A 446357-nucleotide genomic window follows, 5' to 3' on the forward strand; every position below is an offset into this window, starting at 1 on the left:
TAGGGCAGGCCCCAGCTGGCCGCGTGGAACATCGGAACGACCGGAAGCATGACCGAGGACGCGCTGAAATTGAACGTGCTCGGCTGCAAGCCGGCGAGCGCGTGGAGCACGGTGGAGCGATGCTCGTACTGGACGCCCTTGGGGTTGCCGGTGGTGCCGCTGGTGTAGCAGATCATGCAGGGATCGCGCTCGTCGCCCGCGACCCACTCGAACTCCCCGTCCTGCGCGCCGATCCAGTCCTCGAACGCCGTGACGTCGCTGCCTTCGGGCGGATCGAAGCAGATATAGTGTTCGACCGTCGGCCACTGGTCGCGCATCTTGTCGATGATCGGCTGGAAGGCCGCATCGTAGAGCATCACCTTATCTTCGGCATGGCCGACGATATATTCCAGCTGCTCTTCAAACAGGCGCGGGTTGCAGGTGTGGAGCACGCCGCCCATCCCCGCGACCCCGAACCAGCTGACGAGGTGGCGCGCATGGTTCATTGCAAGGCTCGCGACCTTGTCCCCCGGCTCGAGGCCGAGCGCCTGCAGCGCCTGCGCCATCTTGCGCGCATCGCGGTGGATGCCTGCCCAGTCGGTGCGCGTCTCGCTGCCATCGGCCCAGCGGGTCACGATTTCGCGGTTGGGGGCTTCTCTCGCAGCATGGTCGATCACATGCGAAATCCGCATGGTCCAATCCTGCATGGCGCCTAACGACATATGCTCTCCTCTCGCCGATTTCAGGCGACGAGGCGCAAGTTTGCCTTCCCCCGTCGCGCGGTCAGCTGCACCTTGGCAAGGCCGGGCACGCTTGCCAAGCGTTCAGCGAGCTCTCCATCGATGGAAAATGCACGGCCGAGGCGCACCACCGGAGGATCGGGATCACCGGTGTTCAAAGTCGCCATCACCTCGTCGCCGCCCTCGCCAGCGGTCTGCAAGGCCAGCGCCAGGTCCGTCAGCGCGTCGACGCTCTCGACTTCGAGGGTTAGCAGCATCGCCATGCTGCCCTTCACTGCATCGAGCGGCACTGCGCCGCGCACGGTGATCCGTGGCGGTTCGTCGGGGCTCGGGCTGTCGAGCTCGACATCGAGCTTCACGCAGGTCTGGTTATCGGCCCATTCGAGGAAGCGGTCGACCATGCCCTCCTCGAAGCAAGCGGCGCTGAATTGGCCCGAACTGTCGGAGAAATCGGCGCGGATAAAGGGCTTGCCGCGCTTGGTGGTGCCCTTGCTGGCCTTCTCGACCATGGCTGCCATCACCGCACCTGCGCGCCCGCCGGGAGGGGCACCGCTGGCCATCAGCGAGGCGTAGCTGCGCGCCCCTTGCGCGCTCGCAACCGTACGCCACGCCTCGACAGGATGCTCCGCGAAGTAGAAGCCGAAGTTCTCCTTCTCCCGCGCCATCTGCTCCGCGCGCGGCCAGGGATCGGCATCCTTGAGGCGGAGCGTGTCCTCGGTCGCCGCATCGTCGCCGCCGAACAGCGCCGCCTGTCCGCTCGACCGCTCGCGCTCGGCAGCGTCTGCGATAGCGAGCAGCATGTCGGCATTGGCGAACAGCTTCGCCCGGTTGGTCTCGAATTCGTCGAGCGCGCCGGCCGAAATAAGCGCCTCCAGCTGGCGCGAATTCATCGAACCCTTGGGCAGCCGCTCGAACAGGTCCTGCAGGCTCTCGAACTTTCCACTGATCTCCCGCTCGTGGACGATCGCTTCCATCGCCCGTTCGCCGACATTGCGGATGCCTGCCAGCGCATAGCGCACGGCATAGCCATCGTCGGTCTGTTCGACGCTATATTCGGCCTCGGAATAATTCAGCGCGGGTGGCAGCACCTTGATCCCGCTGCGCCGCGCATCGTCGACGAACACAGCCAGTTTTTCCGACTGGTGCATGTCGAAGCACATGGACGCAGCGAAGAACTCTTCCGGATAATGCGCCTTGAGCCAAGCCGTCTGATAGGCGAGCAAGGCGTAGGCAGCGGCGTGCGATTTATTGAAGCCATAGCCAGCGAACTTGTCGATCAAGTCGAACAGTGCATTCGCCTCGGCCTTCTCGATGCCGGAGACTTCCTTGCAGCCCTCGACGAACCGCTCGCGCTGAGCGTCCATCTCGGCCTGCACCTTTTTGCCCATAGCGCGGCGCAGCAGGTCGGCATCGCCGAGCGAGTATCCGGCGAGGATTTGCGCGGCCTGCATGACCTGTTCTTGGTAAACGAAGATGCCGTATGTCTCGGCGAGGATACCCTCGAGCTTGGGATGCGGATACTCGATCGCAACCTCGCCCGCCTTGCGCTTGCCGAACAGCGGGATGTTGTCCATCGGACCCGGACGATAGAGCGAGACGAGTGCGATAATGTCGCCGAAATTGGTCGGCTTCACGGCGGTCAGCGTGCGCCGCATGCCTTCCGATTCCAGCTGGAACACGCCGACCGTATTGCCCGCCTTCATCAGCTCGTAGACCTTGGGGTCGTCCAGCGGCAGCGTCGAGAGGTCGATGTCGATCTCGCGCCGCTTGAGCAGGTCGGTGGCCTTCTTGAGTACCGACAGCGTCTTCAATCCGAGGAAGTCGAACTTCACGAGGCCGGAGCTCTCGACATTCTTCATGTCGTATTGCGTCACCGGCATGTCCGAGCGCGGATCGCGGTAGAGCGGGACCAGCTGCGCCAGCGGGCGATCCCCGATTACGACGCCCGCCGCGTGGGTCGAGCTGTTGCGCGGGAAGCCCTCCAGCTGCATCGCGAGATCGACGAGGCGCTTCACCTCATTGTCGTTGTCGTATTCGCGCTTGAAGTCTGCCGCCCCGTTCAGCGCACGCGGCAGCGTCCAGGGGTCGGTCGGATGGTTGGGCACCATCTTGCATAGCCGGTCCACGTGGCCGTAGCTCATCTGCAAGATGCGGCCCGTATCGCGCAGCACGGCGCGGGCCTTCAGCTTACCGAAGGTGATGATCTGCGCGACATGATCGTGGCCGTATTTCTGCTGGACGTATCGGATCACCTCGCCGCGCCGCGTTTCACAGAAGTCGATGTCGAAGTCGGGCATCGACACGCGTTCTGGATTCAGGAAGCGCTCGAATAGCAGGCCCAGCTGGATCGGATCGAGATCGGTAATCGTCAGCGCCCAGGCGACGAGGCTGCCTGCACCCGAGCCACGGCCCGGGCCGACGGGAATGTCCTGATCCTTGGCCCATTTGATGAAGTCGGCAACAATCAGGAAGTAGCCGGGGAAGCCCATCTGGTTGATGATATCGACTTCGAACTTCAACCTGTCGAAATAGACCTTGCGGTCCTCCTCCGACATCTCGCCGTAGGGCTCCAGCCGGGCTTCGAGGCCTTTACGCGCGTCCTCTTCCAGCGCCCGCGCTTCGCCTTCCAGATCGCCCGCAAGGCTGGGCAAGATCGGGTCGCGATAGGGCGGCGCGTAGGCACAGCGTTGCGCGAGAACGATAGTATTCTCGACCGCCTCGGGCAGGTCGGCGAACGCCTCGTCCATCAGGTGGTAGGTCTTGACGTAGCTTTCCGGATTGGAGCGCGCGCGCTCCTCCGCATCGACATGTGTGGACCCGGCGATACACAGCATGGCGTCATGCGCCTTGTGCATGTGAGGCTCGGCGTAGTTGGCGGGATTGGTGGCGATGAGCGGCAGGTCACGCGCATAGGCTAGGTCGACCAGCGCCTCCTCCGCGCGCTGTTCCACCTCGTTCCCGCGCCGCGCTAACTCGATATAGAGGCGGTCCGGAAAGAGCGCCTGCAAGCGGTCGAGCGCCGCTTCGGCGTGGCTCTGCTGACCTTCCGCGAGCAGTCTCGTCACCGCGCCTTCGCTCGCGCCTGTCAGCGCCAGCAATCCGTCGGTATGCCCTTCGAGGTCTGCCATCGCGACATGCGGTTCGAACTCCAGCGGGCGCTCGAGATGCGCTTTCGAGACCAGATGACAAAGGTTGTCATAGCCCGCCTCATCCTGCGCATAGAGCGGCAGATAGTCGACCTGCTTGCCCTCGGCATCGCGCGCCACGCCCAGCAGCGTTCCGATGATCGGCTGGATACCTTCCGCCTTGCAGGCATTGGCGAACATCACCGCGCCATAGAGGCCGTTGCGGTCCGCAATCGCGATCGCAGGGAACCCTCGCTCTTTCGCCAGCTTGGCCATCGCCTTGGGATCGATCGCCCCTTCGAGCATCGTATAGGCAGACAGCACGCGCAAAGGGACGAAAGGCTTGTAGCTCATGCGAGCAAGGTAAGCTTTTTGTTTGGATTCGGAAGGCTCCGGGAGCGCTGTTTCTCCACAGCGCGTGGAGAAATCAGCCCTCGCGGATTTTCCTGCGCGTATCGCGGATCGTCGAGAATGCGCCATAGATCACCAGCGCGGCCAGGAAGATCCAGACCCACACCGGGATATTGCGTCCCGCGATCGCCAGATAGAGATAGGCAGACACGAAGAAGAACCCCGCCAGCATGGTCGGCAGCACAGTCGATCTGCCCGCACGGGCGCGCTTTACCAGCCAGCCGATCGAGAGCAGGAAGAAGGGGATCGCCCCGACGTAAATCCCGCCGAAGATGTAGGGATTAACGCCATATTGGGCGCCGAGAGCGAGAAACCATTGGTTGATATCGGCAAGCATGACCGGTCTTTCGTGCGGCGTCAGCGGCTGGTTACAGCAGCTTTTCGATATCCTTCGCAATGCCCTTCGGCGCATCGGCCGGGCCGTAGCGTTTCACGACATTGCCTTCGCGGTCGATCAGGAACTTGGTGAAGTTCCACTTGATCGCCTTCGAACCCATCAGGCCGGGCGCCTCCGCCTTCATCCAGTCGAACAGTGGGCTGGCGTCGTCTCCGTTCACGTCCACTTTGGCCATCAGCGGGAAGGTGAGGCCGAAATTGACCTTGCAAAACTGCTCGATTTCTTCGGCATCGCCCGGCTCCTGATTGCCGAACTGGTTGCACGGAAAGGCCAGCACTTCGAAGCCCTTGTCGCCGTAGCGCTGGTATAGCTCCTCCAGCCCATCATATTGCGGCGTAAATCCGCATTTGCTGGCCGTGTTCACCACCAGCAGGACCTTGCCGAGCTTTTCCTGCAGATCGAGCGGCTGGCCCTTGCTGGTCGATACGGTGAAATCGGCGATCGTGGTCATTCTGTGATTCCTCAGCCGCGCGGAAAATCGTCGCGCGCTGCGAGCGTAGCGATTTCCTCTGCATGATATTCGCGGTCGCCGAGTTTCTCGACATAATAGTCGCCGCGCTCGTCGGGACTCATCAGCATGATGTGACGGATGAGGTCGGCGAAGGTGCCCTGCCGCAATCCCTTGGCACCGTCGAACACGCCGTCGCCATCGCCCACGCGGTGCAGGCTGGCGCGGTCGTCCCACTGGATGCCCGGGCGGTGGGTGTCTTCGGCGCGGTAGGTGCTGGGGTGGTCGGTCATAAACTAAATCTCCTTTGCCCGCCCAACGGATGAAACAGCGCTGCGTTTCCTATTCCAGCAAGCCGTCGTGCAGCCGCACCACGCGATCCATCCGCGCGGCCAGGCGTTCGTTATGCGTGGCGATCAGCGCCGCGCTGCCCTCGCCGCGAACGAGGGCGAGGAATTCGCCGAGCACGCGGTCACTGGTGGCTTCGTCGAGATTGCCGGTCGGCTCGTCGGCGAGGACCAGCGCAGGGCGATTGGCGAGCCCGCGGGCGACCGCCACACGCTGCTGCTCGCCGCCTGAGAGCTGGCTGGGCCGGTGATCGAGCCGGTGCTCCAGTCCGAGCGCCGAGAGTAGCTGGCGCGCCCGTGCTTCCGCATCGCTTCGCGGCTTACCGGCAACGAGCTGCGGCAGGACCACGTTCTCGACCGCATCGAAATCGGGCAGCAAATGGTGGAATTGGTAGACGAAGCCGAGATGCTCGCGCCGCAGGATCGTGCGCGCATGCGGGTCGGATTTTTCGGCCGAATGGCCCGCGATCACAATCTCTCCGCCGAAACCGCCTTCCAGCAGGCCGACCGCTTGCAGCAGCGTGGACTTGCCGGAGCCGGACGGGCCGAGCAGTGCGACGATCTCTCCTGGGCGCACGGTGAGGTCGACACCGCGGAGCACGTCGATCCGCACGCCGCCCTGCTCGAAGCTGCGCGTGAGGCCCTTCAGCTCGACGACCGGTTGCACGCCGCGACTATTCATAGCGCAGCACCTGTACCGGATCGGTGCTCGCCGCCTTCCATGCCGGGTATAGCGTGGCGAGGAAGCTGAGGACCAGAGCCAGGCCGACGATCATCGCGACTTCGACCAGATCGGTCTTGGACGGGAGCGTGGTCAGGAACCGCACCTGCGGGTCCCACAGCTCGACCCCGGTCGCCCAGCCGATCGCCGTGGTGATCTGCTGGCGGAAAGTCAGGACGATGAAACCGAAGATGAGGCCGGCGACGGTGCCGATCGCGCCGACGGTGAAGCCGGTCGTCACAAAGATTTTCATGAGGCTCCGCCGGGTCGCACCCATGGTTCGCATGATCGCGATGTCGCGCGTTTTTGCGCGCACCAGCATAACGAGGCTCGAAAGAATATTGAAAGCCGCAACCAAGACCATGAAACTCAAGGCGAATGCCATGGCTACACGCTCCACCTGAAGCGCTTCGAACAGGGTCGAATTGATCGTCTTCCAATCGGCCACCACCGCCCTGCCCTGCACGGCGCGCTGGACCGGCTCGAGGATTTCGCCGACCTCGTCCGGGTCCTCGACCGTAACTTCGATCATGCTCACCGTATCCCCGAGCAGCAGCAGTGTCTGCGCATCCTCCATCGGCATCACTACGAAGGCGCCATCGTAATCGTAAACGCCGACTTCGAATATCGCCGCGACTTCGTAGCCGATCTGGCGCGGGACGGTGCCGAATGGTGTAGAGCGGCCCTGCGGATTGATAATCGTGATCGTGTCGCCGACACGTGCGCCGATGTTCTCGGCCAGCCTTACGCCGATAGCCACGCGACTCGCCCCCGGTTCCAGCCGCGCGATGTTGCCGCTCACCACCTTATCGCCGAGATCGGTGATGTCTTCCGCCGTATTGCCGCGCACGAGGATCGCCTCCACCCGGCCGTTGAAGCTGGTCAGCAGCGGTTGTTCGATCAGCGGGCTGGCATCCACCACGCCCGGCGTTTCCTGCACGTTCTGGAGGATGTTCTCCCAGTCCTCCATCTTTCCGCCATAGGCTTGCACGATCGCATGGCCGTTCAGCCCAACGATCTTGTCGAGCAATTCCGCGCGAAACCCGTTCATCACGCTCATCACGATGACCAACATGGCCACCGAAAGCATCACGACGGTGATGGAGATGCCCGCGACCAGCGCGATGAAAGCCTCGCTCCTGCCGGGTAGCAGGTAACGCTTGGCAATCGTCCATTCGAAAGGAGAGAGGATCAGACCGGCCCTTATCTGTCGCAGGGTGTTCGCGAGTGGTGGAGAGGCGTTTAGGCAGAGGAAGCTGACTGTGCAATGAAATCGTGCCACAACCCCGGCGCATTCGCAGTGCATTCGGCGAACGCTCGTCGCACCGGCCTTGTAATCGCGCCGTAACATCGCCATGGGGTCGCGCATCCCGATTGCTGGCGCGGACAGGCCCCCGATGAACCTTACCCACCCGTTTCATGACGAGGATGGCGACAAGCTGCGCGAAGAGTGCGGCGTTTTCGGCGCGATCAACGCGACCGATGCTGCCGCTGCCACGGCGCTGGGCCTTCATGCCTTGCAACATCGCGGACAGGAAGCCGTCGGCATCACCAGTTTCGACGGCGCGGAATTCTTCACCCGGCGCGGCATCGGCCATGTGGCGGAGAATTTCTCCAGCCAGGAAGCGATCGCCGAGCTTCCCGGCACGATGGCGGCGGGCCATGTGCGATATTCCACCACCGGCGGATCGGGCCTGCGCAATATTCAGCCGCTTTACGCCGATCTCGCCAGCGGCGGCTTCGCCGTGGCGCACAACGGCAATATCTCGAACGCCGGCATGCTGCGCGACGATCTCGTTCGTCGCGGTTCGATCTTCCAGTCGACCAGCGACACCGAAGTCATCATCCATCTCGTTGCGACCAGCCGCTATCCGACGATCATGGACCGGCTGATCGATGCGCTGCGCCTGCTCGAGGGTGCCTATGCGCTGATCGTGATGACGCCGGAAGGGATGATCGCCTGCCGCGATCCGCTCGGCATTCGTCCGCTGCAGATGGGCCGGATCGGCGATGCGACCGTCTTCGCTTCCGAAACAGTGGCTTTCGACGTCGTCGGCGCCGAATTCGTCCGCCAGGTCGAGCCGGGCGAAGTGATCAAGGTCGATTTCGACGGCAATGTCGATTCGCTCCACCCCTTCGGCAATCACGCCCCGCGCCCCTGCATCTTCGAGCACGTCTATTTCAGCCGTCCAGACTCGGTGTTCGACGGGCGCAGCATCTACGAGGCGCGCAAGGCGATCGGGGCGGAACTGGCCCGCGAAAAGCCGGTCGAGGCCGATCTCGTCATTCCCGTGCCCGACAGCGGCGTGCCCGCCGCCATCGGCTATGCGCAGGAATCGGGCATTCCTTTCGAGCTCGGGATCATTCGCTCGCACTATGTCGGGCGCACCTTCATCCAGCCGAGCGACGGGGCGCGTCACGCAGGCGTGAAGCGCAAGCACAATGCCAACCGCGCACTGGTCGAGGGAAAGCGGATCGTGCTGATCGACGACTCCATCGTGCGCGGCACCACCTCGATGCAGATCGTCGAGATGATGCGCGATGCCGGCGCGATCGAGGTGCATTTCCGCGTTGCCAGCCCGCCGACGGCACATAGCTGCTTCTACGGCGTCGATACGCCCGAGCGCAGCAAGCTGCTTGCCGCGCGGATGGATGTCGAACCGATGCGCGAATTCATCAAGGCCGACAGCCTGGCCTTCGTGTCAATCGACGGGCTCTACCGCGCGGTGGGCGAGAAGCCTCGCAATTCCAGCTGCCCGCAGTTCTGCGACGCCTGTTTCACCGGCGACTATCCGACCTCGCTGACCGACCTTGCGCGGCGCGAGGATAAGCAGCAACAGTTGACCTTTCCCGTAGAGGCTGCCGAATGACCGACAAACCGCTGGACGGCCGTCTCGTCCTCGTTACCGGGGCGAGCAAGGGCATCGGTGCCGCGACTGCGAAGGCATTTGCCGCCGCCGGAGCGCATGTCGTCCTGACCGCGCGCGACGTGCGTGGCCTCGAAACGGTAGAGGATGCGATCCACGACGCCGGTGGCCAGTCGACGATCGCTCCGGTCGATCTCGCCGAGAGCGACGGCATCGCGCGCCTTGCTTCGGCAATCGCGGGACGCTGGGACAAGTTGGATGCGCTCGTCATTTCAGCAGCTTATTTGCCGACCCTCACACCGGTTACGCAGATCGATGGCAAGCAGTTCAGTCAAGCTATCACGGTCAACGTGCTGGCGACCCAGGCCTTGCTCGCGAATTTCGACCCGCTTTTGAAGCGCGCCGATGCCGGCCGCGTGTACGGCCTCACCAGCAGCGTCGGCGCCGATCCGCGCGCCTACTGGTCGGCCTATGGCTCGACCAAGGCGGCCTTCGACAACCTCCTCGAATGCTATGCGGCAGAAGTCGAGAAGGTTTCCAAGGTTCGCGTCGCCCTGATCGATCCGGGTGCGACTCGGACGGATATGCGCGCCAAGGCCTATCCGGGTGAGGATCCGAAGACGGTCAAATCGCCCGATGTGGTCGCAAATCGGCTCGTCGAGCTGCAAATTAACGATTTCGACGGCTTGTACCGAGAGCGCGTGGAAAGATGAATTAACCAATAGCGGTGAGGACTTCGTAACCCGAACAGTCGAGATTCTGCGGATATTCCTCTCGCGAGCGTGCGGGAGTTAAGAAAGCCGGAAATTCTCGTATTGGAAGGGCGCAACATGACCTATCAGACCCAGGACCGCTACCTGGTCGCCGCTCAAGAAGACCGCTGCGCACCGCGCACCAAGCTGACCATTCCCGGCCAGCTGCGTGCATCGGGCGGCCGCGCATTCCAGACGGTTATCCACGATCTTTCGATCTCGGGCTTCTCGGCAGCGGCGCTCAACCGCATGCATGAAGGCCAGATGTGCTGGCTGACCCTGCCCGGCCTGGAGTCGCTTCAGGCGCAGGTCGTGTGGTGGGAAAACTGCATGGTCGGCTGCGCATTCAACGAGCTGCTCTCGCCGATCGTCCACGACAACATCATCGCGCGCTACACCGGGGCCGGCAACTACCGCCCCTATTAAGACTTCGTTCCCGGCAGCTCGGGCAGGCAACCGCACCGACGCTTTGGCAGCGGCCTCAGAGCCCGGCCTGAACCGTGTTTTGAGTGCTCGTTGCCGGTGGCGGTGTCCCCAGCGGTCGCCGCCACCACTGCATTCAGTCGATATCCTTGGCGATTTTGCCGACGACTTCGCGAAAGCCGTTGCGGTTATCCGTGCTGGTCGCGGTCGGCCAGTTGCTCACCACGGCGACGACCAGATTGCTTTCCGGCACGATCGTGATCGCCTGCCCGAAGATCCCTTGCGCGCCGTAGGCACCGGGGTAGGTCCACCACTGGTAGCCATAGCCATAGCCCGGCGCGTTCGGGAAGCCGACCAGCGGCGATCCGGCCTCGGCGAACCACCCGTCCGGCACGACGCCCCTGCCGCCGTCGAGCGCGAACTGGCCCATGCGCGCATAGTCGGACAGGCGTAGCGAGAGGCAGCAGCCGCCGATGTTCCCGCCGGTAAGGTCCTGCATCCAGAACATCCCGCCTTCGAAACCGGCGGGTTCGACGATCTTCTCCGCCGCATAAGCTGCCAGCGATTTGCCCGTCGCCTGCTCCACGATAAGGCCGAGCAGATTGGTTTCGAGCGTCTTGTAGACCCACTTCTCGCCTGCCGGAGCTTCGCGGCTGAGCGTCTTCGCATAGGTCACTGCCTGCGATTCCCCTGCCACCGGTACGACCGACAGCATCCGTGCGACGTCGCTGTTAGGATCGGTATAGTCCTCGTTCCACGCCACGCCCGAGGTCATCGTGGCGATCTGGCCGACGGTCACGCCGTCGTAAGCCGTGCCGGCCATGGCCGGAATGATCGAGGTCACCGGCGTATCGACGCTCTCGATAGACCCATCGGCGATGGCGGCGCCGAGCAGCGTCGAGGTGAAGCTCTTGGCGACCGAGAAGCTGGTCCAACGATCGTCCGGCATCATGCCGAGCCCGTATTCCTCAAACCGGACGACGCCGTTATCGAGGACCATCACGCCCGCAGCCTGCGTTTTCGCCATGAAGTCGCGGATGGCGACCTGCACGTCGCGAGACAGCGGCGGGCCCTGCCGGAGGGTGCGCGGATTACTGGCGGGAGCGACCTCGAGGCCCGGAAAAAGACTTTCCATGTCGCGGAAGGCCGCCGAGCGGCGCCCATCGTCCCAGAACAGGATCGAGTCGCCCGGATCCATGCTCGCCATCTGCTCGGGCATGCTTTGCGTAACGGCCGGTGCCGCCGCGACCGGCGCATCGCTGTCGTAAGCCGTCGCACAACCCGCCAGCGCGATCGCCAGCGTCGAAGCCAGAAGTGCTCGCATCCTCATTCTCCCTCTTTCGCCAGCGTGACCTGGTGGACATCGATCCCGCCACCGCGGAACCCCCCTTCGCAATACATCAGGTAATAGCGCCACAGTTCGCAAAATTCGCGGTCAAACCCGGCGGGCAACCGACCTTCGCGGGCCGCAACATCGAAGTTCTGACGCCACGCTTTCAGCGTCTCGGCATAGTCCAGCCCAAAATCGTGCTGGTCCTGCCATGCAAGGCCGCGCTCTTCGGCAAGCTTGCGAAACTCGCTGGTGCGGATCAGCAGGCCGCCGGGAAAGATATACGCCTGTATGAAGTCGGCGCTCGCCGCGTAATCCTCGAAGATGTCGTCGTGGATCGAGATATACTGGATCGCCGCGCGCCCGCCCGGTTTCAGATTGCGGGCGATGCAGTCCATGAAGGTCGGCCAGTATTCACGGCCCAGCGCCTCGACCATTTCGACCGACACGATGGCGTCATAGCGGCCCGCCGTGTCGCGATAGTCCTGCTTGCGGAAATCGATGGCGTCACTGTGGCGTGCCCTCGCCCAGTCGAGTTGCTCGCCCGAGAGGCTGATGGCCGTGACGTCACTGCCTCGCCGCGCCAGATCGTCGGCCAGAGCGCCCCAGCCGCAGCCGATTTCGAGCACCGTGGCGGCATCGCCAATGCGTGACGCCAGCGCGTCCCACTTGCGCTTCTGCGCCGCCTCCAGCCCGTCCGCCGTGACGTCGAGCCCGGCGGAATAGCTCATCGTCGGATCGAGCCATGCCTCGTAGAAATCGTTGCCGAGGTCGTAATGCGCGCTGATGTTCTTCTGCGCGCCGTCATGCGTATTGCGGTTGAACAGGTGTGCCAGCTTCAACGCATGGCGGAACGGCCCCTTCGCGCGTGCCGTATCCCCCAGCCGCGTCGCATGCTGCATGAACAGGGCGAACAGCGGCACGGGGTCAGGGCTCCACCATTCGCCCGCTTCCCATGCCTGGTACCAGCCGACCGAGCCGTTGCTGGCAAGCCGCAGCAGCGCGTTGTAGTTCCGCAGCTCAACCGTGCATTCGAACCCCGGCGCTCGCCCGCCGAGCGTGCGCGGCGTGCCGTCGGGCAGCGTGCCGTGGATCGTGCCGGAAACCAGCGCTTGATCGATCCTGTCGAGGATCTTCTCGACTCCGGGCGCGACCATCCGCGCGAACAGGCCGGGCCGCCTCGCGAAGCGCTGCGCCCCTTCGGTCAACCGGATGCCCCTGTCCGTTTCGTGTCGCACGCGCGTCGCCATGCGAGGGCCTATGGAGTCGGCGCGCAAACCGTGCAAGACCCGGCCTTGCCGACATCGGGGAGATCGACGCTATGGCATTGCAGATCGTCGGAGCGGCTCTGCCGCGCACCGGCACGCTTTCGCTGAAGTTCGCGCTCGAAATGCTGGGCGTCGGGCGCTGCTATCACATGAGCGAGCTGATCCTGCACCCCGAGCATCGCTGGCGCTGGACCTTCGCGCGGGCACGGTCTGCGCTGCTCGATCCGTTGTGGGAGGACTATCACGCCACGCTCGATGCGCCGTCCTGCGCCCTGTGGAAGCCGCTCGCTCGGCGTTTCCCGCAAGCGAAGGTCATCCTGACGCGGCGCGATCCGGAACGGTGGTACGAATCAGTAATGGAAACAGTCGGCAGTCCGGATCACGTCCGCTTCACGCTCCGCTCGCCGCTGGCACCGGCGGCGCTGGCCAATCCGCCCTTCGGACTGCGGCTGGAACGCCAGGCGATGGTCCGGCATTTCGAGCGCTATGGCGACGAGGTCCGCAAGACCATTGCGGCCGATCGGTTGCTTGAGTTCGAGGCGAAGGACGGGTGGGATCCGCTGTGCCAATTTCTGGGCGTGCCGGTGCCCGAGCAACCCTTCCCGCACGTCAACGACCGCGATGCGATGAACGCGGCCGCCGCGGGCATGGATTTCTCGCAACTGACCTTAGCCGACGTGCAGCAAGCCACCCGGCGCTTCATCGACGCCCAGCGTCAGTCCTTGCTGTCCCGATAGGCCTGCAGCGCCCGCTCGCGCGCTTCCTTGTGGCCGATGAGCTTCTCCGGATAATCTTCCGGCCGGTGCTCGTCGCCGGGATCGTGGATATGCTCGTCGTCCAGATCGGCAAGTTCGGGCACGTATTCGCGGATATACTCCGCCGCGTCGAACTTCTCGCTCTGGCTGAGCGGGGCCATGATCCGCGGGAACATGTTGCTGTCGACGCCCGTGCCGCTGACCCACTGCCAGTTGGTGCCGTTGCTGGCGTAATCGCCATCGACCAGCGTGTCCCAGAACCAGCGCTCGCCATGGCGCCAGTCGATCAGCAGGTGCTTGATGAGGAAGCTGGCCGCGATCATGCGGACGCGATTGTGCATCCAGCCGGTCTGCCAAAGCTGCCGCATGCCGGCATCGACGATCGGATAGCCGGTCTGCCCCTGCTGCCACGCCTCCAGTTCGGACTGAATCACTTGCCCGCGATTGGGGTTTCGCCACAGCGTCTGCTCATCGTAATCGCGGTAGCTTTCTTCCGGATACTTCGGGAACTGGCAGATCACGTTCTGCGCATAGTCGCGCCAGATCAGTTCCTTCTCGTAAACCTGCCACCCGTCGGAGCGCATGTCCTTCATACGATGCCAGATGCTGACCGGCGAGATTTCGCCCCAGTGGAGGTGCGGCGACATTTTGGACGTCGCATCCTCGCTCGGTAGATTGCGCCCATCGTCGTAGCCGCCAACGTGATCGGCCCACCAGTCGAGCCGCTCGTGCGCCGCATCCTCGCCCACCGTCCAGAAATCGCGCAAGCCGCCTGCCCAGTCGGGCATGATCGGCAGCAGGTCCCAGTCGGAAAGGTCGTCGCTCTCCGGCATATCGGAGGGCTGCGAGATCGTGTCCGGCTCCGGCAACTCGTCGCGCGGGGGCAGCAGCTCCTTCACCGCCCGCATGAAGGGCGTATAGATCTTGTAGGGATCGCCGCCGCCCGTGCGCGCCGTGCCGGGGGGCAGCAGGTAGTTGCCGTCGTGCAGCACCAACTCGCACTCGCTATCCTTCAGCGCGTCGTGCAGGTCTTCCTCCGCCTCGCGGTGCCAGGGTTCGTAATGGCGAGTGGCGTGGATCGCGCTCGCGCCGGTTTCCTGCGCGATACCCTGCAGCACGGAGACGCTGTCGCCCCGGCGCAGCACGATCCGCGCATTGCGGCGGCCATAGCTTTCCGCGAGATCCTCCAGCGAATGATGCAGCCACCAGCGATGCGCCCCGCCCAGCTTGCGGTCGCCGGCACGCTCGTCGTCGAGGATGTAGACCGGGATCGCCGGCCCCGCCTGCGCGGCGGCGTGGAGTGCCGGCTGGTCCTTCATGCGAAGGTCGCGCCGCAGCCAGACGATTTGTGGTGAAGCCATGAGTTCCCCTTTTGCGAGGCAACGGCATCACCGCGCGGGAAGTTCCTCGCACTGCATATCGGGCAGCGTCACGGTGAAGCGGTCACGGGCACGCGGATCGTAGAAGCGCGCATCGCGGAGCAGGATCGAGCCGTTAGGCGCTCGTTCCAGAAATGGGGAGCGTGACCAAAAGAGGAAAGCCCGCGTCTGTGAATTAAGTTTGGCGATCCGGTCGAGATCACAAAAATAGGCAAGCGCGGGATCACCAAGAACGTCGGGGTGAACCCGCTGCTCGGTCGGACCTGCGAAGTTCGGAATAATCTGATACTGCCCGTTTTCCAGCGGTGTAATCATTTCACGCTGCCAAAAAGCAAAGGGCAGTGGACTTGCGATCGTCGGTCCCGAAGCATTCATGGGCGTCATTCGCTTGAATGAGTGGGTTATGGCCGCATTCACCCCGATATACGCCAGCGCCACGCTAAGCGCGATGCGCGCAGGCCGTCGCCACTCCCCGCCCCGCTTCTCGCGGCGGAGCGAGAACCAGGTCGCGAAGCCCATCAACGCCCACAGCCACACGTCGATGATGAACAGCGTGTCGCCATAAAACCAGCGGCTGGAGAACGGCTCCAGCAGGCGGATGCCGTAGACGTTCAGCCAGTCGAGCGCCGGGTGTGTCAGGCAGCCGATGAAGCCGAGGAGGTAGAGCCATGTGAAGCTCACCGGCAGCCGCGCGGCGGGCCGTGTGCCGCGCTTCGCCTGCCAGCGGTCGAACCCGTAGAGCAGCCCCGCCAGGACCAGCGGCAGCAGCAGCCACGCGGGCGGGCCATGCGTGATCCCGCGCCGGAAACCGAGATGCTCCACCCCGTCGAGCCACAGGAAGCACGCCGCGTCCACATCGGGCAGGTTCGCCCCGATGATGAGCGCAGGCATGGCTAGGCCCGTCTTCTTCTTGAACCCCGCCTGCCCGATCAGCGCCCCGACGAGGGAGTGGGTCAGATTGTCCAGCGCATTTCTCCTGTCGGATAACCTCGGCAAGTCATGCGTTATCGCCGCATCATCGAAAAGGACCGGCCGTGCAGCTATCCACCCTCAAGACCTATATCCACCGCGAACAGGGCCTGCTGATCGGCCTTGTAGTCGGCGCCGCGCTGATCGGAGGGTTCATCAAGTTGGCCGGCGAGATGCTGGAAGGCGACACGCAGGCCTTCGATATCGCATTCCTGAAAGCGCTGCGAATGCCGGGCGACCTCGCCACTCCGGTCGGGCCATCATGGCTGCTCGATTCCATGCGCGACACAACCGCGCTCGGCGGCGTTACGGTGCTGACACTGGTCTCGGCGCTTGCCATCGCATTCCTGCTGATGCGCGGCCGCGTGAAGCAGGCGCTCTACACCGCACTCGCCACCGGCGGAGGGGCAGTGATGGGCAAATTGCTCAAAAGCCTTTTCGCGCGCGAACGGCCTGAAGTGGTGCCGCATCTGGTCGAGGTGACTTCGCTCAGCTTTCCGAGCGGCCATTCCATGAACAGCGCGATCGTTTACCTGACGCTGGCAGTCATGATATCGCGCAGCTTCGACGATCGCCGAGCGCGCATATTCACTATCGGCACTGCGGCGCTGCTGGTGCTCGCCATTGGGTTCAGCCGGCTATATCTTGGCGTTCATTACCCGTCCGACGTGCTCGGCGGCTGGACAGTCGGGGCAAGCTGGGCGCTGGCGATGGGCCTCATCGCCACCCGCCTGCAAGAGCGCAACCAGATCGAGGAACCGGGGGAGGACCCTTTCTCGCCTAAATCTGGCCCCGCCTAAACCGGATCCTGCGCCGTCCCGCTGACCGTCCAGGTCTGCCCCGTGCCGAGCAGTTTGGCGAGATTCGCTTCCTTGCCCGCGCTGGCCCGCTCGCGTTCCTCGGTCACTGCATCCTCGAAGGTCGGACGCGGATCGTCGTAGAGCACGCCGAGCGCCATGGGGAACGGGCCGAACGGCATTTCGATCAGCATATGCGCGACCGAGCGGTTGGTAACGTCGTGGACGATCACGCCCGCGCTCTCCCAATCGCCATCGACGACATCGACCACTTCGAGGCCGAGCGTCTCGCGATTGAGCGCAAGGCCATTAGTGTCCTTGGCGAACAGCATGGGCTTGCCATTCTCGAGCCACAGCTGGCGATCTTCCGCCCCCTTCGGAGCGGCGAAATCGTCGAACACATCCTTGTTGTAGACGATGCAGTTCTGGAAGATCTCGATAAACGCCGCGCCCTTGTGGGCATGGGCGGCCTTGAGCACGTCGGGCAGGTGCTTCGACACATCGAACCCGCGCCCGATGAAGCGCGCCCCGCTGCCGAGCGCGAAGGCTGCCGGGCGAGCTGGGTGGTCGTAGCTGCCGATCGGGGTCGAGGGCGATTTGGTCCCCTCGCGGCTGGTCGGCGAGGCCTGGCCCTTCGTGAGGCCGTAGATCTCGTTATTAAACAGCATGATCTGCATGTTCACGTTGCGGCGCAGCACATGCATCAGGTGATTGCCGCCGATGGAAAGGCCATCGCCGTCGCCCGTCACCAGCCAGATGTCGAGGTCCGGATTGGCAAGCTTTGCCCCCGTCGCAAAGGCCGGCGCGCGGCCATGGATGGTGTGGAAGCCGTAGCTCTCGATGTAATAGGGAAAGCGGCTGGAACAGCCGATGCCGCTGATGAACACCGTGTTCGCCGGGTCCGCCCCCAGCTGCGGCAACGTGCGCTGCACGGCCTTGAGGATGGCATAGTCCCCGCAACCCGGACACCAGCGAACCTCCTGGTCGGTTTCCCAGTCCTTGAGCGTGGTTTCGATTGTAACGGGTGCGTTCATCAGTCGTTCTCCGCAAGAGGGCTCGGGAGCTGCTGATTATTAACTGCAACCTCACCACCTTCGTTGCCTTCGATGCCGTCGAAATATTTCGCGATTGCCGCTTCCAGTTCGGCGATCTGGAAGGGCTGGCCGCTGGTCTTGGTGAGCGGTTGCGCGTCGACGAGGAACTGGTCGCGCAGCACGGTCTTGAACTGGCCGGTGTTCATTTCCGGCACCAGCACATGGTCGAACGCCTTGAGCAGCTCGCCGAGGTTCTTCGGCAGAGGCCAGATATGGCGCACATGGATGTGGCTGACCGAGCAGCCCTTCGCGATGCTGCGGCGCACGGCCTGGTGGATCGGGCCATAGGTGCTGCCCCAGCCGACCACGGCGAGCGTGCCGGACGTCTCGCCCAGCGCGACTTCCTGATCGGGCACGGCGATGTTCTCGACCTTGGCCTTGCGCAGGTCGGTCATGCGCTGATGGTTGTCGGGCGAATAGTCGATATTGCCCGTTTCCTCGTGCTTCTCGATCCCGCCGATGCGGTGCATCATGCCGGGCGTGCCGGGCTTGATCCACGGACGCGCGCCCTTTTCGTTGCGCTTGTACGGCAGCAATTGCTCGCCGCGCGGTTCGGTGAGGAATTGCGCGGGGAACGGCGTAAAATCGGCCGGGTTCGGCACCTTCCACGGCTCGGCGGCATTGGCGATGTAGCCATCGGTCAGCAGCATGACCGGGGTCATGTATTCGGTCGCGATGCGGCAAGCCTCGATGGCCACCTCGAACGCATCTGACGGGCTGCGCGCGGCGATCACCGGCATGGGCGCATCGCCATTGCGGCCATAAACCGCCTGGTAGAGGTCGCTCTGCTCGGTCTTGGTCGGCAGGCCGGTGCTCGGCCCGCCGCGCTGGGAATTGACGATCACCAGCGGCAGTTCGGTCATGATCCCGAGGCCGATGGCTTCAGTCTTCAGCGCGATACCGGGACCGGACGAGCTGGTGACGCCCAGCTGCCCGGCATAGCTCGCTCCGATGGCCGCGCAGATCGCGGCGATCTCGTCTTCCGCCTGGAAGGTCGTGACGCCGTATTCCTTCAGCCGCGCGAGGTGGTGCAGGATCGCGCTGGCGGGGGTGATCGGATAGCCGCCGAAGAACATCGGCAGCTCGGCCAGCTGCGCGCCGGCCACCAGGCCGAGCGACACAGCTTCCGCGCCGGTAATCGTGCGATAAAGCCCCGGCTCGCTCTGAACCGGCGGCATCTCCATCTGCCGCATCGGGCCGGACAGCTCCGCCGTCTCGCCGAAGGCATGGCCTGCATCCAGCGCGGCGATATTGGCATCGGCAATGTCGGGCTTGGATTTGAACTTGGCCTTCAGCCAATCGTGGATCGGCTGGCGCGAGCGGCCGAACATCCACAACGCCAGGCCCAGCGTCCACATGTTCTTGGAGCGCAGCGCATCCTTGTTACCGAGGCCGAAAGGCTTGACCGCCTCGATCGTCTTCTCGCTGATGTCGAAGGCCAGCACGTCGTATTTCGCGAGGCTGTCATCCTCCAGCGGATTTGCCTCGTAATGCGCCTTGTCGAGATTGCGCTTCGTGAAGGCGCCGGTGTCGGCGATAATCAGCCCGCCGGGCTTCAGCGCCGCGAGGTTCACCTTCAGCGCCGCCGGGTTCATCGCCACCAGCACATCGGGCGCATCGCCTGCGGTGTTGATTTGCCGGCTGCCGAAGTTGATCTGGAAGGCGGACACGCCAAATAGCGTGCCCTGCGGCGCGCGGATTTCGGCGGGGAAATCGGGGAAGGTCGCAAGGTCGTTGCCCGCCAGTGCGGTGGACAGCGTGAACTGGCCGCCTGTCAGCTGCATCCCGTCGCCCGAGTCCCCGGCAAAGCGGACGACGATGGCATCGGGGGTGGAGGACGCGGAGTCCTGCGGCGTGGTGGCGGCTGTTGCCATCCGTAAATCCTTGTCTGGCACGCATGATCCGCATGCCTTTTCCATTGGGGAGCCGCACCTAGGAGGCACCCCATCCTCTCGCAATCAAGATTCTCTGCTAGCGAGAAAATGCACGGTGGAAAAGCGCAGCCGATACGGTAAGTCTCGAAACGCAACGAGACTGGGAGAGAGACGATGGCAGACACCGAACACTATGTCCGCGACGATGTGCGAGGCTTCCTCGACATGCTGGAGCAGATGGGCGGACAGAGCGTGGAAGAACTCGGCGCGGTCGAGGGTCGCCAGCAGATGAAAGCGCTGGGGGCCGTGGCCGAGAGCGAGCCGCGCAAGCTGGCGGTGATCAAGGACCTGACCTGCCCCGGTCCTGCGGGCGAGATCCCGCTGCGCTTTTACGACACGAAAGAGAGCCGCGAGGCCGGGCCTTGCGTAATCTTCATCCACGGCGGCGGCTTCGTGATCGGCGATCTCGACGTGTACCACGCCCTGTGCAGCGAGATCTCGCATCACCTCGACCTGCCGGTGGTGTCGGTCGATTATCGCCTCGCGCCCGAACACACCTTCCCCGCCGCGCCCGACGATTGCGAGGCGGCGGCCCGCTGGGTCGCGTCATCGCCGGCCGAGCTTGGCCGCGAGATCACCGGGCTGGTCATCACCGGCGACAGTGCCGGCGGGAACCTGACCATCGTCACCACCAACCAGCTGATGAACGAGCCGGCGGACGCGCCGGTGATCGTGCAGGCCCCGATCTATCCGGTGGCGAGCGACGTGTCGCAGCATTCGAGCCTCGCGGCCTTCGCGGAAGGCTTCCTGCTGACCGGCGCGGCGATGAGCTGGTTCACCGAGCAATATGGCGGCGATGCCAACGATCCGCGGCACACGCCGATGGTCGGCGACTGCTCGAACACCCCGCCGACCGTCGTCTGCACCGCCGGGCTCGACCCCTTGCGCGACAGCGGGCGTGAGTACGCCTCGCACCTGGTTAGTTTGGGAACCGAAGTCGTCTATCTCGAATTTCCGGGCATCATTCACGGTTTTACAACCCTGCGGAAGGCAATCCCGAGCGGACAACGCGATCTGGAAGCCTTTCTCGACGCGACCAAACTGATGGTGGAGCGCTACAAGTGAACGAACCGCTTGCATACCGGCCCTGCGTGGGTGTGATGCTGGTGAATGCCCAGGGCAAGGTCTTCGTGGGCCGCCGGATCGACAACAAGGAAGGCGATTGGTGGCAGATGCCGCAGGGGGGCGTCGACGAGGGCGAAGATCTGCAGGAAGCCGCCTTGCGCGAGCTGGCCGAGGAAACCGGCGTGCGCGCGGAGCACATCACTCTGCTCGACAGCACGAAAGAACCGATCCGTTACGACCTGCCGGAGGAACTCATGGGCAAGTTGTGGGGCGGCCAATACCGCGGGCAGGAGCAAATCTGGTACCTCGTCCGCTTTTCCGGCACCGACGCCGACGTCGACCTCGAAGCGCACGATCCGCCCGAATTCTGCGACTGGAAATGGGCCGATCCGGAAGACCTGCCGGAACTGATCGTGCCGTTCAAGAAGCGCGTCTATCGCGCGGTACTGGACGCTTTTCGGGAACTCGTCTGAGAGCCGACTAGCCGGCGGTCAGTTGGACTGCGGCTGCGGCTCCAGCGTGATCGTCGCCTCGGCCGTCTGTACCGCCTGCTTCGGGCCGATCGCCAGTGCGGCGGCGAGTTGCTGCGTCTCGGGGCAGGTCTTGCCGCAGGCCGACTCCAGCCGCGCGAGATTGGCGCGGGCCTTTTCCAGCGCGCCCTTTTCCAGCAGCGCTTCGCCCTCACCCGACATGGCGGCGTAATTGCGCGGTTCGCGGTTCAGCACTTCGCGATAGTAGCGGATCGCCTTGCCCTGCATCTGGTCGGCACGGGCAGCCTCGGCGAGGCGCAGGTAAAGCGGCGTGTAGCCCGGATCGACGACCAGCGCCGCCTCGTACGCATCGATCGCGCCCTGCACGTCTCCACCCTGAAGCGCAGTCTGCCCCTCGGCAATCAGCATGGCCGCACGCGGATCGGGATCGCGCTCCGCACTCCAACCCACGCTGGCCGTCATGGCGAGAGCCAGGGAAAGGGCAGCGGCGGCTGGGGCAAAGCGCATTATCGTCTCCATCGGGGATCGGCGTGCAGGGGCTGACGTTTCGGCCATGACACGCGTGGTATCATGCCCTTCCTGCACAGGCGATGAAAAATCCGTCGGTTCCATCGTGATACGGCGTGAGCCGCACCCCGTTCCCGCGCGGGCGGCCGGCAGGCAGGGCCGGAGGCTGAGCTTCGAGATCATCGTGCCGCGCGAGGAAGGCATCGAACTGGTCCGCGCCCTCCTCGTCCAGCAGCGAGCAGGTAACATAGACGATGCGTCCGCCGGGTCGCACGAGCTCTCGCGCCAGATCGAGCAGATCGGCCTGCACTTCGGCGAGGCGCGCCAGCTCGGCCTCGTCCAGCCGCCAGCGCGCTTCGGGATTGCGCCGCCACGTGCCCGTGCCCGAGCACGGCGCATCGACCAGCACCGCATCGGCCTTGCCGATCAGGTCTGACAGAGCTTCGCGCTCCTTCGTCGGATCGAGCAGACGGGTCTCGATATTGGTCGCGCCTGCCCGCTCCGCCCGCGGAGCAAGGCGCGACAGGCGATTGCGATCGGTATCGGCGGCTATGAGCGTGCCGAGATTGTCCATCGTCGCAGCGAGCGCGAGCGTCTTGCCGCCTGCCCCGGCGCACAGGTCGATCACCGTCTCGCCCGGCTGCGCGCCGACTGCGAGGCAGGCGATCTGCGAACCCGTATCCTGCACTTCGATCCGGCCGTCGCGAAAAGCCTCCCATTGCTCGACCGGCGTGCCGGGTTCGAGCCGCAACCCGTTCGGCGCATCGGTGGGCTGACTCTTGACCGGCAGCTGCAAAGTCGCGCGATCGGCCTTGAGCGTGTTTACCCGCAAGTCGAGCGGAGCGCGGTCGAGCAACGCCGCTGCTTCGTCGCCTGCGATCTGCGAGGCGGCGAGCTTCCGCTTCAGCCATTCGGGCGCGATCCCGCCGTCGACTGCCTCCTCATCGGCACCGAGCGCGGACGGTCCGTATTGCGACCCGTCGAACAGTGGCGCGATAGCCGGGTCAGTTTCGGCAAGACGCAGCATGGCCGCCCTGCCCGTCTCCGGCACCGGTCCGCAGGCGCGGATGGCGCCGAACACCAGCTCGCGAATGGCGCGGCGGTCTTTCGACCCGGCGAAGCGGTTATTGCGGAACCATTCAGCAAGGATGCGATCCGCCGGCGCGCCTTTCGCACGCGCAGAGGCAATGATCGCGTCGAGCAATTCGATAGCGGTCTGGACCCGCGCGGCAGGCGTCATGCCTCTCCAACTCCGCCTAGGCGAAGCATCGCCAAGGCTCCGTATCCTCTCCGGCAAGCGGAGAGGAGGATTGACGTTCTTTCCTCTCCCATTTCGGGAGAGGATGGCGAAGCTTGTTTCGGCACGGAGCTAGCGTAGCCTGGAGAGGGCATCAGCGCGTCGGATAGTTCGGTGCCTCGCGGGTGATCGACACGTCGTGGACGTGGCTCTCGGTCAGGCCCGCATTGGTGATGCGCACGAATTTCGCGCGCTTGAGCTCTTCGATCGTGGCGCTGCCGGTATAGCCCATCGCCGCCTTGATCCCGCCGACGAGCTGGTGGACCACCGCGCTGGCCGGCCCCTTGTAGGGCACCTGCCCCTCGATGCCTTCGGGCACCAGCTTCTGCTGGCTAACATCGGCCTGGAAATAGCGGTCGGCGCTGCCGCGGGCCATCGCGCCGACGCTGCCCATCCCGCGATAGGCCTTGTAGCTGCGGCCCTGGTAAATGAATGTCTCGCCCGGCGCTTCCTCGGTTCCGGCAAGCATCGATCCGATCATGATGGTCGAGGCCCCGGCGGCAAGCGCCTTGGCCGCATCGCCGCTGGTCCGCAGCCCGCCATCGGCAATCGCGGGAACGCCGTGCTTCGCGGCTTCCTCGACGCAGTCCATGATCGCAGTGAGCTGCGGCACGCCGACGCCTGCGACCACGCGCGTTGTGCAGATCGAACCCGGCCCAATGCCGACCTTCACCGCATCCGCGCCTGCCCCGGCCAGCGCCTTGGCAGCCTCGCCGGTCGCGATATTGCCGGCGATCACCTGCACGCTGTTCGACAGCTTCTTCACCCGCTCGACCGAGCGTGCGACGTCCTTGTTGTGGCCATGCGCGGTGTCGATGACGACCACGTCCACCCCGGCATCGATCAGCGCCTCGGTCCGCTCGAAGCCCTTGTCGCCCACCGTCGTCGCCGCGGCGACGCGCAGGCGGCCCTGCTCGTCCTTGGTCGCTTCGGGATAGGCGACCGCCTTCTCGATATCCTTGACCGTAATCAGGCCGACGCAGCGGCCGCTATCGTCTACGACCAGCAGCTTCTCGATCCGGCGCTGGTGTAGCAGGCGCCTCGCCTCTTCCTGTCCGGTGCCGAGGGGCACGGTGGCGAGGTTGTCGGTCGTCATCAGTTCCCTGACCGGCTGCCGCGGATTTTCGGCAAAGCGCACGTCGCGATTGGTCAGGATTCCCACCAGCTTGCCGCTGCGGTCGGTCACGGGAATGCCGCTGATGCGGTTCTTCGCCATGATGTCCTGCGCCTCGCCCAGCGTGGCGTCGGGATTGATGGTGATCGGATTGACCACCATGCCGCTTTCGTAGCGCTTCACCGCGCGCACGGCGGCGGCCTGGTCCTCGACCTCGAAATTGCGATGCAGCACGCCGATCCCGCCGAGCTGCGCCATGGCGATCGCCATGTCCGCCTCGGTCACGGTGTCCATGGCGCTGGAGATGACCGGGATATTGAGCGCGATATCGCGTGTCAGCTGCGTGGCGGTCTTGGCCATCGATGGCAGGATCTCGCTCTCCGCCGGAACGAGAAGAACGTCGTCGAACGTGAGACCAAGGGGAATGTCGAAATTTGCCACGTGGAGAATCGCCTGCCGGGAGGAATGTGGCGGCCCATGTAACGACGGTTCCGGATTCTCGCTAGTGCCGATCCTGTGCCTCTTGCCGTCGGGAGCGGTAGATGATCACCCTCATAGCGACCATCACGGCTCCGAGCGGAAACATCAGACGGATCACTTGGGGCTGCCAGCTCCCGTCTGCGGCCGTAAACGATGCGGTCGGCAAGGCTATGCCGAAGTACCAGTAGACCTGATCCGGCTGCGACGAAACCATTGCGCCGCCCCCGACTCCGACCAAGGCAAGGAGCGCCCAGAACGGTTTCCAGGGCAGCTCTGGTTCACGCAGCGCCGCGACGAGTGCCGCTACGCTCGTGAGAAAGCTGGCCGCCATAGCGGCGAAAAATGCTATCTGGGTTCCGGACAAGAAGGCTACTCCGCCGTCCAGCCGCCGTCCACGCTCCAGTTCGCGCCGTTGACGTTCTGCGCTTCGTCGCGGCAGAGGAATGCAGCGAGTGCGCCGACTTCCTCGGGCTGGACGAATTTCTTCGTCGCCTGCTTGACCAGCAGCACGTCATTGATGACCTCCTCGCGGGACAGCCCGCGAGCTTTCATCGTGTCGGGGATCTGGCCTTCGATCAGCGGGGTCCAGACATAGCCGGGGCTGATACAGTTTGCAGTCACGCCATGCTCGGCGAGTTCGAGTGCGATGGTCTTGGTGAAGCCCGCGATGCCGTGTTTGCTGGCGTTGTATGCGCTCTTGAAGGGGCTCGCGACCTTGGAATGGGCGCTGGCGGTGTTGATGATGCGGCCCCAGCCCTTCGCCTTCATTCCCGGCACGGCGAGCCGCGTCGTGTGGAACGCGGCGGTAAGGTTGAGCGCAATGATAAGGTTCCACTTGTCGACCGGGAAATCCTCCACCGGCGAGACATGCTGGACGCCCGCATTGTTCACCAAAATGTCGATTACGCCCGCATCGGCCATCATCGCTTCCACCGCGGCGACGTCGGTCAGATCGGCTCCGAAATGCGCTGCGCCGCCCAGTTCCTCACGCAAGGTCGCGATCTCGCCCTCGTCGCCGAAACCGTTGAGGACGACCTCCGCCCCCTCGCCATGCAGCGTCCGCGCGATGGCGAGGCCGATGCCGCTGGTCGATCCGGTGACGAGCGCGCGCCTACCTTGAAGAAACATTTGGGCCTCCGAGCGTTGTAGTGACAATTCGAGGGCCATCGCGCACAAGGGGTGCGCTGTAAAGCGGCCATAGATGGGGGAAGCGATGCGTCTCAATCCGTTCGACACCAGCAAGATCGATGTGGGCAGTGCCGGGGGCGGCGTCGGCAAGGCCGGCGGTCTCGGCTGCGGCACGATTATCATCGCTGCCTTGGGATACTTCGTGTTCGGGCTCGACCCGATGCAAACCGCCGCGACTGTCGAGAGCGTCCAGCAGAGCCAGGCATCGCAAGAGCCGGGTACGCAGGACGAACAGGCGCTCTGCACGTCGAACCAATACGCCACCGAAACCTGCAATGCATTGCTTTCGCTGAACGAAACCTGGGCGCGGACTTTCCAGGAGCAAGGCTTTGGTGAGAGGTTTCAGGAACCCGGCCTGCGTTTTGCCAGCGGACGTTTTCAGACCGAGTGCGGTCCTGCGTCCAGCGGAATGGGTCCGTTCTACTGCCCCGCCGATCAGCGCATATATATCGACACGAGCTTTTACGACCAGCTGGCGCAGATGGCGGGCAACGAGGGTGACTTCGCACGTCTCTATGTCGTTGCGCACGAATACGGCCACCACATCCAGACCATCACTGGCATCTCCGGCCAGATCCGCAGCGCGCAGCAGCAGAACCCGCGCCGGGCGAACCAGCTCAATGTGCTGATGGAATTGCAGGCCGATTGCTACGCCGGTGTCTGGGCCGGCAAGAACCGCAATCTCATCGAGCCGGGCGATATCGAGGAAGGCATGCAGGCCGCTGCCGCCATCGGCGACGATCGGCTGACCGGCGGGCGCGTCTCCAGCGAGAACTTCACCCACGGCACCAGCCGCCAGCGCAGCGAGGCGCTACGGCTTGGCCTGCAGGGCGACGACCGCGCCTGCGACAACATCACCAACGTCGGTTGAAAACGCGAAAAAGGCGGCCGTCGTAAATACGATGGCCGCCTTCAGCTTGTTCTCACGAACCTTTAGCGAGAAAGTTCGGCGATCTCACGGTCGAGGTCGCGCAGCACCTCGCGGCGCGTTTCGGCGGAAAGGTTGTTGCTGTGGGCAATGCCTGCCCGCGCCTGCTTTAGCGCCTTGAGAGCCAACCGGTCGCCGGCCGTTTCGCAGATATACATCGTCACACGGCCGTCGCGGCCCTCGATGCTGGTCACCGGCGCATCGGGATAGCGGCAGGATTCCACCACTTCCGGCACGTGCCGCATGGCCAGCTCTACCGACTTCTCGATTTTCTCGATCTCGGCATCGCTCATAGCGTAGGCATGCGCTTCGGCGCGATCCTGTCGGGCAACAGCATGCTGCACGCGGCCTTCCGCCCATTGCTTGCGGCCTTCCGCCCACTGGATGCGGCCCTCGGCCCACTGCTTGCGACCCTCGGCATAGGCGATCCGTCCGCGGGCCCACTCCTTGCGGCCCTCCGCCCGACCCTCACGAGCTTCGAGGCGAGCTTCGCGTAGCTCCCCCTGCCGTTCCTCACGCGCTTCGCGGCGCTCCTCCTGGCGCTCCAGACGCTGCTCGCGGAGCTCTTCGCGCAATTCCTCGCGCTCGTCCGCGCTCCATCCCTCTGGTGGTGCAGGCGGCTCGGGTGCCAGCGGAGCTTCCGGCGGCAGAGGCGCTTGCGGCACCGGGGGAGCCAGCGGCATTTCCGGCAGGAGCGCGGCGACAGCTTCTTCGTCTTCGGCAGGTGCTGCGACTGCAGCCGAATAGCCGATCGTTGCTGTCATCGGCAGCGCCAGCAACGAAGCGGCGATGGCTGACCGCGCAACCATGCGGCGGCGGGGTGTAACGTCTTCCATGGACAAATTCCTCAAACGGTGAATGATGGATTTGTCCCCCAAAACCGGGCACGCCATCGGGGCAGCGAGCGCGGGGCGCGGGGCTGCCTGCGGGCGGCGTGCAAAATCAGCGATCACTCCGGCGTAGACCGCACGCTCATCGCGAGGACGAGCGGCGACGACGCGGGCGTCGCAAGCAGCTTCCTGGTCGCGGCGCAATGCGGTCCAGCCCATATATCCGAGCGGGTTGAACCAGTGCGCGGCGAACAGCGGCTGCAAGAGTATGTTGGCGAGCAGGTCGTGCCCGCGATGATGGGCCAGCTCATGCTCGATCGCGAGATCGCGGGCGACGCGGTCGCGTGCGGTCATGAAGCCTGACGGCAGCGCAATCACCTTGTCGAACACGCCGAAGGCGAGCGGGCCCGAGATTGCGGGCGTTTCGACCAGGCGGATGTTGCCGACCTCGCCCACCGGCACCGCGTCTTCCAGCAACTCCTCCCGCAATCGGGCATAAAGCCAGAAGCGGCGAACGAGGAAGATGCTTGCGCCGAGCAGCCAGATAACCGCCAGCGGCGTGATGAAATCCGTCGGCTCGGGCAGCGTGTGGAGCGGCCCAGCCATGTCGACGGGCGCAAAGGCAGCGGAATGCGGCTCCGCGGCTGTGCCAGATTCGAAAGCCATCGGCTCGGCAGCGGGGGCCGGTGTCGTCGGCGCCATCCACGCCGGCAGCGTCATCGGCGGGATGACGAGGCGCAGGGCCGGCAGGGCCCATAGCGCATAAGCCGCGCCTGCCCCCATATGGCGCGCAACCGGCCTGCGAACCAGCAGCACCAGCGCGATCAGCGCACCTGTCCACAACAGCGTATCGAGCAGGAACCAGTCCCAATATTCTCGCAACAGCTCGGTCATTTGCGCATCTCCCTCAAGAGCGCTTCGATCTCGTCGAGATCCTTGTCGCTGAGCGCCTCGTTCTCTGCGAGATGCGCGAACAGCGGGGCCGCACGGCCGCCGAACAGGCGTTCGACGAGGCGGCGCGATTCGGTGCCGACATAGTCGGACCGTTCGATAAGCGGGTGGTAAAGGAACTTGCGGCCCAGCGGCTCCGTACCCAGCGCGCCTTTCGATACCAGGCGGCTCAGCAGCGTCTTGACGGTCGGCATGGACCAGTCACGCTGCGCGCAGACCCGGTCGCACACATCCGATGCACTCATGGGGCTGTTTTCCCACAGCACCTCCATCACCGCATGTTCGGCTTCGCTGATCCGGTCACCAGGCGCGTCGTTGCGCTTTGCCATCCATTTGCTCCCTGAGCGTATTCTGTATCGATTACGCCTGTAGCCAGTTCGACTACGCATGTAAACCTTTTATCCGGATAGCATAGCATGGAACTCAGTTCGGAGCGGAACGCTAAGCCCTTGCGATCTACAAAAGGACCAAGCGACCCGATGAACGACACCGACCGCCAGAAAATCCTGACAGCGCCCCAGCTGCGACTCATCGGGAGCGTCGACGAGGCGATGTATGCCGAGTTCCGCAACCAGCTCTCCGCTGCGCCGCAAGATGGCCCACTGGTGATTGCCATGACGACTCTGGGCGGCAATCCCGAAGTGGCCCGCGCCATGGCGGACGATGTGCGGCTGATCCGCGATGCCGGGCGGACGATCTATTTCCTCGGCAAGGCGGCGATCTATTCTGCCGGCGCGACCTTCATGGCCGGCTTCCCGGTCGAATGCCGGTACTTCACCAAAGGCTCGAGCATCCTATTGCACGAGCGGCAGATCGCCAAGACGATCAATCTCAACGGTCCCTTGCGGAGCTGCATCGCGCAGCTGAAGGCCGCGCTGAACGAGATCGAGCATTCGATCGACATCGAGGAAATGGGCTTTCGCGAGATCAGCGAAAACTCTGAAGTGGATTTCGAAGAGGTGCGCGAGAAGGCGCCGGACAACTGGTACATCCCCTGCGAAGAAGCAGCCGAGCGCGGGCTGATCGCGGGTGTAATCTGAATGTCCTGCGTGGCATGGTGCGCGGCATGACCAAACGACTCGCCCTGGCTGCCCTCGCCCTATTCGCCGCCCCTCTCGCCGCGCAAGATGCCGACACCGATGCCCTCCCCGCTGCCGCGACCGAACTCGTCGTGCTGGAGACGACGGCAGGCGACATCACTGTGGAGTTGGAGACGGAGCGAGCACCGGTCACGGCGGCCAATTTCCTGCGCTATGTTGACGAGGACCGCTTCGACGGCATCGTTTTCTATCGCGCGATGAGACTCGATTATGGCGAACCGCCGAACGGCCTCATCCAGGCCGGCACGCAGAACGACCCCGAGCGCATTCTGCCCGGCATCGCGCATGAGGCCACCAGCGAGACCGGCCTCAGCCACATCGATGGTGCCCTGTCGATGGCGCGGCTCGAGCCGGGCACGGCGACCGGCGATTTCTCGATCATGATCAAGGACCAAACCGGTCTCGACGCTATGCCCGATAGCGACGATCCCAACGAGCGGGCGGGCTACGCCGTGTTCGGCTATGTCGTTGACGGGATGGACGTGGTGCGTGCGATCCACGCGATGCCGACCGATCCCGACAAGGGCGAAGGCTGGATGAAAGGCCAGATGCTGGCCGACCCGGTGGTGATCGTCGACGCGCGGCGGGTGGAGCAGCCAGCGGGCTGAACCCAATCACATATCCGCTCACTCTGAGCCTGTCGAAGGGTCGGGTGCCTATCCTTCGACAGGCTCAGGATGAGCGGAGTTTGTTGAAGTCGTCAGCACTCCTCGGCGGTATTTTCCGGGGGCGGCCCTGGCGGGACACGCGCAGGGTGCTGCCAGAACGGGTCTCTATCGAGGCGATGATTGTCGCCATACCCCTCGGCTAGCGCTGCATAGAGCTGCGGATCATAGGCGGCGAGGTCCTGGTGGTTCAGTATGCGCCGCCCGTCGAAGGCCTGCAGGCGGTTGGAATCGAACCAGAACTGCGTGCCTTCCGCCCAGTATTCCTGAATGGTCGTGGCGGTGTACTCGTTGAGCCAGAGATCGTTCGCGAGCGCATTGTCATAGGCCGCCTGCACCCGCGCGTAGAGCGCCGGATCGACGGCATGTATCGCGAAGAGGACGTTGTGCGCCATCTCGTGGACGAAGATCGTCTCGCCGAAATAGCGGCTGACGGGCAGGCCGAGAACGTCCTCTTCTGAGCCGACCGTCCGCTCGCCCCCGATCGCGCGAGCGCGATTGTCCCAATATTCGCGGTCCGACAGCCGCCCGATGCGCGAGTCGTAGAGCTTGCGCTCGCACCGCGTCAGGCGCGGGTCGTCGAAGGCGGGCTTGGTCCAGTCGGCATTCTCCGGCAGGTCGAGCAGCGCCTCGTCCACAGCCATGATCGCCACGCGGTAATCGTTCGCCGCGAGCCATTCGGCGAGTTCGGGCCGATGCGCGAACATGCCCCGTGCCATGTTGCGGGCGGCGAAGAGCGCCTCGTCACGCACATTGGCGGAGGACAGGATCGGGATGCCGCGCGCGGTGACCTGCTTCGTGTAGAACGGCGGCGCGCTCAGCTCGGGCGATGGCGCCGTCGGCCCAGTCACGCAGGATGATAGCGCGGCAGCGAGCAACAGCGCGATGGCGCCGCGCCTCCTAGTCGCGCGGCTGTTGGGCAAGTCTGCCAACGAGGATCGCAGTGCGCTTGGCCTGCCGCGTGATTGTCGGCAGGTCGATATATTCGCCCTCGGCATGGCTGCCGCCACCGCCCGGCCCCATGCCCGCCAGTCCGTCGACATAGGGAGCGACGAAGCTGATGTCCGCAGCGCCGCGGCGCGAAGGCGGATAGGGTTTCTGCTCGTCCAGTCCGAGATCGGCATTGATGCGATTGAGCTGCGCGAGCAGGTCGCGATTGCCATCGGTCGGTGCCATCGGCGGGTAGCGCGATTCGAACTCGAACTCGGCGCTGGTACCGGGCAGGTTGTCCGCCACGATGGCACGCATCTTCGCCACGATCCGCTCGTCCTGTTCGGGCGTCAGTGTGCGGAGGTCCCCGCGCGCCACGGCGACGGAGGGAATGATGTTGGTCTTGCCTTCGGTGGTGGCGGATAGATCGTCCTCTGCCAGCTCCGCAGGCGTTCCACCCGCGATCAGGCCAACGTTGAACGTCGCGTTCTCTTCCGGCAGCTCGGCCCGGAAACGGTCGAGAATGCGAACCATCTCGTAGACCGCGCCGTAGCCGGAACTTTCGGAGAAAATGCCGGAGCTGTGGCCGCTTGCCGACCGCGTCGTCAGGGTCCAGTTGGACGAAGACCGGCGCGCGATCACGCCCGCGTCCTTGCCGTCGAGCGTCGACAGCCCCTCGAACCCAAGCGCGATATCCGCCCATTGCCCCGCTTCGATCAGGTCGCGGCGAGCTTCCTCCAGCGGGTCGCCCGCATCTTCCTCGTCGCCTGTGAGGGCCACCACGATATTCGCGCCCTCCAGCGTTCCGGCGGCCTGCATGGCGCGCAGGGCCGACAGGATGACGATGACCCCACCCTTGTCGTCGAGAATGCCGGGTCCGACGGCCCGGTCGCCATCGCGCACGAAGCCGGTGAAGGGGGAGGACGGTTCGAACACCGTATCGAGGTGCCCGATCATCAAGATCCGTTTGGTGTCGGGATCGCCGAGACGACGCGCGAAGAGATGCCCTGCCCGCCCCGCCGCCGACTGGTCGATCCACTGGACCGTGAAGCCCATCTCTTCGAACGCCGGCATCAGCTTGTCCGCGACGGCCTTGACGCCTTCGTGGTTATGCGTGCCCGAATTGACGCCAGTAATTTGCTCGAGCGCGTTCACGTCGCGCTCGAAGCCAGCATCGACAGCCTTAACGGCCACCTCTTCGGGCGCGGACAGCTGCGCCGATAGCGGGCTGGCAAGCAGGGCTGCTGCAATCGCGCCCGCTGCCAGTCCCGCGATCCGCATCAATACACCCGCTTCTTCGGCTCGATGTACTTGATGTCGTCGGTCAGCGTGTATTCGTGCACCGGGCGGTAGTCGATCTTCACGCCGCCGCCGTTTCCGCCCCAGCCGTCGAACCATGCGATCGTGTGCTTCATCCACTCGGCATCGTTGCGCTCGGGGAAGTCCTCATGCGCGTGAGCGCCGCGGCTTTCCTTGCGGTTTTCCGCCGAGGCCATCGTGACATTCGCCTGCGCCATGAGATTGTCGAGCTCGAGCGTTTCGATGAGATCGCTGTTCCAGATGAGCGAGCGGTCGTGGACCTTCACGTCCTCCATCCGCTTGTTGATCTGTGTCAGGTTCTCGACACCCTCGGCCATCAGCTTGCTGTCGCGGAAGACCGCTGCGTGGCGGGTCATGGTCTTCTGCATGTCCGCACGCAGCGCCGCGGTCGGCGTGCCGCCGTCGGCATAGCGGAAGTGGTCGAGGCGGCTCAGCGACATTTCGGCGCTGTCGCCGGGCAGCTCGTCATGGCTGGTGCCGGGCTTGATCAAATCGCGCAGGCGGTGGCCCGTCGCGCGGCCGAACACCACGAGGTCGATCAGCGAGTTCGAACCGAGGCGGTTTGCGCCATGGACCGACACACAGGCCGCTTCGCCCACGGCAAACAGGCCGGGGACGATCTTTTCCGGATCGGACTTGTCGCCCGCCATCACCTCGCCATGGAAGTTACAGGGAATGCCGCCCATGTTGTAATGCACCGTCGGCGTCACCGGCAGCGGCTCGCGGGTCAGGTCGACGCCGGCGAAGATCTTGCCGCTCTCGGTAATGCCCGGCAGGCGCTGGGCCAGCACGGCGGGATCGATGTGGTCGAGGTGGAGGTAGATGTGGTCCTTTTCCGGACCGACGCCGCGCCCTTCGCGCATTTCCAGCGCCATCGAGCGGCTGACGACGTCGCGCGATGCGAGGTCTTTCGCGCTCGGCGCATAGCGCTCCATGAAACGCTCGCCCTCGGAATTGGTAAGGTAGCCGCCCTCGCCACGTGCGCCTTCGGTGATCAGCACGCCTGCGCCGTAGATGCCGGTCGGGTGGAACTGGACGAATTCCATGTCCTGCAGCGGAAGTCCTGCGCGCAACACCATGCCGCCGCCGTCGCCGGTGCAAGTATGGGCGCTGGTCGCGGTGAAATAGCAGCGGCCATAGCCGCCCGTCGCCAGCACCACCGCCTTGGCGCGGAAGCGGTGGATCGTGCCGTCATCCAGACACATGGCGATCACGCCGACGCAGACCTTGCCCTCGGGCGTGTCCTTCATGATCAGGTCGAGCGCGAAATACTCGATGAAGAAATCCGCATCGTATTTCAGGCTCTGCTGGTAGAGCGCGTGCAGCATGGCGTGGCCGGTGCGGTCGGCGGCAGCGCAAGTGCGCTGCACCGGCGGGCCTTCGCCCATGTTCTGCATGTGGCCGCCGAAGGGCCGCTGGTAGATCGTGCCGTCATCGTTGCGGCTGAAGGGCACACCCGCATGCTCCAGCTCGTAGACTGCCTGCGGAGCCTCGCGCACGAGATATTCGATCGCATCCTGGTCGCCGAGCCAGTCGGAGCCCTTGACGGTATCGTACATGTGCCACGACCAGTGGTCTGGCGAGTTGTTGCCAAGGCTGGCCGCGATGCCGCCCTGCGCCGCAACGGTGTGCGACCGCGTGGGGAAAACCTTGGAGATATTGGCAGTCTTCAGCCCCGCCTCGGCCGTTCCCATGGTGGCGCGAAGGCCGCTGCCGCCGGCGCCCACGACGACGACGTCATAGGTATGGTCGACGATCGGATAAGCGCGGTCGCCGATGGTGAAAGTGTCGCTGCTGGCCATCAGGCGGCTCCTCCAAGGGCGAGGCGCGCGATGGACACGATGCCGAAGGCCGCGCCGCCGATGGTTGCAAGGTTGAGAAGGACGAGAGTGCCGAACTTGGTGCCGGCCTCATGGACATAGTCCTCGATCAGAACCTGCAGGCCGAGCCGCGCATGCCAGAAGACCGAGATCACCAGCAGCGCCAGCGCCGTGGCGGGCAGCGTCTGCGACGCCCAGCCGGTCATGGTCGCGTAATCATAGCTCGGCAGCAGCGCGAGGCTGATGACGAGGAACAGCATCAGCACCAGGTTGCCGACGGCGGTAAAGCGCTGCAGCAGCCAGTGATGCGCGCCTTCATGCGCCGAGCCGAGCCCGCGCACGCGTCCGATGGAGGTTCCATTACCCATGGTTGCGGCTCACTTCAGAAGATTGAGGAAGATGACGGCCCACAGCGCGGCCGTCAGGAACAGGGCGATCAGCGGTGCCACGATCGACCACGTCTTGTTGGTGTCGAGTTCGTAGCCCGCACCAATGTCGAGCACGAAATGGCGCAGGCCGCTCATCATGTGGGTGAAGAAAGCCCAGCTGAGGCCGACCAGGACGATCATGCCGATAGGCGATCCCATGACGCTTTCGAAGGTCGCATAGGCTTCCGGACCGCCAGCCATCGCGCCCAGCCACCACAGCAACACGCCGAGGCCGACGGTCGCCATGCCGTCGCCGGTGATGCGGTGGAGGATGGAGATCGCCATGTGCGGGCCCCATTTCCAGACTTGCAGATGTGGCGCCATTGGCCGGTTTGCCATGTATTCTCACCCGAAAAGCTGACGTGTTGCGCTCCACTTAGCGAAGTGCGCGCTCTGCGCAAGGCACGCGGCCTCGACAAGTGCTGCAAATTTCCGAATAGCGTGATGCATGACATCCATCTTGCTCACAGGCTCCTCGCGCGGAATCGGCGCAGCGGCCAAGACCCTGCTCGAAGCGCGCGGCGCGAAAGTCGTCGGCCAGGCGACTTCCAGCAACACTTTCGACACCGTGCCGGCAGACTTCACCGATCCCGGCGCACCGCACGAATTGTGGGAAGCCGCGCTCGCCCGGGCGGGCGGAGAGATCGACGTGCTGGTCAACAACGCCGGCCTGTTCGATCCCAACCCGCTCGACCGGTCGGACATCGAATGGCTGGATGCGTGGGAAGATACGCTGCGGATCAACCTCACCGCTGCCGCGCAGCTGAGCCGCTTTGCCGTGCGGCATTGGCAGGAGCGGGGCGTCGGCGGCCGGATCGTCCATGTCGCCAGCCGCGCCGGTCATCGCGGCGATTCTCCTACGCATTGGCACTACGCTGCGGCCAAGGGTGGAATGCTCGCCATGCACAAGACCATCGCGCGGCAATACGCCAGCGAGGGCATACTGAGCTTCGCGATCACGCCGGGCTTTACCGATACCGCGATGGCGGGCGACTATCTGGAAAGCCGCGGCGGGCCGGGCCTGCTTGCCGATATTCCGCTCGGCCGCGTCGCGCAGCCGGAGGAGATCGGTAAGCTGATCGAATTCTGCGCCCTCGACGCGCCGCCCAGCATGACCGGCGCGACACTCGATGCCAATGGAGCCAGCTATGTTCGCTAGAGCCGCTGCCGTCGTTGCCCTGCCGGCTTTGCTTGTGTCATGCGCACCGCCGATCCAGACCCCCGATCCCCTCCCCGAACCCGAGCAGGTGACTATGGCGCAATGGGCCAACCTTTGCGAGCCGTGGGACGATTGGGACAAGGCCGCCCCGCCCTTTAAAATCCACGGGTCCACCTATTATGTCGGTACTTGCGGTATCGCGGCAATCCTCGTCGCAGGGCCAACGGGACACATCCTGATCGACAGCGGAACAAGAGCGGGCGCCGAAACCGTTCTTGCCAATGTCGAGAAGCTCGGCTTCCGCCCGAATGAAATCGCCACCATCGTCCACAGCCACGAACATTTCGACCATGTCGGCGGTTTCGCCTTGGTGAAGGAGGCTAGCGGCGCGCATATCGCGGCATCAGCGGCTGCCGCAGAAGTCCTGCGATCCGGCGCGCTCGGCAGCGACGATCCGCAATTCGGCATGCACGATCCGATGACCCCCGTCGCGGTCGACGTCATTGTTGGCGATGGCGACTCCGTGCGCACCGAAACCGCAACGCTGATCGCGACGGCGACCCCCGGTCACAGCCCCGGAGCGATTAGTTGGCAATGGCAGGACTGCGAGGCTGAAGCCGGCTGCAAGACGATCGTCTATGCGGACAGCCTGTCTCCGGTGAGCCGGTCCGACTATCGTTTCTCCGACAATCCGGCGTACCTGGCGGCTTACCGTCGGAGTATCGATCGCCTGCGTACGCTGGATTGCGACATATTGATCACGCCGCACCCTTCGCACAGCAACATGATCGAGCGGGCCGCCACCGGCACGCTCGCCGGAGGCATGAGCTGCACGGCCTATGCAGATGCGAAGGCAGAGGCGCTCGACAAGCGGCTCGCGGAGGAAGCGGCCGGTGGCTGACAGCTGGAAGATCTACACCGAGTGCTCGAAGGACCAGGCAACGGCCGCACTAGTCGCGCATGAGGAGGACCTCGACTGGCCGGCAGATTGGGTGGTGACCGGGATGGAGGTCGCCGACCACCTGCCGGACGATTGGACCTTCGAAGTCTATTTGGACCACAAGCCCAAACCAGCCGACATAAAGCGCGTCGCCGCCGTTTTCGAAGGCAAGGCACCCGCGCTGATCGTCGAGAAACTGCCCGATACCGACTGGGTCGTCGAGAGCCAGAAGGGCGTCGATCCGATCCGCGCGGGGCGCTTTCATGTTCGCACGCCGGAGCATGAAGCCGCCACCGATTTGGTCGATTTCGTCATCCCTGCCAGCCAGGCTTTCGGGACCGGGCAGCACCGGACCACCGCGGGCTGCCTCGCCATGCTCGACCTCATCAAGCGCGAAGGCGTGGCGGCGCGCAATGTGGCGGACATCGGCACCGGCACCGGCCTGCTGGCTTTCGCCGCATTGCACCTGTGGCCGAATGCGAAGGCGACCGCCTCGGACATCGATGCCGTTTGTGCAGGCGTGGTCGCCGACAATTGCGAGCTTAATGGCATTCCCCAAGGGGCCGGTCCGGGTGCGCTGACGATGGTGATCGCCGATGGCATGGCCGATCCGCTGCTCGAAGCGCGCGGACCTTACGATCTCTTCATCGCCAATATCCTCGCCGGCCCGCTGGTCGAGCTAGCGCCCGAATTCGCCGCGGCGATGGCACCGGGAGCGAACCTGTTGCTATCGGGTCTGCTGGAAACCCAGGAGGCTCAAGTCCGCCGCGCCTATAGCGCGCTCGGCTTCCGGCTTGCGCGGCGGCTGGTAAACGGCGACTGGTCGATCCTCTGGCTGCGCAAGAGCCGAGTGCGGTGACACGCCCGCTGCGCTGGCTCGCGTGGCTGCTGGGCGTGCCGCTCGCGCTCACGATACTCTTTCTGCTCGGCACTTGGATCGGCAGTTCGATCCCGCGCAACGGCGACTGGGCCGAGCCTACCCAAGGCGTCGAAATCCTCATCGAGACCAACGGCATCCACACCGGGATCGTGATGCCGCTGGTCACGCACCAGAAGGACTGGCGCAGCGCTTTCCCGGCAGCGGACCTCGGGAACCCGTACCGCCCCTATACCCATGTCTCTGTCAGCTGGGGCGAGCGCGAAGTCTTCCTCAATACGCCGACCTGGGCGGACCTCACCTTGGGCACGGCGATCGGCGCAGCCTTCGGCGGCGATGGCCTGCTTCATGCGGCACACTATGTCCGCCCCGCACCGTCCGCCGACATCCGTCCGCTGCGCATTACCGAAGCGCAATATGCCCGCCTTGTGGCTGAGATCGAGCAACAGGTCCTGCCGCCTGACCGGCGCAAGATTCATGCAGGCTATGCCCCCTACGATGTCTTCTACGACGCGCCCGGCACCTATCATCTCGGCAATACCTGCAACCAATGGACCAGCGACACGCTGGCCGCGGCGGGGATCAGGACGGGGTGGTGGACGCCCTTGCCGGGCGGCGTGATGAAATGGGTGCCGCAGCTTTAGGCGGCATCGGCCGCGGCTGCATACTCGCGGTTTTCATACGTCTCGATTGCCCGCACGACCTCGTGCATCATGCCCATACGCGCCGCATAAGATGCGCGGGTCCGGGCGATGAGCACGGCAACGCCATACTGATTGCCGCCATCGGAGGTGACGACGCCGACATCGTTGTAGCCCGATTGCTCGCCATCGAAGAATTGGCCGGTGCCGGTCTTGTGCGCGATCGACCAACCCGGTGGCAGGCCGCCCTTCAGCCGGTTCGGCCCGCTGCGCGTCTCGCCGAGGATTTGCAGCAGGTATTCGGTCGACACCGACGAGAGCAGTTCGCCGCGCACAAGGCGGCCCAGGGCAAGCGCGATACCTTCGGCCGTTGCCCCGTCGATCGGATCGGCAAGATACCTTTCGAACGCGCTCCTGCGAACCGCATCGGGCACTTCATCACGCGCCTCGTAGAAGCTGTTGCCATAACTGTAGGACTGGTTCCACGTAAGTCCGGCAATAGCGCTCTGCTTGTTGCGTTCATCGAGCCCGAAGCGGACGCCTTCGATGTCGCGATCGTCGAGAAATTCTTCGACCTCCTCCGGCCCGCCGACACGGCGCAGAATGCGGTCGTTGGCCGTGTTGTCGCTGCGCGTCAGGGCGCGGTCGATCAGGTCGGCATAGTCGGAACTGAACATGCCCTGCGTGCGCACGATGTCGCGGATGGGTTGATGGAACAGCGTGAGGTCTTCGCGGCGGATCACCACTCGCTCGCCGAGGTCCAAATCGCGCTCATCCGCCTGGGCGAGAGCAGTCATCGTCACCCATAGCTTGCTGACGCTTTGCTGCGGCAGCATCGCCTCACCATTGGCAGACGCCATCCGGTCCGCCGCGATGTCGTAGACCGCGATGCCGACCTCGCCCGGGAAGCGTTCGGCGATCTCTTCCAGTTCCAGCTCGAGCTCGATCTGCGCGATGGAGCGCGGCTGCTCCTTGCTCTCTTCCTGCGCGACGATAGGCGCGTTCTTCCCCTGCTGCGCGCGCGGCAGCCATGTCACGAAAATCGCGAGGGCAAGCACAGGCAAGAGTAGGAAAACGAAACGGAAATAGCTGGTCACACTGTCGGCAACGCGGCGCTGTGCAATCAGGTCCGAGATTCCTCAGGCGAGCTTCGCGTCCGCCGCGGCCTCGCCCGGTAGCGGTTTGCCCGTTTGGAGGAAGGCCCGCACCCGCTCGCTGAACATCAGCCGCCCGTTGGGGTAATGCTTGCGGTGGATCGCCATGAGCCGGTCGAGATTGTTCTCGCCGAGCGAATTCTGGAACGCAGGTATCAATGCGCTCTTGCCGAAATGCGGGCGGGTTTCCGGCTCGTATTGAAGCACCATGCGCTGCAGCCGTTCCAGCCAGGCGTAATCGCGCGGGTCGGCGAACAGATCGATGGCTGCCACCGGCCCGTCGTGATTGGCGGCGAAGACCAGATCGGATGTTCCCGACAATTCGCGTACGCTGATGACGCCCTTCAGGAAAAACCCTAGATCGCGCAACGCGTCGGCCTCGCGCATGATGAACTTGACCACCGCCGGGCCTTTTTCGAGCGGCACGAAGAAAGCGAGATTGTATCCTGTGTAGGTGGTCGAGAAACAGCCGCGCAGGATGTCGGGTGCGCGCTCGCTGGCGAGGCCGGGCTTGGGATCGTAGAGATAATCGAGGTCGTAAGGGTCGGTTTGGATCTGGTCGCGCTGGACGAGATCGAGCTTGTCGAGCAATCGCTGCAGCGGACGGCGCAGCGCCGGCAGGAAGCGGTCGAGCTTCTGGTAACGCTTGATGATCCACCGCGCGAGGGGCGCAAAGACTCCTCCGCCTTCCCGCACCTTCTCGACCCGCGCTGTCGACTGGCAGGGCGAGAGCGTCGCCAGCATCATCACCGGATCGTCCGGGTTCGAATAGGGCAGCACTACCCAGTTCGACGCGATGGTGCCTTCCTGCAATTCGCGTAGCTTCGACAGGCGGTTGATATGGCTGGTCGAAATGAACGCCTCGACCGGTGCCGTCTCCAACTCCAGTTCGACGATGGGCGCAATCGTGCCGAACGACAGCGCGACATAGGCAAAGTCGGGATCGGCGCGGCTCAGCCGCACGCGCTGGCCGCTATCGTCCAGGAATGTCAGCGCGGTCACCGCATCGGCCAATACCCCGCGGTCGCCGAAACCATGCGTTCCTGTGGCGAGCGCACCTACGACCGTCTGCTTCATGTAGTTGCCCGAGTTAATCAGGCGGCGGTCGTGCTGGATCAGGAAGCGTTTGAACTGTTCGACCGTGACCGAGGCGCCGACGGTGGCGATGCCGGTCGCCGGATCGTAATCCATCCGGCCCAGCCCGCCCTCCTCCATCATCATCGCATTGATGCCGGGCACGATCTGGACGCCATTATAGGAATGCGACTTGCCGACGCAGCTATAGCAGCCTTTCGCCATGTCCGCGCACAGTTTGGACTCGTCATGCGGGATGCACGCCTCGGCATCGCCGCGATAGACGTGGATCCACGATGCGATGCGCCGTGTGCCCTCTTCGCCCGCCTGCCTGTCGAGCGTGCGCTGTTTGCGCCCGCGACGAATTTCCTCGAGCATCCGTTCCCCCCGATCACCCTTTCGCGCGGAATATCAGCTTCGTTGGGCGCAATCGAGGATAGAAGCGACATCGCCGCGTCCGCAGAGAGGCTCGGCCCCACTGGGGAACCAAGCCCGCGCTCACCCACTCCTGAGGCATCTCTCCGAAACACATGGAATATATCATGGCCAAGACCCTTCTCATCACCGGCGCATCGACAGGTATCGGCGCGGCAACCGCCCGCGCTGCCGCCGAAGCGGGCTGGAACGTCGCCCTGCTGGCGCGCTCGCAGGATAAGCTGGAGAGCCTTGCGGGCGACATTGGCGACGCCGCACTCGCCCTGCCCTGCGATGTCACCGACGAAGAGCAGTTGCGCGATGCGCTCGGCAAGACGGTCGAGAAATTCGGCGCTCTCGACGCCGTCTATGCCAATGCCGGTAAGGGCGTGGACTCACCGGGCGTCGAAAAGGGTGATCCGGACGAGTGGCATGACATGATCCATCTCAACATCCTCGCCGTGCTCTACACCGCGCATGCTGCCCTGCCCGAACTGCGCAAGACCAAGGGGCATTTCGTCGTCACCGGCTCCAAGGCCGGGCGCGACCATCTCAAGGGCTCGATCTACGGGGCGACCAAGTGGTTCGTGCAGGGCTTCGCGGGCAATCTGGCGGAGGAGATGCGCGAATGGGGCGGCCGCTGCACGGTCATCACGCCCGGCATGGTCGACACGCCTTTCTTCGACGAGGCCAAGCCCGACAAAATCCAGCCGGAGGATGTGGCCAGCGCAGTGGTCTTCGCACTCTCGCAACCGGATACGGCTGCGGTGCGCGAGATCCACATCATGCCGAACGATTGATCAGGAGCCCAGCGCCTCTTCCAGTGCTGCCAGCGCGGCGCGGGTAAACGTTTCCATATTGGCGATGCGGTCGTCACTGCCGGTCTCGGTCACCGCGACATGCTCGAAGCCGTTCGGGCCGACGATTGCCGTTACGCTCCGACCTGCGGGCGCGCCACTTGGATGGCTCGATCCGCCGACCGAGCCGCTTTCCGCGATGCCCCAGTCGGCGTCGAAATTGTCGCAGATCGCGCGCGCCTGCAGCATCGCATAGTCCTTGCTCGCACCGCGCATGCCCGCATAGGCCTCCCGCGGCAGGGCGAACAGCACGTCGCGGGCGCGGAAAGAGTAGACCACTCCGCCCCCGACGAAGAAGTCGAGCGCCCCTGGCACGGTCAGCAGCGATGCGGCGATCAGCCCCCCCGTCGCGCCGTCGGCTACGGCAATCTTCTCGCCTCGCACGCGGAGGAGTTCTGCGATGCGGAGCGCGATAGGATGCGTTTCTGTCAGCATGGTGCGCGCCTGAGAAAAATGCGGGAGGCGAGCAAACCCACCTCCCGCAAGGAGACAAGGCTTCGAAAAGCCCTTCGGGTCGCACCCGGGGCTTTACCAGCGGTGAGACTGAGGTCCCCACCCAATTGGGTGGGAAGCGCGAATTTCTCGACGAAGAGCATTGTTAACCTGCCGCCACGACGATCTCGGCCCATGCCGCTTCGTCGATCACTTCGATGCCGAGCTCTGCGGCCTTCTTGAGCTTGCTGCCCGCACCCGGTCCGGCGACCAGCAAGTCGGTTTTTGCGCTGACGGAACCACTGGTTTTTGCGCCGAGGCGCTCGGCCTGAGCCTTGGCCTCGTCACGGCTCATCGTTTCGAGCTTGCCGGTGAAGACGACGGTTTTGCCGGAAACCGGGCTGTCCTTCGTTTCGACTTCATAGCGCGGCGGGGAGACTTGCGCGAGGATGTCGTCCCACACGGCCTTGTTGTGATCCTCGTGGAAGAAATCGCCGAGCGCTTCCACCACGGCGCTGCCGATCCCGTCGATCGAGGTGAGTGAATTGCTCGCCTCTTCATCGCCCCCGCGGGCCTTTTCCGCCGCTTCGCGCAGCGCGGGCAACTCGTGGAAATGCTTCATCAGATCGCGTGCCGTGACGGCGCCGACGTGCCGGATGCCCAGGCCGAAGAGCAGCCGCGCTGCGTCGGGCTCGCGGCGCGCCTCGATGCTTTTCAACAGATTGTCCACAGACCGCTCCTTCCAGCCTTCCAGCGCGAGGATGTCCTCGCGGCGGTCTTGTAGGCGGAAGGTGTCCGCCGGGCTTTCGAGCCAGCCGAGCGCGAAGAACTGGTCGATGGTCTTCTCGCCCAGCCCGTCGATATCGAGCGCGCCGCGGGAGACGAAATGCTTGAGACGCTCGGTGCGCTGGGCGGGGCAGATCAGCCCGCCGGTGCAGCGCACGTCGACTTCGCCCTCTTCTGCCACCGCTTCGCTGCCGCATTCGGGACAGTGATCGGGGAACACGTAGGCTTCGCGCTCAGCATCCGGCGTGAGGTTTTCCACGAGCTGTGGAATAACGTCGCCCGCACGCTGTACCGCCACGCGGTCGCCGGGCCGCACGCCGAGCCGCGCGATCTCGTCGCGATTGTGGAGCGTGACATTGGTTACCGTCACTCCGCCGACCAGCACCGGCGCAAGGCGGCCGACCGGAGTGAGCTTGCCGGTCCGCCCGACCTGAATGTCGATGCTTTCCAGCGTGGTCTCCGCGCGCTCGGCAGGGAATTTGTGCGCCAGCGCCCAGCGCGGTGCCTTGGCGACGAAGCCGAGCCGCTGCTGGTAGTCCAGCCTGTTGACTTTGTAGACCACCCCGTCGATCTCGTACGGCAGATCGGGCCGCGCCTCGCCGATCGTCTCGTAATGCGCGAGCAGGCCCGCGAGATCGTCGACACAGGTGAACAGCGGCGAGATCGGGAAGCCCCACTCGCGCAAGCTGTCGACCACGCCATGCTGCGTCTCGCCCGGCACGTCCGACGCCGCCCCCCAGCCATGCGCCCAGAAGCGCAGCGGGCGCTGCGCCGTCACGCTCGCATCCTTCTGCCTGAGCGATCCGGCAGCCGCGTTGCGCGGGTTGGCGAACAGCTTGCCACCTGCCTCCTGCTGCGCAGCATTGAGCGCAGCAAAGGCCTGTTTTTCCATATAGACTTCGCCGCGCACCTCGAAGATCTCTGGCGGGCTGTCGGTCGCCAATTGCTGCGGAATGTCAGAGATATGCGCGACATTGGGCGTCACATCCTCGCCCACCTGCCCGTCGCCCCGCGTCGCCCCGCGGACCAGCCTGCCCTTCTCGTACCGCAGCGAGCAGGACAGCCCGTCGATCTTGTCCTCCGCCGTGAAGGCGAGCGGCGCGTCGTCGTCCAGCGCGAGAAAGCGGCGTACACGCGCAACCCATTCCGCGATTTCCTCGTCCGAGAAGCCATTATCGAGGCTCATCATCCGGACCTCGTGCGTCACCTTGCTCAGCGGCGAGGCGGCAATCGCGTGCCCGACATTCTTCGACGGCGAGTCCTCGCGCACCAGATGCGGAAACGCGGCCTCCAGCTCGGCATTGCGCCGGACCAGCGCATCGTATTCCTGATCGGTGATCTCGGGCGCGTCCTCGGCGTGATAGAGCCGGTCGTGCCGCGCTATCTGCTTCGCCAGCCGCATCAACTCGTTGGCGGCCTCGGCTTCGGTAGGCTTGATGTCGCTGCTCATCGAAGAATCATTGTCTCGCTCGGGATACCCGCCCTACCCATTACACATTGCGGATTGGCACAACAGGGGATGGGGAATGCGGGCACGGAGCAAGGTCGGGATTGGATGCTTCGTAATACTTCTCGCCATCATCGGCGCAGGCGCGTGGTTCTGGTTCAACCGTGAGCCGCGACCCATCGTCGTGGCGGAGGCTGGCGATGGCGGCGAACGCATCATGCTCGGCGAAACCCCCGCCAATTTCTATCCCGGCGCAGGCGAAGGACTGCGACCAGCCATCCTGCTGCTCGGCGGATCCGAGGGCGGACTGAAGGACTTTCGCAACGCCTACGCGCGCCAGCTCGCCGCCGAGGGCTATTCGGTGCTCTACCCCGGATACACAGCCACCGGAGAGGCGAACCGCGCCTTCAACATGGTACCGCTCGAGATTTTCGACGCGGCGCTGGACTGGCTCGCCGCGCGGCCGGACATCGCACCGGGTCCGGTCGCAGCGATCGGCCATTCGAAGGGCGCGGAGGGCGCCCTGCTGCTCGCCAGCCGCGATCCGCGGATCGGCGCGGTCGTCGCGGCCATGCCGAGCGACGTCGTCTGGCAAGGCTTCTCCTTCGACCAGGTCGACATGTCCGACCTGAAATCCTCATGGAGCGCCGGCGGCAAACCAGTGCCGTATGCGCGTTATGAGGCGCTGCCGTGGTACGAATGGGCTTCGGGTGCTACCATGCTCGACATGTTCGCGGGCAGCCGCGCGGCGGCGGAGGGGCAGGCCGATGCCCTCATCGCCATAGAGCGGATCGAGGCACCGGTGCTGCTGATCTGTGGCGAGCAGGACAATCTCTGGCCCGGCTGCGACATGGCCCGCAATCTGCGCGATCGCGCCGCAGCGGGCGGGCCAGAGGTCGAACTTCTCGCTTATGAGGATGCAGGCCACTGGGGTTTCGGCTCGGCCACCGATCTTGCCGAGGGGGACAAGCGCTACCTTGGTCGGATGGGCGGCAGCGAAAAAGCCGACATGGCAGCCCGCGAAGACCAGTGGCCGACGATCCTCGCATTTCTGGAAAGGACGACGAACGACCGATAACGCCGTGCCGAGGGCTCAGGATATCCATGAAACACCCGCCGTCTCGATCGACCATCCGCCGGGGATCGGCCGCATGATATAGCCCTGCCCCTCGCCGCCCATGTTGGCGAAGACACGCGCGCCCTCGGCTACGCATCGGTTGCGCCCGTCGCAATCGAGCCGCGCATCGACGAACACCGCGGGACTGTCGTCTTCGCGAAGCGCGACGCCGGCACCGTCCCAGCGGCACATCGGCGCTGCAAAGACATCGGTAAAACGGTCGGACAGGCGAGTTAGCATATCGGCGTCCACTTCGCGCAGGCAGGCGGGCCGGTTGTGGAATCCCTCGCCCTCGCGAAGGCCGGCGATCATATGCGCGAAGAGCGCCTCGCGCGGGTCCTCGATGCCGAGCACCTCCACCGGCTCGGCACCGCTTTCTGGACTGTTCCTGACGCTATCGAGAAAGCTGGGTGCAGGTGGTGGCGGGGGCGGCGGCGGTCGAAACTCCGGGTCGTCCATGCTAACCCGCTCGACCAGTTCCACGCTGTGGATCTGCGCTGCGGGGCCGGTGGCACACTCCTCCGGCACCGCCTGCGCGGCAAAATCGGCAATCGGCTGGGCCGTAGGCAAGGCACCTCCGCCGCCGCGGATCATGTCGCCGACCGCAACGCGCAAGCCGTCCGGCAATTCGACTGCAAACCCGCGCTCCGGATCGCGGACGATGCGGGTTCCTTCCTCCCATAGGATGACGGCTTCGTCAGGCGCGCCCGAAAGGTGAAAACACGGGCCACGCATGACCAGCGACCCCGCCTGGATCGCCTCCATCGCGCCGATATTGGTATAGGTGAGAAGCACCGTCCTCCCGTCGCCGCGCGTTTCGACGGGGAGCTTGCCGTCGGGCACTTCTGGCGTGGCTCTGTGGTCGTTGCTCGAACATGCCGCGACAAGGGCAAATGCCCACGCGATGGCGAGCGGGTTTTTCATGACGACCCATCGCCCGTCAGAACGATACCCAGATCTTCGCGCCGGATGCGCCATTCGCCGCGCTCGAACCGCATCCGGTAATAGCTCCAGCCATGCGGGCCATTGGCGTAATAGCCGCCCCAGCCGAGGCAGTTGTCCGGCGCTTGGCAGGAAAACTCGTTCACATCGAAGATTGCTGCCGCAACGCCGGTGTCGCGCGCGACGACATCGATGCCCCGATGCTCGCAGCGACCCAGTGACGAAAGCTCTGGAAAACGCTCGATCAGCGCGATCTCGATTTCGGGGGCGAGCGGCACCGGCTTCGACGTGGAAACCGATGGTTCGATGTTCATGGAGGCGGCGCAGACCACCTCGTAAGGCCGCTGCTCGCGCGCAAAATACTCGCCGAGCCTGAATTCCAGCAAGGCGAGCTTCGGGGTTGCGATGTCTTCGTAGAAGCCGGTTTCGATTTGCGGGTTCGGGGCGGCATAACGAGGCAGATCGCGTGCACATCCCGAGAGGACGAGCGCAACCATTGTGATCAGGATTAGACGCAGGCAGCTCATGTTATGGCAAACGCATAAAGGGCTGCCGGGTGCCCTCAGCCCCCCTCCAGCAGGCGATCCGCCTGCGCACGCGCCTCGGGCGTCACTTCCGCGCCGCTGAGCATGCGGGCGATTTCTTCCTGCCTTCCGCTCTCGTCGAGCAGGGCCACGCTGGTGCGGGTGACGGTACCGTCGGAGCTTTTGGCGATCATGTAATGCGTGCGGCCCCGCGCGGCGACTTGCGGGCTGTGGGTGACGGCGAGCAACTGGCCATCCGACGCCAGCCTTGCGAGCCGTTCGCCGATCGCACTGGCCACCGCGCCGCCGACGCCGCGGTCGATCTCGTCGAAGATGATCGTTGCCGCCCCGCCTTTTTCCGCGAGCGCGACCTTCAGCGCGAGGATGAAGCGCGACAATTCGCCGCCACTGGCAATCTTGGCGAGCGGAGCGAAATCGGCGCCGGGATTGGTCGAGATCAGGAACTCGACCGCATCCAGCCCATGTGCGCCCCAACGCTCTTCGGGAAGCTCCGTCACCGAGGTCCTGAAGCGCGCGGCATCGAGCTTCAGCGGCGCAAGTTCGCCCGCCACCGCCTCGTCCAGCCGCAAGGCTGCGGCCACGCGATTGGCATGCAGCGCCTCGGCCTCGGCGCGATAACGAGCGCCCGCCTCTTTCGCCGCGGCTTCGAGCGCGTCCAGCTCGGCCTCGCCGCCCTCGATCGAATCCAGCGCGGCGCGAAATTCGCGCATCTTCTCGGGCAGCTCGTCCACTTCGCAGCGGTGTTTGCGGGCCAGCGCGCGCAATTCAAACAGCCGCGTTTCCGCCGCATCGAGTGCTTGGGGATCGTGGACCAGTGCTTCGGCTGCCGCCCGCAGCTTGTCTTCCGCCTCGCCCGCTTCGATCACCGCTCGGTCGAGCGCGCCGAGCGCTTCCGCCAACAGAGGATGTTCGGGCGCGATCCGGTCGAGCCGCCGTGCCGCCACGCGCAATGCGGCCAGCGGCGAGTCCGAACCCTCCCAGATATGCCGCAATTCCTCGAGATCGCCGGACAATTTCTCGCCCTTCTGCATATCGGCACGCGCTTCGGCGAGGCGCGCTTCCTCGCCTGCCTGCGGTTCGAGAGCGGTGAGTTCGGTGAGGTGCGCCAGCAGCAGGTCCTGATCCGCCTTCGCAGTCTCTACCGCCTCGCGCGCCTCGCCCAGCGCATCCTCGGCGCTGCGCCACTTGCTCCACGCCTGGGCGACGCGGGCGGTGTCGGCGCCGGCAAAACGATCGAGCAAGGCTCGGTGGCCGCGCGGATTGACGAGGCCGCGATCGTCGTGCTGGCCGTGCAGTTCCACCAGATGGGCCGCCATTTCGCGCAGCAGGCCGACGCTCACGCTCTGATCGTTGACGAACGCTTTGCTCTTGCCGTCCGCCTTGAGCTGGCGGCGCAGGATCAACGGCTCGCCCTCCTCCACCTCGATATCGGCATCGTCGAGCAGTTCGGCGAGCGGCGCGGGCAGCGCGGCGAATTCGAAACTGGCAGTGACGCTCGCCTTGTCCTCGCCCGCGCGCACCAGGCCGCTGTCGGCGCGATTGCCCAGCACCAGGCCGAGCGAGTCCAGCAGGATCGACTTGCCCGCGCCGGTTTCGCCGGTCAGCACGCCGAGGCCGCGCCCGAAATCGAGATCGAGCGCTTCGATCAGCACGATGTTGCGAATGGCGAGCCGGGTCAGCATCGCCGGTGTGCTTAGCGCAGGCCGATGGCCGCGTCACGATGGCAGGCGGCGGGCCTGTGAATTATTGCGCGACGTGCGAGGCATGCCAGCGGTCGGCTTCGGATGAGCCGCTGACGCTCCAAGAGATGAGCTCGAAATCGTCGATGGCGATGGGTTCGAGATTACCGCTTTGCGCCGTCGAAACGAAGCGCAGGATCGGGCGGAAGGGGCGGGTGTTGCCATCCGCTTCCTCGGGTCTGACGAAATCGAAGCTAATGTCCTGCCATGCCTCGGCGGCGGGCATGTCTCGAGTTTCGAGGATGTCGCCGCGCCAGCGGGCGCTGGGCTGCTCGCCCGGCTGAGGTCGATCCTTGATGCGCAGCTCGACCCGCACCGCCACCGACAGCTTCACCCGCGCCCGCACAGTATATGCGCCGGCGGGCACATCGCGCAGGTAGGCGTGGGTGAAGAGTGTTGGGCTGGAGGCCACCTTTTCCGGGCGCAGCACAGCGTAGGCCTCGCCATCGCGGGAGGCGACTTCGAGACCCGCATCGTCGCTCATGAAGGCGCGCTCCATCGCATCACCTTCGCGCGCCATGGCGAAATCGCCGCGTCCAATGACATCGCGCCCCAATCGCATGCCTTCGCAGGCTGGTGCAAAACCGGCGAGCGTGAACTCGTCCGCGGCCCTACGATGGCAGCTAGTGGACATGCCGGCGCGCTGATCGGCATAGGCGACCACATGCCCGCCACTCATCGCAAGCTGTGTCCCGCGCTCAGCCGAGAAGCCGAACAGGCGGCGCAGGACGCGCTCGCGCATGGCGCCGACCGCAGGCATGGGTCGGTAATCGATCACGCCTACCGGCACGAACTCTGCACGCAGAAAGCGCCCCTTCTCGAGGATCGCACGGATAGCATAGGTCACATGGGTGCGAGGATGCTGCTGGTCGAACAGGAAGTTGCCGATCGACGGTGCGACCAGTGCCCTGCGATAGACCTCCACGCCCATAACGAGGTGCGGGTGATGGCCGATGGCGAGCGGCGCGCCCTGCTCCACCGCCTCGCGCAGGCGGCCGACGGTGGTTTCGCTGGGACGGTCGATATATTCCGCACCGCCGTGATATTGCAGCACCGGCACATTGCGGCGCTTGCGCTCGCGCTCGACGCTGCGCCTAACTTGCCCGCGCGTGCCGAACGCCGCGCCGCCTTTTACGGCCGTCGCGACCTGGTGCGCGCCGTTCGAGCCTTCCCAACCGACGAAGCCCAGCATGGCAAGCGACGTTCCGTCGACGTCCAACTCGGCAGCTCGATCGGCCAGCGTCTCGTCATGGCCCGCACCCGAATGGGCGAGGCCGGCGCGATCCAGCGCGGCGATGGTCGAGGCGATACCCGGCTCGCCGTAATCATAAATATGGTTGTTCCCGAGAGTGACGTAATCGACCCCGGCGCGTTTCAGCGCCGCTGCCAGTTCTGGCGGAGAGAAAAAAGTGATGCTTTTGCCCGGCAGGCGCGGTCCGGGAGCCTCGTCTGCCAAGACCGTCTCGAGATTGACCGACGCCAGGTCTGCGCTCTCCATGTAGGGGCGCATCGGCGCGAGCAGCCGGTCGAGATCTGCGGCGAGGCTTTCGCGGAACAGCAGTTGCCGTTGGCCAGAGGACGGCTCGAAATAGCGGCGTCCTGCCATGGTATCGCCGCCGAAGAACAGCTCGATCCGGCCCTCCTTGCGCGCCACCACTTCGATGGCCGGGATAGCGAGGCAATCGCAAGCATCGTCGCGCAGTTCGGCGTGGCCGAAAGTCTGTACGGCGGTGAAGACGCCCGGTCCGCGAATATCGAGCCGATAGATCGGAGCGATGGGCAGAGTAACGGCAAAGTGCCCGTCCGCCCCAAGGCCAACAGGCGCACCGTTTATCAGGACGGAGACATCGCGGAAGTCGATGCGGTCCCGTCGCCCGTCGAGGACGCCGCCGATCCGCACCTCTCCGGGTGCAGCGATCTCTCCGCCGACGAGCGCGTCGGCAGGATGGGCCGTCTGCGGGACCGCGCAAAGCGATGCCGCGACCACGGCGATAACGGATAGGACAAAGCGAGCCATACCGCCGAACCTACCGACGCAGCGGGAAAAATAGCGTTAATCGAGCCTGGAAAAGCTCAGCTGGCGGTGGCGCCCGGCGCGTGCCGCTGCATCAGCGCGAAAGCCTTCTCGTACCACTCGTTGCCCGGATAGTTAGCCCCCAGCACGGCAGCATACTTCTGCGCCTCGCTCGGAATGCCGAGTGCCAGGCTGGTCTCAGTCAGACGATAAAGCGCTTCGGGCGTGTGGCTGGTGGTCTGGAAATTCTCGACCACGTTCTGGAAGCGGATCTGCGCGGCGATCCACTGGCCGGACCGTTCGTAGTGCCGCCCGATCTCCATCTCCTTGCCGGCAAGGTGATCCTGCACCAGGTCGATCTTGAGCCGCGCATCGGCGGCGTATTGCGTGGTCGGGAAACGACGATTCACTTCTTGCAGCGCGGTCAGCGCCTGTTCGGTGATCTTCTGGTCGCGCTGCACATCGCTGATCTGCTCGTAATAGCTAAGCGCGATCAGGTAGTAAGCATAGGGCGCGTCTTTGTTGCCCGGGTGGATCGAAAGGAACCGCTGGGCCGACTGGATCGCCGGGTTGTATTCCTGTGCGACGTAATAGCTGAACGCGCTCATCAGCTGCGCGCGGCGCGCCCAGGGCGAATAGGGGTGCTGGCGTTCCACCTCGTCGAACAGGGCGGCGGCAAGCGTCGCATTGCCCGCGTCCAGCCGGCTCTTCGCCTCGCGGTACAGCGTTTCCACATCGCGCGCGACATAGGCGGTGTTCTTAAGGTCGTCCCCGCCACCGCGCCCGGCGCAGCCTGCGGTGAGGACACTGGCTCCGGCCACGAAACCGGCGAGAATGAGCTTGCTTGGGGAATGCGAATGCATGGTCATGGGGCCAGCCTATAGCCAGCGCCCTGCTGAACGCCAAGTGAAGTTCGTGCGCTTGTGCCCTGCCCTATGTCGCAGATACCTCGGGCTCGGACTCATCCAGCGACCGAGGCAGGCTCGACCGGATGAGCGCATAGCCAAGGATCGCCGCGATGGTCGATCCGCTGAGCACGCCCAGCTTCACAGCATCGACCTGCGCCGGATCGGCGAAAGCGAGATTGCCGATGAAAAGGCTCATCGTGAAACCGATCGCGGCCAGCAGCGACAGCCCGTGGATCTGCCTCCAGGTCACGCTTTCCGGCAGGGAAGCGATACCTGCCTTCACCGCTATCCACGCGAAACCGAAGATGCCCAATTGCTTGCCGACAAGCAGGCCAAGGGCAATACCAAGCGGCAATGGATCGAACAGCGACGCAGGCTGAATGCCCGCCAGTGTCACGCCGGCATTCGCGAAGCCGAAAATCGGTATCACCAGGAACGCGACCCACGGGTGCAACGCATGCTCCATCCGCTCGAGCGGCCGTGCATCACCGCGGGCCTGCATCGGCACGCACAGCGCTGCTGCGACGCCCGCGAGCGTCGCGTGCACGCCGGACTTCAGAATAAAGACCCAGAGCAGGATCGAAAGCAGGACATAGGGGATGCTCGAGGCAACCCGCATGCGTCCGACAAGGCCGAGCAGCAGCAGGACGATGGCACCCGAACCGAGCATCGTCATGTCGATGCTGCCTGTATAAAACAGCGCGATCACGGTTATGGCACCGATATCGTCGATAACCGCCACCGCCAGTAGCAGAGCCTTGAGCGCCACCGGCACCCGGGGGCCCAGCAGGGCCAGAATGCCGAGCGCGAAAGCGATGTCAGTCGCCGCCGGAATGGCCCAGCCTGCCAGGTTCTGCGGGCTGCCGCTATTGATGCCGACGAAGACGAGAGCGGGCAAAGCCATGCCGCCGATCGCCGCGACCAGCGGCAGGGAGGCCCTGTTCCAGCTCGACAATTGACCGTCCAGAACCTCGCGCTTCACTTCGAGGCCGACGAGGAAGAAGAACACGGCCATCAGGCCGTCGTTAATCCAGAGCAGCAGCGGCTTGTCGATGACGAAACTGCCGATCCCGGCCACCACCGGAATGTCCAGCCCAGCCAGATAGGCTGAGGACATGGGACTATTCGCGACGGTCATCGCGAGGATCGCGGCACAAATCAGGACGATGCCGCCAGCCGATTCCTTTTGCAGGAAATCGCGCAGCATGGGGGCTACTGCCTTCACCATGGCAAATCTCAGGCCGGAGCAGCGCGACGCGCAAGACGAGCGAACAGTCGCTTGGCGCGCGAACGCAGCAATTGCAGCCTTGCAAATTCGCCCAGGTCGGGCGCACGCTTGCGCAATTCCAGGCGCAGGCGTTCGTCAATGCGCTGGTGCATCAGCATCAGGCGGAACATGCGGGCGGTCATCGCTATCTCCTCGGTCGATATGTCTATCGATCGGATAGCCGATGCGCCTGGCTAGCTGGGAGGGGGGGAAGGGAAGCCCGCCAGCACGCATCGGCATATCCGATGCGGTCCGACATCACGGGAGGTCAAACGACCGCCCGCCAGAGGGGCCCGGTCCGCAAATACACAATTAGGATCGCTCGCCCTCGGTTCCAAGGAGAGGCGAAAATTTTTTGTCCTACTCGGTGATGGCGGCTGGTGCGTCCCACAGAAGATGGCGCGTTTCCAGCGGTACGAGGTTCGCGCCGCGAATGATTTCGCCCTTGGTGTGATAGCCGAGCAGCTGGTCGGCATCCGCGTCGGGATTGTTGGTCAGCACGCGCACTTCTTCCGAAGTGAAATCGCTAAGGCCGCGCGCCCGCTCGATACCCTGCTTGTCGTAGATATGCAGAACGTCGCCGCGCGTGAAATCGCCGTCCATCGAGATAATGTCCTCACGGCGGATAGCGCGCTCGCGACCTTCCATGGTTTCGAACACCGTGTCGCTGACCACGAGGCTGCCCGCCATTTGCAGGCGGTTGGCAATCCAGCTGTCCCAGCCCGAGATCGGATTGGGATAGGGGAGGATCTTGGTGGAGCGACGCTCTTGCGACAGGACGCTGGTGAGCGGCCGGTCGACTTCGCCTTGCGCAATCCATGTGGTGCAGCCGGCCTCTTGCGCCATGTTGGCAGCCTGCAGCTTGGTGGCCATGCCGCCCGTCCCCAGCGTACTCTTGCCCTTGGTGGCCTCCATATATTCGGAAACATCGGTGACTTCGGGCACGAATTTCGCTTCGGGATCGTCCGGATTGCGATCGTAGAGGCCGTCGACGCCGGTGAGAATGATGAGATCTTCCGCCCCGACCATCTGCGCGACCTTCGCCGCCAGCCGGTCGTTGTCGCCGACGCGGATTTCCTCGGTTGTGATGGAATCGTTCTCGTTGATGATCGGGATGACTTGCGCCTCGAGCAGGCGATGCACGGTGTTGCGCGTGTTGAGGAACCGGCGGTGGTCTTCGAAATCGCCCAGCGTCAGCAAAACCTGCGCAATCTCGAGGCCGAACTCATAGCCGACCTGCTTGTAGGCATTAAGGAGCAGCGGCATACCGCAGGCAGCGGCGGCCTGCTTGTCGGAAACCCCGGCGGACTCGGGCGTTTCCCCCACGATGCGCAAGCCCAGCGCGACGGATCCCGACGAACACAGGATGACCTCATGCCCCTGGTTACGAAGCCGCGCCATGTCCTCCATGAGGCGCTGGAGGAAGCCGAAGCGCGGGGTCAGCATGTCCTGGTTGGCGAGCAGCGCGGAGCCGATCTTTATAACAATCTTGCGTTTCTTAGTCACAATAGACAATCCATACGGCTTGAAATTTTCGACCCAGATGGTAGGTATCTATGGTGCAGTGCACAACCACAGATCGCAGATTTTTTTGGCGAATTCGATCTCGCAAATCTCTCTTACTAAAAGATCGGTTACGTTCTTCGCAAATCGGTTTTCACTGTTAAGCAAAAACAAGAATTAAACACGAAAGAGGCTAGTCATTACTTATTTCAACATCGTCATGGTCGGATGCGGCAAGATGGGAGGTGCCCTGCTTTCGCACTGGATGCAAGGGAACGAGCAGTTCACGGTTGTCGATCCGGCGCTGGACAGCGCTCCGGACGGCGCCCGGCTCGTCCGGGATCGCAGCGAAATTGCGAGCGAGACGTTCGATGTCGTCATCGTCGCGATCAAGCCGCAGATGATCGACGATATCCTGCCCGACTATGCCTCGATGCTGTCCGAGAATGGCTATGTGCTCTCCATTGCAGCCGGCTGCTCGCTGTCGCGCCTGTCACAGTTGATGGGCGGAGCCCCCGCAGTGCGTGTGATGCCCAACCTGCCCGCCGCCGTCGGCAAGGGCGTCAGCGGCTTGTGTGCGGACGACAAGGGCCGGGGCCCCGCCCTCGCCCATGCCGAAACGATGATGGGCCGCACCGGGACCGCCGTCGTCGTCGACAGCGAGGACAAGATCGATCGGGTAACCGCCGTGGCCGGCTCCGGCCCCGGCTATGTGTTCGAAATTGCGCGCGCCTATGTCGCCGCCGCGATGGAGATGGGCTTCGACGAAGACGAAGCGCGCGTTCTGGTTCTCGGCACGATCGAAGGCGCCACCGCAATGGCGCTGGAACCGGGAGCAGCCGGCCTCGAAGACCTGCGCAACTCCGTCACCAGCAAGGGCGGGACGACTGCCGCCGGGCTGGACGCGCTGAATGGCGACGGAACCATTTCCCGCAAGATGCGTGAAACACTTGAAGCGGCCTACAACCGGGCGGTCGAGTTGCGCTGATCCGCGCCTCCTGCCCCCTGACAAGAAAGCAAGATTTATGACCGACCAGAAACTCGACCCACAGATCCACGTCCACGAACTCGGTAGCCGTGCTCGCGACGCTTCGCGCAAGCTGGCGATCGCGGGGACCGACCAGAAGAACCTCGCCCTGCGTGAGGCAGCCAAGGCGCTGCGTTCGCGCATGGCGGAACTTCTCGAAGCCAATGGCAAGGATGTCGACAGCGTGGCTGGCAGCAAGCCCGAGAGCTTCATCGACCGCTTGCGTCTGACCGAAGACCGCGTCGAAGGCATGGCCTCCGCGCTGGAAGAGATCGCCGATCTCGACGATCCCGTGGGCCGCGTTCTGGCGACCTTCGACCGCCCGAACGGCCTCGAAATCCAGCGTGTCGCCGTGCCCATCGGCGTCATCGGCATGATCTACGAAAGCCGCCCGAACGTCGGCGCGGATGCGAGCGCCCTGTGCCTCAAGAGCGGCAATGCTGTCATCCTGCGCGGTGGATCGGAAAGCCGCCATTCGACGCGCGTGATCGTCGAGTGCATGCAGGCCGGCCTCAAGGCTGCGGACCTGCCGGGCGATGCGGTGCAGACGATCCAGACCACCGATCGTGCCGCCGTCGCTGCGCTGCTCGAAGCGGTCGAGCATGTCGATCTCGTCATCCCGCGCGGTGGGCGCGGCCTCGTCGAGCTGGTGCGCGACAAGGCGAAGGTTCCCACCCTCCTCCACCTCGACGGCAATTGCCACAGCTACGTCCACGAAGCCGCCGATCTCGACAAGGCGGCAGAGGTCATCCGCAACGCCAAGCTGCGCCGGACCGGCGTTTGCGGGGCCACCGAAAGCGTGGTGGTCGACAAGGCCGTGGCGCAGGATTTCATTCCCCGCCTCGTCGAGATTATGGGCAATGATTGTGAACTGCGTGGCGACGAAACTGCCGTGTCGATCGACGGACGCCTCACGCCTGCCACCGATGAAGACTGGGGCACCGAATATCTCGATCCTATCGCCTCGGTGAAGGTGGTGGACGGCATCGACGATGCGATCGAGTGGGTCTCGACCTACAGCTCGCACCATACCGACGCGATCATGACCGAGGACGATGCCGCGGCGAAGCGCTTCATGGACAGCATCGACAGTGCCATCGTCATGCGCAACGCCAGCACTCAGTTCGCCGATGGCGGCGAATTCGGCATGGGCGCGGAAATCGGCATCGCGACCGGCAAGATGCACGCCCGCGGGCCGGTCGGCCTGGAACAACTGTGCAGCTTTAAATACTTGGTCCATGGCAATGGGCAGACGCGGCCTGCCTGATGCGGCCATCACTCGGCGTTAACTATACTGTAAATCCTCCAGGCTAGATCGTTTACCGGTCTGGTTTTGGGGGATTTTCAGTATCATGCAGCAAATCCAATCGGACAGCGGCAAGATCGATGTCGGCGAGCGGCTGAAGTATTTCAACATCGGGCCGGCAGAACAGCAGCTCATCGCGCGCATCTGGGCCGAGGCCGAACCGCATCTCGACTGGATCATGGCCCCGATGGAGGAGCGCCTCTCGGCTCAGGTCCGCGATGGCGACCTGCCGCCCGACTTCGATGTTGCCGCCACGCTGGAAGCGATGCGCAAGTGCATGATCATGCACTTCGGCCGCACGATCGACGATACCTGGATGAAGGTTGCCGCCGGCGTCGGCAACTGGATCACCGAGAACAAGACCGATCCCTATCGCGTCATCGCCCTGATGCACCTCTCCTTCAACCGGGTGAAGGCGCTCGCAGTCGAGAACGCCGCCGATGCTGAGGAGCGGGCCGCACGATTGACCGTCCTCGGCGCGATCAACCATATGGCTTGCGAACTCGCTGTCGCCCGTGTCAATCGCATCGCGCGCTACAAGGAAGCCGACCGCCGCAAGGAAATCGCAGATCGCTTTCGCACCACCATCGCGGAGCTCGTCGGCCACGCCAACAAGCGCGGCAGCGCGGTGAGCAAGCTGGCCCAGCGTGCTCGCCGCTCCACCGCCTCCATGGCCACCAACGCCGCCGAGATCGCCGCCGCGGCTGAACAGTCCGCCAATGTGATGGGCAATGCCGCGCAGGAATCCGCCACGCTGGTCGAGAGCATCGACACCACCCGCCGCTCGGTCGGAGAGATCAGCCGCGTCAGCACCGATGCCGCGCGCGAGGCGGATGCGGCCGGCGAAGTCATCAACGCGCTCAGCCAGCACACCACCGAGATCGAGAGCGTCGTCGGCATGATCCGCCAGGTCGCCGACCTCACCCGCATGCTCGCCCTCAACGCCACGATCGAGGCGGCGCATGCCGGCGAGGCGGGCCGCGGCTTCGCGGTCGTCGCCGAGGAAGTGAAGTCGCTCGCCAAGCAGACCGAGGTCGCCACCGACGAGATCGTCCGCCAGGTCGAGGGCATCCAGTCCTCCGGCGGGCGCACGGTCCAGGCCAACCTCGCCATCGCGCAGAGCATCGGCCAGGTCTCGCAGACCACCTCCAGCTTCGAACGCACGATGGAGGCGCAGTCGGGCCAGGTCACGACCATCGCCAGCATGATCGACGAGACCGCGATGACCGCGCGCACCATGGCCGAGACCATCGCCGCCGTCAGCGCCTCTGCGCAGGAGATCGACGAGAAGGCCGTGCGGGTAGAGGACATGTTCGCCACGATCACCGGCGAGCTCGGCCAGCTCGAGGTCGCGGTAGCCGAATTCCTCCACGATATCGCGGCGTAGTCTGTTTGGCCTCAAGCGCCGGCGGCCGCGTACGCAGCCTTAGGCTATCCTCGCTCACGCGACCTGAAGGTCGCATCGCTGCGGGCGGCCGTGCAGGTGGCCTTTGGCCAGCTGCGTCTTCGACTGCGCTTCCGGCCTTGCCGGGCCTCCGCCGGCCCGGATCCAGCGCTAGTCTATCCTCTCCTAGAGAACCGAGGCGTAGCCGAGGCAAGGGCGACCGCCCGCCCGCAGCGGGTGCAGCTTGCTGCACATCTAGCGAGGACGCGCCCGCGGATGCGGGTGCGCAAAACAAAAACTCCTCTCCCCCTCCCCCTCTCCCACCCCCCCATTTTCCTACACGCCCGAAATCTGCTTCACGCTCGCGGATGACCCGACGCACAGACCCCCGCGAGACCCGCCTCCCCGTTCCGGCAGGCGAGCTTCCCGCCTTCACCCCCGTCCCCCGCCAGACCAATCGGCATGATGGCTGGACCGACGACCGCCAGCGCCGCTTCATCGAAGCGCTCGCCGATACCGGCAGCGTCGAGGCCGCCTGCCGCGCGGTCAACATGAGCACCGTCGGCGCCTATCACCTGCGCCGCCAGAAAGGCGCGGAGAGCTTCCGCAAGGCCTGGGCCGCCGCGCTCGACCTCGGCGTGCAGCGGATCGAGGATGTCGCGATGGACCGCGCGCTCAACGGCGTGGAGGTGCCGGTGTACTCTTATGGCAAGCTGATCGGCAGCCGCACCGCATATAACGACCGCCTGCTGATGTTCATGCTCCGCAACCGCGCGTCCGAGCGCTTCACCGAAGGCCGCGCAAAAGGCCCGGACGCGGTCGGCAAAATGGAGCTGGAGCGCAAGAAGAAGGAATGGCGCGCCGAATGGGAGGCCGAGCGCAAGCAAGTCTCCCCCGACCAAATCCGCGCCACCCTCGACCGAAAGGTCGAGGAATACCGCCAGAAGATCATCGACCGCGATCGCCGCGAGAGTCCCCGCGTGAAAGCCCTGCGCGCCGAAGTCGAAGCCGCCATCGAAGCCGACCGCGCCGCCGGCTACGACTGCACCCGCGATCCGGAACACGAACTCTATATCGACCCCGCCGCCGAGAAACATTCGGAGGACAAGGACGAGCCGACCGCCCTACCCCCACCGGGCTGGTGCAAGCGCGAGGTGAAGGAGAGCGAGGACACCGGACCGAGGGTGCGGACGCTGAAGGATGAGGGATGGGATTGATCGGAACTAGGTAGCCGACTGCGTAGTCCTACGAAGCCACCTCGCAACCATTTCTCGCTACGTGCCTCCTACTTCGTGAAGGGGGCACATGAGTTCGCGCAATTTCGATCAGGCTTTGCGCCTTGTGGCTGCCGATATTCAGGAGGCTGGCCGGAAGCTGCAAGCGCTGTCGGCAGAGCCTCGCTTCGCGGGGCGCAAGGTGTACGATCTCCATACAATCAAGCTGCACGCCTCCGCGCTGGCGCTGATCGCCCGCCGGGAGCATCACGCCCGCCGCGTACGTGAAGAACTGATCCCGAGCGCTCACTTCGGCGAGCCCGCATGGGATCTCTTGCTCGATCTGTTTGCGAATTCCGTTGTCGGGAAGGACATCCCCAAGAATGCTGCGCAGATAGCAGCACATTGCCCGCCTACCACCGCGCTTCGCTATATCGAACAGCTTGAAAATGAAGGGATGATATCAGAGCGCAAGTCCGAGGAAGATGGCCGCGTCCTCCTTATGCGGCTGACCGATGAAGCTTTGGTCAGTGTAGGTTCCTACCTTCTGAATATTTCAGGCCTGGCGGAAGACGACGAGATGCCGGTCAAGGATTAGTGCTTAAAGCAATGCTCCCGATGCCAAGCGATGAATTGGTGATGGGGCTTATCTGACTCTCTTGCAGGGACCAGCGCCTTGACGGTTCTATTGATGTTGCCTTCAACGCTAGCTGGGTCATTCACCTGTCTTGAAACCATGATGTCGAGCTCGTCCGACAGGCCGATCAATCCTCGGTCGAACATCCAATGCGCAGTGCCCGATAACGCAAGGCCGTTGCGCACGCTGTCAGGGCCGCCATGCTCGACCGGGCGGATGTGCGCGGCCTGCGCTTCCAAGCGACCGCCACCATTGACTAGCTTCCAGCCTGTCACCGCGCAGCGGCCATCATAGGCGTGCATCACGGCGCGGCGGAAAGCGCGGTCGCGGAATGGCTTGGAGACGAGCGACTGGACGATGGGCCGCTTGATTTCGAACGGGGTCTGATGCTCGCGGACGCGGTTGTCCTCGACCACTTCGTCATCGCTTCGAGGCAAGAAGTCCTCATCCGGCAGGCCGAGCGAGATGATACGAGCAAAGTCGGAAGGCGATAGCGGGCGGACGGCGGCTTGGGCACGGCCAGATACTTTGCCTTCTTCGTTGAGAACTCCGCGCTCAACCTGCTCGCCATTCACGATATGCGGCACGGTCGGTTCGAAAGGCAGATAGCTGCCCCTCTCGATGATCGCACGATAGCGGTCAGGCTCTGTCGGATCAGGAATGATTTCCTCGACCTTCGCCACCGCGAAGAAGCCCTTGGACTTCGAAATCTTGACCGGCTCGCGATAAACGATCCAGTCGCCGACCATTTGCTGGGCGCGACTGAGATAGCTTTTCGGAAACTGGTAATGCACCTCGGGAATGTCGTCGTAGATCGACCCATCCTTGTGCATGAAAACGCCGAAGGTCACTTCAGAAGTCCTGAATCTGTGAACCTACTTACTCACTTCCGGCTCGACTAATAGAGCGCCAAATTGTGATTCAATCGGATCAGCCTTCTTCCTCGCAACATCCTTTTTATATTGGGCTAAAATTCGCGCAGCAGTAGCCTCACACCACTTTTTACTCTTCAGATTAGTCTTATGATCGAATACCTCATCGTCTTCAGCGGCAACCTCAGCATTGAGATCGTTCGCCGCAGCTACCGCCAAGTCCGAAAAAGCAGAAACAAAATCGCTCAGTTTACCATTACTTACTACCCTATCGAGATTTGCTAAAACCTTTTCGCCAATGGGGTCAGATCGAATTATCGAAGCGACAAGGTAGGCAAGGTAGTATCTCGTCAAGGTGTAGTTTGCGAAAGCATCGTTGTCGATTTCAGACAGTGCGGGTACTACCGAGCGGAAAGCCTCGAAGAGCGCGTAGATCTTTGAACCGTTGACGGTCGGTCGAGCGAAGATATCTGAGTAAAGCTGATCCATCACCTTGTATTTTTGGTGACAACTCCATGGCTCGCCCAAATCGAGGGCCAACAAAACGAGACCAGCTATTTCGTTATGGATTACCTCCTTCCCTTTATTATCTTCACCCTGCTTTATCTCGTACGCGACCTTGCCACCAGTCGCCTCGTCCACCTCCGCTTTCAGTCTTTTTTGAATATTCTCGTTTGACTTGAGATCCCTAGCCTTAATGGCATTCTGATTGTTGCTGTTGCGGGTTATCTTTTGAGAAAGAGCTACATCACCCTTCACCTCGATCAGCTTTACTAGAATTTTGAGATCGTCTGATAGTTTTGACTTTTCGGCCAGCAACGATGTTAAACTTTGCGCCCCGTTCACGACCACATATTCTTTGATGTTTATTTTCTCGCTATCTTCGGCAGTTATCTCCGCACAAAGAACATTTATTCCATTATGGTATAATGGAAAGTTAGCATGCTCATCCTTCTTCCTTACACTTTCGCGTAAGCTGCGATTGACTTTGGTATTTCCAAGCGACGAACGAACATTCTGCTCAAAAAGCTTTCCATCAGAGATCCCCGACATTTTCACGATGTTGAGAGCGGGGGGCTAAAAAGATACGAGCAGACGCCCCGCCGGCGTCATACGCGATTACCTCACTGTCTGAGACATCGAACCAAAATTCCTCCGATATGCCGCCATCCACCACCAAATCGACATACTCTCGGGAAATAGCTTCGGCGTCGTAAAGTTCGATGTTATCGATTTTCTGGAGATAGGCTCGCGCATCATCATTTGCGGGGATATTTGTAATGAACACGCCTTGAACCGTGTATCCAGCGTCAACTTTTTTAGCGACATCGTTGCGATTGAGTGACTGCTTGAGACGCTCATTCTTAGTCTCGTCGGCCAACTGACCAACCTTCTCGCCGCTGGTGAACTGCACGAGCGTCCCGGAGAACTCCTTTAAATCAGTATCGCCAAGAGTCGCTGCATCACTGGTTTTTGTCTTGGCCTGAACAATAAAAATCGTTTCGGCTATGTCATCGACGTAAATCGCGTCCACGCCTTTATCATGCTTCGCATCTACCGCCGCATCATCGGCCTGGAATTCATCTAACCGTAAAAGATGCTCGAGAAACCAACGCAGGAAACGGCCCGAAAAGTCGGATGCTCGATTATCATAATATTTCAGATGAGATTTTGCGAAACTCGAATGCTTTAGATCATCAGCTTCCATTGCATCCTCCGGATGAGACAAATCGGTTCTGCTTCAACGCGATGACAAAGGCAATGTCGCATTCAAAATAGAATGCCACTAAAATAGCTTGGCCTGGTCTCCCGTGCGGCCATCCTTCATATCGAGGACAGGACTATTCTTCACCCATCCGCAGCGCAGCGATGAAGGCTTCCTGAGGGATCGAGACGTTCCCGTATTCCCTCATCCGGGCCTTGCCCTTCTTCTGCTTTTCCAGCAGCTTTTTCTTGCGCGTGATGTCGCCGCCGTAGCATTTGGCGGTCACGTCCTTGCGCAGGGCGGCGATGGTCTCGCGGGCGATGATCTTGCCGCCGATCGCGGCCTGGATCGGGATCTTGAACAGGTGGCGCGGGATGAGGTCTTTCAGGCGCTCGCACATGCCGCGGCCGCGTTCTTCCGCAACGCTGCGGTGGACGATCAGTGATAGCGCGTCGACCGGCTCGTTGTTGACGAGGATGTTCATCTTCACGAGGTCGCCTTCGCGCAGGCCGATCTGTTCGTAATCGAAGCTGGCATAGCCGCGGCTGATCGATTTCAGGCGGTCGTAGAAGTCGAACACTACTTCATTCAGCGGCAGCTCGTAGCTCACCTGCGCGCGGCCGCCGACATAGGTGAGGTCGGTCTGGATGCCGCGGCGGTCCTGGCACAGTTTCAGGATCGCGCCGAGATATTCGTCGGGCGTGTAGATCACCGCCTTGATCCACGGTTCCTCGACCGTTTCGATCCGGTTGACGTCGGGCCAGTCGGCGGGGTTGTGGATGTCGATGGTCTTGGCGTCCTCGTTCTTCGTGTGGCCGAGGTGTACGCGGTAAACCACGGAGGGGGCCGTGGTGATAAGGTCGAGGTCGTATTCGCGGGAGAGGCGTTCCTGGATGATTTCCAGGTGCAGCAGGCCGAGGAAGCCGGCGCGAAAGCCGAAGCCCAGCGCGGCGGAGCTTTCCATCTCGTAGCTGAAGCTGGCATCGTTGAGGCGCAGCTTGCCGATGCTTTCGCGCAGCTTCTCGAAATCCGCCGCGTCGACCGGGAAGAGGCCGCAGAAGACCACGGGCTGGACTTCCTTGTAGCCCGGCAGTGCCTTCTCCGCCCCGCCCTTCAGCGTGGTGATCGTGTCGCCGACCTTGGCCTGTTCCACTTCCTTGATCTGCGCGGTGATGAAGCCGATCTCGCCCGGGCCCAGTTCGAGCAGGTCCGTGCGCTTGGGGGTGAAGCAGCCGACGCGGTCGATCAGGTGCTGCGTGCCGCCCTGCATGAACTTGACGTTGAGGCCCTTCTTGATGACCCCGTCCATAACCCGCACGAGGATGACGACGCCGAGGTAGGGGTCGTACCAGGAGTCGACGAGCATGGCCTTGAGCGGCGCGTCGCGGTCGCCCTGTGGAGGCGGGATGCGGGCGACGAGCGCCTCCAGCGTGTCCTCGATCCCGATGCCGGACTTGGCGGAGGTGAGGACGGCGTCCGATGCGTCGAGGCCGATGATGTCTTCTATCTCGGCGCGGACCTTGTCGGGCTCGGCGGCGGGGAGGTCGATCTTGTTGATGACGGGGACGATCTCGTGATCGTGCTCGATCGACTGGTAGACATTGGCGAGCGTCTGGGCTTCGACGCCCTGCGCGGCGTCCACCACCAGCAGCGCCCCTTCGCACGCGGCGAGGGAGCGGGAGACCTCATAGGCGAAGTCGACATGGCCGGGCGTGTCCATGAGGTTGAGCTCATAGGTCTCGCCATCCTTGGCGGTATAGTCGAGGCGCACGGTCTGGGCCTTGATGGTGATCCCGCGCTCCTTCTCGATGTCCATGTTATCAAGCACTTGCTCGGACATCTCGCGATCGGTCAGCCCGCCGCAATGCTGGATCAGCCGGTCGGCCAGCGTCGACTTGCCATGGTCGATATGGGCTATGATCGAGAAATTGCGGATCTTCGAAAGGTCAGTCATCGCCCGCGCAATTAGCGACGAACCAGACCCGTGTCAGCAGCAATGCGTGTAGGAAAGTGCTTTTTGCCAGAGCCCAGGTTCACGGCGAGGATCAGTACGTTCCAAGTCTGCTTAGTTCAGGCGCTTCGTTTATCGAATGCCTAACATCCTAATGGAAATCACGCCGCTTGCTGCTTCGGCGCATTCGCCGAGAGCTTGAACTGAGCGTAGGACCCGCTGGCCGCCAAGCCGCTAGCCGGAGCGTATTTGCCCGGCGGCAGGGCCTGCAGCGGCGCACCGGCAGTTGCCAGCTCGTAGGGACTCACCCGATGGCGGGTGCACAGCCCCCCTGCCCCATCGTCGACCAGTTCCTGCTCGAATTCCACACCCTGCGTGTCATCCATCGAGCGGCGCACGGTGCATACTGCGAGCTGTCCTTGCCCGAAGTCCAGCACGAACATGGTCCCGGCAGGCACATCCTCCAGGCCCTGGATCATCGCCCCGGTGCGCGAGAGATTCCGCAGCGTCACATCGTAATAATGGTCCTCGTGAATAAGGCCGATCTTGCGGAAGACCGTACGACGGGTCGCACGTTGGGTACCCGCATCGCTGGGAGCAATAGTCCAGTCGCCGTCAGCAATGTCTTCGAGCACCTGCTCCGCCGTCAGCGCGCCCGAGTAGACGAAGCCGCAGGCATGATAGACACCAAGCTGCTTCAGTTCTTTCATCAGCTTCATCGCATGGACGCCGGAAGCAACGGTTTCCATCCCCATGGCACCTGCGAGCGCTACGACGGCGCGGACGAGTTCGATATCGCCGAGTTCGTTGCCCATGACGGGTTCGAAGAATTCCTCGCCGATCCTGAGCGCGTTCAGCGGCGCCCGGCGAAGATAGCTGAGCGAAGACAGGCCGCTTCCGAACTGGTCGAGCGTGAGGCGCACACCAAGCTTGAATAGCCGCGCGAGCGCTGCATCGACCTTCGAACCATCGCCCAGAAGGACCGATTCCGGCAGTCGCAACTCGAGCCGTGCAGGATCGAGATCGGTCGCCTCCAGCGCCTGCTCGACGGTGTCGACAAAGCCGCTGGTCTCGAATTGCACCGGAGAGATTTGCAAAGAAACGATCAGTGAATCCGGCCAATTCATCGCATCTTCGCAGGCCTTTCGCAGGCCCCATTCCCCGATCGGTACGATCAGCCGGCTGCCTTCCGCCACCGGCAGGAAAGTCTCCGGCTCAACACGTCCCCGATCCTCATCGGACCAGCAGTATTGCGCTTCGAGCGCCGTGACACGGTTGTCCACCAGCGACACGACGGGCTGGTATTCCAGCGTGAAATGGCCAGCCTCGATGGCCTCTGCCAGGTCCTCTTCCATCCGCTTGCGCAGCGTCGCTTCGTGCTCCAGATCGCCGGCATAGAAGCGGAACTGGCCGCGACCGCCATTCTTCGAGGCATAAAGCGCGAGGTCGGCTGCACGGGTCAGCTCCTCCCGTTCCACCCCGTCGTAAGGGGCGACCGCGATGCCGACCGAGCAGCCAATGGTGCAGCGGCCTTCCTCGACCGAATAGGGCTGGGAAAGGATCTGGATGATGCGCTTCGCGATCTCGCCCAATTCGCCGCGGTCGTCGAGGTCGGGAATGAGTATCTGGAATTCGTCGCCGCCAAGCCGGCCGATTTCGCCGCGGCCGGCCACAGCCCCGCGCAGGCGGTCGGCAACCTGTTGCAGCAGCTGGTCGCCGGCGGCATGGCCGAGCGTGTCGTTCACCTGCTTGAACTTGTCGAGGTCGAGCATCATCAGCGCTGCGGCGCGTTCGGCACTCTTGAAAGCATGCAGCGTAGAATCGATGCGCTGTTCCATGCGGTGGCGATTGGCGAGACCGGTAAGCGAGTCGTATTTGGCGAGGCGATTGGCTTCTTCTTCCGCAACGAATTCCTCGGTCACATCGATCGCGGTACCGCGGAAGCCAAGGAAGTCGCCGGCAGCGTCGTAGAGGGGGCGGCCGCTGAGCCGCAACACTAGCTTGCCGCCGTCGGTTTCCGCCTTGACCGCCAGCCCCGAAAAGCTCTTGCGCGTGCCGAGCTTGAGGCCGAGCGAGCGTCCGTCGATCTCGCCTTCGACCGGCGAGAAAACGTGCTGCATCGGCTTGTGGACCAGCGCGGCGAAATCCTTGCCGACAGCCTCAACGATCCAGCGGCTGAGATAGGCCACATTGCCTCGGCCATCGGTAGTCCAGAAGCCATAAGCGCCGCTGTCTTCGATTTGCTCGACGACGGCAGTCTTTTCGTCGGCACTCACGCCATCGGGAGACACGCTGCTGCGCGCGCCCGAAGGCTTCTTTCCCTTGAAGAGTTCCGAGAAGGGCATCGCCCCCATACTCTGCTTACCTCACGGCAATGACGTTATGAATACGAGCTAGCCGACAATGGTTATTTTTTGGCTAACACCGACCAGCCACGACTTGGTTCGAAGGGTTATTTCTTCCGCGATGAGGAGCTGTCGACTTGAAGGAAACTCCGGGGCCTCATGCCGCCACCCGACATCTCGAGCTTGAGCAACTCGTACGGGTCCTCGGGCAGGCTTGCCAGCGGCTTGCCGGCTGCCTCTATCTGATAGGGCGATACGCGGTGGCGGGTACAGAGCCCGTCGGCACCATCGCTGATCAGCGGAGTCTCGAATTCCACACCCTGGATAGCCCCGTCGGACCGTCTGACGTTCGCAACGGCCAGCTGACCGCCACCGAGGTTGAGAACCACCGGCGTGTCGACCGGAACCTCAAGCAGTCCTTCGATCATGGCCCCTGTCTTCGAGAGATTGCGCAAAGTCACGTTATAGACGTGGTCGTCGTGGATCAGCTTGATCTTGCGGTAAACGGACTTGCGCTCGGCGCGATATTTGTCCGGCCCGCGGGGCTGGAAATGGATATCTCCCTGTTCGAGCCGCTGCAGCAGCTCTTCCTGACAGATTGCCTGCGAAAAGATGAACCCCTGAATGTGGCTCGCGCCCCTTTCGGTCACGAGAGTAAGTTCGTCCTTGGTTTCGACACCTTCCGCCACCGTTTCCATCTTCAGCGACTCTGCAAGGCTCACGATCGCCCTCATGATGGCGGGATTGTTGTTACCCTTCTCCGTAGCGCCGCGCACGAAGCTCTGGTCGATCTTGATCTTGTCGAACGGCGCATGTTGGAGATAGCTCAGAGAGCTGTAACCGGTGCCGAAATCGTCCAGGGCCAGGCGCACGCCGAGCCGCTTGAGTTCTTCGAATTTTTCCTGAGTCCTTTCGGCATCGCCGACGAAAACGCTCTCCGTGATTTCCAGCTCGAGGCGGTGGGGCTCGAGCGTGGTTTCCATCAGGATCGATTTTACGAGATCCGGGAAATCGTCGCGCGCAAACTGGATGGCCGACACGTTGACCGCGACCCGCAGGTCCATCGGCCATTCCTTGGCCTGGAAGCACACGCGGCGCAGGGCCCATTCGCCCAGTTCCCTGATGAGTCCGATATCCTCCGCGACGGGAATGAAGATACCGGGCGAAATGAAGCCACGCTCTTCATGTTCCCACCGCATCAGCGCTTCGAGACATGTCAGCTTGTTGGTCTTCGATTCGACGATCGGCTGGTAATACATTTCCAGCGTATCGGCCTCGAGAGCGTCGCGCAGATCCTCTTCGATCTGACGCCGATGCTTCGCGCCGTCGGTGAAGTCGATGTGATAGAACCGGTATTGGCCGCGCCCGCCGCCTTTGGCCGCGTAAAGCGCAAGGTCGGCGGCTTTCACCAGTTCGTCGGTCTCGATCCCGTCATAGGGTGACACTGCGATACCGACAGAGGTCCCGATGACGGCGCGTGAGCCGCTGATCTGATAGGGCTGCGAGATCATCTGTATGAGCCGCTGGCCCAGTTCGCCCAGATCGCCGCGGTCGTCCATGTCGGGAATGATGATCTGGAACTCGTCGCCCCCAAGCCGTCCGATTTCGCCCCGGTTGCCGATGACCTTTTCGATGCGAGCGGCGACCTCTCTGAGCAGTTCGTCTCCGGCGGGATGGCCCAGCGTATCGTTAACCTGCTTGAAACGGTCGAGGTCCAGCATCAGCAGCGCACAACTGCGTTTGGAATTGCGGAACGCGGTGAGGATCGACGTCAGCCGCTTCGTCATCCGATGGCGGTTGGCAAGACCGGTCAGCGAATCGTATTGCGAAAGCCGCTCGGCATCCTTGGAGCTTTGGAAGGTTGCGGTGACATCCTTTGCGCTGCCCCGGTAGCCGACGAACTCCTGCTTGGCGTCGAATTGCGGCTTTCCTGCGATTTCCCACCATTGCACGCGGTTGCCGGCAATGACCTTGACGACCAGTTGCGAAATCGAATTACGGGCACCGAGCAGGAACGGCAGCGGTCGCTGGACCTGCTGGTCGAGGCTTTCGTCGGTCTCAGGCTCGAACACCTCGGTGAGCTGCTTGCCCATCAGGGAAGAGCCCTCTTCGCCGAGCTTTTCGATCGCGTTTTCGGACAGGTAGATCAGGCGGCCCTGACCATCCGTAGCCCAGAACCAGCCAAGGCCCGCATTCTCGAAGGAGTCCAGCAGCTGGACACGGCGCCGCAGATCGGCGTGGCTGATCAGTTTCAGCTCGCTTTCCGCTGCTTTTTCTTCGATCTCTTTTTTTGCCCGCGCGCCGCGCGAGAAAAAGCCAGCCATCGATTATTCCTATCCGCTCTTCGCCTGCCGGTTGCGACAGGCGCGAAATCCATGTGACTGCCCGTACTAGGACGAAATTCTTTCCAAACGGATAACCATGGAATGCCCTCCCCCCTGCGCGGGTCGGGCAGGTGCTTGCCAGCATCGGCAAGCTTGTGCAGTGTGACTGCGCGTTTCTCGGGGGAGGACCTTGATGCGGCATATCGCGATCGTGGGCTCGGGGCCTGCGGGCTACTACACGGCGGAAGCCGCAGCGAAGAAATGGGGCGAGGAAGTCCGGGTCGACGTGTTCGACCAGTTGCCGGTACCCTACGGCCTGATCCGGACGGGCGTCGCGCCCGACCACCAGTCGATCAAGCTCGTGTCGCGGCGATACGAGAAGACGGCCTTGTCGGATAACGTCCGCTTCGTCGGCAATGTATCGGTCGGCAGCGACGTTTCGATAGCGGAACTGCAGTCTCTCTATGACGCGGTCATCCTCGCCACCGGTGCGCCGAACGATCGGCAGCTGAACCTCGACGGACACGATCTTGCGAACGTCTTCGGCAGCGCGGCGTTCGTGGGCTGGTACAATGGCCATCCGCAGTTTGCCGGCCTGGCGCCAGACCTCTCCGGTCGGCATGCCGTGGTGATAGGCATGGGCAATGTCGCGCTCGATGTCGCGCGTATCCTCTCGAAATCTGAACAAGAGTTTGCAGGCTCCGACATCGTCGCCCATGCGCTCGATGCGCTGGCGGCGTCGAACATCGAGACCATAACGATCGTCGGCCGAAGGGGCCCGCACCAGATCATGATGACCCCCAAGGAGCTGGGCGAACTCATGCATCTCGAACGGGCGAGCCCGCAGGTCGATACGGCCGATCTGCCACCGGTGGATGACGATGCGATCCTCGAACCCGGCCTGCGCAAATCGGTGACACTCCTGCGCGACTTCGCCGCAATCCCACAGAACATTCATGGCGAAAAACCGATAGCGATCGAGTTCGACTTCTTCGCCAGCCCCAAGGCCTTTCACGGCAAAAACGGTAAGGTCGCTTCGGTCGAGGTCGAGCGGACCAGGGTCGAAGCCGGACGTGCGGTGGCAACGGGAGAAGTCTACTCCACCCCTGCCGATCTGGTGGTGACATGCATCGGGTATCGCTCGTCGCCCATCGAGGGCGTCCCGTTCGACGAGCGGGCCGGCCGCTTCGCCAATGACGAGGGGCGGATCCTGCCCGGGCTCTATTGCGTCGGATGGGCGCGGCGCGGGCCGTCGGGCACGATCGGCACCAATCGCCCCGACGGTTATGCCGTAATCGAATTGGTCGAGGCGGACATTGGCACCGGTGATCGGAAGGCAGGCCGCGAAGGCTTCGACGAATTGGTCGAGACGCGCGGTCTCGACGTGGTGACCTTCCGGGACTGGCAGAACATCGAGCAGGCGGAAGAGGCCGCTGCCCGCGAAGGTGCACCGCGCGAGAAGTTCGTCGATGTCGCCAGCATGATCGCTGCGCGCGGGCCACTTTAGCCTGCTTGCATTCCGAACGCGGCGGTCGCATCACCCGGTGCTGCCGCAGGGTCAGAGAAGAAATACCTTTGGAGAGGAACGACACCGCCCATGCCGAAGCTTGAAGACGAAGCCGCTCAATCCACCAGCGCGCTTGGCCCCCTCGTCGGGCTGACCCGCGAAGACATTTTCGGTGCCGTCGCCGTGATGCTGCGCGAAACTGCGTCGGACCCCCAGCGCCTGATGAAGCACAGCCAGGACATGGGTCAGGACATGATCAAAATCATGACCGGCAAGAGCGACCTCGCCCCGCATCCCAAGGACAAGCGGTTCCAGGACCCGGCGTGGCAGTACAATCCCTTCATGCGCGCAGGCATGCAATATTACCTCGCCGTGCAGAAGGGCGCGGCAAAGTGGGTCGAGGAGCTCGAACTGGACGAGCTGGAGAAGGACCGGGCGAGGTTCGTTTCCAACATGATCATTGACGGCATCGCCCCGACGAATACGCTCCTCGGCAATCCCAGTGCACAAAAGATGGCGATCACCAGCGGTGGGTTGTCGCTGATCAAGGGCCTCAAGAACGCCTATGACGACATGGTCCACAACAAGGGCATGGTCAGCCAGGTGGACAAGAAGCCGTTCAAACTGGGTGAGAACGTTGCGACATCGAAAGGCTCGGTTGTCCTGCGCACCGAGATGATGGAGCTGATCCAGTACGCGCCGACGACCGACGAGGTCTACAAGATCCCGCAGCTCACCATCCCGCCGCAAATCAACAAGATGTACATTAACGATCTCTCGCCGGAGAAGTCGGTGGTGAAATACCAGCTCGAAAACGGCATCCAGACCTTCGTCATCAGCTGGAGGAACCCGTCGAAGGAACAGGGCCATTGGGACATGGCCGATTACGTCAATTCCTGCCGCGAGGCGATGGAGGCGGTCAGCAAGATTACCGGCAGCAAGAAAGTCAATGTCTCGGCCGGCTGTTCGGGCGGTCAGACCGCCTCGATGCTGGCCAGCAAGATGGCTTCGGACGAGGACGACCTGCTCGGCGCGCTGACGCTGATGGTGTGTGTGCTACACCCCAAGCAGAACGATATCGAGGCCGGCTCGCTCGTCAGCGAGAACGGCCTTGCGCTGGCCAAGCGCCGCGCTGCGAAGAAGGGCGTTATCAAGGGTGACGATCTCGCCCGCGGTTTCGCATGGCTCCGGCCCAACGATCTCGTCTGGAACTACGTGATCAACAACTACCTGCTCGGCCAGGATCCGCCCGCATTCGATGTGCTGTTCTGGAACGCCGATGCGACCAATCTGTCGGCCAGCCTGATGGGCGACTTCCTGACCGTCTACGAAACGCTCGCCTTCACGAAACAGGGCGAGGTCGAGATGGTCGACCACAAGATCGACCTGAGCAAGGTGACCAGCGACCTGTTCATCCTCGGCGGCGTTACCGACCACATCACCCCGTGGAAGGCGACCTATCGTTCGACCCGCCTGTTCGGCTCGAAAGACGTGACATACGTCCTCAGCCAGTCGGGCCACATGCAGGCGATCCTTAACCCGCCGGGCAATCCGAAGGCGAAGTATTTCGTCCAGAAGGACGGCAAGAAGAAGCTGCCCGAAACCGCCGACGAATGGCTGAAGGGCACGGAGGAAGTCGCCGGGAGCTGGTGGCCGTTCTGGATGGAATGGGTGCAGGCACGCGCGGGCGACACAAAAAAGGCGCCCGCAAAGCTGGGGAACAAGGACTACGAACCGCTGGACCCGGCCCCCGGTCTATACGTTATGGAAGCCTGTTGAATTGACGAAAGGTACCACTGCGTGACCGCATCCAGGACCGATCCCATGACCGCAACCATCGAGATGATGGAGGCTGGCGGGCGCACATTGCGTGTCGCGCATTGGCGGCTGGACGAGAAATCCGACCACCCGCCGATCCTGTTCTTCAACGGCATCGGCGCGAATATCGAGGCGGTTGCCCCGCTCGCGGAGCGCTTGACCGAACGCGGCTTCGTGATGTTCGACATGCCGGGCACGGGCGAGAGCCCCGATCCGACCGTGCCTTACAATCCCTTCACCATGAGCTGGACGGCAAACCAGATTCTCGACCAGCTCGGCCTCGGCGAGGTCGACGTTATGGGCGTCAGTTGGGGCGGCGCTATGGCGCAGCACTTCACGCTGCAATATCCCAAGCGCACCCGGCGGCTGGTGCTGGTTGCCACTACGGCCGGCATGTTGATGGTGCCCGGAAAGCCGGCGGCCCTTACCAAGATGGCCAATCCGCGCCGTTATATCGATCCTGACTTCATGAACGAGCATTTCATGACACTGTACGGCGGCATGACCAAGCGGGCCGGGAGCAAGGAAGACCACATCGGTCACCTCAAGCCGCCCTCCCCGCGCGGCTATTTCTACCAGCTGCTCGCCATGCTCGGCTGGACTAGCCTCCCCGCCCTGCCTTTCATGGCCAAGGAGGTGCTGGTGATGATGGGCGACGAGGATCAGATCGTTCCGCTGATCAACGGGCGCATTCTCGCCTCCGCCATTCCCAATGCACGGCTGGAGGTCTTCGAAGGTGGCGGACACCTCTTCCTGCTGACCCACGCGGACGAGAGCGTTGCAATGCTACGCGATTTCCTCGACGCGCCGGAAACCGAAGCGGAAGGCCGCCGCGCAGCCTGAGGGCGGCACGGCGGACCATCGGAAAGGACGAGCCAGACCGATGGAAATCGCCAATCCCGACCCGAACATCCGGCCTGCCTTCGCTCGCCCCCATACCGGCGAAGGCGGCGCGCTGAGCCGCACGGGCTTTGCCTGGGCGGTCTTCGAATGGGCACGCAATCCCTATTACATCCTCGTCGTCATCTACATTTTCGCGCCCTATTTCGCGCGGGACATTATCGGCGGCGATGTGCTTGCCAGCGGCACGCTCGATGGGTTGGAGCCGGACGAGGCGCTGGCTGAGGCGAATGCCATCGGTCAGGCGACTATCGCCAGCGTGACGAAATGGGCGGGCGTGATCGCAGCGCTGACCGCGCCCTTTCTTGGAGCCGCGCTGGACCGTGGCGGCAGGCTGAAACCCATCCTCGCCGTGTTCCTTGGCGTGATCGCACTGGCATCCGCGGGGCTGTGGTTCGCCATGGCCGGTGGCGAAGGGCTTTCTACTCCGGCGATCATGACCCTGCTGGTGGTGGCTTACGTCGGCTACACCTATTCGGAAGTGACGCACAATGCGATGCTGAGCGTCGCCGGAGAACCGCGCCGACTGGCGATGATATCGGGTCTCGGTCTCGGCCTCGGAAATCTTGCGGCGACACTGATCTTCATTGCCATCGCGCTGTTCTTCGTCCTGCCCGCGGCAGTCGGGTGGCCTTTCGCCGCCCCGCTGTTCGGCGTCGATCTGGAGCGGTTCGAGCACGCACGGCTCGTTGGCCCGATCTGTGCGGTCTGGCTGGCTGCGTTCTCGATCCCCTTCTTCCTGAACGCGAAAGACCCGGGACAACCGGGCGCCAGCTGGACCAACGCCTTCAGGGATGGAGCGCGCAGCGTTTTCCGCACTTTGCGCGAAGCGACGCGGTTCCGCGAGCTGATGAAGTTCCTCATCGCCCGCATGTTCTACGCCGATGCGATGGCGGCACTACTTGCGCTGGGCGCTGTCTATGTCGCGCTGTTCCTGCAGTGGAATTTCCTCGAGATGCTTTGCTACGCGATCTTCGCGAGCGCCTGCGCGTTCGGGGGCGGTATTTTCGGCGGCTGGCTGGAAGAGCGCGTCGGCGTGAAGACTGCACTGGCGCTCGAAATCCTCGCCATGGTCGTCACCGGCCTGGTGCAGCTGAGCATCACGCGCGAAAGCCTGTTTTTCGGGCTGGTGGAGAATGTCGAAGTCTGGGACGGCCTCGTATTCGCCACCCTTTCCGATCTCGTCTATCTCGGGCTGATCAGCGTGATCGCCATCACCGCCACGGCCAGCATCAGCTCCAGCCGGACCATGCTCGTCGCTCTCGCGCCGCCAGGCCGCAGCGGCGAATTCTTCGGTCTATATGCCATCGCCGGGACGATCACCGTCTGGATGGGCCCGTTGCTGGTCGAGCAGTTCACCCTCTGGTCGGGCGACCAGCGCATAGGCATGACCTCGATCCATTTGCTGTTCGCCATCGGCCTCGCGATCCTGCTGTCCGTCCGGATGCCCGAACGCTCCGTTTGAGAAGCGCTGGACAGATCGGTTGCAATGTGGAACCTTCTTACGCGGAGAGAGGAGCACACAATCATGCCCGCATTCGACCTTATTATTCGCAACGGCACCATCGTCGATGGTACCGGCAATACCCGCTTCACCGGCGATGTCGCCGTCAAGGACGGCCTGATCGCGCAAGTCGGCACGGTATCCGGCGACGCGGCCGAGGAAATCGATGCGGACGGCAAGCTGGTTACGCCCGGCTTCGTCGACATCCACACGCATTACGACGGGCAGGCGACGTGGGACCAGGAAATGGCCCCGTCGAGCTGGCATGGTGTCACTACGGTGGTAATGGGCAATTGCGGTGTCGGCTTCGCGCCCGCCCGGCCCGACAAGCATGAATGGCTGATCGGGTTGATGGAAGGCGTCGAGGACATTCCTGGCACCGCGCTGGCCGAAGGGATGGACTGGAACTGGGAGACCTTCCCCGAATATCTCGACGCGCTCGAAAAACTGCCGCGCACGGTGGACGTGGGCACGCACGTCCCGCACGGTTCGGTCCGCGCCTATGTGCTCGGCGACCGTGAACGGCCCGGCGCGATCCCGACCGATGAAGATATCAGGCAGATGGCCGCCATCGTCGAGGACGGCGTCCGCGCAGGTGCGCTAGGCTTCTCGACCTCGCGCACAGTGCTCCACCGGGATATCGACGGCGAAGTCGTTCCCGGGACCACGGCGACGAAGGAGGAACTCATCGAAATCGGGCGCGCCATGGGCCGCGCCGGTCACGGCGTGTTCGAGATGGCCAGCGACATGAAGCGCGAATGGGACGAGTTCGGCTGGATGGGCGCGCTCAGCCGCGAGACCGGCCTGCCCTGCACCTATGCCGCGCTGCAATCGATCGCCAAGGAAATGTCGCTCGACGAGCAGATCGAAAGCATGCGCGCGGAAAACGACAATGGCGCGAATATCGTTGCCCAGATCGCATTGCGCGGAAACGGTATCGTCATGGCGTGGCAGGGCACTGTCCATCCTTTCCGCTTCCGCCCGAGCTGGCAAGCGATCGAGGAACTGCCGTGGGAGCAGCAGAAGGCGAAACTGCTCGATCCCGACTTCAAGGCGCAGCTGCTGTCGGAGGAAAACGACCTCTCGGAGGTCAACCAGGACATCATCGGGCTGATCATGGTCGTGTGCCAGGGCTGGCCGATGCAGTTCGAGATGGACCCCGACTTCAATTACGAACCGACGGCGGAAGAAAGCATCGCCGCGCGGGCCGAGAAAGCGGGCAAGTCGGGCGAGGAATACGCCTACGACCTGCTTTGCCGGGACGAAGGCAAAGGCTTCATCTACCTGCCGATCCTCAATTACGCAGACGGCAATCTCGACTTCCTGATGGATCTCCAGCAGTCCGACGACACGGTCAATTCGCTCTCAGATGGCGGCGCACATTGCGGGACGATCTGCGATGCAGCCTCGCCCACCTTCATGCTGCAGCACTGGGTGCGCGACCGGGATCGCGGCACGATCAGCCTCGAGAATGCAATCAAGCGCCAGTGCAGCGACACCGCGCGGCTCTATGGCCTCGAGGATCGTGGTGTCATCGCGCCGGGCTATCTCGCCGATCTCAACATCATCGACATGGAACGGCTCAAGCTCGGCAAGCCGTGGCTCGCGTTCGATCTTCCCGCCGGCGGCAAGCGATTACTACAAAAGGCGGAAGGCTATGTCGCGACGATCAAGAACGGCAAGGTCACATTCCGCGAAGGTGAATGGACCGGCGAGACACCGGGCGGGCTGATCCGCGGCCCGCAGCGCGCCGAACTGGCGGAGGCAGCCGAATGAAAGCTATCCGCACCGGCGCTACTCCCTCCACGCTCGATGCTCTCGAACTGGTCGACATCGACGGCCCCGCCGATCCGGGACCGGGAGAGATTACGGTCGATATCAAGGCCAGCTCGCTGAATTATCACGACTATGCGGTCGTGAAGGGCATGATCCCGACCGAAGAGGGCCGCATCCCGATGTCCGACGGGGCCGGCGTGGTGACTGCGGTGGGCGACGGCGTGAGCGAATTTGCCGTCGGCGACCATGTGGTCTCGACCTTCTTCCCCGACTGGCTCACCGGCCCGCCTCCGCAGAGCGCTTTCACCCGCGTGCCGGGCGACGGTATCGACGGTTATGCACGGGAGGCGATCACCGCGCCGACGCACTGGTTCACCCGCGCGCCCGCCGGTTTCAGCCATGCCGAGGCCGCGACATTGACCTGCGCCGGCCTGACCGCATGGCGCGCGCTGTTCGTGGACTACGCCGTGAAGCCCGGCGATACCGTGCTCGTCCAGGGCACCGGCGGCGTGTCGATCTTTGCGCTGCAATTCGCGAAGGCGGCAGGGGCGACCGTCATCGCAACCAGCTCCTCCGACGAGAAGCTGGAGCGGGTGAAGGCGATGGGGGCCGATCACCTCATCAATTACAAGGAGGTCGAGGCCTGGGGGCCGAAAGCGCTCGAACTGACGGGCGGACGCGGGGTCGATTGCGTGGTCGAGATCGGCGGCGCGGGCACGCTCGACCAGTCGATGCTGGCGACGCGGGTCGGCGGGCATGTCGCGTTGATCGGCGTACTGGCGGGCATTGTCGGACCGGTTCAGACCGCCCTGCTCTTCTCCAAGAATCTGAAGGTCCAGGGCCTAACGGTCGGAAGCCGGAGCATGCAGCAGGACATGATCGCCGCCATCGAAGCGAACGGAATCGAGCCAGTGATCAGCGACACATTCGCGCTGGCCGACCTTGCCGATGCGTTTCGCCACCAGGAAAGCGGAAGCCACTTCGGCAAGATCGCAGTGGCAATCTGACCTCGACTTAGGGCTCGATCACGATACCCTTCGAAGGATCGATATCGCCGCCGAGCATGGCGACGAAAGTATCGCGCGCGGCTTCCAGCCCCTGCTTGCGCTCGATCTCGATGCTGTCGCCGGCGTCTTCGAGAAAGCCGTGCCAGCTTGCCGCGATCTGCTTGCCCGCCTCTTCCGGTCCGACCGACTTGAACAGGGCAACTGCATGATCTGGCGCGAAGAACAGGGTCGGCGTCGGTCCGGGGATTTCGTCGGTGCCGCTGCCGCGTTGATCGACGTGAGTTGCACCGACGAGGCATGAGTATTTGAGCGCATCGCCCAGATGCTTATGCAGTCGGCGCAGCACGCTCGCATTGCCGGCGAAATCTACCGACACGCTATCCGTCCTCTCGATGCCGCCGATGTCGTCGTACGCCAGCACGCGGTCGTAGAGCCCGCTTGCCTCCACGAAGGCGACATTCCCAGCCGACGTCAGCCCGACCCGGCGCACATGGGGCGAGCGGCGCTTGGTCACGCTCGCCAGGCCCATCGCGGTTTTGGAGGAAGCGCTGGTCAGGATCACCTGGGTGGCTCCGAACCATTCCTCGGACCGCATGAAATATTCGATGAGGAAGCCGGTCTTGAACAGCGGCCCGAAAATCATGCGCTCGCCTTCGCGGGCCGGGTCGTGTTCGGGATCGGCCGCCAGTCGCGAATACTGGTTGTAGATCGGGCTCATCGGCTGGCGATGGTCGGCTATGTCTGTGAAGCCGCTGGCCGAAACCTTGCCGGGCAGGATGTCGAGATGCGTGCCCATGGGGACATAGCCATAGACCCGCTCGCCCTCGGCGAAATCGTGATGGTTGCTCTGGGCGACCCGCGCATGGCCCCACATCGGCACAATGCCGTGGCCGTCCGGGGCGGGGAAGAAATTCCAGTAGCCGAACCCGTCTCCGACCACGGCGTAGGTGACGTTGTTCGCCGTAACCGAAAAGCTTTCGATCTCGAGGCGCACGGCCTCGTCGGCGAGGTCGCCGAACTCCCGCTCCGCGATATGGGTCTTGGTCAGATCGGCCTTGTCGACATGGACTTCGCGCATCGCATCTCTCCCTTTTTCAAGGAGCGACGCTAGCGCGAATTTCAGCCCCCGGCGAGGGTCAAACCCGCATCGGCATCAGCACGTAGAGCGCAGGTGCATTCTCGTCCTTGCGGATCAGCGTCGGCGCGCCTGCATCGGCGAGGTGGATCTCGACCACATCGCTGTCGATCTGGCTCAAGATGTCCTTCAGATAGCCTGCGTTGAAGCCGATTTCGAACCCGTCGGAGCTGTATTCGGCCGGCACTTCTTCCGATGCGACGCCATTGTCGGGCGAGGTGACGGTCAGCGTGATCTTATCCTTGTCGAGACCCATCTTCACCGCGCGAGTCTTCTCGGTCGCGATGGTCGCCACGCGGTCCACACCGGCGAAGAAGCTCTTCGGATCGAGCTTGAGGAGCTTGTCGTTACCCGTTGGAATGACACGCGAATAATCCGGGAAGGTGCCGTCGATCAGCTTGCTGGTCAGCACCACCCCGCCCTCTCCGCCGAGCGTGAAGCGCACCTTGCTGGCCGAAAGGTCGATCTGGACGTTGCCGTCCATCGATTCCTCCAGCAGCTTGCGCAGTTCTGCCACGGCTTTGCGCGGCACGATCACGTCGGGCATGCCGTCAGCGCCCTCGGGGCGCGCAATGGTGAAGCGCGCGAGGCGATGGCCGTCGGTCGCAGCAGCCTTCAGTACCGGCTGGTCTTCGTCCGAGACGTGGAAGAAGATGCCGTTGAGATAATAGCGCGTTTCCTCGGTCGAGATCGCGAAGCGCGTGCGGTCGATCAGCTCGGCGAGCGTCTTGGCCGGCAGTTCGAAGCTCGTCGGCAGGTCGCCTTCCACGATTACCGGGAAGTCATCCCGCGGGAGGGTCGGCAGAGAGAAGCGGCTGCGTCCGGCCTTCACCGCCATGCGGTTTTCGGCGGTTTCGAGGCTCACCTGGCTGCCTTCGGGCAGCTTGCGGGCGATGTCGAACAGCAAGTGGGCGGAGACGGTGATCGATCCGGCATCCTCGACGCTCGCATCCATATGCTCGACCACCTGCAAATCGAGGTCTGTTGCCATGACCTTGAGCGAGCTGTCGCCTTCCGCCTCGATCAGGACGTTCGAGAGAATGGGGATCGTGTTGCGGCGCTCGACGACCGACTGCACGTGGGAAAGACAGCGCAGCAGCGTCGCGCGTTCGATGGTGGCCTTCATGGTCCTACTTTCGTCCCTGCTGGGCGCGTCGAGGCCGGAATCGCCCCTCGCGCGCCGGAATACGGATAGCGACCTTAGCGGGGCGGTATGTGGGGGCAAGGCTACGCCCGCTGTAAGGGTGATTCCTTGGGGAAAAGTGAGAGGTTTTTGTTGGGTTTTTGCTGTGTGCGCTATCGACATCCGTCGATAGCTTGCGGCATCGGCCCACTCCCCCACCCGACCACCCATAGAATACCGTGCCGTGGGTGGTCGGGTGGGGGAGTGGGCCAGTGCCGAAAGGGCGGACGGATGTCCGGCCCGCACGTAACAAAGAATCCGGGAGGGGGCGTGGGACGGAACAGCTGAGGAAAGCGCGAATGCGCTTTCCGCACCCAACAAAGAACTCAAGCGTGGGCCGGTGCCGCCGCAAGGTCGGGACGGATGTCCCGACCGCACGCAAACCATAACTCCTACCCCATCATCGCCATGCCGCCGTTTACGTGCAGCGTCTGCCCGGTCACATAAGCCGCCTCGTCGCTGGCGAGATAGGCAACCGCGGCGCCGATCTCGTCGCCTTCGCCCATGCGGCCCATCGGGATGCGGGTGTTTATGGCGGATTTCTGGTCGTCGGTCAGCGCGTCGGTCATCGCCGTGCGGACGAAACCCGGCGCAACGCAGTTCACGGTGATGTTGCGGCTGGCGAGCTCCTGCGCGAGGCTCTTGCTCATGCCGGTCAGGCCCGCCTTGGCCGCAACGTAGTTCATCTGCCCCGGATTGCCCGTGTGGCCGACCACGCTGGTGATGGAGATGATCCGTCCGCCCTTGGCCTTCATCATGGGCCGCGCGCTGGCACGCATCAGGCGGAAGCTGGCCTCGAGGTTGATGCGGATCACCTGATCCCACTCCTCGTCCTTCATCCGCATGGCGAGATTGTCGCGCGTGATGCCGGCATTGTTGACGAGGATGTTCATGCTGCCCAGCGTGTCGACCGTGGCCGGGATCAGCTCCTCGACCTGCTCGGGGTTCGACAGGTCGCAGGTAATCTCGACATGATCGTGCCCGAACTCGTCGTTGAGCTGCTCGCGAAAGGCACGCAGCTTGGCAGCGTTCGAGCCGGACAGCGCCAGCCGCGCCCCCTGCTTCGCCAGGGCATAGGCGATCGACGATCCGATCCCTCCGCTGGCACCGGTCACGAGGGCGGTCTTGCCTTCGAGTGAGAACATCATTCTTCTCCGCTTTCCCGTTTCACGCGGAGACGCGGAGACGCGGAGGGTCTCTGTGGCTGCCGGTGATCGTTTACGACACGGCGGATACCTTCTTTCATGGTAGCGCCAGCAAAATTCAGAAGCAGCCCTACGGGCTGATGAGTCAAACGCAAATAAGTGAGCAATTGCTTTAGATAGGCATTGTTCAACCGCTCGACGGACTTGATTTCGAGGATCACCCGATCGTCGACCAGCAGATCGATCCTGAAGGCCGAAGCATGGCGTTGCCCGCGGAACTCGATATCGACCGGCACCTGCCGGGCGACTTTCAAGCCCCGGCGCTCAAGCTCACTTGCGAGCACAAGCTCGTAAACGCTTTCTAGCAGTCCCGGTCCGAGCTCGCGATGAATGCCGAGACAGGCATCGACCACCTCGGAGGTTATCGTGTCGATATCCACCTGGTTCTCTTCGCGTCTCTGCGTCTCCGCGTGAATTTCAAACTTCCTTCGCGAAATTCTCGAGGTCTTCCATGGTGACGAGGCTGACCGTCGTGGCATCCTTGGCGATCCGGCCGACCATCGGGCCAAGGACCTTGCCGCCAAGCTCGACGAAGCGCTCGACGCCCGCATCCTGCATCGCGAGGACGCTTTCGCGCCAGCGCACGCGACCGGTGATCTGGTCGACCAGCAGCGCCTGCTCTTCCGCCGGGTCGGTGACGCGCGCCGCGGTGACATTGGCATAGAGCGGCACGGTGAAGGCCGACGGCGGCGTCTCGCCCAGCGCGGTCTTCATACGCAGGGCGGCGGGCTGCATCAGCGAGCAGTGGAAGGGAGCCGACACCGGCAACTTGATGCCGCGCTTGATGCCGTGGTCCTTGGCCATCGCGATCGCCCGGTCGATGGCTTCCGCGTGGCCGGAGATGACCACTTGCGTCGGGTCGTTGTCGTTGGCGACTTCGCACACCTGGCCCTCGGCTGCAGCCTCTGCCAGTGCGGTCGCCTTCTCGATATCCGCGCCGAGCAGCGCCGCCATGGCGCCCTCGCCGATCGGGACCGCGTCCTGCATGGCGATGCCGCGCAGGCGCAGCAGCTTGGCGGTGTCGGTCAGGGAAAAGGCCCCGGCAGCACATAAAGCGCTGTATTCCCCGAGCGAGTGGCCAGCGACGCAGTCTGCCTTGTCGGCCAACGCTACGCCGAATTCCTTCTCCAGCACGCGCGCGGTCGCCACCGAATTGGCCATGATCGCAGGCTGGGCATTAGCGGTCATGGTAAGCTCGCTCTCGGGTCCGCCGGTCATCAGGCCGAACAGGTCCTGCTTCAGCGCCTCGTCCACTTCCTCGAACACCTCGCGGGCATGCGCGCTGGCGTCGGCGAGATCGGCGCCCATGCCGACCTTCTGGCTTCCCTGGCCGGGAAAGATGAATGCAGTCATGAAAATCTCCTCTTGAGGAGCGCGCCTAGGCGCGTGGGCGGCGCGCCTCAAGCCCGAAGGGGACAATCCTGTTGGCGGCATCATGCGCGATATCGGCACGCCCGAGATAGGGTATGCCGCTGCGCGCGCACCATTCAGTGGCGATCTGCACCTCGTCCTTGCCGAAGGGGCGGTCGTTCTCGGGCACGTCGGTAATGCGACCGAGGCGCAGACCGGCGATGCCCCGGAGATGCTGGGTCACATGGAAGAACAGCCGGTCGATGGCGTAATGATACTCGGCAACTTCCTCGACCATGACGACATGGCCGGAGAGGTTCGGCGCAAGCTCTGTGCCCACCAGCATGGCGAGCGTCGTCAGGTTGAACGCAACGGCAGGGCGATCGTCGAGATGCGGCTCCAGCCCGCTGTCGTCGCCGGTCAGCCACCCAAGCGCGCGGTCGATGGCTTCTTCGCCGCCTTCGCGCCTGATGTCGCCAGCCAATGGTCCGTGCGCGACGCGCCCGATGCCGTGCTTGTAGAGCGCCGCGAGCAGGAAGCCGCAGTCGGAGTAGCCGAGGAAGCTTTTGGCCCGCGCATGCTCGCTCATGCCCGCCACGGCCTGCGCGGCAATGCGGTTGGAGCCATAACCGCCCATGGCGAACCAGACGGCGTCGAAAGCGGGATCGTTGGCGCATTCCAGCAGCGCATCGAGCCGGATATCGTCGGGTCCGGCGAAGTGGCCCTGTTTCGCGAAGCACTGCTCGTGGAAATGCAGCTCGATGTCCTCGCGCCCCGCGACATGCGCCAGCACCGCATCGGCCCTTGCGCGCTTGAGCGGTTTTCCCGGAGCACAGATCGCGATTTTCACCATGCGTCCTGCTAGCGCGCTTGTATCGCGCGGCACAACTCAATAGCTGCGAGGGCATGACCGATATGCCCAGCCCCGACGAGCTTTTCGCGCGACCGTTCTTCTTTTGCGGTATCGGCGGATCCGGCATGCAGCCGCTTGCGCAGATCCTCAAAGGGCGCGGCTGCACGGTCGAGGGGTCGGATCGCAGCTTCGACCAGGGGCATACGCCGGAGAAATTCGCCGCGCTGGAGCGGCAGGGCTTCGGCCTTCATCCGCAGGACGGCAGCGGGATCGTGTCGAAGGACCAGATCCTCGTCGCCAGCGCCGCGGTCGAGGACACGGTTCCCGATGCGAAGCGTGCGAAGGAACTCGGCTGCTTGCGGCTTACACGCGCCGAATTGAATTCCATCCTGTTCAACACGAGCGGCGCGGGCCTGGCCATTGCCGGCACCAGCGGGAAGTCGACCGTCACGGGCATGCTCGGCTGGATCTTGCACGCCGTCGGTCGCGAGCCGACGATCATGAACGGCGCGGTGATGAAGAACTTCGTCTCGCCCGAACGCCCCTTTGCGAGCGCCGTGGTAGGCGGGCAATCGCTCTATGTCAGCGAGGTGGACGAAAGCGACGGCTCGATCGCGCTCTATCGCCCGGCGGTCGGCGTGCTGCTGAACGTCAGCCTCGACCACAAGAGCATGGAGGAATTGCGCGCATTGTTCGGCGATTACCTTGCGCGCAGCCGCATCAGCGTGATCAATGCCGACGACGAGGAAGCGCTCGCCCTGCTCCCCCATGCGAAGGAGGTCATCACCTTCGGCATCGAGCAGGAGAAGGCGCAGATCGGCATCGTGTCAGGCACGATCGCGGAAGGCCCGTTGCGACAGGCCGCCATGGTCGTCGACCGCCACGACGGCAGCAAGCACGCGCTGCGCCTGAACATGCCGGGGCGGCACAACCTCTCGAACGCTCTCGCCGCCATCGCGGCGGCAGTCGCGGCGGGAATCCCGGTCGCAAACGCGGTCGAGGCGCTGGCGGGCTTCGAAGGCCTCGCGCGCCGCTTCGACATCGTCGGGACCACCGTCTCGGCCATCACCGTGATCGATGATTTCGGGCACAATCCGGAGAAGTGCGCTGCGACCTTGCGCACCCTGAAATCGCATCCCGGCCGGGTGATCGCCTTCTTCCAGCCGCATGGCTACGGCCCCTTGCGCCAGATGGGCGACGAACTCGCCGAAACCTTCGCCCGCGAACTCGACCGCGGCGACCTGACGATCTTCAGCGATCCGGTCTATTTCGGCGGTACGGTCGACCGCAGCGAAGGTAGCGAGCGCATCGTCCGGCTGATCGAAGAGCATGGCGGCGACACGGAATATGTGCCGAAACGCAAGGCCGTCGCCGACCGGATCGTCTCACTGGCCAAGCCGGGCGACCGGATCGTGATCATGGGCGCACGCGACGATACGCTGAGCGAGTTTGCGCGGGACCTTTTCGCCCGCCTTGCCTGACAATTAGTGCGCCTCGGCACCTTCGGTTTCGTCGTGTCCGAGGCGGAGTACATTGTGCAGCACGAAAACGATTACCGCGCCGAGGATGAGGCCGGTGAGCGCCGACAATCCTGCGAAAGTCAGCCAGCCGAGGATGCCGCCCGCGCGGCCTGCGATTTCGCTAACGCCGTGCTGGATACCTTCGATCCAATGCTCGGGGCCAGCGACGCCGAGTTCGGCCAGACCGTGCAGGATGATGCCGCCACCGACCCAGAGCATCGCAATCGTCCCGATGAAACTCAGTGCAACAAGAAGTTTTGGCATGAATGCCACCAGCCCCCTTCCGAAGCTCTGCGCGAAAGCACTGTCCTTCTTCGCGAAGTGCAGGCCGATATCGTCCATCTTCACGATCAGGCCGACGACCCCGTAAACGGCGACCGTAACGGCGAGACCGACGATCGCCAGCACACCCGCGCGCGTAATCAGGTCCTCAGCCGCCACTTCGTTCAGCGTGATTGCCATGATCTCTGCCGACAGTATCAAGTCGGTGCGGATCGCACCGGCTATGCGCTGCTTCTCGAAGGCGACCGGATCCTCGATCTCGTCGCCCACAGTCTTGCCATGCTTCGCGCCGCCCAGCTTTTCGACGACCTTTTCGGCGCCCTCGTAGGAAAGATAACAGCCGCCCAGCATGAGAATGAAAACGATCGCTGCAGGCAGGAACTCGCTGAGCAACAAGGCACCGGGCAACAGGATGAGGAGCTTGTTCTTCAGGCTGCCCTTGGTGATGTTCCAGATGATCGGCAGCTCGCGCGCCGGGCTGAGGCCGGTGACGTAGCTCGGCGTAACCGCCGCATCGTCGATTACGACGCCGGCCGTCTTCGACCCGGCCCTGCCCGCAGCAGCGGCAATATCGTCGACCGAAGCCGCCGCCGTTCGCGCGATGATCGATACGTCGTCGAGCAGGGCTACCAATCCACCGGGCATTGCAATTCCTTGTAAGTTCCTGATCTGCCGCGTGCTTGCCCGCCAATCGCTCGTGGCGCAACTCTCCTGTCCGTTTGAGCGCTGTCCTACAGGCCCATCGCTGTGCCAGGTATCAAGGCAGCGACAGTCGGCATCCTCGTGTTGCGGTCGTCCGAGAGATGCAGGGTCGGTAGCGGCTGGCCGGGAACGAAAGGTGACATATGAATGCAGTCCATCGGACACAAGCTCTTGATCGACCTGCCAAATTCCGGCAGACCGGGTTTTGCAGAACGCCCCGGTCAGTGGTCCACCGCCAACCACCCGCTTGCATTTCCCGGCAATACCGCTATGTGCGCGCATCCCTTCGGTCCGCCGGGGGATTCGAAGAAAGCCGGAGGGGCCCCGCAATCCCGCGGATCAGCCAGCGATCGGCCAGACGTGAAAGGACAAGAGCATGGCTCTCTACGAGCATGTATTCTTGGCGCGACAGGACCTGAGCCAGGCTCAGGTGGACCAGCTCGCCGCCACCGCTACCGAGATTGTCGAGAAGAACGACGGCAAGGTCACCAAGACGGAGACCTGGGGCCTCAAGAACCTCGCCTACAAGATCGACCGCAACCGCAAGGCGCATTTCGTGCTGCTCAACATCGAGGGCCCCGGCTCCGTCGTTGCCGAGCTCGAGCGCCAGACCCGCATCAACGAAGATGTGATCCGTTACATGACCATCGCCGTCGACGAGCACGAAAGCGGCCCGTCGGTGATGATGCGCAAGAACGAGCGCGATTCCAAGAAGCGCCGTGAACGTGAGGAGCGCGACTGATGGCCCGCCCGTTTTTCCGCCGCCGCAAGTCCTGCCCGTTTTCGGGCAAGAACGCCCCGACGATCGACTACAAGGACGTCCGCCTGTTGCAGGGCTTCATGTCCGAACGTGGCAAGATCGTCCCCAGCCGCATCACCGCCGTCAGCGCGAAGAAGCAGCGTGAACTGGCCAAGGCCATCAAGCGCGCGCGCCACATCGGCCTGCTGCCGTACATCGTGAAGTAAGGGGAATACCGATGGATATCATTCTCCTTCAGAGGATCGAAAAGCTCGGCTCGATCGGTGACGTCGTCACCGTGAAGGACGGCTATGCCCGCAACTTCCTGCTCCCGCAGAAGAAGGCCCTGCGCGCCAACGAAGCCAACAAGAAGGTCTTCGAGGCAAATCGCGAGCGCCTGGAAAAGGAAAATGCCGAGCGTCGTACCGAAGCCGAAAAGGCCGGCGAAAAGGTCGATGGCGAGGAAATCGTCCTGATCCGCGCTTCGTCGAACACCGGCCAGCTCTACGGCTCGGTCAATGTTCGCGACGTTGCTGCCGCCCTGAACGACAAGGGCCACGACATCGACAAGAAGCAGGTCATCATGGGTGACCCGATCAAGACAATCGGCATGCATGAGGTCCGCATCGACCTTCACCCTGAAGTCTCGATCAGCATCAAAGCCAACGTCGCCCGTTCGGACGACGAAGCCGAGCTGCAGAGCCAGGGCATCGACGTGATGGCGCAGATGTTCGAGGAAGAGCAGCGCGAAATCGAGGAACAGGCCGAGGCGAACCGCACCGACCCGAACCTCGAGCCCGGCGAAATCCCGGCCGACATGCTCGAAGACGGCGTCAGCACGCCCGACGACATGACCGTGACCGAAGCCACGATCGCCGCGACCGCACCCGAAGGTGCGGACGAGGACGAGCAGGCCTGATCGCCCGCTCACGACCCAATCAGGGCGCGGCGGCTTCGGCCCCCGCGCCCTTTTTGTAAGACGCGCCCGCCGGCCCTATGTGGGACCACGACGCGAAATCGAAAACAACAAGAGGCAGGAGCAACGCCCATGGACGACATTCCCCAAATCCTCGACCGGATCGAGAGCATTTACGACGCCGCCGTGGAACGGCTGCGCGAAGACGTGATGGCATTCGGCGCCACGCGCGAATTGCCCGCGCCCGAGCGCCGCAGCGATGGCAGCTACGCCTATCCCGAACTGCGCCTGCGCTTTCGCGGCGGCGACCAACCCGAAGACCGCAACCGCGCCTTCGGGCGGCTGAACGCGCCGGGCCTCTACACCACCACGGTCACCCGCCCGCGCCTGTTCCGCGATTACCTGCGCGAACAGCTCGAACTGATTTCTTCGAATTACGAGGTCGAGGTCGAGGTGGGATCCTCGACGCAGGAAATCCCCTTCCCCTATGTGCTCGACGGCGATGCCGGTTCGGTTCTCGCCGGCGTCGATCCCAATGCGATCGCGCGCTATTTCCCATCGACCGAGCTTGCCGATATCGGCGACGAACTCGCTGACGGCATCGTGCTCGACAGCGTCGACGATCCGATCCCGCTGTCCCTGTTCGACGGGCTGCGCACGGACTTCAGCCTTGCGCGGCTGGCCCACTACACCGGCACCGATCCGGAACACTTCCAGCGCTTCATCCTGTTCACGAATTATCATCGCTATGTCGATGAATTCGTTGATTGGGCGGGCTCGCAGCTTGGTAAGGGCGGCTACACGGCGCTCGCCGGGGCGGGCGGCCTGATGCTGACCGAGCAGACCGACGATGCGCGTGGCCAGTTGTCCGACACGGCATGGCGTCGTCACCAGATGCCGGCCTATCACCTGATCGGCGAGAACCGGGGCGGGATCACGCTGGTGAACATTGGCGTCGGCCCGTCGAATGCGAAGACCATCTGCGATCACCTCGCCGTGCTGCGGCCAGAAGCGTGGCTGATGATCGGCCATTGCGGCGGCCTGCGCCCGAGTCAGAAGATCGGCGATTACGTGCTCGCTCACGCCTACCTGCGCGACGATCACGTGCTCGATCCGGTCCTCCCGCCCGAGATACCCCTCCCCGCAATTGCCGAGGTCCAGCAGGCCCTCGCCGCCGCCGCCGAGGAAGTCTCCGGAGAGCATGGCGCGGACCTCAAGAAGCGCATGCGCACAGGCACCGTCGTCACCACCGACGACCGCAATTGGGAGCTGCGCTTCACCCAATCGGCCAAGCGCATGTCGCTCAGCCGTGCGGTCGGTGTGGACATGGAGAGCGCGACCATCGCCGGCCAGGGCTATCGCTTCCGGGTGCCCTACGGCACGCTGCTGTGCGTGTCGGACAAGCCGCTGCATGGCGAAATCAAGCTGCCCGGACAGGCGAACCAGTTCTACGAGGAAGCCATCGCGGCCCACCTCCAGATCGGCGTCACCACCTGCCGCCTGCTGCGCCAGGAGGGCCCTCGCCTCCACAGCCGCAAGCTGCGCGCTTTCAACGAGCCGCCGTTCCGCTAAGGCAGGCAACACTTGCGAGACGACGGTTAACGGGTTGGGAACACATTGCTGCCACTAGGCGCGGCAATGCACAGGGCAGCGCTTTCCTCCCGGCCCAAAACCGGAAAATTTCTCGGCCTTGCCCAAGCTGCGATCGGCATCGGCGCCGTCGGCGGCCTGCTGCTTGCGCCGCCCGCTTACGGCCAAATGGCCTTCTATCCAATCTCCTCATCGGCAGACCGCGAATTGCCCGAGGTCATTTTCCAGGATGACCGGCGGCTCGTCGCGCGCACCTACCTCGCCGACGGATATGTCATGCAGGGCGCACGCCCGCAGATGTTCGAGCTCCTGTTCGAGCATGGGATTTTAGTACTGGCCGTTCCCGAAAGCGGCTGCACCGGAGCGACCAGTGGAACATAACGAAATCGACGAATTGCGCCGCAAAGGCGTATTGGGAATTGCCGTTGCAGGTTGGGGTGCGTCGTTGACGCTGGCTGCCCTCGTCCCGGCAATGGGCGCTCAGGCGCTCCATGCGCTGATGGTGAGCGTACTGCTCAACATCGTGCCCAGCCTGTCCGCATGGCAGCGGCGCTATGACAGCCCGGCGCGGATCGCCGTTGCACTGATGGCGGCATTGCAACCTGCTCTCCTGCTCTACGCCATGCGGGACGCGGCATGGCAGCTGGACATGCACATGTATTTCTTCGTCGCGATCGCGATGCTGACGATCCTGTGCGACGTGCGCCCGATCTTGGTTGCAGCGGCCGCGGTTGCTATCCACCACCTTACCCTGTCGTTCGCTGCACCCAGCTGGGTCTTTTCCGGTGGTGGCGGGGTGAACCGCGTACTCATCCACGCGCTGGCGGTCGTGCTGGAAGCAGGCGTTCTCTGCTACATCGCGACTACGCTCAATTCGCTCATCTCACGGCTCGGGAATGCCGTTATGCAAAGCGAGGAAGCGGCGCGCGGAGCCGAGGAGGCGCTCCGGTTGGCCGAAACCGAACGAGCGGAGCGCGGCCGGCTGGAGGACCGCCAGGCCGAGCGGCGCCGCGAGGACATGCTGCGGATCGCCCATGAATTCGAAAGCTCGGTGTCGGAAGTGACCAGGGCCGTGGCCAGCAGTGCGCAGGCGCTGGATGAAGCCATGTCCTCGCTGGACGATACCGCTCGCGATACCGGGCAGCAGGCAGACGAAGTGGCTGCAGCCGCCTCGCAGGTGTCCAGTTCCATCGACATAGTCGCCAATCGCGTGACCGAACTGTCGCGCTCGATCGGCAACATCGCAGTGACTGCCGGACGCCAGGACGAACTGGCCAGCGTGGCCGGGGCGCGCACCGACTCCGGTGGCAAGGCGGTCAAATCGCTGGCCGACCAGTCCAAGACCATCGGCGACGCCACTCGCTCGATCGCCAATATTGCCGAGATGACCAATCTCCTCGCGCTCAACGCCACGATCGAGGCAGCCACTGCCGGCGACGCGGGCAAGGGTTTCGCCGTCGTCGCGCAGGAAGTCAAAGAGCTCGCTGCGCAGGCCGCGCGGGCCACTCGCCAGATCGAGGAGCTGCTGTCCGGCATCAGCGAGGGCACGGGCGAGGCGGAAAGCAGCTTCGGCGAACTGAGCGGCGCGATTGCGGAGCTCGCCCAATCGGCGATGACCGTGCGGAGCGACGTCGATACTCAACGCAGCGCCACCTCCAGCATCGAACATACCGTCGGCGATACCGCCGCGGGGACCGAGGAAATGGCGCGCCGCAGCGCAGTCCTCGCCGAACGTGCGGGAACGACGCAGAAGCTGTCCGGCGACGCGCGGCAGAATGTAAAGGCACTGCTTGAGACGATCCATTCGCTCGAGCAATCGGCCAGCACCTTCGCGGCGAACATCAGGGCTGCCTAAAGTCGGAGCACGGTGACCTAGCGGTAAAGCTGCGTTAGACTCCTGCGCCAGGGAGGAGACACCATGCCAGACACACCGAACCGCTCGCGCTCGATTGCAGGGCGCGTGGCCATCATCACGGGGGCCGCAAGCGGCATGGGAGCTGCGACGGCCCGGCTCTTCGCCGCCGAGGGCGCGAAAGTGGCGGTGACCGATCTCGGCCTGAAGGCGTGCGAAGCGGTCGCATCGGAATGTGGCGAGAATGCTCGCGCCTATGCGCTCGACGTGGCGGACAAGGACGCCATCGCGCAGGTCGTCGCGAAAATCGCCGACGATTTCGGCGGGATCGACATTCTGGTCAACAACGCCGGCGTGTCGAGCTTCTGCCCGCTCGATGACGAGGGTTACGAGGATGTCTGGCACCGCGCGCTCGCCGTGATGCTGACCGCCCACCAGCGCATGGTTCGCGCCGCCTTGCCCCATCTGCGCCGCAGCGACTCCGCACGCATCGTCAACATCGCCAGCACTGAGGGACTGGGCGCAACGCCCGGCGACACGCCCTATGTCGCCGCCAAGACCGGCGTGACCGGCCTCACGCGCGGACTCGCAGTCGATCTCGGGCCAGAGGGGATCACGGTAAACTGCATCTGCCCCGGCCCCATCCGGACAGCGATGACCGACGCCGTGCCCGACGAACACAAGACGATCTTCGCGAAACGCCGCACGGCGCTAAGGCGCTACGGCGACCCGGAGGAGGTCGCCCACATGACGCTGTCGCTGGTGCTACCCGCGGCGAGCTATATCACCGGCGCGGTGATCCCGGTGGATGGCGGGTTGATGGCGCGGAATGCGTGAAACCTCGATATTCGAATTCTGAATCGAAAGTTTCGCTAGCTAGATCATTGCCAGTATATGATCATGCCGGTCTTTCATCATCCGCCCGAGGATTCGGTCATGCAGCATTACCGCGTAGCAATGTTGTTCGTTCTCGCGCTTGTACCGTCGGCATGCGCAACCTCCGATCCAGGCTGGACTGGTTCAGGGGCAGAGCCCTTCGACGCCGCACAGGCGGAATGCGAACGCCTCGCCCAAACTTCGTCCGCAGACGACGGCGAAGATTCGATAAAGGCATGCATGGCCGAACGTGGCTGGACGCGCGACTCAACTACTACGACCGAACCGTCCTAGCGAAGACATATCTGGATTAAAGAAAGTTTGAAGCCAGGGTCGGTCGAGGACGATCACCCCTTCCCCTTCGTCTTCGTCTTCCCGTCTTTCGCGTTTTTCGCGACATAGTCGACGATCATTCCTGCAATGTCCTTGCCGGTCGCGTTTTCGATCCCCTCCAGCCCCGGAGAGCTGTTGACCTCCATAATTACCGGCCCGTGATTGCTCCGCAGCATGTCCACGCCGCAGACGTTCAGGCCCATGTGCTTGGCCGCCCGCACGGCCGTGCTGCGTTCTTCGGGGGTGATCTTGATCAGCTGGGCGCTGCCGCCGCGGTGGAGGTTGCTGCGGAAATCGTCAGCCGCGCCGGTGCGCTTCATCGCGGCGACGACCTTGCCGCCGACCACCAGCGCACGGATGTCGGTGCCTCCAGCCTCCTTGATGAATTCCTGCACCAGGATGTTGACGTTCGCGCCGCGAAACGCCTCGATCACCGACTTGGCCGAGGACATGGTTTCAGCCAGCACGACGCCGATGCCCTGCGTGCCTTCGAGCAGCTTGATTACCACCGGCGGGCCCTTGACCGCCTTGATGATCTCCTCGGCTTGCTTGGGATCGTTGGCGTAAGCCGTCAGCGGCAGGCCGATGCCGTATTTGGCGAGGATCTGCATGCTGCGCAGCTTGTCGCGGCTGCGGCCGATGGCGACGCTTTCGTTCAGGGGCCAGCAGCCGCGCATTTCGAACTGGCGCAGGATCGACAGGCCGTAATTGGTGATGGAAGCGCCGATGCGCGGGATGACCGCGTCGTAGCCTACGCAGGGCTCGCCATTGTAATAGACCTCAGGCCGGTGGCTGGCGATATGCACCGTGCAGCGCGTGGTGTTGAGAATGTCGAGCTCGTGCCCGCGCTCTTCCGCCGCCTCTTTCAGCCGCTTGTGCGAATAGAGGTTCGGATTGCGTGCCAGCATGGCGATTTTCATGGTTTGTGGCCTTTCTTGACCTTCATTTCCGGCGTCTGGAGCCAGGAATAGCCGCTGTCCACGACAAAGCGGCGACGCAATGAAGATCGACCGACAAGCATGGGGAACTTCATGTCGCTTCGGTCGGCGAGGCTGATTTCAGCGCGGAATTCGACATCGCCGATCTTCAGCGGCGTCTTGATGACATAGCGATACTGCGTCTCGCCGTTCGAGCTGGTGATGCCGCGCACGTCCACGTGCACCGCTTCGCACACCTGGCGCACATGCTGCTGCTGGAAATCGACCGCGAAACGGACGAACTTCTCGCCGTCGCGCTCGAATTCTTCCAGCACCTCGCCGTGGAGCGACGACGTGCGCGCGCCGGTATCGATCTTGGCCGGGACGCCATGCAGGCCGAGGTCGGGCAGATGCACCAGCTCACGCCAGCCGACCGCGGGGAGGAGCTTGCGCTTTGCCGTCATTCGATGATCGCGAGCCCGTCGCCGCCGCCGGTCCCCGGCAGACGCCGCAGGACTTCGCCGCTGGCGAAATCGACTTCGGCGATGGTGTTGTCGCGTGTCTCGGCAACATAAATGCGCTCGCCATCGGGCGACCAGAGGATCGTCACCTGCATGCGCTCCTGCGCGCCGTCCGGCCCGGCCACCGGGATCGAGCGCACGGCCTCGCCGGTCGCCGTGTCGATCACCGTGAGGCCGCCGTCGGCGAGGTCGCTGGTCACGGCAAAATCGCCCTGCGGTCGCACGGCGATGCGCAGCGGGAAGGCGCCGGTCACAATCTCCTGCCGCACCTCAAGCGTCATCGGATCGAGCGCGAACGCCTTGTCCGATCCGCGCGCACTGACCCATAGCGTTTCGCCATCGGGCGAAAGCGCAATGCCCTCCGGCTCCTCCCCGACCTCGACCGAGCGCGGGGCGCGACGGGTTTTGAGGTCGACCAGCGTTACGGTCTTGCTGCCGAGATCGGTGGTCCAGGCGTGGTTTCCGCTCGGTGCCACGGCGATCATGTGGGTGCCCTGCTTGCCGGTCGCATATTCGAATGTCTCGGCGGCGCCGAGAGGCTCGCGAATCCAGAACACCGACTGGCGTCCCTCTGCCGTCGCGTAGAGGTCGCCATTCGCATGCCACACGATCCCGTGGGGCCGAGCGTTTTCGCCAAGATCGATGCTGCGCGTGCGGACGAGATCCTCGGTGCGGAAGATATCAACCGTCTGCCCGCCGTAGCAAGCGAGCGCGACGTATCGGTCATCGGGCGATGTCGCGAGTTCGTGTGGATTGGCGCAGCTCTCCACGAGCAAGGTCTGCTCGCCGCTCGACAGATCGACCTTTGCCAGCGTGTTGCCGAACTTGCCCGCGACGAACAGCGCGCCATCCGCCACCGGATCGACGAGGAAGCCGGGGTTCGGCTCCCCCGCTTGCGGTGCACAAGCGCCCAGCGCCAGCACACTGCCGAGCGCGATCGCCGATTTCACCCTTACCACCCCTGCGGCTTCCCTTCGTTCTGCTCTTCCAGCCACGCCATCAGCGGGGCGAAGTATTCTACCATCGCCGTGCCGCTCATCTGGCGCTCGCCGGTAAACGCTTCGAGCGCATCGGGCCACGGCTTGCTCGCGCCCATTTCGAGCATGGCGTTGAGGTTCTTCCCCACTTCCTCATTGCCATAGAACGAGCAGCGGTGTAGCGGGCCTTCCCAGCCAGCCTGGTCGCAGGCGGCCTTGAAGAACTGGAACTGCAGGATCCGCGCGAGGAAATAGCGCGTGTAGGGCACATTGCCCGGGATGTGGTACTTCGCGCCGGCATCGAACTTGCTCTCGTCGCGCGCAACCGGCGGGATGATGCCCTGATATTCCAGCCGCAGGTCGTTCCACCCCTTGTTCAGCTGGTCTGCCGGGATGGTGCCGTCGAACAGCTGCCAGCGATAGCGATCGACCATCAGGCCGAAGGGCAGGAAGGCGACCTTGTCCATCGCCTCGCGCAGCAACAGGCCGATGTCCTTGTCCGCGCTCGGCACCTGACTGCGGTCGAGCATGTCGATCTGCACGAGATATTCGGGCGTGATCGACAGGGCGATCATGTCGCCGATGGCCTCGTGGAACCCGTCGTTCGCGCCGTTGAGGTGCAGATAGTCCTGCTGGTTGTAAGCGCGCTGGTAATAGTTGTGGCCGAGTTCGTGGTGGATGACCTTGAAATCGTCCGCATTACGCTTGATGCACATCTTGATGCGCAGGTCATCGACATTGTCGACGTCCCATGCGCTGGCGTGGCAAACGACCTCGCGGTCTTGCGGCTTCACGAACTGGCTGCGCTCCCAGAAAGTCTCGGGCAGCGGATCGAAGCCGAGCGAGGAGAAGAACGCCTCGCCCACGCGGACCATGCCGACTTCGTCATACTGCTTTTCGGCAATCAGTTCGGTGAGGTCGTAGCCGATATCGCCCGCACCCTCGGGCGCGACGAGCGGATAGATATTGCCCCACTCCTGAGCCCACATATTGCCAAGCAGATCGGCGCGGATCGGGCCGGTCGCCGGCTGCACATCGGCCCCGTATTCCTCGTTCAGCTTGCTGCGGACATAGGCGTGCAGCGCCATGTAGAGCGGCTTCACTTCCTGCCACATCCGCTCGGTCTCGGCGGCGAACTGGTCCGGGTCCATATCGTAGTTGGAGCGCCACATGGCACCGAGATCGGCAAAGCCCAGCTCGCTCGCGCCTTCGCCGGCAATCGCAATCATGCGCTGGTAATCCTCGCGCATCGGCGCGCCGACATTGTCGTGCCAGCTGGTCCACATCTCGGCTTTTTCGGCAGGCGTGCGCTCGAGATTGCCCATCTCCGCCTCGATGTCGGAGCCGTTGATCTCCTCGCCGTTCAGCATGCCCTTGCCCTTGCCGTACTGGCTGTTGAGGCTGGTCGCGATTTCGTTGAGCTCGGTCGCCGCACCGTCGCGCACCGGCGCGGGCATGACGATGCCGTTGCGCAGGATGTCGAGCTTGCGGGCGACTTCGGGGTCGAGCCCGGCGACGCGCGCATATTCGGCGGCCTTGTTGGCATAGGCGACGGATTTCTCGGTGGCTTCTGCGCCGTATTTCGCGGCCAGCTGGTCGCTGTCGTGCACGATGTAGGTCGAGTTGATCCACAGCACCCGGCCGTATTCGACGCTGAAATCGAACATGTCCTCCTCGACCATCGCTACCCAGTCGGCCGCGCCTTGCGGCGTCATCGGAAATTCTGCCGTAGCCTCCATCTCGTTGGAGACATGGTCGTCGGCGAAGGCGGGTGCGGCGCTGGCGATAGCCAGAGCGGCAAGCGAAGTGCGGAGGAGTTTCATGGGCGTTCTCTCAGACAATATTGCGACTGGTTTCATTGGCTACCGGATTGCACCTGTGCCCGCGCTTAATCAAGCGGGATCGCCGAGCCATCCGGCGATCGCGAGGCCGAGGTCGGGCTTGGTGACGCTGCTCATATGCGTGCCGGGAACTTCGACGAAATCGGCATGGGGCAGGAGGATGGCGAGTTCCTCCGCCGAGCCATTGTCGCGGTCCTCGTCGCCGCAGACGACAATCGCAGGCATGGTTACCCGGTCGAGCAGGGCAAGGTCGAGATCGGGCATGGTGTCGAGCAGCAGCCGCGCCGCGGTCCGGTCGACGCCCTGCGATTTCAGGAACTGCATCGAGAAATAGGCCGGGTCGCCCTTGGGGATGGCATCGAACTCGTCGATCACGCGGCGGAAGAACGCCGCGCGCTTGTCCCACTCGCCAAGGCCCGCGGTGCCCATCCCGCCGACCACGATCCGCTGCGGCTCGAGCACGCCATGCGCCACCGCGTGCAGCGTGGTGCGCGCACCGAGCGAGAAACCGCCGAGGTCGTAGTCCGTGAGCCCGAGATGCTCCACCAGCGCCGCGACATCGCGCACCAGCACATTCTGCGGATACTTCTCCGGCTCGTGCGGCGCTGCGCTTTCGCCATGCACGCGGAAGTCGAGCATGAGCACTTCATAACCCTTCGCCGCGATGGCGAGATGGTGCCCCCATTTGATCCAGTTCATCTCGGCGCTGGAGAAGAGGCCATGCAGCAACACGAAGGGTCGCCCTTCGCCGTGGCGATGGAGGGCAAGTTCAGTGCCGTCGAAGCTTGTGAAACGCTCGGTTCGTAGCTCGCTCATGCAATTTCCACCTGTGCGATCCACTCCTCGTTCGTGCGCGGCTGCTCGTCCATCGTTTTCGCGCCTTCCGGCAGACCGATCCACGGTTGTTTGCTGCGCACCCAGAGATGCGCGACCGGGACCACCGATGCGCTGTTGTCGAGAGTGCCGCATCGCAGGCTCGCCATTCCTTCACGGGTATTGTTCACCGCGTAGACGCGCGCCTTGCAGGTCGCGCAGCCGAAGATCTCCGATTGCGCGCCGCTCGGCTGGGTGTAGCGGGCGACGTCGAGTTCGCCGTCGATCTTGAGGTCGGCGAGCATGAACAGCATATGCTCGCTGAAAGCGCTGCCGGTTCGGCTCTGGCATTCGGTACAATGGCAAGCATAGGGGTTCATCCGAAAGCCTTCCCTGAGCGTGTAAGTCACCGCTCCACAGAGGCATTTGCCCGTCAGTTCGCCCTTCATCGCTTCGCCAATCCCTTCTGCTCCATCCGCCAACGCACCATCTCTATCCGGTCCTGCCCGAAGAAGGGCTCGCCGTCGAACACCAGCGTCGGTACGCCCCAATGGCCGGCGGCCTCCAGCGCATCCTGATTGGCAGCGATCTCGTCGTCGAGCGACTTTGCATCGCCCTCAATCTCCGCCTCGATTTCCGCGGGATCGACACCCGCAGCCTTCAACGCCTCGGCCAGATGCCCGCCTTCGTGCCAGTTCTCTTGCCCGCCCCAGATCATGCGGCCCGCTTCGGCGGCGAAGACCAGACCCGCGCCGCGCCGGGCGGCTGCTTGCCCCATGCGCGTCACGCGCCGGATGTAAGGCTGGTCTTCGGAGATCTTGCGGGTCGCGGTGTCCTGCACGATCGGATCGGGCCGCGGCGCGCCGAAGGGAATGTCATGGAACTGCGCCACCCGCAGCATGTCGCGCATGGTATAGCCCAGCCAGTTGGGGTGGTTGCGCTCGAAGAAATCGGGCTGGCGAACGGCGAGCGGCCACACCGGGCGCAGCGCGATGTCGAGGTCGTTATCCTCCGTCATCGCGCGATAGCGACCGACGGACAGATAGCTGTAAGGCGAACGAAAGCTGAAATAGAGCTCTGCGGTGAGGGTCATCGCGCCCTTATACGCAGCTGCCGCGTCAGCGGAAGAAGCAGCTCACTCCGGCCTGCAGGGCGTCGATATTCCCAGCCTCGTCGGCAAACCCGGTGATCGTCCCGTAATCGGCGGTCGTGTACTGGAACTCGCCGTCGAGCGTGGTGTCGAGCTCCTGCACCTGCCGCTCGCCTTTCAGCGCATCGAGGGTCGAGACGCCGGGCCGTACGCCGTCGGAGGTCGCGACAGCTTTGCCCTCGCGCAGGAACCAGCCGGCGAACTTGCCGTCGAGAAATGCGAGTTGCAGCGGGCCGTACTGGCTGAAGTCCATCGGACCCGCCCCGCACTCCTCGTTCGAGCTCTCTTCTCCCTCCGAGCCGAAAGCCTGCGCAGCCATGGCATCGACTTCCTCACGCGTCGCGCCGAAGCGAAGCGGTTCGCTGCCCTTGGCTCCGACACCGTCGGCGGATACAACGAGCTTGGCGTCGGCCACGCGTTCGTCAACCGAAGCAACGTCAGCGACCGGCTCGTCGGAATCCTCGGGGCCGCCGCAAGCTACGAGTGCGAGCGGCAAGGCGATCAGAAGGGCTCTTTTCATCATCCCTTCTTAAGGCACTCGCGCCCGAGCAGTTCCGCGATCTGCACGGCATTCAGCGCCGCGCCCTTGCGCAAATTGTCGGACACGCACCACAGGTTGAGGCCGTTCTCCACCGTCGGGTCCTCGCGCACGCGGCTGATGTAGGTGGCGCTGTCGCCCGCCGCCTCGACCGGGGTGATGTATCCCTCGTCCTCGCGCTTGTCGACGAGCATGCAGCCCGGTGCCTCGCGCAGGATATCCTGGGCCTGCTCGGCGGAGATTTCCTTCTCGAACTCGATGCTGACGGCTTCCGAATGGCCGACGAAGACTGGCACGCGCACGCAAGTCGCGGTCAGCTTTATCTTCGGATCGAGAATCTTCTTGGTCTCGACGACCATCTTCCACTCTTCCTTGGTCGAGCCATCGTCGAGGAAGACGTCGATATGCGGGATGACGTTGAAGGCGATCTGCTTGGTGAACTTCACCGGCTCCACCGGATCGCCGACGAAGATGTTGCGGCTCTGCTCGAACAGCTCGTCCATGCCCGCCTTGCCCGCTCCGGAGACCGACTGGTAGGTGCTGACGACTACGCGCTTGATCGTCGCGGCATCGTGCAGAGGTTTCAGCGCCACAACCAGCTGCGCGGTCGAGCAGTTCGGGTTGGCGATGATATTGCGCTTCGAATAGTCGTGGATCGCGTCCGGATTTACCTCGGGCACGATCAGCGGTACGTCCGGGTCCATGCGATAGAGCGAACTGTTGTCGATCACCACGCAGCCGGCAGCCGCCGCCTTGGGCGCGTATTCCTTGGCCGGACCGCTTCCGGCAGCGAACAGAGCGATGTCCCAGCCCGACCAGTCGAAATGCTCGATATTCTTGCATTTGAGCATCTTGCCGGTGTCGCCGAATTCGACCTCCGAGCCCTGCGAGCGGCTGGAGGCAACGGCGGCGATCTCGTCGATCGGGAACTCGCGCTCGGCCAGCACCTGCATGACTTCGCGCCCGACATTTCCAGTCGCGCCGACGACGACAATACGATAACCCAAATCACTTCTCCAGAAACTGTGCGTGGGGCACATAGCCATTCGCCCCTCGTCATCCCAGCAAAAGCTGGGATCGCTCGCGAAATTGTTCTTGGCCGATTGCGATCCCAGCTTGCGCTGGGATGACGGTCACTCCGGCGGCGTCACGCCGTGATGTTCGAGGAAGCGGAACACGGTGTTGTAGCGATGCGGGCTGATCTGCTCGCCCGCAACCCGGTGGGTGTAGCCGGGATAGAGCATCATCTGGAACGGCACATTGCCCTCCTGCATCCTCGAGATGATCTCGGTCGCGTTCTCGAACACTACGTTATCGTCCGCCATGCCGTGGATGATCAGCAGTGGATCGCTGATCTGCGTGGCATTCGGTATCGCACTGGCCGCCTCATAGGCCGCGCCATCGGCCTGCGGCGTGCCCATGTAGCGTTCGGTGTAATGGGTGTCGTAAAGCTCCCACTTGGTCACCGGTGCGCCGCTGATGCCGGCGGCATAGAGGCCCGGATCGGCCTGGAGCTGCTTCAGCGTCATATAGCCGCCATAGGACCAGCCATCGATCGCGATCTTGTCCGGATCGACGAAACCGAGCGTCTTGAGATACTCCGCCCCGGCTTTCTGGTCGCGCACCTCGACGCCGCCCATCGCGCGATAGATCGGCTGTTCGAAGGCGACGCCGCGATTGGCGGAGCCGCGATTGTCGAGCGCGAACCAGATGTAGCCCCTGTCGACGATCGCCTGCCGCAACGCCCCGTTCCAGCCGCGATTGACGATTTGCGGCCCTGGCCCGCCATAATGGTAGAAATAGACAGGATAGCGCTTGCCCGGCTCCATTTCGGGCGTGACCATTTCCCAGTAGAGCGGCGTTCCGTCCTCGGCGGCAATCGTGCCGTATTGCGTCGGGCGGTGGCTGGGGAGGAAGGGCGCATAGGGATGGTCGGAATCGAGCCTGTTCTCTTCGACCCAGGCAAGTCGCTCGCCTTGCTGGTCGGCGAGGTAGATTTGCGGCGGCGTATCGTCGTTGGACCGGGTGACGAGCAGCGTCTGCCCCTTGCCATCCATCGTTGCCGAATAGGTGTAGCCGGACTCAGTGAGCCGCCGGGGCGCACCGATCGTCTCGAAACCATAGTCCAAGGCGTAAACGTGCTGCTCAAGCGGATCGTCCTCGCTCGTCGCGAGAAAGAACAGGCGCCCGGCAAACTGATCGACGCCGACCAGCTTGGTGACGACGAATTCGCCCCGCGTCAGTTGGCGTGACGTGCCCCAATCATCGCCCGAGTACAGGTACAGGTGCCCGAAACCATCGCGCTCGGACCACCATATCAGGTCGCCATTGTCGAGAATGCGGTAATCGTCGGAAAGGTTGATCCAGTAGTCCTGCGCCGCCGCTTTCTCGGCGAAGACCGGAGCCACGGCACCGGTCGCGGGATCTACGCGCAGCACGTCCATATGCGTCTGCTCGCGGTTCTGGCGCTGGATGTAGAGCGCGCCGCCATCGGGCGCCCAGTCGACGCGGGCGAGGTAGAAATCGGTCGGATCGCCGTCGGTGTAGACGCTCGGATGCTGGAAATCGGCGAGGTTCACCTTCACGCGGTTCCTGCCGTCTGGATCCATCACATAGAGTTCGACATCGGCGTTCTCGCTGCCTGCGACGGGATAGCGTTGGTCGAACACCTTGGTGCCTGTCGCGCCGATCGCGGCGCGCGTGACGATGCCGACCATGCTCTCGTCGAAGCGCTCCACCGCAATGCGGCGGTCGTCGGGGCTCCACCAATAGCCGGTGAGCCGCCCCATTTCCTCCTGCGCGACGAATTCCGCTTCGCCCCAGCGGATCGCCTCGCCCTCTTTCGGCGTGATCGGGGTGGCCTCTTCGCCGACCTCACCGACCCACAACTGGCGGTCGCGCACGAAGCTGACGTACTCGCCCGTACCGCTGAGCGACGGGTTCAGTTCGCTTTCCTCCGTATCGGTCAACTGGACCACCTCGCCGCCGATGCGCGCGAGATAAAGATCGCCGTCGAGCGGGACGAGAACGCCTTCGCCATCCCTGGTCCACTGGTAGCTGATGATACCCTTAAGATTGCCGACGCGGGCGCGCTCACGCTGCATCTTCTCGTCTTCCGACAGCTCGCGCCCGGTGCCGAGCGCTTCGCTGTCCACCAGCATCGACCATTCGCCGGTTTCTCGATCGTAGCCCCACAGATCGTAGCGCTCGCGGTCGTCCTCGCGGTTGCGCAGCAGGGTGAGGTAGCGGCCGTCGGGCGATAGCTTCGCCTGGCGCGGCGCGGGGCCATCGAGGTCGGGCGAGGCGAAGACGCGTTCGAAGGTGAGCTCCACAGGCGCGGTCTCCTCTGACGATGGGGCAGTCTGGGCGGCCAGCGGCGTCGCGAGGCAGGTGCCCAGCGCCAGCGCGGCGGCATAGGTAATAGGACGCAATCGATCTCTCCCGGCAGTCGGCGCTGGTGATGGCGAGCGCCGCAGGTAGGCGCAAGCCCCATGCGCCTGCAAACCATGCCTAATTTTGCCTTAAGTGCGCTTCCTTAAATCCCGTTAAGACGTGGCAGCGCAGACAGGCATGGACGTCGCGGGGCCGAATTTCCGGCTCACAGTCCCCGCGGCGGCAACATCGAAGGGAGGCCAAGTCCGGCCTCCTCTTACGATCCCCACGCAAAAGGGCGGCCCCCACATCGGGAGCCGCCCTTTATTCGTTGCGCTGTTCGCGGTGAGGCGCGCTTACGCCTTCGGCGCGTTGTCGCGACGCTCGGCGATACGGGCGCGCTTACCGGTGCGGCCACGCAGGTAGTAGAGCTTCGCGCGACGCACGATGCCGCGGCGGACCACGGTGATGCTGTCGACGATCGGGCTGTAGAGCGGGAACACGCGTTCCACGCCTTCGCCGAAGCTCATCTTGCGGACGGTGAAGTTGCTGCCCATGCCGCGGTTGGAGCGGGCGATGACGACGCCTTCGAAATTCTGGACACGCTCGCGGGTGCCTTCGACGACCTTCACACCGACGCGGACAGTGTCGCCTGCGCGGAATTCGGGAATGTCCTTGCCTAGGTTTTCGATCGCTTCGGCTTCGAGCTGCTGGATCAGGTTCATGGCCTGTATTTCCTATGTCTTTTGCCGCGCATCAGAGGCAGGTCGGTCCCGAGCGTCACTGTAACGCTCCCAAAGGTCCGGCCTGCGTAACCGTGTGTCGTCCTCGCTCCTGGCCTTGCGCCATGCAGCGATTTTCGCATGATCCCCCGATCGCAGCACTTCAGGGATCGTGCGCCCTTCCCATTCCTGAGGTCGGGTATACTGCGGGTATTCCAGGAGGCCGTCCTCGAACGACTCCTCATGCCCGCTGTCGGGCGCGCCCATTACTCCGGGAAGCAGGCGAATGCAAGCGTCGAGAATCGCCAGCGCGGCAGGCTCTCCGCCGGATAGTACGATGTCGGCCAGGCTGACCTGCTCAATCTGCGGATAGTGCTCGAACAGGCGCTCGTCGAAGCCTTCGAACCGGCCGCAGATGATGGCAACGCCGGGGCCCGCCGCGATCTCGCGGATGCGCGCTTGCGTGATGGGTTTCCCGCGCGGCGTCATGGCGAGGATCGGAATTTCGGCAGAAGAAACCGTTCGCCCTGAGCTTGTCGAAGGGCCGTCCTTCACTTCTGGTGAAGCGCTCGAAGAAAAGTGCGGTGCTTCGACAGGCTCAGCACGAACGAAATGAGAACTCAGCACACGGTCCAGAGCCCGCCCCAGCACATCCGCCTTGAGCACCATGCCCGCCCCGCCGCCCGCAGGCGTATCATCGACCGTGCGATGCTTGTCCGTGGCAAAATCGCGGATCTGGACGGTCTCGCACGACCAGTCCCCCCGCTCGAGTGCCCTGCCCGCCAACGACACGCCCAGCGGGCCGGGAAACATCTCGGGATAGAGGGTCAGGATGGTGGCGGCGAAGGTCATCGGGCGAGCCATTAGCCCCGCGGGCACCGCTTTGCCATCCCGCGCGTTGCGGCAGCATGGATGTGGACGATTGCATTATCGTGGGCGCTGGCCCGGCCGGCCTGACTGCCGCGATTTACCTCGCGCGCTATCACCTTTCGATCCGCATGTTCGATTGCGGCACCAGCCGCGCGAGCTGGATCCCGACGAGCCACAATCACGCCGGGTTTCCCGACGGCATCCACGGCGAGGAGCTGCTCGACCGCATGCGCGAACAGGCGGCGAAGTACGGCGCACGGCGTGAGCCCAAGCGCGTCACCGACCTGACAAAGGACGGCGACACCTTCATCGTCACCTGCGACGACGAGACCTATCGCGCGCGCTCCGTCCTGCTGGCGACCGGCGTGGTCAACAACCGACCCGAGGGCATCGACGAGCAGTTGCACGACGAAGCGCTGTCACGCGGCCTGATCCGCTATTGCCCGGTCTGCGACGGCTACGAAGTTACCGACAAGCGGGTCGGAGTGATCGGCACAGGCGAACACGGCACCGCCGAAGCACAATTTCTGCGCGGCTACACTGCCGATCTGACGCTGATCTCCCCCCATGGCGACCACGACCTGTCGGACGAATGCTCCGCCGCGCTGGACGACGCCGGGATCGTGCGTGTGGCAGGGCCCTGTGGCGGCTTCGAAATCGCAGGCGACAAATTTGCGGTGGAGACTTCACAGGGGCGCATGGAATTCGATTCCATCTACCCTGCCCTCGGCTCAGTCGTTCGCTCGGGCCTGGCGAAATCATGCGGCGCGGAGGTGACCGACAAGGACTGCATCATCGTCGGCGATCACATGGAAACCAGCGTACCAGGCCTCTTCGCCGCCGGGGATGTCGTCCTCGGCCTCGACCAGATCGGCCATGCGATGGGTCAGGCCGGTGTCGCCGCGACGACCATTCGCAATCATCTCGCCGACGAAAAGCCGCTCAGGCGCTAGCCGCATTTGACAAAGACGACGCCATCTTCCGCTATCGTTGCGGAGCCGATCGTCAGGGGATCAAACGCCGCGTCGGTCGCCGGGCGCAAAATAGCGACACCGTCAGGTCCGCGCGCTTCCATCGGCAGGTCCTGCCGCGGCTCGTCCAGATCGAGCCGGGGGTAGTTACCGAGAATGATCGCCGCATCATTGTCATGCCCTTCGATCTCCGCCTCGAAGACTAGCGCGCCCGGGCTTCGACGGATGGCGAAATCCGGACGGGCGCAATCCGCGTCGACGCCCTTGGCGACCCACTCTCCGATGAGATAGTCGGCGGTCAGTGCAATTCCGCCAGCCCTCGCCGGATCACGGTCGCGTGCAGGAGGCTCGGCCTCGGTTATGTCCTGCACGATGAGCGTCCCCTGCCCTTGCTGGCAGAAGCTGGCATCGGCAATTTCGCCGTTGATGGACACATAATCGCCCGCTGCGAAATTGGCGTCGCCCATTGTGAACGACCAGAGTTCGCCGTCTGGAGTGGTCAGGGTCGCGCATTCGACCCCGTCACCGATGCGGCCCCGTTTGGTGACGAGCGCCGGCTGGCCGGACGGCCGGGTTCCTGCGGCCGGATTGCCGGGATCGTCGTTTATGTCAGCGGGAGACCCCGGATCCGGTTCGCCCGCGCCGGTGCAGGCTGCTAGGGAAAGGGACGCTGCGATGGTGAGACTGCTCTGCAATCCGGGTGTCGTCGTCATGGCATTTCAACGACACGGCAATCATGGATGTTCCTAGTCCGTGAAGTCCGGATTGATCGTCAGCGTGCTATGATCCCACCCCGGCACGGCCTGCCTGGTCAATGGGACCATGAATTTCTTGCCGTCGGGCTTCTCTATCTCGACGATGTCCGTCGCGCCGAAATTCTCGACTGCGCAGACGGTGCCGACTGCTTCGCCCGTTTCGGTGACGACGGCGAGGCCGAGGAGATCGGAGAAGTAGAACTCGCCCTCGTCCAGCGCCGGCAGGGCCTCGCGCGGCACGCAAAGGGCGGTGCCCCGCAACGCTTCCGCCGCGGTCCGGTCGCGGACTTCGGCAAAACGCGCGATGGCACCGCCCTTGTTGTCGGAGCGGACCTTTGACAGCGTCAGGGCGCCGTCATTGAAGCTCTTGTGAGCTTTCAGGGCATCGAGCCCCTCGCCCAGCAGCTTCAGGCGGACTTCGCCCGCCACGCCATGTGCGCCGGTGACGGCGGCGAGCGTGAGGGGCTTGTCCGGCATCGAAGTGGCTTACTCGGCCTTTTCTTCGGCTTCGTCGGCGGTTTCCGCAGCGTCCGCAGCAGCACCGTCTTCGGCAGCGGCGTCTTCGGTTGCTGCTTCTTCAGCCGGAGCATTGGCTTCTTCTTCGGCGGCCTTGGCTGCCTCAGCGGCTTCGGCTTCCTTGGCGGCCTTTTCCTCGGCGCGTTCCTTGGCGGCTTCACCCGGTTCGCCCTTCTTCGGGTTGTTCTTCGGCGCGCGCTCGAGGATGCCGGCGGCATCGAGGAAGCGGTGGACGCGATCGCTCGGCGTGGCGCCGACGCTCAGCCAGTGGCGAGCGCGGTCTTCGTTGAGCTTCACGCGCTCACCCGAATCCTTCGGCAGCATCGGGTTGTAGGTGCCGATCTGCTCGAGATACTTGCCGTCACGCGAAGCACGCGAGTCGGCAACGACGATGCGGTAGTAGGGGCGCTTCTTCGCGCCGCCGCGGGAAAGACGGATTGCAACTGCCATTTGGTATTACCTTTCGAATGTAAACGTCTGAAATCTATTTCTTGTCGAGAAGATCGCGGAGTTCGGGCGGGAGCGTGGAGGGATCGACTCCCGGACCCTTGCCACCACCCATTCCGGGCAGGCCACCGGCCGCACCGCCTGGCCCACCGAGGCCGGGCATCGCAGCCCCCATGCCCCCCCCGCCGAACAGCGCGCCGAGGCCCTTGAGACCGCCCATCTTCTTGATCTGCTTCATGGCGCGGGACATCTCCTGGTGCATTTTCAGGAGCTTGTTCACGTCCTGCACCTGCGTGCCGGACCCTGCCGCCACACGCTTCTTGCGCTTGGCGTTCATCAGCGCGGGGTTCTTGCGCTCCTTCGCAGTCATCGACCCGATGATCGCGTCCATGTGCAGCAGCACACGATCGTCCATGCTGGAAGCCGCCATCGCCGCCTTGGCCTTCTTCATGCCGGGCATCATGCCCGCCAGCATGCCGAGGCCGCCCATGTTCTGCATCTGCTTCAGCTGCATGCGCAGGTCGTCGAGGTCGAACTGACCCTTCGCCATCTTCTTGGCGAGTGCTTCGGCCTCGTCCTGCTTGATTGTCGCGGCGGCCTTTTCGACCAGCGACACGACATCGCCCATGCCGAGGATGCGGCCGGCCACGCGCTTGGGATCGAAGGCCTCGATCGCGTCGAGCTTCTCGCCCGTGCCCGCGAATTTGATCGGCTTGCCCGTGACATAGCGCATGGAAAGCGCCGCACCGCCGCGCGCATCGCCGTCCATGCGGGTCAGCACCACGCCGGTCAGCGGCACTTCGCCGGTAAAGCTTTGCGCGACATTAACCGCGTCCTGCCCGGTCAGGCTGTCGACCACCAACAGCACCTCGGTCGGCGCGGAGACGCCGGCGATCGCCTTCATTTCGGCCATCAGCGCTTCGTCGACATGCAGGCGGCCCGCGGTGTCGAGAAGCAGCACGTCGGCGCTCTGCAGCTTGGCGCTGTCCATCGCGCGGCGAGCGATATCGACCGGCTGCTGGCCCTCGACGATCGGCAGTGTCGCCACATCGACCTGCTCGCCCAGCACCTTGAGCTGTTCCTGCGCGGCCGGACGATTGACGTCGAGCGACGCCATCAGCGCCTTCTTGCCGTGCTTTTCGCGGATCAGCTTGCCGAGCTTGGCCGTGGTCGTGGTCTTACCCGAACCTTGCAGGCCGACCATCATGATAACGACCGGGGGCTTGGCGGCGAAGTTGAGCTCGCGATCCTTGGGATCGGCATCCTCGCCGCCGCCGAGCATCGCGGTAAGCTCGTCGTCGACGATCTTGACGACCTGCTGGCCGGGCGTGACCGACTTGAGCACGTCCGAACCGATCGCCTTTTCGGTGACCGCATCGATGAAGCGGCGGACGACCGGCAGTGCGACATCGGCTTCGAGCAGCGCGATGCGAATTTCGCGCATCGCCTCGCGCACGTCGCCTTCGCTCAGCGCACCGCGCCCTTTCAGGCGGTCGAAAACATTGCCGAGGCGGTCGGACAGACTGTCGAACATGCCTACTTCTCCTTCCAGTAACTTGCGCTACCGGACCTTCCTTGTCTGGTCGCTTCCCGAACCGAAAAAGTGGAAGCCACTTTTTCTGGGAAACTCCCGTAAACGCAAAAATCGCCGGCGGACGAGAACTCGTCGGCCAGCGTGGGGAATTCCCCGATGAAACCCAAACTGTTTGCCCGGGTGTGGTGGAAGCAAGCCGCAGCCGTCGCCACGACCTGCTACCATCAAACCCGAAGTGCCATTTCGCCGGATGTTGGTTCGTGTTGGAAGCGAAAATGGTGGATTGGGAGAACCGGCGCGCAGCGGCCATTCAGGCCGTGAGCACCGGAAGCGCACCAAGCCGCCATTTGCAGCCCAACACGGGCCAAACAGACGGTGAAATGGTGGAGCCTAGCGGGATCGAACCGCTGACCTCTACAATGCCATTGTAGCGCTCTCCCAGCTGAGCTAAGGCCCCGAGCCATTTCGAAAGACATGCCCTGGGAGGCATGTCACCCTTGCGGGAAGCGCCCTTTATAAAGAGGCTCCCCGCATTGCAACAGCTAAATCAGCTTTCGTCCGCGTCGTCGTCGTCGCCTTTGGACTTGGTTTCGACGCCGAGATCGTCGTCGCCGCCGAGGTCGACTTCGTTATCGGGCGAATCGTCGTCCTCGTCGATGTCGATGTCCAGATCGTCATCGTCGTCGTCGCCGCCCAGATCGCTGTCGGCCTCGCCCTTCTTGTCCTTCTTCTCTTCCTCGGCGAGGATCGGCTGCTTGGACTTGAGCACGGGCTCGGGCGTCCACTCTTCACCGCATTCGATGCAGGTGACGGGATCGTCCTTGTTCAGATCGTAGAAGCGGGTGCCGCAATTCGGGCAGGTCCGCTTGGTGCCCCATTCAGGTTTGACCATGTGTAATCCTTGGATTGCCGCCCCCTCGCCGCTGCGCGGAGGCCGTGAATTCGTAATTGTATTGATGGGATCCCGCAGGGCAGGAATCAACAGCGCGCGCGCCTTGCCAGAACAGCTATGCGCTGTCAAAGCGCCGCCTTCATATGGATACGCATTCGTGACCGCCCACCGCTTCATGCCTTCGGGCCCGCTGACCGGCCGCATCCGCGTGCCGGGCGACAAGTCGATCAGCCACCGCGCGCTGATGTTCGGCGCGCTGGCCGTCGGTCGCAGCCGCATATCCGGCCTGCTGGAGGGCGAGGACGTGCTCGCCACCGCCGCTGCGCTGCGCGCAATGGGCGCGACAATCGAGCGTGACGGTGAGGACTGGGTCGTCGACGGCGTCGGCGTCGGAACGCTGCTGCAGCCCGAACAGGCGCTGGACATGGGCAATTCGGGCACCTCGACGCGGCTGCTGATGGGCCTCGTCGCGAGCCACGGGGTTACCGCAGCCTTCACCGGCGACGGCAGCCTCTCGAAGCGCCCTATGGGGCGCGTTATCGATCCGCTCTCGCTGATGGGCGCGAGTTTCACGCCCTCGCCCGGCGGTACGTTGCCGCTGATGATGGAGGGCATGCAGCCCGCCGTCCCGATCGAATATCGCCTGCCGGTCGCCAGCGCGCAGGTGAAGAGCGCATTGCTGTTAGCAGGGCTCAATACGCCCGGTACGACGACCGTGATCGAACCGGTCCCGACGCGCGACCACACCGAGCGCATGCTGCGCGGCTTCGGCGTCGATGTGCAGGTCAAGGAGGCGGACGGCGAAAAGCGCATCTCGGTGACCGGTCCGGTCGACATGACGCCCTGCGACATCATCGTCCCGGGCGATCCGTCGTCCGCAGCATTCTTCGCCGTTGCGGCAAGCATCGTGCCCGGTAGCGACCTCATTATCGAGAACGTCGGCCTCAATCCGACGCGCAACGGCATTTTCCAAGTGCTGGAGAAGATGGGCGCGGATATCGATTATCTCGACGAACGGGACGTCGGCGGCGAGCCGGTCGCGGACCTGCGGGTGCGCCACGCGAAGCTGAAAGGTGTCGAAGTCGATCCGGCCATCGCCCCCAGCATGATCGACGAGTTTCCGGTGCTATTCGTCGCCGCCGCACTAGCGGAGGGCACGACGGTCACGAGCGGCCTTGAGGAGTTACGCGTAAAGGAAAGCGACCGGCTCTCGTCGATGGCTGGAGCGCTCCAACAAGTCGGCGTCGATCTGCGGGAGCGGGACGATGGCCTGTTGATCAAGGGGAACGGCGGTAAACCCCTCATCGGCGGCGGCTTGGTGACCACTCATCTCGATCACCGTATCGCCATGAGCATGGCAGTCGCGGGCCTCGCCAGCGAGAAAGGTGTCGAAATCGACAGCACCGAACCCATCGCGACGAGCTTCCCGAACTTCATGGACCTGCTCTCGGAGGCTGCGGCGTGATCAACCTCGATATCTATTCCCTCATCGGCTTCCTCGGAACCGCCTGCATCATCGGCGCCTATGCTTACCTCACGCTGAAGGACGCGCCGAACCCGTTCGTCCTTCACGGCATCAACCTAGCTGGTGCGGCCTTGCTTACAATCTCGCTACTGGTCCACACCAACTGGCCGAGCCTGGTGCTGGAGGGCTTCTGGGCCGCCATCGCCCTGGTCGGTATCGCCAAGGCCATCCGGACGAGTCGCAAGGGGCAGGAGCGCGAGGCATGATCGTCGCCGTCGACGGCCCGACTGCCTCGGGCAAGGGCACCATCGCCAAGGCGCTCGCCGCGCATTTCGGCCTGCCGCACCTCGATACTGGCCTGCTCTATCGCGCGGTCGGCTACCAATGCGCGCAGGACGGCGGCGAGCCGAACTCGCTGGCTGATGCCCTCGCCGCCTGCGCTTTTCCCGACAGCCTGCTCGACAATCCAGAATTGCGCAGCGAGGCCGTCGGCGCCCTCGCCAGCAAGGTCTCGGTCCATCCCGCCGTCCGCAAGGCGCTGTACGAGCGCCAGCGCGCCTTCGCCGAGCAGGACGGCGGCGCGGTGCTCGACGGGCGCGACATCGGCACGGTCATCGCGCCCGACGCGGACGTGAAACTGTTCGTCACCGCCAGCGTCGCCGCGCGCGCGCAACGCCGCTTCGCCGAAATGCGCTCGCAGGGCCGCGCAGTGACGCTGGAGGACATCACCGCCGACATCGCTCAGCGCGACGCGCGCGACATGAACCGCGCCGACGCCCCACTCAAGCCGGCCGCCGACGCGCTGATCTTCGATACCACGAATTTCGGCAAGGACGAAGCGATCGAAGCCGCCATCGAAGCGGTCACGAGCGCGATGGAGCGCTAGCCGCTTTCCTACAGGCGACGCGTCGTGGCAGGACCTGGCCAATGCCGCCGTCACGTCGCCCGAAGTACAACGAAACCGTCGCAAGCACGGCACATTTTCGCGCCCGGACTTTTTCCCGCCAGGACAGTGGTCCACGCGGTCCATGTGTAGGAGCGGTGCCGCTGCAATTTACTTGCCTTTTACGTCTCTTTCGCCTAGGCGCGCGCCCGTCCAGAACATCAAATGGATTGAAGGACCTTCGCGGCGGCATCCGGCTTCGCGGAGAACACGGCCCTCTTGCCCCGTACGGCCTGCGCGATGGTGCGCAGGCAGACGGAGAAAGACCCCGGGAAAACCGGTGGCCGGTAGCAAAACGAACGTCAGGACTACTCACATATGGCAACTGCAGCCAATCCCACCCGCGCCGATTTCGAGGCGATGCTCAACGAGCAGCTCGGCGGCGCTGACGAAGGCGGTTTCGAAGGCCGTGTCGTCAAGGGTACCGTCACCTCCGTAGAGAACGGTTTCGCCCTCATCGATGTCGGCCTGAAGAGCGAAGGCCGCGTCGACCTCAAGGAATTCATGCGCGGCGAAGGCGACGAAGCGCCCAAGACCGGCGACGAAGTCGAAGTCTATGTCGACCGCGTCGAAAACGCCGACGGCGAAGCCATGCTGTCGCGCGACCGCGCCCGCCGCGAAGCCGCCTGGGACAAGCTGGAAAGCGAGTTCGGCGAAGGCAAGCGCGTCGAAGGTCGCATCTTCGGCCGCGTCAAGGGCGGCTTCACCGTCGACCTCGACGGCGCCGTGGCCTTCCTGCCCGGCAGCCAGGTCGACATCCGCCCCGTGCGCGACGTCACCCCGCTGATGGACATGGCCCAGCCCTTCCAGATCCTCAAGATGGACCGCCGCCGCGGCAACATCGTCGTCTCGCGCCGTGCGGTTCTGGAAGAGACCCGCGCCGAACAGCGCAGCGAGTTGATCGACAAGCTGAGCGAAAACGAAGTCATCGACGGCGTGGTGAAGAACATCACCGATTACGGCGCCTTCGTCGATCTCGGCGGTATTGACGGTCTGCTGCATGTCACCGACATGAGCTACAAGCGCGTCAACCACCCCAGCGAAATGATCGAGATCGGCCAGACCGTGACCGTGCAGATCATCCGCATCAACGAAGACACCCAGCGCATCAGCCTCGGCATGAAGCAGCTGGAATCGGATCCGTGGGATGGCGTTTCGGCCAAGTACCCGGTCGGCATGAAGCTGACGGGCACCGTGACCAACATCACCGAATACGGCGCATTCGTCGAAATCGAGCCGGGCATCGAAGGCCTGGTCCACGTTTCGGAAATGAGCTGGACCAAGAAGAACGTCCACCCGGGCAAGATCGTCTCGACCAGCCAAGAAGTCGAAGTCATGGTCCTCGAAGTGGACAGCGAGAAGCGCCGCATTTCGCTCGGCCTCAAGCAGGCCCAGCGCAATCCGTGGGAAGAGTTCGCAGACAAGCACCCGGTCGGCTCAAAGGTCGAAGGCGAAGTCAAGAACGCCACCGAATTCGGCCTGTTCATCGGCCTCGACGGCGACGTCGACGGCATGGTCCACATGTCGGACATCGCCTGGGGCATCTCGGGTGAAGACGCGCTGGCCCTGCACCGCAAGGGCGAGCAGGTCGAAGCCGTCGTGCTCGACGTCGACACCGACAAGGAGCGCATCAGCCTCGGCATGAAGCAGCTCGAAAAGGGTGCGCCGACCGAAGCCGGTGCTTCAGGCAGCCTCCGCAGGGGCGAAACCGTCACCGTCACCGTTCTCGAAGTCCGCGATGGCGGCCTTGAGGTGCAGGTCGGCGAAGACGGCGCCACCGGCTTCATCAAGCGTAGCGACCTCGGCCGCGACCGTGACGAGCAGCGTCCCGACCGCTTCCAGGTCGGCAACAAGGTCGACGCTATGGTCACCGGTTTCGATCGTTCGAAGAAGCCCAACTTCTCGATCAAGGCGCGTCAGATCGCCGAAGAGAAGGAAGCTGTGGCACAGTTCGGTTCGTCGGATTCGGGTGCATCGCTCGGCGACATCCTCGGCGAAGCGCTGAAGAAGAAGGAAGACTAAGCTCTTCCTTCCCATTTCAGGGTAATCAGGAAGGCCCGCTTGCTCATCTGAGCAGGCGGGCCTTTCCTAGTTGGGCCGGGCGTCCTACACTCCCGGCCATGCTGCAAGTTCACCAGTTCCCGTGCCTGTCCGACAATTACGGCTTCTTGCTCCACGATCCCGACAGCGGAGAGACCGCTGCGATCGATACGCCCGATGGCAAGGAGTATCTGAAACAGGCCGAGGCCAAAGGCTGGCGGATCACGCAGATCTGGAACACCCACTGGCATCCCGACCATGCGGGCGGCAACAAGGACATCGTCGAGGCGACAGGCGCGACGGTTATCGCCCCGCAGGAGGTCGACAAGCTCAGCCCGATCGACCGCGTGGTCGGCAATGGCGACAGCGTCCCGCTGGGCGAATGGACTGCGCGCGTGATCGACGTGTCCGGCCACACGAACGGCCACATCGCCTACCACCTCGCCGATGCCGACATGGCCTTCGTCGGCGATAGCGTGTTCGCGCTGGGATGCGGACGCATGTTCGAAGGCGAGGCGGAGCAGTTCTGGAACAGCCTCGACCGGATCAGGCAGTTGCCGGAGAACACCCAGCTCTATTGCGCGCATGAATATACAGCTGCGAATGCCAAATTCGCGCTGCATGCCGATCCCGACAATGCCGAACTGCGTCTCTACGCCGCGCAGGTCGAGGAGAAGCGCGCCAAGGACGAGCCGACCGTGCCGACGGTGCTTTCGCGCGAGCTGCAGACCAACCCCTTCCTGCGCGCCGACGACCGCGCCATGCGCGACCGCTGGGGCGGCAGCAGCCCGGCAGAAACCTTCGCGGCCCTCCGCGCGGCGAAGGACAATTTCTAAGGCGATGCGGGCGCTCGAAGTCAGCGCGCTGTCCGACGACCTGTCCGGTGTCGCGCTGGTGGAGCGGGAGCGGTCTGCCCCTGCGGCTGGCGAAGTGCTGGTGCGCGTGCGCGCTGCCTCGCTCAACTACCCAGACCTGTTGATGACGCAGGGCAAGTACCAGTTCAAACCAGAGCTGCCGTTCGTATCCGGCCTCGAAATGGCAGGCGAGATCGTCAAGGCTGGCCCGGACAGCGGGTTCGCGGTCGGCGACCGGGTTATGGGCGGCGCGAAGACGGGCGCCTTCGCCGACTATGTCGCCCTTCCCGCTGAAGCACTGCGAGCGGTCCCTGCAGGGCTGGATTTCGGGCAGGCGGCGGCGATGGGGGCTGCTTATCACACTGCTTATGTCGCGCTGGTCGAGCTGGGCGGTCTGGAGGCCGGGCAATCGGTCCTGGTGCACGGTGCGAGCGGCGGAGTGGGTCTTGCAGCCTGCGATCTTGCGAAGGCGCTCGGTGCACGGGTCATCGCTGCCACTCACCGAGAGGACAAGATCGAGCCGCTCGAGCGCATTGCGCAGCCCGAGACGGTGATACTCAACACCGGCCGGTTCCGCGAACAGGTCGCGGAGCTCACCGATGGGCGGCTGTGCGACCTCGTTTACGATCCTGTCGGCGGCGATGTGTTCGACGAGAGCACGCGCTGCGTGACCTTCGGCGGCAAGCTGCTTGTGATCGGCTTCGTGTCCGGTCGCATTCCCGAAATCGCAGTCAACATCCCGCTGATGAAAGGCTTCTCCGTCGTCGGAGCCCGCGCTGGGGAATATGCGCGACGCTTCCCCGACCGTGCCGAGCTCATTGCGGCGGAGATCGACCGGCTCGCCGCCGCCGGCGCCATCACTCCGCATATCGACCGCACCCTGCCACTGGAGGAATGGCGCGAGGCATTTGAGGCCATGCAGCGGGGCGAGTTCATCGGGAAGGTCGTGCTCGAACCCTGAGCCACAAGAAAAGGGCGGCCCCGCAGGACCGCCCTCACGAATTCACTATCGCGACGGGGCCGATCAGATCCCCGCGATCACCTTGTCGGCCAGCGCGCGATCGGCTTCAGCGTCGTGCTTCTCGGCGATCAGCTTGCGGCTCGCCTGCGTGGCGGCAGTCACCGCACGGTTGCGGACATCCTCGACCGCTTCGCGCTCGGCAGCGGCGATCTTGTCTTCGGCCATGCGCTTGCGGCGCTCGACCATCGCTTTGCTGTCTTCTTCCGCCTTGACGAGCAGGGCGTCGGCTTCGTGCTGGGCGTTTTCCAGCATGGCCTCGGCGTCCTTCTCGGCACTGGCGATCTTGGCGGCATATTCGTCGCGCAGCGCTTCGGCTTCGGCGCGAAGCTGCTTCGCCTCGTCGAGCTGTTCCTTAATCGCGGCGATCTTGCCGTCGAGGCCGCCGGCGATGGTTTTGTGTACCTTGGCGCCGAACAGGGCGATCAGGATCAGGACCAGCATCGAGATAGAGACCCACTGGTAAGGCTCGAGGCCCCACAGCGAGGGTTCGGAATGCTTGGCAGCACCCGCATCGACTTCGACGACGGCTTCGGGCTCGCCCGTGGTCAATGGCTGGGGAGTGTTAGCCATGGATCATGGCCTCCTTCACGGCCTTGGCGGCAGTCGGCCTGGTCACCTTTACCCCTGCGAGAGTGGCGACGATGTCCTGCGCCGCTTCGACTGCGACCGATTCCACTTCCGTCAGCGCGGCGGTGCGCGCTTCGGCGATGCGGGTTTCGGCATCGACCAGTTTCTTGTCGAGCCGGGTTTGCGCGGCTTTCAGCCGGGTCTCGGACTTGGCAGCCGCCTCGTCCTTGGCCTTGGCAACGATTGCCTGCGCCGCAGCGCGGTTTTCGTTTTCCTTGACCCGCCAGGCTTCTTCCTCGGCGTCGGCCGCATCGCGCGCGGCCTTGGCAGCAGCCAGATCGCCCGAGATCTGCGAATCGCGCTGGGCGACCGTATCCATCACCTTGGGCACCATGCCCCGGCCGATGACGAAGAAGGTGATGCCGAAGAAGATCAGCAGCCAGAAGACCTGGCTGGACCATGTTTCGGCAAGCTGTGCTATCTGTGGCATATCAGCTCTCGATTAGCGGGACCGCAAGAAATCATGCGGCCGGTCGGAGCACTTGCGCCGACCGGCCGGATCGATCCGTTTCGTCTTAGGCGACGAAGATCAGGATCATGGCAACGACGAACGCCAGCAGGCCGAGAAGTTCGGCAGCGGCGAAGCCGATGAACAGGCGGCCCTGCTGGCCGTCGGCAGCGCCGGGGTTGCGCAGTGCGCTTTCGAGGAACGAACCGAAGACGTTACCCACACCGATGGCGGCCATGCCGGCACCGATTGCAGCGAGACCGGCACCAACCAGCTTTGCAGCTTCTACTTCCATGACAAACTCCTTTGGGAAAACAGATAATTGCGTTGAAGACTTAGTGGAGATGCTCTGCATCGTTGATGTAGAGCGAGGTCAGCAGGGCAAAGACATATGCCTGGATGCCTGCGACCAGAATTTCGAGGGCGCTGATGCCGATCATCAGGATGAAGCTCGGCAGGCCGACAAGAGCGCCGAAGCCGAGGCCCGCATTCGTGCCGTCGATCACGAAGCTCGACAGCACCTTGAGCAGCACGTGGCCCGCCATCATCGCGACGAACAGACGCAGCGCGAGGCTGAAGGGGCGCACCATGAAGGAAATGAACTCGATCGGCGCGATCACCGGGACCATCGGCAGCGGCGTGCCGTGCGGCACGAACAGGCTGAAGAAATGCAGCCCGTGCTTCCAGAAACCGACCAGCAGGACGATCGAGAAGCTGATGATCGACAGCACGCCGGTGACGGTGAAATGGCTGGTAAAGGTGAACGGATGAATGCCGACGATGCCGAGCGGGAGGAGGCCCAGCAGGTTCGCGACCAGGATGAACATGAACAGGCTGAAGACATAGGGCACGTATTTGCGCCCTTCCTTGCCGATGTTCGCTTCCAGCATGTTGTCGATGAAGCCGGTGAAGGTTTCCACCATCATCTGCCAGCGACCGGGCACCAGCTCGCGCTTCATGCCACCGAGCACGAAGAGGAACAGCACCACGACGGTGACCAGCATCCACATCGCGCTGTTGGTGAAGGCGATGTTGAAGCCGGCGAGTTCCCAGCCCTGCGTGCCCGCGATCGGTTCGATCGCGAACTGCTTCATCGGATCGACTTTGGCCTGTTCGGCTGCCACGTCTAAGTGTCCCTCAAGTCCTATGAACAGCGCCCCGAAATCCCGCTTGCGGGATCATTCATCGGGACGCTTGTTTGCCGCGCGGATAATATTCCTGAAGGCCACGATTATCCCAAGGAACAATCCGACCAACAGACCCCAGGGCGATGTGCCGACAAACCAATCTACGGTCCACCCGATCACCGCGCCGCCGAGAATACCGCCCAGAAGGTCTGCCAATACCCGGTTGCCGGAGCGATAGTTCGCATCCGCACCCGACATTTTCGGCTGGTTACGCTGATTTTCGCGCTGCTGGGCGGCATTGAGCCGCTGTTCCAGCGCGTCGATCCGCGCATCCTCCTCGATGGTCTCTCGTGCAGGCTTGTCGTCGCTCATGCCAGGCTCCTTTGAAGGGGGTTGCGCGGCACGGGCACGGACTTGCCCGCCGAGGGCGCCGCCCCCTTAGAAGGGGGGCATTGGGGAGTCAACATGAAGAGGGTGGGAAAAGGGGAGGTTTTGTGGAGTGCGGTCAGGACATTCGTGCTGACCTTGCTCTTCCGTCCCACGCCCCCTCCCGGCCACCCACGGCACGGTATTCTATGGGTGGCCGGGAGGGGGCGTGGGACGGAACAGCCGCAAGCCTTCGACGGATGTCGAAGGCGCACGTAACAAAAATCTGGAGTGGGTCGGTGCCGCTAAGGAAAGCGAGGATGCGCTTTCCGCACGCAACAAGTCACGGACAACGCGAATCCCGCATCGGCGGTGCACTCGTGCGGGTCTCCCAGCTACCGCTAGGCGCCTGATACTTCTCGCCCGGCGATGTCGCGAGGATCGCCTGACAACCGGCAGTCAGCGCGTATTCTTCCAGCGTCGCATTGGTCGCCTTCGCGCGCTCGGCATAGACCGCACGGCGCTTGATGTTGATGTCGTTGACGAGGCGCTGGAGTTCCGGCGTGCTCGCACCGACGATGCCGAGATAGCCGTCCATCTTTTCGCCCACCTGCCCGGCGGAGCGCGCGGCGGCATAGGCGGGATCGCGCTGGGCGAAGGCCGGGGTCGCGAGGCCGCCGATGGCGATCGCGATCGCGACGCCTGCCAGCAGGCCCTTGGAAATTCGCTTGGTCATCATGTCACCCATCAGAAAATATCCGCATTCTCTTCGATCGTATTGCCCGCGTCTTCCGCCAGGCGATAGATCACTTCCTGCCGGATGTTGACATTGAGCTCGATCACGATCGGCTCTTCCGGCGCATTTACGGTAATGCATCCGGCCAAGCCGAGCGGCACGAGCATTGCCGCCGCCATCCGTGCGAACCTGCGTGCTTTGCAATCCCCCTGCATCGCAAGGCTTGTCGCAGCACGCGCGCGGTCCGTCAATTTGCCGTTTGTCATAGCGCTCATTCGCTTTCCTGCTGCTGAATGGTGGGTTCATCGGGGACGAGGTCCGCCGGGTCGATATCGGGTTCGGCTTCCTCGCCGGTGATGCTGCGTCGCAAGAGGCGCTCGCCGTCGTCGGAGAGCAGACCCAACTCGCGCGGATCGCGCACGGCAGACGGATCATAGAGCGCCTTCATGCTGGTGAGCAGCTGGTAGAATTGCGCCCGGATATTGATCCGGAACTGCAGCGGCAGCGCGGCGAGGCGCTTGGTGATGAAATTGGAGGAGGCACCCTCGCCCTGGCTCACGCCATCAAAGCGCACCCGCGTGACGATTTCGCCCGTCAGCGGCCCTTCCATCACCACGCGCATCTGGCGGTAATCGAGGCTTTTTAGCGCATCGAAGGCGAAGTTGGCGATGGGCGAGAGATCTTCGTACGTCAGTTCGCCGACATAGGAGATATTGCCGCCGGGCTCGCCGGAAATGAGCACGCCGGTATCGATCCGCCCATTGCCGCTGGCGTCGAAGACGATGGGAACGGTGCCGTCGAACTTGCCCGTCGCGGAGAGGTTTTCCAGCTCCATCTGCGCCACGAACTGCGCGGCTTCGAGCCCGACGATTTCGAAGATGTAGCGCCGCTCCTCGCTGGCCCCGATATTGAAATCGACGTCGCGCAGGTAGAGCTGGCCGCCCATGAAGGGCCAACTGCCCCCTGCCACGGCGAGCACCTCGCCACCTCGCAATTCGAATTCGACCTCGCCGTCGAGCACTTCGATGCCAGGATTGACCGCCGCGACGCGCAGCCGTTGGTTGGGCGCGGTGGTCAGGCCGAGCAGATCGGTGAATCGAATCGTCCCGCTGGCGCCGGTCACCGGCCCGAAGGCGGCTGCGAAATCGAGGTCTTCGGTGGTGAAGCTGCCGGTGCTGGTCACGTCGCCATCGGGGGACCAGTCGATCCTGCCTTCGCCCGTCACCACGCCATCGGCATTGGCTACGACGCCCAGGGCGAGCCGCGATAGTTCGTTCGGCTGCAATTGCCCGTCCAACAGGACGCCCGGAATATCGAGGTCGGCATAGCCCGCTCCGCTCGACAAATCGTGGCGGATATCGACTTCGGTCACCACCCGGTCGCTTCCCGGATGACGCAGGACGGCATTCGCGTCGATCACATTGTCGACGAGCGTCAGACGCGCGTCGCGGGCGTCGAGCGGCTCGAAACGCGCGTCAGCCTGCCGGTCGAAGAGACGGAAGACGCCGTCCGAGATAGCCAGCGCGCCATTGGCATAGGACCAATTGCCGCTGGTATTCCTGATATCAAGCGGAACGGAGGCCAGCGTGACTTCGGCGTCGTCGAAGGTCCCGGCGATATCTGTGCCGAAGCGCGCGGTGAGATCGCTGATACGGAAGCGGCTCGCCGTGTCTGCCGGGCCGAGCGATATGTCGAGTGCGCGTGCCGTCATGACGCCGGGGAAGGCCAGCCCGACCGGCCCGCTCGCAATGCGGATCGGGGTCTCGCCGATGAAGCCTTCGAGATCGAGAGCGCTCGTACCCGCCGCGATCCGCAATCCTCCGGGACCGCTCGACACGATGGATCGGCCGCTGGCCGGGCAGATGGTCAAGCCCTTCCGCTCGAAGCGGAGGTTGGCGAGTTCGAGGCGGTCGAAGGCAACCGGCGTGCAGCTGTTCCACAGCGCCAGCGATCCGCCGGATTGCCAGCGTCCGTCGACCGGGATGCGCAGGTTCTCGGTCGCCCCGCCAGGCAGTGGACCGGACGCCTCGACCCGGCCCGCAAAGCGGACGACACCGTCGGGTGCCTGGAACACGTTCAGCTGCGGGATTGCCAAAGCCGAGTTCCCGGCCGCGTAACGCTGCATGGACAGGCGGAAGACCGAAGCGCCTCGCGCCGATTGCTCCATCCGTCCATTGATCCGCGGCATGCCTGTGCCGCCGGTCGCGATGTTGCCTGACAAACGCGGAGCGCCATCGCCCTCGACGCCGTATTCGAAGCGCGAAAGCGAGACGACTCGCTCGCCGCTACCGCTCGAAAGCTGCGCGGATGGCAGGATCAGTGCGAGATTCTCACCGTTGCGGCGGAAGCGGAAATCGGCTTCCAGCGCGCTGCCCCTGGCCTTTGTCTGAAGCGCTCCTGCGATCTGCCGGACGATCGGCTCCACCAGTGTCCCGCCACCCACCTCGGCCAGCGACTGGAAGGACGACAGCATCTGCGCGCCCGGGCGCAGGCCATTGCCTTCGAGACGACCCTCGAGCTGAACACGCTCGAAATCGGAGCGCAGGCGGCCTTGCCCCTCGAGCGAGAGGATCGCGGCCAGCGCCTGCGGGCTTTCGATGCCGCGGCCGACCAGCGCATAGCGGACCGCCACTGTCTCCCCCGGGACGCTGGCTCGCACCGTCCCGGTGACACCATCCGCCGAATAGTCGAAGAGGCGCGTAGCTCCGCCTTCGATACGTGCTGCCAGTTGCGCACTGGAAAGCTCTTCGTCCAACGAGGCGTCGAGTTCGAAGTCGTAATTCGCAAGATTAAGCGCGGAGGCCTCGCATGCCAGCCGACCGAACCGCACGGGCCCGCTGAAGCGCGGCTTGCCGCCATCGGTCGTCACATCGCCATAGGCCGTGGCATCGGTTGCATCGCATCCGCCGAAGACAAGTCCGGGCGCACTCGCAGCGATGATCCCGGCAAAGCCATCGTCCAGCTGGCCCGCGCCTTCGACCTTCAAGCCCACGGGGCCGTAATCGGTTTCCAGCAATCCCCGCCCGTCCTCGACGGTGACATTCAGCGCAGGCAGTCCCGACGGCTCGTCGCTCTCGCGGAAGATCGCCGGGTCGAGCGCGCCGAAACTCAGTTCGCCATGGCGATAAGTGCCAAACAGTCGTGGACGGACGAGCCTGACCGAAGCGATCTCCGGCAGGCCAGGGCGGTGGCGCAGGCGAACCACGACCCGCTCGACAGTCAAATCCGGCGCGTCCGGATCGCCGACCACGAGGTTGGAAATTATCTGCGTGCGCCCGCCGACCCGCTCGATTTCATAGGTCGCTTCGAGCCCGTTGGCCGCCAGCTGGTCGGCGACGAAATCCTCGGCGATGCTGTAGCGGCTGAACCACGCGACGAGCAGCGCGGCGATGGCGAGCAGCGCCAAAGCCGCGGGCACCATCCAGCGTTTCTTGCGCCAACGCGGACGCAATCGGGCAGGCTGCGCCCCTTCCTCGCCCAAGTCGTCGATGCCAGCGCTTGCCATTGCGGCACACTTGCGCGCAAGCCGCGCCAAAGGCAATGCAAGTAATTGAATCGAAGTGACGGGGTTTCGCTTGCCGGAGAACAGCAAATCAGCGGTGAGCCACGCCGGGGCCGGCCATCGAGAGCGGCTACGCCAGCGGATGCTGACCGGCGGCGCCGAAGCCCTCGCCGATTACGAGCTGCTGGAATACCTCCTCTTCGCCGCCTTCCGCCAGGGCGATACCAAGCCGCTCGCCAAGCGCCTGATCGCGCATTTCGGTTCGTTCTCCGCCGTGCTGACCGCTGAAGTGGGCGCACTGAAACAGGTCAAGGGCATGGGCGAGACCAGCGCGGCGGCGCTCCACTCGGTCGCACTGGCCGCCCGCCGCATGACGCGCGGCGAAGTCGAGAACAAGCCGGTGCTGGGCAGCTGGCAGGCGCTGCTCGACTATCTCGCAGTCGACATGGCGCATCTCACTGTCGAGCGCGTGCGCGTCCTCTACCTCAACACGCAGAACCGCCTCATCCTCGACCATCACGTAGGCGACGGCTCGATCGACGAGGCCGCGATCCACCCGCGCGAAGTGATCCGCAAGGCCTTCGACATCGGCGCGACCGCGCTGATCCTGGTGCACAACCACCCGAGCGGCAATCCGGAACCGAGCCGCGCCGACATCCAGATCACCCAGCGGATCGCCGAAGCCGGCCGCCTGCTCGGCGTGACCGTCCACGACCACGTGATCGTCGGGCGCAGCGGGCATGTATCGCTGCGCGCCAAGGGGCTGATCTGACTCAGGCAAGCTTGCTTGCCAGTTCCTGTTGCATCGCACCCTTGCGCATTACAATCTCCCCGCCTAGCGGCTTCGACGGATCTTCCCGCCATTCCAAACCGGAGCCCCGCCCATGGTCCCCCGTTACGCCCGCCCCGACATGACCGCCCTGTGGGAGCCGGAAGCGAAATATCGCATCTGGTTCGAGATCGAGGCGCATGCGACGGAAAAGCTGGGCGAGCTGGGCGTCGTGCCGAAGAGCGCGGCCAAGGCGCTGTGGGACTGGTGGGCGACCGATCCGAAGATCGACGTCGAGGCGATCGATGCGATCGAGGCAGTGACCAAGCACGACGTGATCGCCTTCCTCACCTGGGTGGCCGAAAACGTGGGCGAGGAAGCCCGCTTCATGCACCAGGGCATGACCAGCAGCGACGTGCTCGACACGACGCTGGCGGTGCAACTGGCGCGCGCCACCGACATCCTGCTCGCCGATCTCGATGAGCTGCTGGCCGCCATCAAGCGCCGCGCGGAAGAGCACAAGTTCACGCCTACCATCGGCCGCAGCCACGGTATCCATGCAGAGCCCGTGACCTTCGGCCTCAAGCTGGCGCAAGCCTATGCCGAATTCGACCGCTGCAAGACCCGCTTGCTCGCCGCGCGCGAGGAAATCGCGACCTGCGCCATTTCGGGCGCTGTCGGAACTTTCGCCAACATCGACCCCAGCGTCGAGGAATATGTCGCCGAAAAGCTAGGCCTGAAGCCGGAGCCGGTTTCCACGCAGGTCATCCCGCGCGATCGCCATGCGATGTATTTCTCCACCCTCGCCGTCATCGCCGGGAGCATCGAGCGGCTGGCCGTCGAAGTGCGCCACCTGCAGCGCACAGAAGTGCTCGAGGCCGAGGAGTTCTTTTCCAAGGGCCAGAAGGGCTCGAGCGCGATGCCGCACAAGCGCAACCCGATCCTGACGGAGAACCTCACCGGCCAGGCGCGCATGATCCGCGCCTATGCTCTCCCCGCGCTCGAAAATGTGGCGCTGTGGCACGAGCGCGATATCTCGCATTCCTCGGTGGAGCGCTTCATCGGGCCGGACGCGACGATCACGCTCGACTTCGCGCTCGCGCGCCTGACCGGCGTGGTCGACAAGCTGCTCGTCTATCCCGAGCGAATGCAGGCGAACATGGACCGCATGGGCGGCCTCATCCATTCGCAGCGCGTCCTGCTCGCCCTCACGCAGAACGGCGTCAGCCGCGAGGATGCCTATCGCCTCGTCCAGCGCAACGCGATGAAGGTGTGGGAATCGGACGGCCGCCTGATGCTGCTCGACCTGCTCAAGCAGGACGAGGAAGTGACCGCCGCCCTGTCCGAGGAGGAACTCGAGGCCCGCTTCGATCTCGACTACCATTTCAAGCATGTCGACACGATCTTCGCGCGGGTGTTCGGCTGACCCTGCCACTGGACGGGCGCGCTCTCGCGGCCTAGCACTATAGCAAAGGATATATCGGGAGCCGAACCACAATGCAGATCGTCCGCACCATCGTCTGGGTCCTGCTGCTCTTCGCCCTGCTGGCGTTCAGCTTCTTCAACTGGAAGCCGGTGGAGGTGCAGATTTGGTCGGACATCGTGCTGGAAACGAAACTGCCGGCACTGGTGATCGTCGCCTTCCTGCTCGGCCTCATTCCGATGTGGCTGATCCACCGCACCGCGAAATGGCGCATAACCCGCCGCGTCAACGCGCTGGAAGCGGCGACGACGCGCATGGCCGCGCCCAAGAGCGATGCTCCCGCGGCGACTCACGCCCCCGCTCCCGCCACAAGTCCCGCCGGGACACCGCGTAGCGATTTGCCGCCCGAACCTGCCAATCCCGTCGATCCGGAACCCAAGAGCCCGCGATGAGCAATCCCGTCTATCTCGCCCTCGACGTTCCGCGCCTGCGCGAAGGGATCGACCTCGCGAAATCCGTCAAGGGCCATGTCGGCGGGATCAAGCTGGGGCTGGAGTTCTTCTGCGCTCACGGGGCGCACGGGGTGCACATGATCGGCCAACTCGGCCTGCCGATCTTCCTTGATCTGAAGCTCTACGACATTCCCAACACCGTCGCCGCCGCAATGCAGGCGATCCACGTGCTGGAACCCTCCATCGTCACGGTCCATGCGAGCGGCGGGCGGGCCATGCTGGAGGATGCGAAGGCCGCCGCGGGCGAGCACACCAAGGTGGTCGGCGTGACCATGCTCACCAGCATGGACGACCGCGACCTCGAACGCACCGGCATCAAGGGCAGCGCGCACGATCACGTGATGCGGCTGGCCGAGCTGGCGCATGACGCGGGGCTCGACGGGATTGTGTGCTCTGGGCAGGAAGTAAAAGCCGTGCACGACCAATGGAAAGACGGCTTCTTCGTCGTCCCCGGCCTGCGCCCGGCAGGCAGCGCGGCGGGCGACCAGAAACGCGTCGTCACGCCGCGACAGGCCCGCGACGACGGTGCGAGCGTGCTCGTGATCGGCCGCCCGATCAGCCGTGCTGACGATCCTGCGCAGGCCGCGCGCGACATCGAAGCGACGCTCTAGCCCGGCCATGCGGACAGCGATCAAGATCTGCGGGATTTCGACGCCCGAGGCGCTGGATGCGGCGGTGGCGGCTGAGGCCGATTTCGTCGGCCTCGTGTTTTTCCCGCCCTCGCCGCGCCATGTCGATACCTATGCTGCCGCCGCGCTGGCGGCGCGCGGCGGAGGCAAGATCGGCAGGGTCGGGCTGTTCGTCGATGCCGATGACGGACTCCTGCGCGATGCGATCGGCGCGGGGCGGCTCGATGCGGTGCAACTGCATGGCGAGGAACCGCCCGAGCGCGTGGCGCAGGTGAAGGAGCGCTTCGGGCTACCGGTGTGGAAGGCCCTGCCGATCTCCATGGAAAGCGACGTCCAGAAGGCTAATGCTTATCGCGGCATCGCCGACCTGCTGCTGTTCGATGCGAAGACGCCGAAAGACGCCGCCCTGCCCGGCGGCATGGGCCTGCGGTTCGACTGGTCCCTCCTCTCCAGCTGGCGCGGCAAGACCGGCTGGGGTCTGGCAGGCGGTCTGGCGCCGACAAATGTCGCGCGGGCGATCGCCGAAACGGGCGCGCCGCTGGTCGATACCTCCAGCGGCGTAGAAAGCGTGCTGGGCACCAAGGACGTGGACAAGATCGCGGCATTTTGTGAGGCTGTAAGAGGCTAACCTCCACGAAATACCCTTGACCCGTTCGCCCTGAGCTTGTCGAAGGGCTGTCCTTCACTTCTTGCGCAGCGCAAAAGAAAAGAGCGGTCCTTCGACAGGCTCAGGACAAACGGATTTTGATGGTGGCGAGCAAGGCTAATACGTTCCACAATCAGCCTGACGAGCGCGGGCATTTCGGCGATTACGGTGGCCGCTATGTCGCCGAGACGCTGATGCCGCTCGTGCTCGACCTGGAGCGCGAGTATCGCGCGGCGCAGGCCGATCCCGAATTCCAGCGCGAGTTCGACGATCTGCTCGAACATTATGTCGGCCGCCCCTCCCCGCTCTATTTCGCAGAGCGGCTGACCGAGGCATTGCGAGTTGGCTCTCCCGAGGGGCGCGGCGCGCAGGTGTGGTTCAAGCGCGACGAGCTCAATCACACCGGCGCGCACAAGATCAACAATTGCATCGGGCAGATCCTGCTCGCCATCCGCATGGGCAAGACCCGCATCATCGCGGAGACCGGCGCGGGCCAGCACGGCGTCGCCACCGCCACCGTCTGCGCGCGCTTCGGCCTGCCCTGCGTTATCTACATGGGCGCGGAAGACGTGCGGCGGCAGTCGCCCAATGTCTTCCGCATGAAGCTGCTCGGCGCCGAAGTCGTGCCGGTCACCAGCGGGCGCGGCACGCTGAAGGACGCGATGAACGAAGGGCTGCGCGACTGGGTCGCGAATGTCGACGACACCTTCTACATCATCGGCACCGCCGCCGGCCCGCATCCCTATCCCGAGCTGGTCCGCGATTTCCAGAGCGTGATCGGCAAGGAAGCGCGCCAGCAGATGCAGGAGCGCATCGGCCGCCTGCCCGATTTGCTGGTGGCAGCAATCGGCGGCGGCTCGAACGCACTTGGCCTGTTCCACCCCTTCCTCGACGATCCGGACGTCAAGATGCTCGGGGTCGAGGCGGCGGGACACGGTCTGGATGGAAGCGAACATGCGGCAAGCTTGCTCGGCGGTTTCCCGGGCGTGCTCCACGGCAACAAGACCTATTTGCTTCAGGACGAGGACGGCCAGATCACCGAAGGCCACTCGATCAGCGCCGGCCTCGACTATCCCGGCATCGGCCCCGAACATGCCTGGCTGAAGGACTCGGGCCGCGTGGAATACACCGCCATCACTGACGAAGAGGCGCTGGAGGCTTTCCAGCTGCTCTGCCGCACCGAGGGCATCATTCCGGCGCTCGAACCCAGCCACGCCATCGCGGCAGTGGCAAAGCGAGCGAAGGAGATGGATCGCGACACGGTGATTCTCGCGAACCTTTGCGGACGCGGGGACAAGGACATCTTCACCGTGGCTGAGAGGCTCGGGGTGGAAATCTAGCCCTCTCCCCTTCAGGGGAGAGGGTTGGGAGAGGGGGATATGCGCGACACCAACTCGCTGAAGCACGCCCAGGCTATGCGAAAGGACATGCCGGAGCCAGAGATGCGGATGTGGCTGCAACTGCGGGCTGCCAGATTTCGGGGTGTGAAGTTCCGCAGGCAAAAAGTAGTCGGGAAATACATAGTCGATTTCGCCGCGAACCATCCCAAGCTGGCCATCGAAATCGATGGGGATACGCATAACGGGCGCGAAAGCTATGATGCGCAGCGAATGCAGTTTCTAGAGGAGCAAGGATACCGGGTGATCAGGTTTTCGAACTTCGATGTGATGTCCAACATGGAAGGGGTGCTTCATCAGCTTGGCCTGGTCATGGACGAGATGACTTCCCCTCCCCCAACCCCCTCCCCTGAAGGTGAGGGGGCTTTGCCGTCACCTCTCCCTTGATACCGATAGATCCTGTCCTACACCCTGATATCCGTGCAAAGGGATGCGCATGAACTGCCGCCTCTTTCTTACCTCCTCTGAACCGAAATCGGCCCGCCTTGCCACCCCCCGCTTTTTCCTGCCTGGACAGTGTAACATGCGGTCCACGTCTCGGATTTCCGCCAAGTTAGATGAACGAACCTGATCCTATGACCACCTCGAATCGCCTCTCCTCCGCCTTCGCCAAGCCCCACCCCGCGCTCGTCTGCTTCCTCACCGCAGGCGACGGTGACACGGCTGCCAATCTCGATGCACTGGTCGAGGGCGGTGCGGATGTGATCGAGCTGGGGATGCCCTTCACCGATCCGATGGCCGATGGCCCCGCGATCCAGAAGGCCAACATCCGCTCGCTCGGCGCAGGCACGACCACCGCCGATGTGCTGCGCATCGCGACCGAGTTCCGTGTGCGCCATCCTAATGTCCCGCTGGTGCTGATGGGCTACGCCAATCCCATGATCCGGCACGGGCCGGAATGGTTTGCCTCGGCCGCGAAGGATGCCGGCGTCGACGGCGTGATCTGCGTCGACATTCCGCCTGAGGAGGACGATGCACTCGGCCCGGCGCTGCGCGACGCGGGCATCGCCCCGATCCGCCTCGCCACGCCGACCACGGACGACAAGCGCCTGCCTGCCGTGGTCGAAGGTAGCCAGGGCTTCCTCTACTACGTCGCGGTCGCGGGCATCACCGGCATGCAGCAGGCGGCGATCGAATCGATCGAGTCCAATGTCACCCGCATCAAGCAATCGACCGACGTTCCCGTCGCTGTCGGCTTCGGCGTGCGCACGCCCGAACAGGCGGGCAAGATCGCGCGCGTGGCCGATGGCGTGGTGGTCGGCTCGGCATTGGTCGAGCTGGTTGCCGAGCACGGCGCGGATGCTCCGGCCAGGCTGCGCGAGCTCACCGCAGGGCTTGCCAAGGCCGTCCATTCGGCGGCAAGGGCCCCTCGGAAAGAAGAAAAAGCATGAACTGGTTCACCCGCGTCCGCAATTCGATCACCTCGCTGTCCAAGCGCACCACCGACAAGGATCTGTGGGTCAAGTGCCCCAGCTGCCAGCAGATGGTCTTCGCGCAGGAATACGAGGAGAACGCCTACGTCTGCCCGCGCTGCGACCATCACGGCCGGATCGGCGCGGACGAACGCCTGCGCCAGCTGCTCGACGAAGGATATGAGGTTCTTCCCGTCCCCGAGGTGAAGGAAGATCCGCTCAAGTTTCGCGACTCGACGAAGTACACCGACCGCCTGAAGAAGGCGCGCGCCAAGAGCCCGCACAAGGACGCCTTCATCGTCGGCTCCGGCGCAATCGAGGGCAAGCCGGCGGTCGTCGGCGTGCAGGACTTCGGCTTCATGGGCGGATCGATGGGAATGGCCGTCGGTACCGCCTTCTGCCAGGGGGCCGAACGCGCGCTGACCCGCCGCGCGCCCTATATCGTGGTCACTGCCGCGGGCGGCGCGCGCATGCAGGAGGGCATTCTCAGCCTGATGCAGATGCCCAAGGCGACCGTGATGACGCGCCGCCTGAAAGAGGCGGGCCTGCCCTATATCGTGCTTCTGACCGACCCGACCACCGGCGGCGTGACCGCCAGCTATGCCATGCTGGGCGACGTCCATATCGCAGAGCCCGGGGCCCTCATCGGCTTCGCGGGCCAACGCGTGATTCAGGACACGATCCGCGAGCAGCTGCCCGACGGCTTCCAGCGCGCCGAGTACCTCCACAAGCACGGCATGGTCGACATGGTCGTGCATCGCCACGACCTGAAGGACACGCTGGCGACGCTGCTCGACTATCTGGCGCCTGCCGAGGCTGCCTGAGCCCCGTCATGCGGGACTTCGCCCGCTCCGACAGTCCCGATGTCCAGCGCCAGCTCGACCGGCTGGGTGCGCTTTCCGTGCCGCAAGGGCGGCTCGGCCTCGACACGATCCGTGCGCTGCTGGCGCGGCTCGGCGATCCGCACAAGCGCCTGCCGCCGACCTTCCATGTCGCCGGCACCAACGGCAAGGGATCGACCTGCGCCTTCCTACGCGCGATGCTGGAAGCGCACGGCTACCGCGTCCACGTCACCACCAGCCCGCATCTCGTGCGCTACAACGAGCGCATCCGGATCGCGGGTGAGCTGATCTCCGACGAGCGGCTGGCCGCGGTCCTCGAAGAGGTGCTCGATGCCGGTGCCGATCTCGAACCGAGCTTCTTCGAAGTCACCATCGCTGCGGCCTTCACCGAGTTCGCCCGCGTGCCCGCCAACGCTTGCGTGGTCGAGGTCGGCCTCGGCGGTCGATTCGACGCGACCAATGTGCTGGAGCCCGAAGTACTCGCCGCCTGCGGCATCGCCGCGCTGGGGATCGACCACGAGCGCTTCCTGCTCGCGCCAGATACTGGCGTCCCGGAGGACCCCATCGCGCGCATCGCGTTCGAGAAGGCCGGTATCGCCAAGCGGGGTGTGCCGCTGGTGACGTTGCGCGAGACCTATCCCGCAATCGCTCACGACGCGATCGCAGCTGTGGCGGCGAAAAAGGGAGCGATCATTCGGGACGTCGATCAATCGCTGGTCGAGCGCCTGTCCCACAAAGACCTCGGCTTGCCGGGCGCCCACCAGCAGTGGAACGCAGCCCTCGCCGTCGCGATGCTCGCCTCGCAAGGCAGGTTGGCGGTTTCCGAAGCAGCCATCGAACGCGGCCTCGCCCGCACCGAATGGCCTGCGCGCCTACATCGCCTGTCGAACGGCCCGCTCGTGGGCGAGCACGAAGTCTGGCTCGACGGTGGCCATAATCGATCCGCCGGCGAGATGCTGGCCGAACATTTCCGCGGCCAGCGCATCCACCTCATCGTCGGGATGCTGGAGGCGAAAGATCCGCAGGCGCTGATCGAACCGCTTGCAGGTTCGATCGCCAGCCTCACCGCAGTCCCGGTGCCCGGTCACGACCACCACGGGCCCGATGCGTTCGGCCCGGAAGCCAGAGCTGCAAACGATTTGCCGGAAGCCGTGGCCGCATTGCCAAAGGACGCATTGCCCGTCCTCATCGCCGGCTCGCTGTATCTCGCAGGAGAAGCGCTCGGGCTGAACGGCGACCTGCCCGATTGAGCGGGTTCAGGTGCTGGAGAAGATGCCCTTCGACCACAGCTTTGCCGCATCGCGCAGCTCGTCGAAATCGCGGCGCACCATGAAGGGGGCCTGCTTCTTCGTTTCCTTAATCACCCCCGGGCGCAACGGCTGCTCGAAGACGAGGCCCATGCGCGGGCCATCCTTCCACGTCACCGTCCCGAAGGCGTCGAACTGCAACCATCTGAGAAAGCAATCCGATATGTCGCTCGCGGCCCGCTCATCGTGCTCCAACAGCAGGATGTGCGCCCCGCCCTGCGACAGATCGACGATCTCCACCCGCTTGCGACCGTCAAGCGTTTCCAGATAGCCGAGTACACCGAGTGGGAGGCGCAGGAAGGCGCGCTCTTTCGGTGCTGTGTTTTTGTGTTGCTGCGTCCCCATTGCCGACAGGGCTACAACGAAAGAGGTTATCGCGGACTTAAATTGGCGAGAAAATGGGAGCGCTACCGGCTACTCTGCCGGTACGCTCTCACCGGCCTCCGGTGCCACGATGCCCGCGGCCGCTTTCGAGCGGCCCTCACGCCACCACTCGATGCACACGAGTACCGCTGCGCCCAGTCCGATCCAGGTGGTGAGGATGAAGACGTCGTAATAGCCTTGGTTCTCGATCATCTCGCCCAGCGCGCCGCGGCCGAGCGTGCCGACCAGCAGCGTGAGCGATGACAGCAGCGCGTATTGCACCGCGCTGAATTTCTTCGACACGATCGAGGACAGCCAGGCGATATAGGCCGCCCCCGCAATCCCGATAGCAAGGTTCTCGAATGCGATGGTGATGGTCAGTCTGGCAAGTTCGGCATCGCCGATGCCGGGAACCTGTTCGATCAGATAGGTGAAGCCCACGGTATCGCTGAACGCTTGCATGTTCGCGCCCCCGATGGCCATGTCGGCGTAAAGCAGGTTGGTCAGCGCAGCGAGAATGCCGCCGATCAGCAGCGTCGCCATGCGGCCGATCGTTGTGAGCATGAGGCCACCCAGCGCCAGACCTGCGATGATTGCGCCCACCCCGAAGAATTTCGAGGCGAAGGCCACATCGTCGTTCGTGTACTCCAGCTCGCCGAGGTAGAAGGGGTAGGCGAAGGTCCCCCAGATGGCATCGCAAATGCGATAGGTCAGCACGACCGCGAGGATCAACACCAGCGACCAGCCCATCCGGCCGACGAATTCGACCAGCGGCAGCACCAGCGCGCGATAGAGATGGTCGAGCGCATAAGAGCCCCCACTTACCGGCGGCGCGTCCTCGCGCAGCAGGTGTTTGCCCTGCTTCTTCTGTGAAGCGAGCCAGCCAGCGATCAGCGCGGGCAGGATGATCGTAGCCACGATGATCCACGGACCGACGTTGACCGTAAATTCCGTCGGGTTCGGCCGATCCTCCGGCGCATAGGTCATGGACATGACCATGAAGGCGAGCACGATGCCGATCGCACCTGCCCACAGCAAGCCGACCAGTGCGAGCGCGCGATTGCGGATGTGCGGACTCAATTCGCCAGCCATTCTTAGTGCGCGGACCTGTTCGTCGCCCTGATTCTCTTCAGCGACACCGGAGGCATTGGGCGCCCACAGGCCGACGAAGCCCACGAACAGCAAAATACCCCCCATCATCATATAGGTCTGGGGCCAACCGATACGCGCTGCGATGATCAGCCCGAGCGCCCCCCCGACGAGCGAAGAGAGTCGGTAGCCCATCTGATAAACGGTCGAGAGGATGTCGATGGTGGCACGTTCGTCGGCGACGTCGATACGCCACGCATTGATCGCGATGTCCTGCGTCGCGCTGGCGAAAGCGCCAATGCCGGCGAGCAATGAAAACCAGCCGAGTTGCGTGCGTGGCTCCAGAAGGCTCATCGTGATGAGGATCGCGCCCAACAGCAGCTGCATCGGCACGATCCATTGCTTCCGCCTGCCGAGCTTGCGCAGCATGGGGATATTGACCTTGTCGATCAGGGGAGACCACAGGAACTGGAAAGCGTAAGCCAGCCCGATGAGCGAGAAGATGCCCATCGTCTCCAGATCTACTTCCGCTTCCGTCAGCCAGGCGAACAACGTGCCGAGAAACAGCGCGAAGGGCAGGCCGCTGGCAAAGCCGAACAGCAGCATGAAACCGGTCTTGCGATCCCCTAGGGCCATGCCGAGCGCCCGCCACGCGGAAATCTTCTTGGTCTCGGCGGCTTCGGCCATACGCAGGCATCCTTTGCAAATATCGTGATTTCTTGCGACACTAGCCGCTGGAGAGAGAAAGGAACAGCACAGTGGACGTTCCGACAAAGACGCTGCCTGAACGCCGCCCGACAGACGGGATGCTGGCGCTCGCTAAGGACATTGCCGAAGACCGCAAGCGCGATGCTGCCGAGCCGAGCATCGTGCCTGCCTCTGTTTACACAGACCCGGAATACTGGGCGCGGGAGAAGGCCGCGATCTACGACCGGATGCCGCAAATCCTGTGCCCTTCGGCGCTGCTGCCCGATCCGGGCATGGCCGTGCCCCATGATGCCACCGGCCGCCCACTGCTTATCACACGCGATGCAGACGGCGCAGCCCATGTCTTCCTCAACGTCTGCCGCCATCGCGGCACGCGGCTGGTCGAAGGCGCGGACGTGCAGTGCACGAAGAAGCTCGTCTGCCCCTATCACGCATGGACCTACGCCGTGGACGGTCGGCTGCTCGCCCTACCCCGCCCCGATACCTTTCCCGGCCTGGACAAGAGCGACTATGGGCTTGTCGAACTACCATCGCGCGAGACGGGCGGGCTCATCTGGTTCTGTCCGCAGGAGGAGACGGCGGACTTCAGCTTGGCGAATGCGCTGGGCGAAGATTTCAACGCGCTCGGCATGGGCGACCACGTGCTTTTCCGCCGCAAGACTCACAAGGTCGCAGGAAACTGGAAGCTCATCATGGATGCCTTCCTCGAAAGCTATCACGTTACCCGCCTGCATGCGAAAACCATCGGCCCCTTCTTTAAGGACGGTGCAACCAGCGGCGACATGATCGGGCCGCATTCGCGCAGCGCGGTCGGGCGACTGGAAGAGATGGAGGGCCTCGATCTTACCGACATGGCCGCGCTGCGCCGCGTCGTCACCTTCGCTTACCAGCTGCTTCCGGGCGCGCTGATCATTCCCAGCCCCGACTACATCAATGTGATGGTGATGATGCCGCAGGCGCACGACCGCACGCTGGTGGAGGACTTCATGCTCATCCCCGAGCATCCTGCCACCGACAAGGCGCGCGACCATTGGGAGCGTAGCTGGGCGCTGCTCGATGGCGGCGTCTTCGCGGGCGAAGATTTTCGCGCAGCCGAGCTCGGCCAACAGGGCCTTTCGACGGGAGCGGTCCCGCATCTCACCCTGGGGACGATGGAGGGCGGCATCAGGCGTTATCATGAGACGGTCGAGGAAGCCTTGCGCGCTGTGAACTGAGCGCCTAACCGCGCACTCATGTCCGACAACCGACTTCCCGAAGCTGGCGAACGCATCGCCAAGCTGCTCGCGCGCGCAGGCGTGGCGAGCAGGCGCGAGATCGAGCGCATGATCGCCGACGGGCGCATCGCTCTCGACGGCAAGGTGCTCGACACGCCGGCGATCAAGCTCGACAGCCTCCACGGAGTGACGGTGGACGGCAAGCCGGTCGGCAAGGCAGAAGAAACGCGGCTGTTCGCCTTTCACAAGCCCTCGGGGATGCTGACGACCGAGCACGATCCCAAGGGACGCCCGACGATCTATGCCGCGCTGCGCAATGCCTTGCCCAAGGATGCGGGCCGCGTAATGCCGGTGGGCAGGCTCGACTACAACACCGAAGGGCTGTTGCTGCTCACCAATGATGGGGAGATGAAGCGCGCGATGGAACTGCCCTCCTCGGGCGTCCCGCGCACCTATCGCGCCCGCGCGTTCGGCGATGTGACGCAGGCGCAATTGGACGAACTGATCGAGGGCGTGGAAGTCGACGGCATCCGCTATGGGCGGATCGAAGCCAATCTCGAACGCGGATCGGGTCGCAATCGCTGGATCGAACTGACCTTGCGCGAAGGCAAGAACCGCGAGGTGCGCCGCGTGCTCGAACATCTCGGACTGGAAGTGAACCGCCTGCTGCGCATCGGCTACGGCCCGTTCCACATCGGCGACCTGCCGCGCGGGCAAGCGCTGGAGATCAAGCGCGGCGATGTCGCAGGCTTCAAGCGCGAACTGGCTCGCGGGGGCCGCCAGTGAGGATAATCGCGGGCGACTGGCGCGGACGCAAGCTGACAGCGCCACCGGGCGAGGCAACCCGCCCGACCGCGGACCGGACGCGCGAGACGCTGTTCAACATGCTAACAAGCCGACTCGGCAGCTTCGACGAGTTGCACGTGCTCGACCTCTTCGCCGGCTCGGGCGCGCTCGGCTTGGAAGCCCTGTCGCGCGGCGCGGCCTCCTGCCTGTTCGTCGAGCAGGACAGCGCGGCGGTGAAGGCGATCCGCAGCAATATCGAGACCTTCGAGGCGCGGACCAGAGCGAGCGTTCAGCAGGCATCGGTGATGAGCCTCGGTCCGGCCAAATCCGCGCACCAGCTGATTCTGCTCGATCCACCTTATGGGACCGGCGCGGGCGAAGTCGCTCTGGATCGCATGCTGCGGCTCGGGTGGATCGACCCCACGACCTGGATCGCGCTCGAAACCGGCGCGAAGGAAGAACCGCGGGTGAGCGGGCTCGAATGCGTGGCGGATCGCCGCGTCGGCAAGGCTCGGCTCTCGCTCTTAAGGCTCGCTACCGACGCGGCGTGAGGCGCAATTACGTGCGCTTCATAGGATCGGAGTGCTCGGAATGCGCTTCATCCATCGGCTCCACTTCCTCGACCGGCTCCGTTTCCTCAACCGGATCGGCATCGGCGGTAGGCTCAGTCGGTTCCGTCGCGCCAACCTGCGTTTCGATCTGACCCCACGCAGCTTCGCGCCCTGTCTCGTCCATCGCGACCATTGCCAGCTTGTCGCCATCGGCTAACCGCCAGAAAAGCTCCTGTCGCTCGGGCACAAGCGTCCAGTAATACCCCTGCACCTCGCCCGGCCACTGCCGGAACTGGACCTGTCGCTCCTCCGGCCAATCGTCGACAACCGCCATCTGTTCGGGCGTCATTATCGCCTCGGCAGGCTGGGCATCAGCCGGCGGTGGTGCCGTGGTTTCGGGTGTATCCTGCGCCATTGCAGGGATAGAAATTGTGGCCAGTTGGCCACCGAGAATGTACCAAAAAGTCTTTCGCATGTGCTCTTCCTCTAGAAGTGAACATGCGCAACGAACGCGACCCGAATACTTACCCCTCCGGGACCTTCCTTGTCGTTTCAAACGCTTCCGATAAGCAATGGATTGCCGCGACCGCAATCGCGCTTTCCGCACCGCCCAACGGTGGTCGTGGCAAAAATGCGGCGAACGGAATCCCGCGCGTAAGCGAAAGGCGAGACCGCTTTCACGGTCCCGCCCTCGAACTCATAGCCAAGTCGCACTTGCGACACGTTGTGATAGAATAGTTCAAATCAGTCCATCTGACTGGCGGGACGACCCGGCCAATAATCCAGCGGCTTCGTACCGGTGCGGTTCTTTTCCCAGCTATTGATGCAGCCATCCTGCTGGTTCGGCGTGCATACCGGCAGGTCCTCGGCCGAGATGTTTGCGGCAGTGCTGCGCGTAATCGGCTGGGCGACTTCATTGCTCACGAAACGCGGCGAGGTCGAAGCCGACGTCGATGCGGTCGTAGCTGTTGTTGCGGTCGTGCTCGAGCCGTTCATCTGGGCTGCAATTTGCGTCCAGGCGGTCGAGCGCTGTTCGGGCGTCATTTCATAGATGCGCACACGCTGCTCGTCGTTGAGGACCCACCAGCCGTTTGTTTGTGCAGGCGTCAGAGTCCAATAGTATTCCTGTACGTTGGCAGGCCATGCATCATAGGCGGTCTGGCGATCGGCCGGCCAGCCATCATACATGGCCTCCTGAGCGTCGGTCCACATGTAGCCGTCAGAATCCATGTCCTGGGCGATCGTGGGGGCGGCGGTAAGAGCCAGGGCTGCTGCACCGGCGAGGATGATATTACGCATTGGAGTGTTCTCCATCTTTGTTTCCATTGCTCTTCCTACGCAGCACCGCACTGCATTGTTCCGTGGGTCCTCAGTACGTCAGGGTACGTCAGGCTTGTATTGCAGCCCGGCGTTCCCTAGCTGTTCCGGAGCTCATGTCAGATATCGTACCCACCTCGGAGACCGGCGAAAACGACGGGATTCCGCCCTATGTGGCGCGGTTGAATCCGCCACAGCGTCAGGCGGTCCTAACCACCGAGGGGCCGGTATTGATGCTGGCTGGGGCGGGAACAGGCAAAACGGCCGCGCTCACCGCGCGTTTGGCACATCTCATCGCGACCCGCCGGGCGTGGCCCTCCGAAATCCTGTGCGTCACGTTCACGAACAAGGCGGCGCGCGAAATGCGCGAGCGTGTCGGTAGGCATATCGGTGATGCGGTGGAGGGAATGCCGTGGCTCGGCACCTTCCATTCGATCGGGGCACGCATGCTTCGCCGCCATGCCGAGCTGGTCGGCCTGCAGAGCAACTACACCATCATCGACACCGACGATCAGTTGCGCCTGCTCAAGCAGATGATCCAGCAGGAAGAGCTGGACGAGAAGCGTTGGCCCGCGCGCCAGCTGGCCGGGCTGATCGACCGCTGGAAAAACCGCGGCCTCAACCCGGGCGATCTGGATGCTGCGGAGAACGAGGCCTACGCCAACGGTCAGGGCGCGAAGTTCTACAAACTGTATCAAGAACGACTGAAGACGCTCAACGCCTGCGATTTCGGCGACCTGCTGCTCCACATGCTGAACATTTTCCGCCGGCATCGCGACGTGCTGGAGCAGTATCAGAGACGCTATAAATACATCCTTGTCGACGAGTATCAGGACACCAACCAGGTCCAGTATCTGTGGCTCCGCCTGTTGGCGCAGGATCGCAAGAACATCTGCGTGGTGGGGGATGACGACCAGTCGATCTATTCCTGGCGCGGGGCCGAAGTGGCCAATATCCTCAAGTTCGAGAAGGATTTTCCCGGTGCGGCGGTGATCAAACTGGAGCAGAATTATCGCTCCACCCCGCAGATTTTGGCTGCGGCATCGGGGTTGATCGATGCGAATAGCGAACGGCTAGGCAAGACGCTGTGGACCAAACTCCCGGCGGGCGAGAGAGTTCGTGTGATCGGTGTCTGGGACGGACCCGAAGAAGCGCGCCGTGTCGGTGAGGAAATCGAGCGGCTCGAGTCCGAAGGCGCCTCGCTGGACGAGGTCGCCATCCTCGTGCGCGCGCAGTACCAGACGCGCGAATTCGAAGACCGCTTCATCCAGATCGGCCTCAACTACCGCATCGTCGGCGGCTTTCGCTTCTACGAGCGCGCCGAAATCCGCGATGCCCTTGCGTATCTGCGCGTCATCGAGCAGCCCGCCGACGATCTCGCTTTCGAACGGATCTACAACCAGCCCAAGCGTGGCCTCGGCGCGAAGACGCTGGAGGCGATGCGCCGCCATGCCCGCCGCACGCAGACGCCGCTAGCCGCCGCCTCGCTCGATCTCGCGAACAGCGACGAGCTGCCCGCCCGCGCGCGCAATACTCTGACGGGGCTGCTGGCGCAGTTCTTGCACTGGCGGCAGCAATCGGAAAAGGTCACGCCTTCCGAACTCCTGCGCATGATCATCGCCGAAAGCGGGTATGAGGACATGCTGCAGAAAGACCGCAGCGCCGAAAGCGCCGGACGGCTGGAAAACCTCTCCGAACTCGCTCGCGCGATGGAGGAGTACGAGAGCCTCACTGACTTCCTCGAACATGTCAGCCTGGTGATGGACAATGATCGTGCCGACGATGGCGAGAAGCTGACCCTCATGACGATGCATGCGGCCAAGGGGCTGGAGTTCGACCACGTCTTCCTGCCGGGCTGGGAGGAAGGCGTCTTCCCCAGCCAGCGCGCGCTCGACGAAGGCGGCCTTGCCAGTCTCGAGGAAGAGCGCCGCCTCGCCTACGTCGCCATCACCCGCGCCAAGCGCCGCTGCACGATCTTCCACGCTGCAAACCGGCGCATATACGGCCAGTGGACCAGCTCCATCCCCAGCCGCTTCATCGACGAGCTGCCCGAAGAGACGATCGAGCGCGAAACCACCATGACCGGCGGAGCATCGCTCTGGCGCGCGAACTGGACCGAAACCGAAGACCCCTTCGCGCATGTCGCGCGCGATGCGCCGGGACGTGCGGACAAGCGCGGCCCGGGTTGGCAACGGGCGCTATCGACCGGCTACGACTCGACGCCCAAGCGGCTCGCCGAACCGGGCCGCAGTGCCGCCAGCTTCGCCGCCAAGCCGCGCACCGACATCGCGATCGGTGCCCGCGTATTTCACGACAAGTTCGGCTACGGCACCGTTACCGACCAGGAAGGCAACAAGCTGGTCATCGAATTCGAGAAAGCGGGCGAGAAGCGCGTGCTCGACAGCTTCGTTGCATTGGCGGATTAGCCGGGCGGGTTCGGCCCGATCCATAAGGCTCGTTCCACGAAGAATTGCGTCGGGGCGAAATCGGTAATTTCGGTCCACGGCAGGTTCCGCTCTTCCGCGAATGCAATCAGCAGGCGGCGCGCTTCCGTTAGATCGCCCGAAGTGCCACTCTGTTTGTCGGTATTGTCGCAGTAGATTACCCCGCCCGGCGCAAGATGCTGGGTGGCCAATTGCGCGCAGTCGTCTCGCCATGCCCCGTCGATCATGATGAGATCGAATTGCCGGTCGTCCTCGATGGCGAGATAGGCTTCGCGGCTTGCGCGCAAACGCAACTCCGCGTTCTTCAGATTCGTCAGGCGGCTGGAGACTTCGGCGAACCACTCCGCGTCCCGTTCGATGCTGAGCACCTTGCCGGCCCGCGCAGCGTACCACGCGGTCGGCATGCCTGAACCGAATTCGAGCACGCGAGAGTCATCGCCGAGGTGGCGCCCCAGCGCATCGGCCGCATCGTATGAAATCCACGGCTGGGCGGGCGCTTGCCCAGAAGCTTGCGTGAGAGGCCGGTCAGGATCGCACGCGGTCCGTTGCGTACAAGTCTCCGCAGCGGAACCCGCCTTCCCAGCTGGTCGCGAAAGCGTGGCTGCCCACGACCGTGGCCCTGCCAGATGTCCTGCACCAATCCCATTGAGTCGGCCTAGCAGTCAGCCGATCGCCGGCAAATATCAGGCGCTAAACTTGTCCGGTATTTCGTCTATCGTCTTCGCTGGCTGGCGATAGCGTGCTTCCCACGGCCGTTTCAGTTCGCCCCAGATGCCGCGAGTGCCTTCCTCAATCCCGGTCTCGCAGTCGAGATAGGGAGCCGGGTTGCACCAGGTGCCGAACAGCTTGTCCCACAGCGTGATGGTGTTGCCGTAATTGGTCCCCATCAGGCGCTCGTCGCGAATGTGATGCAGGCGATGCGCCGCCGGAGAGACGAGCACTTCGCCGAACGCGCCCAGGGTCCACGGCACATCGGCATGGATAAAATGCCCCCATGCTCCGCGAATCAGCGTCGCTCCGAAGATCGCCCAAGGTGGAAGACCAAGCGCGATTACCAGCGACAGGTCGAAGAAGAGCGAGATGATCTTCGCCACCGGATGCTTGCGTTGGACGGACAGCCAATGGATCGCGGTATCCGCGTGGTGTGTCGCGTGAAAGCGCCACAATGCTCGATCATGCTCGAGGCGGTGCCGCCAGTAGGCGACGAAATCGATCAGTACGATGGTCAGCAACAAAACGGGGATTTCGGGCAACCGGTCCCAGAAACCTCCGAAATATCCCTTGCCGTCGAGAAACGCCGCCAAGGCGGTGGCGGGAATGGCAAAAAGCGGCACCACGACAAGAGCGTTCAGGGCTGCGAGACCCAGGTTGGTGCCTGCCTCCTGGCGGCATTTTGTCATCGCATCGAACACAGCGCGCCGCTTAACCACCAGCGCGAGGAGAGCGAACACCCCGCCATAGATCAATAGCTCGCGAAAAAACGTCAGCAGAGGGTGGAGGAACTCACTCATTCCAGCATCATGCCGATTCACGGTAAAACTGCGGTAAACGGCGGAGCCGATTTTAGGCCAGGCCGTGCCTTTCGGCGATGATCTCCACGATCTGCTGCGCCGCCGTGCCGTCACCGTAAGGATTATGCGCCTGTGCGACCGTGGCATAAGACTCCGGCTCATCCAGCAACCGAGATGTCTGGTCGACGATTGCCTCGCTATCGGCACCGACAAGCAGGGCAGTCCCGGCAGCTATGCCTTCGGGGCGCTCGGTCGTATCGCGCATCACGAGCACGGGTTTACCCAGACTGGGGGCCTCTTCCTGGATGCCGCCGCTATCGGTCAGGATGATATCCGCGCGCATCATCATGCGGACGAAGTTTGGATAGTCGAGCGGATCGATGAGGTGGATATTGTCGAGCGTCCCAAGCTGCTCGTTCATCAAGCCTACAACATTCGGATTGGGGTGCACCGGATAGACGATCGCGACGTCCTCGCGTCGGGCCAAGGCTTTCAATGCGGCAGCGATGTTGCGCATGCCCTCCCCGAAATTCTCCCGACGGTGCGCTGTCACGGCGATCAGGCGCTTGCTGCCCACCCCGGCCAGGGCAGTGTCGATTTCCTGGCTCAGCGCCGGATCGGTTTCCAGTTTCGACTTCGTCGCGAGCAGCGCGTCGATCACGGTATTCCCGGTCACGAATACGTCTTCGTGCGCTTTGTTTTCTGCCAGCAATGCGTCTGCCGCGGTGTGGGTCGGCGCGAAGTGAAGATCGGCAATCGTGCCGGTGACCCGACGATTTACTTCTTCAGGCCAAGGCGAATAGATGTCGCCGCTGCGCAAACCCGCTTCGACATGACCGATCGGAATCTTGCGGAAATAGCACGACAGCGTGACCATCATCGTGGTCAAGGTATCGCCATGGACCAGAACGCGATCGGGTTTCTCGTCGTCCAGCACTTGGCCGAAGCTGAGGAGAATACGCGAGGCAAGCGCATCGAGGCTCTGACCGTGTTGCATCAGATCGAGATCGATGTCGGGCGTCATCTCCGCAATTGCCAGCACCTGGTCCAGCATCTCGCGATGCTGCGCCGTCACTGCGACTTTCACATCGAAGCGGCCATCCGCGCGCAAGGCGTGGACGACGGGAAACATCTTGATCGCCTCCGGCCTCGTGCCGAACGTAACCATGACCTTAGGACGGCCGCTCATCGCTGCAGGAGCCCCCGCGTATCATAGACCTGTTTGCCGCCAAAATCGCTCAGCGAGAGGTGCTTGAAGTCCGTATGATCGACCAGGATGGCAACGGTTTCTGCCGCCTCGAGAGCTTCTTCCAGAGAAACAAGCTGCGCGCTGGATTGCTGCAGCCGCGGCGGCAGTTCGGTTGCGAATGGTTCGACGACCAGTATGCGGTCGCCGATCTCGCCGGCCAGGTGTTCTGCGATCTCCAGCGCCGGACTTTCGCGGAAATCATCGATATCTGGTTTGAACGCCAAGCCCAAAACGGCGACCTTACCGGTCGGCTGGGCCTTTGCCATGGCGCAAAGACCTTCGATCACATGTTTGGTCTTATGCAAATTGACTTGGCGCGCCGTGCGGATCAGCGGCGTTTCTTCGGGTGCTGCAGCCACCAGGAACCAGGGATCCACCGCGATGCAGTGCCCCCCTACGCCCGGTCCTGGTTGCAGTACGTTGACGCGTGGATGCCGGTTGGCCAGCCGGATGACTTCCCAGACGTTGATGTCGAACCGGTCCGCGACGAGGGACAATTCGTTGGCGAATGCGATATTGACGTCCCGGAAGCTGTTTTCGACCAGCTTGACCATCTCCGCCGAACGCGCATCCGTTTCGAAACAATTGCCTTCGACAAAGCGGGCATAGAGACGGCGGGCTTTCGTCGAGCACTCGGGTGTCATTCCACCGATCACACGATCGTTCGACCGTAGTTCAGCGATGATCTTGCCCGGTAGGACGCGCTCCGGACAGTAGGCAATGGCGATGTCGGCCGGGCCGTGGGTGTTGCCCGGCACGCCCAGATCGGGGCGCCGTTGCGCGATCAGCTTCGCCACTTCATCGGTCGTCCCCACCGGCGAGGTCGACTCGAGAATGATGCAATCGCCAGGCCTGAGCTTCGGGGCGATCGCTTCCACCGCGCTCATGACATAATCCAGACCCGGCGTATTGTCCTCGAGCAGCGGTGTCGGCACGGCGATGACGTGAAACTGCGCCTGCGGTGCATCGAGCGAGGCGCACAGCATCTTGTCCTTGACCACCCGCTCCACCAGCTGGTCGAGGTCTTTCTCCTCGATATGGATGGCACCGCGGTTGATCGTGTCGACCACGCGCGCGGACACGTCCACACCGCAGACACGCATTCCGGACGAGGCGATGATCGATGCGGTCGGAAGGCCGATATAGCCCAAGCCGAACACGACCACGTCGAATTCGTCGTTCCGCATACTTGCGAAAACTTCAGGATTTTCCAAACTCGACACCCCCGGAGCATCACGCAATTCCAGATCGCGTACTGCAGCCTGACCTTTCGCCCGGTCGTGTCCGAGCGACGCTTCCGGATGTATCTATTGCCCGATTAAAGTAAAGCGAGCGTAAATCATGTTTCAGGTCGCCGAGACGTCCAGGAAGCCGGGAACCGGCCCGTTCCAGTCGCCTGCATCGGCGGGCGTACTGTCGGCGGATGCCTTGCCCTGCCCTTTCGGCTGACGATCTCGTTTCGGCTTGGCATCCCGCTCCGCTTTCGCAGGCTTTGCCTTCGGCGGCGCTTGCTTCCGGTCCTTGCCTTTCTCCGAAGCCGCACCGTCATCGTTTACGTCATCGGCGTCGGCCCCCTTGTTCGCGCCGGGGGCCTTCAGTGCGACGCGCACATCCTTCTTGCCGAAGACGTCGATTTTCGATCCGGTCAGCTTCTCGACATTCTCGATAGCCTCCGCATCCTCGGGGGCGACGAAGGTGAAGGCGCGACCCTTTGCCCCTGCCCGTCCCGTGCGGCCGATGCGGTGGACGTAATCGTCCGGGTGCCATGGCGTGTCGAAATTGAACACGTGGCTGACGCCCTTGATGTCGAGTCCGCGCGCGGCGACGTCGGACGCCACGAGGATATTCACATCGCCCTTCTTAAACCGGTCGAGTTCCTTGAGGCGGCTCGACTGGTCCATGTCGCCATGGATTTCGCTCGAAGCGAAGCCGTGGCGCTGCAGGCTCTTGTTGAGCTCGCGCACGGTCGTCTTGCGGTTGGCGAAGATGATCGCGGTTTCGACCAGGTCGTTGTTGAGCAGCCAGCGCAGGGTTTCGCGCTTCTGGCGGCTCGTCACCGGGACCTTGAAGGCAGTGATGTCCTTATTGGTCGTCGCCGCACGGCTCACCTCGATCCGCTTGGGATTGTTAAGGAACTTCTTGGCCAGCTTTTCGATCGGCGACGGCATGGTAGCCGAGAACAGCATGGTCTGGCGCTGTTCGGGCAGTTTGTCGCAGATGAATTCGATATCGGGAATGAACCCCATGTCGAGCATACGGTCGGCCTCGTCGATGACCAGCAACTCGCAACCGTTGAGCAGGATCTTGCCACGCTCGAACAGATCCATAAGGCGACCCGGCGTAGCAATGAGAACGTCGACGCCCTCGTTCAACGCCTTCACCTGGTCACCCATCTGCACGCCCCCGATGAGGAGGGCGAGCTTCAGGTCGTGATTTTTGCCGTATTTTTCGAAGTTTTCCGCCACCTGGGCCGCCAGCTCGCGGGTCGGGGCGAGGATCAGCGAACGCGGCATCAGCGCGCGGCGGCGGCCGCTCGCCATGATGTCGATCATCGGCAGGACGAAGCTTGCCGTCTTGCCGGTGCCGGTCTGCGCGATGCCGATGATGTCCTTCATCATCAGCACCGGCGGAATGGCCTCGCGCTGGATGTCGGTCGGCTCGGTATAGCCGGCGTCGTCGACTGCCTTAAGCAAGTCAGGGGAAAGGCCGAGATCGGCAAAGGTCATGCGCGTCAAATGTATCCCTGGATTTGGTGCCGCTCGCATGGCACAAGAATGCGCCATCGGCAGGCCGCGCCCTTTGCGGTTTCGGGCGGTAAAGTCAAGATAAGCGCGGCGTTGCGCGCCGGTTTGCCTAGTCGCGTGGCCGAACGGCAACGAGCCGGTTCATCTCGGAAATCCGGCACTTCGCACCCGCCCGCGACATCAACCGGTCGCGATCTACACAGAGCTGACCGTCATCACTGCGCTCGACGTAGAAGCCGAGATAGAAATCGCGGGGGCTACAGGCCTTTTCCAGCTGTGCGGAAATCAGGCTGCGGTCGCGCATATAAATGATGAGGCGGCTTCCGCGGTCGGACACGCCGACGATCCCGTTGGCCGGGAGGCAATCGCCCATCGGCCGCTCCACCAATTGCGTCGCGACCGGTTGGCGCGGCAATTGCGAAAGCAGATTGCTCCGGGCGCGGCTGGGCTGAGGGCTGATCCGCAAGATCACACGGCGCTCTATCCTGACCTGGTTGGCGACCGGCGGCTCCGAGAGGTCCGCCAGCCCGTGCCATGGTGGCAGGCGTTCGGACATCTCGTGACGCGACATCGGCCCGGCCTGCTCCTGCGCCTTCGACTGCCGCGCAACTTCGTCCGCCCGCACATCGTCGGGTGTGGCTGCCAGAGGAAGCAGCAAGGAGAGGATGGCGGAAACAAATGGCATTGGCGCGTTCGGTCGGCTCCTGTGCCGCAAAATACTCGCGGCTCGCTCATCAGCGACGGATGCCCCCTTGCCCCCATGCGCTTGAATATCCGCTTAATTGATCGTGCCGCGATAGCAAGGCAGTGGCGTTTGCCCGCCGACCTGTGGCAAGGATGCCGCGATGTCCGATATGCAAGCCTTCATCGAGGAAGCCGCCAGCCTGCTCGGGCCGCGCGGATTCACTACCGATCCCGAACTGGTCACACCATGGCTGACCGACTGGCGCGGTCGCTATACCGGCAAGGCGGTCGGCCTCGCTTCGCCCTCATCCACCGCGGAAACTGCCGCCTTCGTTAAATTATGCGCCCGCTACTGCGTCCCGATCGTACCGCAGGGGGGGAATAGCGGCATGTCCGGCGGCGCGACCCCTGACGAGAGCGGAGCGCAGGTCCTGCTGTCGCTGCGCCGCATGGACGCGATCCGCGAACTCGATACGCGCGCCCGACAGGTCACTTGCGATGCAGGGGTTATTCTTCAGACCTTGCACGAAGCAGCAGCGGCGGAGCGCATGCGCTTTCCGCTCACCCTCGGGGGCAAGGGTTCGGCCACGATAGGCGGGCTGATCTCGACCAATGCGGGCGGCACGCAAGTGCTGCGCCACGGCACGATGCGCGCGCAGGTGCTGGGGATCGAGGCGGTGCTGGCCGATGGTTCTGTCTTCGACGCGCTTACACCGCTCAAGAAGGACAATCGCGGCTTCGATCTCAAGCAAATGCTGATCGGATCGGAGGGCACGCTGGGTATCGTCACGGCGGCGACGCTGCGCCTGCTGCCGGAGATCGGCGAGCGCGTCGTCGCATGGGTCGGCTTATCGTCGATCGGGGCGGCGCGCGAACTGTTGCTGCATTGCGAGGATGCTGCGGGCGACATGCTGGAAGGGTTCGAAGTCCTGCCGGCGCATTGTCTCGAATCCGTGCTTGCTCACATGCCCGATGCGCGAGCACCGCTCGACGGCAACCACGCATGGCATGCGCTGATCGAACTGGTCGGCACTGCAGATGCGGAGGATGCAGTGCGCGGGGCGGCTGAAAAGATGCTCGCGGAAGCATTCGAGAAAGACTTGCTCGAGGACGCGGTGCTGGCCGCCAACGAAGCACAGGCTGATGCCTTCTGGCTGCTGCGCGATTCGATAGCGCCCGCCGAGCGCGCGATCGGCCCGGCGATGCAGCACGACATTTCGGTACCCGTCGCGGCAATGGCGAAGTTCGTCGAAGAAGCCAGCCCGCAGGTCGAAGAGAAATTCCCCGGAACACGCGCCGTCGGCTTCGGCCATCTCGGCGACGGTAATATCCACTTCCATGTGCTCGCTCCTCCAGGTGCCTCCAGCGGCGCATGGGAAGCCGACGAGGGCAAGCGCGTCAGCGCCTTCGTTCACGACCTCGTCGACGAATTCGGCGGTTCGATCAGCGCTGAGCACGGGATCGGGCAGGTAAAACGCGATGAACTGGGCCGGCTTGGCGACCCCGTCGCGCTTGCCATGATGCGCAGCGTCAAGCAGGCGCTCGACCCCGATGGTCTGCTCAACCCGGGCAAGCTTGTGCCGCTTGCGAAAGACCACGCGACCGCTTAAAGCGCTGCGCACCACGCGCGCGTGCCCAGGCGCATGCCCGTCCATTCCTTTGTTTTCGGAGATTTTCCATGGCCAGCGCGCCGCAGCCGAACCTGCCTCTCTTCTACAACGACCTGATGCCGCTAAACAGCAACGATCACGCGGACCTGAAAACGCGCCCGGTCGATCTGGCTCCGTGGCTTTCGAAGCAGCATGCCGTTCCGCTGACGGTCGATGAGTTCGTCCAGGCGCAGCGCCAGCTTCCGATCGTGTTTTCGGCCGGGAACAGCCCTCTTCCGCTGGCGCTGTTCGCGCTCAACGAAGGCGTGAACACTTATGTCGACGAAACCGGCAAGATCACCGAACCCGTATACCTTCCGGCTTATATTCGCCGCTATCCTTTCATGCTCGCCCGCCTGCGCCCCGATGCGGATGAATTGTCGCTCTGCTTCGACCCCACCGCCGATTCGGTCGGCGAGTTCAATGACGGCGAGCGCCTGTTCGACGACAAGGAGCCGAGCCAAGCGACCAAGGGCATTCTGGAATTCTGCGAGAGCTTCGAACAGGCCGGCCAGCGCACGCAGGCCTTCATGACCGAAATCAAGGATGCGGGATTGCTGATGGACGGCGAAGTTTCGATCCAGCGCCCGGGCGAAGACAAGCCTTTCATCTATCGCGGCTTCCAGATGGTCAACGCCGAGAAACTGCGCGAGCTGCGCGGCGACCAGCTGCGCAAGTGGAACGAAAGCGGGCTGCTTCAGCTCATCTTCGCCCACCTGTTCTCGCTCGAACAGATGCGCGTGCTGTTTGCACGCCAGACCAACCAAGGCACCGCACCGCAGCCGCAGGCGCAGCTGAACGGTGTGGACGGGTCCACCACTGCCTGATTGGCGCAATATCAGGAGGGCGGTCGGGCTTGGCCTGGCCGCCCTTATTGCTGCGCCGAATGCAGCAATGGCGCAGGATGCCGAAGCCACCGAGCGCGAATATCACCCGCTTGAAGTCTTCCAGCTGCGCGAGGACTTGCTGTTCCGTGTCGGCTACCGGCTGGCGACGGCCAATGCCGAATTTTGCGATGCAACGCTGCCGGTTGCCGGAATGCTGCTCCACGATGCGGAGGCTTATGGCGACCCCGCGGCCGTGCGCTACCTGTTCGGGCTGAAGGGCGATATCGGCGTGCAATCGGTGGCGCCCGGCTCCCCTGCGGAACTGGCAGGGCTGCGGCGCAACGATACGATTTCCGCGCTCGGCGGCGCTTCGGTCTATAGCCGCTGGAAGTCGATCGAACCGAAATGGAAGCGCGCCCACGACATTCGGGACTATATCGAAGGGCAGCTTACCTCCGGCGGTCTCGATCTCGACTGGTTCGATGCGGAAGGAGTTGCTCGCCACGCCCTACTGACGCCTGTCCAAGCATGCGCGTCTCGCTTCGAACTGCTGACCTCCTCCTCCCGCGCGAGCGCGGATGGCGAGCGCGTACTGATTGGCGAAAATTTTCCCGGTTTCGCATACCAGGAAGACGAATTCGCGGCGATCATAGCACATGAGATGGCGCACAATCTGCTCGGTCATCTGGACCATATGAGGCGCACAGGGCGCAAGCGCGATATCGTCCGCCTTACAGAGCGCGAGGCCGACCGCCTCATTCCCTGGCTGCTGGCCAACGCAGGATACGATCCAGTCGCGGCAATTCGCTTCATGAGGCGTTGGGGGCCAAGGCACGGCGGGTGGATTTTTCGCAAACGGACGCACGATGGCTGGGACGAACGGGTGGAGTTCATGGAAGCCGAACTGCCGAGGCTTAAAGAGGTAGGGCAGGGAAAAGATCGTTTGACTTACGATTGGTCGAGGCACTTTGTGCGCGAAATTGACACGGCCAACTAGCGACCAAATGTCTTTGCGTTCTCTCGGGTATCTGACAAAGCGCGCCGCTCGTTCACCAGATGGAGTAAGCTTGTGCCGAATATAGTGCCTGTCGTCCTCTGCGGCGGAAGTGGGACCCGGCTATGGCCGCGAAGCCGAGCCAGGAAACCGAAACCTTTCCTGCCGCTATTGGGTGATAAAACGCTTTTTCAATCGACGCTTAGCCGGTGTTCGGACCGTACCCGCTTCGCTGCGCCCATGATGGTGGTTGGTGAGCATCATATGGAGTTTGCCCGCCCACAAGCGAACGCGGTTGTCGACGACGCCTACTTTATTATCGAACCGATGGGGCGCAATACGGCCCCTGCCATTGCCTTGGCTGCGCATCGCCTGGACGAAGACGATATCATGCTGGTGTGCCCGAGCGATCATCATATCGTCGATGAAGCAGCCTTCCGGCGGTCCGCGATGGCTGCTGCCGAGCTTGCCGCGGAGGATTGGCTGGTTTCCTTCGGTATCGCTGCAACTCAGCCCGAGACGGGATATGGGTACATCAGGCGTGGTGAGGCAGTTGGTACCGGATTCCGCGTCCACAGCTTCGTCGAAAAACCCGACCTCCAGACGGCCATCCGGTTCCTGGCAGAGGGAGACTACGCCTGGAACGGTGGTATATTTGCATTCCGTGCCGGCCGTTTTCTGGCCGAACTGGCTCAGCATCGGCCGGAGATGGCGGACGCGGCAGCCAAAGCCATCGAAAAGGGCTCAGTCGAGAAAACGGCAGTGAAGCCTGACGCAGCAGCATTCGCAGCGATAAAAGGCGAGTCTGTCGATTACGCGATTATGGAGAACACGGACCGCGCGGCCATGGTGGAGGCCGATATGGGCTGGTCGGACATCGGAAATTGGGATGCTCTGCTCGAAAACCGGGCGCAGGACGAAAATGGCAACGTGATCGTGGGCAGCGGGGAGATGATCGACGTCCATGGCTCGATGGTCGACAGCGACGGTCCGCATGTGACCATCGTGGGCCTCGAGAACGTCGTAGTCGTCGTCGACGGAGATGATATTCTCGTTGCGTCGCGAACTGCGGCGCAGCAAGTCAACCAGGCAAGCCGATGCAAGAACCAATGATCCGGACGCTACCGCGAAAGTTTGTCGACAAGGTCTGGGGAGTCGAATGCCTACCCGCCCCCTTCCCGCATCTGTCCGATGAACGGATCGGTGAGGTCTGGTTCGAACCTCCGGCGGAACTGGACGAATTGCTGGTCAAATATATTTTTACCAGTGAACGCCTTTCGGTCCAATCTCATCCAAATGACGCTCAGGCGGCAGAGATGGGATTGGGGAAAACCGGGAAGAACGAGTGCTGGGTCATTCTGGAGGCGGAACCTGACGCCACAATCGCTGTCGGTTTCGACCGCGCCTTGGACGCCGATGAATTGCGTAAAGCAGCGCTCGACGGATCGATCGTGGATCTGTTAACCTGGCATCCGGTCGAGAAAGGCCATGTGTTCTACATTCCAGCCGGAACGGTTCATGCGATCGGAGCCGGTGTGAGCTTGATCGAGGTGCAACAGAATAGCGACATCACTTTCCGTCTGTACGATTATGGCCGACCGCGTGAATTGCATCTCGAGCAGGGAATGGCGATTTCGCATGGCAAGCCTTATCCAGCATCGCTTCGGTCGAAGATCGATGGGCCAGGCGGTGTCCTCGCCCAGTCTTCTCATTTCTCACTGTATTTTCGGGATTGCAAAACCACCGGGTTCGAGGTCGATCTTACAGGCGGTCCAGCGTTGCTCATCCCTTTTGATGCCCCCGTCTTAGTCGGAGACCATAGCATAGAACCCGGCGAATGCGCCTTAGTCGCGGCATATTCCAGCGACGGGATAAAAGGCGACGGCATCCTCCTGATCGCTCAGGCTGCGGGTTGATACCCTACCGACCCTGTTCAGACTACGGCGAAACGAGAATATTTTAGGCCAGAAGCAATCGTCTCAGGGCGATCTCAACCCTTGAATTGCGATGCTCTGGACACCATTTTGTAAGGGCCGGGCTGTGCACCCCTCATTGCAATCCCGGTAATGCACGTGAGTGCATTTCCTCCCTGAACCTTGGCCACCCCATGTTATGGAACATGGGGTGGTTTTTTCGATCATTCAGCAGCCTGCAGAAAGTCTGGAGCCCCCTGACTTTTCAGCAGCTGGCTTCCAAGCACGTTTAAAAGTCCGGCAACAAGTCGAGAAATGGCAGGGAGTTTGGCAGTGGGACGGTCCAAAGCCGCGTCGAGATACAAGCCTCGAGATATCTCGAGTTGCATAGCATGTATTCCGCGCATCGGCTGCCCGTGTCGTTCGAGAACATATCCGCCCGCGTAAGGCCGGTTGTGGGCTGCCCTGCCTCCCTTGGCAACGAGGTAATTCAGGACAACCTCGGATAGCTCTACCCCACAAGAAGCGCCGAACCGATCACCAAGTACGAAATCCGCCGCGCTGTCGCCGGGCGCCTTGGGTTTGAGCGGTGGCATTGAATGCAGATCCATCAGAAGCGCTACTCCATGAACGTCACGGAGCCGTTGCAGTTCTTCTTCAATCGTCTGGTGGTAAGGTACGTGAATTTGCTCGATGCGGCGATCGATTTCCTGTTTGTCGATCGGGCGGAGCCAGATTTCGCCGATCCCCGAGACACGTCGCGGGACGAGACCAAGGCCGTGGCGGGAGCGAAATGTGCTGCGAGAACGTTGGTGGGGCTTCTCGTGCGCATTCACCACCATCCCCCAATCGATGTCATCGCTCGACCTGTTGAGGTCAATCATCGCTCGCGGCGCGCATGCCTTCAGAAGACTTACGCCTGTCCGGTCTGCAACCCGATCTGCAATATCGCCGACACGGCGATCTTCCAGCCGAAGACACGTGGATAAAGGAGAGCGCATCGTCTCGATAACAGCACGCGGATAGTCCGTTCCGTCATGGGGAACAGCGAGCAAGATCGGCAGAGCATTGCTGCCGCCCGGTGCCAGGGTAAATGCTGCCTTGTCCTCAAGACCGGGAATTGTACCGCCGGATTGCATCCTATACCGTTAGCCAGCGAAGTTTGGATTGCAAAGGGGATCGGGCGTAGCTTGAGGAAATCGCCAAGCGGAGCCGGATCAGTTCGGCACCACGACGGCTCGCGGCGCAGCGTATATGGTTCTTTAAGGGCTGCCGCGCTATGGTGTCCCCATGAGCCGAACTGCTAAATCTTCGATCCTTCTTGCGGAAGATGACGACGCGATGCGCGTCTATCTGGAAAGAGCGCTGGTAAATGCCGGTTATGTCGTAGACTCAGTAGACCGAGGAACAAAAGCGGTTCCACTGCTCGAGGAAGGCGATTACGATCTGCTCCTTTCCGATATCGTCATGCCCGAAATGGACGGGATCGAGCTGGCGCAGCGCTGCAATGAAACCAGTCCTAACACCAAGGTAATGTTCATTACCGGCTTTGCCGCTGTGACATTGAAGGCAAGCCGGGAGCAGCCTCATGCCAAGGTGCTCTCCAAGCCGTTTCACTTGCGCGATTTGGTGCTCGAGGTGGAGCGAGTTTTGGAGGAACGGCTCGATGCTCCATGTTGAGCGGCATTTTGACCTTGCACCGCTTATAAAGGCTCGCTAAATGCCCGCCCTGCCCGCCGAAGGGCAACCCGATGAGTGGGCGTATAGCTCAGTGGTAGAGCACTATGTTGACATCGTAGGGGTCCCAAGTTCGAACCTTGGTACGCCCACCATCGAAGCCTCCTGAAGCATTAAAAAGCCTGCCTGTTTGGCGGGCTTTTTTTATCTTCGATGCGTGATTTTTCCAGCCGACTTCCTTGATCACGTTTAAGAGTCTTCCTGGCGACCGCCCCATTAGGATCAGCTACTGATGGCAGGTCGGGCGACCACATATAGTTTGGCCTCCGACTTTTCTAACACCAACAAATGCAGGGGCTCAAGACAGACCCTCCTCCATGCAACCGGTTGCAATAAAGAGAAAAATCACAAATGGGTTCGTTTGGAAAATCAGCCCATCAGGGGGGATCGATTTGACAAGTGACCGCCAGATTGCGGCTAATCGGCGAAACGCTAAAAGGAGCAGCAGGGGCGCTGAGCGTTTTGGGGTTCTAAGTCAGCGGGTGACGACTGAGATTGAGGGGGCCGAAATTGACGTGACCCCCAGCTTTCCCCCAGCTGGGATTAGAGCCGAGCCGCGTTTTTGCGCATAAGCGCGGTTGAAGCAATGGGCTGCGTAGCGGAGCCCGTAGGGCGTAGCGAAGCAGGCCATTGCTTATTCAGTTCGGCGGCGAACGCCGCCGGGGTTGCGTAGCCCAGCGATGAGTGCGGTCGCTCCCGATTGTAGTCATCTACCCAGGCAGCGATCTCGACACGGGCATGGGCCATGCTCAAGAACAGCGTCTCGTTGAGCAGTTCGTCCCGCATGCGACCGTTGAAGCTCTCGACATAGCCATTCTGCATCGGCCTTCCGGGCGCGATGTAATGCCACTCCACGCCGATCTCGCCGCACCATGCCAGCACGGCATTGCTGGTGAGCTCTGTGCCATTGTCGCTGACGATCATGCCGGGCTTGCCGCGCTGCGCGATCAGCTCGGTCAGCTCGCGAACGACACGGCGACCAGAGATCGAGGTATCCGGCACCGCTGCGAGACACTCCCTCGTCACGTCATCGACGACGTTGAGCACGCGGAACCGCCTGCCAGACGCCATCTGATCGTGAACGAAGTCGAGGCTCCAGCGCTGGTTCGGCAGCGCCAGAACCGGAGCAGGTGCTCTCGTGCCAACAGCACGCCTGCGGCTTCTTCGTCGCCTGACCGCCAAGCCTTCCTCACGGTAGAGCCTCTGGGTCTTCTTGCGGTTGATCATGATCCCCTCCCGGCGCAGCAGGATATGCGGACGCCGATAGCCGAACCGGCGACGCTGGTTGGCCAGCTCGCGCAGCTTCTCCTTAAGTTCTGCATTGTCATCTCGCCTCGAACGGTAACGCACGCTCTTGCGATCGGCATCGATGACACGGCACGCCCGCCGCTCGCTCATCCCATGGCACGCCTGGAGATGAGCAACAGCTTCCCGCTTCGCGGCGGGCGTCAAAACTTTTTTGCCAGAAGATCCTTCAGCGCAGCCTTGTCCAACATCGCATCGGCCAGCAACCGCATGAGCTTGGCGTTCTCGCTCTCCAGCTCCTTGAGCCGCCGGGCATCGGATACCTCCAGCCCGCCATACTTCGACTTCCAGTTGTAGATCGTCGCTTCCGAAACCCCGTGTCGCCGGGCCAGGTCGGCGGTCTTCGCTCCCGCCTCCGCCTCCTTGAGCACGCTTCGGTGAACCTCGTTCTTTTCATCTCGTCCGTCCTTCTGTCAGGGCCGGACTCTAATCCAACTTGGAGGAAAATCACGGGGTCACGTCAAAGCATCCAACGCGCAAGGTCAAAAGACCGCGGGGCGCTAATCCTAAGAGCAATAGACCTTCTGGCGGCAACATTTGCATCCCAGCAGTAGCCGGACGTTTTGGCATTCGAACAAGCAAGGATTAGTCGCGAATTCGAATGGCCTCGATTTCAGCATTTAGAGGGGAGCGTCCCGACCATGCCCTCGCTTCGATAATGATCTCGATGAACCTGCACGATTTTGGAGGGCTAGAAATCTCAAAGCCGTCACCATGCTTCGCCAAATCTCTGTCCAACAAGGGGGCGCCTTCCGCACCGCCACATCGAAGCAATATGTCGATATCTCTCAATACTTGAGGCGAATCGATGCTGTGCTCAAATTCTATTTTGAATGGGCTATTCGGCGTCTTTATGAGGCGTCTAGCCACGACACCTCCCTCGCCCGGCCTCGCAGAAATTTCTAGCTCCTCCCCGCTTAAACTTGGTTGGGCGCGAAATCCCGCTCGATCGGAAAATGCCCATTCGAAAGGCGCAAAAGTCGATTTCCAGTCTAATGGCCCGTGATCGTCGTCAGCTGAATCGACACCGAGGCGCTGATAAAACTCGTATGCGGCATCAAGCTCCCCTTGGGCCACCAGATTCACAAGAAGCGTCTGGTCCAAATGCTGATCGTCGAATGGCACACGTTTGCGTAATTCCAGGAGGTTAGTGAGCGCCGCAGGTTCCTTGAGCGCAAACCGAAAAAACCTTTCGTGCCAGGGCGATGTGCCATCCAAAATTCGTTCAAATTCATCGACAGCGCCGTCTCTTGCGAAGAGCGGGAGCAAACTTGGAAACAGTTCGGCGGATCGTGAGGGCCGAACCCGCAGAATGCGGTCAAGAGTAGCGACCGTCCCAGGATAATCCTGTTGCGCGACTTGCTCTTGAAGGACCACCGCTTGGAGCGTGGTATTCCTCCGGTTTAATGCCGAAACAAGGCTTACGATTTCCGAGCGGGCCTCTTCATCCTGCTCGGCCAAAGCAAGAATTGCGTGGGCTTCGGGAGTGAGCGGTTCCTTCTGGTATGCCTCGAGCGCCCACCGCTCTGCCATAGGGTTGCCGACCTCGGCTGATACGAGATCTGCGGCTACCGAACGAAACACCCCGATGGCAAGCTCTTCCTGCGCCAGTCCATTGAGAGGAAACAGCGAAAGAGCAGTCTCAGGCGCCTTGCGCGTGAGGGCAATCCCCGCCGACTGAGCACCGATACAGATAACGAATGCCAAGCCCAGAACGGTGCAAAGGAAAAGGCGCAAGGTGCGAGCCACCCTCATGGATCAGACCTCGCTTATCATGCAGGTTCCTCACGCTTTTCTTCACCGTAGCCATAGCCATAGCCATAGCCATAGCCATAGCCATAGCCATAGGCGGAATTCTTTTGGCTAACCTTGGTGACGATCGCGCCATAAACCAGCGCACCCGATCGCTGGAGGCGGCCGAGAGCGTTTTCTATACCGCGCAACTTGATCCGTTCCGATTCGATAACAAAGATCACTCCGTTGACGAATTTAGACATCTCGATCGCGTCAGCCAATGCCAACATGGGCGCCCCGTCGACAAGGACTTGGTCATAGGCGTCTCTGGCTGCTTCAATTATTTGTCCAAACCGCTCACTAGCCAAGAGTTCAACCGGGTTCGGTGGCGTCCGCCCCATCGGGAGGAAGTCAAAACCAAATTGCTCAAGGGGAACGATCTGCGAGAAAATGTCAGACTCTTGGTTGGCCAGCAGGGGAACTAGACCGCCTTTTCCGTATTCATGCAACTCAAGCGTTTGATGAAGCTTGGAATTGCGCAGATCCGCATCGATCAAAAGTGTGCGCTTGCCCAGTTGCGCGAAGCTGGTGGCAACCCCGACCGAGGAGATACTCTTCCCTTCCGACGGGACTGACGACGTAAGCATGAGGACTTGTGGCGCGCCCTGAGGCGTCAGGAAGTTTAAGTTGGTTCGAACGGTGGTATACGCTTCGTTTATCTCGGAGGAGCGCTCGGTAAGCCGCTCAACCAATTCTCCGTCCATTTCGCGAGGAATAGCACCGAGCAGGGGAAGGCCGAGACGTCTGCGCACATCTTCAGGATCCTGCAGTGTCTGGCTAAGAGTTACCTTAAGATAGACCACGCCCGCGGCGACAACAAAGCTTGCAACAAGTGCTACCAGAAGGTTCTGGAACAGTGATGGCGCGTATGGCTCGGAAGGAGTATCCGCAAAGTCAATAATTTGGATATTGTTCTGCCCGGCCCCAGACGCCTCAAGCTCCTTGAAGCGCTGCAAAAGAGCATCGTAGATTTCGCGATTGGTATCGACCTCACGTTTGAGAATGCCGTAGCTTATCCCCTGACCTTGCTGCCCCAGGAAGCGTTGCTTGACTTGCTCGACTTGATCGCGAAGCTCTGCTTCTCTGATCCGCGCCGACTGGAGTAGATCGCGAGCTCCACCGGAAATCGCAGAGCGCAACGAACTCACTTCTGCCTGCTTTTCCTGCACTTCCGGATAATCCGGCCCAAAATTCGCGCGCAAAACGGCAAGTTCGGCCTCTGCTTCGCTCAAGCTTGCTAGCAACTGATTGCGCGGATCATTACTCGGAAAGTTTCCCCCGACGACTGCAGCTTGCGCACTTATTCGATCGGCCACGGCAGCGGCCAAGGCCGCATTGAGCGCCGCTAGATCAGCACCAACCAGCGTTTGACCGGCGCTCTCCGCCCCAGATTCACCACCTGCATTGAGCACGAGAATCTCGTTAGCATTGGCGTACTCAACGAGCTCTCGCTCTGATTCGGAAAGTCGTTCCCGGAGTTCAGCAATTTGGCTCTGTAGAAAATCTCGAGCCTCTATATTTGCGCCGAAGCGCTTCTCGTAATTAGCAGCCACGAACTCTCGAACCCAAAGGTTTGCGATTTCGGCAGACACCTCCGGGTTGGGACTTGAAAATTTCACATCGACGAGGCTCGACTGCGTGATGGGATCGATGCTTACATTGTCGAGAAGAATCCTTTGGATATCGGCCTCTAGATCGCGCTCATCTTCAATCCTAAAGGACTCGCGAAAAGCTTCGTCCCGAGAGAGGTTTCCAGCATCCATCACTCGCCTGGTCATAAATCTCGAGACGAGAAGCTCATACTGAGTGTTCAGGTATTGAAGTTCAGACACTTGAGTATCGGGCTCAAGTGCGTCCAGATTGGTTACGTCGGCAGTCACCTGAGAAACTTCCAAACGCGCGCTAGCTTGATATAGCGGAGTCGCCAGAAGCGTAAAAAAGGTGCCGAGAAGAAGGCCCACGGCAATTATTCCCGCCAGCCAATACTTAAGGCCGATAGCCTCGTGCCAATATCGCTCCAAGTTTATGTTGAAGGAATCACGGCTAGAGACGCCTTCATCAGCAACTTCACGACGATCATCATTCTCAGCGAGTCCTTGGGATGAGAAATTTAGATGGTTCAACGCCCAATCCGATCAATTAGAATAGCAGAAGTCGAGAGCAAGGGAGCGAAACGAAGAATACTGTCCAAGCGCCTACGATTGGGCGAATCCCCTACGACAATAATGTCGTTGGGATATACAGTCGGATCTTCGTAATTACCCCGCTGGATTGCCTGAATATTATAAGCGCCGATGTAGCGCTGGCCTCCGACGGTCCTGAGAATCAAAACGTCATCCAGCTTCGCGTACTCCGCCAAGCCGCCTGCTTGATTGACAACACGCAATAGAGACTGTCGGCCCAGAATCGGGTACTCACCAGGCTCATCCACTTGGCCTCCAACAGAGACTGTAGGCGGAGGGATCTGGGAGGGAATAACACGTACTTGCGGATCTAGCAGATAGCTACCCCGTAGAAAGTCTTCAATCAATTCAGCTGCCTCATTCGGAGCCAGCCCCTCGAGATTGAGCAAACCAGCCAACGGAAAGGAGATGCGCCCCTCTCCATCGGTGAGATATTTCCCACTTAGACGTTCGGCACCAACAACCTCGATCTCGAGCGCCTCCTGGGGTCCGATTAAATAAAGGTTTTCAAGCCGAGGTGCCGGAAGCTCTTCGAGCGCCGCGATTTCAATACCCGGTGCCTCGCCATAGGCCCGATCCGTTGCACAACCAGAAAGCGCAAGCGATAGCATCAACCCACTCAAGGCAAGGACGTAGTTTTTGATTGATCCTGATGTCTTCATGATGCGCGCCTTAGCGCAACTCCAAATCAATTAAAGCCGCGTCGCCACGGAAATTTCCACAGCAAGCGTACTATGTTGTTTTGATATCACGGGTATGTCGCGAGAGGGCGAGCAAAAACCAGACCGTAACTAGTTGAAAAAGCGGAGTCCGCAATGGGTAATCAATCACAGACGCTGCAGCGATAATCGCAAAAAGGCTCATCCAAAAAATCGCATCGACCCTGTGCGTCCTACGCAGTGCCATAGCGCCAATCACCTTCACCATCCAAACGAGAAGTACGATCAATAGAAGCCCCGCCCACACTCCTCCTTCAATCACGAACTGCGCCCAGTCGTTGTGCGCCTGATTGATATATTGAGGCATCAGCAATGCCGACGGCTCATAGATATGATAGACCTGCTCAAAGGACCCAAAGCCCGTACCTAAAAGCCAGTGGTTTTCGAGGATTGCGACAATCACCGGCCATAATGACCAGCGGAGATCAGCAAGACTATCACTTGCCAGAATATCCCGGAACGCCGGCGCGCGGTCAAGAGCCAGAAAAGATACAGCCGTTAGCAGCACTATGACGACGGGTAAGGCCAAAACTATACGTGGCCGATCATCGAGCCACCGACGAGCAGCATCTTCGGCTGATCGCCCTTTTCGATGACGCGGCGATAAAAATAGCATTATCATCGACACCAAAACTGCGCCAATTGCAGCCAAAAAACCGGCCCTCGACCCCCCAACCAAAGAGACGAAAAGAATGAAGAAAAAAGCCACTGGATAAACAAGTGTTTCCCAAGAATTGTACGGGGCATTGCGCGCCCTCAGGCCAAGTAACGTCACCACCAGCATGGAGCAGGCCGCGAAGATTGAGGCGTGATTCTCACTCGCCAGAAAACCGACCGGCGAACCTCTGTTAGTTATTTCATAAATATAGAAGGCACTCGAACGACCAGATGCAATCTGAAGAAGGCCGAGTAGCGCATTTAAAACGCCCAACCCAGCAATGATACGCAACAACATCATCGACGACGCTCGCAAGGCAATAGCCAACACTAAAGCGGCTCCAGGAACAACCAGACTCCCAAGCACATTCCAAGTCCTCATTGGAGCAAGCGTCAAGGGGCGCCAGATCTCCTCAAGGCCTAGCGCAGCGTCTAGTTGAGAAACTTCCAGTCGCTCCGGCAATCTCTGCCATAACCATGGGGGCAACGGCACGAGCTGTAATGCCACAAGAAGCGCGAAGCTCCCGAACATGAGAAATAGCGCGCGTTCAGCCTCCAATTTTTCTTTAGTCAAGAAGAAAAGTGATGACGCTATAACTAAAGCAGACAATGTCCGAAGCGGTATGATTTGCATCGCGTCAAATCTGGATGCACCTCCGGTGAGCGCAACAAAGAAAGCAAATATTCCAAGAATAATCATGCCTCGTCCCACGCCCGTCCTCATGCTTCCTTTTGACTCTTCTCCTTCATGGCTGACACCCATCTTCGATTTCGTCCCTATAAACTCAGGCTGCGCTGCCATTTATTTACCCACTTGAAAAAGTGCTGGACATACCGTCGCCAGCATGTCCAGTCTCGTGTAGCTCTGACTGCGGATCACCCCGTAACCTTCGCTTGCCAGTTAGGCGCGTCAACCAACGTCACGAGGCTGAACGTTATCAGGCACTGGCTCGAATCAACGGGCCGTAGTGAATTGGGTCATCCGAGACACCCCGGCAGTCTGGCAGCACAGATTCGATGCAACAAGCCTTGACGTGATTCCCCGTGACGTGCTCCCCTGAAATGTGACCGGTTTTTGGTAGAGTCCGACGCAAAGGAGTCGGACGACAATGAAACGAAGCAGGTTCAGCGAAGAGCAGATCATCGCGGTTTTGAAGGAACAGGAGGCTGGCATGGCGACGGCGGAGGTGTGCCGCCGTCACGGGATCAGCTCCGCCACGTTCTACAAATGGAAGTCGAAGTTCGGCGGGCTGGAGGTATCCGATGCTCGGCGGCTGCGCACGCTCGAGCAGGAGAACAGTCGGCTCAAGAAGCTGCTGGCCGAGGCGATGCTCGACAATGTTGTGCTGAAGGATCTGGCATCAAAAAAATGGTGACGCCCGGCGCGAAGCGGGAAGCCGTCGTCCATGCCCGTGAACAGCACGGGCTGAGCGAGCGTCGGGCGTGCAGTCTGGTCGGCGTAAGCCGCAGGGTGATCCGTTACGAGCCGACGAGGCCGGATGACGGGGCACTGCGGCAACGGTTGCGCGAGCTGGCGGCGGAGCGTCGCCGGTTCGGCTATCGCCGCCTGGGCTACCTGCTGGCGCGGGAAGGCATGCGACCGAACCACAAGAAGCTGCTGCGCATCTATCGTGAGGAAGGCCTCCGGGTCCGTCGTCGTGGCGGTCGCAAACGGGCACTGGGCACGCGCAGACCAATGGTGCTGCCGGATGGGCCGAACCAGCGGTGGTCGCTCGACTTCGTCTCCGACAGCCTGATCTGCGGTCGGCGCTTCCGTATCCTGTGCGTGGTTGATGACTTCTCGCGGGAATGCCTGGCGCTGGTGGCCGATACGTCACTGTCAGGCGCACGGGTGGCTCGTGAACTGACCAGCCTGATCGGGATGCGCGGCAGGCCGCACACGGTTGTCAGCGACAATGGCACCGAACTGACCTCGTCAGCCATCCTGCGCTGGTCGCAGGAACGACGGGTCGAGTGGCACTACATCGCGCCGGGCAAGCCGATGCAGAACGGCTTCGTGGAGAGCTTTAATGGCCGCCTCCGGGACGAATGCCTCAACGAGACGCTGTTCACCTCTCTGGCTCATGCCCGGTTCGTGCTCGCTGCATGGCGGCACGATTACAACACGGTCAGGCCACACTCGAAACTGGGCGGGAAGACCCCCGCCGAGATCGCCGGCGAACGTGTCTGGGGGCATGCCCCCAGACACGTTGCCATCCCATCAAACATCAATCATGAAGGTGCGAGACTTTACCTCTGAATGGTAACAATCAGGGGAGCACGTCAGGCTTTATCTTGAAAGACCAGAGCACATCGTTTGAGAGTGCCACAGAACACGCTTGCCCAACGCGCTTAGAAGCGAACGCTATCTCTATGATCGAGAAACCAACGGTAAGTCTGCTTAATGCCCTGTTCGAGAGTGATTGCAGGTGTCCACCCCATAGTCTTCAATCGACTCACATCCATCAGCTTTCGCATTGTGCCGTCCGGCTTTGAAGGGTCGGTCAAGATTTTGCCTTCGAAGCCCGTCGCGCGCGCGACAATTTTCGCGAGCTGAAGGATGGAAATGTCTTCCCCGTAGCCAACATTGATATGACTGAGCATCGGCTGCGTATTGGCTTCGTATTTTTCACGGGACAGGTCGAGCGCAAAGAGCGAGGCTGCCGCCATATCGTCAACATGAAGGAATTCCCTACGCGGAGTTCCAGTACCCCAAATTACCACCTCGTCTCGGCCTTCCTGCGCAGCTTCATGGAAACGCCTGATCAGGGCAGGAAGGACATGGCTGTTCTCGGGATGAAAGTTGTCACCTGGCCCATAAAGATTTGTCGGCATGACGGAGCGATAGTCGGTGCCGTACTGACGATTGTAGCTCTCGCACAACTTAATCCCAGCGATCTTGGCAATAGCGTACGGCTCATTGGTGGGCTCGAGTGCCCCGGTCAGTAGCGCATCTTCTACCATAGGCTGGGGAGCCTCCTTCGGATATATGCAGGAGGAGCCGAGAAACAATAGGCGCTTTACACCTGCCTCAAAAGCCTGATGGATGATGTTGGCCTCCATCATGAGGTTGTCGTAAATGAAATTTGCCGGATAAATACTGTTGGCATGAATACCGCCAACCCTAGCAGCAGCAAGAATCACCACGTCAGGCCGCTCAGCTTGTATAAAAGCGCGCACCGCCGCCTGATCAGTCAGGTCAAGTTCCGCGTGAGTACGGGTTACCAATTCGATGCTTTCATTACGCTCCCGGCGAGCCTCTAACCGCCTCAATATTGCGCCGCCCACCATGCCGCGATGACCCGCGAGATAGATCCTCATTGCAAACAGCCCCTAGCTCCCGATGCTGACTGGAAGCTCGAAACCATTGGCTTTGAGAAATGCATGGCGCTGCGCTTCCTTGAGGTCTGCGCCCACCATTTCCGCACACATCTCACGAACGGTAATCTCAGGCTCCCAGCCAAGCTTGTCGCGCGCCTTACTTGCATCGCCAAGCAGCGTTTCAACTTCAGCAGGTCGGAAATATCGCGGATCGATACGCATGATGACGTCGCCCACTTTTAACGCAGGCGCCTTGTCGCCCAAAATAGCAGCAACAGTCGCGATCTCGTCTGTCCCCTTGCCCGAAAACTCAAGCTCTATATCGAGTTGCTCGGCCGACCAGAGAATGAATTCACGTACTGAGTACTGCTGGCCCGTAGCGATTACAAAGTCATCTGCCTCATCCTGCTGAAGCATCATCCACTGCATGCGTACATAGTCGTGGGCATGGCCCCAGTCGCGCAGGGCGTCGATATTCCCCATGTAAAGGCACGGCTCGAGCCCCTGCGCAATGTTAGCAAGGCCGCGCGTGACCTTGCGCGTCACAAAAGTCTCGCCACGGCGCGGGCTCTCATGGTTGAAGAGAATGCCGTTGCATGCATAGAGCCCGTAGGCTTCACGGTAATTTACCGTGATCCAGTATGAATAAAGCTTTGCGACAGCATAGGGCGAGCGCGGGTAGAAGGGCGTCGTCTCCTTTTGTGGTGTCTCCTGCACGAGGCCATAAAGCTCAGAAGTGGAAGCTTGGTAAAATCGCGTCTTCTTCTCAAGACCGAGGAAACGAATGGATTCAAGTAGCCTCAGCGTACCGAGCGCATCGACATCGGCCGTGTATTCAGGTGATTCAAAACTCACTGCGACATGGCTTTGCGCCGCGAGATTGTACACTTCATCAGGCTGAACCTCTTGAAGAATGCGCGTCAAGTTCGATGCATCCGCGAGGTCCCCATAATGTAGTGTCAACTTGGGATCGGGGTGGTGCGGATCTTGGTAAATATGGTCAATACGCTGCGTGTTTAATGACGAGGCGCGACGCTTTATCCCGTGTACCTCGTATCCCTTTTTGAGCAGGAATTCTGCGAGATAGGAACCATCCTGTCCAGTCACACCCGTAACGAGGGCACGTTTAGTCATTTCAACAATGCATCCTTGAAAAAAAATTGTCCAATCTTGCTTATATTTTTTAATGCAAGAGCTCCAAACCCACCTACTTTATACTTCCGTATAATTCGATAATCTTCGCGAGTTTTCTGTAGAATACGCTCGACCGAGCGATTGCTTTCCCCTCCAAGCCGCATCTTAACCATTACTTCTGGAATATAGACTAACTTAATCTTGCCAATCGTCAGAAATCGCAGCATCGCGTCGTAATCAGCAGCAATGTTGAATGAGGTATCGTAAAGACCGTAGTCATTAAAAACCTCACGCCGCAGATAGAGTGTAGGATGCGGCGGCATCCATCCCTGCCTGAGCTTACTATGTTCAAACTCGCCCGAGCGCCAGTGGCGGACCACCCGCGGCGGATCATCCGCGGTGACATATTGTAGGTCCCCATAAACGCCTTGAACGGAGGGAGAATCGAAGGCCCTCGCAACCGTTGCCAAAACATCAGGGCCCGCAAAAAAATCATCAGAATGCATGAGACCGATGATATCGCCGGTCGCGCGCGAAATTCCTCGATTGATTGCGTCGTAAAGGCCATCATCCTTTTCTGAAACCACTGCGGCATTGACATCCGCAGCTTGGCGCACAATCGCCATCGTATCATCGCATGAGCCGCCATCCTGGATGACATGTTCGACATCAGCGTAGGACTGCGAGCGCACGCTTTCGATCGCCTGCCGGATAGTCCCGGAGCGATTATAAACAGCAGTGACAACCGAAATTTTCATGCGTGTAACCGATCGGTTCCGGTGAATTGCGTGCCCTCATAGAGAACGGCCTTGGAATGACAAGACCTTGGTTATCGAGGCTTGTCGCAGTGTGCACATAGAGTATGGTTGGGCCAGAACGAAAGCATGGCCGAGCTTACCTTTTATGCCGATATTGACGATCTTACTCCCCCTATGATTGATCGCAGACTATTCATGGGCGCCGTCGGATCAGGAACGTTGCTCGCAGCCTCACGATCAACTGATGTGCTTTTGCAGGCCACGCGGGCCGGCCTGCGCGCGGTCGAGTTCCCGACGGACGGGCAAGTGGCGTTTCTTACCGAACCCGGACGCGAGGGAATTTTCGTATTTCGCGAAGGCGATTTTGCGTACGAGATCGATAGCGACCCACTGCAGGGTGTTTATATTCCCCATAACTCGAAGGATAAGAGCGTATTCGGATGCTGGGTTCGCGCAGTTGATGGAGCCGTTATGGTTGATTGGTTCGGCGCTGCGGGTGATGGATCGGGCGATGATAGCCCGGCGATTTCAGCGGCGATTGCGCTTGCAAGTGCGCTAGCTGGTCAAACTAAACTAAGCGACTGGTCAAGCCTTGCGAATAGAGATGTGGGTTTTCGAGGGGGTGCGGTCTATCGCCTTGCGCAACCAGTGGAGATTCCGCCAACGACCGCGCGCTTCCACCTTGTCGGTATAGGCGGTCATGCTTGTTTACTCGGCGACAAAGCCCGATCGCATAAAGGCTTCGTATTCAATTCGCTGCGCTCTACAATTTTCGAACGCTTAAATTTTGCCGGATTTTCAATAGCGACGCAGTGGGGAACCGGCAACACCGATACAAGCCATATAAAATATATTGATTGCGAGTGGTCTGACTGTGATGTCGGGGTCGACACGGTATCCTATGAACAATCGCGATCAACGGTATTGGTTTTAGATCGATGTCGCACCGGAGGCGGTGTGAAACGCTGGGTCGAGAGTCATTGCGACATGCTAGTCATCAACGATGCTCATGTTCGATCAGGAGCAGGCGACCGGGCGTTCGTCCGTGCCGACAGCCAGGTCATTGTCAGAGGCGGGATCTGGACCCCCTATGTAAAAAGCATGTCACGTAGTCCGCGTGAAGGCGCCCGCTGGTTTGATATTCATGACACCGGAAGTTACGGCAGGGCCGCTCGCCCCATCGCTTCGCGATCATTGACCATTGAGGGCGCGGCGCGCTTCGGACCAGAGAATGGTGGCTATCCGATTGTCTGCTCGTTCCTCCGCGGCGATACGGCTATAGGACAAAGGCTCGGTCCGCACATCTCGATAGGTTCGGGCGTATTTGCTGCCTGTACCGGGGCGACGACGCCGCGCCAACTATTGATCTTAATGGATGTCGAAACGGAGGAAGTTAGTAAGACTTCCACTCCCAATTCTATTCAGTGGGATGCGAGCGCATGGCGGGCGAACAATGGAGTAATAGGGATGGAACGAAGCAATCCGCTCGGCGTGGGGAAAACGAACTTTTTACGCGGCCAAATTTCTTACTCCTTTGCTCCAGGCGCAGTACGTGCGGTCGCCATTGTAGGAAAGTCTACGAATAATCTTCTGGTCCAATCCGAGCTGGAACCCTTCGTGGCCGATTGGCACGGCATGAGAAGGCGATGAAGCCCTTTCTTCTAGCGCGCCGGTGTCTCTAGCAGTTCGGTATAAGCGGCTAAATATTCATTCCCGATTCGCTGAGGAGCGAGGCACTCGCGAGCATATTTTAGAGCGGCAGCGGAGGCCGAGTTGTAGCGTGACACCAACTGAGCGATGCCAAGCGCTGCATCTTCGACCGATCCACAGCGGAAGTCTACAAGGGCGCCAAACTCTCCTTCGATATAAGTGTCCATGCCTGTCCCGGACTGCGCGACTACAGGTACAGCAAATGACAGCGCTTCGGTCAGGACATTTGGTGAATTGTCTTGCAGGGATGGACAAAGAAGTATGTCGAATCGAGCATAAACGCTTTCGATTTCTTCCTTCCGAAATGCAGAGTGGGAGCAAATCGTGACCGCTGGGCCTGTTGGAAGCCCGCGTTCGCTCCCGCTACCAAACAAATGTAGCTCGATTGGGCCAATTGTCTCTCCAAGTGTATCGAGAACGGGTCCGAGCGCGGCCACACCCTTTCGCGGGTCATCAATTGGGTTTGCAATGAATCCGAAACGCAGCGCCTGAGCGGGCCCGAGACGCTTGGCAGCTCCCGGCTGTTGTTCGACGGCATTGCGGATGACCCTTGTCGGCGTGACTGGAAGTCGCTTGGCCAACCAGCGAGAAGGCGCAACAAACAAATCTGGCTGACCCTGAGCCGAATAGATCGTACGACGCAGCAGCAATTCTTCCAGCCCGCCCCGTGCAGGAGGCTTCTCAGAATAGTGATGGGCACCGTTGTAGGGCCAAAAATCACTCATTCGCTGAACGACGGGCACGGGCGTATCTTTTAAGTGATCGAATGCGATGGTGTTGCCGGATATGTCGAACAGCTGAACGATGTCGGGCCGATGGTCACGGCATACATCCCGAAGATCGAACGTCGGAGGGCCGAGCTTCAGGCAATGCACATCAGCACCGTGTGCGATCCGCTCGTAAATTCTTTCGGCTGTCCTCACGAACCCTCGTGTCCCGGCAGCTTGGGCAGAGAATCCGTCCAGTTGGATCACTTCGGCCCCCGCCGCTTCAAGTGCTTTGATGGTATTGCGGGCGCCCGTCGCCGCTCCGCCCTTTGCAAGAGTCTTTGCTATCGCGAGAACCTTCATACGCGCGAACCAATTGAACGTTGTTTCCGCGGGGCGAATAGCCCGCTTTGCCAGGACGCTAATAGAAAGTAGAAAATAAGAAAGACGTAGGCAATGCGGGTACCTGTGCGGAGATTATATTGTAGTAGAATTATGAAAGGAAATACGAATACCCCAAAGCACAAGATCGCTTCGAAGATGTCACGTTTCTTCGACACACGTTTACGCGCGGCCAAAAAGGCAAGCGAAGAAACGAATACGAACGCCAGATATCGAACGGGCCCTAAATACGACAAGGCGTAACCGAACCCGGAATAAGGAATGTTTGTACGGAAGCGATTGAGCGCGTCGTATTGCTCAGTCATGTCAAAAAAAGCTGACGGGAGCGGTAAAACACCATAGTAAAACCACCTTTCATCCGCGCGTGTTATGCTTAATAGTTCGGCTATAAGCACAAACGAAAGATTGAAATTATAATTTAAACCGTAGACCATCCGCTCGCCAATTGCAGCGTAGTCGCCGGTAAACGCGGTTTCAAGAACCGCAAATAAGCCTCCGAGATTGTAGGACCGAAGCAATAAAACAACCCCAAGCAGCCAAAACGCTGCAATTAGTATCACGATCGAAAGCCAAGTTCTGGTTTTCTGCAGCACAAAGAGGTTCATCACTGAAAATATAATCAGAACCACGATTGCTGTACGACTCCCCAGAGCGAGAAACGCAAGTGTGACTGCCACCAGGACCGCATATTTAAGGATTCTATTGCGGATAAAGGGTATCAAAATCGCCGAGAGCAGTACCAGCAAGTCGGCAAATCGTAGCAAATTGGATGCGCCCGTTTCATAGCGGAAGCTGGTGCGATACCAAAGGTCTGGTGCAGAGAGTGAGAGAGTCACAAATACCACAGGCAGCAGGCAAAATAGCGCGCCAGCCGTCCCTAACCCTAGTGATCGGATCTGCCCCAACTGATCGGCGAGATAGTACCGCTTATCATACCGACCCACAACAAGAAATGCCACCATTACTGCGAAAAAATGCAAACACATCATAGCCGAAACAAAGCCGTATTCATCATGGCGACTATGATCGTAATAGGCGAACGGCATGTTCTCCCCGAAGGAGAAGATACCGACACTTAGCAGAAAGTATCCGCAAATCAGCAAGGGAACCCCGATGATGCACACCTCGAGCCAGCGTCGATTCAGGTAGAACACAAATGCGATCAGGAGGACCATCACATAGGAAGCAAACGCCCAGTTCATTAGGCAAGCGCCCGAAGATGTTTCATGTATTCACCGAACAGCAGATCCGGGTCAGGGATTTTTTCGCGTGTTTCTCGCAAAAAAGCGGTCGTCTTGGGGCGAGCGTAGACGGATTCGAACTGGGTGCCATAGGATAGCGCAATCACACCTGGATGTAGTTTCGCAGAAATGATCCGGTCGGCGGCTTTTAAATAACCGAGTTGAGCACAGAGCCGGTCATCCTCAACGACGTCGTAACCCGGAATGGTTATTTCACCTCGGGTAAGACCTTCGCCGGTGTGCGCGCGAAAAAAGGCGACCCTGTTTCCGCGCTCCCGCCATAAAATCCGGGGCAGATGCGTGGCCGATCTGCGCGACATATTAATCAAAGTTCGCGGAGCATCGACCTCTGGTTGGATCGGCGTCAACCGCTTGTAGCGGTCGCTGCAAAACGCGGCTAGCAAGACAATATCGGCGAGATGATGCATATTCCTGAGACCGAGCACTCGATCGGAAGCGAGACGGAGTGCGACGCTTTTGAAATGGTCGCCTTTAACGATTGCTTGGCGTGCCGGCGAAAGAGCCTCGAGGTTGGAAACACCGTCGCTTCCGAGGGAAATTCCGTGAACAGGGATCGCGCGCTCACGAATAAAGGCACCCAGTGTTTTAAGTTTCTCCTCGATCATTTTCTTGGATGCTGCATGGTTCTTGAAGAATGCGCCTCCGCCCAGGATCAATATATCCGGCGAAATTTGGGAAAAGTCATCTACGGTGCGATACCCCATCGCAGCGAACCGCTTGTTCGATGTGAAAATGACTGGCAGAGTGCCGATCTCTTCGAGCATTTCGTAGAGCATCATGCCCATTAAATCGTCCCCCAAGTTGCCTTGGTGGTAGAACCCCCAGATTAGAACGCTGGTCATGCGCGCCACCTCTTCTCAATTCGCGCATAGAGCCGGTTGGCCGCTTTCTGCATTAATCGATCAAACGCGCCCAGATCCTCGTCTCGAAGCTTTGGTGTAGTAATATTCTTGTGAGCGGTCCGAGTCACCATCAATTGGCGCACCTCGTCCACAGGAACAGATTGAGGCTTGGTACCAAGTCGTTTGCTGATATCCGCCAAAAGCGCTTCCATTCCACGATCGCCAATCAATTCGTCGAAAAAGTGAACCTTATCGACAAATAAGCCGCCGATTCCATTTGTAATTATGAAATCAAGATAGCCAAGTGCCAGAGACCCGCCTTTTTTTGTTACCAATGACTGCACCGAGGCGTCGGGCTTGCGCACGATCATTATTGCCGGGATCCCGAACAACTTAGAGAAGAAGAAGTGTTGCCACGAATGGACATGATGTCCAATTTTGGCCTCAGGGTAGGCCAGTTGCGCATGATAGTAGATCCAAGTGTTTGCACTGCGTGGGAAAGCATCGATGGTCAGGTCGAAGCCAGGCTGCACGAAACGCGGCGCAAACCGATCTTTTTTACGATTGTCGAGCCAATGCCGCAATTCGCTACCGACAAGCAATTGAGTGAAAATACGTAGAGTTTGTTTTAAGATCAATTTTCTATCTTTCCTGCCGGTTCAGGGCGAGATGGATTAGAAGGTTTTGGATGATGTAGTGGCCCCCAAGGACGAGGCTAAATGTCAGGATTGCCTGCTCCGGGGAAGCGCCAAATGCAGCGGCGGAAGAGAAAGCCGCAATAATTGCCAATAAACGGGTAGCGTGAAGGCAGATTACCAACGCGTGCGCCTCGAGCAAGTCCAATGTCCGAATAACGGTCGCCGAGACAAATTGCGGCACGAGCGCAAGCGAAAGCATAGAAACGAAGCGCCCGGCTTGCGCCCACCTTTGACCTAGTAAAAACGATGCGGCCGGTTCGGAAAAGAAGAATAAAATAACTGCGATTGGCGCGGCAAATAGTGCAAGCATCCACGTCACTTTCCTAAGCTCGCGCTTAATAAGATTCGGCCTAGCCGTACCGATAACGGAGATTTCAGCGAAGTAGGCGCGCCCCGCCGCCTGCCCGATCAGCGCGAAGGGAGCCATGAACGCAAGCATCGCAATGCTCATTTGGCCAGTAACCGAAACGTCGTAGTTCGCTGCGACGAGGAATAGCGGAGCCTGTGTAGCCAGCGCTAACAATATCTGCCCAGGAGTGCGAGTTAAAGGAAAACCGCGAAAGCGCACTGCTACTATTTTGATGAGCCTCAGTGGCATGCCGCGGACAGCAGTGTGTATCCGCCAAGCCGAATGGAGCGAATAATTCGCAACGCCCGAAGAGTGCCCGAACAAATGGCCAACGATCAGTCCCGCTGATCCGATACCCGCTAAGCCAAGACCGACCTTGAGGACTTCGCCAACAAAGGATTGGACTACTTGGGTCGACGCGATCATCTTGAAGGCGCGTTGACGCGTCGCCCACATAGTCATCGTTTCGAACAAGCTCGCCGCTAGCACACCGAAGGGAATCAAAAGTAGATAGGGAATGAGCGAATCGAGTGAGAATGAGCGAAAGATAGCTTCGCCTGCGATAAGCATCGCTGCTGCGAGAAAGAATGTGTATCCTAGCGCAATCGCGCCGCAAAGGATCAGCAAAGCCGCAGCGCTGCGCTCGCTTCGAGGCAAGGGGATCGCAATGTGGTATCTAAGCGTCGCAAGCGGAGCGAGCACCAGAACCGTCGAGCTGTACAGCGCAAACACGCCCAAATCCGAGGGAGAGTACAGCCGACTTAAAATTGGTATAGTCGCCAGCCCGATTCCTCGCGCAACTGTAGCGCCCGAGACGAGAGTTGCTGTCGATCGTAAAAGAGAGTTCAAGCCGCAGTAATCCAAATAACATTGACACGACAAGGCGCCATTTGCCATTTCTTTATCACATGCAGATCTGTGCTGGAAATAGCGATAATAAAAGATTGTGGAAACGCAGAATTTAGAGAATAGGGGCCTGATCCTGCGCTGCAATTTTATATTTATAAAGTTAAAAATATATGATCAAACCCAAACTCTTCCGAATCCAACACCTTTTTACTTTGATCCGAACCCCGAGATCATAACTTTTACAGTCCTCAGGGCAATGATAACATCGAGCCAGTATGATAAGTTCTTGATATAATAGAAGTCATACTGCAGCTTTTCACCCACACCATGCACGTCAGCTACATGCCCTTGATTAACCTGAGCCCACCCACTTATCCCTGGCCGTACAATATGTCGGTATCGATAAAACGGGATTTGACCTTCGTACCAATGTGACAGACTCACGGCCTCAGGCCTAGGGCCAATCCAACTCATTTCCCCGCGCAAAATATTGAAGATCTGAGGGACCTCATCGAGCCTCGTTCTGCGCAGAAAACCGCCAACTCTGGTGATCCGCTTGTCGCCACTTTGCGTGATTGAAAGGTTTCGATCGTCGCCGGCATGGCCCTCGGTCATCGTTCGCAGCTTCAGCACAAAGAACTCTTTTCCGCGAAATCCCATGCGACGCTGGCGAAAGAATACGGGCCCCCGACTATCCCATTTGATTGCAAGCGAGCAGAGGGCGATGATCGGAACTACGATCGGAAGAGCAAAAATGGACAAGACGAGATCGACTCCACGTTTCACCTTCTGATACGCAAAACTGGGGACCAGCGCGCCAAATCCATTCTCCGACAAGTGCTCGATCTGCACCCTACCCGTTTCGGCCTCCCATACCTGTTTATAATGGTAGATGGGCCGTCCGGAAATGGCAGCTTCTGCGAGGAATCGCTCCCATTCAGGCTCTAGATCAGCATAGAGGTCGGCAACAACGGCACAGTCTGGCAAACCCACGAGCGAAGGCCGCTCTAGCTTGAACACCGGCGCAGAACGCAACTCGCTCACAAGATTCACCTGTCCACCAGGCACAAGGTAATAGATAACACCTTTGGCTCTCGAACGAACTGCAGTGATTGCAAAGCGTACAACCAATATGGAAAAAAAACAGCTAAGGATCAATTTGTTTGAGTATTCAAGCCGGAAAGATGTGATTACCGCTATAAAGATACCAAAAACGACGGCTATCACTGGCAGGATTGATCTTGCCACAGCCACTCCTGGGAAGAAGCGCAAGCGGCGTAAAATAGCCAGGGAAACGAACGCGCATAAGACCACACCGACGAGCGAATTGATTATTGCGGGTTGAGAAGCCCATGCCAACGCTTCAGGTTGGATCAACCAGGTCCACGCTCCATTGTGATTGGCGGACAACTTACCCTCGACCATTGCAAAAGCAGCAACCGGAAGCGCGACGCCAATCGAGAGAATAGCCGCAATTTCGAATCGCAAAGAGTGGAAAATTCCGCGACGCACGATCGCAGGAGAGAAATTAACCGACACCGCAATTCTCCATAACCCTTAGGCGCATCAATACCCGCCTTTATCGCGCTTGGCAGCATAGACCAGAACCGAGATTCAGACCGTTTGAATAGCACGCGTGCGCGCAGCGTTCGCTCGGGAACTCACTAGTATGAGTCTGCCATCAGTTTCAATGGGCAAAGGCGCTTAGCGATTTCAGGACAAATTCCTCGGGCCGGCTAAAGCCAAACTATCGTTGAAGCTTATCACTATCTCGATCAGCCCCTCCCTCGCGCTGCTGCAGGACATGTGAACCCGTTGGACGCGATACCCTCTGCACTCTTCGACCCAAGCAAATTCCCGGCCAACCGCGAGACCATTGAGAATTTGAAGAGGCAATCGGAGTCGCACCGTCGGCGCTTGCTTTAGCGGCCCCTCATTATCCCTCTTAATCACTATGTAAATTTCTTGGGAACAAATTTAGGTTACCAGCCCTTGGGAGCGTTGAACTGTGTGAACGGGAGGACAAAGAGGGTTGCGGCTCGCGACCAGTTGGATTATTACCTGACTCGAAATGGGCGCTTCGCGGCGGAAAGATGATATTGCGCCGCTTAACGTGAATGAAAAACACAATGGAGAAAAAATATGATTGCCAAGAAAATTATGATCTCGGCTTCAGCTGCTGCGATGGCGTTTGCGCCTATGGCTGCTCAGGCCGCACCTGTTGTCTCGGCTCCTGTTGAGCGCTCGTCGCAGAGCGCGAAGGAAAGCTCGGAAATTGGTGGCCCAGGCCTCATCATCGCGATTCTGGCTGGGATCGCTGTGATTACCGGCATTATAATCGCTGCAGACGACGACGATGACACTCCGATCAGCGTCTAACGACTTGATCGCATTTTAAAAAAACCGGTCGCGGGCTTCGTTCGCGGCCGGTTTTTTTGTTGTCCGGGGGATATAATGGCGAGCGGTACCAATAATCTTTCAATGGCTCCATTTAAGCCTTCTTCATTGCCTCGTTTCTATTTTCCTTGAGGCGGTTCCCGTGGAAACAACCTCTCGTCAATAATCGCAAATTCAGCAATCAATTGGCTGCGCCTTAGATTCTTGCCGCGCCCTCCCTTGTTCTCGGCCCGCGCTCTGCTATGGCGCGCGCAACTCTGATTCAAACGAACAGGAAACCCATGGCCAAGATCAAGGTAGCCAACCCGGTCGTCGAACTAGACGGCGACGAAATGACGAAAATCATCTGGCAGTGGATTCGCGAGCAGCTGATCCTGCCCTACCTCGACATCGACCTCAAATATTACGACCTTTCGATCGAGAAGCGTGACGAGACCGACGACCAGATCACGATCGATGCCGCCAATGCCATCAAGGAGCATGGCGTCGGCGTGAAATGCGCGACCATCACGCCCGACGAGGCGCGCGTCGAGGAATTCGACCTCAAGAAGATGTGGGTCAGCCCCAATGGCACCATCCGCAACATCCTGGGCGGCGTCGTCTTCCGCGAGCCGATCGTCATCGACAATGTCCCGCGCCTCGTCCCCGGCTGGACCGATCCCATCGTGGTCGGTCGCCACGCTTTCGGCGACCAGTATCGCGCCAAGGACACGCTGATCCCCGGCAAGGGCAAGCTGCGCATGGTGTTCGAAGGCGAGAACGGCGAGAATATCGACATCGACGTGTTCGAATTCCCGAGCCCCGGCGTCGCGATGACGATGTACAATCTCGACGATTCGATCCGCGACTTCGCCCGCGCCAGCTTCGCCTACGGCCTCGACCGCAAGTGGCCGGTCTACCTCTCGACCAAGAACACCATTCTCAAGAAATACGATGGCCGCTTCAAGGATCTGTTCGAGGAAGTCTTCGAAGCCGACTACAAGGCCGAGTTCGACAAGCACGGCCTGACCTACGAACACCGCCTGATCGACGATATGGTCGCTGCTGCGCTCAAGTGGAACGGCAAGTTTGTCTGGGCCTGCAAGAACTACGACGGCGACGTACAGTCGGATATCGTGGCGCAGGGCTTCGGCTCGCTCGGCCTGATGACCAGCGTTTTGATGACGCCCGACGGCAAGACGGTAGAGGCGGAAGCGGCGCACGGCACCGTCACCCGCCACTATCGCCAGCACCAGGAAGGCAAGGCAACCAGCACCAACCCGATCGCCAGCATCTTCGCCTGGACGCGCGGCCTCATGTATCGCGGCAAGTTCGATAACACGCCGGATGTAGTGAAGTTCGCCGAGACGCTGGAGAAAGTCTGTATCAAGACGGTCGAAAGCGGCAAGATGACGAAGGACCTCGCGCTTCTGATCGGTCCGCAGCAAAGCTGGATGACGACCGAACAGTTCTTCGAGGCGATTGTCGACGGCCTCGAAGCCGAAATGGCCAACTGGGGCTGAAAGCCCTCGCTGTCTGCGTCATTACGTAGGCATGGCTAGACCATACGGGGTCGGCGCGCGCCGGCCCCTTTTGCATATTATGGTCGTTTGGGAACGAGAACCTTAAGGGTCGCGGTCATGATCTTGAGATCCAGCCACGGCGACCAGTCACGAATATACTCTAGGTCGGATTGAAGTCGGTTGGTCAGGTGAGCTTCGGTATCGGTCGCTCCGCGGTAGCCGCGTATCTGTGCCAGCCCGGTCACGCCTGCCTTGAGTGCATGACGCTGCCAGTAATTACCGTCGATCTCCCAGAAAAGCTTGTCGCTGGCGCGTGACCCAAGGCGTGGGGGCGTGGGCCCACCAAGCTCATCTCACCCATCAGAACATTGATGATCTGCGGCAGTTCGTCCAGGCTGGTGGCGCGGATCAATCGGCCGATCTTGGTTACGCGCGTATCGTTTCTTCGGGTAGACACATTGCCTTCGAAGTCGAGCGCTTCAGCATCCATCGATCGAAACTTCAGCATGTTGAAGATACGATTGTCGTGGCCGATCCGTGGCTGAACGAAGAAGACCGGCCCTCCGTCTTCCAACTTTATTGCGAACGCCACCAGGATCATTAGCGGACTTAGGACAAAAATGGCCGAACGCTGATCAGAAGGTCCATCGCGCGTTTGATGATGCGCGAACGCAAGCCAAGCGTTCCCGACGACACTACAAGAAATGCAACGTTGTTTTCACGGATGATGTCCAGGACTCCAAGCCGGTTCAACGTCTCGGACAGAATTTCGCCCTGAACGCCCGCAGCACGAAGAATCCTCGTCCAGCCTTCCCGTCTTTCAGTCGGACAACTCACAATCACACGGTCCATCCCGCGCATGTTGCGGCCGAGCCGATCCAGCAAAGCCGGATCATCGAGCGCGCGAGCTATCATCTCCGGTGCAACGTCGATGTGCAGCGCCTTATCCAGCAAGACTTCAGGGCCGCCATCGTCGATGATAAGGCGATTCTGAACCAACCCGTCACAAACCTTGTCGGTATAAAGTGCTACAAACCCGCGAACCGCGATCATGCCGAGCCAGGCCATCAGCAATCCCAGCAGGTACTGTCCGCGCACAATCCCCATTGTCGGACGCAGCACAAAAAGCACAAACACCAGAAGAAATGCCGATACAGCCAGCGCTATGGTTAGTCGCTGCACAGCATAAGGCAGGCTTTCGAGCCCTCTGATCGAATACACACGGCCGTAAATCGCGATTAGCCCGAAAAGTGGCACCATGGCCAGCATCAGGTCTGCTTCGCTAAGTTCGCCAGCGCCATCGCCTATCAGATGCGAAGCCAAGCTAAAGCCTGCAATCATCAATACGAGATCGCTGAAGAAGGTCAGGATATAGAGCCGCAAGCGCCGGTATTCCATGTTGACCATTCGGCCGCCCTGACTGAAAGCCTCCGACCGCATTTCCATTTTCGATCCTCAAGAGCCGCAAGTATTCGACACCCTATCATCTGGGCTGTCAGTTCCAAGCCTACTGGGATGGAAGCCCCGAACCGTTGTCGCAATCGAGATCGCCTCTCGCCAGCCATCGTTCTTGTACTTTGCATCCTAATCCGTGCCAAAGAGCGACGATCGCGTCGTCCATTGAGCGAAAGAATGGAAACCTTCTCGCAGACTTGCCCATTGCATATTAAAGCCGACTGCGTTCGGGGTCGGGATAACACACGAAACCATCGGGGACAGAATGGCGAAACAGCCTGCAAAGAAGCGCGCGCCCAAGCGCAAGGGCAGCGAGAAGTTCGGCCAGCGCCGGCTCGAGGTTCGTAATGCAATGATCAAGGATATTCCCGGGATCGCCAATCTGGTGCGCCGGGTTTACGAAGACATGCCCGCCTACACGCACGGCGAAATCCGCGGCCAGATCAACAATTTCAAGGAAGGCTGCTTCGTCGCCCTGCTCGACGAGGAAGTCGTCGGCTATTGCGCGACCATGCAGCTGGCCGAAGCGCTCGCCTTCCAGGATCACGACTGGGAGGAGATCACCGGCAACGGCTTCGGCAGCCGCCACGATCCCACCGGCGACTGGCTTTATGGCTACGAGATGTGTGTCGATCCGAAAGTGCGCGGGGTCCGCATCGGGCGCCGCCTCTATGAAGAACGCCGCGCTCTGGCCGAGGAGAAAGACCTGACCGGCATCGTTTTCGCCGGCCGCATGCCCAATTACCGTCGCTTCCGCCGCCGCGTCGACAGTCCGCAGGATTATCTCGACAAGGTGGTAGAGGGTAAACTGCACGATCCCGTCCTGCGCTTCCAGCTCGCCAACGGGTTCGAACCCGAGCGGATCATGGAAGGCTACCTCCCCGAGGATAAGGCCAGCATGGCGAATGCCGTGATGATGGTCTGGCGCAACCCTTATGTCGAGCGCGACCAGCCGGTGAAGAAACGGCTGCCGCGCGGTGTAGAGGCGGTGCGTGTCGCCACATGCCAGCTGCAAGCGCGCGCGGTTGCGGATTATGACGAATTCATGCGCCACGTCACCTATTTCGTAGACGTCGCAAGCGATTACGAGGCGGACTTCATCGTCTTTCCCGAACTCTTCACGCTCATGCTCTTGAGCTTCGAAGAGAAAGAACTTTCCCCCGTCGAGGCGATCGAACGGCTGTCCGAATACACCCCGCGCCTGCGCGACGACATCTCCGATATGGCGATGCGCTACAACATCAACATCATTGCCGGCAGCCACCCGACCCGGATGGAGGATGGTGACATCCACAACGTGGCCTATGTCTGCCTGCGCGACGGATCGGTGCACGCGCAGGAGAAGATTCACCCCACTCCCAACGAGCGGTACTGGTGGAACATCAAGGGCGGCGACAAGGTCGAGGTAATCCAGACCGACTGCGGCCCGATCGGCGTGCAGATCTGTTACGACAGCGAATTCCCCGAACTCAGCCGCCGCCTGGCCGATGAAGGCGCGCGGATCATTTTCGTGCCTTTCTGCACCGACAGCCGCCAGGGATACCTGCGCGTGCGCTATTGCGGGCAGGCGCGCGCGATCGAGAACCAGTGCTTCGTTGTGCTGTCCGGCAATGTCGGCAATCTGCCCAACGTGGGCAATATGGATATCCAGTATGCCCAGAGCTGCATTCTGACGCCCTGCGATTTCCCCTTCGCGCGCGACGGCATCGCCGCCGAATCTAGCGAAAATGTGGAGACACTGACGATCAGTGACGTAAACCTTGCCGATCTCAGCTGGGCGCGCGCCGAAGGGACCGTTCGCAATCTCGCGGATCGGCGCTTCGATCTCTACCGCATCGAATGGGACGAGGAAGGCAAGCACCCCGGCAAGCCGAAGCCTCGCCGCGAGCCTCTCGGCCCGACAGGTCCGGGAGGAGGTTAGGCGAAGACTTCGGGCGTGTAGAGCCAAGAAAGTTCGGCAGGAGTTGGCTGCGCCAGCTCATCACCGATATCTGCACCCAGCCCACCTTCGAATACCGCTCCGGACAGATCGTCCAGTGGTGGCAAAGCGCCCGCCGGCTCTTTTGTTTCCTCTTCCGCGCCCGACGAGAACCAGCCGTTCCAGGTGCTTGAGGGTGCGATGTTTGACAGTATGACCGATGCGCTGACGAACCTCGCATTCTTCGCCGGCGTCGCGTGGAACCTTTTTGCCAATGGCGTGGTAGAGGCGGCGTCGGCCGGCGCAGTCGGTTTTTCGTTGCTGGCGATCGGCAAAATCCTGCTGGCCAGGGAAGCGCGCCGGTCGGGCAGCGATTTCACCTTCGACGCTCTCAAGACAAAAATGACCGAGAAGCCTTCCAGGATCAGACAGTGGCTCACCTGGATGACGATGCGCGATTTCTACGCGCTTGCCGCTTGCATCGCGATCCTGATCGGCGCTGCGAAAGCTCTGATGTTCGCCTTCGCCATTATGACTGCCGGATGGTTTGCGGTCCTTTGCATGCTATTGCTGCTGCGCGGGGCTGTGCAAAGCTGACAATTCGTCATCGCCAGCGGTGCATGGCAGCGTGACAGATCAGATGTTGGTCGATAACGCGTGGAGCATGGCCTCCGCCGAACTCGCCTCCCCCGCCCTGTCCGACGCGCTTGTCATCCTCGGCGCGGCAGGATTGGTCATTCCGGTCTTCACCCGCTTCCGCATTACGCCGGTCATCGGGTTCATCCTGATCGGTATCCTCGTCGGCCCTTATGGCCTGGGGAGGATGGTGTTCGAGCATCCATGGCTCAATCACATAACCATATCCGACCCGGACTCTTTAGATTTATTCGCAGAGTTCGGGATCATCCTGCTGCTGTTCGCGATCGGCCTCGAGCTGAGCTTCAACCGCCTATGGCAGATGCGGAAACTGGTTTTCGGCCTCGGCTCGCTTGAGCTGCTGGTCATCGGGACGATTGCGGCGATCTTCCTAGCGATGATGGGCCAGTATTGGACCGGTGCGCTGGCGCTGGGCTTCGCTCTCGCTTTTTCCTCCACCGCCATCGTGCTGCCGATTGCGGGAACGCATACGCCGGTGGGGCGCGCGGCGCTTTCGATGCTGCTGTTCGAGGACATCATGATCGTGCCGATCATCTTCATCCTCGGCGCGATGGCTCCCAATGCCGAAGCCGAAGGGTGGGAAGGCATGCTCACGACGCTCTGGCAGGGTGGTGCAGTGATCATTGCGATGATGGTCCTTGGCCGCTTCGCCCTCCCCCGTTTGTTCGGCCAGGCCGCGCGCACCAAGAGCCCCGAGCTATTCCTTGCCGCATCATTGCTGGTGGTGATCGGCGCGAGCCTCGCCACCGCTGCCGTCGACCTCTCGCCGATCGTCGGCGCGCTGATTGCCGGCCTGCTGATCGCGGAGACCGAGTATCACGGCGAGGTCGAAAGCATCATGGAGCCTTTCAAGGGCCTTGCGCTCGGCATCTTCCTGATCACCGTGGGCATGAGCATCGACCTCGCGACGATCTGGGACAATCTCGGGCTGATCGCGACCGCCGTGGTGCTCATCCTGGTGTTCAAGGCCTCGGTCACCGGCATCCTCCTGCGGCTGATGGGCGCACGGCGCAGCACGGCGGCGGAGACCGGCATCCTCATGGCCAGCCCATCAGAAACGACACTGATCGTGCTTGCCGCAGCAAGCTCGGCGCTGCTCATACAACCCGGGACGGCGCAGTTCTGGCAGATCGTCACCGCGATCGGCCTGACAGTCACGCCGCTGCTTGCCATGCTCGGGCGTGCCATCGCGCGGCGGGTGGAACCCATTCCCGAGCTTCCCGAGGAGGACGAGGCGGAAGGCCGCGTGGTCGTCATCGGGGCCGGTCGCGTCGGCCTGTTGGTCGCCCAGATGCTGCAGGCGCATGACAAGCCTTATGTTGCGATCGATTCCAATCCGGACCTGATCGAGGCAGCCAAGCGCAAGGGCTATCGCGCGACCTTCGGCGATGCTGCCCGCGGCGATGCCCTCAGCCGATTGGGCGTCGATGACGCGCTCGCCGTCGTGCTGACGATGGACGAGCCCGTATTGACGCAGCGCCTGGTGGCCAAGCTCCGCAAGGATTACCCCGACCTGCTGATCGTCTGCCGCGCGCGCGACGTACAGCACGCGGCCGAACTCTATCGCGCCGGGGCCAGCCATGCCGTCCCCGAAACGCTCGAAAGCTCGCTGCAACTATCCGAGGCCGTGCTGGTCGATATCGGCGTCGCCATGGGGCCGGTCATCGCTTCCATTCACGAGAAGCGCGACGAATTCCGCGCGCAAATCGAGGAAGAGGGTGCGCTCGACTACAAGCCCAAGCTGCGTTCGAGCACGGCGGACGCCTGAGACTTTCGGAAATTTTCTGAACCTTTGGCTTTTCAATGCGTTGAAAGGGCAAAGGAGATAGACATGAGCAACCCCGAAAACGATCCGACGAAGCCGACGCCCAACAGCGTGAAGTTCAAGCCGCAGAACGTACAGGACCCGCTGAAGGACCGCGCTCCGACCGAAAAGCGCGGCGCGCCGGGCGATACGGAAGGCTATGATGTGGCACACGGCTCCCAGCCCACGACCAAGAGCACGCCGAGCGCCTGACTAGCAGCGACAGAATTCTCCGGAGAGGAGAGAAGCGCCTGGTAGCTTTACGGCTGTCAGGCGTTTTCGCGTGCGAGCGCTTCGCGCACGGCGGCCAAAGCATCCTGCGCTTTGGATCCGTCCGGACCGCCGCCCTGTGCCATGTCCGCACGGCCGCCGCCGCCTTTTCCGCCAAGCGCCTCGACGCCTGCGCGCACGAGCTCGACCGCGCTGAAGCGATCGGTGAGATCGTCGGTGACGGCGCAGGCGAAGGCAGCCTTGCCGTCGTTCACCGCGCAGATCGCAGCGACGCCCGACCCCATGCGGCCCTTGGCCTCGTCCAGCAGCGGGCGGAGTTCCTTGGGGTTGAGCCCCTCGATCACCTGACCGGAAAACGCGACGCCGCCAATGTCTTCGTCGGCGGGACCGGCATCGCCTGATGCGCCGCCGCCGAGCGCCAGCGCGCGCTTCGCTTCTGCCAGCTCCTTCTCGAGGCGCTTGCGTTCGTCGACCAAGGCAGCGACGCGTTGCGGCGCTTCGTCGGGCGAGGTCTTGAGCGCGCTTGCGATGGCCCGCACCGCCTCATCGCGAGCGACGAGCCATGCGCGCGCTGCTTCCCCGGTAAGCGCCTCGATGCGGCGCACGCCGGAACTGACCGCGCTTTCCGAAACGATCTTGAACAGGCCGATGTCTCCGGTCGCCTTCACATGCGTGCCGCCGCAGAGCTCGACCGAGTAATTGCGTCCGCCCTCGCCCCTGCTGCCCATGGACAGTACCCGAACCTCGTCGCCGTATTTCTCGCCAAACAGCGCGAGCGCGCCGGCGGCAACGGCATCGTCCGGGGTCATCAGGCGGGTCGAAACCTGTTCGTTGGCGCGGATTTCCGCATTCACCTCGGCCTCGACCGCTGCAATGTCGTCCTCGGTCATCGGCTTGGGATGCGAGAAGTCGAAGCGGAAGCGATCGTCGGAAACCAGCGAGCCCTTCTGCGTGACGTGATCGCCAAGCCGATCGCGCAGCGCGGCATGAACGAGATGGGTCGCCGAATGGTTCGCACGAATGCGATCGCGGCGCTCGGCATCGATCTCGAGATGCACGGCGTCGCCCACGGCAACCGAGCCCTTGCCGACCGTGCCGACATGCGTGTGCAATCGCCCGAGCGGCTTGTTCGTCGTCTCAACCGCAAATTCCAGACCCTCGGGCGTCCAGATACGTCCGGCATCGCCCGTCTGGCCGCCGCTCTCGCCGTAGAACGGCGTCTGGTTGGTGAGGATGATGACGTCCTCGCCCTTGGCTGCGCTCGTCACTTCCGCGCCGTCCTTGACGATCGCGACCACCTCGGCCTCGCCCGTAGTGGAGGCATAGCCCGTAAATTCGGTCGAGCCTGCGCGTTCGGCGATGTCGAACCAGACTTCCTCGCTGGCCGCCTCGCCCGAGCCCTTCCACGCCTCACGCGCCTTGGCCTTCTGCTCGGCCATGGCGGCGTCGAAGCCGTCCTTGTCTACTGCAATCCCGCGGCTGCGCAGCGCATCCTCGGTCAGGTCGTAGGGAAAGCCGTAGGTGTCGTAGAGCTTGAATGCGGTCTCGCCGGGCAGTGTGCCGCCCTCACCCATATCAGCAGTCGCATCGTCGAGCAGGCGCAAACCCTTGTCGAGCGTGCGGCGGAACTGCACCTCCTCGCGCTCCAGTACTTCCTGGATCAGCGGCTGGCCGCGCACGAGCTCGGGATAGGCCGCGCCCATCTCGCTGACGAGTTCGGGGACGAGCCGGTGCATTAGCGGATCCTTTGCGCCGAGCAGATGTGCATGCCGCATGGCACGCCGCATGATGCGGCGCAGGACATAGCCGCGGCCTTCATTGCTCGGCAGGACACCGTCGGCGAGCAGGAAGCTGGTGGAACGCAAGTGGTCGGCGATCACGCGGTGGCTGGCGGTGTTGTCGCCCTCGGTTTTCACACCGGTCAGACTCTCGCTCGCACCGATCAGCGCCTTGAACGTGTCGGTGTCGTAATTGTCGTGCACGCCCTGCATCACCGCGGCGACGCGCTCGATCCCCATGCCGGTATCGATACTCGGCTTGGGCAGGTCGCCGACAATCTCGTCGTTCTCCTGCGTGAATTGCATGAACACGAGGTTCCAGATTTCTACGAACCGGTCGCCGTCTTCCTCCGGCGATCCCGGAGGGCCGCCCCAGATGTGATCGCCGTGATCGTAGAAGATTTCCGAGCACGGGCCGCAGGGACCGTCCGAACCCATCGCCCAGAAATTGTCCTTGGTCGAGATGCGGATGATTTTCTCGTCGGCAAAGCCGCTGCGCTTCTTCCAGAGGTCGAAGGCCTCGTCATCCGTGTGGTAGACAGTGACCAGCAGGCGGTCGGGATCGAGGCCCCATTCCTTCGTCAGCAAGGTCCAGGCGTGGTCGATCGCCTGTTCCTTGAAATAGTCGCCGAAGCTGAAATTGCCGAGCATCTCGAAGAAGGTGTGGTGCCGCGCGGTGTAGCCCACATTGTCGAGATCGTTGTGCTTGCCCCCGGCGCGCACGCATTTCTGCGAGCTCGTGGCGCGCGGGGCGGGCGGGGTTTCGAGGCCCGTAAACGCATTCTTGAATGGCACCATGCCCGCGTTGACGAACATCAGCGTCGGATCGCTGAACGGCACCAGCGGCGCGCTCGCCACCTCGGCGTGGTCGCTGGAGCCGAAATAGTCGAGGAAGCTGCGGCGGATGTCGTTGGTCGAAGTCATGCCAGCGCAGTTAGGCAATCGGCGCGGCAGCGACAAGCGGGAAAGGCCGGTCAGACTGTGCAGAGACCGCGATCGGCAGCTATCGATCAGTCCGGGATTCGGCCTCGTGGGCTAATAACGTCAGACCTGATAATAGTCCCTGTACCATTCGACAAAGCGTCGGACACCGTCGCGAATATCGGTTTGCGGCACATAGCCCGTGAGCGATTGCAGCAACTGCGTATCGGCCCATGTTGCCGGCACATCACCTGCCTGCATCTCCATGAAGTTCTTGTCGGCCGAAATGCCCAGCGCGTCCTCGACCGCTTCGATCATGTCCATCAACTGCACCGGCGCCGAGTTACCGATATTGACGATACGCCACGGTGCGACCGGGGACAGGCTGTCGTGCGCCGCGATCTCCGCCCCCTCTTCCGCGCGAACCGGCGGCACATCGATCAGGCGACGGATCGCCTCCACCAGGTCCTCGACATAGGTGAAGTCGCGCATCATCCGGCCATGATTGTAAACGTCGATCGGTTGCCCTTGCAGCATTGCCCGGACGAATTTGAACAGGGCCATGTCGGGCCTCCCCCACGGCCCATACACCGTGAAAAAGCGAAACATCGTCACCGGCAGATCGAAAAGATGGGCGTAGGAATGCGCCATCGCTTCGTTTGCCTTTTTCGTCGCGGCGTAAAACGACATCTGGTGATCCGTTTTCATCGTTTCGCGATAGGGCATTTCGGTGTTCGCGCCGTAGGCGGACGAGGTCGAGGCGAGGAGCATGTGTTGCGGCGGATGCGCGCGGGCCGCCTCGAGCAACTCGAAAGTACCGAGCAAATTGCTTTCCACGTAGGTTCGCGGATTTTCGATCGAATAGCGTACACCGGCTTGCGCGGCGAGGTGGACGACGATGTCCGGTTGGCTCTCCTTCATCAGATCGGCAAACAGGCCGGGCGTCTCGATAGGCTCATTCACAGCTCGGAACCCGCCGTTCTGCAGAAGATTTGCTTGTCGCCGGTGCTTCAGTCGGGAATCGTAATAGTCCGACATGCTGTCGATGCCGACGACCGTGAATCCGTCGTCGAGAAGCCGCTTGCATAGGAAATAGCCGATGAAGCCGGCCGAGCCGGTGACCAGCGCCGTGCGATGCTCAGGCATCAGTCTGCCCCGAAGAGGTCGCGGGTGAAGACCTTGTCGCGCACATCCTCCAGCTCGGGATCGAGCCGGTTCGCGACGATGATTTCAGCTTCTCGCTTGAATTCGTCGAGATCGCGCATGACGCGCGAACCGAAGAAGGTATCTTCTTCCATTACGGGTTCGTAAACGACGACTTCGATCCCCTTCGCTTTGATACGTTTCATTATCCCCTGAATGGAAGACTGACGGAAATTGTCCGACCCGGCCTTCATGACTAAACGGAACACGCCAACTGTCTTCGGCCGCTGGCCAATGATCCGGTCGGCGAGGAAATCCTTCCTTGTGCGATTGGCATCGACGACTGCCCGAATGAGGTTCTGCGGCACCTCCGAGTAATTCGCAAGAAGCTGCTTCGTATCCTTTGGCAAACAATAACCGCCGTAGCCGAAGGACGGATTGTTGTAATGCGAGCCAATGCGTGGATCGAGGCCGATGCCATCGATGATCTGCCGCGTATCGAGCCCGCGGGTCAAAGAGTAACTGTCGAGTTCGTTGAAGAAAGCGACGCGCATCGCAAGATAGGTGTTGGCGAAAAGCTTGATAGCCTCCGCCTCTTCCGCGTCGGTAAGAAGAACCGGGACATCGGTTTCAAGTGCTGGCTCCAGCAAAAGATCGGCAAACTGCTGCGCTCGTTCCGAACGTTCACCGACAATGATCCTCGAAGGGTGGAGATTGTCGTAAAGGGCTTTGCCCTCGCGCAGGAATTCCGGGCTGAAAATGACATTTTGGCTGTCGAACTTCTGCCGCGCCTCCGCGGTATAGCCGACGGGGATGGTCGATTTGATGACGATCACCGTGTCCGGGCTTGCTGCGCTGACCTTCTCGATCACGCTGTCGACCGCCGAAGTGTCGAAAAAGTTGGTTTCCGGATCATAATTTGTCGGCACGGCCACCACGGCAAATTCGGCACCATCGATCGTGTGGTCGAAATCGGTCGTAAAACCGAGGTCCAGATCGTCGTGAGTGAGATATTCTTCGATAAGTTCGTCCTGGATCGGAGAACGGCGGGCATTCAGCTTTTCCACGCGTTCGCACACGATATCGCAGCCGACCACCGCATTGTGCTTGGCGAGCATGATGGCGTTGGACAACCCGACGTAGCCGAGGCCGAAAACTGCAATTTTCATTATATTTATCCGTATATCCGAAGTGGAGCCCTGAAACTGCGCCCGCTTTGAAGGCTGGACGACGCAAACTCAAGTGACCCGAAAGAGGGACCTTACCAGGCGAAATAGGTACCACCACGCTCGCGCGCGCGCTGCCACGCGGGGCGGGCATGGACGGCCTCGACGAATCTCACGGTCTTCGGTGCTTTCTCGCCATAGCCCTGCATGACGGAGATCTCGGCGGGGAAGCTCATCATGACATCGGCGGCCGTCCAGTCGTCGCCGACGAAATGGCCGGACTCGGTGATCCCGTCCTCCATGAAGGCGACATGCGCTGCGAATTGCTCTTCGATCCGGGGCATGATCGGTGCGGCGCCCGCGCCTAACCGACCGGCCATGATCTTGAGCATGACAGGAACGAAGAAGCTGCTTTCGCCGAACTGCATCCATTCGAGATGGCGCACATGGTCTTCGCCGGACGTTTCGGGCAGCCAGCTCTCGCCGCCGTGGCGCTCGCACAAATACTGGATGATCGCGCCGCTTTCGGCGACGCGGACGCCGTTGTCCTCGATCAGCGGCGACTTGCCGAGCGGATGCGGCTGCTTGAGTTCGGGCGGTGCGAGATTGGTCTCCGCGTCGCGCTGGTAGTGCTCGATCTCGTAATCGGCGCCCAGCTCTTCGAGCAGCCAGAGTATGCGCTGCGAACGGCTGTTGTTGAGATGGTGGACGGTGATGGTCATCGGCTCTCTCCTGCGCGCCAGCGTTGCGAACTTAGCCGGCAGATCGATTCGCCCGAGACCCTAGGCGAGGCGCAAGCGGCTCGCCAGCAGCGCTAAGATGAATAAGCAGTCGAAACGGAAAAGCCGGTGCGGCCAAGGGAGGCGCGCACCGGCTTTCCGTTCATTCGGGAGCGCCGGGGGACAGTCCGGCTATCACGCGGGCCCGGGGGATGGGCAGGCGCGCTCCCGCTTGAAGAGATATCAGTCCTCCTCCGCGTCCGGACCGGTCATCATCTCTTCGGCCACCTCGTCGGTGCGGCCGCGGATTGCGGCTTCCAACTTGGCGCACATCTCTGGATTTTCCTTGAGGAAGGTCTTGGCGTTCTCACGGCCCTGGCCGATGCGGACGCTGTCGTAGCTGAACCAGCTGCCCGACTTCTCGACCACGCCGGCCTTCACGCCGAGGTCGAGGATCTCGCCGATCTTGGAGATGCCTTCGCCATACATGATGTCGAATTCGACCTGCTTGAACGGCGGGGCGACCTTGTTCTTGACGACCTTCACACGGGTCGAGTTGCCGACCACTTCGTCACGGTCCTTGATCTGACCGGTGCGGCGGATGTCGAGGCGGACCGAAGCGTAGAACTTCAGCGCGTTGCCGCCGGTCGTGGTTTCCGGATTGCCGTACATCACGCCGATCTTCATGCGCAGCTGGTTGATGAAAATCACCATGCACTTAGAGCGGTTGATCGAGCCGGTCAGCTTGCGCAGCGACTGTGACATCAAACGCGCCTGCAGGCCGACATGGCTGTCGCCCATCTCGCCCTCGATCTCGGCGCGCGGCACCAGCGCGGCGACCGAGTCGACCACGAGAATATCGATCGCATTCGAGCGCACCAGCGTGTCGGTGATCTCGAGCGCCTGCTCGCCCGTATCGGGCTGCGATACGATCAGCTCGTCGATATCGACGCCCAGCTTCTTGGCATAGACCGGGTCGAGCGCATGTTCGGCGTCGACGAAGGCGGCGGTGCCGCCGGCCTTCTGGGCCTCGGCAATGGCATGCAGCGCCAGCGTCGTCTTGCCCGAGCTTTCGGGACCGTAAACTTCGATCACGCGGCCCTTGGGCAGGCCGCCGATGCCGAGGGCGATGTCGAGACCGAGCGAGCCGGTCGAAATCGCCTCCACATTCATCGCTTCCTTCGAGCCCAGCTTCATCGCCGAGCCCTTGCCGAACGCACGGTCGATCTGTGCGAGCGCGGCGTCGAGTGCCTTCTGACGGTCTGCGTCCACTTGCTTTCCTTCTACCAGCTTCAGATTGGCCGCCATGACATCACCTCCTGCGCTTGCAAAGAGCCGCCCTTCGACTCTTCAACTGGAACGTGATGTATCTGGTTTGTTCTCAAAGAACAAGTAGGGAACGGAATTTTTTTCGCGATTTGTTCAGCTTGAGCTGGAAAACGATCCCTAACTCCCGCTTTGAGCAGCGAGCACGTCGGCGACCTTGGCGTTGATCTGCTGAACGCTGAAGGGCTTGGCGATGAAATACATGTTGTTGATGTCGATATCGTTGCGCAGTTGTTCCTCGGCATAGCCAGACATGAACAGGATCGGGATCTTCGGTTTAACCCGACGGATCGCGCGGGCCATCGCCGGGCCGTCCATCGCGGGCATAACCACGTCGGACACGATGAGGTCGAAATTGTCCGACCCGTTGGCGATGGCGGCCAGCCCTTCTTCGCCGTCAGAGGCGGTGGTGACGGTATAGCCAGCGCGCACGAGCGCCCGCTCGGCGACGGCGCGGACCATATCCTCGTCTTCGACCAGCAGCAGCTTTCCCCCGCCGGACCATTCGCTGGCCTTGGGCTCCGCCTCTTCCTCGCGCCGCATCACGGCCGGCAGTTCGCCGCTATGGACCGGCAGGTAGATGGTGAAGCGCGCGCCGGTGGTGTTGCCGTCGGACCCGCGCACATTGTCGGCGAAGATGAAGCCGTTCGACTGCTTGACGATACCGTAGACCGTCGAGAGGCCGAGGCCCGTGCCCTTCCCCTGCTCCTTGGTGGTGAAGAATGGCTCGAAAATCTTGCTGATGAGGTCCTGCGGGATGCCGCCGCCCGTATCTTGCACGATGAGGACAGTGTAATCGTCCGCCGGCATGATGTCGCTGCCCATCTTGCGCACATCGCGCGCGGACACGCGCCGCGTTGCGAGCGTGAGGCGACCTTTCCAATCCTGCTTGCCGCTTTTCGCCGCATGCGCCTGCATCGCATCGCGCGCGTTCACGGCGAGGTTGATGATGACCTGTTCGAGCTGCTGCGGGTCGGCACGCACCGGGCCGAGCTCGCGATCGTGGCGCACGACGAATTCGATCTTGTCGCCCATCAGGCGCTTCAGGAGCTGGCTGACCTCGCTGACCACGTCGGGCAGCTGGAGCACTACCGGCAGCAGCGTCTGCTGGCGGCTGAAGGCTAGCAGCTGACGCGTCAGGCTGGCTGCGCGGTTGGAGTTGGCCTTGATCTGTTGGATGTCGTCGTAATCGCTGTCGCCGGGCGTGTGGCGCAGCAGCATGAGATCGCAATAGCCGATGATCGCGGTCAGCACATTGTTGAAGTCGTGCGCGACGCCGCCCGCCAGCTGGCCGACCGCCTGCATCTTGGTGGCTTGCGCGACCTGGCGGCGCAGGCGCTTCTCCTCCGTGGAGTCGGTAATCGACAGCAGCACGGCGGCATCGCCCAGCCCGCGGATCCCGGCGAGGCCGATGGAGACCGGCTCGTCCTTGTTGCCCGCGAGGTGCACCGCCATGTCCCCGCTGGAACTCGCGCCCTTGGCGAAGCGGCGCACGGTGTCGGCAATCGCCGCCTTATCTTCGCGCACGACGAGATCGGAGGGGAATTGCGGCAAGCCCTGCTCCTCGCGCTCGACAGCGCGCAGGAAGGCCGCGTTGGCGAACAGGAAGCGCCCGTCGCGATCGGTCAGCGCAAGGCCCAGCGGGAGCGCCGCCAGCAACGCCTCGAGCTGCGGGATCGCCGCCTTGCCATTCCCTTCGAAGCCGCCGCCGATCCCGACGGTCCGGTCGATCAGCAGCATCAGCGACGGCGCCTGGTCGGCATCCTTCGCGCGATTGCCGCGCTGCAATTCCAGCGGGACATGGACCAACGTTTGCGGTGAGCCTTGCTGGCCTTCGCGCGCGAAGAAAATGCGGTCGCGGTCGTCCGAGCGCAGCAGTTGGACGAATTCCATGCCGACCAGCGAGGTAGCAGCATCGCCCGTGGCTCGCTCTGCCAGGCCCACGGTGGCCGCCTGCACGATACCGTCGGGTGCGACCATCGCGAGTTCGAGCCCGGCGCGCGACATGACTTCCCCGAAGGGCCCTTCGACCCGCTCTGCCAGCCCGTCGTAGCTGCGTTCCTGGACGATCTCGCCGAAGCGCCAGACGAGATAGTCCTCGCCTCGCCCCGCCCGGTCGACATCGAGCCGGAATCGCTTTTCGACACCTCCGATAGTCAGGAGATCTATGCGCGCATGCCCGTCACGCCAGGCCTCGCGGGCGGCGATCATCAAGCGTTCGGAGGATTTCGGCGCGAAGCCGACTTCCAGCGGCGGAACGGCCTCCCCGAACCAGTCCTCATAGGACGAGTTGGCACAAATCAGCCGGTTGGCCCGGTCGGTGATGGCGACCGCCCGCTTGCTGTTTTCGACTGCGGCCGCGGTAACCGACCAGTCGGGAACACCGTCCGCCTGCTCAACCGGCCCCGTCCTCAATCGCGCGGCGAGCAGCAGCATGAGCAGGAAAGCGACCAGCGCGCCGCCATAGGCTATCGCGACCACGGCTTCTCCGCCGACCAGTCCGACCAGTACGATGGAGAGCACGCAGGCGCCCAGCACACCGAAAATCAACGGCAATGGTGGGAGGCGCGCTATGGTCGTGTCGTCGGAGGGCGTCATTCGCCGTCCTCCGCCAAGCGCTCGTCCATCCGGCGTTCGGCTGCGCGTAGTCGACGACGGCGCTTGCCGGCGACAATGAAACGCCAGACGAAACTTGAGAGAAGATAGCCGATGGCCGCACCCACGACGGCCAGAACGACGAACCCGAAAATCGTCACCAGCACCGTCACCCCGACGCCTTCGAACATTTCGACCAGCCACGCCCAGCGCCCGCTGGTGATTTCATCCTGCGCAGCACCGCCGGTCACGTCGAGATCGACCTCGAGGATGAATGCGCCGACGCGGTTGGCAATAACCGCCCAGATCGGGAAGGTGAACGGGTTGGTGATGAAGGTGACCAGCGCCGACAGCGGCACGTTGGCGCGAGCGGGCAACGCCATGAAGGCGGCGAGGAAGATTTGCCCGACCGGGATGATGAAACCTGCGAAAATCCCCAGCGCCACCCCGCGCGGTACACTGCGCCGCGTGAAGCGCCACAATTCCGGCGTTAGGAAACGATGGGCGATCGGCTTGAGATACTTGTTTTCGGCAAGCTGCTCGCGAGTGGGCATGTATTTGCGGATCAGGTCCGACAGGAAGGTTTTGGACTTCGGATTGCTCATGACCACGTTTCACAGATGCGCTTGCGCTCCGGCGAGTGCAAGGCCCGCGCTCTAGCGCATGGCGATGAATGCGCAATGGCTATCGGCCGGTTGACGAAGGACGAGCCGCTCAGCCCTTCTCGCGCATCAGGCGCGCCTTGTCGCGCTTCCAGTCGCGCTCCTTGATCGTCTGCCGCTTATCATGCGCCTGCTTGCCCTTGGCGAGCGCCAGTTCGACCTTCGCCCGCCCTGTCGAATTGAAGTAAACCGACAGCGGGACCAGCGTCATGCCCTTGCGCTCGACCGCGCCGAACAGCTTCTCGATTTCGCGCGCGTGCAGCAGCAGCTTGCGCGGCCGCCGCGGCTCGTGATTGAGCCGGTTCCCGTGCGAATATTCGGGGATGTTGGCATTGATCAGCCACACCTGCCCGTCGCGCACTTCGGCATAGCTTTCCTTGATGCTCGCCTCGCCAGCCCGCAGCGCCTTGACCTCGGTCCCCTGCAGCGCGAGTCCGGCCTCGAACGTCTCCTCGACATGATAATCGAACCGCACGCGCCGATTATCGGCGACGGTCTTCTGCTTGTCGAACGTGGCGGGTTTAGGACGGGCCATAGGGTGGGCGCATCTAGGGTCGCAGGGTGCAAAAGGAAAGGGCGGTCAGATCAGCCCGGCGATTTCCAGCGCCTCGTCGACCTGCTTGCGGCTTTCATCACTCGCGTTGCACAGCGGCAGGCGAACGTCTTCGGAGAACCAGTCGTGAACGCGGCTGAGCGCGTATTTGACCGGCGCAGGGCTCGCGTCGGAGAACATTGCATAATGCAGCGGGAACAGGCGGTCATTGAGCTTGCGCGCCTTCACGAGATCGTTGGCCGCAATCGCTTCGTGGAATTCCGCGCATAGCGCCGGGGCGACGTTGGCCGTCACCGAGATGCACCCCGCCCCGCCCGCGGCCGAGTGCGGGAGCCACAATTCGTCATTGCCGGACAGCTGGCAGAAATCGTGGTCCAGCCCCATGCGGTGATCGGCCACGCGCGACAGGTCGCCGCTGGCGTCCTTGATGGCGACGATCTGCTTCGGAAACTTGCGCACCAGCTCGACCACCGTCTCGTCCTCTATATCGGTGACCGTACGGCTCGGAACGTTGTAGAGCACGATCGGCAGATCGCTGTTTTCGGCAAGGAAGCTGAAATGCGCGATCAGCCCCGCCTGGCTCGGGCGGTTGTAATAAGGCGCAACGCACAAGCCTGCAGCGGCGCCTGCCTTCTTGGCGAAATTCATGTGGAGCAGGGCATTTCGCGTATCGTTGCTGCCGCAGCCGGCGATCACCGGAACACGGCCCGCGGCCTGCTCGATGCAGACCTCCACCACGCGGTGATGCTCCGCATTGGAGATTGTGGACGCCTCGCCCGTGGTCCCGCAGGGCACCAGCCCCTTGCTGCCATTGTCGATTTGCCAATCGACCAGGCGGCGGAAAGCTTTCTCGTCGAACGCTCCGTCGCGGAAAGGAGTCGCCAGAGCCGGAATCGAGCCAGAGAACATTTACTGAGGTCCTGCGTTAGATACATGACAAGTCGCGAGAAATCGCGCGACGGGATTTTTCATTCAGCGCCTGATAAGGAGCCGGGAGCCATTATGTCCAGCATGGGCAAGACAACAGCAATCACTTCGATCCTCCTCGCAACCACCGCTTTCGTGCTGCCGGCCACCGCGTCGGCGCAGAATGACGGGCGCAGCACCATGGTGGCGCAGCAGCCCGCGCGGATCGATGCGGCGATCGCACAGTGGGAATATCTCACCAAGCGCGACGACCTGTCGTTCGGCTCCTACGCCAATTTCATCACGACCTATCCGGACTTCCCGAAGGAAGACCTGCTGCAACGCCGCGCAGAAAACGCGCTCGATAGCGAGACCGCCTCGCCGCAGTCTCTGGTGGCCTTTTTCGACCAGCACCCGCCGCTGACCAATAGCGGCCGTGCGCGCTATGCGCTGGCGCTGGCTTCGATGGACCGGCCCGAGGCGCTGGAAATGGCGCGCGAGGCGTGGCGCAATGGCACCATGAGCGGGCCGGCAGAGCTTTATCTTGTGGGTCTCTTCGGCAGTCGCTTTGCGCCGGAAGACCACGATGCGCGGATGGATGCGCTGCTGTGGCAAGGCAATCTCGAAGCCGCATCGCGCCACATCGCGCGTGTTTCGCCCGCCTATCGCCAGATGGCGCAAGCCCGCATGTCGCTGCTTGGCGGCTCGATGGGCTCGGCTCCGCAGGACGCGATGAGCGATGCGGGCTATGTCTATAATCTGACGAAGTATTACCGTAGTTCGGGCCAGCCGCTCCAGGCAGTGAAGCTGTTGGGCAATCGCGCAACCTTCAATGCTCCTGCCTTTGACGGCGACGCTTTCATTAGTGAGGCACTGGCGGTTGCAAAGAGCGCAGGCGCACCGAGCCAGGCGGTCGCCATCGCCTCCAAGGTGGACGATTTCTTCGCGCCGGGGACCGACATTTCCGAAGGGTCCTTCGCCCTGCGCGACAAATACACCGACCTCATGTGGCTTGGCGGCACGAAGGCGCTCTGGTCGATGGGGGACGGCCAGCGCGCCGCGCCGCTCTTCTATCGCTATGGTACCGCTGCCAAGACCCCGCTGACCCGTTCCAAGGGTTTCTTCTGGGCCGGACGTGCTGCGGCGCGTGCAGGTGACCGGGCCGAGGCGCAGCGCTATTGGGAAATGGCGGCTGAATATCCCGAGTGGTATTATGGCCAACTGGCGCTGAGCGAATTGGGCCGTCCGATGCCGAGCTTCGCCGCTCTGCCCCAGCCGCAGTCGTCGCCCGAGCAGCGATCCGCGTTCGATAGCGATCCGCTGACGCAAGCCATCCGCGCGCTTTCGCGCAACCGGCAGGACTGGCGCACGGAGCGCGCGTTCTTCGAAGCGGTCGCCGAAAAGGCAGATACGCCTGAAGAAATGGCGCTGGTCGGCGAACTCGCGCGGCAGACAGGTCTGGAGGAAATGGCCGTCGTCGCGGGTCTGGTCGCGGGCGAACATGGCCTCAAGGGCTACGAGCGGATCGGTTTCCCGACCGTGCAGACGCATAGCGGCGCGAACTGGACCATGGTCCACGCCATCGCGCGGCAGGAGAGCGAGTTCGACCGTACCCGCGTCAGTCACGCCGGTGCGCGCGGCATGATGCAGCTCATGCCCGGCACAGCGCGCGAGGAAGCGGGCAAGATCGGCGTCGCCTATATGTCGGCCGACCTGACCGCGAACCCCAGCTACAACATCCGCCTCGGCGATGCGCATTTCGCACGGCTGATGGACCGATATAACGGGGCCTATCCGCTCGCCATCGCGGCCTATAACGCAGGCCCTGGCCGGGTGAACGAGTGGCTCCGCCTCAATGGCGATCCGCGCAACGGCTCAGTCGATTGGGTGACCTGGATCGAGCAGATCCCGTCGAATTTCGAGACCCGCTATTACGTGATGCGCGTGATCGGCAATGCGGTCGCCTATGCGAATATGCACGCGGATAAGTCCACCGCCCGCCAGCGCGATATCGCGAGTTACCTGCCGCGATAGAATGCGCTAGGGGCGGGCCGATGGGCGCGCAGAAATCCGTACCGGGCAATCCGATCACGCCGGCAGGCTATGCTGCGCTGCGTGCGCGCTACGACCATTTGCTCGGCACCGAACGACCGGAGACCGTCGAGATCGTGAGCTGGGCCGCCGGGAACGGCGACCGCAGCGAGAATGGCGATTATCTCTATGGCCGCAAGCGGATGCGCGAGATCGACCGCGAACTCGGCCACCTGTCACGAAGGATGAAGGCCGCGCGGATCATTGATCCTGCCGAGCAGCCGGACAAATCGCGTGCCTTCTTCGGCGCCACCGTCACGCTTGCGGACGAGGACGATATCGCGAAAACCGTCACCCTGGTCGGCGACGACGAACAGGACGCCAGTGCCGGGCGGATCGGCTGGTCCTCCCCCCTAGCCCGCGCGCTGAAAGGCGCATCGGTCGGGGATTTGCGCCTCGTCAGGCTTCCCGGCGGCGACCGCGAGTGGGAAGTGGTGGCCATCGACTATGCGTAAAGCGCTGGCCCTTACACTGCTCCTCCTCGCAAGCCCGCTGGCGGCGAAGGACAGCCTCGGCATCTTCTCCGACTGGGGTGCCTTCCGCGATCCTTCCGTGCCGCGTTGTTATGCCATTGCCAAGCCGACGCCCAGCCGCCTTTCGCAGGACAATGAGCCGTTCGCCACCATCGGCACCTGGCCGCGTCGCCAGATCCGCGGGCAGGTGCATTTCCGCCTGTCGCGCATGCTGGCGAAGACGCCGTCGATACAGCTCCGCATCGGTTCGCAGCGCTTCGAGCTGACCGGCGGCGGCGGCGATGCCTGGGCGAAAGACCGGAGGATGGACGCAGCGATCGTCGCCGCGATGCGCTCGGCCCAAAGCATGACGATCCGCGCAACCGATACTCGCGGACGCCGCTTCTCGAACTCCTATTCGCTGTCTGGCGCGGCGACGGCCATGGACGCAGCCACCCTCGCCTGCTCCCGGCGCTGATACGAAAAAGGGCCGGCAACGCCCTGCGCTGCCGGCCCCGTTTTCAGTACGACTTCTGCTTAGAAGCGGTAGCCGAAGCCGAGCATCACCTGGTGACGGTCGACATCGATCTCGCCGAGATCGGCATCCGGCGTGTCGCCTTCGAAATCAAGCTCCGCTTCGCCATAGTTCGAATAGCGATATTCGAGCTTGGCATAGGTATTCTCGTTAAGCGCGTATTCCGCACCCGCACCCACGCGGAAGCCGTCGGTGTCGATCTTGGCACGATACTCGTCGCCGTCGAACGAACTGTTCACGTTGTAGCGGGCGTTGGTGTAACCGCCCTTTACGTAAAGCAGCAGGTCAGGGTTCGCGAGGATACCGGCGCGAGCGCCGACATAGAGGTCACGACCCGCATTGACGTTGCCGAGACCAAAGAACTCACCATCGCCGCCGTCGAACTCGACGTCCGCGGTGGAATCGGTCAGCTCACCTTCGAGACCGAGGACGACGCCGCCGGCGTTGAAGTCGTAACCGACACCGACGCCATAGGTCACTCCATCGATCGACTGGTCGTTACCTTCGTTGGCATCGTCGTCGATGTCGCTGCCGGCCTTGCTGACGTCATAACCGACAAGCGCTTCGGCGCGCGGGCCGGTGAACGTGCCGTCCGTCGCGTCTTGAGCGGCTGCGGGGGCTGCAATGGCGGCCACCGAGGCGGCTGCGAAAAGTGCGACTGTCTTTTTCATTATTAGTACTCCGTTTCTTGTCAACGCCACTTCATGAGCAGCGTGGACTTCGAGAACGGCGGAAGACCGCGCGCAGTTTCATTAACCTTCCACAACAAGAATGTGTTGCATAGGTGACACAATCTTGCGCCCAGCCGTGCCGCGTCATCGACCGAATGCAGACGCAAACAGATAGCGCGGAATTCACGACGAACCGTTGGAACCGGACGGCAACAAAGCGATTTTGGCGCGCCCTGTCGTGTCTGGTCAAATCGCCCACATACCCCTATATGCGCCGTTCCCATGGCCGATACGACACTCATGAGCATCCCCGGGCAGGTGGACCCGGTTCCCGTTGCCCGCGACATAACGCCGCGCGCCGATGGCCGCATCGATCTGATCGGCCTGCCGAAAGACCGCATCCGCGAACTGTTCGCCGAGGCGGGCCTCGATCCCAAGCAGGCCAAGCTGCGCGCCAAGCAAGTGTTCCACTGGCTCTACCATCGCGGGGTGACCGAATTCGAGGCGATGACCGACATCGCCAAGACCATGCGCCCTTGGCTCGCGGAACGCTTTGTCATCGGCCGCCCCGAAGTGGTCGAGGCGCAGCATTCGACCGACGGCACGCGCAAATGGCTGCTCAAGACCGCCGACGGTCACGAATTCGAGATGGTCTTCATTCCGGATGCGGATCGCGGAACGCTGTGCGTGTCGAGCCAGGTCGGCTGCACGCTCAATTGCCGCTTCTGCCACACCGGCACCATGAAGCTGGTCCGCAATCTGACGCCGGGCGAGATCGTCGGGCAGGTCATGCTGGCGCGCGATGCGCTGGGCGAATGGCCCAAGGGATCGATGGCGGGCCTGGACGAAGCGGAAGATGAAGGCCACTACACAAGTGATGGCCGCCTGCTGACGAACATCGTTATGATGGGCATGGGCGAGCCGCTCTACAATTTCGACAATGTGAAGGGCGCGCTGAAGCTGGTGATGGACGGCGACGGCCTTGCGCTCTCCAAGCGGCGCATCACGCTGTCGACCAGCGGCGTCGTCCCGATGATGGATCGCTGCGGCGAGGAAATCGGCGTCAATCTGGCCGTCTCGCTACACGCGGTGACCAAGGAAATCCGCGACGAGATCGTGCCGCTCAACAAGAAGTACGGCATCGAGGAATTGCTGCAGGCCTGCGCCGATTATCCCGGTGCCAGCAATGCCCGCCGCATCACCTTCGAATATGTGATGCTGAAGGACAAGAACGATACCGACGAACACGCGCGCGAACTCGTCCGCCTGCTGAAGCAGTACAAGCTGCCTGCCAAGGTGAACCTGATCCCCTTCAACCCCTGGCCCGGCGCTGCCTACGACACCTCCACGCCCGAGCGGGTGAAGCGCTTCTCCGACATCGTGTTCGAAGGTGGCATCTCCGCCCCCGTCCGTACACCGCGCGGCCGCGACATCGATGCGGCCTGCGGACAGCTGAAGACGGCTGCCGAAAAGAAAAGCCGCGCCCAGCGCGACCGCGAGGCGGCCGAGGCAATCGAAGCGTAAGTTCGTGGCAGGCGTGACGATTTGGCGCTATCGGCGCCGCTTTCGGGTCGGTTCCACCAACGGGCTGGTCACGCTGCGCTCGCGCAGCGATGGTCTGTTCTCGGAACTATGCCTCGATGGCAGGATCGTCTCAATGGATGCGACCCCGGCCGTCGGCCCCGACGCCGTGCGCAATCATCGCTTGTCCGCGCCGCTCCCCGACGGCTCGTTGATGGAGGTCGAAGCCGGCTACATCAGTTCGATGAACCTTGGCATCGCGGTCCGGCGCGACGGGGAACTCATCCACGAAAGCCACCCCGGAAAGACCATCGCGTATCCCGAGCAATATCGGGAGATGATGGAAAGCTATGCCAACGGAACGGTCGGCGACGCACTGTCGCAGGGCTTCAAGGACGGCGCGGGCGGCCACAACTCCCACATCGATTTCGGCGCATTCAAGCGGAATCGCATCCCGCTGGCGGTCGACATTCTGCTGGGTCTGCTCTTTTTCGTCGTCGCCAAGCTGACCGATCTCACCACCGCTGCGCTGGTCGGAGCCGCAGTCGGGGTCGCCTTATTGGTGGCACAGCGGTTGACCAAGGTCGATCTGCTTGGAGGGCTAGCGCTGTTCGGCATAGCCTTGCTGTTGCTTTCCGCAGGCCTCGCAATGGTTTTCCAGTCCGATGAGGCCGTCAAATACCGCTCGTCCGTCGTCGGACTCGTCAGCGCCTCGCTGTTCTTTTTCGACGGCGTGGCTGGCGGAAACCGGCTCGCGGTCAGGCTGAAGCGCTATCTGCCCTATCGCGACATAGATGCCGCGCGGCTCGGCATCGGCATGGGTGTACTCGGCACAATCATGGCCGGTCTGAACCTGATTGTCGCGTTCTACGGGTCGACCGATCTCTGGCTCTTCTACAGCACCTTCGCGGATTTCTTCGTAACGATGGTGCTGATCCTGATGGTGTTCCGGTACGCACAGGGCAAGATGCTGCGCGATGTAGCCCCAGTCTATCGAGAGCCACCGCCGGAATGAGCGAACCGGCGACGATAGCGTTCTACGAAACGAACGCGCCGCGCTACACGCTGGGCTTCGACCAGGCGCCAAGCCGGCACCTCGACCGCTTCCTCGATCGGCTGAAGCCCGGTGCCCACGTTCTCGAACTCGGCTGTGGCGGCGGACAGGACTCGGCCTGGATTGTCGAACGCGGCTTCGGCGTCGATGCGACCGACGGCACACCCGCAATGGTCCGCAAGGCGAACGAGCGTTTCGATGTCGGCGCGCGCTTGTTGCGCTTCCACGAGCTCGATGCCGTAGCCGAATACGATGCCGTCTGGGCGCATGCCTGCCTGCTGCATGTCGCGCGTGCCGACCTGCCCTCGGTGCTGGCGTCCATCCATCGCGCGCTGCGGCCCGGCGGCTGGCATTTTGCCAATTTCAAGCTGGGCGATGGCGAAGGCCGGGACTTGCTCGGCCGCCTGCACAATTTCCCCGACGCGGGTTGGCTCGAAGATGTGTATCGAACGGCCGGGTTCGTGATCGTCGCCTCGGAAACCTACGCCGGAAAGGCAGCCGACGGGACGCAGCGCGACTGGATGGCGCTGACGGTGCAGCGGCTTCACGCATGAGCTAGTCAACCGACCGGCTTTCCTACAGCAGCGGGCTATGCTCAAAGACCGGCATGGTCGATCTGATCCTTTCTCAAACCGCGATCAACCGGCGCATTGCGGGTGGTCGGTTTTTTCCGCCCAGGACAGTGGTCCATGCGGTCCATGTCTCCGATCCTGTAGGGATGGAAGTTTGGCGATGAGCGTGGTCATCACGGCAGTCTGTATCGGCCTGCCCCGCCCCTTCAACGGCGCGGAACTCAGCGCAATCGACAAGCGGCCGGTCGCAGGTCCGGTGGCCATCCGCAGCTTCGGGATCGAGGGCGATATGGTCGCCGATACGAAGCATCATGGCGGGCCGGACATGGCCGTGCATCACTATGCGAGCGACCACTATGCCGGGTGGGGCGGATGGCTCGGCGGACATGCCCTGCTGCACGGGCCCGCCGCTTTCGGCGAAAACTTGATGAGCACGGGTCTGGTGGAGAGCAATGTCTGCATCGGCGATCGCTTCCGTTTCGGCAGCGCCCTGCTGGAAGTCAGCCAACCGCGCCAGCCTTGCTGGAAAATCGAGCATCGCTTTGGGCACAAGGACATGGTGAAGCGCATCCTCGCCGGGCACATGTGCGGCTGGTATTACCGCGTCGTCGAGGAAGGCGAAGCCGAAGCGGGCGACCCGCTAGAGTTGGTCGAGCGAATCCACGAGGGCTGGAACGTCGCCCGGGTCTTTGCCGCGCTTTACGACCCGAGAAGCGAAGCTACCGGAGCGGAGCTTGGCGAGATCGCGAAACTGGACCGGCTCACCGATCAATGGCGAGACAAGGCGACGAAGCGGCGTGATGGCTAGCAATTCGTCGCGCGCGATGGGTCGGCTTATCGCTAATCCGGCCTTAGTGCCGCTCGTTCATCCGAGGTTGTGGACCCGCTCATCATTGTCCGGGTTGAAGAGCCAGATCACAGGATAATGAGGCACAAACGATGAAGAAACTCGCTCTCGCATTCGCCGCCGGCACGTTGGCCGTCACCGGACTGGGTACCGCAGCCCCGGCTGCTGCCGACCCGCCGCACTGGGCTCCGGCACATGGAAAGCGCGCCAAGGATCGTGCGATCTACGACAGCCGCGGCTACTACATGGAACCGCGCCGGATCACGCGCAGCAGCCGCATGTGGCGTGGCCGCGACGGCCGCTACTACTGCCGCCGCGACAACGGCACGACCGGTCTGGTGATCGGTGCCGGCGTCGGCGCGCTGGCGGGCCACGAACTCGCGGGCCGCGGCGACCGTACGCTCGGGGCGATATTCGGTGGCGCGGTGGGCGCAATCGTCGGCCGCGAGATCGACCGCGGGAGCCTTCGCTGCCGCTGAGGATGTTCGGATAATTCGAGGGGTTCAGCCCTTCGGTTCGCAGAAGGCGCGCCATGCGAGGTTTCGGCCCCCGCATGGCGCGCCTTTCCATTGGAGCGCGTTCGGCTAAAGTAGGAAAGCCATGCCGAATACCAACAGACCAGCCGTGCTCGTCACCGGAGGTGCCAAGCGCCTCGGCGCAGCGATCGCGAAAACCTTCGGCGCGGCGGGCTGGCATGTGATCATCCACTATCGTCGCTCCGCCGATGCCGCCGAACGACTGGCCGCTGCATTGCCGAGCGCGGAGACGATCCGCTGCGACCTCGCCGATGGTGATAGCGCCGTCGCTATGGTCGACGACCTCGCCGCGAAGCTCCCCGACTGGGCTGCGCTGGTCAACTGCGCCTCGCTGTTCGAACAGGACAGTGTAACCGGGCTCGACCCGGCAACGAACAGGAGAGCGATGCAAGTCAACGCGACCTCCCCGGCCCGCATGGCACAAGCCTACCTCGCCACCGCGCGAAGCGAGGCCGGGCGTTGCGTGATCCATGTGACCGATCAGAAGCTTGCCAACCCCAATCCCGACTTCTTCAGCTACACGATGAGCAAGCACGCGCTGGACTCGACCATCGCCATGCTGTCGATGGGTGCGGTGGACGAGGCGGACCGGGTCTACGGCCTCGCCCCTGGCGCCATCCTGCCGAGCCACGATCAGAGCGAAGCGGAAACCGAGGTGTCCCACCGCCTGAACCTGCTCTGCCGCAAGACCGGCGCCGACGAAGTCGCGGACGCAGCGCTGTTCCTGGCAGGCAGGCACCTCGCCAGCGGCCAGACGCTCTACATCGACAGCGGGCAGCACCTGCTGGCCCAATCGCGCGATGTGATCTATCTCGCGCGCGAGGGGGATGCAGGATGAAGAGACACGGCGCTTCCACACGGATCTGGCATTGGCTCAACCTGCTATGCGTGGTCGTGCTGTTCATGTCCGGCCTCACCATCAGCAATGCCCATCGCCTGCTCTACTGGGGCGACTGGGGGTTCGATCGTAGCCAGGCCTGGCTCGAGGTCCCGCGCTTTCCAGACTGGATGACGATCCCGGGCTATTACAGCCTCGCCGTGGCGCGGGACTGGCACATCCTGATGGCCTGGCCCTTCGCGCTCGGGCTGCTGTTCATGTGGATCGCCATGCTGGTCAATCGCCACTTCAAGCGCGACCTCACGACCACCCGCAGGGAGTGGCGCCCGAAGGCCATCTGGCGCGATATCGTCGAGCACGCGAAGCTCAACTTCGACCACGGCGAGGGGAAGTACAACTTCATCCAGAAGCTCGCATATGGCCTGGTGCTCGGTGTCTTCCTGCCGATGATGGTCTTCACCGGTATCGCCATCAGCCCCGGTACGGAGCCGACCTTCGGCTGGCTGGTCGACCTGCTCGGCGGGCGCCAGTCGGCGCGCAGCCTGCACTTCATCTTCGCATTCGCAATCCTGGGCTTCTTCATCGTGCATGTCGCCCTCGTCCTGCTGTCCGGTCCGATCGGGCAGATGCGCGCCATGATCACCGGAGGATCGACCCATGAAGCGTAGAGGATTCCTGGCCGCCGCCGGTGCCGCCTTCGTCGCCGGCTGCAACAAGGTGGCCGATAGCGATGCGGGCGCGCGGCTGCTGTCTGCGGCGGAGAAGTGGCACATGGGCGCGCACCGCCTGCTTGCCAACCGCGAGGCGCTCGCGCCCGAGTACCCGCGCAGCGCCATCTCCCCCTTCTTCCGCGGCAATGGCTCGGTCGATCCCCAGAACGGCGACTACCCGCGCCATGTCGAAGAAGGCTTCGCCAACTGGCAGCTCACCATCGGCGGGCTGGTCCGGAACCCGCTCGCCCTCACGCTCGACAACATCCGCCGCCTGCCCCAGCGCTCGCAGGTCACGCGCCACGATTGCGTCGAGGGGTGGAGCGCGATCGGCGAATGGACCGGGCCGCAGCTCTCCCTCCTGCTCGACGAGGCACAGCTCCGCCCCGAGGCGCAGTTCATCGTCTTCCGCTGCGCCGACAACCTCAACGGCCAGGACTATTACGAGAGCGTCGACCTGATCGATGCCTACCACCCCCAGACCATCGTCGCCCACCGCCTCAACGGCGAGCCTCTTCCAGTCCGCAACGGCGCGCCCTTGCGTATGCGGATCGAGCGGCAGCTGGGCTACAAGCACGCCAAGTACCTCACCGCGATCGAAGCCGTTGCCAGCCTCGACGACATCGGCGAAGGACAGGGCGGCTATTGGGAGGACCGCGCCGGCTACCAGTGGTATGCCGGCATCTGACGAGCGTGAACACCCGCTGGACACAGGCCGAATGTCACGCCAGATAGCTGCATGAGCAAACGCCTCCTTTCCCGCTTCCTCGGTTCCGTCATCGAGAAGGGCGTGCTCGAAGCGCGCTTCGCCGATGGCACCACCGTCCGCTTCGGTAAGCCCGCGCAGGGCTATCCCGAACTCGCCGTCATCTTCCGCGACGGCAAGGTCCCGCGCGACATCCTGCTCGATCCCCGCATCGGCGCGGCGGAGGCCTACATGGACCAGCGCCTCGACCTTGAGGGTGGCGGCATCATGGAGCTCGTCCAGCTGCTGCGCTTCAACGCCGTGTGGGAGCGTGGCGGCAGGCTGCGCCCGCCCTCGCTCGGCCGCCGCCTCCGCAACCGCGCAAGCTTCGCCATCGGCTCGATCAACGACCGCATCGGCGCACGCAGGAACGTCGCGCATCACTACGACATCGGCAACGATCTCTACCGCCTGATGCTCGAACCCGAGCACATGCAGTACAGCTGCGCATACTGGCCCGAGGGTGTCGAGACCCTCGCCGAAGCGCAACACGCCAAGCTCGCCCATATCGCCGCCAAGCTGGCGCTGGCAGACGGGCAGCGCGTGCTCGACATCGGTTGCGGCTGGGGCGGTATGGCGATCTTCCTCGCCAAGCATTTCGACGTCGAGGTCCACGGTATCACTCTGTCCGAGGAACAGCTCGCCCTCGCCCGCAGCCGCGCCCGCGAAGCCGGAGTCGATGACCGCGTGATCTTCGAGCTGGTCGACTACCGCGATCTCGCCAAACGCGGCGAGCGGTTCGACCGCATCGTCTCGGTCGGCATGTTCGAACATGTCGGCCGCCCCCAGTTCGAGACCTTCTTCCGCGCCTGCGCCAACCTGCTGGCGGGCGACGGCGTCATGCTGGTCCACACCATCGGCCGCTTCGGCGGACCGGGCACGACCGACGCCTTCACCTCCAAGTACATCTTTCCCGGCGGCTACATCCCGGCCTTGTCGGAGACGCTGGCAGCTAGCGAGACAAGCCGGCTTATCCACTCCGACATCGAGACGCTGCGGCTGCACTACGCCAAAACCCTGCGCGAATGGTACGCCCGCTGCGAAGCCAACCGCGCGGCCATCGTCGACCTTTACGACGAGCGCTTCTACCGCATGTGGACCTTCTACCTCGCCGGCGCGACCGCCGCCTTCGAATGGGGCGGCATGGGAAATTACCAGATCCAGTACGTCCGCGACCGCCGCGCCCTGCCGATCACGCGCGACTACATGGCGGCGGCCGAGAAGCGGCTGCTGGGCGGGGATTAAAGCCGAGGTTTTGCGCCCGACAGCCGTGTAGGACGAATTGAGGCTTCGCCCCCGCACAGTCCAACGACATGGACCGCATGTTACACGGTCCAATGCGGAAAAAGCTGCGGAGGGATGTGGGTGCAGTTCGGTGCTGGCAGAACGAAGGGTGAGCGCGGCGAAAGCCATGCCCCTCGATACCTCTTCTAGGCCGTGTAGGAAAATCGCGCCTTACGCCGTTATGTGCCATTGACATACATGCCAATGACTTATAGTTGAAATGGATGCCGGAATTGCAAACCGTAGTCGAACTCCCCGAGTTTCTGCGGCGTGCGAAGTCGATCATGCGGGATGAAGAGCGCGAGGCTCTGGTCGATTTTATCGCGGCCCATCCGCGAGCGGGCATCTCGCTCGGTGGCGGTCTGAGGAAGGTCCGCATTCCCCGCGCGGGTGGCGGCAAGAGCGGCGGCTACCGGACGATCTATGTATTCGGCGGCAGGCATATGCCGCTGTTTCTCGTCACGGTGTTTGCCAAAAACGAGAAGGACAATCTGACACGGGCTGAGCAGGCTGCGGCGGTGGAACTGAGCAAGGTCCTGATCGCGCATTACGGAGACGAACAATGAGCGCATACGACAGCATCATGCAGGGGCTGAACGAAGCCCTCGATCATGCCAAGGGCAAGGACACCGGCGCACGCGTGCGTCGGGTCGAGGTGCCGCAAGTGGACGTCGCCGCCATCCGCGCGCAGACCGGCCTGTCGCAACGCGATTTCGCCCGCAGCATCGGCGTGGCCAAGGGAACGCTGCTGAACTGGGAGCACGGGCGGCGGCAACCGACGGGTCCGGCGCAAGTGCTGCTGGCGATGATTGCCAAGCGACCGTCGCTGGTGCGCGAGATGTTGCGGTGACTGCTTAGAGGTCAACAAGCCACCAGGGGTGTCTCAAAACAAGACACATGAGAGTACTTTTTCGGTCAGCATTGATATTCTAATGTTGGTTGTCATTTCCAAGTTCTCAAATAGGAACGGCCGATGGATAAAATGAACCGAACTACAGAACATGAACTAGCACTTGCAGCCATGAAGTTTCTGCAAAGTCAGCCAAACCAGTCTGCGAAAACGTCGGAAGTGAAGCGCACTATACCGAACTACGTCACACTGACTGCGGACGATCGGGCCCAATCAGACACTCGTGATAACGAGGAACTTTGGCAGCAGATAGTCGGGAACATCGTCAGCCATCGTCACGACTCCCTAGACAATGCCATAAACCGAGGATGGATCTCATACTCGGGCGGCCTTTGGACGCTGACGCCATTGGGCGCACAGCAAATCTAGCTGTAGCGAGCTTTATAGCCTGTCGGCAGCCATCTGAGTTCTGGTTGCCCAACATGTGACTTATCCCAGACAAACCAGGCATAAGCGGTTGTGCCGCTTCCCTTCCTCTCGGCTCCAGCGGGATAAAAAGTGATCCTCTCGCTGAAAACCCACACTCGCGCGGGCGGGGTCGTGTTGAAGATCGAATGCTGGCGATTTTTTCCTTCGAGAAAGGCCAGCCTAAGCAAAAGCGCAAACTTGGAATGCGCGGCATCTAAGCCTCTAAATACAAAGCCCTCCGCGGCGTTGTATGGAGGATTTGTAACTATGTTTTGTGCAGTTCGGTCGCTCGATAGGAAGTCATGGCCAGCTTCCCCATAACCTCGATCATATAAGTCAGAGCTCTCCACTCGGTAGCCGGCATCCTCAAAAACATCCGACATCGCACCATCGCCACAAGCACACTCCCAAATTGTCCCTGAGAACGGCTCGTTGTCGACCAACGCTTTCGTCGCCCAACGCGGCGTCGGGAAGAAATCCGGCCCATTAAGATCGGCGAAGCGTTTCGTCGTCGGTTTGAAACCGCCGTTGAGATTGTATGTAGCATCCATCCACATATTCTATCAGAATCAGTGGGTTAGTCAAATCCAGCTAAGTGACTCTTAAGATTCGAGAATTCGAATTTCGGGTGCCAAAAGCCTGGGAAAAAACGCTGCCTTTCAACTCAATTTCCCATTTGCCTACAGCATCACGCTCCTGCTAGCGGCGCGGCCAAGCTAGCGAAGGTGTATCCATGTCCGAGATCAAACGTGTCGTCCTCGCCTATTCGGGCGGCCTCGATACCTCCGTCATCGCCAAGTGGCTCGAGGTGGAGCGCGGGCTGGAGGTGGTCACCTTCACCGCCGATCTCGGCCAGGGCGAGGAGATCGAGCCGGCGCGCGAGAAGGCTCGCGCCATGGGCATTCCCGACAAGCACATCTTCATCGAGGACCTGCGCGAGGAATTCGTGCGCGACTTCGTCTTCCCGATGATGCGCGCCAATGCGCGTTACGAGGGCGATTACCTGCTCGGCACCAGCATCGCGCGCCCGCTGATTTCCAAGCGCCTCGTTGAGATCGCGCACGAAACCGGCGCCGATGCCATCGCCCATGGCGCGACCGGCAAGGGGAACGATCAGGTGCGCTTCGAGCTGTCGGCCTATGCGCTCGACCCGGACATCCGCGTGATCGCTCCGTGGCGCGAGTGGGACCTGACCAGCCGCACCGCGCTGATCGCCTGGGCCGAGGCGCACCAGATCGCCGTGCCCAGGGACAAGCGCGGGGAGAGCCCCTTCTCGACCGATGCGAACCTGCTCCACACCTCGAGCGAGGGGAAGGTGCTGGAGGACCCGTGGGAGGAGACGCCCGACTACGTCTATTCGCGCACCGATCATCCCGAAGATGCTCCCGATACGCCGGAATACATCACCATCGATTTCGAAAAGGGCGACGGCACGGCGCTGAACGGTGAGGCGATGAGCCCGGCGACGCTGCTCGCCGCGCTGAACGATCTCGGTCGCAAGCACGGCATCGGGCGTCTAGATCTGGTCGAGAACCGCTTCGTCGGCATGAAGAGCCGCGGTATGTACGAGACCCCGGGCGGCGAGATCTACGCCCGCGCCCATCGCGGTATCGAGCAGATCACGCTCGACCGCGGCGCGGCGCATCTCAAGGACGAGCTGATGCCGCGCTATGCCGAGCTGGTGTACAACGGCCTGTGGTTCAGCCCCGAGCGCGAAATGCTGCAGGCGGCTGTGGACCTGAGCCAGGAGAAGGTCAGCGGGACGGTTCGCCTCAAGCTCTACAAGGGCAGTGCGATGGTTGTGGGGCGCAAGTCGGCAAACTCGCTTTACTCCGAGGCGCATGTGACCTTCGAGGACGATGCGGGCGCTTACGACCAAAAGGATGCGGAAGGCTTCATCAAGCTCAACGCCCTGCGGCTGCGGCTGCTCGCCAAACGTGATCGTTAGTTGCGTTGTCGCGCGATTGTGCATTGCGATATTGCGCCTGCGAGACTGTGAGCGACAGGAATTTGCGACCGGCAGTTGAGTTATCCACTCCCGTCCACAGCGAAAACTGGCGAAAGTGGAAAAGTCGCCGGTCGGGCGGTTGCAGAATCGGGTCTTCAGGCGCAGCTTCAAGTCATCGGAACGGCGCGGAAACAAGCTGAACTGGACAGCCGAAAGGCTTGATAGATCGGAGTTTTTCCAAACCGGAATGACGTGTCGGGACCTGTCCGCGCGGTTCAAGAGACCCTCGTGCTGAAGACTTCGGTCGGACGCAAGGCGGGTCGATGACGGAACCGCGAAGGTGTTTTGATACGAGCTTGGCCAACATGGCCGGAAGCCGAAGGTGGCGTTGCGGAAAGGTCTTCGGACCGGACAACGATGTGACCGTTCGAGGCGGAAGGCCATAAACGGAAAGCCAAGCTGCGGAACCGCCTGACGAAGGCAGGTCTGCGACGGAAGCGAGGGTCCTTGCGACCTGGCGCACCCGAGCGGGTCAGCCGGAGGGTGGATCCGGATGCCGGTGCGAGCGCCGGTGACAGAACCGGAAGGGAAGTCTTCGGACGGACCAGAAGGGAAAACATCGGATGCCAAGTTACGCGTCCCTTGATCTTCGGATGAAGGAACACGGCCACGCATCGGTGAGAGTGGGGTCGGCAGTGATGCCGGCCCCATTTGCTATGCGGGCTCCTTGCCAGCGAGCGAATCCTCCCTTGCTCAACCTCTAGTGGCTAACGCTACTCCGACCCACGAAACTCGGTACGGATGCGTCTTTCGATCCCGTAAGCGCGACGAACTGTGGCGGGAATGGGGCCACCGCCCGCCGGGTTAACGACTCCCGCCGGGCCCTCCGGTATAGCCACCCGATCTGAACGGGAGGTTCATCTGATGACCAAACGCACGATCCGCGCGCTGCTTTTTGCTGCCGCCGTTACCCTTCCCGCCAGCGCGGGCCATTCGCAGAGCGCCGGGCCGATGCCCGCGACCGAAGCCGCCTTCGTCGAGCATTTCACGCCCTATTCCAGCCTCCCGCCCGAGCCGGAGGCGGCCGGCAAGGTCGTCGACCTCGGCACGTTCGACCCGCCGGTGGAGCCGGAACCTGTGCTCACCGTCCTCCAGAGCGGCGGCGCGTCCTATTATGGCCGCAAGTTCCACGGCCGCCGCACCGCCAGCGGCGAGGCGTTCGACATGCACGCAATGACCGCCGCGCACCGCACCCTGCCCTTCGGCACGCTGGTGCAGGTCACCAACCCCCGCAACGGCAAGAGCGTGACCGTCCGCATCAACGATCGCGGGCCCTTCCACGGCAACCGCGTGATCGACGTGAGCCGCGCCGCCGCCGAGCAGCTCGGCCTGATCCAGCGCGGGCATGGCCGGGTTGAGCTGGCGTTACTTGACTAGCCTCAAGCGCCGGCGGCCGCATCCGCGGCCTTAGGCTATCCTCGCTCCCTCCGGTCGCTGCGGGCGCACGGTCGGCCTTGCCGGGCCTCCGCCGGCCCGGTGCTCTAGGAGAGGCACGCGTAGCGCCACGGTGCCGTCAGCCTGGGCTCTCACTCCCCTCCCCCTCGGCCACCCACTCCCCCGCCGCGTTGCGCGTGTGGAGCGCCCAGTCCGCGCCGTAGCGCCACCAGTCTTCGTCGCCCGCTTCGAAGGCGGCCATCTGGCACCCCTCCACGTCCCACCCCTCGCCCGACAGCTCCGCGACAGGCGGCGCGTCGGCGGGGCGCGCCTCGTCCATTTCCTCGATCAGGCGAGAGACGCGCGGATAGTGCGGGCATTCGCGGCATTCCGGCCAGCTCGGCGCGGCGCAGCATAGCGCAGCGGCCCCGTCCGCCGTCTCGCCCACATTGCACACCGGCTCCCACCCCTCGGCCCCGACGCGGTAGTGCGGCTGCCCGCGATCGGTGCCGAGCCGCGCGCCGACGCAGTGACAGGGCGGTTCGGGCGGCGCATCGGAAGCCTCCGCAAGCCCCTCGCCCGCATCAGACATGGACCGCATGTTACACGGTCCAGGCGAGGAAATTGCCGGTTCACCCAAACCCCGCTCACCCTGAGCCTGTCGGAAGCGAAGCTGACCCGCAGGGTCAACGGTGGTCGCGCCAGGCCAACCTGCTTCGACAGGCTCAGCATGAGCGGTGTTGGTTGACGCCAGAGCAACCTCGATCGCTCCCCCGCGCCGCATACGGGTGAGCATGGCGTCGAAATTCTCCGCCAGCTGCTCGATCCGCGCGTCGGTGCGGAGGCGGTCGAGCCGGCCGAGATGGGCGAGCAGCAGGCGGTCGGAGAGCCGGCGGCGCGTGCCGACGAGCTCGCCGTGATACCACACCTCCTCCTCCACGCCGTTCATGGCGCAATCCGCCAGCTTCGCCTCCGCTGCCGCGCGCGCGACCACCAGCGCGGCATCCCACGCCCGCCCGAAGGCGGCGGAATTGCGCCGCGCGCGATAGCAGGTCTGGTGCGAGACCTTCACCCGCCGCGCCGCGGCCCGCACCGATCCGGTGACAGCCAGCGCCTCGAGAAACGCCACCTGCCGCTCCGCCACGAACTGCGTCTGCGGCGCATGCTCGTGCTCGGCGAAGAGATCGGTGTGGAGGACGATGGGGTGGTTGCTGAGATCGGTCATGCGGTTCACCTTGCGAATGAGGAAGGGAACCGGGTGATTTATACAGCGCGGGGGGTGTAGGACAGAACTTATAGTCCATCGCTAACTAACTGGCACTGATCCGAGCCGCAGGCGAGGCAAGGCCGACCGGCCGCCCGAGCTTATGCGAGGAAGCCAAGCGACGCGGACGCGTCGCGCCCGGCGTTTGAGGGCGTAAACAAAAGATTCCGCTGGGGTGAGAACACGATGTACCCCCTCCCGGTGAGGACCGGCGATTGGGGGCGGCTTCGATGGTGACGGGAGCGTCCATGGTCACCTCATGGGTTTGAGTGAACCAGGGTGGCGACGCGAAGGGGATTCTGTAGGACAGCGACTTCAGTCACGCCATAGCAATTGTGGTGAAATCATTCCGATTTGATCTCAAACTCATGACCATTATGGGAGACTTGGTCAAAGATTTCGTCGTAGCTCAGTCCGAATTCAAGTGCCGTTCGTCCAAGATTGGAGTGATCTCTTTTTTTGAACCATGGATCGATAAACATTGATCCAAGTGATGAAAACAGATGAAGAATTATACCGAGAATTAAGATGATCCCGAAAGCGAGATACCCATATATCGGATCAGCACCCTGAGAAAAAAATGCAACTAATGCTGAAATAGATACAAGTAATGTTGTAAAGGCTACAAAAATGAAGCGTTCGCGTAATATCTTTCGATTTGTGGTTTCGACTAAACGCTCATAGACGCCTCGAACTTTATCGCGATTTGCGATTGCGTCCGCCTCTGCTAGCTCAGCTCTCTTTTTTTCTTCTTCCGCCAATGCGTTGAGATCAGCCTCACGTTTCTGGGCCTCTTGCTCCCTGATTGCTTGCTCTGCATCCCTTTCTTGAGCGTATTCCGCAATCTGGGCTTTCCGCATTTCTTCTAGAAGGGTGGGAATATTTTTCGCATCAATCACATTGGATGATCCGAGAGTTTTGTCCATCAGCACCTGAGCAGAACGGTCGGAGGTTATAAGCACTTCCAGCTGTTCGGCCTGTTCTTCGGACAGTGTCTCCTTGAACTCGGTCACTTTCTCCACGATGTTCTTGCGTAAGGTCAGCACGCGACGGCAGGCCGAAAGGATATAACTTCGAGGAATTTCAACCTTATTCTGAGTGCCCATACGAAGCCAAACTGCAGTTGCGAGTTGCCTCGAATGAATGACCGGCCCGACATGGCTCTCGCCAATATAATTCTGCTCCCTCGCAATGCGTCTTGCAAGGTTTGGGAATGAAGGATTTCTAGTCACAACAACATGTTTGGCTTCAAATAAATCGGCAGTTCGGGTTCCACCTCTTTTTCTGAATGAGAGAGTGGCGATGAGAGCATCGTGGTGTCTCGCAGCATCATCCTTCACCCAGCCAATTTGCGAATAAAGCAATTCGTACGCGCCCTTGGTGAAAAATTTGTGCTGGTGCGGATACATGTCCAAGGTTTCCTCAACCACTGCGACGCCAAGCGGCGCAAGAAACCTTTCAGGCCGAGCTGCGACCTCGCGGACCCAAGGTTCTAAAACTTCACGTCGACGGAGCGCATCTGCTGTAGGCCCAGTCCGTTGAGACACTGGCCGACTAAGAACGGCATGCAGACTAGCCTGCATTTCGTTGACACTTTCCCGGAAGATTCGAATGGAGCCTCCAGCTTTCTTGATGCCGTCAAACATCAGCGTGACACTCTCCCGTTGAGGCTTCCCGGAGAGACCAAGAAAATCCATCGCCAGTGGAGCATCCAAATAGATAGCCAGATTTGTCTTTTCGACAGCACTTTCTGGTCTTTGAAAATCGCGAACGACTTCCGTGACCAGCCCTACTTCACTTAGCTCGATGAGAAACGGGATGTGCTCAGAACCTGAGTTGAAAAGGTGCTCAACAAACCGTGCGCTCAAGAACGTTTCTTCGGATGGCGCGCCGCCTTCAAAAGTGTCCGGGACCTCGAGGACAATCTTCTTTCCAACCTTGTAATGAGTAGTAGCCTTTTGGATTTTGTTGCCACCTGCGCGATCTAGAAGAAGCAACCAGTCAACGAGGCCATCGATAAGTTCTGCATCGGTCCTATTGACCTCACTGATCGGGGATAGTTGCCTAATGAATTCTCGGAACTCGTCAGCAAGCTTTGCTGCCGCTTCTTGAAAACTTGAGAGCTCCTCGGGTATTTTGGTAGTAGGAAGGCACTGCACAATAAATCCGGTCTTGTCGCCACTATCGACGACTTTTTTGACCCAACCACGCTGCTCAAAAATTGGCAGAAAGCCTTCGACTACCTCTTTCGTGACGCCAAGATGGTATTGGGCATTGATTTCTTGCGCTAGCGCTTTCGGGTCAAACACTCCGCCATTGAATTTGGCGAGATCCGGCTCGAAGAGGGTGGCTAGAGGATATCGAATATCTGGCTGATTGTCTCGCAACGCTTCAAGCGTCGCGAAGACGGTCACAGCTTTCGTACTAAGTGCCATTGCGACTTCCAATAAAGCTATCCTTCTCTTGGATAACGAGTCGATCCGGTACCGCTAGCCCCCTCAGATAAGTTCATCCACAATCCAAGCGGGTTAGATTCCTACTCCGCCGCCTCCCGCTGCCGCTTGTGCTTCGGCTTGAGATACTGGCCGGCCCTACTCCGCCACCACCATCAACTGCCCCCGCACCGCCCCCGCCGGATATGCCTCATTATGCAGGTTCACATAAAACCCGCCCGGGTTGGCGAGGATGCGGCGGGCCAGTCCTGCGTCGATTTCGGTGCAGGCATTGGCGCGCTGGCCCATTTGCGGGGTGATCAGCGGGGCGACGATACCTCCGGCAACGCCCGCCACGCCTTCGTGGATATGGGCGGCGGTGATGAGGTCCGTGCCGCGCGCTTCCATCTGGTAGCACATGCGGCCCTGCGGGTTGAGCGCGGCGAGGAAGTCGCCCGAGCCGTCGGGATCGCCGAGGCGGGGGACTTCGTTGGCGCCGTCGAGGCTGGCGGACAGGCGCGTGCCGAAGTCCAGCGGGTCGCGCTCGGCATGGGTGGCGCAGGCCGACAGCGCGAGGGCGGAAGCCGCGGCGAGTGCGGTGGCGGCGGCGGATTTCAGGCGGTTCATGGCTCTCTCCCCTTGGCTTGCGCCCGACCCTAGGCCGGGGGCGCGCAAGGGGGAAGCGGAAACGCCCGCGCTACTCCGCCGCTTCCCGCGTACGCTCGCCCGCCCGCTGGCCCGCACGCTCGAGCATGGGGGCGAGGTGCTGGCCGGTGTAGGAGGCATCGACCTTCGCGACATCCTCCGGCCCTTCGACTACGCCGCTGCTACGCATCGGCTTCGCTCAGGACAGGCTTGTCCCGGGTCGCCCTGTCCAGCAGCGGTTTGAGATATTGGCCGGTGTAACTTCTCTCATTGAGAGCAACCTCTTCCGGGACACCCTGCGCGACGATCTCCCCGCCGCGCACACCGCCGCCGGGGCCGAGGTCGAGAATGTGGTCTGCGGTCCCTTCGACAAGCTCAGGACAGGCTTGATCGTGGACGATCACATTCACTCGGCGGCTTCTTTCGCCCTCTCCAGCATCGGTTGCAAATAACGTCCAGTGTAGCTTTCGGGCACAGCGGCGACCTCTTCGGGTGTGCCTTGGGCGACCACTTCGCCTCCTCGCACACCTCCCCCCGGACCGAGATCAAGAATGTGATCGGCTGTTTTTATCACGTCGAGATTGTGCTCGATCACGACGACCGAATTGCCCTGGTCCACCAGCCGGTGCAGCACTTCGAGGAGCTTGCGGACATCCTCGAAATGGAGGCCCGTGGTCGGCTCGTCGAGGATGTAGAGCGTCTGCCCGGTGCTGCGCTTGCTGAGTTCCTTGGCGAGCTTCACGCGCTGCGCCTCGCCGCCGGACAGCGTGGTCGCCTGCTGGCCGACCTTGACGTAGCCGAGGCCGACCTCGTTCAGCATGTGCATCTTGTCGCGGATCGGGGGGACGGCCTTGAAGAAGCCTTCCGCGTCCTCGATCGTCATGTCGAGCACGTCGGCGATGGAGTGGCCCTTGAATTTCACCTCCAGCGTTTCGCGGTTGTAGCGCTTGCCGCCGCATTCCTCGCAGGTGACGTAGACGTCGGGCAGGAAGTGCATCTCGATCTTGATGAGGCCATCGCCCTGGCACGCCTCGCAGCGGCCGCCCTTGACGTTGAAGCTGAAGCGCCCCGGCTTGTAACCGCGCGCCTGCGCTTCGGGGAGGCCGGCGAACCAGTCGCGGATCTGGGTGAAGGCGCCGGTATAGGTCGCCGGGTTGGAGCGCGGGGTGCGGCCGATGGGCGACTGGTCGATCTCGATCACCTTGTCGCAATATTCGAGGCCGGTGACCTTGTCGTGCGCGCCCGCGACCACGCGAGCGCCGTTCAGTTGGCGTGCGGCGGAGGCGTAGAGCGTGTCGATGGTGAAGGACGACTTGCCGCTGCCCGAGACGCCGGTGATGCAGGTGAAGGTGCCGAGCGGGATGGAAGCGGTGACGTCGTTCAAGTTGTTCGCCCGCGCGCCGTGGACGGTGAGCTCGTGCCCGTTGCCCTTGCGGCGAGTGCTCGGGACGGCAATCTCGCGCCGCCCGGTGAGATAGGCCGCGGTGAGCGACTTCTTCGACTTGAGCACCTGTTTCAGCGTGCCCTGCGCCACCACCTCGCCGCCATGCACGCCCGCGCCGGGGCCGAGATCGACCACATGGTCGGCGGTGCGGATAGCGTCCTCGTCATGCTCGACCACGATCACCGTATTGCCGAGATCGCGCAGGCGCTTGAGAGTCTCGAGCAGCCGGTCGTTGTCGCGCTGGTGGAGGCCGATGCTGGGCTCGTCGAGCACGTAGAGGACGCCCGAAAGGCCTGAGCCGATCTGGCTGGCGAGGCGAATACGCTGGCTTTCGCCGCCGGAGAGCGTGCCGCTGGTGCGGTCGAGGTTGAGGTAGTCGAGCCCGACGTTGTCGAGGAACCCCAGCCGCTCGTTGATCTCCTTCAGGATGGCCTTGGCGATCTGCTGCTGCGTATCGTTGAGCGCATCGGGGAGCTTGAGGAAATAGTCCTTCGCATCGGCCACGCTCATCTTGGTGGGGGTGGCAATGTCGGTGCCGGCGATCTTCACCGCCAGCGCCTTCTCGTTGAGGCGCTTGCCGTGGCAGGTCTCGCACGGTTGCGCGGTCTGGAACTTGGCCAGCTCCTCGCGCATCCACGCGCTTTCGGTCTGCAGCATACGGCGGTTGAGGTTGCCGATCACGCCTTCGAACGGCTTCTTCACCGTGTACTGCTTGCGCCCGTCCTTGAAGGTGAGCGGGATGGCGCGGCCCTTGGTGCCGTAGAGGATGATGTCGCGGATTTCCTTGTCGAATTCCTCCCACGGGGTGGTGAGATCGAACTCGTATTCCTTCGCGAGGCTGGCGAGCACCTGCATGTAATATGGGCTCGGCGGGTTGGACTTGGCCCAGGGCACCACCGCGCCCTTCTTCAGGCTTAGCGCCTCGTTGGGCACGACCAGCTGCGGGTCGAACAGCTGCTTCTCGCCGATGCCGTCGCAGGTCGGGCAGGCCCCCTGCGGCGCGTTGAAGGAGAACAGGCGCGGCTCGACTTCCTCGATGGTGAAGCCGGAGACAGGACAGGAGAAGCGTTCGGAGAAGACAATGCGATTGTCGGGTAACCCCGCCCCTTTCATCGCGCCGCCCTTCCCGGCATCCGGACCGATGGTCGCGGGGCGCACGTCCTGCCGCTCCGCCAGCGCCTCAGCCACGGTCGTGTCGGCGAGATCGACATAGGCCAGCCCGTCCGCCAGCTTCAGCGCCGTCTCGAAACTGTCCGCCAGGCGCGTCTCCAGCCCCGCCTTCACCGCGAGGCGGTCGACCACCACTTCGATGTCGTGCTTGAACTTCTTGTCGAGCGCGGGCGCGTCCTCGATCGCATACATCTCGCCGTCGATGCGCACGCGGGTGAAGCCGGCCTTCTGCCACTCGGCCAGTTCCTTCCGGTATTCGCCCTTGCGCCCGCGCACCACCGGCGCGAGCAGGTAGAGCCTCGTCCCCTCGGGCAGCGCCATCACCCGGTCTACCATGTTGGACACCGTCTGCGCCTCGATCGGCAGGCCGGTGGCGGGCGAGTACGGCACCCCCACCCTCGCCCACAGCAGGCGCATGTAGTCGTAGATCTCGGTCACCGTCGCCACGGTACTGCGCGGATTGCGGCTGGTGGTCTTCTGCTCAATCGAGATTGCAGGAGAGAGCCCGTCGATATGCTCGACATCGGGCTTCTGCATCATCTCGAGGAACTGGCGCGCATAGGCGCTCAAGCTCTCGACATAGCGCCGCTGACCCTCGGCATAGATCGTGTCGAACGCCAGGCTCGACTTGCCCGAGCCGGACAAGCCGGTGATCACGATCAGGCTATCGCGCGGCAAGTCGATATCGACGCCCTTGAGATTGTGTTCACGAGCGCCGCGGACGGAAATTTTGGTGAGTGCCATGAAGCAAAGTGTTCCGCAGATGTTCCAATAAATCAAGCTGGCGCGCAGCCAGTTGAAAAATTCTATGTCTTTTGGTCATGCCGGATGTGGGGCCTTTATGACGCTGCACAAGGTCGCAGGACGCGTTTCGATCCCACCGCTGTCGCCCAAGTCTCCAAACCTACCTATTCTCCGAATTCCGGTATGCGCGTATCCGCTGATATAAACATGCTCACGAATTAGGTTGCTCCCTCCCATTCGAAAATCGGGGCAACTCGGGTGAGTTGCCGTTGATTTGGGCAGTAGAAAAAGGCATTGGGTCTTCAAATTAAGGAAGGGGTCGAGTTTTGGGTGTAACAGTAGTAAATCCGGACAATTCTTTCGTTGCGACGGAAGAGGACGATAGCGTCACATTTAATAACAACCACAACGGAGCTAGCCGCATCGATGCGTTGGGCGGCGTGGATACGCTGATCGTAGATCATCGCACCCAGGGCCGCTCTATTATAGAGGCTGCGCAACTGAGTGGCGGCTCTTTCAACGGGACCGCAAAGACGTCCTCCGGCTACACAACCACGTTTTTTTCCAATTTCGAAATTCTGGATTTCACTGGATCGAATGTGGATGACCGGCATCTGTTAAGGCTGCAAGATTTTGCACTGGAACGGTCCATTAAGTTCGATGGGTGGGATGGGATCGACTTGTTGACCCTCGCTTTCGGCGCGACGTCCGGTGACTGGACATTCGATGCTAGCGGGGCAACAATCTTCAGCAGCGTCGGCTCCTTCTCGAACTACGAGCAGTTCAGGCTCTATGGGGGAAGCGGAAACGACTCTATTACCAGTGGCGACCTCGACGACGAACTTCGGGGTGGCGGAGGTACAAATATCCTAAAGGCGGGAGCAGGCGATGATACCGTCCGATCCGAATCAACCACCGACTACGCGGATGGCGGCAGCGGGACCGACTATTGGGAGGCGGTTTTCGGCGCTCCAGCGTTTGGTACTCAGGTGGCGATCGGTCTCGAAGTATTCGTGGATGGTGCGCTCGCAGCTACTAATTTCGAGAGTTATCGCGTCACCACAGGTATAGGTGACGATACCATAACTGTTTCTACCACGAACGCGGTTGCCGCCAGGGGCGGTCGCGGGATGGATACGATTGTCGCCCAGTATTCGGACGATACCGACGCAATTTATTTCCGTGCTTATATTACTCACACGGGATCGATCTCAGGCTCGGTGGGCGAGACCGGTGCTAACTACTGGTTAGCCTTTGATGAGATGGAAGAAGTAGCGTTCCTGGGGGGTTCGGGTGACGACTTCTTCAAGCTTGAATATGGCATGACCGGAGATGCAATAAGCATGATCGATGGTGGAGCAGGAAACGATCATCTTGAGTTCGACCTGCGAGGCTTGAGTGGTGATACGCGATTTATCGTCAATGCGGACGGCTTCGTCGACAGTAATCGTGGCAGTTTCTCGCAAATCGAGACGTTTCGTTTCGAAATGGGAGACGGCGACGATCTTGTGGCCACCGGAGATGGCGCCGATTATGTAGACGGGAATGGTGGTGCCGACGACATTTCAGGCGGGAATGGCGATGATGTCCTCTTCGGAGGAGCGCAATCGGACATACTCCGCGGCGGAGCTGGAAACGACAGTCTGACCGGCACTACCGGTTACGTTGAGACGGACGACGCAAACCAGCTATTCGGGGATGAAGGAGATGATGTCCTTTACGCGGGATTGGGCAACGACCTACTTGATGGTGGGGAGGGTCGCGATACCGTCGACTATACGTATTTTCGCGTTGGTGTGAGCGTTTCCCTGGCGGAGCCAAACGCCTTGCAAGAAGTTGCGACAGACGTATTTCATCGCCTGACCGATATCGAACATTTGAGGGGTTCGCACGCATCTGACAACCTCACAGGCTCCGGCGCCGCGAATGTCATCGAAGGAAGATACGGCAACGATCGCATCTTCGGCCTCTACGGCGCGGATCGTCTCTTCGGGGGTGATGGCAACGACGAACTGATCGGAGGGATAGGCTACGACTGGCTCGAAGGCGGCGACGGAGCGGACCGGCTTTTCGGCAACAATGGCAACGACACCATGCTTGGCGGAGTCGGCAACGACCTCATCCGGGGCAATTACGGCCACGATACGATCGACGGCGGTGACGGCGACGACGACATCGACGGCGGTGTCGGTATGGACACGATCGACGGCGGTCTCGGCAACGACACGATCAACGGCGGAACCGGCATCGACACGATCTATGGCGGCGATGGCGACGACATCATCACCGGCGCGGCGGGCGATGACACGATCGACGGCGGCAATGGCTATGACCGGATCGACGGCGGAGTCGGTATGGATACGATCCGCGGCGGCGAAGGGCGCGACACGATCTCCGGCGCAGGCGGCGACGACTATATCGACGGTGGCTCCTGGGCGGATGTCCTTTTTGGCGATGCCGGTGCCGATCTTCTGTACGGCGGGACGGGGAACGATAGCCTCGATGGCGGCAGCGGAGCTGACGACCTGTTCGGCGAAGGCGGGAACGATACCCTCACCGGCGGCTTCGGCGTCGATACGCTGACCGGTGGGACGGGCGGCGATACGTTCGTCTTCGCCTCGCTCGGCCACAGCAGCTCCAGCGCCGGTGCGGCCGACACGATCACCGACTTCTCCAAGGCGCAGGGCGACATCATCGACCTGTCGGCAATCGATGCCAATGCCAATGTCGGCGGCAACCAAGGCTTCGCCTTCGTCGGCCAGGCCGCCTTCAGCGGTACGGCGGGCGAGCTGCGCTACGAATACGATGGCGGCGGCGATACTCTGCTACTGCTCGACGTCGACGGAGACGGATCGTCCGACATGACCGTCCGCCTGACCGGCGAGATCGCGCTCACCGGCGCGCAGTTCGGCGGGCTTGCGGCGGCCGACCTGCCCGATGCCAAGAGCGCAGGTGACATGGCTCCGGCATTGGTGGGCGGCTTCGAGGCACACACCATCGGCGGTGCGGATTTCTTCTACTGATCGCGCCGCCAAGCATCAAAGCGACATGCGGGCCCGGCCACCAACAGGTGGTTCGGGCCTTGCTTTATCGAGAAGACTCGACAGTCGCATGGCTCGGGGGCGGAGCACCTCGTTGATACGCTGTCGATTACGCGGTAACGCTTTCGAATGGGGGTCACTGCAGAACAGCTTGCACGACGCTGCGAAGCGGCGGGTTTCGGCGAATATTGCTGCCAGGATCTCCTCCGCGACATCGCCGAATGGGTCGGCGGATCCAAGGCCATGCTACTTGGCATGCCGGGCGGTGGACCCTATCGCCGCTCGCTCGACTGGAACCACGACCGAGTGGCTATCGAGCGCTATAATTCGCACTATAACCGGTTCGATCCTCGGAGCGGCCTTTCTTTGCTTACGCCGGTCCACCAGTCGCAGCTCGGTCAGCAATATGTCCGCAACGAGAATATCGAGCACACCGAATATTTCGAAGCAATCAATCGTTTCGGCGATGTGCGCGACAGCGTGCACGGCATCATCGGCGACGATGCGGAATTCGGGCGCCAGTCGATCAGCGTACAGCGCGGCTTCGGCGAAGCCTATTTCGAACTGGCCGAAGCCGACCGGCTGAGCGCCCTGCTCCCGATCCTGGAGAAAGCGCTGCGCAATTCGTTGCGGGCCGCGCGCTTGCTCAGCGCACATCGCGATCCGGGTGATTTCGCCTATCTCGTCGTCGATCGCGGGCTGGCGCTCAGATATGCCGACCATGGCGGATGCGACAGCGGGACCCTGGGTGGAGCGGCCCTGTTCATCGCTCGCGACCGGCTGGCCGGTATGGACTGCGCGACTCTCGCCGTGGTCGAGTCAGCGGTTGCCAAGGCGCTGGAAGGAGAGACCTTGTCGTTTCGGTTGGGCGGTGCGTCCATAGAGGTCTCACCCCTGCCCTCCCCCTTGCAGTGGATGGGATCGGACAGCGTGTTCCTGTCGATAGCCCGGGCGCGCGATGCCATCACGTCGCGCGCAAAGCTGTTTGCGGCGTTCCACAATTTCACCGAGCGCGAGACCGCCATCCTCGAAGTCCTCATGCGCGAGACCGATATGCGCCGCGCCGGGCAAGCCATCGGTATCAGCTACGAAACCCTGCGCTGGCATGTGAAAAACATGTGCCACAAAGCGCATCAAGCCCGCCGCGAAAGCCTGATCATCGCAGCGCTGAGCGGCGATTTCGGAGCCGCTGGCGGCTGAGAACCCTAGTAAGTCGTAAATTCATTCTGTCAGATAACGTTCGAAGAACGTTGGAGCAGGCCGCCCCCCCCCGACCGTGCTGCATAAACGACGAAGTGGGGACCAAATCCTGTCCTTCGTCCGTTCTGTAATCAAAGACATAGCGTTCGAGGGCCTAGGGGTTCCGAGCTCGCGGGGCATCAGGTCAACGGGGCGCGCTGATAAGCAGTTACGGAAAGCAGTACTCGCCCTATGGCCGAGAAACAGGAGAATATTACGCCGCGCCCAGCCCAATCGGAGCGCCTTAAAGCTCTGCTGGCGGACCTCGGTCGTCCGCTCGAGCCGGGAGATTGGGAACGAAAGCAAGCATCTGGTGACGATACACAATCGCGCAACCCGATCAAACGTCTTGTCAAGGCCAGGCGTCATCGTAAGGACCTGAAACAGGCACGACGGGCGGCTCAGAAAGCATTCGGGGTAAAACCGCGGCATTCCACGCGCCGTCAGGCCACCATAATGCTCACCGCTGGCGCGCTCGGCCTCACTGCATTTACCGGACCGCAATTACCGAAAACCAACAAGGGACAGCCGATCGCGGCCACCTCACTGGTCGTCGACGCCGCAGAAACGCGCAAGCCCGCTGCGCTGCTGAAAGCGAGTGACAACTTCAAACAAGCTCTAATTCAGGAAGAAGGCGTCCGCTACACCGTTTATCGGGACGTAGCCGGGTATCCCACTGTCGGGGTCGGCCATCTCGTCGAACCGGAAGACAACCTCCGTGTCGGCGATACTATCAGCGAAGACCGCGCGATGGCATTTCTGACCGCAGACCTCGCAGAGGCAGAGCGCGGCGTGCGCCAGCTCGTCGGTGCACTCCCGCTCTATCAGCACGAATTCGATGCCCTCGTGGATCTCGTCTACAACGTCGGCATCGGCAATGTCTCTCCGGAACAAAGCCCGAGACTGAACGCGGCGATCGATGCGGGAGACTATGACGAGGTAGCTTCGCAGCTCGACTACACCCATGCTGGTGGCGCTGTCGCGAGGGGGCTGCAGTTCCGGTCCGAACGGCGTGCTGCGATCTTCGCCGAAGCCGAATATGAGGACCCGCGCGAGACTGGCACTGCCAGCCAGAACGCCTGACATTTCGTAATCGGGAGCGCGTTATGTAAGGGCGAGGTATGACCCACCGTCTGTTCATCGCATTGCGCCCTCCGCCTCCTGTTCGCGACCGACTGATCGACAGTATGGAGAGAGTGACAGGCGCGCGCTGGCAGGATGACGACCAGTTGCACCTCACTTTGCGGTATGTCGGAGAGGTCGACAGGCACCGCGCAAACGATCTTGCCGAAGCGCTCGGCGACTTGCGCATGCCGTCTTTCGAAATCGAGCTGGTCGGTACGGGCGTTTTCGAACGCAAGGGCAAACCGCACCTGCTCTGGGCTGGTGTCGAGCCGAACGAGGCACTCCGGCGTCTGCAGAAGAAGATCGAACGCATTTGCCAGAGCGTGAGGATCGAGCCCGAACACCGCAAGTTCATGCCTCACGTCACCCTGGCGCGGCTCAATTCGTCCAGCGGCCCGGTCGGCAGCTTCCTCGCCGACACTGCGACCACCCGTTTCGGTAGCTGGCAAGCGAGCTCCTTCGGTCTGTTCGAGAGCCACTTGCGCGAGCAAGGATCGCTCTACACCGAAGTTGTCGATTATCCGCTCGGCGCGGTAGCCTGAGCCATTCAGGAACCCGCAAGGCCCGATGCCGTTCGATAAAGCGTGCACAAGCGCCGACCGGCGACATGCGTTCGCTTGCTCCAAGCCACGCAATCCGGTCCAAGCGCGTATCGCAATTCTATCTATCCGGTCAGGCATAACCCTGCCCGGTCCAAGGGAGATACTATGAAGGCCCAGATCCTGGCCACCGCCGCCCTCGCCGCACTTGCCGCAGGCTGCACCACCACCCCCGGAGGAGAAATCGAGACCATGGCCGAAGCCAATGAAGTCCCGCAGGCCACCGGCTATTTCGCCAGCGAAAGCACCCTGCCGTTCAAGGCACCCGATTTCACCAAGATTTCGGAAGACGACTATATGCCGGCATTCGAGCAGGGCATGGCAATCCACCAAGCCGAAATCCAGGCGATCATTGACAATCCCGCCCCGCCGACCTTCGAGAACACGATTGTCGCGCTCGAGAAATCGGGCCGCATGTTGGGCCGCGTCGCAACGGTCTTCTTCGCGCTGACCGGATCGAACACCACCGACCGGTTGGACGAGATCAACACCGAAATCAGCCCCAAGCTGACCGCCCATTCCGACAGCATCACCCTCAACCCCGAGCTCTTCGCCCGCGTGAAGGCGGTCTACGACAACCGCGCCGCGATGACGATGACGCCCGAAGATGCCAAGCTGCTTGAGGATACCTACGAAGGCATGGTCCATGCAGGCGCCATGCTGACCGACGCCCAGCGTGAACGCGTGAAGCAGATCAACACTCAGCTGTCCGAAATCACGACCGAGTTCGGCCAGACCGTCCGCTCCGCCATGAGCGACCAGCCGCTGATCGTCGACACGCGCGAGGAGCTGGCGGGCCTGTCGGAAGCCGACATCAAAGCTGCGGCGGAACTTGCCGCAGAGAAGGGCCAGCCGGGCAAGTTCGCCCTCGCCCTGCAGAACACCACGCAGCAGCCGCTCCTGCCGACGCTGGAGAACCGGGCGACGCGGGAGAAGCTGTTCAAGCTGTCCTACCACCGCGCCGACGGCCAGCGCGGGTTCGACACGCGCGACCAGGTCCGCCAGATTGCGGCCCTGCGCGCCGAGAAAGCCGCGCTGTTCGGCGAGCCCGACTGGGCGACCTACGCCATGTGGGATCGCATGGCCGAGAAGCCGGAAACCGCACTCAATTTCATGGAGCAGATGGTCCCCGCCCTCGCCGCGACCCAGCGGCGCGAAGCGGCCCTGCTGAACACCGCGATCGCAGCCGACGGCGGCGATTACGAAGTGCAACCGTGGGACTGGTATCGCTATGCCAACAAGGTGAAGGCCGAGAACTTCCAGCTCGATGAAGACGCGGTCATGGAATATTTCCAGCTCGACAAGGTGCTGGAAGATGGCGTCTTTTACGCTGCCAACCAGCTTTACGGCCTTAGCTTCGAGAAGCGGACCGACATCCCGGTCTATCACCCGGACGTCACCACCTATACGGTGTTCGACCGCGACGGATCGGAGCTCGGCCTGTTTTATTTCGATCCGTTCCAGCGCCCGTCCAAGCGCGGCGGCGCGTGGATGAGCAACTTCGTCGACCAGAGCGACCTGTGGGGCAACAAGCCCGTCATCTACAACGTGTTGAACATCCCGAAGGCCCCGGCAGGCGAGGTGCAGCTGGTCAGCTTCGACAACGTCAACACACTGTTCCACGAATTCGGCCATGCGCTGCACGGCTTCTTCGCGGACCAGATGTACGAGAGCCTGTCCGGCACCGCCACGGCGCGCGATTTCGTCGAATATCCGAGCCAGGTGAACGAGATGTGGGCGACCTATCCGTCGGTCCTTTCGAACTACGCCAAGCATTACGAGACGGGCGAGACCATCCCGACCGAGATGATCGAACGGATCGAAGCCGCGTCGAAGTTCAACCAGGGTTACGACTTCGGCGAGGTCGTGGCAGCTGCCCTGCTGGACATGAAGTGGAGCGCGCTGTCTCCGGCGGAAGCCGCCGCTATCGACACACCGGCCAAGGTCGACGCGTTCGAGCGTCAGGCGCTGGAAGAGCTCGGTCTCGAGATCGACCTCGTGCCGCCGCGCTATCGCAGCAGCTATTTCAACCACATCTTCAGCGGACCCGCCGGCTATTCGGCAGGATATTACAGCTATCTGTGGACCGAGATGCTCGACCGCGACAGCCGCAAGTGGTTCCTCGACAATGGCGGTCTCACCCGCGAGAACGGCGATCACTATCGCGCTACCGTGCTGAGCCGCGGCGGGACGATGGACTACTACCAGATGTTCCAGAACTTCATGGGCCGCGCGCCCGAAGTCGGCCCGATGCTCGAAGCGCGCGGGCTAATCCCGGGCGACGAAGCAGCCGACAGCGAGGTTGCGGACGACGGCGCTGCGACCATCGGTGATAGCGGGACGACGATGCCGATCGGCAACTGATCGCTTTTTCCTGTTGATTTGAGAGGTCGGGGTCCTGTGGCTCCGGCCTCTTTTTCGTTGCGAGGTTAACCGGTTCGCAACGGTGCGAGCCTATTCGTACCGAAGGGACGGAAGGCGTGACGGAGAACACATTCAAGGATCAGGACGGACTGGGCGTGTGCGTCACGCGCGATGCCGCCTGGGCGGCAGAAGTTCGCCGCGAGATCATATCCGGACTGGCGGATCGCGAGGCGCATTCGCTACCAGCGAGCCTTGTTGCCTGGTCGCTCTGCCTGGTTATTGCCACGATTATCGGTCCCGATATCCTGCTCATCATCGCCCTGCTGTTCAGGCCGGTTTCGATCGGCCTGATCCGCTGGGCCTGCACCCACCTTCGCCGAACGCTTGGAGCAGGTGAACCTTTCGAGGCGGCTTTTAGATTAGCCGGCATCGCCCTTTCCCTTTCGGGACTGTCATGGGGACTGCTGACCTTTCCTGTCTTCGCTGCACCGACTGTCGAGCCTGCCGGACTGGCGCTGCTGGTGCTGGTTATCACCGGGGTGTGCATGATCTGCTCGATGGTCGGCCTTGTCCCATGGATTCTGGTCGGTTTCGCCTGCGCTTTCGCACTCTCCGTTCTCGCCGGCAGCTTTATCGCCAGCGGCGGATCGCAACCGGCGCTCACTGCGGCAGTCCTGCTTCCGCTGATCGGCGCGGTTCCATTCGGTATCGGGCAGCGACGCCAGGCCATTCGGGCCGCCGAAGACGCGGTCGACAAACTTCACCTCCACGAAGAAGTGGCAAGCGCCCTGCACCATGCCGAATATCTCTCGCGCCACGATGCCTTGACCGGCCTCGGTAATCGCCGCGCGCTATTCGAGGACTATGGAAACCTCAGCCAGCCGGACGGACCGAGAACGATCCTGTCCATCGACCTCGACAATTTCAAATGTATCAACGACACCTTCGGACACCAGGCGGGCGACGAAGTGCTCGTCGCGGTTGCCGACAGCATCCGCAATGCAATGCGAGGTGCGCGGCAGAAGGGCTACACCAGCTACCGGCTCGGCGGAGAGGAATTCGCCATTGTCCTCGAACAGTCGGACGAAAGCGCGGGGCGCGCCTTTGCCGAACAGCTCCGCCAGACGATCGAGAAACTCGTGCCCGTACGCGACGTGCCGCATTTGCGCATCTCGGCTTCGATCGGTGTGATGGGATGGTCGGGGGGGCTACCGTTGACCACCGCGCTGGGGCAAGTGGACAAACTGCTCTACGTCGCCAAGGAGCGGGGCCGCAATTGCGTGGTCGCCCGCTTCGAAGCGCGTGCCGCGGCCTAGGCAGCCCTCGACTTACCGCGCCACGCCAGCGAGTTGCTATTGAGTTCGGCCAGGTCTTCGGAGCCTGCAATCGCCGCACGGCCCAAGGCGATCGCTTTCTCCAGCACGGCATCCTCGGCGTTGCGGTAGGCGGGCGCGGGAATTTCCTCGTTCCATTTTGTGCCTACGGCGTTGTCCAGCAGGATACGCTGGAAACAATGGTCGAGATGCACCGGCCAGCCGCGGTCCTGCGCAAGGCTCGGCATTTCATCGCGAGTAAGCGCGAACCATCGGTTTTCGAGATCGGATCGGGTCATGCGAAGGCAACCCTTCAGAGGGCGATGAGTGCCCGCTTGCCATCCGCGCCGATCCATCGGGCGTCGATGTTCCAGACGCTTTGCAGGGTCGATACGTCCAATGCCGCTTGCGGCTCTCCGTCGGCGGCGAGCCTGCCTTCGTTGAGCACGATGACCCGATCGGCACAATTCATCGCATGGGCGAGATCGTGGAGCACCAGCAACACGCCAGCGCCGTCGTCGGCCGCAGCGCGCAAATGACGCAATAAGGCGAGCTGGTGTCCGATATCCAGCGCGGCGAGCGGTTCGTCCGCGAGTATCCATGCAGGCTCTCCGGCGAGCACGCGCGCCAGCAATACGCGGGCGGTCTCGCCGCCGGACAGCGATTGGGCGCGGCGGTTTTCGAGCGGTCGGAGGTCGAGGGCGGAAATCGCTGCATCGACCGGCTCCGCGCGGGTATCGCCATGCGGCATCCGGCCAAGCTCGACCAGGCTGCGGACCGGAACATCCCACGCAATTTCATGCGTTTGCGGGAGATAGCCGATACGCTGTGCGCGATCACGCGGGTGCAGGGTCGCGAGATTGCTGTCACCGAGATCGACCGCCCCGTCTTCCGGCGGGAGCAGACCCGCCAGCGCCTCGAGCAGTGTCGACTTACCCGCTCCGTTCGGGCCGCAGATTGCGGTGATCTGTCCCGGCTCCAAGGCCAGTGAAACGTCATGGAGGCGATCGCCGATTGAGAGGTTACGCGCAGCGAGCATCATGCGGGCCCCCTGCGCATTCGTATCAGAAGCCAGAGGAAGAACGGCGCGCCCAGCAAGCTCAGCGCGATGCCGAGCCTCAGTTCCGTCACGAAAGGCAAGACCCTCACCGCGCTGTCCGCGACCAGCACCAGCAGTGCGCCCGCGAGCGCGCTCGGCACGATCAGTTGCGAGGGACGACTGTCGGTAAGCGGTCGCACGAGGTGCGGTACGATCAGCCCGACGAAGCCGATGATCCCGGCAACCGCCACGCTAGCGCCGACAGTCAGACCGATGCCTGCAATCAGCATCCAGAGCAGCGCGCCGGTATTCACACCTAGCGACCGAGCCACCGGCTCGCCTAGCGTCAGCGCGTCGAGCGGTTTGCCGGTGCGCCACAGGAGGAGCACGCCGAGCCCTACGAGCGGCGCGGCCAGCGTGACTTCGCGCCAGCTGCGGTCGGTCAGCGCGCCGTTCAGCCAGAGGACGATCTCGCTCATCGCGAAGGCATTCGGCGCCATGCTGATTGCCAGCGCCGTCAGCGCTCCCGCAAGGCTGGCGACCATCAGGCCCGCCAGCGTGAACAATGCTATTCCGCCCGTCCGTCCGGCAATCGCAGCCAGCAGGGCCATCGCTCCGCCTGCACCCAGCAGCGCGAAAAGTGGCAGCAACCAAGCGCTCGCCGTATAGCCGAACCACAACGCCACGACCGCTCCCAGCGCCGCGCCTGGTGCGATGCCGAACAGACCCGGATCGGCGAGCGGATTGCGCAGATAGCCCTGCATCGTCGCCCCTGCCGCACCCAGGCCTGCTCCCACGATCACTGCCAATAGCGCGCGCGGCAGGCGCAGTTCTGCGAGGATGATCGCGGCATTGGGCGTGGCGTCGGGCCAGAGCCACACGCGACCTGCCAGAAGCGAGAGCGGCAGGGCAATTGCGAGCAGCAGGCCGAATATTAGGACGGCCCGATTCACGAAACGCTCCGTCGGATTTGGGCCAGTCGCTCGGCTGCGCGGATCACCGTCGGACCGCCGCAATAGAGCAGGCGCGTGTCGAAATTTTCGCGCCGCATGCCTGGAAGCTGGTCGAGCACGGGATGACGCTGGCCTTCGCCGCTCCCGGCCACCAGCAGAACTTCCGGCGGATCGGCCACCACCTGCTCCAGCGCGAGGAAGTCTGCCTGAGTAAGTCCTCGAGCTTCGCCGTAACTGGCGAAGCCGGTCCGGCGCAGCAGGTCGCTGATGAGCGCGCGCTCGCCGGGGACGATGCCGCCCGGCTGCCACAGGGCGGCTTCGATGGCTTGCCCTTCTGCGTCTGCGCGACCGATGGCTTCGTCGATCCGAGCTGCAAGGTGCTCCCCTGCTGTCGTGTTGCCGGCCAGTTCGGCAAGAGCACGCACCTGTTCGAGACTTTCCTCGACTGTTCTTGCCGCCCCAAAGGTGACGACTTCAACGCCCAGATCCTCAAGCGCAGCGCGCGTCGCGGGCGCGATGAAGCTGCTTGCGACCACCACATCGGGATCGAGCGCGAGGATTTCTTCGACCGTGCCGCCCGTGGCGCGGTAGCGAGCGGCCTCTGCCGGCTCCATCGAGGTCGCGCGTGGATCCTTGCTGTAATGCGAGATTGCGAGCAGCTGGCCGGGCGCTGCGACCTCGGACAGGATCGCATCGGTGCAGGGGTTGAGGCTGACGATGGTCGGCCGTTCATGATCGGGTGCCCGTACCGGCCCCTCGCTCGCGCATCCGGCGAGCAGCAGGGCCAGCGCGGGCAGTAGCCGGATCACATTTGCGCCCGCACGCCGACAAAGGCACCGCGGCCGGGCGACGCATAGCCGCGCGCGGTCGCGTAATCGGCGTCGAACACGTTCTCGAACCGGCCGTAGACCTCGAGCGTATCGCCCAGCGGCAGGGCGGCGCGCAGGTCGAGCACTTCGTAGCCGTCGAGCGCGACCGTATTGGCGGCATTGTCGAAGCTTTCGCCGGCAAAACGCAAGTCCGCACCCAGCTTCAGTCCGAAGGGGGCATTCCAGTCGGCATATAGCGTGCCGAAGTGACGCGGGCGGCGCGCGAGGTCGAGGCCGGTCGCACGGTCTTCGGCATCAACATAAGAGAAGACGCCCGACACCCGGAACGCGCCGGTCACGTCGAAGCCTGCCTCGGCTTCGAACCCTTGCGCCCGGGCGCGCGCGGTGTTGTCGTAGAAACCGAACGGCCGACCCGCGCTGAAAGCGAAGTTGATCAGGTCTGTGGTGTCGCGCCGGAAGGCGGTGAGCGCGACATGCGCGCCGCGGCCGCGTTGACCTTTCTCCACCCCAAAGTCGAAGCTGGTGCTTTCTTCCGGGCGCAGGTCCGCATTGCCGTAGAAGCTGCGCAGCTGGTATAGCGTCGGCGCCTTGAAGCCCTCGCCCACGCTCGCGCGAATGCGCCAGTCGTTGCCGAGGCCGTAGGACAAATCGGCGCCATAGCTGCCGTTCGTGCCGAACAGCTCGTGATCGTCCACGCGCGAACCGATATGTGCCGCGATATCGCCCAGTGCGAAGCCGAGCTGGACGTAGGCACCGGAGATTTCGATCTCGCCCGGCGCATCGAAACTCGTGACATAATCGCTCCACTCGTGCTCCGCGCCGAAGGCCACCGTTACCGGGCCGATGGCGCGGTATTCGCCGCGCAGTTGCACGCGCTCCGAATGGCCGTCACCGGCGAAGGTCACATTGCCCGCATCGTCGAGATTGTCGCGTTCGGTGTCGGACAGGCTGTAGGCCGCGCGCAGGGTGAGGTCGTTGCCGTAATAGGCCAGGCCGACATCTCCCCAGTGTCGGCGGGTTTCCTGCGTTTCCAGCGTGTCGGCCAGCGCGAAGTTCGGCGGCGGGAAGCCATCGATGTCGAGTGTGCCCTCGCTCCAGTTGGCATGGGCGAACAGTTCGAGGTTCGTTGTGACGTCGAAAAACGCGGTGCCGCCCAGCGCGACCTGTTCGAAGCCGTCGGGTTCCGTGCCGGAGGCGGCGGCGGAGAAACCGTCCGTGCGGTAGAAGGAGCCGGTGAGCCCGGCGAAGTAGCGATCGCCTTTCAGCCCGCCGACGGCGCTGGCGTAGAGCGTGTCGCGCGAGCCGTATTCGACATTGCCTTCCAGCCCGCTCTCGGCGCGGGTCGACACCTCGACCACCCCGCCGATGGCGTCAGAGCCCCAAATGGTGCTGTTCGAGCCGCGCAGGATGTCGAACTTGCCCGTCGTGCCCAGAAGGAGATTGCCGAAATCGAACCCTCCCGAGGGCGATGACGGATCGTTGACCTTCACCCCGTCGACCAGCACCAGCAGCTGCTCCGAATTGGCGCCGCGGATGCTGACGCCGGTAAAGCCGCCGATGCTGCCGTTACGGGTGAGCGACAGGCCCGGTGTGCGCTGCAGGACGCGCGTCGCATCCGGCCCCTGCACGCTTTCGATTTCCTCGCGGTCGATAATCGTGACCGCCTGGCCGGTGTTGCCGATATCGGTGCCGAGGCCGTTGGCGGTTACGGTGATGGTGTCGGCGCGGTCCTCGACAATCTCGACGCCCAGCAGTGTGTTGTCGTCAGAGTCCTGCGCGTAAGCAGCACATGGAAATGCGGAAACAGTCAGTAAGAAGAAAAACCTGGACACAAAACCTCCATCAAAAGCGAAACGTCGCTCATGACGGGAGGGAGCGGAATTGCTCGCATCCACGTTTGCCATCGGTACACCCCGCCCGCGGCTGAACGACACGCATGGGCAGGTCTCCTGGCTCCCGGATCGCCGGCTGCGCCCCGCCTTCCCGCCCGCATGGACAGTGGCATGATGGAGCGCGCCTCACCGGTCACAGTTGCGGGGGCAGCGGAGGTATCGCACCTCCTTCCCTCTTCGGGCCTGCGCGAACAGGCCAACCCATGACGCAGGCGCGCCCCTACACCGCGATATTGCGGCGCACAAGATGGAGTTCGCATTAAGGATTTGCATGGTAAGGGCCGCGGCGACGGACGTCCCGTGGCGGGACCCGAACCTGCAGCCTCTCCCGCGCTATCGCGCGACAGGCTATGCAGAGCGTGAAAGGATGGCGGCATTTGGCCAGCAGGGCTGACAGCGCAGGCATCGGAACGGAGCGCAGCCCGCGCCCTGCGCCGACGCGCGCTCAGCGCCGCGCCGAACGTCAGCGAGACAGGCGGCAGATGACGATCCGTCTCGGGGCGCTCGCGCTTGCCATCGCCCTGCCGACCTATGCGGCACAAGGCGAACTCGGCTCCAACCTTCGCAGTGCTATCGGCCTCGAGGAAGAGCGCGTCGCACTGACACCCATGCCGTTCGAGACGGCGGGCGAAAGCTTCCCCGGATCGGCCTTCTATTACCTCGAAGACGCCTCCCGCCTCGCCACCGACCTCGCCGACCTTCGTGAGGAGGAAGGCACGCTGGAAACGGTCGAATTCGCCGAGAGCCACGGCGCGGGCGCGGCGGCGCAGGCCTTCCGGCAGTCGGGCGGCGGGCTCGACAAGGCGCGCGCGCTGCAGTGCCTTTCGATGGCGATCTATTACGAGGCGGCGAGCGAGAGCTACGAAGGCCAGCAGGCGGTGGCGCAGGTGGTCTTGAACCGCGTGGCGCACCCCGCCTATCCGGCCAGCGTCTGCGGCGTCGTCTTCCAGGGATCGGAGCGCAAGACCGGCTGCCAATTCTCCTTTACCTGCGACGGATCGATGCGGCGCACCCCGTCGCGCGGCGGCTATGCGCGCGCGCAGTCGATCGCGTTGGCGGCTCTCGCGGGCGATGTCTACGGCCCCATCGGCCTCGCCACCCACTATCATACGAATTACGTGAATCCCTATTGGGCGTCGAGCCTCGATTACATTCGCACCATCGGCGCGCATCGCTTTTATCGCTGGAAGGGATCAGCCGGACGGTTGGGCGCCTTCACCGATGCCTATGCCGGTGTGGAGCCGGGTGCCGCCGCCCCCGCCGTGCGCCGCGCCGAGAGCGACGTGCCCGGCCCGGTCGCAGCAGCCGCGCCGCCGCCGAATTCCGCCATCGGTGCGGACAGGACACCCGACGTACCGGTCGGCGCGCCTGCGAAACCCGCTACGGCAGCGCCCCCCAAGAACGACAACCTGCCCTCGTCCGGTCGCGTGCGCGACGAATATGCGAACAGCGGGCGCTGGATCAGGGAACCGGGCAAGAGCGATTAGGCCCTTCGTCTGCCAGTGAAGACAAAGATTTACGTCTTCACAACCATACCGTGGAACACAAGCTTAGGTGCATCCCGCTAATGCCGGGTCAGCGCGGCGCAGCGCGACGCCACAGAAAGCAGGACAACTGCCCATGCCCGTTCATTTTGCCGCCGCCCGCTCAACTGCCCATTCGCCGATCGCACGCGCGCTGGCTCGCAAGGCACTGGGCCGCGCGGCCAATGACAACGGCGTGGCCGGCGGCGACGTGGCAGTCGAAGGCTCTTTCGACACGATGATGCGCGCGGCGCTGAAGCACTTCGCGCAGCACGGGCTCGGCGCTGCACGCGAGGCGCGCAACCAGGCGGAACAGGCGCATTTTACCGGCGATACGGAGAGCTACGCATGGTGGCTCGAGGTCTGCCGGACGCTGGATCGGCGCGCGGCGGAAGACCTCGTCCGCCGCCTCGATACAACGAGCGCGCTCATCTATTGAAACTTTCCGGGCGATGGCCGGTTGAGGTCTTGTTGAACCGAGCGTAGCAGCGCTTATTGCTACTGCAAACCATTCTCAAAGATATGTGAACCAGCCAGCCGATTGCCGGTTGCATTCGTGTGCGCGGGGGCCTAGGTCGCACTCGCAATCGACCGGGTGCCGTGCCGCCTTCGCGGGACACTTACGGCATGGCCCACTTATCGGTCTCTCGTGTTTCATGATCGGTCCCGCGACAGGACAAGGACCTTCCCCTACATGGCACGCAAGAAGATCGCGCTCATCGGCTCCGGCATGATCGGCGGCACCCTCGCCCACCTCGCTGCGAAGAAGGAAATGGGCGACATCGTCCTGTTCGACATTGCCGAGGGCATGCCGCAGGGCAAGGCGCTCGATCTCAGCCAGTGCGGCCCGATCGAAGGTTTCGATGCGAAGATCACCGGGACGAACGACTATGCCGACATCGCCGGCGCCGACGTCGTGATCGTTACCGCCGGTGTCCCGCGCAAGCCCGGCATGAGCCGCGACGACCTGCTCGGCATCAACCTCAAGGTGATGAAGGCGGTCGGCGAAGGCATCAAGAACAATTGCCCCGACGCCTTCGTGATCTGCATCACCAACCCGCTCGACGCGATGGTCTGGGCACTGCGAGAATTCAGCGGCCTGCCGCACAACAAGGTGGTCGGCATGGCCGGCGTGCTCGACAGCGCGCGCTTCGCCACCTTCCTTGCCTGGGAGTTCGATGTCTCGGTGAAGGACGTGAACGCCTTCGTCCTCGGCGGCCACGGCGACACCATGGTTCCGGTCACCAGCTACACCACGATCAACGGCATCCCGGTCAACGACTATGCCAAGATCAAGGGCGTCTCGGCCGATCGCATCGACGAGATCGTCAAGCGCACCCGCGGCGGCGGCGGCGAAATCGTCGGCCTGCTCGGCAACGGTTCAGCCTATTACGCCCCCGCCACCAGCGCGATCAGCATGGCCGAAGCCTATCTCGGCGACCAGAAGCGCGTCCTGCCCTGCGCCAGCTATGTTGAAGGCAAGTACGGCCTCGACGGACTGTATGTCGGCGTCCCCACCGTGATCGGCGCAGGCGGCACCGAGGAAGTGATTGAGATCGAACTGTCGGACGAGGAAAAGAGCAACCTTAAGGTCAGTACCGACGCGGTCGAAGAGCTTCTCGAAGCCTGCAAGGGGCTCGACGAAAGCCTGAAGTAATTTCCGTCACCCCGGCGAAAGCTGGGGTCGTGCGCCGCTAGGTGCGACCCATATGAGAGCGATCCCGGCTTTCGCCGGGATGACGAAAGGATCGAAAATGAGCATCCTCGTAAACAAGAACACCAAGGTCATTACTCAGGGGATGACCGGAGACACTGGCACCTTCCACACGCAGCAGGCGCTCGATTACGGAACGCAGATGGTTGCGGGCGTCACGCCGGGCAAAGGCGGCACGGAGCACATCGGCCTGCCGGTCTATAACACCGTCGCCGAAGCCAAGCATGCGACCGGTGCGACCGCATCGTGCATCTACGTGCCGCCGCCCTTCGCTGCGGACTCGATCCTCGAGGCGATCGATGCGGAGATCGAGCTGATCGTCGCCATCACCGAAGGCATTCCCGTGCTCGACATGGTGCGCGTGAAGCGGGCGCTCGAAGGTAGCAAGTCGCGCCTGATCGGCCCGAACTGCCCCGGCGTGCTGACGCCCGGTGAGTGCAAGATCGGCATCATGCCCGGCTCCATCTTCAAGCAGGGCAGCGTCGGCGTGGTCTCGCGCTCGGGTACGCTGACCTATGAAGCCGTTCACCAGACCACCATGGTCGGCCTCGGCCAGACCACGGCAGTCGGCATCGGCGGCGATCCGGTAAACGGCACCAACTTTATCGACGTGCTCGACCTTTTCCTCAAGGACGATGCCACCAAGTCGATCATCATGATCGGGGAGATCGGCGGCAGCGCGGAAGAGGAAGCGGCGGAATTCATCGCGCATCAGCGCAAGAAGGGCCTCGAAAAGCCGACCGTCGGCTTCATCGCCGGCCGCACGGCGCCTCCGGGCCGCCGCATGGGCCACGCAGGCGCCATCGTCAGCGGTGGCCAGGGCGGCGCCGAGGACAAGATCGAGGCGATGGAAAAGGCGGGCATCCACGTCTCGCCCTCGCCCTCCGAACTCGGCACGACGCTCGACGGCCTGCTGAAGGAACTCGCCTGAGCCTTCGCAGCGGACAGGCCGTCTCCTCCCCGGGAGCCTTCCGCATCGCCGAAGCATTGGCATTATGAACCGACAATAGGGTCGGTGCGAAAGGGACCCGATGGGTAACGAGAGCCACGATTTCCTGCCCGAGATGGGCGATCAGGAAGGCCCGCAGCAGGGCCCGAGTTGGGGCAACCCGCGCTGGCTGGCCGAAGTGGTCGACAGCGAGGCGGATCTGACCGCCGCGCTCGACCCCACGCAGATGCGCGTTGCGGTCGCGCAGGCGGCGGAAAAGGCAGGCAAGCAGCTCGATCCCAAGGCGCTGGAAAAGGCCGCGGACGACAGCATCCGGGCGATGCTGCTGGTGCGGCTTTACCGTGTACGCGGGCATTTGGCGGCCGATCTCGACCCGCTGGGCCTGTCGCATCGAGAGGTGCCCGAGGACCTGAAGCTCGAATGGCACGGCTTCGACGGCCAGCTCGACCGCGAGGTCTATGTCGGCGGCGTGTTCGGCTTCGAATGGGTCACCGTGCGCGAGCTCTACGACGCCTTGCGCGCCACCTATTGCGGCAATGTCGGCCTCGAATACATGCACATCTCGGACACGGAGGAGCGCCGCTTCCTTCAGGATAAGTTCGAAACGCCCGAAGACACGATCCAGTTCACCGACGAGGGCAAGCGCGCGATCCTCGCCGCCGTGATCCGGGGCGAGCAGTACGAGAAGTTCCTCGGCAAGAAATACGTCGGCACCAAGCGCTTCGGCCTCGATGGCGGCGAGTCCATGATCCCGGCGCTCGAAGCCGTGATAAAGTACGGCGGCCAGCTCGGCGTGCGCGAAATCATCTACGGTATGGCCCACCGCGGCCGCCTGAACGTGCTCGCAAATGTCATGGGCAAGCCCTATAAGGTCATCTTCCACGAATTTTCCGGCGGGTCTTCAAACCCCGACGATGTCGGCGGTTCGGGCGATGTGAAATACCACCTCGGCACCAGCACCGACCGCGAGTTCGACGGCATCGACGTGCACATGAGCCTCGTGCCGAACCCGTCGCACCTCGAAGCAGTGAACCCTGTCGTGCTTGGCAAGAGCCGCGCGCAGCAGGCGATCCGCGACGACCTCAAGAAGCACGAGCAGGTCCTGCCCGTGCTGCTGCATGGCGACGCGGCCTTCGCCGGTCAGGGTATCGTGTGGGAGTGCCTCGGCTTCTCCGGCGTGCGCGGCTACAACACCGGGGGCTGCCTGCACTTCGTCATCAACAACCAGATCGGCTTCACCACCAGCCCGCAATTCGCGCGCTCCAGCCCCTACCCCAGCGATGTGGCCAAGGGCGTCCAGGCGCCGATCCTCCACGTCAATGGCGACGATCCGGAGGCCGTAACCTTCGCTTGCAAGCTGGCGATCGAATACCGCCAGAAATTCGGTCGCGACATCGTAATCGACATGTGGTGCTATCGCCGCTTCGGCCATAACGAGGGCGACGAGCCCAAATTCACCCAGCCGCTGATGTATGACGAAATCCGCCAACATCCCAAGGTCAGCGAGCTCTACACCAAGCGGCTCGAGGACGAAGGCGTCATCGAGAAGGGCTATGCCGACCAGCTGATCGACGAGTTCACTAGCCTGCTCGAAGAAGAATTCGCCGCGGCCAAGAATTACAAGCCCAACCAGGCCGACTGGTTCGGTGGCCGCTGGGCCGGCATGAACAAGCCCGCCGATGCGGAGAACGCGCGTCGCAACGCGGATACGGGGATCGAGAAGAAGCTGTTCGACAGCCTCGGCCGCACGCTGACGACCGTCCCCGAAGACATCACGATCCACAAGACGCTCGGCCGCGTGCTCGATGCCAAGCGCGAGATGTTTGCCAGCGGCGAAGGCTTCGACTGGGCGACCGGCGAAGCGCTCGCTTTCGGAAGTCTCGTGACCGAGGGCTTCGGGGTGCGCCTGTCCGGCCAGGATTCGGGCCGCGGCACGTTCAGCCAGCGCCACGCCGTCTGGGTCGACCAGAAGGACGAGCGCAAATACATCCCGCTCACGACGCTGCCGCACGGCAAGTTCGAGGTCTACGACAGCCCGCTGTCCGAATATGGCGTACTCGGCTTCGAATACGGCTTCGCCATGGCGGATCCGAAAAGCCTGGTGATGTGGGAAGCGCAGTTCGGCGACTTCGCCAATGGCGCGCAGATCATGATCGACCAGTTCATCGCCGCGGGCGAGGCCAAGTGGCTGCGCGCCAACGGCCTCGTGCTGTTGTTGCCGCATGGTTACGAGGGTCAGGGGCCGGAACACAGCTCCGCGCGGCTCGAGCGTTTCCTGCAGCTCTGCGCGAACGACAACATCCAGGTCTGCAACATCACGACCCCGGCGAATTATTTCCACGTCCTGCGCCGCCAGATGCTGCGCGGCTTCCGCAAGCCGCTGGTCATCATGACGCCGAAGAGCCTGCTCCGCCATCCGTTGGCCAAGTCCAGCGCGGAAGAGTTCATGGGCGATCATCACTTCATGCGGATCAAGTCCGACATGACCGAGATCGACGACAAGAAGATAAAGCGCCTCGTACTGTGTAGTGGCAAGGTCGCCTACGACCTGATGCAGCGCCGCGACGAAGCCGGGCTGGACGACGTATCCATCGTGCGGCTCGAGCAGCTCTACCCCTTCCCCGGCGAACCGCTGGCCGTGCGCCTGAAACGCATGACCAATCTGGAAAAGATCGTCTGGTGCCAGGAAGAACCGAAGAACAACGGTTCGTGGTTCTTCGTCGACCGCCTGATCGAGGAAGCCGCTGAGCAGGCCGGACACAAGGGCATGCGCCCCTGCTACGCCGGGCGCGAGGTCGCTGCCTCCCCCGCCACCGGTTACGCCAGCCGCCACCAGATCCAGCAGGAAGCGCTGGTCGGCATCGCGCTGGGTCTGAACGACGGCGACACCTCCGCCGCGACCACCACCTGCAATTGATCCGTTTCAAGGTTTAGGGCCAGAGAAGGAACCCGAACGACATGGCCACCGAAGTCAAAGTCCCCACACTGGGCGAAAGCGTTACCGAAGCGAGCGTCGGCGAGCTGCTGAAGCAGGTCGGCGATGCGGTCGCCGTGGACGAGCCGATTATCAGCCTCGAAACCGACAAGGTCGCGGTCGAAGCCCCCTCACCAGTCGCCGGCGTGATCAAGGAGTTCAAGGTCGCGGTCGGTGACACGGTCGAGGTCGACGCCGTTATTGCCGTGATCGAAGAAGGCGCAACCGGCGCTGCCACCGGCGAAGAAGCAGACCGCGCCAAGGAAGAGCGGGCAGAGGGACAGGAAGAGCGTTCGGAAACGCCGACGCCCAGCCCCGCTCCCGCAGCCTCCTCCGACGCCTCGCAGACGCTCTCGCCCGCCGTCCGCCGTGCGGTTCTTGAGCACGGCGTCGATCCTTCGACCATCAAGGGCACCGGCAAGGACGGTCGCCTGACCAAGGAAGACGTGATCGCCGCCGCGCAGGCCAAGAAGGACGGCAGCGACTCGATCGCCGACGCCGCGCCGCAACAGGCCGCGACCGCATCGGCTCCGGTAGGCGAGCGCCGCGAGGAACGCGTTAAAATAACGCGCATGCGCCAGACCATCGCCAAGCGCCTCAAGAGTGCGCAGGAAGAAGCGGCGCTGCTGACCACCTTCAATGACGTCGACATGTCGGCGGTCATGGAAGCGCGCGGAAAGTACAAGGACCTCTTCGCCAAGAAGCACGACATCCGCCTCGGCTTCATGGGCTTTTTCGCCAAGGCCGCTTGCCTAGCGCTGAAGGATGTCCCCCCGGTCAACGCCTATATCGAAGGCGACGAGATCGTCTATCACGACTATGTCGACATTTCGGTCGCGGTTTCGGCGCCCAACGGCCTAGTCGTCCCGGTGATCCGCGACGCGCAGGACAAGGGCTTTGCGCAGATCGAGAAAGATATCGCCGACTTCGGCAAGCGCGCCAAGGACGGCACGCTGACGATGGAAGACATGAAGGGCGGCACCTTCACAATCTCGAACGGCGGCGTGTTCGGCAGCCTCATGTCGACCCCGATCATCAACCCGCCGCAGAGCGCCGTTCTCGGCCTTCACCGCATCGAGGACCGCCCGGTGGTCGTCGATGGCGAGATCGTCATCCGCCCGATGATGTATATCGCGCTGTCCTACGACCACCGCCTGATCGATGGCCGCGAGGCGGTGACCGCACTCAAGATCATCAAGGAAGCGATCGAAGATCCGACTCGGATGCTGATCGACCTTTAAGGAGTAATCCCATGAACAAGATTGCTCTCTGCGGTGTTGCGTTGGTGGCACTTTCCGGCTGCGACGTCGCGACCGAAATCGCTGGTGACGCCATCAGTGGCGAGGTGCGCACTCAATATGTTGAGCGCTGCCAGGGCGTTGCTGAAGGTGCTGGTATCGCCGCCGAGCGAATCTCGGCCGCTTGCGAGTGTTCGGCCGACACGTTCGCGGAAGACTTCGCCGCCGACGGCAATCTCGATATCGACCGCGCGCGGATCGAAGAAGTGCTCAGAATTTGTGTAGAAGGTAGCGGCGCAGCAGCGCCTGCGGAAGGTTAGAAATGGCTGAATACGACTACGACGTCCTTGTCATCGGTGCCGGACCCGGCGGCTATGTCGCTGCAATCCGCGCGGCGCAGCTGGGGCTGAAGACCGCCTGCGCCGAAAGCCGCGAAACGCTGGGCGGGACCTGCCTCAATGTCGGCTGCATCCCGTCCAAGGCGATGCTGCATGCGTCCGAGTTCTTCGACGCCGCCGCCAACGGCGCGATGGCCGAGATGGGCATCGACGTGGAGCCCAAGCTCAATCTCGACCAGATGCACGCGCAGCGCCTCGATGCGGTCAAGGGCCTGACCGGCGGGATCGAGTTCCTGTTTAAGAAGAACAAGGTCGACTGGAAGAAGGGCCATGCCACGTTCCAGGACGCACATACGGTGAAGGTCGGGGACGAGACCGTCACGGCGAAAGACGTGATCATTGCGACCGGCTCTTCTGTCACACCGCTGCCCAATGTCGCAATCGACAATGACGGCGGTGTGGTGGTGGATTCCACCGGCGCGCTCGAGCTGAAGGCCGTACCGAAGACCATGGTCGTCATCGGCGGCGGCGTGATCGGGCTGGAGATGGGCTCGGTCTGGAACAGGCTGGGCGCGGATGTGACGGTCGTCGAATTCCTCGACCAGCTGCTACCCGGCATGGATGGCGACGTGCGCAAGGAAGCGGCCAAGATCTTCAAGAAGCAGGGCATGACCCTCAAGATGAAGACCAAAGTCACCGGCGTGGAGGTCAAGGGCAAGAAGGCCGTGCTGACGCTGGAGCCCGCCGATGGCGGCGAAAGCGAAACGATGGAGGCGGATTGCGTGCTCGTGTCCATCGGCCGCAAGCCGAACACCGAAGGCCTGGGCCTCGAAAACATCGGCCTCGATACCAACAAGCGCGGCCAGATCGAAACCGACCACGACTTCCGCACCGCAGTGGACGGCGTCTGGGCGATCGGTGATTGCGTCCCCGGCCCGATGCTCGCCCACAAGGCCGAGGACGAAGGCATCGCCTGTGCCGAGAACATCGCGGGCCAGACCGGCATCGTGAACCACGACATCATTCCGGGCGTGGTCTACACCCTGCCTGAATTCGCCGGCGTCGGCCTGACGCAGGAAGAAGCCATCGAGAAGATGGGCGGCGACAAGTCCAAGGTGAAGGTCGGCAAATTCCCGATGATGGCCAACAGCCGGGCCAAGACCAATCACGAACCCGACGGTTTCGTGAAGGTCATCTCGGAAGCCGAAAGCGACCGCGTGCTGGGCGTATGGTGCATCAACAACGTCGCCGGAACGATGATCGCACAGGCGGCACAGGCGATGGAATTCGGCGCCACGAGCGAGGATATCGCCTACACCTGCCACGCCCACCCGACGCATTCCGAAGCGCTCAAGGAAGCGGCGATGGCCGTGCAGGGCAAAGCCATCCACGTCTGATCCGCAGGAGTTCGATCATGGCCCGCAGCGTTGCAATCGTCGGTGCGGGCTGTGATTGGCTTAGCGTTTTACAATGACACGCGCGGGCTTCGGTGGCCTGCTCGCCCTCGCCCTGCCAGTCATGGGAGGGCTCGGTGCGCTTTGGCTGATGGGCGCGCCCGTGTCGTTCCTGTTGGTCAATGCCGAGGCGCTTGCGCTCGGCCTCGCAGTCATCGCTTTTTCGTCCCCGCTTGAGTCTAACAAGACACAACGCTTCGCCATCGTCGTGCTGCTCGTCCTGCTGGCGCTGCCACTGCTCACCGGCCCTTATGTCAACGGCATCGCACGCTGGCTCCCACTGGGACCATTCACGCTGCATGCCGGCATGCTTGCGATACCGTTGCTTGCAGTTCTGGCCGCCCGCGACGAGGACTATTCGGCTCCGATCCTGCTGGCGGGCATCCTCGCTGCCGCATTCCAGCCCGACGCCGCGAGCGGGCTGGCGCTCACCTTCGCGGCCATGGGCCTCTACAACGCGAAGCGCGACTGGAAGGATGGCGTAGTTGCCGGGGCCGGTTTCTTCGCCACGCTGGTCATGTGGGTGCGCGGGGAATTGCCCGCCCAGCCCTTCGTCGAGCGGGTGCTGGTCGATGTCGCGGTGGTCCAGCCACTGGCAGCCTTTGCTCTGCTGGCCTGCCTGGTCGCGAGTTTCCTCCTGATCCTGCACGCCCTGCTTGCTCCCATGGCCCAGCGGCATGCGCTGGCGGGAACCCTGTTCGGCTTTTCGATCGCTGCCGTACTCTCGAATTATCCCAGCGCGCTTATCGGCTATGGTGCCGCCCCGATCCTCGGCTTCGCGATTGCCTTGTCGCAAATCGAGCGAGCGGAAAGCAAAGCTCCACAAGTCGCGGAGTAAGGCTTGCGTGCCACATCCCGCGGCCTAGACTGGTGGCGGGGAGAAACGCATGGCCTATCCGAGACTGACCAAGAGAGCCGGCGCTGTCGAGACCGCTACGGCCATCCGCCGCGGCGAGATGTCGCCCTATGAAGCGGTCGAAGCGGCGATCGCCCGGATTGAGAAGGACGATGCGCATATCAATGCGGTCGTCGTGACCGATTTCGACCGGGCGCTCGACCGGGCTCGCACAATGGATGTGGCGAAGGCCGGGGCCGATCAGCCGCTGTTCGGCGTGCCGATGACGATCAAGGAAAGCTTCGACATCGCTGGCCTGCCTTCGACCTGGGGGCACGAAAAATACGCGGAGAACATCGCCACTCGCGACGCCCGCGTGGTGGAGAGCCTAAAGCGCGCCGGCGTGGTCTTTGTCGGGAAAACGAATGTGCCGCCCGATCTTGCCGACTGGCAATCGAACAACCCGGTATATGGCCGGACCAACAATCCGCACGATCATGCGCGTTCGCCAGGAGGGTCCTCGGGCGGTTCGGCAGCGGCCGTCGCCAGTGGGATGGTGCCGTGCGAATATGGTACTGACATCGGCGGGTCGGTGCGCGTGCCTGCGCATTTCTGCGGCATCTGGGGTCACAAGACGAGTTGGGGTCTGATTTCCAAACACGGGCACGACCACCCGGCTATAGCTGGGTCGGACGGCCATGACGGTGCGCTTTCCATCGCCGGGCCACTGGCACGCAATGCCGGGGACCTGCGCCTCCTGCTCGAGCTTACCGCCAGCCTGCCGTTGAGGGCCCGTGGCAAGCCTTTAGGCGAATGCCGCATTCTCGCGCTGCTGGACCATCCCTCCTGCCCGACCGATCATGCCGTGCGGGGACCTATCGAGGCAGCGCTGGCCGCGCTCGGTGATGCGGGGGTGATTGTAGAGCGATCCAGCAACCTGCTGCCCGACCTCGAGCGCCAGCAAGCCGACTATATGCGCATGCTCAACGTCGCCATGGCGCGTGGTGCGCCCGCACCCGATGGCAAACGGGCCAGTGCAACCGACTGGTTCGACATGCTCGACCTGCAGGCGCGCAACGAGAACGCATGGGCGGCGCTGTTCGAGACTTATGATTTCGTTCTTGCCCCGCCCGCTCCGGTACTCGCCGTGCCGCATCGCGAAGGGCGGGTGTTCGACGGTACTATCGCCATCGACGGCGCCGAGGTGCCGGGCGGCTCGGCGCTCTGCTGGGTGGGCTTGGCGACCTATCCCAACCTGCCTTCGACGGTCTTGCCTGTGGGCGACACCGATGGCCTGCCTTGCGGCATGCAGGTGATTTCGCGCAGGTGGGGCGATCTCGATTGCATTGCCGCGGCAGAGGCGATCGGGGAAATTCTACAGGCTGAGGACGGCGAGACATCATGGGACACCAGCGCACCATGCGGCGCTTCGCCAATTGGCACATCTGGCTCGGCTGGCTGGTGGGCGTGCCCATCCTGATGTGGACCGTGACGGGCCTCGTCATGGTGGCCAAGCCGATCGAGGAAGTGCGCGGCAATCACCTAAAATTAGAAACTACAAACGAAGGATTTAGCGGCAATCCTGCTCCTATTCCCTTCAAGCTCGACGGATCGCCGCAAGCGACCGAAATGCGAAGCTATATGCAGAATGGGAGACTGATAACGACCGTCACCCGTCCCGACGGGAGCATTGATCGTTTTGATGGCGCAAGCGGACAGCCGCTTGATGACATTGACGAGCAGGAAGCGCGTCGAATTGTCCGGCAGGGTATAGTCGGCGGCGACAAGGTGGCGAGTGCAACTAAATTCGATGCAAACGACGTGCCATTCGATTTCCGGCGGCCCATGCCAGTCTGGCAGGTTGCGCTGGAAGGCGGGACGCACGTCTACGTCGGGACAGAGACAGGCCGGATAGAAGCGGTCCGCACGCGCTGGTGGCGACTGTTCGACGTCATGTGGGGCCTTCACATCATGGACCTCGAGACGCGCGAGGATACGCATCACCCGATCCTGATCCTCTTCGCCGTTCTGGCCGTGATCGGATCGCTGCTCGGGTGCATCCTGATGTTCCGACGCCGAAAGGCGCGCGTCTCAACCCAGGCAAAGGTCGCTGCGTGAACGCCGAAGTGCTGACCCCGGTGCTCGACTGGCTGGACCTTGCCGGCGTCGCGATCTTCGCCCTCACTGGAGCGCTCGTCGCCGCGCGGGAGAAGCAGACCTTCGTCACGCTGGCCTTCTTCGCGCTGCTCACCGGCGTCGGCGGAGGAACGGTGCGCGACCTGCTGATCGGCGCGCCGGTCTTCTGGATCGAGGACGGACTGGTCGCCGTGGTGTGCCTCGCTATCGCTCTCCTGGCGTGGTTCACGCCGACCCGCTGGTGGGACGGCAGGCTGCTTGACGTCGCCGATGGCCTGGGCCTGACGGCCTATGCCGTTCTCGGCACGGCCAAGGCGCTGCAATACGGCGTCCCGCCCGTCCCTGCGGCGGTCATGGGCGTGGTGACGGGCACAGTCGGCGGGATTATCCGCGACGTAATCGCTGGCAGGCCGTCGATCCTTATGCGGCCCGAGCTCTACGTGACAGCGGCGGCGCTCTCCGCCACGCTGACCGTCGCGGGCGAGTTCGTACCCCTCACCCGCAGCGCCGTGTGGATCATCGCCGCCGCAAGCGGCTTCGGCTTGCGGCTGGCCGCCATCCAGTGGAAGCTGTCGCTGCCGGCTTACGAGCGGTATTAGCTTCCGGCGCCGACGCCCTTGTAGCCGTTGCCGTATTCAATTTCCGGTTCGTCTTGCGCTTCGCCGGGCAGAGGACCGCCCGGATAGGCGGGCTGCGCGTCGGTTTGGGTCGGCAACGGGTTGGCATCCATGCGCGAGCGAGCCGCAGAATAGTAATCGCTGTCGTACTGGCGATCGTCCTGCCGGTCCGCCCCGTCATAGTCCTGCGCGTCGTCGTACTCGCCCATCGCGCCCTGGTAGCCCGATCCGCCGCGACCATAGTCTATGGCGTCGATCCGGCCGTCCTGCCCGATCGAGCAGGTGAAGCCATCGCCATTATAGAGCGAGCCGGTGACCTGCCATCCGCTCGCGGTGCGGTTCACGGTATCGATGGTGCCGATGCGTGTGTTGCGCTCGACCTCGTCGGCGCACATCTCGACGGCGCGGTCGACACCGCGCGCATCGTAATCCTGACGATAGTCGTCGCGGCGCTGGTCCGGATAGCGGTAGTCGCGGTCGCGATAGCGGCGATCGTCGGATCTCTTCGCGGCATTCGCGATGGCCGCGATCCCGCCGATGATCAGCACGCCGGCCAGCACATCTCCCGCGCTCACGCCGCGATGGCGGCGATAGCGGTAGCGGCGATGGTAGTCCGAAGTGTCGGCGCCGGGCGCCCAGCCCGGAGCGGCTTCGATGGGCGACGCGCTGACGGGAGCGGGCATGTCCGCGGCGGCAGCAGGTGTGCCTGCCAGAGAACAAGCCGTCACGAAAGCGGGAACGGCTGTAAATTTGCGAAAGGATAACATGACTTATCTAACCCCAAGGCGCACCCCCACCTGGCACGCGTGATGATGACATGCGAATAGGCGGTCCAGACTGCATGGAGCCTGAACCGCCTGTGGTAGGTTTATCTTTGGTCGATCAGCGGAGACCGCGGATGCCGCTGAAGTCGAGATCGGTCACGCGGCCGCGATCGATGCGGCAGGTGAACTTGCCGCTATCGCGTTCGTTCCAGCGGTTGTAGCGATTGTACCGGTCGCGATAGCCATAGCGGTCGTAACGGCCGCCGCGATAGTTGCCATCGACCATGATCCGGCCCTTGACCTTCCAGCCATAGCGTGTGTTGTCCACATCGCGGATGTCGGTCACCTGCGCATAGCGATAGCCATAGCGGCGGGCGTCCTGACGGGCGGCGTTGACGCAGCGTTCAACAGCTGCGCGCGGATTGCCCCGCCCATAATAGCGGTCGCCGCGATAGCGCCTGTCGTCATAGCGATATCCCCGATCGCGGCTCGCGGCACGGGCTACGGCGGCGATTCCGCCGATGATCACGGCGCCTGCGATAACGTCGCCGACGGAAATCCCGTCGCGGTCGCGGTCACGATACTGGGCTTGCGCGGGCGTTGCGGTAGCCAGCGCCATTGCGCCGACGGTTGCCGCTGCGATCCCACCCTTCGCGAAGCTTGTGATGTTCTTGGTCATGTGAGGCTCTCCTCGTCTGCACCGCGGCGGGACTGCCTCGGTTGACTATGGTTATAGGAGAGCGCCACTGAGGCGAGGCTGAATTCGGGCTACAGTCTTTGTTCAGCTAATCTACCAGTTATATTAACACCGATTATCTTAGCGTTTCAAGCACATCGCGCGTGAACGCGACGATATCGAAGCGCGAGCCGACCGGATCTTCGCCCCTGCGGACGATGACCGTGTTTATGCTCGGGACGATCACCACATACTGCCCGCGGTTGCCCATCGCGGCGATGGTGTCGGCGGGAATGCCCTCGTGGTCGTTGAACAGCCAGAAGCCTGCGCCATAGCCGAATCCGTTCTCCGGTTGCGGGCCGGAGGGGGCGGAAACATATTCGAGCCAGCCCTCTGGCAAAACGCGTGTGCCGCGCGACATGCCATCGTTGAGATAGAGCTGACCGAACCGTGCAAGATCGGCAGCGCTGGTCCAGACCTGGCTCGACAGGATATAGTCGCCCCGCCAATCCGTTTCCGCTTTCGTGGAATGCATGCCGAGCCGCTCGAATAGCGAGATCGGCGGATTTTCGGCCAGATAACCGTCGATCGCCTTTACCGCGGCCAGTGTGTCGTTGTTGGCATAGCGGTACACCGTGCCCGGCGGATTGAGCAGCGGCCAGTCCAGCGCGCTTTCGGCCACCGTGGTACCACCCATGTAGAGCGGATCGGTGCGATTGCCCGGCGTGTCCGAATAGCGGCCCGAAGCCATGCGCAGCGCGTGATCGATGGTGATGGCGCGGCGCGGATCGCTGTCGCCGAGGCCTAGCCCGGCAGATTGCGAGACGTCCGCCGCGCCCCTCTGGACTGCAGCACCCACGAGCGTCGCGGCGAGGCTCTTGGCGACCGACCAGGTCCGCTGCGTGCTGTTGGCGTCGAAGCCTGCGGCGAAGGCCTTGCCTTTCGTCACATCGCCCTGGCGGATGAGCACGGCTGTCGTGCGCGTGCCCTCGCCATAGGTATCGCCGAGCGCCTGCTCCGCCGCTTGGCGCACGCGCGGGACGAGCTGTTCTTCGAGCGGGTAGACGGTGGGGTCGCCCACGCGGTCGATGCGCATGCCCCGGACTACCTCCGTCGTCGGTAACGAAGCCCCGATCGGTAGCAGGGCGCAGCCTGTGTCAACGCGATACTCGGCCACGCGCGGCAGCATGTCCTCCGCCCAATCGGTCGCGACGTAATCGATCATGCCATCGGTGCCGCGCTCGATGCGATACTCGAGTTCGCGCACCATGGGGTCGAGCGCACCGTAGATGCCGGTCAGTTCATATTCTTCGACCGAGCGCTCGGTGCGGCGCAGCCCGCTGGGGTCGGAAGCCATCGCCCCGCACAGGAACAGCGACTTGTACCCAGCGGCCAGCGCCCGGTCGTAACGGGCCTGCAAGTCTTCCTGGCTGACGGTTTGCGCGGCTAGCGGGGCGGAGGCGAGCAGCGCTGCGGCTGCGAAGGCGTGTCTTATCATGCGCGCCTTGTGCCACGGGTTCTCTTCCGCGCAAAACAAAAGGGCCGGAAGATCGCTCTTCCGGCCCCGCTTGTCCGTTTCAGTCGCGCTTACGCGTCTTCGAATTCGTCTTCGTCGGTCATCACCGGGCCGCTGTCCTGACCCTTGGCGTCGACATCGCGATCGACCAGTTCGATGATCGCCATCTGCGCCGCGTCGCTGCCGCGATAGCCGGCCTTGATGACGCGGCTATAGCCACCCTCGCGGTCGCCGTAACGCTCGGCCAGAACGTCGAACAGCTTCTTAAGCTGGGTTTCGTCCTGCAGGCGGCTCATGGCGAGGCGACGGTTCGACAGGCCGCCACGCTTTGCCAGCGTGATCAGCTTCTCGATGTACGGACGCATTTCCTTCGCCTTGGGCAGCGTGGTCATGATCTGCTCGTGCTTGATCAGCGCGGCAGCCATGTTGCGGAACATCGCATTGCGGTGGCCGGTCTTGCGCTGCAGCTTGCGGCCGGAAATCTTGTGGCGCATCGTAATTCTTCCTTCGTTCGTAAGGGGCCCGTTCTAGGTAGCCCAATGCTGGTCGGGGAAAGGGCCGACCGTCCCTGTTCTTGTCCGACCTTGCGGTCGGGGCGCGGTGCCGGCCCGCTCCCCCACCCGGCCACCCACGGCACGGTATTCTATGGGTGGCCGGGTGGGGGAGCGGGCTGGTACCGCAAGGGGCGGACGGATGTCCGACCCGCACCCTCCAAAGTTAACCCAGCAGCTCCTGTTCGAGCTTCTTGGCCATTTCCTCGATGTTCTCGGGCGGCCAGCCGGGGATGTCCATACCGAGGCGCAGGCCCATCGAGCTCAGGACTTCCTTGATCTCGTTGAGGCTCTTGCGGCCGAAGTTCGGCGTGCGGAGCATCTCGGCCTCGGTCTTCTGGACCAAATCGCCGATGTAGATGATGTTGTCGTTCTTGAGGCAGTTCGCCGAACGGACCGACAGTTCCAGCTCGTCGACCTTCTTGAGAAGGTAACGGTTGAGCTGGTTGGTGTCGCTTTCCTGCGGCTCAGCAGCTTGGCCGATCATGGCCGAGCTGGGCTGCGGAATGCCGTCCTCGAAGTGGACGAACAGCGTCAACTGGTCCTGGAGGATGCGCGCGGCATAGGCCACGGCGTCTTCCGGAGTGACGGTGCCGTCGGTCTCGATGTTGAGCGAGAGCTTGTCATAGTCGAGTTCCTGCCCGACACGTGCGTTCTCGACCTTGTAGCTCACCTGGCGGACCGGCGAATACAGGCTGTCGACCGGGATGAGGCCGATCGGGGCATCGGCCGGGCGGTTCATCACGGCGGGCTTGTAGCCCTTTCCGGTGTCTGCGGTCAGTTCCATGTTCAGCGTCGCGCCTTCGTCGAGGTGACAGAGCACGAGATCCTTGTTCATGATCTCGATGTCGCCCGACACGGCGATGTCACCGGCCTTCACTTCGGCAGGGCCGGTGGCGGAGAGCTGCAGGCGCTTCATGCCCTCGCCTTCCATCTTCAGCGCGATCTGCTTCACATTGAGGACGATGTCGGTCACGTCTTCGCGAACGCCGGCAAGCGACGAAAATTCGTGTAGCACGCCTTCGATCTTGATCGAGGTGATCGCGGCACCCTGGAGCGAGCTCAGGAGCACGCGGCGCAGGGCGTTGCCGAGCGTCAGGCCGAAGCCCCGCTCGAGCGGTTCGGCGACGAAGGTGGCCTTGCGGGCCTTGTCACCGGAATCCTTGATATCAAGGGTATTGGGTTTCTTGAGTTCCTGCCAGTTCTTGATGTTGACGGACATGAAAATCCCCTGGTTCGGATGCGGGCGGGACCGGAGCCCTCTGGCGAGAGCGTCCGGTCCGTGAAATGTGTCGGTGGCTCAGCGGATCCGAGCCACCAGGCAGGTACGGATCAGACGCGGCGGCGCTTGGAAGGACGGACCCCGTTGTGCGGGATCGGCGTCACGTCGCGGATCGAGGTGATCGTGAAGCCGACTGCGGCGAGACCGCGCAGCGCGCTTTCGCGGCCCGAGCCCGGGCCCTTCACTTCGACCTCGAGAGTGCGCACGCCGTGTTCGGCGGCCTTGCGGCCCGCGTCGTCGGCGGCGACCTGCGCGGCATAGGGAGTCGACTTGCGGCTGCCCTTGAAGCCCATCATGCCGGCGCTGGACCAGCTGATCGCATTGCCCTGCGCGTCGGTGATGGTGATCATCGTGTTGTTGAAGCTGGCGTTGATGTGCGCAACGCCGCTCGAAATGTTCTTTTTGTCGCGGCGCCTTACGCGGCCGGGTTCGCGTGCCATGATGTGTATTCCTCTATTCTATCAAGAAGGGAAAAGCGGCGGTCCGTGAGACCGGCTTACTTCTTCTTGCCGGCGATCGGCTTGGCCTTGCCCTTGCGGGTGCGGGCGTTGGTGTGAGTGCGCTGGCCGCGAACGGGCAGGCCGGCACGGTGACGAAGGCCGCGGTAGGAACGCAGGTCCATCAGGCGCTTGATGTTCATCGCGGTGTCGCGACGAAGGTCCCCTTCGACCATGTGATCTTCATCGATCGTCTCGCGAATGCGTAGGACTTCCTCGTCGGTCAGGTCCTGCACGCGGGTCTTGTGATCGATGCCGAGCTTGTCGGCGATCTCGACGGCCGTGGTGCGGCCGATACCGTGAATATAGGTGAGCGCGATGATCACGCGCTTGTTGGTGGGGATATTTACCCCGGCAATACGAGCCACTTACTTCTCCATGCTCCACAGGGGACTGCCGGATCGGGCCGACACCCCTATCTCATCGCTCAAATTCACCGAGCAAGTCGCAGTATGCTAACGCAAAAAGCCCGGATGGCGTGCAATTGGCTGCCGCCTGCCGGACTCACCGCAACTGTCGAATGAAAGGCGCGCTTAGGGGGATTCGACCGCGAGGTCAACAGCCATGGGCGCGCAAAGCAGCGAGACCGCCGATATGGGCGGTCCGCGCGTTCGATCAAGGGTTGCATACACAAGCGCTCGCCGCTCGTCAAAATCGGCTAGACCACCCCGAAGGCGAGCATCGCGTCGGCGACCTTCTCGAACCCGGCGATATTCGCGCCCTTCACGTAATTCACATGGCCGCTGTCGCCCGAGCGACCGCGCTCGACGCATTTGCCGTGGATGTCCTCCATCAGTTCGGTCAGCATGTCGTCCAGCTTCTCGCGGTTCCAGCTGACGCGTTCCGAATTCTGGCTCATCTCGAGGCCCGACACCGCGACGCCGCCAGCATTGGCGGCCTTGCCCGGAGCGTAGAGGATTTCGGCGTCCTGGAAGACCTTCACGCCTTCCATGCATATTGGCGCCTTCGCACACCGCCATGACATCATTGTCCGCCAACGCTTTCGCGTCGCTTTCATCGAGTTCATTCTGGGTCGCGCAGGGCATGGCGATATCGCAATCAACGCTCCATGGTGCCTTGCCCTCGTGGTAGGTCGCGCCGGCATATTCCTCGACATACTCGCTAATCCGCCCGCGGCGCTCGTTCTTGAGTTCCTTGACCCAAGCGATCTTGTCCGCGTCGATGCCGTCGGGATCGTGCACGAAGCCGTCACTGTCCGATAGGGTCAGCACCTTGCCGCCCAGTTCGCAGAGCTTTTCCGCCGCATGCAGTGCAACATTCCCTGCGCCGGAAATCACGGCGCTCTTGCCCTCGATATCCTCATCCGCCTCGCGCAGCATGTCGCGCAAGAAATAGACCGCGCCATAACCGGTCGCCTCGGGCCGGATGATCGAGCCGCCATAGGCAGTGCCCTTGCCGGTCAGCACCCCTTCCCAACGGCCGATGATGCGTTTGTATTGACCGAAGAGATAACCGATCTCGCGGCTGCCGACGCCGATATCGCCCGCCGGGACGTCGGTGTCGGGACCGATGTGGCGATAGAGTTCGGTCATGAAGCTCTGGCAAAAGCGCATGATCTCCGCTTCGCTCTTGCCCTTGGGATTGAAGTTCGATCAACCCTTCCCGCCGCCGAGTGGCAGGCCGGTGAGCGAGTTCTTGAATGTCTGCTCGAAGGCGAGGAACTTGAGTACGCTCTCGTTAACGCTTTCGTGAAATCGCAACCCGCCCTTGTACGGCCCGATCGCGTTGTTGTTCTGGACGCGCCAGCCACGCTCGACCCGGATGTTGTGGTCGTCGTCTTCCCAGCAGACGCGGAAGCTGACGATCCGATCGGGCTCGGCAATGCGGCGCAGGATCTGGGCTTCCTGATATTGGGGCCGATCTTGCACGAAGGGGAAGACATTATGCGCCACTTCGCGAACGGCCTGGATGAATTCGGGCTGCCCTTCTCGAGGCCCTCGATAAAGGTATCGAGATCGACGGCCTGGTGGTTCTTCGATGCCATGGGGTCCTGCTTCGTTGCTCACCCGACTGCGGGCGTTTCGCTATTAACGGAGGCAGGCGGCGGGAGTGCCGGACTTATTCGCTATCCGGCATTTCGGTAGATGCAGTTTCGGCCGTGGCAGTTCCGTCGGCCTCCAGCGCACCGAGATGGTCGCGCAAGCCGGCGAGCTGCTGGCTCATAACACCGTCCACCGCCTGCGATATCTGCGGGATCTCATAACGCATCGGGCCGCCGACGTTATATTCCCACAGCACGCGCGTGCCGCCGTCGATTTCCTTGAGCGTGATGGTAAGGATGCCGGTGGCGGGCTCCCCCTGCAGCGGCCCCAACCCGCCGCGCATGCGGAGAACGCGCAAGGGGTATGCCTGGACCACGGTCGCATGCTGCACGCTGCCGTCGAGCGAGAAGCCATCGTCGCGATCCTCGCCGGGCACGCGTTCGCAGAAGCATCCGCCGGCTTGCGGCTCCAGAGTAAGATTGGCCGCATCGGCAGACCACGTGTGCTCGTCGTTCCACCATTGGCCGGGGCGGGTCAGAGCAAGCCAGGTTTCCATGGGACTAGCGGCGACACTGGCCGTGTCGCGCGTGACGAAACCATCTTCGCTGGTTTCAACGACCTCCGCGGACAAGGGCGCGCTGATCGCCAGTGCCGCCATTGCCAGACTGTGTCGGATCATTTCCCTCTCCCTTCGCGCCATGCTTATGAAAAGCGCAGCGGAATGGAAAGAGCGGATCGGATCAGGGAGTGAGGATCGCGTCGAGCGCGTGGGTGACTTCGCCGATCGAAGCCATCCCGTCGACGCGGCTGACGATCCCGCGGGCTTCGTAGCCCGGCAGGATCGGTGCCGTTTCCTTACGATAAATGCCCATACGGTTGCGCACGGTTTCTTCGTTGTCGTCCGGGCGCCGCTTGAATTCGGTCGAACCGCATTTGTCGCATTTGCCCGGCGTCTCGGGCTGCTTGAAGCTGTCGTGATAGCCCTCGCCGCATTCGGCGCAGGTGAAGCGGCCGGTGATGCGCTTGACCAGCTCGTCTTCGTTGACTTCCAGCTCGATCACATGGTCGAGCTTGCGGCCATGTTTCGCGAGGATTTCGTCGAGCATCTTGGCCTGGGCCTCGGTGCGCGGATAACCGTCGAAGATCGCGCCGGTTTCCGGGCCCATCGCGGTAAGTTCGGCGTCGATCAGCTCACTGACGATCTCGTCGGACACCAGATCGCCACGGTCCATGATCTCCTTGGCCTTGATGCCGACCGGCGTGCCCGCCTTCACCGCACCGCGCAGCATGTCGCCGGTCGAAAGCTGGCGCATGCCATGATGCTCTTCGAGCCGGTGGGCCTGGGTGCCCTTGCCTGCGCCCGGAGGGCCGAGGAGAATGATGTCCATAGTCAGAAAGTTCCCTGTCGCCCGCGCTATGCCTTACCGCAAGCGGCCCTTCAACTTGGCCTTCTTGATGAGGTCGCCATACTGGTGCGCCAGCAGATGCGACTGGATCTGGCTGATCGTGTCCACCGTCACGTTCACGACGATGAGCAGGCTGGTGCCGCCGAGGAACAGCGGGACGCCGGTCTGCGCGATCATGTACTCCGGCACGACGCACACGACCGTCAGGTAGATCGCGCCGATTACGGTGATGCGCGTGAGGACGTAATCGAGATATTCCTCGGTCCGCTTGCCCGGACGGATGCCTGGAATGAAGCCGCCGTTCTTCTTCAGGTTCTCCGACGTCTCTTCCGGATTGAAGACGATGGCGGTGTAGAAGAAGCAGAAGAAGATGATCCCGAGGCCGTACAGCGTCATGTAGAGCGGCTGGCCGTGCTGGAGGTATTGCAGGACGCTCTGCAGCGCGCCGCCGGTCGCCGAATCCGTGTCGACCGAATTGCCGGCGAACTGCGTAATCGTGAGCGGCAGCAGCAATAACGAGCTGGCGAAGATCGGCGGGATCACGCCTGCAGTGTTGAGCTTGAGCGGCAGGTGCGAACGATCGGCCTGCATCATGCCCCGCTGCGTCGCGCGTTTGGGATACTGGATCAGCAAGCGCCGCTGGGCGCGCTCGAAGAAACAGATGCCGAGGATGAGCACGATCACCATAAGGATGAAGCCGACCACAATCCCGGTCGAGATCGAGCCTTCCGAATAGCCCGAACCCATGTTCGAAACGAAGGTCGGGAACTGGGCGACGATGCCTGCCATGATGATCAGCGACACGCCGTTGCCGATGCCGCGGCTAGTGATCTGCTCGCCCAGCCACAGCAGGAACATGGTCCCGCCGACGAGGCTGATGACGGCGCCGATGCGGAACATGTAGCCCGGATCGACGACCGCGGCGATGCCGTTCGACGCGCCGAAACTTTCGAGACCCGCAGCCAAGAACCAGCCCTGGATCGTGCACAGGAACACAGTGCCGTAACGGGTGTACTGGTTGAGCTTCTGCCGACCGACCGTGCCCTCTTTCTTGAGCGCGGCGAGTGCCGGGTGGAGCGCTGCGGCCAATTGTACCACGATCGAGGCGGTGATGTAGGGCATCACGCCGAGCGCGATGAGGCTCATGCGCTCCAGACTGCCGCCGGTAAACATGTTGAACATGTCGAGGATGCCGCCCTGGGCGACATCGGCCAGCTGGTTCAACGCGCGGGCGTTGATGCCCGGGAGCGGAACGAAACTGAGGAAACGGAAAACGATCAGCGCACCGATGGTAAACCAGATGCGGTTCTTCAGCTCGGTGGCTTTCGAGAAATTGGCGAGGCTGAGATTGCTCGCGAGATTATCGGCGCGTGATGCCATTGGTCGATTTCGATCCTAGCTTGTCGCCGGCCCGTCCCGGCGCTGACCGGACAGATAGGGAGCGGGGGCGGGATTGTCGAACCCCGCCCCCGCTTTATCCGATCACTTGGCCTTCTTGGCCTTGTTTGCTTCGGTGCGCGCAGCCTTCTTTTCGGCTTCGGGCTGGGCCTTGGCGATCACTTCGACCGAACCGCCGGCCTTCTCGACCGCTTCGATCGCACCCTTCGAGGCACCGGCGACAACGAACTTGGCCTTGGCCTTCAGTTCGCCCTTGCCGAGCAGGCGGACGCCGTCCTTGCCGCCGCGTGCAAGGCCGGCGGCCTTGAGCGCTGCGTGGTCGATGTCCTTCTTGGCGTCGAGCTTCTTCGCATCGATGAACTTCTGGACCATGCCCAGGTTCACTTCGGCGTAGTCCTTGCCGAACGGATTGTTGAAGCCGCGCTTCGGCAGGCGCATGTGGAGCGGCATCTGACCGCCTTCGAAGCCCTTGATGGCGACGCCCGAACGGCTTTTCTGGCCCTTCTGGCCACGGCCGCCGGTCTTGCCTTTGCCCGAGCCGATGCCGCGACCGACACGGATGCGGTCCTTGCGTGCGCCGGGATTGTCGCGGATTTCGTTCAGCTTGATAGTCATGTGTGCACTCGCTTTCGCTTTCCAGGCCCCATACCGGGGTTCGCGCTGATAAAATGGAAGCGGCCCGCTATCGCAGCAGGCCGCTCCCGTCAAATTGTATCGCCGGAAGGATTACTCGACGATTTCGACCAGATGCGGGATCTTTGCGATCGCGCCGCGCACCTCGGGGGTGTCCTGGCGGGTGACCGTCTTGTGCATCTTGTTCAGCCCGAGACCGATGAGGATCCTGCGCTGTACTTCCGGCCGGCGCAGGGGTGAACCGACCTGCTTCAGCGTGATGGTCTTGTTTTTCGCCATCGATCTTACTCCGCAATAGCGGCGGCGTCGGCTTCAGCCTCGGCCTCCGATGCACCACCCCGGCCCAGAAGGTCGGCGACCTTCTTGCCGCGACGCTGGGCAACCGACTTCGGCGAAGTCTGGTCCTGCAGCGCGTCGAAGGTGGCGCGGATCATGTTGTAGGGGTTCGATGTGCCGACCGACTTGGTCACCACGTCGGCCACGCCGAGGCTCTCGAACACGGCACGCATCGGACCACCGGCGATGATGCCGGTACCCGGAGGCGCAGTGCGGACGGTCACCTTGCCGGCACCGAAACGGCCCTTGCCGTCGTGGTGCAGCGTGCGGCCTTCCTTCAGCGCAACGCGGATCATGTGCTTGCGCGCAGCGGCAGTCGCCTTGCTGATCGCCTCGGGCACTTCGCGGGCCTTGCCCTTGCCGAAGCCGACACGGCCTTGGCCGTCGCCGACCACTACGAGAGCTGCGAAGCCGAAGCGCTTACCGCCCTTGACCGTCTTCGAGACGCGGTTGATGTGAACCAGCTTCTCGATGATGCCGTCGTCTTCTTCCTCGCGGCGTCCGCCACGACGATTGTCGCGCCCACCACGGCCACGGCCACGATCGTTGCCACCGCGATTATCACGACCGCCACGGCCCTGACGCTCGCGCGGCTGACCTTCGGCACCCTGTGCGGGGCTCTGGTTGGCAGCAGCTTCCGACGGGGTATCGGCGACCGCCGGTTCCTCGTTGGTCACCGCGTTCTGCGTTTCCGCTTCGACGACGCCGGCATCGGCCTTGGCCTTCGCGACTTCGGGCGTCTCGGGAACGCCGGGCGCCTGTTCGGGCGTCGCTTCGGTTTCGGGGGTCTTGTTTTCGTCAGCCATCATCAGAACTCCAGCCCGCCTTCGCGGGCGGCGTCGGCCAGCGCCTTGACGCGGCCGTGGAAAAGGAACCCGCCGCGATCGAACACGACGTTGGTGACACCGGCCTTCTTGGCGGCAGCGGCGATGTCGCTACCGACCTGCTTGGCGGCATCGACATTCGCGCCCGAGCCCTTCACGCCGAGCGTCGAGGCAGCAGCGAGCGTCTTGCCCGCGGCATCGTCGATCACTTGCGCGTAAATGTGCTTGCCGGTGCGGTGGACCGAAAGGCGCGGCTTGCCACCGGACACGCTGCGGAGCGCAGTGCGCACGCGGCGGCGGCGGCGTTCAAAGAGAGAGAGCTTTGCCATCTTACTTCTTCTTCCCTTCCTTGCGGAAGATGTACTCGCCGCGGTACTTGATGCCCTTGCCCTTGTAAGGCTCGGGCTTGCGCCAGCGGCGGATTTCGGCGGCAAACTGGCCCACGGCCTGCTTGTCGATGCCGGAAATCTCCACGGTGGTCTGGTCCGGGGTCTTCACTTCGAGACCTTCGGGCACGTCGAGATCGACGTCGTGCGAATAGCCGAGCTGAAGCTTGAGCTTCTTGCCCTGCGCCTGTGCACGGTAGCCGACGCCGGTGATCTCGAGGACCTTGGAAAAGCCTTCGGTAACACCTTCCACCAGGTTGGAAACCAGCGTGCGTTGCATGCCCCAATGGTTGCGGGCGTCGCGAGTGTCGTTGGCCGGCTTGACCGAGATCTCGCCGTCTTCCAGCTTGTACTCGATCAGGTCGGACATGCCCATCGAAAGGGTACCCTTGGGGCCCTTCACACTCAGCGTGTCGCCTTCGATATTGGCAGTGACCCCGCTCGGGATCGCTACCGGCTTCTTGCCGATGCGGCTCATCAGAACACCTCCGCCAGCACTTCGCCGCCGACGTTGTCTGCGCGGGCTTCCGCATCGGAAAGCACGCCCTTCGGCGTCGAGACGATGGTGATGCCGAGGCCGTTGCGCACAACCGGCAGTTCCTTGGAACCCGAGTAGACGCGGCGGCCAGGCTTGGAGACGCGAGCAACATGCTTGATCGCAGGTTCGCCCTCGAAATACTTCAGTTCGATCCGCAGTTGCGGGTGCTTGCCAGAAGCGTCGTCGCTGTAGCCACGGATGTAGCCTTCGCGCTGGAGCACTTCGAGAACGTTTGCACGCAGCTTGCTGGCGGGCGAAAGGACGCTGTCCTTCTTCGCGCGCTGGCCGTTGCGGATGCGGGTGAGCATGTCACCCAGGGGATCGGTCATAGCCATCTGTCTTTACCTCACCAGCTCGACTTGGTCAGGCCCGGAATCAGGCCCTTGTTGCCGAGGTCACGCAGTTCGATGCGGTTCAGGCCGAACTTGCGGTAGTAGCCGCGCGGGCGGCCGGTGGTGGAGCAGCGGTTGCGCACCCGCGTCGGGTTCGCATTGCGCGGGATCTCCGCCATCTTGAGCCGGGCCATCAGGCGCTCGGTCTCGTCGAGGCTTTCGTCGTCCGCGATAGCCTTCAGCTTCGCGTACTTGTCCGCATACTGCTTGACGAGCTTCTTGCGACGCTCGTTCTTGTTGATCGAACTCAGTTTCGCCATTGGACTTAAGTTCCTCTTCTAGCGGCTCACGCCGCCTCCTTCTCTTCCGACTTTTCAGCCGGGAACGGGAAACCGAACAGCTTCAGAAGCTCGCGAGCTTCGTCGTCGGTCTTCGCCGTCGTGGTGACGATGATGTCCATGCCCCGGACCTTCTCGATCTTGTCGTAGGAGATTTCGGGGAAGACGATCTGTTCCTTCAGGCCCATGGCGTAGTTGCCACGGCCGTCGAACGACTTCGGGTTGAGGCCACGGAAGTCGCGGATGCGGGGCATTGCGACAGTGACCAGGCGGTCGAGGAATTCGTACATGCGATCGCGGCGCAGGGTGACCTTCGCACCGATCGGCATGCCTTCACGCAGCTTGAACTGCGCGATCGATTTCTTCGCCTTGGTGATGACCGGCTTCTGGCCGGCAATCAGCGCCATCTCTTCGGCAGCGGTCTGGACCTTCTTCTTGTCCTGGCTCGCCTCGCCCACACCCATGTTGAGCGTGATCTTTTCGAGCTTCGGAACTTCGAGGCGATTCTTGTAACCGAACTTCTCGGTCATCGCCTTGACGATCTGGTCTTCGAACTTCTGCTTCATGCGGGGGGTGTAATCAGCCATCGATGGTCTCCCCACTCTTCACGGCAATACGCACCTTCTTGCCGTCCTTCTCTTCGAAACGGACGCGGGTGGGTTTGCCATCCTTCGGGTCTGCAACAGCAACCTTGCTGATCGGCATCGGCGCTTCGAAACGATCGATACCGCCCTGCGGGTTCTGCTGCGTCGGCTTGCGGTGACGCGCTGCCACGTTGACACCCTCAACGACGATCTTGCCTTCCTTCGGCATGACCTTCGCGACGGTGCCGGTCTTGCCCTTGTCCTTGCCGGACAGGATCACGACGCTGTCACCCTTTTTGATCTTTGCGGAAGCCATTACAGCACCTCCGGAGCTAGGCTGATGATCTTCATAAAGCCGCGGCCGCGCAGTTCGCGGACCACCGGGCCGAAGATACGGGTGCCGATCGGCTCTTCGCTCTTGTTCACGAGCACTGCGGCATTGCTGTCGAAGCGGATCACGCTGCCATCGGGGCGGCGGACGTCCTTCTTCGTACGCACGATGACGGCGCGATGGACATCGCCCTTCTTCACCTTCGTGCGCGGCTGGGCTTCCTTCACGGAAACCACTATCACGTCGCCCACGGACGCAGTGCGGCGCTTCGAGCCGCCCAGTACCTTGATGCACTGGACGCGCTTGGCGCCGCTGTTGTCCGCGACGTCGAGATTGGATTGCATCTGGATCATCGATCCGTTTCCTTCTCACTGGCTTGCCGGGACAGCTGCCCGGCAGTTCCTAATACGTCAGTTGCTGGCGGCTTCGACTTCGAGGTCGGCCTCGACAGCCTGGGTGCCACCTGCCGTCACGCGGTCCTTGACCATCCAGGTCTTGGTCTTCGAGATCGGCTTGGTCTCTTCGATGCGCACGACATCACCGAGCGTGTACTCGTTGTTCTCGTCGTGGGCGTGGTACTTCTTCGAGCGACGGATGATCTTCCCGTAGAGCGGGTGCTTCACCTTGCGCTCGACGAGCACGGTCACGGTCTTGTCGGTCTTGTCGGAGGTGACGGTCCCGATCAGAATACGCTTGGGCATGGTCTACTCCTTACGCCTTCGCTTCAGCCGAGCGCGTACGCTCGTTCTGCAGCGTCTTGATCTTGGCGATCGTGCGACGGACTTCGCGGATGCGCGCCGGGGCTTCGAGCTGGTTCGTCGCAGCCTGGAAGCGCAGGTTGAACTGCTCGCGCTTCAGGTTGGTCAGCTCTTCGGACAGCTGATCGTCCGACTTCTGGCGCAGGTCTTCAGTCTTGGCCATCATTCGCCTCCCAGGTGAGATTCGTCGCCCAGACGGGCAACGACCTTGGTCTTGATCGGCAGCTTCATCGCCGCACGGCTGAACGCTTCGGCCGCCAGCGGGCCGGCAACGCCGTCCAGTTCAAACAGGATGCGGCCCGGCTTCACGCGAGCAGCCCAGTATTCGACCGAACCCTTGCCCTTACCCTGACGGACTTCGGCAGGCTTCTTCGATACCGGCACATCCGGGAAGACGCGGATCCAGAGACGGCCCTGGCGCTTGATGTGGCGCGTGATCGCGCGGCGAGCCGCCTCGATCTGGCGAGCGGTGATGCGCTCGGGCTCCAGCGCCTTCAGGCCATAGGACCCGAAGTTCAGCGTGGTGCCGCCCTTGGCGTTGCCATGGATCTTGCCCTTGAACGCCTTGCGGTACTTGGTTTTCTTCGGTTGCAGCATGGTTCTTTCCTAATCCTGCAATCAGCGCGCCGGACGGACGCCAGAGGTCTGGGCTTCCATCATCAGGCGGTCCTGAGCGGTCGGGTCGTGCGCCAGAATCTCGCCCTTGAAGATCCAGCACTTGATGCCGATGATCCCATAGGCGGTAAGCGCTTCGGCTTCCGCATAGTCGACGTTGGCGCGCAGCGTGTGCAGCGGAACGCGGCCTTCGCGATACCATTCCACACGGGCGATTTCAGCGCCACCGAGACGGCCGCCGCAGACGATCTTGATACCTTCCGCGCCGAGGCGGAGGGCCGACTGCACGGCACGCTTCATGGCGCGGCGGAAAGCGACGCGCCGGATCAGTTGGTCGGCGATGCCCTGGGCGACGAGCTTGGCATCGATTTCCGGCTTGCGGATCTCGACGATGTTCAGCTTCACTTCGCTTTCGGTCATGCGCGAAAGCGTCGTGCGCAGCTTCTCGATGTCCGCGCCCTTCTTGCCGATGATCACACCGGGACGGGCAGCGTAGATCGAGATGCGGCACAACTTGGCCGGACGCTCGATCACCACCTTCGAGATCGCGGCCTGGGCAGCGTTCTCGAGGATGAACTTGCGGATTTCGATGTCCTCGCTGAGCAGCTTGGCATAGTCGCGCCCTTCGGCGTACCAGCGGCTGTCCCAGGTGCGGTTGATCTGCAGGCGCAGACCGATCGGATTGCTCTTCTGGCCCATCTTACGCCTCTTCCTGCTCGCGGACGACGATGCGCAGGCGGCTGAACGGCTTCAGGATGCGCGTCGACTTGCCACGACCGCGCGTATGGAAGCGCTTCATGGTGATCGACTTGCCCACCGAAGCCTCGGCAACGACCAGCGCGTCGACATCGAGGTTGTGATTGTTTTCCGCATTGGCGATCGCCGAAGCGAGCACCTTCGTGGCATCCTTCGCCATGGCCTTCTTGGAGAAGGCGAGGATGTTGAGGGCCTCTTCGGCCTTCTTGCCGCGGATCAGTTCGGCAACGAGGTTGAGCTTCTGGGCCGAACCACGGATCGTGGTACCCACAGCCAGGGCCTCGTTATCGGCGACGCGGCGCGGAGCTTTCTGCTTGCTCATCAGCGCTTACCCTTCTTGTCGGCGGCGTGACCCGGGAAGGTCCGGGTCGGCGCGAATTCGCCGAGCTTGTGGCCGACCATCTCTTCCGAGACGGAGACCGGGATGAACTTGTGACCGTTGTAGACGTTGAACGTCAGGCCGACGAAGTCGGGCAGGATGGTAGAACGACGCGACCAGGTCTTGATCGGCTTCGCATTGCTTACATCCTGAGCTTCCTGAGCCTTCTTTAGAAGGCTGAGTTCGACGAACGGACCTTTCCAGACGGAACGTGCCATGTCCGATTACCTCTTCTTCTTCGCGTGCCGCGAACGGATGATCATCTTGTCCGTCTGCTTGTTCTTGCGGGTACGGGCGCCCTTGGTCGGCTTGCCCCACGGAGTGACCGGGTGACGGCCACCGCTGGTGCGGCCTTCACCGCCGCCGTGCGGGTGGTCGACCGGGTTCTTGGCGACACCGCGCGTCAGCGGCTTGATGCCCATCCAGCGACGACGACCGGCCTTGCCCAGGTTCTGGTTCTGGTTGTCCGGGTTCGACACGGCACCGACAGTGCCCATGCAGTCGGCGCGCAGGTAACGCTGCTCGCCGCTGTTGAGACGGACGATGACCATGCCGCGGTCGCGACCGACCAGCTGGACGTAGGAACCAGCAGCGCGGGCGATCTGGCCACCCTTGCCCGGCTTCATTTCCACGTTGTGGCAAATCGTGCCGACCGGCATCTGGCCGAGCAGCATGGCGTTGCCGGGCTTGGTGTCGGCCTTCTCGGCCGCAATCACCTTGTCGCCGACAGCCAGACGCTGCGGAGCGAGGATATAGGCCAGCTCGCCATCGTCATACTTCACGAGCGCGATGAACGCCGTGCGGTTCGGATCGTATTCGAGCCGCTCGACAGTGCCTTCGACGTCCCACTTGCGACGCTTGAAGTCGACGAAGCGATACTTCTGCTTGTGGCCGCCGGCCATGCCGCGCGAGGTGACGTGACCCTTGTTGTTGCGGCCACCGGTCTTGCGCTTGCCTTCGACGAGCGACTTGACCGGCTTGCCCTTGTACAGGCCCGACTTGTCGACGAGGATCAGGCCGCGACGGCCCGGGCTCGTAGGTTTGTAGTTCTTGAGTGCCATTGTTCCCTAGCCCCTCAGATACCGCTGGTGACGTCGATGGAATCGCCGTCCTTCAGGGTGACCACGGCCTTCTTCAGGTCGTTGCGCTTGTAGGGCTTGCCCTTCCAGCGCTTGGTCTTGCCCTTCACGTTGATCGTGTTGACGCCGGTGACGCTGACATCGAAGATCGCCTCGACGGCTTCCTTGATCTGCGGCTTGGTGGCATCGTTCGCTACCTTGAAGACGACGGCATTGTGCTCGGAAGCCAGCGTCGACTTTTCGGTGATGTGCGGTGCAAGCACGACGTCGTAGTGACGCGCGGCTACTTCCTGCTTCTTAGCCATTGAAACGGCCCTCCAGCTTCTCGACAGCGTCCTTCGTGAGGACGAGAGTGTCGTGCTTCAGGATGTCGTAGACGTTCGCGCCCATGGCCGGCAGGACATTGACGCCCGGCAGGTTGCCGGCGGCCTTCTTGAAGCCGTCGTTCACGCTTTCGCCGTCGATGACGAGGACCTTGCCGGCCCAGCCATTCTTGTCGAAGTGACCCTTGAGCGCCTTGGTCTTGGCGTCCTTAAGCTCGAGGCTGTCGACGACGATCAGGCCGTCCTTCGCCTTGCTCGACAGGGCCATCTTGAGGCCGAGTGCACGGATCTTCTTGTTCAGCGACTGCTCGAAGTCACGCTTGCGCGCGCCGTGAGCCTTGCCGCCGCCGATGAAGATCGGAGCGCCACGATCGCCGTGGCGAGCCGTGCCGCCGCCCTTCTGGCGACCCCACTTCTTGCCGGTGCGGGCAACGTCCGAACGCTCGCGCGTCGGGCGGGCGGTGCCGCGGCGGTTTTCGAGCTGCCACGTCACGACGCGGTGCAGGATGTCGGCACGCGGCTCGACCCCGAACACGTCGTCGTTGAGCTCGATGTCGCCCGACGCCTTGCCGTCGATTTTCTGGACCTTCACCTTCACGGATCAGCCCTCCTTATTCTCGCCGGCGTCCTTGTCGACGCTCGGCGTGGTGCTGTTGTCATCGGCTGCGCCGGTTTCGGCATCCGCACCAGCATCCTGCTGCTGCATCAGCTTTTCCTGCTGCTCGGGCGAAACTTCGGTGCCGACTTCGGACTCGGCCGCGCTTTCGACCAGGCCGGGAGCGGCCTCTTCGTGATCGAACTCTTCGCGGTTGCGATACATCACACCCGGGAACGGCAGTTCGTCATGCTTGACCTTCACTGCATCCTTGACGAGCAGCCAGCCGTTCTTCGCGCCCGGGACCGAGCCCTTAACGAAGAGCAGGCCGCGATCGGCGTCCGTGCGGACGATCTCGAGGTTCTGCTGGGTACGCTGACGGTCGCCCATATGGCCGGCCATCTTCTTGCCCTTGAACACGCGGCCCGGATCCTGGCGGTTACCCGTCGAACCGTGCGAACGGTGCGAGATCGAGACACCGTGGGTGGCGCGCAAGCCCCCGAAGCCCCAGCGCTTCATGGCGCCGGCAAAGCCCTTACCCTGGGTGTGGCCGGTGATGTCGACCTTCTGGCCGGCGATGAAGTGCTCTGCCGAAATGCGGGCACCGACCGGAAGCAGACCTTCCTCGGTGTCGACGCGGAATTCGGCGACTTTCATCTTCAGCGGAACCTCGGCCTTGGCAAAGGCTTCGCGCTGCGGCTTGTTCACGTTCTTCTGCTTGGCTTCGCCCGAACCGACCTGGACCGCGAAATAGCCATCGCGATCGGCAGTACGGTGGGCAGTCACCTGGCAATCTTCCAGCGCGAGAACGGTGACCGGCACGTGCCGACCATCCTCCTGGAAGAGGCGGGTCATCCCGACTTTCTTTGCGATAACGCCTGTGCGCATCGTAAACTCCTAACACAGAGGCACACGGGCCCATCCCGCGTGCTTGCCAGCCCGTTTAATGATGCGTCGCCCCGTCCGGGCTGAGTGCTAACCGTGGCTAAAGCCCTGGAAAGCGAGACGGGGGACGCAGACCCGGATCAAATCCGGCGGTATCCCGATGTCTTGCCAGATCCGAAGATCGGGCGGGGCTATCGAGCGCCCCTGAACTTCCGGTCGTTTTAACGTCCTGCCGGGGACGAGGCCGAGTTAAGCGAGCTTGATCTCGACATTGACACCAGCCGCGAGGTCGAGCTTCATCAGCGCGTCGACGGTCTGGGCGTTGGGCTGCACGATGTCGAGCAGCCGCTTGTAGGTGCGCACCTCGAACTGCTCGCGCGACTTCTTGTCGATGTGCGGGCCGCGGTTCACGGTGAACTTCTCGATGCGCGTCGGCATGGGAATGGGACCACGAATAAGGGCACCCGTACGACGTGCGGTTTCTGCGATTTCGCCAGTTGCCTGGTCGAGAACGCGATGGTCGAACGCCTTGAGGCGAATGCGGATATTCTGAGCTTCCATTACCTACACCGATGCGAAAGAGCCAAAGGGCCGCCTTCATCCGAAAATTTGGGCAACCCTCAAAAAACAAAGGCCGGCCCCGCTATGCCCGGTTTCCCGCAGCGGGCGGCCTTTCTGAATTGGGTTGGCGGAGACGAATCCCTGCCTGTGGGCGCGCATATACGGGGGAGACCCCGACCTGGCAACCCCCGTTTTCGGGGAATTTCCGGCAGAGGCCGGAAGGCCGTGCCGAAGCAGGCGCGGATGCGACTGCGTACCCACAATAAGCGAAGGGCCCGCCCTCCCCAAAGGAAGGACGGGCCCTGCTGTGTCGCTTGCGACTTACTTCTGGATCGAAGCAACCACGCCCGAGCCGACGGTGCGGCCGCCTTCGCGGATTGCGAAGCGCAGACCTTCGTCCATGGCGATCGGAGCGATCAGCTTGACCGAGATGGTCACGTTGTCGCCCGGCATCACCATTTCCGTGCCTTCGGGAAGGATGACTTCGCCGGTGACGTCGGTAGTGCGGAAGTAGAACTGCGGACGGTAGTTCGCGAAGAACGGCGTGTGACGGCCGCCTTCGTCCTTCGACAGGACGTAGACTTCGGCGCTGAACTCGGTGTGCGGCGTAACCGAACCCGGCTTCGCCAGAACCTGGCCACGCTCGACGTCTTCACGGCCCACGCCGCGGATCAGGGCACCGATGTTGTCGCCGGCTTCACCGCGATCGAGCAGCTTGCGGAACATTTCGACGCCGGTGACGGTCGTCTTGCTGGTGTCCTTGATACCGACGATTTCGACTTCGTCGCCAACGTTCACGACGCCGGTTTCAACACGGCCGGTGACAACCGTACCGCGACCCGAGATCGAGAACACGTCTTCGATCGGCATCAGGAAGGGCTTGTCGACCGGACGATCCGGGGTCGGGATGTATTCGTCGACGGCAGCCATCAGTTCCTTGATGCTGTTTTCGCCGATTTCCTCGTCGCGACCTTCGAGAGCGGCGAGAGCCGAACCCTTGATGATCGGAATGTTGTCGCCGTCGAAGTCGTACGAGCTGAGCAGCTCACGGACTTCCAGTTCGACGAGCTCGAGGATTTCCTCATCATCGACCTGGTCGACCTTGTTCATGTAAACGACCAGCTGCGGAACACCGACCTGACGGGCGAGCAGGATGTGCTCACGGGTCTGCGGCATCGGGCCGTCGGCGGCGTTCACGACCAGGATCGCGCCGTCCATCTGGGCGGCACCGGTGATCATGTTCTTAACGTAGTCGGCGTGACCCGGGCAGTCGACGTGCGCATAATGGCGGTTGTCGGTTTCGTATTCGACGTGTGCGGTCGAGATGGTGATGCCGCGCTCACGCTCTTCGGGCGCCTTGTCGATGTTTGCGAAATCGACGGCCGAACCCATGACCTTGGTGATTGCCGCGGTCAGCGTGGTCTTGCCGTGGTCGACGTGACCGATGGTGCCGACGTTAACGTGCGGCTTATTACGCTCGAACTTTTCCTTCGCCATTTTCCAATAACCTCTAATCTGAAAGTGAATTTCTGCGGGTTGGAAACGGCGCCCGCGGAATCAGGCGCCGCCCCTAGACGGAGATGCTGCCTTAGGCAAGCTTCTCCTTGACTTCCTGAGCCACGTTCGCCGGAACTTCGTCGTAGTGGCTGAACTGCATCGAGTACTGTGCGCGGCCCTGGGTGAACGAACGCAGCTCGTTCACGTAACCGAACATGTTCGCGAGCGGCACGTTGGCTTCGACCGCCTGGGCATTGCCGCGGCTGTCGGTGCCCTGGATCTGACCACGACGCGAGTTGAGGTCGCCGATGACGTCGCCGAGGTAATCCTCGGGCGTCACGACCTCGACCTTCATGATCGGCTCGAGCAGCTTGATGCCGGCCCGGTCGGCCACTTCGCGCATCGCACCGCGACCGGCGATTTCGAACGCGATCGCGCTCGAGTCGACGTCGTGGTAAGCACCGTCGTACAGGTTCACGGTGAAGTCGATGATCGGGAAGCCGACGAGGTGGCCGCTTTCGGCCTGCTCGCGGAAGCCCTTCTCGATGGCCGGGATGTATTCCTTCGGAATGTTACCGCCCTTGATCTCGTCTTCGAACACGAAGCCCTGGCCGCGCTCACCCGGAGTGACCTTGACCTTGACGCGGCCGAACTGGCCCGAACCACCCGACTGCTTCTTGTGGGTGTAGTCCACGTCCACCGGCTTGCCGAGGTATTCGCGGTAAGCGACCTGCGGTGCGCCGACATTGGCTTCGACCTTGAATTCGCGTTTCATGCGATCGACGAGGATGTCGAGGTGAAGCTCGCCCATGCCCTTGATGATCGTCTGTCCGCTTTCGTGGTCGGTGGTGACGCGGAAGCTCGGATCCTCGGCGGCCAGGCGGTTGAGGGCGACGCCCATCTTTTCCTGGTCGGCCTTGGTCTTGGGCTCCACGGACAGCTCGATGACCGGCTCGGGGAATTCCATGCGCTCGAGGATGATCGGCTTGGACGCGTCGCACAGCGTGTCGCCGGTCGTCGTTTCCTTAAGACCTGCGATCGCGACGATGTCGCCGGCGAATGCCTCATCGATGTCCTCGCGGTTGTTCGAGTGCATCAGCAGCATGCGGCCGATCTTTTCCTTCTTCTCCTTCACCGAGTTCAGGACGCTGCCCTTAGACAGCTGGCCCGAATAGATGCGGGTGAAGGTGAGCGATCCAACGAACGGGTCGTTCATGATCTTGAAGGCCAGCGCAGCGAAGGGCGCATCGTCCGACGACGGACGGGTCTGTTCTTCGTCGCTGTCGGGCAGCACGCCCTTGATGGCCGGGACGTCGAGCGGGCTCGGCATGTAATCGACCACAGCGTCGAGCAGGGGCTGCACCCCCTTGTTCTTGAACGCCGAGCCGCACAGCACGGGCACGAAATCACGGTTCATGGTACCCTTGCGGATAAGACGCTTGAGCGTCGCCGCGTCGGGCTCGTTGCCCTCCAGGTACTGTTCCATTACGTCGTCGTCCTGCTCGACGGCAGTCTCGACCAGCTTTTCGCGATATTCGGCAGCCTTGTCGGCCATGTCGGCGGGGATATCGACATAGTCGAACTTCGCGCCGAGGTCTTCAGCCTGCCACACGATGCCGCGCATGTTCACGAGGTCGACCACGCCCTGAAGGTCGCTTTCCGCGCCGATCGGGAGATAGAGGACCAGCGGGTTCGCGCCGAGGCGGTCGATGATCGACTGCACACAGTAGTAGAAGTCGGCGCCGGTGCGGTCCAATTTATTCACGAAGCACATCCGGGGGACGCCGTATTTGTCGGCCTGGCGCCAGACGGTTTCGGATTGCGGTTCAACACCGGCAACTCCGTCGAACACGGCGACCGCGCCGTCGAGGACGCGCAGGCTGCGTTCGACTTCGATGGTGAAGTCGACGTGGCCGGGGGTGTCGATGATGTTGATGCGGTGCTTGGGGCCTTCGCCGTCTTCGGCCGACCAGAAGGTCGTGGTCGCCGCCGACGTGATGGTGATGCCGCGCTCCTGCTCCTGCTCCATCCAGTCCATGGTCGCGGCGCCGTCGTGGACTTCGCCGATCTTGTAGGACTTGCCGGTGTAGTAGAGGATGCGTTCGGTCGTGGTGGTCTTGCCGGCATCGATGTGGGCCATGATGCCGATATTGCGGTACCGCTCCAGCGGATATTCGCGGGCCATGTGAAAATTCCTCGTAAGTCGGGGGTGAGCTAACTCCGCCCCCATGTAGGGATTAGTGCGACAGTTTCGAGACCCTTCGACAGGCTCAGGCTGAGCGGTGCGAAGGGCCCGAAACTCTCCCGCTTACCAGCGGTAGTGCGAGAAGGCGCGGTTCGCGTCCGCCATGCGGTGCGTGTCTTCGCGCTTCTTGACGGCGTTGCCGCGGTTGTTCGACGCATCCATCAGCTCGCCCGACAGGCGTGCGGCCATGGTGGTCTCCGGACGGCCGCGCGCAGCGGTGATCAGCCAGCGGATCGCGAGGGCCTGGGCACGCTCGGGACGAACCTCGACCGGCACCTGGTAGGTCGCACCGCCGACACGGCGGCTGCGCACTTCGACCTGCGGCTTGATGTTGTCGAGCGCTGCATGGAACAGCTCGACCGGATTGGCCTTGGCCTTGGCTTCGACCGTGTCGAGCGCGGTATACACGATACCTTCGGCAACGGCCTTCTTACCGTCGAGCATGAGGTTGTTCATGAACTTCGACAGGACCTGATCACCGAACTTCGGATCAGGCAGGATCTCCCGCTTCTCGGGACGACGACGACGTGACATGTTTAAAACTCCCTTGGAGTGCGGCGGAACATCCGTTCCGCCTTGCGGCTCCGGCCCGCTCCCCCTCCCGGCCACCCAGAGACTACCTCGATAGGGTAGCCGGGAGGGGGATCGGACCGCATCCGCGTTGAAACTTATCTCTTCGGGTCTGTGTCGGCCCGGCTCCCTCTCCCGACCATCCTATCGGACAATCCCATGGGTGGTCGGGAGGGGGAGACGGGCTGGCACAGAGGTCATCACGGATGTGATGACCGCACCCTACAAAGACTCCTACTTACTTGGGCCGCTTCGCGCCGTACTTCGAGCGCGACTGCTTGCGGTCCTTCACGCCCTGCGTGTCGAGCACGCCGCGCAGCACGTGGTAGCGCACGCCGGGAAGGTCGCGCACACGGCCGCCGCGGATCAGCACGACGCTGTGTTCCTGCAGGTTGTGGCCTTCGCCCGGGATGTAGGAGATGACTTCGCGCTGGTTGGTCAGGCGGACCTTGGCAACTTTACGCAGAGCCGAGTTCGGCTTCTTCGGGGTCGTCGTATAGACGCGGGTGCAAACGCCGCGCTTCTGCGGGTTCTGCTCCATCGCAGGGACCTTGGACTTGGCCTTCTGCGGAACGCGGCCCTTGCGGACCAGCTGGTTGATCGTCGGCATGAGTTCTCTCTTCACCGTGTGATGGCGGCGACTTGGGGTTGAAGATGAAATGTTCGCTTAGCCCGTCATCCCAGCGAAAGCTGGGATCGCTCTCCGCAAGCGCTGGGCCCGCGGCACGAGATTCCAGCCTGCGCTGGAATGACGTCTAAGCTGAAACACTCCACCCACCGGCCCCACGGCCACCGGGTTACTTTGACGGCTGCCCACCGGCGAGAAGGATACCCCCGCCGCAATAGAAAAGAGCCCGAGTGCATGACGCACCAGGCCCCGGGACATGACCGGCAATGTTCAGCTCTATCTGACCGACGGTGGACGAATCCAACACCGGATGGCCGCGCACTTAGGGGGAATGGGTCGATTGGTCAACCCGCGGGGTCGTTGTCCGTGCCTTTGCCCATGTCGTTGTCCGCCGAGAGCTGGCGCAGGTGTTCCGCCACTGCAAGGTCGAGGTCCTGATAGACGTAGGATCCCACGTGATAGTGACGCACCACCCTGGTCGATATGCCGTCCGGCACCGCCGTGACCTGCGGCGGGTTCAGCGCCCCGCCCTCGTCCTCCCAGTCGCCGACCGCCTCGTCGGCTGCCGGCTGCGAAGGGTTACCGGCATATGTGCCGTAGATAATCGTTTCCGATTGCTCGGCAAGACGCTCGGGCTGGGGCAGGTTGCGCCAGTCGCGCAGGCGGCGAACCCGCTCCGCATATTCGGCGACCTTGGCGTAGTGATCGTCGCGCGTGGCATCGTCACCATCGGCGCTTGCACGCATGACGGCCACCTGATGCGCGTGCAGAAGTTCGTTGAGATCCATGACGGGTCGCCCTTGCGAAAGATGGGAACGGGAAGCGGGAAAGGCCCGGGCACTGCTTGGGACAGGCGCCCGGGCCCCCTTAGCGATCAGCCCTGCTGTTGACTGGCTTGATCGCGCTGAACGTCTTGCGAACCTTGCGCTTCGTCCTGTTCCTGCTGGCGCAGGTCGGTCGCCTGCGGCTCGCCGCCGCCGACTTGGCGGGTCTGGTAGCCATAACGCTGGCCGACCTTTGGTTCGGCTGCTTCCTGCTGGAGATCCGCCTTCACGAAATGCAGCGCGTCGCCGCCCTTTTCCGGAGTGATCGTGCCGCGACCCTTGCCGGAATCGTAGCTCTTGATGTTGCCGTAATGGGACATGAAAGTGTTCCTTCGGTTTCGCGCAGGCGTTCATCAGCGACCGCTTGTGCGCGCTGGCTAGAAGGCGAAATGGAAAGAAGGGAGGGCAACTGGCCCTCGGGACCGTCGATCGCGACTGGTAGCTGAGTGTTATGTGGGGTGTGGGGTGCGGGTTGCAATAGGAACTGCGTAATTTCGCAGGCGGCCGCACCAAATTTCCTTCGCCAAGGTTATTGCCTAGAGGAATTCAGTGTGAGTAGAAGGATGGCAGGGGACGACAAGCTATCCGTAACGACCTTTCGTAAGGTCCAACCGCTTAGCAAGGCTTGGAACTTGTGTCCCCCACCCCCTGATTTGGACTCAGCGGATGTTGCCAGTTTCTTCGTAGCACCGAAGATAAGGGGTCGAAGAGATACTTATCCTCTTTTTACCCACACCCCGGCTCGAAGTCGGGCTACTAGGCACCCCCGGCAGCCCGACCATTAGATACTGAATCAGCCGGGACTCTTCCGCAAGAGGGTGAATGATGATTTGCTGGCTAAGTTTTGCGCGGTTTTCGCAGGTGCGCACTTCACTGGAGCCGCGAAGCGCGGAGAAAGCTATGCTGACACACTGCGCAAGCCCAAAATTGAATCTTTGGAAAAGATTTAGCGGGCGAAAAGGACGCCTCAGTCTTGCGATTCATTCGAATCCTCAGATGCGATTTTTCGAGCGTTCGCTAATCCTTCTTCGCATCTTAAGCAGTGGCGCGGTCCGTAGAAACGAAAGCCTTTTGCTACTTCGCAGTTTTGTTTTCGTTCCCCAACTGCTGGGACTTCCGAGGAAAGCATGCCTATGTGCCATCGGAACCACCCCCCGCCCCTCACTCGTTGGTTAGGCAAGGAGAACGCCATGCCCATACCAGAGGACCGAAACGACGAACCCATCCACCATGATGCCGACAAGGCGCGCGGGGCGGAGATCATCCTGACCAAGCGCCGCAATCGGACGATCTTCATCGCTGGGCTGGTCGGCTTCGTGCTGCTGGCACTAACATTCGGGATGGCGGGCTAAGACGGCGGCATGGCCGACGACACCTCGCTCTATCTGATCTGGCACGAACCGGGGGCCGCGCCTGCGGAGCCGCTCGACCTGCATAGCGATGCGCATCCGCTGGCCGAGGGCCTCTGGCTGGTGCGGTCCGACCTCACCCGCTCCAAACTCTATCACCGGATCAAGTGGCAATTGCCAGACGGTACCGCGCTGGCCTGCGCGCCGCTGGCGGACGAGCCCGACGGCTGGCCCAAGTTCAAGGGGATGGCAGCAGGTGCGCTGGCGTGGCTTAAGGGAGGCGGAGCGTAGGGACGAAAGCGTTTTCCTACTTCGCGGTTTTTTGTTCTAGTCCCTCAAACGCCGGGCGCGACGCATCCGCGTCGCTTGGCTTCCTCGCAAAGGCTCGGGCGGGCGGTCGCCCTTGCCTCGCCTGCGGCTCGGTCAGTTCGCCAGATAGAGAGAGGGACCGTTTCTTGTCAGACCACCCCACCCCTACCCGCGCCACTCCTCGCCAGGCGACCTCCGCCGTCGCCTACACCTCCGACCTGCCGGAGGAGGACGATCCGCTCCTCGCCTTCAACCCCTATCTCCACAAGCGGCCGCGCCGCAATTCGATCACGCCCGATCTCCAGCGGCGCTTCGTCGCCACGCTGGCGGCGACCGGGATCGTCGTGCAGGCCGCCCGCTCCATCGGGAAGAGCATGGAGGCGCTCTACAAGCTGCGGAAGCTGCCCGGGGCGGAAGGGTTCGAGGCGGCGTGGGACGAGGCGGTCGAATACGGCGTGTGACGGCTGGAGGACTGCGCGATGGAGCGGGCGCTGGCCGAGGGGTTCTCCAATCCGCGGGCCAATTCGCTATTGTGTTTCATCCTCGCCTATCGCGGCCAGTATCGCGAGGATATGCGCCTGATCGTCCCCGGCCACCCGCTCTACGAGAACATCCGCGACGAGGTGCTGGCGGAGGGAGGGCTGGTCTGACGCGCTCGTCGCCAACCGTGGCCACTCTGGCGCGGCTGCGGGAAAGGCCCTACCTTGCCTGCTCGCACGGCAAGCGGTTTGTAGGGAGTGCGCGATGACGCAGAGGCAAGATAGCGGCCAGAGCAGCGGACGGCGCTGGACCGGCGCGTGCGGCGATGGCTCGATCCAGACGCAGCTGGAGGACGGGCGGGCGATCTGCATCCGCACGGTGACGCCCGCCGACGAGGCGCGGCTGCGCGCCGGGATCGCGCGGATGAGCCCGCGCTCGCGATATTTGCGCTTCTTCTCCGGCGCGGCGAGCCCGCCCGACTGGGTGATCGAGCGGCTGCTGGATGCCGACGGCACGCTCCACCTTGCCTGGGGGGCGATCGACCTGTCGGACCCGGAGGAGCCAGCGATGGCGGTGGTCCATGCGATGCGGCCCGATGCGGCCGACCGGGTGATGGAGTTCTCGGTCGGCGTGGTGGATGCGTATCACGGGCTCGGCCTCGGGCGGCTGCTGACGGCGACGCTGCTGCTGGATGCAGCGGACGAGGCGGTCGATGCGTTCAGCGCACATGTGCTGGCGGAAAACGACGCGGCGCGCAGCTTCATCCGCAAACTGGGGGCGGAGCGTGTGGGGAGCCAGGGGCCGGAGACGGAGTACCGGCTGGAGGTCGCCCCGGCGCTCGCCAAGCTGCGCGGGGAAACGGACCCGCCGGGGCTGGCGGACGTGTTCGCCTACTTCGACGATCTGGGGTCGGAGACGAGCAGGCCGTAGATCGCGACGTCGCACAGGCCCTTGTGCGTGGTCTCGTGCCCGCGAAACAGCGCCTCGCGGGTGAAACCGAGCCGTTCGAGCAGGCGGGTCGAGGGGGTGTTATCGACATCCACCTCGGCGATGAGCTTGCGGGTGCCGGTGTCCAGCAGGTGGTCGACCAGCGCGGCGGTGCATTCACGCGCGACGCCCTCGCCCTGCCGGTCGATGCAGGTGATGTAGCCGATCTCCAGCACGCCCTCCTCGTGAGCTGGCACGGCGACGAAGCGGCCCGCCACCCGGCCCTCACCATCCTCCGCGATCCAGGTGCGCCCCGGCCAGTCGGGTGCGGCGAGCCAGCCCCACAGCTCCTCCGCCGAGGCGAAGGCTGGACGTGAGAGATAGAGGCACTGCGCCTCGTCGCTCAGCGTGGGGAACAGCGCCTCCTCGTCGCCTGCGCGCAAGGGGCGCAGGGTGAAGCGCTCGGTCTGCAATTGGGCATCGGTCATGGCGCGCGGTGATAACCGAGGCACCAGCCGAGGCAAGCGTGACCACGCACCCGCAGCGGGTGCAGCTTGCTGCACGTCTAGCGAGGACGCAACCGCGGATGCGGCTGCGAAAAACTAGGATGTCAGGAAGGCGACGAGGGCCTTGACCTTCTTGGTGCGCCATTGCGGCGTCGGGGCGACCAGCCAGTAGGCGCGCGTGCCCGGTTCCGGCCCGTCGAGCAGTTCCAGCCGCCCGGCCTCGATCGCGTCTTTGGCCAGCAGTTCGGGCAGGATCGCCCGGCCCAGCCCTGCCATTGCGGAGGACAGCGCCTGCCCGGCGTTGCTCACCGTGACATGCGCCGGCTGGCCGTCCTGCAGCGGCAGGCCCCAGTCGATCCAGCGATCGGGCGCACCGGGTGCGGCCACCGTTACGCGGCGCGCGGCGGCGAGTTCGACGCCCTGCAGATCGCCCGGCCCGTCCACCAGCCGGATCGCGAAGTCGAGATTGACCTCGGTGAAATCGGCATTCTCGTCGGGCACGAAGGTGAAGCTGATGTCGGGGTTTTCGGCCGTGTATTTCGCCAGCCGCGGCGCCAGCCACTGCGCATAGAATTCGCGCGGCACGGCGATGGTATAGCTGTCGTTCGCCTGCCCCGCCTGCATGGCGGACACGCTTTCCTCGAACTTGAGGAAGCCTTCACGCAGCGCATCGAGCCCGGCCGCACCTTCCTGCGTCAGCTCCAGCCCCTTGCTCGTGCGGCGGAACAATACCGTGCCGAGGTGATCCTCGAGCGCGCGAATCTGCTGGCCGACGGCGGCGGGCGTCACCGCCAGCTCGTCCGCGGCGCGGGTGAACGAGAGGTGCCGCGCGGCGGCATCGTAGACGCGCAAGGCGTTCAGGGGCAGGTGCGTGCGCTTCATCAGGCAGGCGACTTAGGCAATGCTGCGCTGCCGCACAAGTCGCTGCGGTTCGCGAGAAGCTTGTCACAGGGCTGCAACATGCGGCACACAGTGGGAATGCCGAAGACCCCGCTCGCCATGAACGACGACGTCACGCCCGATCCCGCGCCCGAAGCGCCTGTGCGGTTCGACACGCCGGAGACGCGCTACGTCAATCGCGAGCTGTCCTGGCTGAGCTTCAATCGCCGCGTGCTGGCGGAAGCGGAGAACGAGGCCTTCCCGCTCCTCGAACGGCTTCGCTTCCTCTCGATCAGCGCCAGCAATCTCGACGAATTCGTCATGATCCGCGTTGCTGGGCTGGAAGGCCAGGCGAGCCGTGGGCTGGAGACGCTGGGCATCGACGGCCGCGATCCGCAACAGCAGCTGGAGGCAATACGCGAGCAGATGGGCGCGCTGGTCGTGCGCCAGCAGCGTGTGTTGGACGATCTACGCCGCCTGCTCGCGCTGGAAGGCATCTGGATCGCGACCTTCGAGGATCTCGATGAGGCGCAGAAAGGCTGGCTGCGCGACTATTTCGAAAGCGACATCCTGCCGCTGATCACGCCGCAGGCGATCGACCCGAGCCACCCCTTCCCCTTCGTCGCCAATTTCGGCGCTGGCGTGATCTTCCGGCTGAAACGCGGCAAGCGCAAGGCGGACCTGATGGAGATGGTCCTCATCCCCACCGCCGCGCCCCGCTTCGTCCGCGTGCCGGGCGAGAAGGCGATCTACGTCTCCATCGAGCAGCTGGTGGTGGAATTCGCCGAACTGCTGTTTCCCGGTTTCAAGATCCTCGGCGACGGGCTGTTCCGCGTGCTGCGCGATAGCGATATCGAGGTCGAGGAGGAGGCCGAGGACCTCGTTCGTTTTTTCCGTACCGCCATCCAGCGCCGCCGCCGCGGCAATGTGGTGCTGCTGGAGCTGGACGACGAATGCGACGAGGTCGCCGAGGCTTTGCTGCGCGAGCAATTCGAAGTCGACGAGCAGATGACCGTCAAGACCAGCGGCATGCTGGGTCTGGCAGACCTTGCCGCCGTGTGCAGCGAACCGCGCCCCGATCTCAAGTTCACGCCCTTCAGTCCGCGTTATCCCGAACGCATTCTGGCGCATGACGGCGATTGCTTCTCCGCCATTCGCGAGAAGGACATCGTCATCCACCACCCCTACGAAAGCTTCGAAGTGGTGGTCGATTTCCTGCGCCAGGCGGCGCGCGATCCGGCGGTCGTCTCGATCAAGCAGACGCTCTATCGCGCGGGCGACCAGTCGCCGGTGATCGCCGCGCTGATCGAGGCGGCGGAAAACGGCAAGGCCGTGACCGCCGTGGTCGAACTGAAGGCCCGCTTCGACGAAGAGCGCAATCTGCAATGGGCGACCGAGCTGGAGCGCGCCGGGGTACAGGTGATCTACGGCTTCACCGAATGGAAGACCCACGCCAAGGTCAGCCTGGTCGTGCGCCGCGACGAGGACGGCTATGCCACCTACTGCCATTTCGGCACGGGCAATTACCACCCGGTCAACGCGCGCATCTATACCGATTTCAGCTATTTCACCGCCGACCCTGCCCTGGGGCGCGACGCTGCGAAGATGTTCAACTTCGTCACCGGCTATATCGAGCCGACCGATCTGGAAAAGCTGGCCATCTCGCCCATCGGCTTGCAGGACAAGCTCTACGAACTGATCGATCGCGAGATCGCCAATGCCGCCAAGGGCAAGCCGGCGGGCATCTGGGCCAAGATGAACTCGATCACCAACCAGGGCGTGATCGACAAGCTCTATGAAGCAAGCGCCGCCGGGGTGGAGATCGTGCTGGTGGTGCGCGGCATCTGCAGCCTGCGCGCTGGCGTGCCCGGCCTCTCGGACAATATCAGCGTCAAGTCGATCATCGGCCGCTTCCTCGAACACAGCCGCATGTGGGCTTTTGCCAATGGCGCAGACCTGCCGAGCAAGAAGGCCGACGTCTGGATCACCAGCGCCGATGCGATGAGCCGCAATCTGGAACACCGCGTCGAAGTGATGGTGCCGGTCACCAACAAGACCGTGCACGACCAGCTGGTCGAACAGGTGATGCTGGCCAATATCCTCGATACCGAGCGCAGCTGGCGGCTGGGTGCGGATGGGCAATACGAGCGGATGCGGGTTGGCGAAGAAGGCTTCAACTGCCACGAATATTTTATGGAAAACCCATCCCTGTCGGGCCGCGGCAATGCGCTGAAGGCCCATGACGTCCCCCGCCTCACCCTGAAGGGCGAGCACACGTGAACCGCAAGCGCGGGGCCGCCGCGCGCCTGCTTAAACCGCCGCGCGCAGTGATCGACATCGGATCGAACACCGTCCGGCTGGTAATCTACGAAGGCAGCAAGCGCGCGCCCGAGACGGTCTGGAACGAGAAGGTCGCCGCGCGGCTCGGGCGCGACCTGTCGGAAACCGGGCTAATTCCTCGGGAGGCGGAGGATGAGGCGCTGGCAGCCCTCGCCCGCTACGCGCTGATCATCCGCGACCTCGGCATCGAGGATGTGCAGACCGTCGCGACCGCCGCTCCACGCGATGCCGAAAACGGGCCGGAATTCCTGTCGGCCGTGGCCGATCTGGGATTGGAACCGCGCCTGCTGAGCGGCGAGGAAGAGGCTCGCATCTCCGCGCATGGCGCATTGGGTGCCTTTCCCGGCTCGCATGGCGTGGTCGCCGATCTCGGCGGGGGCAGCCTCGAACTGGTCTCCATCGGGCAGAACGCGTGCCACGATGCCATCTCCCTGCCTTTCGGCACCCTGCGCCTTCCCGCATTTCGCGCGGCGGATAGGTTCGAAGATCGGGTGAGGAGCTCTATCAACGACGTCGATTGGGCCGCGGACCATTCCGGACCGATGTACATGATCGGCGGCACCTGGCGCGCGCTGGCGGCCTACGCGATGCGCGAGCTCGACTACCCGCTCGACGATCCGCACGGCTTTGTCCTGTCGGTCGAAGATGCCGATCGCATGGCGGGCGAGCTGGTCGAGGCGAAACCGGAGAAGCTGTCGAACATCAGCGGCATCTCCAGCATGCGGTCCGAGTATCTGCCCGATGCCGCGGCCCTGCTGCGACCGCTGCTGGCGGAGTTCGAGCCGGAAGAGCTTGTCTTTTCAAGCTGGGGCATTCGCGAAGGGCTGCTCTATGCGCGGCTCGATGCGGCCCAGCAGGCGCGCGACCCCCTGCTGGCCGGTGTCGGCGCTTTCGCTGCCGCGCGCGACAGTCATGTGATCGACGCCACGCTGGTTTCGGCCTGGACCGCCGATCTGGTCGAGAAATCCCGGCCCGGTGATGAACGCAAGCGGATCGCCGCCGCGCAGCTTGCCGCCTCGCTGCGCCGGGTGGAGCCGAACCTCCGGCTGAAAAACGCAGTCGAATGGTCGCTCGACAAGCGCTGGATCGACCTCAGCCCCCGCGGCCGCGCGATGATCTGCGCTGCACTGGTCGGCTCGCTCGGCCGCACCGAACTGCCCGATCGCCTGCGCGACCTCGCCAGCGACGACGACCTGCGCGAGGGCATGACCTGGGGGCTCGGCCTGCGGCTGGCGCAACGGCTCGGTGCAGGCACCCGCGAAAGCCTGTCGCACAGCGCGCTACGGCGCGAGAACGGATCGCTAGTCCTGCAGCTCGATCCGGAACGCGCGGCGCTGGCGGCGGGGCCGGTTGAAACGGAGCTTGAAAGGCTGGCCGACTGGCTCGGGCTAGAAGCCAGGGTTGCGGTGGGGTAATAGGGTACATGGCTGCGTGAAGAGGCGATCCCTGTCTCTGAGTCCGGTCGAAAATCAAGAGAGCGAGATTTCCGATTTCGCGGCAGTTATGCGGGAAACCTCAATCGTCGAGGTGCCAGACGCCCGATCGGTCTCTCATGACGTCACCCAGCAGATTGCCATCCTCCCAAACCTTCACATGCCTGAGATCTCGCTCCTCGGAGAGCGCGGACAAAACCGCCGACGCGTTGTCTGCTTCAAACTCGACTTTTCTCGGTTCCCCGCCCGAGTCATTCTCGAATTGTAAGGTATATGATGGCAAGTCCTGATCCTCCATATCCGATTACGTTCGAACACGACGGTACGATGCCGCCAGTGCAAACGCCACTTACCAGAATAGGACGCACGCCTCAAACGAGGCCATATTCCGAACTAAGTATTTGATGGAAATGTCACGCCCACAGCGGGTGACCGAAGTGTCGTGAGCCTCAATCCGCCGTGGCAGGCGCCGCCAGCGGGAAGAACGGGATGCGGATTTCGAGCGGCGAGCCGTCTTCGGCATGGAAGGTGTAGAAGCCCTCCATCGACCCATGCGGCGTCTCCAGCGGGCAGCCGCTGACGTAATCGTGGCTTTCGCCCGGGTGCAGCACCGGCTGCTCGCCGACCACGCCCTCGCCATCGACATGCGCAACCATGCCGCGCCCGTCGGTGATACGCCAGTGGCGGGTCATCAGCTGGACGCGCTCGTGCGAGCCGTTCTCGATGCGGATGTGATAGACCCAGAACCACTTGCCCGCTTCGGGCTGCGATTGTTCGGGCAGGAAGTTCACCGCGACCCGGACGGTAATCCCGTCGGTCGTGGCGGCATGCTGGAAAAGCTCCTTGATCACCGCTCCAACGTAATGCGCGGGGAGCGCTGTGCAACCCTTTAGCCGCGGAAAAGCGGCAGTTATCCTCCATGCGGAGTTCGCGCGAAAGGTTAATTTCGATTTACCGCATTGCGAGAGGGAGCGCTAAGTTCCGCATGGTTACGTTACAGCAGTCCGAGGGGTCGGACGACCGAAGCAACGGGACAGTTTCGATGGTATTCGCATTCATCCAGCGCCTTGTGCGCGAACAGAGCGGGCTCGCGACGGTATGGTTGGCACCGCTGACTCTTGCCAGCGCTACGCTGCTAGCGCTCTGATTCAGGGCTTTCCGCCCGAAAGATAGTCCTCGATCTGCCCGAGGCGTTCCTTTCCGAACCACATTTCCTCGCCGACGAAGACCGTCGGGATGCCGAAGGCGCCGCGCTCGACGGCGTGGCTGGTGTTGTCGATCAGCCTTTGCTTGATCTCGGCCTTCTGCGTCGCGGCGAGCAGGCGATCCGCCGCGAACCCGCCGTCCTCCAGCACTGCGCGCACCACCTCGACATCGCCGCAATCGATATTCCGCTCCCACACGGCAGGCTGCAAGGCATCCACCAGCGCACGCCGCTCGTCTTCGCCCTGCGCGGCGACGAGGATGCGCTGGAGCAGGATCGAATTGAACGGCAGCGCCGGATGCATCCGGAACTCGCTCATACCGTGCCGGTCGAGAAAGCGCTGGAATTCCAGCGCGGCGTAGGGAACCTTACCCTTGACGTCCTTGTCCCGGAACATCGGCGGAGCATTGCCGGTCAGCTTGTGCATCCCGCCGAGAAATACGGGCGTGACCACAAGCTCCGCCCCGGTCCGCTCGGCAATGGCCTTGAGCGGGTACCACGCGAGATACCCGTTCGGCGCGGCGAGATCGAGGATGTATTCGATGGTGCGGGTCATGCGGTTTCCTGCCTTTCGCACCGTGACTTAGGCGGAAACGAAAGCAACGCGCAACGTTGCCCTGTTTATGACAGACATGTTGCACCCGTCGTCGCTCAGCTGGTTCGATGTCGCCTGGCGTTTGGGGGCCGCGACCCTGTTTCCCCTGATCGTCGGCCTCGAGCGGTTCTTTCACAAAAAACCGATCGATTTCCGGCCCTTCGTCATCATCTCGGTGGCCGCCTGCGGGCTGCTGATCGGTTCGATCGAACTGCTGCAATCGAGCAACGACAGCCAGGCGCAGATCGACCCGACCCGGGTCATCGAAGGGGTCATCACCGGCATCGGCTTTATCGGCGCAGGCGCAATGTTTCGCGAAGGCAATTACGTGCAGGGCGCAGGCTCTGCCGCATCGATCTGGTGCGCCGGGGCAATCGGCCTCGTCTGCGGCATGGGCGAATTGTGGCTGGGCGCGATCGTCTCCGTCATCGTATTTTTGTTGTTGGTGGTCAGTCGCCCGTTCACCGAACGCTGGGATCCGGGATCGACGAAGGGAACTGAAGCAAAATGACTTGGGTGCGGCTCGGCCTTGTCGCAGCAAGTGCTAGCATGATCGGGGCCTGCGCGCCGACCGAAACTTCCCCGGCCGAAACGCCGACGCAAAGCGCTGTAGAAGGCCCGCCAAAGGTAGCCGCCGCGGTTGGCACTCCCGATTATCCTCCCGAGTTGGAGCGAATGCTCGAAATGTCCGCCTTTGCCGAAGTGCCCGGCCAGCCGTGCCGCGCGCGGGAGATCGAGCGTCCTGCCTGGACGGAGCAGCCCGAGGTAAGGTCACGCTTGCGCGAGGTTAGCTCCGACAGTCTTTGGCTGAGTCGGTGGGCGCGAGAGAACCTGTCAGGCCGCCTCGCCTATGCCGGCGTCGGCTACGATTTCCAGCCGCGTCCGGGCGAGGCCCTGCCGGACGCTCCTCCGCCTCTCATATACGAAATCGTGGTCACCGGCTCCGACCCGATCCGCCCGCCGCCGCTCGGCGACCGGGCGAAGGATGTGCCGGTGGTAGTGCGCTACGATGCGCCGGTCTCGCATGAGGAATTCATGGCGCGCCGCGAACAGGGCGGGCTGATCGCGCGCAAACTATTACCGACTTTACAGGGCGAAGGCGGCTCACCCTCGCGCTCCTGGGCGGTCTACCTGATGATGGGCGACTCCAAGAAGGAGGGCGTGGTCGAAGATGCGCTTTCGCATTGCGACGCCCTGCGCCGCGCCTATCGGCTGCCAGTGCTGATGGAGTTTTTCGAGGGCAGCATGACGACGCTCGACATGATGCCCGCGCCGACAGACTGAGCATCGACCAGGGAGAAGGCGAGAAATACCCGACACCGCGCACCTTTCAACTTGCGAATGATTTGCAATAGCATATTATCGCAGACCGAAGGAGGAATTTGCGATGACCCACCGATCCACCGCGCCCGCGCTCGACCTGCCACTGCCTGCCCACCGCGAATTGTCGCTGGCGCTGGTTCTCGTCAGGCGCATGGCCATGGCAGGCCCCGACGACTCGCGTGCGGCAATGCTGGCATTGAACGTAGCGGGGAGCGGATTTCGCCGTTTGCTGGTGCTGGCTCGGTGCTTCGTCGTCGAACTCGCACGATCCTCGCGCCGGACACTCACGCTCGCGCCATGCTGCGCGACTGGAATGACGCGGGACGAGGGGCTGATGGTCGACCTGCTGCGCAATGCCGATCTCGCCACCTATGCCGCGCTGACCGAAGATGCGCCCTGCCACCGCGCTCGCTCGGCAGCGCAAGCGCTCGGAGAGGAACTCAGCGCGCTGGCCGCGCGCAAAGGCTGGCGCGGGGGCTAAAGTCCCGCCGCAGAAAGCGCACGGTCGAGGTCCTCTTTGAGATCCTCGACATCCTCCAGCCCGACATTGATCCGCAGCAGCCCCTCGGTCACCCCCATCGCGGCGCGGCCGTCTTCGCCCATATTGGCGTGGGTCGTGCTCGCGGGATGGCACATCAGGCTGCGCGCATCGCCGATATTGTTGGAGATATCGACCAGGTCGAGCGCGTCGAGCACGGCGAAGGCCGTGGCGCGGTCGCCGACGTCAAAGGCGAAGATCGGGCCGGTCGCGACCATCTGCTTCATCGCCAGATCGTGGCGAGGATGGCTCGCCAGGCCGGGATGAAGCATTCTCGGCACGCGCGGCTCGATGAAAGCGCCTAGCGCAACCGCGTTCTCGCTCTGGCGACGGGCGCGCAGGTCGAGCGTTTCGAGGCCCTTCAGGACCACCCACGCATTGAACGGCGCGCAATTGGGGCCGGTGTTGCGCTGGAACGGCAGAAGAACCTCGTCGATCCATTCCTGCGATCCGCAGACCGCGCCGGCGAGCACCCGGCCCTGCCCGTCCATCAGCTTGGTCGCGCTATAGGCCACCACGTCCGCGCCATATTCCATCGGCTTCTGAAGTGCGCTGGTGGCGAAGGCATTGTCGACCACGGTGGTGATCCCATGCGCCTTGGCAACGCCGCAGACATGCGCGACATCGACCACGTCGAGCGTGGGGTTGGCGGGTGTCTCGAAGAAGAACGCCTTGGTGTTCGGCTTGATCGCCGCTTCCCAAGCATCGTCGTCGGCGCTGTCGATCACGCTGGTCTCGATGCCGAAGCGCGGAAGCAGATGATCGAGCAGCCAGCGGCACGAGCCGAAGGCCGCGCGCGCGCCGACCACGTGATCGCCCGCCGACAACTGGCACAGCAGCGCGGTGGTCATCGCCGCCATTCCGCTCGCCTGCGCGCGGCAGGCCTCGGCGCCTTCCATCAGCGCGATGCGCTCTTCCAGCATGGCAACGGTCGGGTTCTGGAGGCGCGAATAGGTCATGCCCTGCATCTCGCCCGCGAAGCGATCGGCGGGGGTCTGCGCATCGTCGTAGGTATAGCCGCTGGTGAGGAACAGCGCCTCGCTGGTTTCGCCATGCTCGCTGCGCCAGGTGCCGCCGCGCACGGCCTGCGTCGCGGGACGCCACTTGCTGGTAATCGAGCGATCGGTGCCGGTGGTCTTCTTCATAGGCCGCGCGATAGCATAGGCGAGCGGCGCGGCAAGCGGGTCAGCCTTCCAGCGCGGCAAGCCCCGCTTCGCCGACATCGGGACGTCCGACAGACCGCAGCATTTGCGCCCCCTCGATCACGGTCATGACTGCGCGCGCACCGGCCTGTGGGTCGGGGTCGCTCTCCGGCAGATGGTCGACCACCCAGGCGAGCAATACGTCCATGATCCCTCCTGCTGGGTCGAAATAGGCTGCATTGTTGTTCGAGCACCCGGCGACGATGTCCCACCAGACGCGAAGAAAAGGCGCGAATTCAGGCCTGCCGGTAATCTCATACACCGTCTTCGCACAGGCACGCCGCGATGGTGCACGCTCCTGCGGAAAGGCGGTATCGAGCGCATTGGCGAACATGCCGGCCAGATATTCGAGGAGAGCGGCGACCAGAGCTTCTTTGTTGCCGAAGTGGTAGAGCAGCATCCGGTCGCTGGTGCCCGCCGCGCTCGCAAGCGGGCGAAGCGAGGCGGCGGCGAGCCCATGCTCCATCACATGGCTGGCAAGCAGCGGCAGCAGCGTTTCGCGAGACATCCGGGCAGGCGGCATGGCGACGCTTGTAGCGAGCGCTACAACACGCTACAAGTGTAGCACTCGCTACACTCGACTCGGGAGCCTGCCGTCATGACGCCGTATATTGCTCTTTTTATCGGGGGGCTCGTCGCCGTCCTCGCCGCGCTCGGCTACATGCTGGCCAGCCACGAAAAGACCGGCAGCCCGATCCTGGCAGCCATGCTCTCGGCCGCCTTCGGTGCCTTCACAGCCGTCACGATTGCGACCGAGGGCGTGATGCCGTCTGGCTCAACCACACGAGCAATCTGTGGGGTGTACAGGTTTGGTGGGACCTGCTTTTCGCGTTGGGCGTGGCCGTCTTCCTGGTTTTGCCGCGGGCGAGAGCGCAGGGCATGAAGGTCCCGCTGTGGATCCTGTTTGTCGTCGCGACAGCCAGTATCGGCCTCCTTGCGATGGTCGCGCGCCTGTTCTGGCTGGAGTCGCGCACAACTTCGTGAACGCGCTTGTCGGGGCACGGGCCTCTGCCTAAGCCCTCGCGCGATGAGCCGCGCGCCCGAGCAACCCGTCGATCCCTTGCGCTGGTGCGGCGCGCTGGCGCTGGCATTCTGGCTGGCGACGCTGCCGTTCCTGACGGTCGTCCCGCACGCCTATTTCGACGAGGTCCATTACCTGCCCGCCGCGCGCGAGCTGCTGGTGCTGGGCGAATTCACCAATCGCGAGCATCCGATGGTCGGCAAGGAGCTGATCGCGCTCGGCATCGCGCTGTTTGGCGACACTCCCTGGGGCTGGCGCCTGCTGCCGACGCTGTTCGGCACGCTCGCGCTGTTCGCCAACATGCGCGCACTGAGGTTTGCGACATGCAGCCGCTTCGCGACGCTGACCTACGGCGTGTTGCTGGCGACCGGATTTCACCTGTTCGTGCATGCGCGCATCGCGATGCTCGACATATTTTACCTCGCCTTCCTTAGCGTGGCCGCATGGCAGTTCGCCGCCGCGATCCGCCAGCCCGAACAGGGCCGCTGGCGGCTGGCGCTGACCGGCATTGCACTGGGCCTGGCGATGGGATCGAAGTGGAACGCGTTGGTCGTCGCCACACTACCGGGACTGACCTTCCTGATCGCTCGCGCGCTGGCCGGCCGCCGCCGCCTGCTCCTCAGCCGCCGCGGCGCGCCGGTGCCCGGCATCACGCTGGTGGAGGCGGCGCTGTGGCTCGGTATAATACCGCTGCTGGTCTATGCGGCGACGTTCCTCCCGGCCTATCGTTTCACCGTGAACCCGATCACCGAGGGGCTGGTGTTCCACCACCGGTTCATGCTCGATCTGCAGACGCAGGTGCTGAAATCGCATCCTTACCAGTCGACTTGGCAGGATTGGGTGCTGAACGCGCGCTCGATCTGGTATCTCTACGAGCCGGTGGACGGCGTGCAGCGCGGGATCATGCTGATCGGCAATCCGCTGACGATGTACCTTGGCCTGGCCGGGCTGGCGTGGTGCCTGTTCCACGGCCTGCTCAGCCGCAACTGGGCCGCGCTCGGCGTGGTGATCCTCTATACAGTGAGCCTCGGCTTCTGGATCGTCGCCGCCAAGCCGATCCAGTTCTACTACCACTATTCGCTGTCGAGCTTCCCGCTGCTGGCCGCATTGGCGCTCGCCTGCGACGCGCTGTGGCGCAACGGCTGGCGCAAGACCGCCCTCGCCCCGATCGTGGGCAGCGTGCTGGTGTTCGCGTGGTTCTACTCGATCTTGTCTGCCGAGCCGCTGGCAGGTCCCAACAGCTTTGCGGTGTGGACCTGGATCGAAGGGTGGAGGTGATTTTTGTGGGGTGCGGTCAGGACATCCGTCCTGACCTTGCTGTTCATCAAGCTATCGACGGATGTCGATAGCGCACAAAATAAAACTCAATACCTACCCCAGACGAAGCGGCTCGACAGGGCGTAGTTCCATACCGAGCCGATGCCGATGCCGACCAGTGCTGCGAGCATTTCGTGCAGGCCGCGGTCGTGCAGGGTCGTCGCCACGGCGACATTGGCGAAGGCGCCGATGGAGCAGGCGGCAATGAAGCTGAGCCAGCCCCAGAACACCTTGTCTGCCGATTTCAGGCGCCGGTCGCGGTAGGTGAGGAAATTGTTGAGCCAGAAGTTGAAGGTCATCGCCCCGAAGGTCGCGACTGCCTGGCTCCAGCTGAAATCCGTGCCTGCGACCAGCAGGAAAGCGTAGAGGATCGCCATGTGCACGCCGATGCCCAGCACGCCGACGGTGCCGAACAATGCGAAGCGGGTCGGGATCACGCGGCCGAAGCTCTTGTCGTAAAGCCCGGCAAGGAAATCGAGCGCAATCGCGCGATCGAGCTTGGATTCGCCGGAGCGGCGAGCGGAGAAATTCATCGGGAAATCCTTCACCTTGAACGGTGTGTCCGAAGTGGCAAGCAGGTCGAGCAGGATCTTGAAGCCGATTCCCGAAAGATTCGGTACTAAGCGCCGCGCGGTTTCGGCGGGCAGCAGGAAAAACCCGCTCATCGGGTCGGAGAGCTCCACACCGGTCAGCTTGCGGGCGAGGAAATTGGCGACGCTCGACAGCTTCTCGCGGTCGGGACGGCCCCATTCCTCCATGCTCGCGCCTTCGGCGAAGCGGCTGGCGACGGCGACTTCGGCCTCGCCCGATTTGACTGCGGTAAGCATGTCCACAAGCAGCTTGGGATCGTGCTGGTGGTCGGCATCCATCACCGCGACATACGGCGCAGCGGTGGCGCAGAAGCCTTCGATCGCGGCACTCGAGAGCCCGCGCCGGCCGATGCGCTGGATCACGCGGACCCGGCTGTCGGTCAGCGAGAGGCGGCGCGCCTCGTCGCTGGTGCCGTCGGCGGAATTGTCGTCCACGATCAGGACTTCCCAGCCGCTCGCGCCCATCGCGCCCTCGATCCGCTCCACAAGCGGCGCAAGATTGTCGCGCTCGTTGAGCGTCGGCAGGATGATGGCGAGGTCCAGCGGTCCGGTCCGGTCGGCCACGACGGGCTGCGTTTGCGGGTTCATATCCATTGCATGACGCGAATATCCGCCAATCCTCAAGATATGGTTAGCAGCTTCCTAACAATGGCGTCGCCGATCTCCAAGGTCGAAGCGCTGCCGCCGAGGTCGCCGCCGAAGACGCCGTCCGCAAGGATGCCTTCCACCGCGCGTTCGACCCGCATGGCATCCTCTTCGCGGCCCAGCGAATGGCGTAGCAGCATGGCAAGGCTGAGGACGGCAGCGACCGGATTGGCCTTGCCCTCACCGGCGATATCGGGCGCGCTGCCGTGGATCGGTTCGTAGAGGCCGAAAGTGCCGTACTCCGTCTGCCGCTCCCCCAGGCTGGCGCTGGCGAGCAGGCCGATGGAGCCGACGCAGGCGCTGGCCTGGTCCGACAATATGTCGCCGAAGAGATTGCCGGTGACGATCGTGTCGAACTGGCTGGGCGATTTCACCAGCTGCATCGCAGCATTGTCGACATACATGTGGTCGAGTTCGACGTCGGGATAGTCCTTCGCCACCTCGATCACCGTCTCGCGCCAGATGCGGCTGGTTTCGAGGACGTTCGCTTTGTCGACGCTGGTCAGGCGCTTGCTGCGCCCCATGGCAGCACGGAAGGCGACATGCGCGATGCGGCGCACCTCGGCCTCGTTATAGGACATGGCGTCCCAGCCCTCGCGCCCGCCGGCGCTGCCGCGCTCGCCCTTTTCGCCGAAATAAACGTCGCCATTGAGTTCGCGCACTACCAGCAAGTCGATGCTGCGGGCGACATCGGGCTTGAGCGAGGACAGGTGCTCGAGGCCCGGAAAGCCCGCCGCCGGGCGCAGGTTCGCGAACAGGCCGAGCTCGCTGCGCAGGCCGAGTATCGCCTGTTCGGGCCGCAGTTCGCGCGGCAGATCGTCGCAGGAAAAATCACCGACCGCGCCGAACAGCACGGCGTCGGCAGCGCGGGCCATCTCCAGCGTTTCTTCGGGAAGTGGATGCCCGTGGCGGCGATAGGCGACCGCACCGACATCGCCTTCGAACAAGGTCAGCCCCGGCAGGTCGAGCGCATCGAGCACGCGCCGCGCCTCTGCAGTCACTTCGGGTCCGATCCCGTCGCCGGGAAAAATCGCAATCTTCATTCCACCATCCGTGCCAGCCGCTGCCTCAAGAGCTGCCTTGCGGCTAGAACGTCGGCGCGGGTGTCGGCAAGCAGGTAGCGCGCGATCAACGGCTCCTGGCGGTCGAGAATTTCCAAGGCCTGCCCAAGGTCGGCTATCGCGGGCCGCTCTCCACCATAGCCCAGCTCGCGCAGCAATAGCGCCTCATAGACCGCCAGCGCCTCCACCCATTGCCGCGCAGCATCCGCAGAGCAGATCGCCTCGAGCAACCCGCCGAGCGCCGCGTAGAGCGTGGGATAGGCGTTGCGCTCCGGCAGCACGGCGGCGGTCAACGCAGTGATCCAGGCAATAGCGGCGGAGGGGAGCGGCTCGGACAGCCACGGCCCGCGGCTCGTCACCAGCTCCAGCCGGGCGAAGGGCAGCTGGTTGTCCGACTTCGCGCGGATCTCGGCCTGCACGATATTGCCGGGGATCACGACCGGCCGGAGTTGCCGCCCGCGACCACCCGCGACATAGGCCGCGACCACGCCGCTCTGCTCGGTCAGCATGCGTGCGATCACCGCCGTCTCGCCATGCGGGCGCGCGGCAAGCAGTATGGCAGGGGCTGTAAGGTGCATTCTCGTCCCCTACCGTGTGGCAGGGGTGAAGATCACTTCGCCTTGGCTTCCAGAGCCGCGACGCGGGCTTTCAGGTCTTCCGCTTCCTCGCGGGCCTTGCTGGCCATCATCTTGACCGCGTCGAACTCCTCGCGGCTGACGAAGTCCATCCCGCCGAGGGTTTCCTTCGCCCGCTCCCGCGCCGCATCGCGCGCTTCGCGGCCCATGCCGGCCAAGGTACCGGCTGCCGAGTTGGCGAGTTTGACGAAATCAGCGACGAGGGGGTTCTTGGATTGCATGGGGATGCAGATGGGGCGCAGAAAACCCTTTGTCTAGAGTCCTTGTTGCGTGTGGGAAGCGCATCCGCGCTTCCCTTGGCTGTTCCATCCCGCTCCCCCACCCGGCCACCCAACCAGTATAGTGCCGTGGGTGACCGGGTGGGGGAGCGGGATGGAACAGCGAGGTCAGGACGAATGTCCTGACCGCACCCGGCAAAAACTAATTCCCTATTCTCACCCGCTCGACCGCGCCGCTGTCGTTCGCGGCGGCTCCACCATCGGGGTTCAGCTGCAGGAACTGGAAGTTGAGTACCCCGGCAAACAACACCCAAGCGAGATACGGCAACAGCAGCAGTCCGGCCGCCTTGCGGACTTTCCAGAACAGCGCGATCACCGCCACCAGCGTCACCGCCATCAACGCGATGACCACCAGCGCGCCCATGATCTGCTGGGCCCCGAAGAACACCGGTGTCCACGCCAGGTTGAACACGAAATGCGCAGCGAACATCCACAAGGCTGCCGTGCGGCCCCGCGCGCCCCAGGCCGAGGCGACCATGGCGACGGCAAGGCCGATCATCACATAGAGCACCGACCAGACGATGCCGAACCACTTGGGCTCGGGATAGATCGCGGGTTTTTCAAGCGACTGGAACCAGGCCGAATCCGGGCTGCCGACCATGCCGCTAAGAAAGCCCAGCAGGAAAATCAGCGGCACGGTAAAGAGCGTCCAGCGAATGAAACTCGCGCGCAATTGTCCGCGCGAAGCCAACGTGTTCATGCAATCTCCCCGAAATCGGCGAATCGTTCAGCAAGTTGTGGCGAGCCATGCGCGCAGGTGCAATGCGCGGCACCGCTTCGTCCCGATCCGGTGCGATTGGGCTACGCTGGCGCTATGCGAGACCGCTAGAGCGGCCTATCGTGGGCAGATCATGCAGACGGTAGACTTCCTCGTGATCGGCGCGGGCATCGCCGGCCTCTCCGCCGCCGCGCGGCTGGCGCAGCATGGCCGCGTAGTAGTTTGCGAGGCGGAGGGTTCTCCCGGCGTACACGCCTCGGGCCGCAGTGCCGCCTTCGCGCATTTCGATATGGATGCGCCGCTGGTGCGCGCGCTCACCGCAGCGAGCCTGCCGCTGCTCGAGGAACCGGGAGCGCGCAGGCACCCCGCGCTGTTCATCGCCTTGGAGTGGCAGGAGAGCGATCTCGACCGCGTCGAGGCCGGCTATCGCGAATGGCAGCCGGACGTACGGCGGCTATCCTCGGACGAGGCGCGCTCGCTCGTGCCTGTGCTCCGCGAAGGCGAGAACGGGATCATCGGAGCGCTGCTGGACGAAGCCGGTCGCAAACTCGATGCCCATGCGCTGCTCGAAGGGCACAGGCACGCCTTGGTCGCGGCAGGAGGCGAGATCGCGACACAATCGCCGGTGACGTCGCTGCGTCACGACGGCGCGGCGTGGATCGTCGATACGCCGGCCAACAGCTACTCGGCGAAGGTCGTGGTCAACGCCGCCGGAGCCTGGGCCGACGCAATCGCGCGGCTGGCGGGCGTCGCTCCTATCGGCCTGACGCCGCTGCGGCGCACGGTCATTACCTTCGATGTGCCCGATGGCATGGACGTTTCGGCATGGCCCTTCACCAAGACGGTCGGTCCCGGCTTCTACATCGAGCCGGAAGGGCGCAGCCGCCTGCTGGCCTGCCCAATGGATGAGCATCCGTCCGACCCATGCGACGCGCAGCCTGAGGAGGAGGATATCGCCTTGACCGCCTGGCGCGTCGAGCAGGCGACGACGCTCGCCATCCCGCGCCTTGCGAGCAAGTGGGCCGGGCTCAGGACCTTCACCCCCGACCGCCTGCCGGTCTGCGGCTTCGATCCGCAAGCTCCGGGCTTCTTCTGGCTAGCCGGCCAGGGCGGCTTCGGCCTGCAGACCTCGCCTGCAATGGCGCTCGCCGCCGAAACATTGGCGACTGGCGCGAAATGGCCTGAGGAATTGCAGGCCGTCGGCGTGACGCCGGACCCGCTATCGCCGAGCCTCTTCGCCTAGCGCATCAGCACCAGCTCTTCCGCCATCGTCGGATGGATCGCGGTGGTCGCATCGAAATCCGCTTTCGTCAGGCCCGCCTTCACCGCGATGGCGGCGGCCTGCATCATTTCCGGCGCCTCGGGAGCGATCATATGGATGCCGACGATCTTGCCGCTATCGCCGTCGCAGACCATCTTCATGAGGCTGCGCTCGTTGCGGCCCGCCAGAACATTCTTCATCGGCCGGAAATCGGAGAGATAGACCTTCACGCTGCCAAGCGCATTCTTTGCCTCGCCTTCGGTCATTCCGACCGCTGCGATGGGCGGATGGCTGAAGACGGCGCTGGGGATACAGCTATGGTCGACCGCGACCGGATCGTGCCCGCCGAAAACGGTGTCAGCGAAGGCCTGGCCCTCGCGGATGGCAACCGGGGTCAGCTGCACGCGGTCGGTCACGTCGCCGACGGCATAGATGTGGTCGACATTGGTCTTGCTGAAGCGGTCGACCTTGACCTCGCCGCCATCGCCCAGCTCCACGCCCGCCGTGTCGAGGCCGAGCCCTTCCGTATTGGGAATCCGTCCCACGGCGAACATCACGAGGTCGGCCTTCTCCTCCTCGCAATCGGACATCTTCACGAAGTAGCCGCCTTCGTCGCACGGCTTGATGTATTCGAAAGTCGTGTTGAAGCGGAACTTGATCCCCTTCATCGTGCTGATCTGCAGCAGCCGGTCGCGCACCGCTTCGTCATAGCTGCGCAGCAGGCGGTCGCCGCGATTTACGATGTGCACATCGCAGCCGAACTCGTTGAAGATACCGGCGAACTCATTGGCGATGTAGCCACCGCCCGCAATGATGATCTTCTCGGGCAATTCGTCGAGATGGAAAGCCTCGTTGGAGCTGATGGCATGCTCGCCCCCCTGGCATTCCGGCATGCGTGGCCGCGCCCCGGTGGCGATCAGGATGTACTTCGCCGTGACGGTCTTGCCGCTCGCCAGCGTGATCTCGTGCGGGCCGGTGATTTCGGCACGTTCCTTGAGGATGGTGACATCGTGGTTTTCGAGCGTGTCGGTATAGGCACCCTCGATCCGCGTCACATCGTCGAGCACATTGTCGCGCAGAGTCTTCCAGTCGAACTTGCGCTCGCCGATTTCCCAGCCGAAGCGCTGGCAGTCTTCCAGATCCTCGGCGAAATGCGCGCCGTAGACGAGCATCTTCTTGGGCACGCACCCGCGAATGACGCAGGTGCCGCCGACCCGGTGCTCCTCCGCGATCGCGACCTTCGCCCCGTGCGCGGCGGAAACCCTGGAAGCGCGCACCCCGCCCGACCCCGCACCGATGGTAAAGAGGTCGAAATCGTATTCGCCGCCGGGTTCTGTCGCCAAAATCTGTCTCCAATCTTTGTTCGTCGTTGCAATTGGGGCCTTCGGGTGGACAGCACAAGGGCCTTACCCGATCCGTTCCGTGCCGCTGCGCAGGGGAACCGCAAGCCTGTGCGATCCATTGCAACGATAGTCTCTGGGAGGGGATGCTGCCCGAACCCGCAACACATCGGGAGACAGCATGAAGCAACCGATTGCAGAATTCGTCGAGGGTGGGGCCGAGTTCCTGCCCTATCCTTGGAACTACCTCGCTTTCGCCACTGCGGCGACCGCCGTGGCGCTTGCCATCCACTGGCTGGCATTCCGCCTGCTGCGCCGCTTCGCCAGATCGTCGAACAGCGAATCCGACGATATGCTGGTCCGGCGGCTGGCCTTGCCGACGCGGGTCGCGTTGATTGCGCTAGCCCTGGTTATAACCGCGCGCGAGATACCCGCCTTCGAAGCGATCTGGCAAAAACTTGCTGGCTTCATCATGCCCGCGCTGATCGGCTGGATCGCACTGGCAACCCTGCATGCACTGGTGGAGGCGATGAAGCTTCGCGCCGACATCACCGTGGCCGACAATCTTGCCGCACGGCGACGGCGCACACGGCTGACCATGCTCAGCCGGATCGTCACTTTCATCATCGTCTTCGTGACCGTGGGGTTGATGCTGCTTTCGATCCCCGGGGTCCGCGATATCGGCGTAACGCTTGTCGCATCGGCGGGGCTTGCGGGGCTTGCCGTTGGGGCGGCGGCGCAACCCGCGCTCAAATCATTGATCGCCGGGGCGCAGATGGCACTGACCGAGCCGATCAATATCGACGACGTCGTCATCATCGAAGGCGAGTGGGGCAGGATCGAGGACATCCGCACCACTTATGTCGTCGTGAAGATCTGGGACGAACGGCGACTGATCGTGCCGACCACGCGTTTTCTCGAAGACGCATTTCAGAACTGGACGAAGAAGACCGCGCAGCTGCTCGGCTCGGTGATGCTCTACCTCGACCCGGCGACGAAGATTGCGCCGATCCGGGCTGAATTCGAACGGCAGATCAAGGCGAACGCCCTTTGGGACGGACGCGTTCAGGTGGCGCAGGTCACCGAGACAATGCGTGATGCGATCGAGTTCCGTCTGTTGATGAGCGCGAAGGATTCTTCCGCGCTGTTCGATTTGCGCTGTGACATTCGCGAAGGCATGCTCGAATGGCTGGCCGAAACGATGCCCGAAGCCTTCGCGCGGCTGCGCATAGCCTCTCCGGATATGGGAGCCGTTCCCAACTGAACCGCGCCAGTGCGGCTCCGGCGGCGGCGCGGGATAATGTTAGCTCTGCGCAGGTCTCTCGCCGAAGCGATGCCGGAATTAGGGAAAGGCGGCCAAATCGTTTCGATAGAATCAAAAACAGCGTCAATTTCGCGGCGGTTCTTCCACCGCCAGTCGCCTCGCGACCTGTACCGTCTGGATGACGAACAGCGCGACCAAAAGGCAGCCTACCGCCCCGACAAACAGGTCGAAACCGTTGAGCTGCCAGAGGATCGGCGCTTCCGGACCTGCATAATACATCGCCAGGGTCAGCGCGATGAGGACAAGGCGCAGCTCGGTGGGTCCGGCATTCATGTACGACAGCCGCAGCTCGCCGAGAACGCGAACCGACAGGAAGGCATGAATGGACATCAGCAGATATCCGGCCAGGGCGATCAGCGCGACCTCGAGTTCGACGTAGGGGCTTAGTCCGATGCCGACGACCAGCAGCGTCGTCGCCAATCCATCGCAACTATGATCGAGGAAATAGCCATATCGCGGGCGTTCGATCTTCCGGTAACGCGCCAGACTGCCGTCGAGCGAATCTCCGAACCAGTGAACCACATATCCGGCCACTGCGAGCCAGAGCCAGTCGCGGTCCGCGTTGCTTCCGAGATACCCCACGAATACCAGAACCGCTCCGACCATGCCCAGAGCGGTCAGCATGTCGGGCGAAACCCGCCGCGGCAGCCGCGCGCATAGCCAGTTGAGAGCCTTGCGCTCGACGCGAGCGACGAGGTTTTCCTGAATGCGGTCGATCGGAGTTATCTTCGGCTTGAATCCGGGTTCCATCTGTCAGCTCCAGCAGACCGTAGATTTAACGATATTTGCGCGTGGCGAGTACGTGTGTCCAGTCGGTCAGCCCTGCGCGGCGCGCGAGCGGCTGCGATTGCGGCTCCGATTGCGGCCGCCGCCGGGCTTCCCACCCTGCGGACGGCCCTGACCTGCGCCTTCGGGCTTGCCCTTACGCGCGGTGTGCTTCTGCTTCGGCTTGGGCTTCTTCGCCGCGCCGCCAGCCGGGCGCACCTTCGGCTTGGCGAGACGCGGTTTCTGCTCGCGCCTGGTCGGCCCGACGCCTTCGACCACGGCGCGGAAATTGTCCGGGAGCGGCAAGCGCTCGAACTCCGCATCGGTCTTCTTGCGGATGTCCTTAAGGTAATCGCGCTCGTCCTCGGCGCAGAAGGCGATCGCCACGCCATCGCGGCCCGCACGCGCGGTACGGCCGATCCGGTGCACGTATTGTTCGGGCACGTTGGGCAGCTCATAGTTCAGCACGTGGCTGACGCCGGGAATGTCGATCCCGCGGGCAGCGACATCCGTCGCGACCAGGATCGGCGTCTTGGCGCGCTTGAACTCGTCGAGCGCGCGTTCGCGCTGCGGCTGGCTCTTGTTGCCGTGGATCGCATTGGCCGGGACCCCCGCCTGGCCGAGCTTCTTCACAATGCGGTCGCAGCCATGCTTGGTGCGGGCGAAAACCAGCACCCGCTCGAACTTGCCGGGTACCTCATGGCGCTCTTTCAGGATCATTTCGAGCAGGGTCTGCTTCTCGTCCTGCTGGACCATGAAGAGGTACTGGTCGATCCGCTCCGCCGTGGTGCTTTCGGGCGTCACGCTGACCTTAGCCGGGTTGCGGCAATACTTGCCGACCAGTTCCTGGATCTGCTTGGGCATGGTGGCACTGAAGAACAGCGTCTGGCGGTCTTCGGGCACCAGTTGGCTGATCCGGCGCAGTGCATGAATGAAGCCGAGGTCGAGCATCTGGTCAGCCTCGTCGAGGACGAGGATTTCAACCTTGTCGAGCGTGAAGGCCTTCTGGTCGATGAGGTCGAGCAGGCGGCCGGGCGTCGCGACGAGGATGTCGGTTCCACGGTGCAGCTTGTTGCGGTCCTTGTTGACCGAGGTGCCGCCGACGATCGACTGGACCTTAAGGCCCGCCATCGCGCCGTAATCCTTGGCGCTCTGGGCGATCTGGCCGGCGAGTTCGCGCGTCGGCGCGAGCACCAGCATGCGGCAGGACTTGAACGGCGTCTGGTTGTCCGCCTCGCGCAGATTGTCGATGCTCGGCAGCATGAAGGCTGCGGTCTTGCCGGTGCCGGTCTGGGCGATGCCCATCAGATCGCGGCCTTCGAGCACCGGTGGGATGGCCTGCGCCTGGATCGGCGTCGGCGTGTCATAGCCCTTCATGTCGAGGGCCTGGAGGACGGGCTGCGACAGCCCGAGGTCGGTAAATTTAGTCATAAACGCTCGCAAAAAATATGCGGCGCGCAGACGCAATGGTCGCGCGGCGCGGGGGTTGGAACCACCCGCGTGAAAAGGGAAGTCTTGAAAACTGGACCGAGGCGCGGCCGGGGCGATGGATGTCTCTCCTCTCGCCGCTTCACGCTGGCTAGCGCGCTTCGATGGCAGCCATGTGGATGCTGCAGTGCAAAATGTCAATCGCTGCGATTTACGCGGCGGCCACGGTGAACGCGATAAAACCGAGGTAGCCCACAACCAGCAGCCCGCCTTCGCGTCGACCGAGCCGCCCGCCGGTATAGGCGAAGACGATTGCGACGATTGAGGCGGCGAGAAGGACCCATAGGTCGATCGTCATGATCCCGCCGGGTATCGGGCCGGGAGCGACGAGGCCGGTCACGCCGCCGATGAAGAAGATGTTGTAGATGTTCGAGCCGAGCACATTGCCGAGCGCGATATCGCTCTCCTTGCGAAAGGCGGCGATGGCGCTGGTCGCCAGCTCGGGGGCCGAGGTGCCCGCAGCGACGACAGTGAGTCCGATGACTTCGTCGGAGACGCCCAGCCGCGCAGCCATAGCGATAGCAGCATCCACGAGGATGTAGCCCCCGGCAATGATGATGGCGGTGCCGATTACGAACAACAGGATCGGCACGGCGACGCCGCCGGTCTTGCCGTTGTTCTCCGGGTGAAGTCCGGGATCGGCATGCTCAGCTGCTGCGGTGCGCTGTCCTGCCGCCGAAGCGCCGGCGCTTGCCGTCTCCTGCCGATAAGCGAGTGCGAGATAGGCCGCGAGGATCAGCAGGAATGCGCCGCCGGCCAGTTGCGAGAGACCGGTGGTAGAACCGGCGAGCAGAAGCAGGAGCACGCCGCCGACGCCAACCATCCCGTCGCGCCACAAGGCGTTTGCACCCACGGCAATCGGCGCAATCAGCGCTGCGGTGCCGAGGATCAGCAGGATGTTGGCGAGGTTCGAGCCCACGATATTGCCGATCGCGATACCCGGCGATCCGGCAAGCGAGGCCTGCACGCTGGCGGCAAGTTCGGGCGTAGAGGTCCCCAGTCCGACAATCACCAGCCCGACAAGCATCGGCGAAAGTCCGAACCTTTCGGCAAGTCGCGAAGCGCCGCGAACCAGCAGTTCGCCGCCCAGCAGAAGCAGGGCGAAACCGGCGAGCAAAAGCAGGATAGTCGTCGTCATAGAGCCGGCGCTTAGGCCAAGCACCGCGCACTTTCCAGCACGCACTTAAATCGCCATGCCAGCCTAATCGTTGGCGCGCTTCTCCGCACGGATGAGGAGGCGCGCGAGACCTTCCGCGACCGCATGAAAATTATGCTCGGCATGCGACAAGGCGCGCGTGTCGCCAGTTTCCTTCGCTGCCTTCCGGACTGCTTCCAGCCGGTCGTAAGCCTTTCGGAACTCCTGCAGCATCAATTCCCGGTCGGCCAGTGCCAAGCGTCATTCCCCTCAACGCAATGGGCGCCGGATAGCTCAAAACGTTTAATTTAGTCAAATATATCAAATGATAAGGCCACTCTAAGCCTGCTGCAATCCGGCGATACTAAGCAATGCTTCGGTGCTCGCATCGAAGCTCTCGCCGCCTTGCTCGATCGCCTTGGCCATCTGCTTACCCAGTTCCACACCGAACTGGTCGAACGGGTTGATACCCATCAGAACGGCATTGGCGAAGGTGCGGTGTTCGTGAAAGGCGATCAGCGCGCCCAATGCGGCGGCATCGAGGTCGTCGCACAGGATCGTCGCCGAGGGACGGTCGCCGGGATAGTTGCGTGCGGGGTCTTCGCCTTTCTTGCCCGCCATAAGCGCCGCGCCTTGCGCGAAACAGTTCATGAGCAGGATGCGGTGATGTGCGGGATCGAGATCGTCGCCCGGCGCAATACTGGCGATGAAGTCCACCGGGATTAGATGCGTTCCCTGGTGAAGCAGCTGAAATACCGCATGCTGCGCGTCGGTCCCCACCCCGCCCCAGGTGATCGGCGCAGTCGGCCCGTCAACCGGCTGCATGTCGGCCGTCACGCGCTTGCCGTTCGATTCCATCTCCAGCTGCTGGAGGTAGTCGGGAAACAGGCCGAGCCGCTCGTCATAGGCGAAGACCGCGCGGGTCTGGCAGCTGCGGACGCGGGTGTAATAGAGATCGGCGAAAGCCGCGCGCAGCACGAGATTGGCAGCGCCGTCGGTATCGCGGAAATGCTCGTCCACCGCCTTGGCCCCTGCCAGCATGGCACGAAAATCGTCCATCCCGACGGCCATGGCGATGGGGAAGCCGATGGACGACCAGATCGAATAACGCCCGCCGACGCTTTCCTGAAATGGCAGGATACGCGTCTCGTCCACTCCCCACTCGACCGCGCCTTCGGGGTTGGCGGTCAGCGCGATAACGCGGCCCGAGGGGTCGGACACGCCGTTGTCGCGTAGCCATTTGAGCGCGCTTTCCGCGTTGGTCATGGTCTCGATGGTGGTGAAGGTCTTGCTGGCGACCGCGATCAGCGTCTTGGCGGGATCGCATTTCGCAAACGCCGCTTCCAGCGCCACGCCGTCGATATTAGAGACGACATGGACGTCGCAATAGCTCAGGTCACGCGAGAGCGCGTCGACGCCCAGCGCAGGGCCCAGCGCGCTACCCCCGATGCCGATGTGGATCAGGTGCTCGACCTCGCCCAGCGCGCCCCCCCTTCCATCGGAACCGTGGATCGCCTCGACCAGCATGCCCATGCGGTCGATCAGCGCGGCGGCTTCCTCGACCTTCGCCTCGTCGCCGATTCCGCGCAGGGTCGCATGGTCGGCCGCCCGGCCCTCGGTCGGGTTGACCACCTCGCCGCCGAACAGCTTCGCCCGCATGCCCGCAAAGTCCATCGCCTCGGCCAGCTCTTCGAAAGCAGCAATCACCGCGCGGTCGAGATGCGTTTTAGACCAGTCGAACAGGATGCCGCCGTCTTCCAGCTCGATCCGGCCCGAAAGCATCGCGACCCGCTCGTCCCCGCCCGGCTCGTCCGCCCCCTCGCCGCCGTCGCGGCTCGCGCTGAACAGCTCGCCCAGCGTCGGACGCGGCAGGTTTTCGAGAGTGTCCCAGAGTTCGGCAGCGGTCGGCATGGCGGGCGAAAATCCTTTGATGGTTGCGAGGGCTGCGACTAGGGGACTGGGCGATGATTGAGAACCCCGCATGACAGCGAAGAACGCCGAAGCAAGTTCCGCCGACGAGCCGAAACAGGAAAGCTGGGCCAGCTTCCTGTGGTTCTGCGCCAAGCTGGTGCTGGCGGTGCTGCTGTTCCGCACGCTGGCCTTCAGCTTCTTCACGATCCCCAGCGAAAGCATGCTGCCGGGCCTGCGCACCGGCGACTATCTGATCGCCGCGAAATGGCCCTATGGCTATAACGAGAATTCGCTGCCGCTCGGCCTGCCTGGACCCGATCAGCGAATATTCGGCAATGTGCCCGAACGCGGCGACGTGGTGGTGTTCAAACATCCGGTCGACCGCTTCGATTACGTCAAGCGCGTAATCGGCCTCCCGGGCGATACGGTGGCGATGCGCGGCGGGACCGTGTTCCTCAATGGCGAACCGGTGCCGCAGCAGGCAGCCCCGCCAATCCTGCTGCCGATGAGCCTCAACACACAGTGCAACATGCGTGCCGAAGAAGTGCAGACACCCGATGGCCCGGCCTGCCGCTACACGCAGTTCCTCGAGACTTTGCCGAACGGCAAGAGCTATCCGGTGATCGACCTCGGCCCCTGGCCCAAGGACGATTTCGACCCGGTGGTGGTGCCCGAAGGCCAGCTGTTCGTAATGGGCGACAATCGCGACAATTCGCAGGACAGCCGCTTCCCCGCGCAGGCTGGCGGCGGCGTAGGCCTCGTCGATCAGCGCCTGCTGGTGGCGCGTGCCAGCATGGTATTATGGTCGACGGACGGAAGCGCGGAATGGCTGCTGCCGTGGACCTGGTTCACTGCCGCCCGCTGGGACCGGATCGGGAGCGACATATGACTCAAAAGCTCGAACCCGAGACCCGCGACTTCCTCGCCGCGAACGGCTTCACCGTGAAGGACGAGGCCCGCTGGGTCGCCGCGCTGACGCATGGCAGCATGGGCGAAACACGCGATTACGAGCGGCTCGAATTCCTCGGCGACCGCGTGCTCGGCCTGTCCATCGCCGACTGGCTGTTCGCGCAGAGCGAGGCACCGGAGGGCAAGCTTGCCCAGCGCCTCAACGCGATCGTCAGCCGCGAGATGTGCGCTCAAGTTGCGCGCGGCATCGGGCTGGCCGACCATATCCGTATCTCCAAGCAGGCACGTGCCGATGGCGGGCGCGACAGCGATAACATCCTCGGCGACGTGGTCGAAAGCCTGCTCGGCGCGCAATTCCTCGACAACGGGTTCGAGGCGTCGAAAGAGCTCGTCCACCAGCTGTTCCGGCCGGCGCTGGAAAGCGGTGCGGGCAAGGCCAAGCATCCCAAAAGCGCGCTGCAGGAATGGGCCGCAGGCAATCGCCGCGCCCCGCCGCAGTATGAGATCGTCGAGCGCTCCGGCCCCGACCACGCGCAGCGCTTCACCGTCCGCGTCAGCGTCCACAAGGTCGGCGAGGCGCACGGCAGCGCGACCAGCAAGGGCGAAGCCGAAAAGGCCGCTGCACAGGCATTCATGGAGCAGTTCGGATGAGCGAGCAGGAAACCACACGCTGCGGCGTCGTCGCCGTCCTCGGCGCGCCCAATGCGGGCAAGAGCACGCTGGTCAACCAGCTGGTCGGCCAGAAGGTCGCGATCACAAGCGCCAAGGCGCAGACCACCCGTGCCCGGATGATGGGCATCGCGCTGCATGGGCAGACGCAGATGATTCTTGTCGACACACCCGGCATCTTCGCGCCCAAGCGCCGGCTCGACCGCGCGATGGTCAGCGCCGCCTGGGAGGGTGCGGAAGCGGCCGATGCCGTGCTGCTGCTGGTCGATCCGGTCAAGCAGCGCCGCCATGAACTGGAACCCCTTCTGGAACAGGTCGCCAGCCGGCCTGAACGGAAGATTCTCGTTCTCAACAAAGTCGATGTCGCCAAGAAAGAGCCGCTGCTCGCGCTGGCGCATGAGCTGGGTGAGAAGGTCGAGTTCGCGGAGATCTACTTCGTTTCCGCCCTTACCGGCGACGGCGTGCCGGAAATGAAACAGGCACTGGCGGACATGATGCCGGAAGGCCCGTGGATGTATCCCGAAGACCAGGTAAGCGATGCCTCCGAACGCCTGCTCGCCACCGAAATTACGCGCGAGCAGCTCTACCAGCAATTGCACGAGGAACTGCCTTACGACAGCGCCGTGCGCCCTGAGAAATATATCCAGCGCCAGGACGGCAGCGTCGAAATCCACCAGCAGATCGTGGTCATGCGCGACAACCAGCGCGCCATCGTGCTCGGCAAGGGCGGTAGCCGCATCAAGTCCATCGGCGAGGCCGCACGCAAGGAATTGAGCGAACTACTCGGCCAGAAGGTCCACCTGTTCCTGCACGTCAAGACCGACGAACGTTGGAGCGACGACAAAGAAATGTTCGAGGAAATGGGGCTGGAGTGGAAGAGCTGATCCCTTAGGTGGCGATGATTGCAGCTGACCATCTGGCCGCTCTCGGAGCGGCGCTGGCCGTCGGGCTGATGGTGGGGCTCGAGCGCGGTTGGAAATTGCGTGCGAGCGAGGACGGACAGCGTGTTGCCGGGATCAGGACCTTCACCCTGCTGGCTCTGGTCGGCGGGCTTTCGGGATTGCTTTCGGGCATCGGACAGCCTGTTGCGAGCGGAGTCCTGATGGCAGGTGCAGCCGCCCTCGTCGCCATCGGCTACTCGCGCTCAGTGCTGGCGAACGGCAGGCCCGATGCGACCTCCGCCGTAGCCGCCATGGTCACGCTCGCGCTCGGGTTCATCGCGGGTCTCGGGAACGCGGCGCTCGCCGTCGCGGGCGGTGCGGTGGTCACGCTGGTACTCGCGCTGCGCAACGACATGCATCGCTGGGTCGGCGCGCTCGACGAGGCCGACGTCAAGGCTTTCGCGCGCTATGCCGTGATCGCGCTGGCGGTGCTGCCCTTCTTGCCAGAGGGACGTTTCGGCCCCTACGACGCGTGGGAGCCGCGCACCTTGTGGCTGGTGGTCATTATCGTCACCGGCTTCTCCTTCGCCGGATATGTCGCGAACCGCACCTTCGGAGCGCGCAAGGGCACCATCGCAACCGCCATCATCGGCGGGGCCTACAGCTCGACTGCGGTCACTCATTCCTTCGCGCAGCGGCTGGGGACTGGACAGGGTGGCGGCGCGGAAAACGCCGGGATCGCGCTGGCGAGTGCAGTGATGTATCTGCGCGTTATCGTGCTCGTCGCGATCCTGGCGACCAGCCTGCTACCGCATTTCGTGGTGATCGTGGCCCCGGCGCTGGTGGTTGGCTTTGCCCTCGCCTGGTGGCTCTATCGCAAGGCCCCGATCAGCACCGGCCCCGCCCCGCCCGGCAACCCGATCGCCCTGGTGCCCGCAGCAACCTTCGTAGCCTTCGTCGCAGCGGCCTCCGTCGGCGCGCGCTGGGCGCAGGACCAGTTCGGCGAACAAGGCATCGCCATCCTGCTGCTGCTGATGGGCAGCATGGACGTCGACGCTGCGATTGTGACGGCAGGTGGGCTGGAGCCGGGCACGATCGCCCCCGACCTTGCCGCACTCGCCATTGCGGGCACGATCCTTGCGAACATGAGCGTGAAGCTTGGCGTGACGCTGGTCTATGGCAAGCGCGAGGCACGACCAGCGGCAATTGCACTGGGCGCGAGCATGATCGCGCTCACGGCAAGTCTCGGGGTCGGCTACGCGGCGCTCTGACCAACCATATCGTCGGCACCTTGATCTTGTTCTTCTCGGCGAGATGCGCGGAAAGTAACCACTGAATTCCTGCGAAGCCCTTAGATGCGATGTAATAGCTCATTCGCCCTATCGTCGGTCCCCCACTTAGCCCCTAGCCTTCGATTCTCACCAATAATTGGAGGTAGGATGATGACCTTGATCAAGGATCTGAGCGCGACGGAAGTTTTGACGGTTGCCGGCGGCAATCCCGCTCCGGGCCAGAGCTGGTACGACTATATGCTGGAGCGCTATCCTGGCGGCGAATGGGTCGGCAACAGCTTCTACCCGAACGGAGCGCCCGACATGGAAACGGGCACCAGCCACCTGCCGACCAGCGCCTGAGCGGTCGATTTGTGGAAAAGGGCAGCGCCGGTCCGTCCGGCGCTGCCCCTTCTCATTCAAATTGAGGTGGATAGCCGACAGCAAACTACCGCTTCTTCGCCACCTTGATCTTGTTCTTCTTGGCGAAATCCTTGGTGGATTCCTCGCTGCGGCCCAGCGCCTTGGCGATCTGCTTGAGGCCCTGACCCTTGGCAGCAAGCGTGCGAAGCTGACCCGCCTCCTCGCCGGTCCAGGGCTGCTTGTGCCGCTCGAAATGCTCCTTGCCCATCAGTCAGCTGCCTTCTTCGCGGCAGGTTTTTTCTTCGGAGCGGCCTTCTTATTGGCCGGGGCCTTTTTCTTCGCTGCAGCCTTCTTTTTTGCCGGAGCCTTCTTCTTTTTCGCCGGTCCCTTCGCCGCACGGGCGTCGATCAGTTCGATGGCTTTAGCCTCGGTCAGGTCCTCGGGCTTCATATCCTTGGGGATCGTCGCATTGGTCGTGCCGTCGGTGACATAGGGGCCGTAGCGGCCGGGCATGACCTTCATCTCGGCCCCGCTGGTGGGGTGCTCGCCAAGCGTCTTGATCGGTTCCGCCTTGCCGCGCCCGCCGCCCTTGCGATTGGCCGCTTCGGCCAGCAGTGTGACCGCCGCGTTCATGCCCGTTTCGAAGACATCGCGCGTCGATTGCAGCTTCGCATATTTGCCATCGTGCCGCAGGTACGGTCCGTAACGCCCGATGGCGGCTTCGATTTCCTTGCCGGTCTCCGGATGCTCGCCGACGATGCGCGGCAGGCCGAGGAGCTTGATCGCCCATTCGAGATCGAAATCGTCGAGGTCCTTGGGGATGCTCGCGCGCTGGGCTTCCTTGCCCTCGCCCATCTGGACGTAAGGGCCGAAGCGCCCGCTTTTGCGCTCGATCGGCAGGCCCGTTTCGGGGTGTTCGCCCATCACGCCATCGTCCGCGCCGTCATCGGCATCAGCCCCGCCGGGCTTGGCGAACTGGCGAGTGTATTTGCACTCGGGATAGTTGGCGCAAGCGACGAAAGCGCCGTAGCGGCCACCGCGCAAGGCCAGCCGTCCGCCTTCGCGGCCCTCGGTCTCGCAGAGCGGGCAGGTGCGCGGGTCCTTCCCGTCGGCACGTTCGGGGAAGAGATAATCGGCGAGGAAGCCGTCGAGCACCTCGGTCACTTCCGAGGGCTTCTTGTCCATCACCTCTTCGGTTTTGGGCTTGAAGTCGCGCCAGAAGGCTTCGAGCAGCTTCTTCCAGTCCTCGCGCCCGTCGCTGACCGTGTCGAGCTCGTCCTCTAGCCCCGCGGTGTAGTCGAAGGCGACATACTGTTCGAAGAACCGTTCGAGGAATGCCGTCAGCAGGCGGCCGGACTCTTCGGCAAAGAAGCGGTTCTTCTCCATGCGCACGTAGTTGCGGTCGCGCAGGGTCTGGATAGTGCTAGCGTAGGTCGAGGGGCGGCCGATGCCGAGCTCCTCCAGCCGCTTGACCAGGCTCGCCTCGGAAAACCGCGGCGGCGGCTGGGTGAAGTGCTGGTTCGCCTCGACGCCCTTTTTAAGCGGGCTGTCGCCCTTCGCGATCGCGGGGAGCAAGCCATCCTCGTCATCGTCGGCCGCATCGTCGCGGCCTTCCTGGTAGACGGCGAGGAAGCCGGGATATTTCACCACCTGCCCGGTCGCGCGCAGCTCGTGCCGGCCGGTCGGATCGCGCAGCGTCACGCTGGTGCGTTCAAGCTGGGCGGCGGCCATCTGGCTCGCCATCGCGCGTTTGTAGATGAGGTCGTAGAGCTTGCCTTCGTCACCCGAACCGGCGCGGTCGCGGTTGAATTCGGTCGGCCGGATCGCTTCGTGCGCTTCCTGCGCATTCTTGGCCTTCGTCTTGTACATCCGCGGGCTGTCGGGAAGCGCGTGGCCGCCGTAGCGATCGGCCACGGCCTTGCGGCAGGCGGCGATCGCGCTGCCGTCCATGCTCACGCCGTCGGTCCGCATGTAGGTGATCGCGCCCGCTTCGTAGAGCGACTGGGCGAGGCGCATGGTGTGGCTGGCGGAAAAGCCCAGCTTGCGCGCGGCTTCCTGCTGCAGGGTGGAGGTGGTGAACGGCGGAGAGGGATTGCGCTTGAACGGCTTGGTCTCGACCTCCTCGACCGTGAAGTTCGCAGCTTCCACCGCTTTCTTCGCAGCCGTCGCGCTGCCTTCGTCGCCGAGCGTCAGCTTCTCGAGCTTCCTGCCGTCGAACTTCACCAGCCGCGCATCGAACTCGCTGCCGTCCTGCTGCAGCTTGACGATGACCGACCAGTATTCGTCGGGCCGGAAATGTTCGATCTCGATTTCGCGGTCGACGATCAGGCGCAGCGCGACCGATTGCACGCGGCCCGCGCTCTTCGCACCGGGCAGGCGGCGCCACAGCACCGGCGACAGAGTGAAGCCGTAGAGATAGTCCAGCGCGCGGCGGGCCAGATAGGCGTCGATCAGCGGCTGATCGAGCTCGCGCGGTGCCTTCATCGCATCGGTGACGGCCTGCTTGGTGATTGCATTGAAGGTGACGCGGTCGACCTCCTTGGGCAGCGTCTTTCGCTTGGCCAGCAGCTCGCGGACATGCCAGCTGATCGCCTCTCCCTCGCGGTCGGGGTCGGTGGCGAGGACCAGCCGGTCCGCGCCTTTCGCCGCATCGCTGATCTCCTTGAAGCGCTTCTGCTTGTCGCGATAAAGCTCCCAGTCCATCTCGAAGCCTTCGTCCGGCCGCACGCTGCCATCCTTGGGCGGCAGGTCACGGACATGGCCGTAGGACGCGAGGACCTTGAAGTCCTTGCCGAGGTATTTCTCGATGGTTTTCGCCTTCGCGGGCGACTCTACGATGACGAGTTGCATTGTGGTTTGGGACGTCCCTTACGTGTGTACGTGCGTATACGCGCGATTGTCGGTTCGGTTTTCGAGTGGTCAACACCCTTCGTCACCCCGGACTTGATCCGAGGCCCTGCTTCTGGGGATCACCGGTTGAGATCGCCGAACAGGTCTCGCCAGTCAGGATTGTTCTTCTCGATCAGGTCGAATTTCCATTCCCTCCGCCACCGCTTGAGCCGCTTCTCACGCGCGATCGCTTCATCAATTCGTTCGATCTTCTCGGCCCAGACTAAGCGATTGAGTGCATGCTCGGCGCAGAATGCGGAGCCTTTTCCATCACGATGATGCGCGATGCGGTCGGCTAGATCGGAGGTCACTCCGACATAGATAGTGCCGCGATAGCGATTGGCCATGATGTAGACCCAGCCGCCGCCTTGCTCCTGGCCCATAGATCAGCGCAGAAGGTAGCTGGGCCCCGGATCAAGTCCGGGGTGACGTGATATTTGAGTCATGAGATTAGGCTCACCCGCCCCGCCGCGTGCCGCTCCAGCCGGCCGGCGATCTCCAGTTCCAGCAGCGCCAATTGCACCGCCGCCGCGCTAGTGCCCGACTGGCGGATCAGTTCGTCGATCGCGACCGGCGCGGTGGTCAGGAGAGAGGCGATGTCCGCCGGTTCGGCCTCGGCCAGCTCGGAGGGCTCGAAATCGAACTGCTCCGCGGGTTCGCGGAAGGTGCTGCGTGGCTTGCCGTCGAAATCGCTCAATAGCTCGACCACGTCCTCGGGCGATTGCACCAGCACCGCGCCTTCGCGGATGAGGTGGTTGCAGCCGTGGCTACGTGCTTCCAGCGGGCTGCCGGGGATCGCCATGACCTCGCGCCCCGCCTCGCCTGCCAGCCGCGCGGTGATGAGGCTGCCGGACTTCACCGCCGCCTCCACCACCAGCGTGCCGCCCGCCAGTCCGGCGATGATGCGATTGCGGCTGGGGAAGTGGCTGCCGCGCGGTTCGGTGCCCGGCGGCTGTTCGGCGATCAGCAGCCCCTCGCTCGCGATCCTCTCCTGCAGCTCGGTATGCTGCGGCGGGTAGGCGATATCGATTCCGCTTGCGATGACGCCGATGGTGCGAGGAAACGCGCCCTCGTGCGCCGCGCCGTCGATCCCGCGAGCGAGGCCCGAGACGACGGTGAACCCCGCCTCGCTAAGACCCTGTGCGAACTCGCGCGCCAGCTTCACCGCCGCCGCACTGGCATTGCGCGCGCCGACCAATGCCACGCAAGGCTTGGCCGCCAAAGCCAGGTCCCCGCGCCAGGTCAGGATCGGCGGCGCACCGTCGATTTGCGCGAGCAGCGCAGGATAGTCCGGCTGGTCATGGAAGAGGTATTTCGCGCCCGCCTTGCGCACGCCGTCCACCTCGCGCTCGATCCGGTCCACCGGCGCCGCGCGATATTGCCGACCGCCTTTCTTTCCGAGCTCGGGCAGCGCCTCCAGCGCCTCCGCCGCCGTGCCGAAGCGGGCGAGCAGCTGCGCATAGCTGACCGGCCCGATATTGGGCGAGCGCAGCAGCCGGATGCGGGCGAAAGCCTCGTCTTGCGAAAGCGGCATCCCCGTCATCCCAGCGAACGCTGGGATCGGTCTGCGGCGGAGCGCAATCTCGATAGCGATCCCAGCGTCCGCTGGGATGACGACCTAGGCCAGATTGTCACTTCTGCCCCACCTTCGGCTCGGTCCCGGCCATCAGCCGCTTGATGTTCTCGCGGTGGAGCCAGAGCACCAGCACGGCGATCAGCGTCATCACGATGGCGAATGTGCGCACGTCCATGAACCACGCCGCAATCGCAGTCGCCACTACGGCGGCCATCCCGGCGAGCGAGCTAATCCGCGTGATGGCTAGCAGGCCGAGCCAGGTCGCTGCGTAGATCGCGCCCAGCGGCCAGAGCATGCCGAAAGCGACGCCCGCATTGGTCGCCACGCCCTTCCCGCCCTTGAAGGCCAGCCAGACGGGAAAGCAATGTCCGAGCACGGCGAACAGTGCAGTCCAGCCCATGTCTTCGGGAAACCAGAGTTTGGCGAGAAATACGGGCACGAAGCCCTTCAACAGATCGAGCAGCAGGGTCGCCGCCGCCAGCTCCTTGCTGCCGGTGCGCAACACATTGGTTGCGCCGATATTGCCGCTGCCCTGCTGACGGATATCGCCCTTGCCCGCCAGTTTTGCGAGGATCAGGCCGAAGGGGATCGAGCCAAAGCCGTAGCCGAGCAGCGCCGCATAGAGCGTCGTGATGGTGATTTCAGTGGGCACGAAATGCTCCCGCAATATAGTTCCGTTCGGGCTGAGCTTGTCGAAGCCCCGCTCTTTCTTCTAGCAGTGCACTTAGAGAGAAGTACGGCCCTTCGACAAGCTCAGGGCGAACGGGAAAACGCGAAAGTGGACGCAAAATCACCCATCCTGCTGTTCGATTCCGGTGTCGGCGGGCTGACCGTGCTGGCCGAGCTGCGCGAACTGCTGCCCGATGCTCCGGTTATCTACGCCGCCGACATGGCAGGCTTGCCCTACGGCACCAAGACCGAGGCGGAGGTCGCCGCTCGCGTCGCCGGCCTGCTCGGCCGGATGGCGGAGCGCTGGCATCCCCGGCTAATCTGCATCGCCTGCAACACCGCCAGCACGATTGCGCTGGGCATGGTGCGAGAGGTGCTGGAAACGCCGATCGTCGGCACGGTCCCCGCGATCAAGCCCGCTGCTAAGATCACCAAGACCGGAACCATCGGTTTGCTCGGCACCGATTCGACCGTCCGCCAAGGCTATGTCGACGACCTCGAACGCGAATTCGCGCAGGGCAAGACGCTGCTGCGCTACGGCGCGAGCGGGCTGGTTGCGCTGGGCGAGGCCAAGCTGCGCGGCGAGGAGATTTGCGTCGACGAGGTGACCAAGGCCGCATCGGGCCTCGTCCTCCAGCCGGGAGGCGAGGACCTCGATACCGTGGTCCTCGCCTGCACCCACTTCCCCCTGCTGGAGCCTGAATTGCGCGAGGCCTTCGGCAAGGATGTGACCTTCATCGACGGCGCAAAGGGCATCGCGCGGCAGATCGCACGCCTCGTCCAGGGGCAGGAGATGGAACGCGAGGTGCCCGATTTCGCGGTCACCACCGGCCCGATGGACGATTTCGAGGAGCTGACCGAAGCCTTTGCCGCGCACGGCCTGAAGGGTCTCGTCCACCTCTGAATCTTGCGAACGATTCGCAAAGATCGCGGTGGAATTGCGTCGCCATTCGCCCTATGTCGCGCCCGAACTTGGCCGCGACCGCGCGGCGCCGATACGGGACGGTTCCCGCGTGAACTACGACCAGATTTTCGACGAAGCCATCGACCGCCTCCACGCGGAGGGTCGCTATCGCGTGTTCATCGACATCCTGCGCAACAAGGGCGCCTTCCCTAATGCGCGCTGTTTTGCCGGCCACAACGGACCGAAGCCGGTCACAGTGTGGTGTTCGAACGATTATCTCGCCATGGGCCAGCACCCCAAGGTGATCGAGGCGATGGAAGAGGCGCTGCACGACGTCGGCGCAGGGTCGGGCGGCACCCGCAACATCGGCGGCAACACGCACTACCACATCCAGCTGGAGCACGAGCTGGCCGACCTTCACGGCAAGGATGGGGCGCTGCTGTTCACCAGCGGCTATGTCTCGAATGATGCCACGCTCTCAACGCTCGCCAAATTGTTGCCGGGCTGCGTAATCTTTTCCGACGAGCTCAACCACGCCAGCATGATCGCCGGCATCCGCAATTCGGGCTGCGAGAAGCGCGTCTTCCGTCACAACGATCTCGAGCATCTGGAAGAACTGCTCGCCGCCGAGGACGAGGCGACTCCCAAACTGATCGCGTTCGAGAGCGTCTATTCGATGGATGGCGACGTCGCCCCGATCCACGCGATCTGCGACCTGGCCGAGAAATACAACGCGCTGACCTATGTGGACGAGGTCCACGCCGTCGGCATGTACGGCAAGCGCGGCGGCGGCATCACCGAGCGCGACGAGGCGGCCCACCGCATCGACATCATCGAAGGCACGCTGGGCAAGGCGTTCGGCGTGATGGGCGGCTACATCGCAGCCGACACGCGCATCATCGATTGCATTCGCTCTTACGCGCCCGGCTTCATCTTCACGACCTCGCTCAGTCCCGTGCTGGTCGCGGGCGTGCTCGCGGCTGTCCGCCATCTCAAGGCAAGCAGCGAAGAACGTGACGGCCAGCACGCCGCTGCGGCCACACTCAAGCAAAAGATGCGCGATGCGGGCCTGCCGGTGATGGACAGCGTTACCCACATCGTCCCGCTGATGGTCGGCGACCCGGTGCGCGCGAAGAAGATCAGCGATATCCTGCTCGCCGAATACGGCGTCTATGTGCAGCCGATCAATTTCCCGACCGTGCCGCGCGGGACCGAGCGCCTGCGCTTTACCCCCGGCCCCGCCCACACGCCCGCGATGATGGACAAGCTGGTCGAGGCGCTGGTCGAGATCTGGGGCCGCTTGGAGCTCGAGCTCAAGCAGGCGGCCTGACGCCCGCGCCTGTTCTGCGCCCGCGCGCATACCTACATTGCCGGTGATGGACGCAGAGCAATCCGAAAAGACCGATGGTTTCGGGCCGTTCGCTGCGCTGGCGGCGCTCGTGCTGCTGCCGCTGCTCTTGCTCGCGATCTTTAAGCCTCATCCCGCGCCCGAGCAGAGGCAGGTGGAAGCAGCAGAGCAGCCGCTCGAGATGCCCGACCTGCCGGCCTCCGCCGAAGACACGGTGCTGACGTCCGAACTCGCCGCAGACGATGCGCAGGCCCGCAACGCCGCCGTGCCGGTCGATCCTGCGGCACTCTCGCCCATCTCTCCGTTCGCCTTTCGCGGCGATAGTGCCGACCGCACGCGCGCCCGCGATTGCCTGGCGCTGGCAGCGATGGCGGAAGCGGGCGGCGGCGATGCGGACCAGCGCGCGGTGATGCAGGTCGTGCTCAACCGGACGCGCCACCCTGCGTTTGCGAACACAGTGTGCGGCGTGGTATTCGAAGGATCGCAGCGCCCCACCGGTTGCCAGTTCACCTTCACCTGTGACGGCTCGCTCGCGCGGCGATATTCGGACGCGGCATGGCGCAATGCTCGCGCCCGGGCCGAGGAAGCGCTCGACGGCTATGTGCACCAGGCAGTCGGCACGGCCACGCATTACCACGCCGATTATGTCTACCCCTACTGGTCGCCCTCGCTCGACAAGGTCGCGGTGGTTGGGCCGCACATTTTCCTGCGCTGGAAGGGTACTTGGGGGACGCAGCGCGGCTTCTCCGCCCGCTATGACGGGGGCGAGCCCGATCCGCTGGCGCTGCGGAGCCGGGCGCAGGCTGTCGAGCGGCCTGCCGACCTGCTCCCACAACTGGTGGACGAGGGTGTCGCTATCCGCACCATTACCGCCGACGGCGCGAGTGACAGGAGTAGTGCGGCTCCCTCCCCGTCGATGACTGCCAGTGCCGGGTCGCCCGATCCCGGCGTCCACTTCGTTCTCGTCTCCGGCGGTGATTCGCCGCAGGCGCTCGTCGATAGGGCGCGCGCGTTGTGCCCCGGCAATCGATACTGCCAGGTCTATGGTTGGAGCAGCGCTTCGGACATGCCCGGCGAACTCCCCCTCCCATTCGCCGCGCGCAGCACCCTGCGCTTCAGCTACCTGCCCGCCCGGCAGGGCCGCGACCCGATCGTCTATTTCGATTGCCGCCTCTTCCCCGATCCGGCGATCGGCACCTGCCTGCCGCAGGCGCGGCCGTAAGGTATTTTGCCCTGCGCGTTTTGCACGCTAAGTCTCCTTTCGAAACGCATTTGGGAGAGAGTAATGAGCGGCAATCCGGACATGACATTCGACGAGGTGGTCAACGGCCGCCGCTCCATCCGTGGCTATCTGGACAAGCCGGTGCCGCGCGACCTGATCGAGGAGGTTCTGGCGCTGGCCATGCGCTCGCCCTCCTCGATGAACACGCAGCCCTATAATTTCCACGTCATCACCGGCGAGCCGCTCGACCGGATCCGCAAGGGCAATACCGAGCGTATCCTCGCCGGCGAGCCGGACAGCCGCGAGTTCCGCCGGGGCGAGCCCTTCGCCGGCGTCCACCGCGAGCGGCAGATCGGCTGCGCGGTTCAGCTGTTCGAGGCCATGGGGATCGAGCGCGACGACAAGGACGCGCGGCAGGACTGGGTGCTGCGCGGCTTCCGCCAGTTCGACGCGCCCGTCTGCGTGATCGTTACCTATGACAAGGAACTCTCCGGCAGCGACGATACGCCGTTCGATTGCGGCGCGGTGACGACCGCACTGGTAAATGCAGCATGGTCGCGCGGGCTCGGCTGCGTCATCAATTCGCAAGGCATCATGCAAAGCCCGGTCGTGCGCGAACATGCGAACATCCCGGACGATCAGGTCATCATGAAGGCCGTCGCGATGGGCTGGCCGGACGAGGACTTCCCCGCCAACCCGGTCAAGATCACCCGCCGCGAGGTGGACGAAGCCGCGCGCTTCGTCGGGTTCGACGGCTAAACGAGCTCGGCAACTTTCTGCCGCACCAGCGGCAGTTGATCGTTTCCGAAATACATGTGCTCGCCGCCGACGAACAGCGTGGGCGAACCGAACGCGCCGCGCTCGATCGCTTCTTCGGTATTGGTGCGGAGGCGATCCTTTATCGACTGGCTGGCAGCTTGCTCTCCTACGGCAGATCCATCGAAACCGCAGTCGTTCGCCACAGCGACCAGCTCCGCCGAATCGTCTAGATTGCGCCCCTCGGTGAAATAGGCCTCGAAAGCGGCATGGGCGAAGCGCTCCAGCGCCTCCTGGTCGTCTTCGAGCGCACAGCAGAACCGCATGGCGTGGACCGATTTCAGCGGATGATGCTCGGTCGGAAAGTTCATCCCTACACCGGCCAGCTGCGCCCATTGCTTCAGCCATTCGAAGCTGCGCGCCAGTTTCGCCGCATTTTCCGGCTTGCGGCTCTCATAGACCGACGGGTTCACCGCATTGAAGACCCCGCCCACTAGGAAGGGCCGCCAGCGGATAGTATAATCCAGACCGTCCAGCGCCGGGCGGATGTTCGCGAAGGCGAGACGCGTCCACGGGCTCGACAGATCGAAGAAGAATTCGACCGGGACGCTCATTGCACCCTCGCCTTGTCGGTGCCGAACAGGTTCTTGCGCTCTTCCTCGCTCATCTCCCCGCGCCGCGCCATATCGCTGCCGAGCGCGACGCCGCGCCGCAGCCCCTCGCGCTGCTTGAGCGCATCGTACCAGCGCTTCACATGAGTAAAGTCTTCCAGCGGGATCCCCTGCGCCTTCCAGGTCCGCACCCACGGGAAGCAGGCCATGTCGGCGATTGTATAGTCCTCGCCCGCGATGTGCTCGTTGTCGGCGAGCTGGCGGTCCATAACGCCGTACAAGCGCAGCGCCTCGCGGTGGAACCGCTCGATGGCATAGGACAGCTTCTCTTCGGCGTAGAGGTGGAAGTGACCGTGCTGGCCGAGTGCCGGCCCCAGGTGCCCCACCTGCCAGAACAGCCATTGCCGCACGCGGGACCGGCCACGCATATCATCGGGCAGGAAGCGGCCCGACTTTTCCGCAAGATAGAGCAGCACCGCTCCGGATTCGAAGATCGTCACCGGATCGCCGCTGTCCTCCGGCGCGTGGTCGATGATCGCGGGGATCCGACCGTTGGGATTGATCGCGAGATAGTCCTCCGTGTGCTGGTCGCCCGCCGTAAGGTTCACCCAGCGCGGCTCATACTCAAGCCCGCATTCTTCGAGCATGATGGCGACCTTCCACCCGTTGGGCGCTGGCGCGGTGAAGAATTCGATCATCGGCGGCCTCTCCTCTCTCCCCCGCATTGTCGGGAGGGTCGGAAGAGGACGCAAGCGGAATTCCAAATCGTCGCCCTTGCGTCCCGTTCGGGGATATATCCGGCGCGGGAGGCGTAGGTCACCAAACCCCAGCGAAGGAATTGCAATGCCCGAGACGATGATCCGACTTGCCGATGGCTTCTGGCGCATAACGGGCGAAGTGCGGGTAGGCGGCCTGCTCGATATCGGCACGCAGTGTTCGCTGGTGCGGCGGGAAAACGGGCGGTACGTATTCCTCGACAGCTACACCCTCCCCGCCCCGGTCCGCCAGCAGGTTGATGCGCTGACCGACGAGGGGCGCAAGCTCGATGCGATCATCAACCTGCATCCCTACCACACGCTCCATTGCGAGTGGATGCACCGCACCTATCCGGATGCGACGCTTTACGGCACCGCACGCCATCACGAGAAACTGCCCGATCTCCCTTGGCACGCGACGCGCTGCGAAGAACCGGCGCTAGCCGAGAAGTTGGGCGATACCTTCGCCTTCTCGCAGCCGAAGGGCATGCCGCTGGTATGCGATGACGAGTCAGTACATTTCTCGTCCATCCTCGCCCTGCACCGCGCCAGCGGGACGATCCATGTGGACGATACGCTGGTCTATCTCAACAAAGGTTTCCCACTGTCGGCCCTGCCCATGACCGGGCGATTGAGCTTTCATCCGACGCTGGAGAAGGCACTCAGTCCTAAGGCAGGCGCTGCCGATGAGTTCAGGGACTGGGCGATCGAATTGGGAATCGACTGGGCCGATGCGCGCCGCGTGGCCGCCGCGCACAATGCCGTGCGCGAGCTAGGCGAGGAAGAATTTTCCACGCTGATCGGCGAAGCGCTCGGCCGCGTGAAGCCCGTGCTCGACCGCCACCGGGCCGAACACGGCTGATCGCTCAGCGCAAGCTCACCACATTGTCCGCTTCAGGCCTTGTGCGGCTGCCGTCGTAGAGGCTGGCCATGGGCTCGTCCTGCACGATGATGCGCTCTGCCGCGCCGAAGCCGTTGAAGTCGGTTTTCATCGCCGCGCCATAGGCACCGAGCATGCCGATCTCGATATAATCGCCTGCCTGGATATCTTCCGGCAGGGCGAACGGGCCGGGCATGTAATCGGCATCGTCGCAGGTCGGGCCGTAGAAGGCGAAGTCCATCACCGGCTTGATGAGATCGTCCTCCAGCGCGCGGACGGGGAATTTCCAGTCCACATGCGCGGCATCGAACAACGCGCCGTACGCACCGTCGTTGATGTAGAGTTCCTCGCCGCGGCGCTTCTCGACCTTCACCACCAGTGACGAATATTCCGCGCATAGCGCGCGGCCGGGCTCGCACCACAGCTCGGCGTTATAAGCGATCGGCAGCGCGTAGAAGTGCTGGTGGATGATCTTGAAGTAGTCCTCCAGCGGCGGCGGCTCCATGCCGGGATAGACGCTGGGAAAGCCGCCGCCGACATCGATCATGTCGATCACGACCGAGGCTTCGGCGATGGCCGCGCGCACCCGGTCGATCGCCTGGACATAGGCGAAGGGGCTCATCGCCTGGCTGCCGACGTGGAAGCACACGCCCAGCCAGTCGCAATGCTGGCGGGTTTGCTGCAGCAGCGCAGGCGCTTCGGTGAGGTCGCAGCCGAATTTGGCGGCAAGGCTCAGCGCGGCATGCTCGCTGGAGACGCGCAGGCGGATGCAGAGGCGCAGGTCGGTTGCGGCATTGCCATCTTGGTCGCGGCATGCCTCGACGATCTTCTCCATCTCCTCGACGCTATCGAGGCTGAAGGTCTTCACGCCATGGCTGTGATAGGCTTCGCGGATCGCGCCGGGCGATTTGACCGGATGCATGAAGCACAGCGTCGCGCCCGGCAGCGTCGCGCGCACTAGGCGCACCTCGGCAATCGAAGCAACGTCAAAATGCGTCACGCCATTATCCCACAGGATCTGCAGGAGCTCGGGCGACGGATTCGCCTTTACCGCGTAGAGCGACTTGCCCGGAAACTTCTCGACGAAGAAACGGGCAGCGCGCGCCGCGGCGTGCGGGCGGTTGAGGATGACCGGCTCTTCGGGGCGAAGAGCGCGGACTACAGCCTGGGCGTCGGGAAAATGCTGCAACTCAAGGGACCCCCTAAACGGTCCTCGCGGACCATGAAACGACAAGCTGCCTTGCGGTTAGGAAGTCCCCTTGGGGCAGCGGGAGCGGCGCGTATAAAAGCTGCATCATGAAACGCAAGTGAATATGCGGCGAAAATGCGCAAGCCCGCCGCGGGGTGCGGCGGGCCTGTGTTGCGACGGGTCGTTCCCGTAAACGCGCTATTGAAAGCTGATCGACGGCACCTGGTCGACCGTGCCCTTCTCGCTGTCGTCGAGGCGGTGGAAATCCGCCTCTTTGAAGCCGAGCAGGCCGGCGAACAGCACCGCCGGAAAGCTCTCGCGCGCGGTGTTGTAGCGTGACACGGCGGCGTTCAGCGCGCGGCGGGCGGCAGCCAGCTTGTCCTCGACGTGACTAAGCTCGCGCTGCAATTCCTGGAAATTGGCCGATGCCTTGAGGTCGGGGTAGTTCTCGCTCAACGCCAGCAGGCGGTCGAGCGCGACGCGCAGGCCCTGTTCGTCGCTCGAGGTGATCGGGCCATTGGCGGCCTGGTTGCGCGCGGAAATCACTGCGTCGAGCGTCTCGCGCTCGTGCCCGGCATAGCCCTTCACCGTTTCGACCAGATTGGGGATCAGATCGTGCCGTTGGCGCAGTTGCGCATCGATATCGGCGACGCCCTGCTTCACGTTCTGGCGCTGGGCGACCAGCCTGTTGTAGATCACGATCAGCAGGATCACGAGGCCGGCCCCAAGGAACAGGGCGACGGACGTCCAGAATGCGCTGGCGACTTCGAACACGGTAAAACCCCCTTTTACGTTTCGTTCCCTATGTTAGACCGAAGACGTTAACGGGGGAAGTAGGACGTGATCGAGTATCCCGATGCGGACCGGCTGATGGCGGGCGATCTCGGCGCGTGGCTGGAAAGCCAGGCGCAGGTGCGCGCCGATGCCGTAGCGCAATCCTGGGACCGGGTTTGGAAGGCGGGCATGGTGCTGCTGCCGCTGGCCGCGTTTTTCTTCATCCTCGTGCCGATCGAATTCACGCCGAAACTGTGGCTGACGGGCTTTGCCTTCGCCGGCGCATGGGCGTGGTCGCAAATTCCCAAGCAAAAGGCGAAGAAACAGGTCAAGACCGGCATCAACGAGGCGATCGCGGGCGCCTTGGGCCTCACCTATTGCCACGATTGCGAAGCCACCGATGCCTTCGAGATCGCCCGCGAATACCGCTTGCTCCCCAAGCACCAGAAGCGCGATTTCGAGGATTTGTGGGAAGGCGAGACGGCGGGGCACGACTTCACCCTGCACGAGGCGCACCTGCAGGAGCGGCGTGGATCGGGCAAGAATCGCCGCTGGGTCACCGTGTTTCGCGGCGCGATCGTCTCCGTAGCCTTCGAGCGGCCTTTCCACGGCACCACGCTGCTGGCGAAGGACGGGCAGTTCAGGAAGCTGTTCGGCGGGGCGAAGGACACCGTGAAGCTGGACGGGCAGGTGCTGCAGCTCGCGGACATGGTCAGCCCCGAATTCGAGGACCGGTTCGACGTCTACACCACCGACCAGACCGAGGCGCGCTGGCTGATCAACCCCGAATATATCGAGCGGCTGCTCAACCTCGAGCGGCTGTTTCAGGGCAAAGGCAGCGCGGTCGTGTTCACCGGCGGCAACATGGTCCTGGCGCTGGAGGGCGGCAATCTGTTCGAGAGCGGATCGCTCAACCCGCAGGCCGATCGGGCGATGGTGGCGCAGACGATCCGGCAGTTCGCCGGGATCGCGGACCTCGCGCTGACGATGAACCGCATCCGCCCGGCAGAGCGCTACGGCTGATCAGCTCAGCCGGTCGCGGAAGCTTTCGTAACCGAACTCGCGGATCAGCTCGAGCTGGTCGGTCTCGCTGTCCCATAGCCAGATGCTCGGCAGCTGCACCCCGTTGAAGGTGTTGGTCTTGACCATGGAATAATGCGCCTGGTCGAGGAAGGCGAAACGCTTGCCCACCTCCGCGCCGCCGGGGATGCGGTATTCGCCGATCACGTCGCCGGCGAGGCAGGACGGGCCGCCGATGCGTACTTCGGGCACCTCGCGGTCGGGCGCTTCGCCCAGCATCGCGGGGCGATAGGGCGCCTCGATCACGTCGGGCATGTGGCAGGTGGCGGAAATGTCGGCGACCGCGACCGGCACGCCGTTGAAGCCGGTGTCGAGGATGGTGCCGACAAGGATGCCCGCATCCAGCGCCACCGCCTCGCCCGGCTCGAGGTAGATTTCCGCGCCGGTGTCGTCCTTCGCATCGCGCAGGAACTCGACGAGTTCTTCGCGCTGGTAATCGGCGCGGGTGATGTGGTGACCGCCACCCATGTTGATCCACTTTAGCTGCCCGAACCACGGCTCGATCGCGTCGAACACCTTGTCCCATGTCGCGTGGAGCGGCTCGAAATCCTGCTCGCAGAGGTTGTGGAAGTGGATGCCCTCCACGCCTTCCATGATCTCCGGCGTCAGCTGGTCGATCGGAAAGCCGAGGCGGCTGCCGGGGCTGGAGGGATCGTAGCGCGGAACCTCGCCCGTCGGGTGCATCGGGTTGATGCGCAAGCCAACGTCGAAATCCTGACCCGCCGCGCGGGCTGCCTCGAGGATCAGCGCCGCGCGCTCCATCTGGCCCGGCGAGTTGAAGATGACGTGATCGGACAGACGGCAGACCTCTTCCAGCTCCTCCGGCTTGTAAGCTGCCGAATAGGTGGCGATCTCGCCGTCGTAGAATTCGCTTGCCAGCCGCGCTTCCCACAGGCCCGAGGTGCACACGCCGTCGAGATATTCGCCGACGATGGGCGCGGTTGCCCACATGCTGAAGGCCTTCAATGCGGCGAGCACCTTTATGTCCGCCGCATCGCGGATCTCGGCCAGAATCTGGCAGTTGGCGCGCAGCTTCGCCGCATCGACCACGAAGGCGGGGCTGTCGACGCGGTTAAGGTCGAAATTACGGAAGGCTCCGGGATCGCCGGCTTTCGTTTCCATTACTCGGGTTCCTGTTCGGGCGAGAGTTCGAAGCGGACTACGCGGTCGCCATAGACGTCGGTGACATAGGCCATGCCGTCGCGGCCTATGGCGATATCGTGGCCGAGGCTTGCATTGCGCCCATCGAGCGCGACATCGAGCGAACGCTCGAGCTGACCCTCGGGCGTATAGACGCGCACGATCGCCCCGAAATTATCAGCCCGGTCCCTGCCCTCGACCGTGACGAGCCAGCCCCCGCCCAGCGTCGCCACGCCATAGGGCCGCCCGCCGGTCGGCGTGTCCCGGCTGTCGAGCAGTTTTCCGGCGTGGTCGAACACCTGGATGCGCGCATTCTCGCGGTCGGCGACATAGATGCGGTCCTCGTCCACCGCAATACCGTGGGCGAGGCGGAAATTTCCGAACTCGCCGAGGTAAGCGCCGCTGCGGTCGAACTCCGCCACCCGCGTGTTCACATAGCCATCTGCGACGAGCACGCGATTGCCGATGAAGGCGATGTCGGCTGGACGGCCGAAATGGCTCTCGTCCTGCCCCGACACGCCACGCTCGCCGAGCACCATTCGCTGGTTGCCCTCGTGATCGAACTGGATGACCTGCTCGCGCGCGACATCGGTGATCCAGACATTGTCGCCCGCATCGACCGAGAGGCCATGCGGCATGACGAACTCGCCCGCGCCCCATTGGCCGAGCAGCACGCCGCTGGGCGAGAACATGAAGACCGTCGGCTCGGCAATGGGTTTGTCGGGGAACGGCTCCTCCCACTCGCGACCCGCGCGGTGCAGCACGAAAATATGCCCGTGGCTATCCGCCTCCACCGCGCTGACCTGCCCGAAGACCGCATCGTCGGGGATGGTCGGCCAGCCGGTATCGATCGCCGCGCGGGGCAGATCTTCTTCAGGTGGGCTGCCGCAGGATCCAAGCGCCAGCGCGCTCAAAGCGGTCAGCAATCGTCGCATCAGAAATCGACCGGCCCGTCCAGCTCCTTCACCTGCCACGGCAGGCCGTGCTCGTTCAGCATCTCCATGAAAGGATCGGGGTCCATCTGCTCCATATTGAACACGCCTTCTCCCGACCATTTGCCAGTGACCATCATCGCGCTGCCGATCATCGCGGGTACGCCGGTGGTATAGGAAACCGCCTGGTTGCCGGTTTCCTCGTAAGCAGCCTCGTGGCTGCAGATATTGTTGATGTAGAACGTCTTCTCGCCCAACCCGTCGAGCGCCTCGCCGGTGGCGATAACGCCGATGTTCGTGTTGCCCTTGGTCGTCTCGCCCAAGGTTTCGGGTTTGGGCAGCACCGCGGCGAGGAATTGCAGCGGAATGATGTCCTTGCCTTGGTAACGCACCGGGTCGATGCGCGTCATGCCGACGTTCTGCAGCACGGTGAGGTGCTTGATGTACTCATCGCCGAAGGTCATCCAGAAGCGCGCACGCTCCAGCTCCGGATTGAACTTGGCGAGGCTTTCCAACTCCTCGTGATACATCATGTACATGTTCTTGGGGCCAACGCCCTCGAAGTCGAATTCAACCTTCTTGCCCATCGCCGGGGTCTCGACGAATTCGCCACCTTCCCAGTGACGCGCAGGCGCAGTCACTTCGCGAATATTGATTTCAGGATTGAAGTTGGTGGCAAAAGCCTGGCCGTGGTCGCCGCCGTTGCAGTCGAGAATGTCGAGTTGGCGGATGGATTTCAGCTTGTGCTTCTTCAGCCACATGGTGAACACGCTGGTCACGCCCGGGTCGAAACCGGAACCGAGCAGCGCCATCAGCCCCGCCTCCTTGAAGCGGTCGTGATAGGCCCATTGCCAGTGGTACTCGAACTTCGCCTCGTCCTTGGGCTCGTAATTCGCGGTGTCGAGATAGCTTACGCCCGCTTCGAGGCAGGCGTCCATGATCGGGAGATCCTGATAGGGCAGCGCAAGATTGACCACGAGACTTGGGCCGATCTTGCGGATCAAATTGACCATCGCTGGCACTTCTTCGGCGTCGATCTCGTAAGTCGAGACATCGACGCCGGTGCGCTCCTTCACGCTCGCGGCGATGCTGTCGCACTTGCTCTTGGTGCGGCTGGCGAGATGGATATCGCTGAAGATATCCTTGTTCATCGCCATCTTGTGGACGCACACGCTGCTGACGCCGCCTGCGCCGATGACCAGAACTGTCGACATGAAAAACCTCTTGGCTGAATTCGATTCTTGCGCGCCCTGTAACGAAATGCGCTAAGCGCGCCAAATGATCCGAGACGATATGCGCGCACCGACCGCCGAGGGCACGCTGGCCGCCCTGCAAAGCCTGCAAGAGATCGGCCTGCCGATGACGCCGCTTCTGCCGGTCGAGATCGGTGGAATGCAGTGCCGGGCCAAGGCAGAGGTGCTGCAACCGGTCGGTGCGTTCAAGATCAGGGGCGCATGGTGGCGGCTGGTCAATCTTACCGAAGAAGAGCGGGCGCGTGGCGTCGTGGCGGTATCCTCCGGTAACCATGCCCAGGGCGTGGCGTGGGCAGCACGCAAGCTCGGCATTCGCGCAACCATCGTGATGCCTCGCAATGCGCCGCAAGTGAAGCTGGAAGCGACGCGCGCGCTGGGCGCGGAAATCGTGCTCTACGACCGCCCCGGCGAAGATCGTGACGAGGTGGCGGCAAAGCTGATCGAGGAGCGCGGATCGGTGCTGGTCCACGCCTTCGGCGATCCCTGGGTGATCGAAGGCCAGGGTAGCGCGGGGCACGAGGCGAACGCGCAGCTTGGCAAGATTCCCTCGCGCTTCATCGTGTGCTGCGGTGGCGGAGGGCTTGCCGCGGGTTTGGCCCTCGCCTGTCCGGAGGCTGCGATCCATGTGGTGGAGCCGCAGGGGTGGGACATGGTCGGCCGCTCGCTCGATGCAGGCGAGATAGTGCGCGTCGGCGACGATCCGCCCGCCACCATCTGCGACGCGCTCCAGCCCGATGCGACGAAAACGATCAATCTCGGCGTGTTGCAGGGCCGCGCGGAGCCGGGCGTCATGGTGACCGACGAGGAAGTTCGCGAGGCCCAGCGCTTCGCCTTTGCGAAATTGCGGCTGGTGGTCGAACCGGGTGGCGCTGCAGCGCTGGCAGCGGCACTCGCAGGCAAGGTGCCGGTGGACGCCCATACGGTGATCATGCTGACCGGCGGTAACACCGATGCGGAAAGCTTTGCCCGGACCCTCACCGGGGTTTGACTTTGTGCCGCTCCCGCCGCAGTCCTGCGCGAAACAGGGAGAAACGATAATGCAGGCGCAAATGCTCGCACCCGCCGCCGTCTTGGTCGCATGGTCGCTGATCATGCTTTACTGGATGGCGTTCGCGCGCTTTCCCGCCATGAGCAAGTTAGGCCGGGATGTGGGAAAAGCGAAACCGGGGGGTCGCGGGCAGGACCTTGAGGGGGTGATCCCCGACAAGGTCAACTGGAAAGCGCATAATTACGCGCACCTGATGGAGCAGCCGACGATCTTCTACCCGGCGGTCGTGATCCTGGCGATCATGGGCGCAGGTGCGATCGACGTAGTGCTCGCATGGATCTACGTCGTGCTGCGGATCATCCATTCGGTCTATCAGGCGACGGTCAATGTCGTGAAGGTCCGGTTCCTGATTTTCCTGCTGTCGACGCTGGCCCTCACTGTGCTGGCCGTCCGCGCGGTGCTCGCTACCCTGTTCCACGACCCGTCGATCGTGACGGGATGAGGAGAGAGCCATGATCCGATCCGAAATCCTTCAGCCCGTCGTCGTCCTGCTCGCATGGACCATGGTCATGTGGCTGTGGATGTACATCGTGCGCATCCCGGCGATGTCGAAGGCGAACATCGAGCCGAACGATGCGCGCAAGACCGGCGTGCTGGACGAGAAGCTTCCGGCGGAAGTCCAGTGGAAGGCGCACAATCACAACCATCTGCACGAACAGCCGACGGTGTTCTACGCGACGTGTATAATCCTAGCGATGGCCGGCTTCGGCGATGGGATGAACGCGCTGCTGGCGTGGATTTACGTAGGGCTGCGCATCCTGCATTCGCTGGTGCAGGCGACCGCCAATGTGGTGATGGTACGCTTCGTGCTCTACGCGCTGGCAAGCCTCGTGCTGATCGCGCTGATCTTCCACGCGGCGATCTTCGCGTTCGACATTCACATGTAAGCAGGACGTCATCCCAGCGAAAGCTGGGATCGGTTTCGATCCGCCCGGCGCGTGACGGAGAGCGATCCCAGCTTTCGCTGGGACGACGCTTACTCCGCCGCTTCCTTCTCCGCCGCGTGGGCGTGCCCGTCCGCGTCGATCTCGAGATTGGCGAGGAAGCGCTCGGCATCCAGAGCGGCCATGCAGCCCATGCCCGCCGCCGTCACTGCCTGGCGGTAGACGTGGTCGGTCACGTCGCCCGCCGCGAATACGCCGGGCACATCGGTCTTGGGCGATCCCGGCTCGGTCAGCAGATAGCCGCCATCGTCCATTGGCAGCTTGCCCTTGAACAGCTCGGTCGCGGGCGCGTGTCCGATGGCGACGAAAGCGCCGTCGGTCGCGAACTCGCTGGTTTCGCCGGTCTGCGTGTCCCTGAGGTTGAGATGCCCCAGCGCGCCGGACGGACCGGCCTCGAAGCTGTCGACCGTCTTGTTCCACAGCACCGAAATCTTCGGATGGTTGAGCAGCCGCTCCTGCAGTATCTTCTCTGCTCGCAATTCGTCCCGGCGATGGATCAGCGTCACGTCGTCGGAATGGTTGGTGAGGTAGAGCGCCTCCTCGACCGCGGTATTGCCGCCGCCAATCACGGCGACCTTCTTGCCGCGATAGAAGAACCCGTCGCAGGTGGCGCAGGCAGAGACGCCCTTGCCGCCCAGTTCCTGCTCGCCCGGCACGCCCAGCCATTTCGCCTGCGCGCCGGTGCAGATCACCAGCACATCCGCGATATACTCATCGCCGCTGTCGCCCTTGGCCGTGAAGGGAGAGCCTCCCGCCACATCGACACCGACGATCGTGTCCCACATCATCCGCGTGCCGACATGCTCGGCCTGTTTCTGCATCTGCTCCATCAGCCAGGGGCCCTGGATGACATCGGCGAAACCGGGATAGTTCTCGACATCGGTGGTGATGGTCAGCTGGCCGCCGGGTTGCAGGCCCTGCACCACGATCGGTTCCATCATGGCGCGTGCGGCGTAGATGGCGGCGGAATAGCCCGCCGGGCCGGAGCCGATGATGAGCATCTTGGTGCGATGGGTAGCCATGGTGGTATCGTCCGTCAGTCTGGAATTCGTGTTCGCCCGCTATATGGGATGCGGGCGCGAAGAGTCACGCCACGAAGCGCGCGATCAGGCGTTCGCGCATGGCCTCGTCCACACCTAAATGTCCGTCGAGGAAGGCATCTAGCGAGCCGTATTCGGTCTCGACCTCGCTCCACCAGCGTTCGAGATATTCCTCGCGCACGCCGAGCAGCGCCACGACCGCGCCCTCGTCCAATTTGCGGCCGAGCCGTTCCTCGATCCCCGGCACCGACTGGTCGCGCAGCACGGCCAGCGTCGGCGCATCATTGGTGCGCAGGAATTCCGCCATCTGCTTTTCGCGGTCCACGCCGAGCACGTGCAGCACCAGCATGGCGGCAACGCCGGTGCGGTCCTTGCCGGCGAAACAATGGACAAGGCTTGCGCCCTCGCGCTCGTCCAGAGCGCGGAAATAGCGAGAGAACATCTCGATCATCGCCGGATTGCGCGGCATGCGGGTGTAGACCGCAAGCATGCGCTGGCGTGCGAAGTCCTCGGTCGTCGTACTCTGGTCGATGTCCATATGCGGCGGGCTCGAGGTCGTCTCGCCGTCATAGGACAGCACTGCTGCGTCGAAATTGTCGCTGCGGCGGCACGGATTACGCTCACGCTCGCTTTCCCCGCGCAGGTCGACCACCGTGCGGATGCCGAGCGCATCCATCGCGGCGAGGTCGGCATCGCTGGCGCCGACATGCTGGCCGGAGCGCCATAACAGGCCGGTCTTCACCCGACCGCCATCGCCGGTTTCCCACCCGCCGAAGTCGCGGAAATTATGGATGCCGGTGGTCGAAAGGAAGGGATCGCGAATCATGTGCGCCGTGGTGGCAGCCCTCCCCGCACTGCGCAATCTTACGTAGCCCACCGGATAGGCGATCGGCACGGGTGGCGCCTAGATTCCTCGGCACAAACCCCATGCGAGGAGCCGGAAACTTGGCGCATATCCTGATTGCCGACGACGACGAATTGATCGCGGAGATGGCCGCCGATATCCTGATCAAGGCGGGCCACGCTTCCGGCTGGGTGACTGACGGGACCAAGCTGCTCGACCTGCTGCGCTGGCGGCGGCCGGACGTGCTGTTGCTCGATCAGGACGTGCCTGGCCTTACCGGCAAGCAGGTGCTGCGCGAGATTCGCCAGTCGGAGAAGCATTACGATCTGCCGGTGATCATGTTCACCGCGATCCACGGGGCTTATGACGAACAGGCCGCACTCTACGGCGGGGCGCAGGGCTATATCCGCAAGCCGTTCATCGACAAGTTCCTGGTCCGCACGGTGGAACTGGTGCTTGCCTCGCGAGAGGGAAGGCCCAGCCATATGGCACTGGGCGAGGCGCTGGGTTATCAATCGCAGGCCCTGGCCCCTGCTCGCCGGCTGGTCTAGACGAACGGTTCAGCCCAGGTCGCGCAAGAAATCGGCAGTCCACGCCTGTACGTTTTCGTCGCGCACACTTGTGACCATTTTCTCGTAGCGCGCCTTGCGCTCGTCCAGCGGCATATCGAGCGCCTTGCGGATCGCATGCGCGATATCATCAGGGCTGTGAGGATTCACAAGGACTGCATCCTGCAATTGCAGCGCCGCCCCCGCAAAACTCGACAGGATCAGCACCCCGGGATCCTCCGGATCCTGCGCCGCGACATATTCCTTGGCAACCAGATTCATGCCGTCGCGCAAGGGCGTGACTAGGCCGATCTTCGAGGCACGGAAAAAGCCGAACAGTTCTTCGTGGCTATAACCGCGGTTGACGTAGCGGATGGGCACCATGTCCACCTCGCTGCGTGCACCGTTGATCTGGCCGCATTTCTGCTCCAGCGTCTCGCGAATTTCCTGATAGCTTTCCACGTCCTCGCGACTCGGTGGCGCAATCTGGACGAACACGAGATCGCGAATGCGCTCCGGCTCCCGGTCGAAAAAACGCCCGATCCCGTCGATCCGCTCGGGAATGCCCTTGGAGTAGTCCAGCCGGTCGACGCCGATCATGGAGATACGCCGCCGAGTCGAGGCCATCATCCGCTGCTGCGCATTGCGCGCTTCGCCTGTCTCGCCGAGCTTGCTGAAATGATCCCAGTCGATCCCGATGGGATAGGCGCGCGCCAATGTGGTGCGTCCGTCAAGTGTGATGCTGCCGCTGTCCTCGTCCACTTCCGCGCCCAGTTCGATGCGGCAATAGTGCAGGAAGCTGTCGAGCCACTCCCTGGTCTGGAAGCCGACGAGGTCGTAATGCAGCATCGTGCGCACGAGCCGCTCGTGATACGGCAGCGAAACGAACAACCGCGTGGCGGGCCAGGGAATGTGGAGGAAGAAACCGATCCGGTTTTTCAGCCCGCGCGACCGCAGCCGTTCGCCGAGCGGGATCAGGTGGTAATCGTGGACCCAGACGACATCATCGTCCTCGATCAGCGGGGCGGCGAGTTCGGCGAAGCGCTCGTTGACGCGCTCATAGCCCTTGGCCGTCTCGCGCTCGAATTTTGCCAGATCCAGCCGATCGTGGAACAGCGGCCAGAGCGTGGAATTGGCGTAGCCGTTGTAATACTCCTGGATATCGCGCTGCGATAGATCAATGGTCGCCGTCGTGACACCGTCGTTGGTTTGCGTATCGATATTGCCGGTGCGCCCGCTCTCGCTTTCCTCGCCCGACCAGCCGAACCAGAGGCCCTCGCGATCCTTCAACGCTGCGTGCAAGGCCCCGGCGAGCCCTCCTTGCGCCCCTGCTGCGCCGCGCGCCTTGGGTACGGCTACCCGGTTGGAAATGACGACGAGGCGGGGAGAATCTGTCAGCGGACTTCGCTCCACGGTTTGCTCAACAGGCCGGCGCAATTGATTATGCCTACCAGCGAGTAAGTCTGGGGGAAGTTCCCCCAGAGCTCGCCCGTGTCATAGTCGAGATCCTCGCTCAGAAGGCCCGATTGGGTCGTATGGCTGAGCATGCTTTCGAAGATCTCGCGCGCTTCCTCGCGGCGCCCGACCAGCCCCAATGCTTCGATCAGCCAGAAGGTGCAGACATTGAAGGCCGTCTCGGGCGCGCCGAAATCGTCTTCCGCAGCATAGCGAAGCATATGATCGCCGCGGCGCAAGTCCCGCTCGATGGCGGCGAAGGTCTTCAGGAAGCGCTCGTCGTCGGGCTTGAGGAAACGCAGCTCGACCATCTGCAAAAGGCTCGCGTCGAGATAGCCGTTCTCGAAGCTCGCGCCGTAATGCTCGCCATCCTCGCGCCAGGCTTTTTCTTCGATCGTCGCGCGGATTTTCTCGGCGCGCTGCTTCCAGAAGACGACGCGGTCGCCCTTGCCCAGAGTGGCGGCAACATTGGCCAGCCGATCGCACGCGGCCCAGCACATGACGGCAGAGTAAGTGTGCACTTCCTGCCTTGTGCGGAATTCCCACAATCCCGCATCGGGCTTGTCGTGCTTCGCCCAGGCGGCCTCGCCGACTTCCTCGAGGTGCGCGAAGTCGGTCTCGTTTGCCATGCGCAGCAGGCGCTGGTCGAAGAAGGCCTGCGCAGTCGGCATCACGATCTGGCCGTAGCAGTCGTATTGCACCTGCTTGTAGGCCGCATTGCCCACGCGCACCGGCCCCATGCCGCGGTAGCCGGCGAGGTGCTCGGCTTCGAACTCGTCGAGCTCTTCCGCGCCCATCACCGAATAGAGCGGCTGGATCTGTCCGCCGCGCGCCTGGTCGACGATATTGCGCAGGTAGGCGAGGTATTTCTCCAGCACGTCGAGCGCGCCCAGGCGGTTCAGCGCCTGCACCGTGTAATAACTGTCGCGGATCCAGCAGTAGCGGTAGTCCCAGTTGCGCTGGCTGTTGGCCGCTTCGGGGATGGAGGTCGTGAGCGCGGCAACGATCGCGCCAGTCTCCTCGTGCTGGCACAGCTTGAGCGAGATCGCCGCGCGGATCGTCTCTTCCTGCCATTCGAGCGGAATGTGCAGGCCCCGCACCCAATGCTGCCAGTATTTCGCCGTATTGGCTTCCATCCGGCGCACTTCGCTGCGGATATTGCCCACGAAGGGTTCGTCCGGGCCGAGAAAGAAATGCTGGTCGCTTTCGACCCGATAATGGCGCCCTTCGAGAATGTAGCCAATCGGCGCATCGGTGGACAGGCGCAGGGTCTGCGGCCCGGCAAGATAGCGGATATGGTTCGTGCCGTTGGTGGTAGGGGCAAGTTCCTCACCGTAATTCTTCATTGGTGTAAGCACGACCTTGAGACGCGGCGCACCTGCCACCGGGCGCACGATGCGCGTAAAGGCGACGGGGCGATACTTCCTTCCGGACCTCTCATAGCGCGGAGCGAAGTCGCTGATCTCTACCGCGCTACCGTCTTCCGCCTCGAGCCGGGTCTTCAGGATCGCACTATTGCGCTCGTAATGCTGGCTGGCGCTGACCTGCCCTTCGAGCTCGAAGCGCCAGGTGCCGCGGTCTTTCTCGTCGCCATTAAGCAGCGAGCAGAACACCGGATCGCCATCGACCCGCGGAACGCAGCCCCAGACGAAACCGCCCTCCTCGTCCACCAGCGCGCTGACCTGGCAATTGCCGATCGGGGCAAGTTCGAGATTTGCGGTCATTCCAGCTCCAGCCAATTGTGCACTGCGGTAACGCTTTCGAGGCGATAGCGTGCCTTGCCGCTGATGCGGTCGCCCACCGCCACCCCGAAGCCGCCGAATTCGATTGCACCGGCAAAGCCATCCTCGTCGGTCACGTCATCGCCGATGAAGACCGGGGTGGCTCCGTTGAAGGGTTCGATCGCCATGAACGCCTCGACTGCCGCCTCTTTCGTCGCGCCATGGCGAACGATTTCGGCGACTCCCTTGCCGCTGGTGACGCAAAGCTCGCGCCCTTCGGCAAAGTCGCGCGCGAAGGCGAGCGTCGCCTCGCGTTTCTCGGGTGACCTGCGGAAATGCAGCGCGCCACCGTGGGACTTCGTCTCGTAATAGAGATCGTGCTTTTCGGCATAGGCGCGCAGTTCGGCAACGGCGTCGTCGGGCAGGCCTTCGGGTGCTTCGCCCAAGCGCGAGCCGTCATGCAGGAGCCGCGAAGCACCGTGCGATCCCGCGCGGCACAACTCGCATGGACCAAGATGCGTTTCGAGATCGTCCAGCGCGCGGCCGCTGACCAGCGCGAGCCGGCCATCCAGCCGGTCACGCAAATTGCGCAACAGGTCCGCAAGTCCCTTGGGCACGTCGATGTCGCCCGGGCTGGGCGCGATTTCCACCAGCGTGCCGTCGAAATCGAGGAACAGGGCGAGCGGGTTCTCGGCCATGAGCTCGGCCAGGGGTGGCGGTGGGGGAAGTGTGTCGGGGCTGACCATCGGCGCGGGTCTAGCGGCTCGCGGCCCAAGGTAAAGCCCCTACTCGGAGATAGCGTCTTCCGCCTTCGGCACGAGGATCAACGTGTCGTCCTTTACCCGCCACTCATCCAGCCGGGCGAGCACATTCATACCGATCACGTTGAAGTCGCCGAAGCTTTCGGCAACCGCGGCATCGGTCCCGCTAGCGCGGATATTGCCGAGTTCGAGGCTATCGATGGTTGTCACATGCGCCTGCACCGTGCCGTTCGCCGTGCCGAGCAAGATGGGAATTCCGCCCCGGCGCGGTTCCAGCCCGGCCCTTTCGGCCAGCGGCGCGGAGATCGCAGTCAGCGTGGCGCCGGTGTCGACCATAAAATTGCCCTCGACTCCGTTCACGCTCGCACGGACCCAGTAGTGGCCATCGGGCGAGAGCGGGATGCGGGTTTCGCCGCCGCTGACGACTTGCTCGGGCAAGCCGATCTGCGGAACCGCCACATCGAACCGCGGGTCGAAGCGCGACAATTGCAGCACGACGGTCAGCAGGATCATGCCAAGCGCCAACGAGCTCGCTGTCCGGATCACCCCGCCGAACGCGGACCGCCGGGCCACCATCGCCCCGATCCAGCCGAGCACCATCGCGGCGACTGCCGCCAGCAGCAGTTCGGAGCGCGGAATGGCGCGCAAGGCATCGGCGATGGCGGAAAAGGTGGAAGCAAGGTCCATGCAGCCAATATAGAGCGCCGAGCCTGCTTTCCAATGAACGGAGGGTCAGGCGAGGATAGCTCGGGCCAGTCTAGTGCCCGAAAGCCACGCGGCTTCGACACGCGGAACGATCAGCCAGTCGCCCGCTACGCCAAGCCGGGCCTCCGCATTCCACAGCGCGTCCGGCCCATCGACCGGCTCCGCCATGGCAAACCGCCAGCGGTGCGCGGCCATGTGCAGCGGTGCCTGCGGCATCACTTCCGCCTGATGCAGAAACGCGTCGAGAAGCTGGCCTGCAACGCTATCGGCCTCTTCCTTGAGATGCGTGAGGGACCAGTCGGGCGAGCCGTGGACCACCCAACTTTCCGAGCCGTCTCGACCCGGCTTGGCTCCGTTGCGCGCAGCCCAGGAGACCGTGTCGCCCTCCCCGCCCCGCAGGACGTCGCCGCACTCCAACCGTTCGGGGAACTGTGCCATCAAGGCCCAGCACGGACGGGATTGCGTACGACGGGCGCGGTCAGCGAACTCTGCATGAGTATTGGCAAGAAGCTCTGCCGCCTGCTCTGCAGGGATGCCGAGGACGACGCTTTCGAACTCGTGAATCTCGTCATCGACATTCAAGCGCCAGCCCTGCCCACTTTTGACGATGTCGGTAACGCGAGCGGCCCACTGAACCTCGAGCGGCTCGGCCAGGGCCTTGATGGGCGCGTTCATTGCCGGTGTCCCCACCCAAGCGTCTTCACCCGCCGCCGGCCACCGTGCGACCACGCTCTCGCTCTCCCACAGCGCTACCTGTTCCTGAAATCCCGAATCGCGCGCGGTGAAATATTGAGCGCCGTGATCGAAACGCACTGTTTCGCCGCCGATCTCGGCACGGCGCGTCGCCATACGCCCGTCCGGCCCACGCCCCTTGTCGAAGAGGGTCACCTGCCGTCCGTCGCGTGCGAGCTGCGTAGCGCAGGCCAGCCCGGCCATGCCCGCGCCGACGATGGCAATTTCACGCGGCATCAGGGCGCGTCGCGCTGCTCTGTGGCTTGGGCAAGGATCAACGAGAAGCGGTCGTCCTCGTCGGTCCAGCGCTTCAGCGGCGTCCACCCGCCAGCCAGCAACAGGGTATTGGCACTGCGCCGGGTGAACTTGTGGCTGTTCTCGGTGTGGATCGTATCGCCTTTCGCCATCGAGAAACGCTTGCCGGAAACCTCGAAATCGACCGGCTCGGTAGCGAGAAGATGCATTTCGATCCGCGCGAAATCGTCGTTCCATATGGCCCGATGCTCGAATTTCTCCGTCGCGATCGTCCCGCCAAGTTCGCGATTGATGCGGTGCAGTAAGTTGCAGTTGAACTTGGCCGTGACGCCTTCCCCGTCGGCGTAGGCGGCCTCCAGCACCTCGCGATCCTTCACCAGATCCATGCCGATCAGCAGCATCGGCAGTTGCCCCTCGTCCGCGCCCATGGTGGCACGCATCGAGCGCAGCAGGTCGACCGCCGTGCGCGGCACCATGTTGCCTATCGTCGAACCGGGGAAGAAGCCGAGCTTCCTGAGATGCTCGACCTCGTCGGGCAGTTCGACCTTGCGCATGAAATCGGCTTCCACCGGATGCACCGGAAGGCCGGGGAACTTATTCGACAGCGCAACAGCCGATTGGCGCAAAAATTCGCCCGAAATGTCGAGCGGGACGTAGGCTGCCGGATCGACCGCCTCCAGCAACAGCGGCGTCTTGACCGAGCTGCCGGAGCCGAACTCGACCACCGCGCGATCAGGGCCGACAAGCTCGGCAAATTCGATGCCACGGTCGCGCAGGATTTCGGTCTCCGCGCGCGTCGGATAATATTCCGGCTGTTTGGTAATGTCCTCGAACAGCTGCGATCCGCGCTCGTCGTAGAACCAGCGCGCGGGGATCGCCTTCTGGCGCTGGGCGAGGCCTTTCAGCACATCGGCACGGAAGGCCTTGTCGACGCCCGTCTCGTCGCGGTCGACGATGGTGATGCCGGTATCGGCTTTCATCAGATATCCTTTGCCAACCGCACGCCGGTGAACTGCCAGCGCTGGTGCGGGTAGAAGAAATTGCGATAGGAGGCGCGCGAATGGCCGCGGGCCGTGGCGCAGCTGGCGCCCTTGAGGACGAACTGCCCGCTCATGAACTTGCCATTGTATTCGCCTACCGCACCCTCTGCCGGCTGGAACCGCGGATAGGGCAGATAGGCGGAGCGGGTGAACTGCCAGCAATCGCCGAACAGGCTGTCACCGCCGACTGGCAGCGGGGGCGCAGCCTCGTCCAGCTGGTTGCCACCGGCCGGATCATGCGCTGCGGCTTCGCCTTCCTGCCCGCGTGCGATGGCTTCCCATTCGAACTCGGTCGGCAGGCGCTGGCCCGCCCAGCTGGCAAAGGCATCGGCTTCGAAATAGGACAGGTGCGTGACCGGCGCATGCGCGTCGCGCGTTTGCCATCCGCTATGAGTGAAGTGCTCGTCCTCGTGCCAGTAAAGCGGCGCGCGAACCTTGTTGTCATTCACCCATGCCCAGCCGTCCGACAGCCATAGCGAGGCGGTCTCGTACCCGCCGTCGGCGATGAACTCGGCCCATTCGCCATTGGTCACCAATCGCGAAGAGAGCGCAAAGGGTTCCAGCAATACGCGGTGCGCAGGGCCTTCGTTGTCGAACGCGAAGCCTGCTTCCTGATGGCCGATCCGCGCGATCCCGCCAGGGTGCGAATGCCAGTCGTCAACCTGTGCTTGCGCGGCAGCAGCTTTCTCGTCCCACATCGCCGGGCCGAGCGGGTTCTGGAACAGCGCATGCTTGATGTCGGTGAGTAGCAGTTCCTGATGCTGTTGTTCGTGCGACAGGCCGAGCTCGATCAGCGGTGCGAGCTCCTCGCGCTCGAACAGCGGTTCCATCGCGGCATCGACATGGGCGCGCCAGTCGAGGATGTCGGCGACGGTCGGGCGCGACAGCATGCCGCGGGAAAATCGCGCAATCCGCTCGCCCTCCGCCTCGTAATAGGAGTTGAACACGAAGGGCCAGCGCTCGTCATAGAGCCTGTAGCCATCGAGGTGGTCGCGCAAGAGGAAGGTTTCCCAGAACCACGTCACATGGGCGAGATGCCATTTCGCGGGCGAAGCGTCTTCCATCGACTGCAGCGTGGCATCCGCTTCGCACAGCGGTGCGGCAAGCGCTTCGGTGAGGGCGCGCACTGCGGCAAAGCGCGTGGCAAGCGGCGCATCGGTGCGGACGGGTACTGGAATCGGGCGTGACATTGGTGCGCCCCCTGATTGCGACGGACGTCAGAAGCGACGACCAGCGCCATACATGGCGCAATCCGTTGGCAGTTTAAAGACTTAGGTTGGCAGTGCCGCGCTGATCCGACGTCACGCCGCCAACCGCACCTGGTTTCGGCCTCCGCGCTTCGCTGCGTAGAGTGCCTCGTCCGCGCGGGCGAAGAGGGTCAGGCTGGTATCGCGCGGCCCCAAAGCCGCGTGCCCGACACTTACTGTGACGGAAGGCGCGTCCGCCATTCGCGTGCCGTGATCGATCGCCAGCCGCAGCCTTTCGGCCGCAGCGGACGCGGCGCGCCCATCGGCGCCCGGCAGGATCATCAGGAACTCCTCGCCCCCGACGCGCGCCGCGAATTGTCCGTCGCGCTTCTGCCGCCGGATGATCGAGCCGATCTCCGCCAGTACCAGATCGCCTTGGGTATGCCCGTGGGTGTCATTGACGGCCTTGAAATGGTCGACATCGAATACGAGCAGCGCCAGCGGATCGCCGCTCTGCCGTGCGCACATGATCTCGCGGTCCAGCGCCTGCATTGCGCTGCGGCGATTGGCGAGCCCTGTCAGCGCGTCGGTATTGGCCAATTGCCGCGCCTCATCCGCCTCGCGCACGGCAGCCGCGCGCTCCTGTTCGATGCGGGCAACCTGCGAATATTCTTCGGTCACGTCGCGCACGACCATCAGCACCTGTTCGCACACCCCCTCGAGCGAGAACAAGTTGCGCGCTCGGGCGCGGAGCAACCGCGTGCCCAGCTGCGGATTTTCGATCTCGAATTCCACGGCGTAGGTCTCGCGATCCCGTGCATGGCCGGCGAGGATGACCTGCATCTGCTGCAAGCCCTGGGGCATCAGTTCCTGCAGGCACTTGGCTTCGGGCGCGGTCATCGGCGGCAATCCGGCGATGCGACATACTTCCCGCGACCAGCGATGGCGGCCGGTGGCAGGATCGAAACTCCACCGCCCGATCCCGGCGAGTTCGTCTGCCAGGCTGGCGTGGAGCGGCTGCAGGGGACGTGGTGGGCAGAGCGCTGGGGCGGAATTGCGCTTGGCGTGCCGGTGGATCAATGCGCCAAGCACTACGAGCGCTGTGAGCATCGACCACAATGGGGCACCGGCATCACCCGCAGCCGCGAGCGTCAACAAGGTTGCGCAAACCAGCAGCCATGCTGTCGCCAGCAATGCAGTATCGACCCGGCTCGTCGGCATCGGCGCACGATCTCCTTTCGCAGCGCCGGGAGTAGGCGAGCGTCGGGAAATGCGGCGCAAACCGCAGCTACGGGATAATGCCTAACGCAGTCGCTCAGGCGGCGTCGGCGCGGCGGACGGCGTGCTCCTCGTTGAGCATTTCGGCAATCAGGAAGGCCAGCTCCAGCGATTGCGCCGCATTTAGGCGGGGATCGCAATGCGTGTGATAGCGATCCTTAAGCGCTTCGTCGGTGATCGCCACCGCACCACCGACGCATTCGGTCACGTCCTGCCCGGTCATCTCGATATGGATGCCGCCGGGGTGCGTGCCTTCGTCGCGGTGGACGGCGAAGAAGCCCTTCACTTCGGTAAGGATGCGGTCGAAGGGCCGCGTTTTGTAGCCGCTTTCCGATTTCACGACATTGCCGTGCATCGGGTCGCAGCTCCATACGACCGAGTGGCCTTCCGCCTTCACCGCGCGCACCAGACGCGGAAGACCGTCTTCCACCTTGTCGTGGCCGAAGCGACTTATCAGTGTGATGCGCCCCGGCTCGCGCGCCGGATTGAGCGTGTCGAGCAGATGCAGCAGATCGCTCGTTTCCAGGCTCGGCCCGCATTTCATGCCCAGCGGATTGCCGATTCCGCGCGCGAATTCGATATGCGCGCTGTCGCGAAAGCGCGTGCGGTCGCCGATCCAAACCATATGCGCGCTGGTATCGTACCAGTCGCCGGTCAGACTGTCGCGGCGGGTCAGCGCCTGCTCGTAGGGAAGCAGCAGCGCCTCGTGACTGGTATAGAAGCTGGTGCCGCGCAATTGCGGCAGAGTTTCGGGCGTGATGCCGCAAGCTTCCATGAAATCGAGCGCCTCGCCGATGCGGTCGGCGACGTCTTTGAACTTGTCCGCCCAAGGGCTGCGGCCCATGAATTCGAGCGTCCACTGGTGGACCTGACGCAGGTTCGCATAACCACCACCGGCGAAGGCGCGCAGCAGGTTAAGCGTGGCAGCCGCCTGCGAATAGGCGCGCACCATGCGCTGCGGATCGTTGGTTCGGCTGGCTTCGTCGAAATCGATGCCGTTGATGTTGTCGCCGAAATAGCTCGGCAGAGTGATGCCATCCTGTGTTTCGGTATTCGAGCTGCGCGGCTTGGCGAACTGACCGGCCATGCGCCCGACCTTCACAACCGGCTTCTTGCTGGCGAAGGTCATGACGACCGCCATCTGCAGCAGCACGCGGAAGGTGTCGCGGATATTGTTCGGGTGGAATTCGGCGAAGCTTTCGGCGCAGTCGCCGCCCTGCAAGAGGAACGCCTTGCCCTCGGCCACCTCGGCGAGATCGGCCTTGAGCGCCCGCGCCTCGCCCGCGAAGACGAGCGGGGGATGCGTTTCGAGCGCTGTGGTCGCAGCATTGAGCGCTGTGGCATCGAGATATTCGGGCAGGTGCCGTGCCTCGAAACCCTTCCAGCTATCCGGTGCCCATTTCGTCGCCATCGATAATTCCAATTGCGGCGCGGAATTGCGCCAATTCTATCCGCTTATCGCAGACGAACGGGCCTCATGCCGCAAGCAGCTTTTGCTTGGCCAGCCCAAAAACCCGATTGCTGTGACCGGAGAGCTTTCCGCCTAGCGGCCAGCCTCGGCGGGCGCGGTCGTAACGCGCGTAGCCAATTCCTGTCCTTCGGGGATCACCGCCATGCGCCAACCGCGCGTGTCGCCGAAATACTTCTGCGCCAGCGCCTGCATCCGCTCCGGCGTGGTCTGCGTGAGGTCGTTCAGCAGCGAGCGCAGCAGGCCGATGCGGGCCGGATCCTGCGTCGATCCTTCCAGCTGGAACAGCCAGAACAGGTTCCCGGTCGACACGCGGTTCACATATTGCAGCAGCGGCTCGGTCACGCGCTGGAGCTCGTCCGCGCTCGGCGGCGTGGTGGCGAGATCCCGGCCGATTGTGTCCGCAGCGGCGAAGAAAGCGGGCACGTCCTCGGGCCGAAGCTGGGCGAAGGCGGTGATCCGCCCCCCGCTAGCGACATCGGTCGGCCATTGGCTGTTGATCACCGGCGCATAGCTTGCTCCGGCCCGCTCGCGCATCGCATCCATCAGGCGGTTGTTGAAGACTTGGGTGAGGATTTCGAGCTGGCGCGATTCAGGCAGGCCGTCGACTCCTGCTCCGCTCGGCCAAGCGATGACGGCAGCAGCCTGATTGGCATCGCCATTGTGATAGCGCACCACGGTTTCGCCCGGTTCGGGGAAGCCGAAGCCTTCGTTCGCGACATCGGCGGCAAGCTCGCCGCGCTGGTCGAGCGCACCGAAGGTACGCGTCAGCGCCGCGATCCCCTCGGCCTTGTCGAAATCGCCGAAGACCAGCACTTCGATCGGGCCGTTCTTGAGCAGCGGCTCCCACACTTCGCGGAAGCCTTCCGGCGTCGTTTCCGCAATCGCGGCGAGATCGGCCACTTCGAAACGCCCGTCCTTGTCGCGCAGGAGGTATTCCAGATCGCGATTGATCACGCCCGCCGGGTTGGCGGCATAGCTCTCATACGCCAGCCGCGCCGCAGCCTTGGCGCGCTCGACCGGCGCTGCGTCCCAGCGCGGCATCGCGAATTTGGCAGCGAAGAGATAGAGTTGGTCGGCCAGATCCTGCTTGCGGGTCTGCGCGAACAGGGTGAAGGCCCCGTCGGTGATGTCGAAGTCGAAGCCCATGCGGCGTCCGGTCGAAATCCGGTCGAGCTCTTCCTGTCCCAGTTCGCCCACTCCGGAGCCGACGAGCGCCATGCGGCCGAGCATCGCGTAAGCGGCCTCGTCCTCGGCAATTGCGCGCCAGCCGCCGCCGAAGCGTACCTTGACCGCGACGCGGCCCGGTTCTGCATCGTTGGCCCAAAGGATCGCCTTCACACCATTGGCGAAGTCGACCCGTTCGATATCGAGCACGCCTAGCGGACCCTGCTGGGCGATGGTGCCCGGCTCGCCGATGGCCGGCAGGTCCTCGAAGGATATATCCTGCGCCGCGATCCGAGCATCCGATGCTGCCTCGACCGGCGCAAGCATGGCGGTGCGGATTTCCGCATCGCTCCCCTCGCCTGTTTCCGGCGTCACATAAGCCGCGCGGATGACCGGGCCGGCAAACAGCTTGCGGGTCTGTTCGAGCATCTGCTCCGGCGTGACCTTCTCGCGCATCGAGTTGAACACCGTCAGCACCGTTTCCGGTGCGGCCACGGTCTCCCGGATATCGACGGCATTGACGATATCGTCCGCCAGCCGTGCACCCGCCATGACGCGGCGCTGCTCGACCGAGCTGGCGAAAATGGACTCGAACTCCGCCAGTTCGCGATCGATCTCTTCCTGCGTCGGCGGATTGGCCAGCGCATCGGCGATCACGCCCCGCACGTCGGCCAGCGCCGCTTCCCAATCCTCGGAGAGCGGGGCAAAAGATACGAACGTCGCATCGGTGGAGCGGCTGACATCGTCCTGTGCGACCTGCGCATAAAGATAGCTGCCGCCCGCACGCGCCCGCGCTTCCAGCCGCCGATTGATCAGCGCCTGCGCCAGGCTGTCGCGCAGCAGGCCCTCGTTATAGACGATCGTGTCGTTCACTGGACGCCAAGGGCGCATGACGGCATAAGTGAAGCTGCGCTGCAGCCCGGGCGCGACGATGCCTGCGACTTCGCCCACCGGATTGGCGGGATCGGCACCGGGAGGTGCGACGGGATCGCCGAAATCGGGGGCGGGAGTCAGCGTGCCCTCGCCCTGCCAGTCGCCGAACCATTTCTCGACTTCGGCGGCAAGTTGCATCGGATCGAGATCGCCGACCGCGACGATCACGGTGTTCTCGGGGCGATACCAACGCTCGTAAAACGCACTGACCGAAGCGCCGGTCGCGCCGTTCAGTGTGGCCTCGGTGCCGATCGGCAGGCGATTGGCTAGCTTCTGCCCGGCGAACAGCGTCTCGCGCGTCTGTTCGGCAGCACGCTGCTGCGGGCCGCCCCGCTCGCGCTTCTCGGCGAGCACGATAGGCACTTCGGCCTGCACATTGGCGTCGCTCAGCACCGGCGCGCGGACCATGCCGGAGAGGATCTTCATGCTCTCCGCCAGCTTTGCTTCATTCACATTCGGCAAGTCAAGCTTGTAAACGGTATGCGTCGGACTGGTTTCGGCATTGGTATCGCTGCCGAAGGTCGCACCGAGCCGCTGCCAGGTCGGGATCGCCATCGCAGGGCCGAGATATTGGCTCTCGCGGAACAGAAGATGCTCGAGCAAGTGGGCGTATCCCTGCTCGCTATCTTCCTCATGCAGCGAACCGGCATCGATCCGCACACGGATCGAGACCTGGTCGGGCGGGACACCATTCTTGCGCACGGCATAGCGCAGGCCATTGGGCAGCTCCCCGAAGGTCCATTCCTCGTCGCGCGGAACGTCGCTGCCCTCGTAAATCCACGGGGTGTCGCCCTCTTCCGTCAGATACTGCGGTGTCGGCGGGGCCGGGTCCTGCGCCACCGCAAGCTGCGGTGCCAGCAGGGCAAAAGGGAGGACAAGCGCGAGACGCCGGACGGCGCGCGGAAGAATAGCCATGGCGGGGATATAGGGAGCCTTGGTGTGAAGGGACAGTGAACATCGGCAAAAAGCATTGTTGCTTGTGACCGGTTCCCGCCATCCCTAAATAGCTTCCATGTTCATCGAAACCGAAACCACGCCCAATCCCTCCAGCCTCAAGTTCCTGCCCGGCAAGACGGTGATGGGATCAGGCACCCGCGAATTCGCCACGCCAGAAGCGGCGGAGGCAAGCCCGCTGGCCCAGGCGATCTTCGATCTCGGCGATGTCACCAACGTGTTCTTCGGCGGCGATTTCATCACCGTCACCGCCGCACCCGGCGTCAGCTGGACCGACTTGAAGCCGCAAGTCGTCGCCATCCTGCTCGACCATTTCGTTTCCGAAGCGCCGCTGTTCGTGCCCGGCAGCGCGGGTGGCATCAGTGTGCCGGCGGAAGACGAAAGCATGCTGGTCGAGGAGCGCGACGAAGATTCCGACATTATTGCTCAGATCAATGAATTGCTGGAAACCCGCGTGCGCCCCGCGGTCGCAGGCGACGGGGGCGATATCCAATATCGCGGCTATCGCGACGGGATCGTGCATTTGCAGATGCAGGGAGCCTGTTCTGGCTGCCCCTCCTCCACCGCCACGCTGAAGCATGGCATCGAAGGGCTGCTGAAACATTATGTCCCGGAGGTCGTTGAAGTCCGCGCAGCCTGACCGGCCAAGACAAGAGGACTTCATGACCAAGCAATTCCACGACCACACGCTTTCCGCCGATGCGCTCGACCAGATTTTCCGCGAGGCGCGCAGCTATAACGGCTGGCTCGACAAGCCGGTGAGCGAAGAGCAGATCCAGGCGGTCTACGAATTGCTGAAAATGGGTCCGACCTCGGCCAATATGCAGCCGGGCCGGTTCGTCTGGTGCGTGTCGCAGGAATCGCGCGACAAGCTCGCCGAATGCGCCAGCGAGGGTAACCAGGAAAAGATCAAGACCGCGCCGGTCGTCGTCGTCATCGGGTACGACATCGACTTTCACGAGGAACTGCCCTGGCTGTTTCCGCATACCGACGCGAAGAGCTGGTTCGAAGGCGACGAGGACGGCCGGATCGAAGGCGCAAAGCGCAACTCCGCGCTACAGGGCGCATACCTGATGATAGCCGCCCGCGCGCAGGGGCTCGATTGCGGACCAATGTCGGGCGTGGACCTCGACAAAGTGACCGAGGCTTTCTTCGCCGACAGCCCGCGCCACAAGGCGGATTGGATCTGCGCCATCGGCTATGGCGACGAAACGACGATCTTCGGCCGCAGCCCGCGTCCCGATTTCGAGAAGTTCAACCGCATCGCCTGACTTGAAGCGTAGCCGCGCCTGAGGCAGGGCGGCGGGGATGCGTATTCTCGCGATAGAAACGGCGACCGAAGCCTGCTCGGTGGCGCTTTTCGATGACACAAAGCTCGTCGACGCGCGGCACGAGGTTCTGGGGCGCGGCCATGCCGAACGGTTGGTGCCGATGATCGCCGAATTGCCCGAGAAGGGCCGTGCGGATCGCATCCTCGTCTCGCTCGGCCCGGGCAGCTTTACCGGCGTGCGGATCGGGCTTGCGGTGGCGCGAGCGCTCGGTATCGCCTGGGGAGCCGAGGTGCTCGGCTACCCGACGCTTGAGCTGGTCCGCGTGCGCAGCTGGCAACCAGATCCCCGCGCGGTCACCGTCTGCATGAACGGGGGCCATGGCGAATGGTTCATCCAGAACTTCGCCGCAGATGGGCCTGCCGAAGACGAGGTCCGATCGCTCGCGCCTGTCGCGGCCGCGGAGGCGGCTCGCTACCGCTTCCTGGCCGGCAATCGTGCCAAGGAACTGGCGGCGTTGCTAAAAGAGGATGCGCTTGTGCTGGAGCTGACACCGGATGCCCGCGCGGCATACCTGCTCCACGAAAGCCGCCTCACCTCCGATCTCGCGCCCCTCTACGGTCGGAGGCCGGACGCGAAGCTTCCGGGTAAATGAACGAAATCGGCAAGTTGATGGCAGTCATGGATGCTGCCTTCGACCCGCATTGGCGCGAAGCGTGGACGCGGGCGCAGGTCGAGGGGTCGCTCGCCCTACCCCATACTTATGCCTTGTTGTGCAACGCCCGCGGCGACGCTGTCGGCCCAGACGAGGAAGCCGCCGGATTCGTTCTCGCCCGCCGCGCTCCGGGGGAGGAAGAATTGCTATTGGTTGCAGTCCACCCCGACCATCGCGGCAAAGGCCTCGGCCGCCAATTACTCGAACAATTCTTCGAGAGTGCCCGCAATGGCGGCGCGGAGCAGGTATTTCTGGAAATGCGAGCCAATAACCCGGCCGAGCAGCTCTATCGCGCAGTCGGGCTCGAACCGATCGGTCGGCGGCCTGCCTATTACCGCACTCTCGATGGCGAGACCCTGGACGCCATCACCTTCGGTCGAAAGTTGTAAATACACGCCAATTCACTTGTATATTTGCGTCAAAATAATCCTGTGAACTGGACGCTTTACTTCTCTTGTCGATTTTATACAATGTTGCTTATCAAAGGGTCACATCAAGAAAGACAGGCTGAAGGGAGCCTTGCCGAATGGACACTATCGAAACCGACATGACCGAAACGCTGATCACGCTGACCTCGGATATTGTCGCTGCACACGTGAGCAACAATAGCGTGGCCGTCGAGGACGTGCCGACGCTTATTTCCAATGTCTATTCAGCCCTTTCCGGCCTCGACGGCGCAGGCTCCGCCGCCGAACCCACTCCCGATCCCGCTGTTTCGGTCCGTTCTTCGGTAAAGAAGGACCATCTCGTCTGCCTCGACTGCGGCAAGAAGATGAAAATGCTCAAACGGCACTTGTCGACCGAGCATGACATGACGCCGGAAGACTATCGTGCGCGTTGGGGACTGTCGGCCGATTATCCGATGGTCGCGCCGGACTATGCCGCCACCCGCCGCGACCTTGCGGTAAAGATCGGCCTTGGCCGCAAGCCCGGCCAGAAGCGCGGTCGCAAGAAGAAGAGCGCATAAAGCCCTTCGGTTCGCCTTGAGGAAGACGCCCCGGCCCGATAAGGGTACGGGGCGTTTTTCAATCGGGAAGCAAATGCACCAGAAAATCGATCTCGAGCAATTGTGTGCCGACAAGGGCCTGCGCATTACCGAACAGCGGCGGGTTATCGCGCGCGTCCTGTCGGAAAGCGACGACCATCCCGATGTCGAACTGCTCCACGAGCGCGCCAACAAGATCGATTCCGGCATTTCGATCGCGACGGTCTATCGCACCGTGCGCCTGTTCGAAGAGGCCGGGATCCTCGACCGCCACGATTTCGGCGATGGCCGCGCCCGCTACGAAGCGGCGCCCGAGGCTCATCACGATCACCTGATCGACGTGGAAACGGGTAAGGTCATCGAATTCGTCGACCCCGAGATCGAGGCGCTGCAGAAGCAGATCGCCGAGAAGCTCGGTTATCGCCTCGTCGACCATCGCCTGGAACTCTATGGCGTCCGGCTCGACCGCGAAAGCTGAGCGACGCCTAGCGCGCTATACCGAGCGTCGGCTGGCCGCCGCGCGCGGAGAAAAAGTACCGCTGACGGCCACCGGTTGGGTGCGGTTCACGTTACGGGCGCTCGGCATACTCGCGCTGCTGATCGTGTTCGTGCCGCTGCACTATCTCTACCGCATTTTCGCCTATGGTTCGCCCTTCCCCATGCTGTTCCTGCGCTACACGGCGCGAGTAATCGGGGCGCGGGTCACTATCGTAGGCACGCCGCTGCGGCGGGACGTTTTCTTCATCTCCAATCACCTGTCGTGGGTCGACATACTCGCCTCTGCCGGTGCCAGCGGGACGGCCTTCGTCGCCAAGCAGGAACTGGCCGAGGTGCCGGTGATCGGCTGGCTGTGTCGGCTCAATCGCACGGTGTTCGTCAAGCGCGAGAACCGCTTGGGCGTGGCCGAACAAATCAACGCGCTGAAGGAAGCGCTGCAGGACAATTGGTCGGTCACGGTCTTTCCTGAGGGCACGGTGACGGACGGACAGTCGCTGCTGCCATTCAAATCCTCTATGCTGTCGGTGCTGGAGCCGCCGCCGCCCGGTGTCCTCGTCCAGCCCGTGATGCTCGACTATGGCGAGAATGCCGAGGAAATTGGCTGGGTCGGCGACGAAAGCGGATTGCACAATGCAATGCGGGTCATGGCACGCAAGGGTACCTTCCCACTACGCATCAATTACCTCGAGCCGTTCAGTCCGGAGGACCATCGCGGACGCAAGGCGATCGCCGCCAAGGCGCGCGAGGAGATCGAGGAAGCGCTGGTTGCCGCACTCGGCAGGCCACTGCGCGATTTCCAGCATGTCGTCGATGCGGTGTGCTATCGCCCCAAGGACGGCACCGCCGACGCCACTTAGAGTTCGGCGCCGATCAGCCAGTCGTGGAACAGGCGCACGGGGCGCTCTTCCAGAGCGGTCGGCTTGCACACGAACCAGTAGCTGTAGGGGCTTTCCACATCGACATCGAACAGGCGGGCGAGCCGGTTGTCGTGCGCGCGGCGCAAGTGATCGTCATGCATGATCGCAATGCCGAGGCCCTGCGCAGCCGCTTCCAGCATGATCTGCCCTGAATCGAAGTGATCGATTGCCGCAGGCTCCAGATCGGGCATGCCGATCTCCTGCCGCCAGGCGACGAAGCTTTCGGACAGTTCGTTGTGAATCAGGAAGGTCTGCTTGGCGAGAGCTTCCTGATCCGGATCATCGCCCAGCTTTTCCTGCAATCCGCGGCTGCAGATCGCATGGACCTTGTTGTAGTCCAGTCGCACGGCGTGCAGGCCCCGCCCCGGCCCGCGCGACAGGATGATGGCCGCATCGAGCAAATCGCCGACCCGATCCTCGAGATGCGCGCCCGTATCGATATCGATGTGCAACAGCGGGTGGCGCGCGCGCAACTCGCCGAGCTTGGGGAACAGGCGCTGTGTGCCGAACAGCGGCAGCACGCCAAGGCGCAAACGGAGCAGCGAGAGATTGTCGGACTGGCTCTCCACCGCCCGCGCAAGGGCCTCCAGCTGCGGATTTACCGCTTCGTAGAACGCATGGCCATCATCGGTCAGCTGCATCGACTGCCGTGCACGCGTGAACAGCTTCTTGCCGACGAATTCCTCGAGGTTTCCGATCCGCCGCGACAGGGCCGAAGGGCTGAGGCCCAGTTCCTCCGCAGCCGCCCGGGCGGAACCCAGCCGGACGGTGCGCACGAAGGCTTCGAGCGCACGCAGGGGGGGAAGTCGCCGGGTTGCCATGATGCTTGCTAGCTATGGACGGGACGCGCAACTGTCGAGGGCGAATGTGCGAATTCGTGCAACAATGCGGTCAGTCGCTTTGGCCCTCGTCCTCGCCGGCAGGCTCGTGCAGGCGCAGGCGCTTCACGTGCGTCTCGTCGCCATCGGTAACCTCGATCCGCCAGCCGCTTGGATGCGCGACCACCGTGCCGACCTGCGGGACTTGCTCGGCCAGCACGAAGGCGAGCCCGCCCAGCGTATCGACAGATTCCTCGACCTCGGCGAGCGCGGGATCGACCTGCTCGGCCACATCGTCCAGCTCGGCGCGCGCGTCACAATCCCACATTCCGGCGCCGATCGGCACGATCCATTCCTCGGGCGCGTCGTCGTGCTCGTCCTCGATCTCGCCGACGATTTCCTCGACCAGATCCTCGATCGTGATGATCCCGTCGGTGCCGGAGAATTCGTCCACCACGATGGCCAGGTGCATGCGCTGGGCGCGCATGTCGGCCAGCACATCGAGCGCATTGCGCGTCTGCGGCACGTAGAGCGGCTGGCGCATCAGCACGGTCCAGTCCGCCGGCGGTTCGTCTCCGCGCGCCAGATAGGGAAACACGTCTTTCAGATGGACCATTCCGATCACATGGTCGAGCTGGTCGCGATAGACGGGCATGCGCGAATGGCCGTGTTCGGCGAAGGTCTCGACCAGCTCGTCCCAGCTGGCCGTCGCGTTCATGGCGACGATCTCGCCGCGCGGCACGGCGACGTCGTCGGCATCGTGTTCGGAGAAGTGCAGCAGGTTGCGCAGCATTTGGCGCTCGACCTGCGAGAGATCGCCCGTGCCGCTATGCTCGGGCTCGTCCTCGCCGTTCTCGTCCTCGTGCTCGTCGATAGCTTCTTCCAGCTGCGCGCGCAGGCTGCGCTCGCCGCCGTCGGGATCGAACATTTTCCGGATTGCGAGCCACAGCCCGCTTCTACTCTCCGCGTCTCCGGCGGGTGATGACGAATCGGGCATGGCCCTAACAATGCGCTCCCATCAGTTGCGATCCCCATATGGGTCGGCGATGCCCATTTTTGCAAGAGCGGCGATCTCGAGCGCTTCCATGGCCTCGGCCTGCGCGTCGCTATCGACATGGTCGTGCCCGGCGAGATGGAGCAGGCCGTGGACGATCAGATGGGCGGTGTGGTGTTCGAGGCTGACGCCCTTCTCCGCCGCCTCGCGCGCGCATGTTTCGTGGGCAAGCGCAATATCGCCGAGCATTTCGGGCGGGCCCTCGGGCGCGAGCGCGAGCAACTCGTCGCGTTCCAGCATGGGGAAGCTGAGCACATTGGTCGGCTTGTCCTTGCCGCGCCATTCGCGGTTGAGGTCGTGGACCTGCTCGTCGGTGGTGAAGAGGAGCGATGCGGTGAGGCGCTCGCTCGCTAGGACTGGCTCCACCCCGGCTGCCGCCGCGACCACGCGCCCGGCAAGGCCCTCCCAGTCAAGCGCCGCGGGCCACCCGTCCATTGCGATATCGAGGTCCATCAGCCTGCCGAACTCCGAGACATGGACCGCATGTTACACTGTCCAGAGCGGAAATACCTGCCTTCCCTTCGCGGGATGCAAACTGGTGGAAGCGTGCAGAGGAAACCGTAAGCCATCCGCGCCATCTAGCGGAGCATCCGAAGGTAGGAAAGCGACTGCTGGCGTCTGCTTTTGGGTGGGAAACGGACGTTAGCTCAGCAGCTACATTGAGTGGTGGTAGAGCCACCATCCGAAATGCTTCAGCGGTCCACGATCGAAGAAAGCAAACTCCAAACATTGCTCAATCACGAGGGCAGGCCCCACGATCAACCACACTGGATGAATTTTCCCATAGCGCAGCTGATCGCGCACAGCTGCTACAATGATCGGCGAGTAGGCCATCACCAGCCCGAGGGAGATGTCGGGGTAAGGGAGGGCGGGGAATAAATGTCGCAAGCGAAAGAATGCGGGCCACAACAGTTGGATCGTAGCCAGCATCATCAGTCGCTTGTGCCAATCTGCTCTTCGCCGAAACCAGAGCGCAGTAATTGCCAGCATGAGGTAAAGGGAAAGCCCCGAAACAGTCCCCGCCAGCGATGATGTTGCGGCTGACCCTTGCTCGCCAAAGTCCCGCTGCGCCGCCCACAGCGCGGTTGCGATACCGCTCCACCAGACAAGTACCGCAAGCGGAAGCGCGCTTTGTCCGAGCTTTCGATGCAGCGGTGTTCGCTGCGCTCTGACGAGCACGCTCTGTGCAATTATCAACACAATCCACGCAAAGGCGACTGCGCCGTGAAGATGTACGAACCATGGGGCGGCAAATGTGCGCCGCACCATCGGCAGGGCATAAGTTACGCCGAAGCCCAATGTGACCACTGCGAGTCCGCCAAGCCCGAATGCCAAGTAAAAAAAACGTCGCGCGATCGCGAGCCCACGGATTTGACATGTGATTGCCCCCAAGCGCGATATGCCGGAGGACGCCCGTGTCCGCAATCGGGTCGTTAGCGGACACTTGCTGCCTTACCCTCCGGGCCCCTCATACGCCTCGACGATCCGCCCCACGATCGGGTGGCGCACCACATCGGCTGCCGTAAACCGGATCGTGCCGAAGCCTTCCAACCCCTCCAGCTTGCCGACCGCATCGGCGAGGCCGCTCATGCCGCCGCCGCCGGGGATGTCGACCTGGTTCGGGTCGCCGCAGATGACCATGCGGCTGTTCTGACCGAAGCGGGTGAGGAACATCTTCATCTGCTCGCGCGTCGTGTTCTGCGCCTCGTCGAGGATCACGAAGGCATCGGCCAGAGTGCGTCCGCGCATGAAGGCAATGGGCGCGATTTCGATCTCGCCGCTCGCCAGCCGCCGCTCGACCTGTTCGGGCGGCATGCAATCGTAGAGCGCATCGTAAAGCGGCCGCAGATAGGGATCGACCTTTTCCTTCATGTCGCCGGGCAGAAAGCCGAGCTTCTCGCCCGCCTCCACCGCCGGACGACTGAGGATCAGCCGCTGCACGCTGCCGGTGATCAGCTGCGCCACCGCCTGCGCCACGGCGAGATAGGTCTTGCCGGTACCCGCCGGGCCGAGGGCGAAGATGATGTCGTCGCGCACGAGGCTGCGCATGTAGGTCGCCTGCATCGCGCTGCGCGGAACGATGGTCTTGCGCCGTGTGCGGATCATGATCGGCGGGGCGTTCTTGCCCTTGCCTGGTTCGGCATCGACGATCCCGTCGAGCGTGGGTTCGTCCGACATGGCGATCAGCGCTTCGATCGCGCCGCCGTCGAGCTCCTGCCCGATGGCCAGCCGGTCGTACATCGCCTTCAGCACATCGCGCGCGCGGGCGACGCTGTCTTCCGGGCCTTCGATATGGAGCTGGTTGCCGCGGGCCGAGATGAACACGCCGAGCCGGTTTTCCACCTGCACCAGGTTCGCATCGAACTGGCCGAACAGCGCGCCGAGCAGGCTCTGGTTGTCGAAGCTGATATCGACCTGCGCGCGGCGAACCTCGCGCTGCGGACTGGGCGGCGGGGTGAAGGACCTGGCGTCCTTCGGTGCGGGTTTACGGGCCATGCGCTCCTTTCGTGTGTGAGTCGGAAATGTAGGCCCGATTATGGCGCGCGCAAGCTGGAGGCCCCCTCCGGATGGTGGATAGTAATACCGATGTCATCCAGCTGTGCGTTGATCGGTTGCGCAAGTCGTTGGTCGAACGGCTGGGGCATCTGCCGAAAACGGTTTGGCTTTCTGCGGTGGAAATACTGGAACAGGCGCCATGAAAAAGCTCATGATCTCCTCCGCCATCGCGCTTGGTCTGTCCAGCGCCGCCCCCCTGATGGCGCAGGACGCCGATCCTGCCGAAGAAGTCATCATCGTGACCGGCGAACGCGAGCAGGAGGCGATGGAGCGGGTCGAGGGCATGACCCGGGCGATCACCCGCCGGCCCCGCGTCGACAAGCCGCTGGCCCGCCAATACGGCCAGATCTGCGTCGGCGTGATGGGCATGGACCCCGCCTATGCCGGGGTGCTGATCGACCGGATCGAGGCCAATGCCCGGCGGCTCGACATCGCGATTGCCGGCGAAGGATGCCAGGTCAACACGCTGGTCGCCTTCGTGGACGACGGCCCCGAGGAAGTGAAGCAGCTGCGCAAGGATGCGCCGTGGCTGTTTTCCACGCTGCTCGATTACGAATACGACCGGATCCTGCGCGGCAGCGGCGGGGCGCATGCGTGGCATTCGACCGAAGAGAGAGAGGTCGACGGCAAGCAGCTGGCCGTGATCGAGGTCGGCGATCCGCCGCGTCAGGTCAAGGCGGGCGATCCCTTCAACGCCACCCGCATGACCCAGCAGATCCGCATGGACATGATCGGCTCGGTCGTGCTGATGGAACGCGCGCTGGTGCCGGGCAAGACGCTGCAGCAGCTGGCGGATTTTGCCTCCATGCGCAGCTTCGCCTCGATCGACGACATGGCCTCCGACAGTCCGGATGCTACGCCGACGATCCTGTCGCTCTTCCTCGACGCCAACGCAGCGCCGCAGGAAATGACCGAATTCGACTGGGCCTATCTCGAAGCGCTCTATCGTCTGCCGCGCACGGCGCGCGGCGAGCAGATCCACGATGCAGCCTGGTCCGAATATCGCAAGAAGGTGATCCGCGCGAAGGATTGACGCGCTGGCAGAAGCTCAGGCGGCGACGGTTTCGCGCAGCTTGGCGCTGAGCGAGTTCGGGCCCGCCTCGAGCAGTTCGACCTGCACGAGGTCGCCGATCGCCGCATCGCCTTCGAACCAGGCGCTTTGCAGCCATGGGGTCTTGCCCAGCCACTGGCCCGCGTGCTTGCCCTTGCGCTCGACGAGGACTTCGCACGTGCGCCCGACACTCGCCTCGTTGAAGGCCAGCTGGTCGCGGTTGAGCGCGGCCTGGAGGCGCTGGAGGCGGTCGTCCATGACCTCTTTCGCGACCTGTCCGTCCATAGTCGCGGCGGGCGTGCCGGGACGGGGCGAATATTTGAAGCTGAAGGCCTGCGCGTATCGGACCTCGTCCACCAGCGCGAGCGTTTCTGCGAACTCGGCATCGGTCTCGCCGGGGAAGCCGACGATGAAATCGCCCGACAGCGCGAGGTCGGGCCGCGCGGCGCGGAAACGGTCGAGCAGCTTGAGATAGCTTTCCGCCGTGTGGCTGCGATTCATGGCCTTCAGGACACGGTCGCTGCCCGCCTGCACCGGCAGGTGGAGGAAGGGCATCAGCTTCTCGATCTCGCCATGTGCGGCGATCAGATCGCCGTCCATGTCGGCGGGGTGGCTGGTGGTGTAGCGGATGCGCGCGAGGCCCTCGACCTTCGCAAGGTCGTGGATCAGGCCTGCGAGACCGACGCGGTGGCCTTTCTCGTCCTCGCCGCCCCAAGCCGAGACATTCTGGCCGAGCAGCGTGATTTCTTTCGCGCCTGCATCGACCAGCTTCTTCGCCTCGGTGACGAGGTCGGCATAGGGACGGCTGATTTCCGCGCCGCGCGTATAGGGCACCACGCAATAGGTGCAGAACTTGTCGCAGCCTTCCTGCACGGTGAGGAAGCTCGCCGGGTTGGTGCGGCGGCGCTCCGGCAAAGCAGCAAACTTGGCGATGGCGGGCATGTCGGTGTCCGTCGCCCGCTCGCCCTGAACCGCCCTGTCGAGCATTTCGGGCAGGCGGTGATAGGCCTGCGGGCCGACGACCATGCTGACCGCCGGAGAGCGCTTCATGATCTCCTCGCCCTCGGCCTGCGCGACGCAGCCCGCGACCGCGATCAGCGGTTCCTTCCCTGCCTCGCGCCCCGCCTTGGTCAGGCGGCCGATGTCCGAATAGACCTTCTCCGCCGCCTTCTCGCGAATGTGGCAGGTGTTGAGCACGACGAGGTCGGCCTCCTCCCCCTCGGGCGCAGGCACGATGCCGCGCTCGCCCAGCATCTCGGCCATGCGCTCGCCGTCATAGACGTTCATCTGGCAGCCGAAGCTCTTGACCCTGTAGGTTTTGGGGGAGGTGGTCGGTTTCATAAGAAGGGGTTTATCATCAATCGTAGGGAAGGCATTTAATTCGCAGCGGTGCGGACAGAAGCCCTGCTCCTGATCCATGCTCCCATTTCCGGCCTTAATAGTAGCCAGACTTGTGCGAAAGCCAGGACGTATAAGAGCGCGGTTGCTGCTTGCTCAAGGAACGAGCCACCCCAATAGGCTTCTCGATAAAGGTCTGGCTGCCATAACATCGTGGCGGCGATCATCAGAAACCCGAAAAAGAGCAATATAAGCATAAGCCATCTCGCCCACGCATAACCGCCGCGACTTACGAGCAGAATGAGTACTAACATTCCTATCTGAAAGAGAGCGCCTCCGATATCTGCCGCGCCGCCGAATATGACGGCCAAAGCTAACGAGATGATCGAAACCACCTCGAAGGCCCGAACCATCGTCGGCGGTCGCGGAGAGCCCTCGCTCATTAGCCAACAGTCGCCTTCACGATTTTGCCCGGGTTTGCCGGCGGCTCGCCCTTGGGGAGCGCGTCGACGTGTTCCATGCCGCTCTCGACCTGGCCCCAGACGGTGTACTGGCCGTCAAGGAACTCGGCGTCGTCGAAGCAGATGAAAAACTGGCTGTTGGCGCTGTCGGGCACCTGGGTGCGGGCCATCGAGCAGGTGCCGCGGGTATGCGGTTCGCTGTTGAATTCGGCCTTGAGGTCGGGCTTGTCGCTGCCGGACATGCCGGTGCCGGTCGGATCGCCGCCCTGCGCCATGAAGCCGGGGATCACGCGGTGGAAGACCACGCCGTCGTAGAAGCCTTCGTTGGCGAGCGTCGTGATGCGCTCGACATGGTTCGGCGCGAGGTCGGGGCGCAGCTTGATCACTACGTCCTTGTTCTCGCCGTCGCCGGTGTCGAGGGTGAAGGTCAGTGTTTCGGCCATTGCTCTTGTCTCCAATCAATCTTTCCGTTCGCCCTGAGCTTGTCGAAGGGCCGTTCTTCACTTTTGGCACGAAGCGGAAAGTAGAAGGACAGGGCTTCGACAAGCTCAGCCCGAACGGATGGGGTTCTGTGTGTGGGTCCGTAGCAGTTTACACGGCAGTGTCACGGCTTGCTTTTCGGTAGCCTGTGCCTAGAGCGAGCGCATGAGCGAGAGCGACCGCCCCCTCGACGAAGACGGTTTCCTGCTGGCGCGCGAGCCGGAGGAGGAGGCGCGCCCGGACGACCGCATCGACGACGAGCGGATGGACGAGGAAAACACGCTCAAGAAGGAATATGTCGAAAGCGTCGAGGAAGCGCTGGAAGAAGGCGACACGGCGCGCGTCTACGACCTCGTCGAACCGCTCCACCCCGCCGACATCGCCGACCTTCTGGAGCTGTTCGAGCGCGAGGAACGCTACCAGCTCGCCGAGGCCATCACCGATCTGATGACGTCGGACGTGGTCGCGGAGCTCAACGACTACGTCCGCGAGGACATGATGGAAGGCCTGCCGCCCGAAGCGGTGGCGCAGATCGTCGACCAGCTGGAAACCGACGACGCCGTCCAGCTGATCGAGGATCTCGACGAGGCCGACCAGCGCGCCATCCTGGCCGAGGTCGAGCTGGAAGACCGGATCGCGATCCAGTCCGCCCTCTCCTATCCTGAGGAAACCGCCGGCCGCCTGATGAGCCGCGACCTCGTGGCGGTGCCGGAACACCTGACCGTCGGCGACCTGATCGATTATCTGCGCGACGGGCGCGAGCTGCCGGACGAGTTCTACGAGATATTCGTGGTGGACGAGAAGCACCACCCGGTCGGCACCTGCGCGCTCAGCTGGGTGCTGCGCGCCCCGCGCGCCATCGCATTGGCCGACGTGATGAAGCGCGACCAGACGCTGATCCCCGTCATGCTCGACCAGGAAGAGGTCGGGCTGATGTTCCAGAAGTACAACCTCATCAGTGCCGCCGTGGTGGACGACGACGGGCGGCTGGTCGGCCAGATGACGGTGGACGACGTGGTCCACATCATCTCCGAAGAAGCGGGCGAGGACGCCCTGCTGATGAGCGGCGCGGGCGAAGGCGACATCAACGAGCCGATCCGCGAGGCTTATTCGGCGCGCGTGCGCTGGCTGATCGCGAACCTCGGCACGGCACTGGTCGCCTCGCTGATCATCGCGCTGTTCGGCGCAGCGATCGAGAAACTGGTCGCGCTGGCCGTGCTGATGCCGATCGTCGCGAGCATCGGCGGTAATGCGGGCACGCAGACCATGGCCGTGACGGTGCGCGCCATTGCCACCAACCAGCTGACCCGCAGCAACACGCGGCGCATCCTATGGCGCGAGATGCGCGTGGCCCTGCTCAACGGCGCGACCATCGCCGTGCTGATCGGCGCTGCTACGGCCGCGTTCTTCACGCCGCTGCTGGGCGTGGTCATCGCCCTTGCCATGGTGATCAACGTGGCGGTGGCAGGCCTTGCGGGCGTGCTAGTCCCGGTGGCCTTCGAACGGCTCGACCAGGATCCGGCGGTGGCGAGCAGCGTGTTCGTGACGATGATCACGGACTCGATGGGCTTCTTCGCCTTCCTCGGTCTGGCGGTCGCGCTGGGGGTGGTTTGACTTGGCTGGCGCGCGCCCTACATCCTCCCCATGCCGCTACACCTGACCAAGATCGCTTTCGGCGCGCAGTCCTATGACGATATCGAAAGCTGGTACGCACAGCGGCGCAGCCCGAACCTGACCACCCGCTATCGCCCGACCAAGTGGGAACAGTGCATCGGCGGCTCGCTCTACTGGATCCACCAGCACAGCATCGTCGCGCGGAGCGAAATTCTCGGCTTCAGCGAGACTAAAACCGGACGCTGGTCGATCGACCTGAAGCCCGAACTCGTCCGCGTCTACCCGCGCCCCAAGCGCGCCCATCAGGGCTGGCGCTACCTCAAGGGCGAACCGCCGCGCGATCTGGAAGAGGGTGAGGATATAGGCGACGCCCTGCCCGGCAAGCTCGCCGGAAAGCTGGAACGGCTCGGCTTGATCTAAGGCCCTGTCTGCCACTCCGTTGGAACGGCTTACTCGATAAGTTGTTGATTGCCCGTCGCCCGGACAATTTCGCCCGGCGCCAGGGGAGTATGACAATGAAAAAACGTGTCCTGACCATTTTCGCATTCGGCGCCGCCGCGCTGCTGTCGGCCTGCAATACCGTCGACGGTATCGGCGAAGACGTCGAATCCGTGGGCGATTGCGCCGACGGTGTGGAAGGCAACTGCTAACCACCGGCGACAAGCCAATGCAATTCGATGGCGCTGCCCCCTCGGGTGGCGCCATCGTCGTTTCGGGCTTCATCCCGCGCGTTTCTCTGCGGAACTAGCCGCCCTTCCCGACCATTGGTTCAGTGAAGGAGATACACATGCCCGAACGTCAATCCAAGCATCCCGACAACGACTATATCGACGAACTGACCGAAAACCCCACGCCGAGCCATCAGGGTTCCGCAGGCGGTGAAGTCAATCGCCGTGTCGGCAAGCGGGGCGAAGAGAACAGCGCCAAGGATCCCGCCAATCGCGAGCCCGAAGTCGGCTCCGACAATCCGCAGCAGGATGCGAAGAAGGGCGACAAGACCCTTGCCGCGATGCAGGATTCGCGCGGCTGATCAGCCGGACAATTCGAAGACAAGCGCCCCGCCGGACCGGTGGGGCGTTTTCGTTCAGGCGGGCACCTTTTCCGCAACGCGCCGCAGAGCGTTTACATAGGCTTCGGGCGGCTGCGCGCCGGGGATCATGAACTTGTTCTCCACGATCATCGCGGGCACACCGGAGATGTTGAGATCCCAGGCCGCACGTTCTTCGGCGCGGGTCTTGTGGGCGATTTCCTCGCTGGCGAGCGCCGCTTCGGCCGCCGCGCGGTCCAGCCCGACGCTCTCAGAAACGTCGAGCAGCACCGGTTCCTCGCCGATATTACGACGCTCGTTGAAATGCGCCTTGAACAGCGCGAGCTTCAGTTCGGTCTGCTTCCCAGGACCGTGCTCCTCGCCCGCCCAAGTCAGCAGCTTGTGCGCAGCGAAGGTGTTCCACATCATTGCCTCGGGCGCCGGATCGGAGCCCTCGTAATCGAGCGAGACGCCCGCCGTCTCCGCAGCTTCGCGCATGCGGCCCTGCACGGTACGCGACTGCTCCGGCGTCGAGCCGTATTTGCGCGCGATATGCGCGGTGCGCTCTTCGCCTTCGGCGGGCATATCCGGGTTGAGCTCGAACGCATGCCAGCGAATGTCCGCCTCGATCTCGCCATCCAGCTGCTCGAGACCCTTTTGCAGATTGCCCCAGCCGACCAGGCACCAGGGGCACATCACGTCGGACCAGATATCGATCCGCAGGGTTCTCGGTTCGCTCATTGCTTTACCCACCATTCCATCAGGTGATGCGCAATAGCATGGCGCGGCGGGCAGCGGAACGGGCCGTTGCCGGCAAGCGCCGCCTCGACATCGGCGCGGGTGAAGAATTCGATCTCCGCCATCTCGGTTTCGTCTATGGTGAGATCGTCGCTGTCGGTATGGCTGTGGCAGCCGATCATCAGCTGGCTGGGGAACGGCCAGGGCTGGCTGGCAATATAGCTGACGTCGCGCACCTCAATGCCCGCTTCTTCCAGCACCTCGCGGGCGACCGCTTCCTCAATACTTTCGCCCGGTTCGACGAAGCCGGCGAGCGCGGAGAAGCTACCCTCCGGCCAGCCGAGCCCGCGGCCGAGCATCAGATGCCCCTCGAACTCGACCAGCATGATGGTGACCGGATCGGTGCGCGGGAAATGGCTAGCACCACAACTGCTGCAGTCGCGCTGCCAGCCGCCCTTGGCGAGCTTGGTATCGCCGCCGCATTGCGCGCAGAAGCGATGGCGGGCGTGCCAGTCGGTCAGGCTGCGCGCGCCGCCGTAGAGCGCGAGGTCGTCGGTCGAGAGCGTCGCCATCAGCGACCAGAGCTGCGGGTTCGCCATGCGCGGCCGGGAATCGCCTCGCGGCGGAACTGCGGCGAAGCAGGCCTTACCCTCGTCGAGGCCGAGAAAACACAGCTCGGCATCCTCTGGCGCGTCGGCCAGCGTGCCCCAGCCAAGCCGCCCCTCGTCGTCGAGTGCGGGCATCAATCCGTCGAGCGCGAGCAGTCGCGCCTTCCAGTTCATGTACCCTGCCAGCCGCTCCGGATCGGCGCGGACATCATCCGCCCGGTCGAGGCGCGAGCCGGTGAAGGCGATCAAAGCGCCTCTCCCGCTCCCTGCCGTGCCGCCTGCATGGCGGCGAGATCGGCCATCACGGCCTTGGGGAACTCCGCATGGATCGGATAGGCTTCGGACGGCATGTACTGCGTCATCAGCGTGCCCCGAAGCCCGGCGGCGAAATTGACGAAGCCGACCGTGCCGGCCGCGCCGCCCCAGCCGTAGCTGCCGTCCGACACGCGCCCCCCTGCACCGAAGCCCTGTCCTTCGACCCAGGTGTTCTCGGTCGTCGCGGTGTCGGGCAGCAGGTTCGATGTGCCGAGCCTGACCGCCGCCTCACTCATCACGCGCTTGCCGTCGATCGCGCCGTAGCCCAGCAGCATCCGCAGGAAGCGATCGTAATCGCGGCTGGAGGAGACGAGCCCCGCCCCGCCGAAGGGGAAAGCCGGCTTGTCGAGATAGATCGACGCCCTGGCCGGATCGATCGGCAACGGTGTATTGTTGAGAATGCCGTAATTGGTGGTGAAGCGGTCTACCTCGCTTTCCGGCACGGTAAAGAAGGTGCTGTCCATCCCGGTCGGCTCGAAGATCCGCTCTTTCAGGAAAGCATCGAACGCCATGCCGCTGGCGACTTCGATCACGCGGCCCATCAGGTCGAGGCCGACCGAATAGCTCCATTTGGTGCCGGGCTGGAGGACCAGCGGCAGTTCGGCGAGCCGGTCTGCGAACACATCGAGACCTTCCACCGCCTGCGCACGCCCGATGCCGGGGATCGGCATGCGGCTGACCTGCCCGGGAACGAGGCCGCGCTGCTCGTAAGCCTTGGTAATCGGACCCTTCTGGACGATGCCGTAGCCGAGGCCCGCCGTGTGGGTGAGCAGATGGCGCACCGTGATCGGCCGCTCCGCCGGGACGACCTCCTCGATCGAGCCGTCATAGGTCTTCTGCACCTGGATATTGGCATAGGCGGGCAGCAGTTCGGCGATCGGCTGGTCGAGGCCCAGGCGGCCTTCGTCCACCAGCATCATGGCGGCCATGCCGGTCACCGGCTTGGTCATCGAATAGATACGATAGAGGCTGTCGGGATCGACCTTGGTCGGACCGCCAAGCGCCAGCGTACCGCGCGCAATGGTAAGCGGATCGCGCTGGCCCCAGCCGAGCGTCGCAACTATGTTCGCGACCTTGCGCGAACCGACATATTTGTCGACCATCGCCTCGACATTCGTCCACGTTGCAGCCGGAGTGCGTGCAAACGCCTGGCGCCCCATCGGCACGCTCGCCAGCGCGGCGCTCGCGGTCAGCCAGGCACCGCCGCGCAGCAGCGAGCGGCGGGAAATCTGCGGGGTGTCAAATTCGCGATATGCCATGAAAGTCCTCTCCGGTGGGGTCGCCCGGCTATGTGCGGGACCATAGCTGAACGGTCAATTGCGAATTGAAACGCTTGATTATAAGCGCTGTGCTAACCATATAAGACACATGCTGAACATCCTCTCGTTCCTCTTCGGACTCGTCTCGCTCGTCATCGTCATTCCGGCGACCATCCCCTTCCTCGGCTGGGCCAACTGGCTCGCCTTGCCGCTGATCGTGATCGGCATCATCGTGGGGCAGCTTTCGTCGAGCAATTCGGGGCGCAACTTCAACCTAATCGTGCTGCTGGTCGCCGTCATCCGGCTGAGCCTCGGCGGCGGGATACTCTAGGCGAGCGCCAGCCGCGCGGCCTTGGCGAACAGGGTCGGCAGGCCGGCCTCGTCGAGCGTTTCGAGCGGCCACCACTCGCCCTCACCCAGCGGCTCATCGTGCCTCTGAACCGAGAGTTCGAGGTCGAAATGCGTGAAGCCGTGACGCACGAGGCCGAGCGGTTCCCCATCCGGTCCGCCTTCCCCGTCGCCGCGCGCGCCCCAGCCATCGTCGGGCAGTGCGCGCATCCCACCGAGCATCCCGGTGCCTTCACGTCGCACGAGCCAGACCGCATCGTCGCGCTCGACCCACCACGCGCGGCCCTTGCGTAACGGCTTGGCCTTCTTGGGCGCCTTCACCGGCAAGCGGGCAGGATCGCCGGCCTTCCTGCCTTCGCATTGGTCCGCCAGCGGGCACAGCAGGCACTTCGGGTCACGCGCCGTGCAGATCGACGACCCCAAATCCATCATTGCCTGCGCGAAATCGCCCGCGCGCTCGTCCGGCGTGATCGTATCGGCCTTCGCCCGGATCGCCTTGCGCGCGCCGGGCAGGGGCTCGTCGGTGGCGAACAGCCGCGCAACCACCCGTTCCACATTGGCATCGACCACCACTGCGCGCTTACCGAAGGCGATCGCGGCGACGGCGGCGGCGGTGTAGTCGCCCAAACCGGGCAGCTTGCGCAGTTCCTTCTCGCTGGACGGGAAAGCTCCCATGTCCGCCACTGCGCGGGCGCATTTCACCAGATTGCGGGCGCGCGAATAATAGCCCAGCCCCGCCCATGCCGCCATGACGTCTTCCTCCGGCGCAGCTGCCAGCGCTTCGACCGTCGGCCACCGCTTGGTGAAGGCGGCAAAGTAAGGCTTCACGGCAGCCACCGTAGTTTGCTGGAGCATCACCTCCGACAGCCAGACACGAAAAGGCTCGGGCGCGGGCGTTCCGGGCGGTGCGCGCCACGGCAGGTCGCGCGCATGGCGATCGTACCAGTCGAGCAAAATTTCGGAGACAGTGGCGGCCACGCCGCGCATATGGCATTGCGGCAGGTGCAATGGAACGGGACGACAGCAAAACGGGCGCTAAAAAGCCGCACGCATCAAGCAGCGCAGCGGTAGGCGGAAAAAAACCGAAGACCTACACCCGCCCGCGGGGCGGCGGGGCGAAGCCGATCAGCGACCTCATGCCGCAGATCGGGCGCAGCGCCTTTCGCCGCTTCGGCTTCGTACAGAGCTCGGTCGTCAGCCGCTGGCCGGAGATCGTCGGGGATACGCATTCGCGCGTCTGCACGCCGGAGATGATCCGCTTCCCGCCGGGCGAGAAGTCCGAAGGGATCATGCACCTGGTCGTCCTGCCTGCCCATGCGCCGCTGATCCAGCAGATCCTGCCCGACATCATCGAGCGGGTGAACCGTTTCTTCGGCTACCGCGCGGTCGCCCGGATCAAGCTGCGGCAAGGTGCGGTTCAGGCGCCCCCTGCGAAGGACAAACCGAAAGCGCCGCCGTCGCTCAAGCCGATTCCGATGGAACTTGGCGACAGTCTGCGCGATATTGGCGATCCCGAACTGCGCACGGTGCTTGAATCGCTCGCGCGCGGCCTCGGGTCGCACAACGAGGGACAAGACGACACGTGAGCAGGAAAACATCGCTTTTCGCAGGCTTTCTGGTGGCAGCGGCGAGCACATTCGCGCTCGGCGCCAGCGCTCAGGGCGGCCTGCCGGTCAAGGGCGGCAACTGGGCCGGCATGGTCGCGGAAACATCCGGCGGCCATTTGCTCGGCAATCCGAAGGCCGAGACCAAGCTGGTCGAGTACATGAGCTACACCTGCTCCCACTGTGCCAGTTTCTCGCGCACCGGTGATGCGGCGCTCAAGCTGCTATATGTGCCCAGCGGGCGGATGAGCTTCGAAATCCGCCATCTTGTCCGCGATCCGGTGGACCTTACCGCCGTGCTGCTGACCCATTGCGGCGAGGCGAAGAAATTCCCCGGCAATCACGAAGCCTTCATGGCGCGTCACGATACATGGATGGCCAAGGCGCGCAAGACCACGCAGGCGCAGCGTGCCCGCTGGCAGTTCGGCTCGCTCGGTGCGCGCTTCCAGGCAATCGCCAGCGATCTCGATTTCTACGACATCATGGAAGCACGCGGCTATTCGCGCGTCGCGGCGGACAAGTGCCTTGCCGATGAAGCCAAGGCCAATGCGCTGGCCGAAGGATCGCGCGCCGATATCGAGGCGCACGGGATCAGCGGCACGCCCAGTTTCATGCTCAATGGCGAGCTGCTGGACGGCACCCATGCCTGGGAAGACCTCCAGCCGCAGCTCGACAAGGCGCTCTGAACGCATTTCGGCGCGGTTTTCGGGGGAAAGCCTTGTGGATACCCCCTGCCCCGCCTTTCCCTGGCGGTTTCGCCTGATCTAGCCTCCGCTTTACCGACAATGAGGATATTCATGACCAAGACGTTTCGTTTCGCCCTCGCTGCCCCTCTCGCCTTGGCGCTGGCCGCCTGCGGTTCGGACGCTGCCGATACCGGTGGGGAGATCGAAGGCGAGGCTGTCGCGGCCGTCCCCGCGCCCGAAGGCACCCAGTGGAGCGACACGGTCACGGTTACCGACATGGATGGCTACATGATCGGCAATCCGGATGCGCCGATCAAGCTGGTCGAATACGCCTCGCTGACCTGCCCTACCTGTGCGCGCTTCGCCGCCGAGGGTATGGAGCCGCTGATCAGCGAATATGTGAACTCGGGCCGCGTCAGCTTCGAGCTGCGCAACCAGATCCACGGACCGCACGACCTTGCGCTCGCGACGCTGGTGCGCTGCACGGCGGATGAGGCCTTCATCCCGCTGTCGGACCAGGTGTTCGCCAACCAGCAGCAGGTGCTCGGACCCATCTTCGAAAACCAGGCCGCGGTGGAGCAGTCGCTCAACCTGCCGCCCGAGCAGCGCCTCGTACGGCTGGCTGAAGTCGGCGGCTTTTACGATTTCTTCGCAGCGCGCGGGCTGAGCGAGGATCAGGCGCGCGAATGCCTCGCCGACGAGCAGGCTTATACGACCATCGCCGATAACTCGACCCGTCAGTCCAACGAGTTGAACATCACCGGCACGCCGACCTTCCTCATCAACGGCACGGCAGCGGACGCCAACACCTGGGCTGCGCTGGAGCCGATCCTCCAGCGCGCCGGCGCCAGGTAAGGCGCGGCAGCGCGGGGGCGGGGATGGAAATTACGAAGCTCAGGCTCAGCGGCTTCAAGAGCTTCGTCGAACCCGCCACCCTGCATATCGAACCCGGCCTGACCGGGGTCGTCGGCCCAAACGGCTGCGGCAAGTCCAACCTGCTCGAAGCGATCCGCTGGGTGATGGGCGAAAACTCGCCCAAGTCCATGCGCTCGGGCGGGATGGAGGATGTAATCTTCGCCGGCACGCAAAGCCGCCCGCCGCGCGACTTCGCCGAGGTTGTGCTGCAGGGCGCGGACGACGATGGCGACGAGATGGAAGTCGTCCGCCGGATCGAGCGCGGTGCGGGTTCGGCCTATCGCCTAAACGGCGGCGATGTTCGCGCCAAGGATATCGCGCTGATCTTCGCCGATGCCGCGACCGGGGCGCATAGTCCGGCCCTCGTCAGCCAGGGCAAGATCGCGCAGGTGATCGCTGCCAAGCCCACCGAACGCCGCCAGATGCTGGAAGAGGCTGCGGGGATCGCAGGGCTTCACGTTCGCCGCCGCGATGCCGAAAGCAAGCTGCGCCAGACCGAAACCAATCTCGAGCGGCTCGAGGATATCATGGCAAGCCTCGACAGCCAGATCGCCTCGCTGCGGCGGCAGGCGAAGCAGGCGGAGCGCTACAAGACGCTTTCCGACCAGATCAAGACTGCCGAGGCCCGGCTGGTCTTCGCCCGCTGGCGCGATGCGGCGACCGCCGCGGACGAAGCCAAGACGGCGGCACGCGAGGCCGATGCGCGGGTCGCCACAGCCCAGACTACGGCGGACGACGCGCAAAAGGCCCAGCGTGCGGCGGCGGAGGCTTTGGCCGAAGCGCGCGAGGAGCAGGCCGACCGGCGCGATGATGCCAGCGCACACGGCCACCGCATGGCTGCACTCACCACACAGCTCGAAGCCGCCGAACAGCGCCTCGCCGATCTCGACCGGCAGACGGCGCGGCTGGAGGCGGATCGCGGCGAAGCCGACCGGCTGACCAAGGATGCCGCCGAAGCGCTTTCGCGGCTCGAACGCGATCTGGCCGCGGTCGAGAAGACTCTCGCCGACGACGAGGCCAAGCGCCCCGCCCTCGACCGCGCGGCGGAGCGGGCCGAGCGCGACAGCCGCGCCGCCGAACTCGCGCTGGCCAAGGCGACGGCGGACAATGCCGGCGTCGAGGCCGAATGGCGCGTTGCCGAGGCCGAGATCGCGCAGGCGCGCGCGCGGCTGGACCGGGTCGAGGCCGAAGGGCGGCGCATGGCGCAGCAGCGCGAAGCACTGGCGGGCGAGAACCCCTACGCCGATGTCGATGCGGCGAAGGCGGCACTGGCGCAGGCCGAGTCCGAATTGGCACAGCAGCGCGAGGCGCTGGATACGATGCAGGCGCGTAAGAGCGAGCTTCAGGCCGAGCGCGACGAGGTCTCCTCCGCCCTCGCCGAAGCGAAGGCCGAACTCTCCGGCGTCCAGCGCGAATACGATGCACTGCAGCGCGACCGCGAAGCGCGCCAACGCGCTGCCGAAAAGCGTAGCGGCCGGCAACAGGCGATCGACGGCGTGAAGGCGGCCAAGGGCTACGAACGCGCGGTCGCGGCGGCTTTGGGGCGCGATGGCAAGGCGCTGCTCGGCTCACCCGATGGCGATGCCGAGGGGCGATACTGGACCGGTGCCGATGCTCCCGCAGCGGTAGACGACAGCCTTTCCGACCACGTCGAGCGATGCCCCGACGAATTGCGCGCGCGGCTGGCATTGGTTCATGTGGCGGAAACCGACGACGGGCGGACGCTCGCCCCCGGCCATGCGCTGGTCACGCTGGGCGGCAGCTTGCGGCGGTGGGACGGGCTGGTCGTTCGGGGCGAAGGCTCTGCCGAGGCGGCGCGGCTGGAGGCCGAGAACCGCTTCGCCGAACTGAAAGCGCGCCTGCCCGAACTGCGCGAAGCCGCGAAAACGGCGCAATCCTCGCTTGATGCGGCGAGCGATGAATTGAGCCAGTTGCAACGCGATCTGGTGGCCGCCGAACGGGAGCTAGCCGCCAGTGCCGATGCGGAGCGGCAGGCGCTCCGGGCTCTCGACCAGGCCGAGGCGGCGCGCGAGCGGTTGGCGGCGCGACTGGAAGAACTCGAACGCAACGAGGCCGAGCACGGCGAGCAGATCGCATCGGCGAAGGCAGACCTCACCGCAGCCGAAGCCAAGCGTGATGCCCTGCCCGACCCGCAGGCGGGACGCGCCTCGCTGGAGGCCTCGCGCGCGCAGAACGAAGCGGCCCGCTCGACCCTGCAGGCGCGCGCTGCCGAGCTTGCCGCGCACGACCAGTCGCTGGCGGTGGCGCGCGAGCGGGCTTCGGCGCAGCGCAGCGACATGGCGAACTGGCAAGCCCGCAGCGGCGATGCGGCGCGCCGACTCTCCGACATGGAAATACGCGCCGAGGAGATTGCGCAGGAGCGCGCCGTCACTGCTGCCAAGCCCGAGGGGCTCATGCGCGAGATCGAACAGGGCGACCAGCTCCGCGAGCGCCTCGGCGCAGAACTGGCCGAGGCGGAGAAAGCCGTCACCGCTGCGAATGCCGTCGCGCAAGAAGCGGACCGGGCCTTCGCGCAGGCCAACGAGGCGCTCGCCGAAGCGCGCGAGAACCGCGCCGGCCTCGCCGCGCGTGCTGAAAACCAGGATGGCCGCCGCATCGAAATGGCGCGCATCTCCGGCGAGCGCTTCCAGTGCCCGCCCCCGCTGCTGCCCGAACGCTTCGCCTTCGACGAAACCGCCATCGCCAGCGCCGAGGCCGAGAGCGAGGAGATGGACCGCCTCACCGCCAGCCGCGAGCGGATCGGACCGGTAAACCTCGTCGCCGCCGAAGAACTCGAACGGATCGAGAGCGAGCACGGCGCCAATTCCGCCGAGCAGGAAGAATTGCGCGAAGCCGTCAGCCGGTTGCGCGGCTCTATCGGCAGCCTCAACCGCGAGGGGCGCGAGCGGCTGCGTGCTGCGTTCGAACAGGTCAACGACCACTTCCAGCGCCTCTTCACCCGCCTGTTCGAAGGCGGCGAGGCACATCTCGCGCTGATTGACAGCGACGATCCGCTCGAGGCCGGGCTGGAAATTTTCGCTCAGCCGCCGGGCAAGCGCCTGCAGTCGCTCACCCTGCTGTCGGGCGGAGAACAGGCGCTGACGGCGACCGCGCTGATCTTCGCGCTGTTTCTGACCAATCCCGCGCCGATTTGCGTGCTGGACGAGGTCGACGCGCCGCTCGACGATGCGAATATCGACCGCTTCTGCGACCTGCTCGACGCAATGACGCGCGAGACTGACACGCGCTATCTGATCGTCACTCACAATGCCGTGACCATGAGCCGCATGCACCGCCTGTTCGGCGTGACGATGATCGAAAAAGGCGTCAGCCGCCTCGTCAGCGTCGATCTGGGCGCGGCGGAGGAATTGCTGGCGGCGGAGTGATGTTGCCGAGGGGGCGTTGCCGATGATTACTCGTATTGCGGCCGTGCTTGTTGCGCTGCTTTCGACGCCCGCCCTCGCTGCGCCTCTGATCCTCCCGATGAGCGAGACCGAGCTGGTCGCGCCGGAGCTTCCGCCGATCCTGCCGATGCGCGAGCGGGCCGAGGTGATCGACCGCATCCTTGCCGAGCGGCTCGAAACCATCGTCCCCGCGATCATGCGCGAGCAGGGTATCGACATGTGGGTGCTGATGGCCCGCGAGTATTTCGAGGAGCCGGTGGTCGCCAGCATGCTGGACGCAACCAGCATGAGCGCGCGGCGGCGCACGATCCTGGTGTTCCACGATCCGGGCGACGGCCAGCCGGTCGAGCGGTTGACGGTCAGCCGCTACGGCCTCGCCGACCTGTTCGAGGCGAGCTGGGACCCGGCGCAGCAGCCCGACCAGTGGCAGACCGTGGCCGACCTGATCGCCGAGCGCGATCCGGCAAGGATTGCGATCAACTTCTCCGACCTCACCGCCTTCGGCGACGGCATGACGCTGAGCCAGTACCGCTTGATGCGCGCTGCCCTGCCCGAGCCCTATCGCGACCGCATCGTCTCGGGCGAGACGCTGGCCGTGCGTTGGCTCGAAAGCCGCGTGCCCAGCGAAATGGCAATCTATCCCGGCATCGTTCGCATCGCGCATGCGCTGATCGCGCAGGCCTTTTCGCGCAAGGTCATCACACCGGGCGAGACCACGGCGGCGGATGTGCAGTGGTGGTATCGCGAAAGGCTCACCTCGCTGGGGCTGACGCCGTGGTTCCACCCCTCGGTCGGCATCCAGCGACAGGGCGCCGAAGGGATGCTCTCTGGCGATACGGTGATACAGCCGGGCGATCTGCTGTGGACCGATTTCGGCATAACCTATCTGCGGCTCAACACCGATACCCAGCATCTCGCCTATGTCCTGAAGCCCGGCGAGACCGAGGCACCCGCGGGCCTGCGCGACGGGCTTGCAGCGACCAACCGCGTGCAGGACCACCTCATCGCGGCCTTCGAGACCGGCCTCACCGGTAACGAAATCCTCGCTCGCGCCCGCGCGGTGGCCACTGCCGACGGCCTCGAGCCGTCGATCTACTCGCACCCCATCGGCTTGCACGGCCACGGCGCTGGCACGGCAATCGGTTTCTGGGACAACCAGAACGGCGACCCGCGCAGCGTATACCGCCTGCGCGCCGACACGGCCTGGTCGATCGAGCTGACGAGCTACAATGCAGTGCCCGAATGGGGCGGCCAGAAGGTCGATTTCCGCAGCGAGGAGGATGCGTGGTTCGACGGGGAAACGGTGCGCTTCCTCGACGGGCGGCAAACGGAGCTGACGTTGATACAGTCGGAGTAGCGGCTGCGCTGCCCTTGTCGAGCAGAATGCAGCTTTTGTGTAAAAGGACGCGATTGCAGCGTCGTTTTCCTGCCAAAGAAACATCGTGAAGACGAAGCGACCCATCGGAAGGAAGCTGAAAGTCAGCTTTGCCCTGCTAGGGTTGCTAGCCTCTGCGATCGCAATCCTGGTGCTCTGGCCGTCGAGCCTGCCTCCCGAGCCGGACGCAGAAACGAGCCGTCTGATCCGTAATGTCCGGATCATCGACACGCAGAACGGCACCGCGAGCGCGCCGCAATCCATTCTCGTTCGTGATGGGATGATCGAAGCGATCGGGGTCGATCTCGATAACGGCGGGCTGCCGGTTTACGACGCTGGCGGAGCATTCGCCCTGCCCGGTTTCTGGGACATGCACGTCCACACGTTCCAATTGTCGCCGCAGCTTCATCTGCCGCTGTGGGTGGCGAGTGGGGTTTTGAATACGCGCGACATGATGGACTGCCCCGAAGAGAGCGATTCGCTGATCGCTTGCCATGATGACAAGCAGGCTTGGAACGACGCAGTCTCGTCGGGTCGGCTCGCCGCGCCGCGCATTGTCCAGGTGGCAAGTTTCTATCTCGAGCGACCGGAGATGACGGCAGGGGAGGCACGCCGGCTCGTGCAACGTTACGATGCACGTGGCCTCAATGCGATCAAGATATATAACGGGCTGCGTCCGGATGCTTTCGCTGCAGCTGCCGATGAAGCTCAGGCCCGCAAGCTCAAGCTTGTCGGTCACCTTCCGAAAGCGGTGGCGCTTGAAGAGGCGATTGCTGCGGGGCAGACCAGTTTCGAACATGCGCACATCTTCGCCCGGCATTGCTTCGCCGGGGCCGAGGACTGGCGCGAAGGGCGGCTGGACGATCTACCCGCCGTTGCGCTCGCTGAAAGGATCGTCACAGAACACGATGCCGGCCGCTGCGCGACTGCGATGCAACAGATGGCCGAGGCGCGGGCATGGTTCATACCGACCCATGTAACGCGAGAGGAGGATGCTCGCGCGGCCGATCCCGGCTTTCTCGATGACCCCGTGCTCGATTACCTCGATCCGCTTTCACGTTGGGCGTGGAACGACGATCGCTCTGCCACGCGGGACGCGTTCCAAGGAAAGCGAGGCAGCGAAGCTTTACAATCCTATTTCGAGCTCGGCCTCCAATTGACCGGCCAGGCTCATGATCGTGGCGTTCCCGTCTTGGTCGGCACGGATAGTCCGCTTGGCGGATTCCGCTACCACGACGAAATGGCGCATCTCGTCCGTGCCGGGCTTTCGCCTGCAGAAGTGCTCAAGGCTGCGACCATCGATGCAGCGCGCTATGCGGGCGAGCAGGACAACGCTGGGACGATCGAGGCGGGAAAGCGCGCCGACTTCATTTTGCTCGCGGCCAATCCGCTCGACTCGATTGTCAACACGAAGCGGATCGAAGCAGTCTTTCACTCAGGCCGATTGTACGATCGAGCCAGGCTCGACGCGCTGCTGGCGTTCACGCGCGGCCAGGCGGCCGCGCCACATAACTGGTCCAAGCTGATCTGGGGGTTCTTGTGGAGTTCGGTCAATTCCGAACTTTGAAAAGCATCGCTACGCCGAAGCCTGCGACAGCGCCGCGCGCAGATCGTCGCGAATGGCCTTCAGGCGCGGGAGGATATCTGCAGCGCCCCAATAACTGTCAGCGTCGAATTGCTGTGCCGCCGCTTGCTGGTCCGGCACACCCTTCAGTGCCGCTTTTGCCCCCTTCAGCGTGTAGCCCTCGCGGTTGACCAGCCGGTCGATGCGTTCGACCAGTTCGACATCTTCGGGACGATAGTAGCGCCGACCTCCGCTGCGGGTCAGTGGTTTGAGCATGGGGAACTGCTGTTCCCAGTAACGCAGGACATGCGCCTTGATCCCGGTCGCCTTGGCGACTTCGCCGATGGTGCGCAGCGCGCCCGCTTCCTTGCCGTCGTCGAATTGCGCCATGCGTGATCCTATCCGTTTGCGATCCGCTCTTTGAGCAGCTGGCTGGCGCGGAAGGTCATTACCCGGCGCGGCGTGATCGGCACCTCCACCCCGGTCTTGGGATTGCGGCCGATCCGTTCCTTCTTGTCGCGCAGCACGAAGCTGCCGAAGCCGGAAATCTTCACATTCTCGCCGTCGGACAGCGCATCGCACATCTTGGCAAGGATCGCCTCGACCATATCGAGCGATTCCGCGCGGCTGAGGCCCATTTTGCGGTTGATCGTCTCGGCCAGATCGGCGCGAGTCAGCGTGCCCACGGAGCGCATCATATCCATTCTATCCTTCCCCCTCAGATGCGACCCTGAGTGGTAGTGCGACCCCGTCTTAACTTCGCCAAGCAATATAGGGGCTTGGCGCGATTCTGGCAAATCCGGCCCTGCCGAAAGCGCAGGTCTACATCCGGGCGAGCGAGGCGCCCCAGGTAAAGCCGCCGCCCATGGCCTCGAACATCACGAGGTCGCCTGCCTTGATCCGCCCGTCGCGCACTGCGGTGTCGAGGGCCAGCGGCACCGATGCGGCGGAGGTATTGGCGTGGCGATCAACGGTCACCACGACTTTTTCCGCCGGCAGATCGAGCTTGCGCGCAGTGGCGTCGAGGATGCGGGCATTGGCCTGGTGCGGCACGACCCAGTCGATGTCCCCAGCGTCGAGATCAGTATCCGCGAGCACTTCCTTGAGCACGTCGGCGAGATTCACGACCGCATGGCGAAACACCTCGCGGCCTTTCATGCGCAAATGGCCGACCGTTCCGGTGGTCGAGGGGCCGCCATCGACATAGAGCATGTCCTTGTGTGTGCCTTCGGCGTGCAGCCGGGATGCCAGGATACCGGGGCCGTCCCCGGCAACGTCCTGCGCCTCCAGCACGACCGCGCCTGCGCCGTCGCCGAACAGCACGCAGGTGGTGCGATCTTCCCAGTCGAGGATGCGGCTGAAGGTCTCCGCGCCGATCACCAGCGCCTTTTGCGCCATGCTGGTGCGCAGCATCGAGTCCGCCGTCGCGAGCGCATAGAGGAAGCCCGAGCAGACCGCCTGCACATCGAACGCGATGCCGCCGCCGCAGCCGAGCGCGGCCTGAACTTGCGTGGCGGTGGCGGGGAAGGTGTGATCGGGCGTGGCAGTCGCGAGGACGATCAGGCCGATCTCGCTCGCGTCGATCCCCGCGGCTTCGAGCGCGGCCCGTGCAGCCTTGGTCGCAAGGGTGGACGTAAACTCATGCTCGTCGGCGATATAGCGCTGCCGGATACCGGTTCGCTCGACGATCCAGTCATCGGACGTATCGACGCGCTCGGCAAGCTCGGCATTGGTGACGCACTTCGCGGGCAGCGCCGATCCCGTGCCGGTGATGACCGACCGGATCACTTGGCCACCAGCGTATCGGTTCCGACTTCGCCGAGGTCGTGCTTGATGCGGTTGAGAATGTCGTCCTCCAGCAGCCGCGCGGCCACTTCCACTGCATTGGCAACGCCCTTGGCATCGGCGCTGCCATGGCTTTTCACCACGACGCCGTTGAGGCCGAGAAAGACCGCTCCATTGTGGTTGTTCGGATCGAGATGATGCTTGAGCAGCTCGGTCGCGGGGCGCGAAACGAGGAAGCCGACCTTGGAGCGGATGGAGCTGGTGAAGGCCCGGCGCAGCAGGTCGGTGACGAAGCGCGCCGTCCCCTCGATCGCCTTCAGCGCGATATTGCCCGAAAAGCCGTCGCACACCACGACATCGCACTCGCCGCGGTTGATCTTGTCCGCCTCGACATAGCCTTCGAACTGCATTTCGAGGCCGGTCGCGGCGCGCAAGGTCTCGGCGGCGTTCTGGATATCCTCGGTGCCCTTGGTTTCTTCCGTGCCGATGTTCAGCAGGCGGGTCCGCGGGCGCGAAATGCCGGTCACGATGCGCGAATAGGCCGCGCCCATGATGGCGAACTGCACGAGGTTGCGCGCATCGCATTCGCGATTGGCGCCGAGGTCGAGCATGATGACGTCGTTGTCGCCGAGCGTCGGCAGCAGGGCCGCGAGCGCGGGCCGGTCGAGACCGGGCATGGTGCGCAGGGCCAGCTTGCTGATCGCCATCAGCGCGCCGGTGTTGCCGGCGGATACGGCAGCGCCGGCTTCCCCGCGCTTCACTGCATCGACGGCCAGTCCCATGCTGGTGGTCTTGGCGCGGCGCAGGGCTTTCGACGGCTTTTCGTCGCCCTCGATCACGTCCTCGCAATGAAGGATTTCGGACGCTTCGGTCATGCCGGGATGAGTTTCGAGCGCGGCCTTGATGCGCGGCTCGTCTCCCACCAGCAGGAACTTGAATCTGTCATGACGGCGACGAGCGAGCGCCGCGCCCTCGATCATCACGCGCACGCCTTCATCGCCGCCCATCGCATCGACAGCGATACGCGGCAGGCTCATGAGCGTCTCCGGTTAATCAGCGTGGTCTTAGAGACCGACGGCGATGATTTCGCGACCGTTGTAGTGGCCGCAATGCGGGCACAGATTGTGCGGGCGCTTCAGTTCGCCGCAGTTCGAGCACTCGTGATGAGCTTCGACCTTGAGCGAATCATGCGCACGGCGGTTGCCGCGGCGGTGGGGCGATACTTTCCTCTTGGGGACGGCCATGGCGGCACCTTTTCCTCAAACAAATTCAATCAATTTCGGTGGCCGCCCTAGGGGAAGGTCCGGCATCGCACAAGTGTGCGTGAACCCGAAACATCCCGACAGGTGCGGTGAAGGCGCGCGCTATAGCGAATTTCATGAGCGATGCAAGCGGTGTGGGGCGGGAGGTTTTTGAGAAGTGCGGAAGGCTCATCCGATTCTTTGTTTGGTGCGCCTTCGACATCCGTCGAAGGCTTTCGGCACCAGCCCAGTCCCCCACCCCGCCACCCATAGAATACCGTGCCGTGGGTGGCCGGGTGGGGGAGTGGGCTGGTGCCGCCGCAAGGACAGGACGGATGTCCGGCCCGCACTCTCAGGACAACGCGTAATCGCTCACGAAGGCGTTGGTCTTGCGCTCCTGCCCGAAAGTGCTGGTCGGGCCATGGCCGGGAATGAAAGTCACATCGTCGCCCAGCGGCCAGAGCTTCTGGGTAATCGCGTCGATCAGGTCCTGGTGGTTGCCCATCGGAAAGTCCGTCCGTCCGATGCTACCTTGGAACAGGACATCGCCAACAATGGCGAACTTGCTCGGTCGGTGAAAGAACACGACATGGCCGGGCGTGTGGCCGGGGCAGTGGATGACTTCCAGCGTGAGGTCGCCGACGGTCACCGTGTCGCCGTCCACCAGCCAGCGGTCGGGCTCGAACACCTCGGCGTTCATGCCGTATTTCGCCCCGTCCTCGTCGAGGCGCGCGATCCAGAAGCGGTCGGCCTCATGCGGGCCTTCGATCGGCAGGCCGAGTTCCTTCGCCAGCACGCCGGCCTCGCCGCAATGGTCCATATGGCCATGGGTGATGAGGATTTTATCGAGCTCGACACCGGAATTAGCGACCGCCGCCTTGAGCTTGTCGAGATCGCCGCCCGGATCGATCAGCGCGCCCTTGTTGGTGGCGGTGCACCAGATGAGCGAGCAGTTCTGCTGGAGCGGCGTCACCGGTACGATGCCGGCTTTCATCGGAGGCTTCGCGGGGGCTTGGGTACTTTGTTCCATGGTTCGAAAATGGTCGGATTGTTGATCGAAAACAAGGTTTGCCCGCGCAATCATGTTATGGTCCGTGGAAAAGGAGCCTAGGCATGAACAGTTCGGGTATGATGATTGTCGCCGTTTTCACATTGGCCGCCTGCGCAGCTTACGATACGCAGCCAGAGACAACCGGCACGCCGGTCGCTGTGGCATCCGCCGAAGTGCCGGCTTTCGTCAGCGGTGTCTGCGGCGAATGTCACGCGGTGACGCTCGATGCCATCTCCCCCAACCCGCAAGCGCCGGGGTTCGCGGATATCGCAAACAGCCCGGGCGTCACCCGCGAAACTCTCGAAACCTTCCTCTCAGACGCACACAACTATCCGATGCAGATGGATGTCGACCTGGTGCAAGAGGACATCGAACTGATCGCGGATTACCTGATGACGCTGCAATCCGAGGAGTATTCCAAACCGCAGGGATGAGGTCAGGAGTGACCGGTCAGTAGCGGCGGAATTCGACGATCCGGCCGTCGCTGCGGAACACGCAGTTGAACTGGTCGCGATCGCTACTGCGGACATCGATTCGCCCGCGTACCCGCACGAGATCACGGCTGGGACGGTCCACATCGTCTATGCGGATGCGGCCATAGCGCGATGCTTCGCGGCCACAGGCGCGCACCGCGGCCTGTTCGAAATCGTCACCGCCATCGTAGCCGTAGCGATCATCGTCATAGCGGTCGCTGCCGAGAATACCACCGAGCAGGCCGCCGTTACCGCCGTAGGCCGCACAGCCTCCGAGGGCAAGCGTTCCGGCCATGGCGAGGGGTAAGAGGATCTTGCGCATTCGGGTTCTCCGTCTGGTTTGACCTGCCGCGCCCACCCGATGCAGGAATGACGGAATTACGAGTGCCGTAAGCGTTTGTTCCGAATAGGCTTCCGATTACACCCGCCCGCCCTTCCATACGACCCGGCCGATGATCTCCACCTCGTCGCGCGCGAGTTCGATCGGGGCGTAGGCATCGTTGGCGCTGATCAGCTTGATGCGGCCCGGGGCACTGGCCTGGACCTGTTTAACGTGCAGCGTGTCGCCGATGCGGACGACATGCACGCCCTCGCCCGCGCGCTTGTTGCGGTCGACGAAAATCTCGTCCCCGCTACGCAGAAGCGGTTCCATGCTGTCACCCTCGACGCGGATGGCGGAAAGGTCGGCGCCCTCCAGCCCCATTTCGCGCAGCCAGCGACGTGAGAACTGGAAGGTATCATAGGAAATTTCCTCGGCGCTGAAGGCGCCGGGCCCGGCCGAAGCCTCCAACGGGAGGCGCGGAACATGGACGAAGCTCTCCCGATCGCTGCCACCGCTCGTGGCGGCGGCCCGTGGCCGGACGATCTCCCGCGTGGCGATGGTTTCGTGATCGACGCCCAGGAATTCGGCGATCTTCATCAAGTCGGGTTCGTCCAGATGCCGGGGACTCCCCCGCCCGAGATATTGATGCAGATAGGCGGGGTTGCGCCCGATCAAGCGGGCGAGCGCCGATAGCGTATGCCCCTTCTCCTTGATGATTTCCCGCAGCCGGGCGCGGGCATAGCGCTCTTCTGGCTCGTATCTGTCCAGCGGCTCCGCAAACTCCATGGCCGGCTCCTCGATGTACTAGCTCACTGAAAATTCCTATAGCATAGGATTTTTCCTAGACAAGTAGGATTTGGGTTGGAACGTATAGGGAACACGGCGAGCGATTCGCCAGTCAGTTCAGCCAATTGGGAGCCTTCGCATGCTGATCCGATCCATCGAGAAATTCCTGCGCCAGCACGAAATGGCGGCCACGAAGTTCGGCCGCCTCGCCGCGCACGACCCGCGATTCGTGCTCGACCTCAGGCTGGGGCGCGAGCCACGCGACCGCACCGAACAGCGCATCCGCGGCTTCATGGCCGGCTTCGAAGCCGCGCGAGACACCAGTGCGGTGGAGGCTGCCCATGTCGGTTGAGGCGAAACTCAAGCGCCCCGTCCGCGTCCGCCGCACATCCGGCGACCGTTTGCGCGAAGCTCTGCTCGCGCTAGGCCAGCATCATGCTCAGGTTATCACGCATAGCGAGAAGGCCTGGGCCAGTATCACCTTCGCCGGCACGCGGCACTCGCTGGCGCTGGTGTTCGCAGGCGCGGACGCGGTCGAAGCGGGCGAGCATTTCGTGGCCGAGCTCCCCGATCACGAATTCGCTATTCCCGGTCAACTGGTGGCCGATGTGACGATCGTCGAAGTCGAACACCGCATTGCGCCCGACCCGCGGATGGTGGTGCAATGCGAGTTACTGTTGCTGGAGGACGCGTAAGCCGCTGCCCGGTCAGTAGCCCGCGTCGAGGTCCATCTGCGGCTGGACCGGCTCGCCCGCCTCCCAGCGCTGCAGGTTCTCGATGAAGCGGTCCGCGCTGCGCTGGAACATCTTCGACTGCGCGCGGCCCGAAAGATGCATGGTGACCTGCGCATTCTCAAGCTCCCAGAGGGTGTGATCTTCTGGCAGCGGTTCCGGATCGGTGACGTCCAGCAGAGCCGCTTCGATTTTCTGCTGCTTTAGCGCGGTCACCAGCGCCTCCTGATCGACCACATCTCCGCGCGCGATGTTCACCAGCACGGCATTGGGGCGCATGGCGGCGAGCTCGATCTCGCCGATCATGCCTTTCGTTTCCTCGGTCGAGGGAACGGCGAGTACGACCCAGTCGAAGTCGCCCAGCTTCTCGCGCCATTCGCCGGGACGCAATGCGCCCTCCCCGCCCGAGCGGCGCACCGGCATCACGGTCATGTCGAAGGCTTCGAGCCGCGATTTTACCAGGCTGCCGATCGCACCCATGCCCAGCAGCAGGACCCGTTCGCCAGCGAGTTCGCGCTTGCCCGGACTGTCCATCAGCCATTCCTTGCGGTCCTGCGCGCGGACCACCTCGCGATAGCCCTTCGCATGGGCGAGCATCAGCATGACGACATATTCGGCGATGGTCAGAGCATTGATGCCCACCCCGTTCGTGACGACCACGCCGCGCTCCTTCAGCAGGTCGAGCGGCATGAAATCGAGCCCCGCATAGATCGAGTTAAGCCATTTGAGATTGGTCGCCGCCCTGGCGATCTCGATCATCGGCTCCTTCTCGTTCAAGTCGAACCAGCCGATCTCCGCTTCCGGCGCTAGTTCCAACGCCTCGTCCTTGCTGGCGAACCAGTGCGGCTTCACCCATTCGGGCAAGCGCGGCTCGACTAGCGGGCGGATCAGGGCGGACAATACGGCTTTGGTCATCGGGCGGTTCTCCTCGGCCCGCCTTCTTGCCGGTTCAGACCGCCTTGGCAAACCGTTCGCGCCGCGGTTCGGCGATGTCGAGGATCGCGTCGGCGACTTCGGAGGCGTTCTGCTTCACATGGCTGGGCGGGACCTGCATGATGTCCACGCGGTTCGCTTCTTGCCAGGCATCGCGGGTTTCGTGCTTCGCGGTCTTGAACGGGTCGTCCTCGATCTCGACCGCGAGATGCGCGTCTTCGCAATAGAACGGCAGGGTGAAGCCGTCGCCGGCATAATCACGGACGAATGTCAGCCCCCGCGGCGCGTCTTTCAGATGTTCCCAGAGAAGCGCGTGCGGGTCTGCCATTGCTACAGTCTCCATTCCCATCCCAGCGGGTCGCCGTCCATGACCTCGACGCCCTTCGCCGCGAGACTGTCGCGGATTGCATCGGAAGTTGCAAAATCTTTTGCAGCACGCGCTTCTTTGCGGCGCTGAAGTTCGGCTTCGATCTCGGCTTCGGTGAGCTGCGCGTCCTTCGGGCGGATGCGGAGATCGGTGCGGGTGAGCGTCGCGAGAGAGAGTCCTAGAACTTCATTCATATAAATTGCCGCGAACAACGCATCGCCGCTCCAAGCGGTGCCAGCGCCAGCGACATTTATCGCGCGCTCTAGTGCGACCAATGCCGGTGGCGTTGATAGGTCATCACTAACGAAATTTTCGAAGTCATCGACCAACTCGCGAATGCTGGGGTTCAAGCCCTCCATGAATGAGTTTCGGTCCCGCTTCGCCGCACGAAGCATCGGCTCGACGCTAACGGATTGCCGAAGTCGTTCAACGATAGTGACCATCCGCTTCAACCGCGTCAGCGCAGCCTGCAGTCCTTCCCAGCTGAACTCCAGCTCGCTGCGGTAGTGCGCCTGTTGGCACATCAGGCGGTAGGCGAGCGGGTGGTAGCCCTTGTCGACCAGCAGTTGCAGGCGCAGGAACTCGCCCGCCGACTTCGACATCTTGCCGCTGCGTTCGACGAGGAAGTTGTTGTGCATCCAGATGCGCGCGCCCGAATTGCGCGCATCGTCCAAGCCATTCGTGCAGCAATAGGCCTGGTTCTGCGCGATCTCGTTCGGGTGATGGATCTCGCGGTGGTCGATCCCGCCGGTGTGGATGTCGAACGGGAAGCCGAGCAGCGCTTCCCCCATGACCGAGCATTCGAGATGCCAGCCGGGCGCGCCTTTGCCCCAGGGCGAATCCCACTCCATCTGCCGCGTCTCGCCCGCCGGCGTCTTGCGCCAGATGGCGAAGTCGGCCTGGTTGCGCTTGCCTTCGACCGTGTCGATCCGGCCCTCGCCGTCGTCCGTAACCGCGCGCGCCAGCCGGCCGTAATCCGCCACGGTCGAGACATCGAAATAGAGGCCACTGTCGAGTTCGTAGCAGTGCTTCTCGGCGATCCGCTCGCCCCACGCAATCATCGCCTCGACATATTCGGTCGCGCGGGGGTGCTGCTTGGGCTGCACGTTCAGCCGCGCAAGGTCGCGCTCGAAATCCTCCTGGTAGAATTTGGCGATGTCCCACGCGCTCTTGTTCTCGCGCGCGGCCATCTTCTCCATCTTGTCCTCGCCCTCGTCCGCATCGGAGGTGAGGTGGCCGACATCGGTGACGTTGATCACATGGGTGAGCTTGTAGCCCTTCCACTGCAGCACGCGGCCCAGCGTATCGGCGAAGATATAGGCGCGCATGTTGCCGATGTGCTGGTAATTATAGACCGTCGGCCCGCAGGAATAGACGCGTGCCTCGCCTTCGTGGATCGGCTGGAATTCCTCCAGCTGGCGGGTCAGCGAATTGAACAGCTTGAGCGGCGTATCGGTCATGGGCGGCCTGATACTATCCCGTCATCCCAGCGCAAGCTGGGATCGCTGTCGGCTTGGCGCTTGGTCGAGAACGATCCCAGCTTTCGCTGGGATGACGAGTGGGTTCACCAACCCTCCCAGCGCACGGCCTCGTCGATGTCGGCGCGGCGGACCTCGAACTGGTTCACGGCTGCATCCTCGTCGCGGTAGCCGATGGCGACGCCGCAGAAGAAGATGTGGTCCTCGGGAATGTCGACCATCTCGCGAATTTGCGGGGAATAAAGCGCCCAGGCTTCCTGGAAGCAGGTGTCGAGGCCCTCTTCGCGGCAGAGCAGGCCGATGGTCTGGAGCCACATGCCGATGTCGCTCCATTGCGGCGGGCCCATGTATTTCGGCGTGTGGACCAGCATCAGCACCGGCGCTCCGAAGGCGCGGAAGTTGTTGGCGAACCACATCAGGCGCTTGCCCTTGTCCTCGCGGGAGATTTCGAGCGCGCCGTACATGTCCTCGCCCACCCCGCGGCGGCGCTGTTCATAGGCCCCATCGAGCTCGGGCGGATAGACGTGATACTCGGGCGCATGCGCCGCGCGGCCCTTGGGAAATTCCTCGGCAATCCGGTCGAACAGTGTCTGCATCGGCTCGCCGGTGAGGACGATGCCGTGCCACGGCTGGGTATTGCCGCCGGAAGGCGAACGCTGGGCCTTCTCGAGAATGCGCGTGAGCGTCTCGCGCTCGACCGGCTGATCGGTGAACGCGCGGACGGAGCGGCGGGTCTGGACGGCTTCAGTGACTTTCATTCAGTTACTCTTCTTCGCTGATCTCGAAAGTGGGAGCATCATCTGCATCGCAGATCACCTCAACACACTGATTCATGCCCGCGATCAACCAAAGTCGATGAGGCGTGGTCAGGCCAGCGAGGCCATTACTAGCCACCCAATCAAGGTAGGGACTGACTTGGACTGTGTAGATAGTGGCTACTCCGACCCCTTCAGACTCGCGAGCTGCCGAATAATCGAGCATGTCACCTTCATGCTGCGAACGAAAGCTGGTCGGTTGTTCGAATGAAACAGTTAGCGATCGGACCCTATCACGCATGGAAATCCGTAATATCTGGTCGTCCCAATTTATAGATACGATCTCGTATAGCCTCCACCCCGCGCATGGTTTTGGAGGCTGGAGCGTAGCTACAGCGAAACCGGAGAGTTCAGACTTCCCCAATCACTCCACCTCAAACAGATCGGCCAGCTGCTCGATAATGGTCCCACCAAGCTGCTCGACGTCCATAATCGTCACCGAGCGCCGGTAATAGCGCGTCACGTCATGCCCGATCCCGATCGCCGCCAGTTGCACGGGCGATTGCTTCTCGATCCAGTCGATCACCTTGCGCAAATGGCTTTCGAGGTAGCCTGCCTGGTTCACGCTCAGCGTGCTGTCGTCGACCGGGGCACCGTCGGAGATGACCATCAGGATGCGACGGTCTTCGGGGCGGCGGAGCAGGCGGTCGTGGGCCCAGAGCAGCGCCTCGCCGTCGATGTTTTCCTTCAGCAGCCCTTCGCGCATCATCAGGCCGAGATTGCGGCGCGCGCGGCGCCAGGGCTCGTCGGCCTGCTTGTAGAGGATGTGGCGCAGATCGTTGAGGCGGCCGGGATTGGCCGGGCGGCCGTCGGCGAGCCACGCCTCGCGTGACTGCCCGCCCTTCCACGCACGGGTGGTGAAGCCGAGGATTTCGGTCTTCACGCCGCAGCGCTCCAGCGTGCGCGCGAGAATGTCTGCGCTGATCGCGGCGATGCTGATCGGCCGCCCGCGCATGGACCCCGAATTGTCGATCAGCAGCGTGACCACCGTGTCCTTGAACTCGGTATCGCGCTCGATCTTGTAGGAGAGCGCATGGCCGGGGCTCACGACCACGCGGGTCAGGCGCGCGGCATCGAGCAGGCCTTCTTCCTGGTCGAAATCCCAGCTGCGGTTCTGCTGCGCCATCAGGCGGCGCTGGAGGCGGTTGGCGAGCCGGGTGACGACGCCTTGCAGGCCCGCCAGCTGGCTGTCGAGATATTGCCGCAGCCGGTCGAGTTCCTCGTTGTCGCACAGCTCGGGCGCCTCGACGACCTCGTCGAACTTGTCGGTATAGGGCTTGTAGTCGAAGCCGTCGGGAATCTCGGTCCACGGGCGGTTCGGGCGGACGGGTTGCATGCCCTCGCCCTCCTCATCCGAAGGATCGCCGTCGGACATTTCCTGCTCGCCCTCGACCTCCTGGTCGGCATCGCCTTCCGCCTCGCCGTCGGTCACGTCCGAGCGCATGTCGCTCGCCTGCGGTTCGGCGCCGCCTTCGTCCTCCTCGTCGGTATCCTCATCCTGCTCGGGGCTTTCGCCGTCGTCCTCGTCGCCATCCTCGGCGTCGGTCGCATCGGGCGTGTCGGGCAGCGTCAGGTCGAGATGCCGCAGCATGTCGAGCGTCAGGTCCTGGAAGGCAGTCTGGTCGTCGAGCACGCCCGCCAGATCGTCCATGTCGGTGCCGATCTTGGCGAGGATATCCTCGCGCACCATGTCCACCGCGCCCTGCGCCCGTTCGGGGATCGCCTCGCCGGTCAGCGCCTCGCGCAGCATGAGCGACAGGGCGGTCGGCAACGGGACCTCGTTCGCCTCGTCGGCGCGGACGATGGGGTCGGCATTGGTCCGCGTCTCGACTGCCGAGCCGAGATTGTCGCGAATGCCTGCATAGCGCGTGGTGCCGATCGCCTCGTAGCGGACCTGCTCGATCGCATCGTAACAGGCGCGGGCAATCGGTTCGGAGGGCGCGCCCTTGGTGTGCAGCGCTTCGTTGTGATGGCGCAGCTTGAGCGCGAAACTGTCGGCGAAGCCGCGCGCCTCGGTCGCCTGTTCGCGCGGGAGCGTGCGGCCCGGCAGCGGCACGCGGAAGTTCTTGCCCGCCTGCGCCGGAGCGTCCGCACTCCAGGCGACTTCGACTTCCGGCTCGTTCGCCAGCGCACGGCTGGCACCGGTCAGCGCCTGTTTGAAACGTTCGAGGGGGGTCTGGTCTGCCACGCGGTGTATTTAGGAGGTCGGGATGGTCTGGCCAGTCTTTTCCCAGTCCTTCGTGAAGCCCTCGATGCCCTTGTCGGTCAGCACGTGCTTGAACAGCCCCTTGATGACGGCGGGGGGCATGGTCGCGACATCGGCGCCGATGCGCGTGCTCTCTAGGACATGGACCGGATTGCGGATGCTGGCGACGAGGATCTCGGTCGTGAAGCCGGGATAGTTGTCGTAGATCGTGCGGATGTCGCGGATCAGCGCCATGCCGTCGAAGCCGTTATCGTCATGCCGGCCGACGAAGGGCGACACGAAGGTCGCGCCCGCCTTCGCCGCGAGCAGCGCCTGGTTGGCCGAAAAACACAGGGTGACGTTCACCATCGTGCCGTCGCCGGTCAGCTTCTTGCAGGTCTTCAGCCCGTCGATCGTCAGCGGCACCTTGATGCAGACATTGTCCGCGATCCGGCGCAGGGTCTCGGCCTCTTTCATCATCGTGTCGTGATCGAGCGCAACGACTTCCGCGCTGACCGGGCCATCGACAAGGTCGCAGATTTCCCTGGTCACTTCCATGAAATCCCTGCCCGACTTGGCGATCAGCGAGGGGTTGGTGGTGACCCCGTCGAGCAGGCCGGTGTCGGCCATTTCCTTGATGTCGGCGATGTCGGCGGTGTCGACGAAGAATTTCATTGCTGCGCGCTCCGGAAAGGCGGTGGACTATTCGCCCTGCTGCAAGGGCATTGCGCGCAGCGAGTCAAGGCTCGTCGCGAGGCTCGCCCACGGATCGGGCGCATCGTCGCGCTCGACGAGGAAATGGCGCACGCCTTGCGCCCGCGCCTGCGCGATAATCGCCTGAATGGGCAGCGTGCCCTCGCCGACATCGGCCATGCCGCCGTCTGCTGCCATGTCCTTGAGGTGCAGATGGGTGACCCGGTCGGCGTGGGCCTTGAGAAAGGTGAGCGGATCGACGCCCGCCTTCGACAGCCAATAGGTGTCCAGCTCGAAGCCGATGTCGGAGTCCAGCCCCTCGAACATCAGATCGATCGGGCGGACGCCATCGGTCTCCGCGAACTCGAAATCATGCGCGTGATAGGCGAGCGACAATCCCTCGGCCTTGGCCAGAGTGTTGATCGCATTGAGTCGCGCAGTCCATTCGCGCCACTGGTCGAGCGTCCGGCGCTCTTCCTCGGGCAGCCATGCGAGCATCAGGGTATCGGCGCACAGCGCCTTTGCCCCGGCAATCGCGGCGGCGGGATCGGACTTCAGCTGCTGCCAGTCGGCATGCGCTGCGGCGACCTCAAGCCCCATGTTTCGAGCATAGCGGCACAGGAGCGCCGGATCGGTGCCATGGGTCCCCGCAAACTCGATCTCGTCATAGCCGAGCCGCGCCACATCGAGGATCGCAGCGAACGGGTTGCGCTGCATGGACTCGCGAACGGTGTAGAGCTGTACGCCGAAGCTTGCCGGCTCCAGCGCAGCTTGCAGAGTCGTGCAACCGGCAAGCAGGCCTGCCGCCATCACAAAAGCAAATCTCATCCGGCATTCATGGCAGAGCGCATGCTACAGAGCTAGCTCGCCCTTTCCGCCAGCAGGTCAGTATCCCGCCTGGCCGCCCGCCCCGAACACCCCGATGATCAGCGGGTCGCGGGTCGCGCCGGGATCGCGGCGGATCGCGGCTTCCTCGTTGCCGATCTCGCGCCAGATGGTGTTGTCGATATTGTCGGCAAAACGCGTGGTCGCGCCGGACAAATCGACGCCGGTGAGGCCGTTGATCAGCTCGCCCACCAGCGGATCGCTGGCGACGCGCATCGCGGTGCCGAGTTCGGGCACCATCGCCTCGATCAGCGTGCGGCCCATCGACTGGCGCAGGAAGCCGGTCGCGGCAGTCGGTCCGCCGCGTACGAGATCGATCGCGTTCTGGATGCCGATCGTGCGCACCGCATCGGTCACCAGCGGCGCGGCACGCTCCGCCCCTTCAAAGGCGATGTCGCCGAAAGCGTTCTGGAGCCGGTTCTTGAACAGCGCCGAGGTCAGGATACGGCTGAGCACATCGCCGCGCGTGCCGAGCAGGTTGTTGAGGCCCAGTTGCGCGACCTGATCGTCCCAGAAACCGTTCGACTGGAGCATGCGCCCGAAGGCCCGCTCACTGGAAAGGAACAGGATGCGCTGCACGGCATCGACCATGCTGAAGCCAGGCAGGCCCGCGCAGCCGGGCAGCGCCAGTGCTGCGCCGCCGAGCGAAAGTCCGCCGAGAAAGGCGCGGCGGCCGGTAGGTCTCACAAGAATATCGGTCATATTTTCAGTCCTCATGCTTCCCACCCTTGTTTCCTCACTGTCGCGCCGCCCATATGGCCGCGCGATGAACCGTGTCCGCTGCCTCGTCCTCAATGCCGCCCTGGGTCCGCTGGACTACAAGGTGCCCGAGGGGCTGGAGGTCGGGCCCGGATCGGTCGTCGAATGCCCGCTGGGCCCGCGCACGATCATCGGGATCGTCTGGGAGGCTGAACGGCTTCCCGGCAGCGAGGTTCCGGCGGAGAAGTTGCGGAATTTGCGCGGAGTTTTGCCCGTGCCGCCGCTGTCGGCAGCCCTGCGGCGGCTGATCGAATGGACGGCGGACTATTACGTCGCCTCCCTGTCGAGCGTGGCGCGGATGGCGCTGTCTTCCGGCGGGGCGCTCAAAGGTCCCGCGACGATGACCGAATACCGCCTGACCGGCGGCATGCCGGAGCGGATGACGCCCCAGCGGCAGGCGGCGATGGAGGCGCTCGAGGGCGAACAGGCCAACATCCGCGAGCTGTCGGGCATCGCCGGTGTCAGCGAAGGGGTGCTGCGCGGGCTGGTCAATCAGGGCGTGCTCGAACCGGTCGAGGTCGATTGCGACCGGCCCTATCCCGATGCGCGGCCCGACTTCGCCCATGTCGAACTGAGCGCGGAGCAGGCCGAGGCATCGGGCGTGTTTGCCAAGGCCGTGCGCAAGGCCGAGTTCGCGCCCTTCCTGCTCGATGGCGTGACCGGATCGGGCAAGACCGAAACCTATTTCGAGCCTGTCGCCGAAGCGCTGCGGATGGGCCGCCAGGTGCTGGTGCTGCTGCCAGAGATCGCGCTGACCGAAAACTTCCTCCATCGCTTCGAGGAGCGCTTCGGGGCGGCGCCGGTGCTGTGGCACTCCTCCCTCAAATCGACCGAGCGGCGGCGCGCTTATCGCGCGGTGGCGCAGGGCTCGGCGCAGGTGGTGGTCGGCGCGCGTTCGGCCCTATTCCTGCCTTTCGCCAAGCTCGGCCTGATCGTGGTCGACGAGGCGCATGAAATCAGTTTCAAGCAGGAAGACGGCGTGCGCTACAATGCGCGCGACGTCGCCGTGATGCGCGCGCATTTCGAGCGTGTCCCGGTGGTCCTCGCCAGTGCGACGCCTGCGCTCGAAAGCCTGCAGATGGCCGAAAGCGGAATTTACTCAAAAATCGACCTGCCGAGCCGCTTCGGCGGTGCCGAATTGCCGAGCATCGACACGATCGACCTGACCGAGGAAAAGCCGCCCACGGGCATGTGGCTGGCGCAGCGGCTGGTCGACGGGGTCGAGGACCGGCTGGCCAAGGGCGAGCAATCGCTGCTGTTCCTCAACCGTCGCGGTTATGCGCCGCTGACGTTGTGCCGCAATTGCGGCTTCCGCTACCAGTGCCCCAATTGCAGCGCCTGGCTGGTCGAGCACCGCTTCAGTCGCCGCCTCGCCTGCCATCATTGCGGCCACGAGACGCCGAGCCCGCAGGCCTGCACCGAATGCGGCGAGCCTGATTGCCTCGTCGCCTGCGGCCCGGGCGTGGAGCGGATCGCCGACGAGGTGGCCGAGCGCCTCCCCGAAGCGCGGGTGTTCGTGGCGACGTCGGACACGCTCAATTCGCCGGGCAAGGCGGCGGAGTTCATCGCCGCGGTCGAGGCGCGTGAGGTGGACGTGATCGTCGGCACGCAATTGGTAACCAAGGGGTTCCATTTCCCCGAGCTCACGCTGGTGGGCGTGGTCGATGCCGACCTCGGCCTGGAAGGCGGCGATCTGCGTGCGGGAGAGCGGACTTACCAGCAGGTCGCTCAGGTGGCGGGCCGCGCCGGACGCGGGACCAAGCCGGGCGAGGTGCTGATCCAGACCCGCCATCCCGAAGCCAGCGTCATTGCCGCACTGGCAGACGGTGATCGCGATGCCTTTTACGAGGCCGAAACCGAAGCCCGCCGCCATGCAGGCGCTCCGCCTTTCGGTCGCTGGGCGGCAATCATCATCTCTAGCGAAGACGACGCCGAAGCGCGCGAAGCCGCCAATCGCCTCGGCGCATTCCGCCCGCAGGTGGACGATTGCGTGATACTCGGCCCCGCCCCCGCCCCCATGGCCCTGCTCCGCAATCGCTACCGCTATCGCTTCCTCATCAACGCGCGCCGCAGCGTACAATTGCAGGACGTGATCCGCGGCTGGCTGCGGCAGGTCGATCACCCGCCCGGCGTGCGCGTGGCGGTGGACATCGATCCCTACAACTTCGTCTGAGGCACCGGCAGCCTGATTGCGCGTTCACCCGCCATGGCAGACACCTCTGACGGCCCAATCCTCGTCCCCATTCTCGGCGACCAGCTGACCCGCACCCTCGCCTCGATCAGGCGCCGGACCAAGGACGATACCGTCATCCTGATGATGGAGGTCTGGGACGAGGCGACTTACGTCAAGCATCACAAGCAGAAGATCGTCCTGATCTTTTCGGCCATGCGCCACTTCGCCGAAGAATTACGCGATGCCGGCTGGACGGTCGATTACGTAAAGCTCGATGCCGAGGACAATGCGGGCAGCTTCACCGGTGAAGTCGCGCGCGCCGTGGAGGAGCATTCTCCCCGCGCCATTCATGTGGTCGAACCCGGCGAATGGCGCGTGCGAGAGGCGATGGACCAGTGGGCCGACAAATTCCCCTGCGAGGTCGAGATCCTGCGCGACGACCGCTTCATCTCCACCCAAGCCGAATTCGACAACTGGGCCGAGGACCGCAAGGAATTGCGGATGGAGTATTTCTATCGCGAGATGCGCCGCAAGACCGGCCTGCTGATGGATGACGGCAAGCCTGAAGGGGGGGAGTGGAACTACGATAGCCAAAACCGCAAGCCGCCCAGGGACGGCATGACGTCGCCCGAGCGCCCCAAGTTCGAACCCGACGGCATCACGCAGGAGGTCATCGAACTGGTCGAGGACCGCTTCGGCGACCACTTCGGCAGCCTCGAGAAATTCCGCTGGCCGGTGACGCGCGACGAAGCGGAAGAAGCCGCCGACGCCTTCTTTGCCGAGCGGATCGAGCACTTCGGACCCTATCAGGACGCGATGGTCTGCGGGGAGGACGACCTCTACCACTCCATGCTGTCGACCAGCATCAATCTCGGCCTGCTCGATCCGCTGGAGCTGTGCCGGCGCGCCGAACAAAGCTACAAGGACGGCAAGGCGCCGATCAATTCGGTCGAGGGGTTCATTCGCCAGATCATTGGCTGGCGCGAATATGTCCGCCGCTTCTACTGGCACCAGATGCCGCATCTGCAGGAAGCCAACGCGCTCAACGCCCAGCGCGGCCTGCCGGAATTCTACTGGACCGGCGAGACCGAGATGCGCTGTCTTGCCGACTCAATCCGCTCGACGCGCGACAATGCCCATGCGCATCATATCCAGCGGCTGATGGTGCTCGGCAACTTCGCGCTGCTTGCGGGGCTCAACCCGCACGAAGTGCAGGACTGGTACCTCGTCGTCTACGCCGATGCCTACGAGTGGGTCGAGCTGCCGAATGTCTCTGCCATGATCCTCTATGCCGACGGCGGGAAGCTGGCGTCCAAACCCTATGCGGCCTCCGGCAACTACATCAACAAGATGAGCGACTACTGCGCCAACTGCTCATACTCGGTCAGCAAGAAGACCGAGGAGAACGCCTGTCCGTTCAATTCGCTCTACTGGCATTTCATGGATCGCCACCGCGACCGGCTGGAGAAGAACGCGCGTATCGGGCGAATCTATTCGACCTGGGACCGGATGGATGACGACAAGCGCCAGGCCTATCTCGACCGGGCGGAAAGCTTTCTCGACAGCCTGACCCCGGCGGACAAGGCTTGGGCGCGCGCCGATTGAGACAGGCGGCAGGAACGCGGTTGGCCTCCCGACCATTGGTTAATCGAAACCAAGATCGAAAGAGGCACCATGTCCAGCATTACCACCGTAAACCCCGCCACCGGCGAAAATATCGAAACCTACCAGCAGATGTCGAAGGACGAGGCCTTCGCCAAGGTCGAGGCGTGCCACAAGGCCTTCACTGAATGGAAGCTGCGCAGTCTCGAAGACCGGGCCGAAGTGATCAAGGGCCTCGGCAAGGCACTACGCGACAATAAGGAAGAACTGGCGCAGCTGATGACCCGCGAAGTCGGCAAGCTGATCGGCGACAGCCGCGACGAAATCGAACTGTGCGCCGGCATTTGCGACTACACCGCTGCCAATGGCCCCAAGGAACTGGCCGACGAGCAGCGCGAACCGAACAATGCCGCCCGCGGCATCGTGACCTATTCGCCGATCGGCGTGGTCTACGGCATCCAGCCGTGGAATTTCCCCGCCTATCAGGTCATCCGCTATGCCATCGCCAGCTTGATGGCCGGCAATGGTGTGCTGCTGAAACACTCCTCGCTATGCACCGGCAGCGGGTTGATGATCGAGAAGATCTTCAAGGATGCAGGCCTGCCCGAGAACCTCTTCACCGTGCTGGTGATCGACCATGATACGTCGGACGAAATCATCGAACACGACAAGGTCCGCGGTGTCACGCTCACCGGATCGGGCGGCGCGGGCCGCCACGTCGGCGAGAAAGCCGGCAAGGCGATCAAGAAGACCGTCCTCGAGCTCGGCTCGAACGACGCCTACATGGTGCTGGAGGATGCCGATCTCGACAAGGCGGCCGAGGTTTGCGCGCAGGCCCGCCTCTACAACAACGGCCAGACCTGCATCAACGGCAAGCGCTTCATCGTGACCGAGAAGGTCTACGACGCTTTCCTCGAAAAGTTCGTCGCCCATTTCGAAGGCGTGAAGCTGGGCGATCCGACCGACGAGAACAGCGACATGGGTCCCATGTCCTCCGCCGACCTGCGCGACGACCTGCAGGACCAGGTGGACGAGTCGGTCAAGAACGGCGCCAAGATCGCCTGCGGCGGTAGCGTCCCTGACAAGAAGGGGGCCTGGTATCCGGCAACCGTCCTCACCGATGTCGCGCCCGGCCAGCCCGCCTATGACGATGAATTGTTCGGCCCCGTAGCCAGCGTCATCCGCGCTAAGGATGACGAGGACGCCATGCGCCTCGCCAACGACAGTCGCTATGGCCTGGGCGGCGGCATCCTGTGCGGCGACACGGAACGCGCGATCGAACTCGCCTCGAAGCATTTCGACACCGGCATGGTCTACATCAACACCTATGGCGTGGCCGATCCCTCGATGCCCTTCGGCGGCGTGAAGAACTCGGGATACGGCAAGGAACACGGCGGCTTCGGCATCAAGGAATTCGTCAACGCAAAGGCGATCTTCGTGGGCGCCGAGTGATGCGGACCAGTGCGACAATGGGCATGGCGGCCGCGCGCCACCCCCACCCTCGCCCACGATCCGGAGGCACAGGACATGGAAATCACCCGCAAGGCCGAACGCGAAACCGTCGAAGGGCCGGAGGAATATTTCACCGGCACCGCGCGCATCACGGCCAATTTCTCCCGCCCCGATCCGTCCCGCGTAACCGGCGCGATCGTGGAGTTCGAACCCGGCGCCCGTACCGCCTGGCATTCCCATCCCTTCGGCCAGACGCTGGTCGTGACCGAGGGGGTCGGCTGGACGCAGGTCGAGAACGGCCCGAAATAGGAGTTCTACGAAGGCGACATCATGCGGTGCCCGCCCGACCGCAAACATTGGCATGGCGCAACGCCGACCGACACCATGACCCACGTGGTGGTTCAGGAACGGCTCGACGGTGAGAACGTGACCTGGATGGAGAAAGTGACCGACGAGGAATATCTCGTTGGCGATCCTATCACCGGCCCCGTCGAAGACTGAGGCGTCGGTTCATGGTCATTCTTTTCGCTCTCTTCGCAAAAGCTCGGCCTTGATTTCTGGCCCGTAAGCATAGCCGCCGAGCGAGCCGTCAGCCTGCACCACGCGGTGGCAGGGGATGAGGACCGCAATGTTATTCGCGCCGTTGGCTCCACCGACGGCGCGGCTGGCGTTCGGATTACCTAGCGCTGCGGCAAGTTCGCCATAGCTGCGGGTTTCGCCGGGCGGGATCTCGCGCAGCGCTTCCCACACCTTTTGCTGGAAGGCAGTTCCTTTCACGTCGAGTGGAATTTTCGAGCTGTCCGCGCCTGGCGTTTCGACCGCTTTGACGACTTGCGCCAGAAGCGTTTCGAAGTCCGCGCCGCCCTCCACCAGTTGCGCCTTGGGAAAGCGGGCGCGGAGGTCTGCTTCGTCCTCGCCGAACGACAGGCAGCAGACGCCCTTATCAGTCGCAGCGACAAGCATTTCGCCGAGGCCCGTTTCGACCACCGACCAGTGGATCGTCCGGCCTCTGCCTCCATCGCGCCAGTCGCTTGCCGTCATGCCCAACCGTCCCTTCGTCTGCTCGTAGAATTGCGAGGCCGAGCTGTAGCCGGCTTCGTAAATCGCACCCGTGACGCTCTTGCTTTCGCCCAGCGCGTCGCGCACCCGCTCTTCGCGCAAGGCCCGCGCATAGGCTGCGGGCGACAGGCCGGTCGCCCGCTTGAACACCCGCTGGAAATGTGCCGGAGAATAGCCGACGATCGCGCCCAATTCCTCCAGCGTCGGCACTTCCTCCGCGCTGCGAATCTCGTCGATTGCCGCCAGCACCGCCGCCTCGTCGCGCGCGACATCGTCAGGAAGGCAGCGCTTGCAGGCGCGCAGGCCCGCCGCCCGTGCGTCAATTCCGCTGGCGAAGAAACGCACGTTGTCGCGCAGCGGATGGCGCGCCGCGCAGGACGGGCGACAATAGATGCCCGTGCTGAGCACACCCGTGACGAAGCGCCCGTCGAAAGCGCGGTCGCGCCGCTTCACTGCGGCCCAGGCTTCATCGTCACCGATCATCGCATCGTCCTCCATAGCCGATTTCACTGCCTGGCTAGAACAGCTTGCGAAGAGCAGCATCCCGCACCTTGCGATCAGAGCCAATGCCCGCCACAAGCGGGAGCGGATGGGACGCATTCTCGCATATCTCGCGCTGGTCACGACGCTTTTCACGGCATTGTTCGCGCCGCTGGTCGCGCATGCCGATGCCGCCGACATCGATGCGGCGGCGCGCGGCGTGGTGCGCCTCATCATCATCGGAGAAGATGGCGACGGAGAACTCTATCCGATCAGCCACGGGACCGGCTTTGCGGTCTCGGGCGACACGGTCGTCACCAATGCCCATGTCGTGCGCGATGCGGTGCGCGATTCGGGACTGCAGATCGGCATCGTGCCGAGCGGCGGCGGCGAGGCGACCTATGGCCGACTCATCGCGACCTCGCCAAAGAACGATCTCGCGCTGATCCGCATCACCGGCGGCAACCTGCGCCTGCCCCCGCTTGCGCTCGCCGGGGGCGCGCCGCCCGACAGCGGCGAGGTGACCAGCGTCGGCTATCCGATGAATGTCGACCGCGCACAGGGTCTGGAGATCGGCGACATCTTCCGCAGCCAGCCACCGGTGAAGAGCCGCGGCTTCATCTCCGGCCAGCGTCCCAGTCGCCAATTCGACACGATACTCCACACCGCCCCCATCGCCCGGGGTAATTCGGGCGGGCCCCTGCTCGACACCTGCGGCCGCGTGCTCGGCGTGAACAGTTTCGGGGCGGACAACGAAGGCGGCGATGCGGAGTTCTTCTTCGCGGTCTCGATGCGCGAATTGCTGCCGTTCCTGCGCGCCAACGATGTCACACCGCGCGTCAACGAACGGCCGTGCCGCTCGATGGCCGACCTCGATGCGGCCGAACGCGAGCGGATCGAGCGCGAACAGCAGGCTGCGCGGCAGGACCTCGCCCAGCGCGCCGAGACCAGCCGCGCCAAGCGCGAGCGAGCGCAACTCGAGGCCGAACAGGCCGTGATGATCGAGCGCGAGGACCGCGTGTTCCTTGCCTTCGTGCTTCTGCTGGTCGCCTTCGCCCTGGGCCAGTGGGCCATTGCGATCTACAATTCGGAAGAGCGCGATGAAACCCGCATGCGGATCGTCGCGGTCGCTGCTGCTGTCGCGGTGCTGGCCGCGATCGCTGCCTACTTGACCCGTCCGGGGCTGGACGAGATCGACCGCCGGGTCGCCGCAGCGATGCAGGAAGATAGCGAGTCCGGTTCTCCCGAAGAACCGGTCACCGGCGACCTCGCCCTCCAATGCACGCTCCTGCCCGAACGCAGCCGCATCACCAGCGCCGAGGCACAGGATTTAAGTTTCGACTGGGCCGAAGGCGGCTGCGTCAACGAGCGCACGCAATACGGCTTCTCCGGCGGCACCTGGAGCCGGGTCTTCGTGCCGAACTCGGAAGACGCCGTATCGGTCAACAGTTTCGATCCCGACCGCCGCATCTATCGCGTCGAACGCTACCTCCTGCCGCGCAGCTCGATGGCGGAAGCCCGCGAAGCGCGCGGGAAGTACAAGGCCCCCGTCTGCGGCGCGGAAGATGCCGCAAGCCAGCTCGGCGACTTGCAGACCGAAGTGCTCGGCCAGCTTCCGCGTCAGGCTAACGAGCGGCTGGTCTACGAATGCAGCGAGCGGCGATAGGCAGAGACTAAGCCGCCAGGGCTTCCCCGCTCAGCGTGATGCGATGCATCTCGCGGGCGTGGCCCTGATAGTCGTTCAGCGCATTGTGCCACGTCGTGCGATTATCCCAGATCGCCACCGCGCCCGGCTCCCATCGCACGCGGCAGGTATTGTCCGCCGCCAGCGCCTCGGCATAGAGGCGGGTAAGCAGCGGCAGGCTCTCCTCGCGCGTCTTGCCGACGAGATTCACGGTGAAAGCGCGGTTGACGTAGAGCAGCTTGCGGCCCGTGACGGGGTGGCGGATCACGACCGGGTGCGTCGCGCCGGTCTTCAGATCGTGTCCGCGCAGCTCTCGACCCATGTCGGTTTTCGCATAGAGCCCGTCGGCTTTGTAGATATGGTCGGCGGTGTGAAACGCCTCCAGCCCCTCGATCTCCTGCGTGAGATCTTCCGGCAGCGCGTCGTAGGCCGCACCCATATGCGCGAACAGTGTGTCGCCGCCGCTGGGCGGCAAAGTGCGCGCAACGAGGATCGAGCCCATCGCCGGCACCTGATCGTAGGAATGGTCGGTGTGCCAGTCGCCGCCGATATTGGTCTGCTGGTCGGCGGCCTTGCGGACCACGGCGATCTCGGGATGTTCGTCTGTCAGCGGGAAGTAGTTGTTGATGTCGATCCCGCCCCAGCGCCTGGCGAAGGCGATATGCGCTTCCGGCGTGAAATCATCCTGTCCGCGAAACAGCGCCACGCCGTGCTCGTAGATTGCCGTGCGGATCGCGTCGAGCGTGTCGCCCTCGGCCTCGCTCAACCGGACCCCTGTGATCTCCACCCCGCACTTCGGGGCCAGCGGAACCATCTCCATCGCATCTCTCTCCCAACTCTCGCCACGCATTCTACGCTGCTCGCTAAAGGAGTCCAGAAACCGGGCCGGAGTCGGCTTGCCTTTGGAAAGACCCTTTGCTAGGCGCGCGCCGACCCTGCCGGGGCGATGTGTTCCGTCGCCTGCAACTGGTCGGGACGCACAAAGTTTTCTCCGGACCCAAGAGGACCTCAAGCGCGTGGATATTTCCGCCGGTATTCAGGCTAGCCTGGCAGGCCGTTACGCCTCGGCCCTGTTCGATCTCGCAAGCGAGGCCGGCACGGTCACCGCAGTCGAATCGGACCTCGAGAAGCTCGAAGCCGGGCTGCACGAATCGCCCGAGCTCGCCGCTCTCACCACCAATCCCAAGATCTCTCGCGCAGCCGCCGAAAAGGCGCTGTGGGGCGTTTCCGCGATCATGGGCCTCTCAGAGCTGACGCAGAACTTCCTCGGCGTGCTGGCGCAGAACCGCCGCTTGTCGCAGCTGCCGCAGGTCATCCGCGCCTTTCGCGCCATCGCCGCCGCCCAGCGCGGCGAGGTGACCGCAGAAGTCACCAGCGCCCATGCGCTGACCGATGCGCAGCTGGCCGATCTCAAGACCAAGCTGACGGCCCGCGAAGGCCGCACGGTCAAGCTTTCCACGAAGGTCGATCCCGAGCTGCTCGGCGGCCTTGTCGTCACCATCGGATCGAAGCGCATCGACGGCTCGATCCGCACCCGTCTCAATTCGCTCTCCCAGGCCATGAAGGCTTAAAGGACACACATCATGGATATCCGCGCCGCAGAAATCTCCAAGGTCATCAAGGACCAGATCGCCAATTTCGGCACTGAAGCCGAAGTCAGCGAAGTCGGTTCCGTGCTGTCGGTGGGTGACGGTATTGCCCGCATCCACGGCCTCGACAACGTCCAGGCCGGCGAAATGATCGAATTCGCCAACGGCGTTCAGGGCATGGCGCTGAACCTCGAAGCCGACAACGTCGGTGCGGTGATCTTCGGTGCCGACACGGACATCGCCGAAGGCGACAGCGTGAAGCGCACCGGCACCATCGTGGACGTTCCCGTCGGCAAGGGCTTGCTCGGCCGCGTGGTCGACGCTCTCGGCAACCCGATCGACGGCAAGGGCCCGATCGAATCGACCGAGCGCCGCCGCGTCGAAGTGAAGGCACCGGGCATCATTCCGCGTGAATCGGTTTCCGAACCCGTGCAGTCGGGCCTGAAGGCCATCGATGCGCTCGTTCCCGTCGGCCGTGGCCAGCGCGAACTGATTATCGGCGACCGTCAGACGGGCAAGTCTGCCGTCGCAATCGACACCTTCATCAACCAGAAGGAAGCGAACGCGGGCGACGACGAGAGCAAGAAGCTCTACTGCGTCTATGTCGCCGTCGGCCAGAAGCGCTCGACCGTGGCGCAGATCGTCAAGAGCCTCGAAGAAAACGGCGCGATGGAATATTCGATCGTCGTCGCCGCGACCGCTTCGGAACCGGCACCTCTCCAGTATCTCGCACCCTACACCGGCTGCGCGATGGGCGAATTTTTCCGCGATAACGGCATGCATGCGGTCATCTGCTACGACGATCTTTCCAAGCAGGCCGTCGCCTATCGCCAGATGTCGTTGCTGCTGCGTCGTCCTCCGGGCCGCGAAGCCTATCCGGGCGACGTGTTCTATCTCCACAGCCGCCTGCTCGAGCGTGCGGCGAAGATGAACAAGTCGGAAGGCGGCGGTTCGCTGACCGCGCTGCCGATCATCGAAACGCAGGCGGGCGACGTGTCGGCCTACATCCCGACCAACGTGATCTCGATCACCGACGGTCAGATCTTCCTCGAAACCGACCTGTTCTACCAGGGCGTGCGCCCGGCCATTAACGTCGGCCTTTCGGTCAGCCGTGTGGGCGGTGCCGCCCAGACCAAGGCGATGAAGAAGGTTTCGGGCTCGATGAAGCTCGACCTCGCGCAGTATCGCGAAATGGCCGCCTTCGCGCAGTTCGGCTCGGACCTCGACGCCGCAACGCAGAAGTTGCTCAACCGCGGTGCGCGCCTGACCGAGCTGCTCAAGCAGCCGCAGTTCTCGCCGATGCCGTTCGAAGAGCAGACCGTGTCGATCTTCGCCGGCACGAACGGCTATCTCGACGATGTCGCGGTGGACCGCGTGACGGATTACGAAGCGCAGATGCTGAGCTTCATGCGTAGCGAGCACGCCGACGTGCTGGAAACCATCCGCACCACCGGCAAGTTCGAAGACGACACCAAGGACAAGGTCGTCGACGCGCTCAAGACCTTCGCCAAGCAGTTCGCATAAGCCTGACGAGATAAGGGAGCCGAAATGGCTAGCCTCAAGGAACTCAAGGGCCGGATCAACTCGGTCAAATCGACCCAGAAGATCACCAAGGCCAAGCAGATGGTCGCGGCGGCCAAGCTGCGCCGTGCGCAGGCGGCTGCCGAAGCCGCGCGCCCCTATGCCGAGCGGCTGTCGGGCGTGATGGCCAGCCTCGCCGGCAAGGTGAGCGGCGACAGCGCGCCCAAGCTGCTCAAGGGCACCGGATCGGACAAGCGCCACCTGCTGGTGGTCGTGAACACCGACAAGGGCCTGTGTGGCGGTCTCAATGCCAATATCGTCAAAGCCGCCAAGGCTAAGGCGCGCGAGCTGATCGCCGATGGCAAGCACGTATCCTTCTACCTCGTCGGCAAGAAGGGCCGCGCCCCGATCAAGCGCGACTATGCCAACCGGATCGAGAAGCATTTCGACACGTCGGAAGTCCGCACGCCGGGCTTCGAAGAGGCCGAAGCGATCGCCGACGACCTGATCGAGCGTTTCGAGAAGGGCGAATTCGATGTCGCGCACCTCGTCTACCCGATCTTCAAGTCGGCCCTCGCGCAGGACCCAACCGTCGACCAGCTGATCCCCGTCCCTTCCCCCGAAGGCGATGCGGGCACTGCCGGCGATGCCGTGGTGGAATACGAGCCGGGCGAGGAGGAAATCCTCGAAGAACTGCTGCCGCGTTACGTCAAGACGCAGCTGTTCGGTTCGCTGCTGGAGCGCGAGGCCTCAGAACAGGGCGCTTCGATGACCGCGATGGACAACGCCACGCGCAATGCCGGCGACCTGATCCAGAAGCTCACCATCCAGTACAACCGCAGCCGCCAGGCCGCGATTACCACCGAACTGATCGAAATCATCGCCGGCGCCGAAGCGCTGTAAGAATTGGAGAGGATGCCGGAGAGACGTCGAAGAACGCCTACCGGAGCCAGATTATGACCAAACCCGTTTTCACGCTCGTCGCCATCGCACTGCTTTCTGCATGCAGCGAAGAGCCCGCACCCGCTCCGGTCGAAACCGCGACACCTGAGCCGATCGAGACGCTCACTCCGCCCGACCAGGCCTATTTCACGGCAAAATATGCCGAGCAGTGTCCCGAGGAAGAGGCGGTAAACACCGCCGTCTGTCGCCGCGCCGGCATGGGCTCGCCCGATGTCATTTGCGAATTCGGCCTCGGCGAAGACGAATATCTGCGTAACGAGGCAACCCTTACCGCCGGCGACGGCGACTGGGTTTTTGCCGATCCGGAAAATGTTTGCGTCGGCTAAGGCGCGAGAAACCCACTAGTCAGGACATAGATCATGGCCACCGCACCCGTACTTAACCAGAGCCCCAACGGCACTATCAGCCAGGTCATCGGCGCCGTCGTCGACGTGCAGTTCGAAAGCGAGCTGCCCGCGATCCTCACCGCGCTTGAGACGAAGAACGGCGACAATACGCTGGTTCTCGAAGTGGCGCAGCACCTCGGGGAGAACACCGTTCGCACCATCGCGATGGATGGCACCGACGGTCTCGTCCGCGGCCAGGAAGTCGTCAACACCGGCGCGCAGATCTCGGTCCCCGTCGGCCCCAAGACGCTCGGCCGGATCATGAACGTCGTCGGCGCGCCGATCGACGAGCGCGGCCCGATCGGTGCCGACAGCACCAGCCCGATCCACGCGGAAGCCCCGCTGTTCGTCGACCAGTCGACCGAAGCGGCCATCCTCGTCACCGGCATCAAGGTCATCGACCTCCTCGCGCCTTACGCGAAGGGCGGCAAGATCGGCCTGTTCGGCGGCGCGGGCGTCGGCAAGACCGTGCTGATCCAAGAGCTCATCAACAACATCGCGAAGGGCCACGGCGGCGTGTCCGTCTTCGCCGGTGTGGGTGAGCGTACCCGCGAAGGTAACGATCTCTACCACGAATTCCTCGACGCCGGCGTTATCGCCAAGAATGACAACGGCGAAGCGATCAGCGAAGGCTCGAAGGTTGCCCTCGTCTTCGGCCAGATGAACGAGCCTCCGGGTGCACGCGCCCGTGTCGCCCTGTCGGGCCTGACCATGGCGGAATACTTCCGTGACGTCGAAGGCCAGGACGTGCTGTTCTTCGTCGACAACATCTTCCGCTTCACTCAGGCGGGTTCGGAAGTGTCGGCGCTGCTTGGCCGTATTCCTTCGGCCGTGGGCTACCAGCCGACCCTGTCGACCGACATGGGTAACCTGCAGGAGCGCATCACCTCGACCACCAAGGGTTCGATCACCTCGGTCCAGGCGATTTACGTTCCCGCCGACGACCTTACCGACCCGGCCCCTGCAACCTCGTTCGCCCACCTGGACGCGACGACCACGCTGAGCCGCGCGATCTCGGAGCTGGGCATCTACCCGGCCGTCGACCCGCTCGACTCGACCAGCCGCGTGCTTGAACCGCGCGTAGTCGGCGAAGAGCACTATCAGACCGCTCGCCGCGTCCAGGAAACGCTGCAGAAGTACAAGAGCCTGCAGGACATCATCGCCATTCTCGGCATGGACGAGCTGTCGGAAGAAGATAAGCTGACCGTGGCCCGCGCCCGCAAGATCCAGCGCTTCCTCAGCCAGCCGTTCCACGTCGCCGAAGTCTTCACCAACATTCCAGGCGTGTTCGTCCAGCTCGAGGACACGGTCGCCAGCTTCAAGGCTGTCGTCGACGGTGAATACGATCACCTGCCGGAAAGCGCTTTCTACATGGTCGGCGGGATCGACCAGGCCGTCGAGAAGGCCAAGAAGATGGCGGAAGAAGACTGAGCATGGCTCTCCACTTCGAACTCGTTACGCCGGCCAAGCTGGTCCGCTCGGAGGATGTCCACATGGTGGTCGTCCCCGGTGCGGAAGGCGAATTCGGCGTGCTCGAAGGCCACGCGCCCTTCATGTCCACGATCCGCGACGGCGCGGTGCAAGTCTACAAGACCGAAGGCGGCGCGCCCGAGATGATCGAAGTCCGTGGCGGCTTCGCCGAAGTGGGCGACAAGGGCCTCACGGTGCTTGCCGAACACGTCGAAGGCTGAGGCTCTGCACGTATAGATAACGCAAAAGGGCGGTCCTGCGGGGTCGCCCTTTTCGTTTTATACAGCGATCGCCGCAAGGCGAGCAGTTTACTCTCCGTTTACCAATAATCTTTCGCCCCGATTGCAAAGTTCCACAGGGGCAGGCGAAGAGCGAGACACCGGCACCGATCCGCGACCGCGCATTGTCCATGGTCGTGCCGGTCTACAACGAGGAAGCCGGGATCGACGAGCTGATGCGCCGCATCGAGACCGTCTGCGCAACGCAATACCCGGGCGATTACGAAATCCTCCTCGTCAATGACGGCTCAAGCGACAGCAGCTGGTCGCATATCTGCCGCCACGCCGACACCAAGCCGCAAATCGTCGGCATCAACCTTTCGCGCAATCACGGGCACCAACTCGCGCTTGCCGCCGGGCTGGAGCATGTGCGAGGCAGGCTCGTCTTCGTGCTCGATGCCGACTTGCAGGACCCGCCCGAACTGCTGGGCGCAATGGCTGCGAAGATCGCCGAGGGCGCAGACGTGGTCTACGGCCAACGCACCGCCCGCGCAGGCGAAACGGCATTCAAGCGCGGGACCGCCGCACTGTTCTATCGCTTCCTGCAGACCATGACCGATGTCGCGATCCCGCGCGACACGGGCGATTTCCGCCTGATGACGCGCCGCGTGGTCGAGCAACTGAAGGCCATGCCCGAACGCTATCGCTTCGTGCGCGGCATGGTCAGCTGGATCGGCTTCAGGCAGGTCGCCGTCCCCTACGAGCGCGATGCGCGCTTTGCCGGTCAGACGAACTACCCGCTGCGCAAGATGATCGGTCTTGCAGTAGATGCCGTCACCAGCTTCTCGACAGTACCGCTGCGGTTCGCCTCGCATCTCGGTATGGCGTTCGGGCTGCTGGGCATGCTCGCGCTGGGCTGGGTCGGCTGGGGCTGGCTCAGCGGCGAAGCCGTGCAGGGCTGGGCGAGCCTTGCCGCACTGATCCTGATCATCGGTTCCGTCCAGTTGATGGTGCTCGGCGTCTTCGGCGAATATCTCGGCCGGATGTATATGGAGACGAAGAACCGCCCGCTGTTCATCGTCGACGAGATCCGCTCGCAGGTGGCGAATGCGGAGGGCGCAAATCCTGTGCACGAGATGGAGCGCACGCTGCAGCAGACCTATCGCCGCGCCGCGCCGTGAAGTTGCAGGTCGTCCGCTTCTCGCTGGTCGGTCTGGTCAATACGGCTATCGGCTATGGGATTATCCTCGCCGCCATGCTGCTGGGCGCGGGCGACTATCTCGCGAATGCGCTGGGCTACGGGCTGGGCCTGAGCGCCGCTTACCTGCTCCACCGCCGCTTTACCTTCGGCCAGCCGTGGGGCGCCGACCGGGCGGAGGCGGTGCGTTTCACAATCACTGCTGCGCTGTCGTTTTGCGTCAATCTCGCCGTGCTGCGCGCGGCGCGGGAAGCAGGCTTTGTCGGCCATCCCCTGGCGCAACTGGCGGCGATGACTGCCTATTCGGTCAGCTTCTTCATCTTGGCGAAAAGCTGGGTTTTCCTGCGCGCGCGGCAAGTGAGCCGCTAGCGTTTCCTTTTGGCGAGGAAGGCGGCGATCGCATCGACGACGCGGCGTGGCAGCGCACGGACCAGCGCCTTGCGCAGCGTCCAGGCAAAATCGCCGTCATCCTTCACATAATCGGTCCGCGCGGCGAGCACCTTGTCCGAGAAACGCGCCTGCCCGGCGTCATTCGCGAACAGCAGGACATTGTAGCGATTCCAGGGCATTACGTCCTTGTTGTCGCGCAAATGCGGGCGCAGCGCGTCGAAACATGCGTAGCCGGCATCCCCAAACAGCTTGTGCCAGTATTCGAGCGGCTGTTTGTTGATATGGTGCTCGCCCCCTGCCCCGGGACCGCGGCGGAGAACAGGACGATATCGCCGTGCCTCGCGATGCTCGCGACGAAATCGCGCGCGCTGGTTTCCGGCAGATGCTCCGCCACTTCCAGCGTCTGGACTAGGTCGAAGCGCTGGGCGAGATCGAACGGCTGCGACAGGTCTTGCGGCAAGAAATCCGTGACCAGCGGCTCAGTCAATAGTCGCCGTCCAGTACCGTCGCGGTGACCCCGTGCTCTTCCCAAACCTTGCCCCAAACGCCCTTGCCACCGCCGACATCGAGCATGGTCGCGATGGCGATCTCGCCCTTGACCAGCGGAACCACGATCTCGGCCGACCTGCGCGCGCCCGAACCGATATAGGCGTAAAAGTCGTCGTTATACTCGTGCATGGTCTGGGCTGTCCCGTCTGCGTCTTCGGCGTCGCTTGTCCCTATCCCAGCGCGCAGCGCGCAGCGCGCGTGAACCTGCGAGGGCGCTGGACGGTGTGGCCATCCACATCGCAATACGCTGCGATGGTGACGACGCCTAGTGCCGCATCGACCACGGGCGCTTGCCCGATAGAGCCGGACGAGGAAGGGGACCGTTCGCCTGTCTAAATCTGCGCCAGTGGCCATGAGCAATAGCGCCGATCTGCGCGAGCGGCTGCTGTGGCCGGTATTGCTGTTCGCCTGCGCCCTTCCCCTGTTGCTAGTCGAGTTCCCTCCGCTGGTCGACCTGTTCGGTCATCTCGGGCGTTACGCGATCCAGACCGAGCTGGCCGAGCGACCGGAACTGCAGCCCTATTTCAGCTACCGATGGCAATTGGTCGGCAATCCCGGCGCGGACCTGTTGGTGGAATTGCTCGCGCCAGTTCTGGGGCTTGAACCTGCGGTGCGACTGATCGTGCTGGCGACCCAATTGCTGGCGGCCTCGGGCGTTCTGGCAATGAGCACGGCGTTACATGGACGCATCACGCCCTTCGCGATCTGCGCTCTACCCCTGATCTATGCCTTTCCCTTCCAGTACGGATTTCTCAACTTCTCGCTCTCGATGGCGCTGGCGATGCTGGCTTCCTTCGCGTGGCTGCACCTGCGACAGTCGCAGGTCGCATGGCGAGCGCCACTGTTCCTTGCCGTCGCGGGACTGATCGTCTGGCTCTGCCACGCCTTCGGCTGGGCTTTCCTCGGCCTGTTGTGCGGAAGCGCCTCGCTTCATGCGCGGTGGATCGAGGGGCGGCGGGGAGCGGATCTCGTCCTTCGGGTGCTGGCCGATTGCGGCGTCTTGCTGCTGGCCATCGTGCCGATGCTGGTATGGCGCACCGCGTCTGCGGGCGCGGACACCAATGAATGGTCCATCCCGCTCAAGATCGTCTGGCTGACCTCGGTCTTTCGCGCCGGGCCGCCGATGCTGGACTGGCTGTCGGCCGGATTTCTCGCCGCCGTGATCGCTGCCGGCTTCGTGTTGCGCCCCATCCGCGTCCACGGTGCGATGGCGATTGCAGCGCTGCTCTGCCTCGCGGCCTTTGCCGCCCTTCCCGCTCGCGTGTTCGGCTCATACTACGCCGACATGCGCTTGGTGCCATACACGCTGATCGTCGCGCTGCTGGCGCTGCGCGCGCCGAAGATGGGCCAGATTTTCCAGAGGTTCGCGCTCGTGGCTGCGCTTGCGTTTCTGGGATTTAGGATCGCCGCCACCAGCGTCGATTTCGTCGACAAGGACCGGCTGGTTCACGCCAATCTGCCCGCTCTCGAAGCAATTCCGCGCGGCGCGCGCGTCGTCAACTTCGCCGTCGAGCAATGCGGCTTCCAGTGGCGGCTCAATCCACTCCGGCATCTCGGCGGTTTCGCGATTGCGCGGCGCAGCGCCTTCACCAACGACCAGTGGGAAGTGGCAGGCGCAAATGCGCTGACCGTGCACTATCCCGACGGCGAACCCTTCGTGCGCGATCCATCCCAATCGGTCGTCATCGAGGAATGCGCCGACTCCGGCCTTCCTACCCTGGCACAGGCGCTCGACCGCTTGCCCGCCGGCGCATTCACACACGTCTGGATACACGGAACCGACCCTGCAGTTGTAGAGCTTCCATTCCCCGCTCGCGAGATCTGGCGTGGCCGAACCGGAGTGGTGTTCGAACTCGGCACGTAGGCCAGTTCCAACCGGATCTCCCGGACCATTCGCCAAGACATGCCTGCATCCGAAAAATTAACCATCGCGATGGCAGGGTAGAACGCGAAAGGGGCAGCCGGGCGTGGCGAGTATTGCAAGCGATATGGAGACCGCACCGCGCGCGCAGCCGGCATGGCTAGGCGACGCGCTGGTCCTGCTCGCGATTGTCGCGACGGCGCTCATCGCGCGCCTGCCGTGGTTTGGTTTCCCGCTCGCCGGCTACGACGAGCAGCTCTATTCGCTGATCGGGCAAGCGATGAACCAGGGCGCACTGCCTTTCGTCGAAGTTTGGGATCGCAAGCCCGTCGGCCTCTTCGCCTTGTTTGCAGCCGCACACGCCGTCGGCGGTCCCGGGCCCGAAGCCTACCAAGCCCTCGCCCTGCTGTTCACCGTCGCGGGCGGCTGGCTGACGGCGGTGCTGGCGAGGCCGCTGGTCGATCGCGTGACTGCTGCCGGAGCAGGAATGCTCTATGTTTTGTTGATGACGGTCTACGGCAGCGCATCGGGACAATCGGAGGTCTTCCACGTTCCGCTGATGCTGGCGATGGCCGTCCTCGTCCGCGATTCTGCCCACCCGAACGCCATCCGTCGCGCACTCGTAGCCATGCTGATTGGCGGTCTGGCCTTGCAGGTCAAATACACCGTTGCACCGCAATGCGCGATGTTCGGCCTGTGGGCTCTGTGGGGGCAGTACCGGCAGGGAGCGAGCAAAGCACGACTGGTCGCCCTTGCCGCTGCTTTCTTCGCGCTCGGCCTGCTGCCAACCGGTTTGGTGGCGCTATACTATGCGTTGGCGGGGCACTGGGACGGCTTCTTCTTCGCCAATTTCCTGTCCTTCTTCGACCGCGCGCCGTCAGGCGCCGGGCGGCTCCACAAAGATCTGCTCCTCGGCCTTGTCCCGCTGGCCGTGCTCGCTGGCGGCGGGCTCTACGCCGCCACCCGCCTGACCCCGCCGCGCGACAGGTCGCACTATGTGTTCATCGCGTTCTGGTTCGCCGCATGCCTCGCGACCGCATTCCTGCCCGGTACCGTCTACCGCTACTATTTTGCCGCCCTCGTCCCGGCGAGCGTGCTGCTCGCCCTGCTCCTGCTCGACCGGTCCGGCCCAGCCCGCTGGGGTCCGCTGGTCCTCGTCGTAGCGGGCGCGTTCGCGCTCGCCGCACCGTTATCTCTGCCCGGCGAACTGCAAGAGCGCGCTGCCGATTACGACCGATTTGCTGCTACCGTCGCGCAGAGCAGCGAAGACAGCGATGCTTGCATCTTCGTGTTCGACGGACCGAGCTCGCTCTATCGCCTCGCCGATTCCTGCCTGCCCTCGCGCTTCGTTTATCCCGACCATCTCAACAATGCGCTCGAGCGGAATGCGCTGGGGATGTCGCAGGAGGGTGAGGTCGCGCGCATCTTGGAAACCCGCCCACCGGTCATCGTCACCGCCGACACGCCACTCACTCCGCAGAACAAGGAGGCGAAGGCGCTCGTGCTGGAGACCATCGCCCGCGACTACATCGAACTCGCCGAAATCGAGATCGGAGACCGCACGATCCGCGCGTGGGAACGCCGCCGCTGAGCCTTTGTCCGCCGGAGTTCGCCCTCCGTCGATAGCCCCTCCCCTTGCACCGCCCGCAAGCTATGTCTCATAGGGCGTAGAACGCATGGGAGACTGCACTTGAAACTCGTATCCACGCTGGCCATGGCCGCAGCCATGACGCTTGCAACCACCACCCCCGCCGCCGCACAGGACGGCGTGCCCGGCCCTGAAGACGATCCGCACATCTGGCTGGAAGAAGCCCGCAGCGACGAAGCGCTCGACTGGGTGCGCGCCGAGAACGAGCTGACTATGGCCGCGCTCGCGAGCGATCCGCGCTTCGAGACGCTCAAGGCCGAAGCGCTGGCGATCTACGACAGCGAAGACAAGATCCCCTACGTCTCGATCCGTCCCGACGGCCTCTACAATTTCTGGCAGGACAAGGAAAACCCGCGCGGTCTCGTCCGCCGTACCACGCTGGAAAGCTATCGCACCGACAGTCCCGAATGGGAAACCGTACTCGATGTCGACGCGCTGGCCGAGGCAGAGGGCAAGGAGTGGGTCTACAAGGGCTCGACCTGCCTGCCGCCGGCCCAGACCATGTGCATGATCGCGCTGAGCGACGGCGGCAAGGATGCCACCATCCTGCGCGAATTCGACATGGCGACCAAAAGCTTCGTCGCAGGCGGCTTCACGCTGGAGAACGAGAGCCAGGGCGGTGTCCAGTGGCTCGATCAGGACACGCTGCTGGTTAGCCGCGATTTCGGCGAAGGATCGCTCACCGACAGCGAATATCCGCTCAGCACGCGCGTGTGGAAGCGCGGCACCTCGATTGAGGATGCGCCGGAAATCTTTCGCGGGGAGCAGAGCGATGTCTGGTCCGGCGCGAGCCTGTTGCGCGACGGAGATGCCGTGGTCCACGGCTACACCGCCTTCCGGGCGGTAAGCTTCCACGAGACCGAGCATTATTTCCAGAAGGATGGCGAGTGGGTGCGTCTCGACATCCCGCTGAAGGCCTCGCCCTATGGCATCGTCGACGACCAGCTGCTGTTCTCGACCGATGTGGATTGGGAAACGCAGGGACAGACCTTCCCCGCCGATTCGCTGATCGCGGTCGATCTGGAAGCTTTCAAGGCCGACCCGAACGGCGCGACGAAAACGCTCGTCTGGGCGCCCGAAGACCGCCAGACCAAGCAGGGCGCCACGATTACCTCTGACAGCCTCTACGTCACTCTGCTCGACAATGTGCGCGGTAAGGTGATGAAGCTGGACTATGCCGATGGCGAGTGGGTGCGGAACGCAGTCGACCTGCCCGAGAACGCGACGATCGGGATCAACGCCTCGTCCGACGAGCGCGACGAGGTGATGTTCACCGTCACCGACTTCCTCAACCCGTCGAGCCTCTACTACCTCGATGGCGAAGCGGGCACGATGGAAGTGCTCAAGACCTCACCCGCCTATTTCGACAGCGAGGGCATGGAGGTCGAGCAGTTCGAGGCCACAAGCAAAGACGGCACGAAGATCCCGTACTTCGTCGTCAAACCGGCTGGCGCGACACTCGACGGGACGAACCCGACACTGCTGACCGGCTATGGCGGCTTCCAGGTCCCGCGCTTGCCGGCCTATCTCGGCACCACGGGCAAAATGTGGCTGGAGCGCGGCGGGGTCTACATCCTCGGAAACATGCGCGGCGGGGGCGAATTCGGCCCCGGCTGGCACCAGAGCGCCATTCGCGAGAACAAGCAGCGCACCTGGGACGATTTCATCGCCATCGCCGAGGATGCGGTCGCGCGCGGGATCACCAGCCCCGATCACCTCGGCATCCAGGGCGGCTCACAAGGCGGCCTGCTGGTCGGCACGGCCTTCACCCAGCGCCCCGATCTGTTCGACGCGGCCATCGTCCAGATCCCGCTGTTCGACATGCTGCGCTATCACCTAATCGGCCGCGGTGCCTCGTGGATCGGCGAATATGGTGATCCGCGCATTCCCGAGCAGCGCGAGTGGATCGAAGACTATTCGCCCTACCAGAAGATCGTCGAGGGCGTGGACTACCCCACCCCCTTCCTCTGGGCCTCGACCGCCGACGACCGCACGCATCCGGCCCATGCCCGCAAGGGCGCGGCGAAGCTCAAGGCGCTCGGACAGCCCTATTATTACTACGAGGAAATGACCGGCGGCCACTCGGGCGGCGTGGACAATGAACAGCGCGCGCAATTGCAAGCGCTGCAATATGTCTATCTGCTCCAGCAGCTGGCGGACGACGAACAGACCGGCGGCTGAGTTCGGCATTGCATTACACGAGGGGCGGTCCAGCGATGGGCTGCCCCTTTTTATATCAGCGCGGCGAGCGGGTCGGCGCGTGGAAGTCGGGCGGTTTATCGGCCACCCAATCGACGAACTTAGCGAGCGTATCGCGCTCCAGCAATGCCGCGCGATCCTCTCCGACACGGGCAAGCTCGGCGTTGGTGAAGTTCGCGTGGATCGCGCGGTGGCAGATCGGGTGGACCGGTGCGGTTGTCCGGCCCTTCTTCGATTTGGGCACCGTGTGATGCTGCTGCACGCGGCGACCGAGCGGACGATCGCAAAGCCAACACCTATCGGACTCTTTCGTCATCCGGCCGGACGGCTCACGTCTTTTGCGCCGCCTTTTTCTTCTTCATCGTATCGTGGAAGCGGTCGGCCCAGCCGGGCTTCACCACCTGTTCGGCGCGAACCATTCGCAGGTCGCCAGCGCCGACATCACGGCTCACCGCGCTTCCTGCCGCGACGATAGCATCCGGCCCGATTGTGACCGGCGCGATCAGCGCGCTGTTGGAGCCGATGAAAGCGCGCTCCCCGATCACGGTCTTGTATTTGAAGTAACCATCATAATTGCAGGTTATGGTGCCTGCGCCGATATTTGCGCCCGCGCCGACCTCCGCATCGCCGAGGTATGTGAGGTGGCTCGCCTTGGCCCCTTCGCCCAGGGTCGCTTTCTTCATCTCAACGAAATTGCCGACGAAGCTGTCCTTTTCCATCACCGCACCGGGCCGCAGGCGTGCGTAGGGGCCGACCTGGGCGCCTTCGCCGATGGTCGCGCCCTCGATATGGCTGAAGCTCTTGATATGCGCCCCGCTTGCCACGGTCACGCCGGGGCCGAACACCACATTGGGATCGATCGTCACATCTGCAGCCAGCTCGGTATCGTAGCTGAAGAACACCGTCTCCGGCGCGCGCAGGGTCACGCCTTCTGCCATCCAGTGCTCACGCTGCTCGGCCTGCCACTGCGCCTCAGCGGCGGCGAGTTCGGCACGGCTGTTGATCCCTGCGACCTCGTTGGCATTGGTTTCGACGACCACCACCTTGTCGCCCCGCGCAATCGCATTGGTGGCAACGTCGGGCAGGTAGTATTCGCCCTGCGCATTGTCGTTGCCGACCGCATCGAGCAGCGGCCACATATCGTCCGAATGCGCCACGATCAGCCCAGAATTGCACAGGTCGCAGGCGCGCTCGGCATCGCTGGCGTCCTTGAACTCGACCATTTTCGAGACCGCGCCGTCTTTGTCGGCAATGATGCGCCCGTATTGAAGCGGATCGTCGGGCCGGAAGCCGAGCACGGCGACCTTCGCGCCGCCCTCCAACGCCGCGGCAAGTTTGCGGACGGTCTCTGCCTTCACCATCGGACAATCGCCGAAGCACACCAGGATATTGCCGCTGAACCCGTCGAGCGCCTCGCGGGCCTGCAATGCTGCATGCGCCGTGCCGAGCTGAGGGTCTTGCAGGGTCGTGCTGACGTCGCGGTCCGCCAGGGCCGCGTCGAGCTGCTCGCGCTTGTCGCCGACCACCACGACGGTACGCTTCAACTCCAATTGCGCAAAACTGCCGAGCAGGTGCATCAGCATCGGGCGCCCGGCGATGGGGTGCAAGACCTTGTGCAGGCTGCTTTTCATGCGCGTACCTTTGCCTGCGGCGAGGATGACGGCGGCGAAGTCTGTCGATTGGCTCATGCCTTCGCCCATGCCACCAATTGCTTGCGGTTTGAAGAACCATCCGCCACGCGGTTGCGCATGAGCGATTTCCCTTTCGATATCGTCGGTTTCGACCTCGATGGCACGCTGGTCGAAAGCCACCGCGACCTGGGCGCGGCCGTGAACTACGCGCTGGAGCTAGGCGGGTTCGATCCGGTGCCTGCGGATAGTGCAAGCGACCTCATCGGCGGCGGCGCGAAGATCATGCTGAAGCAGGCGGTCGATGCGCAAGACGGCATGCCGGAGGATGAGTTCCGCAAGCTCTACAAGCAGATGCTCGCCTATTATTCCGAGCACAATGCCGTGCACACCCGACCCTATCCGCATGCCGAGGAGACGCTGGCGGCGCTGGCGGATCGCGGCGTGAAGCTCGCGCTAGTTACGAACAAATTCGAGGAATTCGCGCGGCAAATTCTCACGACGCTTGGACTGGCCGGCCGTTTCTACGCGATCATCGGCGGCAACAGTCTGGGCAAGGATGAGAGCGGCATCTACCGCGCCAAGCCCATGCCTGATCCGGTAATCGAAGCCCGGCAGCGGGGCGGCGGCGGCCCATTCGCCTTTGTCGGCGACAGCAGCTACGACGTGAAAGCGGCGCGCGGGGCCGCGGTCCCGGTGATCGGCGCCCGCTACGGCTATTGCGACAAACCGCGCGGGCAATTGGGCGCCGATGCGGAGATCGATTCGCTGGCCGAACTGGTCGTGGCGCTGGAACGCCTCTGACGCGCCAGCCGTTCTCGCCCTGCCCCTACGGCACGGCGGAGCACCGCGCATACGGTTGCAAGCCGCAGGCAAAAGTGCCACGCCGCACCGCACAATTGACCTTTACGTAAACGAAAAACAGCAGGAGCCATCCCATGAGCATCGATTTCAAGGACAAGGTCGCCATCGTCACCGGCGCCGGCGGCGGTCTGGGCCGCGAATATGCGCTGGAACTCGCCCGTCGCGGCGCGAAGGTCGTCGTCAACGACCTCGGCGGCTCGCGCGACGGCACCGGCCATTCGGACATGGCGCTGCAGGTGGTCGAAGAAATCGAGAAGGCCGGCGGCGAGGCGATGTCGAACGGCGGCAGCGTCACCGAGTTCGAGCAGATGGAAAAGATGGTCGCCGACGCCAAGCAGAAGTGGGGTGGCGTGCACATCGTCATCAACAACGCCGGTGTCCTGCGCGACAAGACCTTCGCCAAGATGACGATGCAGGATTTCGAATTCGTCGTCGACGTGCACCTCAATGGATCGGCCAATGTGTCGAAAGCCGTGTGGGAAACCATGCGCGAGCAGGCTTATGGCCGGCTCCTGATGACCGCCTCCTCGACCGGCCTGTTCGGCAATTTCGGCCAGGCGAATTACGGCGCGGCCAAGCTCGGTCTCGCGGGCCTGACCAAGACGCTCCAACTCGAAGGCGCGAAGTACAACATCAAGATCAACACGATTTCGCCGGTTGCCGGCACGCGCATGACCGAAGATCTCTTCCCGGAAGAAGCGTTCAAGCTGTTCGATCCGGTGAACGTGGTCCCCGCCGCGCTCTTCCTCGTCAGCGAAGATGCGCCGACCAATGCCATCGTTGGCGCTGGCGCAGGCGGCTTCCACAGCGCCTGGACCGTCATGAACGACGCCGTCTGGCTGAAAGACGAAGAACGCACGGTCGAGGGCTTTGCTGCAAATTGGGACAAGATCAGCGAATTCTCGAACTTGAAGGCGCCGCAAAGCGGTTCCGAACAGTCGGGCGCGATCCTGACCGCGATGCAGAAGGTCACCGGCACCGGCCCGAGCAGCGCGCGGGGCTGACCCGCCGTATTGACTTGGTAATACACTAAAGCCTATTTTCCCCGCAACAGGGGAGCATAGGCTTTTGTACAGTCAGGAAGATATCAACTCGGCGGTCGCGGCAGGCGCCCTGAGCGCCGAAGCGGCCGACGCCCTGCGCACGCATGTCGCCGCTTCCCGCGATGCGGTCCCGGCGGATGCCGAGCATTTCCGGCTCATCACCGGCTTCAACGACATCTTCGTATCGATCGGCGTGGTAATCATGTTGCTGGCGGTCGGCGCGATCGGTCAGGCTATCGCAGGCGCGATCTACCCAGCTCCCTATTACGATGGTACCGACTGGGACCCCAACTGGTATGCCGACACGCGCGCCCAGCTCGATCTTGCGCAAGGGATCAGCACCGCCCTGGCCGCAGCCTTCGTAGCGGCGACCGCCTGGCTGCTGGCCGAGTTCTTTACGCTCAAACGCCGCATGGCCCTGCCCAGCATCCTCCTCCTCCTCGCCTTCGCGATAGGAGTGATGGTGACGCAGGCGGGCGTCATCATGTCGTTCTTCAACGGCGGCAGCACGACGAGCGAGACCATCGGCGTAATCCTGCTCGCGGTTGCCGCGCTGGTCACCGCAGGCGCTTCATGGCTGCACTGGAAGCGGTTCATGGTACCGATCACCGTCGCCGCCATGACCGCCGCCGTCGCCGGAACGGCCGTGTTGCTGCTGGTCGCGGCCATCGGGCCCAATAGCGACAATCTGGAGACGGTCGTCCTCTCGGTCGTCTTCATCGTCGGTCTCGTCATCTTTGCTTTCGCCATGCGCTGGGACATGAGCGATACAGCGCGCTCCACCCGCCGCAGCGACGTCGCCTTCTGGCTGCACCTGCTGGCCGCGCCCATGATCGCGCATCCGGTCTTCGCCCTGATCGGGGTGACCGACGGCGACAATATCGGCCTCGGCGCCGCCTTCGCGGTGATCGCGGTCTATGTCGTGTTCGGGCTGGTAGCGCTGGCGGTCGATCGTCGCGCACTGCTGGTGTCCGCACTGGCCTATGTGCTGATCGCGCTGACCTTCCTGTTCCGCGAATTCGGAGCGGTGGAGCTCAACTTCGCGCTGACCGCGCTGGTGATCGGCTCCGCTCTGCTGACGCTGAGCGCGCTGTGGACACCTATCCGCGCCGCCGTGGTCGGCAGCCTGCCGGGAGACATGCGGACGCGCCTCCCGGCGACGGCCTGACAGCCTAGGGTCTCGCCCCTACTCGTCGACCGCCTTGAGCAGCCGTCGCTCCACCGGGGCGATCACACCGGCGAGCTCGTGCCCACGCTTCAGCACCTGCCCATGCTCGCCGAACAGGGTCCACATGCCCTGCCGATTGCGTAGCGCGGGCCGCTTTTCGATGCGCGCTTGCGGGCGCTCCGCGGTCCGCCGGAAGGCAGCAAAGGTCGCAGTGTCCTTGGTGAAGTCCATCGCATAATCGCGCCACTCGCCAGCGGCGACCATGCGCCCGTAGAGGTCGAGAATGCGCAACAGCTCTTCGCGTGCGAAGCCGATCTGGTTGGGCTTGCGTCCGGGAAAGGCAACGACCGTGCCGCTGGCAGCGCTCATCAATCGGCAGTCCCGCTGCGGCGCCGGGGTTCGCGCTCGGCACGCAGGGCGGCGATTTCCTCGCGCATGGAGCGCAGTTCGCTCTCCAGCTTTTCGATGCAGTCGATCCGGTTGCCCTCGGCATCCTCGCACGGCGTGCCGTAGGGGACGAACTCCTTCATCCACTCCTCCGCAGGCACCAGCGTGCTGCGCGCCTTCAGGCCGATCATCGTCGCGCCCTCGGGCACTTCGTCGGTCACGACGGCATTCGCCCCGATGCGCGCGCGGCGTCCAACCGTCACGGGCCCGATCACCTGCGCGCCCGAGCCGAGGATCACGTCGTCCTCGATTGTCGGATGCCGCTTGCCGCCGACTCCATTGGTCGGGTTCGTCCCGCCCAAAGTCACATGCTGGTACATGGTGACGTTGTCGCCGATCTCTGCTGTCTCACCAATTACGGAGAAGCCGTGGTCGAGGAAGAAGTTCTTCCCGATCTTCGCGCCCGGATGAATGTCGATCCCGGTCACCATCCGGCTCCAGTGATTGACCAGCCGGGCGAGGAAGAACAGCTCGGCTTCGAACAGCCAGTGCGCGATGCGGTGGTAGAACAGCGCCCAGACACCCGGATAGGTCAGGATTTCCCAGCGGCTGCGCGGCGCGGGATCGCGGGCCTTGATGCTGTCGAGATAGGCGACAAGCCGTTCAAACATGCGCGTATTCTCCCACCGGCTGCGCTTTAAAGCAAGCGGCCCTGCTCAGGACCCTGCACTGCTTCCAGCGCATCACGCCAGACAGATAGGGTCGCGGGCACCTTGCGTTCAAGGCTGAGCCGGTCGATTTCGGCCACGACGCGCTCGATTGCGGCATGGCTACGCTCCATCCGCGGAACGAGATAAGCGGGGGCGCCCTCGCCCAGCGCCAGGCCGCGCTGGGTAGCGTGCGATAGGATGAGGTCGGCAGCCATGGCATCGTCGGGCGGCCCGATTTCGAGCTGCAGCGAGGCGCGCATCCGGGTCTGGAGGTCCGGGAGGTCGATGTCCCATTGCTCGCCGTCCACGACCAGCAGGAGCGGCGTGCCATCTTCCTGCGCGCGGTTCCAGCGGTGGAACAGCGTAGTTTCGTCCTGTGCATCGGCCCCGTCGATCGCCCCGCCGAGCCCGGCATCGACGAACCACTTGGCCAGCAGCGATTTGCCCGAGCGCGGCGGGCCCATCAGCACGGCGCTGCGGAACGGCCAGTTTTCGGGGGCCTGCAAGGCTTCCGCAACCGCGCGGTTGCCACTGCCGATCACGATGGATGGCGGATCGCCACCATGCACCGGCGCCAGCGGGAGAGCGATCTGGGACATGTCGCCCGCGCCCTCAGCGACTGATCGAAAGCGCGTTGCTGCCCTGCTGGACGGTGAAGCCACGGGCGCGCAGCGCATCTGCCAATTCGCCGATCGACCCGCCGAAGCTGACGGTCACGACCGTGGTGCCGCCGATGGCCGTGCTGCGCACCCCGGTGCTGCGAACGCCGTTCGCCCCGCGAATGCCGGCCAGCGCGCTATCGAAGCTCGCCGCATCGGGCGTCGCGACCTGCACCGTGTAGAGCGCGACCGAGCCTTCCGGCGGCGGCGTGCGGATCGGGGCAGCGGTGATCGCATCTCCGCTCTCGCTGGTCGCCTCTTCGTTGCTTCCACGCTGGGTTGCCTGTTCGCGATTCGCACGGTCCTGGGCGATCAAGGCACGGCCGAGCTCGATCAGGCGCTGGATGGCCGGATCGGATTCGGGCGAGCCGAGATTGAGCGTAGGATCGGGCCGCAGCTTTCCGTCCACCAGCGCTCGCGTGAACAGGCTGTCGAAGCGCACCACCGCGCGATCCAGCATGGCAGGCAGCTGCTCGGGCGTCTCGGCGGTCATCGTGAAGCTGCCGAGATAGGTGTTGTCCGGCCCGTATCGCGCGGTGAAGGTGCCCTCCACGGGCCCGCCCGGATACGTGTACCGCAGTCTTGCGACCGGGGTCAGCACATCGGCGGCACCGAACTGGTCGAGCACATTGCGCCACCATACGCGGCTGCGGCGCCCCGTCTGCCCATAGGTCACGAGCAGCGAATCGCCGCCCGACCCTACCGGCCGGACATAGTCGATCCGGCTCGCGCCAGCCTGGTATTGGGCCCACGCCCGCTGCCAGGGATTGACCCGTTCATAGACGAGATTGGTGCCGGCCGAGACGGTCACGGGTACCAGCAGCATCGGGGCCGAGCGCGAAGCCGCGCCTTCGGAGCCGAGATAGCGCGACGCGCGCTGGCGATCGAAGATCACGCCGAGCGTCGCAATATAGCGCTTCGGTCCGATCCGTTCGCGCTCGATCACGATGGCGGATACCAGCGAATTGATCTGGGAATCGGGTAGCGAAGGCCCTTCGATCTTTTCCCAAGCCAGCTTGGCCGCCTCTACCCAGGCTTCCTCGCGCGCTTCTTCACCCGTGTCGGCGCTGACGTCGACTTCGATGCCGGACACCTCAATATCGCTCGAGGCAGCAATCGCTGCGATCCCGCGCTCGCCACCGACCTGCGCCCAGGCGATGGCGCCCAGAGTGCCAAGCACGACGATGCCGGCCAGCAGCAGCAGCCAAGTGCGTCGCGACGCGGTTCGGAGGGGAATGGCGTAATCCATCGGGGAAACAGCGGGCCTTTTGCCGAAAGGAATCTGGAAATCCAAGCGCGAATGCGTAAGGCGGGTGGCATGAGCGATGAACCCGGCAAAAAAGCCACGTCCTATACCTATGAACAGGCGGGCGTCTCGATCGAGGCGGGCAATGCGCTGGTGAGAGCCATCGGCCCGCTGGTCAAGGCGACCATGCGCCCCGGCGCGGATGGCGAGATCGGCGGATTCGGCGGGTTTTTCGATCCTAGGGCCGCTGGTTACAAGGATCCGCTGCTGGTCGCGGGCAATGATGGCGTGGGCACCAAGCTCAAGCTCGCGATCGACACCGGGCGACACGACACCGTCGGCGTCGATCTTGTCGCCATGTGCGTCAACGATCTTATCGTTCAGGGTGCGGAGCCGCTGTTCTTTCTCGACTATTTCGCCACCGGAAAACTGGAGAACGGTGTCGCCGAGCGCGTGATCGCGGGCATCGCCGATGGCTGCAAGCAGGCCGGTTGCGCGCTGATCGGTGGCGAGACGGCGGAGATGCCCGGCATGTACGCGGCGGGCGATTACGACCTCGCCGGGTTTTGTGTGGGCGCGGTCGAACGCGGCGAACAGTTGACCGGAGAGCGCGTTGCACCCGGCCACATATTGCTCGGCCTAGCAAGTTCGGGCGTCCATTCGAATGGCTTCTCGCTGGTCCGCCGCCTTGCAAAGGACAAGGGCTGGAAGCTCGACCGCCCCGCCCTCTTCGACCGCGATCGCCTGCTGGTCGATACGCTGATCGAACCGACGCGCATCTATGTTCAGAGCCTGCTGCCACTGGCCCGCGAGGGGCTGATCGATGCCATGGCGCATATCACCGGCGGCGGCCTGCTCGAGAATATTCCTCGCGTGCTGCCATCCGGCGCCCATGCCGAAGTCGATGCCGACGGATGGGAGCAACCAGGGCTGATGGCTTTCCTGCAGGCGCAAGGGAATATCGAGCCTGCGGAGATGGCGCGCACCTTCAACTGCGGCGTCGGCATGGTGCTGGCGGTCGAACCTGCGAACGCGGAAATCGTGCGCACACGCCTCGAGAGTGCGGGTGAAACGGTTTTGCCGGTCGGCCGCATCGTCGAAGGAGCGAAAGGTTGCACCGTGCGTGGCAGCACCGGGACCTGGGCCGCGCGCGAGGATTGGTCGGCAACGCATAATGCCTGACCCGGCGGCCACGAAGGTGCCCGTCGCAGTCTTCGTGTCCGGCAAGGGCACCAATATGGCCGCGCTGCTCTACGCCAGCCGCCAGCCGGATTGCCCTTATGAGATTTGCCTCGTCGCGGCGAATGATCCGGCGGCCGAAGCGCTGGTGCTGGCCGAGGCCGAAGGCGTCCCGACCTATGCCCTGTCGCACAAAGGGATGTCCCGCGGCGATCACGATAGCGCGATGGAAGCCGCTGCGAGAGACGCGGGTGCCGAGTATATCGTGCTGGCAGGCTATATGCGTATTCTCACGCCCGCATTCGTGAAGCGCTGGGAAGGACGGATGCTCAACATCCATCCTTCGCTGCTGCCGAAATATCCCGGCCTCGATACCCATGCCCGCGCCATCGCGGCGGGTGACAACCATGGCGGAGCCACGGTACACCTCGTGACCGAGGACCTCGACGCGGGCGAGGCGCTGGGCCATGTCGAGGTGGCGATCTGGCCTTCCGACACGCCGGAAAAGCTCGCCAATCGCGTGCGGGTCGCCGAACACCAGCTCTATCCGCGGGTGCTGGCCGATTATATCCGCCGGATGCAAGAGCGCGCTTGATATGCCTGTGCGGACGGATAGTGTGCGCCCGATGGGTCGCTCTTTCATATTCTACGCACTGGCCGCCATCGGTCTTGTCATCGTCGCCAGCAATGCGAACGACATCGAAGGGCGACATTCCGAGGCGAGCATGACGGAGACGTTGCTTGTTGTCGGTGGTGTGCTGCTCTTCGTGCTGGTCGCGCGCATCGCCATCGCGCGCTTCAATGCGAGACGTAGCGGCTAATGACCGCCCCGCCCCGTCCGCATCCTTTTGCGCGCTCGATGGCATCCGAGCTGGCAAGCCGGGCTTTCGCCACGATGTGGCAGCACGGGCTGACAAAGCGCCCACCGCTCGAGCCAGACTATCTGTGGACCGTCGGCGCAGACGGTTTCTCAGCCGAAGACGAGCATTCGATCCGTAGCGCGGAAGACGTTGCCGATTTCCGGGAGCGGCTGGACGCGCTGTGCTCGGCGCTGGTCGAGGAAGCAGCGCTCAATCCCCTCGGCCATACGATGGCCTATGGACAGATTACCGCGGCCATTCGAAAGCGCCATGCCCTCGGCCGGTTCTGGAACGAGAATCCGGGCGTAGCTCAGCGCGAGATCGCGCCGCCGATCCTCGTGGTGGGCCAGATGCGCAGCGGGACCACGCGGGTCCAGCGCCTGCTCGCCGCCGATCCGCGCCACTCGGGCACGCGTTTCTGCAACAGCCACGATCCTGTTCCCGCCACGCCCGACTTGCGGCCCGCCAAGGCTCGCGCTGCGCTGGCCGTCGCAAGGCGTATCAATCCCTGGCTCGACACCGTCCATCCCTTCGGAGCGCTGCGGACCGATGAGGAAATCGGGTGGCTTGCAGCGGCCCTGTCACCGGCTACGTTCGAAGCTCAATGGCGGATCCCTTCCTTCGTCGCATTCAGCAGCGCGCGGGACGCAGGGCCCGTCTACCGCGAATTCGCGCGTATCCTGCGTACCGATGCCCACGTGATGCAGGAAGCCGACCGCCCTCGCGTCCTCAAGTGCCCGCAATTCGCAGAAGATCTGGGAGTGCTGCTCGCACAATTCCCGGACGCGCGTCTGGTGCTATGCCGGCGCCCGAAGGAAGATATTCTGGAAAGCAGCGTTTCGATGACGGCCAGCCAAATGGCGTTTCAGTCCGACCACCATGACCTGCAGTGGCTCACCGCCATGTGGCAGGATAAAATCTCGCACCGCGAAGCTGCGATGGAGCGCGATCTCCGAAACTTTTCCGGTCTGCTGGCGACAATCGACTTCGCCGCACTGAACGCCGATTGGCGATCCGCGATCGGTACAGCCTACCGCGCGCTCAACCTGGAGCTGACATCCGAAGCTGTCGAGGCAATGCGGAAGGAACAGGAAAGGTCACACGACGACCCGCACCACGATCATGCGGGGCAGATGGCGGGTTTCAGCGCTGCCTGAGCCTAATTCCCAGGTCGGGGAGACGAACGCTTTCTCGATCCTCGATCAGCGCCGCTGCATGGCGTGGTAGCGCGTCACCGTCATCAGTTCGGGATCGCGCGTAATGTGGATTTCCGAAACGATTTCGCCGTCGAAGGTCAATCGCCAGAACGTCTGCCCGGACATTTCTTCGCTCTCGCTATCGGTCGTGCCGCTAACGAAGACCTCATTGTCCCTGACGGAAATATCGTCGATCCGCACCTGAACATGACCCGCCGCGATCCGGAGATTGCGGTCGGTCTTCAGAAAATCGTCGACACCTTCGATACGTCTACCGGCCCCATCGACGACGATGAGGTCAGGCGAGAGCAGCGGGCGCGCAGCATCCTGCTCCATAGCGTTGAGAAGGTCCGAAATCCTTCGGACCGCCGCAATGCGCCGCCGCCGTCTGCTTTGCAGTCTCTTTAGGAACCCACCAAAAACCACGACGGGCCAACTTATCGAGAAGCTGGCCCGTCACAATCTATATTTGATTATCAAATGCTAAAGCGGCCAACAGCCCTTTGAAATTACCCGACGATTTCTTTTTCGTCGAAGAAATAGTCGATTTCGATCTTCGCATTTTCGTCGCTGTCGGAGCCATGAACCGAATTTGCTTCGATGCTTTCGGCATAGGTCTTGCGGATTGTGCCATCGTCTGCATCGGCCGGATTGGTGGCGCCCATGACATCGCGATTGCGCTTCACCGCGTCTTCGCCCTCGAGGACCTGAACGACCACCGGACCGCTGATCATGAAGTCGACCAGTTCGCCGAAGAAGGGACGTTCCTTGTGCACAGCGTAAAAGCCTTCGGCCTGTTCCTTCGTCATCTGGATACGCTTCGAAGCGACGACGCGCAGGCCGGCTTCTTCCAGCATCTTGGTGACGGCACCGGTCAGATTGCGGCGCGTGGCATCGGGCTTGATGATCGAAAAGGTGCGGGTGACCGCCATGGTGAATATCCTTGAAACTTGAAAAGGGGGGAACCGATGCGCGCCGATAGCCGCCCTGCTGCGGGTCGGCAAGCCTGCTACGATCCTCGTATTGGCAAGCGCGTCCGGCGTGTCGTTTCTTATTGCGCGATCACCAGTATGCCGGTCGAACCGTTGCCGCCCGGAGATGTCTGAAGGCTGAAGGACAGCCCACCTGGCCCTTCACCGGCGATCATCCGTTCTTCTCCGGTTCGCGCGTCGGTGTCGATCTCTACCCCGGCGCTCGTCGCCTGCTTGCGGTAGTATTCGACGAGTTCTTGCGGAGGGGCATCCGCGGCGAAGGTTACCATCACCCCGCTGCCTTGCGATCCATTGAATGTGGTGCTCGATTCCACCTCGGCCCCCGGATAGAGTGCATATCCGTCGGGCAGGTCCAACTCGCCGGTCGCATCGGAGCCCACGGTGACGACTGCCTCGTTGCCCTCGGCATCGGAGATCCGCGCTCGATTATCTTCGCCGGTGCGGGACACCTCGTATTCGGTCGTGCCATCGGCCGAGATGACCGAAGTGGCTTCACTTTCGCCGCAAGCTGCCAGAGCGAGAATGACCACCGCCGCACAGTATTTTTTCATGTAACAGCCCCCGAATTTCGAGCGGTTAAAACATCATTTGCATACGGCGAGTCAAGCCTCGCAGTTAAAGGCGATGCCCGGCGCCATTTCGCAAGACCGATAGCTGGCGCATTCGGCGTTCGACAAGACAAACGTCAAGAAATGCCTCCGGACTGGAGCCATCCCTTCAATTCGTATTCAGCGGAACATGTCGCCCATCGACAATTGCGCTTGCGTCGCGCCGTCTTCACGTTTTGCCACGAGCGAGAAGGTCAATCCCTCGGCGTCCTCGCCGGCGAGGACCTCGGTCTCGTCGCTCCGTACGCGCGGTTCGATAGTGAAGCCCGCCGCCTCGGCTTGCGCGAGGTAATGGTCTGCAATCTGGCGCGGCGTCGCGTCGCTGCGCATGTCGACGATGATCAAACGTCGCTCGCCCTGGTCGACACGGGTGACATTGACCGCGCGCGCCTCGGGATAGAGCGTGAACCCCTCGGGAAGGTCGGGCGGCACCGTGCGGCCGGACCGCATCGCGGTGACGGTACCGTCCTCCGCTTCGAACCGGGCCGACGTTTCGCCGGTCTCCTGATCCACATCGAAAGTCCCGCGCGGATCGACCATCGCGGTTTCTTCGTTTGACTCGTCGGGTTCTACTTTGGAGCACGAAGAAGACAGAACTGCCGCAGCGGCCAATAAAGGAAGATGGAATGAACGCATTGCCCAATCGACGGACGAAAGCCTGCTCTGTTCCGAATTAGCGCCCTTCGCGCCAGCCACCCTGCTCGGTCTGCTTGAAAATACGATTGTCGAACGCCTCGTCGGGATCGAGACGCCGCCATAGTTCGCGCGCGGCGTCCCGCCCATCCGGATCGAACAGCAGCAGTACGCGCCCGAAATCCGAGGCCTCTTCGCGCCACTTGCCATCGGCGATGATGGCTAGCTTCGCGCCGTTTGCAGGGTCGCACCGGTCAGACAGCAGGACCGGCTGACGATCGGCGTGGGCCGCGTCGGCCATACCATTGGCGAGGAATGCCGCGCCGCCCTGCTCCCACAGAGTCTTGGACAGGGCCTCGCGCTGCTCCGCCGATCCGGATACGACCAGCAGGCGCTCGCCCGATTGCAGGACCTTGCGCGCCAGCTTCGCCACCGTGACATCGACCGGATCGCGGCTGAGCTGGTAGAAGTCCACCCGCGTGGTCATGGCTGAACCTCGCCGCCCGACTGCGACTTGTTGTGCCTGCACCGTTCGGAACAGTATTTTACCTCGTCCCAGTCCTTCGCCCATTTCTTGCGCCAAGCGAAATCGAGCCCGCAGGTCACGCAGGTCTTGATCGGGAGGTCGCCCCTGCGGCGCATTTTCGCCATTGCGACCTCCCGGACCGGTCTCAGCCTTCGAGATTGTCGGCGACGAAGCGGTCGATCAGCCGCACACCATAACCCGTCGCACCCTTACCCCAGGTCTGGCCCGGCTTGTCCGACCACACCATGCCCGCCACATCGACATGCGCCCAGGGCGTGTCGTTGGCGATGAAGCGCTGCAGGAACTGCGCTGCCGTGATCGAACCGGCCGCCTTGCCGCCGATGTTCTTCATGTCGGCGATGGGGCTGTCGATCAGCTTGTCGTAAGCGGCGCTGATCGGCAGGCGCCAGTTCTTGTCGCCGGTGGCGATGCCCGCGTCGTAAAGCTGGCCTGCAAGCTCGTCATTGTTGGAAAACACGCCCGCATATTCGTTGCCGAGCGAGATGATGATCGCCCCGGTCAGCGTGGCGAAGTCCACGATACGGCTGGGCTGGAATTCCTCTTGCGTCCAGTGCAGCGCATCGGCCAGCACCAGCCGCCCTTCGGCATCGGTGTTGAGCACTTCGATGGTCTGGCCCGACATGGAGGTGACCACGTCGCCGGGGCGCTGTGCCTTGCCGTCGGGCATGTTCTCGACGAGGCCGATCACGCCGACGAGGTTGGCCTTCGCTTTGCGCAGGACGAGTGCGAGCATGGCGCCCGCGACGGCACCGCCGCCGCCCATGTCCCACTTCATGTCTTCCATGCCCGGCCCCGGCTTGATGCTGATGCCGCCGGTGTCGAAAGTCACGCCCTTGCCGACGAAGGCCGCCGGCGCCTCGCTGCCGCCGCCGTTCCAGCGGATGGCAAGCAGTTGCGATTCGCGCTCCGACCCGAGGCCGACACCGAGCAGCGATCCCATGCCGAGCTTTTCCATCTCCGCCTCGCCGAGCACGACGATTTCGGCGCCGGTGCCCTCGAAGCGCTCGCGGCAGCGGGCCACGAAGCTCTCGGGGTAGATGATGTTGGCCGGTTCGGTGACCAGCTCGCGGGTGAATTCGATACCGCTGGCAAGATGCGCGGCCTCCGCCCAGGCGGCTTCGCTGCCTTCGGGCGCGTTGATAACCGTCACGGTTTCGAGCGAGATCTTCTGCTCGTCTTTCATCCGCGTGCGATAGACATCGTAGCGCCAGTTCCGCAGCCGCAGGCCGAGGAGGACGCTGGCGGCTTCATCGGCGGACAGGCCGCTATCCGCGAGATCGAGGACGACCTCCGTCTCGCCGCTCGACTGGTATTTCCCGGCGATGGCCGCGCCCGCTTTTTCGAGGTTGGCGCTGCGCGCTTCGTCGTTGCGATCACCTGCTCCGGCGAGCGCGAGGCGCAGGACCTTGCCGTCGCGCTCGACAAAGCTTTCGAACAGCTGGCCGGCACCGCCCTTGAACCGTGCCGCGTTCGCACCTTCGCTCACCGCTTTCTCGAGCGACGAAGGCAACTTGCCCTTGTCCACGACTTGGGCAAGAAGGCGCGCCGTTTCCGGACGGGACTGGCTGAACTGGATGTGCATGGGCTCTCCCAAAGATGTGACTGACGGGTGCGAAGCGCATTCCGGCTCGCCCCATAGGATGGCGATTGCGATTAGGCGTGGCCGGTGCGATAGGCAAGGCATGGCCCTGCCCGCCGAGACAGCTATCGAAGCCAGCCGGCTGGCACTGCGCACGCTGGGCGTGGCGACAACGCTTGCGCTGGCGACGCCTCTCGCCGCGCAGCAGGTCGGCGACGATGTCGGATCGGTCGAAGACCCGCAGGGCGACCCCGGCGATCCGCAGCCCGACGCACCGTCCGTTTCGACCGCTGCCGAGCCTGAGGAGCCGCCCAGTCTGCAGGACCCGTTTCCGGAAGTCGGTCCGCCGCCGGAGCCTACGGGCGACGATGGTCTGAACGCCGCGGGCGATCGTGAGATCGACTTCGAGTCGGACGTCCTCAGCTACGATTCGGATGCCGACCTCGTCACCGCAAGCGGCAATGTGGTGCTGCGCAGCGGCGACCGGTCGCTGCGCGCCGATTCGGTCAGCTGGAGCAGGCGCACCGGCGTCATCCTGGCAGAAGGTCGCGTGCGCTTCGTCGACGAGAACGGCAACCAGCTATTTTCCGAGCGGGTCGAGCTGACCAACGAGTTCGAAGCGGGCGCTATGGAGAACCTGCTGCTCGCACTGCGCCAGGGCGGGCGGCTCGCGGCCAATCGCGGCGTGCGCGAAAGCGACGGCACTATCGCGCTGGAACAGGCGGCCTATTCCGGCTGCGATGTCGTAACATCCGAGGGCTGTCCCAAAGAACCCAGCTGGCGGATCACCGCCGAACGGGTGGTCTACGACCCCGATGAGCAGCGGGTCCGCTTTACCGGTGCCTATCTCGAACTGTTCGGCGCGCGCATCCTTCCGTTGCCGGGGCTGGCAGTGCGGACCGATGGGGGCGCAGTCTCCGGTGTTCTGGTCCCCGACCTGCGCTTTTCCGAAAGCAACGGCGTCGAGGTGTCGGGCAGCTATTATATTCGGCTCGCCGACAATAAGGATCTGACGCTTACCGGCTTCGTTTACACCGATGCCCCACCGATGATCTCGGGACAGTGGCGCCATCTCACCGAAAAGGGCGCTTACCAGATCACCGGCTATGCGACGAAAAGCCGCAGGATCTCCGATTTCACCGGCATCGAAACTACCGGAGACAGCGACTTTCGCGGTTATGTCTTCGCCAACGGCAAGTTCCAGCTGAGCCCGGAATGGAGCGTGACCGGTTCCATCCGCCGCGCCAGCGACCGCACGTTCCTGCGACGTTACGACATCAGCCGCGACGACAGGTTGCGGTCCACGGTGAACCTCGAGCGCATCAGCGACTCCACCTATTTCTCGCTCGCCGGCTGGGCGACGCAGACGCTGCGCCTGAACCAGCCGCAGGGCGAGGTGCCGGTGGCGCTGCCGGTGATGGATTTCCGCAAGCGGCTGGAGGACCCGCTGCTGGGCGGCAAGCTGGAGCTGCAGGCCAACACGCTCGCGATCATGCGCGACGTCGGTCAGGATACGCAGCGCGCCTTCGCCCGCGCGCAATGGGATCTCTCCACGGTCACCGGGCTCGGCCAGGTCGTCACGCTGACCGGCATGGTGCGCGGCGACATCTACCATTCGGACGAGAACTTCCTCACCGATACGGCGCTCTATCGCGGCAATCCCGGCTGGGAGGCGCGTGGCGTGGCGCTGGGCGCGGTGGACGTCCAATGGCCGCTGGTCGGCCAGCTATTCGGTGGAGAGCAGGTCCTGACGCCGCGCGTGCAGCTGGTGGCGACCCCCCCGATCAAGAACCTCGCCATCCCGAACGAGGATGCGCGCGCGATCGATCTGGAGGATTCCAACCTCTTCGCGCTCAACCGCTTCCCCGGATACGATCGCATCGAGGACGGCGCCCGCGTCACCTACGGCTTCGACTGGCAGCTGCGCGTCCCGAATTGGGAGCTGAAATCGACCCTCGGCCAGTCCTACCGGCTGGACACGGACGCCGACATCCTGCCCGACGGCACCGGCCTGTCAGAGCGCTTCTCCGATTTCGTCGGCCGCACCGAAGTCCGCTATCGCAACTTCGTGAAATTCACCCACCGCTTCCGGCTGGACAAGGACAATTTCGCTGTCCGCCGCAACGAGATCGACGCCACGGTCGGATCGCGCCGCACCTATGCCGAGATCGGCTATGTACGCCTCAATCGCGACATTACCGCCGTGGAAGACTTGCAGGACCGCGAGGAACTGCGCGGCGCGGTGCGCGTCGCATTCGCCAATTACTGGTCCGTGTTCGGCTCCGGCGTATTCAACCTGACGAATCGCGAGGAGGACCCGACTTTTAGCTCCGACGGGTTCGAGCCCATTCGCACCCGCCTCGGCGTCGCCTATTCCGACGACTGTCTCGAAATGGGAGTGACCTGGCGCCGCGACTATGAAACCGCGGGCGACGCCCGGCGGGGCGACACCTTCCAGGTTTTCTTCAGCCTCAAGAATCTGGGTTTTCGCTAAGCCGCACCCGTTGGCAGACAGCGCCGAACAGGCTATCCGCGCTCGCAAGACGAACGGGGCGAGTGTTTACGGCAATCAGCTTGGGTTAAGCCGCCACAAGGCACGGCCCCGTAATGGACTGGTACCGCAACGGTGCCGCAATTGGGTATCACACGTGAGCGCAAATCGCATTTCCAAGTTTCTCTCCCTCGCTGCCGTCGCGGGTCTGGCGCTGTCGCCGATTTCCGTGTCGGCGCAGGCAACAGCGGAAACGGCTAATCCCCTCGGTCTGCCGACCGATTTGAGCATTCTCGGCAATTCCGATCCGAACGTCCGCAAGGCGACCGCGGTGGTGAATGGCTTCGTCATCACCGGCACCGATGTCGACCAGCGCGCTGCGCTGCTGGTCGCGGCGAACGAGCGGGAAATCAGCGCCGAGGAACTCGAGCGCGTCAAGATGCAGGTGCTGCGCAACCTGATCGACGAAACCCTGCAAATCCAGGCGGCCGAAACGCAGGAAATCACGATCCCGCAGGCCGAGATCGACCAGAGCTATGCGCGCGTCGCTGCGCAGAACTTCGGGCAGGACGAGAGCGCGATGGGCGAATATCTGCGCAGCATCGGCTCCTCGCCGCAGTCGCTCAAGCGCCAGATCCACGGGGAGCTTGCCTGGAGCCGTTTGCTGCGGCGCAATTTCGCGCCCTTTGTGAACGTCTCGGCCGACGAGGTGAACGACCTTATCCAGCGGCTCGAGGCCAATCGCGGCACGGATGAATATCGCCTCGGCGAAATCTTCCTGCAGGCGACGCCCGAAACCGCGCCGCAGGTCCAAGGCAATGCCCAGCAGATCGTCGAGCAGCTCCGCCAGGGCGGCAGCTTCGTCGCCTATGCCCGCCAGTTCTCGCAGGCCTCGACTGCAGCGGTCGGTGGGGACTTGGGCTGGATCGCGCTTCCCCAGCTCAAGAATCCGCAGCTCGAGACCGTAGTCGGGGAAATGAGCCCGGGCCAGCTGGTCGGCCCGCTTGAGATACCCGGCGGCTACTGGATCGGCCTGCTGATCGACAAGCGCCAGGTGCTGACGGCCGACCCGCGCGACGCCGTTCTCTCGCTGAAGCAGATCGCGCTCGATTTCACCGGCGTGCCGGAAGCGGAGCGCACACCCCGGCTCGAAAGCTTCCTGGCCGGCGTGCAGCAGCTGCGCGGGTGCGGCGATGCGGAGGCCGGCGCGTCGGCTCTCGGTGCGACCGTGGTCACCAATGACGAGATCGCCGCGCGCGCCCTGCCCGAACAGCTTCAGCAGCTCGTGCTGAACTTGCAGCTCGGCCAGGTCACCCCACCCTTCGGGTCTTTCGAGGAAGGTGTTCGCGTGCTGATGCTGTGCGGCCGCGACGATCCGCAGGCCGCCAGCGGCCCGGACTTCGATACGCTGATGGGCCAGCTCGAAGAAGAGCGCATCCAGCGCCGTGCGCAGCGCTACCTTCGCGACCTGCGCAACGACGCCTATATCGAGTACAACTGACACCGATGACTGCCCCGCTCGCCGTGTCGATTGGCGATCCGGCGGGGATCGGGCCCGAGATCATCGCGGAAAGCTGGGCGCGGCGCCGGGAATACGGCCTCGCGCCCTTTTTCGTGGTCGGCGGAGCGGGCGTGCTGGAAGCGGCGGCGAAAGCCCGCGGTCTTTCGGTTCCGGTAGAGCCGATCGCCAGCCCTGCCGAAGCCGAGACGGTTTTCACCCATGCGCTCCCCGTGCTCGGGCAGGAAGACAGCGCCTATGCGCCCGGAAAACCCGAGCCGAGCGGCGCAGCCCTCGCCTTGCACTCGCTGGCCGAGGCGACGCGCTGCGCGCTGCTGGAAACGGCATCGGCCGTAGTGACCGCTCCCATCGCGAAAGCGCAATTGGCACAGGTCGGCTTCGAATATCCCGGCCAGACCGAATTTCTTGCCGACGTTTGCGGACTGGAGCAGGAGGACGCGGTGATGATACTCGCCGGGCCGAGCCTGCGTGCCGTGCCGCTCACGGTCCATTGTGCGCTGTCCGAAGTGCCGAACCGCCTCTCCCAAGGTCTGATCGAGCACCGTGCCCGCATCGTTTCCCGCGCATTGCGGCGCGACTTCGGGATCGACGCACCGCGACTGGCCGTTTGCGGGCTCAATCCGCATGCAGGCGAAAGCGGCAGGTTCGGAGACGAGGAAGCCCGCATCATCACGCCTGCGATCGAGGCGTTGCAGGCCGAGGGGCTCGCCATCACGGGCCCGCACCCAGCCGACGCGCTGTTCACGCCCCGCGCGCGGGAGACTTACGACGCAGCATTGGCAATGTATCATGACCAGGCGCTTGTCCCACTGAAGGCGCTCGATTTCGACGAGGGGGTAAACGTGACGCTCGGCCTGCCCATCGTGCGGACCAGCCCCGACCACGGCACTGCCTTCGACATCGCCGGCAAAGGCGTGGCCGATCCCGGCGCGATGATCGCCGCGCTCAGGATGGCAGGCGAAATGGCCGCGCGGCGGGCCGACGCCCAATCCCGCTCAGCCTGAGCTTGTCGAAGGCCATGCGATGACGCTAGCGAACTGCCTATGCTTCGACAGGCTCAGCATGAGCGGAGGTGGTAAGTGACCGATCTCCCTCCCCTTCGCGAAGTTATCGCGCGCCATGGCCTCAGCGCATCGAAAGCCCTGGGGCAGAACTTCCTGTTCGACGAGCAGCTGCTCGACCGCATCGCCGCGATCCCCGGAGAACTCGCAGGCAAGCAGGTGCTCGAAGTCGGCCCCGGCCCCGGCGGCCTCACGCGCGCTCTGCTGCGTGCCGGCGCTCGCGTCACCGCGATCGAGATGGACACGCGCTGCCTCCCCCCGCTCGCCGAACTGGGCGAGGCCTTTCCCGGCCAGCTCACCGTCGTGCAGGGTGACGCGCTTAGGATCGACCATGCCGAGCTGATGGGCGGCGAGCCTTTCGCCGTGCTCTCGAACCTGCCCTATAATGTCGGCACCGCGCTGTTCGTGCGCTGGCTGGGCGGGCAGGAATGGCCGCCGCTTTGGACCAGCCTGACGCTGATGTTCCAGCAGGAGGTTGCCCAGCGGATCGCCGCGCAGCCGGGTGGCTCGGCCTATGGGCGGCTGGCAGTGCTCGCGCAGTGGCGCGCGAGCGCAAGGCTGGCGATGAAGGTCCACCGCAGCGCCTTCACCCCGCCGCCCAAGGTGATGAGCGCCATCGTCCATGTCGAACCCATTGCCATGCCTGAGGGCGTCAGCGCCCGCCTGCTCGAACGCCTCACCGAAGCCGCCTTCGGCCAGCGCCGCAAGATGCTCCGGCAGAGTCTCAAAGGCGTGACCGGCGCGGTCGAGGCACTGGAGAGCCTCGGCATGGACCCGCAAAGGCGCGCGGAAACGGTGGCGGTCGAGGAGTTTGTGAAACTGGCGCGGGTGTTGGGTGGGTGACGGGTGCGACCCTGTGCGGACAATTTGGAAGCCAGCGAGACCGAGCTCCCATCGTCATCCCAGCGAAAGCTGGGATCGCTGTCCGCCTGGTTTGGGGCCGCTTCATGGGTGGATGGGTCTGTATCATGTCGAACAAGCGCAACGGTGTGCTCTACATCGGTGTGACATCCGATCTTGCGCTTCGCGTCAGCCAGCATCGCTCCGGAAAAGGTTCGTCTTTTTGTCGCCGGTGCAGGTTGGACAGGCTTGTCTATGCCGAACAGGATAATGGCATTGCGGCGGCCATCACACGCGAAAAAGCGATGAAGGCGTGAAGGCGCGCGTGGAAAATCGAGCTGATCGAACAGGTCAACCCGGACTGGGAAGATCTTTACCAGCAGCTCGCCTGATCGAGAGCGATCCCAGCTTTCGCTGGGAAGACGGGATGAGGGTATTCGCCTCCCACCGCATTTCGGACAACGCCTTACCCTGCCTTCTTCCGCCTCCGCCAAGCGTGCAACAGCGGTTCGGTATAGCCGCTCGGCTGTTCCACGCCCTTGAAGATCAGGTCCTTCGCCGCGCTGAAGGCCGGGCCGTTCTCGTTTTCGAGCAGCGGTTCGTAGAACGGGTCGCCGGCGTTCTGTGCGTCGACCTTCGCGGCCATGCGGCGCAGGCTATCCATGACCTGATCTTCCGAGATCACCCCGTGCAGCAGCCAGTTGGCGATATGCTGCGAGCTGATCCGCAGCGTCGCGCGGTCTTCCATCAGGCCGACGTCGTTGATGTCGGGCACCTTGGAGCAGCCGACGCCCTGGTCGATCCAGCGAACCACGTAGCCGAGCAGGCCCTGGCAATTGTTGTCCAGTTCCTCGCGGATTTCCTCGTCGGACCAGTTCACGCCATCGGCCAGCGGGATCGTCAGCAACTCGTCCAGCTTGGCCGCATCGGGCAAGCCCTTCTGGATCTCGAACACGTCCTCGCGGTGATAGTGGATCGCATGGAGCGTCGCCGCAGTCGGGCTCGGCACCCAGGCGGTGTTGGCCCCGGCGCGCAGATGTCCGATCTTCTCGATCATCATCTGCCCCATGAGGTCGGGCGCGGCCCACATGCCCTTGCCGATCTGCGCGCGCCCGGCGAGGCCATGCGCCAGGCCGATGCCGACATTGCGCGCCTCGTAAGCCTTGAGCCAGGCCGAGTTCTTCATCTCGCCCTTGCGCATCATCGGCCCCGCTCGCATCGAGGTATGGATTTCGTCGCCCGTGCGGTCGAGGAAACCGGTGTTGATGAAGACGATCCGGTCCTTCACCGCGTGGATGCAGGCGGCAAGGTTTGCGCTGGTGCGGCGTTCCTCGTCCATCACGCCGACCTTGACGGTGTGACGCGGCAGGCCGAGCATATCCTCCACCGCATCGAACAGATCGTTGGTGAAGGCGCATTCTTCCGGGCCGTGCATCTTGGGCTTCACGATATAGATCGATCCGCAGCGCGAATTGCCGAACTTGCCGAGACCCTCGACGTCATGCGCACCGATTGCGCCGGTGAGGACGGCGTCCATGATGCCTTCGGGAATTTCACTGCCGTCCCAGCGCATCGCCGGATTGGTCATCAGGTGCCCGACATTGCGCACGAACATCAGGCTGCGACCGGGCAGCGTGTGCTCGCCGCCCTCGCCGTCCGTGTAGGTCTTGTCGGCAGCCAGCGTCCGGGTCAGCGTCCGGCCGCCCTTCTCGAAGCTCTCCTCGAGATCGCCGCGCATGATGCCGAGCCAGTTGCGATAGGCGACCAGCTTGTCCTCGGCATCGACGGCCGCGACCGAATCCTCGCAATCGGCGATCGTGGTCAGCGCAGCTTCCAGATTGATGTCGGCAATGCCCAGCCGGTCGGTTGTGCCGACCTGGCTGTCGCGATCGACTACGATCTCGACATGCAGGCCGTTGTGCCGGAACAGAGACCCCTTGCGGGTTGCACCGACGTGTTGCGATGGATCAGCAAGCTTGAGGTCATCGAGACTTTCAAGCTCCGCCCAGCTTCCGCTCGCCAGCGGCAGGATTTCGTCGAGCAGCTTGCGCCCTTCCGCAATCACTGCCGCGCCCCGCTCTTCGTCATACCCGCCGGGCTTTGCCGGAGGCGCATCCAGCGCATCGGTGCCGTAGAACGCATCGTAGAGGCTGCCCCAGCGCGCATTGGCCGCGTTCAGTAGAAAGCGCGCATTGAGGATCGGGACCACCAGCTGCGGCCCGGCCATGGTCGCGATCTCGGGATCGACATTCTGCGTGCCGATGGTGAAATCGCCCGGATCCGGCACGAGATAGCCGATCTCCTCCAGGAACGCGCGATAGTCACCGGCGTCGCGCGGCTGGCCAGCGCGCTCGCCATGCCATGCGTCGATCTTCGCCTGCAGATCTTCGCGCTTCGCCAGCAGCGCGGCATTGCGCGGCGCGAACTCACCCAGCAGTTTCGCGAACCCCTGCCAGAACCCGTCCACATCACGCCCCAGCGGCTGGAGCACGTCGGTTTCGATGAAGATAGCCAGCTGCGGATCGACCTCGATCCCGGCGCGCGTCACATAATCGGTCATGAAACTCCTCTTGGGATATGCGAATGGCAATGTCGGACCCGGGGAGGAGTTCGCCCCACTTACCAAGCATCCACCGCTTTGCAAGGCCGCCGGGGGCGCAGGGGTGGACTTGGAGCGTGTCATCACTAGAGACGGTTGCCGATGAAACCGGACGCAGCCCCTCAAGCCTTCCTCGATGCCGTCGATGCCGACACCATGCTGCGCGAGGTGCAGGACTGGGCGGCAATCAACACCGGCACCGGCAATCTGGACGGGCTGGCCACAATGGCGAGTAAGCTTGCCGATGCATTCAGTCAGCTTCCCGGCGAGGTCGAGCTGGTGGACCCGGCGACCGTCGCCGCAATCTCCGCCGAAGGGCGCGAATTCGCGAAGCCGCATGGCCGGCACATGGTCCTGCGGGTGCGCCCCGAAGCTGAGCGGCGCTTCGTGCTCACCGGGCACATGGATACCGTCTTCCCGGCCGATCACCCGTTCCAGGGCGTCAGCTGGCTCGACGACGAGACGATCAACGGCCCCGGTACCGCCGACATGAAGGGCGGCCTAGACGTCATCCTCCATGCGCTGAAACTTTTCGAGACGACAGAGGGCGCATCGCGCGTCGGCTATGATGTGATGATCAATTCGGACGAGGAAACGGGCAGCCTCGCCAGCCGCGGCCTGATCGAGGAGCTGGCGCGCGGCAAATACGCCGCGCTGACGTACGAGCCCTCCGCCCTGCCCGACGGTACGCTGGCCCATGCGCGCGGCGGCACGGGCAATTACTCGATTACGATCACCGGCAAGAGCGCGCATGCGGGCCGCAATCCGCAGGACGGGCGCAACGCCGTAGTCGCGGCGAGCGATCTGGTGCTGCGCGTCAAGGCGCTCGAGGCCGAGGACATCACCGTCAATCCGGCCAAGATCGAGGGCGGTGCCGCGAACAATGTCGTGCCCGACCTCGCTATCCTGCGCTTCAACATCCGCCCCAAATCGACCGACGCGATGGAGCGCTTCGACGGCGAGCTGAATGCGATCCTGCGTCTTATCGAAGCCGAGCACGAAGTCGGCGTCCATCGCCACGGCGGCGTCACCCGGCCGCCCAAGCCGGTAGATGCAAAGGCGCAGCGCCTGTTCGACCTCGTGAAGAACTGCGGTGCGCAGCTGGGCCAGCAGATCGGCTGGAAGAGCACCGGCGGCGTCTGTGACGGCAACAATATTGCCGCCACCGGAGTGCCGGTGGTCGACACAATGGGTGTGCGCGGGGGCGCGATCCATTCGCCCAACGAGTTCATGATCGTGCCGTCCCTGCGCGAACGCGCCGCCCTGTCGGCGCTGGTGCTGACCAGGCTTTCCACCGGAGATCCCCTGTGACCTTTCGCTTGCGCGCCGCGCAGATCGGCGACCTCGAGCATCTTTACGAGATGGCCAAGCTGACGGGTGGCGGCTTCACCAATTTGCCCGCGGATCGTGCCGCGCTGACCAGAAAGCTGGAGCGCGCCGAAGAGGCCTTCGCTCGCACCGAAGACACGCTAGGCGACGACGTGTTCACGTTGGTGCTGGAGAATAGCGAGAACGGTCAGGTGCGCGGCACCTGCCAGCTGTTCACGCAGGTCGGCCAGCAGTGGCCCTTCTACTCCTATCGCCTGACCACGCTGACCCAGCACAGCCAGGAACTCGACCGCACGGTGCGCGCCGAATTGCTCAGCCTCGTCACCGATCTCGAAGGGTCGAGCGAGGTGGGTGGGCTGTTCCTGCATCCGGGCGAACGCGCAGGCGGGCTCGGCTTGCTGCTCGCGCGCAGCCGCTACCTGTTCATCGCCATGCACCGTGCTCGCTTTGCCGACCGGATCCTTGCCGAACTGCGCGGCGTGATCGACGATCGCGGCGGCTCGCCCTTCTGGGACGGGGTCGCAGGGCGCTTTTTCGGCATGACCTTCCAGGAAGCGGACTATTTCAACGCCATCAACGGCAACCAGTTCATTGCCGATCTGATGCCGAAACACCCGGTCTATGTCGCCATGCTCAACGGCGAGGCGCGCAAGGTGATCGGCGTGCCGCACCCTAGCGGACGCGCGGCGATGCGGATGCTGGAGAACGAGAATTTCGCCTACGAAGGCTATGTCGATATTTTCGACGGCGGACCCACGATGACCACACGGACGGACAGCGTGAAAAGCATCGCCGAAGCGGCGGAGTTGACACTTTCCGCCACCGATCTCGACGATGGCGAGCGCGCGCTGGTCGCCACCGGCAAGCTCGGCGAATTCCGCAGCGCCTACGGAGTGCGACATATCGGGGACGACGGGACGATCGCGATCGATGCCGAGTGCGCCGGAGTCTTGGGAGTGGCCAAGGGCGACACGGTGTGGAGCGTCGCGCGGTGAGCAAGCTCGTCGAGATCAATTTCGACGGCATCGTCGGCCCGTCGCACAATTACGCCGGCCTCAGCCTCGGCAACATCGCCAGCGCGAGCCACAAGGGCGATCCTTCCTACCCGCGTGCCGCGGCGCTCCAGGGTATCGCGAAGATGCGCGGGAATATGGAGCGCGGGCTGGCGCAGGGCTATCTGCTGCCCCTCCCGCGGCCGAACTTTTCGCTGCTTGAGCGGCTTGGCGTCAATGAGGGCAACGACCGCGCCTTGCGCGCTGCCGCATGGTCCGCGAGTTCCATGTGGACGGCCAATGCCGCAACCGTCAGCCCCGCGCCGGACACTGCGGACGGGCGCTGCCATCTGACGCCCGCCAACCTCGTGACGATGCTCCATCGCGGGCAGGAATGGCGCGATACGCAGGCGCAGCTGAAAATTGCCTTCGGCAACCGCGACTACTTCGCCGTCCACGATGCCGTCCCGCCCAGCTTCGGCGACGAAGGCGCGGCCAACCACATGCGGTTTTGCGAAGGCCACGGCAGCAAGGGCGTCGAGGTCTTCGTCTATGGAAGACCGGGTGGTCGCTTCCCCGCACGCCAGCACGAACAGGCCAGCCGTGCGGTCGCTCGCCTTCACGGCCTCGATCCCGAGGCCTGCGTTTTCATCGAACAGAATCCCGAAGCGATCGAGGCGGGCGCGTTCCACAATGACGTAGTCGCCGTGGCAAACGAGCGGGTGCTGTTCACGCATGAGCGCGCCTTTGCCGACCGGGAGGGTGCGTATGACGCGATCCGCGCGGCGTTTCCCGCGCTCGAGGTGGTCGAGGTGCCGGAGAGCGCAGTCAGCCTCGCCGAGGCGATCAAGACCTATCTGTTCAACGCGCAATTGCTCACTCTCCCGTCCGGCGATCCCGGATCGGGGTCCGGGACGGGAATGGCGCTGGTCGTGCCGAGCGAGTGCCAGGAAAGCGCCGCCGTGTGGAGCTGGTGCGAGCATATGCTTGCCGGCAATGGGCCGATCCGTAAGGTCATCCCCGTCGATGTCCGCCAGTCGATGGCGAATGGCGGTGGCCCTGCCTGCCTGCGCCTGCGCGTCGTCGCCGACCCCGCCACGGTAGACGGCCGCTTCCTGCTCGACGAGCAGCGGGCGGAGCGGATCGAATCTGTTATCGCCCAGACCTGGCCCGAGCAGATCGATCCGGCCGATATCGGCAACGAAGCTCTGGCCAAGACAGTGATCGAAGCGCGCGAGGCTTTGCTGGCCGTCCTGTCGCTGGACGAACTGGCATAACTCACGGATTTAGGTGGTTAACGCGCTGGACTGCGCGTCGGCAGCGCTTACACTCGGCGATGAGTTAACCATTCGATCGGCGGAACCGCGCGCTTGGCACGGGGTTTGCACGGTGAAGGGTTAAGAAAAGGAGACCGCAAAAGCGTGCTGACCAAGGTGAAACGGCTATTCGTGATCAAGACGCGCTTCGAAGCGTATCTGATCATCTTCGCCCTCGCCCTGGGCGCAATGACCCGCGGCGCGCACTACACGGTCGAGTACCCCGGTGTCGGCGGCTACCTGCTGTTCGCCGCAACCGCGGGCGCGGTGTTCCTCGGCGGAGCGAAAATCCTCGACGCGATCCGGTACGAGCGCGAAGCGGCGGCAACCTCTCAGGACAGCGAAGGCTGATTCCAGATAATATCGTAGAAGAAGGTGGGGGTTTCTGTTGCTAGCTACCCCAATTTTTCGCTCTTAAGGAGAGGACCGTCGCGCTTGGGGTGGCGCAGCGCCTTCAATCTTGAGAATAGGTGGGGGTTTCTGTTGCTAGCTACCCCCGGAGCCCCGGAATCCGCTTCTGTTGCCCGGTGGGTCCGACCGCGCTTTAGCTTTGTAAGATCAGGGCGTTAGCCCGTCAGATTACGCAGCGAGAGCGAGTGCTTCGTTATCGTTGGCACTTGTGTGTTGTGAACAGTTTCACGGGATACTCAGCCCGGGCGAAAACACCGTCTTTCAGCACACGTCGATCCTGGTTCGGCCCCGTCAGAAACCGCGAAACCCGCGGGTTGTGGTGGAGCCGCCGGGTACTGCCCCCGGGTCCGTTGTACCTATTGCACGGCGCAATTTATCGCCATAGCCGGTCGGAACCGGCGAGGTTCTATATAGAGCGTCGCAGCTTAATGTGAAGTGAGTGAGGATTTTTGTGGCGTGCGTGAAGCGCATTCGCGCTTCACGCACCTAACCAAAATCCACTACCCCATCGGACCGTTCTTCGGCGCACCCGGCGCGCCGCTCTTCAGCGCGTCGCGGATTTCCTGCAGCAATTCGATCTCGGTCGGTCCGGCCGGTGCCTCTTCCTTCTTCTCTTCAAATTCCGCCATCACTTTCTTGGCATAGCGGACCAGAAGGAAAATGATGAAGGCCAAGATCAGGAAGTTGATGATCGCCGTGACAAAGGCACCATAGCCGATCATCGCAGCACCGGCCTCCTTGAGTTCGGCATAGCTGGCAGTCGATCCTTGATAGCCTTCCGGCGTACTCAAAAGGATGAAATAATTGGAGAAATCCGCGCCACCGAAAATCGCGCCCACGAGTGGCATGATGACATCGTCCGTCAGCGACGTGACGATCGTGCCAAACGCTCCCGCGATGATGACGGCCACCGCGAGGTCGATGACGTTGCCCTTGGCGACGAATTCCTTGAAATCTTTCAGCACGCGAAACCCCTTCTTAACCATCCGACCCCGCGCTCTCCCTGCCACGCAGCGATTTTCCCGACAAGTGCCAGTTAATCTTGATCGCCGCGACAGGCGTGCTATCTTGATAAGACACTTACATTCGTCGTTCCCACACAAGGACACCAGCCATGACCCGTTTCGCCGCCCTTCGAACATCGATAGTTGCCGCAGCGGCGCTCGCCCTGTCGGCTTGCGGCATCAACTCGGTGCCTACCGCGGAAGAGAACGCCAAGGCCAAATGGGCCGACGTCGAGGCCGCCTTTCAGGAGCGTGCCAATCTGGTCCCCAATCTCGAGCAGATCGTGATGAGCTCGGCCGAGCAGGAGCGTGAAACGCTCGAGGGGGTGATCCAGGCTCGCGCCTCGGCCACCCGCCCCGAGATCCAGCTGGATGGCGACGATCTCAACAATCCCGAAGCCATGGCGCAGTACCAGCAGGCCCAGAACACCTTTGGCGGCGCGCTCTCGCGCCTTATGGCCAATGTAGAAGCCTATCCGGAACTTCGCAGCCAGGAGAACTTCGGCCGTTTCATGACCCAGATCGAAGGGCAGGAGAACCGCATCCGCGTCGCCATCCGCGACTATAACGAGGCGGTCCGCCAGTATAATACGACCATCCGCACTTTCCCCGACACGATCGGCGCGAACATCATCTACGGTGCGGAGCCGATGGTGCCCTACGAAGCCGTGAGCGAAGGCGCGGAAACCGCCCCCGAGCTCAACATGCGCGCCAGCGGCGGCACCGCCACTGCCGCAGGGGCAAACGACAACACCAGCGAGCCTGCCGACGCCGCAGCCGCCAACTGAGCGGCCCTGCAATGCAGGCTTTACTGCGACTGCTGTTGATCTGCGCCGCCGCGCTGGGCTTTGCCCTGCCCGCTGCGGCGCAGAACTTTCCCGAGCGCGGGACGGCGCCGGTGGTCGATGCGGCCAACATCATCGATCCGGCCACAGAAGCCGAACTTACGGCCAAGTTGGACGCGTTCGAGGAGGCGAACCAGCGCCAGTTCGTGATCGCGACGATCCCCGACCTCGAAGGCTACGATATCGCGGATTACGGCTATCGCCTGGGCCGCGAATGGGCGCTGGGCGATGCGGAGCGTAACGACGGCATCATCCTCATTGTCGCCCCGAACGAGCGGCGGATGCGGATCGAGGTTGGCTATGGCCTCGAAGGCACGATCCCCGATGGCCTCGCCTTCGAATATATCGAGGGCATGAAGGACTATTTCCGCGCGGGCGACTATTCCGGCGGGATCAGTTGGGCGGCGGATGAAATCATCACCCAGCTCGAACTGCCGCCAGAACAAGCCGCGCAGGTTGCGCAGCAGGCCGAAGAGGCGCGCGAGAGCCGCGGCGGCTTCCCGCTCGGCGGCGCGATCTGGATCGCCTTCATCTTCTTTTTCTTCATCATCCCGATGCTGCGCCGCGGCAAGCGGCGGCGCTATGGCCGTGGCGGACGGCTGGGCCAGGCCGCGGGCGACATCATCCTGTGGGAAGTCGGCTCGGCCATCGCGCGCGGCGCGCTGAGCGGTGGCGACGACTGGGGCGGCGGTGGCGGCTTCGGTGGAGGAGGCGGCGGGTTCGGCGGCTTCTCCGGTGGCGGCGGCAGTTTTGGAGGCGGTGGCGCCTCCGGGGGGTGGTAGATGGCACGCTATCTGAACGAAGCGCAGCACAAGATCGTCAGCGACGCTGTAGCAGCGGCTGAAGGGACGACCTCCGGCGAGATTGTCACCGTGCTGGCGGACCGGTCGGACGGATATTCCGACGTGGTGCTGGTTTGGGCGGCGGGCGTGGCCTTCACACTGATGAGCCTTTTTGCCGTTCTGCCAAAGCCATTCATGGACCTTTGGGACGAACTCGTCGGCGGGTGGATGCACGAATGGACGACCGGCGAACTGGCGACCATGACGATTGCGCTGGGCCTGATTGGCTTCGCGCTCACCTGGTTGCTGCTGTCTTGGGACCCGCTCCGCTTCGCGCTGACGCCCTCGCCCGCGAAGCAGGCACGCGTTCGCGCAGCGGCGATCAAGCATTTCAAGGTCGGGGCGGAACGGCGCACCCACGGGCGCACCGGGGTGCTGCTCTACCTATCGATGCAGGAACATCGCGCAGAGATCGTCGCCGACGAGCCCATCGCGGCGATCGTCCCGGCGGAAGTCTGGGGCGAGGCGATGGCCGACATGCTGGTCGAGATCAAACAGGGCCGTCTGGCCGAGGGACTTGCAGCGGGCGTGCGCGATGTCGGCGCAGTGTTGGCGGAGCATTTCCCCCGCGGCGACGAGGATCAGAATGAGTTGCCGGACCGGCTGATCGAAGTCTAAGCCTCCCGGGCAATGACCGATCCCATCGAAACCCCGGGCCGCGACCCGGACGCCGACCTGCCCGAAGAAACCATGTGGCAGGGCCGCTTCGTCACCGCCAAACGGCGAGGTCGCTGGGAATATGCCAGCCGCTCGCGCGGGATCAGGGCCGCCGCCATCATCGCCATCGACGATCAGGATCGCGTAATCCTCGTCTCGCAATATCGCGTGCCGCTGGGCCGCATCTGCCTCGAAATTCCCGCCGGCCTCATCGGTGACGACGAGGACAAGAGCGGCGAAAGCGACGAGGCGGCCGCCATTCGCGAGCTCGAGGAAGAAACCGGCTATCGCGCCGCCCGGATGGAGAACCTCGGGAATTTCTATTCCTCGCCCGGCATGGTGAGCGAAAGCTTCTCGCTACTGCGCGCGCACGGCCTGACCAGAGTTGGCGAAGGTGGCGGTACCGACAGCGAAGACATCGTCGTCCACCATGTGCCGCGCACGCAGTTGCCGGAATTCGTTGCCCGCTGGCGCGCGATGGGTCACGGTGTGGATGTACGAATTGCGATGCTGATGGCGTCGCTGGACAGTTTTCTGGGAGAGAGTGAATGAGCGGCAGGTGTGAGGGCAAGCTGGCCTTGGTGACAGGCGCGGCGCAGGGTCTGGGCCGGGCGCACGCGACGCGGCTGGCGGAAGAAGGCGCACGGGTGCTGTGTACGGACATCAACGGCGCCGGGGCGGAAGAAACCGCTTCGCTGATCAACGGACAGCTGGGCGACGGCACGGCCTTCGGGTTTCAGCACGACGTCACCGATCCGGGTCAATGGGAGGCGGTGGTCGATGCTGCGCGCGAGAACCTCGGCGGGCTCAACGTGCTGGTCAACAATGCCGGCATCGGAGTCGGCGGCAATATCGAAACCTGCGATTTCGACGACTGGAAGCGCTGCTTCGCGATCAATGTCGATTCGATCTTCCACGGCTGCCAGAAGGCGCTGCCGCTGATGCGCGAACATGCGCCGGGATCCATCGTCAATATCTCCAGCATCGCGGGGCTGATTGCGAGCGACACCATGCCCGCCTACAACTCGTCCAAGGCGGCGGTGTGGATGCTGTCCAAGTCGATCGCGCTGCACTGCGCGAAGAAGAACATGCAGATCCGCTGCAATTCGGTGCACCCGACCTTCGTCGATACGCCGATCCTCGACGGGACGGCAAAGAACCACAATCTCGACAAGGGCGTGCTGATGGACAAGCTGGCGCGGCAAATCCCGCTCAAGTTCGTCGGCGAACCGAATGATATCGCCAATGCGGTGGTCTATCTCGCCAGTGACGAGAGCCGGTTCATGACCGGGGCGGAGCTCAAACTCGATGGCGGCATTTCGGCGATGTGATCATCACCGCCGCCAGAATCTCTTGGGGGCTGGAATCACAAGAGGGGCCTGACGGCCCCTCCCGGTTTTCTCGAAATTGAAGGCACGGCCGACACGAAAACCGGGTCGGTCGGCGCGGGGGCCGTGCTCAATCCGCGATCAGCGCGATCGCAAGGTAGATCAGGATGAAGCTGCCGAAACCCAGCAACGTTCCTGCGACGAAGCCCAGGCGGACCCAGAGTGCGTCGATGCCGAAGTAGTCAGCGATGCCGGAGCATACGCCCATCAGCTTGCCGTTGCTGCGGTCGAGCGAAAAGCTCTTGGCGGGGCGGACGGCGTGGTCGGTGTCGCGAAATTTCAGGTCGTTCATGCGATCAGTCCATTGGGCGAGGCGGGGATGATGGCCGTGGCGAAGAAGACCGCCGAGAGGGCCAGCGAGAAAGCAGCTGCGAAGAGCTTGCTGGAGTTTTCAGAGTCGAACATGATTTCCTTCCTTGTGATCTGAGGTGCGGCTTGCGTCAGGCGACGAAGACGGCGGGGCTTGCAGGGACGATGGCCATCGCCATGCTGACGGCCGAGACGGCGAGAGCGAAAACGGCGGCGAGAGCGCGGTTGCTGGCATAATCGAAAGCGGACATTTGGTGGTCTCCTTGAACCTTGGTCTGTTGTATCCCCCGGACCATCCGGGTTGACCAATGCATTGCAGGAGGCGTGCCAAACTCGAAAAACCGCAGGTTTCAGCCATTCTCAACTGAACCGAGCGCTCAAGCGCCGTTCATCGATCCGAAAGGTTGGGAAATTTCACCACTTTTTGGAGTCGGGTTTCAAGTGGCGGCATGGCGCTCCGCGCGCTATCGCCGCAGCCGACCATGGCGCTCGATCGAATTGCCCTTTCCGACTTCCGCAACCACGCCGCGACCGAGCTTTCGGGCACGGCGCGCTTCAACCTGCTGGTGGGGGAGAACGGGGCGGGCAAGACCAATGTGCTCGAGGCATTGTCGCTCCTATCGCCGGGCCGTGGCCTGCGCCGCGCCGCATTGGCGGACATCGTGCGCGCCGGGAGCCAGGCGGGATTTACCGTCGCGGCGGACCTGCGGCAGGACGGCGAGGCCGTCCGTCTGGGCACCTATTGCGAGAACGCCCACCCGGGGCGGCGACGGGTCAGGATCAATGGCTCTGACGCGAACGCCACCGCGCTCGGGGAATGGCTTGCAATCACCTGGCTCACGCCGGCGATGGACGGGCTGTTCACCGGGCCTGCCGCCGACCGTCGCCGCTTCCTCGACCGCATGGCGCTTGCGCTGGACCCGGCGCATGCTACCCACGCCGCGCGCTACGAAGCGGCGCTGCGCGAACGCAATCGGCTCCTGTCCGACCGGCGCGATCCGGAGAGCGGTTGGCTCGATGCGATCGAGGCGCAGATGGTCCAGCATGGCGGCGCGCTGATGACGGGCCGCGCGCGCCTGATCGAGACCCTCATGGCGCGTCTTGCTGCCATGCCTGCGGAGCCTTTCGCCCGGCCGGCCATCACCTATGCGCCGGGCGCGCCGGACAGTCCGGACGGCCTGTCGCAGGCCCTCTACGAAGGACGTAGCAAGGATCGCCTCGCGCAGCGAACGCTATCCGGTCCCCATCGCGACGAGCTGGAGGTGATTCACGCCGCGAAGCGCGTTCCCGCGGCGCAAAGTTCGACCGGCGAGCAGAAGGCCATGCTGGTGGCGATCACGCTCGCTCACGCCGGCCTCGCGGCGCAGGGTCGCGCCGGTATCCTGCTGCTCGACGAGGTCGCTGCCCATCTCGATCCCGTCCGCCGCGCCGCGCTGTTCGACCAGCTGCGCGGCAGCGGCGCGCAGGTCTGGATCACCGGAACCGAGCCTTCCCCTTTCGACACCATCCTGAGCGAAGCGGCAACGTGGCGGATCGAAAACGGTGAGGCCCAGCGGCTCTAGTTCACCGGAGGTAGCGCCGCCGCGACTTCATCCGCCGTGTCCGCGACCAGAGCCTCGATCCCCTCGACCGTGGGATGGATGCGGTCGGACTGGAACAGGCTCGGATCCTGGTAGATCGCCTCCAGCCAGAACGGGATGAGCTCTGCATCGTATTCGCTGGCCAGTTCGGCGTAGAGCCTGTCGAATTGCGTCTGGTACTCGGGCCCGTAATTCGGCGGCGCGCGCATCCCCATCAACAGCACCGGGATATCGCGCTGGCGCAGTTCGCCCAGCATCGCTTCGAAGCTCGCCCGCGTCTGGTCCGGCGAGACGCCGCGCAGCATGTCGTTGCCGCCCAGTTCGAGGATGACGAGATCGGGCTTTTCGGCCTGCGCGTCGAGTGTGAAGGCCAGCCGCTGCGCCCCCGCCTGGCTGGTATCGCCCGACACGCCCGCATTGGCGATCCGCGCGTTGATGCCCTGCTCCCGCAACGCGTCTTCCAGCAGCGCTGGATAACTGTTCTCCTCGCCCACGCCATAGCCGGCGAAAAGGCTGTCGCCGAAGGCCAGGATGCGCCGCTCCGGTCCCTCAACGGCGACGTCCGGACGCGCCACGGAGGGTGTATCGCTCGCTTGCGGCGCGGGCGCTTCCGCGGTTTCGGTGCCACAGGCGGCCAGCGCTGCGGCGAGAATGGCAATCGACAAATGATAAAGCCGCATCGGCGAGTTTCCTTGTGCAACCGGTCACCCCATGCCATCGCAGCGCCGTGACGACATCTCAAGCCGCTATTTCAGCCCGCAACCTGTCCCTCACTCTCGGTAGCGACGCCGCACCGGTCGAAATCCTGCGCGGGATCGATCTCGATATCGCCAAGGGAGAGACGGTGGCCCTGCTCGGCCCGTCGGGTTCGGGCAAGAGCTCGTTGATGGCGGTGCTGTCCGGCCTGGAACGCGCCAGCGGTGGCACGCTCGAAGTCGCCGGGCAAGACTTCGCCTCGATGGACGAGGACGCTCTCGCCCATGCGCGCCGCGGCGCCATCGGCATCGTGTTGCAGGCGTTCCACCTGCTGCCGACGATGACCGCGCTGGAGAACGTTGCCACGCCGATGGAGCTGGCGGGAGAGGCCGACGCGCAGGACCGCGCGCGTGCAGAGCTGGAGGCAGTCGGCCTCGGCCACCGGCTCGACCACTACCCGTCCCAGCTTTCGGGGGGAGAGCAGCAACGTGTGGCCATCGCCCGCGCCATCGCGCCACGCCCCGACCTGATTTTCGCCGACGAGCCAACGGGCAATCTCGATGCCGCCACCGGCCACGAGATCGTCGATTTGCTGTTCGCCCGCCGCGCGGAAACCGGCGCGACCCTGCTCGTCATCACGCACGATCCCGAACTGGCCGAGCATTGCGCCCGCGTGCTGACGCTCAGAGACGGCCGCATCGCTACCGACACCGCCGCATGAGCGACGTGCGGACAAGCAAACAGGCGATGAACTGGTCGACGGCGTGGCGCATTGCGCGGCGCGACCTCAACGCGCGTTTTCGTGGTCTCCGCCTGCTGCTCGTGTGCCTGTTCCTCGGCACCGGAGCGCTCGCAGCCATCGGCACGCTGACCGCTGCGATCGAGCGAGAACTGGCGGCCAATGGCCGCCAGTTCCTCGGCGGGGACTTGCAGATCGAACTGTGGCAGCGCGGCCTCAACGAGGAAGAGAGCGCCGCGCTTGCCGAATACGGCACCGTCTCGGCAGGCACGCGCATGCAGGCGATGGCCCGCTATGGCGAGCAGGCCGCGCCGATCGAACTCAAGGCCATCGACGGCGCCTATCCGCTTTATGGCGAGCTTGTGCTGGAAGACGGTCGCTCGGTCGGGCAACCGGACGCAAGCGAAGCCTGGCTCTCCCCCGGAGCGGCCGAACGGCTGGGCGTTTCCGTCGGAGAGACGATCGCAATCGGCACGGAAACGGTCACGGTCGGCGGGTTGATCGCCGACGAACCCGACCGGCTGGGCGAAGGCTTCCAGCTCGGCCCGACGATCATCGTGGCCGACGACCTGCCGCAGCGCGCCGGCCTGATCGCGCCCGGCTCTATGTACGAAACAAAGACGCGCGTGCGTTTCGATAGCTTGCAAGATGCCGAAGATGTGCGCGAAGACATCGAAGAGCGCTTCCCAGAGGCCGGCTTCGATATCGACACCGCCGATCGCGCCGCGCCCGGCACAGATCGCTTTATCGACCGTATGAGCGAATTCCTGACGTTGGTCGGCCTTGCCGCCCTTGTAATTGCAGGGATCGGTATCGGCGGAGGGGTGACCAGCTATCTCGACGCGCGGCGGCAGGGGATTGCGACGCTCAAAATCCTCGGCGCGACGAGCCGCGATATTGCCCGAATATATGCACTGCAGATCGCTGCAGCTGCTGTGGTGGGTAGCATAGCCGGGATCGTCGCCGGAATCGCAATCGTGCCGTTGCTCGCGACGGCGCTGGAAGGGCTGCTGCCCGTGTCGACCGGCTTCGTCGTCGCGCCCGGCCCGCTGTTGCTGGCGCTGGCCTATGGCCTGCTCGTCGCGCTGGTTTTTGCTGCGCCGCCGCTGCTGCGAGCACGCAATTTTCCGGCGATGGCGCTCATGCGCGCCCGGGTGGCACCGCTCGCGCGAGACCGCGTCGCCTTGCTGGTGGTCGGCGGGGGACTGGCGGCCATCGTGGCGCTGGCGCTGTCGACGGCGGAGCAACCGCTGCTGTCCGGCGGTTTTCTTGCAGGTGCCGCCGTGCTGCTCGGCCTGCTGGCCTTGCTGGGCTGGGGCATCCGCAAACTCGCCGCCGCTTTGCCGCGCCCGAAGGACCCCATCGCGCGCAATGCGCTCGCCAATCTGCACCGTCCCGGAAGCTCGACCGGAGCATTGGTGACGGCGCTCGGCTTCGGCTTGTCGGCCTTCGTCCTCCTCGCCGCGGTGCAATCCGCCATCGACGGCAATATCGAAAGCCGCGTGCCCCAGCAGGCACCCGACTATTTCGTGCTCGACATCCCCCGCGACCGGATCGACGACTTCGAAACCCTGGTCGAGGACGCCGATCCGCAGGCCGACTGGCGCACCGTGCCCGCCCTGCGAGGCTCGGTGCTCGCTTTCGGCCCGGAAGGCGCAATGACCCGCACCTCGGAGCTCGAGGAAATTCCCGACGGTGCATGGGCCCTGCGCGGCGAGCGTGGCCTGACCTATGCCGACACCGTGCCCGAGGGCAACAGCATCACGTCAGGGGAATGGTGGGGACCGATGTACCAGGGCGAACCTCTCGTTTCGGTCGATGAGGAGTTTGCCGAGGCCGCCGGCCTCGAGATCGGCGACATGCTGACGTTCGGCGTGCTGGGCGTAGAGAAACAGGCACGGATTTCCAATTTGCGGCGGATCGACTGGGAAAGCATGGGGTTCAATTACGTCTTCGTGCTCAGCCCCAATGCGCTGGCCGATGTGCCGCACAATCTGGCCGCGACCATCGAATTGTCCGAAGGCAAACCGACCGGGCCGCTGTTGCAGGCATTGATCGCCAGCTTTCCCTCTGCGTCGGTGATCGAAGTGGGCGGAGTGCTCGGACAGGCGCGCACGATTCTCGAGCAAGTAGGTCTCGCCACGCTCGCTGCCGCCAGCGTCGCGGTGCTCGCGGGCCTTGCCGTCCTGCTCGGCGCGATTGCCGCCGCCCGCGCGGCGCGAACTTACGATACCGTGGTCATGCGTGTCCTCGGTGCGGATCGCCGCCAAATCCTTGTCATGCAGCTGATTGAATATGTCGCCCTGGCAGGAGCCCTCGCCATCGTCGCACTCGCTGTCGGCAGCTTCGCAGGCTGGCTGGTTGTCACGCAGCTGTTCGAATTCGACTGGCTGCCCGACTGGGGCGAGGTCATGGCGGTCCTTGGCCTTGGCCTCGGCATCGTGCTGGCTTTCGCCCTCGGAGCGTCGCTCCCCTTGCTGCGAGCGAAACCCGCGCAGGCATTGAGGGCGCTTTGACACAAACAAAGAAAAAGGGGGCCCGAAAGCCCCCTTCCCCGCATCCGATGCTGATCGCTTCGATCAGAATTTGAACTTCGCGGCCACGCCGTAGGTGCGCGGCTGGTTCGGGTAGCCCGAGATCGAGCCCGTCTGTGCGACCGAGTCGAAGATCGTCGTGATGTAGCGATCGTCGAGCAGGTTGCGGCCCCATACGGTCAGGTCGAGACCGAAGCCGAACGAGTAGGTAGCACTCGCCGAAAGCTCGTCGACCTGGCGGCGGAACGGAGCGGCGGCGGCAAAGGCCGCAGCCTGTGATGCCGGATTTCGCGGGTCGAAGAAGCCCGGCAGGCCGTCGGCGATCTGAACCGGAGCTTCGTGATAGAAGTTCGTGTTCAGGATAAGCCGGTCGCCATTGGCGTTCAGTTCCTTGTCGTACTGCGCGCCCAACGACATCGTGAATTCCGAGATGCCGCCGACCGCGCGGCCCGAGAGGTTGCCGATCGAACTGTTCGGGAAATCGACATATTCGGGCTCGAGATAGGTGAAGGCGGCCAGCACGCTGAAGGAATCGGACACACGCACGACGCTGTCGAATTCGATCCCGAAGGTCTCCTGCAGGCCGGCATTGGCCAGCGCGAAGCCGGTGCCGGTGAACAGGTTCGTCTGGAAGCCCTCGATCCGCTGTTTGAAGAACGTCAGGTTCGCCGAGAGAATGTCCCAGTTGCCCTTGAAGCCGAGCTCGTAGACCTCGGTTTCTTCCGGGCCCGCGAAGCGCGAGCCGGGACGCAGGTTCGCGGGAGCGAAGCCGCCCGCGACGATAGCGGGGATGTCGGCAGCCAGCGGACGGCTGTCGCGCGACAGGTTGAACGAGCTCGCCTTGAAGCCGGTCGCATAGGACACATAGACGTTCAGGAACGGCGAGATGTCGTAGGCAAGGCGAGCGGTGTAGCTCCAGTCGCTGTCGTCGGTCTGGCCGTCTTCCACGCTGTTCGGCACATTGAGGAACGGCGGCAGGAACTGCAGCGGCTGCAGCGCCAGCAGCGGGTTGACCGCAGGGTTGTTCTGGTTGGCATCGGCGAAGGCCTGTGCGCCAGCCTGAACCTGCGCGAATGCTTCGGGATTGGCCGCAGCGAATGCACCCACCTGCGCGGGGTCTGTGGCGTCGATACCAAAGTTAGCGAGTGTGGTTGCAAATGCCTGAGCGAAGATCGCCGTATTGCCCGACTGGACGAGGTCGATGCCCGAGAACACGTCGCTCGAAATTACATTGGTGGTGATTTCCTTGCTGTCGTCGGTGTAGTTCGCGCCGAGCGTCAGGACGAGACCGTCGAGGATCTCGAAATCCACCTGGCCGAAGATCGACAGCGCTTCGTTGCTGAGCGTGTAGGCTTCATTGAGGCCCTGACCCGCAACGAAGAACCGACCGGTGTAATCCTGGCCGTTGAGCGCCGAAAGCGTCGCCTCGAGCTGCTGCACGGCGAAGTCGTTCGGCGGGCTCGTGACCGGTCCGCCGATCAGGATATTGGCGTACTCGCGGAAATCCTCGCCGTAGATCAGTGCGTTCTGCTGGTCGATGTCTTCATTGAAGTAGAAGCCGCCGAGCAGGAAAGACACGCGATCGCCGATCTCGCCAGCCACACGCAGTTCCTGCGTGAAGGTTTCGAGACCGACATTGGCGAAGTTGCTGCCGATCAGGTCGGCGCTGGTGAAGTCCGAATCCTGATCCGTGATCGCGGTGGATTCGCGGTAGGCAGTGATCGAGGTCAGCGTGAAATCGCCGATCTCGTAGTTCAGTTCGCCCGAGACGCCCCAGTTTTCGATATCGTTGGCGGAATCGAAATTGTTGTAGATCACGTCGGCGAACGGATCGTTCGGGTTCGGGATCTGGCCACCGAGTGCGAGAATTGCGTTGCTCGCATCGCTCCGGCGCAGGTTCACGACGCCGCAGCAGATTTCGTCGATCTTGTCGTAATCGCCGATGAAGCGTGCGGTGAACGGGCCACCATTGTCGAACAGCAGCTGGCCGCGGGTGAACCAGCGGTCACGCTCGTTGCTGTCGTTGCCGGTGGCGAGGTCTTCGAGATAGCCGTCGCGCTTGTTGAGGCCGCCGGCAAGGCTGAACGCGATGCTGTCGGTGATCGGTCCGGTGACGAGGCCTTTCGCGACTATCGCATCGTAATTGCCGTAGCTCAGCTCGGCCGAGCCGCCGAATTCGAACTCCGGCTCCTTGGTGACGATCGAGATCACGCCGGCGCTGGCGTTCTTGCCGAACAGGGTCGACTGCGGACCGCGCAGCACTTCGACGCGCTGGACGTCAGGCAGGTCGGTGATCTGCGAGGCGGTGCGGCTGCGATACACGCCGTCGACGAAGACGCCGACCGAGGGTTCGATACCGGCATTGTTCGCCCCGTTGCCGAAGCCGCGGATGAGGAAGTTAGTGTTCGCCGAGCTCTGCAGCTGGTTCACGCGAAGCGAGGGTACCTGCGTCTGCAGGTCGTTGAGGTCGCGGATCTGCGCGCGCTCGATGGTTTCGGCGGTGGTCACGCTGACG

The 446357-nt window shown here is 63.3% G+C and carries 446 protein-coding genes, 2 tRNA genes, 1 other RNA gene, 6 pseudogenes and 1 riboswitch (2 of these 456 running past the window's edge); of the genes and pseudogenes, 197 read left to right on the forward strand and 258 right to left on the reverse strand.

What is annotated here, in order from left to right:
- The 7 genes from ACSH0F_RS06720 to ACSH0F_RS06750 all read right to left on the reverse strand — a co-directional run.
- A protein-coding gene (locus ACSH0F_RS06720) for a long-chain fatty acid--CoA ligase (RefSeq protein ID WP_435201161.1) crosses the window boundary here: on the reverse strand, positions 1 to 701 show its beginning. 904 nt of this gene lie to the left of the window's left edge; the window shows 701 of its 1605 coding nt (coding positions 1-701); it begins with the start codon at positions 699 to 701; its stop codon lies off the left edge, out of view.
- A gap of 20 nt (positions 702 to 721) precedes the next feature.
- Positions 722 to 4198, reverse strand: coding sequence for a DNA polymerase III subunit alpha (dnaE, locus tag ACSH0F_RS06725; RefSeq protein WP_435201163.1), 3477 nt, complete (start codon positions 4196 to 4198; stop codon positions 722 to 724).
- Positions 4199 to 4271: 73 nt separating this feature from the next.
- On the reverse strand, positions 4272 to 4592 hold the full coding sequence (locus ACSH0F_RS06730; RefSeq protein WP_435201165.1) for a hypothetical protein: 321 nt from the start codon (positions 4590 to 4592) through the stop codon (positions 4272 to 4274).
- A gap of 31 nt (positions 4593 to 4623) precedes the next feature.
- The gene (locus ACSH0F_RS06735; protein WP_435201167.1) at positions 4624 to 5103 is read right to left on the reverse strand and encodes a glutathione peroxidase; all 480 of its coding nucleotides are present in this window, start codon (positions 5101 to 5103) and stop codon (positions 4624 to 4626) included.
- Between the two features lie 11 nt (positions 5104 to 5114).
- Positions 5115 to 5393, reverse strand: a complete 279-nt coding sequence (locus tag ACSH0F_RS06740; protein ID WP_435201169.1) for a hypothetical protein — start codon at positions 5391 to 5393, stop codon at positions 5115 to 5117.
- A gap of 49 nt (positions 5394 to 5442) precedes the next feature.
- Entirely contained in the window at positions 5443 to 6129 is a 687-nt protein-coding gene (locus ACSH0F_RS06745; RefSeq protein WP_435201171.1) for an ABC transporter ATP-binding protein, read from the reverse strand.
- Positions 6122 to 7363, reverse strand: coding sequence for a lipoprotein-releasing ABC transporter permease subunit (locus tag ACSH0F_RS06750; RefSeq protein WP_435202181.1), 1242 nt, complete (start codon positions 7361 to 7363; stop codon positions 6122 to 6124). Before ACSH0F_RS06750 ends, ACSH0F_RS06745 begins: the two co-directional genes overlap by 8 nt.
- Positions 7364 to 7565: 202 nt before the next feature.
- On the opposite strand from ACSH0F_RS06750, the gene purF reads away from it, so the two are divergent.
- From purF to ACSH0F_RS06765, 3 genes are all read left to right on the forward strand, one after another.
- On the forward strand, positions 7566 to 9038 hold the full coding sequence (purF, locus tag ACSH0F_RS06755) for an amidophosphoribosyltransferase (protein WP_435201173.1): 1473 nt from the start codon (positions 7566 to 7568) through the stop codon (positions 9036 to 9038).
- Positions 9035 to 9748 (forward strand): SDR family NAD(P)-dependent oxidoreductase, encoded by a 714-nt coding sequence (locus tag ACSH0F_RS06760; RefSeq protein WP_435201175.1) that lies wholly within the window; start codon positions 9035 to 9037, stop codon positions 9746 to 9748. The genes purF and ACSH0F_RS06760 overlap by 4 nt, the downstream gene beginning before the upstream one ends.
- A gap of 117 nt (positions 9749 to 9865) precedes the next feature.
- Positions 9866 to 10213 carry a PilZ domain-containing protein gene (locus tag ACSH0F_RS06765; RefSeq protein ID WP_278328512.1) on the forward strand — a complete coding sequence of 116 codons (348 nt, stop codon included), beginning with the start codon at positions 9866 to 9868 and terminating at the stop codon, positions 10211 to 10213.
- Positions 10214 to 10346: 133 nt separating this feature from the next.
- Here ACSH0F_RS06765 and ACSH0F_RS06770 read toward each other — a convergent pair whose 3' ends face one another.
- Both ACSH0F_RS06770 and ACSH0F_RS06775 read right to left on the reverse strand, forming a co-directional pair.
- Positions 10347 to 11534 carry a serine hydrolase domain-containing protein gene (locus ACSH0F_RS06770; RefSeq protein ID WP_435201177.1) on the reverse strand — a complete coding sequence of 396 codons (1188 nt, stop codon included), beginning with the start codon at positions 11532 to 11534 and terminating at the stop codon, positions 10347 to 10349.
- Positions 11535 to 11536: 2 nt separating this feature from the next.
- On the reverse strand, positions 11537 to 12790 hold the full coding sequence (locus ACSH0F_RS06775) for a class I SAM-dependent methyltransferase (RefSeq protein WP_435201179.1): 1254 nt from the start codon (positions 12788 to 12790) through the stop codon (positions 11537 to 11539).
- Between the two features lie 71 nt (positions 12791 to 12861).
- Here ACSH0F_RS06775 and ACSH0F_RS06780 point away from each other — a divergent pair, with 71 nt between their 5' ends.
- On the forward strand, positions 12862 to 13545 hold the full coding sequence (locus ACSH0F_RS06780) for a sulfotransferase family protein (protein WP_435201181.1): 684 nt from the start codon (positions 12862 to 12864) through the stop codon (positions 13543 to 13545).
- Here the strand turns inward: ACSH0F_RS06780 and ACSH0F_RS06785 are convergent.
- On the reverse strand, positions 13524 to 14924 hold the full coding sequence (locus ACSH0F_RS06785; RefSeq protein ID WP_435201183.1) for a cryptochrome/photolyase family protein: 1401 nt from the start codon (positions 14922 to 14924) through the stop codon (positions 13524 to 13526). The genes ACSH0F_RS06780 and ACSH0F_RS06785 overlap by 22 nt on opposite strands.
- A gap of 27 nt (positions 14925 to 14951) precedes the next feature.
- A complete protein-coding gene (locus tag ACSH0F_RS06790; RefSeq protein WP_435202183.1) occupies positions 14952 to 15908 on the reverse strand; it encodes a metal-dependent hydrolase in 957 nt (318 codons plus the stop codon).
- A gap of 68 nt (positions 15909 to 15976) precedes the next feature.
- Between ACSH0F_RS06790 and ACSH0F_RS06795 the strand changes: the two genes are divergently transcribed.
- Entirely contained in the window at positions 15977 to 16711 is a 735-nt protein-coding gene (locus tag ACSH0F_RS06795; protein ID WP_435201185.1) for a phosphatase PAP2 family protein, read from the forward strand.
- Here ACSH0F_RS06795 and ACSH0F_RS06800 read toward each other — a convergent pair.
- Together ACSH0F_RS06800 and ACSH0F_RS06805 are read right to left on the reverse strand one after the other, a co-directional pair.
- Positions 16708 to 17742: a 2-oxoacid:ferredoxin oxidoreductase subunit beta gene (locus tag ACSH0F_RS06800; RefSeq protein WP_435201187.1), complete on the reverse strand. Its 1035-nt coding sequence runs from the start codon at positions 17740 to 17742 to the stop codon at positions 16708 to 16710. The genes ACSH0F_RS06795 and ACSH0F_RS06800 overlap by 4 nt on opposite strands.
- Positions 17742 to 19676: a 2-oxoacid:acceptor oxidoreductase subunit alpha gene (locus ACSH0F_RS06805; RefSeq protein ID WP_435201189.1), complete on the reverse strand. Its 1935-nt coding sequence runs from the start codon at positions 19674 to 19676 to the stop codon at positions 17742 to 17744. The genes ACSH0F_RS06800 and ACSH0F_RS06805 overlap by 1 nt, the downstream gene beginning before the upstream one ends.
- A gap of 174 nt (positions 19677 to 19850) precedes the next feature.
- On the opposite strand from ACSH0F_RS06805, the gene ACSH0F_RS06810 reads away from it, so the two are divergent.
- Both ACSH0F_RS06810 and ACSH0F_RS06815 read left to right on the forward strand, forming a co-directional pair.
- Complete coding sequence (locus tag ACSH0F_RS06810) at positions 19851 to 20801, forward strand: alpha/beta hydrolase (RefSeq protein ID WP_435201191.1); 951 nt, start codon at positions 19851 to 19853, stop codon at positions 20799 to 20801.
- Positions 20798 to 21274: an RNA pyrophosphohydrolase gene (locus tag ACSH0F_RS06815; protein ID WP_435201193.1), complete on the forward strand. Its 477-nt coding sequence runs from the start codon at positions 20798 to 20800 to the stop codon at positions 21272 to 21274. Before ACSH0F_RS06810 ends, ACSH0F_RS06815 begins: the two co-directional genes overlap by 4 nt.
- 18 nt (positions 21275 to 21292) lie before the next feature.
- Here ACSH0F_RS06815 and ACSH0F_RS06820 read toward each other — a convergent pair whose 3' ends face one another.
- From ACSH0F_RS06820 to ACSH0F_RS06840, 5 genes are all read right to left on the reverse strand, one after another.
- Positions 21293 to 21799 carry a hypothetical protein gene (locus ACSH0F_RS06820; RefSeq protein ID WP_435201195.1) on the reverse strand — a complete coding sequence of 169 codons (507 nt, stop codon included), beginning with the start codon at positions 21797 to 21799 and terminating at the stop codon, positions 21293 to 21295.
- A gap of 61 nt (positions 21800 to 21860) precedes the next feature.
- Positions 21861 to 23039, reverse strand: a complete 1179-nt coding sequence (locus tag ACSH0F_RS06825; protein ID WP_435201197.1) for an RsmB/NOP family class I SAM-dependent RNA methyltransferase — start codon at positions 23037 to 23039, stop codon at positions 21861 to 21863.
- Positions 23040 to 23190: 151 nt separating this feature from the next.
- A complete protein-coding gene (guaB, locus tag ACSH0F_RS06830) occupies positions 23191 to 24651 on the reverse strand; it encodes an IMP dehydrogenase (RefSeq protein WP_435201199.1) in 1461 nt (486 codons plus the stop codon).
- A 61-nt stretch (positions 24652 to 24712) separates the two neighbouring features.
- The gene (locus tag ACSH0F_RS06835; RefSeq protein ID WP_435201201.1) at positions 24713 to 25021 is read right to left on the reverse strand and encodes a hypothetical protein; all 309 of its coding nucleotides are present in this window, start codon (positions 25019 to 25021) and stop codon (positions 24713 to 24715) included.
- A gap of 38 nt (positions 25022 to 25059) precedes the next feature.
- A complete protein-coding gene (locus tag ACSH0F_RS06840) occupies positions 25060 to 25818 on the reverse strand; it encodes a 3-hydroxybutyrate dehydrogenase (RefSeq protein WP_435201203.1) in 759 nt (252 codons plus the stop codon).
- A gap of 85 nt (positions 25819 to 25903) precedes the next feature.
- Here ACSH0F_RS06840 and ypfJ point away from each other — a divergent pair, with 85 nt between their 5' ends.
- Complete coding sequence (gene ypfJ / locus ACSH0F_RS06845; RefSeq protein ID WP_435201205.1) at positions 25904 to 26749, forward strand: KPN_02809 family neutral zinc metallopeptidase; 846 nt, start codon at positions 25904 to 25906, stop codon at positions 26747 to 26749.
- A gap of 62 nt (positions 26750 to 26811) precedes the next feature.
- Here the strand turns inward: ypfJ and ACSH0F_RS06850 are convergent, their stop codons facing one another.
- Together ACSH0F_RS06850 and ACSH0F_RS06855 are read right to left on the reverse strand one after the other, a co-directional pair.
- The gene (locus ACSH0F_RS06850; RefSeq protein WP_435201207.1) at positions 26812 to 28530 is read right to left on the reverse strand and encodes a M56 family metallopeptidase; all 1719 of its coding nucleotides are present in this window, start codon (positions 28528 to 28530) and stop codon (positions 26812 to 26814) included.
- Complete coding sequence (locus ACSH0F_RS06855) at positions 28527 to 28916, reverse strand: BlaI/MecI/CopY family transcriptional regulator (protein ID WP_435201209.1); 390 nt, start codon at positions 28914 to 28916, stop codon at positions 28527 to 28529. The genes ACSH0F_RS06850 and ACSH0F_RS06855 overlap by 4 nt, the downstream gene beginning before the upstream one ends.
- Positions 28917 to 29066: 150 nt before the next feature.
- On the opposite strand from ACSH0F_RS06855, the gene ACSH0F_RS06860 reads away from it, so the two are divergent.
- Together ACSH0F_RS06860 and ACSH0F_RS06865 are read left to right on the forward strand one after the other, a co-directional pair.
- On the forward strand, positions 29067 to 29627 hold the full coding sequence (locus ACSH0F_RS06860; RefSeq protein WP_435201211.1) for an ATP-dependent Clp protease proteolytic subunit: 561 nt from the start codon (positions 29067 to 29069) through the stop codon (positions 29625 to 29627).
- 26 nt (positions 29628 to 29653) lie between these two features.
- Positions 29654 to 30295, forward strand: a complete 642-nt coding sequence (locus ACSH0F_RS06865) for a peptidylprolyl isomerase (RefSeq protein ID WP_435201213.1) — start codon at positions 29654 to 29656, stop codon at positions 30293 to 30295.
- Positions 30296 to 30387: 92 nt separating this feature from the next.
- Here ACSH0F_RS06865 and ACSH0F_RS06870 read toward each other — a convergent pair whose 3' ends face one another.
- The 5 genes from ACSH0F_RS06870 to sdhC are packed head-to-tail and all read right to left on the reverse strand — an operon-like array spanning position 30388 to position 35189.
- On the reverse strand, positions 30388 to 31203 hold the full coding sequence (locus ACSH0F_RS06870; RefSeq protein WP_435201215.1) for a glycoside hydrolase: 816 nt from the start codon (positions 31201 to 31203) through the stop codon (positions 30388 to 30390).
- Positions 31204 to 31252: 49 nt separating this feature from the next.
- Positions 31253 to 32563 carry a M20/M25/M40 family metallo-hydrolase gene (locus tag ACSH0F_RS06875; protein ID WP_435202185.1) on the reverse strand — a complete coding sequence of 437 codons (1311 nt, stop codon included), beginning with the start codon at positions 32561 to 32563 and terminating at the stop codon, positions 31253 to 31255.
- On the reverse strand, positions 32563 to 34404 hold the full coding sequence (gene sdhA, locus ACSH0F_RS06880; RefSeq protein ID WP_435201217.1) for a succinate dehydrogenase flavoprotein subunit: 1842 nt from the start codon (positions 34402 to 34404) through the stop codon (positions 32563 to 32565). Before sdhA ends, ACSH0F_RS06875 begins: the two co-directional genes overlap by 1 nt.
- Positions 34404 to 34790, reverse strand: a complete 387-nt coding sequence (gene sdhD / locus ACSH0F_RS06885) for a succinate dehydrogenase, hydrophobic membrane anchor protein (RefSeq protein WP_435201219.1) — start codon at positions 34788 to 34790, stop codon at positions 34404 to 34406. The genes sdhA and sdhD overlap by 1 nt, the downstream gene beginning before the upstream one ends.
- A 9-nt stretch (positions 34791 to 34799) precedes the next feature.
- Positions 34800 to 35189, reverse strand: a complete 390-nt coding sequence (sdhC, locus tag ACSH0F_RS06890; RefSeq protein ID WP_435201221.1) for a succinate dehydrogenase, cytochrome b556 subunit — start codon at positions 35187 to 35189, stop codon at positions 34800 to 34802.
- 109 nt (positions 35190 to 35298) lie between these two features.
- Between sdhC and ACSH0F_RS06895 the strand changes: the two genes are divergently transcribed.
- The 4 genes from ACSH0F_RS06895 to ACSH0F_RS06910 are packed head-to-tail and all read left to right on the forward strand — an operon-like array spanning position 35299 to position 38470.
- Positions 35299 to 36009 (forward strand): SDR family NAD(P)-dependent oxidoreductase, encoded by a 711-nt coding sequence (locus tag ACSH0F_RS06895; protein ID WP_435201223.1) that lies wholly within the window; start codon positions 35299 to 35301, stop codon positions 36007 to 36009.
- A complete protein-coding gene (bla, locus tag ACSH0F_RS06900) occupies positions 35999 to 36910 on the forward strand; it encodes a subclass B3 metallo-beta-lactamase (protein WP_435201225.1) in 912 nt (303 codons plus the stop codon). Before ACSH0F_RS06895 ends, bla begins: the two co-directional genes overlap by 11 nt.
- A complete protein-coding gene (locus ACSH0F_RS06905) occupies positions 36903 to 37808 on the forward strand; it encodes a 50S ribosomal protein L11 methyltransferase (protein ID WP_435201227.1) in 906 nt (301 codons plus the stop codon). Before bla ends, ACSH0F_RS06905 begins: the two co-directional genes overlap by 8 nt.
- A complete protein-coding gene (locus ACSH0F_RS06910) occupies positions 37805 to 38470 on the forward strand; it encodes a DUF2459 domain-containing protein (protein WP_435201229.1) in 666 nt (221 codons plus the stop codon). The genes ACSH0F_RS06905 and ACSH0F_RS06910 overlap by 4 nt, the downstream gene beginning before the upstream one ends.
- On the opposite strand, the gene ACSH0F_RS06915 is transcribed toward ACSH0F_RS06910, so the two are convergent.
- Positions 38467 to 39564, reverse strand: coding sequence for a serine hydrolase (locus ACSH0F_RS06915; protein ID WP_435201231.1), 1098 nt, complete (start codon positions 39562 to 39564; stop codon positions 38467 to 38469). The two genes, ACSH0F_RS06910 and ACSH0F_RS06915, sit on opposite strands and share 4 nt — an antisense overlap.
- A 42-nt stretch (positions 39565 to 39606) precedes the next feature.
- Positions 39607 to 41073: an FAD-binding protein gene (locus tag ACSH0F_RS06920; RefSeq protein WP_435201233.1), complete on the reverse strand. Its 1467-nt coding sequence runs from the start codon at positions 41071 to 41073 to the stop codon at positions 39607 to 39609.
- Positions 41074 to 41237: 164 nt separating this feature from the next.
- Between ACSH0F_RS06920 and ACSH0F_RS06925 the strand changes: the two genes are divergently transcribed.
- Positions 41238 to 41909, forward strand: coding sequence for an SDR family oxidoreductase (locus ACSH0F_RS06925; protein ID WP_435201235.1), 672 nt, complete (start codon positions 41238 to 41240; stop codon positions 41907 to 41909).
- Here ACSH0F_RS06925 and ACSH0F_RS06930 read toward each other — a convergent pair whose 3' ends face one another.
- A complete protein-coding gene (locus ACSH0F_RS06930) occupies positions 41910 to 42401 on the reverse strand; it encodes a CinA family protein (RefSeq protein WP_435201237.1) in 492 nt (163 codons plus the stop codon).
- A gap of 163 nt (positions 42402 to 42564) precedes the next feature.
- Complete coding sequence (gene ligA, locus ACSH0F_RS06935) at positions 42565 to 44634, reverse strand: NAD-dependent DNA ligase LigA (protein ID WP_435201239.1); 2070 nt, start codon at positions 44632 to 44634, stop codon at positions 42565 to 42567.
- A gap of 76 nt (positions 44635 to 44710) precedes the next feature.
- Between ligA and ACSH0F_RS06940 the strand changes: the two genes are divergently transcribed.
- Positions 44711 to 45709: an acyl-CoA thioester hydrolase/BAAT C-terminal domain-containing protein gene (locus ACSH0F_RS06940; protein WP_435201241.1), complete on the forward strand. Its 999-nt coding sequence runs from the start codon at positions 44711 to 44713 to the stop codon at positions 45707 to 45709.
- A gap of 15 nt (positions 45710 to 45724) precedes the next feature.
- Here the strand turns inward: ACSH0F_RS06940 and ACSH0F_RS06945 are convergent, their stop codons facing one another.
- From ACSH0F_RS06945 to proB, 8 genes are all read right to left on the reverse strand, one after another.
- Positions 45725 to 46672 carry a hypothetical protein gene (locus tag ACSH0F_RS06945; RefSeq protein ID WP_435201243.1) on the reverse strand — a complete coding sequence of 316 codons (948 nt, stop codon included), beginning with the start codon at positions 46670 to 46672 and terminating at the stop codon, positions 45725 to 45727.
- On the reverse strand, positions 46669 to 47217 hold the full coding sequence (locus tag ACSH0F_RS06950; protein WP_435201245.1) for a hypothetical protein: 549 nt from the start codon (positions 47215 to 47217) through the stop codon (positions 46669 to 46671). The genes ACSH0F_RS06945 and ACSH0F_RS06950 overlap by 4 nt, the downstream gene beginning before the upstream one ends.
- A gap of 35 nt (positions 47218 to 47252) precedes the next feature.
- Positions 47253 to 48917, reverse strand: coding sequence for a DNA repair protein RecN (gene recN / locus ACSH0F_RS06955; RefSeq protein ID WP_435201247.1), 1665 nt, complete (start codon positions 48915 to 48917; stop codon positions 47253 to 47255).
- Between the two features lie 61 nt (positions 48918 to 48978).
- Positions 48979 to 50991, reverse strand: a complete 2013-nt coding sequence (locus ACSH0F_RS06960; protein ID WP_435201249.1) for a CapA family protein — start codon at positions 50989 to 50991, stop codon at positions 48979 to 48981.
- Positions 50992 to 51047: 56 nt separating this feature from the next.
- On the reverse strand, positions 51048 to 51851 hold the full coding sequence (locus ACSH0F_RS06965) for an outer membrane protein assembly factor BamD (RefSeq protein WP_435202187.1): 804 nt from the start codon (positions 51849 to 51851) through the stop codon (positions 51048 to 51050).
- Between the two features lie 70 nt (positions 51852 to 51921).
- Positions 51922 to 53124, reverse strand: a complete 1203-nt coding sequence (gene nhaA, locus ACSH0F_RS06970; RefSeq protein WP_435201251.1) for a Na+/H+ antiporter NhaA — start codon at positions 53122 to 53124, stop codon at positions 51922 to 51924.
- Positions 53125 to 53132: 8 nt separating this feature from the next.
- Positions 53133 to 53306, reverse strand: a complete 174-nt coding sequence (locus ACSH0F_RS06975) for a DUF465 domain-containing protein (RefSeq protein WP_435201253.1) — start codon at positions 53304 to 53306, stop codon at positions 53133 to 53135.
- A gap of 217 nt (positions 53307 to 53523) precedes the next feature.
- Entirely contained in the window at positions 53524 to 54669 is a 1146-nt protein-coding gene (gene proB / locus ACSH0F_RS06980; RefSeq protein ID WP_435201255.1) for a glutamate 5-kinase, read from the reverse strand.
- A gap of 217 nt (positions 54670 to 54886) precedes the next feature.
- Here proB and ACSH0F_RS06985 point away from each other — a divergent pair, with 217 nt between their 5' ends.
- The 5 genes from ACSH0F_RS06985 (at position 54887) to ACSH0F_RS07005 (ending at position 60195) form a co-directional block, all read left to right on the forward strand.
- Positions 54887 to 55654, forward strand: a complete 768-nt coding sequence (locus ACSH0F_RS06985; protein ID WP_435201257.1) for a pyrroline-5-carboxylate reductase family protein — start codon at positions 54887 to 54889, stop codon at positions 55652 to 55654.
- 37 nt (positions 55655 to 55691) lie between these two features.
- Positions 55692 to 56960: a glutamate-5-semialdehyde dehydrogenase gene (locus ACSH0F_RS06990; RefSeq protein ID WP_435201259.1), complete on the forward strand. Its 1269-nt coding sequence runs from the start codon at positions 55692 to 55694 to the stop codon at positions 56958 to 56960.
- 85 nt (positions 56961 to 57045) lie between these two features.
- Positions 57046 to 58386, forward strand: a complete 1341-nt coding sequence (locus ACSH0F_RS06995; RefSeq protein ID WP_435201261.1) for a methyl-accepting chemotaxis protein — start codon at positions 57046 to 57048, stop codon at positions 58384 to 58386.
- 365 nt (positions 58387 to 58751) lie between these two features.
- Positions 58752 to 59600: a hypothetical protein gene (locus ACSH0F_RS07000; RefSeq protein ID WP_435201263.1), complete on the forward strand. Its 849-nt coding sequence runs from the start codon at positions 58752 to 58754 to the stop codon at positions 59598 to 59600.
- Positions 59601 to 59688: 88 nt separating this feature from the next.
- Positions 59689 to 60195 (forward strand): hypothetical protein, encoded by a 507-nt coding sequence (locus ACSH0F_RS07005; protein WP_435201265.1) that lies wholly within the window; start codon positions 59689 to 59691, stop codon positions 60193 to 60195.
- On the opposite strand, the gene ACSH0F_RS07010 is transcribed toward ACSH0F_RS07005, so the two are convergent.
- From ACSH0F_RS07010 to ACSH0F_RS07035, 6 genes are all read right to left on the reverse strand, one after another.
- Entirely contained in the window at positions 60192 to 61085 is an 894-nt protein-coding gene (locus ACSH0F_RS07010; protein ID WP_435201267.1) for an HNH endonuclease, read from the reverse strand. The genes ACSH0F_RS07005 and ACSH0F_RS07010 overlap by 4 nt on opposite strands.
- Before the next feature lie 24 nt (positions 61086 to 61109).
- On the reverse strand, positions 61110 to 62159 hold the full coding sequence (locus ACSH0F_RS07015) for an AIPR family protein (protein WP_435201269.1): 1050 nt from the start codon (positions 62157 to 62159) through the stop codon (positions 61110 to 61112).
- Positions 62143 to 62814, reverse strand: a complete 672-nt coding sequence (locus tag ACSH0F_RS07020) for a restriction endonuclease (protein WP_435201271.1) — start codon at positions 62812 to 62814, stop codon at positions 62143 to 62145. The genes ACSH0F_RS07015 and ACSH0F_RS07020 overlap by 17 nt, the downstream gene beginning before the upstream one ends.
- 133 nt (positions 62815 to 62947) lie before the next feature.
- A complete protein-coding gene (gene lepA / locus ACSH0F_RS07025) occupies positions 62948 to 64765 on the reverse strand; it encodes a translation elongation factor 4 (RefSeq protein WP_435201273.1) in 1818 nt (605 codons plus the stop codon).
- 158 nt (positions 64766 to 64923) lie between these two features.
- Positions 64924 to 67107, reverse strand: a complete 2184-nt coding sequence (locus tag ACSH0F_RS07030; protein ID WP_435201275.1) for a sensor domain-containing protein — start codon at positions 67105 to 67107, stop codon at positions 64924 to 64926.
- Positions 67108 to 67214: 107 nt separating this feature from the next.
- Positions 67215 to 69431, reverse strand: coding sequence for a putative bifunctional diguanylate cyclase/phosphodiesterase (locus tag ACSH0F_RS07035; RefSeq protein ID WP_435201277.1), 2217 nt, complete (start codon positions 69429 to 69431; stop codon positions 67215 to 67217).
- A gap of 193 nt (positions 69432 to 69624) precedes the next feature.
- On the opposite strand from ACSH0F_RS07035, the gene ACSH0F_RS07040 reads away from it, so the two are divergent.
- The 6 genes from ACSH0F_RS07040 (at position 69625) to ACSH0F_RS07065 (ending at position 77943) form a co-directional block, all read left to right on the forward strand.
- The gene (locus ACSH0F_RS07040; RefSeq protein WP_435201279.1) at positions 69625 to 70938 is read left to right on the forward strand and encodes an FAD-dependent oxidoreductase; all 1314 of its coding nucleotides are present in this window, start codon (positions 69625 to 69627) and stop codon (positions 70936 to 70938) included.
- A 90-nt stretch (positions 70939 to 71028) separates the two neighbouring features.
- Complete coding sequence (locus ACSH0F_RS07045; protein WP_435201281.1) at positions 71029 to 72717, forward strand: PHA/PHB synthase family protein; 1689 nt, start codon at positions 71029 to 71031, stop codon at positions 72715 to 72717.
- 45 nt (positions 72718 to 72762) lie between these two features.
- Complete coding sequence (locus ACSH0F_RS07050; protein WP_435201283.1) at positions 72763 to 73599, forward strand: alpha/beta fold hydrolase; 837 nt, start codon at positions 72763 to 72765, stop codon at positions 73597 to 73599.
- A gap of 40 nt (positions 73600 to 73639) precedes the next feature.
- A complete protein-coding gene (locus ACSH0F_RS07055) occupies positions 73640 to 75121 on the forward strand; it encodes an MFS transporter (RefSeq protein WP_435201285.1) in 1482 nt (493 codons plus the stop codon).
- 63 nt (positions 75122 to 75184) lie between these two features.
- Entirely contained in the window at positions 75185 to 76936 is a 1752-nt protein-coding gene (locus ACSH0F_RS07060) for an N-acyl-D-amino-acid deacylase family protein (RefSeq protein WP_435201287.1), read from the forward strand.
- The gene (locus ACSH0F_RS07065; protein ID WP_435201289.1) at positions 76933 to 77943 is read left to right on the forward strand and encodes a zinc-dependent alcohol dehydrogenase family protein; all 1011 of its coding nucleotides are present in this window, start codon (positions 76933 to 76935) and stop codon (positions 77941 to 77943) included. The genes ACSH0F_RS07060 and ACSH0F_RS07065 overlap by 4 nt, the downstream gene beginning before the upstream one ends.
- 7 nt (positions 77944 to 77950) lie before the next feature.
- Here ACSH0F_RS07065 and ACSH0F_RS07070 read toward each other — a convergent pair whose 3' ends face one another.
- From ACSH0F_RS07070 to ACSH0F_RS07095, 6 genes are all read right to left on the reverse strand, one after another.
- Positions 77951 to 79021 carry a DUF2855 family protein gene (locus ACSH0F_RS07070; protein ID WP_435201291.1) on the reverse strand — a complete coding sequence of 357 codons (1071 nt, stop codon included), beginning with the start codon at positions 79019 to 79021 and terminating at the stop codon, positions 77951 to 77953.
- A 58-nt stretch (positions 79022 to 79079) separates the two neighbouring features.
- Positions 79080 to 80204 (reverse strand): DNA polymerase III subunit beta, encoded by a 1125-nt coding sequence (gene dnaN / locus ACSH0F_RS07075; protein WP_278328455.1) that lies wholly within the window; start codon positions 80202 to 80204, stop codon positions 79080 to 79082.
- 449 nt (positions 80205 to 80653) lie between these two features.
- Positions 80654 to 81406, reverse strand: coding sequence for a 3-oxoacyl-[acyl-carrier-protein] reductase (gene fabG, locus ACSH0F_RS07080; RefSeq protein ID WP_435202189.1), 753 nt, complete (start codon positions 81404 to 81406; stop codon positions 80654 to 80656).
- The gene (locus tag ACSH0F_RS07085) at positions 81406 to 81846 is read right to left on the reverse strand and encodes a GxxExxY protein (RefSeq protein WP_435201294.1); all 441 of its coding nucleotides are present in this window, start codon (positions 81844 to 81846) and stop codon (positions 81406 to 81408) included. The genes fabG and ACSH0F_RS07085 overlap by 1 nt, the downstream gene beginning before the upstream one ends.
- Before the next feature lie 37 nt (positions 81847 to 81883).
- On the reverse strand, positions 81884 to 82819 hold the full coding sequence (gene fabD, locus ACSH0F_RS07090; protein WP_435201296.1) for an ACP S-malonyltransferase: 936 nt from the start codon (positions 82817 to 82819) through the stop codon (positions 81884 to 81886).
- Between the two features lie 25 nt (positions 82820 to 82844).
- Entirely contained in the window at positions 82845 to 83669 is an 825-nt protein-coding gene (locus ACSH0F_RS07095) for an LD-carboxypeptidase (RefSeq protein WP_435201298.1), read from the reverse strand.
- A gap of 53 nt (positions 83670 to 83722) precedes the next feature.
- On the opposite strand from ACSH0F_RS07095, the gene ACSH0F_RS07100 reads away from it, so the two are divergent.
- Positions 83723 to 85150, forward strand: a complete 1428-nt coding sequence (locus tag ACSH0F_RS07100) for a glutamate ligase domain-containing protein (protein WP_435201300.1) — start codon at positions 83723 to 83725, stop codon at positions 85148 to 85150.
- 3 nt (positions 85151 to 85153) lie between these two features.
- Here the strand turns inward: ACSH0F_RS07100 and ACSH0F_RS07105 are convergent, their stop codons facing one another.
- Positions 85154 to 86116 carry a DUF808 domain-containing protein gene (locus tag ACSH0F_RS07105; RefSeq protein WP_435201302.1) on the reverse strand — a complete coding sequence of 321 codons (963 nt, stop codon included), beginning with the start codon at positions 86114 to 86116 and terminating at the stop codon, positions 85154 to 85156.
- A gap of 433 nt (positions 86117 to 86549) precedes the next feature.
- Between ACSH0F_RS07105 and rpsF the strand changes: the two genes are divergently transcribed.
- The 7 genes and pseudogenes from rpsF (at position 86550) to ACSH0F_RS07140 (ending at position 92107) form a co-directional block, all read left to right on the forward strand.
- Positions 86550 to 86915 carry a 30S ribosomal protein S6 gene (gene rpsF, locus ACSH0F_RS07110; protein ID WP_278328450.1) on the forward strand — a complete coding sequence of 122 codons (366 nt, stop codon included), beginning with the start codon at positions 86550 to 86552 and terminating at the stop codon, positions 86913 to 86915.
- The gene (gene rpsR, locus ACSH0F_RS07115; protein ID WP_050601121.1) at positions 86915 to 87139 is read left to right on the forward strand and encodes a 30S ribosomal protein S18; all 225 of its coding nucleotides are present in this window, start codon (positions 86915 to 86917) and stop codon (positions 87137 to 87139) included. Before rpsF ends, rpsR begins: the two co-directional genes overlap by 1 nt.
- An 11-nt stretch (positions 87140 to 87150) precedes the next feature.
- On the forward strand, positions 87151 to 87831 hold the full coding sequence (rplI, locus tag ACSH0F_RS07120) for a 50S ribosomal protein L9 (RefSeq protein WP_435201305.1): 681 nt from the start codon (positions 87151 to 87153) through the stop codon (positions 87829 to 87831).
- A gap of 117 nt (positions 87832 to 87948) precedes the next feature.
- Positions 87949 to 89400 (forward strand): annotated as a pseudogene (locus ACSH0F_RS07125) (AMP nucleosidase); the annotation flags it as partial.
- Between the two features lie 66 nt (positions 89401 to 89466).
- Positions 89467 to 89799, forward strand: a complete 333-nt coding sequence (locus ACSH0F_RS07130; RefSeq protein ID WP_435201307.1) for a hypothetical protein — start codon at positions 89467 to 89469, stop codon at positions 89797 to 89799.
- Positions 89789 to 91273 (forward strand): methyl-accepting chemotaxis protein, encoded by a 1485-nt coding sequence (locus ACSH0F_RS07135; RefSeq protein ID WP_435201309.1) that lies wholly within the window; start codon positions 89789 to 89791, stop codon positions 91271 to 91273. Before ACSH0F_RS07130 ends, ACSH0F_RS07135 begins: the two co-directional genes overlap by 11 nt.
- A 63-nt stretch (positions 91274 to 91336) precedes the next feature.
- A complete protein-coding gene (locus ACSH0F_RS07140; RefSeq protein ID WP_435201311.1) occupies positions 91337 to 92107 on the forward strand; it encodes an SDR family NAD(P)-dependent oxidoreductase in 771 nt (256 codons plus the stop codon).
- Positions 92108 to 92493: 386 nt separating this feature from the next.
- Here the strand turns inward: ACSH0F_RS07140 and rimK are convergent, their stop codons facing one another.
- The 12 genes from rimK to trmD form a co-directional block, all read right to left on the reverse strand.
- The gene (rimK, locus tag ACSH0F_RS07145) at positions 92494 to 93399 is read right to left on the reverse strand and encodes a 30S ribosomal protein S6--L-glutamate ligase (protein WP_435201313.1); all 906 of its coding nucleotides are present in this window, start codon (positions 93397 to 93399) and stop codon (positions 92494 to 92496) included.
- Positions 93396 to 93860, reverse strand: coding sequence for an ATP-dependent zinc protease family protein (locus ACSH0F_RS07150; protein WP_435201315.1), 465 nt, complete (start codon positions 93858 to 93860; stop codon positions 93396 to 93398). Before ACSH0F_RS07150 ends, rimK begins: the two co-directional genes overlap by 4 nt.
- Positions 93857 to 94867 (reverse strand): YncE family protein, encoded by a 1011-nt coding sequence (locus tag ACSH0F_RS07155; RefSeq protein WP_435201317.1) that lies wholly within the window; start codon positions 94865 to 94867, stop codon positions 93857 to 93859. The genes ACSH0F_RS07150 and ACSH0F_RS07155 overlap by 4 nt, the downstream gene beginning before the upstream one ends.
- Positions 94868 to 94869: 2 nt before the next feature.
- The gene (locus ACSH0F_RS07160; RefSeq protein ID WP_435201319.1) at positions 94870 to 96717 is read right to left on the reverse strand and encodes a M2 family metallopeptidase; all 1848 of its coding nucleotides are present in this window, start codon (positions 96715 to 96717) and stop codon (positions 94870 to 94872) included.
- Positions 96718 to 96786: 69 nt separating this feature from the next.
- The gene (locus tag ACSH0F_RS07165; protein ID WP_435201321.1) at positions 96787 to 97551 is read right to left on the reverse strand and encodes an alpha/beta fold hydrolase; all 765 of its coding nucleotides are present in this window, start codon (positions 97549 to 97551) and stop codon (positions 96787 to 96789) included.
- A complete protein-coding gene (locus ACSH0F_RS07170; RefSeq protein ID WP_435201323.1) occupies positions 97548 to 97997 on the reverse strand; it encodes a GFA family protein in 450 nt (149 codons plus the stop codon). Before ACSH0F_RS07170 ends, ACSH0F_RS07165 begins: the two co-directional genes overlap by 4 nt.
- Positions 97994 to 98641 carry a 2-hydroxychromene-2-carboxylate isomerase gene (locus ACSH0F_RS07175; protein WP_435201325.1) on the reverse strand — a complete coding sequence of 216 codons (648 nt, stop codon included), beginning with the start codon at positions 98639 to 98641 and terminating at the stop codon, positions 97994 to 97996. The genes ACSH0F_RS07170 and ACSH0F_RS07175 overlap by 4 nt, the downstream gene beginning before the upstream one ends.
- Before the next feature lie 25 nt (positions 98642 to 98666).
- Positions 98667 to 99221 carry a hypothetical protein gene (locus tag ACSH0F_RS07180; protein WP_435201327.1) on the reverse strand — a complete coding sequence of 185 codons (555 nt, stop codon included), beginning with the start codon at positions 99219 to 99221 and terminating at the stop codon, positions 98667 to 98669.
- Positions 99218 to 100243: an aspartate-semialdehyde dehydrogenase gene (locus tag ACSH0F_RS07185; protein ID WP_435201329.1), complete on the reverse strand. Its 1026-nt coding sequence runs from the start codon at positions 100241 to 100243 to the stop codon at positions 99218 to 99220. The genes ACSH0F_RS07180 and ACSH0F_RS07185 overlap by 4 nt, the downstream gene beginning before the upstream one ends.
- Positions 100244 to 100369: 126 nt before the next feature.
- Entirely contained in the window at positions 100370 to 102667 is a 2298-nt protein-coding gene (locus ACSH0F_RS07190; RefSeq protein ID WP_435201331.1) for a DPP IV N-terminal domain-containing protein, read from the reverse strand.
- Between the two features lie 297 nt (positions 102668 to 102964).
- The gene (rplS, locus tag ACSH0F_RS07195; RefSeq protein WP_278328437.1) at positions 102965 to 103333 is read right to left on the reverse strand and encodes a 50S ribosomal protein L19; all 369 of its coding nucleotides are present in this window, start codon (positions 103331 to 103333) and stop codon (positions 102965 to 102967) included.
- Positions 103334 to 103345: 12 nt separating this feature from the next.
- Positions 103346 to 104182 (reverse strand): tRNA (guanosine(37)-N1)-methyltransferase TrmD, encoded by an 837-nt coding sequence (gene trmD / locus ACSH0F_RS07200; protein ID WP_435201333.1) that lies wholly within the window; start codon positions 104180 to 104182, stop codon positions 103346 to 103348.
- Positions 104183 to 104238: 56 nt separating this feature from the next.
- Between trmD and ACSH0F_RS07205 the strand changes: the two genes are divergently transcribed.
- On the forward strand, positions 104239 to 105153 hold the full coding sequence (locus ACSH0F_RS07205) for an NAD(P)/FAD-dependent oxidoreductase (RefSeq protein WP_435201335.1): 915 nt from the start codon (positions 104239 to 104241) through the stop codon (positions 105151 to 105153).
- Here ACSH0F_RS07205 and ACSH0F_RS07210 read toward each other — a convergent pair.
- The 6 genes from ACSH0F_RS07210 to ACSH0F_RS07235 all read right to left on the reverse strand — a co-directional run bounded on the left by ACSH0F_RS07210 (position 105150) and on the right by ACSH0F_RS07235 (position 109315).
- Entirely contained in the window at positions 105150 to 105884 is a 735-nt protein-coding gene (locus tag ACSH0F_RS07210; protein ID WP_435201337.1) for a DUF5818 domain-containing protein, read from the reverse strand. The genes ACSH0F_RS07205 and ACSH0F_RS07210 overlap by 4 nt on opposite strands.
- 33 nt (positions 105885 to 105917) lie before the next feature.
- Positions 105918 to 106403 (reverse strand): ribosome maturation factor RimM, encoded by a 486-nt coding sequence (gene rimM, locus ACSH0F_RS07215; RefSeq protein ID WP_435201339.1) that lies wholly within the window; start codon positions 106401 to 106403, stop codon positions 105918 to 105920.
- Positions 106404 to 106412: 9 nt separating this feature from the next.
- Positions 106413 to 106892, reverse strand: coding sequence for a 30S ribosomal protein S16 (gene rpsP / locus ACSH0F_RS07220; RefSeq protein WP_435201341.1), 480 nt, complete (start codon positions 106890 to 106892; stop codon positions 106413 to 106415).
- Between the two features lie 34 nt (positions 106893 to 106926).
- Complete coding sequence (gene ffh, locus ACSH0F_RS07225; RefSeq protein ID WP_435201343.1) at positions 106927 to 108423, reverse strand: signal recognition particle protein; 1497 nt, start codon at positions 108421 to 108423, stop codon at positions 106927 to 106929.
- 381 nt (positions 108424 to 108804) lie between these two features.
- Positions 108805 to 108880, reverse strand: a tRNA-Ala gene (locus tag ACSH0F_RS07230).
- Positions 108881 to 108970: 90 nt separating this feature from the next.
- Entirely contained in the window at positions 108971 to 109315 is a 345-nt protein-coding gene (locus ACSH0F_RS07235) for a TIGR02300 family protein (RefSeq protein ID WP_067689751.1), read from the reverse strand.
- Between the two features lie 175 nt (positions 109316 to 109490).
- Between ACSH0F_RS07235 and aroA the strand changes: the two genes are divergently transcribed.
- The 6 genes from aroA to ACSH0F_RS07265 all read left to right on the forward strand — a co-directional run bounded on the left by aroA (position 109491) and on the right by ACSH0F_RS07265 (position 115578).
- Complete coding sequence (gene aroA, locus ACSH0F_RS07240) at positions 109491 to 110780, forward strand: 3-phosphoshikimate 1-carboxyvinyltransferase (RefSeq protein WP_435202191.1); 1290 nt, start codon at positions 109491 to 109493, stop codon at positions 110778 to 110780.
- Complete coding sequence (locus ACSH0F_RS07245) at positions 110777 to 111046, forward strand: CBU_0592 family membrane protein (RefSeq protein ID WP_435201345.1); 270 nt, start codon at positions 110777 to 110779, stop codon at positions 111044 to 111046. Before aroA ends, ACSH0F_RS07245 begins: the two co-directional genes overlap by 4 nt.
- Positions 111043 to 111666 (forward strand): (d)CMP kinase, encoded by a 624-nt coding sequence (locus tag ACSH0F_RS07250; RefSeq protein ID WP_435201347.1) that lies wholly within the window; start codon positions 111043 to 111045, stop codon positions 111664 to 111666. The genes ACSH0F_RS07245 and ACSH0F_RS07250 overlap by 4 nt, the downstream gene beginning before the upstream one ends.
- A gap of 375 nt (positions 111667 to 112041) precedes the next feature.
- Entirely contained in the window at positions 112042 to 113745 is a 1704-nt protein-coding gene (gene rpsA / locus ACSH0F_RS07255; RefSeq protein ID WP_305932792.1) for a 30S ribosomal protein S1, read from the forward strand.
- 98 nt (positions 113746 to 113843) lie between these two features.
- Positions 113844 to 114599, forward strand: a complete 756-nt coding sequence (gloB, locus tag ACSH0F_RS07260) for a hydroxyacylglutathione hydrolase (RefSeq protein WP_435201349.1) — start codon at positions 113844 to 113846, stop codon at positions 114597 to 114599.
- A 4-nt stretch (positions 114600 to 114603) separates the two neighbouring features.
- Entirely contained in the window at positions 114604 to 115578 is a 975-nt protein-coding gene (locus ACSH0F_RS07265; RefSeq protein ID WP_435201351.1) for an NADPH:quinone oxidoreductase family protein, read from the forward strand.
- Between the two features lie 63 nt (positions 115579 to 115641).
- Here the strand turns inward: ACSH0F_RS07265 and ACSH0F_RS07270 are convergent, their stop codons facing one another.
- The 8 genes from ACSH0F_RS07270 to ACSH0F_RS07305 form a co-directional block, all read right to left on the reverse strand.
- Positions 115642 to 116208: a F0F1 ATP synthase subunit B family protein gene (locus ACSH0F_RS07270; protein WP_278328424.1), complete on the reverse strand. Its 567-nt coding sequence runs from the start codon at positions 116206 to 116208 to the stop codon at positions 115642 to 115644.
- Positions 116201 to 116695 (reverse strand): F0F1 ATP synthase subunit B family protein, encoded by a 495-nt coding sequence (locus ACSH0F_RS07275; RefSeq protein ID WP_435201354.1) that lies wholly within the window; start codon positions 116693 to 116695, stop codon positions 116201 to 116203. The genes ACSH0F_RS07270 and ACSH0F_RS07275 overlap by 8 nt, the downstream gene beginning before the upstream one ends.
- Before the next feature lie 85 nt (positions 116696 to 116780).
- On the reverse strand, positions 116781 to 117008 hold the full coding sequence (locus ACSH0F_RS07280; protein ID WP_040964046.1) for a F0F1 ATP synthase subunit C: 228 nt from the start codon (positions 117006 to 117008) through the stop codon (positions 116781 to 116783).
- Between the two features lie 40 nt (positions 117009 to 117048).
- The gene (locus ACSH0F_RS07285; RefSeq protein WP_435201356.1) at positions 117049 to 117837 is read right to left on the reverse strand and encodes a F0F1 ATP synthase subunit A; all 789 of its coding nucleotides are present in this window, start codon (positions 117835 to 117837) and stop codon (positions 117049 to 117051) included.
- Positions 117838 to 117891: 54 nt separating this feature from the next.
- Positions 117892 to 118212, reverse strand: coding sequence for an AtpZ/AtpI family protein (locus ACSH0F_RS07290; protein ID WP_435201358.1), 321 nt, complete (start codon positions 118210 to 118212; stop codon positions 117892 to 117894).
- 337 nt (positions 118213 to 118549) lie between these two features.
- Positions 118550 to 118954 carry a YdbL family protein gene (locus tag ACSH0F_RS07295; protein ID WP_435201360.1) on the reverse strand — a complete coding sequence of 135 codons (405 nt, stop codon included), beginning with the start codon at positions 118952 to 118954 and terminating at the stop codon, positions 118550 to 118552.
- The gene (locus ACSH0F_RS07300; protein ID WP_435201362.1) at positions 118954 to 119217 is read right to left on the reverse strand and encodes a YnbE family lipoprotein; all 264 of its coding nucleotides are present in this window, start codon (positions 119215 to 119217) and stop codon (positions 118954 to 118956) included. The genes ACSH0F_RS07295 and ACSH0F_RS07300 overlap by 1 nt, the downstream gene beginning before the upstream one ends.
- Positions 119214 to 122447, reverse strand: coding sequence for an intermembrane phospholipid transport protein YdbH family protein (locus ACSH0F_RS07305; RefSeq protein WP_435201364.1), 3234 nt, complete (start codon positions 122445 to 122447; stop codon positions 119214 to 119216). The genes ACSH0F_RS07300 and ACSH0F_RS07305 overlap by 4 nt, the downstream gene beginning before the upstream one ends.
- Before the next feature lie 55 nt (positions 122448 to 122502).
- Between ACSH0F_RS07305 and radC the strand changes: the two genes are divergently transcribed.
- The 10 genes from radC to ACSH0F_RS07355 all read left to right on the forward strand — a co-directional run bounded on the left by radC (position 122503) and on the right by ACSH0F_RS07355 (position 131324).
- On the forward strand, positions 122503 to 123216 hold the full coding sequence (gene radC / locus ACSH0F_RS07310) for a RadC family protein (RefSeq protein ID WP_435201366.1): 714 nt from the start codon (positions 122503 to 122505) through the stop codon (positions 123214 to 123216).
- A gap of 112 nt (positions 123217 to 123328) precedes the next feature.
- Entirely contained in the window at positions 123329 to 124639 is a 1311-nt protein-coding gene (gene purB, locus ACSH0F_RS07315) for an adenylosuccinate lyase (RefSeq protein ID WP_435201368.1), read from the forward strand.
- A 71-nt stretch (positions 124640 to 124710) separates the two neighbouring features.
- Positions 124711 to 125088 (forward strand): HAMP domain-containing protein, encoded by a 378-nt coding sequence (locus tag ACSH0F_RS07320; RefSeq protein WP_435201370.1) that lies wholly within the window; start codon positions 124711 to 124713, stop codon positions 125086 to 125088.
- A complete protein-coding gene (pyrF, locus tag ACSH0F_RS07325; RefSeq protein WP_435201372.1) occupies positions 125085 to 125759 on the forward strand; it encodes an orotidine-5'-phosphate decarboxylase in 675 nt (224 codons plus the stop codon). The genes ACSH0F_RS07320 and pyrF overlap by 4 nt, the downstream gene beginning before the upstream one ends.
- Before the next feature lie 7 nt (positions 125760 to 125766).
- Positions 125767 to 126405 (forward strand): phosphoribosylanthranilate isomerase, encoded by a 639-nt coding sequence (locus tag ACSH0F_RS07330; RefSeq protein ID WP_435201374.1) that lies wholly within the window; start codon positions 125767 to 125769, stop codon positions 126403 to 126405.
- Positions 126406 to 126524: 119 nt separating this feature from the next.
- Positions 126525 to 127763: a tryptophan synthase subunit beta gene (gene trpB / locus ACSH0F_RS07335; protein ID WP_435201376.1), complete on the forward strand. Its 1239-nt coding sequence runs from the start codon at positions 126525 to 126527 to the stop codon at positions 127761 to 127763.
- 39 nt (positions 127764 to 127802) lie between these two features.
- Complete coding sequence (locus ACSH0F_RS07340) at positions 127803 to 128207, forward strand: endonuclease domain-containing protein (RefSeq protein WP_435201378.1); 405 nt, start codon at positions 127803 to 127805, stop codon at positions 128205 to 128207.
- A 188-nt stretch (positions 128208 to 128395) separates the two neighbouring features.
- The gene (gene trpA / locus ACSH0F_RS07345; protein WP_435201380.1) at positions 128396 to 129211 is read left to right on the forward strand and encodes a tryptophan synthase subunit alpha; all 816 of its coding nucleotides are present in this window, start codon (positions 128396 to 128398) and stop codon (positions 129209 to 129211) included.
- A complete protein-coding gene (gene accD, locus ACSH0F_RS07350; RefSeq protein ID WP_435201382.1) occupies positions 129208 to 130056 on the forward strand; it encodes an acetyl-CoA carboxylase, carboxyltransferase subunit beta in 849 nt (282 codons plus the stop codon). The genes trpA and accD overlap by 4 nt, the downstream gene beginning before the upstream one ends.
- Positions 130057 to 130064: 8 nt before the next feature.
- Positions 130065 to 131324, forward strand: coding sequence for a bifunctional folylpolyglutamate synthase/dihydrofolate synthase (locus tag ACSH0F_RS07355; protein WP_435201384.1), 1260 nt, complete (start codon positions 130065 to 130067; stop codon positions 131322 to 131324).
- A 6-nt stretch (positions 131325 to 131330) separates the two neighbouring features.
- On the opposite strand, the gene ACSH0F_RS07360 is transcribed toward ACSH0F_RS07355, so the two are convergent.
- The gene (locus ACSH0F_RS07360) at positions 131331 to 131726 is read right to left on the reverse strand and encodes a hypothetical protein (RefSeq protein WP_435201386.1); all 396 of its coding nucleotides are present in this window, start codon (positions 131724 to 131726) and stop codon (positions 131331 to 131333) included.
- A gap of 69 nt (positions 131727 to 131795) precedes the next feature.
- Entirely contained in the window at positions 131796 to 133520 is a 1725-nt protein-coding gene (locus ACSH0F_RS07365; RefSeq protein ID WP_435201388.1) for an AmpG family muropeptide MFS transporter, read from the reverse strand.
- Between the two features lie 71 nt (positions 133521 to 133591).
- Here ACSH0F_RS07365 and ACSH0F_RS07370 point away from each other — a divergent pair, with 71 nt between their 5' ends.
- From ACSH0F_RS07370 to rsmD, 3 genes are read left to right on the forward strand one after another with little or no spacing between them, the layout of a single operon-like run.
- The gene (locus tag ACSH0F_RS07370; RefSeq protein WP_435201390.1) at positions 133592 to 134755 is read left to right on the forward strand and encodes an aromatic ring-hydroxylating oxygenase subunit alpha; all 1164 of its coding nucleotides are present in this window, start codon (positions 133592 to 133594) and stop codon (positions 134753 to 134755) included.
- Positions 134756 to 134773: 18 nt separating this feature from the next.
- Entirely contained in the window at positions 134774 to 135541 is a 768-nt protein-coding gene (locus tag ACSH0F_RS07375; protein WP_435201392.1) for a pseudouridine synthase, read from the forward strand.
- A complete protein-coding gene (gene rsmD, locus ACSH0F_RS07380) occupies positions 135538 to 136092 on the forward strand; it encodes a 16S rRNA (guanine(966)-N(2))-methyltransferase RsmD (protein WP_435201394.1) in 555 nt (184 codons plus the stop codon). The genes ACSH0F_RS07375 and rsmD overlap by 4 nt, the downstream gene beginning before the upstream one ends.
- 7 nt (positions 136093 to 136099) lie before the next feature.
- Here the strand turns inward: rsmD and ACSH0F_RS07385 are convergent, their stop codons facing one another.
- A complete protein-coding gene (locus ACSH0F_RS07385; RefSeq protein ID WP_435201396.1) occupies positions 136100 to 136567 on the reverse strand; it encodes a hypothetical protein in 468 nt (155 codons plus the stop codon).
- A 269-nt stretch (positions 136568 to 136836) separates the two neighbouring features.
- Entirely contained in the window at positions 136837 to 137391 is a 555-nt protein-coding gene (locus ACSH0F_RS07390) for a hypothetical protein (RefSeq protein WP_435201398.1), read from the reverse strand.
- A gap of 134 nt (positions 137392 to 137525) precedes the next feature.
- Here ACSH0F_RS07390 and ACSH0F_RS07395 point away from each other — a divergent pair, with 134 nt between their 5' ends.
- A complete protein-coding gene (locus ACSH0F_RS07395; RefSeq protein WP_435201400.1) occupies positions 137526 to 139835 on the forward strand; it encodes an ATP-dependent helicase in 2310 nt (769 codons plus the stop codon).
- On the opposite strand, the gene ACSH0F_RS07400 is transcribed toward ACSH0F_RS07395, so the two are convergent.
- From ACSH0F_RS07400 to ACSH0F_RS07425, 6 genes are all read right to left on the reverse strand, one after another.
- The gene (locus ACSH0F_RS07400; protein WP_435201402.1) at positions 139832 to 140278 is read right to left on the reverse strand and encodes a hypothetical protein; all 447 of its coding nucleotides are present in this window, start codon (positions 140276 to 140278) and stop codon (positions 139832 to 139834) included. The genes ACSH0F_RS07395 and ACSH0F_RS07400 overlap by 4 nt on opposite strands.
- A gap of 258 nt (positions 140279 to 140536) precedes the next feature.
- Positions 140537 to 141364: a sterol desaturase family protein gene (locus ACSH0F_RS07405; protein WP_435201404.1), complete on the reverse strand. Its 828-nt coding sequence runs from the start codon at positions 141362 to 141364 to the stop codon at positions 140537 to 140539.
- Between the two features lie 52 nt (positions 141365 to 141416).
- Entirely contained in the window at positions 141417 to 142553 is a 1137-nt protein-coding gene (gene wecB, locus ACSH0F_RS07410) for a non-hydrolyzing UDP-N-acetylglucosamine 2-epimerase (protein ID WP_435201406.1), read from the reverse strand.
- Positions 142550 to 143800, reverse strand: a complete 1251-nt coding sequence (wecC, locus tag ACSH0F_RS07415) for a UDP-N-acetyl-D-mannosamine dehydrogenase (RefSeq protein WP_435201408.1) — start codon at positions 143798 to 143800, stop codon at positions 142550 to 142552. The genes wecB and wecC overlap by 4 nt, the downstream gene beginning before the upstream one ends.
- Before the next feature lie 159 nt (positions 143801 to 143959).
- The gene (locus tag ACSH0F_RS07420; protein ID WP_435201410.1) at positions 143960 to 145339 is read right to left on the reverse strand and encodes a DEAD/DEAH box helicase; all 1380 of its coding nucleotides are present in this window, start codon (positions 145337 to 145339) and stop codon (positions 143960 to 143962) included.
- A 127-nt stretch (positions 145340 to 145466) separates the two neighbouring features.
- Positions 145467 to 146042 (reverse strand): hypothetical protein, encoded by a 576-nt coding sequence (locus ACSH0F_RS07425; protein WP_435201412.1) that lies wholly within the window; start codon positions 146040 to 146042, stop codon positions 145467 to 145469.
- A gap of 160 nt (positions 146043 to 146202) precedes the next feature.
- Between ACSH0F_RS07425 and ACSH0F_RS07430 the strand changes: the two genes are divergently transcribed.
- From ACSH0F_RS07430 to ACSH0F_RS07450, 5 genes are all read left to right on the forward strand, one after another.
- Positions 146203 to 147651, forward strand: coding sequence for an FAD-binding oxidoreductase (locus tag ACSH0F_RS07430; protein WP_435201414.1), 1449 nt, complete (start codon positions 146203 to 146205; stop codon positions 147649 to 147651).
- A 68-nt stretch (positions 147652 to 147719) separates the two neighbouring features.
- Complete coding sequence (locus ACSH0F_RS07435) at positions 147720 to 148517, forward strand: SapC family protein (RefSeq protein ID WP_435201416.1); 798 nt, start codon at positions 147720 to 147722, stop codon at positions 148515 to 148517.
- A 67-nt stretch (positions 148518 to 148584) separates the two neighbouring features.
- Positions 148585 to 149514: a PDZ domain-containing protein gene (locus tag ACSH0F_RS07440; RefSeq protein ID WP_435201418.1), complete on the forward strand. Its 930-nt coding sequence runs from the start codon at positions 148585 to 148587 to the stop codon at positions 149512 to 149514.
- An 84-nt stretch (positions 149515 to 149598) separates the two neighbouring features.
- Positions 149599 to 150624 carry a mannose-1-phosphate guanylyltransferase gene (locus ACSH0F_RS07445; RefSeq protein ID WP_435201420.1) on the forward strand — a complete coding sequence of 342 codons (1026 nt, stop codon included), beginning with the start codon at positions 149599 to 149601 and terminating at the stop codon, positions 150622 to 150624.
- Positions 150609 to 151427 carry a class I mannose-6-phosphate isomerase gene (locus ACSH0F_RS07450; protein WP_435201422.1) on the forward strand — a complete coding sequence of 273 codons (819 nt, stop codon included), beginning with the start codon at positions 150609 to 150611 and terminating at the stop codon, positions 151425 to 151427. The genes ACSH0F_RS07445 and ACSH0F_RS07450 overlap by 16 nt, the downstream gene beginning before the upstream one ends.
- A gap of 221 nt (positions 151428 to 151648) precedes the next feature.
- Here ACSH0F_RS07450 and ACSH0F_RS07455 read toward each other — a convergent pair whose 3' ends face one another.
- Positions 151649 to 152563, reverse strand: a complete 915-nt coding sequence (locus ACSH0F_RS07455; protein ID WP_435201424.1) for an N-formylglutamate amidohydrolase — start codon at positions 152561 to 152563, stop codon at positions 151649 to 151651.
- Between the two features lie 151 nt (positions 152564 to 152714).
- Here ACSH0F_RS07455 and cpdR point away from each other — a divergent pair, with 151 nt between their 5' ends.
- Both cpdR and ACSH0F_RS07465 read left to right on the forward strand, forming a co-directional pair.
- Positions 152715 to 153104 carry a cell cycle two-component system response regulator CpdR gene (cpdR, locus tag ACSH0F_RS07460; RefSeq protein ID WP_435201426.1) on the forward strand — a complete coding sequence of 130 codons (390 nt, stop codon included), beginning with the start codon at positions 152715 to 152717 and terminating at the stop codon, positions 153102 to 153104.
- Positions 153105 to 153181: 77 nt separating this feature from the next.
- Positions 153182 to 153256, forward strand: a tRNA-Val gene (locus ACSH0F_RS07465).
- Positions 153257 to 153704: 448 nt separating this feature from the next.
- Here ACSH0F_RS07465 and ACSH0F_RS07470 read toward each other — a convergent pair.
- From ACSH0F_RS07470 to ACSH0F_RS07490, 5 genes and pseudogenes are all read right to left on the reverse strand, one after another.
- A pseudogene (locus ACSH0F_RS07470) lies at positions 153705 to 154863 on the reverse strand (IS3 family transposase).
- A 188-nt stretch (positions 154864 to 155051) separates the two neighbouring features.
- Entirely contained in the window at positions 155052 to 156173 is a 1122-nt protein-coding gene (locus ACSH0F_RS07475) for a hypothetical protein (protein WP_435201428.1), read from the reverse strand.
- Positions 156174 to 156238: 65 nt separating this feature from the next.
- Positions 156239 to 158383 (reverse strand): GumC family protein, encoded by a 2145-nt coding sequence (locus ACSH0F_RS07480; protein ID WP_435201430.1) that lies wholly within the window; start codon positions 158381 to 158383, stop codon positions 156239 to 156241.
- Complete coding sequence (locus tag ACSH0F_RS07485) at positions 158380 to 159105, reverse strand: polysaccharide biosynthesis/export family protein (protein WP_435201432.1); 726 nt, start codon at positions 159103 to 159105, stop codon at positions 158380 to 158382. Before ACSH0F_RS07485 ends, ACSH0F_RS07480 begins: the two co-directional genes overlap by 4 nt.
- Before the next feature lie 70 nt (positions 159106 to 159175).
- Positions 159176 to 160621 carry an O-antigen ligase family protein gene (locus tag ACSH0F_RS07490; protein ID WP_435201434.1) on the reverse strand — a complete coding sequence of 482 codons (1446 nt, stop codon included), beginning with the start codon at positions 160619 to 160621 and terminating at the stop codon, positions 159176 to 159178.
- Positions 160622 to 160928: 307 nt separating this feature from the next.
- Here ACSH0F_RS07490 and ACSH0F_RS07495 point away from each other — a divergent pair.
- A protein-coding gene (locus ACSH0F_RS07495; RefSeq protein WP_435201436.1) for an IS3 family transposase occupies positions 160929 to 162079 on the forward strand; the annotation gives its coding sequence in 2 pieces (ribosomal slippage) (positions 160929 to 161181 and positions 161181 to 162079; 1152 coding nt in all).
- A 92-nt stretch (positions 162080 to 162171) separates the two neighbouring features.
- On the opposite strand, the gene fcl is transcribed toward ACSH0F_RS07495, so the two are convergent.
- Genes fcl through ACSH0F_RS07510 form a run of 3 tightly spaced genes read right to left on the reverse strand, consistent with a single transcriptional unit; the run spans position 162172 to position 165032 of the window.
- Positions 162172 to 163140: a GDP-L-fucose synthase gene (gene fcl, locus ACSH0F_RS07500; protein ID WP_435201438.1), complete on the reverse strand. Its 969-nt coding sequence runs from the start codon at positions 163138 to 163140 to the stop codon at positions 162172 to 162174.
- A gap of 12 nt (positions 163141 to 163152) precedes the next feature.
- Entirely contained in the window at positions 163153 to 164274 is a 1122-nt protein-coding gene (gene gmd / locus ACSH0F_RS07505; RefSeq protein ID WP_435201440.1) for a GDP-mannose 4,6-dehydratase, read from the reverse strand.
- Positions 164271 to 165032, reverse strand: coding sequence for a glycosyltransferase family 2 protein (locus tag ACSH0F_RS07510; protein WP_435201442.1), 762 nt, complete (start codon positions 165030 to 165032; stop codon positions 164271 to 164273). Before ACSH0F_RS07510 ends, gmd begins: the two co-directional genes overlap by 4 nt.
- A 126-nt stretch (positions 165033 to 165158) precedes the next feature.
- Between ACSH0F_RS07510 and ACSH0F_RS07515 the strand changes: the two genes are divergently transcribed.
- Complete coding sequence (locus ACSH0F_RS07515; RefSeq protein WP_435201444.1) at positions 165159 to 166682, forward strand: hypothetical protein; 1524 nt, start codon at positions 165159 to 165161, stop codon at positions 166680 to 166682.
- Positions 166683 to 166693: 11 nt separating this feature from the next.
- Here ACSH0F_RS07515 and ACSH0F_RS07520 read toward each other — a convergent pair whose 3' ends face one another.
- The 6 genes from ACSH0F_RS07520 to ACSH0F_RS07545 all read right to left on the reverse strand — a co-directional run bounded on the left by ACSH0F_RS07520 (position 166694) and on the right by ACSH0F_RS07545 (position 173390).
- Complete coding sequence (locus ACSH0F_RS07520; RefSeq protein ID WP_435201446.1) at positions 166694 to 167812, reverse strand: glycosyltransferase; 1119 nt, start codon at positions 167810 to 167812, stop codon at positions 166694 to 166696.
- Complete coding sequence (locus ACSH0F_RS07525) at positions 167809 to 169026, reverse strand: hypothetical protein (protein WP_435201448.1); 1218 nt, start codon at positions 169024 to 169026, stop codon at positions 167809 to 167811. The genes ACSH0F_RS07520 and ACSH0F_RS07525 overlap by 4 nt, the downstream gene beginning before the upstream one ends.
- Positions 169027 to 169052: 26 nt before the next feature.
- A complete protein-coding gene (locus ACSH0F_RS07530) occupies positions 169053 to 169955 on the reverse strand; it encodes a hypothetical protein (protein WP_435201450.1) in 903 nt (300 codons plus the stop codon).
- Entirely contained in the window at positions 169952 to 170593 is a 642-nt protein-coding gene (locus ACSH0F_RS07535) for a hypothetical protein (RefSeq protein ID WP_435201452.1), read from the reverse strand. Before ACSH0F_RS07535 ends, ACSH0F_RS07530 begins: the two co-directional genes overlap by 4 nt.
- Positions 170594 to 170597: 4 nt before the next feature.
- Positions 170598 to 171899, reverse strand: coding sequence for a lipopolysaccharide biosynthesis protein (locus ACSH0F_RS07540; RefSeq protein WP_435201454.1), 1302 nt, complete (start codon positions 171897 to 171899; stop codon positions 170598 to 170600).
- A 159-nt stretch (positions 171900 to 172058) separates the two neighbouring features.
- Positions 172059 to 173390 (reverse strand): sugar transferase, encoded by a 1332-nt coding sequence (locus ACSH0F_RS07545; protein ID WP_435201456.1) that lies wholly within the window; start codon positions 173388 to 173390, stop codon positions 172059 to 172061.
- A gap of 603 nt (positions 173391 to 173993) precedes the next feature.
- Here ACSH0F_RS07545 and ACSH0F_RS07550 point away from each other — a divergent pair.
- Both ACSH0F_RS07550 and ACSH0F_RS07555 read left to right on the forward strand, forming a co-directional pair.
- On the forward strand, positions 173994 to 174230 hold the full coding sequence (locus ACSH0F_RS07550; RefSeq protein ID WP_435201458.1) for a hypothetical protein: 237 nt from the start codon (positions 173994 to 173996) through the stop codon (positions 174228 to 174230).
- A 299-nt stretch (positions 174231 to 174529) separates the two neighbouring features.
- Positions 174530 to 175750, forward strand: coding sequence for an NADP-dependent isocitrate dehydrogenase (locus ACSH0F_RS07555; protein WP_435201460.1), 1221 nt, complete (start codon positions 174530 to 174532; stop codon positions 175748 to 175750).
- Between the two features lie 77 nt (positions 175751 to 175827).
- Here ACSH0F_RS07555 and ACSH0F_RS07560 read toward each other — a convergent pair.
- Together ACSH0F_RS07560 and ACSH0F_RS07565 are read right to left on the reverse strand one after the other, a co-directional pair.
- Positions 175828 to 176351, reverse strand: a pseudogene (locus tag ACSH0F_RS07560) (sugar transferase).
- 8 nt (positions 176352 to 176359) lie between these two features.
- Positions 176360 to 177157: a hypothetical protein gene (locus ACSH0F_RS07565; RefSeq protein WP_435201462.1), complete on the reverse strand. Its 798-nt coding sequence runs from the start codon at positions 177155 to 177157 to the stop codon at positions 176360 to 176362.
- Between the two features lie 313 nt (positions 177158 to 177470).
- Here ACSH0F_RS07565 and ACSH0F_RS07570 point away from each other — a divergent pair, with 313 nt between their 5' ends.
- The 4 genes from ACSH0F_RS07570 (at position 177471) to ACSH0F_RS07585 (ending at position 181797) form a co-directional block, all read left to right on the forward strand.
- Positions 177471 to 179126 carry a GNAT family N-acetyltransferase gene (locus ACSH0F_RS07570; RefSeq protein ID WP_435201464.1) on the forward strand — a complete coding sequence of 552 codons (1656 nt, stop codon included), beginning with the start codon at positions 177471 to 177473 and terminating at the stop codon, positions 179124 to 179126.
- Between the two features lie 210 nt (positions 179127 to 179336).
- Positions 179337 to 179720 (forward strand): hypothetical protein, encoded by a 384-nt coding sequence (locus ACSH0F_RS07575; RefSeq protein ID WP_435201466.1) that lies wholly within the window; start codon positions 179337 to 179339, stop codon positions 179718 to 179720.
- A 67-nt stretch (positions 179721 to 179787) separates the two neighbouring features.
- Positions 179788 to 181548 carry a cation:proton antiporter domain-containing protein gene (locus ACSH0F_RS07580; RefSeq protein WP_435202193.1) on the forward strand — a complete coding sequence of 587 codons (1761 nt, stop codon included), beginning with the start codon at positions 179788 to 179790 and terminating at the stop codon, positions 181546 to 181548.
- Positions 181549 to 181611: 63 nt separating this feature from the next.
- Positions 181612 to 181797 (forward strand): hypothetical protein, encoded by a 186-nt coding sequence (locus ACSH0F_RS07585; RefSeq protein WP_278328369.1) that lies wholly within the window; start codon positions 181612 to 181614, stop codon positions 181795 to 181797.
- 56 nt (positions 181798 to 181853) lie between these two features.
- Here the strand turns inward: ACSH0F_RS07585 and alaS are convergent, their stop codons facing one another.
- The 9 genes from alaS to dapA all read right to left on the reverse strand — a co-directional run bounded on the left by alaS (position 181854) and on the right by dapA (position 193587).
- Positions 181854 to 184517 carry an alanine--tRNA ligase gene (alaS, locus tag ACSH0F_RS07590; RefSeq protein WP_435201468.1) on the reverse strand — a complete coding sequence of 888 codons (2664 nt, stop codon included), beginning with the start codon at positions 184515 to 184517 and terminating at the stop codon, positions 181854 to 181856.
- A gap of 120 nt (positions 184518 to 184637) precedes the next feature.
- Positions 184638 to 185660, reverse strand: coding sequence for an NAD-dependent epimerase/dehydratase family protein (locus ACSH0F_RS07595; protein WP_435201470.1), 1023 nt, complete (start codon positions 185658 to 185660; stop codon positions 184638 to 184640).
- Positions 185660 to 186826, reverse strand: a complete 1167-nt coding sequence (locus tag ACSH0F_RS07600) for a nucleotide sugar dehydrogenase (RefSeq protein ID WP_435201472.1) — start codon at positions 186824 to 186826, stop codon at positions 185660 to 185662. Before ACSH0F_RS07600 ends, ACSH0F_RS07595 begins: the two co-directional genes overlap by 1 nt.
- A gap of 92 nt (positions 186827 to 186918) precedes the next feature.
- Complete coding sequence (locus tag ACSH0F_RS07605) at positions 186919 to 187545, reverse strand: glutathione S-transferase family protein (protein WP_435201474.1); 627 nt, start codon at positions 187543 to 187545, stop codon at positions 186919 to 186921.
- A gap of 240 nt (positions 187546 to 187785) precedes the next feature.
- Positions 187786 to 188850 carry a recombinase RecA gene (recA, locus tag ACSH0F_RS07610; RefSeq protein ID WP_435201476.1) on the reverse strand — a complete coding sequence of 355 codons (1065 nt, stop codon included), beginning with the start codon at positions 188848 to 188850 and terminating at the stop codon, positions 187786 to 187788.
- 138 nt (positions 188851 to 188988) lie between these two features.
- Complete coding sequence (locus ACSH0F_RS07615) at positions 188989 to 191466, reverse strand: response regulator (protein WP_435201478.1); 2478 nt, start codon at positions 191464 to 191466, stop codon at positions 188989 to 188991.
- A complete protein-coding gene (locus ACSH0F_RS07620; RefSeq protein WP_435201480.1) occupies positions 191463 to 192068 on the reverse strand; it encodes a DUF2062 domain-containing protein in 606 nt (201 codons plus the stop codon). Before ACSH0F_RS07620 ends, ACSH0F_RS07615 begins: the two co-directional genes overlap by 4 nt.
- A 109-nt stretch (positions 192069 to 192177) precedes the next feature.
- On the reverse strand, positions 192178 to 192660 hold the full coding sequence (gene smpB, locus ACSH0F_RS07625) for an SsrA-binding protein SmpB (protein WP_278328361.1): 483 nt from the start codon (positions 192658 to 192660) through the stop codon (positions 192178 to 192180).
- Between the two features lie 45 nt (positions 192661 to 192705).
- A complete protein-coding gene (gene dapA, locus ACSH0F_RS07630; protein WP_435201483.1) occupies positions 192706 to 193587 on the reverse strand; it encodes a 4-hydroxy-tetrahydrodipicolinate synthase in 882 nt (293 codons plus the stop codon).
- A gap of 102 nt (positions 193588 to 193689) precedes the next feature.
- Between dapA and ACSH0F_RS07635 the strand changes: the two genes are divergently transcribed.
- From ACSH0F_RS07635 to ACSH0F_RS07645, 3 genes are read left to right on the forward strand one after another with little or no spacing between them, the layout of a single operon-like run.
- Complete coding sequence (locus ACSH0F_RS07635) at positions 193690 to 195618, forward strand: lytic transglycosylase domain-containing protein (RefSeq protein ID WP_435201485.1); 1929 nt, start codon at positions 193690 to 193692, stop codon at positions 195616 to 195618.
- A gap of 20 nt (positions 195619 to 195638) precedes the next feature.
- Complete coding sequence (locus ACSH0F_RS07640; RefSeq protein ID WP_435201487.1) at positions 195639 to 196130, forward strand: GreA/GreB family elongation factor; 492 nt, start codon at positions 195639 to 195641, stop codon at positions 196128 to 196130.
- Positions 196123 to 196605, forward strand: a complete 483-nt coding sequence (locus tag ACSH0F_RS07645) for an invasion associated locus B family protein (protein WP_435201489.1) — start codon at positions 196123 to 196125, stop codon at positions 196603 to 196605. Before ACSH0F_RS07640 ends, ACSH0F_RS07645 begins: the two co-directional genes overlap by 8 nt.
- 59 nt (positions 196606 to 196664) lie before the next feature.
- Here ACSH0F_RS07645 and ACSH0F_RS07650 read toward each other — a convergent pair whose 3' ends face one another.
- Positions 196665 to 197333, reverse strand: a complete 669-nt coding sequence (locus ACSH0F_RS07650) for an outer membrane protein (protein WP_435201491.1) — start codon at positions 197331 to 197333, stop codon at positions 196665 to 196667.
- A 282-nt stretch (positions 197334 to 197615) separates the two neighbouring features.
- On the opposite strand from ACSH0F_RS07650, the gene rlmN reads away from it, so the two are divergent.
- The 11 genes from rlmN to nadS all read left to right on the forward strand — a co-directional run bounded on the left by rlmN (position 197616) and on the right by nadS (position 206290).
- Positions 197616 to 198857, forward strand: coding sequence for a 23S rRNA (adenine(2503)-C(2))-methyltransferase RlmN (gene rlmN / locus ACSH0F_RS07655; protein ID WP_435201493.1), 1242 nt, complete (start codon positions 197616 to 197618; stop codon positions 198855 to 198857).
- Between the two features lie 133 nt (positions 198858 to 198990).
- The gene (locus ACSH0F_RS07660; protein ID WP_435201495.1) at positions 198991 to 199869 is read left to right on the forward strand and encodes a septation protein IspZ; all 879 of its coding nucleotides are present in this window, start codon (positions 198991 to 198993) and stop codon (positions 199867 to 199869) included.
- Entirely contained in the window at positions 199866 to 200462 is a 597-nt protein-coding gene (locus tag ACSH0F_RS07665) for an SAM-dependent methyltransferase (RefSeq protein ID WP_435201497.1), read from the forward strand. The genes ACSH0F_RS07660 and ACSH0F_RS07665 overlap by 4 nt, the downstream gene beginning before the upstream one ends.
- A gap of 178 nt (positions 200463 to 200640) precedes the next feature.
- On the forward strand, positions 200641 to 201288 hold the full coding sequence (locus ACSH0F_RS07670; RefSeq protein WP_435201499.1) for an MOSC domain-containing protein: 648 nt from the start codon (positions 200641 to 200643) through the stop codon (positions 201286 to 201288).
- Between the two features lie 131 nt (positions 201289 to 201419).
- Entirely contained in the window at positions 201420 to 201806 is a 387-nt protein-coding gene (locus ACSH0F_RS07675) for a glycine zipper 2TM domain-containing protein (RefSeq protein ID WP_435201501.1), read from the forward strand.
- A gap of 121 nt (positions 201807 to 201927) precedes the next feature.
- Positions 201928 to 202701: an SDR family oxidoreductase gene (locus ACSH0F_RS07680; RefSeq protein ID WP_435201503.1), complete on the forward strand. Its 774-nt coding sequence runs from the start codon at positions 201928 to 201930 to the stop codon at positions 202699 to 202701.
- Positions 202698 to 203369 carry a cytochrome b/b6 domain-containing protein gene (locus ACSH0F_RS07685; protein ID WP_435201505.1) on the forward strand — a complete coding sequence of 224 codons (672 nt, stop codon included), beginning with the start codon at positions 202698 to 202700 and terminating at the stop codon, positions 203367 to 203369. The genes ACSH0F_RS07680 and ACSH0F_RS07685 overlap by 4 nt, the downstream gene beginning before the upstream one ends.
- The gene (locus ACSH0F_RS07690) at positions 203359 to 204099 is read left to right on the forward strand and encodes a molybdopterin-dependent oxidoreductase (RefSeq protein WP_435201507.1); all 741 of its coding nucleotides are present in this window, start codon (positions 203359 to 203361) and stop codon (positions 204097 to 204099) included. The genes ACSH0F_RS07685 and ACSH0F_RS07690 overlap by 11 nt, the downstream gene beginning before the upstream one ends.
- Before the next feature lie 51 nt (positions 204100 to 204150).
- On the forward strand, positions 204151 to 205401 hold the full coding sequence (locus tag ACSH0F_RS07695; protein WP_435201509.1) for a class I SAM-dependent methyltransferase: 1251 nt from the start codon (positions 204151 to 204153) through the stop codon (positions 205399 to 205401).
- 263 nt (positions 205402 to 205664) lie between these two features.
- The gene (locus ACSH0F_RS07700; protein WP_435201510.1) at positions 205665 to 206006 is read left to right on the forward strand and encodes a type II toxin-antitoxin system RelE/ParE family toxin; all 342 of its coding nucleotides are present in this window, start codon (positions 205665 to 205667) and stop codon (positions 206004 to 206006) included.
- Positions 206003 to 206290, forward strand: coding sequence for a NadS family protein (gene nadS, locus ACSH0F_RS07705; protein ID WP_435201512.1), 288 nt, complete (start codon positions 206003 to 206005; stop codon positions 206288 to 206290). The genes ACSH0F_RS07700 and nadS overlap by 4 nt, the downstream gene beginning before the upstream one ends.
- A gap of 425 nt (positions 206291 to 206715) precedes the next feature.
- Here the strand turns inward: nadS and ACSH0F_RS07710 are convergent, their stop codons facing one another.
- Positions 206716 to 207309, reverse strand: coding sequence for a hypothetical protein (locus ACSH0F_RS07710; RefSeq protein ID WP_435201514.1), 594 nt, complete (start codon positions 207307 to 207309; stop codon positions 206716 to 206718).
- Positions 207310 to 207491: 182 nt separating this feature from the next.
- On the opposite strand from ACSH0F_RS07710, the gene ACSH0F_RS07715 reads away from it, so the two are divergent.
- Together ACSH0F_RS07715 and ACSH0F_RS07720 are read left to right on the forward strand one after the other, a co-directional pair.
- A complete protein-coding gene (locus ACSH0F_RS07715) occupies positions 207492 to 208706 on the forward strand; it encodes an argininosuccinate synthase (RefSeq protein ID WP_435201515.1) in 1215 nt (404 codons plus the stop codon).
- Between the two features lie 924 nt (positions 208707 to 209630).
- Complete coding sequence (locus ACSH0F_RS07720; protein WP_435201517.1) at positions 209631 to 210143, forward strand: septal ring lytic transglycosylase RlpA family protein; 513 nt, start codon at positions 209631 to 209633, stop codon at positions 210141 to 210143.
- Between the two features lie 136 nt (positions 210144 to 210279).
- Here ACSH0F_RS07720 and ACSH0F_RS07725 read toward each other — a convergent pair whose 3' ends face one another.
- The 6 genes and pseudogenes from ACSH0F_RS07725 to uvrA form a co-directional block, all read right to left on the reverse strand.
- On the reverse strand, positions 210280 to 211365 hold the full coding sequence (locus ACSH0F_RS07725) for a hypothetical protein (protein WP_435201519.1): 1086 nt from the start codon (positions 211363 to 211365) through the stop codon (positions 210280 to 210282).
- Positions 211366 to 211748: 383 nt separating this feature from the next.
- Positions 211749 to 213851, reverse strand: a complete 2103-nt coding sequence (locus ACSH0F_RS07730) for a hypothetical protein (protein WP_435201520.1) — start codon at positions 213849 to 213851, stop codon at positions 211749 to 211751.
- 144 nt (positions 213852 to 213995) lie between these two features.
- Positions 213996 to 214463, reverse strand: coding sequence for a CHRD domain-containing protein (locus ACSH0F_RS07735; protein WP_435201521.1), 468 nt, complete (start codon positions 214461 to 214463; stop codon positions 213996 to 213998).
- Positions 214464 to 214533: 70 nt separating this feature from the next.
- Positions 214534 to 214671, reverse strand: coding sequence for a hypothetical protein (locus ACSH0F_RS07740; protein WP_435201523.1), 138 nt, complete (start codon positions 214669 to 214671; stop codon positions 214534 to 214536).
- Positions 214664 to 214843, reverse strand: a pseudogene (locus ACSH0F_RS07745) (hypothetical protein); the annotation flags it as partial. The pseudogene ACSH0F_RS07745 and the gene ACSH0F_RS07740, both read right to left, overlap by 8 nt.
- A 44-nt stretch (positions 214844 to 214887) precedes the next feature.
- A complete protein-coding gene (gene uvrA / locus ACSH0F_RS07750) occupies positions 214888 to 217839 on the reverse strand; it encodes an excinuclease ABC subunit UvrA (RefSeq protein WP_435201525.1) in 2952 nt (983 codons plus the stop codon).
- A 326-nt stretch (positions 217840 to 218165) separates the two neighbouring features.
- Between uvrA and ACSH0F_RS07755 the strand changes: the two genes are divergently transcribed.
- The 6 genes from ACSH0F_RS07755 (at position 218166) to ACSH0F_RS07780 (ending at position 227523) form a co-directional block, all read left to right on the forward strand.
- Complete coding sequence (locus ACSH0F_RS07755; RefSeq protein ID WP_435201527.1) at positions 218166 to 220862, forward strand: calcium-binding protein; 2697 nt, start codon at positions 218166 to 218168, stop codon at positions 220860 to 220862.
- A 147-nt stretch (positions 220863 to 221009) separates the two neighbouring features.
- Positions 221010 to 222080, forward strand: a complete 1071-nt coding sequence (locus ACSH0F_RS07760; protein WP_435201529.1) for a helix-turn-helix transcriptional regulator — start codon at positions 221010 to 221012, stop codon at positions 222078 to 222080.
- Positions 222081 to 222311: 231 nt separating this feature from the next.
- Positions 222312 to 223202, forward strand: a complete 891-nt coding sequence (locus ACSH0F_RS07765) for a lysozyme (protein ID WP_435201531.1) — start codon at positions 222312 to 222314, stop codon at positions 223200 to 223202.
- A gap of 38 nt (positions 223203 to 223240) precedes the next feature.
- Entirely contained in the window at positions 223241 to 223786 is a 546-nt protein-coding gene (gene thpR / locus ACSH0F_RS07770) for an RNA 2',3'-cyclic phosphodiesterase (protein WP_435201533.1), read from the forward strand.
- A 165-nt stretch (positions 223787 to 223951) separates the two neighbouring features.
- Positions 223952 to 226207 (forward strand): M3 family metallopeptidase, encoded by a 2256-nt coding sequence (locus ACSH0F_RS07775; RefSeq protein WP_435201535.1) that lies wholly within the window; start codon positions 223952 to 223954, stop codon positions 226205 to 226207.
- A gap of 116 nt (positions 226208 to 226323) precedes the next feature.
- The gene (locus ACSH0F_RS07780; protein WP_435201538.1) at positions 226324 to 227523 is read left to right on the forward strand and encodes a diguanylate cyclase domain-containing protein; all 1200 of its coding nucleotides are present in this window, start codon (positions 226324 to 226326) and stop codon (positions 227521 to 227523) included.
- Here the strand turns inward: ACSH0F_RS07780 and ACSH0F_RS07785 are convergent.
- The 5 genes from ACSH0F_RS07785 to ACSH0F_RS07805 are packed head-to-tail and all read right to left on the reverse strand — an operon-like array spanning position 227520 to position 232174.
- Entirely contained in the window at positions 227520 to 227819 is a 300-nt protein-coding gene (locus ACSH0F_RS07785; RefSeq protein ID WP_435201540.1) for a GCN5-related N-acetyltransferase, read from the reverse strand. The two genes, ACSH0F_RS07780 and ACSH0F_RS07785, sit on opposite strands and share 4 nt — an antisense overlap.
- Positions 227820 to 227833: 14 nt before the next feature.
- On the reverse strand, positions 227834 to 228562 hold the full coding sequence (locus tag ACSH0F_RS07790) for an ABC transporter ATP-binding protein (protein WP_435201542.1): 729 nt from the start codon (positions 228560 to 228562) through the stop codon (positions 227834 to 227836).
- The gene (locus ACSH0F_RS07795) at positions 228559 to 229512 is read right to left on the reverse strand and encodes a FecCD family ABC transporter permease (RefSeq protein ID WP_435201544.1); all 954 of its coding nucleotides are present in this window, start codon (positions 229510 to 229512) and stop codon (positions 228559 to 228561) included. The genes ACSH0F_RS07790 and ACSH0F_RS07795 overlap by 4 nt, the downstream gene beginning before the upstream one ends.
- Positions 229509 to 230321: a helical backbone metal receptor gene (locus ACSH0F_RS07800; RefSeq protein WP_435201546.1), complete on the reverse strand. Its 813-nt coding sequence runs from the start codon at positions 230319 to 230321 to the stop codon at positions 229509 to 229511. The genes ACSH0F_RS07795 and ACSH0F_RS07800 overlap by 4 nt, the downstream gene beginning before the upstream one ends.
- A complete protein-coding gene (locus ACSH0F_RS07805) occupies positions 230318 to 232174 on the reverse strand; it encodes a TonB-dependent receptor plug domain-containing protein (RefSeq protein ID WP_435201548.1) in 1857 nt (618 codons plus the stop codon). Before ACSH0F_RS07805 ends, ACSH0F_RS07800 begins: the two co-directional genes overlap by 4 nt.
- Before the next feature lie 90 nt (positions 232175 to 232264).
- Positions 232265 to 232449: riboswitch (cobalamin riboswitch) on the reverse strand.
- A gap of 162 nt (positions 232450 to 232611) precedes the next feature.
- Between ACSH0F_RS07805 and ACSH0F_RS07810 the strand changes: the two genes are divergently transcribed.
- The 12 genes from ACSH0F_RS07810 (at position 232612) to ACSH0F_RS07865 (ending at position 245994) form a co-directional block, all read left to right on the forward strand.
- Entirely contained in the window at positions 232612 to 233721 is a 1110-nt protein-coding gene (locus ACSH0F_RS07810; RefSeq protein WP_435201550.1) for a cell wall hydrolase, read from the forward strand.
- A 133-nt stretch (positions 233722 to 233854) separates the two neighbouring features.
- A complete protein-coding gene (locus ACSH0F_RS07815; RefSeq protein ID WP_435201552.1) occupies positions 233855 to 234196 on the forward strand; it encodes a hypothetical protein in 342 nt (113 codons plus the stop codon).
- Between the two features lie 255 nt (positions 234197 to 234451).
- Complete coding sequence (gene mdh / locus ACSH0F_RS07820) at positions 234452 to 235414, forward strand: malate dehydrogenase (RefSeq protein WP_435201554.1); 963 nt, start codon at positions 234452 to 234454, stop codon at positions 235412 to 235414.
- Positions 235415 to 235511: 97 nt separating this feature from the next.
- The gene (gene sucD / locus ACSH0F_RS07825; protein ID WP_435201556.1) at positions 235512 to 236402 is read left to right on the forward strand and encodes a succinate--CoA ligase subunit alpha; all 891 of its coding nucleotides are present in this window, start codon (positions 235512 to 235514) and stop codon (positions 236400 to 236402) included.
- A 100-nt stretch (positions 236403 to 236502) separates the two neighbouring features.
- A complete protein-coding gene (locus tag ACSH0F_RS07830) occupies positions 236503 to 239337 on the forward strand; it encodes a 2-oxoglutarate dehydrogenase E1 component (RefSeq protein WP_435201558.1) in 2835 nt (944 codons plus the stop codon).
- Between the two features lie 41 nt (positions 239338 to 239378).
- A complete protein-coding gene (gene odhB / locus ACSH0F_RS07835) occupies positions 239379 to 240635 on the forward strand; it encodes a 2-oxoglutarate dehydrogenase complex dihydrolipoyllysine-residue succinyltransferase (protein WP_435201560.1) in 1257 nt (418 codons plus the stop codon).
- An 11-nt stretch (positions 240636 to 240646) separates the two neighbouring features.
- Positions 240647 to 240952 (forward strand): hypothetical protein, encoded by a 306-nt coding sequence (locus ACSH0F_RS07840; RefSeq protein WP_435201562.1) that lies wholly within the window; start codon positions 240647 to 240649, stop codon positions 240950 to 240952.
- Positions 240953 to 240954: 2 nt separating this feature from the next.
- Entirely contained in the window at positions 240955 to 242367 is a 1413-nt protein-coding gene (gene lpdA, locus ACSH0F_RS07845) for a dihydrolipoyl dehydrogenase (RefSeq protein WP_435201564.1), read from the forward strand.
- 73 nt (positions 242368 to 242440) lie between these two features.
- On the forward strand, positions 242441 to 243262 hold the full coding sequence (locus ACSH0F_RS07850; protein WP_435201566.1) for a hypothetical protein: 822 nt from the start codon (positions 242441 to 242443) through the stop codon (positions 243260 to 243262).
- 49 nt (positions 243263 to 243311) lie between these two features.
- Positions 243312 to 244739 (forward strand): amidase family protein, encoded by a 1428-nt coding sequence (locus ACSH0F_RS07855; RefSeq protein WP_435201568.1) that lies wholly within the window; start codon positions 243312 to 243314, stop codon positions 244737 to 244739.
- Positions 244661 to 245377, forward strand: coding sequence for a PepSY domain-containing protein (locus tag ACSH0F_RS07860; RefSeq protein WP_435201570.1), 717 nt, complete (start codon positions 244661 to 244663; stop codon positions 245375 to 245377). Before ACSH0F_RS07855 ends, ACSH0F_RS07860 begins: the two co-directional genes overlap by 79 nt.
- On the forward strand, positions 245374 to 245994 hold the full coding sequence (locus ACSH0F_RS07865; protein WP_435201572.1) for a trimeric intracellular cation channel family protein: 621 nt from the start codon (positions 245374 to 245376) through the stop codon (positions 245992 to 245994). Before ACSH0F_RS07860 ends, ACSH0F_RS07865 begins: the two co-directional genes overlap by 4 nt.
- On the opposite strand, the gene ACSH0F_RS07870 is transcribed toward ACSH0F_RS07865, so the two are convergent.
- The 38 genes and pseudogenes from ACSH0F_RS07870 to ACSH0F_RS08055 all read right to left on the reverse strand — a co-directional run bounded on the left by ACSH0F_RS07870 (position 245991) and on the right by ACSH0F_RS08055 (position 272442).
- On the reverse strand, positions 245991 to 246695 hold the full coding sequence (locus ACSH0F_RS07870; RefSeq protein ID WP_435201574.1) for a hypothetical protein: 705 nt from the start codon (positions 246693 to 246695) through the stop codon (positions 245991 to 245993). The genes ACSH0F_RS07865 and ACSH0F_RS07870 overlap by 4 nt on opposite strands.
- Positions 246696 to 246894: 199 nt before the next feature.
- On the reverse strand, positions 246895 to 247455 hold the full coding sequence (locus tag ACSH0F_RS07875; RefSeq protein WP_435201576.1) for a hypothetical protein: 561 nt from the start codon (positions 247453 to 247455) through the stop codon (positions 246895 to 246897).
- 133 nt (positions 247456 to 247588) lie between these two features.
- Positions 247589 to 248950 (reverse strand): serine hydrolase domain-containing protein, encoded by a 1362-nt coding sequence (locus tag ACSH0F_RS07880; protein WP_435201578.1) that lies wholly within the window; start codon positions 248948 to 248950, stop codon positions 247589 to 247591.
- Between the two features lie 89 nt (positions 248951 to 249039).
- A complete protein-coding gene (rplQ, locus tag ACSH0F_RS07885) occupies positions 249040 to 249462 on the reverse strand; it encodes a 50S ribosomal protein L17 (RefSeq protein ID WP_435201580.1) in 423 nt (140 codons plus the stop codon).
- A 223-nt stretch (positions 249463 to 249685) separates the two neighbouring features.
- Complete coding sequence (locus ACSH0F_RS07890; RefSeq protein WP_305932905.1) at positions 249686 to 250741, reverse strand: DNA-directed RNA polymerase subunit alpha; 1056 nt, start codon at positions 250739 to 250741, stop codon at positions 249686 to 249688.
- 110 nt (positions 250742 to 250851) lie between these two features.
- Positions 250852 to 251241, reverse strand: coding sequence for a 30S ribosomal protein S11 (rpsK, locus tag ACSH0F_RS07895; protein ID WP_006831904.1), 390 nt, complete (start codon positions 251239 to 251241; stop codon positions 250852 to 250854).
- Positions 251242 to 251297: 56 nt separating this feature from the next.
- Entirely contained in the window at positions 251298 to 251666 is a 369-nt protein-coding gene (rpsM, locus tag ACSH0F_RS07900) for a 30S ribosomal protein S13 (protein ID WP_278322393.1), read from the reverse strand.
- A gap of 290 nt (positions 251667 to 251956) precedes the next feature.
- A pseudogene (gene gdhA, locus ACSH0F_RS07905) lies at positions 251957 to 253303 on the reverse strand (NADP-specific glutamate dehydrogenase).
- A 74-nt stretch (positions 253304 to 253377) separates the two neighbouring features.
- Positions 253378 to 253980: an SRPBCC family protein gene (locus ACSH0F_RS07910; RefSeq protein WP_435201584.1), complete on the reverse strand. Its 603-nt coding sequence runs from the start codon at positions 253978 to 253980 to the stop codon at positions 253378 to 253380.
- A gap of 61 nt (positions 253981 to 254041) precedes the next feature.
- Positions 254042 to 254689, reverse strand: a complete 648-nt coding sequence (locus ACSH0F_RS07915; protein ID WP_435201586.1) for an adenylate kinase — start codon at positions 254687 to 254689, stop codon at positions 254042 to 254044.
- A gap of 33 nt (positions 254690 to 254722) precedes the next feature.
- Positions 254723 to 256087, reverse strand: coding sequence for a preprotein translocase subunit SecY (gene secY / locus ACSH0F_RS07920; RefSeq protein ID WP_435201588.1), 1365 nt, complete (start codon positions 256085 to 256087; stop codon positions 254723 to 254725).
- Between the two features lie 102 nt (positions 256088 to 256189).
- On the reverse strand, positions 256190 to 256714 hold the full coding sequence (rplO, locus tag ACSH0F_RS07925; protein WP_305933505.1) for a 50S ribosomal protein L15: 525 nt from the start codon (positions 256712 to 256714) through the stop codon (positions 256190 to 256192).
- Between the two features lie 117 nt (positions 256715 to 256831).
- Entirely contained in the window at positions 256832 to 257017 is a 186-nt protein-coding gene (gene rpmD, locus ACSH0F_RS07930; RefSeq protein WP_435201590.1) for a 50S ribosomal protein L30, read from the reverse strand.
- 5 nt (positions 257018 to 257022) lie between these two features.
- Positions 257023 to 257883, reverse strand: a complete 861-nt coding sequence (gene rpsE, locus ACSH0F_RS07935; protein ID WP_305932909.1) for a 30S ribosomal protein S5 — start codon at positions 257881 to 257883, stop codon at positions 257023 to 257025.
- Positions 257883 to 258227: a 50S ribosomal protein L18 gene (gene rplR / locus ACSH0F_RS07940; RefSeq protein ID WP_278322386.1), complete on the reverse strand. Its 345-nt coding sequence runs from the start codon at positions 258225 to 258227 to the stop codon at positions 257883 to 257885. Before rplR ends, rpsE begins: the two co-directional genes overlap by 1 nt.
- A 1-nt stretch (position 258228) precedes the next feature.
- Positions 258229 to 258762, reverse strand: coding sequence for a 50S ribosomal protein L6 (gene rplF, locus ACSH0F_RS07945; RefSeq protein WP_435201593.1), 534 nt, complete (start codon positions 258760 to 258762; stop codon positions 258229 to 258231).
- On the reverse strand, positions 258762 to 259157 hold the full coding sequence (gene rpsH, locus ACSH0F_RS07950) for a 30S ribosomal protein S8 (RefSeq protein WP_305932911.1): 396 nt from the start codon (positions 259155 to 259157) through the stop codon (positions 258762 to 258764). Before rpsH ends, rplF begins: the two co-directional genes overlap by 1 nt.
- Positions 259158 to 259168: 11 nt before the next feature.
- Complete coding sequence (gene rpsN / locus ACSH0F_RS07955) at positions 259169 to 259474, reverse strand: 30S ribosomal protein S14 (RefSeq protein WP_278322383.1); 306 nt, start codon at positions 259472 to 259474, stop codon at positions 259169 to 259171.
- A gap of 26 nt (positions 259475 to 259500) precedes the next feature.
- Positions 259501 to 260079 (reverse strand): 50S ribosomal protein L5, encoded by a 579-nt coding sequence (rplE, locus tag ACSH0F_RS07960; RefSeq protein WP_278328299.1) that lies wholly within the window; start codon positions 260077 to 260079, stop codon positions 259501 to 259503.
- Positions 260072 to 260392 carry a 50S ribosomal protein L24 gene (gene rplX / locus ACSH0F_RS07965; RefSeq protein ID WP_435201596.1) on the reverse strand — a complete coding sequence of 107 codons (321 nt, stop codon included), beginning with the start codon at positions 260390 to 260392 and terminating at the stop codon, positions 260072 to 260074. The genes rplE and rplX overlap by 8 nt, the downstream gene beginning before the upstream one ends.
- Positions 260392 to 260760, reverse strand: coding sequence for a 50S ribosomal protein L14 (rplN, locus tag ACSH0F_RS07970; protein WP_067464754.1), 369 nt, complete (start codon positions 260758 to 260760; stop codon positions 260392 to 260394). Before rplN ends, rplX begins: the two co-directional genes overlap by 1 nt.
- Before the next feature lie 57 nt (positions 260761 to 260817).
- The gene (rpsQ, locus tag ACSH0F_RS07975) at positions 260818 to 261108 is read right to left on the reverse strand and encodes a 30S ribosomal protein S17 (RefSeq protein ID WP_278322380.1); all 291 of its coding nucleotides are present in this window, start codon (positions 261106 to 261108) and stop codon (positions 260818 to 260820) included.
- Positions 261109 to 261118: 10 nt separating this feature from the next.
- Positions 261119 to 261328 carry a 50S ribosomal protein L29 gene (gene rpmC / locus ACSH0F_RS07980; protein ID WP_278328297.1) on the reverse strand — a complete coding sequence of 70 codons (210 nt, stop codon included), beginning with the start codon at positions 261326 to 261328 and terminating at the stop codon, positions 261119 to 261121.
- Complete coding sequence (rplP, locus tag ACSH0F_RS07985; protein WP_278322378.1) at positions 261328 to 261762, reverse strand: 50S ribosomal protein L16; 435 nt, start codon at positions 261760 to 261762, stop codon at positions 261328 to 261330. The genes rpmC and rplP overlap by 1 nt, the downstream gene beginning before the upstream one ends.
- Before the next feature lie 21 nt (positions 261763 to 261783).
- Positions 261784 to 262479, reverse strand: a complete 696-nt coding sequence (gene rpsC / locus ACSH0F_RS07990; protein WP_435201600.1) for a 30S ribosomal protein S3 — start codon at positions 262477 to 262479, stop codon at positions 261784 to 261786.
- A gap of 1 nt (position 262480) precedes the next feature.
- Entirely contained in the window at positions 262481 to 262858 is a 378-nt protein-coding gene (rplV, locus tag ACSH0F_RS07995) for a 50S ribosomal protein L22 (protein ID WP_067690121.1), read from the reverse strand.
- Positions 262858 to 263133 carry a 30S ribosomal protein S19 gene (gene rpsS / locus ACSH0F_RS08000; RefSeq protein WP_278328295.1) on the reverse strand — a complete coding sequence of 92 codons (276 nt, stop codon included), beginning with the start codon at positions 263131 to 263133 and terminating at the stop codon, positions 262858 to 262860. The genes rplV and rpsS overlap by 1 nt, the downstream gene beginning before the upstream one ends.
- A 6-nt stretch (positions 263134 to 263139) precedes the next feature.
- A complete protein-coding gene (rplB, locus tag ACSH0F_RS08005) occupies positions 263140 to 263976 on the reverse strand; it encodes a 50S ribosomal protein L2 (protein ID WP_278322374.1) in 837 nt (278 codons plus the stop codon).
- A gap of 14 nt (positions 263977 to 263990) precedes the next feature.
- Positions 263991 to 264299, reverse strand: a complete 309-nt coding sequence (locus tag ACSH0F_RS08010) for a 50S ribosomal protein L23 (protein ID WP_278328294.1) — start codon at positions 264297 to 264299, stop codon at positions 263991 to 263993.
- A complete protein-coding gene (rplD, locus tag ACSH0F_RS08015) occupies positions 264292 to 264915 on the reverse strand; it encodes a 50S ribosomal protein L4 (RefSeq protein ID WP_435201603.1) in 624 nt (207 codons plus the stop codon). Before rplD ends, ACSH0F_RS08010 begins: the two co-directional genes overlap by 8 nt.
- 3 nt (positions 264916 to 264918) lie before the next feature.
- Complete coding sequence (gene rplC, locus ACSH0F_RS08020; protein WP_435201605.1) at positions 264919 to 265800, reverse strand: 50S ribosomal protein L3; 882 nt, start codon at positions 265798 to 265800, stop codon at positions 264919 to 264921.
- A 246-nt stretch (positions 265801 to 266046) separates the two neighbouring features.
- Positions 266047 to 266358 (reverse strand): 30S ribosomal protein S10, encoded by a 312-nt coding sequence (gene rpsJ / locus ACSH0F_RS08025; protein ID WP_061924928.1) that lies wholly within the window; start codon positions 266356 to 266358, stop codon positions 266047 to 266049.
- Between the two features lie 321 nt (positions 266359 to 266679).
- Entirely contained in the window at positions 266680 to 267855 is a 1176-nt protein-coding gene (gene tuf, locus ACSH0F_RS08030; protein WP_278328290.1) for an elongation factor Tu, read from the reverse strand.
- A gap of 91 nt (positions 267856 to 267946) precedes the next feature.
- Positions 267947 to 270040, reverse strand: a complete 2094-nt coding sequence (fusA, locus tag ACSH0F_RS08035; protein WP_435201608.1) for an elongation factor G — start codon at positions 270038 to 270040, stop codon at positions 267947 to 267949.
- Positions 270041 to 270163: 123 nt separating this feature from the next.
- The gene (gene rpsG, locus ACSH0F_RS08040) at positions 270164 to 270634 is read right to left on the reverse strand and encodes a 30S ribosomal protein S7 (protein WP_278328288.1); all 471 of its coding nucleotides are present in this window, start codon (positions 270632 to 270634) and stop codon (positions 270164 to 270166) included.
- Positions 270635 to 270908: 274 nt separating this feature from the next.
- Entirely contained in the window at positions 270909 to 271280 is a 372-nt protein-coding gene (gene rpsL, locus ACSH0F_RS08045) for a 30S ribosomal protein S12 (protein ID WP_006831873.1), read from the reverse strand.
- Between the two features lie 362 nt (positions 271281 to 271642).
- Complete coding sequence (locus ACSH0F_RS08050; protein WP_435201611.1) at positions 271643 to 272086, reverse strand: hypothetical protein; 444 nt, start codon at positions 272084 to 272086, stop codon at positions 271643 to 271645.
- Between the two features lie 86 nt (positions 272087 to 272172).
- Positions 272173 to 272442 carry a cold-shock protein gene (locus ACSH0F_RS08055; RefSeq protein ID WP_435201613.1) on the reverse strand — a complete coding sequence of 90 codons (270 nt, stop codon included), beginning with the start codon at positions 272440 to 272442 and terminating at the stop codon, positions 272173 to 272175.
- 870 nt (positions 272443 to 273312) lie between these two features.
- Here ACSH0F_RS08055 and ACSH0F_RS08060 point away from each other — a divergent pair.
- The 5 genes from ACSH0F_RS08060 to ACSH0F_RS08080 all read left to right on the forward strand — a co-directional run bounded on the left by ACSH0F_RS08060 (position 273313) and on the right by ACSH0F_RS08080 (position 275190).
- Positions 273313 to 273474: a hypothetical protein gene (locus ACSH0F_RS08060; protein ID WP_435201615.1), complete on the forward strand. Its 162-nt coding sequence runs from the start codon at positions 273313 to 273315 to the stop codon at positions 273472 to 273474.
- 9 nt (positions 273475 to 273483) lie between these two features.
- Entirely contained in the window at positions 273484 to 273762 is a 279-nt protein-coding gene (locus tag ACSH0F_RS08065; protein WP_435201617.1) for a hypothetical protein, read from the forward strand.
- A gap of 164 nt (positions 273763 to 273926) precedes the next feature.
- The gene (locus ACSH0F_RS08070; protein ID WP_435201619.1) at positions 273927 to 274241 is read left to right on the forward strand and encodes a hypothetical protein; all 315 of its coding nucleotides are present in this window, start codon (positions 273927 to 273929) and stop codon (positions 274239 to 274241) included.
- An 18-nt stretch (positions 274242 to 274259) separates the two neighbouring features.
- Entirely contained in the window at positions 274260 to 274430 is a 171-nt protein-coding gene (locus tag ACSH0F_RS08075; RefSeq protein WP_435201621.1) for a hypothetical protein, read from the forward strand.
- A gap of 94 nt (positions 274431 to 274524) precedes the next feature.
- Positions 274525 to 275190, forward strand: a complete 666-nt coding sequence (locus tag ACSH0F_RS08080; protein ID WP_435201623.1) for a GNAT family N-acetyltransferase — start codon at positions 274525 to 274527, stop codon at positions 275188 to 275190.
- Here ACSH0F_RS08080 and ACSH0F_RS08085 read toward each other — a convergent pair.
- Entirely contained in the window at positions 275151 to 275675 is a 525-nt protein-coding gene (locus ACSH0F_RS08085) for a GNAT family N-acetyltransferase (protein ID WP_435201625.1), read from the reverse strand. The genes ACSH0F_RS08080 and ACSH0F_RS08085 overlap by 40 nt on opposite strands.
- A 114-nt stretch (positions 275676 to 275789) precedes the next feature.
- Positions 275790 to 276575, reverse strand: a complete 786-nt coding sequence (locus ACSH0F_RS08090) for a LysR family transcriptional regulator (protein WP_305932928.1) — start codon at positions 276573 to 276575, stop codon at positions 275790 to 275792.
- 96 nt (positions 276576 to 276671) lie between these two features.
- Here ACSH0F_RS08090 and ACSH0F_RS08095 point away from each other — a divergent pair, with 96 nt between their 5' ends.
- The gene (locus ACSH0F_RS08095; RefSeq protein WP_435201627.1) at positions 276672 to 278852 is read left to right on the forward strand and encodes an RNA degradosome polyphosphate kinase; all 2181 of its coding nucleotides are present in this window, start codon (positions 276672 to 276674) and stop codon (positions 278850 to 278852) included.
- A complete protein-coding gene (locus tag ACSH0F_RS08100) occupies positions 278849 to 280327 on the forward strand; it encodes a Ppx/GppA phosphatase family protein (RefSeq protein WP_435201629.1) in 1479 nt (492 codons plus the stop codon). Before ACSH0F_RS08095 ends, ACSH0F_RS08100 begins: the two co-directional genes overlap by 4 nt.
- A 467-nt stretch (positions 280328 to 280794) precedes the next feature.
- Here ACSH0F_RS08100 and apaG read toward each other — a convergent pair whose 3' ends face one another.
- Together apaG and ACSH0F_RS08110 are read right to left on the reverse strand one after the other, a co-directional pair.
- The gene (apaG, locus tag ACSH0F_RS08105; protein WP_278328812.1) at positions 280795 to 281193 is read right to left on the reverse strand and encodes a Co2+/Mg2+ efflux protein ApaG; all 399 of its coding nucleotides are present in this window, start codon (positions 281191 to 281193) and stop codon (positions 280795 to 280797) included.
- Positions 281194 to 281493: 300 nt separating this feature from the next.
- Positions 281494 to 282105 carry a 2-hydroxychromene-2-carboxylate isomerase gene (locus ACSH0F_RS08110; RefSeq protein ID WP_435201631.1) on the reverse strand — a complete coding sequence of 204 codons (612 nt, stop codon included), beginning with the start codon at positions 282103 to 282105 and terminating at the stop codon, positions 281494 to 281496.
- 67 nt (positions 282106 to 282172) lie between these two features.
- Between ACSH0F_RS08110 and ACSH0F_RS08115 the strand changes: the two genes are divergently transcribed.
- From ACSH0F_RS08115 to ACSH0F_RS08125, 3 genes are all read left to right on the forward strand, one after another.
- Complete coding sequence (locus tag ACSH0F_RS08115; RefSeq protein ID WP_435201633.1) at positions 282173 to 282655, forward strand: MgtC/SapB family protein; 483 nt, start codon at positions 282173 to 282175, stop codon at positions 282653 to 282655.
- Positions 282652 to 283428: a hypothetical protein gene (locus tag ACSH0F_RS08120; protein ID WP_435201635.1), complete on the forward strand. Its 777-nt coding sequence runs from the start codon at positions 282652 to 282654 to the stop codon at positions 283426 to 283428. The genes ACSH0F_RS08115 and ACSH0F_RS08120 overlap by 4 nt, the downstream gene beginning before the upstream one ends.
- Before the next feature lie 103 nt (positions 283429 to 283531).
- Entirely contained in the window at positions 283532 to 283948 is a 417-nt protein-coding gene (locus ACSH0F_RS08125; RefSeq protein WP_435201637.1) for a DUF6628 family protein, read from the forward strand.
- Here ACSH0F_RS08125 and ACSH0F_RS08130 read toward each other — a convergent pair.
- Entirely contained in the window at positions 283945 to 285150 is a 1206-nt protein-coding gene (locus ACSH0F_RS08130) for a trans-sulfuration enzyme family protein (protein WP_435201639.1), read from the reverse strand. The two genes, ACSH0F_RS08125 and ACSH0F_RS08130, sit on opposite strands and share 4 nt — an antisense overlap.
- 40 nt (positions 285151 to 285190) lie before the next feature.
- On the reverse strand, positions 285191 to 285715 hold the full coding sequence (locus tag ACSH0F_RS08135; RefSeq protein WP_435201641.1) for a TetR/AcrR family transcriptional regulator: 525 nt from the start codon (positions 285713 to 285715) through the stop codon (positions 285191 to 285193).
- 90 nt (positions 285716 to 285805) lie between these two features.
- On the opposite strand from ACSH0F_RS08135, the gene ACSH0F_RS08140 reads away from it, so the two are divergent.
- Positions 285806 to 286090 (forward strand): hypothetical protein, encoded by a 285-nt coding sequence (locus ACSH0F_RS08140; RefSeq protein ID WP_435201643.1) that lies wholly within the window; start codon positions 285806 to 285808, stop codon positions 286088 to 286090.
- Positions 286091 to 286234: 144 nt separating this feature from the next.
- Positions 286235 to 287506 (forward strand): phospholipid carrier-dependent glycosyltransferase, encoded by a 1272-nt coding sequence (locus ACSH0F_RS08145; protein WP_435201645.1) that lies wholly within the window; start codon positions 286235 to 286237, stop codon positions 287504 to 287506.
- Between the two features lie 86 nt (positions 287507 to 287592).
- On the opposite strand, the gene ACSH0F_RS08150 is transcribed toward ACSH0F_RS08145, so the two are convergent.
- The 5 genes from ACSH0F_RS08150 to ACSH0F_RS08170 all read right to left on the reverse strand — a co-directional run bounded on the left by ACSH0F_RS08150 (position 287593) and on the right by ACSH0F_RS08170 (position 291454).
- Positions 287593 to 288723, reverse strand: coding sequence for a glycosyltransferase family 2 protein (locus ACSH0F_RS08150; RefSeq protein WP_435201647.1), 1131 nt, complete (start codon positions 288721 to 288723; stop codon positions 287593 to 287595).
- 32 nt (positions 288724 to 288755) lie between these two features.
- On the reverse strand, positions 288756 to 289823 hold the full coding sequence (leuB, locus tag ACSH0F_RS08155) for a 3-isopropylmalate dehydrogenase (protein WP_435201649.1): 1068 nt from the start codon (positions 289821 to 289823) through the stop codon (positions 288756 to 288758).
- A complete protein-coding gene (gene recO, locus ACSH0F_RS08160) occupies positions 289820 to 290419 on the reverse strand; it encodes a DNA repair protein RecO (RefSeq protein WP_435201651.1) in 600 nt (199 codons plus the stop codon). Before recO ends, leuB begins: the two co-directional genes overlap by 4 nt.
- A 32-nt stretch (positions 290420 to 290451) precedes the next feature.
- Complete coding sequence (locus ACSH0F_RS08165) at positions 290452 to 290697, reverse strand: accessory factor UbiK family protein (RefSeq protein ID WP_435201653.1); 246 nt, start codon at positions 290695 to 290697, stop codon at positions 290452 to 290454.
- A gap of 199 nt (positions 290698 to 290896) precedes the next feature.
- Positions 290897 to 291454 (reverse strand): TspO/MBR family protein, encoded by a 558-nt coding sequence (locus ACSH0F_RS08170; protein ID WP_435201655.1) that lies wholly within the window; start codon positions 291452 to 291454, stop codon positions 290897 to 290899.
- Positions 291455 to 291605: 151 nt separating this feature from the next.
- Here ACSH0F_RS08170 and ACSH0F_RS08175 point away from each other — a divergent pair, with 151 nt between their 5' ends.
- A complete protein-coding gene (locus ACSH0F_RS08175) occupies positions 291606 to 292715 on the forward strand; it encodes an NAD(P)/FAD-dependent oxidoreductase (protein WP_435201657.1) in 1110 nt (369 codons plus the stop codon).
- On the opposite strand, the gene gorA is transcribed toward ACSH0F_RS08175, so the two are convergent.
- Positions 292712 to 294076: a glutathione-disulfide reductase gene (gene gorA, locus ACSH0F_RS08180; RefSeq protein ID WP_435201659.1), complete on the reverse strand. Its 1365-nt coding sequence runs from the start codon at positions 294074 to 294076 to the stop codon at positions 292712 to 292714. The genes ACSH0F_RS08175 and gorA overlap by 4 nt on opposite strands.
- Before the next feature lie 178 nt (positions 294077 to 294254).
- Here gorA and ACSH0F_RS08185 point away from each other — a divergent pair, with 178 nt between their 5' ends.
- Positions 294255 to 295337: a mechanosensitive ion channel family protein gene (locus ACSH0F_RS08185; RefSeq protein ID WP_435201661.1), complete on the forward strand. Its 1083-nt coding sequence runs from the start codon at positions 294255 to 294257 to the stop codon at positions 295335 to 295337.
- Between the two features lie 123 nt (positions 295338 to 295460).
- On the opposite strand, the gene ACSH0F_RS08190 is transcribed toward ACSH0F_RS08185, so the two are convergent.
- The 5 genes from ACSH0F_RS08190 to pgi all read right to left on the reverse strand — a co-directional run bounded on the left by ACSH0F_RS08190 (position 295461) and on the right by pgi (position 300696).
- Positions 295461 to 296147 (reverse strand): CDP-alcohol phosphatidyltransferase family protein, encoded by a 687-nt coding sequence (locus ACSH0F_RS08190; protein WP_435201663.1) that lies wholly within the window; start codon positions 296145 to 296147, stop codon positions 295461 to 295463.
- 66 nt (positions 296148 to 296213) lie between these two features.
- Positions 296214 to 297593 (reverse strand): DEAD/DEAH box helicase, encoded by a 1380-nt coding sequence (locus tag ACSH0F_RS08195; RefSeq protein WP_435201665.1) that lies wholly within the window; start codon positions 297591 to 297593, stop codon positions 296214 to 296216.
- Between the two features lie 208 nt (positions 297594 to 297801).
- Entirely contained in the window at positions 297802 to 298788 is a 987-nt protein-coding gene (locus tag ACSH0F_RS08200) for a calcium/sodium antiporter (protein WP_435201667.1), read from the reverse strand.
- A 63-nt stretch (positions 298789 to 298851) separates the two neighbouring features.
- A complete protein-coding gene (locus ACSH0F_RS08205) occupies positions 298852 to 299043 on the reverse strand; it encodes a hypothetical protein (RefSeq protein WP_435201669.1) in 192 nt (63 codons plus the stop codon).
- A gap of 81 nt (positions 299044 to 299124) precedes the next feature.
- On the reverse strand, positions 299125 to 300696 hold the full coding sequence (gene pgi / locus ACSH0F_RS08210) for a glucose-6-phosphate isomerase (RefSeq protein ID WP_435201671.1): 1572 nt from the start codon (positions 300694 to 300696) through the stop codon (positions 299125 to 299127).
- A 70-nt stretch (positions 300697 to 300766) separates the two neighbouring features.
- On the opposite strand from pgi, the gene lepB reads away from it, so the two are divergent.
- The 5 genes from lepB to ACSH0F_RS08235 all read left to right on the forward strand — a co-directional run bounded on the left by lepB (position 300767) and on the right by ACSH0F_RS08235 (position 304789).
- Complete coding sequence (gene lepB / locus ACSH0F_RS08215) at positions 300767 to 301585, forward strand: signal peptidase I (protein WP_435201673.1); 819 nt, start codon at positions 300767 to 300769, stop codon at positions 301583 to 301585.
- Positions 301582 to 302256 (forward strand): ribonuclease III, encoded by a 675-nt coding sequence (gene rnc / locus ACSH0F_RS08220; RefSeq protein WP_435201675.1) that lies wholly within the window; start codon positions 301582 to 301584, stop codon positions 302254 to 302256. Before lepB ends, rnc begins: the two co-directional genes overlap by 4 nt.
- On the forward strand, positions 302253 to 303158 hold the full coding sequence (gene era / locus ACSH0F_RS08225; protein WP_435201677.1) for a GTPase Era: 906 nt from the start codon (positions 302253 to 302255) through the stop codon (positions 303156 to 303158). The genes rnc and era overlap by 4 nt, the downstream gene beginning before the upstream one ends.
- 14 nt (positions 303159 to 303172) lie before the next feature.
- Positions 303173 to 304426: an MgtC/SapB family protein gene (locus ACSH0F_RS08230; protein ID WP_435201679.1), complete on the forward strand. Its 1254-nt coding sequence runs from the start codon at positions 303173 to 303175 to the stop codon at positions 304424 to 304426.
- A 168-nt stretch (positions 304427 to 304594) separates the two neighbouring features.
- The gene (locus ACSH0F_RS08235; RefSeq protein ID WP_435201681.1) at positions 304595 to 304789 is read left to right on the forward strand and encodes a hypothetical protein; all 195 of its coding nucleotides are present in this window, start codon (positions 304595 to 304597) and stop codon (positions 304787 to 304789) included.
- Between the two features lie 85 nt (positions 304790 to 304874).
- Here ACSH0F_RS08235 and ACSH0F_RS08240 read toward each other — a convergent pair whose 3' ends face one another.
- The 5 genes from ACSH0F_RS08240 to plsY form a co-directional block, all read right to left on the reverse strand.
- Positions 304875 to 305057 (reverse strand): hypothetical protein, encoded by a 183-nt coding sequence (locus ACSH0F_RS08240; protein ID WP_278322337.1) that lies wholly within the window; start codon positions 305055 to 305057, stop codon positions 304875 to 304877.
- Positions 305057 to 307639, reverse strand: coding sequence for a type I DNA topoisomerase (gene topA / locus ACSH0F_RS08245; RefSeq protein ID WP_435201683.1), 2583 nt, complete (start codon positions 307637 to 307639; stop codon positions 305057 to 305059). Before topA ends, ACSH0F_RS08240 begins: the two co-directional genes overlap by 1 nt.
- A gap of 119 nt (positions 307640 to 307758) precedes the next feature.
- Complete coding sequence (locus ACSH0F_RS08250) at positions 307759 to 308061, reverse strand: GIY-YIG nuclease family protein (RefSeq protein WP_435201685.1); 303 nt, start codon at positions 308059 to 308061, stop codon at positions 307759 to 307761.
- Between the two features lie 59 nt (positions 308062 to 308120).
- A complete protein-coding gene (gene dprA / locus ACSH0F_RS08255) occupies positions 308121 to 309221 on the reverse strand; it encodes a DNA-processing protein DprA (protein WP_435201687.1) in 1101 nt (366 codons plus the stop codon).
- 88 nt (positions 309222 to 309309) lie between these two features.
- Positions 309310 to 309906, reverse strand: a complete 597-nt coding sequence (gene plsY / locus ACSH0F_RS08260) for a glycerol-3-phosphate 1-O-acyltransferase PlsY (protein ID WP_435201689.1) — start codon at positions 309904 to 309906, stop codon at positions 309310 to 309312.
- Between the two features lie 126 nt (positions 309907 to 310032).
- Between plsY and murI the strand changes: the two genes are divergently transcribed.
- The 4 genes from murI to ACSH0F_RS08280 all read left to right on the forward strand — a co-directional run bounded on the left by murI (position 310033) and on the right by ACSH0F_RS08280 (position 314156).
- Positions 310033 to 310827, forward strand: a complete 795-nt coding sequence (gene murI, locus ACSH0F_RS08265) for a glutamate racemase (RefSeq protein ID WP_435201691.1) — start codon at positions 310033 to 310035, stop codon at positions 310825 to 310827.
- 109 nt (positions 310828 to 310936) lie between these two features.
- Complete coding sequence (gene hemA, locus ACSH0F_RS08270) at positions 310937 to 312157, forward strand: 5-aminolevulinate synthase (protein WP_435202198.1); 1221 nt, start codon at positions 310937 to 310939, stop codon at positions 312155 to 312157.
- Between the two features lie 46 nt (positions 312158 to 312203).
- Positions 312204 to 313397 carry a cell wall hydrolase gene (locus ACSH0F_RS08275; protein WP_435201693.1) on the forward strand — a complete coding sequence of 398 codons (1194 nt, stop codon included), beginning with the start codon at positions 312204 to 312206 and terminating at the stop codon, positions 313395 to 313397.
- A 63-nt stretch (positions 313398 to 313460) separates the two neighbouring features.
- Positions 313461 to 314156, forward strand: a complete 696-nt coding sequence (locus ACSH0F_RS08280) for a nitroreductase (RefSeq protein ID WP_435201695.1) — start codon at positions 313461 to 313463, stop codon at positions 314154 to 314156.
- Here the strand turns inward: ACSH0F_RS08280 and ACSH0F_RS08285 are convergent.
- The gene (locus ACSH0F_RS08285) at positions 314153 to 314767 is read right to left on the reverse strand and encodes a 2-hydroxychromene-2-carboxylate isomerase (RefSeq protein WP_435201697.1); all 615 of its coding nucleotides are present in this window, start codon (positions 314765 to 314767) and stop codon (positions 314153 to 314155) included. The two genes, ACSH0F_RS08280 and ACSH0F_RS08285, sit on opposite strands and share 4 nt — an antisense overlap.
- Entirely contained in the window at positions 314764 to 315462 is a 699-nt protein-coding gene (locus ACSH0F_RS08290) for a glutathione S-transferase family protein (protein WP_435201699.1), read from the reverse strand. The genes ACSH0F_RS08285 and ACSH0F_RS08290 overlap by 4 nt, the downstream gene beginning before the upstream one ends.
- Before the next feature lie 145 nt (positions 315463 to 315607).
- On the opposite strand from ACSH0F_RS08290, the gene ACSH0F_RS08295 reads away from it, so the two are divergent.
- Positions 315608 to 316381 (forward strand): hypothetical protein, encoded by a 774-nt coding sequence (locus ACSH0F_RS08295; protein WP_435201701.1) that lies wholly within the window; start codon positions 315608 to 315610, stop codon positions 316379 to 316381.
- A gap of 4 nt (positions 316382 to 316385) precedes the next feature.
- On the opposite strand, the gene ACSH0F_RS08300 is transcribed toward ACSH0F_RS08295, so the two are convergent.
- Positions 316386 to 317588 (reverse strand): type III PLP-dependent enzyme, encoded by a 1203-nt coding sequence (locus tag ACSH0F_RS08300; protein WP_435201703.1) that lies wholly within the window; start codon positions 317586 to 317588, stop codon positions 316386 to 316388.
- A 198-nt stretch (positions 317589 to 317786) separates the two neighbouring features.
- Complete coding sequence (locus ACSH0F_RS08305; RefSeq protein WP_435201705.1) at positions 317787 to 318362, reverse strand: LemA family protein; 576 nt, start codon at positions 318360 to 318362, stop codon at positions 317787 to 317789.
- A 66-nt stretch (positions 318363 to 318428) separates the two neighbouring features.
- Here ACSH0F_RS08305 and ACSH0F_RS08310 point away from each other — a divergent pair, with 66 nt between their 5' ends.
- Entirely contained in the window at positions 318429 to 319385 is a 957-nt protein-coding gene (locus ACSH0F_RS08310) for a DUF3137 domain-containing protein (protein WP_435201707.1), read from the forward strand.
- Here ACSH0F_RS08310 and ACSH0F_RS08315 read toward each other — a convergent pair whose 3' ends face one another.
- Genes ACSH0F_RS08315 through ACSH0F_RS08325 form a run of 3 tightly spaced genes read right to left on the reverse strand, consistent with a single transcriptional unit; the run spans position 319386 to position 322728 of the window.
- A complete protein-coding gene (locus ACSH0F_RS08315) occupies positions 319386 to 320564 on the reverse strand; it encodes a carboxynorspermidine decarboxylase (RefSeq protein WP_435201709.1) in 1179 nt (392 codons plus the stop codon).
- Positions 320564 to 321517, reverse strand: coding sequence for a peptidyl-alpha-hydroxyglycine alpha-amidating lyase family protein (locus tag ACSH0F_RS08320; RefSeq protein ID WP_435201711.1), 954 nt, complete (start codon positions 321515 to 321517; stop codon positions 320564 to 320566). The genes ACSH0F_RS08315 and ACSH0F_RS08320 overlap by 1 nt, the downstream gene beginning before the upstream one ends.
- Positions 321517 to 322728, reverse strand: a complete 1212-nt coding sequence (locus ACSH0F_RS08325) for a saccharopine dehydrogenase family protein (protein WP_435201713.1) — start codon at positions 322726 to 322728, stop codon at positions 321517 to 321519. Before ACSH0F_RS08325 ends, ACSH0F_RS08320 begins: the two co-directional genes overlap by 1 nt.
- A 64-nt stretch (positions 322729 to 322792) precedes the next feature.
- Between ACSH0F_RS08325 and ACSH0F_RS08330 the strand changes: the two genes are divergently transcribed.
- The 3 genes from ACSH0F_RS08330 to ACSH0F_RS08340 are packed head-to-tail and all read left to right on the forward strand — an operon-like array spanning position 322793 to position 324702.
- Complete coding sequence (locus tag ACSH0F_RS08330; RefSeq protein ID WP_435201715.1) at positions 322793 to 323755, forward strand: threonine ammonia-lyase; 963 nt, start codon at positions 322793 to 322795, stop codon at positions 323753 to 323755.
- 49 nt (positions 323756 to 323804) lie between these two features.
- Positions 323805 to 324257, forward strand: a complete 453-nt coding sequence (locus ACSH0F_RS08335; protein ID WP_435201717.1) for an MAPEG family protein — start codon at positions 323805 to 323807, stop codon at positions 324255 to 324257.
- Positions 324258 to 324267: 10 nt separating this feature from the next.
- Positions 324268 to 324702: an MAPEG family protein gene (locus ACSH0F_RS08340; protein ID WP_435201719.1), complete on the forward strand. Its 435-nt coding sequence runs from the start codon at positions 324268 to 324270 to the stop codon at positions 324700 to 324702.
- 89 nt (positions 324703 to 324791) lie between these two features.
- Here ACSH0F_RS08340 and trxB read toward each other — a convergent pair whose 3' ends face one another.
- Entirely contained in the window at positions 324792 to 325781 is a 990-nt protein-coding gene (trxB, locus tag ACSH0F_RS08345; RefSeq protein ID WP_435201721.1) for a thioredoxin-disulfide reductase, read from the reverse strand.
- 64 nt (positions 325782 to 325845) lie between these two features.
- Entirely contained in the window at positions 325846 to 326625 is a 780-nt protein-coding gene (locus tag ACSH0F_RS08350) for a tyrosine-protein phosphatase (protein WP_435201723.1), read from the reverse strand.
- Positions 326626 to 326744: 119 nt separating this feature from the next.
- Here ACSH0F_RS08350 and ACSH0F_RS08355 point away from each other — a divergent pair, with 119 nt between their 5' ends.
- Positions 326745 to 327194 (forward strand): response regulator, encoded by a 450-nt coding sequence (locus tag ACSH0F_RS08355; protein ID WP_435201725.1) that lies wholly within the window; start codon positions 326745 to 326747, stop codon positions 327192 to 327194.
- 9 nt (positions 327195 to 327203) lie between these two features.
- Here ACSH0F_RS08355 and ACSH0F_RS08360 read toward each other — a convergent pair whose 3' ends face one another.
- The 10 genes from ACSH0F_RS08360 to ACSH0F_RS08405 form a co-directional block, all read right to left on the reverse strand.
- Positions 327204 to 328604, reverse strand: a complete 1401-nt coding sequence (locus ACSH0F_RS08360; protein WP_435201727.1) for an alpha,alpha-trehalose-phosphate synthase (UDP-forming) — start codon at positions 328602 to 328604, stop codon at positions 327204 to 327206.
- Complete coding sequence (locus ACSH0F_RS08365) at positions 328586 to 330370, reverse strand: glycoside hydrolase family 15 protein (RefSeq protein WP_435201729.1); 1785 nt, start codon at positions 330368 to 330370, stop codon at positions 328586 to 328588. Before ACSH0F_RS08365 ends, ACSH0F_RS08360 begins: the two co-directional genes overlap by 19 nt.
- Positions 330367 to 331113: a trehalose-phosphatase gene (gene otsB / locus ACSH0F_RS08370; protein ID WP_435201731.1), complete on the reverse strand. Its 747-nt coding sequence runs from the start codon at positions 331111 to 331113 to the stop codon at positions 330367 to 330369. Before otsB ends, ACSH0F_RS08365 begins: the two co-directional genes overlap by 4 nt.
- Positions 331114 to 331152: 39 nt before the next feature.
- Positions 331153 to 331815, reverse strand: coding sequence for a retropepsin-like aspartic protease family protein (locus ACSH0F_RS08375; protein WP_435201733.1), 663 nt, complete (start codon positions 331813 to 331815; stop codon positions 331153 to 331155).
- 45 nt (positions 331816 to 331860) lie between these two features.
- The gene (locus ACSH0F_RS08380) at positions 331861 to 332802 is read right to left on the reverse strand and encodes an NAD(P)/FAD-dependent oxidoreductase (RefSeq protein WP_435201735.1); all 942 of its coding nucleotides are present in this window, start codon (positions 332800 to 332802) and stop codon (positions 331861 to 331863) included.
- Positions 332802 to 333800, reverse strand: a complete 999-nt coding sequence (gene egtD, locus ACSH0F_RS08385) for an L-histidine N(alpha)-methyltransferase (RefSeq protein ID WP_435201737.1) — start codon at positions 333798 to 333800, stop codon at positions 332802 to 332804. The genes ACSH0F_RS08380 and egtD overlap by 1 nt, the downstream gene beginning before the upstream one ends.
- A complete protein-coding gene (gene egtB / locus ACSH0F_RS08390) occupies positions 333800 to 335050 on the reverse strand; it encodes an ergothioneine biosynthesis protein EgtB (protein ID WP_435201739.1) in 1251 nt (416 codons plus the stop codon). The genes egtD and egtB overlap by 1 nt, the downstream gene beginning before the upstream one ends.
- A 111-nt stretch (positions 335051 to 335161) precedes the next feature.
- On the reverse strand, positions 335162 to 336268 hold the full coding sequence (locus ACSH0F_RS08395; protein WP_435201741.1) for a diguanylate cyclase: 1107 nt from the start codon (positions 336266 to 336268) through the stop codon (positions 335162 to 335164).
- A gap of 94 nt (positions 336269 to 336362) precedes the next feature.
- A complete protein-coding gene (locus ACSH0F_RS08400) occupies positions 336363 to 337736 on the reverse strand; it encodes a class II 3-deoxy-7-phosphoheptulonate synthase (protein WP_435201743.1) in 1374 nt (457 codons plus the stop codon).
- A 132-nt stretch (positions 337737 to 337868) separates the two neighbouring features.
- A complete protein-coding gene (locus ACSH0F_RS08405; protein WP_435201745.1) occupies positions 337869 to 340808 on the reverse strand; it encodes a M16 family metallopeptidase in 2940 nt (979 codons plus the stop codon).
- Between the two features lie 97 nt (positions 340809 to 340905).
- On the opposite strand from ACSH0F_RS08405, the gene ACSH0F_RS08410 reads away from it, so the two are divergent.
- From ACSH0F_RS08410 to ACSH0F_RS08440, 7 genes are all read left to right on the forward strand, one after another.
- Positions 340906 to 341487 carry a NifU family protein gene (locus ACSH0F_RS08410; protein WP_435201747.1) on the forward strand — a complete coding sequence of 194 codons (582 nt, stop codon included), beginning with the start codon at positions 340906 to 340908 and terminating at the stop codon, positions 341485 to 341487.
- A gap of 22 nt (positions 341488 to 341509) precedes the next feature.
- Positions 341510 to 342118, forward strand: a complete 609-nt coding sequence (locus tag ACSH0F_RS08415) for a malonic semialdehyde reductase (protein ID WP_435201749.1) — start codon at positions 341510 to 341512, stop codon at positions 342116 to 342118.
- Positions 342119 to 342155: 37 nt separating this feature from the next.
- Entirely contained in the window at positions 342156 to 342770 is a 615-nt protein-coding gene (gene tsaB / locus ACSH0F_RS08420) for a tRNA (adenosine(37)-N6)-threonylcarbamoyltransferase complex dimerization subunit type 1 TsaB (protein ID WP_435201751.1), read from the forward strand.
- Positions 342767 to 343219, forward strand: coding sequence for a GNAT family N-acetyltransferase (locus ACSH0F_RS08425; protein WP_435201753.1), 453 nt, complete (start codon positions 342767 to 342769; stop codon positions 343217 to 343219). Before tsaB ends, ACSH0F_RS08425 begins: the two co-directional genes overlap by 4 nt.
- Positions 343220 to 343356: 137 nt before the next feature.
- A complete protein-coding gene (locus tag ACSH0F_RS08430; RefSeq protein WP_278328212.1) occupies positions 343357 to 343797 on the forward strand; it encodes a MucR family transcriptional regulator in 441 nt (146 codons plus the stop codon).
- A 73-nt stretch (positions 343798 to 343870) separates the two neighbouring features.
- Positions 343871 to 344293: a Fur family transcriptional regulator gene (locus ACSH0F_RS08435; RefSeq protein WP_221587950.1), complete on the forward strand. Its 423-nt coding sequence runs from the start codon at positions 343871 to 343873 to the stop codon at positions 344291 to 344293.
- Complete coding sequence (locus ACSH0F_RS08440) at positions 344265 to 345170, forward strand: lysophospholipid acyltransferase family protein (protein WP_435201756.1); 906 nt, start codon at positions 344265 to 344267, stop codon at positions 345168 to 345170. The genes ACSH0F_RS08435 and ACSH0F_RS08440 overlap by 29 nt, the downstream gene beginning before the upstream one ends.
- Here the strand turns inward: ACSH0F_RS08440 and ACSH0F_RS08445 are convergent.
- From ACSH0F_RS08445 to ACSH0F_RS08465, 5 genes are all read right to left on the reverse strand, one after another.
- Positions 345167 to 346051, reverse strand: coding sequence for a LysR substrate-binding domain-containing protein (locus ACSH0F_RS08445; RefSeq protein WP_435201758.1), 885 nt, complete (start codon positions 346049 to 346051; stop codon positions 345167 to 345169). The genes ACSH0F_RS08440 and ACSH0F_RS08445 overlap by 4 nt on opposite strands.
- Positions 346052 to 346121: 70 nt before the next feature.
- On the reverse strand, positions 346122 to 347045 hold the full coding sequence (locus tag ACSH0F_RS08450) for a hemolysin family protein (protein WP_435201760.1): 924 nt from the start codon (positions 347043 to 347045) through the stop codon (positions 346122 to 346124).
- Between the two features lie 21 nt (positions 347046 to 347066).
- The gene (ybeY, locus tag ACSH0F_RS08455; protein WP_435201762.1) at positions 347067 to 347555 is read right to left on the reverse strand and encodes an rRNA maturation RNase YbeY; all 489 of its coding nucleotides are present in this window, start codon (positions 347553 to 347555) and stop codon (positions 347067 to 347069) included.
- 201 nt (positions 347556 to 347756) lie between these two features.
- On the reverse strand, positions 347757 to 348437 hold the full coding sequence (locus ACSH0F_RS08460; RefSeq protein WP_435201764.1) for a hypothetical protein: 681 nt from the start codon (positions 348435 to 348437) through the stop codon (positions 347757 to 347759).
- A 117-nt stretch (positions 348438 to 348554) separates the two neighbouring features.
- Entirely contained in the window at positions 348555 to 349598 is a 1044-nt protein-coding gene (locus ACSH0F_RS08465; protein WP_435201766.1) for a PhoH family protein, read from the reverse strand.
- A 199-nt stretch (positions 349599 to 349797) separates the two neighbouring features.
- On the opposite strand from ACSH0F_RS08465, the gene ACSH0F_RS08470 reads away from it, so the two are divergent.
- Positions 349798 to 350691: a hypothetical protein gene (locus tag ACSH0F_RS08470; RefSeq protein ID WP_435201768.1), complete on the forward strand. Its 894-nt coding sequence runs from the start codon at positions 349798 to 349800 to the stop codon at positions 350689 to 350691.
- Positions 350692 to 350706: 15 nt separating this feature from the next.
- On the opposite strand, the gene miaB is transcribed toward ACSH0F_RS08470, so the two are convergent.
- Together miaB and ACSH0F_RS08480 are read right to left on the reverse strand one after the other, a co-directional pair.
- Positions 350707 to 352050, reverse strand: coding sequence for a tRNA (N6-isopentenyl adenosine(37)-C2)-methylthiotransferase MiaB (gene miaB, locus ACSH0F_RS08475; RefSeq protein WP_435201770.1), 1344 nt, complete (start codon positions 352048 to 352050; stop codon positions 350707 to 350709).
- 439 nt (positions 352051 to 352489) lie between these two features.
- On the reverse strand, positions 352490 to 352951 hold the full coding sequence (locus tag ACSH0F_RS08480) for a peptidylprolyl isomerase (RefSeq protein ID WP_435201772.1): 462 nt from the start codon (positions 352949 to 352951) through the stop codon (positions 352490 to 352492).
- A gap of 202 nt (positions 352952 to 353153) precedes the next feature.
- On the opposite strand from ACSH0F_RS08480, the gene mgtE reads away from it, so the two are divergent.
- From mgtE to ACSH0F_RS08500, 4 genes are all read left to right on the forward strand, one after another.
- A complete protein-coding gene (mgtE, locus tag ACSH0F_RS08485) occupies positions 353154 to 354602 on the forward strand; it encodes a magnesium transporter (protein WP_435201774.1) in 1449 nt (482 codons plus the stop codon).
- Positions 354603 to 354632: 30 nt separating this feature from the next.
- Positions 354633 to 355022, forward strand: a complete 390-nt coding sequence (locus ACSH0F_RS08490) for a DUF1489 family protein (RefSeq protein WP_305933006.1) — start codon at positions 354633 to 354635, stop codon at positions 355020 to 355022.
- A 95-nt stretch (positions 355023 to 355117) separates the two neighbouring features.
- Positions 355118 to 355252, forward strand: coding sequence for an Entericidin EcnA/B family protein (locus tag ACSH0F_RS08495; RefSeq protein WP_278328199.1), 135 nt, complete (start codon positions 355118 to 355120; stop codon positions 355250 to 355252).
- Positions 355253 to 355389: 137 nt separating this feature from the next.
- Positions 355390 to 355632 (forward strand): hypothetical protein, encoded by a 243-nt coding sequence (locus ACSH0F_RS08500; protein ID WP_435201777.1) that lies wholly within the window; start codon positions 355390 to 355392, stop codon positions 355630 to 355632.
- Positions 355633 to 355686: 54 nt separating this feature from the next.
- On the opposite strand, the gene ACSH0F_RS08505 is transcribed toward ACSH0F_RS08500, so the two are convergent.
- From ACSH0F_RS08505 to ACSH0F_RS08515, 3 genes are all read right to left on the reverse strand, one after another.
- Positions 355687 to 356370, reverse strand: coding sequence for a DsbA family oxidoreductase (locus ACSH0F_RS08505; RefSeq protein ID WP_435201779.1), 684 nt, complete (start codon positions 356368 to 356370; stop codon positions 355687 to 355689).
- Positions 356367 to 357149, reverse strand: a complete 783-nt coding sequence (gene nudC / locus ACSH0F_RS08510) for an NAD(+) diphosphatase (protein WP_435202200.1) — start codon at positions 357147 to 357149, stop codon at positions 356367 to 356369. Before nudC ends, ACSH0F_RS08505 begins: the two co-directional genes overlap by 4 nt.
- 71 nt (positions 357150 to 357220) lie before the next feature.
- A complete protein-coding gene (locus ACSH0F_RS08515) occupies positions 357221 to 358549 on the reverse strand; it encodes a serine hydrolase domain-containing protein (protein ID WP_435201781.1) in 1329 nt (442 codons plus the stop codon).
- 109 nt (positions 358550 to 358658) lie between these two features.
- On the opposite strand from ACSH0F_RS08515, the gene ACSH0F_RS08520 reads away from it, so the two are divergent.
- On the forward strand, positions 358659 to 358880 hold the full coding sequence (locus ACSH0F_RS08520) for a hypothetical protein (RefSeq protein ID WP_435201783.1): 222 nt from the start codon (positions 358659 to 358661) through the stop codon (positions 358878 to 358880).
- Here the strand turns inward: ACSH0F_RS08520 and ACSH0F_RS08525 are convergent.
- A complete protein-coding gene (locus ACSH0F_RS08525; protein WP_435201785.1) occupies positions 358877 to 359884 on the reverse strand; it encodes an A/G-specific adenine glycosylase in 1008 nt (335 codons plus the stop codon). The genes ACSH0F_RS08520 and ACSH0F_RS08525 overlap by 4 nt on opposite strands.
- 20 nt (positions 359885 to 359904) lie before the next feature.
- Between ACSH0F_RS08525 and ACSH0F_RS08530 the strand changes: the two genes are divergently transcribed.
- The 6 genes from ACSH0F_RS08530 (at position 359905) to ACSH0F_RS08555 (ending at position 368448) form a co-directional block, all read left to right on the forward strand.
- Positions 359905 to 360483 carry a DUF721 domain-containing protein gene (locus ACSH0F_RS08530; protein ID WP_435201787.1) on the forward strand — a complete coding sequence of 193 codons (579 nt, stop codon included), beginning with the start codon at positions 359905 to 359907 and terminating at the stop codon, positions 360481 to 360483.
- On the forward strand, positions 360480 to 361187 hold the full coding sequence (locus ACSH0F_RS08535) for a DsbA family protein (protein WP_435201789.1): 708 nt from the start codon (positions 360480 to 360482) through the stop codon (positions 361185 to 361187). The genes ACSH0F_RS08530 and ACSH0F_RS08535 overlap by 4 nt, the downstream gene beginning before the upstream one ends.
- A gap of 111 nt (positions 361188 to 361298) precedes the next feature.
- Positions 361299 to 362042, forward strand: coding sequence for a thioredoxin domain-containing protein (locus ACSH0F_RS08540; protein WP_435201791.1), 744 nt, complete (start codon positions 361299 to 361301; stop codon positions 362040 to 362042).
- 23 nt (positions 362043 to 362065) lie between these two features.
- Positions 362066 to 365488 (forward strand): chromosome segregation protein SMC, encoded by a 3423-nt coding sequence (smc, locus tag ACSH0F_RS08545; RefSeq protein WP_435201793.1) that lies wholly within the window; start codon positions 362066 to 362068, stop codon positions 365486 to 365488.
- A 22-nt stretch (positions 365489 to 365510) separates the two neighbouring features.
- Positions 365511 to 366863: a M24 family metallopeptidase gene (locus ACSH0F_RS08550; protein ID WP_435201795.1), complete on the forward strand. Its 1353-nt coding sequence runs from the start codon at positions 365511 to 365513 to the stop codon at positions 366861 to 366863.
- Positions 366864 to 366948: 85 nt separating this feature from the next.
- A complete protein-coding gene (locus ACSH0F_RS08555; protein WP_435201797.1) occupies positions 366949 to 368448 on the forward strand; it encodes an amidohydrolase family protein in 1500 nt (499 codons plus the stop codon).
- Positions 368449 to 368457: 9 nt separating this feature from the next.
- On the opposite strand, the gene ACSH0F_RS08560 is transcribed toward ACSH0F_RS08555, so the two are convergent.
- The 6 genes from ACSH0F_RS08560 to ACSH0F_RS08585 all read right to left on the reverse strand — a co-directional run bounded on the left by ACSH0F_RS08560 (position 368458) and on the right by ACSH0F_RS08585 (position 372465).
- Positions 368458 to 368835: a MerR family transcriptional regulator gene (locus ACSH0F_RS08560; protein WP_435201799.1), complete on the reverse strand. Its 378-nt coding sequence runs from the start codon at positions 368833 to 368835 to the stop codon at positions 368458 to 368460.
- Between the two features lie 8 nt (positions 368836 to 368843).
- The gene (locus ACSH0F_RS08565) at positions 368844 to 369143 is read right to left on the reverse strand and encodes an integration host factor subunit alpha (RefSeq protein WP_278328187.1); all 300 of its coding nucleotides are present in this window, start codon (positions 369141 to 369143) and stop codon (positions 368844 to 368846) included.
- A gap of 124 nt (positions 369144 to 369267) precedes the next feature.
- The gene (locus tag ACSH0F_RS08570; protein WP_435201801.1) at positions 369268 to 370233 is read right to left on the reverse strand and encodes a beta-ketoacyl-ACP synthase III; all 966 of its coding nucleotides are present in this window, start codon (positions 370231 to 370233) and stop codon (positions 369268 to 369270) included.
- A complete protein-coding gene (gene plsX / locus ACSH0F_RS08575) occupies positions 370230 to 371267 on the reverse strand; it encodes a phosphate acyltransferase PlsX (protein ID WP_435201803.1) in 1038 nt (345 codons plus the stop codon). The genes ACSH0F_RS08570 and plsX overlap by 4 nt, the downstream gene beginning before the upstream one ends.
- Before the next feature lie 27 nt (positions 371268 to 371294).
- Positions 371295 to 371474 (reverse strand): 50S ribosomal protein L32, encoded by a 180-nt coding sequence (gene rpmF, locus ACSH0F_RS08580; protein ID WP_200980932.1) that lies wholly within the window; start codon positions 371472 to 371474, stop codon positions 371295 to 371297.
- A 349-nt stretch (positions 371475 to 371823) separates the two neighbouring features.
- Positions 371824 to 372465, reverse strand: coding sequence for an MBL fold metallo-hydrolase (locus ACSH0F_RS08585; RefSeq protein ID WP_435201806.1), 642 nt, complete (start codon positions 372463 to 372465; stop codon positions 371824 to 371826).
- 119 nt (positions 372466 to 372584) lie between these two features.
- Between ACSH0F_RS08585 and ACSH0F_RS08590 the strand changes: the two genes are divergently transcribed.
- Positions 372585 to 372956 carry a hypothetical protein gene (locus tag ACSH0F_RS08590; RefSeq protein ID WP_435201808.1) on the forward strand — a complete coding sequence of 124 codons (372 nt, stop codon included), beginning with the start codon at positions 372585 to 372587 and terminating at the stop codon, positions 372954 to 372956.
- A 16-nt stretch (positions 372957 to 372972) separates the two neighbouring features.
- Here ACSH0F_RS08590 and ACSH0F_RS08595 read toward each other — a convergent pair whose 3' ends face one another.
- Both ACSH0F_RS08595 and ACSH0F_RS08600 read right to left on the reverse strand, forming a co-directional pair.
- Positions 372973 to 373317 (reverse strand): hypothetical protein, encoded by a 345-nt coding sequence (locus ACSH0F_RS08595; RefSeq protein ID WP_435201810.1) that lies wholly within the window; start codon positions 373315 to 373317, stop codon positions 372973 to 372975.
- 96 nt (positions 373318 to 373413) lie between these two features.
- Positions 373414 to 374103, reverse strand: a complete 690-nt coding sequence (locus tag ACSH0F_RS08600) for a LexA family transcriptional regulator (protein WP_435201812.1) — start codon at positions 374101 to 374103, stop codon at positions 373414 to 373416.
- A gap of 139 nt (positions 374104 to 374242) precedes the next feature.
- Between ACSH0F_RS08600 and ACSH0F_RS08605 the strand changes: the two genes are divergently transcribed.
- Both ACSH0F_RS08605 and ACSH0F_RS08610 read left to right on the forward strand, forming a co-directional pair.
- Positions 374243 to 374455, forward strand: a complete 213-nt coding sequence (locus tag ACSH0F_RS08605; protein ID WP_435201814.1) for a hypothetical protein — start codon at positions 374243 to 374245, stop codon at positions 374453 to 374455.
- Positions 374445 to 374798 (forward strand): hypothetical protein, encoded by a 354-nt coding sequence (locus ACSH0F_RS08610; RefSeq protein WP_435201816.1) that lies wholly within the window; start codon positions 374445 to 374447, stop codon positions 374796 to 374798. Before ACSH0F_RS08605 ends, ACSH0F_RS08610 begins: the two co-directional genes overlap by 11 nt.
- Positions 374799 to 374810: 12 nt before the next feature.
- Here the strand turns inward: ACSH0F_RS08610 and ACSH0F_RS08615 are convergent, their stop codons facing one another.
- The 9 genes from ACSH0F_RS08615 to ACSH0F_RS08655 form a co-directional block, all read right to left on the reverse strand.
- Positions 374811 to 375749: a D-2-hydroxyacid dehydrogenase gene (locus ACSH0F_RS08615; protein ID WP_435201818.1), complete on the reverse strand. Its 939-nt coding sequence runs from the start codon at positions 375747 to 375749 to the stop codon at positions 374811 to 374813.
- 34 nt (positions 375750 to 375783) lie between these two features.
- Positions 375784 to 376095, reverse strand: a complete 312-nt coding sequence (locus tag ACSH0F_RS08620) for a DUF559 domain-containing protein (RefSeq protein WP_435201820.1) — start codon at positions 376093 to 376095, stop codon at positions 375784 to 375786.
- Between the two features lie 2 nt (positions 376096 to 376097).
- Positions 376098 to 377594 carry a cysteine--tRNA ligase gene (gene cysS / locus ACSH0F_RS08625; protein ID WP_435201822.1) on the reverse strand — a complete coding sequence of 499 codons (1497 nt, stop codon included), beginning with the start codon at positions 377592 to 377594 and terminating at the stop codon, positions 376098 to 376100.
- Positions 377595 to 377698: 104 nt separating this feature from the next.
- Entirely contained in the window at positions 377699 to 378370 is a 672-nt protein-coding gene (locus ACSH0F_RS08630) for a nitroreductase (protein WP_435201824.1), read from the reverse strand.
- Positions 378371 to 378374: 4 nt separating this feature from the next.
- Positions 378375 to 378593: a hypothetical protein gene (locus ACSH0F_RS08635; protein WP_435201826.1), complete on the reverse strand. Its 219-nt coding sequence runs from the start codon at positions 378591 to 378593 to the stop codon at positions 378375 to 378377.
- Between the two features lie 198 nt (positions 378594 to 378791).
- Positions 378792 to 380615 (reverse strand): cobaltochelatase subunit CobT, encoded by a 1824-nt coding sequence (gene cobT, locus ACSH0F_RS08640; protein WP_435201828.1) that lies wholly within the window; start codon positions 380613 to 380615, stop codon positions 378792 to 378794.
- Positions 380616 to 380624: 9 nt separating this feature from the next.
- The gene (fsa, locus tag ACSH0F_RS08645; protein WP_435201830.1) at positions 380625 to 381287 is read right to left on the reverse strand and encodes a fructose-6-phosphate aldolase; all 663 of its coding nucleotides are present in this window, start codon (positions 381285 to 381287) and stop codon (positions 380625 to 380627) included.
- 27 nt (positions 381288 to 381314) lie between these two features.
- A complete protein-coding gene (locus ACSH0F_RS08650; protein ID WP_435201832.1) occupies positions 381315 to 382133 on the reverse strand; it encodes a sugar phosphate isomerase/epimerase family protein in 819 nt (272 codons plus the stop codon).
- Between the two features lie 57 nt (positions 382134 to 382190).
- Positions 382191 to 382892, reverse strand: a complete 702-nt coding sequence (locus tag ACSH0F_RS08655; protein ID WP_435201834.1) for a DUF4197 domain-containing protein — start codon at positions 382890 to 382892, stop codon at positions 382191 to 382193.
- A gap of 64 nt (positions 382893 to 382956) precedes the next feature.
- Here ACSH0F_RS08655 and ACSH0F_RS08660 point away from each other — a divergent pair, with 64 nt between their 5' ends.
- The 5 genes from ACSH0F_RS08660 to ACSH0F_RS08680 all read left to right on the forward strand — a co-directional run bounded on the left by ACSH0F_RS08660 (position 382957) and on the right by ACSH0F_RS08680 (position 388677).
- Positions 382957 to 385122 carry a primosomal protein N' gene (locus ACSH0F_RS08660; protein ID WP_435201836.1) on the forward strand — a complete coding sequence of 722 codons (2166 nt, stop codon included), beginning with the start codon at positions 382957 to 382959 and terminating at the stop codon, positions 385120 to 385122.
- 33 nt (positions 385123 to 385155) lie between these two features.
- Positions 385156 to 386727 carry a cryptochrome/photolyase family protein gene (locus tag ACSH0F_RS08665; protein WP_435201838.1) on the forward strand — a complete coding sequence of 524 codons (1572 nt, stop codon included), beginning with the start codon at positions 385156 to 385158 and terminating at the stop codon, positions 386725 to 386727.
- A 69-nt stretch (positions 386728 to 386796) separates the two neighbouring features.
- Positions 386797 to 388176 (forward strand): NAD-dependent succinate-semialdehyde dehydrogenase, encoded by a 1380-nt coding sequence (locus ACSH0F_RS08670; RefSeq protein WP_435201840.1) that lies wholly within the window; start codon positions 386797 to 386799, stop codon positions 388174 to 388176.
- A 75-nt stretch (positions 388177 to 388251) separates the two neighbouring features.
- Positions 388252 to 388485 carry a hypothetical protein gene (locus ACSH0F_RS08675; protein WP_435201842.1) on the forward strand — a complete coding sequence of 78 codons (234 nt, stop codon included), beginning with the start codon at positions 388252 to 388254 and terminating at the stop codon, positions 388483 to 388485.
- Between the two features lie 21 nt (positions 388486 to 388506).
- Positions 388507 to 388677: a cupin gene (locus ACSH0F_RS08680; protein ID WP_435201844.1), complete on the forward strand. Its 171-nt coding sequence runs from the start codon at positions 388507 to 388509 to the stop codon at positions 388675 to 388677.
- A 15-nt stretch (positions 388678 to 388692) separates the two neighbouring features.
- On the opposite strand, the gene ada is transcribed toward ACSH0F_RS08680, so the two are convergent.
- Complete coding sequence (ada, locus tag ACSH0F_RS08685; protein WP_435202202.1) at positions 388693 to 389733, reverse strand: bifunctional DNA-binding transcriptional regulator/O6-methylguanine-DNA methyltransferase Ada; 1041 nt, start codon at positions 389731 to 389733, stop codon at positions 388693 to 388695.
- A gap of 91 nt (positions 389734 to 389824) precedes the next feature.
- Between ada and ACSH0F_RS08690 the strand changes: the two genes are divergently transcribed.
- Entirely contained in the window at positions 389825 to 391381 is a 1557-nt protein-coding gene (locus tag ACSH0F_RS08690) for a trypsin-like peptidase domain-containing protein (RefSeq protein WP_435201846.1), read from the forward strand.
- A 7-nt stretch (positions 391382 to 391388) separates the two neighbouring features.
- Here ACSH0F_RS08690 and ACSH0F_RS08695 read toward each other — a convergent pair whose 3' ends face one another.
- A complete protein-coding gene (locus tag ACSH0F_RS08695; protein ID WP_435201848.1) occupies positions 391389 to 392249 on the reverse strand; it encodes a TauD/TfdA dioxygenase family protein in 861 nt (286 codons plus the stop codon).
- Between the two features lie 166 nt (positions 392250 to 392415).
- On the opposite strand from ACSH0F_RS08695, the gene ACSH0F_RS08700 reads away from it, so the two are divergent.
- The 8 genes from ACSH0F_RS08700 to ACSH0F_RS08735 all read left to right on the forward strand — a co-directional run bounded on the left by ACSH0F_RS08700 (position 392416) and on the right by ACSH0F_RS08735 (position 399113).
- Positions 392416 to 392970 carry a F0F1 ATP synthase subunit delta gene (locus tag ACSH0F_RS08700; RefSeq protein WP_278328165.1) on the forward strand — a complete coding sequence of 185 codons (555 nt, stop codon included), beginning with the start codon at positions 392416 to 392418 and terminating at the stop codon, positions 392968 to 392970.
- Positions 392971 to 392982: 12 nt separating this feature from the next.
- The gene (gene atpA, locus ACSH0F_RS08705; protein ID WP_435201850.1) at positions 392983 to 394512 is read left to right on the forward strand and encodes a F0F1 ATP synthase subunit alpha; all 1530 of its coding nucleotides are present in this window, start codon (positions 392983 to 392985) and stop codon (positions 394510 to 394512) included.
- Positions 394513 to 394536: 24 nt separating this feature from the next.
- Positions 394537 to 395412, forward strand: a complete 876-nt coding sequence (locus tag ACSH0F_RS08710; RefSeq protein WP_435201852.1) for a F0F1 ATP synthase subunit gamma — start codon at positions 394537 to 394539, stop codon at positions 395410 to 395412.
- Between the two features lie 53 nt (positions 395413 to 395465).
- The gene (locus ACSH0F_RS08715; RefSeq protein ID WP_435201854.1) at positions 395466 to 395798 is read left to right on the forward strand and encodes a hypothetical protein; all 333 of its coding nucleotides are present in this window, start codon (positions 395466 to 395468) and stop codon (positions 395796 to 395798) included.
- Between the two features lie 33 nt (positions 395799 to 395831).
- Positions 395832 to 397289, forward strand: a complete 1458-nt coding sequence (atpD, locus tag ACSH0F_RS08720; protein WP_435201856.1) for a F0F1 ATP synthase subunit beta — start codon at positions 395832 to 395834, stop codon at positions 397287 to 397289.
- Positions 397290 to 397291: 2 nt separating this feature from the next.
- On the forward strand, positions 397292 to 397549 hold the full coding sequence (locus ACSH0F_RS08725; RefSeq protein WP_435201858.1) for an ATP synthase F1 subunit epsilon: 258 nt from the start codon (positions 397292 to 397294) through the stop codon (positions 397547 to 397549).
- Positions 397550 to 397737: 188 nt separating this feature from the next.
- Positions 397738 to 398727 (forward strand): glycosyltransferase family 2 protein, encoded by a 990-nt coding sequence (locus tag ACSH0F_RS08730; protein ID WP_435202204.1) that lies wholly within the window; start codon positions 397738 to 397740, stop codon positions 398725 to 398727.
- Positions 398724 to 399113: a GtrA family protein gene (locus tag ACSH0F_RS08735; protein WP_435201860.1), complete on the forward strand. Its 390-nt coding sequence runs from the start codon at positions 398724 to 398726 to the stop codon at positions 399111 to 399113. The genes ACSH0F_RS08730 and ACSH0F_RS08735 overlap by 4 nt, the downstream gene beginning before the upstream one ends.
- On the opposite strand, the gene ACSH0F_RS08740 is transcribed toward ACSH0F_RS08735, so the two are convergent.
- Genes ACSH0F_RS08740 through ACSH0F_RS08750 form a run of 3 tightly spaced genes read right to left on the reverse strand, consistent with a single transcriptional unit; the run spans position 399110 to position 399812 of the window.
- Positions 399110 to 399313 carry a hypothetical protein gene (locus ACSH0F_RS08740; RefSeq protein ID WP_435201862.1) on the reverse strand — a complete coding sequence of 68 codons (204 nt, stop codon included), beginning with the start codon at positions 399311 to 399313 and terminating at the stop codon, positions 399110 to 399112. The two genes, ACSH0F_RS08735 and ACSH0F_RS08740, sit on opposite strands and share 4 nt — an antisense overlap.
- Complete coding sequence (locus tag ACSH0F_RS08745) at positions 399313 to 399621, reverse strand: hypothetical protein (RefSeq protein WP_435201864.1); 309 nt, start codon at positions 399619 to 399621, stop codon at positions 399313 to 399315. Before ACSH0F_RS08745 ends, ACSH0F_RS08740 begins: the two co-directional genes overlap by 1 nt.
- Positions 399618 to 399812, reverse strand: coding sequence for a hypothetical protein (locus ACSH0F_RS08750; RefSeq protein ID WP_435201866.1), 195 nt, complete (start codon positions 399810 to 399812; stop codon positions 399618 to 399620). The genes ACSH0F_RS08745 and ACSH0F_RS08750 overlap by 4 nt, the downstream gene beginning before the upstream one ends.
- A 223-nt stretch (positions 399813 to 400035) precedes the next feature.
- On the opposite strand from ACSH0F_RS08750, the gene ACSH0F_RS08755 reads away from it, so the two are divergent.
- From ACSH0F_RS08755 to ACSH0F_RS08765, 3 genes are all read left to right on the forward strand, one after another.
- Positions 400036 to 401547, forward strand: coding sequence for a hypothetical protein (locus tag ACSH0F_RS08755; RefSeq protein WP_435201868.1), 1512 nt, complete (start codon positions 400036 to 400038; stop codon positions 401545 to 401547).
- Positions 401548 to 401650: 103 nt separating this feature from the next.
- Positions 401651 to 403135: an ArnT family glycosyltransferase gene (locus ACSH0F_RS08760; protein ID WP_435201870.1), complete on the forward strand. Its 1485-nt coding sequence runs from the start codon at positions 401651 to 401653 to the stop codon at positions 403133 to 403135.
- A 99-nt stretch (positions 403136 to 403234) separates the two neighbouring features.
- Positions 403235 to 405373: a prolyl oligopeptidase family serine peptidase gene (locus ACSH0F_RS08765; RefSeq protein ID WP_435201872.1), complete on the forward strand. Its 2139-nt coding sequence runs from the start codon at positions 403235 to 403237 to the stop codon at positions 405371 to 405373.
- 55 nt (positions 405374 to 405428) lie between these two features.
- Here the strand turns inward: ACSH0F_RS08765 and ACSH0F_RS08770 are convergent, their stop codons facing one another.
- Together ACSH0F_RS08770 and glmU are read right to left on the reverse strand one after the other, a co-directional pair.
- Entirely contained in the window at positions 405429 to 405707 is a 279-nt protein-coding gene (locus ACSH0F_RS08770) for an HNH endonuclease (protein ID WP_435201874.1), read from the reverse strand.
- Between the two features lie 13 nt (positions 405708 to 405720).
- Positions 405721 to 407079, reverse strand: a complete 1359-nt coding sequence (gene glmU / locus ACSH0F_RS08775; RefSeq protein ID WP_435201876.1) for a bifunctional UDP-N-acetylglucosamine diphosphorylase/glucosamine-1-phosphate N-acetyltransferase GlmU — start codon at positions 407077 to 407079, stop codon at positions 405721 to 405723.
- A 60-nt stretch (positions 407080 to 407139) separates the two neighbouring features.
- On the opposite strand from glmU, the gene ACSH0F_RS08780 reads away from it, so the two are divergent.
- The 3 genes from ACSH0F_RS08780 to ACSH0F_RS08790 all read left to right on the forward strand — a co-directional run bounded on the left by ACSH0F_RS08780 (position 407140) and on the right by ACSH0F_RS08790 (position 410094).
- A complete protein-coding gene (locus ACSH0F_RS08780) occupies positions 407140 to 407823 on the forward strand; it encodes an HAD hydrolase-like protein (RefSeq protein WP_435201878.1) in 684 nt (227 codons plus the stop codon).
- Between the two features lie 134 nt (positions 407824 to 407957).
- Positions 407958 to 408887, forward strand: a complete 930-nt coding sequence (locus tag ACSH0F_RS08785) for an SDR family NAD(P)-dependent oxidoreductase (RefSeq protein ID WP_435201880.1) — start codon at positions 407958 to 407960, stop codon at positions 408885 to 408887.
- A gap of 64 nt (positions 408888 to 408951) precedes the next feature.
- Positions 408952 to 410094, forward strand: a complete 1143-nt coding sequence (locus tag ACSH0F_RS08790) for a hypothetical protein (RefSeq protein ID WP_435201882.1) — start codon at positions 408952 to 408954, stop codon at positions 410092 to 410094.
- An 18-nt stretch (positions 410095 to 410112) separates the two neighbouring features.
- Here ACSH0F_RS08790 and ACSH0F_RS08795 read toward each other — a convergent pair whose 3' ends face one another.
- From ACSH0F_RS08795 to ACSH0F_RS08810, 4 genes are read right to left on the reverse strand one after another with little or no spacing between them, the layout of a single operon-like run.
- A complete protein-coding gene (locus ACSH0F_RS08795) occupies positions 410113 to 410463 on the reverse strand; it encodes a DUF2794 domain-containing protein (protein WP_435201884.1) in 351 nt (116 codons plus the stop codon).
- Positions 410463 to 411152 (reverse strand): serine O-acetyltransferase EpsC, encoded by a 690-nt coding sequence (gene epsC / locus ACSH0F_RS08800; RefSeq protein WP_435201886.1) that lies wholly within the window; start codon positions 411150 to 411152, stop codon positions 410463 to 410465. Before epsC ends, ACSH0F_RS08795 begins: the two co-directional genes overlap by 1 nt.
- Before the next feature lie 26 nt (positions 411153 to 411178).
- Positions 411179 to 411790 (reverse strand): ATPase, encoded by a 612-nt coding sequence (locus tag ACSH0F_RS08805; RefSeq protein ID WP_435201888.1) that lies wholly within the window; start codon positions 411788 to 411790, stop codon positions 411179 to 411181.
- Between the two features lie 13 nt (positions 411791 to 411803).
- A complete protein-coding gene (locus tag ACSH0F_RS08810; protein WP_435201890.1) occupies positions 411804 to 413099 on the reverse strand; it encodes a heavy-metal-associated domain-containing protein in 1296 nt (431 codons plus the stop codon).
- Positions 413100 to 413168: 69 nt separating this feature from the next.
- On the opposite strand from ACSH0F_RS08810, the gene purM reads away from it, so the two are divergent.
- From purM to ACSH0F_RS08830, 4 genes are read left to right on the forward strand one after another with little or no spacing between them, the layout of a single operon-like run.
- Complete coding sequence (gene purM / locus ACSH0F_RS08815) at positions 413169 to 414278, forward strand: phosphoribosylformylglycinamidine cyclo-ligase (RefSeq protein WP_435201892.1); 1110 nt, start codon at positions 413169 to 413171, stop codon at positions 414276 to 414278.
- Positions 414271 to 414870, forward strand: coding sequence for a phosphoribosylglycinamide formyltransferase (gene purN, locus ACSH0F_RS08820; RefSeq protein ID WP_435201894.1), 600 nt, complete (start codon positions 414271 to 414273; stop codon positions 414868 to 414870). The genes purM and purN overlap by 8 nt, the downstream gene beginning before the upstream one ends.
- A gap of 31 nt (positions 414871 to 414901) precedes the next feature.
- Positions 414902 to 415096, forward strand: a complete 195-nt coding sequence (locus tag ACSH0F_RS08825) for a hypothetical protein (RefSeq protein WP_435201896.1) — start codon at positions 414902 to 414904, stop codon at positions 415094 to 415096.
- Between the two features lie 38 nt (positions 415097 to 415134).
- Positions 415135 to 416292 (forward strand): sulfotransferase, encoded by a 1158-nt coding sequence (locus tag ACSH0F_RS08830; protein ID WP_435201898.1) that lies wholly within the window; start codon positions 415135 to 415137, stop codon positions 416290 to 416292.
- Between the two features lie 45 nt (positions 416293 to 416337).
- Here the strand turns inward: ACSH0F_RS08830 and ACSH0F_RS08835 are convergent, their stop codons facing one another.
- The 7 genes from ACSH0F_RS08835 to ACSH0F_RS08865 all read right to left on the reverse strand — a co-directional run bounded on the left by ACSH0F_RS08835 (position 416338) and on the right by ACSH0F_RS08865 (position 420693).
- Entirely contained in the window at positions 416338 to 416757 is a 420-nt protein-coding gene (locus ACSH0F_RS08835) for a nuclear transport factor 2 family protein (protein WP_435201900.1), read from the reverse strand.
- Positions 416758 to 416840: 83 nt separating this feature from the next.
- Complete coding sequence (gene ndk, locus ACSH0F_RS08840) at positions 416841 to 417263, reverse strand: nucleoside-diphosphate kinase (protein WP_435201902.1); 423 nt, start codon at positions 417261 to 417263, stop codon at positions 416841 to 416843.
- A 119-nt stretch (positions 417264 to 417382) separates the two neighbouring features.
- Positions 417383 to 417874, reverse strand: a complete 492-nt coding sequence (locus tag ACSH0F_RS08845) for a hypothetical protein (protein ID WP_435201904.1) — start codon at positions 417872 to 417874, stop codon at positions 417383 to 417385.
- A 177-nt stretch (positions 417875 to 418051) separates the two neighbouring features.
- Positions 418052 to 418471 carry a hypothetical protein gene (locus ACSH0F_RS08850; RefSeq protein WP_435201906.1) on the reverse strand — a complete coding sequence of 140 codons (420 nt, stop codon included), beginning with the start codon at positions 418469 to 418471 and terminating at the stop codon, positions 418052 to 418054.
- Between the two features lie 133 nt (positions 418472 to 418604).
- Positions 418605 to 419051, reverse strand: a complete 447-nt coding sequence (locus ACSH0F_RS08855) for a DNA polymerase III subunit chi (protein ID WP_435201908.1) — start codon at positions 419049 to 419051, stop codon at positions 418605 to 418607.
- Positions 419048 to 419215 (reverse strand): DUF2256 domain-containing protein, encoded by a 168-nt coding sequence (locus tag ACSH0F_RS08860; protein WP_435201910.1) that lies wholly within the window; start codon positions 419213 to 419215, stop codon positions 419048 to 419050. The genes ACSH0F_RS08855 and ACSH0F_RS08860 overlap by 4 nt, the downstream gene beginning before the upstream one ends.
- A gap of 20 nt (positions 419216 to 419235) precedes the next feature.
- A complete protein-coding gene (locus ACSH0F_RS08865; RefSeq protein WP_435201912.1) occupies positions 419236 to 420693 on the reverse strand; it encodes a leucyl aminopeptidase in 1458 nt (485 codons plus the stop codon).
- A gap of 100 nt (positions 420694 to 420793) precedes the next feature.
- Between ACSH0F_RS08865 and lptD the strand changes: the two genes are divergently transcribed.
- From lptD to ACSH0F_RS08890, 5 genes and pseudogenes are all read left to right on the forward strand, one after another.
- Positions 420794 to 423184 carry an LPS assembly protein LptD gene (lptD, locus tag ACSH0F_RS08870; RefSeq protein WP_435201914.1) on the forward strand — a complete coding sequence of 797 codons (2391 nt, stop codon included), beginning with the start codon at positions 420794 to 420796 and terminating at the stop codon, positions 423182 to 423184.
- Positions 423185 to 423338: 154 nt separating this feature from the next.
- Positions 423339 to 424682: a peptidylprolyl isomerase gene (locus ACSH0F_RS08875; protein WP_435201916.1), complete on the forward strand. Its 1344-nt coding sequence runs from the start codon at positions 423339 to 423341 to the stop codon at positions 424680 to 424682.
- 5 nt (positions 424683 to 424687) lie between these two features.
- Complete coding sequence (gene pdxA / locus ACSH0F_RS08880; protein WP_435201918.1) at positions 424688 to 425704, forward strand: 4-hydroxythreonine-4-phosphate dehydrogenase PdxA; 1017 nt, start codon at positions 424688 to 424690, stop codon at positions 425702 to 425704.
- A gap of 75 nt (positions 425705 to 425779) precedes the next feature.
- A complete protein-coding gene (rsmA, locus tag ACSH0F_RS08885; protein ID WP_435201920.1) occupies positions 425780 to 426604 on the forward strand; it encodes a 16S rRNA (adenine(1518)-N(6)/adenine(1519)-N(6))-dimethyltransferase RsmA in 825 nt (274 codons plus the stop codon).
- Positions 426605 to 426708: 104 nt separating this feature from the next.
- A pseudogene (locus tag ACSH0F_RS08890) lies at positions 426709 to 426993 on the forward strand (GIY-YIG nuclease family protein).
- A gap of 74 nt (positions 426994 to 427067) precedes the next feature.
- Here ACSH0F_RS08890 and ACSH0F_RS08895 read toward each other — a convergent pair.
- Positions 427068 to 429161 carry a malate synthase G gene (locus ACSH0F_RS08895; RefSeq protein ID WP_435201922.1) on the reverse strand — a complete coding sequence of 698 codons (2094 nt, stop codon included), beginning with the start codon at positions 429159 to 429161 and terminating at the stop codon, positions 427068 to 427070.
- A 141-nt stretch (positions 429162 to 429302) separates the two neighbouring features.
- Here ACSH0F_RS08895 and ACSH0F_RS08900 point away from each other — a divergent pair, with 141 nt between their 5' ends.
- From ACSH0F_RS08900 to ACSH0F_RS08915, 4 genes are all read left to right on the forward strand, one after another.
- A complete protein-coding gene (locus ACSH0F_RS08900; RefSeq protein ID WP_435201924.1) occupies positions 429303 to 430511 on the forward strand; it encodes a hydrolase in 1209 nt (402 codons plus the stop codon).
- Entirely contained in the window at positions 430508 to 431524 is a 1017-nt protein-coding gene (locus tag ACSH0F_RS08905; RefSeq protein WP_435201929.1) for an arginine N-succinyltransferase, read from the forward strand. Before ACSH0F_RS08900 ends, ACSH0F_RS08905 begins: the two co-directional genes overlap by 4 nt.
- Positions 431521 to 432798: an N-succinylarginine dihydrolase gene (locus ACSH0F_RS08910; protein ID WP_435201931.1), complete on the forward strand. Its 1278-nt coding sequence runs from the start codon at positions 431521 to 431523 to the stop codon at positions 432796 to 432798. The genes ACSH0F_RS08905 and ACSH0F_RS08910 overlap by 4 nt, the downstream gene beginning before the upstream one ends.
- Before the next feature lie 144 nt (positions 432799 to 432942).
- Positions 432943 to 433188 carry a hypothetical protein gene (locus ACSH0F_RS08915; RefSeq protein WP_435201933.1) on the forward strand — a complete coding sequence of 82 codons (246 nt, stop codon included), beginning with the start codon at positions 432943 to 432945 and terminating at the stop codon, positions 433186 to 433188.
- Positions 433189 to 433343: 155 nt separating this feature from the next.
- On the opposite strand, the gene ssrA is transcribed toward ACSH0F_RS08915, so the two are convergent.
- Together ssrA and mscL are read right to left on the reverse strand one after the other, a co-directional pair.
- Positions 433344 to 433687, reverse strand: a transfer-messenger RNA (tmRNA) gene (gene ssrA, locus ACSH0F_RS08920).
- Positions 433688 to 433748: 61 nt separating this feature from the next.
- Positions 433749 to 434213, reverse strand: a complete 465-nt coding sequence (mscL, locus tag ACSH0F_RS08925) for a large conductance mechanosensitive channel protein MscL (RefSeq protein ID WP_435201935.1) — start codon at positions 434211 to 434213, stop codon at positions 433749 to 433751.
- 149 nt (positions 434214 to 434362) lie between these two features.
- On the opposite strand from mscL, the gene ACSH0F_RS08930 reads away from it, so the two are divergent.
- The 5 genes from ACSH0F_RS08930 to ACSH0F_RS08950 are packed head-to-tail and all read left to right on the forward strand — an operon-like array spanning position 434363 to position 437927.
- Positions 434363 to 435040 (forward strand): LemA family protein, encoded by a 678-nt coding sequence (locus tag ACSH0F_RS08930; protein ID WP_435201937.1) that lies wholly within the window; start codon positions 434363 to 434365, stop codon positions 435038 to 435040.
- 11 nt (positions 435041 to 435051) lie between these two features.
- A complete protein-coding gene (locus ACSH0F_RS08935; RefSeq protein WP_305933085.1) occupies positions 435052 to 435879 on the forward strand; it encodes a TPM domain-containing protein in 828 nt (275 codons plus the stop codon).
- Entirely contained in the window at positions 435880 to 436557 is a 678-nt protein-coding gene (locus tag ACSH0F_RS08940) for a TPM domain-containing protein (RefSeq protein ID WP_435201940.1), read from the forward strand. It abuts the gene before it with no gap.
- Between the two features lie 12 nt (positions 436558 to 436569).
- Positions 436570 to 437148, forward strand: a complete 579-nt coding sequence (locus tag ACSH0F_RS08945) for an NUDIX hydrolase (RefSeq protein ID WP_435201942.1) — start codon at positions 436570 to 436572, stop codon at positions 437146 to 437148.
- Positions 437145 to 437927 carry an SDR family oxidoreductase gene (locus tag ACSH0F_RS08950; RefSeq protein WP_435201944.1) on the forward strand — a complete coding sequence of 261 codons (783 nt, stop codon included), beginning with the start codon at positions 437145 to 437147 and terminating at the stop codon, positions 437925 to 437927. The genes ACSH0F_RS08945 and ACSH0F_RS08950 overlap by 4 nt, the downstream gene beginning before the upstream one ends.
- Positions 437928 to 438054: 127 nt before the next feature.
- Here the strand turns inward: ACSH0F_RS08950 and ACSH0F_RS08955 are convergent, their stop codons facing one another.
- From ACSH0F_RS08955 to ACSH0F_RS08965, 3 genes are read right to left on the reverse strand one after another with little or no spacing between them, the layout of a single operon-like run.
- A complete protein-coding gene (locus ACSH0F_RS08955; RefSeq protein WP_435201946.1) occupies positions 438055 to 438276 on the reverse strand; it encodes a PspC domain-containing protein in 222 nt (73 codons plus the stop codon).
- Entirely contained in the window at positions 438273 to 438389 is a 117-nt protein-coding gene (locus ACSH0F_RS08960) for a recombination protein F (protein WP_435201948.1), read from the reverse strand. Before ACSH0F_RS08960 ends, ACSH0F_RS08955 begins: the two co-directional genes overlap by 4 nt.
- Before the next feature lie 35 nt (positions 438390 to 438424).
- Positions 438425 to 438544, reverse strand: a complete 120-nt coding sequence (locus ACSH0F_RS08965; RefSeq protein WP_278328117.1) for a recombination protein F — start codon at positions 438542 to 438544, stop codon at positions 438425 to 438427.
- Between the two features lie 231 nt (positions 438545 to 438775).
- On the opposite strand from ACSH0F_RS08965, the gene recF reads away from it, so the two are divergent.
- A complete protein-coding gene (gene recF, locus ACSH0F_RS08970; protein ID WP_435202206.1) occupies positions 438776 to 439855 on the forward strand; it encodes a DNA replication/repair protein RecF in 1080 nt (359 codons plus the stop codon).
- On the opposite strand, the gene ACSH0F_RS08975 is transcribed toward recF, so the two are convergent.
- The gene (locus ACSH0F_RS08975; RefSeq protein WP_435201950.1) at positions 439852 to 440553 is read right to left on the reverse strand and encodes an arylesterase; all 702 of its coding nucleotides are present in this window, start codon (positions 440551 to 440553) and stop codon (positions 439852 to 439854) included. The genes recF and ACSH0F_RS08975 overlap by 4 nt on opposite strands.
- A 47-nt stretch (positions 440554 to 440600) precedes the next feature.
- On the opposite strand from ACSH0F_RS08975, the gene ACSH0F_RS08980 reads away from it, so the two are divergent.
- Together ACSH0F_RS08980 and ACSH0F_RS08985 are read left to right on the forward strand one after the other, a co-directional pair.
- Positions 440601 to 441290, forward strand: a complete 690-nt coding sequence (locus ACSH0F_RS08980; RefSeq protein WP_435201952.1) for an ABC transporter ATP-binding protein — start codon at positions 440601 to 440603, stop codon at positions 441288 to 441290.
- Positions 441287 to 443824, forward strand: a complete 2538-nt coding sequence (locus ACSH0F_RS08985) for an ABC transporter permease (protein WP_435201954.1) — start codon at positions 441287 to 441289, stop codon at positions 443822 to 443824. The genes ACSH0F_RS08980 and ACSH0F_RS08985 overlap by 4 nt, the downstream gene beginning before the upstream one ends.
- A 63-nt stretch (positions 443825 to 443887) precedes the next feature.
- Here ACSH0F_RS08985 and ACSH0F_RS08990 read toward each other — a convergent pair whose 3' ends face one another.
- Positions 443888 to 446357, reverse strand: partial view of a TonB-dependent receptor gene (locus ACSH0F_RS08990; protein WP_435201956.1) — the 3' portion only. 209 nt of this gene lie beyond the right edge of the window; only the last 2470 of its 2679 coding nucleotides appear in the window; its start codon lies off the right edge, out of view; it ends in the stop codon at positions 443888 to 443890.

Source organism: Qipengyuania sp. 902 (assembly GCF_051195295.1).
Taxonomy (GTDB): domain Bacteria; phylum Pseudomonadota; class Alphaproteobacteria; order Sphingomonadales; family Sphingomonadaceae; genus Qipengyuania.

Coding starts and splice junctions, on each gene's coding strand:
- dnaE (WP_435201163.1), bottom strand. CDS start 4,198: ATGAGCTACAAGCCTTTCGTCCCTTTGCGCGTGCTGTCTGCCTATACG.
- ACSH0F_RS06730 (WP_435201165.1), bottom strand. CDS start 4,592: ATGCTTGCCGATATCAACCAATGGTTTCTCGCTCTCGGCGCCCAATAT.
- ACSH0F_RS06735 (WP_435201167.1), bottom strand. CDS start 5,103: ATGACCACGATCGCCGATTTCACCGTATCGACCAGCAAGGGCCAGCCG.
- ACSH0F_RS06740 (WP_435201169.1), bottom strand. CDS start 5,393: ATGACCGACCACCCCAGCACCTACCGCGCCGAAGACACCCACCGCCCG.
- ACSH0F_RS06745 (WP_435201171.1), bottom strand. CDS start 6,129: ATGAATAGTCGCGGCGTGCAACCGGTCGTCGAGCTGAAGGGCCTCACG.
- purF (WP_435201173.1), top strand. CDS start 7,566: ATGAACCTTACCCACCCGTTTCATGACGAGGATGGCGACAAGCTGCGC.
- ACSH0F_RS06760 (WP_435201175.1), top strand. CDS start 9,035: ATGACCGACAAACCGCTGGACGGCCGTCTCGTCCTCGTTACCGGGGCG.
- ACSH0F_RS06765 (WP_278328512.1), top strand. CDS start 9,866: ATGACCTATCAGACCCAGGACCGCTACCTGGTCGCCGCTCAAGAAGAC.
- ACSH0F_RS06770 (WP_435201177.1), bottom strand. CDS start 11,534: ATGCGAGCACTTCTGGCTTCGACGCTGGCGATCGCGCTGGCGGGTTGT.
- ACSH0F_RS06775 (WP_435201179.1), bottom strand. CDS start 12,790: ATGGCGACGCGCGTGCGACACGAAACGGACAGGGGCATCCGGTTGACC.
- ACSH0F_RS06780 (WP_435201181.1), top strand. CDS start 12,862: ATGGCATTGCAGATCGTCGGAGCGGCTCTGCCGCGCACCGGCACGCTT.
- ACSH0F_RS06785 (WP_435201183.1), bottom strand. CDS start 14,924: ATGGCTTCACCACAAATCGTCTGGCTGCGGCGCGACCTTCGCATGAAG.
- ACSH0F_RS06800 (WP_435201187.1), bottom strand. CDS start 17,742: ATGAACGCACCCGTTACAATCGAAACCACGCTCAAGGACTGGGAAACC.
- ACSH0F_RS06805 (WP_435201189.1), bottom strand. CDS start 19,676: ATGGCAACAGCCGCCACCACGCCGCAGGACTCCGCGTCCTCCACCCCC.
- ACSH0F_RS06810 (WP_435201191.1), top strand. CDS start 19,851: ATGGCAGACACCGAACACTATGTCCGCGACGATGTGCGAGGCTTCCTC.
- ACSH0F_RS06820 (WP_435201195.1), bottom strand. CDS start 21,799: ATGCGCTTTGCCCCAGCCGCCGCTGCCCTTTCCCTGGCTCTCGCCATG.
- ACSH0F_RS06825 (WP_435201197.1), bottom strand. CDS start 23,039: ATGACGCCTGCCGCGCGGGTCCAGACCGCTATCGAATTGCTCGACGCG.
- ACSH0F_RS06835 (WP_435201201.1), bottom strand. CDS start 25,021: ATGGCGGCCAGCTTTCTCACGAGCGTAGCGGCACTCGTCGCGGCGCTG.
- ACSH0F_RS06840 (WP_435201203.1), bottom strand. CDS start 25,818: ATGTTTCTTCAAGGTAGGCGCGCGCTCGTCACCGGATCGACCAGCGGC.
- ypfJ (WP_435201205.1), top strand. CDS start 25,904: ATGCGTCTCAATCCGTTCGACACCAGCAAGATCGATGTGGGCAGTGCC.
- ACSH0F_RS06850 (WP_435201207.1), bottom strand. CDS start 28,530: ATGACCGAGCTGTTGCGAGAATATTGGGACTGGTTCCTGCTCGATACG.
- ACSH0F_RS06855 (WP_435201209.1), bottom strand. CDS start 28,916: ATGGCAAAGCGCAACGACGCGCCTGGTGACCGGATCAGCGAAGCCGAA.
- ACSH0F_RS06860 (WP_435201211.1), top strand. CDS start 29,067: ATGAACGACACCGACCGCCAGAAAATCCTGACAGCGCCCCAGCTGCGA.
- ACSH0F_RS06865 (WP_435201213.1), top strand. CDS start 29,654: ATGACCAAACGACTCGCCCTGGCTGCCCTCGCCCTATTCGCCGCCCCT.
- ACSH0F_RS06875 (WP_435202185.1), bottom strand. CDS start 32,563: ATGCGGATCGCGGGACTGGCAGCGGGCGCGATTGCAGCAGCCCTGCTT.
- sdhA (WP_435201217.1), bottom strand. CDS start 34,404: ATGGCCAGCAGCGACACTTTCACCATCGGCGACCGCGCTTATCCGATC.
- sdhD (WP_435201219.1), bottom strand. CDS start 34,790: ATGGGTAATGGAACCTCCATCGGACGCGTGCGCGGGCTCGGCTCGGCG.
- sdhC (WP_435201221.1), bottom strand. CDS start 35,189: ATGGCAAACCGGCCAATGGCGCCACATCTGCAAGTCTGGAAATGGGGC.
- ACSH0F_RS06895 (WP_435201223.1), top strand. CDS start 35,299: ATGACATCCATCTTGCTCACAGGCTCCTCGCGCGGAATCGGCGCAGCG.
- bla (WP_435201225.1), top strand. CDS start 35,999: ATGTTCGCTAGAGCCGCTGCCGTCGTTGCCCTGCCGGCTTTGCTTGTG.
- ACSH0F_RS06920 (WP_435201233.1), bottom strand. CDS start 41,073: ATGCTCGAGGAAATTCGTCGCGGGCGCAAACAGCGCACGCTCGACAGG.
- ACSH0F_RS06925 (WP_435201235.1), top strand. CDS start 41,238: ATGGCCAAGACCCTTCTCATCACCGGCGCATCGACAGGTATCGGCGCG.
- ACSH0F_RS06930 (WP_435201237.1), bottom strand. CDS start 42,401: ATGCTGACAGAAACGCATCCTATCGCGCTCCGCATCGCAGAACTCCTC.
- ligA (WP_435201239.1), bottom strand. CDS start 44,634: ATGAGCAGCGACATCAAGCCTACCGAAGCCGAGGCCGCCAACGAGTTG.
- ACSH0F_RS06940 (WP_435201241.1), top strand. CDS start 44,711: ATGCGGGCACGGAGCAAGGTCGGGATTGGATGCTTCGTAATACTTCTC.
- ACSH0F_RS06945 (WP_435201243.1), bottom strand. CDS start 46,672: ATGAAAAACCCGCTCGCCATCGCGTGGGCATTTGCCCTTGTCGCGGCA.
- ACSH0F_RS06950 (WP_435201245.1), bottom strand. CDS start 47,217: ATGAGCTGCCTGCGTCTAATCCTGATCACAATGGTTGCGCTCGTCCTC.
- recN (WP_435201247.1), bottom strand. CDS start 48,917: ATGCTGACCCGGCTCGCCATTCGCAACATCGTGCTGATCGAAGCGCTC.
- ACSH0F_RS06960 (WP_435201249.1), bottom strand. CDS start 50,991: ATGGCTCGCTTTGTCCTATCCGTTATCGCCGTGGTCGCGGCATCGCTT.
- ACSH0F_RS06965 (WP_435202187.1), bottom strand. CDS start 51,851: ATGCATTCGCATTCCCCAAGCAAGCTCATTCTCGCCGGTTTCGTGGCC.
- nhaA (WP_435201251.1), bottom strand. CDS start 53,124: ATGGTGAAGGCAGTAGCCCCCATGCTGCGCGATTTCCTGCAAAAGGAA.
- ACSH0F_RS06975 (WP_435201253.1), bottom strand. CDS start 53,306: ATGACCGCCCGCATGTTCCGCCTGATGCTGATGCACCAGCGCATTGAC.
- ACSH0F_RS06985 (WP_435201257.1), top strand. CDS start 54,887: ATGGTCGGATGCGGCAAGATGGGAGGTGCCCTGCTTTCGCACTGGATG.
- ACSH0F_RS06990 (WP_435201259.1), top strand. CDS start 55,692: ATGACCGACCAGAAACTCGACCCACAGATCCACGTCCACGAACTCGGT.
- ACSH0F_RS06995 (WP_435201261.1), top strand. CDS start 57,046: ATGCAGCAAATCCAATCGGACAGCGGCAAGATCGATGTCGGCGAGCGG.
- ACSH0F_RS07000 (WP_435201263.1), top strand. CDS start 58,752: ATGACCCGACGCACAGACCCCCGCGAGACCCGCCTCCCCGTTCCGGCA.
- ACSH0F_RS07005 (WP_435201265.1), top strand. CDS start 59,689: ATGAGTTCGCGCAATTTCGATCAGGCTTTGCGCCTTGTGGCTGCCGAT.
- ACSH0F_RS07015 (WP_435201269.1), bottom strand. CDS start 62,159: ATGTCGGGGATCTCTGATGGAAAGCTTTTTGAGCAGAATGTTCGTTCG.
- ACSH0F_RS07020 (WP_435201271.1), bottom strand. CDS start 62,814: ATGGAAGCTGATGATCTAAAGCATTCGAGTTTCGCAAAATCTCATCTG.
- lepA (WP_435201273.1), bottom strand. CDS start 64,765: ATGACTGACCTTTCGAAGATCCGCAATTTCTCGATCATAGCCCATATC.
- ACSH0F_RS07030 (WP_435201275.1), bottom strand. CDS start 67,107: ATGCCCTTCTCGGAACTCTTCAAGGGAAAGAAGCCTTCGGGCGCGCGC.
- ACSH0F_RS07035 (WP_435201277.1), bottom strand. CDS start 69,431: ATGGCTGGCTTTTTCTCGCGCGGCGCGCGGGCAAAAAAAGAGATCGAA.
- ACSH0F_RS07040 (WP_435201279.1), top strand. CDS start 69,625: ATGCGGCATATCGCGATCGTGGGCTCGGGGCCTGCGGGCTACTACACG.
- ACSH0F_RS07045 (WP_435201281.1), top strand. CDS start 71,029: ATGCCGAAGCTTGAAGACGAAGCCGCTCAATCCACCAGCGCGCTTGGC.
- ACSH0F_RS07050 (WP_435201283.1), top strand. CDS start 72,763: ATGACCGCAACCATCGAGATGATGGAGGCTGGCGGGCGCACATTGCGT.
- ACSH0F_RS07055 (WP_435201285.1), top strand. CDS start 73,640: ATGGAAATCGCCAATCCCGACCCGAACATCCGGCCTGCCTTCGCTCGC.
- ACSH0F_RS07060 (WP_435201287.1), top strand. CDS start 75,185: ATGCCCGCATTCGACCTTATTATTCGCAACGGCACCATCGTCGATGGT.
- ACSH0F_RS07065 (WP_435201289.1), top strand. CDS start 76,933: ATGAAAGCTATCCGCACCGGCGCTACTCCCTCCACGCTCGATGCTCTC.
- ACSH0F_RS07070 (WP_435201291.1), bottom strand. CDS start 79,021: ATGCGCGAAGTCCATGTCGACAAGGCCGATCTGACCAAGACCCATATC.
- dnaN (WP_278328455.1), bottom strand. CDS start 80,204: ATGAAGGCCACCATCGAACGCGCGACGCTGCTGCGCTGTCTTTCCCAC.
- fabG (WP_435202189.1), bottom strand. CDS start 81,406: ATGTTCTCACTCGAAGGCAAGACCGCCCTCGTGACCGGTGCCAGCGGA.
- fabD (WP_435201296.1), bottom strand. CDS start 82,819: ATGACTGCATTCATCTTTCCCGGCCAGGGAAGCCAGAAGGTCGGCATG.
- ACSH0F_RS07095 (WP_435201298.1), bottom strand. CDS start 83,669: ATGGTGAAAATCGCGATCTGTGCTCCGGGAAAACCGCTCAAGCGCGCA.
- ACSH0F_RS07100 (WP_435201300.1), top strand. CDS start 83,723: ATGACCGATATGCCCAGCCCCGACGAGCTTTTCGCGCGACCGTTCTTC.
- ACSH0F_RS07105 (WP_435201302.1), bottom strand. CDS start 86,116: ATGCCCGGTGGATTGGTAGCCCTGCTCGACGACGTATCGATCATCGCG.
- rpsF (WP_278328450.1), top strand. CDS start 86,550: ATGGCTCTCTACGAGCATGTATTCTTGGCGCGACAGGACCTGAGCCAG.
- rpsR (WP_050601121.1), top strand. CDS start 86,915: ATGGCCCGCCCGTTTTTCCGCCGCCGCAAGTCCTGCCCGTTTTCGGGC.
- rplI (WP_435201305.1), top strand. CDS start 87,151: ATGGATATCATTCTCCTTCAGAGGATCGAAAAGCTCGGCTCGATCGGT.
- ACSH0F_RS07130 (WP_435201307.1), top strand. CDS start 89,467: ATGCACAGGGCAGCGCTTTCCTCCCGGCCCAAAACCGGAAAATTTCTC.
- ACSH0F_RS07140 (WP_435201311.1), top strand. CDS start 91,337: ATGCCAGACACACCGAACCGCTCGCGCTCGATTGCAGGGCGCGTGGCC.
- rimK (WP_435201313.1), bottom strand. CDS start 93,399: ATGAAAATCGCCATGCTGGCACGCAATCCGAACCTCTATTCGCACAAG.
- ACSH0F_RS07150 (WP_435201315.1), bottom strand. CDS start 93,860: ATGACGGCAAAGCGCAAGCTCCTCCCCGCGGTCGGCTGGCGTGAGCTG.
- ACSH0F_RS07160 (WP_435201319.1), bottom strand. CDS start 96,717: ATGAAACTCCTCCGCACTTCGCTTGCCGCTCTGGCTATCGCCAGCGCC.
- ACSH0F_RS07165 (WP_435201321.1), bottom strand. CDS start 97,551: ATGAGCGAGCTACGAACCGAGCGTTTCACAAGCTTCGACGGCACTGAA.
- ACSH0F_RS07170 (WP_435201323.1), bottom strand. CDS start 97,997: ATGAAGGGCGAACTGACGGGCAAATGCCTCTGTGGAGCGGTGACTTAC.
- ACSH0F_RS07175 (WP_435201325.1), bottom strand. CDS start 98,641: ATGACCCTCACCGCAGAGCTCTATTTCAGCTTTCGTTCGCCTTACAGC.
- ACSH0F_RS07180 (WP_435201327.1), bottom strand. CDS start 99,221: ATGATGAAAAGAGCCCTTCTGATCGCCTTGCCGCTCGCACTCGTAGCT.
- rplS (WP_278328437.1), bottom strand. CDS start 103,333: ATGAACCTGATCCAGCAGCTCGAAGCCGAAGCGATCGAAAACCTAGGC.
- trmD (WP_435201333.1), bottom strand. CDS start 104,182: ATGACCTTCGCCGCCACCATCCTGACCCTCTATCCCGAGATGTTTCCC.
- ACSH0F_RS07205 (WP_435201335.1), top strand. CDS start 104,239: ATGGATGTGGACGATTGCATTATCGTGGGCGCTGGCCCGGCCGGCCTG.
- ACSH0F_RS07210 (WP_435201337.1), bottom strand. CDS start 105,884: ATGACGACGACACCCGGATTGCAGAGCAGTCTCACCATCGCAGCGTCC.
- rimM (WP_435201339.1), bottom strand. CDS start 106,403: ATGCCGGACAAGCCCCTCACGCTCGCCGCCGTCACCGGCGCACATGGC.
- rpsP (WP_435201341.1), bottom strand. CDS start 106,892: ATGGCAGTTGCAATCCGTCTTTCCCGCGGCGGCGCGAAGAAGCGCCCC.
- ffh (WP_435201343.1), bottom strand. CDS start 108,423: ATGTTCGACAGTCTGTCCGACCGCCTCGGCAATGTTTTCGACCGCCTG.
- ACSH0F_RS07235 (WP_067689751.1), bottom strand. CDS start 109,315: ATGGTCAAACCTGAATGGGGCACCAAGCGGACCTGCCCGAATTGCGGC.
- aroA (WP_435202191.1), top strand. CDS start 109,491: ATGCCTTCGGGCCCGCTGACCGGCCGCATCCGCGTGCCGGGCGACAAG.
- ACSH0F_RS07250 (WP_435201347.1), top strand. CDS start 111,043: ATGATCGTCGCCGTCGACGGCCCGACTGCCTCGGGCAAGGGCACCATC.
- rpsA (WP_305932792.1), top strand. CDS start 112,042: ATGGCAACTGCAGCCAATCCCACCCGCGCCGATTTCGAGGCGATGCTC.
- gloB (WP_435201349.1), top strand. CDS start 113,844: ATGCTGCAAGTTCACCAGTTCCCGTGCCTGTCCGACAATTACGGCTTC.
- ACSH0F_RS07265 (WP_435201351.1), top strand. CDS start 114,604: ATGCGGGCGCTCGAAGTCAGCGCGCTGTCCGACGACCTGTCCGGTGTC.
- ACSH0F_RS07270 (WP_278328424.1), bottom strand. CDS start 116,208: ATGGCTAACACTCCCCAGCCATTGACCACGGGCGAGCCCGAAGCCGTC.
- ACSH0F_RS07275 (WP_435201354.1), bottom strand. CDS start 116,695: ATGCCACAGATAGCACAGCTTGCCGAAACATGGTCCAGCCAGGTCTTC.
- ACSH0F_RS07280 (WP_040964046.1), bottom strand. CDS start 117,008: ATGGAAGTAGAAGCTGCAAAGCTGGTTGGTGCCGGTCTCGCTGCAATC.
- ACSH0F_RS07290 (WP_435201358.1), bottom strand. CDS start 118,212: ATGAGCGACGACAAGCCTGCACGAGAGACCATCGAGGAGGATGCGCGG.
- ACSH0F_RS07295 (WP_435201360.1), bottom strand. CDS start 118,954: ATGGGTGACATGATGACCAAGCGAATTTCCAAGGGCCTGCTGGCAGGC.
- ACSH0F_RS07300 (WP_435201362.1), bottom strand. CDS start 119,217: ATGAGCGCTATGACAAACGGCAAATTGACGGACCGCGCGCGTGCTGCG.
- ACSH0F_RS07305 (WP_435201364.1), bottom strand. CDS start 122,447: ATGGCAAGCGCTGGCATCGACGACTTGGGCGAGGAAGGGGCGCAGCCT.
- purB (WP_435201368.1), top strand. CDS start 123,329: ATGGTCCCCCGTTACGCCCGCCCCGACATGACCGCCCTGTGGGAGCCG.
- ACSH0F_RS07320 (WP_435201370.1), top strand. CDS start 124,711: ATGCAGATCGTCCGCACCATCGTCTGGGTCCTGCTGCTCTTCGCCCTG.
- pyrF (WP_435201372.1), top strand. CDS start 125,085: ATGAGCAATCCCGTCTATCTCGCCCTCGACGTTCCGCGCCTGCGCGAA.
- ACSH0F_RS07330 (WP_435201374.1), top strand. CDS start 125,767: ATGCGGACAGCGATCAAGATCTGCGGGATTTCGACGCCCGAGGCGCTG.
- trpB (WP_435201376.1), top strand. CDS start 126,525: ATGGTGGCGAGCAAGGCTAATACGTTCCACAATCAGCCTGACGAGCGC.
- ACSH0F_RS07340 (WP_435201378.1), top strand. CDS start 127,803: ATGCGCGACACCAACTCGCTGAAGCACGCCCAGGCTATGCGAAAGGAC.
- trpA (WP_435201380.1), top strand. CDS start 128,396: ATGACCACCTCGAATCGCCTCTCCTCCGCCTTCGCCAAGCCCCACCCC.
- accD (WP_435201382.1), top strand. CDS start 129,208: ATGAACTGGTTCACCCGCGTCCGCAATTCGATCACCTCGCTGTCCAAG.
- ACSH0F_RS07355 (WP_435201384.1), top strand. CDS start 130,065: ATGCGGGACTTCGCCCGCTCCGACAGTCCCGATGTCCAGCGCCAGCTC.
- ACSH0F_RS07360 (WP_435201386.1), bottom strand. CDS start 131,726: ATGGGGACGCAGCAACACAAAAACACAGCACCGAAAGAGCGCGCCTTC.
- ACSH0F_RS07365 (WP_435201388.1), bottom strand. CDS start 133,520: ATGGCCGAAGCCGCCGAGACCAAGAAGATTTCCGCGTGGCGGGCGCTC.
- ACSH0F_RS07375 (WP_435201392.1), top strand. CDS start 134,774: ATGTCCGACAACCGACTTCCCGAAGCTGGCGAACGCATCGCCAAGCTG.
- ACSH0F_RS07385 (WP_435201396.1), bottom strand. CDS start 136,567: ATGCGAAAGACTTTTTGGTACATTCTCGGTGGCCAACTGGCCACAATT.
- ACSH0F_RS07390 (WP_435201398.1), bottom strand. CDS start 137,391: ATGCGTAATATCATCCTCGCCGGTGCAGCAGCCCTGGCTCTTACCGCC.
- ACSH0F_RS07395 (WP_435201400.1), top strand. CDS start 137,526: ATGTCAGATATCGTACCCACCTCGGAGACCGGCGAAAACGACGGGATT.
- ACSH0F_RS07405 (WP_435201404.1), bottom strand. CDS start 141,364: ATGAGTGAGTTCCTCCACCCTCTGCTGACGTTTTTTCGCGAGCTATTG.
- wecB (WP_435201406.1), bottom strand. CDS start 142,553: ATGAGCGGCCGTCCTAAGGTCATGGTTACGTTCGGCACGAGGCCGGAG.
- wecC (WP_435201408.1), bottom strand. CDS start 143,800: ATGCGGAACGACGAATTCGACGTGGTCGTGTTCGGCTTGGGCTATATC.
- ACSH0F_RS07420 (WP_435201410.1), bottom strand. CDS start 145,339: ATGACCTTTGCCGATCTCGGCCTTTCCCCTGACTTGCTTAAGGCAGTC.
- ACSH0F_RS07425 (WP_435201412.1), bottom strand. CDS start 146,042: ATGCCATTTGTTTCCGCCATCCTCTCCTTGCTGCTTCCTCTGGCAGCC.
- ACSH0F_RS07430 (WP_435201414.1), top strand. CDS start 146,203: ATGTCCGATATGCAAGCCTTCATCGAGGAAGCCGCCAGCCTGCTCGGG.
- ACSH0F_RS07435 (WP_435201416.1), top strand. CDS start 147,720: ATGGCCAGCGCGCCGCAGCCGAACCTGCCTCTCTTCTACAACGACCTG.
- ACSH0F_RS07440 (WP_435201418.1), top strand. CDS start 148,585: ATGGCGCAGGATGCCGAAGCCACCGAGCGCGAATATCACCCGCTTGAA.
- ACSH0F_RS07450 (WP_435201422.1), top strand. CDS start 150,609: ATGCAAGAACCAATGATCCGGACGCTACCGCGAAAGTTTGTCGACAAG.
- ACSH0F_RS07455 (WP_435201424.1), bottom strand. CDS start 152,563: ATGCAATCCGGCGGTACAATTCCCGGTCTTGAGGACAAGGCAGCATTT.
- cpdR (WP_435201426.1), top strand. CDS start 152,715: ATGAGCCGAACTGCTAAATCTTCGATCCTTCTTGCGGAAGATGACGAC.
- ACSH0F_RS07485 (WP_435201432.1), bottom strand. CDS start 159,105: ATGAAGACATCAGGATCAATCAAAAACTACGTCCTTGCCTTGAGTGGG.
- ACSH0F_RS07490 (WP_435201434.1), bottom strand. CDS start 160,621: ATGGCAGCGCAGCCTGAGTTTATAGGGACGAAATCGAAGATGGGTGTC.
- fcl (WP_435201438.1), bottom strand. CDS start 163,140: ATGAGGATCTATCTCGCGGGTCATCGCGGCATGGTGGGCGGCGCAATA.
- gmd (WP_435201440.1), bottom strand. CDS start 164,274: ATGACTAAACGTGCCCTCGTTACGGGTGTGACTGGACAGGATGGTTCC.
- ACSH0F_RS07510 (WP_435201442.1), bottom strand. CDS start 165,032: ATGAAAATTTCGGTTGTCACTGCTGTTTATAATCGCTCCGGGACTATC.
- ACSH0F_RS07515 (WP_435201444.1), top strand. CDS start 165,159: ATGGCCGAGCTTACCTTTTATGCCGATATTGACGATCTTACTCCCCCT.
- ACSH0F_RS07520 (WP_435201446.1), bottom strand. CDS start 167,812: ATGAAGGTTCTCGCGATAGCAAAGACTCTTGCAAAGGGCGGAGCGGCG.
- ACSH0F_RS07525 (WP_435201448.1), bottom strand. CDS start 169,026: ATGGTCCTCCTGATCGCATTTGTGTTCTACCTGAATCGACGCTGGCTC.
- ACSH0F_RS07530 (WP_435201450.1), bottom strand. CDS start 169,955: ATGACCAGCGTTCTAATCTGGGGGTTCTACCACCAAGGCAACTTGGGG.
- ACSH0F_RS07540 (WP_435201454.1), bottom strand. CDS start 171,899: ATGGCAAATGGCGCCTTGTCGTGTCAATGTTATTTGGATTACTGCGGC.
- ACSH0F_RS07550 (WP_435201458.1), top strand. CDS start 173,994: ATGATTGCCAAGAAAATTATGATCTCGGCTTCAGCTGCTGCGATGGCG.
- ACSH0F_RS07555 (WP_435201460.1), top strand. CDS start 174,530: ATGGCCAAGATCAAGGTAGCCAACCCGGTCGTCGAACTAGACGGCGAC.
- ACSH0F_RS07565 (WP_435201462.1), bottom strand. CDS start 177,157: ATGGTCAACATGGAATACCGGCGCTTGCGGCTCTATATCCTGACCTTC.
- ACSH0F_RS07570 (WP_435201464.1), top strand. CDS start 177,471: ATGGCGAAACAGCCTGCAAAGAAGCGCGCGCCCAAGCGCAAGGGCAGC.
- ACSH0F_RS07575 (WP_435201466.1), top strand. CDS start 179,337: ATGACCGATGCGCTGACGAACCTCGCATTCTTCGCCGGCGTCGCGTGG.
- ACSH0F_RS07580 (WP_435202193.1), top strand. CDS start 179,788: ATGGCCTCCGCCGAACTCGCCTCCCCCGCCCTGTCCGACGCGCTTGTC.
- ACSH0F_RS07585 (WP_278328369.1), top strand. CDS start 181,612: ATGAGCAACCCCGAAAACGATCCGACGAAGCCGACGCCCAACAGCGTG.
- alaS (WP_435201468.1), bottom strand. CDS start 184,517: ATGACTTCGACCAACGACATCCGCCGCAGCTTCCTCGACTATTTCGGC.
- ACSH0F_RS07595 (WP_435201470.1), bottom strand. CDS start 185,660: ATGCCTGAGCATCGCACGGCGCTGGTCACCGGCTCGGCCGGCTTCATC.
- ACSH0F_RS07600 (WP_435201472.1), bottom strand. CDS start 186,826: ATGAAAATTGCAGTTTTCGGCCTCGGCTACGTCGGGTTGTCCAACGCC.
- ACSH0F_RS07605 (WP_435201474.1), bottom strand. CDS start 187,545: ATGACCATCACCGTCCACCATCTCAACAACAGCCGTTCGCAGCGCATA.
- recA (WP_435201476.1), bottom strand. CDS start 188,850: ATGGCGGCCAATCTGAAGCTGGTAGAAGGAAAGCAAGTGGACGCAGAC.
- ACSH0F_RS07615 (WP_435201478.1), bottom strand. CDS start 191,466: ATGACGCCCTCCGACGACACGACCATAGCGCGCCTCCCACCATTGCCG.
- ACSH0F_RS07620 (WP_435201480.1), bottom strand. CDS start 192,068: ATGAGCAATCCGAAGTCCAAAACCTTCCTGTCGGACCTGATCCGCAAA.
- smpB (WP_278328361.1), bottom strand. CDS start 192,660: ATGGCCCGTCCTAAACCCGCCACGTTCGACAAGCAGAAGACCGTCGCC.
- dapA (WP_435201483.1), bottom strand. CDS start 193,587: ATGTTCTCTGGCTCGATTCCGGCTCTGGCGACTCCTTTCCGCGACGGA.
- ACSH0F_RS07635 (WP_435201485.1), top strand. CDS start 193,690: ATGGGCAAGACAACAGCAATCACTTCGATCCTCCTCGCAACCACCGCT.
- ACSH0F_RS07640 (WP_435201487.1), top strand. CDS start 195,639: ATGGGCGCGCAGAAATCCGTACCGGGCAATCCGATCACGCCGGCAGGC.
- ACSH0F_RS07645 (WP_435201489.1), top strand. CDS start 196,123: ATGCGTAAAGCGCTGGCCCTTACACTGCTCCTCCTCGCAAGCCCGCTG.
- ACSH0F_RS07650 (WP_435201491.1), bottom strand. CDS start 197,333: ATGAAAAAGACAGTCGCACTTTTCGCAGCCGCCTCGGTGGCCGCCATT.
- rlmN (WP_435201493.1), top strand. CDS start 197,616: ATGGCCGATACGACACTCATGAGCATCCCCGGGCAGGTGGACCCGGTT.
- ACSH0F_RS07660 (WP_435201495.1), top strand. CDS start 198,991: ATGGATGCGACCCCGGCCGTCGGCCCCGACGCCGTGCGCAATCATCGC.
- ACSH0F_RS07665 (WP_435201497.1), top strand. CDS start 199,866: ATGAGCGAACCGGCGACGATAGCGTTCTACGAAACGAACGCGCCGCGC.
- ACSH0F_RS07670 (WP_435201499.1), top strand. CDS start 200,641: ATGAGCGTGGTCATCACGGCAGTCTGTATCGGCCTGCCCCGCCCCTTC.
- ACSH0F_RS07675 (WP_435201501.1), top strand. CDS start 201,420: ATGAAGAAACTCGCTCTCGCATTCGCCGCCGGCACGTTGGCCGTCACC.
- ACSH0F_RS07680 (WP_435201503.1), top strand. CDS start 201,928: ATGCCGAATACCAACAGACCAGCCGTGCTCGTCACCGGAGGTGCCAAG.
- ACSH0F_RS07685 (WP_435201505.1), top strand. CDS start 202,698: ATGAAGAGACACGGCGCTTCCACACGGATCTGGCATTGGCTCAACCTG.
- ACSH0F_RS07690 (WP_435201507.1), top strand. CDS start 203,359: ATGAAGCGTAGAGGATTCCTGGCCGCCGCCGGTGCCGCCTTCGTCGCC.
- ACSH0F_RS07695 (WP_435201509.1), top strand. CDS start 204,151: ATGAGCAAACGCCTCCTTTCCCGCTTCCTCGGTTCCGTCATCGAGAAG.
- ACSH0F_RS07700 (WP_435201510.1), top strand. CDS start 205,665: ATGCCGGAATTGCAAACCGTAGTCGAACTCCCCGAGTTTCTGCGGCGT.
- nadS (WP_435201512.1), top strand. CDS start 206,003: ATGAGCGCATACGACAGCATCATGCAGGGGCTGAACGAAGCCCTCGAT.
- ACSH0F_RS07710 (WP_435201514.1), bottom strand. CDS start 207,309: ATGGATGCTACATACAATCTCAACGGCGGTTTCAAACCGACGACGAAA.
- ACSH0F_RS07715 (WP_435201515.1), top strand. CDS start 207,492: ATGTCCGAGATCAAACGTGTCGTCCTCGCCTATTCGGGCGGCCTCGAT.
- ACSH0F_RS07720 (WP_435201517.1), top strand. CDS start 209,631: ATGACCAAACGCACGATCCGCGCGCTGCTTTTTGCTGCCGCCGTTACC.
- ACSH0F_RS07725 (WP_435201519.1), bottom strand. CDS start 211,365: ATGACCGATCTCAGCAACCACCCCATCGTCCTCCACACCGATCTCTTC.
- ACSH0F_RS07735 (WP_435201521.1), bottom strand. CDS start 214,463: ATGAACCGCCTGAAATCCGCCGCCGCCACCGCACTCGCCGCGGCTTCC.
- ACSH0F_RS07740 (WP_435201523.1), bottom strand. CDS start 214,671: ATGCGTAGCAGCGGCGTAGTCGAAGGGCCGGAGGATGTCGCGAAGGTC.
- uvrA (WP_435201525.1), bottom strand. CDS start 217,839: ATGGCACTCACCAAAATTTCCGTCCGCGGCGCTCGTGAACACAATCTC.
- ACSH0F_RS07760 (WP_435201529.1), top strand. CDS start 221,010: ATGGGGGTCACTGCAGAACAGCTTGCACGACGCTGCGAAGCGGCGGGT.
- ACSH0F_RS07765 (WP_435201531.1), top strand. CDS start 222,312: ATGGCCGAGAAACAGGAGAATATTACGCCGCGCCCAGCCCAATCGGAG.
- thpR (WP_435201533.1), top strand. CDS start 223,241: ATGACCCACCGTCTGTTCATCGCATTGCGCCCTCCGCCTCCTGTTCGC.
- ACSH0F_RS07775 (WP_435201535.1), top strand. CDS start 223,952: ATGAAGGCCCAGATCCTGGCCACCGCCGCCCTCGCCGCACTTGCCGCA.
- ACSH0F_RS07785 (WP_435201540.1), bottom strand. CDS start 227,819: ATGACCCGATCCGATCTCGAAAACCGATGGTTCGCGCTTACTCGCGAT.
- ACSH0F_RS07790 (WP_435201542.1), bottom strand. CDS start 228,562: ATGATGCTCGCTGCGCGTAACCTCTCAATCGGCGATCGCCTCCATGAC.
- ACSH0F_RS07815 (WP_435201552.1), top strand. CDS start 233,855: ATGCCCGTTCATTTTGCCGCCGCCCGCTCAACTGCCCATTCGCCGATC.
- mdh (WP_435201554.1), top strand. CDS start 234,452: ATGGCACGCAAGAAGATCGCGCTCATCGGCTCCGGCATGATCGGCGGC.
- sucD (WP_435201556.1), top strand. CDS start 235,512: ATGAGCATCCTCGTAAACAAGAACACCAAGGTCATTACTCAGGGGATG.
- ACSH0F_RS07830 (WP_435201558.1), top strand. CDS start 236,503: ATGGGTAACGAGAGCCACGATTTCCTGCCCGAGATGGGCGATCAGGAA.
- odhB (WP_435201560.1), top strand. CDS start 239,379: ATGGCCACCGAAGTCAAAGTCCCCACACTGGGCGAAAGCGTTACCGAA.
- ACSH0F_RS07840 (WP_435201562.1), top strand. CDS start 240,647: ATGAACAAGATTGCTCTCTGCGGTGTTGCGTTGGTGGCACTTTCCGGC.
- lpdA (WP_435201564.1), top strand. CDS start 240,955: ATGGCTGAATACGACTACGACGTCCTTGTCATCGGTGCCGGACCCGGC.
- ACSH0F_RS07850 (WP_435201566.1), top strand. CDS start 242,441: ATGACACGCGCGGGCTTCGGTGGCCTGCTCGCCCTCGCCCTGCCAGTC.
- ACSH0F_RS07855 (WP_435201568.1), top strand. CDS start 243,312: ATGGCCTATCCGAGACTGACCAAGAGAGCCGGCGCTGTCGAGACCGCT.
- ACSH0F_RS07860 (WP_435201570.1), top strand. CDS start 244,661: ATGGGACACCAGCGCACCATGCGGCGCTTCGCCAATTGGCACATCTGG.
- ACSH0F_RS07870 (WP_435201574.1), bottom strand. CDS start 246,695: ATGCCCGCTCCCGTCAGCGCGTCGCCCATCGAAGCCGCTCCGGGCTGG.
- ACSH0F_RS07875 (WP_435201576.1), bottom strand. CDS start 247,455: ATGACCAAGAACATCACAAGCTTCGCGAAGGGTGGGATCGCAGCGGCA.
- ACSH0F_RS07880 (WP_435201578.1), bottom strand. CDS start 248,950: ATGATAAGACACGCCTTCGCAGCCGCAGCGCTGCTCGCCTCCGCCCCG.
- rplQ (WP_435201580.1), bottom strand. CDS start 249,462: ATGCGCCACAAGATTTCCGGCCGCAAGCTGCAGCGCAAGACCGGCCAC.
- ACSH0F_RS07890 (WP_305932905.1), bottom strand. CDS start 250,741: ATGTCCGTCAACATCAAGAACTGGCAGGAACTCAAGAAACCCAATACC.
- rpsK (WP_006831904.1), bottom strand. CDS start 251,241: ATGGCACGCGAACCCGGCCGCGTAAGGCGCCGCGACAAAAAGAACATT.
- ACSH0F_RS07910 (WP_435201584.1), bottom strand. CDS start 253,980: ATGATCCGACACAGTCTGGCAATGGCGGCACTGGCGATCAGCGCGCCC.
- ACSH0F_RS07915 (WP_435201586.1), bottom strand. CDS start 254,689: ATGGACATCATTCTCCTCGGCCCTCCGGGCGCAGGCAAGGGCACCCAG.
- secY (WP_435201588.1), bottom strand. CDS start 256,087: ATGGCATCACGCGCCGATAATCTCGCGAGCAATCTCAGCCTCGCCAAT.
- rpmD (WP_435201590.1), bottom strand. CDS start 257,017: ATGGCGAAAAACAAGACCATCACGCTGAAGCAGGTCGGTTCACCCCTG.
- rpsE (WP_305932909.1), bottom strand. CDS start 257,883: ATGATGGCTGACGAAAACAAGACCCCCGAAACCGAAGCGACGCCCGAA.
- rplR (WP_278322386.1), bottom strand. CDS start 258,227: ATGGCAAAGCTCTCTCTCTTTGAACGCCGCCGCCGCCGCGTGCGCACT.
- rplF (WP_435201593.1), bottom strand. CDS start 258,762: ATGAGCCGCATCGGCAAGAAGCCGGTAGCGATCCCGAGCGGGGTCACT.
- rpsH (WP_305932911.1), bottom strand. CDS start 259,157: ATGGCTATGACCGATCCCCTGGGTGACATGCTCACCCGCATCCGCAAC.
- rpsN (WP_278322383.1), bottom strand. CDS start 259,474: ATGGCGAAACTGAGTTCGATCAACAAGAACGAGCGTCGCAAGAAGCTC.
- rplE (WP_278328299.1), bottom strand. CDS start 260,079: ATGGCTGATTACACCCCCCGCATGAAGCAGAAGTTCGAAGACCAGATC.
- rplX (WP_435201596.1), bottom strand. CDS start 260,392: ATGGCTTCCGCAAAGATCAAAAAGGGTGACAGCGTCGTGATCCTGTCC.
- rplN (WP_067464754.1), bottom strand. CDS start 260,760: ATGATCCAGATGCAATCCAATCTCGACGTCGCGGACAACAGCGGCGCC.
- rpsQ (WP_278322380.1), bottom strand. CDS start 261,108: ATGCCCAAGCGTATTCTGATCGGGACCGTCACCTCCGACAAGACCGAC.
- rpmC (WP_278328297.1), bottom strand. CDS start 261,328: ATGGCCAAGACTGAAGACCTGCGCCAGAAGTCGGACGATCAGCTGTCC.
- rplP (WP_278322378.1), bottom strand. CDS start 261,762: ATGCTGCAACCGAAGAAAACCAAGTACCGCAAGGCGTTCAAGGGCAAG.
- rpsC (WP_435201600.1), bottom strand. CDS start 262,479: ATGGGCCAGAAGAGCAATCCGATCGGTCTGCGCCTGCAGATCAACCGC.
- rplV (WP_067690121.1), bottom strand. CDS start 262,858: ATGAGCAAGCAGAAAGCTCCGCGCCGCGTCGCCGATAACGAGGCCCTG.
- rpsS (WP_278328295.1), bottom strand. CDS start 263,133: ATGGCACGTTCCGTCTGGAAAGGTCCGTTCGTCGAACTCAGCCTTCTA.
- rplB (WP_278322374.1), bottom strand. CDS start 263,976: ATGGCACTCAAGAACTACAAACCTACGAGCCCGGGCCGTCGCGGCCTG.
- ACSH0F_RS08010 (WP_278328294.1), bottom strand. CDS start 264,299: ATGGCTAAGAAGCAGGAAGTAGCCGCGCGTCACTACGACGTCGTGCTT.
- rplC (WP_435201605.1), bottom strand. CDS start 265,800: ATGCGCACAGGCGTTATCGCAAAGAAAGTCGGGATGACCCGCCTCTTC.
- rpsJ (WP_061924928.1), bottom strand. CDS start 266,358: ATGGAAGCTCAGAATATCCGCATTCGCCTCAAGGCGTTCGACCATCGC.
- tuf (WP_278328290.1), bottom strand. CDS start 267,855: ATGGCGAAGGAAAAGTTCGAGCGTAATAAGCCGCACGTTAACGTCGGC.
- fusA (WP_435201608.1), bottom strand. CDS start 270,040: ATGGCCCGCGAATATCCGCTGGAGCGGTACCGCAATATCGGCATCATG.
- rpsG (WP_278328288.1), bottom strand. CDS start 270,634: ATGTCACGTCGTCGTCGTCCCGAGAAGCGGGAGATCCTGCCTGATCCG.
- rpsL (WP_006831873.1), bottom strand. CDS start 271,280: ATGCCGACGATCAACCAGCTGGTCCGCAAGGGCCGCGTTCCGCAGAAG.
- ACSH0F_RS08050 (WP_435201611.1), bottom strand. CDS start 272,086: ATGGATCTCAACGAACTTCTGCACGCGCATCAGGTGGCCGTCATGCGT.
- ACSH0F_RS08055 (WP_435201613.1), bottom strand. CDS start 272,442: ATGTCCCATTACGGCAACATCAAGAGCTACGATTCCGGCAAGGGTCGC.
- ACSH0F_RS08060 (WP_435201615.1), top strand. CDS start 273,313: ATGCCCATACCAGAGGACCGAAACGACGAACCCATCCACCATGATGCC.
- ACSH0F_RS08065 (WP_435201617.1), top strand. CDS start 273,484: ATGGCCGACGACACCTCGCTCTATCTGATCTGGCACGAACCGGGGGCC.
- ACSH0F_RS08075 (WP_435201621.1), top strand. CDS start 274,260: ATGGAGCGGGCGCTGGCCGAGGGGTTCTCCAATCCGCGGGCCAATTCG.
- ACSH0F_RS08080 (WP_435201623.1), top strand. CDS start 274,525: ATGACGCAGAGGCAAGATAGCGGCCAGAGCAGCGGACGGCGCTGGACC.
- ACSH0F_RS08085 (WP_435201625.1), bottom strand. CDS start 275,675: ATGACCGATGCCCAATTGCAGACCGAGCGCTTCACCCTGCGCCCCTTG.
- ACSH0F_RS08090 (WP_305932928.1), bottom strand. CDS start 276,575: ATGAAGCGCACGCACCTGCCCCTGAACGCCTTGCGCGTCTACGATGCC.
- ACSH0F_RS08095 (WP_435201627.1), top strand. CDS start 276,672: ATGCCGAAGACCCCGCTCGCCATGAACGACGACGTCACGCCCGATCCC.
- ACSH0F_RS08110 (WP_435201631.1), bottom strand. CDS start 282,105: ATGACCCGCACCATCGAATACATCCTCGATCTCGCCGCGCCGAACGGG.
- ACSH0F_RS08115 (WP_435201633.1), top strand. CDS start 282,173: ATGACAGACATGTTGCACCCGTCGTCGCTCAGCTGGTTCGATGTCGCC.
- ACSH0F_RS08120 (WP_435201635.1), top strand. CDS start 282,652: ATGACTTGGGTGCGGCTCGGCCTTGTCGCAGCAAGTGCTAGCATGATC.
- ACSH0F_RS08125 (WP_435201637.1), top strand. CDS start 283,532: ATGACCCACCGATCCACCGCGCCCGCGCTCGACCTGCCACTGCCTGCC.
- ACSH0F_RS08130 (WP_435201639.1), bottom strand. CDS start 285,150: ATGAAGAAGACCACCGGCACCGATCGCTCGATTACCAGCAAGTGGCGT.
- ACSH0F_RS08135 (WP_435201641.1), bottom strand. CDS start 285,715: ATGTCTCGCGAAACGCTGCTGCCGCTGCTTGCCAGCCATGTGATGGAG.
- ACSH0F_RS08140 (WP_435201643.1), top strand. CDS start 285,806: ATGACGCCGTATATTGCTCTTTTTATCGGGGGGCTCGTCGCCGTCCTC.
- ACSH0F_RS08145 (WP_435201645.1), top strand. CDS start 286,235: ATGAGCCGCGCGCCCGAGCAACCCGTCGATCCCTTGCGCTGGTGCGGC.
- ACSH0F_RS08150 (WP_435201647.1), bottom strand. CDS start 288,723: ATGAACCCGCAAACGCAGCCCGTCGTGGCCGACCGGACCGGACCGCTG.
- leuB (WP_435201649.1), bottom strand. CDS start 289,823: ATGAAGATTGCGATTTTTCCCGGCGACGGGATCGGACCCGAAGTGACT.
- recO (WP_435201651.1), bottom strand. CDS start 290,419: ATGCACCTTACAGCCCCTGCCATACTGCTTGCCGCGCGCCCGCATGGC.
- ACSH0F_RS08165 (WP_435201653.1), bottom strand. CDS start 290,697: ATGCAATCCAAGAACCCCCTCGTCGCTGATTTCGTCAAACTCGCCAAC.
- ACSH0F_RS08170 (WP_435201655.1), bottom strand. CDS start 291,454: ATGAACACGTTGGCTTCGCGCGGACAATTGCGCGCGAGTTTCATTCGC.
- ACSH0F_RS08175 (WP_435201657.1), top strand. CDS start 291,606: ATGCAGACGGTAGACTTCCTCGTGATCGGCGCGGGCATCGCCGGCCTC.
- ACSH0F_RS08185 (WP_435201661.1), top strand. CDS start 294,255: ATGAAGCAACCGATTGCAGAATTCGTCGAGGGTGGGGCCGAGTTCCTG.
- ACSH0F_RS08190 (WP_435201663.1), bottom strand. CDS start 296,147: ATGGAACCCGGATTCAAGCCGAAGATAACTCCGATCGACCGCATTCAG.
- ACSH0F_RS08195 (WP_435201665.1), bottom strand. CDS start 297,593: ATGACTAAATTTACCGACCTCGGGCTGTCGCAGCCCGTCCTCCAGGCC.
- ACSH0F_RS08200 (WP_435201667.1), bottom strand. CDS start 298,788: ATGACGACGACTATCCTGCTTTTGCTCGCCGGTTTCGCCCTGCTTCTG.
- pgi (WP_435201671.1), bottom strand. CDS start 300,696: ATGCCGACCGCTGCCGAACTCTGGGACACTCTCGAAAACCTGCCGCGT.
- lepB (WP_435201673.1), top strand. CDS start 300,767: ATGACAGCGAAGAACGCCGAAGCAAGTTCCGCCGACGAGCCGAAACAG.
- rnc (WP_435201675.1), top strand. CDS start 301,582: ATGACTCAAAAGCTCGAACCCGAGACCCGCGACTTCCTCGCCGCGAAC.
- era (WP_435201677.1), top strand. CDS start 302,253: ATGAGCGAGCAGGAAACCACACGCTGCGGCGTCGTCGCCGTCCTCGGC.
- ACSH0F_RS08230 (WP_435201679.1), top strand. CDS start 303,173: ATGATTGCAGCTGACCATCTGGCCGCTCTCGGAGCGGCGCTGGCCGTC.
- ACSH0F_RS08235 (WP_435201681.1), top strand. CDS start 304,595: ATGATGACCTTGATCAAGGATCTGAGCGCGACGGAAGTTTTGACGGTT.
- ACSH0F_RS08240 (WP_278322337.1), bottom strand. CDS start 305,057: ATGGGCAAGGAGCATTTCGAGCGGCACAAGCAGCCCTGGACCGGCGAG.
- topA (WP_435201683.1), bottom strand. CDS start 307,639: ATGCAACTCGTCATCGTAGAGTCGCCCGCGAAGGCGAAAACCATCGAG.
- ACSH0F_RS08250 (WP_435201685.1), bottom strand. CDS start 308,061: ATGGGCCAGGAGCAAGGCGGCGGCTGGGTCTACATCATGGCCAATCGC.
- dprA (WP_435201687.1), bottom strand. CDS start 309,221: ATGACGGGGATGCCGCTTTCGCAAGACGAGGCTTTCGCCCGCATCCGG.
- ACSH0F_RS08275 (WP_435201693.1), top strand. CDS start 312,204: ATGGACGCAGAGCAATCCGAAAAGACCGATGGTTTCGGGCCGTTCGCT.
- ACSH0F_RS08280 (WP_435201695.1), top strand. CDS start 313,461: ATGAGCGGCAATCCGGACATGACATTCGACGAGGTGGTCAACGGCCGC.
- ACSH0F_RS08285 (WP_435201697.1), bottom strand. CDS start 314,767: ATGAGCGTCCCGGTCGAATTCTTCTTCGATCTGTCGAGCCCGTGGACG.
- ACSH0F_RS08290 (WP_435201699.1), bottom strand. CDS start 315,462: ATGATCGAATTCTTCACCGCGCCAGCGCCCAACGGGTGGAAGGTCGCC.
- ACSH0F_RS08295 (WP_435201701.1), top strand. CDS start 315,608: ATGCCCGAGACGATGATCCGACTTGCCGATGGCTTCTGGCGCATAACG.
- ACSH0F_RS08315 (WP_435201709.1), bottom strand. CDS start 320,564: ATGGAAACGAAAGCCGGCGATCCCGGAGCCTTCCGTAATTTCGACCTT.
- ACSH0F_RS08320 (WP_435201711.1), bottom strand. CDS start 321,517: ATGCGACGATTGCTGACCGCTTTGAGCGCGCTGGCGCTTGGATCCTGC.
- ACSH0F_RS08325 (WP_435201713.1), bottom strand. CDS start 322,728: ATGTCGACAGTTCTGGTCATCGGCGCAGGCGGCGTCAGCAGCGTGTGC.
- ACSH0F_RS08330 (WP_435201715.1), top strand. CDS start 322,793: ATGATCCGAGACGATATGCGCGCACCGACCGCCGAGGGCACGCTGGCC.
- ACSH0F_RS08335 (WP_435201717.1), top strand. CDS start 323,805: ATGCAGGCGCAAATGCTCGCACCCGCCGCCGTCTTGGTCGCATGGTCG.
- ACSH0F_RS08340 (WP_435201719.1), top strand. CDS start 324,268: ATGATCCGATCCGAAATCCTTCAGCCCGTCGTCGTCCTGCTCGCATGG.
- trxB (WP_435201721.1), bottom strand. CDS start 325,781: ATGGCTACCCATCGCACCAAGATGCTCATCATCGGCTCCGGCCCGGCG.
- ACSH0F_RS08350 (WP_435201723.1), bottom strand. CDS start 326,625: ATGATTCGCGATCCCTTCCTTTCGACCACCGGCATCCATAATTTCCGC.
- ACSH0F_RS08365 (WP_435201729.1), bottom strand. CDS start 330,370: ATGACCGCAAATCTCGAACTTGCCCCGATCGGCAATTGCCAGGTCAGC.
- otsB (WP_435201731.1), bottom strand. CDS start 331,113: ATGGTCAGCCCCGACACACTTCCCCCACCGCCACCCCTGGCCGAGCTC.
- ACSH0F_RS08375 (WP_435201733.1), bottom strand. CDS start 331,815: ATGGACCTTGCTTCCACCTTTTCCGCCATCGCCGATGCCTTGCGCGCC.
- ACSH0F_RS08380 (WP_435201735.1), bottom strand. CDS start 332,802: ATGCCGCGTGAAATTGCCATCGTCGGCGCGGGCATGGCCGGGCTGGCC.
- egtD (WP_435201737.1), bottom strand. CDS start 333,800: ATGAAAGCCGATACCGGCATCACCATCGTCGACCGCGACGAGACGGGC.
- egtB (WP_435201739.1), bottom strand. CDS start 335,050: ATGTCACGCCCGATTCCAGTACCCGTCCGCACCGATGCGCCGCTTGCC.
- ACSH0F_RS08395 (WP_435201741.1), bottom strand. CDS start 336,268: ATGCCGACGAGCCGGGTCGATACTGCATTGCTGGCGACAGCATGGCTG.
- ACSH0F_RS08400 (WP_435201743.1), bottom strand. CDS start 337,736: ATGGCGACGAAATGGGCACCGGATAGCTGGAAGGGTTTCGAGGCACGG.
- ACSH0F_RS08405 (WP_435201745.1), bottom strand. CDS start 340,808: ATGGCTATTCTTCCGCGCGCCGTCCGGCGTCTCGCGCTTGTCCTCCCT.
- ACSH0F_RS08410 (WP_435201747.1), top strand. CDS start 340,906: ATGTTCATCGAAACCGAAACCACGCCCAATCCCTCCAGCCTCAAGTTC.
- ACSH0F_RS08415 (WP_435201749.1), top strand. CDS start 341,510: ATGACCAAGCAATTCCACGACCACACGCTTTCCGCCGATGCGCTCGAC.
- tsaB (WP_435201751.1), top strand. CDS start 342,156: ATGCGTATTCTCGCGATAGAAACGGCGACCGAAGCCTGCTCGGTGGCG.
- ACSH0F_RS08425 (WP_435201753.1), top strand. CDS start 342,767: ATGAACGAAATCGGCAAGTTGATGGCAGTCATGGATGCTGCCTTCGAC.
- ACSH0F_RS08430 (WP_278328212.1), top strand. CDS start 343,357: ATGGACACTATCGAAACCGACATGACCGAAACGCTGATCACGCTGACC.
- ACSH0F_RS08435 (WP_221587950.1), top strand. CDS start 343,871: ATGCACCAGAAAATCGATCTCGAGCAATTGTGTGCCGACAAGGGCCTG.
- ACSH0F_RS08440 (WP_435201756.1), top strand. CDS start 344,265: ATGGCGTCCGGCTCGACCGCGAAAGCTGAGCGACGCCTAGCGCGCTAT.
- ACSH0F_RS08445 (WP_435201758.1), bottom strand. CDS start 346,051: ATGGCAACCCGGCGACTTCCCCCCCTGCGTGCGCTCGAAGCCTTCGTG.
- ACSH0F_RS08450 (WP_435201760.1), bottom strand. CDS start 347,045: ATGCCCGATTCGTCATCACCCGCCGGAGACGCGGAGAGTAGAAGCGGG.
- ybeY (WP_435201762.1), bottom strand. CDS start 347,555: ATGGACCTCGATATCGCAATGGACGGGTGGCCCGCGGCGCTTGACTGG.
- ACSH0F_RS08465 (WP_435201766.1), bottom strand. CDS start 349,598: ATGGCCCGTAAACCCGCACCGAAGGACGCCAGGTCCTTCACCCCGCCG.
- ACSH0F_RS08470 (WP_435201768.1), top strand. CDS start 349,798: ATGAAAAAGCTCATGATCTCCTCCGCCATCGCGCTTGGTCTGTCCAGC.
- miaB (WP_435201770.1), bottom strand. CDS start 352,050: ATGAAACCGACCACCTCCCCCAAAACCTACAGGGTCAAGAGCTTCGGC.
- ACSH0F_RS08480 (WP_435201772.1), bottom strand. CDS start 352,951: ATGGCCGAAACACTGACCTTCACCCTCGACACCGGCGACGGCGAGAAC.
- mgtE (WP_435201774.1), top strand. CDS start 353,154: ATGAGCGAGAGCGACCGCCCCCTCGACGAAGACGGTTTCCTGCTGGCG.
- ACSH0F_RS08490 (WP_305933006.1), top strand. CDS start 354,633: ATGCCGCTACACCTGACCAAGATCGCTTTCGGCGCGCAGTCCTATGAC.
- ACSH0F_RS08495 (WP_278328199.1), top strand. CDS start 355,118: ATGAAAAAACGTGTCCTGACCATTTTCGCATTCGGCGCCGCCGCGCTG.
- ACSH0F_RS08500 (WP_435201777.1), top strand. CDS start 355,390: ATGCCCGAACGTCAATCCAAGCATCCCGACAACGACTATATCGACGAA.
- ACSH0F_RS08505 (WP_435201779.1), bottom strand. CDS start 356,370: ATGAGCGAACCGAGAACCCTGCGGATCGATATCTGGTCCGACGTGATG.
- nudC (WP_435202200.1), bottom strand. CDS start 357,149: ATGAACTGGAAGGCGCGACTGCTCGCGCTCGACGGATTGATGCCCGCA.
- ACSH0F_RS08515 (WP_435201781.1), bottom strand. CDS start 358,549: ATGGCATATCGCGAATTTGACACCCCGCAGATTTCCCGCCGCTCGCTG.
- ACSH0F_RS08520 (WP_435201783.1), top strand. CDS start 358,659: ATGCTGAACATCCTCTCGTTCCTCTTCGGACTCGTCTCGCTCGTCATC.
- ACSH0F_RS08525 (WP_435201785.1), bottom strand. CDS start 359,884: ATGCGCGGCGTGGCCGCCACTGTCTCCGAAATTTTGCTCGACTGGTAC.
- ACSH0F_RS08530 (WP_435201787.1), top strand. CDS start 359,905: ATGGAACGGGACGACAGCAAAACGGGCGCTAAAAAGCCGCACGCATCA.
- ACSH0F_RS08540 (WP_435201791.1), top strand. CDS start 361,299: ATGACCAAGACGTTTCGTTTCGCCCTCGCTGCCCCTCTCGCCTTGGCG.
- smc (WP_435201793.1), top strand. CDS start 362,066: ATGGAAATTACGAAGCTCAGGCTCAGCGGCTTCAAGAGCTTCGTCGAA.
- ACSH0F_RS08550 (WP_435201795.1), top strand. CDS start 365,511: ATGATTACTCGTATTGCGGCCGTGCTTGTTGCGCTGCTTTCGACGCCC.
- ACSH0F_RS08560 (WP_435201799.1), bottom strand. CDS start 368,835: ATGGCGCAATTCGACGACGGCAAGGAAGCGGGCGCGCTGCGCACCATC.
- ACSH0F_RS08565 (WP_278328187.1), bottom strand. CDS start 369,143: ATGATGCGCTCCGTGGGCACGCTGACTCGCGCCGATCTGGCCGAGACG.
- plsX (WP_435201803.1), bottom strand. CDS start 371,267: ATGAGCCTGCCGCGTATCGCTGTCGATGCGATGGGCGGCGATGAAGGC.
- rpmF (WP_200980932.1), bottom strand. CDS start 371,474: ATGGCCGTCCCCAAGAGGAAAGTATCGCCCCACCGCCGCGGCAACCGC.
- ACSH0F_RS08585 (WP_435201806.1), bottom strand. CDS start 372,465: ATGAAAGCCGGCATCGTACCGGTGACGCCGCTCCAGCAGAACTGCTCG.
- ACSH0F_RS08590 (WP_435201808.1), top strand. CDS start 372,585: ATGAACAGTTCGGGTATGATGATTGTCGCCGTTTTCACATTGGCCGCC.
- ACSH0F_RS08595 (WP_435201810.1), bottom strand. CDS start 373,317: ATGCGCAAGATCCTCTTACCCCTCGCCATGGCCGGAACGCTTGCCCTC.
- ACSH0F_RS08600 (WP_435201812.1), bottom strand. CDS start 374,103: ATGGAGTTTGCGGAGCCGCTGGACAGATACGAGCCAGAAGAGCGCTAT.
- ACSH0F_RS08605 (WP_435201814.1), top strand. CDS start 374,243: ATGCTGATCCGATCCATCGAGAAATTCCTGCGCCAGCACGAAATGGCG.
- ACSH0F_RS08610 (WP_435201816.1), top strand. CDS start 374,445: ATGTCGGTTGAGGCGAAACTCAAGCGCCCCGTCCGCGTCCGCCGCACA.
- ACSH0F_RS08615 (WP_435201818.1), bottom strand. CDS start 375,749: ATGACCAAAGCCGTATTGTCCGCCCTGATCCGCCCGCTAGTCGAGCCG.
- ACSH0F_RS08620 (WP_435201820.1), bottom strand. CDS start 376,095: ATGGCAGACCCGCACGCGCTTCTCTGGGAACATCTGAAAGACGCGCCG.
- cysS (WP_435201822.1), bottom strand. CDS start 377,594: ATGACCGATACGCCGCTCAAGCTGTTCAATTCGCTGACCCGCCAGCTG.
- ACSH0F_RS08630 (WP_435201824.1), bottom strand. CDS start 378,370: ATGAAAGTCACTGAAGCCGTCCAGACCCGCCGCTCCGTCCGCGCGTTC.
- ACSH0F_RS08635 (WP_435201826.1), bottom strand. CDS start 378,593: ATGCTCGATTATTCGGCAGCTCGCGAGTCTGAAGGGGTCGGAGTAGCC.
- fsa (WP_435201830.1), bottom strand. CDS start 381,287: ATGAAATTCTTCGTCGACACCGCCGACATCGCCGACATCAAGGAAATG.
- ACSH0F_RS08650 (WP_435201832.1), bottom strand. CDS start 382,133: ATGAGATTTGCTTTTGTGATGGCGGCAGGCCTGCTTGCCGGTTGCACG.
- ACSH0F_RS08655 (WP_435201834.1), bottom strand. CDS start 382,892: ATGACCGATATTCTTGTGAGACCTACCGGCCGCCGCGCCTTTCTCGGC.
- ACSH0F_RS08660 (WP_435201836.1), top strand. CDS start 382,957: ATGAACCGTGTCCGCTGCCTCGTCCTCAATGCCGCCCTGGGTCCGCTG.
- ACSH0F_RS08665 (WP_435201838.1), top strand. CDS start 385,156: ATGGCAGACACCTCTGACGGCCCAATCCTCGTCCCCATTCTCGGCGAC.
- ACSH0F_RS08670 (WP_435201840.1), top strand. CDS start 386,797: ATGTCCAGCATTACCACCGTAAACCCCGCCACCGGCGAAAATATCGAA.
- ACSH0F_RS08675 (WP_435201842.1), top strand. CDS start 388,252: ATGGAAATCACCCGCAAGGCCGAACGCGAAACCGTCGAAGGGCCGGAG.
- ACSH0F_RS08680 (WP_435201844.1), top strand. CDS start 388,507: ATGCGGTGCCCGCCCGACCGCAAACATTGGCATGGCGCAACGCCGACC.
- ada (WP_435202202.1), bottom strand. CDS start 389,733: ATGGAGGACGATGCGATGATCGGTGACGATGAAGCCTGGGCCGCAGTG.
- ACSH0F_RS08690 (WP_435201846.1), top strand. CDS start 389,825: ATGGGACGCATTCTCGCATATCTCGCGCTGGTCACGACGCTTTTCACG.
- ACSH0F_RS08695 (WP_435201848.1), bottom strand. CDS start 392,249: ATGCGTGGCGAGAGTTGGGAGAGAGATGCGATGGAGATGGTTCCGCTG.
- atpA (WP_435201850.1), top strand. CDS start 392,983: ATGGATATCCGCGCCGCAGAAATCTCCAAGGTCATCAAGGACCAGATC.
- ACSH0F_RS08710 (WP_435201852.1), top strand. CDS start 394,537: ATGGCTAGCCTCAAGGAACTCAAGGGCCGGATCAACTCGGTCAAATCG.
- ACSH0F_RS08715 (WP_435201854.1), top strand. CDS start 395,466: ATGACCAAACCCGTTTTCACGCTCGTCGCCATCGCACTGCTTTCTGCA.
- atpD (WP_435201856.1), top strand. CDS start 395,832: ATGGCCACCGCACCCGTACTTAACCAGAGCCCCAACGGCACTATCAGC.
- ACSH0F_RS08725 (WP_435201858.1), top strand. CDS start 397,292: ATGGCTCTCCACTTCGAACTCGTTACGCCGGCCAAGCTGGTCCGCTCG.
- ACSH0F_RS08730 (WP_435202204.1), top strand. CDS start 397,738: ATGGTCGTGCCGGTCTACAACGAGGAAGCCGGGATCGACGAGCTGATG.
- ACSH0F_RS08740 (WP_435201862.1), bottom strand. CDS start 399,313: ATGCCCTGGAATCGCTACAATGTCCTGCTGTTCGCGAATGACGCCGGG.
- ACSH0F_RS08750 (WP_435201866.1), bottom strand. CDS start 399,812: ATGCACGAGTATAACGACGACTTTTACGCCTATATCGGTTCGGGCGCG.
- ACSH0F_RS08755 (WP_435201868.1), top strand. CDS start 400,036: ATGAGCAATAGCGCCGATCTGCGCGAGCGGCTGCTGTGGCCGGTATTG.
- ACSH0F_RS08770 (WP_435201874.1), bottom strand. CDS start 405,707: ATGACGAAAGAGTCCGATAGGTGTTGGCTTTGCGATCGTCCGCTCGGT.
- glmU (WP_435201876.1), bottom strand. CDS start 407,079: ATGAGCCAATCGACAGACTTCGCCGCCGTCATCCTCGCCGCAGGCAAA.
- ACSH0F_RS08780 (WP_435201878.1), top strand. CDS start 407,140: ATGAGCGATTTCCCTTTCGATATCGTCGGTTTCGACCTCGATGGCACG.
- ACSH0F_RS08785 (WP_435201880.1), top strand. CDS start 407,958: ATGAGCATCGATTTCAAGGACAAGGTCGCCATCGTCACCGGCGCCGGC.
- ACSH0F_RS08795 (WP_435201884.1), bottom strand. CDS start 410,463: ATGAGCGCTGCCAGCGGCACGGTCGTTGCCTTTCCCGGACGCAAGCCC.
- epsC (WP_435201886.1), bottom strand. CDS start 411,152: ATGTTTGAACGGCTTGTCGCCTATCTCGACAGCATCAAGGCCCGCGAT.
- ACSH0F_RS08805 (WP_435201888.1), bottom strand. CDS start 411,790: ATGTCCCAGATCGCTCTCCCGCTGGCGCCGGTGCATGGTGGCGATCCG.
- ACSH0F_RS08810 (WP_435201890.1), bottom strand. CDS start 413,099: ATGGATTACGCCATTCCCCTCCGAACCGCGTCGCGACGCACTTGGCTG.
- purM (WP_435201892.1), top strand. CDS start 413,169: ATGAGCGATGAACCCGGCAAAAAAGCCACGTCCTATACCTATGAACAG.
- purN (WP_435201894.1), top strand. CDS start 414,271: ATGCCTGACCCGGCGGCCACGAAGGTGCCCGTCGCAGTCTTCGTGTCC.
- ACSH0F_RS08825 (WP_435201896.1), top strand. CDS start 414,902: ATGGGTCGCTCTTTCATATTCTACGCACTGGCCGCCATCGGTCTTGTC.
- ACSH0F_RS08830 (WP_435201898.1), top strand. CDS start 415,135: ATGGCATCCGAGCTGGCAAGCCGGGCTTTCGCCACGATGTGGCAGCAC.
- ndk (WP_435201902.1), bottom strand. CDS start 417,263: ATGGCGGTCACCCGCACCTTTTCGATCATCAAGCCCGATGCCACGCGC.
- ACSH0F_RS08845 (WP_435201904.1), bottom strand. CDS start 417,874: ATGAAAAAATACTGTGCGGCGGTGGTCATTCTCGCTCTGGCAGCTTGC.
- ACSH0F_RS08850 (WP_435201906.1), bottom strand. CDS start 418,471: ATGGTCGATCCGCGCGGGACTTTCGATGTGGATCAGGAGACCGGCGAA.
- ACSH0F_RS08855 (WP_435201908.1), bottom strand. CDS start 419,051: ATGACCACGCGGGTGGACTTCTACCAGCTCAGCCGCGATCCGGTCGAT.
- ACSH0F_RS08860 (WP_435201910.1), bottom strand. CDS start 419,215: ATGGCGAAAATGCGCCGCAGGGGCGACCTCCCGATCAAGACCTGCGTG.
- ACSH0F_RS08865 (WP_435201912.1), bottom strand. CDS start 420,693: ATGCACATCCAGTTCAGCCAGTCCCGTCCGGAAACGGCGCGCCTTCTT.
- lptD (WP_435201914.1), top strand. CDS start 420,794: ATGGCCCTGCCCGCCGAGACAGCTATCGAAGCCAGCCGGCTGGCACTG.
- pdxA (WP_435201918.1), top strand. CDS start 424,688: ATGACTGCCCCGCTCGCCGTGTCGATTGGCGATCCGGCGGGGATCGGG.
- ACSH0F_RS08895 (WP_435201922.1), bottom strand. CDS start 429,161: ATGACCGATTATGTGACGCGCGCCGGGATCGAGGTCGATCCGCAGCTG.
- ACSH0F_RS08900 (WP_435201924.1), top strand. CDS start 429,303: ATGAAACCGGACGCAGCCCCTCAAGCCTTCCTCGATGCCGTCGATGCC.
- ACSH0F_RS08930 (WP_435201937.1), top strand. CDS start 434,363: ATGACCCGTTTCGCCGCCCTTCGAACATCGATAGTTGCCGCAGCGGCG.
- ACSH0F_RS08935 (WP_305933085.1), top strand. CDS start 435,052: ATGCAGGCTTTACTGCGACTGCTGTTGATCTGCGCCGCCGCGCTGGGC.
- ACSH0F_RS08940 (WP_435201940.1), top strand. CDS start 435,880: ATGGCACGCTATCTGAACGAAGCGCAGCACAAGATCGTCAGCGACGCT.
- ACSH0F_RS08945 (WP_435201942.1), top strand. CDS start 436,570: ATGACCGATCCCATCGAAACCCCGGGCCGCGACCCGGACGCCGACCTG.
- ACSH0F_RS08950 (WP_435201944.1), top strand. CDS start 437,145: ATGAGCGGCAGGTGTGAGGGCAAGCTGGCCTTGGTGACAGGCGCGGCG.
- ACSH0F_RS08955 (WP_435201946.1), bottom strand. CDS start 438,276: ATGAACGACCTGAAATTTCGCGACACCGACCACGCCGTCCGCCCCGCC.
- ACSH0F_RS08960 (WP_435201948.1), bottom strand. CDS start 438,389: ATGTTCGACTCTGAAAACTCCAGCAAGCTCTTCGCAGCTGCTTTCTCG.
- ACSH0F_RS08965 (WP_278328117.1), bottom strand. CDS start 438,544: ATGTCCGCTTTCGATTATGCCAGCAACCGCGCTCTCGCCGCCGTTTTC.
- recF (WP_435202206.1), top strand. CDS start 438,776: ATGGCGCTCGATCGAATTGCCCTTTCCGACTTCCGCAACCACGCCGCG.
- ACSH0F_RS08975 (WP_435201950.1), bottom strand. CDS start 440,553: ATGCGGCTTTATCATTTGTCGATTGCCATTCTCGCCGCAGCGCTGGCC.
- ACSH0F_RS08985 (WP_435201954.1), top strand. CDS start 441,287: ATGAGCGACGTGCGGACAAGCAAACAGGCGATGAACTGGTCGACGGCG.